Below are 461,373 nucleotides of genomic sequence, written 5' to 3' on the forward strand. Positions count from 1 at the left end.
GACTACGAACATTTTTTACTAAAGGATTATCTTCAGAAACATTTGAAATAAAACCAATATTGTTTTCCAATTGTTGTATTTCACGAACAGTTTCATCTATCTTTTTTCTTATAAATAATTGCTCAGAATCTAATTTTCTATAGTTTTTTTGCTCAAGATAGCTATTTACCAAGTTTTCAAACTTTATCATTTCAATATCTTGTTTCTCTATACTACTTTTATCAACTACTTTGTCCAGTACTTTATTAAATTTCACTTCAATATGTCTCATTTCATGAGGAACTCTACCCAAATCACGCCAATCTTTTACATACTCTTTTAAATCATCAATAGTAATTTTGGTTTTATCTTCAATTTTTTCTTTAATTTCAGAAAGTAGCTCTTTCTTTTGATTTAAAACCTCAATTTCTTCTTTATTTCCTTGATCCTGGTTTTTATGTAATCTATCAAAATAATGGTTACAGGCATCTTTAAATTCTTTCCAAAGTTTATCGGAGTATTTTCTAGGAACATGACCAATTTTTTTCCAATCAGCCTGTATTTTTTTCATTATTTCAGTTGCCGTATCCCATTCTTCACTATCTTTTAAAGCAACAGCTTTTTCAATTAATAATTTCTTTTTATTTAAATTATCAAAATGATCTTTCTTTACATCTTTGAAAAATTTATTTTTTTCAACATTAAATTTTCTAGTTGCTTCTTTAAACTTTGACCAAATTTGATCGTTTTTTGCTCTAGGAACTTGTCCTATACTAAAAAATTTATTGCGTAATGCCTCTATTTCCTTTATACTTTTTTGCCAGTCGGATCTTGATTCATTTTTCGAAATATCAATAGCTTCAATTGCAGTAACCACAGCTAGCTTTTTATCAATATTTCCCTCAAATTTAGATCGCATATCCTTAAAAAATTCATGACGATTATCATGTACTTTTCTAGTGGCTTCACTAAAACGTTCCCAAACCTCTTCTCTATTTTCTCTAGCAACTGGGCCAATATCCTCTTTCCATAATTTATGTAGTACCTGTAATTCTTTAAAAGCAACGTTAACATCTTCTACATTTACTAATTCTTCAGCTCTTTCAACTAACTTTAATTTTTCTTCTAAATTATGTTTAAAATCCAAGTCACGTAAATCATTACTTAAATGCAGTAAATCGTAAAAACGCTCTACATGATGATGGTAAGTCCTCCAAGTATCATTATATTTAGCTCTTGGAATAGGCCCAACAGCCACCCATTTAGCCTGAATATCTTTAAACATTTTATACATAGTTGCCCCTTCGGCATTATCTATTAAATGCTTTAAATCTTCAATTAATTCTAATTTTTCTTCTAAATTGGTTTTTAACTTAGCCTCTTGGTTAGCATAAAATTCGTTTCGCTTAATTTTGAAATCGTAAAGTATACTATTATAGGTAGATTTTATTGGGTTGCTATATTGAAAATCAACTACATTTCCGCCTTCTGCTAAAAACTTCTCCTTTTCAGCTTTTAATAATTTCCCAAACTTTACATTAAAAATACTTTTAATTTTATTAACATTATTATTTATGCTTTGAACCTGACCTTCTCTAACAAGTTTCCCTAATTCTTCAACTAGTTCATCTAAACTTAAATTACCATAATCCTCCATTTCAATAGCTACATGCTCAATGTTTTCAGAGCTTTCAGCTATTTTGTCTTCAATTTCATCCACTGCAACATTGGTTGAAGTGCTCTTTTCTAAATCTGGTTTATTTGTGGTTATTTGTTCTTGGGTAGCTCCTGAATTTTCAGGGGATAACTCTTTTTCTTGTACTGGTAATTTCTCTTCTTGGTCTAACATATCAAAATGTTTAAGGTTCAATAATTATAATCATTAATAATTTTAATAGTATTTACAGTCAATACCATTTTATAAAAGATTCAAAAAGGTACAAAAAGTTGCGTTACAAATAGAAATTTTTCTACGAGTTCCAAATCTCCCAAGACTTTTCAGCTTGAAATTCCAGCATTTCCAAACCATTTTTTATAACTGCTCCATTTTTTTTACCTAGTTGTAAAAATTTTGTTTCTGAAGGATTATAAATTAAATCGAAAAGCAAATGTTTTTCAGAGATAAATTCATAAGGTATATCAGGTGATTCATTTATATTTGGGTGTGTACCAAGGGGTGTACAATTAATAATAATATTATATTCATTCATTACCTGTTCATTTAGCATAGAATACAAAAAAACATTATCTGCTAATCTTCTAGAAACAAATTTATACTCAATATTTAATTTTTTTAAAGCATATGCAATCGCTTTTGAAGCACCTCCAGTACCTAATATGAGTGCTTTTTTATGGTGATTTTTTAACAATGGTTCAATAGCTTTTTTGAATCCAAAAAAATCTGTATTGTAACCATGTAGTTGATTTTTATCTGTAATTTTTATGGTATTTACAGCTCCAATTTCTTTTGCATCAGGATCAATTTCATTAAGGTAGCGCATTACGGATTGTTTATAGGGAATGGTAACATTTATACCTCTAAATTCGTGTTCTTTGTGGTATAATAAAAACGGAAACTCTTCAATTTCAGGGATATCAAAGTTTTGATATGTTAAATCCGTTAAACCTAATTTTTCAAATTTATCGGTGAAATATTTTTTTGAAAATGAGTAGGAAATATTTTTTCCTAAAAGCCCATATTTTGTTCTATTATTCATCTATATATTCTTTACGTTCTGTTCCGTATTTATCAATAAGTAAAATTATTCCTGCTCCTACCGCTATAAACAAAATTGCTATCCAAGTTTCAGTATCAGAAAAATTAGGAAAATATCTTTTAAAATTTTCTATCACTTTATTTCCATTGGAATCTAATAAATTTACTCCATCTACAATTTTATAAATTTCTTTTTTCCAAGGCCAAACTATCCCCAGGGAACCAGCTATAAATCCAATAATTACAGCTGTTACAATTTGATGCCAGCGTTTTAAAACATACCCTAAAATGTGTGATGTAAAAACCAATCCAAATGCCGAACCACCAGTAAAAGTTGCAATTATTTTTAAGTATCTCATTCTTTCTGCATTATCCAAAAAACTAAAATCTCCAGTAAAAACTTCAGTAATTGTATTAAATAACATAGTTACAGAATCCACTAGCAACAAAACATAATTACCCATTAATATTAAAATAAATGATCCAGACAATCCTGGTAATGTCATCCCTGAAACACCAATAATTCCACAAGCAAATACAAACCAAAGGTTCTCATTTTCTTTTGCTGGACTCATAAAACTTATGGCAACACCTAGTAATACACCAAAAACCATAGAAATAACATTCCTGGCTCTCCAATCGTTAAAATCTTTTGAAATATAGAATATAGAGCCTAAAATCATTCCAAAAAAAGCACTCCACACGTATAGTTCATAACGCTGAAGTAAGTAATCTAACACTAAAGAAACACTAAAATAACTAAACATGCTTCCTCCAAAAACCAACATTAAAAAAGTAGCATTTGTATATTTATAAAAGCTTCTATATCTACCGTTAATAAGTAATAAAAAAGCTTTATAATTTATTTTTCTGAAGGAATAAATCATCTCTTCATAAAAACCCAATACAAATGAAACCGTACCACCAGATACACCGGGAACTTTATTGGCTGCTCCCATTGCAAGTCCTTTTAAAAAAAGGAAAAAATTATCCAGCAAGCTACGATCTTTTGCCATTTATTAATTTGTATTTGACATGTTTGCTATTTTTTCTAAAACAATTATTACCGCAAACCCCACTATTGCCAAAACTATTGCCATTGCTAATTGTGGATTTCCATCAAAAGAAAAAGGAGAAATACTTTGTTCGTTAAAAGGTACTTTTAAACCATGTGAATTTGTACGCCAGGTTAATGTTTCTTTCCAAGGCCATATTTTATTTAGGGAGCCTAAAATAAATCCAGTTAAGACAGCAAGTGTTAAATTTTTATAATGACTAAATAACCATTTTAAAACTTTTGAAAAAGACAATAATCCAATTACTGCACCAGAAGCCAAAATAGCGAGTAACTTAAAATCTCTATCATGTATTGCATCTAAAACAGGTTTATATGCACCTAATAATACTAAAATAAATGAGCCTGAAATTCCAGGTAAAATCATAGCACAAATTGCCAAAGCACCCGCTATAAATAGAAATAAAGGCGATGAATTTTCAGTAATCATTGGTTGAAGTGTAGTTATATAGTATGCCATAATAGCACCTAGTACAAAAAGCACTATAGTTATAATTCTCCATTTTGAAATTTGCTTTCCAATAAATAATATACTTGCTAAAACCAAACCAAAAAAGAAAGACCAAACAAGTATTGGTTTATTTTCCAACAACCAAGAAATTAATTTTGCCAACGAAACAATACTTATAAAAATCCCAGATACTAACGCTAGCAGAAAACTACCATTTACAGCTTTCCAAAAAGCTTTAAATCCATTATTTTTAAGCAATTTAAGTGTTGAAAAATTAATTGAACTTATGGACGTTAGTAATTCTTCATAAATACCTGAAATAAAAGCTATTGTACCACCAGAAACCCCAGGAACTACATCTGCAGCTCCCATAGCCATTCCTTTTAAGGTGATTACTAAATAATGAATTAAATTTCTTTGTTGCATATGTCTTTTAACTTAAAAGACAAATGTAATATTTTATAATGAAGTATTTTTGAAATCATTTATTATATCCATAACCTCCTTCTTTTTATATATTTCAGGGAATAAATCTTTTATTACATGAAAATATTCAAAATCTATAGATAATGCTTGCTCTAAATGCTTTTTCCCTTTTAAATTATTATTAAATTTAAAATAAATACTTCCTAGTCTGTATTCAATTTCTGAAAAATCTCTAAAGTATTTTTTTGCTTTCAATAAATTAGTTAAAGCATCTTCAAAATCTCCTAAATAACATAAAACATCACTTAAACCTACCCATATTGTTATATCATAGTCTTGTAATAAAATACAGTTCTGGAATGCCTCAACCGCTTCTTCAAAAAAGTTTAATTTTAAATTTATTTCTGCATATTTTCTCCAATACAAGCTATTTTTATCATCAATTTCAATAGCTTTATTAATGTAAAATAATGCTTTATTGTAATTTTTATTTAGAAGGTATAATTGAGTAATTGCCAACCAACCTTTATCTAATAAAGGATCTTCGTGAACTGCTTTTTTATAATATTGAATAGCTAATGTATTTCTTTTCAATTTTTCATAACATTCGCCAATTCTAAGAAAAACAAAAGAAGTTGGATCATCTAAATCAATAGTAATTTTATAATTTTCAATGGCCTCTGTAAACTCGTTTAACTGCTCTAACGTTTTGGCTTTTTCTAAATACGCACCCACAAATTGTTCATCAATTAAAACAGCATAGTCAAAAGCTCTTAAAGCTTCATTGTAATTTTCTAAAATAAAATATTGTCTTCCTAATTGATGCCAAGCAACTTCACTATAAGGATCTTTATTTATATAATTATTCAAATATGCAACAGCTTCTTCATGTTGATTTTGCATATCAAAACAGTAAATTACATTGTAAAGTGAGGAATAATCTTCAAAATCAACATCTAAGCATTTTGCAAAATTCAACCTGGCTTCATCAAAATTATCCAAGTACAAATATTCCATTCCAATCATAGAAAGTACATCTGCTTTATCATCGGTATAAGCCAAAGCAATTTTTAAAGAATTTATTGCGTTTTCGTGCTCATCTTTTTTTGAAAAAATACTGGCCTGTTGTACATAAATTTCTTCATTGGTAGGTTCAATGGCTTGTAGTTCTTTTAATAAAGTTGAAGCCGTATCATATTCATTATCAAAAATAAGTAACTCAGCTTTTAATAACTTTAATAAAACAGAATTTGGATGCTGTTTTAAACCAAGTGTTATTGCTTTTTTTGCTAATGAAATTTTTCCAGAGTCAATATAATAATGTATAATCTCCTCAAATTCAATAGAGTCAAAAAAATAGACACTATCGGTTTTTAACATTGATTCAAATTTAGACAAGGGTAAATTATTTTCTTTTGGAGTTAAAGACATATACAAGAATAAATAATTACTATGAAAATAAAAGTACAAGAACAAAAGCATAATTTAATAATAACTTCTAAATGTTTTTAACAAATTAATTAACAAAATGCCTTATATTTGTATTCCAAACAATGTTTGGTATTGCAATGAGTAAAAAAATTCTTCTTAACTCTAAAGAAATTGACATAATTCTTCATCGGTTAGCTTGTCAGTTAATTGAAAATCATAATAATTTTGAAAACACTGTTCTTATAGGTATTCAACCTAGAGGAGTTTACTTAGCTGAAAGACTTGTTGCTATTTTAAAGGAAGATTACAATATTGTAAATGTTCAGTTAGGGCAATTAGATATTACTTTTTATAGAGACGATTTTAGACGCCGAGGAGAACCTTTAGAAGCTAATAAAACAAACATTAATTTTATTGTTGAAGATAAAAATGTTGTTTTTATAGACGATGTTTTGTTTTCAGGAAGAAGTATTAGAGCTGCTTTAACAGCAATTCAATCGTTTGGAAGACCAACTGACATTGAACTTTTAGTATTAATAGACAGACGATTTAGTAGACATTTACCAATTCAGCCAAATTATAGAGGAAGACAAGTAGATGTTATTAATGAAGAAAGAGTAACCGTAAATTGGAAAGAAAAAGACGGAAAAGACGCCGTTTATATAATAAATAATTAATTATATGAGTCAGTTAAGCGTAAAACACCTTTTAGGAATAAAACATATAAATAAAGCTGATATTGATTTAATTTTTAAAACTGCAGATCACTTTAAAGAAGTAATTAACCGTCCTATTAAAAAAGTTCCTTCGCTAAGAGATATAACCATTGCAAATTTATTTTTTGAAAACAGCACCAGAACAAAACTTTCATTTGAATTGGCTGAAAAACGTTTATCGGCCGATGTAATCAATTTCTCTGCAAGCCAATCTTCAGTAAAAAAAGGAGAAACACTTATTGATACTGCCAACAACATTTTATCAATGAAAGTTGATTTAATTGTAATGCGCCATCCAAACGTTGGTGCTTGTGATTTTTTATCTAAACATGTAAATGCGCGTATTGTAAATGCAGGAGATGGAACTCACGAACATCCAACTCAGGCATTGCTTGATTCGTATTCTATTAGAGAAAGATTAGGAAGTGTAACTGGTAAAAAAGTATTAATTGTTGGAGACATTTTACATTCAAGAGTTGCATTATCTAACATTTATGCTTTAAAGTTACAAGGAGCAAAAGTTAAAGTTTGTGGACCAAAAACACTAATTCCAAAATATATTGAAAATTTAGGTGTTGGTGTTGAAAACAATATAAAGAAAGCATTGGAATGGTGTGATGTTGCTAATGTATTAAGGGTTCAAAATGAACGTATGGCAATAAATTATTTTCCTTCAACAAGAGAGTATACACAACTATTTGGAATTAATAAACAGTTATTAGATTCGCTTGGCAAGAAGATTGTTATAATGCACCCAGGGCCCATTAACAGAGGTGTGGAAATAACAAGTGATGTTGCAGATGCAGATCAATCAATTATTTTACATCAGGTAGAAAATGGAGTAGCAATTAGAATGGCTGTAATTTATTTATTGGCACAACAAATTGAAAGACACAAACAATGAAAATAACAACTACTGAAAAATATACTTTATTAAAACCTACCAATAATTCATTAGGTGAATTTCAAGTAAATCTTGAAAAAGAGCTATCAAAATTTGAAGGAGCACATTTAATTTTAGACTTTTCAGAAAAAATTAACACAAAAATAGAAGAATTATTGTTATTTTTGAGTTTAAGTTCTCAACATAAAGAAAACGGCACAAGTTTTGTTATTATCTCTAAAGGAATTAATATTGATGAAATTCCAGATGAACTTAATGTTGTACCAACAATTACAGAAGCGATTGACATTATAGAAATGGATGCGATTGAACGAGATTTAGGATTTTAAAACCAATAGGCTTATTGATGAAAAAACTACTTTTAATAACTTTCTTATTACTATTTACTTTTTCTTTTGCACAACAAAAAGAAAAGGATAGTAGTGTTATTAAAAAAAATGAACCTACAACTACGCTATTATCTGTTTCAGCATCTCCAAATCCATTAACAATTAAAACTCGCATTAGTTTTAGATCAACAAAAGAACAATTAGTGGAAATTACAGTTAAAAACCTTATAGGTAAAACTGTCTATGGCACCAGAATAAATGCGAAAATAGGAATAAATTCCATACCATTTAATCGTGACGATTTAACAAATGGCATGTATATTTACTCATTACAATCTGACACTGAGATTGTATCAAAAAGACTTGTAATTAGATGAGTTTAAAACTCACCATTTTAGGCTGTCACTCTGCTACACCTAGAGTTAACGCAAACCCAACCTCTCAATATTTAGAAATAAAAAACCATAATTTTTTAATTGATTGTGGAGAAGGAACTCAAGTTCAATTACGAAAATATGGTGTAAAATTTTCTAAAATAAAACATGTTTTTATTTCTCATTTACACGGAGATCATTTTTTTGGTTTGGTAGGATTAATTTCTACTTTTAGATTGTTAAACCGAGAAACTGAATTGCATATTTACGGTCCAAAAGGGATAAAAGAAATAATTACATTGCAATTAAAACTTTCAAATTCCTGGACAAATTATCCTTTATTATTTCACGAATTAACAGCAACACATAGCGAACTTATTTTTGAAGACTCTAAAGTTGAAGTACATACAATACCATTAGATCATAGAGTATATACAAACGGTTTTTTATTTAAAGAAAAAATAGGTGAACGCAGGTTAAATATGAAAGTCATTTCTAAATACAAGGAAATTGAAATCTGTGATTATCAAAATCTAAAAAACGGAAAAGATTTTAAATTAAAAAATGGCAGTACAATTGAGAATAGTGAGCTAACATTAAATCCTACAACTCCTAAAAGTTATGCATTTTGCAGCGACACTTCATATTTCCCTGAAATAGTACCACATATTAAAAATGTAAATTGCTTATACCACGAAACTACCTTTTTAAAAGATAAAGAAAACCTAGCTATTACCACTAAACACGCAACAGCCGAGCAAGCTGCCCAAATTGCAAAACAGGCAAACGTACAACAACTTATAATTGGGCATTACAGTGGTAGGTACAAAAATATTGATGCATTTAAAACGGAAGCTCAAGAAATTTTTGAAAATACATATTTAGCTGAAACAGGTAAAGTCTTTGAAATTAATTAATATGCTCCAATACTTAATAATACTAGCGTACAAGATTCTTCAAAATCAATGTTGTTTTTAACTAGTAGTTTTTCCAACGTTTTATTTTCAGTTCCAGGGTTAAAAATCACACGTTTTGGCTCTAAAGACAAAATATAATCATAATAACTTTCTTGATTTTTTGCATTTAAATAAAGTGTAACGGTATGTATATTTTGAAATATTTCTTTTGAATTATAAATTTTAACTCCTGAAACCTCTCCTTCAACATTACCTATTGCACTCACTTCGAATTCATTAGCTAGTAACTTTTTTATAGCAATGTTTGAATATTTAGTTGGATTTAGTGAGGCTCCAATTACCAGTGTTTTCTTATTCATTTGTTAAAATTAGTTAAAATGTGTTAAACAAAGTAACATCTGTTACACTTAATAGTCTGTTTGGCATATAAAAGATTACAAATAATCTAATTCAATTTAAAAATGAAAACAGCAAACGAAAAAAAGAATCAAACAGCATTTGAAACAACTCCTACTTCAAAAAGTAAAAACTGGAATAACAGAAGACGCTATTCGTATATAACACAATACAGATTTATTTAATCATACAAACTACTAACTCAAAATAATTATAAATGAAAAAAATATTTTTACTCTGCAGTATCTTACTTTCTTTAACTATTTCCGCTCAACTTCCTTCCAATAATAATCCTAAAACTGGTGTTGTATATGGAAAGGTAATAGACGCAAGTTCTCAACAAGCAATCCCTTATGTAACAATTATTGTAAAAGATGCAGCAAAAAAACCTACAACTGGAGGAATTACTGACGATAATGGAAACTTTTCAATCAAACAGCTTTCTGAAGGAAAAAATTTTATTGAAATTCAATTTATAGGTTATAAAACTGAAATTAAAGAAATAAACATCTCTAAAACTGATTCAAGAATTGATTTAGGAACTATTTATTTAAAAGAAGAGGCTTCACAGTTAAATGAAGTTGTTGTAGTTGCTGAGACCTCAACTGTTTCTCAAAAAATTGACAGAAAAGTTATTAATGTAGGTAAAGATTTAACTGCTGCAGGAACTACCGCGTCAGAATTATTAAATAATGTTCAATCTGTTTCTGTAGATAGCCAAACCGGAAATATTAGTTTACGGGGAAATGAAAATGTACGAGTTTTAGTTGATGGTAAACCTACGAATATTGATGCTGCCCAGTTATTAAAACAAATACCATCAACATCAATTAAAAGTGTTGAATTAATAACCAATCCTTCTGCAAAATACAATCCTGAAGGAATGAGTGGAATTATAAATATTGTATTACATAAAAACTCTAACATTGGCTTTAATGGCTCTGCCAATACAGGATTAACTATGGGTAAAAACAATAGATTCAATGGTTCTTTAGATATGAATTTTAAAACTGGAAAGGTAAACTTTTTTGCAAATTATGGCATAAACGATGGTAAAAGTGAAAACTATGGTATTGTTGAACGTAATGATAATAATTCAGTGCAAAATTTTGATATGTTAGATAACAGCACATCTCATCTTTTAAAAGTAGGAGCTGATATTTATATAAATGAAAAAAATACATTTTCATTTTACACGACTCAAAATATGACGGAAAATATTTTCAATGGTGATACAAGAGTCACTTTTGATAATATTTTAGATAGTAGCAGTCCAATGCTTGTTAATGGAGAAAGAAATTCACAAGCATATAATTTTAATTATACTTTAGATTTTGAAAAAAAGGGACACAGTATCGAATTTGAAGCTAATTTTTCTGATTCTGACAGTCCAGAATCTGCTGATTACAAAGAACTAGTTCGTCCTTTTGACCTTACAAGTAATTATAATGATATTATTAAAAATGAACGAGGTACAAGATTATATAATATAGATTATACCAATCCTTTATCAGAAAATTCAAAATTAGAGCTTGGTTTAGAAGCTCGTTTTAATGAAACTACAAACAATAATATTACAACTCAGCATGAATTTATTTATGACTCAAATAATGAATTAATTAATGATGGAAATGGATGGTATGAAACCAAACTTAAAGAGTTTACCTCTTTTGATTACAATAGAGATATTTATGCTGGTTATGTAAATTACAATCAGCAAATAAATAAAGTATCCATGCAATTAGGTGCTCGCTTTGAACAATATAATGTGGAAGGCAGTTTTGTAAAAGGATCAGAGACTTTAAATTATTCAGATAAAATATTCTCAGTGTATCCTTCTGCATTTTTCACCTACAACCCAAGCGAAAAAAATCAGTTTCAATTAAGTTATAGCAGAAGAGTTGACCGTCCTTCAATAGGACAAGTAAATCCAATTAGAGAATGGAGCACGCCTTTAATAACTTCTGTTGGAAACCCAAATTTAAAACCACAGTTTACAAATTCTTATGAATTTAATTACACAAAACAACACAATAAGGGTTCTTTTACAATAGGAACTTTTTACAGAAGGGTTAATGATAATATTAACCGAACTTTAAATATTGACCCACTAGATGAAGATAAAGTTGAATTATCTTTTAACAATACTGCTAGTAATGATAGATATGGTTTTGAAGTTTCTTCAAACTATAAAGTTGCAAAATGGTGGAGAACTAATGCAAGTTTTGATTTGTACACCCAAAAAGAAAGCGGTTTAGCAAATGGAGAACAAATTGAGGTTACAAATAACACTTTAAATTTTAGACTAAGTAATAGCTTTACAGCAACAAAAAATCTTAGATTTCAACTGTTTGCAATGTACAGAGGAGGCGGAAAATCTATACAATTTAAAGTTGATCCAATGTGGATGATTAACACTGGAGCTAGTTTAAATGTATTAAAAGGAAAAGGGACTATTAGCTTAAGAGTTAATGATATTTTTGAAGGAATGAAATTTAAATTCGAATCAGAAAACCCTTATCCATATACTGGTCAATTTAATTGGGAAAGCAGAACTGCCTATCTTGGATTTATGTACCGTTTTGGTGGCGGAAAAAATAAAGCAAAAGGAAGAAAATCAAGAGATAATAATGAAACGCAAAGTGGCGGAGGCTTTATTTAAAAAATTATCTTCAAAATTTAATTAACTATTTTTTAACAAGACGAAGTGTAATATTTAATGAAATGTATCGTCTTTATTATGTAACACTTCTTTAAATAAAAATATTAAAAAGGATATTGTAATTATTTGAATTAATTAGCCAATAACCTTTAAAAAAACCTCTAAACTTGCATTTTAGAGGTTTTTTATTTTAATATTTTCACTGATAATTACCATCTAATTATAACACTTCCCCAGGTAAATCCACTACCAAATGCGGCCAATACAACAAGATCATTGTCTTTAATTTTTCCCTTTTCCCAAGCCTCAGTTAACGCTATAATTACTGATGCAGCAGTAGTATTACCATACTTTTGAATATTATTAAATATTTGGTCATCAGTTAATTTAAATTTCTTTTGAACAAACTGAGAAATTCGCAAATTTGCTTGATGCGGAATTAACATATCAATATCCGTAGCTTCTAAATTATTTGTTTTCAATCCTTCAATAATAGCTTCAGAAAAGCGAACAACTGCATGTTTAAACACAAAAGTTCCGTTCATATATGGAAAATACGATTCATCATTTTCATCATTTGCTTCAATAATTTCAGGAACCCAATGTCTTATACTTGGTGCTAAAACGGTTAGTTCCTCAGCATGCTTTCCTTCAGAATGTAAATGGGAAGATAAAATTCCCTTTGTATTATCTTCAGTTCTTGATAAAACTGCTGCTCCTGCTCCATCACCAAAAATAACGGAAACACCTCTTCCTCTAGTTGTTTTATCTAAACCTCCTGAATGGTATTCAGAACCAACAACTAAAATATTTTTATACATTCCTGTTTTAATAAACTGATCCGCAACCGAGATAGCATAAATAAATCCTGAACATTGATTTCTAACATCTAATGCACCAACTGTTCGTAAACCCAACATTTCTTGAATTTGAACTCCACATCCAGGAAAATAATAATCTGGACTTAACGTGGCAAATACAATAAAATCTATATCTTCATTTGTTAATCCCGATCTCTCAATTGCAATTCTGGATGCCTTAGCTCCCATAACTGCTGAAGTATCTCCGCTTCCTTCTTTAATCCATCTGCGCTCTTTAATTCCAGTTCTTTCTTGAATCCACGCATCATTTGTATCCATCATTTTGGACAAATCATCATTCGTTACTACGTTATCAGGCACATAGTAACCAAGACCTGTTATTTTAGAATTATACATATTATTTTATATTTTTATAATCGTTATATCAAACTTAGTAAAAACTCCATATTTTTACAACTATTACAATAATAACCAATTAAACATTAACATTATGATGAATCGCAAAGATTTTTTGAATTTATCAACACGTGCGGCACTTTTTTTTGGCTTAGCCCCTGCGGTTGCTTGTACAAACTCTAAAAACAGTTCAGTTGAAGATGAAACTCAACAAAAAATTAAACAATTATTGGGTAGAACTGCAACCGGAAGTGCTTTTGGTCTATCTGCTCCAAAAATTGATAAAGTAAGAGTTGGCTTAATTGGTGCTGGAAACAGAGGTAATACACTAATTCAAATGTTTGATTGGTTAATTCAAAATAATTATGCTGAAATAATAGCCATTTCAGATTTAAAACAACAAAAAGTTGAGAAATTAAATGTGCATTTAAAAACTGTACAACCAAATGGTGCAGATTTATATTTTGGAAATCCTGAAGAATGGAAAAAGGTTGCCGAACGCGATGATATTGACCTCTTAATAATTGCTACTCCTTGGGAAATGCATACACCAATGGCTCTTTATGGAATGGAACAAGGAAAACACGTTGCTAGTGAAGTACCAATTTCCTATACTTTAGAAGATTGTTGGAAAATAATTGATACCGCTGAACGAACTCAGAAACATTGTATGATGATGGAAAATTGTTGTTTTAATGGTGAAGAATTATGGATTTTAAATATGATAAAACAGGGTGTTTTTGGAAATTTAACACACGCTGAAGGTGCATATATACATGATTTACGAATGCATATGCTACATGAAACGTATTATGAAGATCAATGGCGATTAAAACATCATGCAAATAGAAATGGTAACTTTTACACCACACATGGCTTAGGTCCTGTAAGCCAATATATGGATATTGGGCGTGGAGATACCTATGATTTTTTAACTTCAATGAGTTCTTTAGAACAAAGCTTAAGTGAAGCCGCCAAACAAAAAAATAATCCAATTCAAGAATTTAAGTGTGGCGATATGAATACTACTCTTATTAAAACAAAATTAGGTAAAACCATTATGTTACAATTTGATGTGCATACAGGAAGACCTTATAACCGTTTAAATACAGTTACAGGTACAAAAGCTGTTCATATGGGATATCCTTCCAGATTGTATGTTGGTCATGAAGAATTACAATGGGGACATAAATGGCTAGAAACAGCAGAATATAAAGAGTACAGAGATAAATACGACCATCCTCTTTGGCAAAAATTAAGAACTCAAATTTCTGAGAATGCTGTTGGTCATGGAGGAATGGATTTTGTTATGATTTACAGATTAATCCGTTGCTTAAATGAAGGCAAACCATTAGATATTAATGTGTACGATAGTATTCTTTGGAGTGCCGTTACACCACTATCTGAACTATCTGTTGCACAAGGCAGTGCTCCTATAAAAGTTCCTGATTTTACTGGCGGAACCTGGAAAGAAAAAAAACCTACTGAAATGCTTCGTGACATTTAAATTAAACACGGGCTATTTAACATTTTATTAATAGGGTAAATATTATTGTTTTAGTAGTTTTGATAGAAATCAATATCAATTAAACAACTTCAATATGAAAAATTTATTTTTTATAGCAATCTTGTTTTTGGGTTCATTTATATATGCCCAAGAAGCACTTACCTATCAAAAACCGCCCAAAGAAATTTTAGAACTTGCAGAAGCTCCTTTAGCTCCTTCCATGCGAATGGATGACAAAGGTGAAAATTTTGTTTTTTTATATCGCTCAAACTTTAAAACTATAGAAGAACTTTCTGAAACTGAAATGCGACTTGGTGGCTTGCGAATTAATCCTAAAACCAACATAAGCAGCAGACAACGCTATTATACAGATATTAAAGTACGCGTTGGAAGAAACAACATTGAAGAAACAGCTACCGGTTTGCCTTCAAACGGAAGATATTCTAACTTCTCATGGTCTCCAAATGAAAAAATGATGGCATTCACTAATACTGTAAACAACGGTGTAGAACTTTGGATTTTAGACATTGAAACAAAATCAGCAAAAAAAATAACCGATCCTAATTTAAATGCTAATACAGGAATGCCCTATTCTTGGTTTAAAGACAATAATTCTTTGCTGGTTAAATTTATTTCAAAAGATAAAAAACCGTTAATTGATACAAAAACAGCAGTACCTGCAGGACCAACAATATCTGTTAGTGAACAAGGTGTAAAAGCTCAAAACAGAACTTACCAAGATCTTTTAAAAAATAAAAGTGATGAACATAATTTTGAACAATTAGCGCTGGCTGAATTATACAAAATATCAATTGATGGAAATAAAACTTTATGGAAAGGAAACGATATGTATAGGAGTCTTTCCTTTTCTCCAGACGGAAATTATATTATGGTAACTACTATTGAAAAACCTTTTTCATATTTAGTGCCTTACAGACGATTTCCTTCAAAAACATCCATTTACAGTTTAGATGGAAACCTTATTTCCGACTTTTTAAAAATTCCATTAATAGAAGATTTACCTAAAGGATTTATGGCTGTTAGAAAAGGAAAAAGAAATTTTTCCTGGAGAGATGATAAACCCGCAACACTTGTTTGGTGTGAAGCCTTAGATGAAGGAGATCCTGCCAAAGAAGTTGTATTTAGAGATGAAGTTTTTGAATTAAATGCACCATTTAATGGAAAAGAAAAATCAATTTTAAAAACAATTGGAAGATTTTCAGGTATTGAATGGGGAAATGAACAAACTGCAATTGCACAAGACTATTGGTGGAATACTAGAAACACTAAATCCTATGTTTTTAATCCTTCAAACATAAATGCCAAACCTATAATTATTTCAGATAGAAATTACCAAGATAGCTATAATGATCCTGGTAGTTTTGTTACCAGAAGAAATCAATATGGTAAATATACTTTAGACTTAATTAAAGATAATGTTTATTTAATTGGTGATGGATACAGTGAAAAAGGAAAATTCCCTTTTGTTGATGAAATGAATTTAAAAACGTTAAAAACAAAAAGGTTATACCAATCTAAATTAACAGATAAAGTTGAAGGTATATTATATGCCTTAAATATGAAAAAAGGGGAAGTAGTTGTTAGAATAGAATCTAAAAACGAATATCCAAATTATTATATTAGAAATATTAAAAAAAGTTCAAATCCCGTTGTTTCTTTAACTCAATTTAAAAACCCTTTTAAAAGTATTCAAAATGTTCACAAAGAAGTTATTAAATATAATCGTGAAGATGGCTTAGAGCTTTCCGGAACCTTATACTTACCAACAAATTATGAAAAAGGAAAAAAATATCCAATGGTTATGTGGGCATATCCAAGGGAATTTAAAGATAAAAGTAGTGCAGGACAAAGTACAATAAATTCAAATGAATTTACGTATCCAAATTATGGTTCTCCAATTTACTGGGTAACTAGAGGTTATGTAGTTTTAAACAATGCATCTTTCCCAATTGTAGGTGAAGGTGATGAACAACCAAATGACACATTTATTAAACAACTTGTTGCAAATGGTAAAGCTGCTATTGATGCTGTTGATAATTTAGGATATATAGACCCAAATAAAGTTGCAGTTGGAGGACATTCATACGGTGCCTTTATGACTGCAAACCTACTGGCGCATTCTAATTTATTTGCAGCTGGCATTGCACGTAGTGGAGCATATAATAGAACTTTAACTCCTTTCGGTTTTCAAAGTGAAGAGCGTAGTTATTGGGAAGCTCCTGAAATTTATTACCAAATGTCACCGTTTATGCACGCAGATACTATGAAGACTCCTTTATTATTAATTCATGGTGAAGCCGATAACAATTCGGGAACATATCCATTACAAAGTGAACGCTATTTTAATGCTTTAAAAGGTCTTGGTGCTCCAGTTCGTTTGGTAATGCTCCCTAAAGAAAGTCACGGTTATAGCGCTAAAGAATCTGTTTTACATATGCTTTGGGAACAAGATCAATGGTTAGAAAAACATGTTAAAAATAGAATTATTAAAGAAAATCCAATTGTAAAAAAAGAAGTTGAAATAAAGCAATAATTATATTAAAAAAGGCAGCTTAGCTGCCTTTTTTAATATAATTTCATCACTTCTTCCATTGTTTTTCTTTTAATATCAGGAACATAAGATTCTTCAGAATTGTATCCTACTGGTAACAATAAAAATGCACGTTCATTTGCGGGTCTTTTTAATATTTTTTCTAAAAAACGCATTGGGCTTGGTGTATGGGTTAAAGTTACTAAACCTGCATTATGAATTGCTGAAATTAACATTCCACAAGCCAAACCTACAGATTCGTTTACATAATAATTTTGGTATTTATTTCCGTCTGCGTCAATTTCATAAGGTCTTTTAAATACAACTATTAAATAAGGTGCTAATTCTAAAAAAGGTTTATTAGCATCAGTACCTAAATGTTTTAAATCTTCTAACCATTCATCACTCATTCTTTCATTATAACTTTTTCGCTCCTCTTCTTCAGCGGCTAATCTGATTTCTTTTTTTATCTCAGCACTTTTTACCACACAAAAAGTCCAGGGCTGTTTATTTGCGCCTGATGGTGCTGTTGAAGCAGTTTTAATAATATTTTCAATTACTTCAATAGGAATTTGTTTCTCAGAAAAATGACGTACAGATCTACGCTTATTTGCCCATTCAAAATAGTTTTTCGATTTGCTAAGCATTTCATTTTCAGAATAAGATTCTTGCAGATACCTGTAATGTTTAAATCCATCAACTAAAATATAATTGTCTTTTTTCATAATTATTTAAATTTTGAATGCTAAAATGGTTTTTCTATTTTAACAGGAATCTTACTCATGGCATGTTCTGAAATTGCGGTTATGGATAAAGAAGGATTTACCCCCGGATTTGCAGAAATCATAGAGCCATCACAAACAAACATATTTTTATACCCAAAAACCTGGTTATTTTTATCAATAACACCTTTTGAAATATCTTCTCCCATAACTGCACCACCTAAAACATGAGCAGTTGTTGAAGTACCCAATAAAACATCGGTAATATTTGCATAAGGAATTCCTTTTACTTTTTTACTAAATTTTTTACCCAACTCAAGTGCTTCAGGAATAAAAGCATTTGGCTTTTTACCCTGCTCGGTTTGTGTTTTCATTTTGGTGATTTTCCCAAGTTTTATTCTTAAAGTACTGTCTAAAGTTTGCATAAAAAGCAGTATCGTAGTACGTTTTGAATAATCTTTAGCAAAAACGGTTTTAAATAATTTTAAAGGATATTTAAATGCCAAGCCTAAAATACCAAGCAACCTTAAAACCATATACTTATTATGAATTATTGGTACTGTTAAAATTCTAAAAAAACCAGATCCTTCCCCATAACGCACCGGCTCTAAATGACTGTTTTTATCGGTATGCAACACCGAACCAATTGCTAATCCTTTAGAGTAATCTTTAGGCTTTTTTTCTGTTGATGTTACAACTAATAACGATTCATTATTGGTACGAACATTACAGCCTACTTTTTCAGATAAATTTGGTAACGATTTTTGTTTCAACTTTAATAATAAAGGTACTGTACCAACTACTCCACCAGAAAAAATAACTCCTTTTGTGGTTATACTATCTTTTTGTTTGTTTCCAATACTTGATTTAAATTCAACTTTATATCCATCATTTCCATTTTCAGCATTAATAACCGAAACGTTATAAACTTCCTTTTCTGCAATAATTTTTGTACCTAACTTTTGTGCCAAATACAAATAATTTTTATCTAAGGTATTTTTTGAATTAAACCTACAACCTGTCATACAAGCACCACAATGAATACAACCTGATCTATTTGGTCCTTTGCCTTCAAAATAAGGATCATTCACAATTTTTCCTGCTTCACCAAAATATACTGCTACTTTTGAAGGCTTAAAATGTTCCTCTTTACCAATTTCTTTGGCAATATCTTTTATAGCCATATCGGCAGCATATAATTTCGGATTTTGTGCAGCTCCTAACATTTTATAGGCTATATCATAAAACGGACTTAAAACTTCCTCCCAATTATTTAAATTTGACCAGCTACCAGAATTAAAAAATTCCTTTTTTGGTATGGGTAATGTATTTGCATATGTTAAAGAACCTCCTCCTACTCCAACACCCGACAAAACTGTTACGTGATTTAAAAAAGTCATTTTAAAAAAACCTTTCAAGTTTAGTTTAGGTTCCCAAAGCCATTTTTTAAGATTCCAGTTAGTTTTAGGAAAATCTTCGCTTTTAAACCACTTTCCTTTTTCAATAACCAACACTTTATAGCCTTTTTCAGACAAGCGTAATGCACTTACTGAGCCACCAAAACCGCTTCCAATAATTACATAATCATAATCTAAATTTGCTTTCATAAAAATTAAAAGTAGTGTTAAAATTTCAGTTCTCCAAGTCAATTTAATTACAAAAAAACAAAGTGAAAGTGCCAGTTTGTCACAGTTAAAAGTTTGGTATTCTATTTGACTATTAAAAAATATTAATAATAAATAAAAAATTATACATATGGCAACTGGAAATATTAATGTAACTGCAGAGAATATTTTTCCTATTATTAAAAAATTCTTGTATTCTGATCACGAAATATTTTTACGTGAATTAATTTCGAATGCAACGGATGCAACTTTAAAATTAAAACATTTATCAACTTTAGGTGAAGTTAAAGGTGATATTGGAAATCCAATAATTGAAATAAAAGTTGATAAAGACAAAAAGGAAATTAGAATTATAGACCAAGGAATTGGTATGACTGGTGAAGAAGTTGAAAAATACATTAACCAAGTCGCTTTTTCTGGAGCTGAAGAATTTGTTGAAAAATACAAAGACAAAGTAGAAGACTCTGGAATTATTGGACATTTTGGTTTAGGTTTTTACTCTTCATTTATGGTAGCGAGCAAAGTTGAAATCTTTACAAAATCTTTTGTTGAAGGTTCAAAAGCTGTTCGTTGGGAATGTGATGGAAGTCCAAAATATACATTGGAAGAAACTGATAAAACAACAAGAGGAACAGAAATTGTACTTCATATTGATGAAGATTCTTTGGAATTTTTAGAAGAAGGTAAAATTACTCAATTACTAAATAAGTATAACAAGTTTATGCCTATTCCAATTAAGTTTGGAACACGTGAAGAATCTTTACCATTACCAGAAGGAGCGGCTGAAGATGCCAAACCTGAAAAAATTACAGTAGATAATATTGTTAACAATCCAACACCAGCCTGGACAAAAAACCCGACTGATTTAAGTGATGAAGATTATAAAGAATTTTACAGAGAATTGTACCCAATGCAATTTGAAGAACCTTTATTTAATATTCATTTAAATGTTGACTATCCTTTTAACTTAACTGGTATTTTATATTTTCCAAAGTTGAGTAAAAGTGTAGATCCAATGAAGGACAAAATTCAACTATACCAAAATCAAGTATTTGTAACAGATAATGTAGAAGGTATTGTACCAGATTTTTTACAAATGCTTCGTGGAGTTATTGATTCTCCAGATATTCCTTTAAACGTTTCCAGATCTTATTTACAAGCAGATGGAGCCGTTAAAAAAATATCAAGTTATATAACGCGTAAAGTTGCAGATAAACTAATTAGTTTATTTAAAAACGATCGTAAAGCTTTTGAAGCTAAATGGGACGATATTAAAGTTATTATTGAATACGGAATGCTTTCTGAAGAAAAATTCTTCGAAAAATCTGACAAGTTTGCTTTGTATCCAACAGTAGATAAAGAATATTTTACCTTTGAAGAATTGGTTGAAGAAATAAAACCAACTCAAACTGATAAAGATGATAAAGTAGTAATTTTATATGCTTCAGATGTAAAATCTCAACATAGTTATATTGATGCTGCTAAAGAAAAAGGATATCAAGTTTTATTGTTAGATTCTCCTATAGTTTCGCATTTAATTCAAAAATTAGAAGGAAGTAAAGAGAATATCCAATTTGTAAGAGTAGATGCAGACCATGTTGATAACTTAATTAAAAAGGATGAAAATCAGATTAGTAAACTTTCTGATGAAGAAAAAGAAACCTTAAAACCTATAATTGAAGAAGCAATTCCAAAAGAAACATATACTGTTCAATTAGAAGCTATGGATTCTAACGCAAATCCGTTTATGATTACGCAACCAGAATTTATGCGCAGAATGAAAGAAATGCAGGCAACTGGTGGTGGTGGAATGATGGGAATGGGTAATTTTCCAGATATGTACAATTTAGTTGTAAATACCAATAACGAATTAGTTGGTGAAATTTTAAATACTAAAACTAAAAAGAAACAAGAGCGTTTAATTAAACAAGCGTTTGATTTAGCTAAGCTATCTCAAGGTTTATTGCACGGAGAAGAGTTAACTACTTTTATAAAACGTAGTTTTCAAATGATTAAATAAAAAAAGTTACATAAACTTTAGAAAAGCCTTAACAATTGTTGAGGCTTTTTTTTATTATTTTTGCCAGCATATTAGGTAATTATAAAATTGGCATTTTTATTGCTATTACTTGAATTAAAATCTAAAAATGAAGATTTCATTAAAACTATTTCTTGGTATTTTATTAATTGGTGTTATTTCAGTTAATTCATATTCACAAAACGACACAACAAAAATTAAAAAAATTGATAGTGAAATTAATAGCACTACAAGTACCAACCAATTAAAAGCCAAAACCCTTAATTCAACTGTAAATCCTAGTTCTCCAATTGACCTTAAAATTGAAAAACAATTGAATACGGAAGCAATTAATAAAAATTTAAATGCAAATAAATCTAACTCCAACCAAAATTTCATGTTGGAGAATTTGCCTGAGGATAGTGATATTATTGGTAAAAAATATTGGAAAGGAAAGGATGTTACAAACGCAAAATTAAAAAGCAACTTTAGTTTAGGCACAGTAACCAGCCGCACAAAATCTGTAAAAATTGAATGTAGAGATTACAGCGCTATTGATGGAGACAGAATAAGAATTTACTTAAATGAACAAGTAATAAGTGATAATATTGGCTTAAAAGCAAACTATTATGTGTATTATATTAATTTAGAAAAAGGATATAATAGAATAGATTTTCAAGCTTTAAATCAGGGTTTTTCAGGACCTAATACTGCCGAATTAGCTGTTTATGATGCAAATGGTAATCTTATTTCATCCAAAGAATGGAATCTAACAACCGGTCAAACAGCTACCATTGGAATTATCCAACAATAACTAATAAATATGGTACTTGCTGCTTCTGGTATAATTTTAGAAAACAAAAAAATATTATTACTTCAGCGTTCTAATTATACCGAAAATTATCCTGGCTTTTGGGGTTGTCCCGGAGGACGAGCAGAAAAAGGCGAAACGGCTCAAGAAAATGTGATTAGAGAAGTTAAGGAAGAGTGTAATTTAAATTTTTTACCTACCAAAATAATAAAAACTGGTATTTGGCAAGAACGAAAATATTATCGCTTTTTAGGAAATTGGTCTGGTAAAATAATAATTCAGGAAGAAGAAGTTAGTGATTATAATTGGTTTTCCTTTGAAAAGGCAATGCAACTTCAATTGTCTTTTGACTATAAAGAAATATTAGAAATACTTTATAAAAACAAGTACCTCTAAAACGCTATTTTAACAATTTATTAATAATTATAAACCAAAGTTAATGTAACTTTTAGGTTTGAGAGGCGTCTTTAGTATAAGGCAATTAATAAAAAAACTAACCCAAAATTAAAATTATTAATACAATTTATTCACATATTGTTCCTGAAGGCATAGAAAAAATTAGACTACAAGAATATGCTCCTAAGGTTTTTGAGGTTTATATTCCATCAAATAGTGGAGTTAAAAAAGCAATTAAACGCGGTTTAATTTTAGCAAATGGAGAAATTGCACAAACTGGTACTTGGGTAAATTCTGGGCAAGTTTTAGATTTAATTGAAGATCCAAGCATTCAACCAAAAGTATTTGAATACAACTTTGAAGTGCTTTTTGAAGATGAACATATTGCAGCTATAAATAAACCCGCTGGTATTACCGTAAGTGGTAATAAATTTAAAACAGTTGCAAATGCACTTCCTTTTAACTTAAAAAAAAGCAATGAACCTGATGCGCTTTTTGTACCAACTCCAGTTCACAGATTAGACAACCAAACCTCTGGAATTTTATTAATTGCCAAAACTAAAACTGCGCAAATAGAGCTTGGAAATCAATTTACAAACAAAACCATTCAAAAAAATTATTGCACTATTGTTATTGGTGAAGTTTGTAAAAATAGAATGATAAATTTACCGATAGAAAATAAACCTTCTGAAACTAATTTTGAAATAATAAAAGTAGTAAAGTCTTTGAAATATAACGATTTATCCTGCTTAAAAGTAACTCCAAAAACAGGAAGAACACATCAAATAAGAATTCACATGGCTTCCATTGGACATCCTATATTAGGAGATAAATTATATGGTAATGCACAAACAATTCATAAAGGGAAAGGTTTGTTTTTGTGCGCTTCTGAAATAAAATTTTTGCATCCAAAAACATTTCTACCAACTATAATAAAAATTGATGTTCCACATAAATTTAAATCATTATTAGTAAGAGAAAAAAGACGCTGGAATACCTATAATGTTTAATTTTTGATTATAAAATTAAGAAAACAATTCATTCAACAATTTAGCTAAACGAATTCCACCTTTTTGTAATTGAGAACGCACCAATCCAAAGTTTTCATACATATAATTATATCGTAAATTCTCTCCAATTTCAGCAGATTCATAAGCTTTAATGGCGAATGTTTGTGTCTCATTTACCCAATCTTCAATGGTTCCATTTTGTAAATACTTAACTTGTTCTTTTGTAATTTTATCTGCATTTTCAGCCAATTCAGTATAAGTCATATTATAATGATTTATCATTTTAGAATCCCAAACCGAATGTAAATTTGTACCGTTATCAAACCACTGTAATTGAAAGGTATTTCCCCCCTTATCTTCTTTTCTACCAACATGCATTGGCTGATGTAAATCACCCATTAAATGCACCAATAGTTTTAAATAAAATGCCTTGTCTTCCTTGTTTGTATTTACATTTAAAATAACTTCCTTACATTTTTTAATTCCTGTTACTAAATCTCCATCCTTATTTTTTTCAGAATCCTGGTAACTAACTCCAAAAGGCATATTTACAAAATGCCAAGTATAAAATTCTCTGTAACGCTTGTCAGACTTAATATCATCTCCAAATGTTGAAACCAATGCTAAACTTTGTCCGTTTAACAATTCAGCAATTTTACGTTTTGTTTTCACTTTTAAATAGTCTTCGGCAATTTTACCAATGGTCCTATGCCCTGTTGCTCCCCAATCTGGACTAGTTGCATTTACTGTTGAAAAAGTAACTAAAAAAGCTAATACTATATAAATTGTCTTACCTGATTTCATTTTAAAATATTTTCATCAAAGGTAAAAAGAAAGTTTGTTAAAATATTTGTAAAATATAAAAATTATTTTATATCTTTATGATATCATTTTAATATCATTATAAATTCAAAAATCATGACACAAGAAAAAATTATAAAAGTATCAAATGGTTATTTTATGCTTTTTATGTTACTGCTTTTAATTGCCGCTAGTATTTTTAGCTTAGTAAACTCTGCTATTGCATTTTTTATACCTCTGGTAATATTTACAATTATTATTATTCCAGGTTTCTTTTTAGTAAATCCAAATACATCAAAAGTAATTTTACTTTTTGGTAAGTATATTGGTACCGTAAAAGAAAATGGTTTTTATTGGGCAAATCCATTTTATAAAAAAAGAGGAATTTCTCTAAGGGCAAGTAATTTTGATAGCGAACGTGTTAAAGTAAATGACAAACTTGGAAACCCAATTATGATTAGTACAATTTTGGTTTGGAAAGTAAAGGACACTTTTAAAGCAGCTTTTGATGTGGATAATTACGAAAATTTTGTGCGTGTACAATCTGATGCTGCAGTTAGAAAATTAGCTAGTTTATATCCTTATGATAATTTTGAAGATGATGGCCAAGCTGAAGAAATAACTTTAAGAGCAAGTGTAAATGAAGTAAGTGAAGCTCTAGAACAAGAATTATCTGAACGTTTAGATATGGCAGGAATTGAAGTATTGGAAGCGCGTATTGGCTATTTGGCTTATGCTCAAGAAATTGCAAATGCTATGTTAAAACGTCAACAGGCAACTGCAATAATTGCTGCGCGTCATAAAATAGTTGAAGGTGCAGTAAGTATGGTTGAAATGGCTATTGATAAATTAGGAAAGCACAATATTGTAGAATTAGATGAAGAACGAAAAGCCGCTATGGTCAGCAATTTAATGGTAGTTCTTTGTTCTGATAAAGACACTACTCCTATTGTAAATACAGGAACTTTAAATCATTAAAATGGTTACATTTCTAGTTTACTTAACCCTCTTAATTTGCAACTTATTTTATTTTCTTTTCACTTTATAAAAAACCCAACATTATGAAAGAATACAAAGTTATTAAAAAGAATTTTTGGAAAAAAGATGCTGTTTTTGAGGATGTTTTAAATCAATTTTCAAGAGAAGGATGGGAAGTTAAAAGTGCAATTGCAAACGGACATGGTGATTTCTCTAAAGTTATTTTAGAAAGAGAAAAAAATAGGTAATGGATAAATTAAGTAAATCTTCAAAAGGAATAGCTATTGGAATTGCAATTGGAACGGCTTTAGGAATTGCTTTAAACAATATTGCATTAGGTGTTGGTGTAGGAATTGTTTTTTCAGCAGCTTTTGCTAATCAATCTAAAAATAAAAACTAAATTCTTAATCATTTTATCTTATGAAAGTTTTTACTGAAGACCAAAATTTTAATCAATCCATAGTTTATATTGGTATATCCATTAGTTTAATAGCTGTAATTTTTTCAACATTAAATGAATGGAAAAAAATACTAATTGGAACTCAAAAAAAAGCAGCGCTTGAAAGAGTTTTAAACACTTACAAACATAAATTTTTACATAATGAAATCTAAAATATGTTCATTTTTTATCATTCTCATTTCAACTTTTGCAGTTTCACAGGAAATAAAATTCAGCGAGTTAGAGTTAAGTATTCCAACAAATTCAACAACAATTAACGGAACACTTTTATCAATAAATTCAGAAGTAAAAGCTCCGTTACTAATTTTAATTCCAGGCTCTGGACCAACTGATAGAAATGGAAATAGTACAATGTCTAAAAATAATTCGATAAAATTTTTAGCAGAAGATTTAGCAAAGGAAAACATAGCTACTTTTAGATTTGATAAAAGTGTACTTTCCTTCACAAAAGAGGATACAAAAAAAATTGACTCACTTACTTTTGAAGTCTTTATAAATGAAGCTGAAAGTGTGATTGATTATTTTATAAAAACTGATAATTACTCTAATATAGTGGTTGCAGGACATAGCCAAGGAAGCTTGGTTGGTATGATTGCTGCCAAAAAAAAAGCGAATGGGTTTGTTTCTTTAGAAGGAGCAGGAAGATCTATAGATGAAATATTAATTGAACAAATTGGATTACAAGCACCCTTTTTAAAAGATGAAACAGTAAAAATATTAAATGAACTAAAAATTGGAAATACTGTAGAAGAATTTAATCCAATGTTAATTTCTTTATTTAATAAGCAAGTTCAACCCTTTTTAATTTCTTGGATAAAATACAATCCACAAGCTGAAATTGCTAAATTAAAAATTCCAATTTTAATTATTAATGGTTCTAAAGATATTCAAACCAAAAATATAGATGCCGAATTACTGCATAAATCAAATGAAAATTCTCAATTAGAAATTATTGAAAATATGAATCATATTTTTAAGGAAATTAAAGGTGATTTAACTGAAAATATGCAATCCTATAACAACCCTGAACTCCCTGTTATGAAGGAACTTTCAAATATAATAACCACCTTTGTAAAAGATTTAAAATAAATTATGTCTAAGAAAAAAGCATTTGCATTACGAATTAATGAAGACATGCTCAAAGCAATTGAGAAATGGGCTGCAGATGAATTTCGTTCAACTAACGGACAGTTAGAATGGATGCTAAATAAATGCTTAAAAGACGCAAAACGAGCTCCAAAAAAAAATAATTCAGAAAATAATGTTTAGTATAACAACTAAGGAGAACAAAAACCCGCTTCTTAATGAAGTAATTGTTTCAAATAAAAAATTAAATTTTAAAAGTATAATCTATCCAAATTTAGGAGCTTCATTGCAAAAAGTAATAATTAATGGCATTGAATTGATTGATGGTATAACTCCAAACGAAATTGGTCTCAACACCTATAAAAACAAATACAATTCGGCTGTTTTATTTCCTTTTCCCAATAGAATTGAAAACGGAACTTATAAATTTGAAAATAATACATATCAACTTGATATAAATGAAACCGCTTTAAATAATAGTCTTCATGGTCATGTTTTTGACAAAAGTTTTACTATTAAAGAAAAATCTACTTCAGAAAATAATGCCAAAGTAACCTTTAGCTATACAAATACTAAAACAGCTAAAGGATTTCCGTTTTTATACACTTTTGATATTACCTATACATTTACAAATAATAAAATTAGCTTGGATTTTGATGTGAAAAATATTGGAACAAATCCATTTCCTTTTGGAATTGGATGGCACCCTTATTTTAAGGTAAAAAATTTGAGTGAAAGTGTTTTGGATTTTGAAGCTGAAAAACAATACTTGGTAAATAAAAATATGATTCCTACTGAAGAAACTTCATTAATATTTAAAACACCTTTAAAAATTAACGATACATTTTTAGATGATTGTTTTATAACCAAAAATTCACAATCATATTTTAAAACAAGTGATTATAAAATAAATATAGAATTTTCATCAGAAAGCCCTAACAGTTTTTTACAAGTGTATACGCCAGACACTAGAGATTGCATTGCTATTGAACCTATGACTTGTGCTCCAAATAGCTTCAATAACAAAAAAGGATTACTAACCTTAAATGCCGGTGAAAAATATAATTGGCAAGTAGATTTAAAATATGCTCTTTAAATTAAATTACTGGAAGTTTGTATAAAATTCAAAAAAATAATAATTGTAAGAAATCTCTAATTAGCTATCTTTTTAATTTCTTTTGCAGGATTTCCAGCAACAAAAACATTATCAGAAACATTTTTAGTAACTACAGCTCCTGCTCCAATTACTACTCCGTTTCCAATGGTTACACCTGGACAAATTATTGCTCCTCCGCCAATCCAAACATCATTTCCTATTTTAATTGGCTTCGCAAATTCTAACATAGTAGCTCTTTCTTTTGCATTTATTGGATGCGTAGCTGTGTAAATTTGAACATTTGGTCCTATTAACACATTGTTTCCAATTTCAACTGGCATAACATCGAGAATACAACAATTAAAATTAAAAAAAACATTGTCTCCTAAACTAATATTATAACCATAATCACAATAAAATGGTGGCTCAATCCATAAAGAATCGCCAACCTCACCAAATAATTCATAAAAAAGTTTATTTCTTTCTTCCTTATTAGCATCCCCAATTGAATTAATTTTCTGAAATAATAAACGTGCATTATGCCTTTCTAATGAAAGCTCAGCATCACTTGCATTATACAATTTTCCTGAAAGCATTTTCTCCTTCTCTGTCATATATAATATTTATTCAGATAAAATTAATGTTTGTCCAATACTAATATCATTAGAATTTAAGCCATTTAACTTTTTAAGTTCATCAACAGATAATCCATATTTTCTCGAAATTGAATACAATGTATCCCCTTTTATTACAATATGATTAAAAGTATTAGCATCTGGAACAATTTCAAATGGTTTCCCTAAAACTTCTGTATCATATTTATGCAAATCATATTTTTCAATAAGCGCAATTAACTTTGCAGGATAACGCCTATCTGTGGCATAACCTGCTTCACTTAATCCTTTTGCCCATTTTACATAATCTCCTTTTTTAAACTTGAATAACTTTGAATACCTTGAGCGACTTGTTAAAAACAAAGAGTGGTCTCTAAATGAATTTGCAGGATCATCATAAACTCTAAAACACTCCCCTTTTTCATCATCATCGTGATAAATTTTTCCACCTTCCCAACCTTTGTGGCATTTAATACCGAAATGATTGTTAGAATTTTTTGTTAATTGACTATTTCCACTTGAAGATTCTAAAATACCTTGCGCCAAGGTAATACTTGCAGGAATTTCATAAACTCGCATTTCATTCATAGCAGCATCTTTAAATGTTTCTATATAAGCTAAAGTGGTGTTTTTAATAGTTGAGTTGCCTGCTGTAGTATTTGAAATTGAATTGGATAGTGTATCTTTTGAAGATTTAATAACCATTTCTTTACGAATATTTTCAGCTTTTTCAGCAAGTTTCTTTTTCGATTTACAACTTACCAATAAGCTAATTGTAAACACTCCAATTAAAAAATACTTTAACTTCATAATTACACTATTTTTTCCAAATTTTTCTTTTCCAAATAAACATTCATACCTTCAATTCCTTGTAAACCACCAGTATGAATTGCTAAAATTTTAGTTCCTGTTTCAAAATAATCTTTTTTTATTAAATCTACAATACCAAATAACATTTTTCCTGTATAAACCGGATCAAGCGGAATACCTGTTTCATTTTTAAATTTATTAATAAAATGAATTAATGCTTCCGAAACTTTAGCATAACCTCCAAAATGATAGTCAGTATTTAAACTCCAATTTTTATTAGTTAGTACATATTTTTTAATTTCATTTTGAAGAAAATCTCCTTTTAACGCAGGAAACCCAATAACTTTTTGATGCTTTTTTGTTGAATTTATAATCCCTGAAATTGTACCACCAGTTCCAATAGCTGAACATATAACATCGTAAAATTCATCTGTTTTAGTTAATATTTCTTTACAACCTTGCACTGCAAATTTGTTAGTTCCACCTTCAGGAACTAAATAAAAATCGCCAAATTTCTGTTTTAAATCATCAATAAATTCTTTTGATGTTTTATTTCTATATTCACTTCTGGAAACAAAATAAAATTGCATATTATGTTCAGAAGCAAACTTTAAGGTTGGATTTTTTTTAAGCACTTCCTCAATATTATTTGCCAATTCTTCACCTCTAATTACACCAATAGTTTTAAAGCCGAATTGAAAACCAGCGGCAGCAGTTGCAGCAATATGATTAGAATAAGCACCTCCAAATGTTAGCAACGTTTTTTTGTTTTGATTTGAAGCCTCAACTAAATTGTACTTTAACTTGCGGTATTTATTACCTGAAATAAAAGGGTGTAACTCATCTTCTCTTTTAATAAATAATGAAACTCCTGAATCGGAAATTTCAGAAAAATGAATTTGTTGAATTCTACTGTTTTTAGCTTCTAAGAACATGTTTCTATTTCCTCTTGCAATGCTCCCCATTCATCCATTAAATCATCTAACAATTCTTTTTTGGATTGGTAATTTTTAAAAAAATCTGGATTTGAAGTCACCTCTTCAGAATTTTCAAAAATTTCAGCATCTAAATTTAAAACTTCCCTTTCCAATTGAGCAATTTGCTTTTCAACTTTACTCAATTTATTTTTCAATTGTTTTAATTCCTTTTCTTTTTGCTTATTTTCTAAATATGCATCTTTTCCTGTTGAAATTACAACTTCTTTTTCAATAGTTCTTTTTTCAACTTCTCTGAAATCTTCTAAATTATGTTGCTCTAAATAATAATCAATATCGCCTAAGTATTCACGAATTACCTTATTTTTAAATTCATAAACCTTATTGCTTAACCCTTGTAAAAAATCACGATCGTGAGAAACCAAAATTAAAGTTCCATCAAAATTCTTTAAAGCTTGTTTTAATACATTTTTTGAAGCAATATCTAAATGGTTAGTTGGCTCATCCATTACTAAAACATTAAACGGATTTAGCAACATTTTACACAAAGCTAAACGGTTACGCTCACCTCCGGAAAGCACTTTTACTTTTTTATCTACATCTTCACCACTAAACAAAAACGAACCTAACATATCACGTACTTTAGTTCTGTTTGCATCTGTAGATGCATCTTCCATAATTTGAAGTACCGTTTTTTCTCCATCTAAATATTCCGACTGATTTTGGGCAAAATAACCAATTTGAACATTATGTCCGAGTTTTAAATCACCATTAAAATCTATTTCACCAACAATCATTTTTGCTAGCGTTGATTTACCTTGACCATTTTGACCTACAAAAGCAATTTTACTGTTTCTTTCAATCAATAAATCTACATTTTCCAATACCTGATTACTGCCATAATTTTTAGCCAAATCACTAGCTTCAATAATAATTTTACCGGGTTGAATTGAAACAGGGAAACGCATACTTAATGTGGCATTGTCATCTCCATCAACCTCAATCCTTTCTACTTTTTCTAGCTTTTTAATTAGCGATTGTGCAAAAGCTGCTTTGGAAGCTTTGTACCTGAACTTTTCAATTAATTGTTCGGTTTGTTTTATTTCTTTCTCTTGGTTTTTTTGTGCCTGAAGCTGTTTTTCTTTAATGTCTTTTCTTAACTCTAAAAACTGTGTGTAAGGCTTATTGTAATCGTAAATTTTTCCCAATGAAATCTCAATAGTTCTATTGGTTACGTTATCCAAAAACATTTTATCATGCGATACCAAAACAACTGCTCCTGCATATCCTTTTAAAAAATTTTCCAACCAAATTATAGATTCAATATCTAAATGGTTTGTAGGCTCATCCAATAAAAGAATATCATTTTTTTGAAGTAACAATTTTGCTAATTCAATACGCATTCTCCAACCACCTGAAAAAGTTTCTGTTAACTTTTCAAAATCTGCTCTTTTAAAACCTAATCCTTGCAATATTTTTTCAGTTTCACCTTGGTAATTATAACCACCTAAAAGCTCATACCTATGTGTTAAATCATCTAAATCATGTAAAATAGTGTGGTAACTTTCCGATTCATAATCAGTACGCTCTGCAAGCTGGTTATTTATTTCTGCCAATTGCTTTTCCACCTCTTTTATTTCAACAAAAGCTGAATAGGCTTCTTCTAAAATGGTTTTGCCATAAGTAAACTCAATATCTTGTTTTAAAAAACCGATAGTTGTATTTTTTTCAAAAGCCATGGTTCCAGAATCACAATCTAATTCTCTGGCTACAATTTTAAGTAAAGTAGATTTTCCTGCTCCATTTTTTCCTATTAGTCCTACTCTATTACCAGAAATTAACTTAAAGGTTATTCCTGAAAATAATTCGGTTCCTCCAAATGAAATGGATACATTGTGTGCGTTTAGCATAATTTATTACAAATAACTAATTCAAAAATTTTAACTTTGCAAATCTATTATAATTTTAATAAACAATATGTTTAAAAAAGGAACAAAGCTTTATAGCATTTTTTTTAATAAATGCCCAAGATGTAATGAAGGTGATTTTATGGAAGAAAATAATATTTTTAAATTCAGAAAAGCATTTAAAATGAAAACTAATTGCTCACATTGCGAACTTAAATATATGATGGAGCCATCATTTTATTATGGAGCAATGTATGTAACTTATGGGCTTACAGTTGGAATTTCAATAATTACTTTTGCTATTTCAACTTTACTTTTTAAGCTAAGTTTGTTACAAAGTTTTATTCCAATTGTAATCGTATTAATTTTAACTGCTCCAATTTCTTTACGTTTTTCAAGAATCATATGGATTAATATTTTTGTTCACTATAATCCAAATTATAAAAAAACTATTGAAACCGAGCAATAGAAATTTCAGAATCCAATTCTAAACCCTTTTCTAAGTGGCTGTAAAGGGCTTTTGCGGCAATTGGAGCAATCATTACACCTCGCGTTCCTAAACCATTTAAAATGGCTATGTTTTTATAATTTGGGTGCGTTCCAACTAAAGGTCTTCTATCTTTTACAGTAGGTCTAATTCCTGCAATATGGTCTATAATTTTATATGGTACAGTTATAAACGTTTCTAATTTATTTATCAATTCCATCTTACCCTCTTCTGTTGGTATTTTGGATTTATCTTTCCAATTAAAAGTAGCTCCAACTTTATAATAGTTATTTCCCAAAGGAAGTACAAATACAGCTGCTTTTATTAAAAAATCAACATTTAAATCCGGTGCATGTATTATTAACAATTCACCTTTTGCTTCTTGCATTGGTAAATAATTAAAAAACGGATTTTCTTTTAATCCAAATCCTTCACAAAAAATGATTTTAGTAGCTTTTACATCTTTATATTCAATAGTTTCTTCCTTAATTTTTAATTCAGAATATTCAAATTTTGTTGTATGAATTAGTTTTCTTTTTAATAAGTAATTTCTATAATTTTCTAATACTGATTTTGTGTCAATTCTACCGGTATTTTTCAACTTTCCGAAACCAAATTTTGCTGAAACTCCAAAATATTTTTCATGTACAATTTCAGGAATCATATATTCTGAAAGCATAGGCTTGTCACTTGCAATAAACCAATTATTTTGCTCTTCAACAGATTTAAAAATTCGATAAATATTTACAGGATAATGATATTTTGAATTGAGTTGTTTTTCTAATTCTTCATAAAAAGGAATTGCAACTTTTAGTTGTTCAATAGCATTCCAAACTGGTGTAAAACGCTTTAAAATAACTGGATTGTACATTCCTCCAGCTACAATAGAAGAATTTTGGGAATTATCTTCAAAAATAATAAAGGTCTTGCCGTATTTTTCTAACTCTTTAGAAAAAGCCAAACCCGCTAAACCTAAACCAACAATTATATAATCTACTTTCATTTTATGAAGAAATATTTAAAGCAAAAAACTCCTGCAAATTGCAAGAGTTTCTTGTATTATATTTAAAACTACAATTTAGTAATTCCACATATCGAGTTCTTTATCTCTAATTTGATCTTTAATTTTATTGGATTCAATAACTTGAAATAATGAATTTCCTTTTACATATTGTGATACTTCCCTATCTCCGTGAATATTTTCTTCCTTATAAATAATTGAATTGAATCTTCTAGCATTTAATATATGGTCAAAAGATATTGGAAATGCTGAATTTTTAGGATTAAATACTTTCATATCGTGCAATAAATTTCTTGCATCGGGAAACCATACCCAAAAAAGCGGTAATTGTTCTGTAATATCAATATCTTCACGTCCCATTGTTTGAACATCTGGTGCTATAGGAGCTAAAGCAAGTAATCGATACTTTAATTCACCCTGACGCTTGTCAAAATACCAAAGCCCTTTTATTTTAAATCCTTCAATATCTTGAGAAGTCAGGTTTATTTTATCAACATACTCATCTATATTTACTGCACCTGCATTTAACTCATCAAAACCAGCATCAGTAGTGTCAATTCTATATAATTTTCTATTTATTTCAGCTTTTGTCATTTTTGCTGTAAAATAGGAATCATCATAAACTTCAGTAATATCATCATTTTTAATACCTTTTAAAAGTGTATCAAACAATGATCTTCTATTTTTGGAAACATTCGTTGTGTCAACTGGATAATATAAAGGTAAATTAATACGCTCGTTTAAATCTATATATTCCCAAACCACTTTAGACCAAAGGATATCTCTATCATCAACATAGCCATATTCTAAAGGTTTATCATTATCTACAGCTAATTGTGCAACTGTTTTTTTACCAATATCGGAAGGTCTTTTAGCATTTAAAAGATTTGACTGGGCAAATGTTGTTTGAAACAACACAAACGCCAAAATTAAAATTCCAATATTTTTCTTACTCATCATTAAATTTTTCAGTTTATTGAATTTCAATACTTACTGGTGAAGCATTTTTTATTTTATATCCACTGTTACCTACTAACGAAGATTTTATGTCGAATATTGTAACCACATCACCTCTTTTAGCTTTCGCAATAGCTTTTTTCGCAGCCGCATCCATTCTACTTCCTCTAACAACAACTGCACCTTGTCCAGGTACTTTTAAGGTAAAACCAGTTGTACTTAACGTTAAATCAAAATCAAAATCAGGTAATTCAGCCCCAACGGTTGAATTTTCTAAACTAGATTTAGGCATAGTAACGTGGCCCGATTCTTTTCTGATAGTTCCTTGTGGTGAAGGAATGTCTTTGATTCTAAAATTTTGAGATGAACTTACAGTTTGTCCATTTGGCAATTTACCAGAAACTTTAATTGTTACCTCTCTTCCAGCAGCAGGAGTCATCGTATATTTACCTGAACCTGTACTTCTATTTAATCCTGCAGCTGTTGCAGTCACCAAATTATCTGGAATTCCTGGGATTGAGATAGTCATTGGGTTTGGCACACCCCTATATACTACATTCATTTTATCAGCAGAAATTACAGCACTATTCGGTTTTGGAATTACAGCATATGAACTGTTAATTTCAATCTCAACAGGCTCTCCATTTTCAATAAATACAAATTTTCCTTTTACTTCGCGCTCACCAACACCTCCTGCTGGAAAGTCTAGAACAGCTCCCCCATTTTCAATTTTGGTGATTTTATTTCCATTAACAACAACTTCTGATGGTTGTAGAGATGCATCATAACGCCCTAATACAATTTTCCCTTTAAAATTTTCACCTTGAAAAAAGGCAGATTTTTCAGGAATTAAAATAGTTTTATAATTAGACATTGAAACATCACTTTCTAACTGTCCACCTAAAAGACTACTATAAATTTCAGATTCGGTAGTTTTAACATCCATTTGCATAGAAGTTAAATTTGTTATGGTTGAAATCAATGGAAATCCTTCATATCTGTTTTTTAACCAAGGTTCTGTTCCATCTTCAGTTTTTTGATCGGATGTATCAAATCTTTGGTTTATTACTGCACTTAATGGATTATTTTCACCTAACAACTCTGTTACACTATTTTTATATCCATTAATTCGGTCAAGGAATTCTTGACCTTCTTCAGTAAATTTATCATTTTTAAAAAAATGTTCATCTACAATGTTAGCCTGATCCATAGCTTCATAGTTCTTCGGATCTTCTTGTCCTTCTAAAAAAAGTGTTTTTTTGGTTTCTAAATAACTACTAAAATCTTTTGACAATTGATTAACGCTATTGGCAATTTTAGATAAGTTTCCATATTTATCAGGCTGTTCTTGAGCCTTAGTTTCTAAATTGGCTAGTGTTTCGTTATTTTTTAGTGTTGCCGTAGAATTATTTTCTACAAGCTTTTCATTCATAAATCCAAAAGCTGATAAAACTTCTTTTGACATGTTCATTGCTAACATCGCAATAAAAACCAAATACATTAAGTTTATCATCTTTTGCCTTGGTGATAATTTACCTGAAGCCATTTTAATTAGTTTTTTTGATTAATAAAATTTGTTTTAAATAAACAACTAATTATTTATTAGACATTGCAGATAACATACCTCCATATACACCATTTAAAGATGATAAATTGGTTGCTAAAGATTCCATTTGTTCTTTTAATTTACCAGCATTTATAGCAACTTGCTCATTTATCTCAGCCTGTCTACCAGTACTATCTAATTGAACTTTGTATAAACTATTTAACGATTCCATTTGAGCAGCTGCCAATGATAATTGTTCACTGTATTTATTAGTAGCAGCAATAGAATCTACTGCAGGAGCAATATTTTCAGCAGCACCTTTAAAGTTTTGAATACTATCTCCTAAACTTTTCATTAAACCAGCATCTAATTTTGCTTCTTTTAACATATCGTCTAATTTTTGAGATAATAAACTTTGAGCTTCTCTAGCTTCAGCTTTATCTTTATCTCTCAATCTACCACCAGCTAATTCAGGATAAACCAAAGACCAGTCTAAATCTTCATCAACAGGTTCAAAAGCAGATATTGCAAATACAATTGCTTCAACTGCCATACCAATAGTTAACATTACACCACCTGTTAAAAAACCTATTTTAAAATGCATAATTTTAAATAATGCTCCAATAATTACTATTGACGCTCCAAGGCCATAGGCCATATTAAATATTTTTTTTGTATTTTTCTGTGCCATAATTTAAGTGTTAAGTTTGTTAATTGTTTATAGTTGATCTTAATTTTTTAATTTTCATTTATATCTGTTCCTAAAAAGTCTTGTGCTGTTCTAAAACCTATATAACTTCTTGCTGAATCTGCATATTCATAATCTCTGGTACTTACCTCTAAAAAATAGGCTACATCTTTCCAAGATCCTCCTCTAATAACTTTTCGGTGATTTTTATCTATTTCAACATTAGGGTTCATTGTTGAACCAATATAGTAAGATGCCTCGCTATAGGCTGTATTTGTCCATTCAGCAACATTACCAGACATATTATATAATCCATAATCATTTGGAGGGTATGATTTAGCTTCAACAGTATATAATGCTCCATCAACAGCATAATTACCTCTAATTGGTTTAAAATTAGCTAAAAAACATCCTCTATCTGTAGTTGTATATGGGCCACCCCAAGGATAGGTTGCATTTTCCAGACCACCTCTTGCAGCATATTCCCATTCAGCTTCGGTTGCCAATCTAAATTGTGGTACTTGTGTTGGCTTTCTTTTTGAATTTAAAAAATCATTTTTCTTTTTGGTTCTCCATTTACAGAAAGCTTTTGCCTGCATCCAGGAAACTCCAACAACTGGATAGTCATTAAATGCTTGATGGTAAAAATAATCCTGATGCATTGGATCGTTATAAGAATAATTAAAATCTCTAACCCATACAGTTGTGTCAGGGTACACATTAATTGTTTCTTGTTTTATAAAGTTTCTTCTGTCACCTTTATTTCTAGCAGCAGCTTCTTGATCTAACCAATAATATTTAAATTTTAATTTATTCACATTAATCATTCTTCTTCCCTCAAAACTATCTTCAATAGGTGTAAAAATGGAATCAATCATTACTTCTGCATATTCTTCACTAGGAAATTCATTTACATTCCAAAGTATTTCTGCATCCCAATTTAACATTTTTCCTTGAGTTGGAGAATTAAGATCGCCTAAACTTCCATAAGTTTTCATCATATACTTCTGGTAAGGAGACATGTCAGTTGAATCAATATTTAAAAATTTATAATCTTCTAGAACAGGATCACCATCTGATGACATTAATTCTGAAAACAATGCAAGTTCTGTTCTTACAATAGAATCTCTTACCCAATAAACAAATTCTTTATATTCGCTATTTGTTATTTCTGTTTCATCCATATAAAATGGACGTACAGTTACAGTTCTGGCTGGGGAATTTAGTGAACCTGCAACATCTTCACTTTGTTTACCCATTGTAAATGACCCTCCTGGAATTAATGTCATACCTAGCGGTCTTTCAGAATGCCAATTACTTGAAGATTTAACTCCAACTAATTCACCCTGCTCATTAGACCCACAGCTAAACATAACCAACGCTAGTGAAATATACAATGATATTTTCTTCATATTAATTTATTATTCAATTATGGCAAACCTATTACTAATTATTTTAAAATACAATATTTTATTTAATCTGTTTAAAACTAAAAAAAAAGCATTTTATTATATCTAATTTTAAATTTTTACACTAATTTTTTTAAGGTACGCATCCATCTTTCTGGAATTTCCTGATTACTTGCGCTAACATATTCTTGATATGTACAAGGTATTAACGCATGCCTTTTGAATTTATTATTTTCATTTAGTCCAATTTCCATCCACCATCTTCCACTTTTATGGCTTTTATAAAAGTTTAAAATTTGATCTTCAATAGGAACTATAAATTTTTTATACTGATCTTTTAATCCAAATGGATAATCATTGGCTCTATAATTAACTCCTTCAATAAAATACCAAATCATTTGTGAAATTAATTGAGCTGTTTGGTTTTTAACATCCAATTTTGGATTGTATTCAAAAATACCAAATGAAGAAACTTTATCACTAATACCCGCGTATCTCGAAATAGCACAAATTTCTGTACCTGAAAGTCCGTTTGGAGTTGCGTTTTTATTTGCAGGCGCATCTGCATTCTTTACTGAAGACAAATCTACACTTACAATATCAGCATCGCGCAATATTGGCTCTACAATTTGAATAGAGTTTAAAACTTCACCTAATCTATAAGTGTCAAAATATAAGCTATCAAGTAAATCTATTTCGTCTTGAGAATTAAAATATGTTTGATAACCAATATTGCAAAAATTAAATAAGTTATTTGGCTGATTCATAACAATCTTACTCAAATAAGATTGAGAAGTTAATTCATCTTCTATAGCCCCTAAATCAAATTTATTATCTACAGCTACAATGTTTACTGTTTGTTCAAGTTTATCATATGCCCTGTAGTTTGCATATGTTAAATCCTGACCACCTCCAATAATAATTGGGATTATTTTACTTTTAATAAGAAAACTTAGCAATTCATTTAAAGCAAAGTAGGTATCTTCAATAGTATTCCCTTCAATAATATCACCTAAATCGGCAACATTTATTGGCCAATTTCCTGGATATAGTTTGTAAAGTTCTTTCCTTAATTCATCTAAATCTAACCCCGTTCCATAATTACTAACTGCACCTCTACCCTCCAAAACTCCAATAATTGCAATTTTTGTATTTGACAAATCTGGAAAATTGTTTTTATCGGTATAGATTTTTATGCATTGACCAAATGTTTGATTGGTTTGCATTTTAGCATAAGTTAATAATGTATTGTCGACAGGTTTTAGGTAATCGAAATTCATTTTCAGGGGTTAAATATGTGCCTTTTTCCAATGGCAAGATAACTAAAAAATTTATTTTTTAGTTGTTTTTCTTTTAGTTGTTTTCTTTTTTGGGGTGTTCTTTTCAATTATATCTTTTACTTCTTCTAATGTTAATTTAGTAGCGTCAATTGTTTTTGGCAATTCAATTTTAACTTTCCCTTTCAAAATATTGGATCTACCCCAGCGTGCCTTTTCTACTCTAATTCCTTCTTCTTCCCAATTATGCAACACTTTTTCAATGTCCTTTCTTTTTTTATCTTCAATTAACTCTTCAAGATTGGCTTGGGTTAAATTATCAAAATCATATTTTTTATTAACATTAATAAAAGTATTATTCCATTTAATAAAAGGTCCAAATCTTCCAACACCTTTTTGTATTGGTAAGTTTTCGTACTCACCAATTGGAGCATCAGCTTTTTGTTTTTCCTGAATTAATTCAATTGCTCTATTAATATCAATTGACATTGGATTTTCATCCTTTGGAATTGAAACAAACATTTTATCATATTTAATATATGGACCAAAACGCCCACTTGCAACAATTACATCTGTATTTTCATATCCACCAATTTTTTTTGGAAGTTTAAACAAATCCATTGCTTCTTCAAATGTTATGGTTGCTAATGTTTGGTCTCCTTGCAAACTTGCAAATTTTGGCTTTTCTTCATCTGTAGCCTCACCAATTTGAACCATCACTCCAAATCTACCTAAACGAGCGTATACGTTTTTACCACTTTCAGGATCTATACCTAGCAACCTTTCTCCTTTGGCTCTCTCTGCATTTGCTGCTACATCTTCAACAATTGGATGAAAATTATTGTAAAATTCTTTTATCATTGAAATCCAATCCTCTTTTCCTTCGGCAATATCATCAAATTCAGATTCTACTTTTGCAGTAAATCCAAAATCTAAAATATTTGAAAAATTCTCAACTAAAAAATCATTTACAATATTTCCAATATCCGTTGGAACTAATTTTCCTTTATCCGATCCTACTTTTTCACTTAAAACTTTAGAAGTAACTTTTCCATTTGCAAGTTTTATTTGAGTGTATTCTCTATCAACTCCATCAATTGTCCCTTTTTCTACATATTCTCTTCGTTGAATTGTTGAAATTGTTGGTGCGTATGTTGATGGACGTCCAATACCTAACTCTTCTAATCTTTTAACTAAAGCAGCTTCAGTATACCTATAAGGTGGTCTTGAATATCTTTCTGTGGCAACAATATTTTTGTTTATTAAAGCATCTCCTTTAGTTAAATTTGGAAGCATTCCTTCTTGCTCTTCATCTTCATTATCTGTACCTTCTAAATATACTTTTAAAAACCCTTCAAACTTTATCATTTCACCATTCGCAGTGAATATATTGCTATTATTTGAATTTGAAATTCTAACATTAGTACGTTCTAACTCCGCATCACTCATTTGAGAAGCAATGGTTCTTTTCCAAATTAAATCATACAATCTATCTTGATCATAATCAACAGAAACTGACTGCTGACTCATAGTTGTTGGTCTTATTGCTTCGTGCGCTTCTTGCGCACCTTTTGAATTATTGCTGAAATTTCTTGGTTTACTATACGCTTCTCCATATGAAGAAATAATTTCTTCCTGAGCTTCATTTTTAGCATCATCAGATAAGTTTACACTATCTGTTCTCATATAAGTAATTAAACCTGCTTCGTACAAACGCTGTGCAATCATCATTGTTTTTGCAACTGGAAAGTACAATTTTCTTGAAGCTTCTTGTTGTAATGTTGAAGTTGTAAAAGGTGCTGCTGGAGACTTTTTTGCAGGTTTTTTCTGCAAATCATCAACCTTAAAATTTGCACCAATACAAGAATTTAAAAATGACTCCGCTTCTTGCTTGGTATCAAAATTTTTCGGCAAGCTAGTCTTAAATTTTTTTCCCTCTGAATTTGCAAATTCTGCAATTACTTTATAAGTAGCTACTGGTTTAAATGCAGTAATTTCACGTTCTCTTTCTACAATTAATCTTACAGCAACCGACTGCACTCTTCCGGCAGACAAACCTCCTTTTATCTTCCTCCAAAGAACTGGAGATAATTCATATCCAACTAATCTATCTAAAACTCTACGAGCTTGCTGTGCATTTACTAAATTATAATCTATACTTCTTGGGTTTTCAACAGCCTTTAATATTGCTTTTTTTGTAATTTCATGAAATACAATACGTTTTGTGTTGGTGTTTTTTAATTTAAGCTGTTCAAATAAATGCCAAGCAATTGCTTCTCCTTCCCGATCCTCATCCGAAGCCAACCAAACAGTATCTGCTCTTTTTGCTAAATCTTTCAATTTTTTAACTACAGCTTTCTTATCTGAAGAAACTATATATTTTGGCATAAAACTTCCTTCTACATCAATTCCTATTTCTTTGGATGGTAAATCTGCAATATGCCCAAAACTTGATTCAACTTGAAAATCTTTTCCTAAAAACTTTTCGATTGTTTTTGCTTTTGCAGGTGACTCAACTATTACTAAATTTTTTGCCATAAATCTTTTCTTTTTTACATAAAACACACCTTATATATATAGGTGATTTTGGTTTGCAAATGTATATAAGATTTTTAAAACTTATCAAAAACAATGTGTAAAAAAACAAAAAAACAGGCTGAATAGCCCGTTTTTATTGAGAAAAACAATTTTTAATTTAACTGAAATTCACTCAATAATTCAACTCCATTATTAGAATAACTATATTGATATAGTGTATTATCACCTATTAATAATAAGTTATTTTCCATTGGAATTACATCAAAAGCAGTTATATTTTTAAAGGTATTTAACAGTTCTAAATCTTCAATTACCGTTTTATTATATACTTTTAAACCAGAGGTTCCGTCACAGATAAAAAGTAAATTATCTTTAATTCCCAAACCGTAAGGATTATCCATAGCATACGATTTTACAAGTTCTAAATTATAAATATCAGAAATATCTACAATTTCAAGGCTGCTTTCAAAAGCTCCACAAAAATTTCCAGCACGTAAAGTAATATAAGCATAATTTTCATCCACAACAACCGGATCACAAGCGGTACCGTGTTGAAATTCTGAAATAAATTTTGGCAATTCTGGTGAGGAAATATCATAAATATACATACCACTCATACTTCCTAAAAAAAGTAAATTTTCTTTATTAAAAATAGTTTCAATATCAAAACCTGCATTCACATCTTGTAATTCAACAGGAGATTCTAAATTATTAATGTCGAAAATATTAATATTGTGACTGTCTACAGCATATAAATAATCAGCTACAATTTTAAAACGCGCTAAAGAACCTCCCTGTCCGGTTGACTCAGCTGATGCCATTGCCATATCATTAAAAACAACGCCTCCATTTATATAGTTTTGATCTTCTATTCTTCTTTGTTCCTGTGTAATTGTCCAGCCAACAATTACTCCTTCCGGATTGAATCCATTTTCGCCATAATCTATAACTACATTTTCAGAAACAGGTATTGTTACATAACCAGGAAAAACATCTTTAAGCCTAGCAACTTCAATTATATTTTCCAAATTTGAAATATCAAAAACCAATAAATCCATTAAGCTATCAGCATATAAATAATTGCCTTTTACCTCCATATCTTTATTTGCAATTATTTTTATAAATGCAATTTTATTCGGATTTTCTGGATCTGAATTATCTATAATATGAATTCCACTATCAACATCATTTATTAATACTAAATTATTGTATGCATAAATTTTACCAGATTCAACAATATTTTGTGGTGGAGTAATCTCAACTGATGATCTTAAAGCATCTAAAGACATGTATTCTGGTTTAGCTACATTTACTGTCTCAAATTCATCATTATTACTGCACGAAACCAAAAAAAATAAGGTTGCAGTCAATAAAAACAGGTTTTTAATTTTCATAATTATTTTCATTTTATTAAGTTAAATATTAGCTAAAAAATAAGTTTATAATTAAGCTATATTAACATTACGCATAAATGTATACAAACGCTACAATACACTTTAATAGTGTAAATTATGTACTCATATTTTTAAACATAAATTTAAAAAATCAAAAAATTAAGTCAAATTTAAGTGTGTTAAAATTCTGCCAATCTGTCATATTTCTAAAAAATTGGTTATATCTTTGCAGTCCAATAAAAATATATGGGTAGCGAAAAAGTTATAGAAGAAAAAAAGCAAGGTCAGGCGCTTTTAACAGCTAATAAAGAAGGTAATTATAAAAAACTTTTTATAGAAAGTTATGGTTGCCAAATGAATTTAAATGATACTGAAATAGTTGCTTCAATTCTTTCTGATGAAGGTTATAATACAACTCATTTGCTTGAAGAAGCAGATTTAGTTTTGGTTAATACGTGTTCTATTAGAGAAAAAGCTGAGCAAACAGTTCGTAAACGATTAGAAAAATACAATGCCGTTAAAAAAATAAATCCAACAATGAAAGTTGGGGTTTTGGGTTGTATGGCTGAACGCTTAAAAGCTAAGTTTTTAGAAGAAGAAAAAATTGTTGACTTGGTTGTTGGACCAGATGCATATAGAGATTTACCAAATTTATTAGAAGAAGTAAACGCAGGACACGATGCGGTAAATGTTATTTTATCTAAAGAAGAAACTTATGGAGACGTTTCACCTGTTAGGCTAAACACAAATGGCGTTTCTGCTTTTGTTTCAATTACAAGAGGTTGCGATAATATGTGTACTTTTTGTGTAGTTCCTTTTACACGGGGACGCGAAAGAAGCCGTGATCCAAAAAGTATTTTGGAAGAAATTAAAGAACTAGTTGATAAAAACTATAAAGAAGTTACGTTACTTGGTCAAAATGTAGACAGTTACCTTTGGTACGGTGGCGGATTAAAAAAAGATTTTAAAAATGCTTCTGAAATTGCCAAAGCAACGGCTGTAGATTTTTCGCAATTATTAGATTTAGCTGCTACAGAATTTCCTAAAACACGTTTTCGTTTTTCAACATCCAATCCTCAAGATATGAGTTTAGATGTTATACATACCATGGCTAAACACGAAAATATTTGTAAATACATTCATTTACCTGTTCAATCTGGAAGCACCACTGTTTTAGAAAGAATGAATAGACAACATACACGTGAAGAGTATATGGAATTGATTGATAACATTAGAAAAATTCTTCCTGAATGTGCTTTGTCTCAAGATATGATTGCTGGTTTTTGTGGTGAAACTGAAGAAGAACACCAAGAAACCCTAAGCTTAATGGAATATGTAAAATACGACTTTGGTTTTATGTTTGCCTATTCTGAAAGACCTGGAACTCCGGCAGCTAAAAAAATGCCTGATGATGTTACACAAGCAGATAAAAAAAGAAGATTGAATGAGATAATTCAATTACAACAGTCACACGGTTTATACCGTATGGAACAATTTATTGGTAAAACAGTAGAAGTTTTAATTGAAGGCTCATCAAAAAAATCTGATTTACACTGGAAAGGAAGAAACTCACAAAATGCAGTTGTTATATTTCCAAAAGGAACTGAACAAATTGGTGATTTTGTAAACGTTTTAGTTGAAAATTGCACCTCAGCAACGCTATTAGGAAAAAGAGTATAAAAAATTATGGAATCACTACAAGTAATTAAACAACGTTTTGGAATTATTGGAAACGATGTTCACTTAAACAGAGCACTTGAAAAAGCCATTAGAGTAGCACCTACTGATATTTCAGTATTGGTAACCGGCGAAAGTGGTGTGGGTAAAGAAAGTATTCCAAAAATAATTCACGCTTTATCACACAGAAAACATTCAAAATACATTGCTGTTAATTGTGGTGCTATTCCTGAAGGAACAATAGATAGCGAACTTTTTGGTCACGAAAAAGGTGCTTTTACCGGTGCAACCGCAACACGAAAAGGTTATTTTGAAGTTGCAGATGGTGGTACAATTTTTTTAGATGAAGTTGGTGAATTACCACTAACAACTCAAGTTAGACTTTTACGTGTTTTAGAAAATGGTGAATTTATAAAAGTTGGTTCGTCACAAGTTCAAAAAACAGATGTTCGTATTGTTGCTGCAACAAATTTAAATATGCACAATGCCATTGGCAAAGGAAAATTTAGAGAAGATTTATATTATAGGTTAAGTACAATTGAAATCAACCTTCCGCCTTTACGTGAAAGATTGGCTGATATTCATTTGTTATTTAGAAAATTTGCTTCAGATTTTGCTCAAAAATACAAAATGCCAGCTGTTAGACTTTCGGAAGATGCTATTAAAGTACTAGAAAACTACGGTTTTCCAGGTAATATTCGTCAGTTAAGAAATATTGCTGAAGAAATTTCAGTAGTTGAAGAAAATAGAGTTATCTCAGCTGCAAAATTATTACAATACTTACCAAATAAAGGAACCAACTTACCTTCTGTTATTGATAGTAAAAAATCAAATAGTGATTTTGCTACTGAACGAGAAATTATGTATAAAATCTTGTTTGATATGCGAAATGACATTAACGATTTAAAAAAGTTGACACTAGACTTAATGAAAGGAAATGATTCTGGAAAAATACAAGAAGATAACAAAAAGTTAATTCAAAAAATATATCAGGAAAAAACTTCAGAAGAACAAACCGAAAACCACGTTGAAGTAGTTAGAATTAATGAAGATTATAACGATACAGATGAAGATTATCAATTTGCTGAAACTATTGATGCCGACGAAAGTTTATCTATTCAAGATAAAGAAATTGAATTGATAAAAAAATCGTTAGAACGTAATAATGGTAAGCGAAAATTAGCCGCAAAAGAATTAGGCATTTCGGAAAGAACATTGTATCGCAAAATAAAACAATACGATTTGTAGTTTTATTAATTAACTTTGAAATCAGATTTTAAATCAATACATTAAATAAATGAAAAAAATTGGCTTCTTATTAATATTTGTTTCACTATTCACATTTCAAAGTTGTGGTATTTATTCATTTACAGGAACAAATATAAGCCCTGATGTAAAAACAATTCAAATAGATTATTTTCCAAATGAAGCTATTTTAGTGGAACCCAGTTTAAGCCAAACATTTACAACTCAATTTCAGGATCTATTTCTTACACAAACAAATTTGAGCTTGGTTAAATCAGGTGGAGACCTACAATTTGAAGGCGAAATAACTGGTTATAAAATTAACCCAATGACTGCAACTGCGCAGCAAACAGCAGCTCAAAACAGGTTAACTATAACAATTAATGTGCGGTTTTTTAACAATAAAAATGAAGAAGATAATTTTGAGAAATCCTTTTCACATTATTACGATTATGATGCCAACGCACAATTAATTGGTGGCGCATTAGATGATGCTTTTGACGAAATTATTGAACGTATTTCGCAAGATATTTTTAATGCTTCTGTAGCAAAATGGTAATTTATGAATAACCAAGATTTTACATTTTTAATGCAAAACATAGCAACCATTGATGCTTTAAAAACAGCTCAATTGGATGTAGTTATAAATGAATATCCATATTTTCAATTAGCCAGGGCAATTCAATTAAAAGGTTTAAACCAAACCAATAGCTTTAAATACAATCAGGCTTTAAAAAAAACAGCAGCATACACAATTGACAGGTCAGTTTTATTTGATTTTATTACTTCACAAAATTTTGTTTATAAAACTACGGGAGCTGAAATTCTAGAAGAAATTGATGTAATTGAACCCGAAACTATTAAAGTACTTCATAAAAAATTAACCGATACTTACAATCAGGAGAAAACCCAATTAATTGAAAATGAAGTTAAAAATTTAGTTGAAGATAATGTGTTAGATTCATCAACCGAAATAGCAAATGAGGTATTAGAAATTGGAAAACCTATTAAATTTAAAAGCTCTGAACCTCATTCTTTTAATGAATGGATGCAATTAATTTCTCAAAAACCTATTTCAAGAGACCAAATTGCTGAAAATAACACAAAAAAAACAGCTAAAACCAGTTTAATTGATAAGTTTATTGAAACAAATCCAAAAATTAAACCTATAGACAAAAACACAGTTAATCAACACGTTACAACCGAAAGCGCATCAGAAAACGAAAGTTTAATGACTGAAACTTTAGCCAAAGTGTATCTTGAGCAACAAAAATTTGAAAATGCAATAAAAGCGTATCGCATTTTAAGTTTGAAATATCCAGAAAAAAGTGGTTTCTTTGCAGACCAAATTAAAGCAATTAAAATTTTACAAAGAAATAAATCATGACAACGTATACATTATTTTTAGTTCTGATTATGATAGTAGCATTTCTGCTAATATTAATTATTATGGTTCAAAATCCAAAAGGAGGAGGATTATCTTCTTCATTTGGAGGAGGTGGAACACAATCTTTAGGAGGGGTTCAAAATACAACTAGTTTTTTAGATAAAAGTACTTGGACACTATCAATTGTATTGTTAGCCTTAATTTTGTTATCAAATTTTGCTGCTCCAAAAATAAATGCAGTTGATACAAGTTCTGAAATTGAAAACACTATTGAAAATCGTGAAGTACAAGATACACCAGTTCAACCTGCTGCAACTACAACTACACAAGATTCAGTTCAATAATATTTTAAAAATATTTTAAAAAATGCCAACGTGTCACTCACTTTGGCATTTTTTTATACATATATTTCATCTAAAAGTACATTTGTCAGTTTTAATAAAATGGCACACTTTTAGACTCTTTAATTCACAGAATTAATAATTTTAAACTAATTACACATGAGTAAAATTAATATTAAACCATTAGCAGATAGAGTTTTAATTAAACCTCTTGAAGCTGAAACAACAACAGCTTCAGGCTTAATTATACCAGATTCTGCAAAAGAAAAACAACAAAAAGGAACTGTTTTAGCAGTAGGTAACGGTACAAAAGACGAACCATTAACTGTTAAAGTTGGTGATACTGTTTTATATGGTAAATATGCAGGAACCGAACTTGTATTAGAAGGTGCTGAATATTTAATAATGAGAGAGAGTGATATTTTAGCAATTGTTTAAAATTTGCTTTTAAGCTATACGCAGTAGGCCTTAAGCTATGAGAGATTTCAAAAAATATGAAATTTGGCAATTAAGTCATGAATTTACACTAGAGATTTATGAATTGACTAAAAATTTTCCAAAAAATGAAATTTACGGATTAACTTCCCAAATTAGGCGAGCTTGTTCTTCAATTCCAACTAATATTTCAGAAGGATGCGGTAGAGATTCTGATGCAGATTTTAACAGGTTTCTTACAATAGCTTTAGGTTCAGCAAATGAAACAGAATACTTAATTATTCTTTCAAATGATTTAAACTATATAACAAAAGAAAAATCAATTTCTCTTATAGAAAGAGTCAATTTAATTAAAAGAAAAACATATCAGTTAAAACAAAAATTAACAGCATAAAGCGTAAAGCCTAAAGCTTAAAGCGTTTTTTGCATAAAAAATAAGAAAAAATGGCAAAAAATATAATTTTTGATATTGAAGCACGTGATGGACTTAAACGTGGAGTGGATGCATTAGCAAATGCAGTAAAAGTAACTCTAGGACCTAAAGGTAGAAATGTAGTTATTGGTAAAACCTTTGGAGGTCCAGCTATTACAAAAGATGGTGTAACTGTTGCTAAAGAAATTGAATTAGAAGATGCACTCGAAAATATGGGTGCTCAAATGGTGAAAGAAGTAGCATCAAAAACCAATGATTTGGCAGGAGATGGAACAACTACAGCTACAGTTTTAGCTCAAGCAATTGTTAAAGAAGGTTTAAAAAATGTTGCTGCTGGAGCAAATCCACTTGATTTAAAAAGAGGTATTGACAAAGCGGTAACTGCTATAGTAGAAAACTTAAGAGAACAATCTCAAGAAGTTGGCAATAAATCAGATAAAATAAAACAAGTTGCATCTATTTCAGCAAATAACGATGATACTATTGGAGATTTAATAGCTGAAGCGTTTGAAAAAGTTGGAAAAGAAGGAGTCATTACTGTTGAAGAAGCAAAAGGAACTACAACTTATGTTGATATAGTTGAAGGAATGCAATTTGATAGAGGTTATTTATCTCCATATTTTGTAACAAATGCAGATAAAATGTTAACAGATTTAGAAAATCCTTACATTTTATTGTTTGAAAAGAAAATTACAAATCTTAAAGATTTATTACCAATATTAGAGCCCGTTGCACAAAGTGGAAAACCATTATTAATTATTGCTGAAGATGTTGAAGGTGAAGCTTTAGCCACTTTGGTAATGAATAAATTACGTGGTGCTTTAAAAATTGCAGCTGTAAAAGCTCCTGGTTTTGGAGACAGAAGAAAAGCAATGTTAGAAGATGTTGCAATTTTAACCGGAGGAACAGTAATTTCTGAAGAAAGAGGTTTAACTTTAGAGAAAGCTACACTTGAAATGCTTGGTACTGCTGAAAGAGTTACTATTGACAAAGACAATACAACTATTGTAAACGGTGCAGGCGATGCTGAATTAATTAAAGCTAGAGTTGCTCAAATTAAATCTCAAATTGAAACTACTACTTCAGATTACGACAAAGAAAAATTACAAGAACGTTTAGCTAAATTAGCTGGTGGTGTTGCTGTTTTATATGTTGGTGCTGCAAGTGAAATTGAAATGAAAGAGAAAAAAGATAGAGTTGATGATGCTTTACATGCTACACGCGCCGCTGTTGAAGAAGGTATTGTTGCCGGTGGTGGTGTTGCTTTGGTTAGAACTATTGAAGTATTAAAATCTATTACAACTGATAGTTTAGATGAAGTAACAGGAATTAAAATTTTAGCTAGAGCAATTGAAGAACCATTACGCCAAATTGTTGAAAATGCCGGTGGAGAAGGCTCTGTTGTTGTTGCAAAAGTGATGGAAGGAAAAGGTGATTTTGGTTATAATGCTAAAACAGATGAATACACCAAAATGTTAAAAGCTGGTATTATTGATCCTACAAAAGTTACAAGAATTGCATTAGAAAATGCTGCTTCTGTTGCTGGTATGATTTTAACAACAGCCTGTACGTTAGTTGATATTAAAGAAGAAGGTCCTGCAGGTGGTGGAATGCCTCCTATGGGTGGCGGAATGCCAGGAATGATGTAATAAAATACATTCATAAATATTAAAAAACCATTTAATTTACATTAAATGGTTTTTTGTTTTATAGCTGTAAATGAATCCTTTTTAATGCAATTTTAGTATTTTTGATTCATAAAATTAATAAGCAATAATGAAAACAATAACTACTATTGAAGAATGTAGAAAAATTCTAAAAGAAGAAATAAAAACTTTTCCAGATTGGCCAGAAAAAGGTGTCAATTTTAAAGATGTACAAAGCATATTATTCAATCCTGAATTGGCTTTAGTAACTTCTCATTATTTACAGGAACTACTTCCAAAAAAAGATTCAAATTCTTTTTTATTTAATAAAATATTGTGCTTTGATGCCAGAGGTTTTTTGTTTGGTTTTGATTTAGCTAAAGCATCTAATACACCTATGATTTTAGCTCGTAAACATGGGAAACTTCCTGGAGAAGTTGTAACACAAACATTTGAAAAAGAATATGGTTTAGATGAAATACAAGTGCAAGCTGGCTTGATAAATCCAGGTGATAAGGTTTTAATTCATGATGATTTATTAGCCACTGGAGGTACAGCCGGAGCAGCTGCAGAAATTATTTTAAAGTGCGGTGCTGAAATTGCAGGATTTAATTTTATTATGGATTTATCATTTTTACCTGGAAGAAAAGTGCTTCAAAAATATGTGCACGATTCTAAAATACAAGCACTTTTAAAATTTTAAAACATCCATTTTTTATATAATAAAAAACCCAATTACTTATAAATAATTGGGTTTTCTGTTTAATTAAACTTATAATTTAAGCTTTACATTTACAACTTCCAGGTTCACATTTTGTGCATTCCATTTCATTTAAAGCAACTTCAGCTTTACACTCACATTTACCTCCCTCACATTTACATTCACCTGCCTCTTTACATTTACATCCTTCAGCGTGCATAGAATCAGCATCAACAGACTTTACTTTTAAATCCATTTTACAAACTGGGCAAGCCCCTTCTGCATCATATGTTTTTCCCTTTTCACAATCCATTGGACATTGATAAACATCTTTTGAAGCCATTTCTTCACTTGAATGGTCATGACCTTCGTGACTTTCCATATCTTCATTAACTTCAGTTTTTACTTCTTCTTTTTTAGTTTCTTTACAAGCTGTAAATAATACTGCAAATGAAAACATTGCAGCAAGTATTAAAATTGATTTTTTCATTTTTTTAATTATTTAGATTTATTTTTGAATTAAATGATTTACTTAATAGTCGCCTAAAATACTAAAAATTACGGATTTTAAATTTTTCTCTCAATATATTTTGCAAAAAAGATAACTATCAAGTTTTATTCCTTGTATTTTGAAGTTTTTGGTAATAAAAAGCAGGCAAAAGAATAAATAAGAATAAAGGTTGTATTAAAAATCTTCTCAAATAAAATAGTATTAAATTATTTGAAATATTTTCAAAATATAGAAATATAAAAAGTAAAAAAAAGAAAATAAAAAAAGAAAGTATATAAAACTTAATTGTGAATATAAGTGTTTTAATATTTTGAAAAATTACATAAATAATTGCAATTGAAATTAATGAATTTAAAGTGTATCGTAAAAATATATTAAAAAAATAATTACTAAAATTTAAATCTGGAATTGGTTTGGTTAAAGAATCATTTTTAAAATAAGTAATTAAAGGATCATAAAATAAGGGCTCCAAAAAAGCTCTAACTCCAATTAAAGTTAAAATTAAAACTAGTACCAACCCAATTCTAAAAGACATTTTCATTTTTTTAGTCTTGAAATTTTTTGAACCCATAAAAACCAAAGTAAAAAAGTAATTCCATAAATTATACCTGGAAAAACAATATTATGAAGCACACCTTCTAATTTTGGAAACTTATAAATTGCAATAACAATTACAACAATTCTAACAATATTAACAAAATAAATAATAAAACTTCCAAATAAAATAAATAGAATAGTTCTTTTAAAACCACTTGCAAAAGCAACTATAAATGCAACAAATAATATAATAATACTAACTGAATTACACCCCTCAATAATTCGAGCTATAAGTATATCATTTACAAATAAATTTATAGCCATTTCAGAAGTACTTTGCTCTATTTCAGAACTATAACCCATTACATTTAACAAATATTGAGATTGAATAGCTACGGTTTTTGTAATAGGAGCACAAGCAAATAGCTCGAAGGATTTTTGATTTTTTGATAAATAGAACGAATACAGTAAAAACAGCAATAAATAAGTTCCAAAAAACTTTATTAGAAAATATATGACTGTTTTATTATTTTGCACCAAAAGAATTTTAATTTTGTCTAAAATTACAAATTAATATGAATATTGCTGAATTAAAAAATTCGATTAACGCTATATTTGAGAATACTTCTCAAGTTGATATTGTTCTTCAAAAAATATGTAATCTTTTAAAGCAAGAAATTGAATATTACGATTGGGTAGGTTTTTATTTTAAAAATGGGGATAAACAAGAGCTGAAATTAGCTCAGTTTACTGGAGAACCAACCGAACATACAATTATTCCGTTTGGTAAGGGAATTTGTGGGCAAGTAGCTGTCAGCAATCAAAATTTTGTAGTTCAAGATGTTGCTAGCCAAGATAATTATATCTCCTGTGGATGGAAAGTAAAAAGTGAAATTGTAATTCCAATTTTTGTAAACAATGAAAATGTAGGGCAGATTGACATTGATTCTCATTCAGTAAATCCATTCACAAAAGAGGACGAAATTCTATTGGAATTTGTTTGTGAAAAAGTAGCCAAAGTACTATAATTTATTTTTACATATTACAAAATGAAATTTGTAAAAACTACAGATTTTAATTATTTTCGCATTCAATTTTTTTTGATTTTAAACATAAATTTAACTCCCTAATTTTTTTTATAAAATGCTTCGTTTATTGCAAAAAACTCTTTTTAGATTGTTAAAAAAACAACCCTCAAAATCTTCAAAAGAAAATTATAATGAAATGGTTGCTGAATTTTATTCAAAAATTAGAAAAAACTAATAAAATTCAATGTGATTTATATTGTTTAAACTGTTGATAATTATTAGCTTTGCGCAACAGCAACAAAACAACTTATGATCACAACTAAAAAAGCAAAATCAGCACTTATTTCTGTATTTCACAAGGACGGTTTGGGTCCAATTGTTCAAAAATTAAATGAACTTGGCGTTACAATTTATTCAACCGGTGGAACAGAAAATTTCATTAAAGAATTAGGAATAAACGTAGTACCTGTTGAGGATTTAACTTCGTATCCATCAATTTTAGGAGGAAGAGTTAAAACTTTACATCCAAAAGTTTTTGGTGGTATTTTAGCCAGACGTGAAAATAAAAATGATTTATCTCAATTAGATGAATTTGAAATCCCTGAAATTGATATAGTTATTGTTGATTTATATCCTTTTGAAAAAACTGTTGCCAGCGGTGCTTCAGAACAAGATATTATTGAAAAAATAGATATAGGTGGTATTTCATTAATTAGAGCGGCCGCAAAAAACTTTAAAGATGTCATTTGTGTTTCTTCAATGAATCAATACAATGAATTTTTACAGATTATGACTGATGGAAGTGGAGAAACATCAATAGAACAACGCAAAAATTTTGCTGCAAAATCTTTTGCCATTTCTAGTCATTATGATAGTGCTATTTTTAAATATTTAAATAAAAACGAGTTAGCTTTTAGGGAAAGTTTTGATAGTGCTTCCATTTTACGATATGGTGAAAACCCACATCAAAATGGTTACTTTTTTGGCAATTTAGATGATTTATTTGAAAAACTGCACGGAAAAGAACTTTCTTATAACAATTTATTAGATGTAGATGCTGCGGTAAATTTAATGAGTGAATTTAAAAATGATGCTCCAACATTTGCTATTTTAAAACACAATAATGCTTGTGGATTATCGCAAAGAGCTACTTTAAAAGAAGCTTATGTTGATGCCCTAGCTGGTGATCCAACTTCTGCTTTTGGGGGTGTTTTAATTTCAAACAAAACAATTGATGTTGATACTGCTGAAGAAATTCATAAATTATTTTGCGAAGTAGTAATTGCTCCAAGTTATACAGATGAAGCTTTAAAAATATTAAAAGGTAAAAAAAATAGAATTATCTTAATTCAAAAAGATATTGATTTACCAAATTTCCAATATAGAACTGCATTAAATGGTGTTCTTTACCAAGAAAAAGACAACAAAACAGATGATGCAAGCGTTATAAAAACTGCAACTATTCTTGAACCAACAAGTAGTGAATTAGAAGATTTATTTTTTGCTTCAAAAATTTGTAAACATACCAAATCTAACACAATTGTTTTGGCAAAAAACAAGCAATTATTAGCAAGTGGAACAGGACAAACAAGCCGAGTAGATGCTTTAGAACAAGCAATTGCAAAAGCAACTCATTTTAAATTTGATTTAACAAATGCAGTAATGGCTAGTGATGCGTTTTTCCCTTTTCCAGATTGTGTAGAAATAGCTAAAAATGCAGGCATAAATGCAGTAATCCAACCAGGAGGATCTATTAAAGATCAATTATCTATAGATTATTGCAACAACAATAAAATGTCAATGATATTTACAGGAACTCGTCATTTTAAGCACTAATTTGATTAACTTTGTGAGATTCTGAATTAAAAATTTAATAAACAATAAAGATATATGGGGTTTTTCGACTTTATGACCGAAGACATTGCCATTGATTTAGGTACTGCAAATACCCTAATTATTCATGATGGTAAAGTAGTTATTGATGCACCTTCAATTGTTGCAAGAGACAGGTCTACTGGTAAAATAATTGCAACTGGTAAAAAAGCCAGTTTAATGCAAGGAAAAACACATGAAAATATAAAAACAATTAGACCTTTAAAAGATGGTGTAATTGCTGATTTTGAGGCTTCGGAACAAATGATAAAAGAGTTTATCAAAAATATCCCAAGCATAAAAAAACGATTTTTCACACCTTCTTTACGTATGGTAATTTGTATTCCTTCTGGAATTACTGAAGTTGAAAAACGTGCAGTTATAGATTCTGCTGAGCACATGAATGCCAAAGAAATTTATTTAATTCATGAACCTATGGCAGCTGCTATTGGTATTGGAATAGATATTATGCAACCTAAAGGAAATATGATTATTGATATTGGTGGTGGTACTACTGAAATTGCAGTAATTGCTTTAGGAGGAATTGTTTGTGACAAATCAGTTAAAGTTGCTGGAGATGTTTTTACTGCTGATATTGCTTATTATATGAGAACTCAGCACAATTTATATGTTGGAGAACGCACTGCTGAAAAAATTAAAATTCAAATAGGTGCTGCTACTGAAGATTTAGAAACTCCTCCGGAAGACATGTTAGTTCAAGGGCGTGATTTATTAAGTGGCAAACCTAAGCAAGTTCAAGTTTCATTTAGAGAAATTTCAAAAGCATTAGATAAATCAATTTTAAGAATTGAAGATGCTGTAATGGAAACACTTTCTAAAACGCCTCCAGAATTAGCAGCCGATATTTACAATACTGGAATTTATTTAGCCGGTGGTGGTTCTATGTTACGAGGATTAGACAAACGATTGTCTAGAAAAACTGATTTACCTGTGTATGTTGCTGAAGATCCATTAAGAGCTGTAGTTAGAGGTACTGGAATTGCCTTAAAAGATCTTGAAAAATACAAAAATGTATTAATGAAATAATACCACATTCTTAGTAAATATATGCAGCAAATAATTTATTTTATTAGAAAATTTAGATACTTTCTGCTATTTATACTTTTAGAAACTGTAGCTTTTATTTTTATTATTCAGCATCATTCTTATCATAAAAGTAAATTTGTAAACTCTGCAAATTCTGTTACTGGAGGTATTTATAATACTGTGAGTTCTGTTAATGATTTCTTTCTATTAAAAAGTGAAAATGAACGTTTAATTGAAGAAAATACTCAATTAAAAAACTTATTAAATAAACGAGATATTAACTTTAATCAAATCACATTTAAAGTAAATGATTCTGCAAAATTTGGTCAAAAATATGAATATACAGTTGCAAAAATTATAAATAATAATTACACAAATAGAAATAACTCTTTAACAATAAATAAAGGAACCAATCAAGGAATTACTTCCGATTTAGGTGTTATTAATAGTAAAGGTATTATAGGCGTAACAAAAAGTACTTCAGGAAATTACACCACGGTATTGTCTATTTTAAACAACAATTCAAAAATAAATGTTCGATTAAAAAACAGCAATCATTTTGGAACTTTAATTTGGAATGGTAAAGACTATAATATTTTACAACTTATTGATATGCCCCGACAAGCTCAAATTAAAATTGGAGACACAATAATTACTGGTGGAAAATCTGCAATTTTTCCTGAAGGGATAACTATTGGAACGGTTAAAGATTTTAATTTTGAAAACAATCAATATCAAAATATTAATATTAAATTATTTAATGATATGAGTGCTATTGGTTATGTGCAAATTGTTAAAAACCTTGAAAGAATTGAACAATTAAATCTTGAAAACAACACCATAAATGAATAGTTTAGTAGTAAATAATTCATTTCGTTTTATTGGCCTTGTACTTTTACAAGTATTAGTATTAAACCATGTAAACTTATTTGGGTTCTTAAATCCAATGATTTACATCGTTTGGATTTTTCTATTTCCAATAAGAAAAAATAAAAGTTTATTTTTAATATTAAGTTTTTTATTGGGATTAACCATAGACTTTTTTTCTGATTCTGGTGGAATTAATGCTGCTGCTACCCTATTTATTGCTTTTATAAGACTTCCTGTATTAAAAGCAGTCTTAAAAAAAACAGATTTTGATTATTTACTATTTAATCTTCGAGCCATTTCATTTGGAAAAGCATTTTTATTTATAATTATTTTAACCTTAATTCATCACTTTATAATCTTTAGCTTAGAATATTTTAGTTTAAACTCTATTAATTCAATTATTTATAACACAATTTTAACAAGTGGAATTACAATAATTATAAGTATTTTAGGTATTATTTTATTCAGTAAAAAGAAATAATTGATATAAATAAGCACAGACTACTTTTTTATTAAACAAAAACTTATTATGTGCGAATCGTATTATATTTATAAAAAACAGTGAAATAACACCAATGAAAAGATCAGGCTTATTAACCTTTTTAATTATTTTTATAGCATTAGTATTTATTGGTCGTTTGTTTTATTTACAAATATTAAATAATTCATATACTGTTCCTGCACTAAATAGTTCTGCTGTTAAGGTAACGTATGACTACCCTGAAAGAGGCTATGTTTATGATAGAAATGGAAAATTATTAGTTGCCAATCAACTTTCTTATGATATTATGGTTATTCCCAGAGAAGTAAAACCATTAGATACTTTAGACTTTTGTAGCTTACTTAAAATTAGCAAGGAAGATTTTATTAAAAAAATGGAAAGAGCTAAAAAATATTCTACTCGAATTCCATCTACATTCGTTGCACAGGTATCAAAAAGTGATTATGCCTTCCTACAAGAAAAAATGTATAAATTTAAAGGCTTTTATATTATTAAAAGATCCTTAAGAGAATATCCTGTTAACTCGGCACCAAATGTTTTAGGTTATATCAGCGAAGTAAATGAAAATATGATTAAAAAGAATCCATATTATCAACTTGGTGAATTAATTGGAACAGCCGGTATTGAAACTACCTATGAAGAAACTTTACGAGGCACCAAAGGAGTAAAATATATTCAAAGAGACCGTTTTAACAAAGAAATAGGACCTTATAAAAATGGAATGTATGATACACTTCCAGTACCTGGAAATGATATCACTTTAACTATTGATAGTAAATTGCAGCAATATGGGGAAGCTTTAATGGTAAATAAAAGAGGTGGCATTGTTGCTATTGAACCTTCAACTGGAGAAATTCTAGCACTTGTTTCAACCCCAACATTTAACCCTAATTTAATGGTTGGAAGAGAACGTTCAAAAAATTTTACAAAATTATATTTAGACACAATCAGCCGTCCATTATTAGATCGCGGTTTGCAGGGAGAATACCCTCCTGGATCACCATTTAAAGTAATTACGGCATTAGTTGCATTGCAAGAAAACGTAATTAACACACACACAACTATAAAATGTTTTGGAGGCTATAGATATGGAGCTGGAAAAGACGCTTTTATGGAGTGCCATTGTGGAACACACGGAAGTCCTGTTGAATTAAATAAAGCTATTTATCGCTCATGCAATAGTTATTTTTCAAATGCGTATAGAAAAACTATTGAAAAATATTCAACCGCAGTGGAAGGAATGAATGTTTGGAGTAAACATGTGAAAAGCTTTGGCCTTGGAAATTATTTGAACAACGATTTATCAGTTGGTCAAAAAGGGTTAGTTCCTGACGGAGATTTATACAATAAATGGTATCCTAATACAAGATGGACAGCTACTTATAATATTTCAAATGCAATTGGTCAAGGTGAAGTACTTACAACTCCAATTCAATTGGCAAATATGACAGCAACTGTTGCAAATAGGGGCTTCTATTTTACACCACATATTGTAAAAAGTATTAAAGGAAAAAAATTAAACGAAAAATATACCACACCTAATTACACTACAATAGATGAAAAATATTTTGAACCTGTTATTGAAGGTTTATTTAATGTTTTTGAAAACCCAAGAGGTACAGCTAGTTGGTCTAAAGTAAAAGGTATTGAAATATGCGGTAAAACTGGAACAGCTGAAAACCCTCACGGACAAGATCATTCTATTTTTATTGCTTTTGCACCAAAAGATAACCCTAAAATTGCTATTGCTGTTTTTGTTGAAAATGGATATTGGGGTTCTCGCTGGGCAGGACCTATTGCAAGTTTAATGATTGAAAAATACTTAAACGGAGAAACTATTAGACCTTGGAAAGAACAAGAAATGTTTAAGGGTAGTTTACAAGATGAGTACGATAAACAACTAATTGAAACTTTAGAAATTGAGAAGTAGAAAAACAAATATTTTTTATGGAATTGATTGGGTATTAGTACTCTTTTATATTATTTTAATCTTTTTTGGATGGATTAATATTTACTCAGCTACAAATACTGAAGAGTCTTTTGATTTAATAAATTTTTCAACTGAATACGGTAAACAACTAATTTGGATTGGCTTGTGTTTACCATTAATTCTTTTAATTCTACTCTTTGAAGCAAAGTTTTATGAGAAATACGCTTCTATCGTATATTTAGTTAGCCTACTATCTCTGGCTGGGCTTTTTATAATCGGTAAAAACATTAATGGTGCCACATCGTGGTATAATTTTGGTGGGATTGGGCTTCAACCATCTGAATTTACAAAAGCAGCAACAGCGTTAGCAATAGCAAAATTAGTAAGTGAGAAACAATTCAATTTAAAAAAATTAAATACTCAATTACAAGCCTTATTAATTTTATTTTTTCCTGCTATTTTAATCACGCTTCAACCTGACCCAGGTTCTGCGTTAGTTTATACAGCTTTTATATTTGTGTTGTATCGTGAAGGTCTACCGTTTTATTATATTACTATTGGTTTTATTACTTTAATTTTATTTATAATTACATTATATTTTGGTTTTTCATATACCCTTTTCGGGTCATTATTCTTATTTTTAATTATTCTACTATATTTTAACTTTTACAGAAGAAAAGCCTTAAAAAGGGGTTGGATAAAAATTTTAGGAATCTATTTAATCTCAGCATTGTTGATTTTTAGTGTAGATTTTGTTTTTAATCATGTATTTGAGCAACGCCATAGAGATAGGTTTAATATTTTATTAGGAAAAACAACAGATATTAGAAACATAGGGTATAATACAAACCAATCTGTTACAACAATAGCTTCTGGAGGTATAACTGGAAGAGGATTCTTGGAAGGAGAACGTACACAAGGAAATTTTGTACCTGAACACCAAACGGATTATATATTTACCATTGTTGGTGAAGAATGGGGTTTTATAGGAAGTACACTAGTAATTTTAATATTTGTGCTTTTTTTATTAAGAATAATACAAATTGCAGAAAGACAAAAGTCTAAATTTAGTAGAGTATATGGCTACAGTATTGCAGCTATCTTTTTTACTCATTTCACAATAAATATTGGAATGGTACTTGGCTTACTACCAACAATTGGCATTCCCCTACCATTTTTTAGCTATGGTGGTTCTGCTCTTTGGGGATTTACGGTATTACTTTTTCTTTTTATACGATTAGATGCTAACAGATCTTATGAATGGTAACAATGAATTATTAAACAACAAAAAAAGCATTCTAAAAATTAGAATGCTTTTTTAATGTTTTAATTGTAAGAAATTATAAAGTAGCTACTTGTTTAGCTAATTTAGATTTTAAATTACTCGCTTTATTTTTGTGAATAATATTTTTCTTTGCTAGTTTATCTAACATTGCAACAACTTTTGGAAATAACTCTTCAGCCTCTTTCTTTTCAGTTGCAGCACGTAAATCTCTTACAGCATTACGTGTAGTTTTATGCTGATATTTGTTTCTTAATTGCTTAGCGCTATTACTTCTAATTCTCTTTAAAGCTGACTTGTGATTTGCCATTATAAAATTTTTTATTAAATTTTGTAGTCCGTAGGGGAATCGAACCCCTGTTACCAGGATGAAAACCTGGCGTCCTAACCCCTAGACGAACGGACCATTATTTTTTTGCTAATGACACTATTTCGTCATTGCGGATGCAAAAATACAACTATTTTTTATTCTGCAAAATATTTTTTAAAAAATTTAATAAGCTTTTGCAAATAATACTCTTTGACTCGATTTTTCCCCAGTTAAAACGCAGGTTCCTTCCTCAAATTTATTATTTAAAGGAATACATCTTATAGTTGCTTTTGTTAATTCTTTAATTTTATCTTCCGTTTCAGTAGTTCCATCCCAATGCGCTGATACAAAACCTCCAACATTGTCAATTGCATTTTTAAATTCTTCAAAAGTATTCACTACAGTTGTATGCTCTTCTCTATATTTTTTTGCTTTTGAAAACAAATTTTCTTGAATTTCATCTAATAAATTCGAAACAACATCCACTACGTTGCCTTGAGAAACAATTTGTTTTTCTAAAGTATCTCTTCTCGCAACTTCAACAGTATTATTTTCTAAATCTCTTTTTCCAATTGCAATTCTTATAGGTACTCCTTTTAATTCATACTCAGCAAATTTTGCGCCTGGTCTAAAAGTATCTCTGGCATCAAATTTAACTGAAACACCTCTTTTTCTTAACTCTTTAACAAATACGTCAACTTTTTCAGAAATAGCTTCCAATTGTTCCTCTCCTTTATAAATTGGAACAATTACAACTTGAATTGGAGCTAATTTTGGAGGCAATACCAAACCTAAATCATCAGAATGAGTCATAATTAATCCTCCTATTAATCGTGTAGAAACTCCCCAAGATGTTGCCCAAACATATTCTTGTTTTCCTTCTTTTGAAGTATATTTAACATCAAATGCTTTTGCAAAGTTTTGACCTAAAAAATGTGAAGTACCAGCTTGTAAAGCCTTCCCATCTTGCATTAAAGCCTCAATTGTATAGGTCTCATCTGCTCCTGCAAAGCGTTCACTTTCCGACTTAGAACCTTTTATTACAGGCATTGCCATAAAGTTTTCAGCAAACTCTGCATACACTTTTTGCATTAACATTGCTTCTGAAATAGCTTCTTTTTTAGTTGCATGTGCCGTATGCCCTTCTTGCCATAAAAATTCTGCAGTTCTTAAAAACAAACGAGTACGCATTTCCCAACGAACAACATTTGCCCATTGATTTATTAGTAATGGTAAATCTCTATAAGATTGTATCCATCCTTTGTAGGTATTCCAAATAATTGCTTCCGAAGTTGGTCTCACAACCAATTCTTCTTCTAATTTAGCCGTTGGATCAACACGAAGTTTTCCCGGCTTATCCGGATCATTTTGTAAGCGATAATGTGTTACTACCGCACACTCTTTAGCAAATCCTTCAGCATTTTTTTCTTCAGCTTCAAATAAACTTTTAGGTACAAAAAGAGGAAAATATGCATTTTCGTGCCCCGTTTCTTTAAACATTCTATCTAATTCTGCCTGCATTTTCTCCCAAATTGCATAACCATAAGGTTTAATAACCATACAGCCTCTTACAGCCGAATTTTCAGCTAAATCAGCTTTTACAACAAGCTCATTGTACCATTTGGAATAATCGACTTCTCTCTTTGTTAAATTCTTACTCATAATCAAAAGTTTGGCATAAATATTGCATCTTTTTAAATAGAAAATGCTAATTTCGACAAAATTAGTTTTTTTTGAATAGTTAACAATAAAAATTTTAATTGATTATGGAAGTTTCAAAAATCTTTAACCGAAAAGGTTCTAAAATAGGACTGCTTTTTATTCTTTTTATTAGTTTATATTCTTGTGGAACTTATCAAAGTGCCTACAATTATGACGATGACGGAATTTACACTTCTAATAATCAACAAGAGGAGGACGATATTATTATTGTTGATGAATCTGAATTTGATAAAAGTTATTTTTCTCGTCAATTAGAAGAAATTCAATATGTTGGTGAAGAGGATATTTTTACTGATATAGATGATTATTATTATGATGATACTTATGAAACTGATTCCTTATATGCAGACAATTACCAACCATGGGAATATACAGACAATGTAACAATTAATATTGATGCCGGCTATGGAAGTTATGGATATTACTGGCACAACCCTTTTTATTACAACTATTCATATAATTACTACCCTTATTACTACAACTATTACAGCCCTTGGAGATATAATAGCCCTTGGAGTTATTACAGACCTTGGTATTATAATGATTTTTATAATGATTATTATGGATATAGTTTCTACAATTATTATAACAATCCATATTATAGATACAGCAACTATTATGGTTACAATCCTTATAATTATTATGCAAATAATAACTATAACAGATATGATAGCTATGGTAAAAGAACAGCTTACAATACAAATTCAAGGCGAACAAGTAGCTACAATTCTGCCATAAGCAGAAGAAGTACTACAAATTCAACTAATAGCGTAACAACTAATTCTACAAGAAGATCAACATCTGCAAATGCAAATACTAATGTTAGATCAATTAATAGAAATAATAGTTCCATAAATAGATCTGTAAATAGAGAACCTTCAAGATCAACAAATAATACTATTCAAAGAAGTTCTTCAACAAGAAGTACTTCTCCAACAAGACAATCTTCAACAAGAACAAGAAGAAATACGGCTTATTATAACACGCCATCAACAGAAAGATATAGTACTAATAACCCTGTAAGAAATAGAAATGTAAATTATATTCCTAATAACAGGGTACGTTCAAATCAAAGAGCTGTTTCTAATAACAACAGAAGCACTGCAAGGAGTACAACAAGAACCGCTACTACTAGAAGCGCTACAAAAAATTATGCTCCACCTAAAAATAGTTCTTCAAACACCCAAAGTTACAACACATCAAATTCCTCATCTAGTAATAGTAGTAGGTCTTATTCAACGAGTTCTTCCCCATCAAGAAGCTCATCAACACCGTCAAGATCTTCTTCATCAAGAGGTTCATCCAGAAGAAATTAAATTTTAAAATATTCAAATAATAATTCTTTAACATTATGAAAAAATTATTTTTAGCTGCAATGCTTTGTGTTGCTTTCATTTCGAATGCCCAAACTTTAGGTTATAATGATATTGGCGTGTTGTTTTCAAAAGAAAACATAAATGGTACTGCACGTTTTAATGCAATGAGTGGAGCATTTGGAGCTTTAGGTGGAGATTTATCATCTTTAGAAATGAATCCTGCAGGTGCCGCTGTATTTTTAAAAAGTGAGTTTGCACTAACATTTGGCGCAAATACTATTGAAACTACATCAAATTATTATGGTAATAATGAGTTTTCAGAATCAGATAATGCCGATATAACCCAATCTGGTGGGGTATTTGTTTTTAATACGTATAGCCAAAATTCTAATTGGGGAAAAATTGCTTTGGGTTTTAATTATAGCTTAGCAAATGACTTTGAAAATTTTTGGATAGCGAATGGAAATAGTAATTATCCAACTTGGATTGAAGATCCAAATGACGAAAATATTATGTATTTAAATTCTGATGGACAATACTTTGAAAATTTAACAGATGGTAAAAACAGTAAATACACATTTACATTTGCCTCTGAGTATAATAACAATTTATATGTAGGAGCATCAATAAGCACCTATGACGTTGAGCATTACCAACAAATTTTATTAGAAGAATATAATAATGATGGCAATGGAAATAATTTAGATGCATCTTTAATACAAGAACTTTTTACTTTTGGAGAAGGATTTTCTTTTAACTTCGGATTAATTTCAAAACCAAATGAAAATCTTCGCCTAGGTTTAGCCTATAAATCACCTGTTTGGTACAATCTTTCTGAAGATTATTTAGATTCAGATTTGGAAGTATATTATAGTAATACAGATGAGTTGATAACTGATTACTCAGGAATAAACAAATTTGACTACAAATTAAAAACTCCAAGTAAATTTACGGGCAGTTTTGCATATATTTTTAATAAACAAGGTTTAATAAGTGTTGATTATATTTATAAAAATTACAGCGATATTAAATTAAGTAATTCAAATTTTTCAGCAGAAAACCAATCTTTTAAAACCGATTTAGAAAGCGCTGGAGAGCTTAGAATTGGTACCGAATGGAGATTTGACAATGTTTCTTTAAGAGGCGGATACCATATTGAAAAATCTCCATATAAAAACGCATTAGATTCTGATAATATTGAAGGCTTTTCAATTGGTGCTGGGTATAAATTTAGAGGAGGAAAATTAGATTTTTCTTATCAAAAAGATTCAAATACCGGTGCTTATAATTTTTACCCGCAATACAACCAGGTAAATGCCGCGGAACTTGATATTGATAATTCAAAAATAACAGCAACTTTAGTACTAAACATTTAATTTTAATTACATATAATTACTAACGCCTCCTTATAAAGAGGCGTTTTTTAATTTTAATCTAAAACCTAAATTTGTTTTAGTACTTTTGCACAAATATTTTATAAAAATGGAACATATTTCTTTAACTATAAATCAAACAACTACAAATACTATTATTAAATTAACAGCTAATAGTATTTTAACAAGTGGCAGTCACGAATATAATACTATTGATGAAGCTAAAAACTCACCTTTAGCTCAACAATTATTTCATTTACCATTTATAAAACGTGTTTTAATTTCTGCAAATTTTATTGCTTTAGAACGCTTTTCTATTGTTGAATGGACTGACGTACAAGAAGAGGTAAAAGAACAAATTGAAAGTTATTTAAACAAAGGCGGTAAATTAATTTTAGAAGAAACCACAAAAAAATTAATACCTGTTGAAGTTTATGCCGAAGTAACACCTAACCCTTCTGTATTAAAATTTGTTTCCAATAAACGTTTGGTAGAAAGTGATTTAGAATATAAAAATATTGAAGAAGCAAAAAACTCACCTTTAGCTACAGAATTATATAATTTTCCGTTTGTAAAAGAAGTATTTATTTCCGAAAACTATGTTTCAATAACTAAATTTGATGTGATTGAATGGAACGAAGTTACCAATGAAATTAGAAGTTTCATTAAACAATTTGTTGCAGAAGGAAAAATAATTGTTACTGAAATTACAACCCAAAACGCAACACCATCTCAAAATAAAAACACTACAGATAACGCTGAAAATTTAGATGATGTTTCAAAACAAATAATCAGTATTTTAGATGAATATATAAGACCTGCTGTAGCTGCAGATGGAGGAAATATTTTATTTCAATCCTATAATGAAGAAGAAAAAGTTGTAAGTGTAATTTTACAAGGTGCTTGTAGCGGTTGTCCATCATCAACAATTACTTTAAAAAACGGAATTGAAAATATGTTAAAACAATTAATTCCTGGTAAAATTGAAGAAGTTGTAGCAGTAAACTACTAATTTATTTATGGCAGAAAAAGTAAAACCCTACAAAGATTCCGAACTAGGAAAAAAAGAGCAAGTTGCTAAAATGTTTGATACTATTTCTAAAGAATACGATGGTTTAAATCGTGTTATTTCCTTTGGAATAGATATTAAATGGCGTAAAAAGGTTGTTAAAATAGTTGGAAAATCTAATCCAGATAAAATATTAGATATTGCAACCGGAACTGGTGATTTGGCTATTAACCTAACAAAAACAAATGCTTCTAAAATAATTGGATTAGATATTTCTGAAGGAATGTTAAATGTAGGGCGTAAAAAAATAGAAAAATTACAACTTAACAACCAAATAGAAATGGTTTTTGGTGATTCTGAGAATATCCCTTTTGAAACTAATTATTTTGATGCCATTACTGTTGCTTTTGGAGTTCGAAATTTTGAAAATTTAGAAAAAGGATTGTCTGAAATTTATCGCGTTTTAAAACCAACAGGAACGTTTGTTGTATTAGAAACTTCAGTCCCTACCAAAACACCTTACAAACAAGGATATAAATTTTATTCTACAAAAATTTTACCTTTTATAGGTAAGTTATTTTCAAAAGACAAATCCGCTTACAAATATTTATCAGATTCTGCAGCTTCTTTTCCACACGGAAAAGCTTTCAACAATATTTTAGAAAAAATTGGGTTTATAAATATTGAAAACAAACCACAAACATTTGGGGTAGCTTCAATATATATAGCAAAGAAATAATGTATGAAAAAAATAGTTTTAGCAATTATATTTATTTTTATAATATCCGGTTTAAAAGCACAATCAAGAGATATTGTTACTTACAAACAGAACTGGGACAAACAAACTATTTTTTGGGGATATTATTTAGGCTTAAATATGAAGGATTATAAAATAACCTATAAAACAGAAGGGACTTTTATAAATGTAACACCTTCTGCCGGGTTTAATGTTGGTTTAATTGGTGATTTACGCATTCACAAAAATATTAATTTAAGAATTGAGCCGGGTTTATCTAGCAACACCAAAGAATTGGCATTTACCAATATTTCTGGTGGACCAAAAGATAGTATAAGAAATGTTAATGCTACTTATTTAAGAATTCCATTATTATTAAAATTAAGTACTGACAGGCTTTATAACTTTCGCCCTTACTTAATTGGTGGAGTGTCTTACGATTATAATTTTTCAAGTAACCAAGACAATCCTGATGATAACTCTAATGGAGAATTCAGAATGAAAAAAAATAATTTCACTTATGAAATTGGTGCTGGCGTAGATTTTTATTTACCATACTTTATTTTTTCACCATCAATAAGAGGTATTTTTGCAATTAATAACGAATTGGTTAAAGATTATGACCCAAATAGTCCGTGGACAGGTAATGTTGATTATTTTGGAACAAGAGGAATATTTATAAAATTTGCATTCCACTAAGTTAAACGCTTAAACTCACTTAATAAAATTGCTGTAGCAGTTGCAACATTTAAACTTTCTGTTTGTTTTAAATTACCAAATCTCGGTATTGAAACTGAATTATCCAGCAAATTTAAAACATCTTTACTAATACCATTTGCCTCATTTCCCATTACTAAAATGGCATCTTTAGGCAATTTAGTTTTATAAACATTCTCACCCTCCATTAATGAAGCAAATTTTGGCTTTTCAGAATTTTTTAAGTAAGTTTCTAAATCTGTATAAGTTATATTAACTCTGGATAAAGATCCCATAGAGGCCTGTACCACTTTAGCATTATAACAATCTACAGTATTTTTAGAGCATACTATTTGCTTTACACCAAACCAATCGCTTAGCCTAATTATTGTCCCTAAATTTCCAGGATCATTTAATTCATCTAACACCAAAACAAGCCCTTCATTTTCAATACTTTTTGCAGTTGGAATTTTAAAAATTGCCAATACATTGTTTGGCGCTGAAAGTTTACTTATTTTTTTTAATTCAGTTTTTGAAATTAACGTTATATTATTACAATTTTTATATTCAGAATCATCAACACAAAAAAGGGCTTCTAACTGAAAAGATGAGTTTAAAAATTCATTTACAACTTTTGTTCCTTCAGCAATAAATAAATTATGAATTACCCTGTACTTTTTTTGACCTAAGCTCGTTATTAATTTTAGTTGATTTTTACTTAAACTCATATATGCATTTATAAAATAGTAATTGGGTAATACCTCGAAAAGTTTTACATTTGAAACAAATTTAAACTCTTATTTTTTGAAAAACAATTTTATAATATTAATAATTTTATTAAGTATAACTTTAGGTTTTTCATCTTGTAATACTGTAAAGTATGTTTCTGAAAATGAATACTTACTTTCTAAAAACACTATTTATGTTAATGACAAGAAAAATGTTGATGACGAAATAAACGATTATATAGTACAACGCCCAAATCAATTAGTACTTGGGGTTCCTTTTCCACTTCATTTTTATAATATTGGAAACAAAAATTTTGAACCTGATTTTGAGGAATGGAAAAACAACCATCCCAACACTTCAAATTTTATTACCAAAGTATTTTCTGAAAAACAAACAAAAGGATTATTCAACTTTAAAAAAAGCACCCATAATTGGTGGCTAACAAATGGTGAAGAACCTGTAATACTTGATACTAAGAAAGCATCACAAACTGTTGAAAATTTAACTAGCGTTTATCATAATGAAGGGTATTTTAATGTAAATGTAAATTATGACGTTAAATTTTTAAAAAACAAAAAAGCAGCAGTTAACTATGTTGTAATTACAGATAAACCTTACAAACTGGATAGTATTACAACTAATATTGAATCTAAAGTACTAGACTCAATTTATATGTTAAGCCAAAAAGAGTCTCTTATAAAAAAAGGGAAACAGTTTAGATATTCTTTGTTTTTAGCAGAACAAAATAGAATAACAGCATTATTTAGAAATTCTGGAATTTATCGCTTTAATAAAAATGCAATTTTAATTGATGCGGATACTTCAAATTATAAATCTAATATTGATTTAATTATTAATGATAGTATTGCAAACGTTCCTTTTAAAGTTCAAAAAATTCAAAAAATTAATATTTATACCGATTATACATACAATACAAAAGACAATCCAATAAAGGATAGCATAGATTATAAAGGATATTTATTTCTAACACAAAAAAATTTAAGATACAACCCTAAACTATTACTTAATGCTGTATTTATTGAACCTAATGATATTTATAAGGATGAAACACGAGAATTAACCCGAAAAAATTTAAGGCGTTTAAATAATTTTAGAACTGTTGATATAAAATATAACGAACTGGAAAATGATTTTTTAGAAGCCTCAATTTATCTAACTCCATTAAAAAAATATTCAATTGGTATAAGTACAGAACTTACACATTCAAACATACGACAATTAGGAATTTCTGGTAAATTATCTTTTTTAAATAGAAATATTTTTAAAGGTTCAGAAATATTAAAATTCTCTGTGCAAGGCTCGTTTTTAGACTCAAAGGATGCAGCAGATAATGATAAACTTTTAAATGCCTGGGAAGTTGGTGGTGATGTTTCATTAGAGCTTCCAAGAATTTTATTTCCATTTAAGCCTGATAAAATTATCCCAAAAAACATGTCTCCTTCAACCATTTTTACAGTAGGTACAAGTTTGCAAAAAAACATAGGTTTAGATAAGCAAAAATTTACTGGAATTATAGATTATTCTTGGGAATCATCCAACACAAAAAAACACAGTTTTCAATTATTAAATGCCCAGTTTATAAAAAACTTAAATGTTAATTCTTATTTCAATATTTACAATTCTGAATTTATTGAAATTCAAAATATAGCTACAAACTATTTTAATGAAGATATTTCTACAGAAAATGTTATTGAATTTATCAATTCTAATATCGATTCTAATTTTGAAAGCACAAATCCTACTGAATTTACAATTGCACAAAATATAAAAAATCGATATAATATTATAACAGAAGATGTTCTTATACCTTCAGCCGCATACACGTTTACATATAATAACAGTGAAAATTATAAAGACACCGATTTTTCTTTTTTTAGGGCACGGTTTGTTTCATCAGGGAATTTAACAACCTTATTAGCTACTAATAAAGATGAAAATAATGTTAAGCTCTTGTTTAATACTCCTATTGCCCAATATATAAGAACCGATTTAGAATATAAAAAGTTTTGGAATTTATCGTTAGAAAATGTACTTGCTTTTAGAAGTTTTTTAGGTATTGCAATCCCTTATAAAAATTCAAATACAATACCATTTAGCAGAAGTTACTTTATAGGAGGACCAAACGATTTAAGAGCTTGGAAAATTTACGATTTGGGACCAGGAACAACAAAAACCGGGTTAGAATATAACGTTGGAAACTTAAAATTTATTAGCAGTTTAGAGTACAGGTTTAAAATTATTAATAGTGTAAAAGGTGCATTATTTGTTGATGCAGGTAATATTTGGGATATTTCAAACTCTAACTTAACCTCTTCAGAAGCAAAATTTAATGGCTTTAAATCTTTATCAGATATTGCAATTGGATCTGGATTTGGTATTAGGTACGATTTAAGTTTTATTTTACTAAGATTAGATCTTGGTTTTAAAACCTATGAACCTTATTTAAGCAATAATAAATGGTTTCAACATGTGAATTTTAAAAATAATGTATATAATTTTGGTATAAGTTATCCATTTTAATCTTACCTTTAAAACTATTTCGATTTCGTTTTTTTTCCTTTCAAAGTTAAATTAATAGGTATATTTCATTAATTTTGTTAAATCAAGTATAATACAATTAATACAATTAAAATATTATGAGTCATTCAATTAAACCAGGAGTAGCAACTGGAAGTGAAGTACAAGAGATTTTCAAATTAGCAAAATCAAAAAATTTCGCTTTACCAGCTGTAAATGTTATAGGATCTAACACAATTAATACTGTTTTAGAAACAGCAAAAGAATTAAATTCACCAGTAATTATTCAATTTTCAAATGGTGGAGCACAATTTAATGCAGGAAAAGGATTATCTAATGAAGGCCAAAAAGCAGCCATTGCAGGTGGTGTTGCCGGTGCAAAACACATTCATACATTAGCAGAAGCATACGGAGTACCTGTAATTTTACATACAGACCATTGTGCTAAAAAATTACTTCCTTGGATTGATGGACTTTTAGATGCAGGTGAACAATTTTTTAAAGAAACGGGTAAGCCATTATATAGTTCACATATGATTGATTTATCTGAAGAACCTTTAGAAGAAAATATTGAAATTTGTAAAACATACTTAGCTCGTATGGCTAAAATGGGTATGACTTTAGAAATTGAGTTAGGTATTACTGGTGGTGAAGAAGATGGTGTAGATAATTCTGACGTAGATGTTTCAAAATTATATACACAACCTGAAGAAGTTGCTTATGCCTATGATGAACTTAAAAAGGTAAGTGATAATTTTACAATTGCTGCTTCTTTTGGAAATGTTCATGGTGTTTACAAACCAGGAAATGTAAAACTTACTCCAAAAATTTTAGACAATTCTCAAAAATACATTGAAAAGAAAAACGGAACTCAGCCTAATCCTGTAGATTTTGTATTCCACGGAGGTTCAGGTTCTTCTCTTGAAGAAATTAGAGAAGCAATTGGTTACGGTGTAATTAAAATGAACATTGATACTGATCTTCAATTTGCTTTTACTGAAGGAATTAGAGATTACATGAATGAAAAAATCGAGTATTTGAGAACACAAATTGGTAACCCTGAAGGTGCTGATAAACCGAACAAAAAATACTACGACCCACGTGGATGGTTACGTAAAGGTGAAGAAACTTTTAAAGCGCGTTTAATCCAGGCTTTTAAAGATTTAAACTGTGTAGATACCTTATAAAAAGGTATACTTAAAAAACTAAATACTTAAAGAGAGCATATTTTTATATGTTCTCTTTATTTTTTTTAGTAATTTGCACTTCTATTTCTCAACATAAAACAAAATAATATGTCATCTTGGTTTAAAAGAAAAGATAAGGGAATTCAAACCGCAACTGAAGATAAAAAAGATGTACCTAAAGGGTTATGGTACAAAACACCTAGCGGTAAAATTATAGACACTGACGAATTAAAGGAAAATTTTTATGTGAGTCCTGAAGACGGATATCATGTTAGAATTGGAAGCTCTGAATATTTTGAAATTCTTTTTGATGATAACAAATTCAAAGAATTTGATAAAAATATGGTTTCAAAAGATCCTTTAAAATTTACTGATACCAAAAAATATACAGAACGTTTAAAACAGGCTTACGAAAAAACAAAACTAAAAGATGCTGTCAGAACAGCTGTTGGAAAATCTTTAGGAAAAGATTTAGTTGTTGCTGCCATGGATTTTGCTTTTATAGGTGGTTCAATGGGAAGCGTTGTTGGAGAAAAAATTTCACGAGCAATTGATTATTCAATAAAGAATAAAGTTCCTTTTTTAATGATTTCCAAATCAGGTGGTGCCAGAATGATGGAAGCTTCCTATTCGTTAATGCAATTGGTAAAAACTTCTGCTAAACTAGCACAACTTGCGGATGCTAAAATTCCATATATTTCATTATGTACAGATCCAACCACTGGTGGAACTACTGCTTCTTATGCAATGTTGGGCGATGTGAACTTTGCTGAACCAAATGCTTTAGTAGCATTTGCCGGACCAAGAGTTGTAAAAGATACAACAGGAAAAGATTTACCACCAGGTTTTCAAAAATCTGAATTTGTATTAGAACATGGTTTTTTAGACAAAATTATTGAGCGTAAAAATTTAAAAAAACAAATTAACTTATATATAGATTTAATTGAAAATTTACCTATTAGAAAATAGAAAAAAGCGAGCTAAATGCTCGCTTTTTTCTTAACCAAACTAACCAAAAACTAAAATTTAGTTTCCCATTCTCTTTTTCAAAACAATTTCAGTTTCAATACCTTCATTATCTGTAAATACAGCTATATTATCACAGGTACCATCACCAAAATTTAAAACACCACTTCTGTCTCCTTTAGAAATTTCCATAATTCCACTTACAATAAACCTGCACGACATCTCTTTTCTTAAAGGTTCTATTATAGTAACGGAGCATTCCGTTCCATCTTTAAAAATATTTGTTCCACTTCCAGTAATTAAAAATACATCGTCTCCCCAATTTTTAGTATCATAACCTGCAATCCATTCTCTAGTTTTAGTACCACGCTTTGAAATAAATTCTCCGTCAGGCCAAGTAATTTTAATACTAATGGTTTTAGTTGATTCAGGATTTCCAATATTGTTTTCTCTTGTTTTATTTATAATATTTTCACCTTCAACAAGGATATTATTAAAAGAAAAACCGTCAAAAGTATGTGTTATTAAAATTGTTGAGGGCTCCATTTCATATACATAACTCATTATAATTTTACCTGCTAAAATAGTTCCGTTAGGCAATTGGCAACCTTCACCAAAATCTAAGGTTACAATTTTAGAAGTACCACTTTCAACAACAGTTCTTATAGCACAGTCTGGAATAAAACCATGGTTATTTTCATCACTCTTTGCTACAGTACTTTTACTATCAGTTAAAAAGTCGTCAATAAAAAAATCGTCAATAAGTGCATCTAATTCAACCGTAATATCTTCTGCTTCAACTAAAGCAATTGCTTCTTCCTGTGTAATGGACTCTTCAACTTCACTTATATTAATTGAATCGTTTTTTTCACAACTTATGAATAGGATGCTTAAAAATATAAAAGGCAATACAAAATATAAATTATTTATTTTCATAATATTTGATTTTAAATAGTTAATTAAAATATTGTCGACATAATCTTAGACCTCAAAAAAACACAAAAGTTTAATTTTAATAAATTTAAGTTCCTACATACAATTAATTGTTAATCAAAATAATAATAGTATCTTTGCCGACTATTAGCTGCATAGTGCAGAATTAATACATAAAAATTATTAATAAAAATTAATGTTAGCATGTACTTAACAAAAGAAAAAAAAGCAGAAATTTTTGCAAAACACAATGAATCAGCAACAAACACTGGTTCTTCAGAAGGGCAAATTGCCTTATTCACTTTCAGAATTAACCACTTAACTGAACACTTAAAAAGAAATCGTAAAGATTATAATACTGAGCGTTCATTAGTAAAGTTAGTAGGTAAAAGAAGAAATTTACTTGATTATCTAATTAAAACTGATATTGTAAGATATCGTGAGATAATTCAAGAATTAGGAATAAGAAAATAATTTTACAAATTAAGAGGCAAAACTATTGCCTCTTTTTTTTTAAATTAATCTTATTTAAAGAAAGCATAAATTAAACTTTTCATTGGTAAACACAACACAACAACAACCAATTGTTTAATTAAATTTTAAAAAATTATTTATGATACCTAAGGTACATACACAAATTATTGAATTAGGAGATGGAAGAACCATTTCTTTAGAAACTGGAAAATTAGCAAAACAAGCGCACGGATCGGTTGTTGTTCAAATGGGAAATGCCATGTTATTATGTACAGTAGTTTCTAACTACAGTGCAAGTCCAGGAATTGACTTTTTACCATTAACAGTAGATTATCGCGAAAAATTTGCTGCTGCTGGTAGATACCCAGGTGGATTCTTTAAAAGAGAAGCAAGACCAACCGATGCAGAAGTATTAACAATGCGTTTAGTTGACAGAGTTTTACGTCCGCTTTTCCCAAAAGATTACCACGCTGAAACACAAGTAATGATTCAGTTAATGTCTTCTGATGAAGATGTAATGCCTGATGCTTTAGCTGGTTTAGCTGCTTCTGCAGTAATTCAACTAAGTGATATTCCTTTTGAAACACCAATTTCTGAAGTGCGTGTTGCAAGAGTTAATGGTGAATTTATTATCAACCCAAGTAGAGCATTATTAGAACAAGCAGATATTGATATGATGGTAGGTGCTTCTGCTGATTCTGTTATGATGGTTGAAGGTGAAATGGATGAGTGTAGCGAAGAAGAAATGGCCGATGCTATTAAGTTTGCACACGAAGCAATTAAAGTACAATGTGCTGCTCAAGTTGCACTTGCAGAATCTTTTGGTAAAAGAGAAACTCGTGAATATGAGCCAGAAGCTGAAAATGAAGAATTAGCTTCAAAAATACATGATGCTGCTTACCAAAAATGTTACGACATTGCAAAACAAGGAACTTCTAAACAAGAAAGAAGTGCTGCTTTTGCAGAAATAAAAGAAGAAATTAAAGCTTCATTTAGTGAAGAAGAAATTGCTGAATATGGTGATTTAATTGGTAAATATTTTGGTAAAGCCCAAAAAACTGCTGTTCGTGAATTAACATTAAGTGAAGGTTTACGTTTAGATGGAAGAAAAACTACTGAAATTAGACCTATTTGGTGTGAAGTAAATTATTTACCTTCAACACACGGTTCATCAATTTTTACGCGTGGTGAAACTCAAGCTTTAGCTACGGTTACTCTAGGAACTTCAAGAGAAGCTAACCAAATAGATATGCCAACTTATCAAGGTGAGGAAACATTCTATTTACACTATAACTTCCCTCCTTTTTGTACAGGTGAAGCAAGACCTTTAAGAGGAACTTCAAGAAGAGAAGTTGGACACGGAAATTTAGCACAAAGAGCATTGAAAGGAATGATTCCTGCAGATTGCCCATATACAGTAAGAGTTGTATCTGAAGTATTAGAATCTAACGGTTCTTCTTCAATGGCAACTGTTTGTGCAGGTACAATGGCTTTAATGGATGCTGGTGTACAAATGAAAAAACCTGTTTCAGGAATTGCTATGGGATTAATTTCCGACGGTGATAGATATGCCGTTTTAAGTGATATTTTAGGTGATGAAGATCATTTAGGTGATATGGACTTTAAAGTAACTGGTACAGCAGATGGTATTACTGCTTGTCAAATGGATATTAAAGTAAAAGGTTTATCCTATGAAATTTTAGTAAATGCACTAAAACAAGCACGTGAAGGTCGTTTACATATTTTAGGTAAAATTACAGATACTATTGAGCAGCCAAATGCAGAGGTTAAAGCACATGCTCCTAAAATGGTAACACGAACTATTCCTAATGAATTTATTGGAGCTTTAATTGGTCCTGGTGGAAAAGTAATTCAAGAATTACAAAAAGAAACTGGCTGTACAATAGTTATAAATGAAGATCCTGTTACAGAAGAAGGTATTGTTGAAATTTTAGGAACAAATCAAGCAGGAATTGATGCTGTTTTAGCTAAAATAGACTCTTTATTATTTAAACCACAAGTTGGTAGTATATATGAAGTTAAGGTAATTAAAATACTAGATTTTGGTGCGGTTGTAGAATATACAGAAGCTCCAGGAAATGAAGTATTATTACATATTTCTGAACTTGCTTGGGAACGCACAGACAATGTTACAGACGTTGTTAATATGGGTGATGTTTTTGATGTAAAATACTTTGGAAAAGATCCTAAAACTCGTAAAGAAAAAGTATCTAGAAAAGCTATATTACCAAAACCTGAAGGATTTAAAGAAAGACCTCCAAGAGATAGTAGAGATAAAGGTAGAGATAATAGAGGACGTGATAACAGAGGAAGGGATAATCGTAGAGACGATAGAAAACCAAGAGAAGAAAAATAATTCTTCTAATATATTTAATAAAAGACTCCTCATTTTGAGGGGTCTTTTTTATTTACAACCATACATTAATTTGAAATTACTAACCCATGTATCTCTTCTATTTGGTTTAGTAAAAAAACATCCATTAAAATTTCATTAAATTTCTTTTTCAATTACAAACCACTAACAGAGCCTTTTTACTAAATATAACTATTCGGTTTCAAAAATTATTAATTGGATTATACGTTTAAGACATTTTTTATGTTAAAGGGTCACAAAAAAATATTTTTTATCTTTTATTTTGTAACATTTTCAAAAATACTACGTATATATTATGTACGCTGTGTATAAACCCAAAAAATTTTAGTTTTTAAATGAGACAACTTAAAATAACAAAACAGGTTACTAATAGAGAAACCGCATCATTAGACAAATACTTACAAGAAATTGGAAAAGTTGATTTAATTACTGCCGAAATGGAGGTAGAATTAGCACAACGAATAAAAGCAGGAGATCAAGTTGCTTTAGAAAGATTAACAAAAGCAAATTTACGTTTTGTTGTATCTGTAGCAAAACAATATCAAAATCAAGGATTAACATTACCTGATTTAATTAATGAAGGTAATTTAGGATTAATAAAAGCAGCAAAACGATTTGATGAAACGCGTGGTTTCAAATTTATTTCTTATGCTGTTTGGTGGATTCGTCAATCCATTTTACAAGCATTAGCTGAGCAATCTCGTATTGTACGTTTACCGTTAAATAAAATTGGTTCTATTAATAAAATCAATAAAATGTATGCCTTTTTAGAGCAAGAAAACGAAAGGCCTCCTTCTGCTGAAGAAATTGCGAAGAAATTAGACATGACTGTGAATGATGTAAAAGAGTCTATGAAAAACTCTGGTCGTCACGTATCAATGGATGCTCCTTTAATTGAAGGTGAAGATTCCAATTTATATGATGTTTTAAATACAGGTGAATCTCCAAATCCAGATAAATCATTATTACATGAATCATTAAAAGTTGAAATTGAACGCGCATTAGAAACGCTTACTCCTAGAGAAGCCGATGTTGTTCAACTTTACTTTGGTTTAGGTGATGCACACCCAATGACTTTAGAAGAAATTGGTGAAACATTTGATTTAACTCGTGAACGCGTTCGCCAAATTAAAGAAAAGGCTATTAGACGTTTAAAACATACTTCAAGAAGTAAAATATTAAAAACATATTTAGGATAACAACTTGTGAATTAACATTCACCTTTTGATTATTGAATAAAAAACGCTCGAAAATTCGAGCGTTTTTTATTTATAAATGATACTTTTGCAAAAATAAAAACTTCATAAAATGAACAAATATATTGCACCTTCATTATTAGCAGCTGATTTTGGAAACTTACAACGAGATATTGAAATGATAAATAACAGTAAAGCCGATTGGTTTCATATTGATGTTATGGATGGTGTTTTTGTTCCAAATATTTCTTTTGGAATGCCCGTGATTAAGGCCATAAAAGAGCATGCAAAAAAAACAATGGATGTTCATTTAATGATTGTAAACCCTGATAAATTTATTTCAGATTTTAAAAAAGTAGGAGCTGATATTTTAACAGTGCATTATGAAGCTTGTCCTCATTTACACAGAACAGTTCAGACTATAAAGGCAGAAGGAATGAAAGCTGGAGTTTCTTTAAACCCTCATACTCCAATTGCTGTTTTAGAAGATATTATTGAAGATTTGGATTTAGTTTTAATAATGAGTGTAAACCCTGGTTTTGGTGGACAAAGTTTTATTGAAAACACGTACAAAAAAGTGCAACAATTACAAGCTTTAATTGAATTTAGCGGTTCAAAAGCATTAATTGAAGTAGATGGTGGCGTAACAGACCAAAATATTGAACAACTCTCTGAAGTTGGTGTAAATGCTTTTGTTGCTGGAAGTTTTGTATTTAAAAGCGAAAATCCAACAAATACAATTGCAAATTTAAAAGATTTAGTTTCGCCTAGTTAAACTGATTCTATTTCATATTGCTTTAATAAATACAATAAAATATCTGTTGTAGTTACAATACCAACTAAAATATCATTATCTACCACTGGTAATGCGTGAAATTCATTTTTAGATAATATTTCCACTACTGATTTTATAGTAATATTAGAATTCACTTTTATAGGGTTTTTAACCATTATTTGCTCAATACTTAGCATATTATAAATTGCATTGTCAATCTTAATCTCATCAGCATCATAAGAATCTAAGAAACTAATTCGTTTCAAATCCGTTAGACTTAACATTCCAACAATATGCCTGTTCTTTACAACTGGAATATGCCGAATATGATGCTCTTTAAACATTTTTTCAGCTTTGTATAAGTCATCACGTAAACTTAACGTAATAAGCTCCTTTGTCATAATTTTCGATACAGGCTCAAGACGTTTCATAATTATTCATTTATTTATTCCCTTAAAGTTCTAAAATTAGTAGGTAAATAATTATGATTTTAATCATTAAATCTAAAAAAGAGCTATTATCTTAGCACTTTAAATTGAACATTTATTTAAAATTATGCACAAAAAAATAACTATTTTTTCAGCAACAATTATTCTATTTTCAATTTTATTTCTAATTCCGTCTTGTAATCAACAAAAAAAGTATAAACTTACAATAGCAACTGCTGCAAATATGCAATTTGCTATGGAAGAAATAATTATTGAATTCAATAAAGAAACTGGTATTAATTGCGAAACTAGCATTAGCTCTTCTGGTAAATTAACAGCACAAATTAAAGAAGGAGCACCTTACGATATTTTTGTTTCTGCTGATATGAAATATCCAATTGATTTATATAATGATGGCTTTACCACAAGAAAACCAAACATATATGCCAATGGAAAATTAGTATTATGGTCTATGGTTGATAGTATTAAACCGTCAATATCATTATTACTTCAAAAAAATATAAAACACATTGCTTCAGCAAATCCTAAAACTGCTCCTTATGGAATAGCTACAGAACAGGTTTTAAAACATTATCAAATTTTTGATAGCATACAAAACAAATTGGTTTTTGGCGAAAGCATTGCACAAACAAATCAATTTATTACTACAAAAGCCGCTGAAATTGGGTTTACAGCCATGTCTGTTGTATTGTCTCCAATAGTTAACAATAAAGGAAATTGGGTGCCAATTGAGGATAAAACATATACTCCTATTAATCAAGGTATTGTAATTTTAAAAAATGGTCCAAGCCCTAATGAAAAAAAAGAAAAGTTTTATAATTTTCTTTTTTCAGAAAAAGGGAAAGATATTTTGAATAAATTTGGATATTCAACTAGTTTCTAAATGAATATTTTAAAAGGTAATATTGAAAAATTAACTATTAGCGGAAGTTTAACCCTAATTGGTATTAATGTAAATAATATTGGTATGTCAGCAATTGTAATTGACACACCAAAAACTGCACCTTATTTAAAAACTGGCAATACAATAACTGTTGTATTTAAAGAAACTGAAGTAATAATTTGCAAAGGAAATACCGATAAAATAAGTTTAAGAAATAAATTTGAAGGAGTTATTGAAACTTTAGAATCTAATGAATTACTAAGCAAACTTAAAATAAAAACAACCGTTGGAAATATTAGTTCAATTATTACAACAAATGCTGTTAAACAATTAAACTTAGAAGTGGGCACAGAAGTAACCGCAATGATTAAAACAAACGAAATTATGATTTCTGAATGATTGATTGGGAACCACTTATATTAACTTTTAAACTTGCTTTTATAACAACTATTCTGTTGTTATTACTTTCTATACCTCTAGGCTTTTGGCTAGCTCACACAAAATCCAAATTAAAACCCATATTTGAAACCTTTGTAAGTATGCCTTTGGTTTTACCTCCAACTGTAATTGGTTTTTATTTATTAATAGCCTTTAGCCCTTCTAATTCTTTTGGAAGTTGGTTAAACGATTGGTTAGGATTACGCCTTGTGTTTTCTTTTGAAGGATTATTAATTGCATCTATAATTTATAGTTTACCGTTTATGGTACATCCAATTCAAGCTGGATTTTCAAATTTACCAGGTTCGTTAAAAGACATGTCTTATGTTTTAGGAAAATCAAAAACTACAACATTGTTTAAAGTATTACTGCCAAATATTAAATCGTCTTTATTAACAGGTATTGTACTTGCATTTGCGCATACAGTTGGTGAATTTGGAGTTGTTTTAATGATTGGTGGAAACATTCCTGGAAAAACAAAAGTTGCATCAATTGCAATTTATGACGAAGTTGAATCTTTAAATTATGATGCCGCTAATACTTATTCATTAATCCTTTTTGCCTTAACATTTAGCATCCTACTTGCAGTATATTTAATAAATGGAGGCTATTTAAAAAAACAAAAGAATGATTGAAATTGCTATCCAAAAAATATTAACATCAGCTTTAGGTGAAATGTCTTTGGATATTAATACCACTATTGAAAAAGGAAATTTAGTAACTATTTACGGAAAATCTGGAGCCGGAAAAACAACAATTCTTAGAATTTTAGCAGGATTACTTAGTCCAGACAAAGGTGAAATTAAAGTAAATGGAATAACTTGGTTAAATACAATTAATGGCATTAATTTAAAACCTCAAAAGAGAAAAATAGGATTTGTATTTCAGGATTATGCTTTATTTCCAAATATGAATGTTAAAGAAAATTTACTATTTGCTTTAAACAAAGGTCAAGACACCAAAATAGTAAATCATTTAATTGAAATTATAGAATTAGGCGAATTACAAAACCGGAAACCTGAAACACTTTCTGGTGGACAAAAACAACGCGTTGCTTTGGCAAGAGCTCTAGTACAAAAACCTTCTATTCTAATGCTGGATGAACCACTCTCTGCTTTAGATTCTGAAATTCGTTTTAAATTACAGCAATATATATTAACAGTTCATAAAGAATATAAATTAACTACGCTTTTAATAAGTCATGATATTTCAGAAATACTTAGAATGTCCGATAAAGTATTAGAATTAGACAATGGAAAAATTATAAGGCAGGGAACACCAAATGAAGTTTTTAATTATAAAGAATTAAATGCAAAATTTCAATTTACAGGAACCATTATTGATATTGTAAAACAGGATTTCATTTTTATTTTAACCATTAGAATAGGAAAAGATCTTGTAAAAGTAGTTGCCGATGAAAGCGAAGGAGAACAACTACTAATTGGAGATAAAATTTTAGTTTCATCTAAAGCTTTTAACCCCGTTATTAATAAAATTGGGTAAGCCAATATTATAAAACTACATAAAAAAATCCCTAAAACTCTAATAAATCATTGTGAATATTAGAGTTTCAGTTAGTGACCCCGGCAGGATTCAAACCTGTTTCAAATATCCTAGTGTTTATAGCATTTAAGAGATATCAAAGAATTTGAGGTAGTTATTTAACTACCATAAAGGTTAAATTAGTTTAATAGAAATTGACTTTCTTTTAAAGAATGAATATACGATTTTTGACTGATTAAATTGTATCAAATCATATTAAATTTTATGATTCCGTTTTAGATAAATAACCTTAAAAAACGTTCTTCTAAAATCTCAGTATATGCTACTTCCATTTTTTTAGATAGGAATGAATTTTGAATCATCTCTATCATTCCACTTTTCTTTTTTTGAAAACGGTTAAAAACTGTTATGATTTGCTTTGTTGTTAAACCAAGATTTTCTCCAAATTGAACAAAATGTACTTTTCTGAATTTTTTCTTTTTCCCGCATAATGTCAATGCTAATTCTTCTTTGTCTTCTGGATTTGCAATCGCTACATTTAACAAATCATAAGCCGGTGATAAAATCCACCCAGAATCACTTTCAATCATTGAAAAATTTTTTAAATGCATATCGTTGTTTCCTGTTAAAAAACTAAATAATGTCAATTCAAAAAAGAATAATTTATCTAATAATGTATTACTTGAAAATTGGCCTAAAGCATTGCCAACTTTTTCCATAGAACTTTTATATTTATCATAAGCTTCTGTTATCTGAAACATATCAATCATATGTATTTTTTTTCCATCTTCGGCTCTATCAACACGTTTTGTGATGTATGAAAGTTCCCCTGATTTTAATCTGATTAAAGAGGATGGAACAGTCTTGATTTTTAAATATTCAGCCAATCGCATTGTTAAATGTTCGTTTTGTGGCATTTCAGGATATTCCAATGAAGGTGGCTTAAAAATATAGTTTCCTCCTAAAGCACCTACAACAGTTAATCTTTGATCTTTTGTTTCCTGATTAAAAGTCATTGATAATTTAGGCTGAACTCCAGGGACTGAAACACTACGTTCCACCACATTTTTTGCTAACTCAGACATTTGATCAAATGTATATTCCAGTTTTGGAGCTTGCTTTGTTCCAAAAAAAATAAGACTGCACTTTTCGTGATAGTCAGTTTCAGTAGTCAAATTTTGATAACAATATAAACACTTATTCTTCATTTTCTTCCTTTATTGGTTGAACACTTACAGCTCCAATGCAATTTTGACAACATGCTAATAACAATCCCATTCTGTCATTTGGATTTATTTTCCAATTTTTTGAAGCAATATTTAATAACCAACCTTCAGGAATTAATCCCTCGAAAAATGCGAATAATCGATTGCTTTTGTAAGGTTCATTTCTTACAGGTAACGTAAATGTGATAAATTGATTGGGAAAGTTCTTCACATATTCACTTGTATATGTAAATGTGTATTCCCCATCATCCGTTTCCACTAATTTTCCGGCAAGGATTGTATCGTAAAATATTTCAGCACTTCTCATCGGTTAATTATTAGGTTCTTTACTTTCTTTTAAACTTACTGGAGCCAATTGGTGTCCAAACATTTTTAGCACCAAATTTACTTTATCCATATTGAGGTTCGTTTTTCCCTGTTCAATTTTTCGGATGACTGTTAAAGCTACACCAGTTCTTTCAGCAAATTCTTCCTGAGTTAAATTCACTTCTTTTCTACGTTCTTTTACAAACTGTGCTAAATCTTTCATTATATGCTTTTAAGTATAATTTAATGTAAATATACTAAATTATATGTATTTACGTATAATTTAGTGTTAAATATGATTTTTATATGCTAAAACATATAAAAATAGAGTATAAGGAATTGTACTATGATACTTTTTGAAGATATTCTGTAACGATTTCTAATTTAATACCACTGTATTCAGCAAATTCTTCTGAAGTGATAAATTGATGAGGCTGCTTCCCAAAATGAATTTTGATATCATTTAAAAGCCTACGTCCATAACGCTCACTTCTTCCAGTGATGCACTGAATGTCTTTTGGGTATATGCAAGCTCGTATAATCTTCATTTGATGCACTATCTATGCTTTATCCTAGCTTCATCTATGCTACACCTATGGTCTACTTCGGACTAAAAAGTTAGAATCGGCTGGAATGGGACTTCATTTTTTAATTTCATTATAAAGATAGGTTCATTTGTTGAGAATTAAAAATTTTAAGTAATTATGGCTAGACAAAATGGTATTATCAAATTAAAGGGAACTATCGGTGGTATTTCTTTTTACAAAACTTCGGATGGACATCTTGCCCGCGAAAAAGGTGGTGTGGATAAATCCAGAATTGCAAATGATCCTGCGTTTCAAAGAACGCGTGAAAACGGTGCTGAATTTGGAGCTGCCGGTAAAGGTGGAAAATTAGTGCGAAGTGCTATTCGAATTCTTTTGCAGAATGCAAAAGATAAAAGAGTAGTGAGCAGATTAACAACTGATCTTTTAAAAATAGTGAAAACCGATGCTGTCAATGAGCGTGGTTCAAGAACTGTTCAAGGTGGGGATTTGAGTTTATTTCAAGGGTTTGAATTTAACACCAATGGAAAGTTAGGTTCAACGCTGTTTGCTCCTTCAGTAAATGCTTTTGACCGTGTAACGGGAGAAGCAACGGTGAGTATTGCAGCTTTTGCACCAAAGGTGCGTATTGCTGCACCAGCTGGAACAACCCATTTTAAAGTAGTAGCGGGTGCTGCAGAAGTGGATTTTAAAGGTGAAACTTCCGTTTTTGAAAGTGATGAAACTGCTATTTTACCTTATGATAACGCAAATACTGCTGCTATTGATTTGATTACAGCTGTTACTGCAAATACAGGGCTTCCTGTGATTCAGGTGTTGGGTGTTGAGTTTTATCAGGAAGTAAATGGGCAAATGTATCCATTGAAAAACGGTTCATACAATGCCTTGGCAGTTGTGAAAGTTGACACTCTATAGTGGAACTTATTTTACAAAGAACCTATTTTAAAGAGGGTACCAACGGTGCCCTTTTTTACAATGATCGGTTTTTAGGTTTTACTATTGAATTGCCCTGGTTGAATAATGCGCGAACTATTTCGTGTATTCCTGAAGGTGTATACAATTTAAAACCAAGATTCTCTGAAAAGTTTAAACATCATCTTCAGCTTCAAAATGTAAAAGGCAGAAGTTTGATCTTATTGCATCCTGCAAATGATGCTAGAAAAGAATTGGAAGGATGTATTGCACCAGTGCAACACCTTTCCGGGTTAGGAAAGGGAATTTCATCCAAAATAACACTGCAAAAAATAGTTTCAATATGCTACCAAGCTTTTGACCGAAAAGAACAAGTAACCTTACTAATTAAATCTTAACATATGAAAATTATAGATCGTTTAAAACAACCAACTCCAACATTTTTTAGAAAACTGCGAAATATCGGCATTGCTTTGGCTACTACTGGTGGTGCTATTTTAGCAGCTCCTATAAGTCTGCCTGCACTTTTAATTACTATTGCAACTTATTTAACGGTTGCTGGAACTGTTGCAACTGCTGTAAGCCAAGCTGTGGTTTCTGACCAAGAAAAAAACATTGACGAAGACCAAAATTAAGACTTTGATGCTACAAAATGATTTACAATTAAAATCTGGTGTTGTTGGAGGTACTTTGTTTTCAACAATAATTAATATCAGTTTTAACGATATTTTATTTACAGTTATAATGGCAGTTATTGGAGCGGTGGTCAGTTTTTTTGTTTCTTATGTATTGAAACGGTTGTTTGGAAAAAGATAAATGCCTAGCTATTTTTATCCAGGCATTTTTTGATTTTATCAAAGGTTAAAAAAGCTTGGGAAAGGTGAGGTTTTGAAATCTTAATTTTCCCAAGGTTTGTTTTGTCTTATAAAATTAATCGAACTTTCCTATTAAGCATAATGAAGTTTTTTTAACCTTTGTTAACCAACGTTTTTTTCTTTCTTCCAGCATTTTATTCGTAATTCAATTTCTCTTTTTGGTAATCTATTATTTAAAAGTGATAATTGTGAAATTTTTTCAATAGCAATTTTAAAACTTATAAGGTTTTGCTTTAAAAGTTCATCAAAGATGAAAATTATCCCTCTAACTTCTACACCCTCTTTTGTAGCTTGTTTTCTTAATTTACCATCTCCAGTCAACAAAGCACCTACTAGCTTTTTACTATAGTACCATACGGAACAATCTTCGAAACTCAAACCATTACTTTTTTCAAGTATTTCAGTTATTCCTTGAAAATCTATAACATCATCAGTTTGTATAACCTTTAATTTTCCGCTTTTAATTAATTTTAAAACCGGAGTTTTTTGTTCATCATTTAACTCTGCAATTACAAAATCCGTAGTATGTAATTCAAAATTTATTTTGGAAAAAATATTTAAAAGCTCCAGTTTTGCTAAGTCTATTAAAATATTAGCGTCATTTATTACAATCTTCATAGCAAAAAAACTATATTAAAGAACTTTCTTTTATACTTTCAATATTTTTATTTAATAAAGATGAGGCTTTACTAAATGATATGTTTTCTTGTGCTAAGGCTCTATAAACTAATCTCTCATATCTATTAGATTTTTCTGGGGTTTCGAATCTGGAGTGATTAACTTCTCGTTCTAATGATGGGTTAAATCTTATTTTTTTATAAAAATTAGCATGTCGTAGTTTAGAAAGTATTCCAGCATCTACAAGTCTATAAACTATTGCAGGAATACTTATTCCATACTTCTTTTGAGTTGAAATTAATTCAGTTAAAGTAATATGCTCTCTTTTCCCTCCAAATTCTTTTATTACAATATTTTTTGGAAATAAAAATTCAGCTGCAAATTTATTACAATAGTTTTCTTCTTGTTTAACGTTACACTCAGGTAAATTAAGAAGAAGATGCCCTAATTCGTGAAGAAGAGTAAATCTTTTTCTTTCTACTGGGAAATTTCCGTTGACAACAATTACAGGAAATTTATTATTTACGTAAGTTGCCATTCCATCAAATTTTTCATCTACGTCAAAAAGTTCAATTACTTTTATTTCTTTATCCTCTAAAAGTTGAATTATATTATGTATTGGATCAATTCCAATATTCCATTCAGTACGTAATTTAAGAACAATATTTTCAATATCTTCAATACTATTTATTTTACTGTTTTTTATTATGTTTTTAAAATTATAATCTATAGATAAAGAGTCTTCAATCCATAGATAATTCTCGAGGTTAATTTTAATTTGTTCTTTCAATGAATCTTGCTTTTTCATTGGAAAAGTTGATTTTTTTCTAAAATTTATTTCTCCAAGTTCAATTTGAAATGAGCTAAAAAAATAGTCAATTTTAAGTCCAAAAAGTTTTGATAAATCTAAAAGTTTTGAACTAGTTGGCATTGATTCTCCATTTTCATATTTACATATCATTTGCTTAGAAATACCTAGCTCATCTGCAACGTTTTGCTGAGATAAACATTTTAAAATACGAGCGTTTTTAATTCGATTTGCAACAATATTATTCATAATTCAATTCTTTTGGTTGACAAAGTTACATAAATATATGAAATTGTCAACTAAAAACCAAATATTTATCTTTTTTTAGATATGTTGGGTAACGTTTTATAACTAAACAAATGATCCACTAAAACAGTGTAATCTTATTGATAATCATAATTTTATATTGTTATATGTTTATTTTTTTTGGTTTACTAAATTAGGTTAAATAAGTTTAAAATTTAATTATAATATGTTGATTTAGATTGTTAGTAAAAGATTCCGGATCAATTCCGGAATGAAGCTTCAGTATGTTTACAACTTAATAATAATAAACTACAACTTCCAAACCTACTTGTTTTGCCAGATCAATCATATGTTTTGTGCCTTTGCTTTTTCCATCCAAAAAAGCTATTAGAGTATCGGCATAATTTGCCATTTCTTTATTTCTTTTTGGTCCTGCAGCTTTTCCAAATCTTTTCCAGTCTGCAGGGAATTTTGTTAGTAGAAAACCTTTTTCAGCTGCATATTGTTCGCCTAGTTTATCGGCTCCTTTGTAGTAAGCACCGCTTACGATTTCAATATTGGTTTGAATCTGGAGAATGTTGTCACAAATTTGACATAGTTTTTTGTAGTCGTTGAAGTTTCGACTTCCGGCAATTATTAGTTTCATTGTTTGTTTTCGGTTAATGAAGGTGAGATCCCCAGTCAAGCTGAGGATGACTTTTTGACTCAGCTCAGTATAGGATATTTTAAGACCTCAACAAAGCAATTTTGAGTTCTGAAATTGCTTTGAGTTGTAGTTTAAGGTTTTCTTCAAAAGCGGTAATTTTCACGAGTTTTTCAACCTTGGTTTCCCATTGCTGTTGCTCGTAGTTTTGTAAAGCTGTTTTAATTATATTTCTGGTTTCTACAACTCCAATAAATGGAATAACACTTCCTTTTAAATAATAGCTGAAATACTTCCCTATTTTAAGTGACAGGCATAAGTAAAAAAGGAACTCTCGTTCTTATGGACTATGTGTAGTGACAACAAAACAATTTGGGCAAGGTTCTGGTAATGGCTTACCACTATTTAAGCCTTTGTTTAAAATAAAAAAGTGCGGTTTGTTATAGGTTCTTCCGCTTCGGTGGGTTTTGATTTCAAAAGTTGACATAGTTATCCAATTAAAATTTATACGCTTCGCGCATATATATTTTTTGGAAGAGAAAGAAAAAAGATAGCTGGAATACTGGTTGTGGGGTAAATGCTGTCAAGGTTTTCGAGAAAAATACTACCTGTTCAAAATGTTAAAACGAAACCGAACATTTTGTGAGGTGGAGATTTTTTTCAAAACCCGTAGGGCTTGACCTTGAAAGTATTAGTGTGGTGAGTGTAGGAAACAACCGATATTTGCGAACTTTTTTATTTATACCTTGGATGTAATCTATGATTCTCTAAATAATTTATGATTTCTTGTTTTTTATAATACACTCTATTTCCAATTCCAAGTGGTACTAATATTCCTTTTTTAGACCAGTTCCAAAGTGTTGATTGATCAATTTTCAAAAAAGATGAGGCTTCTTTTCTTGTTAATAATGTTTCATCATTTTTTGTTGCGTATTCTTTAAGATACACTTCAATTTTACTAAGGAGTTTTTCAGCGACTTTATCTGCTAATTCATCTACTGTTATTTCCTGAATTTGAATGGTTTTAGTAATCATAATATATGGTTTAATGTTTGAAACTAAATTACTAAATGTTTCAATTCGCAGGTAATCGCGCAGCTAATAAATGCGGTAGCATTTAAGCGAGCCGCCGGCGAGATGAACGAAGGGTGTTGGGGCAATAGCATGTTGCCTTTTCGGCATAAGTGCGTGCAACAACTACGTGGAACACGCAAAGGGTGGTCGGTGTTTTTGAAGCTGAGAGAAAGGCAAGGGCAATTTATGTAGTGAAGCGTGACGAGTGGTGTGTGCTCCGCCTTGGTTTATGGTTGCTGGTTGTTTGTTGATGGCTGTTTGGTTTGAATATTATTATTTAAAGTACAATTTGCGGAGCGCCAAAACGAGGAACAATGAACGGAATACTTTGCTCTTGTGAGCTTTTGCAATATGTAATAATCCGCTTTTGAAATGGCTTTACAGTAAATTTAGGTAGCGTAATTATTCAAAGAAGTATAATTTAGATAATAACTTGAGCGGTTATTTTATATGCAAAATGAATGCCTTCAAAAACTGTGACAACCGTACCCCAAAGCAGGGATTAACACTTCTATTACGAACTAAAAATACTTCAAAATAAAACGCATAGCTTATTTTAAAATTTATCACATATAACCTTGTTATGCTCAAAATTTAAAACTATTTATTTTTTTGTCTTTTATACTTCTCATAACGAAGTTACAATACCCTGCTTTGGGGGTTGCCCGGAGTGAGCAGCAGGCGAGCCCAAATTATGTAATAGCGGTTTGCACCCAACAAAAAGTAGTTTACACTTTGAAGGGTTTGGGGGCAAAAGATAGCTATGCGTGAGTAATGCGTGGAATGTGTGCAATAAAGTAACTGAGTGTGCTGCAATGAGCACCCACTGGAGCGCAAATTGTAGTGTAACGAAGGGTAAGTACAAGGGTTTACCTACTATGATTTAGGTTATATGATGAGATCCTGAATCAAGTTCAGGATGACGTTTTTTAATGAATGCCCTTGTAATTATGCTTTATGGAACTAAATGGAGGGTATTGTGAACACCTTATTACCTGCATGAATGTTTGTAGTTTGTAGTATTGTTACTTATGGAAACGGATTTAAATATAACAACTCTTACTTTGATACAATAAATAATCAAAACAACCCTTACTTTGATACAATAAATGAGTATATTTGCATTTACTTTATAACAAAAACTTGTATTTTGAATTTAAAAAGACATCTCACTGCTGAATTACACAAATGGAAAAATAAATCCAATCGGAAGCCTTTAATTCTTAGAGGAGCACGACAGGTAGGTAAAACTACCTTAGTAAAAGAGTTTTCAAAAACCTATGACCACCTGTTATACCTCAATTTAGAGAAAAAAGCAGATAGTCAGTACTTTGAACAGACAGATGATGTGAAAATAATTATTGAAGCTTTATTAATTTCAAACAATATTACAACTAAAGATATTAGTAATACATTACTTTTTATAGATGAGATACAAGAACAACCAAAAGCTATTCAACTTTTACGTTATTTTTATGAAGAAGCACCCGAATTACACATTATAGCTGCAGGTTCTTTACTTGAATTTGCGCTTAAAGATGTTCAAAGTTTTCCGGTAGGTAGAGTTGAATTTTTATACTTGTATCCTTTCAATTTTATAGAATATTTACAAGCAATTGGTCATAATACTAGCCTGGAACAACTAAAATCTATCCCCATAAAACCAGTTGCTCATAAAACCTTACTCAATTTATTTAATCAATACACTATTATAGGAGGGATGCCAGAAGTGGTTAGTGAATACACCCAAAACAAGAGTGTAGCAGATTTAGCCTCTATATATGAGAGTATTTGGAGTTCCTATATCAGTGATACAGAAAAATATGCTTCTAATACAAGTGCCAAAAATGTACTTAAACATGTCATGGCAACGGCAGCATACTCTGTTGATGAGCGCATTAAATTTCAGAATTTCGGAAAATCTAACTACCAATCCAGAGAAGTTGGTGAAGCGATGCGTAATTTACATCAAGCTAAAATTATACAACTTATTTATCCAACTACCTCCACAGAAGTTCCTATACTTCCTGATCTAAAAAAATCGCCTCGATTGCAATTTCTTGATACAGGTATTTTAAATTACATTTTAGGTATAAGTGCTAAAATGCTAGTCTTAGAAGATTTAAGTCAGAGTTATAAAGGAGCCATTATACCACATATCATAACACAAGAATTGATTTCCATTCAAAGTAAAAAGGCTGAATTACCACATTTTTGGGTTAGAGAAAAAAAGCAAGCTTCGTCGGAAGTAGATTTGGTTTATGCTATTGATGAAAAAGTGATACCTATTGAAATAAAATCGGGAAGTACTGGCTCATTAAAATCATTACATCAATTTATAGAAAGAACAAACCACCCATACGCTGTTAGAATTTATGCTGGTGAATTTGATATTCAAAAAGCAACAACACCCAATGGTGTACCTTATTTATTAATGAATTTACCCTACTATTTAGGGACCTTAATCCCTGAGTATTTAGCATATTTCATTAAAAACTATAAATTATAGCTATTTTAAATTTAAATTGAAGCTTCTAAATTTAGTTTCATAAGACCTTCTAAAATCCACTTAAAAATTCATCAATTTCTGAATGTGAAATTTCTGGATTTGCCCCTTCATTTTGAGCAACAATTGCTCCTACAGCACAGGCAAAATTAATAGCTTCCTGTGGATCAACTTCATTAAATAATTTTGTAACTAAAGACGCTAAAAAAGAATCACCTGAACCAACAGTATCAACAACATCAACTTTAAAACCACAATTATTATAAAACTTCCCTTTACAGTATAATACAGCTCCATGAGAACCTAAAGTCACGCAAATTGTATCAGTATTGGTTTCTTTAGCTATGAACTTAATATTTTGTTCTAAAGATTTATGACTTGAATTTAAGTAGCTGGCAATTTCAAACAATTCATCATCATTGAATTTGATAAAATCAGCAAAATTCATTAATTCTATCAACGTTTTTTCTGTGTAATGAGGCACTCTTAAATTGACATCAAATATTTTATATTTGGCCACTTCTAAGAGTTGTAATAACGTTTTTTTTGTTGATTCATCACGAGAAGCTAAACTTCCATAAAGAAAGAAATCAGCATTTTTAACTAATTCTGTATCAGCAATAGCTAATCTGATTTTATCCCAAGCTGAAGGATAAGTAATGTCATATGAAGCATTTCCTTTTTCATTTAATTGAACATTTACAACGCCAGTTGGATAATTTTCTTTTACTTGAATAGAGTCTGTATCTATATCTAAATTTTTAAAATACTCGAGTAATTCTTTTCCATTATTGTCGTTACCAACCGCACTAATCATAGCAACATCAACGTCAAACGATTTTAACCTAGAAGCTACATTTAATGGTGCTCCACCAATTTTTTTATGTTTTGGAAACACATCAAATAATATTTCTCCAAAACATACTGCTTTCAATTTTTTATTAATCATTATAGGCTATTTAAATTACTATATTCACTTTCATTTAATTTTGAAATACGAGTAAGTGTTGGTTTAAAAATCATATTTAACAAAAAACCAACAAATAATATTACTGCAAAAAATGTCGCTAACATAAATCCATATTTTGCATCTGATCCAAATAAATCACTTACAACACCCATTGATAATGGACCTATCGCGGCACCGGCAGCTGTAAAAAATAAAATAATCCCCGCTACAGAACCGTGACTAGATTTTGGAAAACAACTAATTCCTTTAGAATTTATTGTTGGATAAATTACAGACATAAATAATCCTGAAAGTGGTAATAAAACGACTGTTGCAGATTCGTTTAGAAAACTAAAACCATAACACAATAATATCACGAAACTTGAAATAGCCATAACAACAGTCCAATCAAAACGTTCCAACATCCACGCACCTAAAAAGCGACCGCCTGCACGTAAAATAAAAAATATAGGCAATGCATATAGTGCTATAAAAGTAAAACTACCATCATAACCAGCTATTAAAGTGGGCATCCAAACATAAATTGCAGCTTCAACCGCAACATATAAAAAAGCGGCTAAAGAAAATCCAAGGGCATATTTATCTTTCACCATAAGTAAGGTTCGTTTAATATTTATTGGCTCTTCTGTAGATTTTTTAGTATCTGGATATTTTGCGAAAAAAGCTATAATAATTAAAACAACACACAATGTAGCAGCCACCACATATAGCCATTTCCAGTCTACATTTCTTGTTAAAAAATAACTTACTAAAAACGGACCAATTATGGCTCCTACTCCAAAAAATCCTTCAACAACATTCATTGTTGATGTATGATCATTGGTAGATTTTGACATATCTCCAATTAATGCTAAGGCTCCAGTTTTAAAAACACCTATTGCTGCTCCAGAAATAATAAGTAGTACTAAGAAAAAACCAAACGTATTACCTAGTAAAAATAAATATGAGTTTACAGCGAATAATGCCAGACCTATAATAATTGTTTTTTTTCTACCTATTTTATCAGCTAAAAAACCTAAAAATATACCTGCCAACGCAATTGCTGTCATTGGACCGTAATGTAAAAGTCCAGCTGCAGTCATTGATAAATTAAATTCCTTCATTACTTCAGGTATAATAACACCCACTGCATCTGTTGTCATTGCAAACATCATAAACATAAGGTATGTTAACCATTTTATGTTTTTTTGGTTGTAATCTGCTGTTTGTACTTCTTGGTTTTTCATTGTATTAATTTGTATAAAATTAAATAATATTACTGTTAAAGTGCTTTAAACACTGATTTATAATGAAAATTTTGTTTCCATTTTCATTGACGTTAAATCAATAAAAAGCTCTGCAATATGTCTATCATTTACCCATTTTATATTTAGTTTATTTTCTTCAGTTTCAATAAGATTAAAATCACCATTAAATGCTTTATGATTATTTCTTAAAAACATTAATTCTGCTAAATCATTAATTAAAGGCCTCTTTAAATGTTCATTAATTTCATTCTTCGTAAAATAATGACGGTTGATATCTCTACCTACATTGGTTTTTTCTAACAATTCCATATCATTTTCACCAGCAAATAAACCTACATAATACACTTGCGGTATTCCCGGCACAAAAAACTGAATAGCTCTTGCCATTAAATAAGCGTTTTCGTCCCTTCCTAAGGCATCAAAATACGTGCAATTTACTTGGTATAAATCTAAGTTTGAAGCTGCCGCTCCTGTTGCTTTTAAGCTATTTCCTTTACTATTTACATGTATTTGATCTACAATTTTTGATAAAACAGTTCCTTCAATTAAACCGGGTTTATTTCCTTCAGCCGCCACATCAACAATACCAATTCCATCGTGAGTATCTAGCACCGTTAATGCATTTTTAGGACTAACCTCTAACCATTTTTTTAAGCTTGAAGCATTTTTATTAAATAACGTATCTAATACCAATACTGGCAATGCAAAATCATATACATAATCTACTCTTTTTGCAATTTCAATTTGTGTTTTATAGTACGAATGAATTTCAACCAAAACTTCAATTCCTTTTGCTTTTGCTTTCTCGGTTAATTTATCTATAAATTCATAGGTTTCATCAATCATAAAACATGATGTTCCTTGCTGTTTAATAGCATATCCTGCAGCATCTAAACGAATCATTTTTACCCCACCCTTTTGAAACGTATCTAAAATTCCTTCTAAATATTGAATACCAATATCACTTTTAACATCAATATCAATTTGGTTGCTAGTAAAAGTTGTCCAAATTAATTTGGTTGAACCGTCGTTTAATTTAACCATGGTAAATGGTAAATTTGGACGCGGTCTATAAATTGTCAATAAATCAGCTTCAGTTGCTCCATTTGGAAAAACAGTGTCATACGTTAAAAATAACGAAGCGTATTTCGATTCTTTTCCTTTTTGAAGATAATCTTGAAATTGTACCGATTTTGCTGATACATGATTCACAATTAAATCGGCCATAATATCAACCTCTTTACTGAGTTCATTTAAATCGTTCCAATCTCCTAATCTTGGATCTATTAAATTATGATCAATTGGATCAAAACCTGCATCTTCCCCATCAATTGGGTAATAAAAAGGTAAAATGTGTAAGCCTCCAAAAAGTCCTTTAAATTCATTTTTAAAAAGTGAATTTAAATCTTGAATACTCTTACATCCTAACCGATCTACATAAGTTATTAATTGTATTTTGTTTTTCATTTTTTTAAGTTATTTTAAATGTGAGGTTCTTCAATTTCACCTCCTAAATAATCTAAATTCCATATCTAAAAATAAACTATGTGAATAATGGTATTTATTTTGCTTCAGTAATCAATAAAATTACACTTGTCCGTTTGAGATTTATATCTGGGTTTACTCCTACATTCATTAAAAAATTACCAGAATAAGTAATTGAGTCGTCCAATGTTGATTTAGTATTTGGAAACAAGTTAATTTCTTTAATTTTATACTTTTTATCAATATCCAAACCTTTCATTTTAATAGGTTGTCTAGTCATTTTCTCCATAAACCTATTAGAAGAAAGATAATTAAACATTACCGCCTCCGATTTATTTTTATCAACATACATTAAAGACGCATATGGGTTTTGATAAGGGCTTGCTAAACGAAACTGATCTCCTAATAAAACTAAATGCTTAAACTCATTATATTCTTTGATGGCTTCTTTAGTAAAAAATAAATCATCTGAATTTAAATGGCTAACATCTATGTCAAATCCTAATTTCCCCATACTTGCAACATCAACCTTAAATTTCATTGGCTGTTTTCCCCAATTGGTTACGTGACAAGCTGTGGTAATTGAAGGAAAGAAGTAGGAATAATTCCACTGTAGAAAAATACGCTCTATTGGATCTGTATTATCACTTGGCCAAAATTCTGTAAAATATTTTAATAGCTCGTAATCAGCTCTTCCGCCACCACCAGAACATAACATCATAGAAACAGAAGGATATTTTTGACGTATCTTATCTAACACTTTGTATAAGCCTTGTACATAATCTATATAAAGATGCGTTTGTGGAATTTTATTTTGTTCTAAATAATTAGAATAAGCATTGTAAATTACCGCATTACAATCCCATTTTACAAAAGCTATCTCTGGATTTTTAGTAAAAATTGAATCTACTACAGTAAATACAAAATTCTGCACATCTGGATTGGTTAAATCTAGTACCATTTGGTTACGGTATAATTTTGCAGGTCTTTCAGGTTGTTTTATAACCCAATCTGGGTGTGTTTTAAATAACTCACTTTCTGGATTTACCATTTCAGGTTCTATCCAAATTCCGAATTTAACCTTATTTTTTTTTGCTTCCTTAACCAAATATCCTAAACCATTTGGTAATTTCTTCCTATTTTCTTGCCAATCTCCCAAGCCTGCATCATCATTATTCCGAGGGTATTTATTTCCAAACCAACCGTCATCTAATAAAAATAAGTCTAATCCTAAATCTTTTGTGTCCGTAATTAATTTTGAAAGTTTATCTTCATTAAAATCGAAATAAGTTGCCTCCCAATTGTTTAATAAAGTTAACCGCTCACCTTCGCCATTTAATACTCTATATTTCCTTGCCCAAGTATGCAACTGTCTTGATGCTTTCCCAGTACCATTATCAGAAATTGAATAAATTAAAGAAGGAGATTTAAAAGTTTCTCCTTTTTGCAATGTATAATTGGAACTATAAGGATTAACTCCAGCTATTAATCGTAAATTCTTATAAGAGTCAATGTCAAAATCTATTTTATAATTTCCAGTCCAAGCTAGTTGACCAAGTAATACCATGCCGTTATCTTCTTCAGCTGGTTTATCAAAAGAAATCATAAAATTTGGTGTTCCTATTAGCATTGCTCTAGTTCCTAATTTTGAATCAAGCGTTTTAATCCCTTGAGTTAGTCTTTCCTCTGTTGGCTGCATTTCTTTTAAATACTCACCTTGAAAATGAGTTAAATAAAAATCTTTGTTTGTAAAGTAAAGGTTTGCCGAAGCATACTTACTTAGTTCAATTGTATCATTTTCTTTATTGATAATTTCTGTCCATTGCTCAACAACATTCAAGTTGGCCCAAACTTTATAGTTTAAAATTACTATTAGGTTATAAACTGGATCAGTTAATTTTATTTTTGTGTGTGTTTCTTCGTCCTTTTTTTGAACTTCTACATCTACAAATATTAAATCCGTGGATAAATTTCCATCAAAATGTTTTACTTGTAAAGCTGGCTCAGATAAATTCCATGTTCCTGAAGGTGTGTATGCTGAGTTGTAAATACCCGCATTGGCACTCGGAAAATAATATTGTTTTTCAATTTGCTGAAAATCCAACTCATAATTTAATTTTTTTCCAAAATAAACAGTTTTTAATTTATTTTGATTGTCAGTTTGTAAAACCATTGAGAAATCTTTGGTTTCAATTGGAATAATGGTTTGTGCCTTGCAATAAGAAACTACAAGAACTAAAATTATTAACACTTTAAATCTAATCTCAATCATAATATATAATGTTTCATTTGAATAATAAGTTGATTCCTTATTTGATAATTTTTTTTGAAATAATTTTTTTACTATGTAATATGATTTTTAATCATACCTATTTAAAAAAAAATACAATTATTTTCCACTATAAATTTTGAATTTTCAAATTTGTGTGAATTCAAATACATTTTAAAATTGAAAGGCAGACAAACGTCTGCCTTTTAAAAAACTAACTCAAATATTAATATAACAAACCAAATATATTAATAAGTTTTAAATTTTAATATCCTGGGTTTTGTTGATATAAACCTCCTGTAAAATCAATTTCTCTTTGAGGTATTGGATAATATTCATCTCTTCCTGCAGTAAAATGTGCATTTGAAAGAAAATCTCTTTTTGTTTTTTCAACAGCAAGATACCCGTTCAAAACTGATTCAGCTTCTCCCCATCTTACCAAATCAAAAAACCGTGGTCCTTCCATTCCAAACTCTAATCTTCTTTCAAACTTTAACGCTTTTAAAGCATATTCTTTTGAGGGAAAGGTAGGATATGTTCCAATATTATAAATATCTGAAGCCCCAGCCGCAATTGATCTTGAAGTACTTGCTGTTGCGCGTAATCTTACTTGATTAACAATAGCTGTTGCAGGTCCAAATTGACCTAACTGAATCATTGCTTCAGCTTTAAATAATAAGACGTCTGCATATCTAATAAAATCAACATTTTTAGAGGTTCCAATAAATGGTCCTTCTTTTACATAACAAGAACAATCTGGTGCTTGTTGTTCCTTCATATTTCCAAAATATCCATAAACTCCTGGATCTCTAGCCCAAGAAAAGTTATAAATCATATCTCCAGATTCATTTACTGTATTTCTATATTTGAAGGGTCTTCCTGGAATTCCAACAGTATGATCAATTCTTGGATCTAATGTAATTCCAGCTGCCAATGGAGCTTTTCCGTTTCCATCAACGGTATTAAATATATCTGAATTATTAAAGGTATCTAATAAAGGAAGCCCATTTGCATCCGTTTTAAATGCATTTACCATATTTTGGCTAGCCATATGAAACCCACAACAACCATAAAGTCCTGTTCCATGAGGTGAATTTAACCCCGTTACAAAACTAACACGACTTACCACAGTACCATCATTTATAGAGAATTGAGCCGCCCAAATTGATTCTGGTCCATTATCATATCCATCAAGGAAATTATTTCCATAATCAGCTTCTAAATCTCCGATTACGTCATCTGCATAATCAATTACCTCTTGTAATTTAGATTGATTGATATTTGTTACTGCATGTGCATCATTTTGTTCATACGCTTGATACAATCTTAATTTTGCCAAATAAGCAGCGGCAGCATTTTTATCAGCTCTTCCTACTTCATCTTGTGATTGAGGCAAATTATTGTATGCAAATAAGAAATCATCTGCAATAACATTCCATAACTCATCACTTGATAAATTATTTGATGTTTCAAGAATTTGTTCTTGTGTTAATTCTTCTGTGATATAAGGCACTTTGTTAAACAATAACTTTAGCATAAAGTGTGAATGAGCTCTTAAAAAACGAAGCTCAGCTTGTCTTATAACTTTGTTACCATATTCACCCTCTGGAATTTCATTAATAACAGATAAGGCAAAATTAGCACGTGATATTGCTTTATAATAATTTGTCCAAGTTCTTGGAGTCATCCAATCTCCCATGTCAGCAACAGTTAAGTTATATTGTTCAAATTTATCAACAACATCAACATCTCCACGGCCTCCACCACCTTTATAGGCGTCATCAGAACGTACACTTCCATATACCCATTGATGTGTTAACGGGCCAACCATTTCATCATTGGCAATTCCAGCATAGGCAGCTACTACAAGAGATTCTGCATTCTCTGCAGTCGCCACATTTACGGATGATAACACCCCTTTTGGTTCATATTCTAAAAAATCTTTGTTACAAGATGTCCATAATGCAATTGACAAAAAGTAAACAGCTATAATTTTATATTTTTTCATGTGTTTTTCTTTTAAAAATTAATATTTAATCCTACTGAAATTGTTGTTGGAACAGGAATTCTATTCACATCTGTGCGCTCTGGATCAGAACCTATATAATCTTTTGGCGTAAACCAAAATAAATTTTCTCCTTGAACGTAAATTCTAAACTTACTCATACTTGCCCATTTGTTTATCATTTCTATTGGAAGTGAATAACCAATCTGTAAGTTTCTTAACTTAAAATAAGAATTATTTCTAAAAACATAATCAGATGTATCTGTAAAATTATTTACTAATGAAAGAGAAGGAACATCAGTATTCGTATTGGTTGGAGTCCAAGCATTTAATACACCTAACCCAGCATTATCTCTACCCTGTGTAAAGTTATTCCAAAATATATATGGATCTGCACCAATTCTCCCTGCAACACCTGAACCAAAAATAGAAGCATCTAAGTTTTTATATGCCAAATTAAATCTAATACCATACTCTAATTTTGGCAAAGTTGTACCTATAAAATCTCTATCATCTCCGTTTATAACACCATCATTATTAATATCAACAATTCTTATACCTCCTGGTCTTGAATTTCCTGTCTGCACACCTCCTGTTGGAGCAGCATCTGCTTCAGCTTGGCTTTGAAACAAGCCGTCAGTTTTATATCCGAAAATTGAGAATTGAGAATGGCCAAGTATAGAATTTTCTGCTGTTCCTGGATAACCTGCTCTTACTTGTTCTGGCAAATAAGTGATCTTATCATTAAATGAACTGAAATTGGTACTTACTCCAAAACTTAAACCATTATCAAAATCTTTACCGTACGATAAAGTAAATTCCCAACCATTGGTTTCAGTTGAAGCACCATTTAAAACTCGTTGTTGTCCTTCTCCAATTGTAGATGCAATTGGAGGAGTAATTAAAATATCACTTGTTTTTCTTTTAAAATAATCAAAAGAACCAATAATTGTCTCATCTAATAAGCCAAAATCTACACCAAAATTAAATTCTTTGGTTGTTTCCCATTTTAAATCTGGGTTTTCAGCTTGAGTGGATACAAATCCTGAAGGTAATGTTCCTGTATTGTTTCCATTAATATCATACGCCGTTCCTACATTATAATAAATATTAAAAAAATCAGGCTGAAAAACATTTTGATTAGGACCATATCTTGACTCAAACAATCCAAACCTTGATACATCGCCAATTTCTTGATTTCCTACTTCACCATACCCAGCTCTTAATTTTAAATTGGAAATAAAGTCATTGTCTTTTAAAAATTCTTCATTGCTAACTCTCCAACCCACAGTTGCCGCTGGAAAAACACCATATCTATTGTTTTTACCAAATCTTGACGAACCATCTCTACGCACAGTTACAGATGCCAAATAACGGTCTGAAAATGCATAATTTAATTTTCCAAATTGTGAAAGCAAACTATTTCCTGAACTAATACCTTGATTAGTTCTTGCACCAGTTGCAGCATTTAATACGAAATAAGATTCTGATTCAACAGCAAACCCATCAGCAGAAGCATAAATTGTATTTAATTTATTTTCTATTGATTCTACCCCCAGTAAAACACTAAATCTATGATCTCCCAATTCCAAATCATAATTCAACGTATTAGTCATTATAATACTTGAATATTTATTGGTATCAAAAATAAGTCTGTTCACGTTTCTTGTAATAAAACCATTATTAACTTTTGGTTCTATATTTTTTCTCTTATAATCACTAAAATCAATACCTACACTGCTTCTAAAGGAAAGGTTGTCCAAAATTTGTAATTCTGCAAAAACATTTCCAAAGAAATTATTTTTCTCGGCATTGTCCCATCTATTCAAATATTGCATTAATACAGGATTATTTCTATCAGAATATCCAGCACCAATAGGGCCTCCATAATTACCATTAAGATCAAATAATGGAATAGTTGGCGCTAAAGTTATTGCCAATCCTGGAGTTGGGGCATTTCCAACATCTGCGGCTGCTAAGTTTTCATTAGATGTTGAAAACTGTGTATTTACACCAATTTTTAATTTATCATTAAATAATTTTGTACTAGAATTCAATTTAGCACTATATCTTTCATAACCTGTATATTTTAGCATCCCTGTATTTTTAAGATACCCTAAATTTATAAATAATGCAGATTTTTCTGAATTAGCCGCTAATGATAACTCATTATTATAAACATATCCGGTTTTATAAATCGCATCTTGCCAATCAGTATCTCCAACTGGCATATTGGTATCTCCACCAACATATGGTTGTAAGGTTACATTGTTTAAAACAGGATTTGCAAAATTATTATTCCAATCAAAATTATAAATTTCACCATAACCACCGTTTGGATCAGCACCATCATTTACCGAGGCCTGAAATAATGCTTGACCACGTTGAAGTGAATTTAACATATTATAACGTTGTTGTTTTTCCGATTGTACTGAAAAATTGGAATTGAAACTTACATTAACATCTCCGCCTTTTGATTTATTTTTTGTAGAAACAACAATAACCCCATTACCAGCTCTTGATCCATATAATGAAGATGCTGAGGCATCTTTTAAAACTTGAATAGATTCAATAGATTCTGGGTTTATACTTGCAAATACTTCCTGACGCTTAGTAGGCACACCATCTATTACATATAATGGATCATTATTTCCCAAAGTAGTAATACCCCTAATTAAAATTCTACTATTAAGACCTGTAGGATCACCGGATTTTTCAACGAAAAGTCCTGCAACAGATCCTTGTAATGACTGCATAGTATTTCCAGAACTTAAGCTTTGCCCACTAAGAGATGCTAAATCTACAACGGTAACTGCCCCTGTAACATCTACTTTTCTTTCTTTTGAATAACCTGTTAAGACAACTTCATCTAGAGACTGAGCATCTAGTTCTAAAACAACATTTATTGCGCTTTTACTCTGAATTCCAATTTTTAAAGTTTTGTATCCTACATAGCTGAATACCAAAGTTGCATTGCTATCCACACCACTTAATAAATAATTTCCATCAAAATCAGTAACAACACCTTTGGTTGTTCCTAACACGGATACCGAAGTTCCTGGTAAAGGTGAGCCATCATCTGAAGATGTAACAACACCATGTACCTCAATTTCTTGGGCTTGCATTGTTAGAAATGCCCCAAAGAAAATTAAAATTAAAGCTAATTTAGTTCTCATAATTTAATGTATAGTTTAGTTAAAATTAAGTTCGTTAATAATCAAGTTTTCAATTTCAAAATTGAAATTTTCAGACTTTACAGAAAATGCCTCGATAGGGTTTTTTGGAAAAAATATTTCTGTCATAACCGTTTCTCCATTGTTGTAAAATATTTCTATTGAAGTTTTGTCTAATAAAAGTCTAACTTCAAGATCATTTCCATTTGCAGCGTAAGGAGCTTTTGAAATGTTTGGAGCAAAATCTTTTGAAAAAGAAATATTTCCAGATGCGGTTCTATCACTAAAGTAAAACTGTTTATTGTTATTTACTCCAAACTTTATAGAATCACCTCTTTTGTTATCAAAACAAAACGTGTATGTATCTTCTTTTAAATTGTTGATTTTAAAATGTATATCCAAACTTTTAAAATCAACAAGTGTATTATTAGTTAATAAGGTTCGTTTCCCCTTTTCAATACTTATACTGCTTTTCTTAACTGTTTTAGAAACATAGTTTGAAATTTCTTTTACAGGAAGTGATTTTAATTGATATTGGTTGTCAGTTTTTGTAAGTTTTAATTCACGTGCAACTGTCATAGAACTTCTCCACTTTTCAGTAGGTACTTTAATTGCATATTGCCAATTACTCATCCAACCAATAAATAGTTTTCTTCCATCAGTATCAGGTATGTTAGACCAGGTTACACCTGCATAATTATCTTTTCCATAATCAATCCAAGAAGCATTATTCTTATCTAAATGATCTTTAAAGGTTGGATCAATTTTAAATGTTTTTCCATCAAAATCTCCAACAAAATATTGTGTAGCAGAACCTTCATTATAACCTCCACTACCAACACTTACTAAAAGCACCCATTTTATTTCATCAGTACCTTCTGTTTGCATAGCAAATAAATCTGGACATTCCCATACCCCATTATGCGAACCAACATTTTCTCCAAAGTTTGATAGAAACTCCCAATCTTTTAAATTTTTAGAACTATAAAACATTATTTCTTGACCAGCAGCTAATACCATTATCCACTTTTTATTTACAGCATCCCAAACAATTTTTGGATCTCTAAAATCTTTTATGTTTGGATTTTTTATAACAGGATTATCTGCATATTTTTCCCATGTTAACCCCTCATCTAAAGAATAAGCAATTGCTTGAGATTGAAAATCAATGTCACCTTGTTTTTCTTTATCCATATCGTGATAAGTAAACATCGCTACAATTGGAATTTTCCCGCCTTCTCCAAAACCTGAAGTATTATTAGCATCTACTACAGCACTTCCTGAAAAAATATAGCCTTTCTCATCTGGAAATAATGCGATTGGTTTTTCTACCCATGTAACCATATCTGTACTAATTGCGTGCCCCCAATGCATTGGTCCCCAAACATTCCCATCAGGATAGTGTTGAAAATATAAATGGTAATATCCATTATAGAAAAACATCCCGTTAGGATCATTCATCCAATTTGCTTTTGGTGTGAAGTGAAATTCAGGTCTATACAATTCTTCTTCCGAATAAACCATATCCACATTCTGTGAAGTGTTTTGTTCGTTCTTAGGTGTTTGTTTGCATCCAATAAATGCAATTAACACTAACAATACAAGAATAAAATTTTTCATTATTTTACATTTTTTTTGATTAATATTTTACTCAACTCTTCTAGTGGAACCCCTTTAGTTTCAGGCATCATAAAAATTACAAAGACCAATTGAAACGCCATCATTATTGCAAAAAACAGAAAAACTACACCTGCACCTATTGTTGAAAATAATGTTGGAATTAAAGTTGGTATTATTGCTGCTAAAAGCCAATGAGTTGTGCTTCCAAATGATTGACCTGAAGCTCTTAAATGATTTGGAAAGATTTCAGATATAAATACCCATATTACAGCACCTTGACCTATAGCATGTGCTGCAATAAATAAAAATAAGAATATAGGAACAGCCATTCCTGTCCATCCCAAGAAAAAAGCCATTGCCACAAGTGATAAAGAGATGATATAACCTACAGAGCCTATGTACATTAATTGTTTACGGCCAAGTTTATCAATTAGAAACACTCCTAACAGAGTGAACACTAGGTTTGTAAGCCCTATACCTATACTGCTTAACAGTGCTGTACTTTCACCCAATCCAGCTTCTTCAAATATCCTTGGAGCGTAATATAAAAATGCATTGATACCTGATAATTGATTAAACATAGCCATTAGGAATGCCAGAATGAGTGGAAAACGATATTTTTTCATAAATATATTTTCTCCTGGTAAATCTCTATTGTTTTCTTCTTGTATTTCAAGCATTAATTTTTCAGCATCGTCATCAGGGTTAATGATTTCCAAAACTTCTTTTGCTTCATCAATCCTAAGTTTCGAAATAAGCCATCTTGGACTTTTTGGTACACTAAACATGAATATTGTATAGATTAATGCAGGAAAAGCTTCTATTCCTATCATCCATCTCCAATCGTTTTCTCCTATTCCGCTTAAAAGGTAATTGGATAAAAAAGCAATCAAAATTCCGAACACAATATTAAATTGATACAAAGCTACTAAGCGACCACGGTCCTTTGCAGGTGCAATTTCAGAAATATAAGCAGGTGCAGCAATAGTTGAAGCACCAACACCTAAGCCACCAATAAATCTAAATACGGCAAAAGTCCAAGGGTCATTGGCCAAGCCAGAACCAATTGCTGAGATTGTATATAATATACCTATTAAGATTAATGTGTTTTTTCTTCCCCACTTATTGGTAGGGATTCCTCCAAAGATAGCACCAACAACAGTTCCCCAAAGTGCCATTGCCATTACAATTGCACCATGAAAAGCATCAGACGAGCCCCATAATAATTGTAATTTTTTATCTGCCCCGGATATTACTACAGTATCAAAGCCAAATAAAAATCCTGCTAAAGCGGCTGTTATTGACCAAATTAAGATTTTATTCATTATTAAATATTTTTTAGTTTATTACAATTATTTACTATCGTAAGTTTAAATTGGTTATATGCTTTAACAAGTTTTAAGCATATAATTGTATTTCAAAATTAGAGGGAAAGTATTACGAGGTTGTTTGATTATGTTTCAAAATGTTACAAAATTGTTACATAACAATAATAATATTTAATTATCTGATTATAAGTCATTTAACATTAATTGTTTTATTAAAAACTGGACAAATTGTAATGATCTTTTAAAAAAATACAAAATTGTAACATTAATTTAGCAACCTTTTAGGGTAATTTCAGACAATAGTTGTGGGTTTTTATGAGCTCTCGAAAAGAAAATAATTTTTATATAAAAATTATTTTCGAAATTCTTTTGGAGTTTTTCCAAATTTATTTTTAAAAGAAGTACTAAAATAATTTGGAGAAGAAAAGCCTGTTGAATAAGCTATTTCAGAAATACTGAGTTTTGATGTTTCTAATAACTCTTTAGATTTTTCCAGTCTAAAATCTTGAATGTATTCGCTAATGCTTATTCCTAAAATAGCTTTTACCTTTCGGTATAATTGCACTCGAGAAATATTCATTTTTTCAGCTAAATCTTCTACTGAAAAATTAGAATTGTCTAAATTTTTATCAATATTCTTTTTTATTTCAACAATAAATACTTGTTCAATTTCACCAAATTTGTTATTTGCTTCAACATTATTTAATTTGTTTGAATAGAAGTACCTTAATCGTTCGCGATTGTATAACAAAGTCTCAATAGAATGTTCTAAAACTTTTATACTAAAAGGCTTTGATATAAACATATCTGCACCAGAATCTAGTCCTTTTATATAGGAATCCTGATCTCCTAAGGCAGTTAATATTATTGTTGGAATATGAGATGTTCTTAAATCTTTCTTTAATATTTCACAAATTTCAAAACCGCTTTTTCCTGGTAGACTTACATCACTTAATACCAAATCCGGAACATGCTCTAGCGCTAAATCAATTGCATCTGGTCCATAAGATGTATAAACTTTATAACGCCGTGAAAGACGATCTATTAAAAAATTATTTAAATCTATATTATCTTCAACAACCAATATGGAATATTTTTCAGTGGTGATTTCTTCAATATAATTTTGGTTAACTGTTTGCAGTTCTAAATAATCTATTTGAACTTTTTTTATTGGGAAAGTGTCAATTTCAGAAATAACTTCTTTAGGAAAATGTTCTTTTCCTTTTAAAAGTGTAATTGTAAATACCGTTCCATTATTAATATCTATTTCAATGGTTCCTCCGTGCAATTCAATAAATTGTTTAGACAAATTTAAACCAATACCTGAACTATATTGATAATTATTTGAACCTTGAAAAAATGGTTTAAAAACTTTGTCTAAATCTGTTGAAGGAATACCAATACCAGAATCACTAACTTTTATTACAACACTATCTCCTTCGCAATTTATATCTAATTTAATTTCGCCTTTTCTTGGTGTGAATTTTAATGCGTTAGACAACAGATTGAAATATACTTTATCTAATAAGCTTCTATCAATATAAACTTCCGTTTCTGTACAATTTGAATTAAATATATAGTTTATATTTTTTCTAACTGCTTCAGAAGAAAAATCATTAAAAATTTGTTTAGAAAACTCATTTATATTTGTAGGAACTACATTTATATTGAATTTTTTATCTTCAATTTTTCTAAAATCCAACAATTGATTAATTAACCTTAATAACCTGTTTGAATTTTTATAAATATTAGGTATATGATCTCCTAAATTCAATTTTCTATTAATATTTTCTTCATACAACGTTTCCGCAGTACTCATAATTAATGTTAAAGGCGTTTTAAATTCATGAGAAAGTCCTGTAAAAAAGTTAGTTCTTGCCTCATTCACCTCTCTAATTTCTTTTGCTATCTGTTGAATTTTATTACGTTGAATAATAATCTTTTCATTATTAATCCTTAACAACCTGTTTTTATTTTTAATTACTAGAATTGAATAAATACTATAAACTGCCAACGCAATTATTAATACCAAAAACACCAATAAAATTTTCACTAAATTATTTTGTGAATTATATGTTTTTTGAAGTTGATTAATATTGGTTTGAAGATTGTTAATGTCATTTATTTTTTGATTGATCCGAATGAATTGACTTTCAAGTATTGCTGCGTTTCTAAAATCTACAACAGTTGATTCTAATATATTATTAATAGGATGCGTCTTTTTAGCAACTAAATCTACCGCTAAACGCAACGCTTCATCACCACCTGTTGGATATAAAATAGTAGCAATTAACACTCCTTTTTTAACCAAATCTAATCCTCCATTTGGTCCTGGCAAACCGTCAACTCCAATAATTTTCAATTGTTTTTCAAGTCCTAAATCTTGAGCCACTTCCCAAGCTCCATAAGCCAATCTATCGTTATGGGCAAAAACAAAATCAACATCCTTTATTTCATTAAGTGCTTTCCTAAAGCTTTCTTTTATAGAACTAGCTTCCCAATCGCTATCAATAATTTTTACAATCTCTAAATTTGGTGTTGCTTTTATTACATCTTTAAATCCTATGCTTCTTTCATATGCAGGAGACGAACCTTCAAGCCCTCTTATTTCAATAATTTTGGTAGGTTTATTAGTTTTTGAAGCAATAAAATTAGCTGCATTTATACCCACTTGATAATTATCTGCACCTAAATATGCTGTATATGTTTGTTTATCAGTTTTTCGATCAACAACCAAAACTGGTATGCCATTATCAATTGCTTTTTGAATAACTGGCGTAACAGGAGTTGATTGCCAAGGAGAAACTATTATTACATCAACTTTTTTATCAATAAATTGTTGAATTTGTTTTGATTGAAGTTCCGAATTACTATTAGCATCTACTATTTCTAAATGAACATTCTCAAATAAATCTGCTTGAATCTGCATTGATTTATTCATTTCCTGACGCCATAAATCATTGCTAACACATTGTGAAAAGCCAATAGTTATTTTTTTGTCTTGGTTAACATTTTTACAAGAAAAAAAAGTAACTATAACTAAAAGAAAATAGTAAAATCTAACTTGAAACAACATACATAATTTAGTTGATATTGGCTAATTTAAGAATAATATTCATTATAAATCTGTAATTTTAATTGATTCTTTAATTAGTACAGTGTGAATTTAATTTTTAAGTTGAAAAAGCAAATTACAGGGTTTTAATTTTTGGTTTTATTTAACATGTGCAAATGTTTCTAGGTTGTTGTGACTATCCTTATGGAAACGGATTATAGTATCTTTTTCAGCAATGGATAGGTGTTAAAATTAATCAATTGACAGTAGCAATTGAACAACTTCAGGAAACAGGAAGTTTCGGCTTCCTGTTTTTATTTATAAAGGAATTAATTATTTTAATTGTTTTTGTATTCGTGGATGTTTAATATTACTTTCTCTTATCAATTGAAACTAACAAGATTACATATCTCATATGATCTACTTCCAACCCTGTTTCCATTTCGTTTTTCAATTTCTTTTGTATTGAGGTTTTTCTATATCTTTTTTCCATGGCCCAACCCTTCGACAGGCTCAGGGTGACAAAAAAGTCTAGACTGATTTTAATTTCTTAGAATTCTAGCGTTTTATACATTATCGCATTCAGACGACTGCATTCTTTGGATGCTTAGCCGTTTCTAAAACTTAAATTCTTACATAAATTAAACTAGGTCGGCTACATACAAACCTACATTCTTTTATCCTTTGAGTTGCTATCAAAACTAATGAGATTGAACATTTCACGAAGTCTGCTTCTTACACGGTTTCCATATCTTTTTTCAATTTCTTTTGCGTTTAGGTTTGTTGTGATGTGGGTTTTAATTCTATTTTTTTTTGGTGAGATCCTGAAACAAGTTCAGGATGACGGCTATTATTGGATACCCTTGTAATTATACTTTATGAAACTAAATGGAGGGTATTGTGAACACCTTAAAACTGCAGTGATTTAATTAAAACAAAGTTTATTCTTTAAACCAATTATTTACAATTTCAATTTCTATTGGTTTGGCTGTTTTATGGATAAATTCATTTTTTACGGCATCATATTCATAATCTTTACCCCATAGCTCACAATTTTCAACTACTTGTTTAATACTTTCACAAACATATAAAACTTCTTCATTGGTAATTGTTGGGTGGATGGACATTCTAACCCATCCTGGACGCTCAACCATACAGCCTTCTAAAATTTTCTTTTCAATATTTTTTGAAGTTTGCTGATCTACATGCAGTAAAAAGTGACCATAAGTACCTGCGCAGGAACAACCCCCACGCGTTTGAACACCAAACCTGTCGTTTAATAATTTTACAATTAAATTAAAATGAACATTTTTTATGAAAAAAGAAAAGATACCCAATCTATCTGTATGCTGTGCCGCTAAAATATTCAAATTTGGTATTTTAGTTAACTTTTCAAATACAATTTTGTTTATTTCGTGTTCTCTTTTAATGATATTTTCAACACCCATTTTTTCTTTTAACTGAATAGAAAGTGCTGTTTTAATAGTTTGTAAAAATCCTGGTGTTCCACCGTCTTCACGAGTTTCAATATCATCAACATAATCGTGATCTCCCCAAGGATTTGTATAATTTACAGTACCTCCACCTGGATTGTCAGGAATTAAATTTTTATAGAGTTTTTTATTAAAAACCAACACTCCAGAAGAGCCTGGACCACCTAAAAATTTATGCGGTGAAAAGAAAATAGCATCTAAATAAGATTCTTCATCTGCAGGATGCATATTTATATCAACATACGGAGCTGAACATGCAAAATCAACAAAACACAATCCGCCATTTTGATGAATAATTTTTGCAATTTTATGGTAATTTGTTCTAATTCCTGTAACATTTGAGCAAGCTGTAACCGATGCAATTTTTATTGGTCTATCTTTATATTTTTCTAATAATTTTTCAAAACTATCAAAACAAATTAAGCCAGTTTCTTCACACGGAATAATCTCTACATTTGCAATAGTTTCTAACCAAGACGTTTGGTTAGAATGGTGTTCCATATGCGAAATAAAAACAATAGGTCTTAATTCATCAGGAACGGTTGTATAATTTTTTAAATTTTCAGAAACTTTTAAACCTAAAATACGCTGAAATTTATTTACAACACCAGTCATTCCAGCTCCATCAGTTATTAAAACATCATCTTTACTTGCATTTACATGTTGTTTTATAATGTTCCTGGCTTTATGGTAAGCCATTGTCATTGCTGAACCTGTAATTGAAGTTTCGGTATGTGTATTAGCTACAAATGGTCCAAATTCATTCAGTATTTTTTCTTCAATTGGACGATAAAAACGTCCGCTGGCAGTCCAATCTGTATAAATAATTTCCTTTTCACCATATGGCGATTGAAATTTTTGATGAACACCAACTATATGTTTTCTAAATTGTTGAAAATAGGTTTCCAATTCAGAAGGCTTACTACTTTGAGTATTATTGGATTTCTCCTTAGAAAATATGTTTGAAAAAAAATTCATTGTTTGTTTATTAGTAGACAAATTTTAAAAAAGAAACACTCTAATTGATATAATCAGAGTGAATCTTTAACAATAAAAATCAATCTTATTTAAAGTTTGTTATTCCCTCTTTTAACCAGTTGTAATATTCTTCTACATCAGGGGTATATGCAATTGGGTCAATTAAATTTTCTTCATTATGATTCATTAGTACATAAAATGGTTGTGCATTTGCACCGTATTTTATCGTTTGAAATTCACTCCATTTTTGTCCAATGTATTTTAATTTTTTACCAGGATGAAGTTTTGAATCAATTTCTTCACCATCTGAAAGCTTTCTTTTATCATCAACATATAAAGAAATTAAAACTACATCGTTTTTAAGTATTGGAAGGATTTTATCTTTTGCCCAAACATTTTGCTCCATTTTTCTACAGTTGACACACGCATGTCCTGTAAAATCTAACATAACTGGTTTATTAACTTTTATAGCATAGACCAACCCTTTTTCATAATCGTTAAAAGCTAAAATATTATGAGGAGCCATAATATGAGCGCCATCGGGTATTTCAGAATGATTATTATCTGAAGACATTCCTCCATTAGTTTTAGTAAAACCAACACCGTAAGGTGATTCTGAGTAATGTTGCGCTGGTGGAAAAGCACTTATTAAATTTAAAGGCGCTCCCCATAAACCTGGAATCATGTAAATTGTAAATGTTAACGACAACAATCCTAAACTTAATCTTCCAACTGAAATATGAGCGCTAGGTGAATCATGCGGTAATTGTATTTTTCCAAATAAATAGAATGCCATGGTTCCAAAAATTGCAATCCAAATTGCTAAGAATACTTCACGCTCTAACCAGTGTAATTGTAACACTAAATCTGCGTTTGATAAAAATTTAAAAGCCAGTGCTAATTCTAAAAACCCTAAAACTACTTTCACAGTGTTTAACCATCCTCCCGATTTTGGCAATGAATTCAACCAACCTGGAAATGCAGCAAATAAAGCAAATGGAATTGCTAAAGCCAATGAAAAACCTAACATTCCAACAATTGGCCCAATTTGATTTCCTCCGGCTGCTGCTTCAACTAATAAAGTACCCACAATAGGTCCTGTACAAGAAAATGAAACAATTGCTAAAGCCAGTGCCATAAAAAATATTCCAACTATTCCTCCTCTATCTGCCTGAGCATCAACTTTTGTTCCCCAAGAACTTGGTAAAACAATTTCAAAAGCACCTAAAAAGGAAACTGCAAAAATTACTAATAGTAAGAAAAATATAATGTTGAACCACACATTTGTTGATAGTGCATTTAAAGCATCTGCCCCAAAAACAGCACTTACTAGCGTACCTAAAAGAACGTATATAATTACTATTGATGCTCCGTAAATAATTGCATTTTTAATTCCTGTAGCTTTACTTTTACTTTGCTTTGTAAAGAAACTTACCGTCATTGGTATCATAGGAAACACACAAGGTGTTAATAGTGCTGCAAATCCTGAAAAGAACGCAATAATAAATATTGTTAGTAAGCTTTTATTAGAAGATTTATCGCTTTTTTTGGTAGCAGTTTCTTTCACAACCACATTATTTTCTTCTTTAACTGAAGTTGTTGTGGTTATTTCTTTTCCTGATATTTGAAAACTTAAATCTACAAATGTTGGAGGTAAACAACTAGAATCATCACACACCATAAACTCAACTTCTCCTGAAATTTTTGAAGTATTTTCAGAAAGCATTTTAATTCGTTGTTTAAAAATAGCTTTATTTTCAAAATACTTAATTTTCATGTTGAAAACTACATCATTAACCGTATGGCCTTTTTCTTCGGAAGTATTTCCAACCAACTCATAATCATTTGTGTTTTCAAAGGTAAAAGTTGTTGGTATTGGACCATCTTCAGGAACATTTTGAGAATATAAATGCCAGCCTTCTTCAATAGTTGCCTGCATAATTAAATCATATTCTGAATCTGATACTTTTTCTACAGATGTTGACCATTTTACAGGCTCATGAATTTGAGCCTGACCAATACTACAAGCTATAAGTGCAAAAAATAAAATTACATTTTTCATTGTTTATGAGTTCTTTTTTAGTGCTTTATTTATTATCTTTTGGTTTAAATATAACTTCGAAAGATTGCCCGTCTTTTAGCACTTGTTTTGCTACCTCCTGAATGTCTTCTTTTGTCATATTGTTCACAATATCAGTAAAGTTTTTTGGGTCATTGATATTTTCATTGTATCTAAAGTAAGTTGTAAGCAATTGCATATCATAGTTATTTTTACCTTTTGATTGCTCGCGTTCTTTAATAAAGTTTGTCTTTATCTTATTTAAATCTTCTTCAATAATGTTACCTTCTGCTATTGTTTGTAATTCTCCATTAACAATCGTTACCAATTTTTCAACCAAATCAGGATTACAATCAAAACTAAAGGACACAGAGATTTCTGATTTTGGTTGCCTTGTAAAAAATGCATTTGCACTTGGGCTATATGCTCCTCCTTCTTTTTCTCTTACAGATTCAGTAACCCGTAATTGTAAAATATCCCCGAGTGCTCTAGTATATGTAGCTATTTCTTTTGAATAAGGTATCTCTTTTTTGTAACCAATATTTACGGTTGCCTTTGGATCTTCCATGGTTAAATAAACAGACTTATCAATTTTATTTGAAACCCATTCAGCACTATTGTCTTTAAAATTTTCTTTTATTTTTTTTGTAGGAATACTAGCTATATACTTTTCCAAAAGTGGTTTTAATTGCGCTTCATTAACATCGCCTACAATAAAAAATTCAAAATCTGAAGCATCAGCAAAACGGTCATTGTAGATAGCTTCTATTTTATCAAATGAAATTTCTGAGACATACTCTTTATTAAAAATACGATTTTTGGGATTGTTCTTACCATACAGTGCTACGGTTAAACTATCTCTCATTTTCTCATTGACATTCTTACTTCTTTTTGTGATATAATTATTTAAATTACTAATTAAAACCTTAAATGCCTGCTCATCAAATCGAGGTTTTACGAAGTACACATGAATCAATTGTAACATAGTCTCAACATCTTTAGTGTTAGATGACCCAGATAAGCTTTCATTTATATCTCCTAGGTTAATATTTACAAAAGCTGTTTTCCCAGCTAGAATCTTTTTTAAATCGGTTGATGTAAAATCACCTAATCCTGACATTTGGATTAACTGCCCCACAAAACTGGCAGATGCTAAATCTTCATCATGTAATAATGATGTTCCTCCATAGCTTATTCCTCTTAAAGAAACCTTGTCCTTTTCTTTATCAGCAAATTTATAATGCACTTTAATACCATTACTTAGCTCAAATTGGGTAGATTCAACATCTGCATTATTTACACTAGCAGCAATGGTACCCGCATTTATAATAATATCAGACATTAGTGTTTTCCCATGGAGCGATTCTACATAAGGCTCAATGGTTTGGCTTTTTTCTACTAAATCAATAATTTGCTTAGCTTGCTCTTCAGTTAAATTATCTTGACCTTCAACACCTGTCACGTTTAAGTATCTATTATTTTGAGCATAAAGTCTTTTAATAGTTTGATGAAGTTCATCATTTTCTAGATCACCAAAGATTTGTTTAACTAGCTCATATTCTGTTTTTATATCAGTAATAGTTTTGTTTTCCAAATAATTATTTTTTATAGCCTGTTCTATCTGACTGTGGCTAATATCATTTATCTTAGCTATTTGGTTTTCATAAGAACTTTTTATTTGAACCATGGATCTTTCAATTTCCGAAGGTGTAAATCCAAATTTCACAGCACGTTCAACTTCTGTCAAAACCGCCTTAAATGCATCAGCCTGCATGTTTTCTTTAGGATAAATACTAACTGTAAAAACTTTGGATGTTCTAGTCATAGAGCCGTACTTGATTTGGGCACCCAAAAAAGGAGTTTCAGGCTTTTGGGTTTGTTCTGAAATCCTAGCATTGAGCATACTTTTTGCCATTGATTCTAACAAATCCATTTTTAAATCGGCAACGGTTTCTCTATTTAATGATTTCTTATGACGAACGCCTAATTCAATAGACGCTGTTGATATTTCTGAGTCTAATCCTAAATAATACAACATCCCTTTATTATCAGGAATATCAACTACATAACGCTCTTTTGGGTTTTCTATGGCTGGAATTTCTGAAAACATATCTATGATTTTTGCTTCCACCTCCTGAACATTCACATCGCCTATGATGGCAATGGCCTGTAAATCGGTTCTGTACCAATCATGATAAAAATCGCGGAGTGCTTTATAATCAAACCCTTCAACTATGGACATTAACCCAATAGGCAATCGATTAGCATATTTTGAATGGTTTAATGTGATAGGAAGTGAAGTCTTAAATAAACGGCCTCTACCACTTTGACGTGTACGCCATTCTTCTTTAATAACACCTCGCTCAGCATCGATTTCTTCCTCAGTTAAGAGTAAGTAATTTGACCAATCACGTAATACTGTTAAACAAGTGTCAATAAGGCCATCTTTTGTAGGAATATTACTTAAATTGTATACGGTTTCGTCAAATGAGGTATAAGCATTAATATCTTTCCCAAAAACGGCTCCATGCTTTTGAAGCGTATTTAATATACCCTTCCCAGGAAAGCTCTCTGTGCCGTTAAACGCCATGTGCTCTAAAAAATGTGCCAACCCTTGTTGATCCTCATTTTCTAAAATAGAACCCACATTTTGTATTATATAATAACTTGCTGCATCCTTGACTACATTGGTGCTTTTTATATAATAGGTCATCCCATTAGGTAATATCCCTTTTTTTATAGTTTGATCCACAGCTAAGGGCTCATTTAAATTTTGAGCATTATTAAAATTTGGAAAAAGGAAGAATGAAATAAGCGTAAAAAAGAAAATACGTTTCATATAGGTAATATGTATAATATTTATAAATTATTAAATGTTGTTTTAAAAAAAAGGGCTTTCTACAGCCCTTTTTTTATTATTTTTTCAAAAATTGATTAATTAATTCAAACATCTATTATGAAAAAAAATATTTTAAAGGTTATCTATTTAGTAAGTGATAAAAACTTGACTCTACCCCTATTAATATTTTGTTAAAATTTAAAGACTATTGCTTTGAATAACTTTCCTTTTTTATAACTCTAGCGAATCAAACAATTCAATAAGTTTTTCATCAGAAGGTCTAGGAGCACTTGCTTTTATGATGTTCCCTGCTGGATCTAACAAAATAAAACGAGGAATACCCGATATTTTAAAATCAGCCACAAATTGTGATTTAAAGTCTTTATCGGCAATTACTTGAATACCTCCTAGTTCTTTATCAGCAACCATTTCTTTCCATTTATCTTTATTTGTTTGTTGATCTACTGAGATGCTTAAAAATGCAATGTTTTTTTCATGGTATTGTTCTTCTATTTTTTTCAAAAATGGAATTTCTTTTTTACAAGGACCGCACCAAGTGGCCCATACATCAATGTAAACATATTTGCCTTTAAAGTCGTTTAAAGAACTAGTTCCTCCTGCATAATTTTCATAATTTTCAAAAGTAGGAGATGGTTGTCCCGGATCTAATACTTTTAAAATTTCAAATAAATCTTTGGCTTTGGCTTTATGTGTTTCATTGGTGGATAGTACTAAAAAGTCATTTAAATCTTTTTCCTTTTCTTCCGAACGAGCTAAAGTCATAACAAGATCATTATACATCTCGACATTTCTTATTTTTTCATTTTTTATTTCTGAAAATGCTTTAGCCTGAGCTTCTTTATAGGGTAATGAATCTTTACTATAATATTGGTACATTTTTCCAGAAATATCTCTATGTATCAATTGATTGTACTCTGAAGAGTAAAGAAAATCATCTCCGTTATCATAAGACATATTAACTATTTCATTCATAAAATCATCAGAAGCATTGAAGTTCTCAATTTTAGCGTAATACCTGTGCATTCTTTCATAACTTTCTTTCTTATAGAGTCTGCCATAGTTTATTGCACGTAACTCGCTTGCTTTTATATTTTCAGGAATATTAGCTATAGCATTTAATTTTTCTTCATAATCTGCTGCTATATCTTTAACTGTCTTTTCAAAGGCATGTTCATCTACATTATAAGTATCTTTTCTGTTCTCCATAAAATTGAAATCAGTTTTTGCTTTATATGCAAAATAGTTGTTCAATTCTTGGTTATCTCCCGTAAAGGATATTGTATTTGCAAATTCACTATTATCTACATTAAAATGTATTTTAGCTCCTTTGCTTAAAAATGGTGAAATTCTATTTTTTTCAAATATTAAGGTATGTAAACCATCTTCTTCAATATAAAGGGTATCTGAAACACTACCATCGCTTTTAACCGTAATGGTTTTTAAGAAACCGTTTAAAGTAGTGATGTTTAGATCACCTCCTTCTGTATTACTAATGTTTCCAGAAAGCAGCACATAGTCTACTGGTATTTCTTGTTTACAAGAGAATAGGAAGACTGAAATTAAGATAAGTATGATGTTTTTTTTCATTTTATTATATATTTTTTTTAATTAATTCTTCTAAATCTCTAGATATAGGTGCTGGAGCAAATACATCTACAATATTTAAATCTTTGTCAATTACAAAAAAGCGCGGAATACCTGTAACTTTATAGTTTGTAAGATCGCTTCTTTGGATATGAAACTGATTTCCTTTTGGCTCATGAGTTTCAAAGTATGTACGCCATTTTTTTTCAGTATCTATAGATAACGAAATGAATATTAAATTGTCATTATCTTTATATTTTTCTTGTAATGCTTCAAAATTAGGTTTTAAACTCATGCATGGACCACACCAAGTAGCCCAAAGGTCTACTACAATTAGTTTACCTTTGAAATCACTAAGTTTTATTTTGCTACCATCTAATTTGTCCATAATTAAGTCTGAGGCAGGTTGCCCGTTACTAATGGATTTGTACTGGTTTTGCTCTTCTTTTATGGCTAATAAATAATCTGGATTTTTAATATTTTTTAATTCAGTATTTAATTTTTCAATAAATGAATTTGTATACCCTTCAATTTTAAAGCCATTGATTAAATCATCGGTTAAAATGTATTCTTGTAACTCTAAACTAAATTCAGGCAGGTTATATTTTGTTTTAAATTCTTCTTCTTTAAGCTCGTCTAAAACAGTTTGAAATACTTCCAGTTGTAAATATTCAATATTATTAAAATCGTCCAAAAAGTTTTTTACATAAGGAATAAAATAATCTTTTGCTTCTTGAGTTAAGGAATCGATATCCTTTCGGACAATTTCACCATTACGTGCTTTATTGTAAAATAAATATTGTACTTTTTGTAATGAGTTAACATAATCGAATTTTATACGTGCTTTTTCTAATCTTTTAAAATCTTCTGATACTTGGTCTAAATCATTCAATGATTTTAATCGTTGGATAACTTCTTTTTCGAAAACTTCAGGGACATCCTTATAGTCGTTTATTTCTGACGAGGCGCTTTTAACACCCCAGTATGATCCTGCCATTGGGTAGGTTACTTGAGAAAGATAATTGTTTGCCTGAGCACCTTTACCCTTAAATGTGGCTGTTTCACGAGTTTCACCATCCAAAGTAGCCACAAGGCTATCTCCTGGAGACAAGTAAAAAAAGGTACGTCCTATTTGAAAATAAGAAGGTTTGTTTAACGTAAATTTGTAATTAAAAGTTGTATTATTAGTTAATGGAATAGCCTGAACTTCATTTTTAAACAATAAGTTTTCAGAAGTTATATTGGTCATAAACAGCGTGTCTTGCTCAACATTAGCATATACTCCGCTTAGCACAACCGTATTATTAATAGTGCCGTTTTTACAGCTAACACAACTTATTAACAATGCTAATAAATAAATGGATTTTTTCATATTAAATATTACTATTTTTTTAAGCAAGTAGTAACTGGGGTTACTACTTACTATTTAATGTCTATTATTTTATTAGACGAATACCGTCTAAACAAAAATATGGAGGGTAAAACATGTTTCCTTGGTCATCTACATAAGATGATTCCATTTTAAAAAGTACTTTATCTACGGTTCCAAGACTTGTTAAATCAACAGGTACCCAATCATTTACAACAAATTTATAATCTGGATTATTAGGGTCTGCATTTTCATTAACAGCCATATAGCGATCTATACTTCCTGTAGTGCTTCCATTTAAAGAACCTTCAATTACCAATTTCACATAACCTCCTGGAACATCGTAAATTTTATCTACATCAACATCATTAGGTCCAGGCAAATAAAATTGAGAACTGCTTGAATGAAATTTCTCAATTTTTGGATTTTTACCTGTATAATTAGAACCATAAAATTCAAGTAAATACGAGTATGTCGTATTCGTAATAAGCACATGTTCAACTACAGCTGGTGATGCTAAGGTAATATATGCATTATCATCTTGGGCATGACCAACAAGGTAGTTTCCAACTGGATTTACGTACCTTGTAAATGCGCTAAAACGACATGAATCGATTGCTGTTTGTTTATCTGCAGCAGATACACCTCCTATAGGTCCAAAAGTTGGACTTAAACTCCAAGGAAATGATCTCCAACTTTTATTTGAAAGCGCAAAACCAGAATAGTTTCCGTTTCCATTATTTACTATGTTTGCTGTTACATCTCCAGAGGTAATAGGCGCATCTGGTATGTTATACGTAAACCTTCCTAATGATAATTCATTAAACGTAACGTCATTAGGGACAGGAACAATGGATTCTAGACTTGTTTCCTCACATGAAACTATAAATATAAAACAACTTATAATAGAGAAAACTTTTAATATGTTAATGTGTGTATATTTCATAATATTATTTTATCTTAAATTAATTTAAATCTGGATTTTGTTTCATCAATTCATTGGTAATCATTTCTTCGTCTGGTATTGGCCAACAAAGTTTGTTTTCTAATAATCCTTCTCCCTTAATTGTTTCAATCCATTGAGATCCATTTTTATGGAATCTTAACGACGCAAAAAACTCACTACCATTTTCTAAAAATGTTTCGAAAAAGTATTCGTAAAATATAGCATCCATTAATTCTTCGCTCGTTGTTGGATTTAAAGCTGAAAGCACTGGGCTTGTTCTTTTTGACCTCATTGTATTGATTGGTGCAATTGCATCGGAAACTGAAGCACCAGTACGTGCCAATAATTCAGCTTTCATAATATATAACTCTGGGTATCTAAAGTAATAAGAGGCGTAATCTTCATATGTTCCTCCACTAGCAAATGAAGTAACACGAGCTACTTTTGACCAAGACAAAACTTTACCTGAATTACCCCAAGTATTGCCCGTAACAACGTTCCAACGTGGGTCAGCTTTAAACAAATCAACACCATAATTTAAACCAGCCGTACTATTATCTCCATTTTCAATTACAATTTTTCTATAGTATTCTCCTGAAGCAGGGCCTCTTTTACCGGCAGAATAATCTCCTAAGTAATTAGCAAATAGGTTTTCGGTTGAATTCCAAGATTGATCATAAACATCTTTAAGAATAGGAGACATCCCTAATCCTGCAGCACTTGAAGAAAGAACCTCATTAACCAAACCAAGAGCTTCTGTAAGAGCTGGAACATCATTAACATTATTATACGCTCCTCTATAAAGTAGAATTTTTGCTTTTAATGCTTTAGCAAATTCTACTGAAATGTATTTTGGAGATGAGTAGCTTTTTAAATTCTCAATTGCAAAATCTAAATCTTCGTATATGTATTTATAACTATCCCCAACATTTAAACGCCCTTTAACAATATTTGAGAGATCAGACATTTCATCATGGTATAATAAACCAAACTCATCGTTATCATCTGCCCACCAGTGACCAAAATTCCATAAGATATTGATATGTGCCCAAGCTCTTAAACAACGAGCTTCCGCTAATAAAGCATCACGTTCAACTTCATCTTGAACTAAACTATCGTCTAATCTAGGAATACCATAAATAGCAAAATTAGCTCTATTTAAGGTGGTGTAGAAAGCTTTCCAATAGTTTGCAACTCCTGGTGCGTTATCTAATTGACTATAACTCATTTCAAAGTCTGCAAGTCTCCAATTAACAAAGCCTGATTTTGAAGCTTGAGCGACATACAAACCGCCACCCCAAGCATCTCCTTCTAAAGTAGCGTAACTACTACCAACTGCTGCTCTTGCTTTAGCTAAAGAGTTAATTGCATTATCGGTTGTTACTACATAGTACGGATCTTCATTTAAAAAATCACTACATGAGAATAAACTCATACCAATGATTAAAAGTAATATATATTTTATATTTTTCATGTTTTATGATTTTTAAAGTTTAACTTTTACTCCAAGACTATAAATGCGTGATGAAGGATACGTACTAAAATCAATAGCCATACCAGCACCAATTTTTGAATCAGAATAATTTCCTTGAGGGTCAAATCCAGGGTATTTTGTTAAAGTAAATAAATTTGTTCCTTGTAAGGTTAAATCAATTCCTTTAATAAGTCCATTTTTTAGAAAATCATTTGATAATTTATAAGAAACATTAAGAGCACTTAATCTTAAGTAAGATGCATCATACAAGAAGAAATCAGAAAAGTTTCTAAATCCAATTCCCCCAAAAGTCATACGTGGATATAAAGCCTCACTTGGGCTTAATAAGGTAGCACTTTGCCCTGCAATAATATTGCTTTGGTTATAAAATGGTTGTACAGTTTCATAATCATTATATGCTAATTGCCAATATCTTTTATGACCATAGGCATAGGTAAAGTTTGCATTTACCATAAAGCTTTTGTGTTGAAATGTAAGTCCAAAACCTCCAAATCCTTTTGGAACTGAGCTCCCTAAATTCACCTTGTCTTCATTATCTATTAAATTATCCCCATTTTGGTCTATATAGTACATATCTCCTGCATTAGTCTGAAAACCACTATAAGGTTCTATTCTTCCAGTTTCAGCTATAGCGAAGTTTAAAGCAATTGCCTCTTCTGCTGTTCTATAAAGGCGTCCTGCAGTTTGTAATCCAAACCATTGTCCCATTTCTTCCCCAACTTCAAATTTTATCAAACCATTACCAACACCGTTCAATGATAATTCTTCATCAACTCCGTTAAGGTCTATAAGTTTACCAACATTTTTAGAATAATTGAAATTGAATGATAATCTATTATTTGCATTTCTTATAATATCATAGTTAATATCAAATTCAACACCTTTATTTTCCACAGATCCAACATTCGCTCTAATATTAGCAAATGAACTACTTGGGGCTATAGGTAAGTTGAATAACAATTTTCTACTGTTTTTTTCATAAATACCAAAAGAACCTCTAATTCGGTCATCTAAAAATCCATAGTCAAGTGCTAGATCAAACATTTTTGTTTCTTCCCATTGCAAATCAGCATTACCAATATTTGTAGGTTTTAAAGTAGATAAACCATCAAACTTAGTCCTAGCATCAACACTAGTAATGTAATCATAATTCCCTAAATTTTGAGAACCTGTTAAACCCAAAGAAGTACGTAATTTTAAGTAAGATATATATTTATCTATGTTACCATTTTTCATGAAATCTTCACTTGAAATTACCCAAGCTAGAGCTCCTGAAGGAAAAACACCCCAACGTCTATCCGCTCCAAAACGAGACGAACCATCACGTCTAATTGTTCCAGAAACAATATAACGATCATCAAATTTGTAGTGAACTCTAGCAAATTGAGAAATTAATGCGTTTCCTTGTATCTCTTCTACAGGAGGACCAATAAATCCTGAAGGCCCATTTACAGATCCAAAGTTATTTAAAATTTCATCATCAGGAAAACCTGCTAAATACAGTTGAAAATAATCTCTTCTGGTCTTTTCCATAGAATATCCAGCCAATATTCTTAGGTCATGTTTGTCTATTAAACGCGCATAATCTAATGTATTTTCCCAAACATTAACTGATAATTTTGAATCCGTTTTGCTTCTATAACCGTCATATTGTCTATATCCTCTACTATCCCTTCTATTGTACACTAAAAAATCACTACTTACATAATTATTTGTAAATGCTGTTTTAAATGTAAAATCATTTAAAAATTTTATATCAAGAAAAGCAGTTCCACTAACCGATACTCCTTTTGCGTGCCTTGTATTTTTTAAACTTGCATATGGGTTTTCTGAATTAATATCGTTCGTCGCTTCATACACGTCAAAAATTGAACCATCTTCATTAAAACCAGGCATATCTGGACGTGTCTTCTTTAATACATCAAACAAATAATCTTTATCATCTGTATCTCTTGAAGATCCATTTAAATTCATACCAAATTTAAGGTAATCGTTTATGTTTGTTTCAAAATTAAATCTACCGCCTATAACTGTACTTCCTCCAGATTTTACAATTCCTTCTCTATCATTATAGCTAAATGAAGAATAGTATGTTGTTTTTTCACTTCCTCCTTTAACTGAAAGTCCATACTCATGGTTTATTGGAGTCTGAGTCATTTCTTTAATCCAGTCTGTATTCCCATCTAAAAATGCATTTGTATTCAATACTAAATCACTTGCATCATATTCACTAGTAAGAAGGTTTTCGAATGCTTGCTCATCTAATATCTGTGTAACTCCATTAATCATATAACCATAGGCCAATGTTCTTAATTTAGCAGCAGCTATAGAAAATTCCTTGAATTCCTCTTTATTAAAATAGTCATAACCATTTAAATCTTGTGTTTGAATTCCAGTTCTTGATGAAAACTCAATAATTGGTTCATTACTTTTACTACCTTTTTTTGTAGTAACAATAACCACCCCATTTGCAGCTCTCGAACCGTATACAGCAGTAGCAGAAACATCTTTTAAAACGTTCACACTCTCTACATCATTTAGATTTAAATTGTATAGTGTATTTCCAATATTATTAGTAACATCAATACTGTTAAGATCACTAGATCGAGGAATATACTGAGGTACACCATCTACAACCCAAAGAGGTTGGTTATCTCCAGATAAAGAAGATGCTCCACGAATAATTACACTTATTGGAGAAGTAGGAGAAGATGATTGGATAGCTACATTTACACCTGCAGATCTACCTTGAAGCACACTTTCTACAGTTGAGCTCATTGCCCCCTGCTCTATACCTTCTCTACTAATATTTGTAATAGAACCCGTTAAATCTCTTACTTTAGATTTTCCATAACCAATTACTACAACTTGATCTAGTTCTGAAACATCTGCAAGCATTTTAACCTCAATAACTGTTTGGTTTCCCACTACAATTTCTTGAGATTTATAACCAATATACTTGAAGACAAGTATTGGATTTTCGATTTTCGAAAAAAAAGTAATCTGGTAGTTTCCATCAAAGTCTGATACGGAACCTATTTTTGTATCTTTAATAAAAATATTAACTCCAGGTAATGGCATACCATCTTCATCAGTTATAGTTCCTGTAATCTTTCTAGTTTGTTGCGCTAAATCTATTGTATCTAGCGCCATTTTTTCCTTTATAACGATAGTGTTATTTTTAGAAAATTCAATGCTAAAATCTACACCTTCAAGTATTGAACCTAATAGGTCGTTAGTTTTAAAAATTCCTTGTTTTAGATTAACTTTAGGGTAACCTTTAAACATATCGGCTTTGTAAATAAAATTGTAATCCGTTTGTTGTTTGATAATTTTGAAAACATCATCAATACTGACAGTTTTATCTTTAGTTATATTAACTTGTACGTCCTGAGAAAACAGAGTTATAGGAGATAAGCTAAATGCCGTTGTCCAACAAAGGAAGATTAGTGTTCTCATAATAATGTGCAGTGTTTTATTTTGCTTTAAGCAAAAAACTTTGGTTAATTTAATTTTCATAAATTTGCATGTTAGTTAATTTATTAATTAATGTTTAGGGGGGGGGAATAAAGGTTTGGCTAGTGGAATATTCGAACCTTTCTCCCTTTTTCTACTTTAAAATGATTTTTTTATTATCTATCTCATAGGAAATATTATTCATGGTTTTTATTATTTTTAAAATTTCTTCAATGTTTTGATTTTTTCTTAATACACCAGTAAAGTTCTCTTCTTTAATTTTCGGGTTTGAAAATTCAACTTCAACATCATACCATCTAGAGAGTGTTTGCATTATTTTTTCTAAAGAAAGGTTTTCAAAACTAAAGATACCTTTGCGCCAGGATGTAGCAGTAAACAAATCCGCTTCCACAACATAAATCCCTTCTATATTATCTTTAATTATTGATTGTTGGTTTGGGTTTAAAATGGTATTAGATTTACCATTTGCAACTGCTATCTTACCTTCCACTAGTGTCGTGTAAATATCGCTTTCATCTTTATAGGCATTAATATTAAATTCAGTACCTAAAACTTCAATTTCTTGATTTTTGGTAAAAACTTTAAACTTTGAGCCTTTATGCTCCGTGCTATGAGAAACATCAAAGTAAGCTTCTCCATACACCAATTCTACTTTTCTTAATTGGCCATCAGTAAAAGCTACTGGGTATTTTAATTGTGATTCAGAATTTAGCCAAACTTTAGTATTATCCTCCAATTGAATGAAAAACTCTCCTCCTCTAGGAATCGTAAGAACATTATAAGCAATTTCTTTACTTGTGCTTTTTTGGTTATCTGTATTTTCAGCATAAATTAATTGTTCCCCATTGCTGTTTGCAGTTTGAGAGTTATATTCTTTTCCCTTTTCTAGTAGCACTTGCTCTCCATTTTGAAGGGTTAAGATGCCTTTATTTGTTCCAATTTTAATATCATTTTTTACTGAAATTGGCTGTTTTCCCAACATCTCATTCTTGAAATTAAGGAACAGTGAAGTTGCTAATAAGACCGTAACAGAAGCTGCAGCAGCATATCTCCAAATTAATTTTAGTTTTCTGGTTTTTCTTTGAGGTAATTCGGATTCAGAAATACTATTTAAAATTCTTAAATGAATGATTTCTTTAACCTCTTTTTCAATGCCATATTCTTCATGCCATTCTTGGTCTTTCTGAAAACTTTCATAAAAGTTTATTATAAGTGCCTCTTCTTCTTTAGTGCATTCATTATCTAAAAACTTTTCTATAATTTTCAGGAATTTTTCTTTATTTAATTTTTCTTTTTTCATTAATTTTTCAAACAATTAATATGGTTTATACTATAAGTGTATCAAAATGGGATCATCCCCTATTGTATTTTTAAAAAAAAATCACATTTATTGCATTTTTTTTAAAATTAAAAAAATTAATATGTGATTAGGGTTGTTAATTCAGATAATGATAAAGCCAAATAACAAGCCCCGCACTCATTGAATCCCCTAATGAACGTCTAATGATTCTTAATGCCTTTGTTATATGATTTTCAACAGTTTTTGCAGAAATATTTAATTTTTCGCCAATTTCTTTATGGCTTAATTGTTTCTCTCGACTTAACTTATATACTTTTTTACATTTTTTAGGAAGTGATTCTATAACTGAATCTATATGTGTTAAAAGCTCCTTATGCATTAGTAGGGTCATTGGTGTAGTTTGATAAACTCTGTTATTCAAATTTTCAAATAATTCTTCCTTAATAATATTCTTATTTTTTCTAAAATGAGAGTACACTTTATATCGAATACATGCGTATAAATAAGATCCTATAGATATTTCTATTTTTATTTTCGTTCTGTTTTTCCAAATGTCTAAAAAAACTTCTTGAACAATATCTTCACAAATTTCTTTGTTTTTTAAGATGCTGAATGCCGAAATGTAAAGTGGTTTCCAATAGGAATCGTAGATTAATGACAATGCCTTTTTATCTCCTGAACAGAGTTTTTCCATTAGCAATTCACTTTCATTTTTCCCTAATTCAGACATTGTTTTTTAATTGTATTGAAACCAAATGTAGTAAAATTGAAATAATTAACAATAACCCTTTTGGTTCATTTAAATTAATAACCCCTGATTATAAAGCGACATTTAAGCACTTTTAAAATAATTAGATTATAATAATAGAAATGAAAAACACTTAATCTTACTTTCTCTTTTCAGTAAAAGAACTATCAAAACTTATCAAATTAAACATTTACTCACTCATTTTTTATTGGTTTTGGTGTTCGTGGATCTTCAACTATTTACGTTTGTCGGTAGTCGAACTATCAAAGCTAATCAGGTTAAACATCTCCCTCAATCTGCTTCTAACTCGGCTGCCGTAACGTGCTTCAAGTTCTTCGGCGTTGAGGTTGGTGGTGATGTGGGTCTTTGTGTTTTTTGCTTTGAAAAGATCATAGCGCGAAAGCAAAATTTCTCCCATTACATTGCATTCTTTGGTGTAATGGCAGCCAGTTGGTTCAACGCCAAGATCATCGAAACAGTAATTTTTGGGATCGTTGTATTTTTCCAACACTTCAAATCCGGATGCATTGAAGCTGAATACGATGTTACGTGTTGGAATGATTTCATAGTTGGTTTTGTGAGGTGCTAAGTGCAGTAGTAATTGCATTAGCGATGTTTTACCGCACCCTACAGGACCTGATAATAATATTCCCTTGTTGGTGTCGATTCCCATTTGTGCGCAGCTGTAATGGTCTTGAATGAAGTATGAGCATAGTTTGAAAAGTAACCCTTCGTCTTCTTTGTAGATTCTGAAGTTTTTTCCGAATAAGATATGGCCTTTGATGTTGAGGTATGTTTTTATTTTTTCGAAATCGTAGTGAATTACATTGTTTCTAATTTCTCCGATTTGGAATTTTGAGGTTCCTTCGGTTTTAATGTGTGGTTGGGTTTTCATAGTTTTTATTTTAAAATGATTACTTCTTTTCTTTTTTGCATTGCCCAAAAAAGAAACAAAAAAGTCTAGGCTTACGAACCTATCTCTAAATTTTTCAATCAAATTCTAAATTTTAGGAACTCGCCAAGAAAACTTAAAATAAAAAGCGAAATCCATTTGGCTCAAACAGCCTAAAATTTCACGAATTCTCTTTTTAAATTTTACGAGATATGTTCGGTATACCAGATTAAAGTGGTTCATCGTAATTTTTGTTTTGGTTGGTGTGGAGGTTGTCTTGAAAATGGTCAAGTGGTAAATTGTTTTCATTGTTTTTTCTCGACTTCGCTCGAACTGATAAATTCATTTCTTCTGCTTTTAGCATCCAACTTCTGGCCGTAGCTTGCCAATCGACCATTTTTACTTTTCCTCCAACTTTCCATCCAATTCCCTGGTAATGATTGAAAAATTTTTTGGCTTCCAATTCTGGGTATTTTTCTTTTTTGAAAAAATCTAAAATCAATTTTTCTTTTGCGATTGCCTCTAGTTTAATAAAGTTTATATTATGTTTATTAATGTTTATATTAGATACCAGTGCTTGTCCTGATATAGGATATTCTAAATCCACCTCTTGACTATAAGTTGTTTTAGAACTTGTCTCAAAATTGAACATCTTTACCCTACTGCCTTTAAATGGATTGTGCGAAGGCTTGTAACGAATATATTTCCAATAACTTAACTCTCTTATACATTTGTGATATGTAGATTTTGAACCAATTTTTGAAAATGACATTATTTCTTCTCGGTTTATGAAAAAATCCTCTGGAAAACGATTGTAGTTCCAGAACTGAAATAAGGCAATGTATAGGCTTATATGTGTTGGATTTAATCGGTTGTCTTTTGAGAATTGTTGGAATACACCGTTGAGGTGTTTTATGTAATTCATAGTTCTTATTTGATGAGATTCTGAAACAAGTTCAGGATGACGTTAGTTTTAATATTTATTGTGAATGCTATTTTCTTTCATCACTTTGTAAATTTCATCTGCATCGTAGAAAATGATTCCTCCAATTTTTGTGTAGGGTAATGTTCCGTTAATTCTTAATGTTTGAAGTGTTCCTGGACTTACTTTTAAGAGCTTCATCATTTCTGCTGATTTTAGATATTTTTTGGTTCCAGCCGATGATGTTGTTTTTAATAGTTCTTTGATGTCTTCTAATAGCTCGATTTTAAATTCCCTTAAATCGTCTGTTGTGATAATTGCTGTTGGCATTTTTTTGTTTTTTTGAATTAATAATTTGTTTATAGCGATTTGACTTTCGTTCTGCAAAGCTGTGAAGTTTTGATGAGATTTCTTCGGTAGTTGAACCCGACTACCGAAGAAATTTAACATTTCAAAAATGTTACTGAGTTGATAATAAGTCATTTAATAAAATATTATTTTTGTTTTGTTTGAAGTTGTGAAGTTTTAGGATTCTCTTTTTACAAAAAGTAAAAAAAGAAGATAAAAAAAGACGTTTTTCAGATGAAAAAACGTCTTAAAATGGGTTTTCGGTAGTTGAACCCGACTACCGAAAAAAATTAACATTTCGAAAAATATATAAAACTGAATATCAAGATTTTATATTTTTTATTGTTCAGAATTCAATTTTCTAATTAGGTTGATTTTCATCAAATCTAAAAATTTTGTAGGGTCATTCTCTCTTACCTTAATTTCGCTATATGTTTTGTAAATATTACCTAGATCTATACCAAAAAGCTGTTTACAAATCTCAACTAGTTTTTTCATTTCAGCCTCTCCATTTTTAATAGCTCCTGAAGCATTTAAAGCATATAGCAATTCTACTAAATCTGTTTTTGAAGCCGTCCAAGGTAGATTAGATAATATTTTTGGTAGAACTTCTTTTACAACTATTTGGGAATTATTTAATTTGAATGATTCTAATTTTCTTTTGTAATAATCAATTATCAAATCATAAGCAATAATTTCTGCTACAACTAAATCGTGGCTAGTTGAAAATTGTGGGTCTTTATTTAGATGAAAAGTATTGCTAAAAAGATCTAATTGATTATTGCCTCTTACAAAGTATTTATCATCAAAACTGGTTTCATTGTGATTGTAATATTTGTAAAAAGTTAAATTCTTTTTTTTCTCAGATTCAAGCTTCTTAAGTGCTTTATTAATAAATATTTTTTGAATTCCAATACTAGAATCGGGACATTCTGAGAGGAAATTTAGTTGATGTGCGAAAAATTTCAATTTACCATAAATCTTAGGCTTCTTATGTTTAAAGAAATCTATTTCTTCTTCTTGAGAAACAAAATCGTGTTCTCTAATATGTACTCGAAGTTGGTTTAAACACTCTTGAGAAAGTGCTATGCACTTATTTAGTTTTGTCAGAGTTTTAGCATCCGATTTTTCAATATTTGAAATAGTTATTCCATACCTTTTAATAAGGGATTTAATTTTCTTCATAGTAGGTTTTCAATTTTTTTAGTGTTTAAAAATACTAAAAAGATTAGAAAAATCTGAAATATATTTCTAACATCAACTTACTGATTCCTCGTTGTTTGTATTGTTTTGATGCTTTTTGATGTTTAAAACCTCCTTTAAATTATTCATATCATCGCTTACTTTTCTTTCAATTACACGTGCATAAATTTGTGTTGTGGAAATTTTTGTATGTCCTAATAATTTTGAAACGGTTTCTATTGGTACTCCGTTTGTTAAGGTTACAGTTGTTGCAAATGTATGTCGTGCCATATGAAAAGTTAGGTTCTTTTTGATACCGCAAAAATTTGCTACCTCCTTTAAAAACACATTTAATTTCTCATTAGTAATTGACGGTAACAACATTCCTGTTACTTGTGTCATTGGATGGTTATCATATTTATCAATTATTGCTTTAGTCCTTTCTAAAATTGGAACTTTTACAGGTGTTTTTGTTTTTTGCCTTTTTGTAATTATCCATTGATTTCCATCGATTCCTATTGCTATATTGTTTTTTGTTAACTTCATTAAATCTACATAGGCAATCCCAGTATAGCAACTAAAAATAAATAAATCACGAACCCTGTCTAATCTTTCTGAAATAAAATCATACGTCTCTAGATTTGAAAGTTCATTATCTGAAAGAAATTGTCTATTTGTTTTTTCAAAAATTGGCTTCCATCTGATAAAAGGGTCCTTATTAATCCATTCTAAATGAAATGAAAGCGTAACTAATTTCCGAAGTCTTTGGATGTGTTTAATGACTGTATTTTGACCTAGTGCTTTGGGATGCCCTTTTGGCCATAAATTATGAAGGAAATCTTCAAAATCACATAAAAATTTATAATCTAATTGATTTAAATAAATATCAGATGTTTTCCTTTTTTGCTCCAAAAATTTAGAAATATAGTTTTCAGTAATACCATAATTTATAATTGTTCCTTTTGCAAAAGTGGATTTCATTTTACTTGAATGATACTCTATTATTTCATTAAGTGTTTTATGGTTCTCTCCCTCTCCTAAAAAGTTAGATTTAATTAATTGGGCGGTAATTAGTTGATTTTTAAAACTTAAATCTTGGTAAATCTGAAATAATTGTGCATTTACTTGCGTTAAATACTGGTTTATTTGCTTGGCTTCGGCGGATTTTCCTTTTGCTTTTTTTAATTTTGGGTCCCAAATTGAAACAGTTATTTTCTTTTTAAGACTTACATTAAGCCTTTTTTGATTAACTGTAATTCTTGCATATAATAATGCTTCATTATTAATTGCTCTTGAACTTTGCAGCCAAAAGATTGTCGAAAAAGTTGTTTTTGTGCGCATAGCAGTCGTCTTTTTAAATGTTAAACATTGTTTGTGACGAAAGTCAAATCTACTATACTAATTTTTCCTTTGATTATTTGAAAGTGTCTGCTGAGCAGACACCTTTCAAAAAAGCAGACACTTAGCTACCATTTTATATCAAATAGAATCAAATTCTATATACTCCTAAATCTTTAAAAACCATTTAAAACATAGTGTTTACAAGGATTTAGGGTTATTTGAATGTTACTCTAGTGACCCCGGCAGGATTCAAACCTGCAACCGCTGGAGCCGAAATCCAGTGCGCTATTCAGTTGCGCCACGAGGCCTTAAAATTTTAACCTAATAATTGTTTTACAGCATTAGAAATTGCTTTTCCGTCAGCTTTACCAGCTAATTGTTTTGAAGCTATCCCCATAACCTTACCCATATCTTTCATTGAAGTTGCTCCTACTGTTTCAATAATTCCTGCAACTATTTTCTTCAACTCATCCTCATTCATTTGTTCAGGTAAAAACTGAGCAATAATCTCTACTTGAGCTAATTCTGGATTCGCTAAATCATCTCTACCTTGCTCTAAGTATAAAGCTGCACTATCTTTTCTTTGTTTAACTAATTTTTGAAGTAACTTAATTTCCTCATCTTTTGTTAAATCTTCTGAAGCTCCAGTTTTTGTTTGAGCCAATAATATTTCCGATTTTATGGCTCTTAAAGATTCTAAAGCAACTTTATCTTTAGATTTCATTGCTTCTTTTATTTTAACCATTAATTCTTGCTGTAAACTCATAATTATCGTTTTGTTGTGCGAAGATAAAAAAAAAGAACCCGAAAATCTTTAATTTCTTTAAGATTTTCGGGTCTAAAACTTAGAAAATTAATCTAAGGGTTCCTGTCTTTGGGCAATATTTTTAATCTACGTTATCATGTAAAAAAGAATTGTTTGATCTAAATTTCAAATCATCATTTTCATCCATATCCAATGTTGTTCTGGATTGATTATTTTCAGATGAATGTGATGTTTCGTTTAATTGAACTCCCATTCTTTTATAAGCTGGCTCTTTTTCTATTTCATCAATATTCTGATTTACTTTATTGATGAATTTATAATTAAAATTTTTCATTTTTTCTCTTCGTTCTGCAGCCCTTTTTTGTAATTCAGCTATTGTTAAATCTAACGGAGAAACTTCTTTATGATCAATAACAATTTGATCATTCACATTTATTTGAGTGTCAACTTCCGAACGAAGTGTAAAATTTAGTTCTTCATTTACAACTTCTTTATTTTCAGAAATAGTTGGTTTTGAAGCTTTTGATAAATTCTCTTCTAATTCTGTATAATCTTCTAAAGTAAAATATACATCCTCTTCTATTTTCTTAACTGGCTCAACCTCTTTATGGTCTATTACTTCAATAGCATTAATATCTATTTCAGGTTCATCAGCTTCTGGCTTATTTTTAATTTGAGAAATTGGAATATCAAAGGTAAATTCAATTTGCTTTTCTTCTTCAACTATTAGTTCTTTATTACTTTCAGCTACAATTGGTGTAATTACAAAATCATCTTCATTCACATCTTCAATTGAGATTTCTTCATAAACTACATCAATATTTTTAATAAATTCTGTTGTTGGAATTATTTCAAAAGTATCCTCTTCTAATGCTTCGCCTAAATCATAAACAATTTTCTCTTGTTCAATTGGTTTAACATTTAAAGGTTTATTTACATCTTTTGAAGTGGTGTCAACAATCTTTTTTTCCGAAAAATCGAAAGAAGCCTCTTGGTCATCACCAAGTGTATGAATTATTTTTTTAGCTTCAGTATTTGAGATTTCATGTTGTTGATCTTTATTAAAACCTGTAGCAACAATAGTAACAGCAATTGCATCACCTAAACTTTCATCTTCACCAACACCCATTATTATATTTACATCTGATTTTGCTTCAGCCTGAATAAAATCGTTTATTTCACCTATTTCATCAATTGTAATTTCTTCCGCCCCAGAAACAATTAATAACAATACATTTTTAGCGCCCGTAATTTTGTTATCATTTAATAAAGGAGAATCTAATGCTTTAGATATAGCCTCTTCAGACCTGTTCATACCTGATGCCGTTGCAGATCCCATAATAGCAGTGCCACTATTTGAAAGCACTGTTTTAGCATCTTTTAAATCAATATTTTGAGTATAATGATGTGTAATTACTTCTGCAATACCACGTGAAGCTGTTGATAAAACCTCATCAGCTTTTGAAAAACCTGCTTTAAAACCAAGATTTCCATAAACTTCTCTTAGTTTATTGTTATTTATAACTACTAAAGAATCTACATATTCACGTAATCTTTCAATTCCTTTTTGAGCTTGATCGTTACGCATTTTTCCTTCAAAAGAAAAAGGAATTGTAACAATACCAATAGTTAACAAATCTAATTCACGAGCAACTTTTGCAATTATTGGCGCAGCACCAGTTCCTGTACCACCACCCATTCCAACAGTTATAAATACCATTTTAGAATTAGAAGATAACATATCTTTTATTTCTTCAATACTTTCCATTGCAGCTTGTTCACCAACTTCTGGATTTGCACCAGCACCTAAACCTTCTGTTAAGGTAACTCCTAATTGAATTTTTGTTGGGATAGGACTATTTTGTAAAGCTTGGGCATCTGTATTACAAATTACAAAATCTACTCCATTAATGCCTTGTGAATACATATGATTCACTGCATTACTTCCTCCTCCACCTACTCCAATGACTTTTATAACGTTTGACTGATTTTTTGGTAAATCGAATGAAATGTTGTTAAAATCTGAACTGCTCATAATGTTAATTTATTGGTGTTTATTGGTCTTTTTCTTTCTTTTTTATTTATTCTGCGTTGTCTAAAAAATCTCTGAATTTATCTCCCCATTTTTCAAAAATTGACTTTTTAGGTTCTTTTGTTTCTTCAGGTATTTCCTCAACTTCATTTTCTTTTTCACTTATAGTTTCTTCCTTGAGCGACTCCTCTTGCAATGTTTTTACTTTTTTCTTATCCAGCCTATTCAATCCATTCATTAATAATCCAACAGCAGTTGCATATTGTGGGCTTGAAAAACTTTCATCCGAATCTCCAGCTAAATTTTCGTTTGGATATCCAATTCTGGTATCCATTCCAGTAATATATTCAACCAATTGTTTTAAATGTTTTAATTGTGCGCCACCACCAGTTAAAACAATACCTGCAATTAATTTTTTCTTTGGTTCTTCGTGTCCGTAATTTTTTATTTCTAAAAAAACTTGTTCAATAATTTCTACAACACGTGCATGTATAATTTTTGAAAGGTTTTTTAAAGTAATTTCTTTAGGATCTCTTCCTCTTAAACCTGGAATAGAAACTATTTCATTATCCTTATTTTCACCTGGCCAAGCTGAACCAAATTTGGTTTTTAATAACTCGGCTTGTTTTTCAATAATTGAACAACCTTCTTTTATATCTTCTGTAATAACATTTCCTCCAAATGGAATAACCGCAGTATGACGAATAATACCATTTTTAAAAATTGCTAAATCTGTTGTTCCACCTCCAATATCAATTAATGCAACACCTGCTTCTTTTTCTTCAGTACTTAAAACTGCTTCGGCAGATGCCAAAGGTTCTAAAGTAATACCCGCTAAATTTAGTCCGGCACTTTTAATACAACGCCCAATATTTCTAATGGAAGAAACCTGCCCAACAACAACATGAAAATTAGCTTCCAACCTTCCTCCATACATACCAACAGGTTCTGTAATTTCTGCTTGTCCGTCAACTTTAAACTCCTGTGGAAGTACATGAATAATTTCTTCACCTGGAAGCATCACCAATTTATGAACTTGTTTTTCCAGCTTCTCAAGATCTTCATCACAAATAACCTCTTCAGAATTTGGTCTTGTTATATAATCACTATGTTGTAAGCTTCTAATATGCTGCCCTGCAATACCAACAACAGCTTCATCAATTTTAATTCCTGAAACAGCAATAGCTTCATCAACAGCCATTTGAATAGACTGTATGGTTTGCGTAATATTATTAACAACTCCACGGTGTACACCCAAACTCTTTGCTTTTCCTGTACCAAGCAACTCTATTTTCCCATATTCATTTCTACGACCTATCATAGCAACAATTTTTGTTGTTCCTATATCTAATCCTACTGAAATATCATTATGTTCCATACCCTACTTTTTTGTGCAAACAACCTGGTTGTTATATTTTAAATTAATTGATGTATAATTATCTATTGAATTATCCGCCATTGTTTTATTGAAAAATGATTTTAGGTTTTTAAATTTTAAATTTAAATTTTCAATTTTACCTAATTCTATTTTTTGTTTCCCAATTCTTGTTTCTAAAATAAACTCATTTTGTTGCGTTTTATACACGCCAATAATTTGTTTTTTTAAAAACTCATCATTCATTATTTGAGTTACTAAAAGGTAAATTTCATCCTTATCAGACTCCATAACATTACCTGAAATCAGTAAAACTCTAGCCGAGTGATTTTCTGATATTGGCATTATTTTAGCCTGTTTATCAATATAATAACTTTTAGTATCAGATATAACTCTTGCAATAGGTGTTCGCTGTTTTATTTTAGTTTTCAGCAAACCATCAACTGTTAAAAAAACCGATGCATTTTCTACCATAGAATGTAATAAAACAGTCTTCTCTAGTTTGTGTAAATCTATAACAGTTTTTGCTTGATTTTTAACCGTCTTTCCATTTTGTATTAACAATTTATTAACCATTTCATAATTCATAAAAAGGTTGTTTCCTTCTTCAAATTCTACAGCAACATCATGTACTTTTTTAGTACTGTGTTTATGGTGTGAAAACCCATATAAAAAGACTACTAACCCTAGTAAAAAGAGACCTTTTATGTAATTCCAATTAATTTTCAACTGTCAAATTATTTTTTATATTTTCAACTAACTCACCTATATCACCCGCACCAATTACAACTATAATTTGTGCGTTAGATTTTAATATATTTTCAATCAAATTTTGTTTTGATGAAAGTCGTTTGTTTTTACAATTAATTTTATTTAATAACCACTCCGAATTTACTCCTTCAATTGGTAATTCTCGAGCCGGATATATATCCAATAAAATTAATTCATCAAAACGCGATAAACTTTGTGCAAAATCATTTGCAAAATCTCTTGTTCTACTATATAAATGTGGCTGAAAAACTCCTAAAACTTGCTGTTTAGGATACATTTCTCTTACCGAATCAACAACTGCATTAATTTCGGTTGGATGATGTGCGTAATCATCAATCAATACTAAATTTTCAGTTTTTATTTTATATGAAAAGCGTCTTTTTATTCCTTTAAATGAAAGTAAAGCTTTAGCAATGACTTGTAATGATATTCCAAAACTGTTTGCCATTGCCAAAGCCGCCACCGCATTTAGCACATTATGTTTTCCTGGTAGATTAATTTTTATGTTCTCAATGTTTTCTGTTGGTGTTTTAACATTAAAAATATAAGCTCCTTTTTCTATCCTAATATTATAAGCATTATAATCTGCATCTTCTTCTAATCCAAAAGTTTGCCCAGCAATTGGCAATCCTTTTTTTACTATTAATTTGTCAGTAACTTTATTTGCAAATTCCTGAAAAGACTTTTCCAATTCTGAATGTTTACCATAAATATCCAAATGATCTGCATCCATTGAAGTTACACATGCAATATTTGGCGAAAGCTTTAAAAAAGATCGATCAAATTCATCGGCTTCAACTACAGAAACTTCATTTCCTCCAATAATTAAATTTGAATTATAATTCTCAGAAATTCCACCTAAAAAAGAAGTAGCATTTATATTTGCCTCTTTTAAAATATGACCTAAAATAGTTGAAGTTGTTGTTTTTCCATGCGTACCTGCAACAGCCAAACAAATAGTGTGTTTGGTAATTTCACCTAAAACCTCAGACCTCTTTAAAACATTGAAATTATTGTTTAAAAAGTAAGTTAATTCCGTATGATTTTTAGGAACAGCCGGAGTATAAATTACTGCAGTATTTTGAGCATTTTTAAATTCGTTAGGAATTAAATTTACAGCATCTTCAAAATGAATATCAATTCCCATTTTATGAAGCGAATTAGTAATTTCAGTAGGTGTTTTGTCGTATCCAGCCACATTTTTACCATTGCTTCTAAAATAATTTGCAATAGCACTCATACCGATTCCTCCAATACCTATAAAATAAACGTTATGTATTTGCTCTAAATTCAACTAACTATTTATTAATTTTTCAATTTCCTTTACTATATCTTTTGTAGCATTTGGCAATGCCAATGCTTTAATATTTTTACTTAATTTCTGTTGTAATTCAACATCATTTATCAATCCCAGGAACATTGTTTTAAACATCTTTAATTCTGATTCTTTTAACAGCAAGGCTGCATTTTTTGTAACAACAGATAACGCATTTTTTGTTTGATGATCTTCAGCAACATTAGGTGATGGAATAAAAATTACAGGTTTACCAACAATACATAATTCTGAAATTGAACTTGCTCCTGCTCTGCTAATTAAAACATCTGCCGCTGCATAGGTTAAATCCATTCTATTTAAAAATGCGTGTGTTTGCACTCCCTCTAAATCATCATATTTTTTAAATTCATCATAGTACAACTTACCTGTTTGCCATATTACCTGAATTTTATTTTCTACCAACCAATTGATATGCTTTTCAATTAAATTATTAATAGCTCTTGCACCTAAACTACCACCAATAATTACCAATGTTTTTTTATCTGATTTTAATTTAAAAAAAATGTTAGCTTCTTCTTTTTTACTAGCAACATCCAACAAATCTTGACGAACTGGATTTCCAGTTTTTATTATTTTTTCAGAAGGAAAAAAACGTTCTAATCCGTCATAAGCAACACAAATTTTATTTGCTTTTTTACTTAACAACTTATTTGTTATACCCGGATAAGAATTTTGCTCTTGAATTAATGTTTTAACTCCCTTTAAACTCGCAGCATACAATGTTGGACCACTTGCAAAACCACCTGTACCAATAACAATTGTTGGTTTAAATCTTTTAATAATTCTAAATGCATTCCATAAGCTACTAATTAGTTTAAATGGAAATGCTAAATTTTTTAATGATAAACTTCTTTGCAATCCTGAAATCCATAACCCTTTTATTTCATAACCAGCTTGCGGAACTTTTTCCATTTCCATTCTATCCTTTGCACCAACAAACAAAAATTTTGCTTCAGGATATTTTCCTTTTAGCTCATTTGCTATTGATACAGCAGGGTAAATATGGCCTCCTGTTCCACCTCCACTTAATATGATATTAATCGATTGCTTCATGTAAAATATCTAAAGGGTTTTCTTCACTTTCTGAGTTAATTATTTTTTCTTTATCAGCTGTTACACTTAATATTATTCCAATGGCAAAACATGTCATCCAAATAGAAGTTCCACCACTGCTAATTAATGGTAACGTTTGCCCCGTAACTGGAAATAAATTTACAGCTACAGCCATATTTATAATTGCTTGAAAAATTATTGGTAAACCAACACCAACAATTAATAATGTAGCAAAAACTGTTGTTGCTTTTTTTGCAGCTACTAATATTCTAAATAGCAATAAAAAATACATTAGAATTACGGTTAGGGCACCAAATATTAATCCATACTCTTCAACAATTATGGCAAAAATAAAATCGGAAGAAGATTGTGGTAAAAAGTTTTTTTGAACACTTTTTCCAGGACCTCTTCCTTGCAAACCACCACTGGCAATTGCAATTTTTGCTTTTTCAACCTGATAACCTTCTTCAGCATTTTTATCCGAAAAATTTTCTATTCTACTAATCCAAGTATCAACTCTATTTGGCATCACATTTGGAAATGCTTTTGCAGTCAGCACAAATAGAGCCAATCCTAAAACTCCCATCCCCACAATGGAAGCTAGATATTTAATAGGATAACCTCCTATAAAAGTTAATAACAATATCATTGCAAAAATAATAGCTGTTGTTGATAAATTTGCTGGTAAAATAAATGCTAAAGTTACTGCAACAGGCAACCATAGCTGCCAAAGACTTTCTTTAAAAATGATAACTTTTTCCTTATTTCGAGCTAAATATCTAGCTACATAAACCATTAAAACCAACCCTGCTAAAGTTGATGTTTGAAAGCCTACTCCAATAAATGGTATTTGAATCCATCTACTTGCATTAGCACCTCCAATTACAGTTCCTTTTGCTAATGTAAATAGCAATAAAACAATTACTAAAGGAAGCATTAAAACAGAACCACCGCTAAAATACCTGTAAGGTATTTTATGGACTCCATAAATAATTAAAAAACCGAAGAATAACAGTACTATGTGCTTTATTAAATGGTATGTAGTTGTACCAGAATTGGCAACATACACCAAGTTTGTACTTGCGCTATAAACTGGCATAAACGACAATAAAGCCATAAAGCCTACAATAGCCCAAATAGCACGATCACCCTCAATATTTTTTAAAATATTTTTCATTTACAGTTCTCTCACTGCTTGTTTAAATTGATTCCCTCTATCTTCATAATTATCAAATAAATCAAAACTTGCACAAGCTGGAGACAATAACACAGTATCTCCTTTTTCTGCAATTTTATATGCAACTTTTACAGCTTCCTCCGCACCTGCAGTTTCAACTATTAAATCAACTACATTACAAAAAGTTTGCACTATTTTTTGATTGTCTAATCCTAAACAAATAATAGCTTTCACTTTTTCCCGTACCAATGGCATTAAATCCAAATAATCATTCCCTTTATCAACACCACCAACTATCCAAACAGTTGGAGTTTTCATACTGTCTAATGCGTAAAATGTTGCATTCACATTTGTTGCTTTAGAATCGTTGATATATTGAACGCCATTAATTTTTAATACAGATTCTAATCTATGCTCAGCTCCTTCAAAATCTTCTAGACTTTCTCTGATGGCTTCTTTTCTAACTTTTAATAATGAAGCCGCCATTGCAGCTGCCATTGCATTTTTTGTGTTGTGCTTTCCTTTTAATGCTAAAGTTGATTTATTCATTATTATATTTTCAGTTTTATATTTTATTACAATATTATTGTCTTTTAAAAACACTCCTTGCTTTAATTCCGTTTCTAGTGAAAATGGCAATAGTGTTGCTTTAACCTTATTATTTTTTAACCAATTTGAAATCACTTCATCATCATAATCATAAATCAAAAAATCGTTTTCTGTTTGATTTTCAGTAATCCTAAATTTTGAATTGATATAGTTTTCAAACATATAATCATATCGATCTAAATGATCTGGTGAAATATTTGTAATTATTGCAATATGTGGTGCAAAACACTCAATTCCATCCAGTTGAAAACTACTTAGTTCCAAAACGTGTATATCAAAGTTGTTTTCTGCAACCTGCTGTGCAAAACTTTCTCCAATATTTCCACCCATTCCAACATTTAAATCTCCTTTCTTCAAAATATGGTTAACCAACATTGTAGTTGTGGTTTTTCCGTTTGAACCAGTTATTCCCACAATAATACCTTTGGTATATTTTGAAGCAAATTCAATTTCAGAAATCACTTTTATTCCCTTATTTTTCAATGCTTTTACTATTGAAACTTTATCAGGTATTCCTGGGCTTTTCATTACAATATCAGCATCAAATATTTTTGATTCTGTATGCTTTTTTTCTTCAAAAGAAATGTCATTATTTAAAAGAACTTTTTTATACTTCTCTGCAATTACCCCTTTATCTGAAACAAAAACATCGTATCCTTTTTGCTTTCCAAGAATAGCAGTGCCCACTCCACTTTCTCCTGCTCCAAGTACAACCAATTTCATTTATCGCAACTTTAATGTTACTATTGTTAGCACCGCAAGCATAATCCCAACAATCCAAAATCGTGTAACAATTTTACTTTCGTGATAACCCGATTTTTGATAATGATGATGCAATGGTGACATTTTAAATATGCGCCTTCCTTCTCCATATTTTTTCTTTGTATATTTAAAAAAACCAACTTGTAAAACAACCGATAAATTTTCAACAACAAAGATTCCTGCTAAAATTGGAATCAATAATTCCTTTCTAACCGAAATAGCTAAAACGGCTATAATTCCTCCTATAGTCAAACTTCCTGTATCTCCCATAAAAACTTGAGCTGGATAAGTATTGTACCATAAAAACCCAACCAAAGCCCCAACAAAAGCTGCAATAAAAACAGTCATTTCTCCAGAATTTGGAATGTACATAACATCTAAATAATCGGCAAAAATGATATTACCAGAAACCCAGGCAAAAATCCCCAAAGTCAACACAATTATAGCTGAAGAACCTGCAGCCAATCCATCAATTCCATCAGTTAAATTAGCACCATTTGAAACTGCTGTTATTATAAAAATAACAATTGGTATAAATAATATCCAAGCATAATCCCTAAGTCCTTCACCAAATAAGTCTAAAGCGGCTGCATAGTCTAATTCGTTATTCTTTAAAAATGGAATTGTAGTTCTTGTTGATTTTTTTGCATCAGCAAATAAAACCGGAACACCTTCTTCCGTTTCATATTGTAATTTTTCTGGCAATTTTTCTTTCATAGTTACACTTGGATGAAAATAGAGCATTGCACCCACAAAAATTCCTAATGTTACCTGACCTAAAATTTTAAACCTTCCCTTTAAACCTTGCTTATTTTTTTTAAATATTTTAATGTAATCATCAATAAAACCAATTGTACCCATCCAAATGGTAGTAACTAATAAAATAACTATATAAACATTATCTATTATTGAAAATAATAGTACTGGGATTAAAGTGGCAAGTATTATAATAATTCCTCCCATTGTTGGTGTTCCAGCTTTTTCAACCTGACCTTCCAATCCTAAATCCCTAACCGATTCTCCAACTTGTTTGTGCTGTAAATAATTTATGATTCGTTTTCCATAAATTGTTGAAAACAATAATGAAACAATAAAAGCCATAGCAGAACGAAAGGATATGTATTGAAACAAACCTGCCCCTGCCAAATCATAATGTTTTTCTAAATATTCGAATAAATAATATAACATTGTTTTATTTTTCTATAGCTTTTAATAATTGTGATATTTTTTCGTAATCATCAAAATGAGAACGCACTCCATTAACCTCTTGATATGTTTCATGTCCTTTTCCGGCAATTAAAATAATATCGCCTTTTTTTGCGAGTTTAGTTGCCGTTTTTATTGCCTGAGCTCTATCTAAAACCGATAATGTTTTTCTGAAATTTTGAGGATCAACACCCGCCTCAATTTCATTTAAAATAGTTTGAGGATCTTCACTTCTAGGATTATCAGAAGTAAAAATTACCTGTGTACTTAATTGAGATGCTATACGCCCCATAACAGGGCGTTTAGCTTTATCTCGGTCTCCACCGCATCCCACAACGGTAATAACTTGCTCATTTCCAGTTCTTATATCATTTATTGTTTCAAGTACATTTTGTAATGCATCAGGAGTATGTGCATAATCAATTATTGCAGTAATTCCTTCATTTGAAATGAAATGTTGAAACCTTCCAGTTACATTCTCCAATTTGCTAATTAAGGCTAATGCTTCAGTAGGTTCTAAACCTAATAGCTGTGATACACCATAAACAGCCAATAAATTGTATGCATTAAAACTTCCTATTAACTTTGTACATACTTCATTAGAATTAATATTTAAAAACAATCCTGAAAATTGATTTTCTAAAATTTTAGCTTTAAAATCAGCCATTGTTTTTAATGCATATGAATACTTTTTAGCTTCTGTGTTTTGTAACATTACAGCACCATTTTTATCGTCCATATTTACCAAAGCGAAAGCTGTTTTAGGTAAACCGTCAAAAAATGATTTCTTTACATCTCTATATTCTTTAAATGACTTGTGATAATCTAAATGATCGTGTGTTAAATTGGTAAATACACCGCCTTCAAAAAGTAACCCTTCAGTTCTTTTTTGATGAATTCCGTGTGAACTTACTTCCATAAAACAATAATCTACACCTACTTCAACCATTTCATTTAAATACTTGTTTATTGATAAAGAATTTGGTGTTGTATGTGTAGCCTCATACGCTTTATTATTTACTAATATTTTAACAGTTGATAACAACCCTGCTTTATAACCTGCATTTTGAAATAAGTTGTACAATAAAGTGGCAATTGTTGTTTTACCATTAGTACCTGTTACTCCAATTAATTTTAATTTTGAAGATGGATTATCATAATAATTTGATGCCATTATAGCCAAGGCTTCATTTGAATCTTGAACTTTAATGTAGGTAACTTTATCAATTAAATTAGTAGGGAACTCTTCACAAACAATTGTTGTTGCTCCAAGCTCTATAGCCTTGTTAATAAATTTATGACCATCAAAAACCAACCCTTTTTGTGCTACAAATAAATCATCGGATTGCACCTTTCTTGAGTCAAATTGTATTGCATTAATAAACACTTCAGTACTTCCCTGAACTGCATTAATGCTAACTTTATACAATATGTCTTTTACTAATTTCAATTACGATAATTTTATATTTATTGTTGCTCCTTTTACTAATTTTTCACCTTCATTAAGAGATTGTTCAACTACTTTTCCGTTTCCAGAAAAATTTACTTTTAGCCCTAAATTTTCAAGTAAAGAAATGGCGTCCATAGCCGCCATTCCTTTTACATTCGGGATTGAATTAAGTTCCTTGTTAGATATAGCATAATATTTCTCAAAATCGTTTTTAACACTTTCAAAATCCGGTGTCTTATTTTCAATTTCGTTAATTGTATGATTTGTTGTGTAAATTTTTTGAGCAATATCTTTAAAAACAGGACCAGATACGTCAGCTCCATAAAAACCAGTTTTTGTATTTGGTTTATGAATTACAACAATACAAGAGTATTTTGGGTTTTCTGCTGGAAAATATCCTGTAAAAGAAGAAATATAACGTCTGTTAGTTTCCCAATCATCCATCCAATATTCTGTACGCGCTGTACCCGTTTTACCTGCCATTGAAAAATCTTCGGAATACAACCTTGAACCCGTACCTCTTACAACAACATTCTTTAATATTTCTTGAACTTTATTTATTGTTTCTTTGGAACATATTGAAGGATTTATAACAACCTTATCAAAAGATTCTACATGTTTATTCCAAGATCTAATTTCTTTTATAAACTTAGGCTTCACCATTTCTCCATTATTGGCAATGGCATTATAAAAAGTTAATGTTTGAAGTGGTGTTAACGTTAAATTATAACCATAAGCTATTGATGGCAATGCATTTTTACTCCATTTATCATCGCCCGGTGCTGGAATTTCCGGACTACCTTCTCCTTTAATTGGCAACCCTAACTTATTACCCAAATTCATATTTTTTAATGCATTAATGAATTTCTCAGGCTTCTCACCAAAATTTTCCTCAATTAATCTGGCAAAACCAATATTTGATGATACCTCCAAAGCACGAGCTGCTGAAATTTTACCATAACCACCTCTATGAGAATCATTAATATATCTACCGTACATTCTATACCTTCCTGTTCCTGTATCAACAACTGTACTTGTATCAATTTTACCAGACTCCAAAGCAACAACCATTGCCATTACTTTAAAAGCTGAACCTGGTTCATGAGATTCATACACTGCATAATTACGTTTCTCGTAGTATTTACCTGCTGAACTTCTACCTAAATTTGAAATGGCTTTAATTTCACCAGTTTTTGTTTCCATTACCACAACACAGCCATGTTCCGCATCATAAAACTCTAATTGCCTTAACAAAGAATGGTGTGCTATATCCTGAATATTAACATCTAATGTTGTTACAATATCTTTTCCGTTAATTGGTTCTTTTTCATTATTATCATTAATTGGTTTCCATTGACCCTTGGCAATTTTTTGCTTCATTCTAAGACCATTTTTTCCAGTTAAATATTTTCTGTAAGCACCTTCAATTCCTGGCGCCCCTCTATAATCATCATAACCAATAGTTCTTTCTGCTACTTTACCTAAAGGATGTGCCCTAACGGTAGATTGTTCTGCTATAAAACCACCTTTATACATTCCTAGGTTAAAAATTGGAAAACTTTTTATTTTCATATAATCGGTATACCCCAACTTCCTTGCAATAAACAAATACCTGTTTTTAGTGTTCCGTGCCTTTCGAATTTTAGTTTCCCAATGAGAAGTAGAATTCCCTAACATTTTTGAAAGCTCAACAGATAAGTTTCTAATATTTTTTTCAAATACCTCACCATCAATTGTAAAAGCATCCATTCTAATTTCATATTGAGACATTGAAGTTGCTAACAGACTTCCATCATCAGAAAAAACACTTCCTCTATTTGCAAAAATGGTGTCATTTCTTAAAGTAAGCTGTTCAGATAAACTTCTATATTTTTCACCATTTGAAAATTGAATATTTGTTAGCTTAAAAATTATAGCCACCAAAAAAAGTGTGATAAACACAAATACAACGTACAATTTATTTAGTATGCCTTTTTTTGTTACAGCCAATTTAAATTTATTTTTTTGAGATTACTTTTATAACTTGTGGTGGTTGCTCACTTGGTTTTATCCCTAAATCAACTACCTTTTTTCTAACAGTAGACTCCAATCTCATTTTCATAGAAATAGATCTGGTATCCACAAATTCAGCTCTTAGTTCTTTCAATTCATTATTAAGCCTTGCAATTTCCATTACTTTTTTATCTGAACTATGTGAACTTGCAATCATTAACAACAGTAAAGCCACTACAAACAATATAAAACGCCAGTTTTTAAAAGAGTCTTTACTTACTAAAAACTCCCCTTTTAGAAGGTTATATATACTCGATTTTATAATTGACATTTAAGCTAATGTTGCTATTCTTAATTTGGCACTTCTAGCCCTGTTGTTTTCTTTTATTTCAGAAAAACCTGGAACTATTAATTTCCCTACTTTTTTCATTGGTACGGTTATATTACCATAAAAATCTTTTTCGGGTTCACCTTCAAACAATCCGCTTCTAATAAATCTTTTTACAAGTCGATCTTCTAAAGAATGATAAGAAATTACACTTAATCTTCCACCTTCATTTAAGATCTCAGGCACTTGCAACAAAAAATCTTTCAATACTTCAATTTCCTGATTTACTTCAATTCTAATACCTTGAAATATTTGAGCCAACACTTTATGCTCAACTGCTTTTGGCACAAATTCACTCAAAACTTGCTTTAACTCAAAACTTGTTTTTATCTTTTTTTCTGAACGTGCTTCTACTATTTTTTTTGCAATTGCTCGAGCATTTCTCATTTCACTATATTGAAATAAGATAGTACTCAACTTCTCCTCATCATAATTATTAACAACCTCATAAGCTGATAGCTCTCCCTCCTTGTTCATTCTCATATCCAATTCAGCATCAAAACGAGTTGAAAAACCTCTTTCAGCTTCATCAAATTGATGTGAAGAAACACCTAAATCAGCCAAAATTCCATCTACTTTTTTAATGCCATAAAACCTTAAATACCTTTTTATGAATCTGAAATTTTGGGGTATTAAAGTAAATCTATCATCTTCAATTATATTTCTTTGCGCATCTTCATCTTGATCAAAAGCAAACAACTTTCCTTTTTCATTTAACCTACTCAAAATCTCTTTTGAATGACCACCTCCACCAAAAGTAACATCCACATAAATGCCATCAGGTTTAATATTTAAACCATCAACACTTTCTTTTAATAATACAGGTTTATGATACTCCATCGTCGTCATTTGTTACATTTCCCATAACTTCTTCCGCTAAATCAGCAAAATCAATAGTTGCATCATCAATAGCCTTTTCGTATTTATCTTTATCCCAAATCTCTATAATATTTAAAGCTGACGATAAAACCACATTTTTTGTTATTCCGGCAAAAGACTGTAAATCTTTCGGAATTAGCAACCTTCCAGAATTATCTAATTCAATAATTTTAACCCCCGCAGTAAAACGACGAATAAAATCATTATTCTTTTTATTAAATCTGTTTAGCTTATTCACTTTCTCCATTAAAACATTCCATTCAGACATTGGGTACAACTCCAAACATGACTGAAATACAGCGCGTTTCAAAACAAAACCATCTTCCACAATTGGATCAAGCTGTTTTTTTAATGCAGCAGAAAGCAGCAGCCTTCCTTTGGCATCAGCTTTTCCTTCATATGTTCCAATTAAATTTACCATTATGACTTTGTATAAAATCAAAAGTATAAATTTTTTCCCACATTTTTCCACTTTTACCCACTTTGTTGATAACTTTTACCACAACTACTGTTTTTACAGTTACTTCAATGAAAAACAGTTAATTAATAATAAAAACGCTACCCTATAGAAATTAACCGTATTTTCGAAAAAAAAACTACCTTTGCAGAAGGCTTAAAAATTGAAATTTAATGAGCAAGAATCTTATCAACGAAGGAAAATACTCCTATGTGGAAGCTGGAGAAGGACAACCAATAATTGTTCTTCATGGGCTAATGGGTGGGTTAAGTAATTTTGATGCAGTACTAAACCATTTTTCTAAACAAGGATATAGAGTTATAATTCCTGAATTACCAATATATAAACTTCCTTTATTAAAAACCAATGTTAAAAATTTATCGAAGTTTTTAAAGGAATTTATGAGCTATAAAAAAATTGACAAGGCTATTTTACTTGGAAATTCTTTAGGAGGACATATTGCGTTGTATTTTACTAAATTAAATGCAAAAAATGTTGCTGGCTTGGTATTAACAGGAAGTTCTGGATTGTATGAAAAATCAATGGGTGATACCTATCCAAAAAGAGGAAATTACGAGTATATTAAATCCAAAACCGAAGAGGTTTTTTTCGATCCTAAAGTAGCAACAAAAGAAGTTGTTGATGAAATTTTTGACTCTGTAAATGACCGAAGTAAAGTAATAAAAACATTGGCAATTGCAAAAAGTGCAATTAGACATAATATGGCAAATGATTTACCAAATATGGCAACACCAACCTGTATTATTTGGGGAAAAAATGATACCGTTACACCACCAGAAGTAGCTGTTGATTTCCAAAAACTAATGCCTGATGCTAATTTATACTGGGTTGATAAATGCGGACACGCACCTATGATGGAACATCCAGAAGAATTTAATAGAATTCTTGAAAATTGGTTAAATGAGAGAAACCTATAAACAATGAAAATTAAAACCGCTGATTTTGTAATCAGCAATAGTGATGTTTCTAAATGTCCAAAAGAAAGACTTCCTGAGTACGCATTTATAGGAAGATCTAATGTTGGAAAATCTTCCTTAATAAATATGTTAACTGGTCAAAATAAGTTAGCAAAAACATCTGGAAGACCCGGTAAAACACAACTTATAAACCATTTTAAAATAAATAATAATTGGTTTTTGGTTGATTTACCTGGCTATGGCTATGCAAAAGTTTCAAAGAGTATAAAAAAAACATTTCAAAGTTTTATTAAAAACTACTTTTTACAACGTGAACAACTAATTTGCACCTTTGTTTTAGTAGATTGCAGACATGAACCTCAAAAGATTGATTTAGAGTTTATGGAGTTTTTAGGTGAAAATGAGATTCCTTTTTGTATTATTTTTACAAAATCTGATAAACTAAAACTTTCTGAATTGAATAGAAATATTAAAAACTATTCAAAAAAAATGACGAATACAATTTGGGAAGAAATGCCACAATATTTTATTACTTCAGCAACTTCATCTGACGGAAAAGAAGAATTACTTAATTTTATTGGTGATATAAATCAAAGTTTAGAAGATAATTTATAAAATGGCTTCAACCAAAAACAATTTAGAAGTTTTATTCGAAGACAATCACCTAATTGTTGTAAACAAAAAATCAGGAGACATTGTTCAAGGTGATAAAACAGGAGATACACCTTTAAGCGAAATTGTTAAGGAATATATTAAAGACAAATACAACAAACCTGGTAATGTATTTTTAGGAGTTGTTCATAGACTGGATAGACCAACAACTGGAATTGTAGTATTTGCACGAACCTCAAAAGCGTTGGAACGTTTTAATAAAATGTTACGCAATAAGGAGGTTAACAAAACCTATTGGGCAGTTGTAAAAAACAAACCTTTAAAAACTGAAGACACACTTATTGGGTATTTAAGAAAAAATCCGAAGAATAATAAATCAACCTCTTATTCTTCTGAAATTGATGGAAGTAAAAAAGCAATACTTCATTACAAAACAATTAAATCTCTTGATAATTATTACCTGCTAGAAATTGATTTAGAAACCGGAAGACACCACCAAATCCGTTGCCAGCTAGCTTCAATTGGAAGCCCAATCAAAGGCGATTTAAAATACGGTTTTGATAGAAGTAATAAAGATGCCAGCATTCATTTGCATGCGCGAAAAATTGAATTTATTCACCCTGTTACTAAAGAACAGATTTTAATAATTGCCCCTACTCCAAATGAAGTTATTTGGAATGCGTGTAACTTATAATTACGAATAAAAAAGTATTGCATTAATTTTATTTGACGCTATTTTTCTTAGCTACAATTTCATCTAAACATAAATTACCTACACTTCCTTTATGCGTATGATTTACAGTTTTATCAGGATGAAAAGTACCTTCATTTATATTTTTACCTACAATTTTATAGGCATCTCTAAAAGGTGTTCCATTTTGAACCAATTTATTAACTTCCTCAACACTAAATAAATACAAGTATTTTTCTTCTTCAACAATATTTTTTCTTACACCTATATTTCTTAAAGAATAGGTTAACATTTCCAAACAAGATTTTAGAGTTGAAAAAGATGGAATCAACCCTTCTTTCAACATTTGCAAATCTCTATGGTAACCGCTTGGCAAGTTATTTGTAATTAATGTAAATTCATAAGGCAAAGCTTGTAATTTGTTGCACTTTCCTCTAATTAACTCAAAAACATCCGGATTTTTTTTATGGGGCATAATACTAGACCCTGTTGTTAATTCATCTGGAAAAGAGATAAAATTAAAGTTCTGACTCATATACAAACAAATATCCATACTCATTTTTGACAATGTACTTGCAACAGAACTTATAGCAAATGAAACAGCTTTTTCCAACTTCCCTCTTCCCATTTGAGCTGCAACTGAATTATATTTCAATGTTTCAAAACCTAACAATTTGGTAGTTTCATCTCTATCAATTGGAAAAGAACTTCCATAACCAGCTGCAGATCCTAATGGATTTTGATCTGCAACTTTATAAGCTGCTTTTAAAAAGTAAATATCATCAATTAAGGTTTCAGCATATGCAGAAAACCACATTCCAAATGATGATGGCATTGCAACTTGTAAATGCGTATAACCTGGTAATAATACGTTTTTATACTGCTCAGCCAGCGAAATTAATAAATCGAATAATTCATCAACTTCGGCATTAATTTCTTTTAAAGCATCTTTTAAATACAAATGCACATCTACTAAAACCTGGTCGTTTCTAGAGCGTGCAGTATGAATTTTTTTACCTGTATCGCCTAACTTTTCAGTTAATAAAAACTCAACTTTTGAGTGCACATCTTCAAAAGAATCTTCAATAGTGAATTTTCCTTCTTCAATAGTTTTTAAAATTACGTTTAATTCAATTTCTAAATTTTTAATTTCTTCAGAAGTTAACAAACCTATTTTATGTAACATTTTAGCATGTGCTAAATTTCCAATTACATCATATTTTGCTAAAATTAAATCTAACTCTCTGTCATTACCAACAGTAAATAAATCTATTTTTTTATCGGTTGAAAATCCTTTATCCCAAAGTTTCATAATTATTGTTTTTTTAGTCTTCTAATAAAAGTGATTTCGACCCCGCTCAATCACCAATATTTTTTATACTATTTCATTTAATATTTTAATATATAATTCTATCCCTTCTTCAATTTCGTTCAAATAAATAAACTCATCAGCTGTATGCGAACGCAAACTTTGCCCCGGTCCTAGCTTTAATGAAGGGCATGTTAAAACTGCCTGATCTGAAAGTGTTGGAGAACCGTATGTTTCTCTTCCTAATTTAATTCCAGCTTTTACAATTGGATGTTCTTTTGGTATTGAAGATGAATTCAATCTCAAAGACCTCGGACAAACTTCGGATTTTACGTTTGACTGAATAATTTCAAAAACTTCTTGGTTTGAATACGCATCTGTTACACGTACATCCACCACATATTTACAACTTGCAGGAATTACATTATGCTGACTTCCTGCTTCAATTTGAGTAACTGTCATTTTTACTTTTCCCAATGTTTCAGATACTTTGGGAAATTCAAAAGTTTGAAACCAATTTATATCTTCCATTGCATTGTAAATTGCGTTATCTCCAACTCCATGAGCTGCGTGACCGGCGGTTCCTTTTGCCTCGCAATTTAAAACCATTAATCCTTTTTCTGCAATAGCTAAATTCATTAAAGTTGGTTCGCCAACAATGGCAAAATCAATTTCAGGAATAATTTTCAACATTGAATTTAAACCATTTGGTCCTGAATTTTCTTCTTCAGCAGAAGCCACAATAACAAAGTTATATTTTAAATTTTCTCTGTTATAAAAATACGTAAACGTTGCCAACAAAGAAACTAAACAACCGCCGGCATCATTACTTCCTAAACCATATAATTTCCCATCTGTAATTTCTGGGTTTAAAGGGTTACGCGTGTACCCTTTATTTGGTTTTACTGTATCATGGTGCGAGTTCAACAAAATTGTTTTTTTAGAGCTATCAAAATGTTTATTTTTTGCCCAAACATTGTGTTTATCACTTTCAAAAGAAATTTCGTGATGCGAAAAATATTGCATAATTAACAAAGCTGTTTCATTCTCTTCTCCTGAAAACGATTGCTTTGAAATTAATTCTTTCAATAATTCTATAGCTTCAACTGTAAGTTGTTGTATCATTTTATAATGTTAATGTGGTATATAATTTTATTGATTCTTTTACTAAAGTAACATCACCTATTTTCACTTTATTAACACCTTTTTCTAAAGCATTAAAGCAATTATGCAATTTAGGTAACATTCCATCTGAAATAATTCCTTTATCCACTAATTTTGGGTAAGTTTTAGAATTAATTTCTTTAATTACAGAATTTTTATCTTCAATATTTTCTAAAACACCTTTTAATTCAAATACAAAATTTAAATCTGTAAGGTACAATTCACTCATTCCAATAGCTACTTCTGAAGCAATAGTATCGGCATTTGTATTTAATAATTGTCCGTTTTTATCATGGGTAATTGCGCAAAAAACTGGAGTAACATTATTTTGAAGTAACAAATGAATAAATTGAGAATTTATAGCATCTACATCTCCGGCAAAACCATAATCAACATCTTTTACAATACGCTTATGAGCCAAAATACAATTAGCATCCACACCAGACAAGCCTATAGCATTACAACTATACTTTTGAAGTTGAGCTGCAATGTTCTTATTCAATAAACCAGCATAAACCATAGTTACAACCTCAACTGTAGCTGCATCTGTTACACGTCTTCCATTAATCATTTTAGACTCTAAACCCATTGCAGAAGAAATCTCAGAAGCTCTTTTACCACCACCATGAACCAATATTTTTGGTCCTTTTAAAGCTGCAAAATCTTTAAGAAACGCATTTAATACTGTTTCATTATTAATAACATTTCCTCCTATTTTAACTATTTGTAAGGTTTGTTTACTCATTTTAAATATATGCTGAGATTCTGAAACAAGTTCAGAATGACGATTTATGATTATAAATTCTCCAATATTTTTTTCAATACAATTTGCGCTGAATAGGTTCTGTTGTTGGCTTGCTGAATCACAATTGAATTTTCTGAATCTATCACCTCATCAGTAACAATTACGTTTCTGCGCACTGGTAAACAGTGCATAAATTTACCATTATTTGTCAGTTTCATTTTATCAGCTGTTAGCATCCAATCAGAATCGCTTTTCATAACTTCTCCATATTCTTTAAACGAACTCCAATTTTTAACATACACAAAATCAGCATTTTCAAATGCCTTTTTTTGATTGTATTCTATTTTACAATTTTTGGTAATATCAGGATCCAATTCATACCCTTCAGGATGTGTAATTACAAAATCAGCATCTTGTAATTGCATCATTTCAACAAATGAATTTGCCACCGCATGTGGCAATGCTTTTGGATGTGGTGCCCAAGACAAAACAACTTTAGGTTTATGCGTTGTTTTGTATTCTTCCATAGTAATAGCATCTGCTAAGGCTTGCAGTGGATGCCCTGTTGCACTTTCCATATTAACTATGGGTATCCCAGCATATTTTTTGAAATTTTCAAGCACAATTTCTTCCTTATCTTTTTCTTTATCTGTTAATGAAGCAAATGCTCTAATTGCAACTAAATCGCAATATTGCGCTATAACTTTAGCTGCTTCTTTTACATGTTCAGACTTACTTTGATTCATTACAACTCCATCTTCAAACTCTAATTCCCATCCTTCACTTCCAAAATTCATTACTATGCAATTTAAACCTAAGTTTTGAGCTGCTTTTTGAGTACTTAAACGCGTTCGTAAACTATTGTTAAAAAATAATAAACAAATAGTTTTTCCTTTACCCAGAAAACTAAATTCCAGTTCATTTTTCTTTAATTCAATACTTTCCTGAACTGTTTTTTTTAAGTCGTCTAAATCATTGATATTTAGGTAATGTCTCATTGTAATTCTATTTTGTAATTATTTTGGTAAACTCAGATGTTTTATTAATAGCATCTACTATAAAATTATCTGCTAATCCATTTACAATCCAAGTTTCAATTTCAGCTTTTTGAGCAATTTCAGCAGCTTCAACTTTAGTTGTCATCCCTCCAGTGCCATGTAAAGATATTGAACTTTTGATTTGATTTTTTAATGAATTTATATCAGATGTTTCTTTTATAGTTTTAGCACTTTCTGAATCCATAGATTCTTTTGTATAAATACCATTAGTATTTGTTGCAATAATTAATAAATCAACATTTAACAAAGACGCTGTTAATGCCGATAATTTATCATTATCACCAAATTTTATTTCATCTGTTGCAACCGTATCATTTTCATTTATAATTGGTATATAGCTATTTTTAACCAATACATTAATGGTGTTTTTTATATTAGTTCTTGATTCTTCTTTTTTAAAATCGGAATACGATAATAAACACTGTGATGTAAGCAAACCCAATTCTCTAAAACTTTCCTGATAAATACGCATTAAATGTGGTTGTCCAATAGATGCTAATGCTTGTTTTACATTAATTTCTTTTCCATTACTTTCTAATTGCACAAATTGTTTTGCCACTGCAATTGCTCCTGAAGTTACAATTACAAACTCATAGTTACCTTTTAAATCGGCAATCTGGCAAGCTATATCTTCAATTTTTCCCCTGGAAATATGGTTGGTTTCTTTTGTTAACACATTAGAACCAATTTTTAATAAAATTCTTTTTTTATCTGATTTGCCCATTTCCGTAAACGTACCACTTGTTAGTAACTAAATGTTGTAATCCCATTGGACCTCTATGATGTAATTTATCAGTACTTATTGCTAATTCTCCTCCCAAACCAAACTGACCACCATCGGTAAAACGTGTAGAAGCATTTTGGTAAACCGCAGCAGAATCGACAGCTTCCATAAAATTTTGAGCAGAGTTATTATTATTTGTAATGATAACAGCCGAATGCCCACCACTATATTTATTTATTTTTGAAACAGCTTCCTCTAAATTTTGAACGAATCCTAATACAATTTTATAATCTAAAAACTCTTCAAACCAAATTTTTTGAGAATTAATAGCAGCTACATTTTCAAATTTTGATAATGGTTCATCTCCAAGTATTTCAACATTTGCTTCAACCAATTTTTGAATTATTTTTTTTATAAAAACCTCTTTATTAAGTAAATTATAATTAAACAAAATTTTATCTACAGCATTACAAGCTGATATTTTTGTTGTTTTACCGTTTAAAATTACACTTAATGCAATATCTAAATCTGCTTCAGTATCAACATAAATAAAATTATTCCCCCTCCCACTAACTATAACAGGACAAGTAGCATACTGTTTAACAAATGCAATTAATTTTTCTCCACCACGTGGTACAATTAAATCAATTTTTTGGGTTGGATTTTGTAAAAATGCTTGAGTTTCCGTTCTGTTATAATTCAAATATTCCACCCAATTTGTTGAAATATTGTTTTCTTGCAAGGCTCTATGCCATAATTCAACAATTTTTATGTTTGAATTTAACGACTCTTTTCCTCCTTTTAAAACTATTTTATTTCCAGATTTAAAAGCAATTCCAGCAGCCTCAACTGTAACATCTGGTCTAGATTCATAAATAATTAAAACTGATCCAAATGGTGCAGTTTTATTGGTCATTTTTAATCCGTTTTCATGTGTAAAATTGTACAATTCTTTTCCAACAGGATCAACATCGGCAATTAACTGCTCCAATGATAAAATCATCCCATCAATTTTAGTTTCATCAACTTTTAATCTATCATACATGGCTAAATCATTTCCGTTATAATTGGAAATATCTAGTTTGTTTACGTCAATAATTACTTCTTTTTCTGAAGCAATTAATTGTGCCATAGATTTTAAAACGTTGTTTTTTTCTATTAATGTTAATCCTTTCATCAAACTAAAACTTCTTTTAAAGCCTTTATAAAAATATCAACTTCTTCTTTTGTTAAAGCTAAAGGAGGTAATATTCTTAATAAATTTTTATTGTTAGATCCACCAGTAAAAATATGCTTATCAAAAATTAATTTCTTTCTTAATTCACCTACTTCAAAATCAAATTCAACACCAAGCATTAATCCATTTCCTTTTACTTTTTTTACTTTTGGAACAGACTTAATTTCTTCTAAAAAATAAGCTGAAACTTCATTTACATTATCAATCAATTTTTCTTTTTCGATAATATCTAATACTGATATTGCAGCTGCACAAGCCAAATGATTACCTCCAAAAGTAGTTCCTAGCATTCCATATTTAGCTTTAATTTTTTTTGAAATTAAAACGCCTCCAATAGGAAAACCATTTCCCATTCCTTTTGCAGTTGTTATAATATCTGGTTTTATTTTATGATGTTGAAAAGCGAAAAACATTCCACTTCTACCATAACCAGATTGAATTTCATCTAAAATTAATAGCGCTTTATTTTTCTTACAGACTTTTTTTACTTTTTTAAAGAATTTTTTTTCTCCTTCATCTAAACCTCCAACTCCCTGAATTCCTTCAATAATAACAGCAGCCACATCCCCTTTTCCAAGTTCATGAATTACCAATTCAATATTATTTAAGGGTAAAAAAGTAACTTTTTGCTGAAGATTTATTGGCGCATTGATATTTAAATTATCTGTAACAGCAACAGCAGCTGATGTTCTACCATGAAAAGCATTATTAAATGAAATAATTCTTTTTTTCCCAGTAATAAATGAAGCCAATTTTAAAGCATTTTCATTAGCTTCAGCTCCTGAATTACATAAAAACAAGTTATATTTTTCACAATTTGAAATTTTTCCTAATTTTTCTGCTAATTCATTTTGTAATGGATTTTGAACAGAATTAGAATAAAATCCAATTTTACTCAATTGATTAGATAAAGCCTGCACGTATTCCGAATGTGAATGTCCAACAGAAATTACTCCATGACCACCATACAAATCCAAATATTTTACATTATTCTCATCCCAAACATAAGCTCCTTTAGCTTTTACCGGTGTAACATTATATAACGGATAAACATCAAATAATTCCATAATTTTTATTTAAATCTGATTAATTTTTTCGAATGAAGTTACCAAACCTTTTATTAAAGAAGAGCTTAACCCTTGATGCTCCATTTCATTTAAACCTTCTATTGTACAACCACTTGGAGTTGTAACTTTATCAATTTCCTGTTCTGGATGATTCCCTGATTTCACCAATAAACTTGCAGCTCCCAAACAGGTTTGAACTGCTAATTCCTGTGCTTCTTCGGCATCAAAACCTAACTGTACAGCTCCTTGTGTTGTTGCGCGTATTAAACGCATCCAAAAAGCAATTCCACTTGCACATATTACCGTTGCAGATTGCATTAATTTTTCTTCAATACACATTGTTTTACCAACAGAATTAAATATTGTTTTTGCAGATTCCACATGCAGTTTTCCTTTTTGGTTTGAACTCAAACATGTCATAGATTGTCCAACAGAAATAGCAGTATTTGGCATACCTCTTATAATAGAAATATCTGTTCCCAAAACCCCTTCTATATCCTGTATTTTTCTACCTGTAACTACAGAAATTACTGTATGCCTTTTTGGGTTAACTACATCCTTTATTTCTTCTAAAACCTCTTGTAATTGTTTAGGTTGAACAGCAATAATAACAACATCTGAAAAACGAACTGCTTTCTTGTTATCTGTTGAAATTTTAACATTAGGTAATTTGTTCCAGGAATCTAACGATTCTATATTACGCTTTGTTAAATACAGGTTCTTAAATTTAAAATTGTCTTGTGTTAAAATCCCAATTGCAATTGAATATCCTAAATTTCCAGTTCCTAATATTGCTATTTTCATGAGTTTGGTTTTATACTTTTTTGTTAAAAAGAATTAGCTTTTAATTTTAATCCTTCTGTTTGATTTAATCTTAACATTAAATTCATATTTTGAATGGCTTGCCCGGATGCTCCTTTTAATAAATTATCAATAACAGAAGTTATTAATAATTGATTTCCGTGTTTTTCAAGATGTAAAAAACAGTTATTTGTATTTACAACTTGTTTTAAATGAATTGGTTTTTTTGAAATTTTAGTAAAAACTGCATCTTTATAAAAATCTTCAAATAATTCAAAAGCAGCTTCAAGGCTTTCGTCAAATTTTAAATAAATGGAGGCAAAAATTCCCCTACTAAAATTCCCTCTATTTGGAATAAAAAACAGTTCGTCTAAAAAATTAGGTTGCAACAATCCTAAACTTTCCGAAATTTCTCCTAAATGTTGATGTGTAAATGCCTTATATACTGAAAAATTATTATCTCTCCAGCTAAAATGTGTTGTTTCACTTGGTGAAACACCAGCCCCAGTTGAGCCTGTTGTAGCATTTATATGAACTGAATTGTTTAATAAATTTGCTTCTGCCAATGGTAATAATGCTAATTGAATGGCTGTTGCAAAACAACCCGGATTTGCAATATAATTGGCTTTCTCAATTTTTGCTTGTTGCAATTCAGGCAATCCATAAACATACTCATTTCCTTGAAAAGAAGCATCTTTTATCAACCTAAAATCGTTACTTAAATCTATAATTTTAGTACTATCAGAAAACTTATTAGCTTCTAAAAACTTTTTTGAATTTCCGTGTCCCAAACACAAAAACAAAACATCAACATTAGAGTTTATGGTATTGGTAAACTTTAAATCTAACGCTCCTAATAAATCCTGATGTACATCGTAAATATAATTTCCAGCATTGGAAGTACTGTAAACAAAATCTATAGCTACAGATGGGTGATGAACTAACAATCTTATTAATTCTCCTGCTGTATAACCTGCACCACCAATTATTCCTGCTTTAATCATAATTCTGAATTTACACTGTGAAATATTTTATTTGGCGTTCCCAAAATTTTAATAAACCCTTTTGCATCATCTGCAGACCAAGCTTTATTTGTTTCTCCATATTCACCAAATTTCGATTTCATTAAATCGTGTGGAGATTCAATTCCGTTTAAACTAAAATGATATGGTTTTAACGTTACAAAAACTTCACCTGAAACTGTTTTTTGTGAATCCTCTAAAAACGCTTCAATATTACGCATTACCGGTTCAAAATATTGACCGTCATGAAATAACATTCCATACCAGCTTGCCAATTGCTCTTTTAAGTTTTGTTGCCATTTAGATAACACATGTTTTTCTAATAAATGATGTGCTTTTATAGTTACAACTGCTGCCGCAGCTTCAAAACCAACTCTTCCTTTTATTCCAACAATGGTATCTCCAACGTGAATATCTCTTCCAATGGCATATTTCGATGCTATGTCCTCTAATTTTAAAATAGTGTTTACTGAAGAATCCATTTCATCATTCAATCCAACTAATTCCCCATTTTTAAAATGTAATTTAATTGTTGTTGGTTCGGTTTTTTCCAATTGACTTGGATATGCAGATTCCGGTAAACCTTGATGTGATGTTAATGTTTCAACACCACCAACACTGGTTCCCCAAATACCTTTATTAATGGAATATTTTGCTTTAGACCAAGGATAATCAACACCATGTTTTTTTAAATATTCAATTTCCTCCTGACGTGATAATTTTAAATCTCTAATTGGAGTTATAATTTCAATATTAGGTGCCAATGTTTGAAAAATCATATCAAATCGAACTTGGTCATTTCCGGCTCCAGTACTTCCGTGTGCTATATATTTAGCATCAATCTTTTTAGCATATTCAACAACTTCAATAGCTTGAAACACTCTTTCAGCACTCACAGAAAGTGGATACGTATTATTTTTTAATACATTTCCATACACCATAAAACGGATTGCTTTTTGATAGTATGTTTCTAATATATTTTTATTTGTATGAGATTTAACTCCCATTTCATAAGCTTTAGCTTCTACAACTTTTAGTTCTTCTGCTGAAAAACCACCGGTATTTACCAAAACACTATGAACTTCTAAATTTAATTCGTGTTGCAAATATTTTACACAATAAGATGTATCTAAACCTCCACTGTATGCTACTACTACTTTTTCCATAATTATTGTTTTTTTTCCTTTTTAAGGAACAATGCCTGTTTTATTCTTTTTAACCTGCTTAATACTTTTGAATCGTATTTGTGGCTTTTAATATTTTTTTCGTGTTTTGGGTCATATAACATCCCGGTACACAAACACATTTTACGTTCGGTTCTTGTTAAAACATCAAAGTTTTTGCAAGTTCTACAACCGTTCCAGAAAGCTTCATCTGTAGTTAATTCTGAAAAAGTAACCGGCTGATAGCCTAATTCATAATTGATTTTTAAGACTGCTAAACCTGTTGTAATTCCAAAAATTTTAGCCTCAGGATATTTCTCTTTAGAATATTCTAAAATTTTCGTTTTAATTTGTTTTGCCAATCCTTGATTTCTAAAATCAGGGTGTACAATTAAACCCGAGTTTACTACAAAGGAATTATTATCCCAAGTTTCTATATAACAAAAACCGGCAAATTCGTCATCTTTAGTTGCAATTATTGCATCTCCTGAACTAATCTTTTTAGTAATGTATTCTGGAGTCCTTTCAGCAATACCCGTTCCTCTTACTTTTGCAGATTCTTTAATGGTTTCACAAATTATTTCAGCATATTTAATATGCGATAAATTAGCTATAACAATTTTCATTGTTTACTTTATGTTTTAAAATTAAATATTGATATTTTTTTAGAAAGGAAAACGGACGCACCGTTTTCAATAGAAAATTAAGCCCGCAAGGGGCGACGTGCGAAGCGACGTATAATTGATATGAATATATTTTCAATTTTCATTGGTACAATATTACATAAAAAAATTAATACAATGTTTAAATTGTTTAATAATTAACAATTTAAAGCTTTGCACCTTTTATATTAACAATCTAATTTAAAATTCATTAAACATTTATTCTATATTAAGAATTGAAACAACTCTGGCTTTTCATTTAGGTACTCACCTAAAAACCCTTTTTGTTTCATTCTAATTACTAAAGGTTCAAAATCTTCTTTTGAATCCAGTTCAATTCCAACAACCGCCGGACCTTTATCTCTGTTATGTTTTTTGGTGTATTCAAAATAAGCAATATCATCATTTGGACCTAAAACATCCACTACAAATTCTTTTAATGCACCTGCCCTTTGTGGAAATTTGATAATAAAATAATGCTTTAAACCTTCATAAAATAGTGCGCGTTCTTTCATTTCTTCCATTCGGGTAATATCGTTATTACCGCCACTTACCACACAAACTACTGTTTTTCCTTTTATGTGATCTTTATAATTTTCTAAAGCTGCAATTGATAATGCTCCTGCAGGTTCAGCAACCAAAGCATTTTCGTTGTACACTTTTAAAATAGTGGAACAAATTAAGCCTTCATCTATTAAAACAACACTGTGCAAAAGTTCTTTACAAAACTGAAAAGTAATATCGCCCATTCTTTTTACAGCTGCACCATCAACAAATTTTTCTATATGATCTAAAGTTGTATTTTCTCCTTTCTCTAAAGAATTTGTTAATGAAGGTGCTCCTTTTGGTTCAACTCCAATAATTTTAGTAGCAGGGCTTAATGTTTTAAAAACGCTTCCAACTCCTGAAGCTAAACCTCCACCTCCAACTGGTAAAAACAAATAATCTATTGGATCTGAAATATCTTTCAAAATTTCTAAACCAACTGTTCCTTGTCCGGCAATAACATCTAAATCATCAAAAGGATGTACAAAAGTACTTTTGTTTGCATTACAAAATTCGTTGGCAGCTTCCTGACTGTCATCAAAACTATCTCCATACAATTTAATTTCAATAAACTCCCCACCAAACATTCTAACCTGATCAATTTTTTGATGTGGAGTAGTAACGGGCATAAAAATAGTTCCGTAAACTTTTAAACTTTTACAAGCAAAAGCTACTCCTTGTGCGTGATTTCCAGCACTGGCGCACACAATACCATTTTGTAATTGCGATTCAGTTAATCCTTGAATCTTATTGTAAGCACCTCTAATTTTATAAGAACGTACAACCTGTAAATCTTCCCTTTTGAAATAAACATTCGCCTGGTACCGTTCAGAGAAATTTTTCATAAAAACCAAAGGAGTTGCCTGAACAACTCCTTTGATATTTTGTTGCGCTTTGTAAATTTTCTCTAGTGGAATACTATTTTGAGAAGCTACATCCATTCGCATTATTTAATAATTTCTATTTTTTATGATACAATTTTTGTCATTGCAGTCATCGATGCTCTTAAATACTCACCTATATCTTCTACTGGATGATTTCTAATTGAAGCGTTTACCTCAATTAATTCCTTATTATCTACACCATTAGAACCATCGTTAAAAGGTCTTCCAACAAAATTACTTGGTGTTTTTTTAACATAGTCTGCAATTAATGGCTTACATGCATGGTCAAATAAATAACAACCATATTCTGCAGTATCTGAAATTACACTGTTCATTTCGAATAATTTTTTACGTGCAATGGTATTAGCAATTAATGGCGTTTCGTGTAAAGATTCGTAATAAGCAGATTCATCAATAATTCCAGATTCTGTCATCGCTTCAAAAGCTAATTCAACACCTGCTTTAACCATTGCTACCATTAAAACTCCATTATCAAAATATTCCTGTTCAGAAATTTTCACATCGGCAGCTGGTGTTTTTTCAAACGCAGTTTCTCCTGTTGCAGCTCTCCAAGTTAATAAGTTTACATCATCATTTGCCCAATCTTCCATCATTGTTTTTGAGAAATGACCACTCATAATATCATCCATATGTTTTTGGAATAATGGACGCATAATATCTTTTAATTCTTCTGAAGCATTAAATGCTGCAATTTTTGCTGGATTAGATAAACGATCCATCATATTAGTTATACCACCGTGCTTTAAAGCTTCAGTAATTGTTTCCCAACCATATTGAATTAATTTTGAGGCATATCCTTTATCAACTCCCTCATCAACCATTTTATCGAAACATAAAATAGAACCTGTTTGCAATAAACCACATAAAATAGTTTGTTCACCCATTAAATCTGATTTTACCTCAGCAACAAAAGAAGATTCTAAAACTCCTGCCGTATGACCACCAGTACCAACTGCATATGCTTTTGCGTAATCCCAACCTTTTCCTTCAGGATCATTTTCAGGGTGTACTGCTATTAAAGTTGGTACCCCAAATCCTCTCTTAAATTCTTCACGAACTTCAGATCCTGGTGATTTAGGTGCTACCATAATTACAGTAATATCTTTACGAATTTGCATTCCTTCTTCAACAATATTAAAACCGTGTGAATATGAAAGTGTTGCTCCTTTTTTCATTAAAGGCATTACAGCAGAAACTACTGCGGTATGCTGTTTATCTGGTGTTAAATTGATTAACAAATCTGCAGAAGGAATCATTTCTTCATAAGTTCCAACTTTAAATTTGTTTTCTGAAGCATTTAAAAACGATTGTCTTTTTTCTGCAATAGCTGCTGGTCTTAAAGTATAAGAAACGTCTAAACCAGAATCTCTCATATTTAAACCTTGATTTAAACCTTGAGCTCCACAACCAACAATTACTATTTTTTTTCCTTTTAAAGCTGCTACACCTTCACTGAATTCAGAAGAATCCATAAATCTACATTTTCCTAATTGACTTAATTTATCTCTTAATGAAAGTGTATTAAAATAATTTGCCATTTTTTTATTCTTTTAATCTTTAGTTAATTTCTGCTAATAATTCTGATATTGCCATTTTAGGTCGTGTAATTGCTATACGCCCTGAACGTACAAATTGCAATAATTTATACGGTTTTAATTTTTCGTACATATTATCTATATCGCCTTTTAAACCAGAAGCTTCAATAACAAAATAACGCTCAGTTATTGAAATAATATGTGCTCTTCTAAATTTTAATTTTTCCTGAATGTGTTCATCGTATAAATATTCAGTTGAAATTTTAAACAATGCTGTTTCATGATAAATTATTTCATCTTCAGTATGGTAAAAAGCACCTATCACTTCAATTTGCTTTTCTAACTGACCAACAACTTTTCTGGCCTGTATTTCAGAAATATTTACAACAAATGTAAATCTATGAACGTTTTCAATTTCTGATTTTGAAACTGTCATACTTTCAATATTGATATGACGTTTTAAAAATATTGCCGAAAGGCGATTTAATATTCCTACGTTATTTTCAGTATATACCGAAAATGTAAAATTTTTAATTTCTTCCATCTTAACTTAATCTTATATCTGAAACACTTGCACCTGTTGGTATCATTGGGAAAACATTATCTTCTTGCTCAATTACAACTTCTAAAAAATAAGCATCTTTTGAGGCTATCATTGTTTTAATGGCATCCGCTAAATCTTCACGTTTTGAAACTCTTTGTGCCTCAATATCATATGCCTCAGCAAGTTTTACAAAATCTGGGCTTACCATTTCTGTAGAAGCGTATCGTTTATCAAAAAATAACTCTTGCCATTGGCGCACCATTCCTAAATAACTATTGTTTAAAACTATAATCTTTACAGCAGCCTTTGTTTGTAGAATGGTTCCCAATTCATTACAAGTCATTTGATAACCTCCATCTCCAATAATAGCAATTACCTCACGCTCAGGAGCTCCCATTTTTGCACCTATTGAAGCCGGTAATGCAAATCCCATAGTTCCTAAACCTCCTGAAGTTACACTACTTCTAGTTTTTATAAAATCGGCATATCTACACGCAAACATTTGGTGTTGACCAACATCTGAAACAATTACAGCATCGCCATTTGTTTCTTTGTTAATGCCTCCCAAAACTTCACCCATAGTTAAACCAGGTTTTGTAGGATTTAATTGATTATAAATTACTTCATCTTTTTCAATTTGAAGTAATTTATCAAATTCTTTCATCCATACATTATGATCTGCTTTATTAACATATTGCATAATTTCAGCTAAAGTTTCTTTAACAGTTCCTAAAATAGCAATATCTGTTTTCACATTTTTATCAACTTCTGCAGGATCAATTTCAAAATGAATTACTTTGGCTTGTTTTGCATACGTTTGCAGATTTCCTGTAACTCTATCATCAAAACGCATTCCTATTGCAATTAAAACATCACAAGAATTAGTCAATACGTTTGGCGCATAATTTCCGTGCATACCAACCATACCAACATTTAACGGATGGCTGGTTTCTAGCGCTGAAAGCCCTAAAACTGTTGATGCTGATGGGATATCTGTTTTTTCTATAAAGTTTTTAAATTCTTGTTCAGCTCCACCAATAATAACACCTTGTCCCCAAACAATAAATGGTTTTTTTGCTGAATTAATAAGTGTGGCTGCTTCTTTTATTTTTTCAATATCAAATTTAGGAGTAGCTTTATAACTTCTTATTTTTTCACATTTTTTATATGAAAAATCTACTTCTCCAAATTGAGCATCCTTAGTAATATCTATTAACACTGGTCCTGGACGACCCGATTTTGCAATGTAAAAAGCTTTGGCAAAAACCTCTGGTATTTCACTTGCTTTTGTAATTTGATAATTCCATTTTGTTACTGGTGTTGAAATACCTATAATATCAGTTTCCTGAAAAGCATCAGAACCCAACAAATGAGAAGCTACCTGACCAGTAACACATACTAAAGGTGTAGAATCTATTTGCGCATCTGCAATACCAGTTACTAAATTTGTTGCTCCAGGTCCTGAAGTTGCAAAAACAATTCCTGGTTTCCCGGTTACTCGTGCAAAACCTTGCGCCGCGTGTATTGCTCCTTGCTCGTGACGTGTTAAAACATGATGAAATTCCTCACGATATTTATAAATCTCATCATAAACTGGCATAATGGCTCCACCAGGATATCCATAAGCCAAATCAGCACCTTCTTCTAATAAACACTTTATTACTGCCTCTGCACCAGTCATTTTAACTGTTGCTGATGTATTTTGTTCTTTAACCTCTTTATTCAATGTCTCCATAGGTTTAAAATTTATCCGTTACACAACCTTCTGAAGCAGAAGAAACGGTTTTTGCATATTTATATAATATTCCTTTTGTATGTTTTAAAGCTGGTGCTTTCCATTGTGTTTTTCTTGCTGCCAATTCAGCATCCGAAATTTTCATATTAATAGTTTTATTAACTGCATCAATTACAATAATATCACCATCTTTTACCAATCCAATTCCTCCTCCACTCTGAGCTTCAGGTGTAATATGACCCACCACAAATCCATGAGTTCCACCAGAAAAACGACCATCAGTTATTAACGCTACAGATTTTCCTAAACCTGCCCCCATAATCATTGAAGTTGGCTTTAACATTTCTGGCATTCCCGGACCTCCTTTTGGCCCAACATACCTAATTACAACTACATCACCTCTTGAAACTTTCCCTGCACCAATTCCATCATTTGCTTCTTGTTCACTATTAAACACAACTGCTTTCCCTTCAAATAAGTTACCTTCTTTACCACTGATTTTGGCAACTGCACCTTCAGACGCTAAATTCCCGTATAAAATTTGAAGATTCCCAGAAGATTTTAATGCTTTTTCTGTTGGATGAATTACCTGTTGGTCATCTTCAAAACTTAATGGTTTAACATCAGCTAAATTTTCAGCCAGTGTTTTCCCTGTAATTGTCATACAATCGCCATGTAAATATCCTTTTTCCAATAAATATTTCATAACTGCTGGTGTTCCACCAACACCATGAACATCTTCCATTAAATATTCACCACTTGGTTTTAAATCTGCAATTAACGGAGTTCTATCACTTACGCGTTGAAAATCTTCCAAAGTAAATTCGATACCAGCTGCATGTGCAATTGCTAAATAATGTAAAACTGCATTCGTTGAACCTCCTAAAGCATTGACCAATGCTACAGCATTTTCTAGCGATTTTTTTGTAATAATATCTAATGGTTTTAAATCTAACTCTAACAAGTTTTTAATAGCGGCGGCAATGCGCTCACTCTCAGGTTCTTTATTAGGGTTTTCCGCTGGAATAGATGAATTATACGGCAACGCAAATCCTAATGCTTCAATAGATGAGGCCATTGTATTTGCTGTATACATACCTCCACAAGCACCTGCGCCTGGAATGGCATTTTTAATAATTTCTTTGTATTCTTCTTCTGTAATATCTCCAGCAATTTTTTGACCTAATGCTTCAAAAGCCGATACTATATTTAGTTTTCTTCCTTTGTATTTTCCTGAAGCAATAGTTCCTCCATATACCATTAATGACGGACGATTTAAACGTAACATTGCCATTATTGCACCAGGCATATTTTTATCACAACCTACAACAGTTACTAAACCATCATAACTTTGCGCATTCATAACTATTTCAATAGAATCAGCAATAACATCACGAGAAGGTAATGAATAATTCATTCCTAAAGTTCCCATTGAAATTCCATCACTTACTCCAATAGTATTAAATTTTAAGCCAACAAGTTCATTTTTATTTACTTCTTCCTGAATTAAACCTGCCAAACCATTTAAGTGCATATTACAAGGATTACCATCGTATCCAGTACTTGCAATACCAATTTGTGGCTTTTTCATATCATCATCAGACAAACCGACTCCATACAACATTGCTTGAGCAGCTGGCTGCGTTGGATCTTGTGTTACTCTTTTACTATGTTTATTTAATTGCATTTATTTTAACGCTTTTTAAATTATTTTAAATTATTATTAAAACAACTTAATTTTTATTAATTATTTTTCAATGAAAAGCAAATTTAAATCAGTCATTCTTTTTTAACATTTTTTAATTGGATTTTTTACAACATCCACGCTTATTTAAATTTACATATGTCGCTAATTTTAAGGTATTTAACCTATTTTTTTTTACAATGATTATTCAATAAAAAAACCTATATTATTTTTGTAATACAGGCTATAAATTTTTCAATTACAAGATTGTATCAATTCATGAAATTAACAATAATGACTTCAATTAAAATAACTAAATTTAAATTTTTCACAATCTTATATATTTATATTAAAAAAGCCTTCCTAATAATTTAGGAAGGCCATATAATTTTATATCAATTACAATAACTGTCCTAACGCTCTGATAAAATAATTACAGAGACATTTACAGAAATGATATTGACAATTAGGTTTTTCATACTTGAGGAACAAATATGTTACTTTTTTTTTAATTAAAAAATAAAACCAATATTTTTTATTTTAAAAGTTTTTTTGCCTTTTCTTGAATAACTGATTCAACAGTTACATTATTAATTTTACTTTCTAACCATGACAAAATATCCAAATACAAAAATGCTCTTCTTTCAAATGGGTGATTTTCATACTTCTTTAATTCACCATGTAATTTAATAAATTCTTTACGAAGATCCTGTGGATAAATGTTACTTAAATTCTTCAGAAATGAAATCATTTTCCGTTGTACATCATGTAGGTCATTCATTTTCAACAAAAATTTATATGTTGAAACTATTAGTTTATCAATATTATAATCTAAACCGGCATCATAATGAGCCACTAAATTTAAAACACGGGAAAAACACAATAAATCTTCACGCATTTTTAATTCTTTATTGTTTATAATTTTTTCAAGATAAAAAATACATGCTTCATTTTTTCCGGCTCCAAAATACATGCAGGCAATTTTGTAATAAAATACCATAATATGATGCGCATCTATATGTTCTTCATATTTGTTTATTTCATCTAATAATTTTTCCACAAAAATTAATCCCTTTGTAAATTTACCTTCCAAAAAGTATAAATTTAATTTGTTTTGATTGTAGTATAAAAACGACAGTGTTTTAGTATTTTCATTTAAAACTATATTATCATTTTTAATATCAAAATCTAAATTTTCCAACACTTTATTAAACTTTTTTCGATACTTAATTAAATACAAAGATTCAGCTAAATAGTTAACACCTTTTAAATAAAATACAGGATTTTGTTTTTTCATTTCAGGGCGTTCTTCAAATAAATCTACCCACTTTCGAGCATATTTAAAACTCGATAAAAAATCCTGTTTTATTAAACTATGCCACAAATAAGCCTTGAATAAAAAAAGTTTTTCTTTAAATCCCAACTCAGATAACTTATACTTTGGTAAACGTTTTTCAAAATATTCAGTTAATAATTTAGAATCTTTGTCATCTTTTACATAACCTGCTTTTAACAACAAGCTATACAATTGCAATGATAAATTAGATAATTTACTAATTCTAATATTTCTTAAACTCAACTCCTTTGCCTGTTCTGCAAGTTCATCTGCTCTATTACTCATACTTCGAGTAATATATTGAGACTCTATTACCTTTTCAAATTCAACAATTTCATAAGCCAAATTATTTTCACCACTATTTAATGCCAAATCTTTAGCTTTATCTAATATTTTCAAACTTTGCTTGTACAAACCTTTATTGTATAAAATAGCAGCAAAATCGAATTGCTCTCTTATTTGAGCTCTCACATTTTGATGTGCAGGATTAAACCGCAGACTAACCAAAATTTGTCGATACAAATGTGCTTTTGTATTAGATATTTGCTGTTTTTTAATGTTTGTTTTTTTTAAAATTAGCTCATCATCATAAGCACTAACTTTATCTAATAAATTGAATAAAGACATGAAATTTGCATCCACATTTCCGCCCAATCTACCCACATACAATTTAAATTGTCGTTTTTCAGATTTTGAAAGTGACTTTACCAATGAAAAAAGTGCATCTTTTTGGTCAATAGCCATTGTAACTAATTTATTTTTATCTTGTTGATATTTAATTGCTTACAAAATATAATTTCCTTTTGAATATAGTAAACACCATCTTTTACTCTTTATATAGAAAACGTATAAGTATATTTTTGGTATTCAAAAGTGATAAAAAAAAATCAGAAATGAGTAATAATAGAGTCCAAATTTTTGACACAACGTTAAGAGATGGAGAACAAGTCCCGGGTTGCAAACTAAATACTGAACAAAAATTAGTGATTGCAGAGCGACTTGATATTTTAGGTGTGGATGTTATAGAAGCTGGATTTCCAATTTCTAGCCCTGGTGATTTTACATCAGTAGAAAAAATTTCAAAATTAGTAAAAACTGCAACGGTTTGTGGACTTACAAGAGCAAATGCAAAAGATATAGAAGTAGCTGCTCAAGCCTTAAAATATGCTAAAAGACCAAGAATTCATACCGGAATAGGAACTTCAGAATCTCACATAAAATTCAAATTTAATTCAACACAAGAAAAAATAATTGAACGCGCTAAAGATGCTGTAAAATATGCAAAATCTTTTGTTGAAGACGTGGAGTTTTATGCTGAAGATGCAGGTAGAACAGATAATGAATATTTAGCAAGAGTTTTGGAAGAAGTGATTAAGGCAGGAGCTACTGTTTTAAATATTCCAGATACAACAGGATATTGCTTACCCGATGAATATGGCGCAAAAATTAAATACCTTAAGGAAAACGTAAAAGGTATAGATAATGTAATTTTATCATGCCACTGCCATAACGATTTAGGATTGGCAACTGCAAATGCAATTGCTGGCGTTCAAAATGGTGCACGCCAAATTGAATGTACTATTAATGGTATTGGAGAACGCGCTGGAAATACCTCGCTTGAAGAAGTGGTTATGATTTTAAAACAACACCCTTATTTAAATTTAGACACCCGAATTAACACCAAAATGTTATACAGTACTAGCCAATTAGTACAACAAAGTATGGGTATGCTAGTACAGCCAAATAAGGCAATTGTAGGTGAAAATGCCTTTGCTCACAGTTCTGGAATTCACCAAGATGGTGTAATAAAAAATAGAGAAACTTACGAAATTATTGATCCTGCAGATGTTGGTGTAACTGAATCTTCAATTGTTTTAACAGCACGAAGTGGTAGAGCTGCATTAGCCTACCGAGCTAAAAATGTTGGTTATAACTTAACAAAAATTGAGTTAGACGATTTGTATCCTCAATTTTTAAAATTTGCCGATTTTCACAAAGAAGTAAATAATGAAGATTTACATCATTTAATGGAATTAAATCATATTCATAAAACAAATATTCATATTTAATATAAAAATTATATTAATAGACCACAAATACTTAACTTTGAGGACTCTATTAGCTTGTAATTTTTAAAAAATTAGCAAATGCTTTAGAAGACATATATTGAACAAAAAATCATTCAATTAAGAGAATTATGAATTTAAATATCGCTCTACTTCCAGGCGATGGGATTGGTCCAGAAGTAATTCAACAAGCAGTAAAAGTTCTAAATGCAATTGCTGAAAAATACAATCATTCTTTTGAATTTAAAAAAGCAAGTGTTGGTGCTATTGCAATTGATGAAACTGGTAATCCATTACCAGACGAAACTTTGCAAATTTGTGCTGATGCAGATGCCATTTTATTTGGCGCTATTGGTGATCCAAAATATGATAACAACCCAAACGCTAAAGTTAGACCAGAGCAAGGTTTGTTAAAATTGCGTAAAAGTTTAGGCTTATTTGCAAACATAAGACCACTAACAACATACGATGCTTTAATTCACAAATCAAATTTAAAGGCCGAAGTTATTAAGGATACCAATTTTGTTATTTACAGAGAGCTTACAAGTGGTATTTATTTTGGTGAAAAACAAGCTAGTGAAGATGGAAATGAAGCTTCAGATATTTGTAAATACACTGTTGAAGAAATAGATAGAATTGCGCATTTAGCTTTTAAAGCTGCACAAGTAAGACGCAAAAAACTAACATTAGTCGATAAAGCTAATGTACTTGAAACTTCTAGATTATGGAGAAAACGGGTTGCTGAAATAGCTAAAACCTATCCAAAAGTTAATTTAGAATATTTATTTGTTGACAATGCAGCAATGCAAATTATATTAAACCCAAAACAGTTTGATGTTATTTTAACCGAAAACATGTTCGGTGATATACTGTCTGATGAAGCAAGTGTAATTTCAGGCTCAATTGGCTTATTAGCCTCTGCTTCTATTGGTTCTCATACAGCAATGTTCGAGCCTATTCACGGTTCTTACCCACAGGCTAAAGGTAAAAATATAGCAAATCCATTAGCAGCAATTTTATCTGCTGCAATGTTGCTAGATCATTTTGAATTGTATGAGGAAGCTGAAACAATTAGAACCGCAGTGGAAAAATCTATAGAGTTAAATATAACTACACCCGATTTAAATAGTACAAATCATTTTTCAACAACCAATGTTGGAAATTTTTTAAGTGATTTTATTTTAGATGATGAGAACACTTTTTACAACAAAAACAATATAGATTTAGGACAATCTACCATTATATAACTTACTAAGCAGTTTAAAATACACCCAAATTTCTTAAAATTTTGGGTGTGTTTTTTTGTAGTTTTACACGTATGAAAAATAATACCAGCCTTATTGAAGCAATTAAATATAGACGCTCAGTTAGAGTATATGATGCTGAAAAAGAGATTGATACTGCTATTGTTAAAAAATGTCTTCAACAAGCTACTTTAGCACCAAATAGCAGTAATATGCAGTTATGGGAATTTCATCAAATAACTTCAAAAAATATCTTAAAAAAAATTGCGAAAGCTTGTTTAGGACAAAGTGCTGCAACAACTGCTAAACAATTGGTTGTTATTGTTGTAAGAAAAGATTTATGGAAACAAAGAGCCACTAGCAACCTTACCAATTTAAAAAATACTTTTGGAGAAAAACAAAAAAGTGAATACAGCTCCAGGGAAAAATTTGCTTTAAATTATTATGAAAAATTAATGCCTTTTGTGTATTGGGATTTTTTTGGAATTTTTGGTTGGTTAAAATATATAATATCTTGGTTTACAGGTTTATTTAAACCTACTTACCGCCAACTAAGAAATTCAGATATGAGAATTGTAGCACACAAAAGTGCCGGGTTAGCAGCACAAACTTTTATGTTAAGTATGGCTGCTGAAAAATATGACACTTGCCCAATGGAAGGAATAGATTCACTCAGAATTAAAAAAATACTAAATTTACCTCATAGAAGTGAAATTAATATGGTTATTTCATGTGGCATCAGAAAACCTGAAGGTATTTATGGAGAACGCTATAGAATTCCATTTGAAAACATACATAAAATTTGGTAATATTTTAAAGTTTTTACCGACCAATCACGAAAGTTAAAATTATGACAGCTAGAGAAAGTATTATTCATAAAATCACAGCTAGTAAAAATAAGCCGCATTTAGATTTTAATATAAAACATAAAACAGAAGTATTTACAAATAACTTGTTTTATACATTGTTTGACGCTAATGCTTGTGTTGAAAAAAATATTAAACAATTAGAAATTGATTTTAACGAAATTTATAAACTTGCTTGTAAAATTGATGGTAGCAATTGTGCTAAAATTTGGCAGATTTTTCTTTCAAAATTGCCTGAAATATTAGAAAATTTAAATTTAGATGCCAAAGAATTAGTGAATAATGATCCTGCTTCTAACAATATTGAGGAAGTATATTTGGCATATCCAGGTTTTTTTGCCATTGCAATTTATAGATTCAGTCACGAGTTATTTAAACTAAATACACCGCTAATCCCTAGGTTAATGAGTGAATATGCGCATAGTAAAACAGGTACCGATATTCACCCTGGTGCAACCATTGGAAAATCATTTTTTATAGATCACGCTACTGGAACCGTTATTGGTGAAACGTGTTTAATAAAAGATCATGTTAAAATTTATCAGGGTGTTACGTTAGGTGCTTTACAAGTTTCAAAAGAATTAAAAAATGTAAAACGCCACCCAACAGTTGAAGATAATGTTACCATTTATGCAAATGCCACAATACTTGGTGGAGAAACTATAATTGGAAAAAATAGCATTATTGGAGGTAATGTTTGGATAACAGAATCAATACCTGAAAATTCTTTAGTTTATCACAAATCTGAGATTCGATTAAAACAAAAAAAATAACAATGGAAAATAAAACATTATTAGATTTTATTGGAAATACACCTTTAATAAAAGTTCAAAATATTTTAAATAAACAAGGTGTATCATTGTATCTTAAATTAGAAGGAAACAATCCTGGAGGCAGTGTTAAAGATAGAGCTGCCTACAATATGATTCGTTCAGCTATTGAAAGAAATGAAATTAAAAAAGGTGATTATTTAATTGAAGCTACCAGTGGAAATACCGGTATTGCACTTGCAATGATTGCACAACAATTTGAAATTAATATGGAATTGGTAATGCCCGAAAATTCCACAAAAGAACGTGTGCAAACAATGCAAGCTTATGGTGCAAAAGTAACATTAACCCCTTCGGAAGAAGGAATTGAAGGTTCTAGAGCCTATGCAGAAAAAATGGTTGAAGAAAAAGACTATAAAATGCTTAATCAGTTTGCAAATGATGATAATTGGAAAGCGCATTACAAAACAACAGGCCCAGAAATTTGGAGAGATACTAATGGTGAAATTACACATTTTGTATCTGCAATGGGCACAACTGGAACAATAATGGGAACTTCTACTTTTTTGAAAGAAAAAAATAAAACTATTCAAATTATTGGCGCACAACCTACAGACAATTCAAAAATTCCAGGAATTAGAAAATGGTCTCCTGAATTTCTACCAAAAATTTTTAATCCTAAAAAAGTTGATCAGGTGATTGAAGTAAGTGAAACTGAAGCACGTAAAATGACAAAAATACTTGCAAAAGAAGAAGGTGTATTTGCAGGTATGAGCAGTGGAGGTGCCGTTACAGTTGCTTTAAAATTAGCAAAAAACTTAAAAAGCGGGATAATTGTAGCTATTATTTGCGATCGCGGTGACCGCTATTTGTCATCAGATTTATTCGAATAAAACGTTATCGCAACTATCCTAATTTTAGATTGGATAGGAATTGCTTTTATTGTATTTTTGTTAGTTAGAATACATATAAACTTACCATGAAAAAAATTCAAATGGTTGACCTTCAAGGTCAATACGCTAAAATACAAGCACAAGTAGATTCAAGAATTTCAGAAGTTTTAAAATCTGCAGCATATATAAATGGACCAGAAGTTCACGAGTTTCAAAAAAACTTAGAAGAATATTTAAACGTAAAACATGTAATTCCTTGTGCAAATGGAACAGATGCCCTTCAAATTGCTATGATGGGTTTAGGATTACAACCAGGCGATGAAGTTATTACTGCCGATTTTACATTTGCCGCAACTGTTGAAGTTATTGCATTATTGCATTTAACACCTGTTTTAGTAGATGTTGAAAAAGACAGTTTTAATATGAGTATTGCTGCTTTAAAAAAGGCAATTACTCCAAAAACAAAAGCCATTGTTCCTGTTCATTTATTCGGTCAATGTGCTAATATGGAAGCGGTTCTTGAAGTTGCAAAAGAATACAACTTATTTGTTATTGAAGATACTGCACAGGCAATTGGTGCTAATTACACCTTCAAAAATGGAACAAAAAAGAAAGCAGGAACTATTGGAAATATTGGAACAACTTCTTTCTTTCCATCTAAAAATTTAGGCTGTTACGGAGATGGTGGTGCAATTTTTACAGATGACGATGCATTAGCACATACTTTAAGAGGTATGGTAAACCACGGAATGTACAAACGTTATTACCATGATGTTGTTGGAGTTAACTCCAGGTTAGATAGTATACAAGCGGCAGTTTTAAATGTAAAACTACCACTTTTAGACACCTATTGTGATGCCAGACGTGCTGCGGCTAGGTATTATAATAATGGCTTTAAAAATAATCCAAATATTACAACTCCAAAAATGGGGAATGGCTGTGAGTTTATTTGTGAAAATTGTGATTGTCACGTTTTTCATCAATACACCTTACAAATTACAAATGGTAAACGAAATGAATTACATCAACATTTATTAGACAATGGAATTCCAAATGCAATTTATTATCCAGTTCCATTACACAGTCAAAAAGCATATACAGATCCTCGTTATAAAGAAGCACATTTTAAAGTTACCAATGAATTAATTGATACGGTAATTTCATTACCAATGCATACTGAGTTAGACAATGAACAACAAGATTTTATCATTTCAACTATCTTAAATTTTATCAATAAATAATGAAGCATATTTTAGTAACAGGAGGCTTAGGCTATATTGGATCTCATACGGTTGTTGAATTACAAAAAGAAGGTTTTGAAGTTATAATAATTGATAATTTATCAAATTCAAGTATTAAAGTATTAGATAATATTGCTTCAATAACTGGTATAAAACCTGCATATTTTAATATTGATTTAAAAGATAAAGCTGCTGTTAAAAATTTCTTTACATCTAATAAAGTTGATGGTATCATTCATTTTGCTGCCTCAAAAGCAGTTGGAGAAAGTGTACAAATGCCTTTAGAATATTATGAAAATAATATCTGTAGTTTAATTTATATTTTACAAGAATTAAAAGCAAATCATTTAAACAACTTTATTTTCAGTTCATCTTGCACCGTTTATGGTCAAGCAGATGAGTTGCCAATTACTGAAAACGCACCGATTAAACCGGCAGAATCTCCTTATGGAAACACGAAGCAAATTGGTGAAGAAATTATAAAAGATACTACTAAAGTTTCTGATTTAAAAGCAATTGCCTTGCGTTATTTTAATCCGATTGGAGCACATGAATCTGCTAAAATTGGAGAATTACCAATTGGAGTTCCTCAAAATTTAATTCCTTTTGTAGTGCAAACTGCTGCTGGAATAAGAAAAGAATTGTCTGTTTTTGGTAGCGATTATGATACCATTGACGGTACTGCAGTGAGAGATTATATTCATGTAGTTGATTTAGCAAAAGCTCATATTATTGCATTACAAAGATTGCTCGATAATAAAAACAAATCTCAATACGAGGTATTTAATTTAGGAACAGGCAAAGGAAATTCTGTATTAGAAGTTATTAAATCTTTTGAAAAAGTGACCGGCAAAAAAGTAAACTATAAATTAGTTGACAAAAGAGCAGGTGATATTACAGCCGCTTATGCAGACACTAAATATGCCAACGAGGAATTAGGCTGGAAGGCTGAATTATCTTTAGATGATGCCTTGCTTTCTGCCTGGAAATGGCAAGAAACACTTTAGTTTAATAAAAAAGAGGCTATTTAAAAAGTAATAAATTACTTTTTAAATAGCCTCTTTTTTATTTTATGACTTTTAAGCTTTGAATTCTGCTCCGCTAGTCGAAACATTCCTATCTATTTTACGCATTAAGCCTTGCAATACCTTACCCGGACCAACTTCAATAAATTCAGTACCTCCATCTGCAATCATCGCCTTAATACATTGTGTCCAACGCACTGGAGCTGTTAATTGAGCAATTAAATTCTCTTTAATTTCATCTGGGTTTGTAACTGCTTTTGCCACCACGTTTTGGTACACGGGGCAAATTGGGTTACTGAACACTGTGTTTTTTATAGCTTCCGCTAATTCTTCTCTTGCCGGAGCCATTAACGGTGAATGAAAAGCACCACCAACAGGTAATTTTAAAGCGCGTCTTGCTCCTTTTTCAGTTAATAATTCACAAGCTTTATCAATTGCTTCAATATCTCCTGAAATAACTAATTGCCCTGGACAATTGTAATTTGCAGCAACTACTACACCATCAACACTTGCGCATGTTTCTTCAACAATAGCATCATCCAACCCTAAAACTGCTGCCATAGTAGATTCTTGAGCTTCACAAGCTTTTTGCATTGCCAATGCTCTTTTAGACACTAATTTAAGTCCATCTTCAAAAGTTAAAACTCCGTTTGCAACCAATGCTGAAAGTTCTCCTAAAGAATGACCTGCTACCATTTCTGGTTTAAAGTCGTCTCCTAAAGTTTTAGCTAAAATTACTGAATGTAAAAAAATTGCTGGCTGCGTTACTTTAGTCTGTTGCAATTCTTCAGATGTCCCTTCAAACATAATGTCTGTTATAGAAAATCCTAAAATCTCATTTGCCTGCTCAAAAAGTTCTTGGGCTAATGGTGAGTTTTGGTATAAATCTAATCCCATTCCTGTAAATTGTGCCCCTTGCCCTGGAAATATATATGCTTTCATAATGTATTATTTCAATTTAAATTTCAAAGTGCAAAAATAGTAATATTTTACTATATTCGTGTCAATTAACTACTAATGACTCAAAAACAAAAATCCGAAGCATTCACAATTTATTTAATTTTAGCTTCCATGTTTATTGCCGCATTGGTGGCATCAAATTTAATATTTCAAAAATTCTTTTACTGGAATCCGTTTGGCTGGTTTAGATTTGAGCTTTCCGTTGGAATTTTACCATATCCTATTACATTTTTAATTACTGATATTATTTCAGAAATTTATGGTAGAAAAAAAGCCAATCAAGTTGTTATTGCCGGTATTTTTGCTTCATTTTTTTCAATGGGAATTATATTAATGGCCAATTATGCTCCAGCAATAGAAAATTCACCAATAAATAACATACTATTTACAAAAGTATTTGGTCTTTCGCCAATTGCAGTTTTGGCCTCCATGTTGGCTTATTTATTTGCTCAATTTATTGATATTCGTATTTTTCATTTTTGGAAAAGAAAAACCAATGGGAAGCATTTATGGCTTCGAAATAATTTTTCAACTTTTTCATCTCAATTTATTGATACACTTACAGTTATCACTTTACTATGTAGTTTTGGAGTATTGCCTTGGAACCTATTTAATACCTTACTTATTAGTGGGTTTTTATTTAAAGTATTCATTGCAATTTTAGATACACCAATCTTATATTTAATAGTGTATTTATTTAGAAGTCGCTTTCATTTAAAAGTTGGTGAAGAAATACAACTATTTGATTCATAAAGAATTTGGCATATTTTTTGAATTATATTAATTAAGGTAACAATATGTGTATTTAGTTGATATATAAATGTAAGTGAAACATAAAGTAAATGGTTAAGCCATCACTAAAAAGAAACATTTACATATTTAAAATTAGTTTATGAGAAGTATTTTATTTGAAAGAATTTTATTTCTTGCGGCGGTGCTATTCTTACTAATAAGTTGTAACGATTCCGATTTAGAAATAGCTGTGCCATCTTGTATAAAAAATAAAATAGAAATTATAAAAAACAATGAAATTAGCAACCCTCCAACTCAAATTTGGAAATGGGAAACTGATGATGAAACCTATTATTATATAACATCTGATTGTTGTGACCAATACAATTATTTATATGCTAATAATTGTGAAATTATTTGTGCTCCTGATGGAGGTTTTACTGGTAATGGAGATGGAAATTGTCCAATATTTTCCAATGAAATTATAAAAACACTAATTTGGGAAGACAACCGTTAAATAGATTTTTATTTATTTTACCGTAATAATTACCCTATATCCTTCGTTATTTCTTACATTAAAAACAGTATTATCTTCAAACAATAAATACTGCCCTTTTACACCTTTTAATTTACCAGAATATACATGTGCTTTTTCCAAATTAAGTGTTTTAATTTTTGTTGGATATTGCAAAACAGGGTAATTTATTTCAGTAATTTTACCATTATTTGCTAAAAAATATTCTTGAGCTTCTTCTGGAATATATGCTTTTAATTTTTCACGTTCTTCAATTAAATCAGCATCCGAAATTTCATTTTTCAACATTTTTTGCCAACTTGTTTTATCTGAAACATAATCTTTTAAAGCAACCTCTGTTATACCCGCCAAATACCTGTTAGGAACCTCCACAATTTCAATAGCTTTTGAAGCACCCTGATCAATCCATCGGGTTGGTATTTGACTTTTTCTGGTTACTCCAACTTTTACATTACTCGATAAGGCCAAATATACCACATGAGGTTGTAACTGCACTTTTTTTTCAAAATCTAAATCTCTATCTTCAATTTCTTCATGAGCAGTACTTAATTCAGGCTTCATAATCCAGTCGCCAACAGCAGCACTTTTATAAAAACACTCATAACAAAAACCCTGTCTAAAAATTTTCTTTTCCTCACCACAGTTCAAACATTGATAGCCTTCAAAACTAATTTCAAGCTCTTTATCCAGTAATTGGTTAAAAATTAAAAAATCATTTTCAACATCCAGGTAATATTGAACTTCGTCATTTAACTCAGTCTTCATTTTTTTTAATACTGTTTGATATTGCATTTAAAGTTTTTTATTAAATTTAACTTACCAAATATACTCAATATAATATGCCATTTCAAATAGTGAATTCAATAATTTCTTGGTTTTTAAAAAAACGAAAACACCAAATGGAACTATTTTTAAAATATCCCATTGATGTTCAGCAGGAATTATTATTTAAATTACTTAATAAGGCAAAATTTACTGAAATTGGAATACAATATAAATTTTCTGAAATTAGAACTTATGAAGATTTCAAAAAAAATGTTCCCATACAGCAGTATGAATCCATTGAACCTTTAATTGAACGCACCAGAAAAGGTGAACAAAATTTATTTTGGCCAACTCCTATTAAGTGGTTCGCAAAATCCAGCGGTACAACCAATGCAAAAAGCAAATTTATTCCTGTAAGTTATGAAGCACTGGAAAACTGTCATTTTAAAGCAGGAAAAGATATGCTTTGCCTGTATTTTAACAACAATGAAGAAGCGCAACTTTTTACTGGAAAAGGGTTACGCCTTGGTGGAAGCAGCGCAGTATATGAAGATAATCATTCTTATTTTGGTGATTTATCTGCTATAATTATTGAAAACATGCCGTTTTGGGCGGATTTTAGTAGTGCTCCAAAACAAGAAACTGCTTTAATGGGTGAATGGGAAGCCAAAATGAAAGCAATAGTTGAAGAAACCATAAACGAAGATATAACAAGCTTGGTTGGAGTACCTTCATGGATGTTGGTACTCTTAAATAAAGTATTAGAAAAAACTGGAAAAGATAATATTTTAGAAGTTTGGCCAAACCTTGAGGTCTATTTTCATGGAGGTGTAAATTTTAATCCGTATCGCGAACAATTCAAAAAATTAATCCCTAAAAAGAGTTTTAAATATTACGAAACGTATAATGCTTCTGAAGGATTTTTTGCCATTCAAGATTTAAACAATTCTTTTGATTTATTACTAATGTTAGACTATGGAATATTTTATGAATTTATACCAATGGAGCATTTTAAGGGGGAAAATTCTGAAGCAATTCCACTAGCTCAAGTAGTACTTGATAAAAATTATGCGCTGGTAATTACCACAAATGGAGGTTTATGGCGTTATTTAATTGGGGATACAATTAAATTTACTTCTTTAGATCCATACAGGATTAGAATTACAGGCAGAACAAAACACTTTATAAATGTTTTTGGCGAAGAATTAATTATTGAAAATACCGAAGAAGCTTTAAAACAAGCCTGTTTAAAAACCAATGCTGAAATTTCTGAATACACAGTTGCACCTATTTTTATGAATGGAAATAAAAGTGGAGGACATGAATGGGTTATAGAATTTAAAATTCATCCCGAAAACATTAACTACTTCACAGAATTGTTAGATAATTCTTTAAAAGCAATAAATTCTGATTATGAGGCAAAACGTTATAAAAACTTAACATTAAAAAGTCCTAAAATTAATGTAGTTAGAAAAGGTTTATTTTATGATTGGCTAAAACATAATGGTAAATTGGGTGGTCAGCATAAAATTCCTAGACTTTCCAATTCCAGAAATCATTTAGAAGAAATATTAAAACTAAATGCTGTGCACTCCGATTTGGTTTAATATAAGAATTGAATAATTCTTATATTTTTCGTTCAATAACATAATTTACCATAATAAGTAAAGAGTCTTTATAAGGAGAATCCGGATATGTATTTAATATAGCTAAAGCCTTTGTTTGGTATTCTTTCATTTTAGCAATAGTATATTCTATGCCTCCATGTTCTTTTACAAAAGCAATTACTTCCTTTACCCTTTTCTTATTTTTATTATGATTTTTAACAGAATTAATTAACCATTTTTTTTCTTTTTCCGAACAATTATTAATAGTATAAATAAGCGGTAAGGTCATTTTTTGTTCTTTAATATCTATACCTGTAGGCTTTCCAATTTTAGCATCGGTGTAATCAAATAAATCATCTTTAATTTGAAATGCAATACCAATTAACTCGCCAAAAAGTCTCATTTTTTCAATTTCTTCAGCATCACTTATTACAGATGCTGCGCCAATACCACAACAAGCAGCAATTAAAGTCGCTGTTTTCTGACGAATAATTTCAAAATAAACATCTTCTGTAATATCTAATTTACGCGCTTTTTCAATTTGCAGTAATTCACCTTCGCTCATTTCACGCACTGCGACAGATATTAATTTTAGAATATCAAAATCATCATTATCAATGGATAATAGCAATCCTTTTGAAAGTAAAAAATCTCCAACTAAAACTGCAATTTTATTTTTCCATAAAGCATTTATCGAGAAAAAACCACGTCTTCTATTACTATCATCTACAACATCATCGTGTACTAAAGTTGCAGTATGAATTAATTCAATTATAGAAGCTCCTCGGTAGGTTCGTTCTTCAAACCTACCATTTGAAACCATTTTTGCCACCAAAAACACAAACATTGGTCGCATTTGTTTCCCTTTCCTACGCACAATATAATGCGTAATTCTATTTAATAATGGAACTTTCGTGACCATGGCCTCTCTGAATTTACTTTCAAAGAGCTCCATTTCTTCAAGTATGGGTTGTTTTATTAGTTCAACTGGTTTCATTAATAAACAAAAATAGTAGTTTATTTTAAATGGGATTACTTTTATTTTAGATTTCTTATTCTAAAAAAAACCTGAAATTAACAATGATTAAATATACATATAAGAAAGCTGTCTAAAAAGTTAAACTTACATCAACCTGAACTTTATTCAGGTTCTCATCATTACTGGTAACAATATGGTGAGCTTCTGAAATAAATTCAGAATGACGACTTCTAACCTTTTAGACAGCCTCTTATTTTTTAAAACCTAAATTACTTTACGTTATGTTGAATATTTATGGATTCTACGTGGATAGCTTTAAAAACCTCCTCTACAAACTCTCTACTTAATCCTTTGCTTTCTCCTACAGCAATCATTGAAGATAAAATATCAGACCATCTTCCACTTTGTAAAATAGCTACATTTTCCTGGTGTTTTAATTTGCCAATATTTTCAGCAACGGTCATTCTATCACTTAAAATATCAATAATATTACCATCAATTAAATCCAATTCTTTACGGTATAAATTTAATTTACTTTGGAAACTCTCCTTAGAACTACTTTTTTGGCGAATTTTTAAATCCTGTGTAATTTTATGTAATTGAGCTGGAGTAATTTGTTGTGCAGCATCACTCCAAGCATTGTCTGGGTCTATATGAGTTTCAATCATAAATCCATCAAAATTTAAATCCAATGCAGTTTGAGAAACATCTAAAATAGTATCTCTACGACCGCAAATATGAGATGGATCTAAAATTAAAGGTAAATCAGGAAATTCTTTTTTCAATTCAATAGCAATATGCCATTTTGGTTTGTTTCTGTAATGCCCTGTATTATATGCTGAAAAACCTCTATGAATAACTCCTAATTGTGAAATTCCATTCGCTTGAAAACGCTCAACACCACCTAACCATAAAGCTAAATCTGGGTTTACAGGGTTTTTAACTAATACTGGTTTATCTACTCCTTTCAAAGCATCTGCAATTTCTTGCACAGCAAAAGGGTTTACAGTAGTTCTAGCACCAATCCATAATATATCTATATCTGCTTTTAATGCTAACTCAACGTGATTTGCATTACCAACTTCAGTAGTTATTTTCATTCCGGTTTCTTCACGAACTCTTTGTAACCAAGGTAGTCCAATTCCACCAACACCTTCAAAACCTCCCGGTCTGGTTCTTGGCTTCCAAATACCAGCTCTAAATACATTTGTATCTGTATCTTTTAATAAATGCGCTGTTTTTAATACTTGCTCTTCTGTTTCAGCACTACAAGGTCCTGCAATTACAATAGGATGAGATAAACCCATACTATCTAACCATTTTCTGTTTTCTTTTGTAATTTCCATCTTCGTTTAATTTCTTATTTAGTTGCTCTGCTTAATTCCGTTTAATATATTTTTTATATAATTTGTACCATGCATCGTTTCATTTAAACCATTTGCATCGTTTTGCTCAATCATTTCTTTAAACTCATTTAAGTTTTTAATATATTCATTTAAAGATTTTATAATATTTTCTTTGTTTTCCAAAAATATTGGAGTCCAGGTATTTGCTGAACTTTTAGCCAAACGCACTGTTGAAGCAAAACCAGTACTTGCCATATCAAATATTGCTTGTTCATTTTTTTCAATCTCTAAAACTGTTTTCCCTAACATAAAAGAACTTACGTGAGACAAATGAGATACATAAGCAATATGCCTGTCATGTTCTTCAGGATGCATCATTTTAATGCGCATGTTTAGTTTTTTAAATAAACTAATTGCTTTATCTAAAATTTTCCAATCTGTTTTATCCGCTTCACAAATAATATTTACTTTATCATCAAATAAATTTAAAATTGCTGCTTCCGGACCTGAAAATTCAGTTCCTGCCAATGGATGCGCGGCAACAAAATTTTTGCGTTTTGGATGATTTACTATTTCCTTACAAATTTCATTTTTTACTGAACCTACATCAAAAACCAATGTATCTTCAGAAACACAATCTAAAATTTCCTTTGCTAATTTTGGTACTATATTTACAGGTACTGCAATAATAACAACTGAAGCATCTGTTATTTCATTAAAATCAATTTCAGCATCGATTACACCTAGCGCTAAAGCTTTTTTAATATGCTCAGCGTTTTGATCGATACCAAATACTTTATAATTTCCTCTTTTCTTTAAATCCAATGCTAAAGAACCACCTATTAAACCTAAACCGATAACAACTAATTTTTCCATGTTATATTTTTACGGTGGTTAATCTATTTAAAACTTCATTTAGCACCTCTGCATCAACACATAAAGATGCTCTTATGTAGCCTTCTCCATTAGAACCAAAAATAGTTCCCGGAGTAATAAACACGTTTTTATTGTATAATAATTCATCTGTAATAGCTTCAGATTTTATTCCTTTTGGTAGTTTTGCCCAAACAAATAAACCGCCAATAGCTTGATTATAAGTACAATTTAAAGCATCAAATATTTCCCAAACAATTGCTCTTCTTTTCGTGTAAATTTCATTTTGAGATTTAAACCACTCATTTGATAATTTAAAAGCTTCAACTGCCCCTTTTTGAATTCCAAAAAACATTCCAGAATCCATATTGCTTTTTACCTGCAAAATTGTTTTAATAATTTCGGCATTTCCAACTACCATTCCTACACGCCAACCAGCCATATTAAAAGTTTTACTTAAAGAATTTAGCTCAATTGCTACTTCTTTTGCTCCTTCAACATCTAAAATACTTATTGGTTTTTCATTTAAAATAAAACTATAAGGATTGTCATTTACAATTAAAATATTGTGCTTTTTAGCAAATGCTATTAATTGTTTAAAATCTTCTTTTGAAGCCACAGCACCAGTTGGCATATGTGGATAATTTACCCACATAATTTTCACTTTTGATAAATCCTCTTTTTCTAATTCTTCAAAATTAGGCAACCAGTTTGTTGTTTCATTTAAATTATAAAAAATAGCCTCTGCTTGTACTAAATTGGTTACAGATGCGTAGGTTGGATACCCTGGATTTGGAATGAGTACCTTATCTCCTTTATTTAAAAATGCCATTGAAATATGCATAATACCTTCTTTTGACCCCATTAAAGGAAGAATTTCTGTAGTTGCATTTAAATTAACATTATACTTTTCTTTATAAAAAGTGGCAATACCTTCACGTAATTCCGGAATTCCTTGGTAGCTTTGGTATTGATGTGCATTGGGCAATTCCACAGCATTTTGAATAGCTTCAATAACACTTGCCGGAGGGTTTAAATCAGGGCTTCCAATTGCAATATTTATAATTGGTTTGCCTTCATTTCTTAAAGCTGCTACTTCTCTTAGTTTTTTAGAAAAGTAGTATTCTTTTACATTATTTAATCTGTCAGCTCTCTGTATCATTATCTTTTACCTTTGTTGTATTCTCCCAATACCTTTAATGTTTCAACTTTTGTTTTTATTTCATTTATAGCATTAAAATAATCGGCATAGCTATTAAAAATAAAATCAGCAAAAAAAGCATATTTCCAAGGTGTATCAATTACTGGCATTGATTGAATTTTAGATAAATTTAAATCGTGTTTTGCCAAAATTGAAAGTACTTCTGCCAAACTTCCAGTATCATTACTGGTAATAAATTTTATGGATGCTTTATTGGATGAAACACTGCTTTTATCTTTATTGTTATTTAAAATAAAAAACCGTGTTGCATTTTCCTTTATTGTTTGAATTTCAGGAGCAAGAATTTTTAACGTGTATGTTTTTGCTGCCAATTTACTGGCAATTGCTCCAACTCCTTTTAAATTGTTTTCCTGAATACGTTTAGCTACAGAAGCGGTATCTTTATCTTCAATTAATTTAATATGTGGATAATCTTTAAAAAATTTATGACATTGTAATAATGCCATCGGATGCGAATACACCTCTTTAATGTCTTCAATATTTTGTCCTTCCAACGCCATTAAATTATGATGAATTGGCAGGTGATACTCTCCACAAATTGTTAATTGAAAATCATCTATAAGTGCATAATTAGGTAAAATTGCTCCTGCTATGGAATTTTCAATTGCCATAATAAGAACATCTGCCTTTTTTTCTTGTAAAAGCACTGGCATTTCAGAAAAAGATAAACATTCTAATAACTCTATGTTTTTTCCAAAATATTGTTCAGCCACTATGTGGTGAAAAGATCCTTTTATACCTTGAATTGCTACTCTCATTATTTAATATTAATTCAAAAAAAAATCTCGAAATAATTTCGAGACTCCATAATTTATATTTTGTTAATTAACACATACAAAGCCTCACCCTTTATTATTAAAATAAAAGTAAAAATAGAAGCTGTTCCAAGTGTTATTTGATATCATAATTTCCTAAATATGAGGACAAATCTATGCATTAATTTTAAAAAACCAACTTTTTTCATAAAAAATATTTAACACTTAGTGAAAATTCAAAAAAACAATATATTAAATGAACTATTTTAAATAGAAGTCCTTTATTTTTCAACTTTTTTTAAAATAAATAAAAGAACTCTTCATAATTTATTATAACACCAAGACCTTAAAAGCCTTTTTGTACAAAAAATAATTAACTTTGCTAATTAAAATATACAAGCTGTTTATGAAGATAACAAGTATGAAACCACTACTTACCATATTATTAATTTTTACAATTGTTTTTCAGGCAACCTCACAAAATTATAGTATTGAATTAAATTCAAATATTTCAACCAAAGAAACCTTGCCTTTTTTTCTTACAGCAAACAAATATGGAAGTATTCCTAACAGTAATAATGCATTAGTATCCACTTCAATATTTTCTGATTTTAAAAATACCAATCGCACTTTTGATATTGCTTACAAAGTATCAATTTCAGGAATTATAGCTGACGAAAATGAGTTATTAATTAACGAGTTATACACCAGTATTGCTACTGAAAATTGGCAATTAGACCTTGGTAGTAAAAACGATGAGCTTGCTTTTGAAGGCTTATCCGTATCAAATGGAAATATTATAAAATCTATAAACACAAGAGCTTTTCCTGGAGTTAATTTAAGAACCCGCTCTTATTTAGAGTTGCCTTTTGCAAAAAAATGGCTTAAAGTAAAAGCTAATTATGCAGAATATTTTTTAAATGATAAACGTGTTGTAGATAACGCACATTTACACAATAAAAGCTTGTATTTTAAATCTCGATTAAATAACAATTTAAGTTTAATTACAGGTTTAGACCATTATGTTGTTTGGGGAGGAACTTCTGAAGAATTTGGAAAACAACCTACAAATTTTAAAACTTATTTAAAATATATAACCGGAACAGGCGATGGAAATAAAACTGAAGATCAAATTAATTCCTCTAATGCATGGGGAAATCACGTAGGTAATTACCAAGTTCAATTGGATTATAAAGGAGAAAATTTTAACTGGAGTTTTTATTTGTCACACCCTTTTGAAGATAGATCTGGTAGAGAATTTGCAAATTATCCAGATGGCTTATATGGTTTTTTTGTTGATCTTAAAAAACCTCAAAGTTTTATTACACATATTATAACTGAATTTCAGTATACAAAACATCAAGGTAAAAGCACTTCTCAAAACGGGTTAATAGACAACTATTTTAACAATACTGTTTATCAAAGTGGGTGGATTTATTTTGGACGTACTATTGGTTCACCTTTTTTTACAACTAAAGTTCCTGAAAATGGAATAACCAAAGGAATTGCAGAAAATAGATTTACTTCTTTTAATTTAGGTTTTAAAGGGAACTTAAGTTCCTCTATTCAATATAAAACAAATTTAACCTATACCTATTATCAAGGGTGGTTTAACGCACCTGTTCAAGAATATCAACTTTCTCCGTATCTTGAACTACTTTTAAAAAACGAAACTATTCCTTTTAATATATCCTTGGGAGCAGCTGCAGATTTTGGTGATTTTTTACCAACAAACTTTGGTGGATTTCTAAAATTAACTAAAACTGGAATTTTTTAAAAATATGCTGTCTTTTTTTAGAAATAAAACCCCGTTGATTAAAGAGTTTCCTTCAAATTTTATTGATATACATTCTCATTTATTACCAAATATTGATGATGGATCTAAAAGTTTTGAAGAAGCTGCCAACTTAATAAAAAGACTTTATAGTTATGGGATTAAAAATTTTGTTACCACACCACATATCATGGATGGTATTTGGAACAATACCCCAACTATAATAAATAACAAACTATTTGAGCTAACTGATTATTTAAAAAAACAAGGAATTACAGACATTAATATGAGTGCTGCAGCTGAATATATGTTAGACTCTAATTTTGAAAAACTATTAAAATCAGAAAAACTGCTTACAATTAAAGATGCTTATATTTTAGTTGAATTGTCTTATTTAAATCCTCCTATTAACTTAAAAGAAATTTTATTTGATATTCAAATTGCTGGTTATACACCTATTTTAGCACATCCTGAGCGCTATTCTTTTTACCATAAAAATTATAATGAATATCTAAAATTGAAAGAAGCGGGATGTTTGTTCCAACTTAATTTACTGTCTTTATCTAATTATTACGGAGCTGATGTAAACAACATTGCTAAAAAATTACTTCAAGATAACCTTATTGATTTTGCAGGAACAGACACGCACAACAATAGGCATTTAAATACTTTAGAAACTATTAACAACTCCCAAATAATTAAACTTATTAAACCTGTTTTAGAGAACAATGCTAAGTTACTAAAGCCATAGTACTTTTCAATTAATACATTTGTCAGTCTGAGCCTGTCGAAGACCCTATAAAACTGCAATAAGATTCTAAGTTTATAAACTTCAACAAGTTTAGTGCGACTTTTATTTACCCTAAAAAAGAAAACAACTTACTCCACCATTTTTTAGATTTAGCCTCATCAGCATAACCATAACCGTAGCCGTAACCATAGCCATAACCTCTTTCTAAATCCGTATCATTAATTAAAATTGCCATATTGGGCAGTCTTTTTTCTTGATACAATTTATTAGGAATATCTAACAAACGCTTATCTAAAAAGTTTGCTCTTATTACATAAATAAATAAATCGGCTTGTTGACTAAAAAGTAAGGTATCTGTTACAATATTTATTGGTGCAGTATCCACAATTACATAATCGTAATTTTGCTTTCCATAGTTTAAAACTTCTTCAAAACGGCCATTCATTAATAATTCTGATGGATTTGGAGCTACTATTCCAGATTCTAAAATATCAAAATTAGTTTCTTTAAACTGCTCAATTACATCAGGAACCTTTAATGTTTGATCCATTAAAAAATGAGAAAGTCCCTTTTTTGTAGATTTAATATTTAAATAGGCTGCAATTTTTGGTTTTCTGATATCTCCACCTATTAACAACACTTTTTTATTTGTTAAAGCCAGTACAGAAGCCAAGTTTATTGCTATAAATGTTTTTCCTTCTCCTCCCAAAGTAGAAGTAATAAAAATTGTTTTTGCATTTTCCTTCACACCCGAAAGCATAAAATTAACATTGGTTCTTAACAACCTAAAAGATTCAGCAGTACTATCCCTATCATTATCTGATATTACAACCTTCCTTTCAGATTTTGATTTAGGAATATCACCCAATATTGGTGCTTTTACAACGGACTCTACATCTTTACGCGTATGTACTTTATTATCTAATAAAAATAGTATATATAAAACTGCAAAAGGAATGATAAATCCCAATGCCAATGCAGCCATTAAATACATTCTCCTATTTGGTGCAACTGGAGCATCACTACCATAAGCTTTATCTATTATTTTAGCATTTGGAACAGTTACAGCCATTGAAATGGAATTTTCTTCACGCTTTTGCAACAAGTACAAATACAACGCTTCAATAATTTGTTGTTGACGCTCAATATCTCTAAATTCCCTTTCAATTTTAGGTACGGCTGCTATTTTTGAAGCCATTTTAAATTCTTGGTCTTTTAATTCACTCAAAGACATATTTATAGCTGATTTAAGGCTTCCTATATTTTGCTTAATATTTTCCTTAAATGTTACTATCTGTTGCTCTAAATTTATTACTACAGGATTTAAACTACTCGAATTTTTTAAAATACGATTGCGTTCCTGAACCAATTCATTATATTTTTGAGTACTCTCATCTATTGATTTTTCAGATAATCCTAAATTTACAGGAATAAATTCTTTCTCTGTTGAATTAATATAATCCTCTACATAATCCACCAGTTTTAGCTGGGCATTCAATTCAATAATTTTATTTTCAAGTGCTGTTTTAGTTTGTAAAGCAATGCCAGCTTCAGAACTAATATCTGTTAACCTGTGTGTAGTTTTATACGTTTCGGCACCAGCTTCAACAATTGCCAAATCTTTATTAATTACATCAATTCTTTCATTTATAAATTCATTGGTGTTTTTAGAAATTAAATTTTTATCCTCTACAACATCTTTATTGTATTGAAAAACCAAGTAATCTAAAATCGCCTGTGCTTTGGATTTAACCCGATCGTTCAATGATAATTTTAATACACTTGAATTATTAACTACTTGTATTTGAACCTTATTTTTATAATTATTAGCAACCGTTAAAACGGGTGTTAGTTTTACAATAATTTCTTCTCCAGGTTTTAACCTGTCAATATGTAATGGCGTTACTGTTAAATCCCCAAAACTAGCACTTATTTTTTCTCCATAAGCATATTCTTTGCTTTGTAAACCATCAACTAAAATAAAACTTGTTTCTGATGCTGTTATAATAGAAAATGTTGCCCAAAGTTTATACAATTTTTCATTTTCAAATAAAAAATTTATTTTAATTGGAGCACTTTGATTGAACATTTCAGAATCATAAACTCTTCCTTTTTTAAAAAATTGAAGATTTAAATCTAAATCTTTAACAACCCGTTCAAATAAACTTCTAGATTTTAATAATTCAATTTCATTTTCTAATGACTTATTTGAATTTCCAACCAAGCCCAATTCTTTGAATGCTGAAAGTTCATTATTATCTTTATCACCAATTAAAATTGTAGTTGCTGCTGCATATTGGTTTGGCGTATATCGTAAATAGGTATGTACTGCTATATAGGCAACAACAATACTTAATAAAAACCATTTCCAATGATATAAATATTTTTCTATTTCTTCACGGATATTAATAGTTCCTTCGTTAAAATTTACAGGATTCATTTGCTGGTTTTCTTGCATAGCTTAACGTGTTAAAATAAGCACTAATGACAATAATGCCGATGCTATAGAAATTAAAGAAGAAGTAGTCCCAATTGCTGAGGAATTTACCTTTGCCTTATTTGGTTCAACATATACAATATCGTTTTGAGCTAAATAATAATAGGGCGATTTAAAAATAGATTTATCTGTAAGATCTAAACGAATACTTTCAATGTTTTCACCATTTTTTCTAATTAATAAAATATTTTTTCTTTTCCCCTGAATTGATAAATCACCCGCCATTGCAATAGCTTCAGGTATTGAAACTTTTTCATTTTCCAAATTAAATGAACCCGGAGATTTTACTTCCCCTAATATTGAAACCCTAAAATTTTCTAATCTAATATTTACAATTGGCTGCTTTATATATGCCTCTAATGCTACAATTAACTTATCTTTTAATTCATTAGTGGTTAAACCTGCAACCGTTATTTTCCCTAAAACAGGAAATGTAATAGTTCCATGAATATCTACTAAATAGGTAATGGGTTTTGTAGAATTGTTATTTTGACCGCCTCCTTGATATAAATTAAATGGCATTGCTGTTTCAGCATCAAGTGCATTAACCGTAATGTTAAGAATATCATCGGTCTGAATTTTAGGAGCATAATTTTTAAGTAGTTCGTTACTTATGGCTTCATCATTCTGAAAATAAATCATTTTCTTTTTAGACACACAGGAAGTTGCAGTGACCAGTAATAAAATTAATATGCTAAAATTTAAAACGTAGTTTTTTTTCATCACCTCTTTTTTGCAAATATATTTAATAAATAATTATTTATCCAGCACTTCATATGTTGAATTATTTGAAATATATTCTGGCACAATTTGCTTCATCTTAAAAACTGTTTGCTCAAAATTAATTTCATTATTAAAAACACACAAATCTTCAATTTGTTGTTTTACCTTAATTAAGTCTATTGATGCTGTTTTGGCTATCATAATTTTATCATGATACGTAGGCATTGTATTTTCAGAATCTCCAATTAATTCTTCATAAATTTTTTCACCAGGTCTTAAGCCTGTTATTTTAATATCAATTTCTTCAGGAAATTTTAATCCAGATAAACGAATCATATTTAAGGCTAAATCATATATTTTAATTGATTTTCCCATATCAAAAACAAATATTTCGCCTCCTTTCCCCATACAACCTGCTTCTAGTACTAGTTGACAAGCTTCTGGTATGGTCATAAAATACCTTGTAATATTTTTATGTGTAACCGTTATTGGGCCTCCATTTTTTATTTGTGATTGAAACAATGGAATAACCGATCCATTTGAGCCCAACACGTTTCCAAAACGGGTAGTAATAAATTTTGTTGAACTATTTTTATTTAAACAATTAATATACATTTCGGCTATTCGCTTTGTTGCTCCCATAACATTTGTAGGGTTAACAGCTTTATCTGTAGAAATCATCACAAATTTTTCAACTTTATTTTGAATTGAAATATCTGCAATATTTTTACTTCCAATAACATTTGTTTTAACAGCCTCGTAAGGATTTTCCTCCATAAAAGGAACATGCTTATATGCTGCAGCATGAAAAACTAAATTTGGTTTATATTTTTCAAAAATAGTATTCATTCGTTCTTTATCTTGAACATCAGCTACAATTGATATAACATTTTCAATATTTTTATTAATAAAAAATTGCTGTAGGTTATAAAGATCTGATTCTGCCTGATCAATTAAAATTAATTGAGTAAAATTAAAATTAGTTATTTGCCTAGCAATTTCACTTCCAATGGAACCTGCCGAACCCGTTACCAGAATCACTTTATTGTTAAATTCATTATACAACACAGGGTTGTTTAATTCAATAGGAGTTCTTCCCAATAAATCTTCAATTTTTACCGATTTTATTTGTTTGGCTTGTAAATCCCCTTCAATCCATGATTTAACTGGTGGTACAATTTTAACTTCAATTTGTAATTTTGATATGTTATCTACAATTTCTAACAGTCTTGATGGTTTAATATTTTGAATTGCTAAAATAATTTCATTAATGTGCTTTTCTTGAATAAAGGATTTATTTATTTTATCAGAATTATACACTTTAACTCCATTCAATTTACTTCCAGATTTTCTTTTATCATCATCAATAAATCCAATTATTTGAATTTTACTTCGTTTATCATCCTTTAAAATCGAGTAAACCAACATACCTGCTTCACCTGCGCCATAAATAAGTGCTCTCTTTTCAATTTCTGAACCTGCCAATAAAAGTGTATACAATTCTTTATATAAAAACCTGCTAACTACTAAAACAACTACATTTAATAAAAAATGTATTGCTATAATTGACCTGGGAATTGTAAATTGAGACACTAATTTAAACTGGTGATTTATCATAACAACACCAATTAAAAAAGCGAAAATTAACAAACTAGATAATAATACGTTTATAGAATCCTTAATACCTGTATGTCTTATAATTCCCTTATAAGAACCTATAATTAAAAAACTTATTAAGGTTATAACTATTACAACAGGTAGTTGTATTATAAACTTTGACGTATCAAAGTTAAAACTAAAATTAAAACGTATTAAATACGAAAGTATAAATGTATTTATAACAATATATATATCAATTATTAATACTAACCAACGTGGTGTATTTCTTTTTAACAGTTCTCTAAAGACACTACTTATCATACTAAAAACAGTTTAGAACCCCAACAATTCTATGTAATTCATTTTCAGTAATACTAGACCCGCTTGGCAAACACAACCCAGTATTAAATAATTTTTCTGAAATTCCATTGCTGAAATTTAAACATTTTTTGAATATTGGCTGCAAGTGCATTGGTTTCCAAAGAGGTCTGGATTCAATATTTTCTTGTTCTAAAGATAGTCTAATTTTTTCTCTTATTTTAAATGAAGGCATTAGAACACATGTTAACCACCTGTTTGAGTAATAACCATCTGGTTCTTCCAGAAAAGTAAAATCCGAATTTTTTATATGTTTTTTATAAAAATTAAAATTATTTCTTCTTGTCATTACTCTATTTTCTAGTACTTCTAATTGACCTCTTCCAATTCCGGCAACTATATTAGACATTCTGTAATTATAACCAATATTACTATGCTCATAATGCGGCGCATTATCCCTGGCTTGTGTTGCTAAAAAAATAGCTTTTTCTTTTTCAACTTCATTTTTAGTTATTAATGCACCTCCACCTGAAGTTGTAATAATTTTATTACCATTAAAAGATAAAACAGAAAAATCTCCAAAAGTCCCACACTTTCTTTCATTTACCATACTTCCTAATGCTTCAGCACTATCCTCAATAATTGGTATTTCATATTTTTTACCCAATGCATGAATTTTAGTCACATTATAAGGCATTCCATATAAATGCACTGCAATAATTGCCTTTGGTTTTTTCCCATTTTTCAACCTGTTTAAAATGGCAATTTCCAATTGCTCAGGACACATATTCCAAGTTTCCAATTCACTATCAATAAAAATGGGTGTTGCTCCTTGGTATATAATCGGGTTTGCAGAAGCAGAGAACGTAAAGCTTTGACATAATACTTCATCTCCTTTTGTAACTCCTAATAAAATTAATGAAAGATGAATGGCAGCAGTTCCTGAACTTAAAGCAGCAACATGTTTTTTTTGACCTTGGTAATTTTCTAAACTTTTTTCAAATTCATTTACATTTGGCCCTAAAGGTGCTACCCAATTAGTATCAAATGCCTCCTGTACATATTTTTGTTCGCTTCCACCCATATGTGGAGGAGATAGCCATATTTTTCTACTCATTATAATTCTATTCCAATCAAAACGTAAAAATACAGTTTTTTATTATGATTCGCCGTTTGTTTTTGAAATGAAAGCTGTCAAACTTTAAACCTGAGACGTAAGCGCTAAACCGTCATTGCGAACGGAACGCAGTGGAGTGAAGTAATCTGTTGGTATATTACATAAAACAAACTTTTAGATCCATTCATAAGATTGCCGCAGTCGTTTTGTCATTGCGAACGTAACTTAGTGGAGTGAAGCAATCTGTTGGTATATTACATAAAACTAACTTTTTAAATCCATTCATAAGATTGCCGCAGTCGTGTTTTTATTTACATTCAAACACTCCCTCGCAATGACGTAATACTCCGTCATTACGAACGGAACGCAGTGGAGTGAAGTAATCTGTTGGTATATTACATAAAACAAAATCCAAAACACTTTCAGAAGATTACTTCGTTGCTTTCGCGCCTCGTAATGACGTAATGCTTTGTCATTGCGAACGGAACGCAGTGGAGTGAAGTAATCTGTTGGTATATTACATAAAACTAACTTTTTAAATCTATTCATAAGATTGCCGCAGTCGTATTTTCATTACTTTCAAATACTCCCTCGCAATGACGTAATGCTTTGTCATTACGAACGGAACGCAGTCGAGTGAAGTAATCTGTTGGTATATTACATAAAACAAAATCCAAAACACTTTCAGAAGATTACTTCGTTGCTTTCGCGCCTCGTAATGACGTAATGCTTTGTCATTGCGAACGGAACGCAGTGGAGTGAAGTAATCTGTTGGTATATTACATAAAACTAACTTTTTAAATCTATTCATAAGATTGCCGCAGTCGTATTTTCATTACTTTCAAATACTCCCTCGCAATGACTTACTTTTTAATCTCTCTTGCAGGATTTCCAACAAACAAAGTACTATCTGGCACATCTCTAATAACAACCGTACCAGCACCTATAGTTACCCATTTACCAATAGTAATTCCTTGTATTATCTGAGCGCCAATTCCTATATGTGAACCCTCGCCAATTTTAACATTTCCGGCCAAAGAAGCATTCGGTGAAATATGTACAAAGTCATCTAATACACAGTCGTGTTCAACAACAGCACCTGTATTAATTATGCAATGTTTTCCAATTTTGGCTGAGGCATTTACTACTGCGCTTGCCATTATGGACGTTCCTTTATCTATAAATGCGTATTTAGAAACCACTGCATTTGAATGAATTACTGAAACATAATTAGCTGTAACAGATTCAGCAATTTGCTTTCTTACTTTATTATCACCAACACTGATAATTAATTCTTTAATGTTCTTTTTATCAAATTGCTTAAAATTATAAATTGGGATATTTAAAATTGACTTTAATTCATTATTATCATCAAATACCCCTTCAATTATTTTATTGGTAGAAGATTCTATACTATCTATTATCACTTTACAGTGGCCACTTGCTCCATATAAATACATACCTAATTATTTCCTTTAAATCTATTCATTACAATAGTTGAGCCTGCATAAATCCCATCAGAATTTAATACTTTTTTTATTGTTTTAATAATAATTTGAACATCTAATTTAAAACTTAAATTTTCAACATACCAAACATCGTATTCAAATTTTTGTTGCCAACTTATAGCATTTCGCCCATTTACTTGCGCCCAACCTGTAATTCCAGGGCGTACTAAATGCCTTTTTTTCTGCTCACTATTATACAAAGGTAAATACTCCGGCAACAATGGTCTTGGACCTATTAAACTCATATTACCAATCAATACGTTTATCAATTGTGGAATTTCATCTAAAGAAGTTTTTCTAACAAAATTCCCAACTTTGGTAAGTCGTACTGCATCATTTAATAAATTGCCATTTACATCCTTCTTATCATTCATTGTTTTAAACTTAATAATTGTAAACAATTTCCCATTTTTACCTGGGCGTTTTTGAAAAAAGAAAGGTTTTCCACTATTAGCAATTGTTAATAGTAATATAAAAACCAGTAAAACAGGTGATAGCACTATCAATCCAATTAAGGAAAGTAAAAAGTCAATGGCTCTTTTGAATATTTTTTTGTACAATTTTTTCGTGGTTTATTAATGCTAAAGTGAAGACAAATATAATATAAATTGAATGATGATTTGGCTTTAAAATCATTTTACATAATGCTATCTGGCATACCTGTTGAAATGTTTACACACCCTATTCACTCTCAAGAGGGGAATTTTTAACCGTACTTTCAACTCTTTTCTTAAAAGACATCAAGATTTATTTTTAGCTTTTAATCTATAATAAATTCATTTTAATTTTCAGTTCCCATCTTGAGTGAGATTGGGAGTGTGTTTCACCTTTTACTTCAGAATAAATTCATACAAATTTTTAGCTCCCCTCTTGAGAGGGGTTAGGGGTGTGTTTTTCAAACTCACTGATATAAAACTCAATAGCACGTAAAACATTTTCCATATCTTTTAAAACTTGTTCGTCACTAAAACGCAAAACAGTTATCCCAAATTTATTTAATTGTTTTTCTTTCTTTACATCTTTTTGATGTACCTCTAAAAACTCGTGTGAATAACCATCTAACTCAATTCCTAATAATAGCTCAACACAAAAAAAATCTAGAATATAATTATCAATTGGCTTTTGCCTGTGAAAATCATACCCATAAAATTGTTTTCCTTTTAACTTTCCCCAAAGTATAATTTCTGACTTTGTTGAATTGTTTCGAAGTTCTCGTGCCAGTAATTTTAATTTTGGGTTGTATGGAATTATTTTTCTTTTCATAACATTAATTTACACACCCCTAACCCCTCTCAAGAGGGGAATTTTTAACCGTACTTTTAACTTCCCAATAAAAGGGATTTAGAATCTATTTTTAACTTTTAATCTATAATAAATTCATTACAATTTTTCAGTTCCCCCTCTCAAGAAGGGAATTTTTAACCGTACTTTTAACTTCCCAATAAAAGGGATCTAGAATCTATTTTTAGCTATTACTCTATAATAAATTCATTTTAATTTTCAGTTCCCATCTTGAGTGAGATTGGGAGTGTGTTTCACCTTTTACTTCAGAATAAATTCATACAAATTTTTAGCTCCCCTCTTGAGAGGGGGTTAGGGGGTGTGTTTTTCTAATTCTTTATACTCCTCTAATATCGCTTCCCAAACCAACTTTTGTTCATACCTATTCTCAATCATCTTTCTTGCATTGGATTTTGCTAAATTAAAATTATCTTTTTCAACTAAACAATTCCTCATTTCTTTTTCTAGGGCTGTTGTATTTTTTACAGGAACAATCCAACCATTTTTACCTTCAATTATAATTTCATTACAACCATTTATATCGGTAACAATACTTGGCAATTCCATTGCTCCTGCCTGCAGAACCACGTTTGGAAAACCCTCTCTATAACTTGGAAAGACCAACATGTTTGAAATTGCAAAATACGGACGTACATCTTGTTGATAACCAACTGAAATAATAGTTGGGTCATTTTCTATACAATGGATGGTTTCTTTTTTTAATGGATCTAAGTCTTGTTCAAATGGGCCTACTAGCAGGAGTTTACAGCTATAGTTTAACACACCCCTTGCCCCTCTCAAGAGGGGATTTGATTGTAACTGTTTAAATGCTGCAACCAATTCGTTGATGCCCTTATCACCTACTATACGCCCTACAAAAATAAAAACAAAATCGTTTTTCTGGATTCCCAATTGTTCCTTTAAGGTATCTTTATCTTTAGTTGAAAACAATTGAGGATTAAAATAGGCTGTATTAATTCCGTTTGAACTTCCATTTGCAAGCACTTTTAATTTTGAAGTTTTTGCAAAGTTGTTATTGATAATAATTTCTTTTAAACCCTTTGAATTTGGATACACCTTAGTTGCACATGTGTAAGTTAATTTTTCAACAAAATTCAATAGTTTTCTTTTAAAACCCGTTGCTTCTAACAAAGGCATTCCAGCAACGGTATGCAACCTGTTTGGCACGTTTGCTAATGTAGCCGCCAACATACCAATAATTCCAGCTTTTGGTGTATGAGTATGTACTATAAAAGGCTGTTCTTTTTTAAAAAATCTAACTAATTTAAATAAGGCAATTATATCTTTAAAAGGGGTGATTTTTCGTGTCATTTCAACAGGAAAAACCTCCACATTCTCTTGCTTTCCATATGCAATTAACCTTTTTTCATCCGCTGAAACTGCAATAACCCGGTAATAGGATTTCATAAAACCCAATTGCCCTTCCAATAGTTTTTCTAATGAAATTGGTACGGTGGTTATTCTAACTAGTTTCTTTTTCATTATTTTTTATTGAATTCATATACGTTATAAAAAAATAAAATAGATACGGCAAAAACATAATTCGCATTCTATTTCCTAAGCCTAAATTATATAAATAAGAGCCAAATAAAACAATTAATAATATACTTGCTATTAAGGCAAATTTTTGGTCTATTCTAATCCTTTTAAATTTAAACTTCGCTTTTAAGATATAAATTATCAGCCCTATAAATACAATTACAATATATATATTTTCAATAGCTGCCATCCATTGAAACATATTTTTAATGTTATATAAAAATGGTAATGGCATAAAAAGCAAATAGGCTATTCGTGTAAAAATATTGGTGTTTAGTAAATCTATTTTAGAATTACCGTTGGTTTCAGAATAATTTACAAGCATTGCAAAAACATCCTGAAAACTATTTATTTCAACTATTTTTATGTTTAAAAAATAAATTAAAAATAATGGAAATAAAACTAGCACCCCTAAAGTAGCACCAAAAAGTAATCTTCTTTTTATTGCCTTACTAATTTCAGCATCTAATAAAACAACTACTAAAAGTGCTAATAGTACTACAAAAAATACATGGGGTCTAATTAAAAAAATAAGCATTAAACTTCCTATTAAAATCCAATCAAACGTTTTTGTTTTTATTTTTTTTAACAACAGCACCATCAGTGTAAAAAGCAATGCCTCTTTACCTAAAAACGAAGTCCAAAAATGTGTAGAAGGAATTATAAAAAACAGCATTAGAAAAAAGGATCCCTTATTTAATTTTTTAAAATCTATCAATTTAAAATATGCTAAAAAGCCTTTATAACTTAGTGTAGCAAAAACTAAAAACAACACTTCAAAACTAATTTTTAATTTTACCAAGGGATAAATTAGAAAGGAAATAATATACCCTCCCACTTTAAAAAGACTCAACCAATCAGGAGCCTCAACAGCAGCAGTATAATATTTTACTGGATCGTTATTTGGAAATTTATCCAACAACAATAAAAAAGCAATGGTTGCTCCAAAATGAGCAATACATACTAAAATTGTAAAGGTTTTTAAAATAACTGAATCAGCATTTTTAACAGTTAAAACCAAACTATTTAACACAAAATAGGCAATTCCCAAAATGATTAAAATATTAAGTATTGTTGCCATTATTTTTGAATTAACCCGGTTTCAGCATTATTTTTTTTAAACAAAACATACGACAATAATGCATACAATCCTCTTGCTGCAATTAAAAATACTGCGCCTCCCAAATAGGTGTATTTTATTATTAAAAAAACACCAATAATTAAACCTGTTAGGGTAGCAAAAACAGTAATTACACCAACTACTTTATCTTTTCCAAATACCAGTAAACCATTAACACTGTAAGAAGAAATAATTGCCATAAGTAACGGTGTAGGACTTAGCAATTTAATAATAAAAACAACCTGTTCTAATGCATATGCGTTTTCAAGTTTCAGCCAAGGCTTTATTAAAAAATCGGCACTAAAATACATAGCTACAGCTAGTATAAAGCCAACGCTAATCAATACCTTGAATGCCAATTTCATCGCACTTGTATTTCTATTAACCATTGGGTAAAAAACTTTGGTTAAAATAGCATTGATAGTTGAAAAAGCATTTGAAAATTTCACTCCTAATTGCATAAAACTCACATGCGTTGGAATACTAAAAAACCCAACCAGCAACATGGCAATATTTGAAAGTACAGAAGGAACCAACAAGTTTATAAATGAACTGAAATTAGCAACCATATATTTACGCACTTTTTTAAATGGCAAGATCTTAATTGTAAGTTGATACTCATTTAAAACATAGGTAAAACTTATAAAACCAGCAATTAACATGCCTATGGCTTCAAATAAAATAATATATACAAAGTCTTTAGGCTGCCTTATAAACAATATTACTAAAAGAACGTAAATTAATGTAGCAACTAAGTTTATAGCTGGTAAAAACTTCATTTTTTCCATTCCTAAAAAAAACCAGCGTAATGAAAACAAATCGCTGATTAGTAAAAATGAAGCAAATAAATACACTAATTTATACGATGAAAATTTAGGCACAAACAGGATTAATAAAAGCATTACAATTAACAGCAAGCCTGTTAAATAGAGCTTCACCGAAAAGACCTCGTTAAAAATTACATCTATCGTTTTTTGGTTGTCGGTAGCTTTTTTTGCCAAGTCTCTTACAGCTACTAAATTAAAACCATAATTGGTAATATTCATAAAAAAAAACAGCAAAGCCAATGCAAAAGCATACACCCCATAATTTTGTAAGCCCACCTTTAAAATTAAATAAGGTATTAACCAAATAGCAATTGCTAAGTCAATTGCTTTTACAGAAAACAATGAAAGGGTGTTTTCAAAAAAGTGGTATAGTTTGTTGGCTTTCAAGTTTTAAGTTATTGTTTTATAAAATCCTATATGCTTTTCAACCATCATTTGAATATCATATTTTTTTGAACGCTCTAAACAAGCATTTGCAACTTCGTTATAATAATTCTCATCATTAAGCAACTTCATAATCTGTTTTGCTAAAGATTGTGCATCACCAACCGAGAATAATAAACCTGCTCCTTTTACAACATCTGTTAAGCCCGGTGCATCTGAAGCTATAAAAGGTTTTCCTGAGGCCATGCCTTCAATACTTGAAAGTGATAATCCTTCATGGTAAGATGACAAAATTATTATGTCAGCTGTTTTTAAAAGCTGTGGCACATCCATTCTTATCCCTAAAAATTGTACCCTGGATGTTAATTGTAACTTTTTTACCAAAGCTTCACATTCAGGTTTTAACTCCCCTTCACCAACCAACAATAGCTTAATATAGTTTGGTAGTTCTGTTAAACTTTTAATCAATGTAGCTTGATCTTTTTGTTCTGTAAAACTTGATACTTGAATTAAAATTTTATCATGTTCTGTAAAAAATATATTTTTAGGATTTGGGTTTACATTTTTATAATTTTTAAGGTTTATACCATTATTTATTAATTTAAATTTTGAAGGTTTAAAATTTAAATGGCTTCTTAAATTTAAATCAACTTCCTTAGAGATGGTAACTATTTTTGTATACCTTTTATAAATAAATTTATCTACTAACCTAAAAATTGCTGAACTTCGGCGTGTATTTGTTGTATTGTGCTCAGTATAAATTATTTTAGGTTTTTTAAGGTTAAGCATACTTGCAAATGCCACCCAATATAATGCTGGAAATAAATGCACATGAATTACGTCGTATTTTTTAAAGTAAGGTATAATTTTAAAAATAAGGAAAGGGTTATAAATACTTTTATTTGTTAAACTATATATTTTACAGCATTGTTGCTTTTTTAACGTTTTTAAAAAAGGATAATTTGCTCCATCAAGTACTAACAAGTCCATGGCTATTCCTTTTTTATTATATAAAGGCAAGGTTTCCAACACTAATTTTTCGGCACCGCCCGTATTTAAACTGTTTATTACTTGAAGTACTTTCATTTTTTACTTTTAAAAACAATGTATAAATGAAACAAAAATCCTAAAGGTAAACACAAAAAGGTAAGTACTTTTTTTGGGTTGTTTTTAAAAAATTTATAATCTCCTATAAACAATGTGGATGATATAAAATGTAACGTTTTTTTAATTTTAGTTCTGAAATCATGTACATACTTTAACTCTACTGTTCTTGCATAACGGAACCCTTTAGGGTTTAATTTGTATTGTTTTAAAATAGTATTGGATGAACCACCTGGTAAATATTCTACCACACATAACGCTTGGTTTAAACAGACCAATTGATACTCTTGATCTATCATTAAATACAAGATTCCTAATGGCACAAAACGCTCTCCATTAAAAATTGGATATTTTGGATATTTTTTAACCACATCAGTTCTTAACACTAATTTTTTATCTCCTTTAACCTTATACTTGTTATAAATATCAGAAAGTGAGCTAAACTCTATTTGTTTCGGAAACTGTTTCCCAACAATTTCACCATTTTTAAACACATCCAACCCAACAATACCAGCAATTTTTTCTTTATTTAAAACAGATTTCCACTTATTTAAAATAAGTTCAATAGCATTGTTTGGCATATAATCATCTGAATCTATACAAACATTCAATTCAGTTTTAATTAAAGCATACGCTGTATTATGTGCTCCATGCATTCCTTGGTTTTCTTGAAAAACGTACTGTATTGCTATTTTACCTTCTTTTATCCAAGATGCTACTAATTCTTTAGTAGTATCCGTAGAACCATCATCCACAACCAACCAACAAAAATCTGTTACAGTTTGATTTACCAAACTATTATATAATTGTGGCAAACAAAAGGCGCGGTTATATGTGGGTGTAAAAACAGTAATTTTTTTCATTTATAATGTCATATAATATGTAAATCCATAATAAATTAGCACCGTATATGCCAATACTTTTTGTTGCTTTACAAAAAAACGCTGTTTAAAAAATGGGTAAAAAATAATAATAGCCATTAAAAACCATGATAAATAGGCAAAACGGTTTGAAAAACTGGAACGGATTACCAAAATCCAAAAAGCATTTGCAGTTACATAAATATTAAATAACTGGTGGTACAATTTATCATCAAAATGCTTCTTAAAAATAAAATAATAGCCAACATACACAGCAGCTGCACTATACAATAAAAAATCCCATCGAAAACCCACTCTCGAAAATTGATCAGCAAACCGAGCATCTGTCAAATAAGTTAATCGATCTCCTCCAAAACCCACAGATGCAAATAAGCTTTCCCAAAAACCTCCTAATGCTAATGACAAGGGAATTGCCAACAACCAGCCAATTAAATAATGACGGGTGTTTGTATAAAACAATGTTAAAACGTAGGCAGCAATAGGAATAATAACACTTCCATGAATTAAATAAGCAATTAAAAAAACACCATATTTAAGGTACTTATTTTTAGTTAAAGAAAGTCCATAAATAACAAATGAAGTAGCAATTCCATTCCGAATGCCATTGGTGCCGTAAGCCCAAAAAGAAAAAGAAGCAATCAACATTAAAAAAATAAAATAGCGGTCAGTTCCAAACCATTTTTTTGCAGCACTATATAAAGGTATTACATACAGTATAGCACAGAGTAAAAAAAAGTATTGGACAGTCATAATCCCACTGCAAAATTTCATAAACAACCGCCAAAAATAATCCTTGTTATTGGTTATTTCAGCTCCATTGGAGAATTCTCTAAAATATTTTGCATAAATACCCATATCACCAAAAACAAAACTGATAGGACGCAACCCCATATACAATGTAACCGCAAATAAAAACAACAACGAAACATACTCTTTTTTTGAAGCACTTTGGATAACATACCCTTTAACTTGTAATTTCAAAAAAGTAATTAAAATTACGACCAGCAAGGCATTGTAAAAAAATGGCGTATAAAACGGAAGTGGTATTATGGAATTAAAAATCATTTCTGGTTAATTATTTTAGCTGGGTTCCCGGCCACAACCGCATTTTTAGGTACATCTTTAACTACAACAGAACCAGCACCAATAATAGCATTATCACCAATTACTATATTTCCAATAATTATAGCATGGGCATGTATTTGAACATTATTACCTATACTTGGCTTTTTACCTTCCTTTTCTCCAATGGTAACTAAGTGATTTATATAAACATTACTTCCAACCTCCTCAGCATTAATAATTGTAGCGTAAGGGTGTGCCAATTTTAGTCCACCGCCTATTTTTGTATGAATATCAATTGTAAAACTAGGATGTTTTGGATAAAAAACACGTAATAATTTTGAAAAAAAACTGTGTATTCTAAAATAAAATAAAGTTCTAAAATAGCGATTGGTTAACAACTCTAATGTTAAATCATATCCTAAATGTACCCCTTTATTAACAACCGTTTTTCTTGCATATAAATCTTGAATTATAATAACTTTATTATTAGAAAACAGAAATAATAATAAATGAGGTAAAAGCAATATTTGACCAAAAAAATATAAGATTTTCATACACATTAACTATTAAAAATTTTAGTATTCCATAAGTTCATAATGTGTTCTAAGTTATAATTATTTGAATTTATGTATGCATTTTTAGCTATTTTTTTTTGTAAACTTTCATTAGTACTAAACTCAAATAAGGATGTTACAAAGGCTTCAATATTATTATTTTCAACCAGTAAGCCATCAATTGCACTATTAATTATATTTCGCGGCCCTGTTGGGCAATCAAATGCAATTACCGGTACACCAACTGAATTTGCTTCTAATATAACCATTGGAAAACACTCCTGTTCCGAAGTTATTAAAACTACTCTGGATTTGTTTAACTCATTAAAAACATGAGATGATTCATTCATAAAAATGATACAGTGTTCTAATTTTTTTGTTTTTACCAGTTCAACAATTTCATTGGCATATATATTATTTAAAGTACCATAAATCAGCAATTTCCAATTTGAGTTTACCTTAGAAAACTGATCCCATATTTCAACCAACAATTCCAAACGTTTTACTGGAGCAAAACGAACTACACTTACTGCTATCAATTCTTTACTTGCTATTTTCTTCAGTTGTTGGTTTGAATTAATTATAACAGGATTGGGTATTACCTCTATATTTTGCGATTTATAAAACATAGACTCCTCAGCACTTAGCACTACTAACTTATCATATTTTGCCTCAATAAAATTCAATAGTTTTAATTTAATCCCTTTCATTTTATTAGTATAAAAATATTTAGTAAAATGAAACTCTTTTATAATTTTTGTTTTTCTAAGTATTAAAAAAGGTAATATATAAGTAATTGGTATGTGTGATGCTACTACAATAAAATCTGGCTTTTCTTTTAAAATATATTTTTGAACTTTTAAGATGTTAATTACTAAAAGCATCAAATTTTGGATGGAAAAATAACTTTTTAACCGCTTATAATTTATTTTTAAATCAATGAAATGAACCCTTGGATCCAATTCATAAATTAATGGTTGGTTTTTATTTTCGGTACTAACTACACTTACATCATACTTAAATTGTGTAGCCCAATAATTGGCTTTAATGGCTACCAATTTTTCTATACCACCATGTGTATGTAATTGATCAACAAATATTGCTACCTTTTTCATTTTAAGTGTACCAGAGATTGAAATAAATCATCCCATTTTTTTACAACTTCATTTACATTAAACCTATTTACATCTTTTAATGCATTCGTGCCTAACTGCTGTCTTAAAGCTTTATTTTCCATTAAAGCCATTAATTTAGCAGCAAAGGTATCAATATCACCATTAGCTACCAAAAAACCATCTTCACCATCTTTTATAATATCCGCAGGGCCGTGCGGACAATCAAAAGCTACACACGGAACACCGTAACTCATAGCCTCAATGAGTACCATCCCAAAACCTTCAAAACGCGAAGTCATAACATAAATAGCTGCTTCTTTATACTTTGCTTGTATGTCTTTAATTGGTGGATAAAATTTTAATGATTTATCAATATTAAATTGTTTTGCTTTTTCTTCTAATCCTAATGTTGGGTTTAATTTCCCATAAACTTCTAAACTCCAATCGGGAAATTTATCATGAACCAAACTCCAAATATCCAACAACCTGTCATATCCTTTTTGATAGGATTGCTTACCAACAACCAATACTTTTTTATTGGTAAGTGTAGCACACTCTCCACTATTAAAAGGTAATGGATTTGGAATTACTACTATGTTATTTAACTTCCATTCTTTTAAATTCCCTTCAGTTAGTACTACAAATTTATGAAACTTACTACCTGCAACATTCATTACAGCAAACTTTAGTTTTATTTTTAAACTATGAGCAAGTGATGTTGAACCTGTGCTGTTTTCAATTTGTTTTGATACATGACGCTCATAAATAACAGGAATCTTTTTCCCGAATAGTACAGGAAATAACATTCCTTTTAAACCATCATCACATACTGAAATTATATGTGGTTGTATTTTTTTTACTGTTTTTTTTATACCAGCCCTATAACTTAATAAATAGTTAAATGGATTTCCTATTACTGTTATATCATGAAATTTAATATTCTGGCTAAAATCATAAAATGGTTGTTTATCTCCACCATTTAAAGTTAAAATATGTACTTCATATCCCATTTTATCAGCCAAATAACTTGCTTTTACAGCAAGTACACGCTCTAAACCTCCAGAACCATTGATTGCATTTGTGATATAAAGTAGTTTCATGTTGTTATTTATTAATTTGGAAAAGCAATTACTATTTACGCATCAAATATTGATCTAGTTTAAGAAAATGAGACTCAGATTCTACTTTCAAATTATTAATTTTTAATGTTTCTGTTATACATTCAATGTTCTCTAATAATTGTAAATTTTCAAACTCAATTACAGTCCCTTTAAATTTAATATCTTTCAATAAATTTTTTGTTTTATTACTATAAATAACTGGTATAACATTTATTTCGCTTAACAACCCTAGTAGGACAGCATGAAATCTTGCAGCAACTAAACACTTTAATTTAGAAATAACTTCTAACATAGCTTCTATATCTCCATTATAACTACTAACCAAAATATGTTCTTTAAATTCTATTGGTATGTTTTTTAAGATTTCTTCAACTACAATTAAATCTCCTTCCTGTTCACAAAAGGATAATAAATTAATTTTATACCCTCTTTTAATATTTTTAATAATTGATTTACTGGTATATTCTAAATACTCGTAATAATACTGACTTAAACCGAGCTTATGTTTAGGATTTATTAAGGAATACCCAATATTATTATCTTTCAATTCGTATTTCTTTAAATTGTAAGACCATAAAATATCTGGTGCATACCTAACATTTTTAAGGCTTTTAAAAAGATTAAAAGAATAAAGATCCCTAAAACATATATCATCACATAACTTAAATAAATTAAAATACTTTGTATAAAAGTCTTTTGATTTAAATGGACCAAAACTACAACCTAAAAAAAATATTTTTTTATTATTTTTATTAAAACTTGAAATAATTTCATACCTATATTTTAATAAAGACTCTGAATAACTTTCTTCCCTAAAAATACCACCACCTAAAAATAACAAAACATCATATTTCTTAGCAAATTTCTTATAATCTGTAAGAACATTATAAATACCTATTTTCCTTAAACCTTTATTTAGATAACTATATGGAAGCTTCTTAACATTTTTATATTGCTTAAAAAATGAATTATAATTATCTCCAGGATGAAGTATTGTAATTTCATAATTTGGATATCTTTTGGCTAAAACATCTAAAAATAAGTCGTCACCTAAATTAAAAGCAAGGTATATGTCTACTAAAATTTTTTTCATATTCCCCTCAGATATCTTTTAATATCAATCATTTTTTTTAGTAAATTACAATATAGTATATCTAAAACTGTTAATCCCTTTTTTAAAAAAAACAAATGAATCCCAAAAAAAAAGCGTTCTTCTTTTATTAAAAAAAGGTGTTTTTTTACATACTCATTTTCTAAAATACTATTAATATTTTTCCTTTTTTTAAAAATACCCACGTTATCGTTAGCCATATTAAACGACAGTAATTTTAATAACGCCCAAATCCGTTCTGTTTTTAAATCTTGAATAGCTATTAGCCGAAATTTATTTTTTTCAAAAACACTTTGAATAGCCTTATTAGTTAATGCTAAATAGTAAAAAAACTCAATGTTTTGTTTAGAAGTAATTCCTTCTTCATTTATTCTATTGTAATAATAATTATTAGTATTTATAATACGAATCCTTTTTGTGTAAAAGGCATATTCCAATACAAAAATTAAATCCTCAGACATTTTAACTTTTGGGTTTAATAAAATATTATTGTCTTTAATAATAGCACTTTTAAATAATTTAGCCCACAAAACTCCTGAAGTACCTTTAAAAAGGTTTAAAACAAAGTCATTTATAAAAATAGTAGTATTAACATATGGCTTAAAATCATTTACAGGTAGTGGTTTTTTATTAAACTTAGATAAGTCATAATAACCTGCACACACTAAATCAGGTTTGTATTTATTTGCAGCTCTTATAAGGTTTAATAAATAATCAACTTCTATAAAATCATCTGCATCAACAAATGTAATGTACGCACTATTTGATTTTTCTATTCCAAGATTTCTAGCACTTGAAGGCCCCAAATTAGGTTGATAAAAAGCTTTAAATCTATCATCAATATTTACAAATTTGTTATAAATTTCTTTACTTGCATCAACAGATCCATCATCAATAATAATAACTTCAAATTTTTTGTAAGATTGATTTGAAATACTATCTAAACATTTTTCAATGTATTTTTCAGCATTGTAAACTGGAATAATAATTGCTATTTCATTATTACTTTGCATCTAAAAGATCCTTTATTAAATTATTCCATTTTATCATAATTATTTCAGGTAAAAAATCTTTACTTTTAAATATTGCATTTTCACCAATGCATTTTCTTTTCTCCTTATTTTCAATTAGTTCAAGTATGTTTTTTTCTAAACTTTCTAAGTCGCCAACCTTTAACAAAATTCCATCTTTATTATTTTCAATAATATCACTTGGTCCACAAGGGCAATTATAAGAAATAACTGGCAATCCAAATTGCATAGCTTCTACTATAACCAATCCGAAACCTTCTGCCATTGATGTGAAAAGAAATATTGATGATTCCTGGTATTTCTCAGCTAAATTACTTGATGTTCCTTCTAAAAAAACATTATTAGTTAAACCTAAGCTATCAATTAATTTTAACAACTTGGGTTTTTCATTTCCTTCACCATAAATATGTAACCTCCAATCAGGGTGTTTTTTAACAATAGTAGACCAAACAATAATTTGGTCCTTAAAATTTTTAAATTTATCCAACCTACCTACGCTTATAACTTTTGAATTTAATAATTCTGAAGGGAAACTATCAAATTTTGAAACTATATTAGGAATAACAGATACGTTTTTTAAATAAGAACGAAATTTTTTATCTCTTTCTGTTAATACAACTACATGATTATATTTTATCATTTGTCGTTTATAAAGCCATGTAAAAACAGTATTAATTATACGCTGCTTAGCATTTCTAGATCCATAATTATCCATAATTTTCACAGCCTCCATTGAAGAATGCGATTCTCTCACTTTTGGTATAGATGGCAGTATGGTAGGAATTATAAAATCATCATACCCCCGTTCTAATACAAATATAATAGATGGGTTTATTTGTGCTATTTTTTCTTTATAAAGTTTTTTAAGTTTCTTTACATTCTTAAAAAATGATACTATTGGAATCCTTTTTTTTGATAGATATACAGTAATTTTCATGTCATGAAGTTTCACTTTTTCTGAAATTTCATAACAAATTGGTTTTCCATTTTGGTTTGCAATTAAAATATGAACCTCATAACCATATACCTCTGCAAAATAGTTTGCTTTATTTACTAAAACACGTTCGGCACCACCAGGTTTATTTAAAGCTCCAATACAATAGATTATTTTCATATTTTTCAATCTATTACCTTTAAAAATTCTTTTATTTCCGTTTGATTACCATTTTTATAAATAGCAAGATTTGAAATAATTTGAGTTCTGTTTTTTTCATCTAAAAAATATTTTATCCCTTCTAAAATATTTTCAGCATGTAAACCTTTGCAGATATATCCAGTTTCTTTATGAACTATCTGTTCTTTAAATCCAGGTATATTTGTAACAACAATTGGTTTGTTAAAAAATTTAGCTTCACTTATTGTAATCCCAAAACCTTCTTGCCGCGAAGGTTGCACATAAATATCACAGCTTTTCAAATAATTATAAGGATTTTCTAATTTACCCAAAAATATAATATCATTCTCCAATCCCATTAATTTAGCACTATTCATTAAACTGTTTTTTTGAGGCCCATCACCTACAAAATACCATTTAAAATCTACCTTACTTTTCTTTAATAACCCTGCTGTTTTTAAAGCTATATCCATTCCCTTTTCAACAGTAAAACGACCAATTGACAAAATTCTTAACCCCTTATAATTATCGTTATAACTTATGCCTATTTTAGCTAGTTTTTTCAAATTATATGTTGGCAAATAATTATAAAAAACGTTGGTTTTATCTTCAAAAATTTGATTACTAAGCAATAATTGTTGTTTTACAAAATTAGAAACAACAAAAAATTGATTAAATTTTTCTGCTATTTTAGTATAAAACTTTGAATCAAAACTTACTTTAGAAATATCAAAATGAATCCATTGAATTTTTTTTCTTGCAACTATTTTTTCACTAACTAAGTAAGAAATTAATTCATGCGGTCCCGCATAGGCAATTGCCACATCAGTAGCATGTGTTTTTGATGCTAACATTAAATTAGATAGCCACTTATAAAAAGGAAACTTCATATTAAAAAACTTTACCAGAACAATTCTATAAAAAAGATATTGCACAAAAAGCATCCATTGTTGTTGTTTCAATAATACTCTTAAATTTAATAAAGGAGCATTTTCAAATAAATTTTTAACTTTTGCATATTCTAAAACCTTTATATTAATTTCTTTCGGTATTCTACCTAACAATTCACCTTTGTATTCTAATAAAATTAATTCCAGTTCAACATCTAATTTTAATAATTCATTGGCAAAACTTAAAAATGCTTTTTCAGTTCCACCTAAATTCATGTTTATTAAAAGAAGAGATATTTTCATTAAAATTATATATAGCTTAAACTAAAAGGCTTTATGCTTTATTAAAAATCTAAAAGTAAATCTAAAAAAAGAAAATACATACCTGTTTTTCAAAAACAAAAAAGAAATTTCATAAAAAGAACTAATTTTTTTCCCCTTAACTAAAAGTGTTTTCGTCTCAAATATTCTTAGGATTAAATTTTTCTGTCTCCAACTAAAGTTGTTAAAATACTTATATATTAACTCATGATAAAATTGATACGAAGCTTTATTTTTTTCTATACTATTTGATTCTGAACCAGATATACTATTATTAGAGACTCTAATAGAGACTAACGCATTATTTAAGCTATAAATATTTTCAAAATCCGTAAACTGTAACCAAGCCATATCATCACTATGCCAAGCTAAACTATAATTTTGAAATCCCTTTTCCTTATAAACAGCTGTTCTAAAAATATGTTCACTTAAAGATGAACGCGCACTATCACTTATTTTATTATAAAATGCATCTGTAGATTTTTCAATTTTTGCACTTTTAAAAACCTTAGTAATTGGTTTATTAAATTCATCAATTACAACCGTTGAAAATTTTATCACATTAATATTCAACTCATTAACCTCGTCTAAATTTTTATAAAACTCATCAATTACATTTTTACCTAAAATATCATCATCTCCTAAAATTAATAACCAATCCTTATCATCTTCAACTGCTAAGGCAATACAACGCTCCCAATGTTGCACTAGAGATTTAGCACCTAAATTAGTTTTAAATTTTTTATATTTAAAATCAAATAAACCCTTAAATTGCTCTAAAAGTTTCGTTGGGTCTTCAGGACTTGCATCATCACCAATAAAAACCTTAAAGCGCTTATCCGTTTGTTTTGCTAAAGATTGTAAAGTTTCTTCAAAAAATATACGTTTATAATATGGGATTATTATTGTTATCATTTTATGAATTTAAATGCATCTAATAAAAAAATATAACTAACCAATTATTTTCTTTATTAAAGTTATTATATAAAGAATATTTATCTTGATTAGTAAAACAAAATACTTATTTAAATTATTAGAAATAAATGTTTTATTATATTTCAAAAACTGGATAAATGCTTTTTTATAAAAAGAGTTTTCCATTAGATAATAACCATAATCTATTTCAATATTCGCTAAATTATAGTAAGCTTTTTTTAATAGTGGAATATTTTTAGTTATCATAAAGTAATTTACAATATGTGTATAAGTATTTATTCCCATTTCATATCTCTCTATTCGATTAGTGGAACTCCAAATACCTCCTGAATGTATTCTATAATTTGCTCCTTTAAAATTTAATAAAATTGTTTTACCAAACTGTTCAAAATATAAAAACAAGAAAGAATCTCCATTTGCTACTTTAATAAAAGTATTAAAAAATATGTTATCAAATAAATGATTTCTAAAAACGACTGTTAGTGTTAACAAACCTTGCTTATTTAAATTTCTAACTCCAGTTTCGATAATAACATTATTAAATTCATCCACAATTCTGCGGTCATGTCCACAAATTACATAATCCTCATTTTTCTCCAAAAAATCAACTTGTTTTTGTAATTTTAAAGGGTCCGTCCAATAATCATCACCTTCGCATAATGCTATATAATTGCCATTAGCACTATATAAGTTATTTAACAAATTAAAACGTCCTGTAGCTGAACCGTTAATTTTTATATTATTTTCTCTATGATGTAAAAACAGCTTAATTTTATCAGGATATTTTTTTGCATATTCTAAACATACTTCTCTAGTACCATCAGTTGAAGCATCTTCACCCAATAAAATTTCAAATGGAAAGGATGTTTTTTGCATTAAAATACCCTCTAAACATTCCTTAATATAATTAACATGCTGGTAAGTTTGTACACAAACTGAAACCAATGGAGTATCCGAAACTGAATTTGAATATTCAATAACTGGCTGTTTCTGATATTTTAATTTAAACTCCTCTAGATTCATAGTTAATTTTTAATAATTTTATCAACTTTTAATTGTACATATTAGGCAAATATATACTGACTCGTTTTTTAATTTAATATAAACTTAATTATTAATTTTCTATTGCTATATAAGGCTATTATAAACTCTTTTCTCCACCTAATTGCTTGTTTTATATAATTCCAAATAAGAATAATTCCTGCCTTTTTAATAATATTCTTATCTATTAATTTACTATTTTTCATAAGCAGCATCCTATCATGTAACCTATACTGCAAATAAGTAATATGTGTTAAAGTAGAAGCAATACCATTACCGTGGTAATTATAAACTGCTGTAATATCTTTTAATATACACCCCATCCCTTTTTTTAACAAAAACAAGTATAAAATCCAATCTGGAGCATTGTAGTTTAAAAATAGTTCCTTTGGAAATTGCCCATTCTTAAATACTACGGAACATGTATCAAACGGATTTTTTTTTAATACATCTTTTCTACTGTAAAAAACTTCATTTTTTTCTATAAAAGATGTATTAAAAATTTCCTCTAACACATTTTCTTTATTAAGTTTTTTTGTTTGTGTTCCACAGATTACTATATTATTATTACTCTCTAAAAAACCTACTTGCTTTTGTAATTTTAAGGGATCTGTCCAATAATCATCCCCTTCACAAAGGGCTATATATTTCCCTTTTGAATTAAACAAATTAAACCCAAAATTAAATCTTCCACTTGGTTTTCCATTAATTTTAATGTTATTTTCTCTGTGATGTAAAAACAATTTAATTTTATCTGGATACTTTTTAGCATATTCCAAACATATTTTTCTAGTACCATCAGTTGAAGCATCCTCACCCAATAAAATTTCAAATGGAAAGGATGTTTTTTGCATTAAAATACCCTTTAAACACCGTTCTATATATTTAACATGTTGGTAAGTTTGCACACAAACTGAGACTAATGGAGTTTCCGTAACCGAATTTGAATATTCAATAACTGGCTGTTTCTGATATTTTAATTTAAACTCCTCTAGATTCATTATTTTACCTAAATAACATTATATCCATTTAAAAATTTTATTTAATTCTTTAAATTCCACATCTCGTTTTATCTCATCAATTATAAATTGTGGTAATTCTTGTTCCCATTGCTTATCATCCTTTTTTGTTTTAAAAACTGCATAAGCATCTCTGTTATTCACCCTAGAAGATTTATTTATAAAGTCAATTGTTTGCTGTTGCATTTCTAATTCACAAAACTCAAACATTTTCTTTACTTCTTCCATTTTATTAGAAAGTAAATTTTCATATTTTAATAAATAAAACTGTGTTGGATTATCCTTTTTTAAAGAAAGAAAAAGTTTAGTTACTTCTTTCCATTTTTCAAAACCATTAAATTCTTCAATCTTATTTAAATTTTTCTTTGGTGCATTTTTCCATTCTTTTTCAATTTCCCACCCTAAATCTGCACGAAATTCTTTTGGTGCTTTTAGCCAAGATGATATCGTACTAAAAGGATTACGCACCAAACCTATTACTTTTATAGAAGCATCTTTTTCTAATAAATTATTAAGAATATTGTGATACCTCACTTCCTTATAAATTATTGAAGTAGGAACATCTTTATTAAATGATGGAATAATACCTCTATTTTTACCTTCAGTTTGATTTAAAAAATCATCATCTGATTTTTCTAATTCTAGAAAAAACGTATCTATTTCTTCACTTGTAGAATTTGCTGACAACATATCTTTAAATGCATAAGAGAAAAGAGGTTGCATTTTATAAATTGTATGTTGATGAGAATCGAAAATTGAACCTAACCAAGTAGATCCAGATCGAGGAACACTATGTATTACAACTCTTTGCATTAAGTTAAGGTATATTGATTTAACATTTTCCTAATTTCATCTACAGAATTAAACATTAAAATATCAATTATTGATAACCAAGGAACAAAGTCATCATTAAATTGTTTGTAATAAATTGATTTTGTATTAATAAAATTTAGTTTAATCTCATGTTGCTTAAATATTTGCTTATTATAGAGTTCTATGCCACCTATTAGGTTAATGTATTGCTCAGCTTGTTCTTTTTTGCAAATATCTAATATTCTCTCTTGTCCTGATAAGTTAACATTATCAAATAAAGACGAAGTTAAAACAAACTCGGTTTTTAATCCCAAGAAACTAGTTATTTCTAATAGACTTTTTGTTGCTAATTTAGAAATTGGCATTTCATCATGATTATTTGATAAAACTTTATTAATTACCTGATTTAATTGTTCAAAATAAGGTGCTTTCTTATAGGATTGTTCTATTGTTTTCAAAAATTTAACTTTCCACTTTTCGAATTGTTTCTCATTTATAAAAGTCTCATTTATTTTTAAAAAAGAACTTTGTTTTTGTAATGGAACTGTGAATAATTGTTTAGCCCCTTGTACTAAAATTTGATTTCTATTTATCCAACCTTGCTTAATAAAATTTACATCATCATAGATTATAAACTTATCAACAGCATTTATTAGCTGAAAGTATCCTATATAAGGAAACAAATAAGGTTGCATAACAGCAATTTTCATTTTACAAATTTTTATTAATTAATTTTACAATTAACTTTAAATCAGTTTCGTTTAGATTTTTAAATAAAGGTAAGCATACAATTCTAGCAGCTATACTTTCAGAAATAGGCATTTTTTGTTTACCGGAATAATTTAAGGTATTTAAAGACGGATAAAAATAACGCCTTGGAAATATTTGAGATTCATTTAAAGCCTTTTGCACTTTTAACAAGGCGGCTTCAGTTTTAAAAATTATAGGATAGTAGCTATAATTCCAACTAGTATCAGCTCTTAACTTTATTTTTTCCAGTTTAGAAAAATCTAAGTTTTTATTATAATATGCCACCACTCTTTTTCTTCCTTTAAGTATTTTATGCATATATGGCAATACTGACAAACCCATAGCTGCTTGCAACTCGGAAAGTTTCCCATTAATTCCCATTCCATAAAATTCGGTAGCACTTTTATGTCCAAAATTATGGCTGTAAAAACTTTGTAATTCATAATTTTTATCATTACAAAATAGGGCACCCCCTTCACCTGTATGAAATATTTTAGTAGCATGAAAACTACAGGTACTTATATCTCCGTAATTAAATAATGAATTCCCTTTATAGGTTACCCCAAAACAATGTGCCGCATCGTAAATTACTTTTAACTGGTGTTTTTTTGCAATGGCTTCAATAGCTTCCACATGGCAAGGATTTCCAAATACATGGGTTGCTAAAATAGCGGTTGTTTTAGGAGTGATGGCTGCTTCAATCTTGGTTTCATCTATAGTTAAATATTCGGGGTGTATATCCACAAAAACTGGGGTGCAATGTTCCCAAGCAATTGTAGCTGTTGAAGCCACATAACTAAATGGGGTAGTAATTATCTCTCCATTATTCCCTAAAACCTTTAATGCAATTTGTAAGGGTATGGTGCCATTATTCATACAAATAATAGTAGAAACGTTTAGGTATTGCTTTAAATTAGCTTCTAATTCCTGTACCAATGCTCCACGGTTAGTTAACCATTCATTTTTCCAAATACGTTGTAATTGTTGCTGGTATTCTTCAATTGGAGGTAAAAATGTTTTGGTAACGTTTATCATTCTCTGTTAATTATATTTTTTAATTCTGTTAAAGAACTCATTTTAAATAGTACAGCCAAAAGTAAGTATATTCCTCCGCCTAACAAACCACCAATAAGCAAACGGAGGGCATCATAGCTTATTTTATCTTTTAAAAAAAGCTCTTCAAAATACACAAAAACACTTGCAACAAAAGCTATAAAAATAATAGGAAGTAAATCTTTGATTTGTTGCCAGGCGGTGTAGTTTATAAACTTCCCTGAATAATGAGTATTGATAAAAAACCCTACAACTGACGTAAATACAGCACCATACAACAACCCATAAATACCAAATTGGAAGGAAACCAAAACTACTAGTACAATCATTATTTTTTTAATAATTTCCAGTTTTAAAAAAAGATCACTACGTCCTTTTACATTTAAAATAGTTAAATTATACGAATGTATTGGGAATAAAATTCCATTCCAACACAAAATTTGAAAATAAGGTACTGCTGGCAGCCATTTTTCAGTAAATAAAAACCGAAATAAGGGTTCTGCTAACACCGCCATAATTAGCAAAACAGGAGCAACAAGAAAAACTACCATTTGCATAATTTTTTTATATACCCTTTTTAAACGAACAGTATCGTCATTAATTTCTGCAAATAAGGGAAAGGTTACTTTATTAAGCACAGCACTTATATTACTAACAGGCAATTGTTTTAAACTATCAGCTCTATTGTAAAAACCTACTTGTGCGGGTGCAAAAAACTTTCCTATAATAATGGTATAAACATTTACAAAAACTATATTTAATAAACCTGACATGGTTAATTTATAACCATACTTAAAATGGTATTTAAATTTCTCTTTATTAAATATCCAGGCTGGTTTCCATTTAGAATAAAACCACAATTGCAAGGTACTGGCAATTGCTTGTATAATTGCCATCACTACCAAACTCCAAACTCCATAACCTAAATATGCCATTATAATACCAACCAACCCACCAATAATGGTTGAAGGAAGTGCTATTTGCATTTGTGTTTTAAAATCCATAAGCTTGGTCAATCTTGTATTTTGAATCATTGCAAAAGCATTGATAATAAAAATAATACCATACCACCTAATTATAGAAATTAAAATTTCTTGATCGTAAAAATTAGCTATCAGGGGTGCTGTTGCAAAAAGCAACACATACATTGCAACACTTCCAATTAAATTGAAATAAAACACTGTAGAATAATCATCTTGTGTTGGATTTTTTGTACGAATTAAAGACGAACCAAGCCCCGCATCCATTAAGGAAGCACCTATTCCCATAAAAATACCAATCATGGCGATGAGTCCAAATTCTTCAGGCAGCAATAAACGTGCTAAAACAACAGATACCACAAAGCCAATGCCTTGTTTCCCAAATTGTTGCAGTGCAGACCAAAATACGCCGGATAATGCTTTTTGTTTTAAATCGCTCAAGGTTCTTTATTAATTAGTAACATTTGGTAAGATTAAGGGGTTTCAAATGTTTTTGCAAAGATATAATTTTATAACGTACATAACTATGATAAGATTGTGTGAAGTTTATTTAGAAGGAAGTTTGTATTTCAATAGTTACAGATTGCTTCACTCCACTGCGTTCCAATCGCAATGACGGTTTGTTTCGTCATTACGAGGAGGTACGACGAAGTAATCTGCACTTTTTGAAACAGATTGCCACAGCTATCGCTTCGCAATGACGATAAAGAGCGTCATCCCGAATTTAGTTCGGGATCTTTTGAAATAGATCTCAATACAAACTGGCAATGGAAAATCTTAACTGAAAGATGCTGAATCAAGTTCAGCATGACGTACCCATAAACATAACGATGTATTCGTCATTACGAGGAGGTACGACGAAGTAATCTGCACTTTTTGAAACAGATTGCCACAGCTATCGCTTCGCAATGACGATAAAGAACGTCATCCCGAATTTAGTTCGGGATCTTTTGAAACAGAACTCAATACAAACTGGCAATGGAAACTCAAAAGAAGCAGATGCTGAATCAAGTTCAGCATGACGCAACCGAACGTCATCCCGAATTTAGTTCGGGATCTCATGAAACAGATCTCAATACAAACTAAAATGGAAACTCAAAAGAAACAGATGCTGAAACGAGTTCAGCATGACGTACCCATAAACATAACGATGTATTCGTCATTACGAGGAGGTACGACGAAGTAATCTGCACTTTTGAAACAGATTGCCACAGCTATCGCTTCGCAATGACGATAAAGAACGTCATCCCGAATTCAGTTCGGGATCTTTTGAAATAGATCTCAATACAAACTGGCAATGGAAACTCAAAAGAAGCAGATGCTGAAACAAGTTCAGCATGACGTTCCGAGATGGATTGCATTGAAACGAGTTCAGCATGACGTTCCGAGATGGATTGCATTGAAACAAGTTCAGCATAACGGATTGGATTGAAACAAGTTCAGCGTAACGCGTTGGTTTTATACAATCATACCAGCGGCAACAGTTTCGTTGGTAGTTTCATCAACTAAAATAATACTTCCCGTGGTTCTGTTTGTTCTGTAAGCATCTATCATTAACGGTTTGGTAGTTCTTATTTTTACTCTACAAATTGCATTCATTGTTAATTCCTTGTCTTCTATATCACGCTCGTAGGTATCAATATTTACTTTATATACCACTTCTTTTATAAGTGCTTTTTGCTCATTTGAAGTATGCTGAATTTTATATTTTGCGCGCGGTTTTGCAGGCGAATTGTTAAACCAACATAACATTACATCAATATCCTGAGAAACTTGAGGCATATTATTTTTCTTAGCAATTAAATCTCCTCTACTTACATCAATATCATCTTCTAAAGTAATAACTACCGACATTGGTGCGAAAGCTTCCTGCAAGCTACCCGAAAATGTATCAATAGATTTAATTACAGATGTAAAACCTGATGGCAATACCACAATTTCTTGTCCCGGTTTAAAAATACCACTAGCAATTCTGCCGGCATACCCTCTATAATCTCTATGTGTATCATTTTGTGGCCTAATAACCGTTTGCACAGGAAAACGTGCATCAATTTTATTAATATCACTACTAATATGTAAGGTTTCCAACACATTTAATAAAGGTGCCCCGCTATACCAATCCATATTTTGTGATCTGTTTACCACATTATCTCCTTTTAAAGCACTAATTGGAATATAACGTACATCTTTAATTAACATTTTTGAAGAAATTTCTTCATAGGCTGTCATAATTTCATTAAAGCGTTCCTCATTATAATCAACTAAATCCATTTTATTAATACACACAATTATATGCGGTATTTGCAATAATGATGCAATAAAAGAGTGTCTTTTAGTTTGTTCTATCACTCCATGCCTAGCATCAATTAAAATGATAGCTGCATTTGCCGTAGATGCTCCCGTAACCATATTTCTGGTATATTGTATATGACCTGGAGTATCAGCAATAATAAATTTTCGTTTTGGTGTTGTAAAATATCTGTAGGCTACATCTATGGTAATTCCCTGTTCCCTTTCATCTCTTAATCCATCTGTAAACAAAGCTAAATCCACACCCTCATGTCCTCTTCGTTTACTTGTAGCTTCAATAGCGTCCAGTTGATCTTCAAATATTGATTTTGAATCGTACAACAAACGACCAATTAAGGTGCTTTTTCCATCATCTACACTACCTGCGGTTGTGAATCTTAGTAATTGGTTTTTATCTAACATTTTTATTTTGTTAATCGTAAAACTGTAAAATTGTAAAACGGTTATAATGTGTTATGAATTCTCAGTTTTATTTAATTTTTTATATAATGCATTTAATTGATTTGATATTTACTCAATATCAGTTCTTAATTTTATGTACTCTTTTTCGAATAGAAAATTTAAATCTTTAGACAATACCAAGAAATTAATTATTTCCCAACTTGAACTATATGCAATATTTATAAATCTAGATTTTTCTTTGTTTGATTGTCTAGAAAACCCCTCTGCAATATTAGCGGTTATATTTAAAGATGCTCTTCGAACTTGATTTGTAATTCCGAATTGTTCATTTGCAGGAAACGTTTCTGTAACTTTATATACTTCTTTTACAAATACGCGAGTATTTTTCCAAACCTCTAATTTTTCAAAATAAAACTTATACATGCAACTTTACAGTTTTACAATTTCGCAACTTTTCAATATTAAAAATACCCTTGCCTTTTTCTGTCTTCCATAGAACTTTCAGAACGTTTGTCATCGGTTCTATTTCCTCTTTCTGTTTTTCGCATGGCTGCAACTTCCAAAGCTATTTTATCAACAGTATCTGCATCAGATTCAATACCTCCTGTAATTGTAATATCGCCTAAAGTTCTAAATCGTATTTTTTTTACTTCAATTTTATCATTTTCATCTAAAATTAAAAATTCAGAATTTGGAATCCACGAATCGTTTTTCCAAACCACTTCTCTTTCATGTGCAAAATATAAGGATGGAATTTTAATGTTTTCTTTGGCAATATAATTCCAAACATCCATTTCTGTCCAGTTACTAATAGGAAATACCCTAAAATGCTCTCCCTGAAAATGACTTCCGTTAAAAATATTCCATAATTCCGGACGCTGATTTTTAGGATCCCATTGCCCAAATTCATCACGATGGGAGAAAAAACGTTCTTTTGCCCGCGCTTTCTCTTCATCACGTCTTCCACCACCTATAGCACAATCTACCTTATTATCTTCAATAGCATCCAACAGCGTTGTAATTTGCAGCTCATTTCTGGTTGCATTTTTACCTTTTTCTTCGGCAACTCTTCCATCATTTATAGCTTCTTGAACTGAACCAACAATTAAATTTGCACCTAATTCTGCTACTAAATTATCTCTAAATTGAATTGTTTCTGAAAAATTATGCCCCGTATCAACATGCATTAAAGAAAATGGAATTTTAGCTGGGTAAAATGCTTTTTTTGCCAAATGAGTAACTACAATAGAATCTTTCCCTCCTGAAAATAAAATTACAGGATTTTGAAATTGCGCCCAAACTTCACGTAACACAAAAATAGCTTCGCTTTCTAATTCTTCTAAATAACTTAAATAATATTTACTCATTGTATTTTAACTTCTCTTTTATAAAATCTGCAATTTTAAAAATAGCTTCTTCTATATCTTCAGTTTCTGTTTTTATTTCAATATCTGCATTTTCAGGTGCTTCATAGGGAGCACTGATTCCTGTAAAATTTGGAATTTCACCACTTCTTGCTTTTTTATACAAACCTTTCACATCCCTTCTTTCACATTCTTCAATAGAAGTATTAACAAAAACTTCCACAAAGTTTGAAGGTGCTACAATTCGCTTTACTTTTTGCCTGTCTTTTTGGTAAGGTGAAATAAAAGTTCCTATAACCACACAACCAGCATCAATAAATAATTTTGAAATCTCCCCAATTCTTCTAATGTTTTCCGACCTATCTTCAGGACTAAATGTTAAATTATCATTAATCCCATGTCTTATATTGTCTCCATCTAATACATAGGTTCTCACTCCTATTTTATGTAAATATTCTTCCAACCCGTTTGCAATGGTTGATTTTCCAGAACCTGATAAACCCGTTATCCAAATTAAAAAAGAATTATGTCCATTCAATTGCTGTCTTTCTTTTCTGGTAACTTTAAAATGATGTTTTTTAATATTCTCCTTACTCATTTTTTAAGTTTCATTTTTTTTAAACGTTATTTTATACCAAACTCTTTCATGTAAATAATACAATATCATTTTCAAAAAAAACTCCCAACCACCAACTGCCAATCCAATCATTGGATCACCAGAAATTATCCAAGCCAATACTACAGTGGTAAATGTTGCCAAAAACCTCCACGAAATTGTTTTTAATAGATGCTTCTTTTTAGAATTCTCCTTCATAATTACAAATAAACCAAGGATTTAACAAATTTTCTTTATTATAACACAACTCATTTTTAGTATCAAGTGCAATTACTTTTATTCCTGATGCATTGCAGATTGCCTGACCTGCAGCAGTATCCCATTCCATTGTGGGTGCAAATCTAGGATAAATATCTGCCAAACCTTCTGCTAGTATGCAAAATTTTAAAGAGCTTCCTTTTGAAATGATTTTCGACTCTTTTTTGCGCTGTATTTTAACCTTTTCCATAAAATCCAGTGTTTCTTTACTCATATGAGAACGACTACCTACAATTCTTATTACATCTTGTACTTTATTTAAAGGCTGTAATTTTTTAGATTTTTCTACTATTTTGTCAAAATTATAAGATGTATTTTCAATAACAGTTTTAAAAGCAGTTTCCTTTTGTACATTACCAACATACAATTCTTTTGTAACTGGCACATAAATAACACCTAATATTGGTTTACCATGGGCTACTAAAGCAATATTTACGGTAAACTCTCCATTTCTTTTTATAAATTCTTTCGTACCATCTAATGGGTCAACAATCCAGCACAACTTCCAGTTTTTTCGTTCTGAATAATCTAATTGTTTATTTTCCTCACTAATAATAGGAATTTCTGTTGGAATTAAAAATGAATTAATAATAGCATTCGCTTTTTTGTCTGCTTCCGTTAAGGGTGATTTATCTTCTTTAAACTCAACATCAAAATCTGAATTGTACACATTCATTATTTCCTGCCCTGCTGCAATTGAAGCCTTAATTGCTATTTCTAAATTCTTATTCATTATTCATTAATTTACTTTAAACTTTAACTAAGCACTTCAACCCTTAGACTATCCTCAGGACAGGATGGACTCTGTGTAACAGTTCGCTTTAGTTTTAGTTCTCGTTACTCATTTCTTTCTATCAGTCTGAACTTGTCGAAGACTTTTCAATTCCTATTTCTTATCATTACGAGGAGCATTAGCGACGAAGTAATCTCACTCTTAAAGAGCAGATTGCTTGCCTACACTACGTTCCAATCGCAATGACGGTGCGAGAGAGTATTTGAATGTTATGAAAACACAACTGCGGCAATCTTATGAATAGATTCAAAAAGTTAGTTTTAATTATTAATTTACAGATTGCTTCACTCCACTACGTTCCAATCGCAATGACGGGTTGATTTACTTCTCACTTTTCACTTCTCACTTCTCACTTCAAACACTTTACTTCTCAAACGGATGCTTTGCCAATGGTTTTTTTACAAAAGGATGAAAATCTCCTTTAGCACCAATTGGATCTGCATGGCGAATTTCATGCACAATTTCAATTGCCTGACGCGGAGCTTCCAAACCATAACCTTTTCCGGCAATAATCTCTTGATATGAAACAGTGTGTAAATCGGTAAAACCGCCACTAAATTCCAATTCTTCACCCTCAATAGTTATAGAACGGTAGGTTGTTTGACCTTTTGCTTTAATTTCGTCCGGCAACACATCATAATTTATTGATAAAAACCAACGCACCCTTGCTTTTTCAAATTCTAAATAACCCGCTGAACGATCGTGTGTGTTTATATGTACTGTATTTTGTTTAAGGTCTCCAAAAATCCAGGAAAGCATATCAAAAAAGTGCACTCCAATATTAGTTGCAATTCCACCAGATTTTGAGACATCTCCTTTCCAAGATGTATAATACCAATGTCCCCGTGAGGTTAAATAGGTTAAGTCTATGTCGTATATTTTATCTTTTGGTCCTTTATCAATTTTTTCTTTTAAAGCAATAATACTTGGATGCACTCTTAACTGTAAAATATTATATATTTTATTTCCTGTTTCATTTTCAATTTGGGCCAAAGCATCTATATTCCAAGGATTTAAAACCAATGGTTTTTCACAAATAGCATCTGCACCTTGCCTTAACGCAAAACGAATATGTGCATCATGTAAATAATTAGGTGTGCAAATACTTACATATTCTAACTTTGTATTTTGTTCATATTTTAATTTTGAAATATGACGGTCAAAACGCTCAAACTCTGTAAAAAAATCAGCGTTGGGGAAAAAACTATCTATAATTCCAACGCTATCAAATTTATCAAGAGCAGCAACTAAATTATTGTTTGTTTCTTTAATTGCCTTCATATGGCGTGGTGCTATATAACCACTTGCTCCCATTAATGCGAAATTTTTCATATTCTTTTATGTATTAATGAATCTGTTATGGACTGGATACCATCATTTTCCAATAATTTTATCACTTTTTTATTTCTTTTTATTTCTTTTTATTTCTTTTTTGTCAGTCTGAGCTTGTCTAAGACTTTTTAATCCATAGCTCCAACGCGCAAGCTGGCTCATTCGCTAAAAATGTTCATTGAACATTTTATTAACGCTCTGCCCTCCCTATCTGATAATACTCAAATCCCTTTTCTTCTAAATTAAAAATATTGTACTGATTTCTACCATCAAATATTACTGGAGATTTAAGTTGCTTTTTTATTTCCTCAAAATCAGGTGAGCGAAATTCTTTCCACTCTGTTAATAATAGCATGGCATCAGCATTTTTTAAGGCATCATACTTATAGGTAACATAATCAACATTTTCAACACCTTTTAAATAGCACATTTTTGCTTCTTCCATTGCTTTTGGATCATAGGCTTGAATTTTAGCACCTCTTTTTACGAGTTCATTAATTATGTAAATTGCCGGTGCTTCACGCATGTCATCAGTTCCCGGTTTAAATGCCAAACCCCAAATTGCAAATACTTTACCGGTTAAATCAGCACCATATTTTTTCACAATTTTTTGAGCAATAACCAATTTTTGAGCATCATTTACCTCTTCTACAGAAGTAATTAATTTTGCATTGTAATTATAGTCTTCAGCAATTTTCTTTAAAGCTTTTACATCTTTTGGAAAACAAGAACCACCATAACCGCATCCCGGATAAATAAATCCGTATCCTATTCTATTATCTGAACCAATTCCTATACGCACCTGGTTTGCATCTGCTCCAACTTTTTCGCAAATATTAGCTATTTCGTTCATAAATGAGATTTTTGTAGCCAGCATTGCATTTGCAGCATATTTGGTCATTTCTGCCGAACGAATATCCATGGCAATAATTCTTTCATACGACATGCAAAATGGTGCATATAACTGCTTCATTTTTTCCAAGGCTTTTTCATTTTCAGCACCAATAACTACACGATCCGGTTTCATAAAATCGTTAATAGCTGCACCTTCTTTTAAAAATTCAGGATTTGAAATCATATCAAATTCAATTGCTACACCTCTTTTATCAAGTTCTTTTTGAATAGTGGCTTTTACTTTATCAGCAGTTCCAACCGGCACGGTAGATTTATCTACAATTATCAATCTTTTTTGCATTAGCTTACCAATACTTTGCGCAACATTTAACACATATTGCAAGTCTGCAGAACCATCATCTCCCATTGGTGTACCAACTGCTATAAAAACAATTTCAGAATCGCTTAATGCAGCTTCTAAATTGGTTGTAAATTTTAAAGTTCCTCGTTCAACATTTTTTAAAACTAATGGTTCTAAACCTGGTTCAAAAATTGGTAAAATTCCATTTTTAAGATTTTCAATTTTCTCAATATTGTTATCTACACAAATAACTTTGTTTCCCATTTCTGAAAAACAGGTTCCTGATACTAACCCTACATAACCAGTTCCAATAACTACTATTTTCATTTTTATTTTATTTTACTTAAACTATGACTTTGACCAAAACGAAGACTTATTTCTATTTTACTTAAATTAAGACTTCTTTAATTAAGTTATTAGCCTTAGTTTCTTAGTTCTTCTGCATTAAACTATTTCTAAATGCACTTATTCTTTTTTGCAAACTTATTATTTCTATTAATATTTTTTCGAAATTGACTTTTTCAATATAACTTCTATTTTCTCATTTCTTTTTTGTCAGTCTGAGCTTGTCGAAAACTTTTCAATTCTATTTCTTGTCATTACGAGGAGTACTAGCAACGTGGTAATCTCATTCTTAAAGAGCAGATTGCTTCACTTCTCACTCTTTACTTCTCACTCTTCACCTCTCACTTCTCACGCTTCACTTCTCACCTCTCACTTCTCACTTCTCACTCTTCACTACTCACTTCACTACAACTTCCCTTGCACCTTACAATTTAAAAATCCTTTTACATCATAAATAATTCCGTTAGGATTCAAATGTTTTTCAAAATCTATTTCTAAAAATTCTTTATGTGAAACTGCCAGTACAATACCATCAAATTTATTTTGTGGCATGTAGCGAACAGTTTCAAGACTATATTCATTTTTCACTTCTGAAATATCTGCCCATGGGTCAAAAATTGTTACTTCAGTTCCAAATTCCTCTAAATTAGCAATTACATCAACCACTTTGGTATTTCTAACATCCGGGCAATTTTCTTTAAATGTAATTCCCAAAACTAAAATTCGTGCATTTTTAACTTTTATGTCTTTTTGCACTAATAATTTTACCACTTCTGATGCTACGTAATTACCCATACTGTCATTCATTCTTCTACCTGCCAAAATAATTTCAGGATGGTAACCAACTTCTTGTGCTTTTTGTGCTAAATAATAAGGATCAACACCTATACAATGTCCACCAACCAAACCGGGTTTAAAAGGTAAAAAATTCCATTTTGTACCGGCAGCCTCTAAAACAGCTTGTGTGTCAATATTTAATAAATTGAAAATTTTCGCTAATTCGTTTACAAAAGCAATATTAATATCACGTTGGGAATTTTCAATAACTTTAGCAGCTTCGGCCACTTTAATTGATGGTGCTAAATGCGTTCCAGCTGTAATTACCGATGCATATAAATTGTTCACTTTTTCGCCAATTTCAGGTATTGAACCTGAGGTAACTTTTAATATTTTTTCAACAGTATGTTCTTTATCTCCAGGGTTAATACGTTCTGGCGAATACCCAGCATAAAAATGTTTATTATAAATTAACCCAGAATTTTTTTCTAAAATTGGAATACAAACTTCTTCAGTTGCTCCCGGATATACCGTAGATTCGTAAATTACTATATCATTTTGCTTTAAAATACTGCCAACAGTTTCACTCGATTTTATAAGTGGCGTTAAATCCGGTTTATTATTTTTATCAACTGGAGTTGGAACAGTAACAATATAATAATTACAATCTTTTATATCTTCTATGGAAGTTGAACAAAAAAGTCCTTTTTTATGATTTGGATTTTCAACTAATACCTTTTGCAATACCTCGTTTTCAACTTCCAAAGTGGTATCAATTCCCTTTCTTAGTTCAGCTACTCTTTCCTTATTAATATCAAAACCAATTACATTGTATTTTGTTGCAAAAAGCCTTGCTAAAGGCAATCCAACATACCCTAAACCAATAATTGCTATTTTAATTTCTTTGTTCATAAAAAATAATTATAAATTTTCCCAATACCAATTTACTGCTTCTTCTAATCCTTTTTCAAAAGAGAACTCTGGATGATAGCCCAATAATTTTTTTGCTTTCTCTATTGAAGCTAGAGAATGTGGTATGTCTCCAATTCTATTTGGACCATATTCAATATTTACATCTCCAATTTTAGCATCAAATTTAGCTAGTTTTGATCTTAATAAAGTAACTAATTCATTTAACGTGGTACGCGCTCCGAAAGCAACATTGTAAACTTGATTTAATGCTTTTGGATTGTTAGAACTTATAGCTAACAAATTCATTTGAACCACATTATCAATAAAGGTAAAATCTCTTGAAAACGCTCCATCACCGTTTATTACAGGCGATTCATATTTCATAAACTGCATTACAAATTTTGGTATTACAGCAGCATAAGCCCCATTTGGATCTTGTCTTTTACCAAAAACATTAAAGTATCTTAAACCAATGGTATTTAGCCCATAGGTGCTGTTAAAAATAGTAGCGTATAATTCGTTTACATATTTAGTAATAGCATAAGGTGATAAAGGTTTTCCTATAGTATCTTCCACTTTAGGAAGCTCTTTTGAATCTCCATACGTTGAAGAACTTGCAGCATATACAAATCTTTTTACTTTAGCATCTCGAGCTGCAACTAACATGTTTAAAAACCCTGATGTATTTACATCATTTGTTGTAATTGGATCTTCAATAGAACGCGGCACTGAACCCAATGCTGCCTGATGCAACACAAAATCCACTCCATCACATGCATTTTTACAATTGTTCAGGTTTCTAATATCTCCTTCCAACAATTGAAATTTTGGATTCTTAAACAAGTGCTGAATATTGGTTCTTTTTCCTGTTGAAAAATTATCTAAGCAAACAACTTCGTTATCCAACTCCAATAAAGATTCACATAAATTTGAACCGATAAAACCAGCTCCACCCGTAACCAATATTTTGTTATTTTTAATGTATTCTTTCTTCATTTTAATTTTTATTCAACTTTCCTTAATATACACTTCGACCCTTCGACTAAGCTCAGAACAGGCTAGGCTTAGTAACAAAACACTTTATGACTTCAACCAAGCTCAGGAAAGGTTAGGCTTAGCCTGTACTTATTTTTTATATTTTTTTACGTACCACTTTACCGTTTTTAAAATGCCTGTTTCAAAATTTTCAGCAGCTTTCCAACCCAATTCATTTTCAATTTTACTTGCATCAATTGCATATCTAAAATCGTGCCCTGCTCTATCTTCAACATAGGTAATCTGATTTTTATAACTCTTATTTTCTAATGGAACAAGCGTATCCAATAATTCACAAATCTTTTCAGCTATATAATTATTGTTTCGTTCATTTTTACCTCCAATATTATAAACTTCGCCACTTTTTCCTTTATGAAATGCCAAGTCTATTCCAGTACAATGATCTTTTACATACAACCAATCTCTAATATTTTTCCCATCACCATAAATTGGAATGGCTTCACCTGCAAGCGCTTTTCTAATAACTGTTGGAATCAATTTTTCATCGTGCTGTTTTGGTCCGTAATTATTGGAACAATTTGTTATAACAGTATGCATTCCGTAGGTATGAAAATAGCTACGTACAATTAAATCGCTACTTGCTTTTGAAGCACTGTATGGTGAATTAGGCGCGTAAGGAGTTGTTTCGGTAAACAAACCTGTTTCTCCTAAAGTTCCATAAACCTCATCCGTTGATACATGTAAAAATCTAGCATTTTCGAATCCATTTTTAAATACAAATGGTTTTTCCATCCAGTATTTATATGCAACATCAATTAACGTAAATGTTCCTTTTACATTGGTTTCAATAAAAATATCTGGTTCATTAATTGAATTATCCACATGTGATTCCGCAGCCAAATGAATAACTCCATGAACAATATAATGATGAAATACGCGCTCCATTAAATCTCTATCGCAAATATTACCATTAACAAAAGTGAAATTTTTTGAATTTTTTACAGCATCCAAATTATCAATATCACCAGCATACGTTAATGAATCTACTACCACAATTTTATAATCGGGATATTTATCAATTAAATATTCTACTAAATTTGAGCCGATAAATCCTGCTCCTCCTGTAACTAATATTGATTTCATTTTTTTAATTTTTTATTGAATACAATTCCTTAAAGCTATTTTCCATTCAGGAACTTCAACATTAAACGTTTTTTGAATTTTTTCAGTATTTAAAATACTAAAATTTGGTCTTGTTGCTTTTGATTTATAATCTTTTGATAAGATAGGTTCCACCTTACATTTGCTTTTTGAAATTTTCATAATCTCCTGGGCAAACTGAAACCAACTGCAAACTCCACTATTTGAATAATGGTAAATTTCCACCCCTTTAGTTTGTATAAAGGGTATTATTTGTAAAATTACATTAGCTAAATCCGTTGCATTTGTAGGTGAACCTACTTGATCTGAAACAACTTTTATTGATTTTTTTTCTTTCCCAAGTTTTAGCATGGTTTTTACAAAATTACTTCCATATAATGAATACAGCCATGAAGTTCTGATAATTATTGTATTCTCTGGATTTATTTTTTTTAAAGCCTCTTCACCTTTTAATTTTGTTACTCCGTAAGTATTTGTTGGATTTGTTTTATCGGTTTCAACATACGGTTTTTCTGATGTGCCGTTAAACACATAATCGGTTGAAATATGAATTAATTTTAGTTGATTTTTTTTTGATATAATTCCTAAATTTTCTACTGCTATATTATTTATTTCATTTGCTAAATTAAATTCGTCTTCAGCTTTATCAACATTTGTATAAGCTGCACAATTTATAATAACTTGAATTTTATTTTCTGAAACAAACTCTTGAATAGCGTTCGCTTTGGCAATATCCAATTCATTTTTATCAGTAAAATAACAGGTGTAATTTGAATAGTTTTGTTCCAAATTTTTTAAAGCTGAACCTAGTTGTCCGTTTGCCCCTGTAACTAAAATATTAAGCATTCAATTTAAAGTTTGGTTCAAACAAATCAGCATTTTTTAATGTAGGTTGTAATTTGTCTTTTTCAGAAATAATTAAATCTTCAACAGTAAATTTCCAGTCAATATTTAAGGTTTCATCGTTAAAAATGATACCTCGCTCCGATTCTTTATTATAATAATTATCAACTTTATAACAAAATATAGCTTCTTCGCTTAATGTAACATATCCATGTGCAAAACCCTGCGGAACAAAAAGTTGGTATTTATTTTCTTCACTTAACTCAACAACTACCGATTTACCAAAAGTTTTTGAACCTTTTCTAATATCAACAACTACGTCCAACACTTTTCCTTTTATAACTCTAACCAATTTAGATTGTGCAAAAGGTGGTAATTGATAATGCAACCCTCTTAAAACTCCTTTTGAAGATTTGGCTTCATTATCTTGACAAAAATCTACTGAATAACCAACAAATTTTTCGAAACTTTCTTTTTTAAAAACCTCGTAAAAATAACCACGTTCATCTTTAAAAATTGTTGGTTTACACAATACTACTTCTGGTATTTCAGTTCTTATAAATTCCAAATTATTTTGAGTTTGCTATACGCAACAAGTACTGTCCGTAACTATTATTTTTATATTCAGCTGCTAAAAGAAGTAATTGTTCTTTATTGATATATCCTTTTTCAAAAGCAATTTCTTCAATACACGCAATTTTTAGACCTTGTCTTTTTTCTATAGTTTGTATAAAATTTGAAGCCTCTAATAATGAATCTTCCGTACCGGTATCTAACCATGCGTAGCCTCTTCCTAGAACCTCTAATTTTAAATTATTTTGTGATAAATAAGTCTGATTAACAGTTGTTATTTCTAATTCACCGCGCTTACTTGGTTTTATATTTTTAGCAATTTCAACAACATTGTTTGGATAAAAATACAAGCCTACAACAGCAAAATTACTTTTTGGAATTTCAGGTTTTTCCTCAATACTTAATACATTTTTATTTTTATCAAATTCAGCAACACCATATCTTTCAGGATCTTGTACATAATAGCCAAAAATGGATGCTTTTTTATGATCTTTAACAGTCTTAACCGCATCATTCAAATGTTTTTCAATACTTGCTCCATAAAAAATATTGTCGCCTAAAATAAGACAAACATCATCATTCCCTATAAATTTTTCACCTAAAATAAAGGCCTGTGCTAAACCATCAGGTGAAGGTTGTTCAATATATTCAAACTGCATTCCAAGTGATTTTCCATCACCTAATAATTTTTTGAAATTTGGTAAATCTTGAGGCGTTGAAATTACCAACACTTCTGTAATTCCTGCAAGCATTAAAATTGAAAGTGGATAATAAATCATTGGCTTATCGTAAATTGCCAATAATTGCTTTGACGTACCTTTTGTAATTGGATATAATCGCGTTCCTGAGCCTCCTGCTAAAATTATTCCTTTCATACTATTTTTAAGAATGTAGATTTAAGCAAAAATAACCATTTAATATTTAATAGCAATTGGTTTTAAACAAAGTATAGGTGGGCATTTCTTAAAATATTATTAAAATTTAATTATTAAATAATGTAAATTTTTAAATATCGTGTCTTTTTACGGAAAACAAGTACTTGAATACTGATTTACAATACCAAAAGGATGGTTTTTGCATATAATTTACACGTTTTTACTAATAAATGGTATTTTTTTAAAGTTTTTATAAAAAATTTTGTAGTTTTAAAAAATATACAACCCCATTAATTGTATTTAATAGAATTATAAACCCAAAAATCTTTTATTATGAACGCTACTTCCCCTCAAATTTCTTTTACTTCTGAAGGAGTAAACCAAACCGCATTAAAAGATTACAAAACGTATTTAAAACATTATTCTTTTAGAAATTTAAAGCCAATGTCTTTTGAAGATTTTTTAAGAAATTATAGCAGTTAACATACAAGGTACCTACAACTTTAAAACTTCATTTATATTTTTTTTAAATTAAATTACAATAAAAGCATCTTAGTACTAAGATGCTTTTTAACTCTAAATCAACTAATTTTTTAAAATAGTATTTAATTAAATTTATTATACTAAAGTTAATTTAAATCTATATATTAGCCCATCATTAATTTTAATGATTACACCCCCTCGAATTAACCCCACATATTTTTTTTCTTTTATTTAATTAGCTCATTCACATGCTCTGCATAATTAAATAATAATAAAATTAAAAACATTAATTAATCTATAAACTAAAAACGATGAAGCTATTTAAAAAATTAAACTATGTGTATGTTTTTGCAGTAACATTACTTATCACAAGTTGTCAAACAGAAACTGACAATCTAAATGAGGAACAACTCCAAAATAAAGCCAACAACTATGTAGGACAGGAATTTATGGGAGATTCAGTTAGTAAAAGTTCAAAAACATCTGAAAGACCTATACTTACTTACGAGCACTTTTCTGAAAATAACATTTTGAATTTTTATGAAGATTCAAATTCATTTTTAAACTCTTGCAATCCTGTAATGCAAATTGAGGATTTTGAAGATTCTGAAGTTTTAAACGGCTGGGGATTTGGAACATATGGTAACATTATTGATGAATCTTCAGATATTATTGCTGATATTGAGGGTAGTGACTACGCTCTTTTTTCACCTGGCAGCATAGAATCTAATGTAAAGTTTAGTACCCTTCTTGATAACGGTGAATTAGCTTGGATTTGGGTATATAAATCTTGGCCATTTACTGGTGCTTATGGAAATCAGGTTCTTACAAGTAGAAACTGGATTGATTATGCAGATGATTTACATATTGAATTTACAAAAAGTAATAACTATTCAGTAAGTCTTGAATTATTTCCTGATAGTGCACAAGATATAACAATTGAAATTTATGGAGAATCGGGTTTACTAGGTTATTCCGAAATTTATGGAGCATACTCAGGAAATTTTTGGGGTATTCACTCAAGTGAATCTATTAAAGAAGTTGTTTTAAAAACCACAAATATTTTAAGACTTGGAATAGATAATTTATCGTTTGGTTACTGTGATTCAGATAATGATGGAGTACCAAATGCTGAAGACCCATATCCATACTCAATTTTAAATGAAGAAATTGATATTGATGATTGTTATCCAAACGTGGAAAATGTATTTGTTAGTCCAGGTACAACTATGATGGATGAAATAGCTAATTTAATTTCTGAAATTAATAAACAATATGATGGTGAGAACTATGATGACTTGCATGACGATTTTACAAGAGAATTGTCTAAATTAACATATGCATGGAGAAAAGATAGATTGATAACACGAAGAGAAAGATCTGCAATATCTAGCTGTGGCTGGAGAGTTAATATTCCTGAATCATACATGAATCAATAATATTCCGAATTTTCTATTTATAAAAAATGTAAAAAAGGTTCTCAATTTTTGAGAACCTTTTTTACATTTTTTATATTTAAGACCTTGAAAGTGCCACCCAACGAATATTACTCTCTTACAATAAACTTTTATTAAATAAAAATTGAAAATAGTATTTATTTGGGAAGAAATAAATGGAGAAATAAAAAGCTAATTATAAGACACCTACCATAACTTTGTAACCAAAGGTAATGGGTTTAAAAAAAATGCCTACACAAAATAACTACAAGTAAATACGATAACGGAACCCCCTATTTAATTTTGTTATATAAAATTAATATTCTTAATTCTTTTCGAAAGTTAAATAATCAGTACCTCCATTTCCTCCACTTATATCTATTAATTCAATTTTATTAGATGTTTGAGTAATAAGATCCCAATCATCTGATAATTCCTCAAAATCAGAAGGTGATGCAAAGAAAATATTAAAATCTAAATCATCCAAACTGTCATCGTTGCTATTACTATCCATAATACTCCAAGTACCTGTATAAGTATTTATACTATTGGTGGCAGTAAGTACATTATCTGCACCAAAAGTAAAAATATACCCAGCATAATTACTGACTTCATCATTACCACTATCTATGTATTTAGTAATACGCCAAGAATCATTTTGCACATTGTTTTCAATTTGCAATTGGGTATCATCACTTGATGGATTATCATCATCACTTGAACAAGCAGTTAAAGAAACTGATGAAATGAAAATTAATAATAAGGATTTAATAAATAATGATTTCATAATTGTATAATTGTATAATTTTATAATTTTAACTAATTTTTGTAAAAAATATTGTTTGGCTAACATTCTCTTTCTTCCAATTTGGCGACCTTCCTTTTATGTAAACGACCATATTACCCTAAAAGTATTTTTCATACTTATTGAGGAAAACCGTTAGCCTGCCAGGTTTTAATATTTTGTATTTGTGTAGCTGTTAAATTACCGTTTGGAGGCATAGTACCATTTTCAATACGCCCAATCAATCCTCTTGTCTCTATTGCACTTTTAACATCTGCATACGATGTTAGAGACATCGGAGCATTATTAGTTGGTGTACTACCATGACAACCTGTACAATTTCCACTAATTATTGCACTAATAGTATTTGTATATGTAATTGTAGATGTCGGTGGGTCTATAGTTATATCATCGTCATCACTGTTTGAAGAACAGGAAGTGAAAATGAACAATAAAAATAAACCGGTTAACGCTAGTAATTTTTTCATAATTTTGATTTTTAGTATTAGTATTTATTAATATAATTTTTCTTCTTCTTTTGTTTTACTTAAGTAAAAATCTCTTGAAATATTAAATCCAAAGTGAATATCACCTTTAAAGAAATCACCAGTAGTTTCGGTTATAAATCCTTTTTCAACCATAGCTCTTGAATTTGTAAAAATCAGCTGAAATGTATGCCCTCCTGTTTCAATGTCAAAACCGAACGCCAATGAGTTTTTTGTAGTTAACAAATCAAAAGAATTGAAAGAGTAATAATACTCACCATTAATTGAAATGTGTTTGCTAATTTTAACCTTAGTTCCAATACCCAATGCAAAAAAATCATTCGGATCTTTTGAACCTGATACCGTATTATAGTGAATGTATGTTGGTGTAATTTGAATTGAGAAATCTGAATTAAACTTTCTAGCCAACAATAATTGACTAGTATAAGTTAACCTGTCGCTAAAACTTGGCTTATCTAAAGGATCATAATCTTTTAGTGTTTTTTCTACAGCACTAACAAATAAAGCAGCACTTAATGGCGTTGATTTATTCCCGGTTTTTTGCTTAATAATTTTATATTTCAAATAACCATCATATACTTTTTCAAACGAACTTCTACCCAATGCAATAGCAAAATCATTAGTAACAGCATATTCTAATCCAAATCGAATATTAGATTGATCCAATCCATAAAGTTCATACCCTCCAGAATTTATTCTGCCAAATCTATGCTGAATTAAAAATTCCAAAACTCCTTTTTGCCTGGTTTCAACAGATTGCCCATTCATTATTCTAGTTCCATTAAAAGTACCAGAAACAACTGTAGCATTGTTAACTGTTTCTTCCGCTAGGATATCATCCAGGGTTTGGGAAAACATATTATTGGATACTATAATGATTAAAAAAACTGAAAGTAAATTTTTCATCCGTTTGAATTTTATGTTTTTATAATTGTTTAATTATTTTTATAAGGTTTATGTTGTAAATCAAAATTAACCTTAATTGTTTTTGCAATATTATTTCTAACTACAATTGGAATTTTTATATCAAAATCGGCTACTTCAACCATAAAATTGCCTGATAAATTAATTTGCTCCTCTACAATTTCTACCTTACATATGGTGCTAACTTCCTTTTCTTTACCGTGCATTGATAAAATTCCTTTAATTTCAGCTGTAGAGTTTAAACTGTCTAATTCACTAAAATTCATAATATATCCTTTAAATGTGGCTTTTGGATATTTATAAGATTCCACATAACTTTCATTAAAATGTTCTTGCATTAATGCCTTTTTAAACATAAAAGACTTCATTAATAATTGAATGGCTATTTCTCCGGTTTTTTTATCAACAACGCTTAAAACCTGGTAATTATCGGCTTTTATATCTTCAACCAACGTATGTGAAAAAAAAGAAATATAACCTTCCTTTGTTAAATACCTTTCCTGAGAAAATATTTGATTTGATATTAGAAAAACCAATACCATTATAATTACTCTATTTTTCATTTAAATTGTCATTAATTAATATGCATCTAACCATAATTATATCTAATAAATACCCTGTACACATTCCTTTTACATGAACAAAGTCTCCTTTTTTTAATTTCAATGAATTTAAATTATCCTCAGGTAACATATGGCATATAATACTTGAAAACCCATTAATATCTTTTAATGTAATACTACTATTTCCTTTAGTAATTGAAATATCAACTATTTCACCTTTAACCTGAATTAATTTATCTACATATTTTTTATTTGCTAAATTTTCATCTACCTGAAAGTCATTTATTAATTCCTGAGCAGAAATAACAAATTCGGCTTTCGAATTTTTAACATCCTTAAAAGGTTTATTGTATAAATTTATTACAAAAAATAAACCTATAATAATCAATGTTAATCCTGCTAATAATATTTTAAAATATTTAGTTTTCAATGCTTCAATATTATTCAATTTATAATTTTAAAATTTTCAAACCGTTTATTATATATACAACTTTATAAATATTTTTTTGAATCCTCTTATTTTACCTAAATTTGATTCATCTACTTAACAAATAAATGAAGATTACTTTTTCAAATCAATAAAAAATTGGTGAAATGGAAAAATTGGGTGTTAAAAGGGAAATTATTAAACTAAAAAACATAAGTGCTCTTGAAAAAAGATAAATTGTACCTTATTACTTTGCTTGCTATATCATTAATTGTTTTTGTTATTGGTTATTTAAACATGAATTATTTGATAAAAGTTAGCACTCGTAAATTTTTAGATATTCAAATTGAATCAAGTCAGCGTGAAGCAAAGGAATTTTCAAACTTGGTATCTTATCAAATTGAAAATGGCATTGATCGAGATATTATAATTACTAATATTCAAAAAAGCATTGAAGGTACAAATATTGAATCAGGGTTTATATGTATGTTCGATTGGTCTGGTATTGAAATTTGTCATCCTGACCCACAAAAAATAGGGAAACAGATTAACCCAAATGAATCTTTTGTAAGACCTCTTGATAACAGTATTGATTCGGAAGATTTTTATCAATTATTAAAAGACAAAAAGCAACTTGGAGGTTTAAGAGAATTTAATAACAATAGAAATTCTGAAATAATTTATTTATACCCAGTAAAAAACTCAGACTGGATAATTGCGGCACACGCAAATATTGATAAAATTGACAAAGAAATTAAAAAGTTAAAGCTAACCTTCCTATTAGTCTATTTATTAACATGTGTTTCTATTATTTTACTCTCCGTTATTATTCTTAGATATATAAGTAATTACTATGAAAAAGAATTAGAATTAAAAAATCAACTTTTAATGGGTGAGGTTTCAACTCTAAAAAAACTGAATTCTAATTTAACAAATTACAAGAATAAGATTAATGATAAAATTGATAATGAACGTGAAAATGATGATACCTCAAAAATTAAAAAGAGAATTCTAACTTATTCTAAAAACAAGTTACTATCAATAAAAGTTGAGCAAATAGCCTATATTAATACGGAACATGCCATAACAACAATTACTTGCCTAGATGGAAAAAAATATACTACAAATACTAGTTTAGATGAGTTATACAACAGTTTAGATCAATCTATTTTTTTTAGGGCAAACCGACAGTATATTCTTTCGGTAAAAGGGATTGATGAAATACTGAAATATGGAAATAACCAATTAAAAATTAAGACAAAACTTGATACTTCAATTATTATTAGTAAAAATAAAGCTGCTGAATTTAAAAAATGGCTTAATTCTTAAACTTCCCTTTCACTTAAAGGCAGTATTTTTAAAATAATTTAAATATTATTTTTTTCTAAGCCCAAAAAGAGGCCTTAGATATTTTATTAGTTTTATTTATAATTCATACAAGACAAAACAACCAATACTGGTAAATAGAATTATTAGCGAAAATTGGAATGCTTAATAGTGGTATTAAATAAGCCTCCAAATTTAGATTCTATTGCTGTTACTGTTGTTGCATGTATTTTGATAAGGATTTCATTCATCCTTAGGTGAACCCTATTTACTGTAAAGTACTGCTTTTATAATTCTATTCAATTATCATATTTTCTAGATACCTAACAAAAGATGCAACCAGATTTTTTCTATCCCTTGCCTTTTCTTCGAATTTATTTAAAGTTTCTTTTTGTATTTTTCTTCCATTTATAAATACAGTTGAAGGGTTTTCTAAAGTTGATAATGCTAACAAAGGATTTGTATCCAACACTACCATATTTGCAGTTTTACCAACTTCTATTGTTCCCATATTACTCATAGATTTATGTGTTTCTGAAGCATTTACGGTAGCAGTTTTTAATACCTCATAATTAGAAAGGCCTGCTTCTTTGTAAAAAGCAAGTTCTTTATGAATTGAATACCCAGGTACGGTTACTCCAATTCCAGCATCTGTTCCGCAAATAATTTTTACAGCTGCTTTATGCAATTCTTTAATTATTTTCAAATGGAAATCATGCTGTTCTTTTATAGCTTTAACGATACTTGAATCTCTTAATTTAGTATTCTGCCACCTATCTAGTTGAGCTTTACTATCTACCATTTTGATGAGAGGATTTATATATTCGAGTTGATCCGAAGCCAAAATATTATCATTAATTAACATCTGATAAATGTTATTGTAAACCGTTAATGTTGGGCAAAAAGTACTGTTTTTATGCTTTGCAAAACTATTTACTACCTCATTTAATTTTAATGTATCTAATTTATAATTTAAAGGTTGTTGAATAATATCCTCAGCATGTTCTATAGATTTTATTTGAGGATTAAAATGATAGGAATAAGGTACTTTTTGTGAAGGATGTGCAACAATATCCATATCAGAAATCGTAGCTTGTTCAATAACAGCATCAAAAATTTCTTCAGTTAAACCATAATAGGTTTTAATAAAATCATATCCTTTTTCTTTATATGAGATTATTTTTTCTCTTGCTTCTTCAGCACTATTTAATTGTAAATTATCATCACCTATAAACTCAGGGCCTGTTAGTTTAGGTCCTGAAGTAAAAAAATCAGGGCCTATAATTTTATTATCGTTAATATCCTTTTTTAACCTTAAATGCATTGGCATACCCCAAACATTTCTAACAGCTGTAATGCTGTTTGCCAAGTATAGTCCTAATTCATATCTATCCCATACATGCACATGCATATCTATAAGACCTGGCATTAAAAATTTATTTTCAAGATTAATAATTTCAACATTATCAAATTCTATATTGTCTGCAATCTCTTGAATTACACCATTTTTAAAGTAGATCATTTTATTAACTAAAACAGTGTCTTTATTCATTGGAATAATATTTGCATTCTTAATTATATAAGAATCAATATTAGCATGCTCAATATTTTTAATTTTTAAATAACTAGTTCTTTTTATATCAACACCCAATTTTATAATAACAAAAACTATAGTTATTAAAATGATTCCTGTTATAATTTTTAAAATTCGTTTAACTATTTTCATAATAATTGTTCTTGATAAATTTCATGAAAGGATTTTTAAATGGCTTTTATGTTCTTCTCACAATTTTTACAATACGGTTATATATAATTTCCGCTAAATTCCAGTCATATCCATTAAAATTTGTTGTATTGTTAAATTGAATAACAACTGTATCAATGTCTTTGTGGTATTCTGCAATACTCTGGTAGCCAACGAGCAGACCTGTATGCTCGTACACATAAATGGAGGAATAAATTTCCTGTTCCCCTTCATTAAACACCGAACCATCGTTTAATGCTCTTAGGAATATGCCCACATCCTCTGCTGTAGCTATCATTAATCCTGTAAACTCATTCTTTAGATCGTCTTCAATACCTACATAATATCCGCTCATCACATTGTTTATATCCACTTCATGAAGCGAACCGAAAGTGTTTTTCAGTCCAAGTGGTATCAAAATTTCCTCCTTAATATATTGTTGATGGCTATAACCTAACACTTTATCAATGAGATCAGAAATCAACATATAATTCGTATTTGAATAGCCATAATCTTCACCCGGTTCAAAGTCAGCCGGTAAATCCAGTGCGTAATCCAGCGTTTCTTGTTTGCTTTTTGGCGGATTTTTCCAATAATCAGGATGATCAACAAAATTTGGAATACCACTTCTATGTTGTACCATCATTCTCAAGGTTATTTTCTCAGCATTTTCAATTCTTCCTACAAGTTCTGGAAAGTAGTCAGCGAGTGTTTTATCCAAAGACAAACGACCTTCTTTCACTAATTTTGTGGTTGCAACAGCTACATAGAGTTTGGTTATACTGGCAATTTTGAATAATGCTTGCGGATAGGCAGCTATTTTATTTTTACGGTCATGCCATCCTGCGGCATAAAACTCCGGAGGCTTCCCAGCTTGATCCACGTAAACAATCATTCCGTCAAATCCATGTGAAATGCCTTCATTTAATTGTTCTTGAACCGTATTAGGTAATGGCATCATCCAAGCCTTTACCAAAATCCATGGCACAAACCACAAAGAGGATATACTTGCAAGAATAAATACTATTCTCAGTATTCGTTTTGTTTGTTTTTTTTTCATAATGTCATACTATTTAAGGACAATGTACTTTTAACAAAAAAAATCTAAACGTGAATATAATTAAATTTTCTTTATCTATTATTTATGTTTAAACCATTAACGATGCCATAACAATTCCAGCACCTAAGCCAATTAATAACGAAGCTACAAACAACAAAGGTGAAGATTGCAGAAAAATAAATCCAATACCTAAACCTAAAATTGTCATACCTCCAATTACCCACGAACCTCGATTATGTTTTCTATTTTCCATAATGTACTTTTTAAAATTTATATGCTATTTTAATTTAAGCCCAAAAAGTGGTCTTAAAAATTTTATTCTTTTTATTAATAATTCATACAATGCAAAACAACCAATACCTGTAAATAAAATGATTAGCACAAATTTAGCAAAAGTTGAAATGCTTAATGGTAGTATTAAATAAGACCCTAAATAAAGAAATATCATATGAATTATGTAGATTGGATACGCTGCTTCACTTAAATAACTTAATGTTTTACTTGAATGATTTAGATATTTGTAACCAAATCCGAATACGGTAAATATCCAAAAACAGGACTCTATTGCTTTTAAATAATTTGGCGCAATTAAATCATAATAAAACAAACGTACTGAAAAAAGCAATGCTCCTACAATTAGTAATATCCATCGCCATTTAAGTACTGAATTCCAAAAACAAGCTTCGCTATATATCAATATAAAACCGAATAAAAAAGCTAATAACCCTAAAACAAAGCCATGAATTGTCATTGCATACATCTCGAAAGAATCGGGTTTTACAATAAACGTTTCTATAACAAAGGATGCTATTATTATTAAAAAACCTAATGGATTTCCAAATAGCTTTTTTATTTTTTTACTAATTAAACTAGTTTCTGTTCTTTTTAAATAAAAGAAAATTGGCGACAATAAAATTACATATAGAAATATATTTCCTAAAAACCATAAATGACTTCTATTTAGTGAAAAAGAAAGATCCTGATTGTAATAAATTTGCCAAATTAAAATATGAATCGGTACAATAAATACAATTCCAAATAAGAAAGGCAGCAATATTCTTTTAGCTCTTTCTGTTATTAATTGTTTCCAGTTTCTCTTTTTTATGGCGAAACAAACGCCCATTCCCGACACAAAAAACAACAATGGAATTCTCCAAACGTTTAACATTGACATTGGAATCCATAAAAATTTTAAAGGCTCATCACTTTGAATAAATCCTATAAATACACCCCAAGGTTGAAAAACAATTGTTATATGGTATATTAAAAGTAACCCTATTGCTATTACTCTTAACCAATCTATGTCGTATCTTCTAATTGTATTTGACATTGTTATTATTTTAATAAATTGGCAACTATAGGTCTGGTTTTTTCTAAGTGCTCATAATTTAGCTTTAAACCAAATGGCCCTAAATCTTTATTTAATTGCTCGTAAATAGGCTTTACATTTTCAAAAGGAGCCAAAACAGACTCTAATGCTGTAGCACCATAGTTGTTTTTTAAGTTTTTATCGGCGCCCGCTTTAATTAAAGCTGCTACAATTTCAGTACGACAGTAGAAAGCTGAAGTATGCAATGCGGTTGAACCGTCAGCACTTGTTAAATTTAAATCTGCTCCTCCATTAATTAATGCTTTTGCAACATCGGTTTTTCCAAATGTAGCTGCTATCATAAGTGGTGTAGATCCATAATCATCTTTCTTATTTAAATCTGTACCCGCTTTTACATGTTGCTCTACAGCTTTAAGGTTACCTAAAAAAGTTGCTGTTATAATATCTTCAACCGGAGCTTTTACTTCTGATTTTGAAACCGAAGTTTCAACAGGTTCTTTGTCAGATTTTTCGATTGTCTCTTTACATGACACATTGATAATTAATGCAGCTATTAATAGTGTTAATGCAACTGATTTTTTTAAATTAATTTTTAGTGTTTTCATTTTTTTTATTTTTTAAAATTTCACTTTTTTTCTATGGTGTAAATTTCCGTTAAACCTTGATGCAGCACTAATCAATAAAAAAACAAATTGTATAAATTTTAATTAATTAGTTGTAAACTATGACGAATGGATATAAATTATGACGCAGGTGATCTTAAAAGTTTAGAAACAGTAATTAATATTGCATTCTTTTCTGAAAACAGATTCATCTTCAATTATTCGTATTTTTTCTAAAAATTGTCTAATTTCGGTTTAAATTTTAAGGACAATGTCAGATTTGCAATCTACTGAAAACGATTTCCTAAATCAGCTTACAAAAATTATAGAGGCTAATATTTCAAATGAACAATTTGGAGTTTCAGAACTTGCAAATGAAATTGGAATGAGTCGTTCTAATTTACTTCGAAAAATTAAAAAATCAACAAACTTATCCGTTAGCCAGTTTATTAGACAAATACGTTTAAAAAACGCAATGGATTTATTAAAACAAGATTCATTTACAGTTTCTGAAGTATCCTACAAAGTAGGTTTTGGAAGCACATCTTATTTTATTAAGTGCTTCAGAGAATATTATGGTTTCCCTCCCGGTGAAGTTGAAACAAAAGATGTATCCGAAAATAATACAGTACAAATTAATAAGTCAACTAAAAAAAGGACTGTTATTTTAATCTCTTTAGCTGTTTTAGTTTTTGTTCTTTTTATAGCGCTTTTCAACATTTTTAAGCCCGATGCTTCAACAAAAACAAACACTAAAAAATCTATAGCCGTATTGCCTTTTAAAAACGATAGTAACGATTCTACCAATGTTTATTTTATTAATGGCGTTATGGAAGCAATCCTAACAAATCTTCAAAATATTGAAAACTTAAAAGTAATAAGTAGAACTTCTGTTGAAAAATATAGAAACAGTTCTAAAACAATTCCTGAACTAGCAAAAGAGTTAAATGTAGATTATTTTGTTGAGGGTAGTGGGCAAAAAATTGAAGATAAAATTTTGATGAATATTCAATTAATTGAAGCTTCCAGCGACAACCATTTATGGGCAGAACAATACAACAAAAAAGTAACAGATGTCTTTAAATTACAAAATGATGTAGCTAAAAATATTGCCGATAAAATTGAAGTTATTATTACACCTGAAGAAAAAGAAAGAATTGACAAACTTCCAACAAATAATCCTATTGCTTATGATTATTTTTTAAAAGGTTTAGATCAATTTCATAAAGAAACTAGCGAAGGCCTGCTAAAAGCTATTCCTTATTTTAAAGAAGCCATAGCACATGATGATAAATTTACACGCGCTTATGCCAATATTGCCATTGCTTATTATTATTTAGACGTTTTTCAATCAGAAAAACAGCATTCAGCTTTAATAAATGAATATACGGAAAAGGCGATGTTATTAGATTCCAAACAACCGGAAAGTTTAATTGCAAAAGCACTTTCTTATATGAATAATTCAGAATATAAAATGGCGATTCCATATTTAGAGAAAGCGTTAGAATATAGTCCAAACTCTGCATATATAATTAATTTATTATCTGATTTTTATACTAGTTATTTACCAAATACCCAAAAATATCTTGAAAATGCTTTAAAAGGTGCTCAATTAGATATTGCGGCTAACGATTCAATTACTGCAAGCTATATTTATTTAAACATAAGTAATGCATTTATACAAACAGGCTTTACAAAAGAAGCTGAAAAAAATATTAATAAATCTTTAGATTACAATCCTAAAAATTTGTTTTCTGAATATGTAAGAGCTTTTATTTTATTTGCAAAAAACAATGACTTACAACAAACACAAGAATTGTTAATTAAAGAATTTCAAAAAGATACTACGCGATTAGATTTAATGCAGGAAATTGGGAAAATTTATTATTACCAACGAGATTATGAAAATGCCTATAAATACTATCATAAATTTATAAAAATTAGGGAATCTCAAAAATTAGATATTTATAAATATGAGAATTCTAAAATTGGCTATGTATATTCAAAAATGGGTGAAAAAGCTAAATCTGAAGAACTTTTTAATAGTTATTTTGAGTTTGCTACTAATGATGAATCTATTTATAAACATTTAAGTTTAGCTGTTTATTATGCATATAAAAACGACCAAAACAAAGCTATTGAGCATTTAAAGTTATTTGCAAAAGAAGATAATTTTCAATATTGGGTACTGCTTTTCTTAAAACTAGAACCATTAGTTGATACTATTAAAGACCTTCCTGAATTTAAGGAGATATACAATACGCTGGAAACCAACTTTTGGAATCATCATAAAAACATAAGAAAGTCTTTAGAAGAGAAGGGTTTATTGAATTAATATTTTACGCATAAAAAAAGCTTCTCAAAAAATTGAGAAGCTTTTTTTGCGGTCTGGACGGGCTTTTTTTATTATTTTAGTTTGCTTATTTACAGTTATTTATGATTTTATATTTTGTTTTGCACCGAAATTTGTACCGTATTAAATTTTTAATCCTTCTTAAATTTCCAAATTTACACAACAACTTCTCCTCCGTTATTATATTTATAATCTTTTTAGCGATTATTCTTTTATTATTTTAACTGAAATAGGGTTTTCTAAATATACTTTTGCAAAATATACTGCAGCAGGCATATTTTCGATATTTAATTGCACTTTACCGTTAATTACAGAATATGTTTTTGTTGAAATTAATTGTGAGTTTGATGTGAACAATTCAATTTTGATTTCATTCAATAAAATTGGTAATGTTATTTCAAAAATTCCATTGGTTGGATTTGGATATACTGTTACTGTTTCAAATAAATCAATATTTTTTGAAAAAACTCCCTCACATAAAACAGCTGTTTTAACCTCAATTAAATCACCATGTTTTACATCAACTTCAATTGAAGTTGAAAATGTGTTTAATACATTTTTACCATTTACAAGAACGTTGTAAGGAGCTGTTCCTTTCTCAATTGCTATTGATGCTTTATTTGAGGTTACACTTGCTTTTCCTGAAACAGTTGTGCCCTCAGCAATTTCAATAGTATAGCATTGTTCAAAAGTTTCTCCAGACACTGTAATACAAACTTCATATGTTCCAGGCTGCATATTGGAAACGGTTAAACTATTATTACTGAAGTTATGACTATTTCCATTTAAAGTAGCTAGATAATTATGAGTTTCAACAGCTGTAATTGATATTTGTCCATTGTTTTTATTTGGACAGGTTTCGCTTATTACTTCAAAAGTAAAATTGTCGGATGGTAAAAAGAAACATCCATTTTCATTAACATTTGTTCCTGTAAGCGTATTAGGGCATAAATCAGCATTATTCATTATCCCATCACCATCATTATCTAGCTGACTTTCTGAGCATCCTGTGGCATTTACTTCTTCTCCTGTTGGTGTATCTGGGCAAGTATCAATATTATTCATAACGCCATCACCATCATCATCTAGCTGACTTTCTGAACATCCTGATGCGCTTACTTCTTCTCCTGCAGGTGTGTTTGGACACAAATCAATATTATTCATTACTCCATCATTATCGTCATCCTCTTTTTCAATTAGAAACCCTGAATTTCCTGCAAGATGTTGAAGTGTTGTTTTTTTTATCGACTTGTTTCCCGGATCAAATTCAAATAAGTTAACAGTAGAATATTGGTCATATCTATCACTTGTATTTAAAAAATAAAATTTCCCATTCTTTGCATGCAACATTTTAGTATATGGGACCCACCTTGTCAATTCCAAATCAAATTCATATATTTTTTTAAGCTTGTTACGCATATAATTATATTCAAATATCGTTCCATTTCCAGACTCCCCTCCATAATGAGTCATTCCATATATTTTTTGGTTCCGCCCCAATTCTAGATATGTGTTTGGATTTTTCCCTTCAATATCATAATCGAAATGATGTAGTGCTTTGAAATGATTTAAATATGGATCATATTCAAACAATACACCGTCACAATTTTCACCATTCAGCCAAGTGGCTCCATATAATTTTTTGTTTTCAGCCAATACCATACCCCCCCGATTTATACTGCCAGAAACTAAACTATTAAAATGATATCTTGGAGTATACTTTTTTGTCTCTAAGTCAAAATCGAAAATTACTCCATTCCCTTTATTATCTTCATAATATTCACCACCATATGCAACTCCATAGAGTTTACCATCCAAATAATTTAATCTGCCCATTGGTATACTAACACCCCCTGTTCCTTTATCCTCAAAATCATGTATAATCACCATTTCTCCAGTTACATAATCGAATTCAAAGATTGCACCAAGATTATTAGCTCCTCTTGTAACACATCCATAAAGCTTTTTGTTTACTTCAGTTAAGTATCCGTTTGGTTGCCGCATTGCCCATGAGAAATGATACCTAACCTGAAAACTCTGATTTGAAGGATCGTATTCGAACAGAGTACCTGTATGTTCATTACCTCCCATATCTGTAACTCCATAAATCTTTCCATTAGATGCCTTCAGTAACTCCCCTATTGGTTCTATTCCATAAGACTGATTCATATCTACCAATTTAGATACCTCCATTTTTTCAATATCTAAATCAAAAACAACACCTTGCCTAAACTCACCCCCGTATGAATTAACCCCCAGTACATTCACTGCTGATTTTGAGCATCCAAGTTCATTTGTTTCCTCACCAGGTTTTGAGTCTAAACAGTAATCCCTATCCAATGGTACTCCATCGTTATCAGCATCCCATTGTAACTCGTTACAACCATATTCATTAACCAATTCTCCTAAATTTGTTTCTGGGCATAAATCCATGTGATCATAGACTCCATCAGAATCAGTATCTACATATACATCCTCATCACAATATAATGAATACGTTGCATTTTCATCTTTAATCCAAATTTTTGAACTTCCAAACAGTTGAGATTCATTTACACCAATGCAGACCAGATTATTATATCTGCATGTCAACTCTTTAATTAATTTATTTTCAGACACATCTAACTGACCCAAACTATTATTGGATATCTTCAAAGACTCCAATTTTTTATTTGAAGAAAAATCAATTGATCTAATATCATTATTATCTACACTTAAATAATTCAAATTTGTACAATTCGAAATATCTAAATCTTCAATCTTATTGGAGCTAATATCTAGATACTCCAAGTACCCTGAATTTAAAAGATTTAATTCTGATAAATGGTTAGAAAAGGCATCAACACTTTTTACTTGTGGATTATTGTTTAGGTTTAATTGAGTAAGTTTATTTCCATATATTGAAATCCAAATAAGTTCTGAATTCATTTCAATGTTTAGTTCATTAATTTGATTCCGATTAGTAAATGTACCAACAAGTAAATTTTTTAATTGCTCATTTTTTGATATATCCAAATTCTGTAATTTGTTTTCCGACAAATTCAACGTTTTAAGAATATGGCAATTTTTTAAATCTAATTCATCTAAATCATTGAAATAACCCGATATATGTTCTAGCTTTGAGTTTTTAGAAACGTCTATTTCAGAAACATGATTTTCATTAAAATTTAAATAATAAAGATTTGGATTTCCGGAAAAGTCCAATTTCGATATCTTATTATTGGAACAATCAAATTGTGATAGCGTTTTAAAATCTTCAATTCCAGTAATATTTTCGATTTCTTTGTTTTTAATATCCAGTTTTGTAATTGTTTCTATTTTAGATCTTTCAACATAATTATCCAATATATTATCAACACCCAGAGATATCAAAGCAGATTCAAAATTGTCGTCCGGGATAAAAGTTAATTCTGGGTTTGAATTTATTTTAATATAACCTATATTAACTGTAAAAAATATGTTTTCAACACTCTCTACCTTTATTTTTACACCGGAAGATGAAACTTCTGGAACAATAACCTCTTCTTCACCATCATTATCTGTATTCAATTTGAGTTGATAAGGATACGATGTACCTCCATCCGTTGAAAGAAGAATATTAACCTTCTTGCAATTGATTGGTGATGAATCCGTATTTGCAACAGACCAGTTAACCCGCAGTTTTGATCCTGATAATACTTCACTCGTAAATTGTGAGGTGATTTTAAATGGACCAGCCTTATCTGTTACAACTATTTCAACCTCATCGAATGACTGAAGCGGAGCAATCAAATTATTATCTCTTACGGTTAGCCCGAACTTCATAGATCTTGCAACTTCAGGTAGAACCTCCCACCTATTTGAAATTTGACCGTTACTTAAAGTAGTCTTATTTGGAAAGAATCTTTCTGATGAACCAGATGGGTAAACTGACCTGAACAATGGACCACCAGTATTAGTCGATTCCGGGACTGGATATTTTAATCCAGTATCAATTTGCTCCCATGAAACCATAATAGCATCATCATTAGGGTCAAAAATTTCAGCATCGAGTTTAAATGGAGTGCTTATAGGAATAATATAACTCAATAAATCTTCTATAATAGGAGGATTATTATTATTCACCTCTACCACATTACCACATCCTGACTCTTCAAAAAAAGTTCTCATTTCCTGAATACTGACATAGTGAAAATACATGTCTTTTTCTGTCTGCAAATTTTGAAATTGACAGTTTCCTGCATAAGACATTAATGTTGTTCCACTTCCCGGCTCAACCCCTGTTTTGTAATTTCCGTTAAACTCGCATGAACCAAGATTACCATTAAACGTATGATTCGCACCCAGTTGATGTCCAAGTTCGTGTAATACCAATTTAACAAAATAATCTCTATCCGGTAGGCTTGAACCGGAGACTCCTCCACCCTTATAATGTTGTGTACAGGCACTATTTAACCAGGCAACTCCTCCGACATCCGAATTTCCAAAAACATGCCCTATATCATAAACATCTGAACCAATTCTTTCGTTAATATAGTCAGTTGATTTATTGAGTAAGTCATATCTATTACTATCATCCAAACCATCATTTTCGGAATCAAGGGAAATAAGCTGTTCAGTCTCGGAAACAAGGATAAACCGAACCCCAACATCCCTTTCAAATATTGCATTAATTTTGGTAAGCAATGAAACAAGTGACGACATCACAGCCTCTATTTTTGCAGTGTCATTGGCCTGAGAATCTATCCCTAATCGATTCAGGTGGTATTGTGAGAATTCCCCTGTTGTAGCAATTGCCAAACGTAAAGTTCTGAATGAATAGTTACTAACTTGTTTTCTTACTAGTCTACTATCTTCATCTACCTCGATTAATGAAGAGCTATTTACTTCACACTCGATAGGATCATCAAACTCATTATCTTTGTTGGAATAGACGGCATAAATAGGGACATTATTATCTAGTTTTCTTATAGTTATCACTCCAATATCCTCTTCAAACTGAATCCCATTAAGTCCAAAAGAAGAATAGTTGAATCTAATTATTTCTCTCTTATTATTCTCATTATAACCAATAAATGATCTCAATTTTGGATATTTTTTCTGAAGATTCTCATCTATAACATTAGATTCTTTCACAAGGTAACTTTTGAAATTCCCTAGTTTAGATGGAAAGTCAATTAGAATACCTCGAGGAGAAGGTTCATTGTTTACCAATCTCATCAATTCTCTTTCTAGAGATACTTCATCCAGTTCGTATAAATCATAATTCTTATAGGGAATCTTTCGCCCTTTCTCAAAAGATTTCTTTGCAACGGGCTTGACAGATTTCCAAAAAGTTTTGGATTGTCCAGCAATATCATTTACAACTAGAAAAATAGGAATAAAGAATAGTAATTGAATTATTTTTTTCATAACAACAAAGCACTGATTATTGAATAGCCTTTCAAATTTAGTATTTTTATTTCTTTATTGAATTGATATTAATCAATTAATCCATATTACTCAACAGAATGAAAAAAATATTTAATCTGACAGAGCACTTGTTGTCTGTCAAGCCCTCCCAGAGCTTAAACTTTGAATTATATCTTATTAATTTACAATCAACTAAAGCTTAATTTAAATCTTAGTATTCTTTTCATAAACCTTTTTCATAAGGTATAATAGGATTAGTCTACACAGGCTCAGAAACAAAAAGGCATAAAAAAAGCATCTCAATTGAGATGCTTTTTGCGGTCTGGACGGGACTCGAACCCGCGACCCCCTGCGTGACAGGCAGGTATTCTAACCAGCTGAACTACCAGACCGTTGCTCTTAGCGGATGCAAATATAAGAGTGTTTTTGATATCTGCAAAGCTTTTTTAATTTTTTTTACAAAAATTTCTTCCTACTTATTAAATAAGAAATAAGTACGTTATTAAACCCTTTGTTAATATCAACAGGAACATATTCAATTTTATATTGCATACACTTCAACTTCAATTCATTAAAGTAATTTTCAACATAGTTCTTGTACTGTTTTTTAACTGTTGAAGAATAAATATTAATTTCTTCACCTGTTTCAACATCAACAAATTTTTTGGGTGAGTTCTCAAAATTAAAATCAAATTCTAGTTTTCCATCATAAGTATGAAACAATACAACCTCATGTTTGTTATGTTTTAAATGCCTTAACGCGTCAAATAAATCTTTTTCATTTTTTGTAGTTTGAAACATATCTGTAAACAAAAAAACCAACGATCTTCTATGAATTTTTTCGGAAATTTCATGTAAAACTTTATACGTATCTGTTGTTAATTTTGATTCACTTTTTAACAAATCATCTAACTGTGTCAATAACATCCTTCTATGTCTTTCCCCTCCTTTTGCTGGTGCGTAATAATCGTTCTTATTACTATAAATACTTAATCCAACAGCGTCTCTTTGACGCTTTAAAATCTCCATTAAGGCTGCCGAAGCAATTGCCGAAAAAGTAATTTTGGTTAAATTATCTATTGAAGGGTTTTTAATTATTGGATAATGCATAGATGCAGAATTATCAATAATTAAATGGCATCTCAAATTGGTTTCTTCTTCATATCTTTTTACAAATAATTTTTTCGTTTTTGCATATAACTTCCAATCTATATGTCGTGTACTTTCACCTTTATTGTACAACCTATGCTCCGCAAATTCAACTGAAAAACCGTGAAACGGACTTTTATGCATACCCGTAATAAATCCTTCTACAACCTGATTTGCCAACAATTCAAGGTTATTTAATTCTGAAAGATGTTTTACTGATAAGGTCTTCATTTTATGTACTTAATACTGGTAAATATACTATTTAAAAAGAAAAAGCCCGACAAATCTGTCGGGCTTCATAATTATTTTACAAATTTATTTTTATAAATGTGCATCAATTTTTTGAGCATAGGTTGCTTTTGGAGCAACACCAACTTGTTTTTCAACAACTTCTCCTCCTTTAAAAACTAACACAGTAGGAATATTTCTAACCCCATATTTAGCTGCATATTCTTGATTAGAATCTACATCTACTTTTGCAATTGTTGCTTTTCCTTCATATTCTGTAGTTAATTGATCCATAATTGGAGCAACCATTCTACAAGGACCACACCATGCTGCCCAAAAATCTACCATTACAGGTTTGTCAGATTGTAAAACCACTTCGTCAAAGCTTGCATCTGTTACTTCTAATGCCATAATATATTTTTTTAGTTATTTATTTCTTGTTAAACTTATACAAAAGTAAACAAATATTTTACCATAACAATTCAACATTTATTACTTTTATTTATAAAACTATTAACAAAAACGATTTAAACCAATTTTTTAAAACACTTCTTTTGCAATTGCCTTAATATTATCAGATTTTCCCATTGAGTAAAAATGAACTACAGGAGCACCTTTGGCTATCAATTCTTTAGATTGTTGTATGGCCCACTCAATACCTACCTGACGTACTTGCTTATTATCTTTACAACCTTCAATTGCTGCAATTAATTCCTCAGGTAAATCCAATCTAAAAATTTGAGGCAATATTTGCTGATGTCTTTTTACTGCAATAGGTTTTATACCCGGAATAATAGGCACTGTAATTCCAATATTTCTGGCTTTTTCAACAAAATCAAAATATTTTTGATTGTCAAAAAACATTTGAGTTACTACATAATCAGCTCCAGCGTCAACTTTTTCTTTCAATCTCCTCAAATCCGTATCCATACTTGGTGCTTCCAAATGCTTTTCTGGATATCCTGCAACGCCAATACAAAAATCAGACTTGTTAGTTGTTTCAATTATATTATGTAAATATTTACCTTGATTCAATTCTTTTATTTGAGCCACTAAATCTGATGCATAAACATTCCCATCTTTAGTTGGTACAAAATACGGTTCGTGTTTCATGGCATCTCCACGCAATGCCATAATATTATCTAATCCTAAATAATGACAATCAACTAAAACGTACTCTGTTTCTTCTTTTGTAAAACCTCCACATAACACATGTGGAATTGCATCCACATCATATTTATATTTTAAAGCTGCACAAATTCCAACTGTTCCCGGACGCATACGTGTCATTTTTTGCTCCAGCAAGCCATTGTCTTTTTTTATATAAACATATTCCTCACGCGAAGTAGTTACATCAATAAACGGAGGATTAAACTCCATTAACGGATCTACATTATTATATAAATCCTGAATGTTTTGTCCCTTTTGCGGTGGCACAATTTCAAAAGAAAACAATGTTTTTCCTTTGGCTTGTTTTATGTGATCTGTTACTTTCATTTTTTTTGCTTTTTGCCTTTAGTTGCTTGCTCTTAGCTTTAAACAGCAAAAACTTTTCAACCTTTAACTTTTTAACTATATTTTTTGGGCGTTTCCTTTCAGGCCGCGCTATTCGTTATATCTTTTTAAAATACTGTCATTACAAAACTTTATTTTTTTTAAAGTTTGTGGCAATCTTTCAATTCAAAAGATTACTTCGTCGCAAACTCCTCGTAATGACGTTTTTCAAATTTCAAAAAGGATGCCACTTCTATCGCTAACGCATTAAAGACCTAACAGGTTTTAAAACCTGTTAGGTCTCGTAAATTTTAATTACTCCGCTAAATTAGGATTCAACCATTTTTTTGCGGTTTCTATATCCATATTTTTTCTAGCTGCAAAATCCTTTACCTGTTCTTCAGTTATTTTACCAACTCCAAAATATTTAGAATTTTCATTCGCAAAATAGTAACCCGAAACCGATGCTGCAGGCCACATTGCCAAACTATCTGTTAACTCAACTCCAATAGTTTCTTTTACACTCAATAAATCCCAAATTGTCCATTTTTCTGTATGATCCGGACAGGCAGGATAACCTGGAGCCGGTCGAATTCCTTTGTATGCTTCTTTAATCAATTCTTGGTTTGACAGCACTTCATCAGAGCCATAGCCCCAATATTCAGTTCTTACTTTTTTATGTAAATATTCTGCAAAGGCCTCTGCTAATCTATCAGCCAAAGCCTTAATCATTATCGAATTATAATCATCATGGTCTTTTTCATATTCCGCAGCTAATTCTGCCGTTCCAAATCCAGTTGAAACACAAAAAGCACCCATATAATCTTTAATTCCAGTTTCCTTTGGAGCAATAAAATCTGCCAAAGCAACACTTGGAATCCCTTCTTTCTTTTTCAATTGTTGACGTAAAGTTACAAATTGAACATTCACTTCTTTCCTGTCAGCATCTGAATAAATTTCAATATCATCATCATTTACGGAATTCGCTGGAAAAATTCCAAAAACCGCTTTTGCAGTTAATAAGTTTTCATTTAAAATTTTAGCTAACAATAATTTAGCATCATTAAACAAATTTGTAGCACTTTCACCAACTACTTTATCCGTTAAAATATCTGGGTATTTTCCAGCCAATTCCCAACTTCTAAAAAACGGACTCCAATCTATATAATCTACCAATTTTGTTAAATCAAAATCTTCAAAAACCTGAATTCCAATAAAATTTGGTTTTGAAATATTAGCAATATCCCAATCTATCTTAAATTTATTTTTTCGTGCTTCAGCAAGTGTTATATATTCTTTTCTGGTTGATCTGTTTGCAAATCCTTCACGAACTTTTACATAATCAGCTTTAATATCGCTAATATATTTTTGGTTTTTTCTTTTATCTAATAAATCCCCAACAACCGTTACAGCCCTGGAAGCATCATGAACATGAACTACAGCATTTTTATATTGCGGATCAATTTTTACTGCCGTATGCGCTTTTGAAGTTGTTGCTCCACCAATTAACAGTGGGACTTCAAAATTTTGACGTTCCATTTCTTTAGCCAAGTACACCATTTCATCTAAACTAGGTGTAATTAAACCACTTAAACCAATAGCATCTACATTTTCATCTTTTGCAGCTTGAATAATTTTTTCAGGAGCAACCATTACACCTAAATCAACAATTTCATAATTATTACAACCTAAAACTACACCAACAATATTTTTACCTATATCGTGCACATCTCCTTTCACCGTTGCCAATAATATTTTACCAGCCCCCCTAGCCCCCAAAGGGGGAGCCTCTAATTCTTTCTTGATTTTTGATAACACCAAATCAAGATTTGATAACACCTCTTCATTTGAAAAACGAATCACTCGATACCCTTCATTCTCTAACCAAAAAGTTCGTTCCGTATCACTTTCCTTATTTTCTGGCAATTGATGTATTAAACCATCAATTTCAATAATTAAATTTGTTTTTAAACAAATAAAATCAGTAATATAATTACCTATTATATGTTGCCGTCTAAATTTATAACCCTCTAATTTTTTTCCACTTAACACATCCCAAAGTAAAGATTCAGCTTCGGTTGGCTGATTTCTCATTTGTTTCGCATATTCTTTTAATAAACCATACAATACAGGGTTTGCAGTTTCCCAGTGATAAGTCCCCTTTGGGGATTTAGGGGCTTCCTTTGCAGCGTCAATAAATGGCAATAAATAAGCTACAGCGCGTTTCATAACACGTGCAGATTTAACAACTTGTGGCAAAAACATTTTCCCTGAACCAAATAAATCCCCTACCACATTCATTCCAATCATTAAGTTTTTTTCAATAACTTCAATTGGCTTTTCAGCTAGCAATCTAGCCTCTTCAACATCTTCAACAATAAACTCATCTAACCCTTTCACTAAAGAATGAGTAATTCGCTCTTGTAACGATTTTTCACGCCATGACAAATCTACTTTTCGTTCTTTTGTTGTGCTTACAACACTTTCTGCAAAATCCAACAATCGTTCAGTAGCATCGGCTCTTCTGTCTAAAATAACATCTTCTACACGCTCCAATAAATCTTCTGGAATTTCATCATAAACTTCTAACATTGTAGGGTTTACAATTCCAATATTCATTCCTGCCTGTATTGCATAATATAAAAATACGGAGTGCATAGCTTCTCTAACTGCATTATTTCCTCTAAATGAAAACGACACATTACTTACTCCACCACTTACACTTGCATTTGGCAAATTTTTTCGAACCCAACGTGTAGCTTCTATAAAATCTATTGCATTTCTTTTATGTTCATCCATTCCTGTTGCTACAGGAAATATGTTTAAATCAAAAATAATATCTTCTGAAGGAAATCCAACTTTATGAACTAAAACATCATAGGAACGCTTTGCTATTTCTATTCTTCTTTCATAATTATCAGCCTGTCCAACTTCATCAAAAGCCATTACAATAACTGCCGCTCCATACATTTTAATCTTTTTGGCTTGCGCTATAAATTGTGCTTCACCTTCTTTTAAACTTATGGAATTTACCACGCATTTACCTTGAGCTACTTGTAAACCAGCTTCAATGATTTCCCATTTAGAACTGTCAATCATTATTGGTACACGTGCAATATCAGGCTCTGCAGCTATCAAATTCATAAAACGAACCATAGATTCTTTTCCGTCCAACAAACCATCATCCATATTTATGTCGATAATTTGAGCACCACCATCAACTTGATCTCTTGCTATCGCTAAGGCTTCATCAAATTTTTCCTCTTTTATCAATCGCAAAAACTTACGTGAACCTGCAACATTGGTACGTTCACCCACATTTATAAAATTACTTTCTGGGGTAATTATTAAAGGTTCTAAACCTGAAAGTTTCAGCCCCCTAACCCCCGAAGGGGGAACAAATGGTGTTTCTATATTTTTTGTATCGTCTTGCATTATTTATATAATAGTAAATTAGAGCAAATAAAAAATTACCTGCTAATTAATTCCCCCTTCGGGGGTTAGGGGGCTTCTTGGCTTATAATCTTTTACCAATTCAGCGATTGCATTAATATGTGCGGGAGTTGTACCACAACAACCACCAATTATATTAATTAAACTTTTATCTAAATATTCTTTTATTTGGCTCGCCATCATTTCCGGAGTTTCATCATATTCCCCAAAAGCATTTGGCAATCCTGCATTTGGATGCGCAGATATTCTTAAATCTGATTTCTGCGCCAACACTTCTAAATGAGGTGTTAACTGACTTGCTCCTAAAGCACAGTTAAATCCAACCGTTAATAATGGGATATGTGAAACTGAAATTAAAAAAGCTTCAGCAGTTTGTCCAGATAAAGTTCTTCCACTTGCATCGGTAATTGTTCCACTCAACATAATTGGAATATCAATCTCTTTTTCAGATTTTATTTCTTCAATGGCAAATAAAGCGGCTTTCGCATTTAATGTATCAAATACAGTTTCTACCAATAACAAATCTACGCCACCTTCAATTAAAGCTTCAGCTTGTTGCTTGTATGCTTTTCTTAAATCTTCAAAAGTTACTGCTCTAAAACCAGGATCATTTACATCTGGTGACATACTTGCCGTTCTGTTTGTAGGCCCAATTGAACCTGCAACAAAACGCGGTTTATCAGGGTTTTTAGCAGTAAACTCATCTGCTACCTCTTTTGCTATTTTAGCCGATTGATAATTCAATTCATATACAAAATCCTCCATTTCATAATCAGCCATTGCAATTGTAGTAGATGAAAATGTATTGGTTTCTATAATATCAGCTCCCGCTTCTAAATATTTTGCGTGAATTGCTTTAATTGCTTTTGGCTGAGTAATTGAAAGCATATCATTATTTCCTTTCACAGAAATATGAAAATCTTTAAATTTTTCACCTCTATAATCCTCTTCAGTAAATTTAAACTGTTGAATCATAGTTCCCATTGCTCCATCGAGCACGAGGATTTTATTTTTTAATATGTTTCGGATATCTTCCATTTTATAAATTTGGCATAAACATAGGAAGTTAATAAGAAGAAATACTTTGTAAAGTATTGTATGTTATCTTTCCATTATTTTGGTAGAATGTAGCACCTTCTTTCTTTTTAAAGGGTTGCCAAGGCTTCAACAGGTCTATTCCCTCTGCCTTTCTTAATAACTAAATGTATGTTTATGAACTTTTTGCAAAGAAACGGCATATTCTTATAAATTACAAACAGCAATTAATAATTTATGAAGTTCTAAAGCAATTTTTCTGTTAATTGATTCAATTGGTTCACTTTATCACTAAAATTACCTTTAATTGTTTTTCTAAATTTATTTAAGTTTTCAGCCAACTCATTAATATTTTCAGGAATTATATCTTCTAAAAACTGACGTAATCTTTTTGCCAGTGTTGGTGATTTTCCATTGGTTGAAATTGCTATTTTAATATTCCCTTTTGTAACGATTCCTCCTAAATAAAAATCACATAAACTTGGTGTATCGGCAACATTTACAATAATATTATTAGCTTTACAATCCGCATAAATTTGTTTATTAATTTCTATATTATTTGTTGCTGCAATTACCAATTGCTTGTTTTTTAATGCCAACTTATTATAAGGTGCTTTTAGCAATGAAACTTGATATTTATTTGCTAAACGTAAAAAATCTTCATCAAAATCTTTTGAAACAACCAAAACAGTTGCATTAGGACTCGATTTCAATAAAAATGATAGTTTTTCTAATCCCACGGTTCCCCCGCCAACAATTAATACATTTAATACATTAAGCTTTAAAAAGATTGGATATAACTGGTTTTGCTCCATTATTAGTTCTGCTTTTGATTACTTTTTCGTCACCCTAAATTTAATTCAGGGTCTCAAATTCTTACGCGATAAATTGTTTGAGGTACTGAAACAAGTTCAGCATGATATTATCTTAATATTGATTTTCAACTAAATTTAAACTTTCATAAAAAGCACGTAACTTGATACTCTCTTTTACCACTTCACCAATAACAATAACTGCCGGAGAAGATAAGTTTTTTTGAACCACAACTTCTTCAATGGTACTTATTGTTCCAAAACCTAATTTTTCATTTTTAGTAGTTCCATTTTGAATAATTGCTGTTGGAACTTCATTTTTATTAAACTTTTTAAAGATTGCAACAATTTCGGAAAGCTTACTCATTCCCATTAAAATAACAACTGTAGCGGTTGATTGTGCTGCTAAAAAAACATCATTAGATAATTTTCTTTCTGAAGTTGTTCCTGTAATTACCCAAAAACTTTCTGACACACCTCTTTTGGTCAGTGAGATTCCCTGACTCGCTGGAACAGCCATAGAAGATGAAATACCTGAAATTACTTCAGTTGAAATTCCAAAGGATTCAATATATTCAATTTCTTCTGAACCTCTTCCAAAAATAAATGGATCTCCACCCTTTAAACGAACTGCATTGCCATATTCAAAAGCACTTTTTACAATCAATTCATTAATTTCATCCTGAGAAAAACTATGTAAACCTTTACGTTTACCAACAAAAATCTTTTTTGCAGTTGGTGCATACTTCAATAACTCTCTACTTATTAAAGCATCATATAAAATTACTTTGGCTTTTTGCAGTGCTTTTACTCCTTTTACGGTAATTAAATCCGGATCACCGGGACCTGCACCAATTAAGGTTACTTTTTTATCTAATTTAGTTTTCATAACTCACAGTTTTAGTTCTATAGTCATTTCCTTTTTTATAAAACAACTGTGCTTCATTCAAATATTTTTCAGCAAATTGTTGTGTTGGTTCATTATTTTTTATTTGATAAATAAATTCAGAAAATGGTACACTTAAATCTATCTTTGAACCAAAAGTCTCTTCAAATTCAGAAATAATTCCGGCATGTGTATTTGTTTTCTTCCCTTCTGAAATTAACAATGCTTTTGCTGTATTTACAATACTTGAATAGGTATAATAAATACTATCTGAAAACTGATTTAATTTTAACGATTCTGAAGCATTTTCTAATTTCTCTTCACTTTCAAACAATAAGGTTGCAATTAAATCTATAACTACGCCCGCACATTCACCTACTCCAACTGCTTTTTCATAAACATGTTCACTTCCCCAATCAATAAAGTCATTTTGAATTAAATTAGTAGTATCCGCTAATGGTTTTAATAAATTATAAAAATAACGTTCCCCTAAACGATCATAATATTTTATAAAAGACTCACCTTCAACTACATTCAATTCAAAATCGTTTAAAATTTCACGTAATGCCTGCGGACCTCTTTTGCTTGGAATTTTTAACACTTTATCTGCAATTCTTCCGTTTCCATCTCCCAAAACATTCCCACCTAATAACACTTGTAATGCAGGCGCAACCAATTTTCCAGATTTAATTGACATTCCTTGAAATCCGATATGAGCCATTGTATGTTGCCCGCAAGAATTCATACAACCACTAATTTTTATAGTAATATCTTTATTATTAACATATTGAGGAAACTCATCTCTCAACACTTTTTCAAGGGCTGCAGAAATTCCGGTACTACTAGCAATACCCAGATTACATGTATCCGTTCCAGGACAAGAAGTAATATCTAAAGTACTTTCATAACCCGTATCCACAAAGCCTAATTTTTGTAATTCAACATAAAAAAATGGTAGTAATTCATTTTTAACATGACGAATTAATATATTTTGACGCAATGACAATCGGATTTCATTACCAGCATATTTTTTAACTAAATCAGCTAAAATTCTGGCTTTATCTGTGTAAAAATCACCTAAATGAACTTTTATACCAATAGCACTAAAACCTTCTTGTTTTTGAGCAATTACATTGGTAGATTTCCACAATTCAAATGCTTGAGTATCTTTAATATTTACGGAAGGAATTTCAATAGTAGAAAAATCAATTTCTGAATCAAAACCAGTAGTATCAATTGGATATGAAGTTACAGATAATGCTTTCTGCTCTTCTTCAACTAACTTTACAAAAGCGTCAAAACCAATATCTTTTATTAAAAACTTTAGCCTCGCTTTTGCTCTTTTGGAACGCTCTCCATACCTATCAAAAACACGTAAAACCGACTCTGTTATTGGAATTATTTGATCTACAGTAACAAAATCAAATAAGGTATCAGCTAATCTTGCTTGAGAACCTAAACCTCCACCAATCATTATTTTAAAACCTATTGCTCCATTTTTAATTTTTGCAATAAAACCTAAATCGTGCATAAAGCTCAATGCAGTATCTTTATCTGTTCCTGAAAACGAAATTTTAAATTTTCGCCCTAATTCCTGACAAATAGGGTTTCTTAAAAAGAATTCGAAAACAGCATGTGCATAAGGAGAAACATCAAAAGGTTCATCTTTATCTATTCCTGCAGTTTCAGATGCGGTGACATTTCTAACTGCATTTCCACAAGCTTCACGTAACGTAATAGCGTCTTTTTCTAATTCGGCCCAAAGTTCAGGAGTTCTATCTAAACTTACATGGTGAATTTGAATATCTTGTCTGGTTGTAATATGCAATCTTCCTCGAGAATATTCATCTGAAACATTGGCAATTCTATGTAATTGTTCGCTGCTAAGTTTTCCATAGGGAAGTTTAATTCTAATCATTTGAACCCCAAACTGACGTTGCCCGTAAACTCCACGAGCTAAACGCAAACTTCTAAAACGTTCCTCATCAATTTTACCTTCGTAAAATAATTGAATCTTTTTTTCCAGGTCAATAATATCCCTCTCGACGATCGGATTTTCGATCTCGCTTCTAAAGCTTTTCATTCTATTTGATTTTTTAGTTAGTAATAATAGATTCCCTAGTTCATAAGGAATTATGAGCTTTAATAATTTATATGTAACTGATTTTCTTTTAGTTGCCTATTCAATAAATCCTACTCCAGCTGTATTATTGCTTTGTGAATCTATTAAAATAAATGCTCCATTTGTTCTGTGCTCTTTAAAAGCATCAAAAAATATTGGCTTATTTAATTGAAATGAAACTGATGCAATATCATTCATTTTTAAACTTGAAACCCCCGTTTCTATACCCGAATAATCAGGATTAATTTTATTATTAATTGCACTCACTTTTGCTAAAACTTTATTTACACCATGTTGCAATGTATATTTTGCGCCAGGCACAAGTTCTTTAGCATCCATCCAGGAAATAGTTGCAGTTAATTTTTTTTCTATTTTTGGCAACTCTCCAACTTTCACAATCATATCACCTCTACTCACATTTACATCGTTTTCTAATGTTAATGTAACTGAAGATCTACGAGCTGCAGATTGGTATTTTTTATCGTAGAAATATATTTCTTTAACTTTTGTTTTAGTTTCAGAAGGTAGCACCATTACCTCGTCTCCAACATTTATATCTCCTCCATATACTTTACCTGCATACCCTCTGTAATCGTGGTATTCTTCGGTTTTTGGCCGAATTACATATTGCACAGGAAAACGAGTTCTCCCCCTATTATAAATATCTGCAGTATCAATTTTTTCCAAATGCTCTAATAAAGTTTGTCCTTTATACCAATCCATTTTATTAGATTTTTCAACAACATTATCTCCTTTTAAAGCACTCACAGGAATAAAAGTAATTTGCTGATCTTCATAATCACTTTTAGTAACTAAATTTTGAAAATCAGCTTTAATTTGGTTGTATTTTTCTTCGGAAAAATCAACTAAATCCATTTTGTTTATAGTAACAATCACGTCCTTAATTCTCAATAAATTATTAATAAAAAAGTGACGGTATGTTTGCTCAATTACACCATGACGCGCATCAATTAACACAATTGCAACTTGCGAAGTTGAAGCTCCGGTAACCATATTTCTTGTATATTCAACATGTCCTGGAGTATCCGCAATTATATAACTTTTTGTAGCTGTTGAAAAATAAATATGCGCTACATCAATTGTAATTCCTTGTTCACGCTCAGCTACCAAACCATCAGTTGCCAAAGAAAAATCTAAATAATCATATCCTTTTTGTTTTGAACTGCGTTCTATTGCTTCTAATTTATCAGATGTTAATGATTTTGTATCATATAATAACCTTCCAATTAAAGTACTTTTCCCATCATCTACACTTCCTGCTGTTGCTATTTTTAAAACTTCCATAAGCCCCACCTAACCTCCCCGAAGGAGAGGAATATTTTATTTAATTATTTGTTAAAATTGTTATTTGTTAATTCGATTATCCCCCTTTGGGGGCAAGGGGGCTAAAAGTACCCTTGTTGTTTACGTTCTTCCATCGCCGCTTCAGATCGCTTATCATCAATTCTGGCTCCTCGTTCTGAAATACTAGAATCTCTAATTTCTGCAACAACTTCACTTATTGTTGTTGCATATGAAGCTACTGCTGCCGTACAACTCATATCACCAACTGTTCTAAATCTAACAATCCGTTCTTCAACTTCTTCTTCTTCATCTTTATAAACAAATTCTGATGCTGACCATATTAAACCATCTCGCACAAAAGTTTCTCTAGGATGTGAAAAATAGATAGAAGGAATTTCTAAATTTTCTCTTTCAATATAAGTCCAAACATCTAATTCGGTCCAATTTGAAATAGGAAAAACACGAACATTTTGTCCAAAATCAATTTGTCCGTTTAACATATCAAACAATTCCGGACGCTGATTTCTTTCATCCCATTGACCGAAATCATCACGAACAGAAAAAATACGTTCTTTTGCTCTTGCTTTTTCTTCATCTCTTCGTGCACCACCTATACAAGCATCAAATTTAAATTCTTCAATAGCATCTAATAAGGTTGTTGTTTGTAACATATTTCTACTAGAATACCTTCCAGATTCTTCTTTTACTTTACCTTGATCTATTGAATCCTGAACGTTTCTTATTATAAGTTCTAAGCCTAATTCTTCAACCAAACGATCTCTAAATTCAATTGTTTCAGGAAAATTATGACCTGTATCAATATGCATTAATGGAAAAGGAATTTTTGCAGGATGAAAAGCTTTTTGAGCTAACCTTACTAATGTTATTGAATCTTTTCCACCGGAAAATAATAATACTGGTTTTTCAAATTGAGCCGCAACTTCTCTAAAAATATAAATTGCTTCATTCTCAAGGGCGTTTATTTGAATTTTATCTGTCATTTTTATTATTTTATGTATGCAATCCACATTCTCTATTTGACAATACTTTTGTTGGATCGAAATATTTAAACTCGTTTGGTAAATTATTTTCTTCTAAATAAGCATCTAATTCCATGTCAGACCAATGATAAAATGGGCTCACTTTTAAAACTCCATCTTTACTTACTGAAACCACATCAATACTGTTTCTAAATGCTGTTTGTCCACTTCTTAAATTAGTAAACCAAACATCTGGTTTGTGCTCAGCCATTGCCCTGTTGAATGGTTCTAATTTCACTTGTTCGGTAAAAATTGCATGTTGTGGATCTTCAATTTGAGGAATCCCCATAATAGAATCTCTATGTGCAGAAGTTTGCTGAGGAACATATAAATGCACATTTAAGCCTAATGAATTAATTAACTCGTTAGCATGTTTGTATGTTTGTGGTGTATTATAACCAGTATCACACCAAATTACTTTTAAATCTTGCTCCACTTGTGTACACGCATGTAATATTGCAACTTCATACGGTCTAAAATTTGTTGTTACCAAAGGATTATTTGCAATTTCGATTGCCCAAGCAATAATTTCAGCCGGAGATTTATCTTTTAAATCTTTATTTATTTGTTCTAAGTCTATATTTTTCATTATTTCCACCATTTTATATAATTCCAGATACGTTCGTGCCCATAGTATAAAACCATTTTTGTAACAACTTCAATAGATCCTATAGATATTGCCATTGCTAATTCACCTGTTATAACCCAAGAAATAACCATTGTATCTAAAGTTCCTACTATCCTCCAACTTATAGCTTTAACAACACTACGTATAGGTTTTTCCGAAGATTTCGACTTGCTATAATTAGCAGCAGGTTTATGTTTTTCCGAAATAAAAATTTGATCGAGTATCATTTTCTTCTTTACTTATTTTAAAAGTACAAACATACTATTTTTTTATTACTCTACCAATTCGATAGACTTATAGATTATCATTTTTAAAAGAATTATCATATTCTCAAAATACACTATTTATTTTTAACTATTTAAAGCCTGATTTATATCTTGAAGTATGTCATTAATATTTTCTAAACCAACTGAAATACGAACCAAACCTGGAGTAATTCCGGCTGACAAACGCTCTTCTTCGCTTAATTTGCTGTGTGTTGTAGATGCTGGATGCGTAACTATGGTTCTAGTATCACCTAAATTAGCTGATAATGAGCACATTTTAATTGAATTTAAAAATTTTCGCCCAGCTTCAATTCCTCCTTTTACATCAATTGCAATAATATTTCCTCCTAATTTCATTTGCTTTTTTGCAATTTCATATTGAGGATGAGATTTTAAAAATGGGTATTTAACACTTGAAACTTTAGAATTTTGCTGTAAAGATTCAGCTATAATTAAAGCGTTTTCACAATGTTTATCTACACGAACCGCTAAAGTTTCTAAACTTTTACTTAAAACCCAAGCATTAAATGGAGACATTGCCGGACCTGTATTGCGAGAAAACAAATAAATTTCACGAACAAGATCGGAATTACCAACAACAACACCACCTAAAACTCTACCTTGACCATCCATTAATTTAGTTGCTGAGTGCACTACTAAATCAGCCCCAAATTTTATTGGTTGCTGAATGTAAGGAGTTGCAAAACAATTATCAATAATTAATATTAAATTGTGTTTTTTAGCAATTTCACCCAACAATTCCAAATCTATAATATCAACTCCCGGATTGGTTGGAGATTCTGCATATAATATTTTTGTTGAAGGCGTAATTAACCCTTCTATTTCGTCTGGATTATTTATATCAAAATAAGAAGTTGTAATATTCCATTTAGGAAAATACTTTGTAAACAATGTATGCGTTGAACCAAAAACAGAACGCGCAGAAACTATATGATCTCCACTACTTAATAAAGCTGCAAAAGTTGAATAAATTGCCGCCATTCCAGTTGCAAAAGCATAACCGTCTTCTGCTCCTTCCATTTTAATCACTTTTTCAACAAACTCCGTCGTATTTGGATTGCTAAAACGAGAATAAATATTTCTTACTTTTTCTTCGGTAAATGAAGCTCTCATATCTTCAGCATCTTCAAATACAAAACTAGAAGTAACATACATTGGTGTTGAATGTTCCTGAAATTGAGAACGTTCTAATTGCGTACGTATCGCTTCTGTTTCAAAATTTTTGTTATCCATTTTAATATATTACTTTTTTGGGCGTTCCCTTTCAGGTCGCGCTATCCGTTATATCTTTTTTTTCGTTGCACTTCAAAAAAGGACGCCACTCCTATCGCTAACGCATTGTAAACCTAACAGGTTTTGAAAACCTGTTAGGTTTACATTTTTACTCTTAATTTTTTTCTGCCAAACGTAAAATATCACCAAATACACCACGAGCGGTAACTGCTGCTCCTGCTCCTGCACCCTGAATAACAATAGGTTTTTCACCATAAGATTCCGTAGATACTTCAAAAATAGCATCCGCTCCTTGTATTTGCCCCAAAGCACTATTTGCTGGAACTGAAATTAATTTTACTTCCAAAACACCTTTATCTTCTTGTAAATTTCCAGATAAATCTCCAATATATCTTAGCACATGACCTTCTTTCTGATTGTCTTTTACATTTTGATAATAAGCATCCATCTCTTCTAATTTACTTAAAAATTCTTTGGCAGAACCTTCTCGTAAATCTTCCGGAATTAAATTTTCAATTTTTACATCGTTAAATTCGTTTTGTAAATCAAGTTCTCTAGCTAAAATTAACAATTTTCTTCCAACATCATTTCCACATAAATCTTCACGAGGGTCTGGCTCCGTAAAACCACTATCAATTGCTTCTTTTAAAACAGCGCTAAAAGGCCTATCCTGAACAGAATAATTGTTAAACAAATAACTTAATGATCCTGAAAAAACACCTCTAATTCCTGTGATATTTTCACCTGAATCATGTAATAATTTAATGGTATCAATTAAAGGCAAACCTGCACCAACATTAGTTTCATACAAATAAGCTTTCTTATTTTCCTTTAACTTTTTACGCAATTCCTTATAAAAAGAATAATCCAACGTATTTGCAATTTTGTTTGAAGAAATTAAATCGAATCCGTTTTCAACTAAATCAATATAATTTTTAACAAACTCGCTACTTGCTGTATTATCAATTGCAATTAAATTTTCCAAGTGAAACTTTTCAGCATAATCTATAATGTTTTGAACACTGGTTGCAACCTCACTGTTTTCTAACTCTTTTTCCCAATTTTCTGCAACACCATTTTTACTCAACAATACTTTTGATGAATTTGAAACTGCAAAAATATTTAGGTTGATGTTTTTTCTTTTAATAATATTTTCTTTACTTTTTAATATTTGATTTATAAGAGTTCCTCCTACTAAACCTTTCCCAAAAATAGCAATGTTTATATTTTTTGAAACTCCAAAAATCTCTCCGTGAATAACATTTACGGCCTTTTTTAAGTCCGTTTTTTTAACAACCAAACAAACATTTTCTCCTGTTACGGTATTGTTAATTAAAATCGGAGTAATATGGTTTTTAATTAAAGCACTGTATGGCTGATTAAATGAATATAAACTTTGTCCGATAATAGATATAACTGATACATTTTCAGTAATATAAATCTGGCTTACATCTTTACTTTGAAATTCGCTTTTAAATTCATTTTCAAGCACTTTTTTAGCTTTATAACCATCTTTTGCATCAACAATAAATCCAATTCCACGCTCTGATGAACCTTGAGAAATAATGCTAACACTTATATTTTCCTTTCCTAAAGCACTAAAAATTCTACCATCAACACCAACTTTACCCAATAAACCTCTACCGATTAAATTAACTAGTGCAACATCTTGTTCAACAGAAAGTGATTTAATTCCTCCTCGTTCAGTTTCAGAACCAATTAAAGTTCCTGTGTTATCAGCGTTAAATGTATTTAAAATTCTTAGTGGAATATTTTTTTCAATTAAAGGTATAATCGTTTTTGCATGTAAAATATTAGCCCCAAAATTTGCCATTTCATTAGCTTCCTGGTACGATAATTTTTCAATTTTCTTTGAATTTTCAACTAAATCTGGATTTGCAGTATAAATTCCGTTTACATGTGTGTAATTTTGAAATTCTTCAGCATTTAAAAAATTAGCAATTAATGCCGCGGAATAATTACTTCCATTTCTACCCAAAGTAGTAGTTTCTCCATTTAAATTTGAGCCAATAAAACCTGTAATTACCTGAATTACATCATCTTCTGCATTCCTAAAATGTTCAATAACATTCTCTTCCGAAACACTTTCAAATGGCAAGGCTGCACCAAATTGATTATTTGTTTTTATTAATTTTCTTGAATCTACAAAATTAGCATTAACCCCATTTTTATTTAATAAATGAGTAATAACTTTACCAGCTAAAATTTCTCCCTGGGCAAGAATTTGATCTTTTACTTTCGGACTGTAATCACCTAATAAATTTACACCTTTAAAAATTTCATCTAATAATTGAAATTCTTGAGCCACGTCCACTGAATTATCAACTACTAATTGATACGCTTTCAATTGCTGTAATTCCTCTAAATACGGTAAACTATTTTTTGCTTTTTCTAAAATAGATTCTAATTGATTAGTTGTATTACCTCTTGCCGAAACAACAACTGCAATTTTTTCACCATTAGCCACCTTATTTGAAACTATAGTTAAAACACTTTCCAAACCATTTCCATTGGCTAATGATTTCCCTCCAAATTTTACTACTTTCATTGTATTGTTTTTAGAACGTTGATTAAATATTGGTTCTATAATTTTTCCTAATTGTTTGTATTCTATTAAAAAAGCATCGTGCCCATGTACTGAATTAATTTCGTTATAAGTTACATTTGGGTTTAACAATGCTAGTTGTTTATGCGTTTCCTTGTTTTCTTCAGCTGTAAAAAATAAATCCGAATCAACTCCAATTATGTGAATATTCGCTTTTATTGAATCTAAAATTGTAGTTTCTCTATCTTTTGTAACATCAATAGTTTTTAACAATTGATTCATTAATTTATATGCCGATAATTGGAAACGCTCTTGTAATTTTTTACCGTGATGCAACAACCAGCTTTCTACATTAAAAACTTCTGATTCCTCGTTTTTTGAACGCTGAAAACGTTCCTTAAAAGATTCTGGAGTTCTGTAACATAACATTGCGTGCATACGAGCATCATGCACAGGATTGCTCGAGTTTGATAAAAACTGTTCTTGTATTTGACAGTTTGCAATTAACCAGTCTGTAGATTTCCAATCGGTTGCTATGGTGATTAAATGTTTGGTAATTGTTGGATTAATCACTGCCATTTCCCAAGCGATTCCTCCTCCCAATGATCCACCAACCAATGCAAAAACTTCTTCTAATTTTAATTCAACTAAACCTTTTAAAAAGATCTTAGCAATATCTCTGGCAACAAAATCTTTATAATTATCTATAACAAAACCATCAAAACCATTTCCCGGAATATTAAAAGACAAAATTGTATATTGATCTGTATCAATTACTTTATTGCTACCAACCAAATCTTTCCACCAACCATTTTCACCTGCAACTTCTGAATTTCCTGTTAACGCATGATTTACTAAAACAACAGGTGCAGTATATAATTCTTTCCCGAAAAGCTGATATGAAAGGTTAATATCCTGACCTTCATTTCCCTTTTCAGGAATAAAATTAGTAATTGTTATGTGTTTTAATTGACTCATTAAATACTATATAAATTGATTTAAAATCAAAGTTTATTTGTTTCAGCTTAAAAAATAGTGTTACGAGAAATTGCGGAAATTACACGAAGTAATTACGTTGAGTTATCTATCCAAAAATGGGTAGAATTTAGCACCTTCTTTAATTAATAAAGGGTTGCTAAGGCTTCAATGGGTCTATTCCCTCTGCCTTTCTTGATAACAATAGTCAATAAGTTTATGAACTAAGCGGCAAATTAACGCAATAATTTTTTCTCATACAAAACATTTCGGCAAAATTTAAAATGCTATTTTATAATTGTTTTAAAAGCTGCTGCTAAATCTTGCTTTAAATCTTCAATATCTTCAAGCCCTACTGACAATCTAATTAAATCTTGTGATACACCGGCTCCTTCCTGTTGCTCAACAGTTAATTGTTGATGTGTTGTGCTTGCCGGGTGAATAATTAACGATTTTGTGTCACCAATATTTGCCAGTAATGAAAATATTTTAGTAGCGTCAGTCACTTTTTTAGCGGCTTCAAAACCACCTTTTACGCCAAAAGTAACCAGTCCACTTTGTCCTTTTGGTAAATATTTTTTAGCCAAGCTATTGTATTTACTACTTTCTAAACCAGGGTAATTTACCCAAGCCACTTCGTTTCTACTTTCTAACCATTTTGCTAATTCCAATGCATTTGCACTGTGCTGTTTTATACGAACAGGCAACGTTTCTAACCCTTGAATAATTTGAAAGGCATTATATGGACTTAATGCTCCACCAAAATCACGCAATCCTTCTAAAATTAATTTAAATGTAAAAGCTGCAGCACCTAATGCTTCGCTATAAACTAGCCCATGATAACCTGCAGATGGTTCTGTAAATTCAGGAAACTTTCCATTTGTCCAATCAAAAGTTCCAGCATCAATTATAGCACCACCTAATGAATTTCCTTGTCCGCCAATATATTTTGTTAATGAATGAATTACAAGATTTGCTCCGTGCTTGATTGGATTTAACAACGCCGGACTTGCAACTGTATTATCCACAATAAATGGAACTCCGGCAGCTTTTGAATGTGCTGCAATTGCTTCTAAATCCAGTACATCTAATTTTGGATTCCCCAAAGATTCCACAAAAAAGGCTTTTGTATTATCCTGAACTGCCTTTTTAAAATTTTCAGGGTTTGATGCATCAACAAATGTAGTTGTAATTCCTAGTCTTGGTAAGGTAACATTTAACAACGTAAACGTACCTCCATACAAACTGCTGGAAGCTACTATATGATCTCCAGCTCTTAATAAAGTTAATAACCCTGTTGAAATTGCAGAAGTTCCAGAAGCAAAAACTACAGCTCCTATTCCTCCTTCAATGGCTGCCAAACGCTGTTGTAAAATATCGTTTGTTGGATTATTTAAACGTGTATAAATAAAACCTAATTCTTTTAATGAAAATAAATTAGCTGCATGTTCTGTATCATTAAATACATACGACGTTGTTTGATAAATTGGAACCGATCTTGTTCCTGCTGTTTTGGTGGTATCGTGTCCTGCGTGTAATGCTTGTGTTGAAATTTTTTGAGTACTCATTTTATATGATTTTTATATTTTAATTCAAATTTTTAACTGAAAAAGTCCCTTTGGTTTTAGGTATTACCAAAGGGACTTTTATCTAATCAGATTTTATTTTTCCATTTATTTTTGGCAATACCAGTTCATTGTGCTCTGCATCATTTGCATAGACATTTCAATTCGATTGCACATGTTTTTTTGAAAATTAAAATTCATTTTAGTTATTCTTTTAAAATAAAAAACCTCTGATAAATCAGAGGCTTCTAGTTGTTATATATTATTACATTTTAAACAATAGCATCCTCTGTGTAAATTTTACACATCATAATAGGCATATTGTTAAACATAATTTTCATTTTTCTTTATTTTGATGTGACAAATGTAATCACATTTTTTTTAAATGCAAGAAAAAAATAATTATTTTAATTCGGCGGTACCAAAACTTACTGAAAAATCTACACACCAAATATTTACAATTTTATATTTTGATAGATCCGTACTTGCAGGAATCGAATACGTAAAATCACCTGATACACCTTTTAAATTTCCAAGATTTACATATTCAGTTGAATTGGTATCTGTTGATAAATAAACCAACAATTTTGGTCCGTTATCGGTTTTAAAGTTTGTAAATGTTAACGTCGTTTTATCAGAATTAACAGCAGCTTTCCCAGAAGTTGGATGTGCACCATCTATAAAATCTCCCATTATAAAAATGGTTTCATTCATATTATTTTCTTCATTTTCGATTTGCTCAACAATAGTTTCCATTTCATCGGCTCCTGAACAATTGCTAAATACTAAAGTAAAAAGCACTAATACGGTTATTTTTTTTAACATAAATATGAGTTTTATGTATAAAAGTCGTAAAAAGCTTAAAATCATTACAAGATATATATTTAGAAATTATTTAACAGTTATTTTTCGTTTAGCTTTTAAATTTTCATAAATTTGCAAACGAAATATTCAGAGGAAAAATTTGAACTGATTGCAACCTCATTAAAAAATGCTAAAGCAGTAATAATTTACTCCTTTTAGCGACCAACGCAATCTTCAATTTTCTTAAACAATTTAAAATTAAATAATTATGTCATATTTATTTACGTCCGAATCAGTTTCTGAAGGACATCCAGATAAAGTTGCTGATCAAATTTCAGATGCATTAGTTGATAACTTTTTAGCTTTTGACCCGAACTCAAAAGTTGCCTGTGAAACCTTAGTAACTACTGGCCAAGTGATGTTAGCTGGTGAAGTAAAATCTAATACCTATTTAGATGTTCAAAAAATAGCAAGAGATGTTATTAATAACATTGGTTACACAAAAGGTGAATATATGTTTGATGGAAATTCTTGCGGTGTTTTATCTGCAATCCACGAACAATCTCAAGATATAAACCAAGGTGTAGATAGAGCTACAAAAGAAGAACAAGGCGCTGGAGATCAAGGAATGATGTTTGGTTATGCTACCAATGAAACTGAAAATTTAATGCCATTAGCATTGGATTTAAGTCATAGAATTTTGCATGAACTTGCTGAATTAAGAAGAGAAAATAATGCTATTACCTATTTACGCCCAGATTCTAAAAGTCAGGTTACCATTGAATATACCGATGATAATGTACCTTTTAGAATTAAAGATATTGTAGTTTCAACTCAACACGATCAATTTTTAGATAATGATGATGAAATGTTGGCTAAAATTAAAAGTGACGTTATTCATATTTTAATTCCAAGAGTAATTGCAAAATTACCTGCAGCTATTCAAGCATTATTTAATGATAATATTGTGTATCACGTTAATCCAACCGGAAAGTTTGTAATTGGTGGACCTCACGGTGATACAGGTTTAACAGGACGAAAAATTATTGTTGATACTTATGGAGGAAAAGGTGCTCACGGTGGTGGTGCTTTTTCAGGAAAAGATCCAAGTAAAGTTGATAGAAGTGCGGCCTATGCAACACGCCATATCGCAAAAAACTTAGTTGCTGCTGGTGTAGCTGATGAAATTTTAATTCAGGTTTCATATGCAATTGGAGTTGCAAAACCAATGGGGATTTATGTAAATACTTATGGAACTGCCAACATTGATAAAGCAGATGGTGAAATTGCTGAAATAGTTGAAAGTTTATTTGATATGAGACCAGCAGCCATTGAAGAACGTTTAAAATTGCGTCAGCCAATGTATTTAGAAACTGCTGCTTACGGGCATATGGGACGCGACAACAGAACAGTTACTAAAACCTTTTCAAACGTTGATGGTACTGAGAAAACTATTGAGGTTGAATTATTTACTTGGGAAAAATTAGATTATGTTGATAAGGTAAAGGAAGCCTTTAATTTATAAAAACAAAAAAGCTGTTAATTTTTTAACAGCTTTTTTTTTGAATAAAATTTATTTACTTCAACTGTTTACTACAAACAAAACAATGTTTTTATTGCTAACAATAAATTGTTATCTTCAAGCTGTTTTTTTACTAGTAAATGAAGCTGTTCCAATTTCAACTGCTCATTTTCAATATTCAAAACTTTATTAACTTCAGGTAGTTTTTTATGTAATTCTATTTCAGAATCTGAAGGAATTTCGTTACAATTCCCTAACCTTCCCAAATTATTCCCAGTAAGTATTTCAGTTTTATAAACATGATTAGGAAGTTTATCTACACCAATCCCTTTTGTATTTAGAGGTTTTGGGATTTCAAATATTGATTGTTTTGTACATCTTGTATACCAACTTCCACCCATTCTAGCTACCAAATCCAATTTTTCTGTATCTAATTGATTTTTCTCATCCAAATATTTAGTGTTCAGATGAATATAAACTACCTTACAAATAACCAAATTTCCTGCTCCAGCTTCATTTCCCAATGCAATAATATCATCTACCACACATTCAAAAGAAACTGGAGATTCTCCAACTCGAGGAGGTTTTACTTTTATAGATGCTTTTTCTGTTAATCCGGATTTAGTAAATTCATTTACACCATCTCCATATTCTGTACTAGCTAAAGACATTTGTTCAACTAGTTGATGATTCACAATATTAATTACTACCTCTTTAGTTTGTTCAACATTTTTTAATGTATGTTTTGTAGTATTATCTCTAACTCTACGAGCTGGTGAAAATATTAATATTGGCGGATTAGAACTAAAAACATTAAAAAAACTAAAAGGACTCAAATTTACATTTCCAAATTTATCAACAGTACTAGCAAAAGCAATTGGCCTTGGAGCAACCGCTGTAAGCAATATATTTTGAAGATTTGCAGTAGTAATTGAACCTGGTTCAAAAGATTTCACATTTTCCATATGCATTATTTTTTAACTGGTAAAAGTTGAGATTTCACTTCACCAAAACCAACCCTAATCCCATCTTTTTCACAATAACCTCTCATAATAACTGTATCATAATCTTCAATAAATTTTCTCTTTTCACCATTTGAAAGTTGTATAGGATTTTTACCCGCCCAAGTAAGTTCTAACATTGAGCCATATGAATTTGGGTTTTTACCGCTAATAGTTCCTGAAGCCATTAAATCCCCAACATTTATATTACAACCATTACTTGTATGATGTGCAAGTTGTTGTGACATGTTCCAATACATAAATTTAAAATTTGATTCACTAACAATGGTTTCGTTACCATTTTTTGGTTGAATAGAAACCTCTAAATTAATATCATAATTTTTCATTCCTTGGAAAGCTAAATAAGGTAAAACTTTAGGCTCTTGTTTTGGACCACTAACTCTAAAACGGTCTAAGGCTTCAAGAGTAACAATCCAAGGCGAAATTGATGACGCAAAGCTTTTTGCTAAAAAAGGTCCTAATGGAACATACTCCCACTTTTGAATATCTCTAGCTGACCAATCATTAAACAGTACTTTTCCAAAAATATATTCTTCAGCATTATCAATCGATACTGAATCTCCTATTGTAGTTTTTTTTCCAATAACAAAACCCATTTCTAATTCAAAATCAACTCTTGAAGATTGTTGAAAAATAGGATTCATTTCATTTGGAAGTACTACTTGACCTTTAGGACGGTGTATATTTTCTCCACTAATTAATATTGATGAAGATCTTCCGTGATATCCAACAGGTATATGTTTCCAATTTGGCAATAAAGCATTTTCAGGATCTCTAAACATTATCCCTACATTTGTAGCATGTTCTATACTTGAATAAAAATCAGTATAATCTCCGATTAAAACAGGTAAATGCATACTTACCTCTTTTTGTAAATAAAAAATATTTTTTCCTGTTCTTAATAAAGAAGTCTCATCGCATAATTGTTCTTGAATAATAGTTCGAACTTTTGTTGTTACAGGTTTTCCTAAAGAAATAAATTCATTTAAATAATTTGCTTCAAATACTTCAAGCTCTATATCTAATTTATCAAAAATTCCTAATTTAGAAACTTCATACAAATCCATTACAAACTCTCCAATTGCTATTCCAACTCTTCGCTTATTATAAGGTGTTGAAAAAATTCCAAAAGGAATATTATATATACTAAAATCTGAATTCTCAGAAATTGGAACCCATGTTTTCATAATTTATCTAAAATCTATTTAATTATTTTTTATTATTGGCTAATATTCTTAACCCATCTTCAATCAACTTTGTATATTTATTTTCCGATCGTAAAGTGTTCAAAACATTCAGAACATCTTCAGAAAAATGATAATTTATATGTGAAACCAATTCATAAATTTCCAAAAATAATAACCATTCTTGGCTGTTATTTTTTAACACTTCATTAAATATTTCCTTTAATCGAATTTCATCAACCTTCTTTTTCTCTCTCATCTCTCTAACTTCTCCATAAAAAGAGTGTAATATTCTTTCATTTTCTGAATAGGTTATTTTATGCGTTTTTTCTTTGGAAACTTTAAAAATATTATCAAAAGAATCAAGTGAGGCTGGACCTGAAAAAGCTGAAGTAACTTCTTTTCCAACTGCCATATCATAAATACCCCATTCAGGCCTAAATAATGTTTGATTTTTATAAGTTACTGTACAATTTTCAAATGATATTAAAAGAATTTTACCTTGCAAGTCTCTTTTTCCAGTTATAATTTTTCCAACAACCTTAACTCCTCCTTCAAAAACCAGTTCAGTTATTAAACCTTCATAAATTCCATATACCTCCAAATCTTTTGGTGACATATCTTCAATTGCTAAGTTAATACCTTCCAATTTTCCTACTGGGCTTCCAAATCCTTCTTTATGATAAGTTATTCCATGACCAATTAGTTCTTTTTCTCTTGAAGCTAAAGCTGTATTACCTATAGTTTGAATATAAATCACTTTACCCTCATAACTTATAACGTTTGTAAAAACTCCTGAAATTTGTATTCCTGTACTCAGCTCAACTGTTCCTAGACTTTTTGAAGTGATTAATTTTTTTACCCCTTGCAAACCACCTTTTCTAATAGCCATTTTATTTGCAAATTTCTCTAAAACATAGCTTAAATGCGAAAAATTTGGTGTTACAAATAACTGTGGTTGTGGTTTAGTAATATCAAAATTTACTTTTGCAGCCTCTATTGTGTATGGAATTTTAATTACATCATCACTTAAACAAGCTTTACTTTCACCTATTGATGATAACAATCCTGCTCCATAAATTTTTGGGTTTTCAATAGTTCCAATCAATCCATATTCAACGGTCCACCAATGCAAATTTCTAATTTGAGCCATTTCAGATAATTCACCTTGCCCACTCTGTAATTTATTCACTTTTTCAACAGCTTCCTTAATTACATTTAATGGTGTATTCGGATCTTCCTTAACAATTGACAGATGTCTTACAGCATCATAAAGTTCATAGTCTTCTGCAGATGAAATTGCTTTACAACCAATTTCACCAAATCTTCTCAAATATTCTGCATATTCAGGATTTGCAATTATAGGAGCATGGCCAGCAGCCTCATGTATAATATCAGGTGCTGGTGTATATGCAATATGTTCCAAGGTTCTTATATCAGAGGCAATTACAAGTACATTATATGCTTGAAATTCCATAAATGCATTTGGAGGAATAAATCCATCAACGGCAACTGCCGCCCAACCAATTTCTTTCAAAATACGATTCATTCCTTCCATTTTAGGAATAATATCTATAGAAATACCTGTTTTTAATAGCCCTTCTAAATAATAGCCACTTGCCGTATTTTTTAAATAATCTATATTTAAACGCATCACATAGCGCCATACTGCCTGATTTTGGGCTGTATATTCTTCATAAGGCTGTTTAACAATGAACTTATGTAAATGTTTAGGCAACCTTTTTGTTACACTATTTAATAATGGTTTATATTCAGAAACGTATTTCATCTATTATTTTAAGTTATAAAGTACCTCTATTTTCTTGTTCTCGTTCTATAGCTTCAAACAATGCCTTAAAATTACCTTTTCCAAATGACTTAGCTCCTTTTCTTTGTATAACTTCAAAAAACATTGTTGGTCTATCTACTACTGGTTTTGTAAATAATTGCAACAAATATCCTTCATCATCTCTATCTATTAAAATACCATGTTCTTTTAGAACTTCAATATCTTCATCAATATCTCCAACGCGTTCTAATAAGTCATCATAATAATTTTCAGGAACATATAAAAACTCTACACCACGGCTTCTCATATCTGATACGGTTTTTACAATATTATTGGTTGCTACAGCAATATGTTGAATTCCTGGACCATTATAAAAATCTATATATTCTTCTATTTGAGATTTTTTCATTCCTTCTGCAGGCTCATTTATTGGAAACTTTATACGTCCATTTCCATTTGACATTACTTTACTCATTAAAGCCGTATAATCTGTTGAAATATCATTATCATCAAAAGATACAATTTGAGCAAACCCCATTACTTTAGCATAAAATTCACACCATTTATTCATCTCGTTCCAGCCTACATTTCCAACCATATGATCAATAAATTTCAATCCGACTGTACTTGGATTGTAGTATGTTTCCCATTTTTTATAATTGGGTAAAAAAACACCTGAATAATTTTTTCTCTCAACAAATATATGAACTGTTTCTCCATACGTATAAATTCCTGAGCGAACAACATATCCATTTTCTCCATCATCCTCTCTTGTTGGTTCCAAATAAGACTTCGCTCCTCTTTTTGTTGTTTCCTCCCAAGCATTTGTTGCATCCTCAACCCATAGGGCTATAACTTTAACACCATCTCCATGTTTATCAATATGCTCATTAATTGGTCCTCCTTTTACTAAGGAAGTTGTTAAAACCAACCTAATTTTATCCTGTTTTAACACATACGAAACTCGATCTTTCATTCCAGTTTCTAATCCTGCATAGGCTTCTGATTGAAATCCAAATGCTGTTTTATAATAATTAGCTGATTGTTTTGCATTTCCAACATACAGTTCCACATAATCTGTTCCTAACAAAGGAAGAAAATCCTCAGCTTCATCAAACATTTTTTTTAATGAATATTCTGTATTTTGCAGGTCTTTTAAATTTTTTATTTCTGTTGACATATTTAATTTTTTTAATTAAACTTTCCAAGATTTATAATAGTCTTCAACTATCAGTTTCATTGCTTCTTTTGTAATAGCCATTGGTTTAAACGGATCAATCATTACTGCTAATTCTTGCGTTTCTTTTTTTCCAATACTCCTTTCTATTGCTCCGGGATGCGGTCCATGTGGAACCCCACCAGGGTGCAAAGTAATTTGACCTTTTTCAATATTATTTCTACTCATAAAATTTCCATCAACATAGTACAACAATTCATCCGAATCAATATTAGAATGGTGGTATGGAGCTGGTATCGATTTTGGATGATAATCATACTTTCTAGGTACAAAACTACACACCACAAACCCTGCAGATTCCCAAGTTTGATGAATTGGTGGTGGCATATGAATTCTACCAGTTATTGGCTCAAAATCATGTATTGAAAATGCGAAAGGGTAATGATACCCATCCCAACCTACAACATCAAAAGGATGATTTCCATAAATATATTCCCACAAATCTCCTTGCTTTTTTACCTTAATTTTAAAGTTGCCTTTTTCATTAAAAGTTTGCAAATCTTTAGGTAAACGAAAATCACGTTCACAAAAAGGTGCATGTTCTAAAAGCTGGCCAAAATTATTACGATATCTTTTAGGTGTAAAAATCGGCTCAAAAGATTCTACATATAAAATTCTATTCTCAGTTGAATCAAAATCTATTTTATAAATAACACCTTTAGGTATAATTAAATAATCTCCATATTTAAATACTATATTTCCATAACAGGTTTTTAAAATTCCTGATCCTTTGTGAATAAAAAGCATTTCATCTGCATCTGCATTTTTATAAAAATAGTCTTTTGAAAAATCTTTGGGAGCAGCCAAACCTATATGCAAATCTTTATTAACAAATAGTGTTTTTCTACTTTTAAGAAAATCATTTTCAGGCTTTATAGAAAACCCTTTAAAGCTCAATGCTTTCATATTTTTCTCAATAGCAATTTCTGGAGATACCGAACCCAAATTTTTGATCTCATTTACAACTGTTGGTGGATTTATATGGTATAACAAAGATGATATCCCTGAAAATCCAGCTGTTCCAAAAAGTTCTTCTTGATAAATTCCGCCATTTGGATTTTCGAAAATTGTATGCCTTTTATTTGGCACCTTTCCTAATATATGATATCGTGACATAAACTTATTTATTTTAGTTATTAAAAACTGCTTATTAACTATTTGTAGCTAGTATATTTATTTTTTTAATTGCCTTAATAAGTGCTTCGTTAGCTTCTCTATTTCCTATAGAAATTCTTACTTTTCCAACTGCACCAAAATTCTCAACTGGACGAACTGCAATTCCCTCTTCTGCTAAATATTTAACAAAATCATCTGCTGGAATTGGAGGGTTAATTAAGAAAAAATTAGCTTGAGAAGGATAATAGTCTATACACATTTTTTCAAATTGTGATTGTAAAAAAATACGTTCATTTTTAATTATATTCATAGTTCTTTTAATAAAAAAAACATCTTTTAAAGCCGCTATTGCTCCTTGTAATGATAATTTTGTGATTAAAAAAGGTTTGCAAATTTGATGTAAATAATTTGCAACTTCTTTATTCGTATATGCATAACCAACCCGTAAAGCTGCTAAACCGTAAGTTTTTGAAAAACTATTAATTGCAATAATATTTGGATACTGAGAAATATATGGCAAAGCTCGAACATAATCATTCGCTTCTGCAAAATGCCAATAAACTTCATCAAAAACAACAACAATATTTGAAGGTATTTTAAACATGAAATCCTCAAAAACATCTTTAGGTATATAAGATCCTGTAGGATTATTAGGGCTTGTTAAAAAAATTATTCTGGTTTTATTTGAAATTGCATTAACTATCCCCTCAACATCTAATCCATAATCTTCTATAAATAATGGTACATCAATAATAGTAGCACCTGCCCATCTAGAAAACATTTTATAAGGCACAAAACAAGGGGTAGATACAATTACTTCTTCACCTTCTCTTACAAAACCTCTAACTATCAAATCTAAGAGTTCAGACCCACTAGCAGCACAAACAAACTGCTCTGCTTTTAACTGATAGTTATAATAAACTTCCAGAGCTTTTCGTAAACGGATATCTGTTGTATCTGGATATAAATGCAAATCCTTTAAATTATTTTTAATGGCTTCAATTGCCATTGGCGAAGTACCAATTGGATTTTCATTTGATGAAAGTTTGTAAACCTTTTGATTTTGATTTTTCGGAACAATTCCCTTACCTCCTTTATAGCTATTTTTTACAGTTAAAAAAGATTTAAAAAGTGTAGATATGTTGTTTAATTTATTGTTCATAAATGCGATTTTAATAAAATCAGAATTATTATTCTATTAACAAACTTAATCTGTTGCTTTAAAATATTATTATTTTTAACCATTATATTTGTATTATTTAGAATATTATTCTATATTTTGAATCATATAAGTATTATTATTCTTTAATATATAGTAACCATAAAAAAAATAAATGAAAGGAAAACTCGATGAAATAGATCTTAAAATATTAGACCTTTTACAAAACGACTGTAGAATTACAACCAAAAATTTAGCTAAAAAATTGAACCTTTCTACAACTCCTGTTTTTGAAAGAATAAAAAAATTAGAAAAAGAAGGGTATATAAATAAGTATGTAGCTTTGTTAAATGAACGTAAAATAGGTTTAAAACAAACCGTTTTTATTGGTGTTAAATTAAAAGGGCACACCAGAAGTTATTTACAAAAATTTTTAGCACAAGTAAATGCTTTTACTGAAGTAATGGAGTGCTACCAAGTATCTGGTAATTTTGATTTTTTATTAAAAATTGTATTAGCAGATATTGATGCTTATGAAACATTTGTACAAACAAAACTATCTTTAATTTCAGAACTTGGAAATGTACATAGTTATATAGCAATTAAAAAAGGAAAAAACATTACAACCTTAGATTTAAAGTCTTTACAAAATTCTATTTAATATTTTTAATACATCATTAACAAATCAAACCAATTATAAACCCAAACAAACAATAATAACAAATCCCAACTTTTTAAAAAGTTGGGATTTTTTTGTTCTTAAAACACACTTAAATTTTTATATAAAAATTAGAATTAGTGTTAATACAACTCCACCAAGTGTAAAATACATTCCTTTTTTAAATGTTTTAGTTTTTGGTAAAAACATCCAAAAGGACGAAACTGCAAAAAACAACAGTGATAATCCAAAAAATATATTTAACCAATATAGTGGATTATCAGTTGTAGCTTTATGTAAATGTGTCATTTTATCCAACACAAAAGGAAGCTCTTTGGATGTATAATTTGCAACTCCTGTGCTATTATTATAAGTTCCGTTATTAAAATATAAAATATTGTTCTCGGTTTTTTCAATTTTAATATCTCTTATTCTTAACATTTTACCAAGTTCTGCAATTTCTAAACCTGGTTGCAATTTCTTTTCATTTTGTTTTTCTACTTTAAAAGCATCTGTATTTCGAAAAATAAGAACAGTTCCGCTTAGCGCATAAACAATCATAATTCCAATTAGAAAAAATCCTAAATATCGGTGGATAATTCGCATATAAAAATTTGTTGATTTTTTACTTTTCATAAATTGTATTCTAGTTATTAATAGTTGTTTTTAATTATAAATTATATTTTACAGACAACATAAATAAACGTGGCTGAATATAATATAATGATGTAGAATTGCTATCTACAACTTCATTATATCTATCACTGTTCATTGAAATATTATCTGTTAAATTATTTCCTGAAATCTTAAATTCCCATTTACTATCTTTTTGTTGGTAATACAAGTTTGCATTTAAAAATGAATAGTTGTTTTTAACTGTATTTTCATCATTTTTGTAATTGTAATGACTATAATCTGCTGTTAAAATAAAATTCTTTAAAAACCCTATTTCAACATTAGCAAAAGGTCGATCTGTTGTACTTCCTGTATTTGAATAATCTGTAAACGATTTTTGATAACCAATTTCAAAATTAGGAGCGTCCTTAAATTTTGTTGCAACACTTCCCTGATAGCTATGTGTTAGTGTTTTGGATTCAATTTGCTCGTTATTTACTATATTATTAAATATCGAATTTGAAACATTTGCTCTAAAATTTGTTTTTAGTCTACTATACGTTTTCCCATATCTAAAATTTGCCGATACAGTTTCATCTGCAAAATCAGAATTTATAGGATATGAAATTCTATCAACCCCAATAAGTTTACTACTATTTTTAACGCCATTTACACTTTTAGTATAATTAACAGATGCGTGAATATTGGTAAAAGAAAACATACTAAAACTAAAATAACTTAGTGAATAACTATGACGTAATGAATTTTCAATAGTTCTATTTCCGCGTGATAAAGAATTATAATTATCTAAAATATATCCTTCGGCAACAGTATTTATATCAGAAAATTGTGAAGTAATAGCATAATTAAACCGTAAACTTTCAGAAGATTTAAATTGTAAATTTGCATAAACATCAGGTAAAACTTTGGTTAAATTATCTTTATTTACTGTACCTAATTGCGTATCTTTTGTTATGTATTTATGTAATTTAACTCCTGGATTAAATGTAAAAATTCCTGAAACCATTTTATAATGCACACCTAAAAATACATCTGAAAAATTATAATTTGCATCATTATTTAACACAGTATCATTAAAATTTAAGATGGACCCATTATCTAATTCTTGCGAAATACCAGATGTAAACTGTTGTCCGCTTAGGGTGGTTCCTAAAGAAAAATTAATATTACTTTTTGGTGTTAATAAGTAGTAATAGTCAAATTTTGCATCAAATTTATTGGTGCTTGTTTTTTTATTTTGAATAATATTGTAAATACTTTCAGAATTTGAAGAAGGGATAAGTTCAAATGGTTGTGAAGTTGCGAGCGCATTATACAACGGCTGATCTTTTTGGTACAAATACTGCATTTCAGCTGAAAAAATATTTTTATCATCAATGGTATAATACAAATTAAAATTCTGATTTAACGAAACAGGTTTTTCTTCTTTATAAGTATCAACAGTTCCTCTATTTGTTGAAGTTACATCGTTAAATTCTGTTTGCTCAGAAATTTTTCCAAAAATATCATAATCAATATGAACATTGGTATTTGGTTTATATGTTGTACTGAATTTTAAAAGACCTAATTTACTTCCTTGTGTAGCTGAATTTTCGCTATCTTCAGTTAAACCTGTTTTATTATAAACTGTATTAGATTGCGTAAACATATTTGTTTCAGAATCATTTACAATAGCAAAACCATTAAAATCTAATCCTTTTTTGGGTACCAAACTAAAGTTTAAAGCTCCAAATTTAGATATTATTTCTTGAGCTCTATTATTTTGAACAGTCATAAAACCTAATCCACCAGAGGCTACATTAAAACTTGTACCACTTCCACTCATACCACCTCGTAATCCGCCGGTAAACCTAAAATAATCGCGCATTGTAAAAGGTGTTTCACCAATATTATTAAAATCAGCTAAAACATTCACACTTTTATTTGTGCTGTAATAAAATAATTTCGGTTTCGCTATATATTTTTCGTTATCACCAGCTCCTGCATTTATTTCACCAAACCAAAATTTATCTTTTCCTTTTTTCAGTTTAATGTTTAAAGCAATATTATCCTCGTTATTGGTAACACCACGCATCCCTGAAACCTCGTTGTAATTTTTTAGAACTTGCACTTTATCAATTGCGCTTGCAGGTATATTTTGAGTTGCTAATTTAGAATCTCCGTCAAAAAATTCTTTCCCTTCCACTAATACTTTTTGAACTTTTTTGCCTTCAACCTCTACTTCTCCATTATCATCAATATCAATTCCTGGAAGTTTTTTAAGTACATCTTCTAGTTTTTTTTCTTTTCCTGAAGTAAATGAATCGGAATTATAAACTATGGTATCTCCTACAATTTTAACAGGCATTTCGTAAGTAATTTCAACAGTACTCAACTCTTCATTTGACTCCTTTAAAACAATATCTTTTGAAAAACTTTCAGTAATATTATCAGTAGTTACTTCAACATCTTGAGTGTTAAAACCTAAATAACTTACTTTTAATGTATAAGCTTCATTTTCTTCCAAACTTAGCTTATAATTCCCTTTAGAATCTGTTATTGAATAGGATTGCAAAAATTTTGTTCCCTTTTTAAAAGCAATAACATTCGCCATTTCAAGCACTTCGCCTGCTTCATTTTTTACAATTCCTTCAAGTTTTACATTTTGTGAAAATGCTACTATTGAAATAAGAAAAAACAATACTAATAATGAGCTTTTTTTCATTTAATTATTTTTAGAATTTTAATTCTTTATTAACCTCCTATTCTAATTCTATGCCCTTCATTTCCACCTTTTTGACGCTCATTTCTCATACGCTCTCTCATTTCTTTCATTTTTTCTACAATAATTTCATCATATTCTTTTTGACTTACTTCTTTTCCTTTTGAAGGTTCTGTAATTTCAATTTTATCTTTAGGATTCATTATAATTTTAGTACACAAAATATTTGTATTAGCATAAGCTACTTCTAAAATTAAGCCAGGTAACCCCCAATAATCTCCAGGACCATGACTTACAGGAACATCTAAAGTATACCAAGCCGTTACAATTACTTGTTCCATTTCTGGCTCTTTATTTTCTTCTTCATCCTCTTCATTTGAACCTCTTCTTCCAAATCTAAAATTGGTTTCTCTTTTAGGCATTTCAATAACAGTTGTTGCTTTAAAACATAAATTTTGACCAATCATTTTTGTTTCTTGCTCCATTTTCCAATCATAAACAACCAAGTTATCTTTAATTAAAAAGTTTTTACCGCTAAATTCGCTCTCTTTTGAAGAAGTTTTAGTTTGTGTATTTTTATAATAATTACCAGATGCTCCACCACCCATCATCATAAAACGCATACCACCTCTACCTCCAGCAGTTTGGTCTAATTTTTCTTCCTCCTTATAAATTGAAGCCGTTTTATTAAAAGTTAAAGTATATGTTTTTTCTAACTGACTTTTCATTCGTTCCTTTATCATTTCTATTCTATCAGCCGGAATTCCGCTACCTGCAAAATCCATATCTAAAGTAGTTTTTGTTTGATAAATTGCTTTCCCTTGAAAATCTTGAGCAAAAGCAACTGAACTTACAAGTAAGATTAAAATTGTAACAATTTTGAATATTAAATTAGTCATTTTCTTTAATTTTAAAATTAATTTCAATACAAATATAACCGCTTCATTAAAAAACTACCGTTAATTAGTGTTAACTACTGTTAACCCATTCGGATTTACCGTTTTATGTGCTTAACTTTGAAGTTATGAATAAGCAAAATTATAAATGGGTAGTTTATTTTATTGGTATAACCATACTAATAACAATTGCTGCCCAGGTATATTGGAATTATAGAGAGTACCAAATAAACAAGCAAAACCTTATTAGTAAAGTCCAACTAAGTTTAGACAATGCTGTAGAAGCCTATTTTGTAAATTTAACCAAATCAGGTATTATTACTTTTACTTCCGTGGATTCTATTGGTGAAAACAAAAAAACTGATACTATAATTGTAAAAACAAATTCCAGAAGAGGATTGCGTAAAAAACTTGATAGTACCTTACAAAATATAGCCATTTTAGAAAATGACAAACCTTTATTTATTGAAACTCCTAGAAATGATCCATATCCATTTTTTACTAGAAATAAAATGATTCCAAAAAACATTGACAGTTTAATGTCTAAAGTTTTTATTTCAATTTCCAGAGACACTTTAGATTTAAATAATTTAGATACTTATTTAAATAATGAATTTAATAGAAATAATATTGATGTAACCTATGGTTTAAAATATAGTTATGGTGAAAGAACTGGAAATGATGAATTTATTCATAATACCATTGAATATAAACTTGAAAAATTTCCTGAAAAGCATTTAACAACAACCTCAAAATCAACCTTTTTACCGCACAGAAGTAAGTTAGAATTATTTTTCACCAATGAAACAAAATTACTTTTAAGAAATTCATTTATTAGCATTTTACTTTCTTTATTGTTGTCGGCCAGTATTATTGCAAGTATTATATATTTGTTAAAAACCATATACAAGCAAAAACAATTGGCTGAAGTAAAAAATGATTTAATTAATAATATTACACACGAATTTAAAACACCTATTGCAACTATTTCAACAGCCTTAGAAGCTTTAAAGAATTTTAATGCTTTGGATGATAAAGTAAAAACTGAAAAATACATATCCATAGCAAATTCTCAAGTTTCTAAACTTCATGTTATGGTTGAAAAAATTTTAGAAACCGCTTCCTTAAATCAAGAGAATTTAGTTTTAACCAAAGAGCCTATTGAATTGGCTAAGCTAATTGAAAATGTAATTGAAAAATATGAATTAATAAATACAAATAAAAAATTCAATTTTAAAAACAGCATAGGCAATGTAGTTTTAAATTTAGATAAATTTCATTTTGAAAATGCTATTGGAAATATTATTGATAATGCCATTAAATATGGTGGAAATAAAATTACTATTGAATTGGTTTTTGATAAAAAAAATATTGTTATTTTAATTAAAGACAACGGAAATGGTATTCACAAAAATGAGAAAGATAAAGTTTTTGATCAATTTTATAGAATCCCAACTGGTAATACACACAATGTAAAAGGATTTGGAATTGGCTTGTTTTACACCAAAAATATTATTGAAAAACATAAAGGTAAAATTGATATTATTTATGATAAAAACAATAACACCCTTTTTAAAATTGAATTGCTAAATGAGTAATCCTATAAAAATATTATTAGCTGAGGACGAACCTTCATTAGGACAAATAATAAAAGAAAGCCTAGAAACCAGAAATTTTGAAGTTTTATTATGTGAAAATGGTGAAGAAGCTTATAAAACCTATAAAGCTGAAAAACCGCTTTTGTTGGTTTTAGACATTATGATGCCAAAAAAAGATGGTTTTACACTGGCTAAGGAAATTAGAGTTGAAGATTCAGAAATTCCAATAATATTTTTAACAGCAAAATCACAAACCGAAGATGTAGTTGCAGGTTTTAACCTTGGTGGCAACGATTATTTAAAAAAACCCTTTAGTATGGAGGAATTAATTGTTAGAATTAATGCTCTTTTAAAAAGAGGAAAAAATGATATAAATAATGGTCCAATACATTTAGGTAATTTTATTTTTGACTTAAAAAAACAAACGCTTCAGTTTAACTCTCATATTGAAACATTAACTCATAGAGAAGCACATTTATTATTTCATTTAGTGAAAAATAAAAATCAAACTTTAGAACGCTCCTTTATTTTAAAAAAACTATGGGGAGACGACGATTTTTTTAACGCGAGGAGTATGGATGTTTTTATTACAAAACTTCGAAAAAAATTAAAAGAAGACCCTTCAATTCAAATTATAAATATTAGAGGCTACGGTTATAAGTTGATTTATTAATCCGTTAAAATTGTATTACTAATTCATAAAAAATTTATTTAACTTTAGCGTTTTAAATTTTACATATAAATTAATTATGCATGTAGCCATTGCGGGTAATATAGGAGCAGGTAAAACTACTTTAACCAAACTTTTAGCAAAACATTATAGATGGGAACCTCATTACGAATCTGTTGAAGAAAACCCATATTTAGATGATTTCTATGGTGAAATGGAACGTTGGTCTTTTAATTTACAAGTATATTTTTTAAATAGCAGATTTCGACAAATTTTAGAAATTCGTGAAAGTGGTAAAAATATAATTCAAGACAGAACTATTTATGAAGATGCTAGAATTTTTGCGCCAAATTTACATGCAATGGGTTTAATGCCAAATAGAGATTATCAAAATTACGATTCTCTTTTTGATTTAATGGAACGATTGGTAACTCCTCCCGATTTATTAATTTACTTAAGAGCATCAATACCTACTTTAGTTGGTCAAATTCATAAAAGAGGTAGAGATTATGAAAACTCTATAAGTATAGATTATTTAAGCAGACTTAATGAACGTTATGAAGCTTGGATTACAAAATACACTAAAGGAAAGCTTTTAATAATTGATGTTGATAATTTAGATTTTGTTGATAATCAAGAAGATTTAGGATCTATTATAGATAAAATTGACGCTCAAATAAACGGATTATTTTAAAATTCTTTTTATTTTTTAATAAAAAAAGCTCGCCAATGGCGAGCTTTTTTGTAAGCAAAATGTTTAATTTATTATAATTGAGGTCCTGCAGCAACTAATGCTTTTCCTTCTTCATTATCTGTATATTTCTCAAAGTTTTTGATAAATAAACCAGCTAATTTAGTAGCTTTTGTTGTCCATTCTTCAGTATTTTCATAAGTATCTCTAGGATCTAAAATCTCAGTATGCACACCTGGTAAGGCAGTTGGAACTTCTAAGTTAAAAATTGGAATTACTTTTGTTTCAGCTTTTTCAATAGAACCATCTAAAATTGCATTTATAATTCCACGAGTATCTTTAATAGAAATACGTTTTCCTGTTCCATTCCATCCAGTGTTTACTAAATAAGCTTCAGCTCCATTAGCTTCCATTTTTTTCACTAACTCTTGACCATATTTTGTTGGGTGTAAAGTTAAGAAAGCTGCACCAAAACAAGCAGAGAATGTTGGAGTTGGCTCAGTAATTCCTCTTTCTGTACCAGCTAATTTAGCTGTAAACCCTGATAAGAAATGGTATTTAGTTTGCTCCGGAGTTAATTTAGAAACTGGAGGTAATGTACCAAATGCATCTGCAGATAAGAAAATTACTTTTTGAGCAGCACCTGCTTTAGAAACTGGGGCTACAATATTTTCAATATGATTAATTGGGTAAGAAACACGTGTGTTTTCAGTTACTGAATTATCATCAAAATCAATTTTACCATTAGCATCAACAGTTACGTTTTCTAATAAGGCATCTTTTTTAATAGCTGCATAAATTTCCGGCTCAGAATCTTTATCTAATTTTATAGTTTTTGCATAACAACCACCTTCAAAGTTAAATACACCTTCATCATCCCATCCGTGCTCATCATCTCCAATTAATTGACGACTAGCATCAGTAGATAATGTAGTTTTACCAGTTCCTGATAATCCAAAGAAAATTGCAGTATCTCCATCTTTTCCAACATTAGCTGAACAATGCATAGAAGCAATTCCTCTTAATGGTAAATAATAGTTCATCATTGCGAACATACCTTTTTTCATTTCACCACCATACCAAGTACCTCCAATAATCTGGATTTTTTCAGTTAAGTTAAACAATACAAAATTTTCTGAATTTAATCCGTGATCCTTCCAGTTTGGGTTTGATGTTTCAGAACCATTCATTACAACAAAATCAGGTTCTCCAAAGTTTTCCAATTCTTCAGCTGTAGGTCGAATAAACATATTTGTTACAAAATGTGCTTGCCATGGAACTTCAACAATAAAACGAACTTTTAAACGTGTATCTTCATTTGCACCACAAAAAGCATCAACAACAAATAATCTTTTTCCTGATAATTCGTCAATTACCAATTCTTTTAGTTCATTCCAAACTGCTTGAGTTGTTGGCTTGTTATCGTTTGGAGCTTGTGGAGAATTCCACCATAAAGTATCTTTAGTAACATCATCTTTTACAATAAACTTATCTTTAGGAGATCGTCCTGTAAATTTCCCTGTCATTACATTAACGGCTCCTAGTTCAGTTAAATATCCTCTTTCATATCCTTCTAATGAAGAATCCAATTCATATTCATATAATTCATCATAAGATGGATTATATATCACTTCTTTAACATCTTTAACACCTAAGTCGTTTAACGACGTAATTACTGATTTGCTTAGAATTTCCATAAGTCTTTGTTTTAATCTGTTATTTATTTCAATTATTTCTTTAACAAATTTACATATAATTAAAAGTTCTTGTTTATGACATTTATCAGTAAAAAACTGCTATTTACTAAAACGTTTTCCAAGACTTAATATATTGATATTGTTTTGTTTAAAGCATATAATTATTTTTATATTTTTAACGAAAACATTTTCGTAAAATTTCAAAAAAAATCAATTTCTTCTTTTTTTGGTTTTTAATTTTTCAAAAATATATTTAATTAATTAAGCCCACAAATAAAAAGAAGTAGTTTCTGCAATTTTAACGTTCTATTAATAATTCTCCTTTTTTATAAATGAAAAAGCCAATTTTAACCAACCTAAAATAAAAAGCAAACCTCCCAGAGGGGTTAAAAACCAAATGTATTTTGCATTAACACCAAAAGTTATTGCATAAATAGAACCTGAAAAAAATAGAATTCCAGCCAAAAAAAAGTAAGTAACAACATTTTTGGTTTTTAAATTAAAACCTGAAAAACTATTAACAAACATTAAAACAATAACGTGGTACATTTGGTATCTTACACCCGTTTCAAAACTTTTTAATTCATTAACACTTAAAACTTCTTGTAAAGCGTGTGCCCCAAAAGCACCTAAAATAATTGTAAGCGCTCCAATAACCGCCGCAATTAATAAATTTTTATTCATTTTAATAGTTATTTAACACCAAATATAAAATTTTAAATAGTTTTAAATTGCTAAATTTCTTATATTTAAGTAAAAATAAATAATTATGAAAAATAACTCAGAATTATTAGTTACAGTTTTAACGGCAAGTTTAATTCATGAAATTCACATTGCAAAAGCATTGTTATCCAGTCGGGGAATTAATAGTTATATTTTTGATGAAAATATAGCAACAAGTATTGGAACAGCATTTGTTGAAGGTTACAAACTTGAAGTAGATCCTTCAGATTTTAAAAAAGCTAAAAAAATATTAGATGAAATAAATTCATCCAATAATTAATTCGAATTATGTAATTTTTACCCTTTTAAATTAGTAATTTCGTATTTAAAGCACATTTGAAAAAAATTACGATGCGAAAAATATTAGTAATTGGAGCAGGAAAATCTTCTTCATCTTTAATAACTTATTTATTAAACAAATCAACTTCAGAAAACCTGCATATTACTGTTGCAGATATTTCTTTAGAATTAGCTAAAAGTAAAATACAAAACCATAAAAATGGAACTGCAATTGCGTTGGATATTTCTGATGATATTCAAAGAACAAAAGAAATAAATAATACCAATATTGTTGTTTCTATGTTACCTGCACATTTACACATAAATGTTGCTAAAGATTGTTTAAAATATGGTAAAAATATGGTAACTGCTTCTTATGTTTCAAAAGAAATAATGGAACTGAATGAAGAAGTATCAAAAACAGGCTTAATATTTATGAATGAGGTAGGCCTAGATCCTGGAATAGACCATATGAGCGCTATGCAAATAATAGATTCAATTAGAGAAAAGGGTGGTAAAATGCTGCTTTTCGAATCTTTTTGTGGAGGCTTGGTAGCCCCGGAAAGTGACAATAATTTATGGAATTATAAGTTTACCTGGAATCCAAGAAATGTAGTATTAGCAGGACAAGGAGGTGCTTCAAAATTTATTCAGGAAGGCACTTATAAGTATATTCCTTATCATAAATTATTTAGACGTACTGAAATTTTAAATATAGATGGTTTTGGGAAATTTGAAGCTTATGCAAACCGAGATTCTTTAAAATATAGAAGTATTTATGGATTGGATGATATTTTAACACTTTACAGAGGCACAATTAGGCGTGTTGGTTTTTCAAAAGCCTGGAATATTTTTGTACAATTAGGAATGACAGATGATAGTTATATTATGGAAAACTCAGAAAACATGAGTTATCGTGATTTTACAAATTCGTTTTTAGCGTACAACCCAAATGATTCTGTTGAATTAAAATTAAGATATTATCTAAAAATTGATCAAGATGATATTATTTGGGAAAAATTGTTAGAATTGGATATCTTTAATAATACCAAAAAAGTAGGTTTAAAAAATGCTACTCCTGCTCAAATACTTGAAAAAATTCTTAAAGACAGTTGGACTCTCCAAAAAGATGATAAAGATATGATTGTTATGCAACATCTTATTGGCTATGAACTGAATGGTAAAAAACAACAAATTGAAAGTAGTATGGTGTGCATTGGAGACAACCAAACATATACTGCCATGGCAAAAACTGTTGGTTTACCAGTAGCAATTGCTACTTTAAAAATATTAAATGGAGAAATTAATGCAACTGGGGTTTTAAGACCTGTAACAAAAGAAATTTACAAACCTATTTTAAAAGAATTAGAAGAAAATGGGATAAATTTTAGTGAAAAAGAGGTGCCCTATTTAGGTTATAATCCTGAACATGTTATCGGCTAACAAAAGGCTACATTTTTATATAAAATTCTTGAACTAATTTTTTATATTCATCTGAATAAACATGACGCTCTAGCTCAATAATAAGATTGCTCTTTTCTATTAATTTTTCAGAAAAAGAAAACTGTAATAAACTTCTTTTAATAGGCGTATTTTTAGCACCTTTTACCCTGGTAATCCTATTTGGAAAAAGTTTAAATTTCTTAGCTTCTGCAATAAATTCTTCTTCTTCGCAAAAAGGAATAATAAATGCGCAACTTCCCTTTTCTGACAACATTTTTGCAACACCTGCCAATAAATCTGAATAAGGAAGACTTTCAGCATGTCTGGCCATTGCTCTATCTTCCGATAAATCTTTATAAGTTGAAGTATAAAATGGTGGATTCGAAATTATTAAATCATAGGTATCATCTATTTCTTCAGTAAATTCTTGCAAAGATGCATGATAACAAAACAATCTGTCTCCCCACTGGCTTTGCTCAAAATTATTAACTGATTCTTCGTAGGCATCATTATTTAATTCAACGGCATCAATTAATTCAATAGTACTTCTTTGCGCAATCATTAAAGCTATTAAACCAGTTCCAGCTCCAATATCTAAAGCACTAAAATAATTTGAATCTATTTTTACCCAAGCACCTAGTAATACACCATCCGTACCAACTTTCATAGCTGTTTTATCTTGATGAATAGTAAATTGTTTGAATTGAAAGGGTTTACTTAACATTAAAAATAGTATTTTGCAGAGAGGAAGGGATTCGAACCCTCGATACGTTGCCGTATACACACTTTCCAGGCGTGCGCCTTCGACCACTCGGCCACCTCTCTATAATTTAATTATTTAGATATAAATCTATTAATCCAGCAGGTGCTTCAACAATAATTTTCTTATTATCTCTATCTACCTTTTTAATAAAGTCATCTATCATTGGAATAAAAACTTCTGCTCCGTTTGAATCTATTTCAAACAATGGTTGGGCTGACGAATCATTAACTCCAGTTATAACACCAACATACCCATAATTTAAATCTTCAATATCGAAACCAATTATTTCGTGAAAATAAAATTTATTTCCTGTTAATTTTGGAAGAAATTCTAAAGGTAAATACAATTCTGAACCCAAAATAGCATCAGCATCTTCTTCACTTTCAACATCTTCAAACTGAATTCTTAGTTGATTTCCTTTTTGAAGTAAACTTTCTTCAATAAAAAATGGAACCAGATTATTACCTAAAGCAACAAATACTGATTCCAAATTTTTATAAAGTTCAGGTTCATCTGTGTCTAATTTAGCAACAACTTCACCTCTAAAGCTATGTTTCCTTACGATTTTGCCTAAATAAAAACAATCTTGTTTACGCATTATCGAAAAAATAGCTTACTCTTTTTTTCCTTCTTCTTGAGCCGCAGCTTGTACGTCATCAATTGTTTGAGGAGCCTCTTCTTCAACTACTTCTGTTGCAGCTTGTGCAGCAGCTTTAGCATCTGCTTCAGCTTTAATAGCAGCTTCTTCTACTTCTTTAGCAGCAGCAGCACGCTCTTCGTTAATTTTTACTTCAGCTTCAAAAGCTTTAGCTTTTGCATCAGCTTCTGCTTTTGCTAAACCATCTACTTTTGCACTAATTTTTCCTGCTTTTTCATCTACCCAAGCTTGGAATTTTTCTGCTGCTTGTTCTTCAGTTAAAGCACCTTTTCTAACACCACCTGCTAAATGATTTTTTAACAAAGCACCTTTATAAGATAAAATTGCTTTTGCAGTATCAGTTGGTTGTGCACCATTTTGCAACCATTTTACGGCTCCATCTAAGTCTAAATCAATAGCTGCTGGATTTGTATTAGGATTATAAGTCCCAATTTTTTCTAAGTATTTACCATCTCTTTTTGAACGTGCATCTGCTGCAACAATCCAATAAAATGGTTTTCCTTTTTTACCGTGTCTTTGTAATCTAATTTTTACTGACATTTTTTTTAATTTTTAAGGTTCTCGACCTTGGTTATAAATTTTGAGGTTGCAAATATAATGAGATATTTTAATATATAAGGTTAAAAAGTATAAAAGTTTGGTTTTCAGTTGTGAGAAGTCAAAAAGTAAGAAGTAGGTTTTACATTTAACGAAAAAAACACAAAGTCCTCAGAGAATATTATTCGTGGCGTACTCTGTAATTTCTTTGTGTATTTTGTGAAAAAATTATTTTCAATAACCTTTTAACCTTTCACTTTTAAACTTTTAAACTTTTAAACTTTTAAACTAAACTAAACCAACCCTGTAAAACCTAAAAATGCCAAGGATAACAACCCTGCAACTAATAAATTAATAGGTACTCCTTTCATACCATTTGGAATATTTGCCAGTTCTAAATGCTCACGAATACTTGCAAAAACTATTAAAGCCAGTCCAAAACCGATAGAGTTTGATACCGCGAAAAATACTGCTTTTAATAAGCTTCCACCTTCTAATCCTAGGGCTAAAATTGCCACACCTAAAACAGCACAGTTAGTTGTTATTAAAGGTAAAAATACTCCCAAAGCCTGGTACAATGGCGGACTCACTTTTTTCAGAATTATTTCAACCATTTGTACTAATGCAGCTATTACTAATATAAATGTAATAGTTCTTAAATAATCTAAACCTGCTGGCACTAATATAAACTCATGTAGTAAATAAGTTGCCATTGTTGCAATTGTCATTACAAACAAAACAGCTCCAGACATACCCACAGAAGTAGACACTTTGTTTGAAACTCCTAAAAATGGGCAAATTCCTAAAAACTGAGAAAGTACAATGTTGTTTACAAAAACAGCTGCTATTAAAATAATAATATAATCCATTTTATGTTGTTTTAATTGAAATTTTGTTAAATAAAACAGTTAAATATGCTAATGCAATAAAGGCTCCTGGAGGCAAAATAAACAGGATAAAAGTATTGGCATCTTCAGGCACAAATTTTAATCCAAATAAGCTTCCACTTCCTAATATTTCACGAGTAGCACCTAAAAGTGTTAAGGCAACTACAAAACCTAATCCCATTCCTAAAGCATCTAAAATTGATGATAATATATTGTTTTTTGATGCGAATGCTTCTGCTCTTCCCAGTATTAAACAATTCACTACAATTAACGGAATAAAAATCCCTAGTTGCTCGTATAAAAATGGTACGAAAGCCTCTAAAACCATTTCAACTATGGTAACAAATGAAGCTATAATAATAATAAATGCTGGAATACGAACTTTGCTTGGTATTTGTGATTTTACCAATGAAACTACAATATTTGACATTAATAATACAAATAAAGTAGCAACTCCCATTCCTAACCCGTTAAATGCTGATGAGGTAACTCCTAAAGTTGGACACATCCCTAACAACATTACAAATACCGGATTTTCTTTAACGATTCCTTTTAAGAAATTCTGGGTTTGATTTACTTTTTCAGCCATAATTCTTAATTTTTAAGTCTTATTAATGAACCATTATTTTTTACAAACTCATCAAAAGCCATTTGCACAGCTTCTCCAAAAGCACGAGATGTAATAGTTGCGCCAGTTAAAGCGTCAACTTCACCTCCATCCTTGGTAACCTTTAAATTATATGAAGCTGGATTTTTATCTCTAAATTGAGCCAAAAACTTTTCGTCTTTCATTTTTGTTCCCAAACCTGGAGTTTCTTTCTGTTCTAAAACTGCAATATTTTGAATAGTTCCGTCAGGTTTAAAACCAACCATAATTTTAATTAATCCGCTAAAACCTTTTTCGGTTGAACCAATAATTGCTGCTCCTACAAATTCATTACTTTGATAGGCTGGATAAACTTCAACACTAACTTTTATATTTTCCACCTGTATCAATAAAACATCTTCAACAGGATTATTGTCAAAAGTTGGCAACACTAACTTTAAGGCATTTACCTTCTTTTCTAACTTAGCTTTAGCTTTTGGTTCAAGTGTTAAATCGTTAACAAATCCCAACGAAAATCCTGAGATTATGGTAATCACAAATAACGATACTACCATATTTATAAATGTATCTTTCTTTTTACTCATAATTACACAATTTTGGATTTGATTTTTGAACCAAATCTTCTTGGTTTAAAATAGGTATTGATTAATGGTACAAATGCATTCATTATTAAAATTGCAAACGAAACACCTTCAGGATATGCTCCAAACAATCTAATTACAACTGTAATTACTGCAATACCAATAGCAAAAATTAGCATTCCTTTTTTTGTCATTGGGCTGGTTACTAAATCCGTTGCCATAAAAAATGCTCCTAATAGCGCTCCACCTGAAAGAATGTGAATTAAAGGGCTTGCATATTGCTCTGGGTTTATTAGCCAAAAAATTCCAGTCATAACAGCCATAGTAACTAACATAGTTACTGGAATATGCCAAGTAATAACTTTTCTAACTATTAAATAAATTCCACCTAACAACAATGCTAGTGCTGATATTTCTCCAATTGAACCACCTGTTAGCCCTATAAATAAATCTATATTTGATGGTAAATCAGCACTTATATTAGTCATAGTATCACCAAACATTAACCCTTCTTTTATTAATCCTAAAGGAGTGGCTCCAGTAACTGCATCGGCAATAGAAGTGTTATTAACAACAGCCGTAGGCCACATTGTCATTTGCACGGGAAAAGACACCAATAAAAATACACGCCCAACTAAGGCTGGATTAAAAATGTTAAACCCGAGTCCTCCAAAAGATAATTTTGCAATTCCAATAGCAACCAAACTACCAACAATTATCATCCAAATTGGCAAACCTGAAGGTAAATTAAATGCTAATAAAATTCCAGTAATTAATGCTGAACCATCACCAATGGTAACTTCGGTTTTTAACAAAAACTTCTGAATCAGATATTCAAACAATAAACATGATATTACTGCAACTGCAGTAACTATAAATGCTCCAATTCCAAATACATATAATGAAACTAAAAATGCAGGAATTAAAGCTATCACAACATCGTACATTAATTTTTTTGAAGTTCTATCTGAATGCACGTGTGGTGAGGCCGATATTATAATAGGTTGACTCATTTTAATTTTTAGAGGTTTCTAACTTTTTAACAATACTTTTTCCAAAACGGATATAATCTAACAACGGACGATGTGATGGACATACATAACTACATGAACCACACTCAATACAAGTCATAATATCTTCATTTGAAGCTTTTTCATACAATCCTTTTTCTGATAAATTCATTAATAAATGAGGTTCTAATCCCATTGGGCAAACAAAAACACATTCACCACAACGAATACAATTTTTTGCTTCGCCTCTACTGGCTTCATCTTCTGAAATAACTAAAATCCCTGAAGTTCCTTTTGTAACAGGAACATCGGTATTTTTAATAGCTTTTCCCATCATTGGACCACCATTTACTAACTTTCTTGTTCCCTCAGGCAAGCCTCCAACTTCAGCAATTAAATCTTTAATTGGTGTTCCAATTTTTACCCAAAAATTTGATGGATTTTCTAAATTTTTACCGGTAACTGTTACAACACGTTCAATTAAAGGTTTGTTATGTTGAATAGCTTCATAAATAGCAAAAATGGTTCCTACATTATGCACAATTACGCCTACATCTAAAGGCAATCCGTTTTTAGGAACTTCTCTCTTTAAAATTGACCTTACCAGCTGTTTTTCACCACCTTGCGGATATTTTACTTTAAGTGCGGCAACTTCAATTCCAACTTCATTTTTTACACTATTTTTAAAAAGATTAATGGCATCTTTTTTATTATTTTCAATTCCAATTACTGCTTTATCAATTTTTAAGGCAAACATTAAAATTTTAATTCCAACAACAATTTCTTCGGCCTTTTCTAACATTAATCTATGATCGGCAGTTAAATAAGGTTCACATTCTACACCATTAATAATAAGACAATCAATTTTTTTATCTTCTCGAACATTCAATTTTACGTGTGAAGGAAATGTTGCTCCACCTAAACCAACAATACCGTATTCAGAAATTCGTTTTAAAATTTCTTTAGGTTCTAGTTCAATGTTCTTTTTCAAAGGGTATTCCTTTTCTTCAAAATTAGCTTCATCTTTAGCATCAGTTCTAATTACAATACATTGTTTTTTATAACCACTTGTATCAATAATCATATCTAACTTGGTTACTACACCTGCTACTGGAGCATGTATATTTGAAGAAACAAATCCACCAGATTTTGCAATTACCTGACCAATTTCAACTTTGTCTTTTTTATCAACAACAATTTCCGCAGGAATACCAATATGCTGAGCAATTGGGACATTTACCACTTTTGGAACTGTCATTCTTTTAATTCCTTTGGATGAAGTAATTTTATTTTCAGGAGGGTGAATTCCACCTTTTGGAAATGTTTTAAGCATCTGTTTTACTTTTTTTGGATTCAGCAACTATTTGTTCTTTTACCACTGCTACTTTTACTTCAACTTTCTTTTCAACTTCTTTTTTTACTTTTTTAGGCGGAAAATTAGTTTCAATAATTGAATGTGTTGGACAAACATCTACACATTTTCTACAAAGTGTGCACAAAACCGGGTCTATATATGCCAAATTATTTACCATTACAACAGCATCTTTCGGACAAATATCTTCGCATTTTGAACATCCAATACAAGCCACTGAACAAGATTTTTTCGCAATACCACCTTTATCTTCATTTAGGCAACCAACAAAAACTTTTAGGTCGCGTTTATTACGCGGGCGCATTTCAATTATATCTCTAGGGCATTCTTCAACACAAGCACCACACGATGTACAATTGTCTGTAATTATTACAGGTAAGCCAGTGGCTTCATCCATATACATGGCATCAAACTTGCACACCTTAACACAATCTCCATCACCTAAACAACCATATTGGCAATCCGTTTCACCACTATAAACCATTGCAGAAATAGCACAAGTTCTTGGGCCTTGATATTCGGTAGTTTTTGGTCTAACCTCACAACTTCCTTGACAGCGCAAAACTGCTACAGTTGGATCTCTTTCTACTACTTCTTTTCCTAATATTGCAGCAACTTCTTTCATAATATCATTTCCTCCTACCGGACAAAATAAATCTGAAATATCTTCTGTATTCACCAATCTTTCGGCAAAAGATTTACATCCTGGAGAACCACAACCTGCACAATTAGCTCCTGGCAAAATTTCGTCAACATCTGCTATTAAAGGATTTTCATACACATAAAACTTTTTAGAAACCACATAGAGCACAACCGCCGCTACAATCCCTAAAGAAGCTAATAAAAAAACACTATACAAAACTGAATCTGTCATTCTCAACTAAATTTTAAAATTGAAATTTGAAATGCTTTTTGAAATGAAGATTTCATTTTATAAAGCACAAAATAATAAGGGATTAGCATAAATAATGATACCAATCCTGCAATCCATTCTTTAAGAAAATTTGAAGTAATTATAAGTGTAAGCATCATTAAAATAAAAGGAAAAACATAAGCCCAAAAAACAGCTTTTAAACCCAAACTTTTTTCTAAAACCACATTTACAGGGTCACTAAGTTTAAACGACTGATTGGTATTAAGAATTTCTATTTCTTTATCGTTAGATTCTGAAACACCGCAAGCAGATTGGGCTTTACATCCCTCACAATTAACATTTCCCTTTAAAGACACCGTAATAACTTGGTTAGTAATTTTTGAAATATAGCCTTCATGTTTTATTTCATTTTTATTACCACCTTTGTAGCTTTCTAAGTCCAATTTTTCCATAACCATAAATCTTCATTAAAATGGAATTGTAAAATTAACACTTAAAAATATTTTAAAAACTGACGAATGTTAGTGTTTTACCAAAAAAAATTGTTTGAATTACAATTTAACATAATTCCCTTTTAATGTTAAAATTTTAAAAAACAGGCGCATTTCATTTTTTGAATGATAGGAAAATAGGATTGTTAATAAAAAAGACTTATTATAGAATTTAGATTTTCATTAAATTCATACTTTTAAAAACTCATTATTTACAACAAATAACATTACATGTTTTTAATATTTGACACTGAAACCACAGGTTTACCAAAAAAATGGAATGCGCCAATTACAGACACTAATAATTGGCCTAGATGTGTTCAAATTGCTTGGCAATTACATAATGAATTAGGTGAATTAATTGAACAGCAGGATTATTTAATTAAACCTGAAGGTTATAATATTCCATATGATGCGGAACAAATTCATGGAATTTCAACCGAATTAGCTCAGGAAAAAGGTGAAGACTTAGAAAAAGTTTTATTTCTATTTAATGAAGCCTTATCTAAATCTAAATTTGTAGTTGGTCAAAATGTAAATTTCGACCTTAATATAATGGGTTGCGAGTATTTTAGAAAAAAATTAAAAACTCCGTTAAATGAATTACCTATATTAGATACTTGTACAGAAACTACAGCAACTTTATGTCAATTACCAGGTGGTAGAGGCGGAAAGTTTAAATTACCAACATTAACTGAATTACACCAACATTTATTTAATACTCCTTTTGCTGAAGCACATAACGCAACTGCAGACGTAGAAGCTACTACACGTTGTTTTTTAGAATTAATAAGGCAACGCGTTTTTACAAAAGAAGAGCTTGATGTTCCTTCTGATTATTTTGGAAAATTTGATGTTAAAAATCCATCAGTTATAAACGTAATTGGGTTAAAACATTTAAACTTAAAAAAAGAAAGTAAGCGTTTAAAGAAAAAATCTGAAGAGAAACCTGAAATACTTAAACATTCTGAAAAAACACTTCAAAATCTTGAAAGTTCAAATTTTGCACATTTACATTGTCATTCTCAATTCTCAATTTTACAATCCACTTCCAGTGTAAGTAACCTTATAAATTCAGCCATAAAAGATAAAATGCCAGCTGTAGCAATTACAGATACCGGAAATATGATGGGTGCATTTTATTTTGTGAGAGAAGCGTTAGCACATAACAACGCAGTAGAAAAGTTTAATAAAAATTTAAAAGAAGGGGAACATCCAAAATTACCTATAAAACCAATTTTAGGATGCGAATTTAATGTTTGCGTGAATCATTTAGATAAAACTCATAAAGATAATGGTTATCAGATAGTTATTTTAGCTAAAAACAAAAACGGCTATCATAATTTGGCTAAAATGTCTTCCATTTCTCATACCGATGGATTTTATTATGTACCCAGAATAGACAAAAATATAATTGCACAATATAAAGAGGACTTAATAGTACTTTCAGGAAATTTATACGGTGAAATTCCTAGTAAAATTTTAAATATTGGTGAAAAACAAGCTGAAGAAGCATTAATTTGGTGGAAAGAACAATTTGACACAGATTTTTATCTAGAAATTATGCGTCACAATCAAGAAAATGAAAATCACGTTAATAACGTACTTATTGAATTTTCTAAAAAACATCAAGTAAAATTAATAGCCACAAATAACACATTTTATACCACTGAAGATGAGGCAGAAGCACATGATATTTTATTATGTGTAAAAGATGGAGAAAAAACAGCAACTCCAAAAGGTAAAGGAAGGGGTTTTAGATACGGTTTACCAAATAATGAATACTATTTTAAATCTCAGGAACAAATGAAAAATTTGTTTAAAGATTTACCAGATTCCATTATTAATATTCAAGAAATTGTTGATAAAATTGAAGTATATACTTTGGCGCGTGATGTATTACTTCCAAAGTTTAATATCCCAAGCCAGTTTGTTAATTCTGAAGATGAAAAAGATGGTGGTGTGCGTGGTGAAAATGCCTATTTAAAATATTTAACATTTGAGGGTGCCAAAAAAAGATACGGAGAAAATTTAGATGCTGATACACAAGAACGTTTAGATTTCGAACTCTCAATTATTGAAAAAACGGGCTATCCTGGATATTTTTTAATTGTTTGGGATTTTATTTTGGAGGCACGAAAAATGGGAGTTTCAGTGGGGCCAGGCCGTGGTTCTGCAGCAGGATCTGCAGTTGCATATTGTTTATGGATTACAAATATTGACCCAATTAAATACGATTTACTTTTTGAGCGTTTTTTGAATCCAGATCGTGTTTCATTACCCGATATTGATATTGATTTTGATGATGAAGGAAGACAAAAAGTTATAGATTTTGTAATTGAAAAATATGGTGCCAGCCAAGTTGCTCAAATTATTACTTATGGTACTATGGCTGCAAAATCATCTATTAGAGATACTGCCAGAGCCTTAGATTTGCCGTTACCAGATGCTGATAGAATTGCAAAATTAATTCCTGGAATAAAATTGCAGCATATTTTTGGTGAAGATGCAAAAAGCAAAGAAAAAGTTAAGGGTTTACGTGCTGAAGAAATTGAAAATATAAATGAATTAATAAAAATTGCAGAAGGTGATAATTTAGAATCACAAACTATTAGGCAGGCAAGATCTTTAGAAGGTTCTGTAAGAAATACTGGAACACACGCCTGTGGAGTTATTATTACACCTGAAAAAATAACCAACCTTATTCCTGTGGCAACTGCAAAAGATTCAGACATGTACGTTACACAGTTCGACAATAATGTTGTTGAAAGTGCCGGGTTGCTTAAAATGGATTTTTTAGGGTTAAAAACATTGACATTAATTAAGGATACTGTTAAAATTATTAAAGCAAAACACGGTATTGAATTAATTCCTGATGATTTCCCTTTAGATGATGAAAAAACGTATGAGCTTTTTCAAAAAGGTGAAACTATTGGAGTTTTTCAATATGAATCTCCAGGTATGCAAAAGCATATGAAATCTTTAAAACCAACAGAGTTTGCTGATTTAATAGCCATGAATGCTTTGTACAGACCTGGCCCAATGGAATATATTCCACTTTTTATTATGCGAAAGCATGGAGAGGAAGCCATAGAGTACGATTTACCTGAAATGGAAGAACACTTAAAAGAAACATATGGTGTTACAGTATATCAGGAACAGGTAATGTTACTTTCACAAAAATTGGCTGGTTTTAGCAAGGGTGATGCAGATATGCTAAGAAAAGCAATGGGTAAAAAGATTTTTGCATTACTTGAAAAATTAAAACCAAAATTTATTGAAGGAGGTAAAAAGAATAACCATCCTGAAGAAAAATTAGAAAAAATTTGGAAGGACTGGGAAGCTTTTGCTGCTTATGCATTTAACAAATCTCACTCTACTTGCTATGCATATATTGCTTACCAAACAGCCTATTTAAAAGCCCATTATCCAGCTGAATATATGGCTTCCGTTTTATCTAACAATATGAATGACATTAAGCAGGTTACATTTTTTATGGAAGAATGTAAACGTGCTGGAATTCCTGTTTTGGGTCCTGATGTTAACGAATCCTATTATAAATTTGCGGTAAATAAAGAAGGTGCTATCCGTTTTGGAATGGGCGCTATAAAAGGCGTTGGAGCAGCTGCCGTTGATGCCATCGTAAAAGAGCGAAAAAATAATGGTAATTATTCTTCAATTTTTGATTTGGCTAAACGTGTTGATTTAAGAGCTGCCAGTAAAAAGGCTTTTGATGGTTTGGCAATGGCTGGTGGATTTGATTCCTTTAAAAATGTGCATCGTGCTCAGTATTACCAATTAGATGATAAAGGCGTAACATTTATTGAACGTGCTATTCGCTACGGTAATAAATATCAAGAAAATAAGAATTCTGCTCAAGTTTCTTTATTTGGTGAAACTTCTGAAATTCAATTTCCAGAACCAGAAATTCCATTTGCTGAAAAATGGGGAGTTATGGAAGAGTTATCCAAAGAAAAAGAACTAATTGGTATTTATATTTCAGGGCATCCTTTAGATGATTTTAAAACTGAAATTAAATATTTTTGCCACACGCAACTTTCCGCATTTCAAAACCAAGATAATTTACTAAACAGAGAATTAGCAGTTGGTGGTATTTTAACAAATGTTGAACATAGAATTTCAAAAAATGGAAAAGGCTGGGCATTATTTACTGTTGAAGACTATTCTGGCTCTTATGAATTTAGAATTTTTGGTGAAGAATATTTGAGGTTTAAACATTTTTTTGTTCCAAATTCATTCTTATTTATTAAAATATTTGGTAAAAAAGGTTGGAATAATGATGTGCGCTTATCTTTTACTAACATTCAATTACTACAAGATATTTTAAAGGAATTTTCAAAAAAGATTACTTTAAACCTTGATATCAAAGATGTAAATGAGCAGAATATAAAAAAAATTAATACTATTTTAAACGATTTTAAAGGCACTAAAAACTTGCATTTTACCGTTAGAGACACACAAGAAAAATTACAATTGAATTTACCAAGTCGCAGTTTTAAAATAGATATTTCAAACGAATTACTAGAGGTTTTCAAAAATGAACAAATTAACTATAAACTTAATTAGCAATAAGTAACTTATGAAAAAAATATTTTATTTATTATTAATTGCTAGTTATTCAATAAGTTATTCCCAATCTAATTCCTCTTATTTACAAGCCGATTATTTTTACGGAAATATATTGCGCCAAAATCCGGATGCATCAATTTTGTTACAAGGACATCCAACGGGAATTTTTATGAGTTATAATAAAAGGACGTATGGAGAAGAAAACTGGCAAGAACATTACAATTATCCTGATTTTGGATATTCTATTGGTTATCAGGATTACAAGTCAGATATTTTAGGTAAATTATATTCTGTTTACGGCCATTATAATTTTTATTTCACCAATAAAACTTCACTAAATCAATTAATATTTAGAACCGGAATTGGATTAGCATATAATACAAATCCTTATGATAAAGAAACAAATAACAAGAACACTGCATTTGGGTCTCATTTAAATTCAAGCACCTATTTTAAATTATATTTTCAACGTGAAAAATTGATTAATAATTTAGGGTTAAATGCTGGTTTAACTTTTATACATGCTTCAAATTCAAATATTAAATCTCCTAATTCCGGTACAAATGTTTGGGCAGTAACCTTAGGATTAAACTATGATTTTGATGCCAACAGTGGTACCCTAAATTATATTCCTTCTTCAGAAAGCAAGCATTTTACTGAACCTGTAAAATATAATTTTGCTATAAGAAGCGGTATTAACGAATCTGAAATTATTGGTAGTGGTATAAAACCCTTTTATGTTTTTTCAGCTTATGCAGACAAACGTTTAAATAGAAAGTCTGCCTTACAATTTGGAGCAGATTTATATATTTCCCCTATTTTAAAAGATTATTACGAATTGAGTTTATCTATACCTCATTTAAATTTTAAGGAAACTTCCGATTTTTCGAGAGTTGGGGTATTTCTAGGACACGAATTGTTTATAAATAAAGTTTCCATTGAAACTCAAGTTGGATATTATGTAAAATACCCTTTTAATTATGGTGGCAGAGTTTATGAAACACTTGGTTTAAAACGCTATTTAAACGAAAAATGGTTTGCTTCTATAAGGCTGAAGGCACATGCCGCTGACGCCGAAACTGTTGAATTTGGTGTTGGAATTAGACTTTAAAAATTATTTATGAAAAATTTAATAATTGTATTTTTTCTACTTTTCACATTACAAGGTGTTTCGCAAAATGAAACTTTTAAATACAATAATATTCAAACCGATTTCTTTTTTGGAAAACCGATTGAACACGATAAAAAACTAAAAGATGCTATTGAGGGAAATTCTTTTGGAGTACTTTTAAGTTTCAATACAACAAATACAAAAAACACTCATTTTAATAAACTTTATAACTACCCAGAAAGAGGTTATTCTTTTTTATATCAAAACTTTAACTCTTCTGTTTTAGGTGAAGTGTTTGGAGGTTATAGACATTACAGTTATAATTTAAAAAATACTTCAAATAACCAATTAAAACTTATCAGTGGTTTTGGTTTGGGATATGCAACCAAAACTTACGATGCTGAAACAAATCCAAAAAATCAAGCAATTGGTTCTAAATTACTTGCATCAGCATTTTTAAAATTACAATTTTTTCAATTATTAAAGAAGGAAAAATTAAGTGTAAATACTGGAGTAAGTTTAATACATTTTTCAAACATTGCACTAAAAAATCCCAATTTAGGAATTAACACCGTTAATCTTAATTTAGGAATTAACTATTTATTAGAACCTATAAAAATAGCAACCTCAAAAGATGAAAACACAATTTCTGAAATTGATAAAAAGCTGTATTTTAATTTAATTTTAAGAGCTGGATACAACGAATCGTTAGAAATTAACAGCGGTTTATTTCCTTTTTATACCCTTACCTTTTATGGTAGTAAAACACTTAATAAATTCTCTAATTTAACCTTTGGAACAGATTATTTTAAATCAGAATTTTTAAAAAATCACATTAAAAACATTAATACAGAAGAAGGAAAAACCTATAATGAAAATGATTATTCAAGGGCTGGAATTTTTGTTGGTCATGAGTTAATGCAAAACAATTTTTCTTTTATTTCTCAAATTGGATATACAATTTATTATCCTTTTCCATACGTTAGTAGAGTTTATGAACGTTTTGGTTTAAAGTATAAATTAAGTAAACACCTATTTTCTGAAATTACTATGAAAATAAATTTATTTAGGGCTGAAGCATTGGAATTTGGAATAGGATATAAATTCTAGTTTTATTTAATAACTATTTATGAAAAAAATAATTTACATAATTTATTTAATTGGTTTTATTAGCTGTAACAGTGAAGATGCAGGAAATTGCTGGCAAACTGCGGGTACAATAATTCAACAAGAATTTGAAACACCTGTTTTTACAAGAATATTAGTACAAAAAAAAGTGGAACTTATTATTACTGAAGGTCCAACTCAAAAAGTAGTTGTAGAAACTGGAAAAAATTTAATGCCCGATATTGAAGTTCAAGTAGTAGATAACCAAATAATTATTACAAATCACAATACGTGTAACTTTTTAAGAGATTATGGCTTAACAAAAGTATATATTACTTCACCAAATATCACTGAAATTAGAAATGCCTCAGAACTTAATGTTTCATCAGCGGGTGTTTTAACATATCCTACAATATATTTAAGATCAACTGGAGAAAAAAATGATTATTTGGCAGTTGGTGATTGGCATTTAAATATTGAAAATACCAAAGTAATTATTTGGAGTAATGGTATTTCTAACTTTTATATAAATGGCACTACCAATAATTTAGATATCAATTTTTCTGACGGAGATACCCGATTTGAAGGTAAAAACTTTATAGCCCAACAAGTTAAAGTTAAAAATGTAAGCTCTAATGATATGCTTATAAATCCGGTAGAAAGTTTAACTGGCTCTATACATTCTACTGGAAATGTTGTTTCTTATAACACACCTCCTGTTGTAAATGTTGAAGAATTAAGCGTAGGTAAATTAATTTTTAAGTAGTTAATTCTCTAAATAAGCTTTCTAAATTTTTGTTTTTTGCATTTAATTGAAGTGTTTTTAAGCCATTATCATGCGCAAAATCAAATACAACAGGGCGCATATCTTTAGTTGTATTAAAAGTTAATAACCAACTTGTATCGTGTATGTTATCTGCCGATTTTAAATACGGAATTGTTTCAATAAATTGTTTCTCTATTTTAAAATCAAATTCTACTTCTAAAACTTGATCCTGATTTCCTCTTAGCTCATTTAACTTTTTATCAGCAATAATTTTTCCTTTATTAATTAAAATAACCCGGTCGCAAATTGCTTCAACTTCTTGCATAATATGTGTTGAAAAAAGTACTGTTTTATCTTTACCTATTTCCTTAATTAAGTTTCTAATTTCAACTAATTGATTTGGGTCTAAGCCTGTTGTAGGTTCATCTAAAATTAATACTTCAGGGTTGTGCAATAACGCTGCAGCCAAACCAACACGCTGGCGATATCCTTTTGAAAGTTGATTGATTTTTTTATGTGCTTCAGGTTGTAATCCAACTTTTACAATAATTTTATCAACTTCATTTTTAGAAACTTTATGAATACCTGCATTAAAAAGCAAATACTCTTTCACATACATTTCTAAATAAAGCGGATTGTGTTCTGGCAAATAACCAATGTTTTTTTGAGCATCAATTTTAGTTGTTTCAATATTAAAATTGCTCACCAAAACATCACCTTCAGATGCATTTACAAAACCAGTAATAATTTTCATCATAGTTGATTTACCAGCTCCATTTGGACCTAAAAAACCAACTATTTCACCTTTTTTTATTGAAAAACTTACATTATCTAATGCTTTTTGTTGTTCATAAAACTTGGTTATATTTTTTACTTCTATTGACATTTAACAAAAATACATTTTAATTACAATTAGTTGTTACAAAATAACGTTGTATGCGTCATATAATTTTAAGAACTTTGAAAAAAATAATTATGGGTTGTTTTAGAGTATTACTTTGTATCATTTTTCCTCCGTTAGCAGTTATTGATAAAGGGTGTGGATCAATTATTATTGTATTTATTTTAACTTGTTTAGGTTGGATCCCAGGAGTTATTGCAGCATTAATTATTAACAACAATCCTAAAAACTAATGCAAAAAGTTAAATTAATTGATTTAGGTTTAAAAGATTATAAAGAAACTTGGGAATATCAAGAAACGCTTTTTCAAGACACTATAAATATAAAAATTAATAATAGACGTAATAATTTAATAAATGAAACTTCAAATTATTTTTTATTTGTTGAACATCCACATGTTTACACTCTAGGAAAAAGTGGAGATATTAGTAACTTGTTATTAAATGAAGAACAATTAAGCCAAAAGGGAGCTACTTTTTATAAAATAAACCGAGGTGGTGATATTACGTATCATGGCCCTGGACAAATTGTTGGTTATCCTATTATAGATTTGGACAATTTTTTTACTGATATTCATAAATACTTACGTTTTTTAGAAGAAGTTATTATAAAAACTTTAGCAGAATATAACTTAAAATCTGAACGTAGCGAAGGTGAAACTGGTGTTTGGCTTGATGTTGGGACTCCTTTTGCTCGTAAAATTTGTGCTTTAGGTGTAAGAACAAGTAGATGGGTAACAATGCACGGTTTTGCTCTAAATGTAAATACCAATTTAGGTTATTTTGATAATATTATTCCCTGCGGAATTAAAGGTAAAGCAGTTACTTCTTTAGAGGCTGAATTAGGTGAAAAAGTTGATTTAGAAGAAGTAAAAGAAAAAATCTTAAAACATTTTACTGAATTATTTGAAGTTGAATTTTTAAATTAAAATAGGATGAGATGCTGAATCAAGTTCAGCATGACGTTAATGTTCTAGATAATTATTAGCTAAAAAAAACTTTAGAAAATCATGGATGAAATTTACCTCTGAGCCTTTGTTACTTATAACTTTTGCGCTTTTAAAATCTAATCTTCTTCGTTAAAATAAACCTTGTAAAATTTCATTTTTTTCTCCTCATCAAATCCTTTTTCTAAATACTCACTTGCCGCGTCGGGAGCGTCAATATCCAACTTAATTTGAATATTGGTATCTAATTTTATTTCAGTTTTAATTTTTTGTTTTTGCTTCTTTAAAACAATGTCAGAAATAGCAAATTGGTTTCTAACCAAAACATCATTTATTTCTTCAAACTGTTTTTTATAGTTATCAAACAATGGCTTAAAATCTTCATTTTCTTCAAAAACCTCATCTTTAAAATCGTGAATATTTACATCCTCATTTTCTTTGAAAAAATCGACTGTTTTTGCTAAAAATTTTGTTTTCTCCTGTACACCAAAATCTTCTTTTATCACTTCTTCAGAAAAATCTTTACACATTTCAATGTAGTTTTGGGTATGCTGGTTGCTATCATCTGCATACTTAACATTTAAAAAGTTTTTAACCCAATATTGCGCATCATAATTATTTGTATCTACACTTAAAACCACTCTTCCTTCAGCATCTGTTGAATTAATTATTAAACAACCTTTATCTAACTTTTTGGTGCTAATTCCTTTTTGAACAAAAACATCTAAACTGTCTTTTTCCATGAAGGTTTGAAAGAAATTTATTTTGTTTTCAATTTTAAAAATACCTAAAGCCTGCGTAATAACATCATTATATTCAATATCTTCAAATAATGCAATAATTACATCTCCGGTTTTTATTTGTGCTGAATTTGATTGCTCAAATAAATGATTTACAATATGTTTTGAAATATCAACAAATGAAGTTTCATCCTTAAATATTTCAGCAGCATAATTATTTATTTCATTCAGCTCTATATTTGCATGGTGATTAAAACGAAAACTTTCCGCAACATTTCCAAAAGGTTTCAATAAAAAAGGTTTCATTAACTCGTAACTTTCTTCATCAAAAGTGATAACATTTTCTGAAAAAATATTGGTAGCACTATTAAATTTGTTACCCACTTTATGAATTATAAACTTTGAAATTGAAACTCTATTTCTTTTAATCATTTTTTACATTTTTTAAAGAACGCAAATGTAAAATTTTAATGACACTTTTTAAGAAATTATAGCTCTAATTTTAATTGTTCAGGAAGTAAACGAAATGTTTTTCTATGATAATTGGTTATTCCAAGCGCTCTAATTGCGTCTCTATGCTGTTTTGTTGGATAACCTTTGTTTTGCTTCCAAAAATAATTAGGGAATTCCATATCAATTTTTTGCATAAACTCATCTCTATACGTTTTTGCTAAAACGGAAGCTGCAGCAATACTCATATATTTAGCATCTCCTTTTACAATTGTTTTGTGAGGAATATTTTTAAAAGGTTTAAATTTATTACCATCAACAATTATATGCTCAGGAGCAATAGAAAGCATTTCAATAGATTTATGCATTGCCAAAATAGAAGCTTGTAAAATATTTATTTCATCAATTTTAAGTTCGCTTATAAATGCAACTCCAAAAGCCAAAGCATTTTCTTCAATAAAAGGCTTTAAAATAATACGCTGTTTTTCAGTTAGTTGTTTAGAATCATTTAATAATGGGTGTTCAAAATTTTCAGGTAAAATAACTGCTGCAGCCACCACAGGACCAGCCAAACAACCTCTACCTGCTTCATCTGTACCTGCTTCTAGCTGATTTTTAAAATAATATTTTTTGAGTCCCATTTAAAAAAAATAATAATGTAAAATTAATAAAACTTATCATTGCAATTTACTATTATTATTTTCGTTCAAATATTTTACCTTTGCCACTTAATGTTTTATATGAAAAAAGTATTATTAGTATTGTTTTTGGTTTTTTACTTTGTAAATGCTAGTGCCCAAGTTATGAAGATGCAAGGACAAGGAGGAGGAATAGGTGGAAATAATATGTTTAAAAGTGATTCCTCTAAATTTAATAGCAAAGTTGATATTAAACTTAGCGGAAAAACTAAGTACACAGATTTTAAAATGTTTTCGATTGATAATGATACTACATATATTGATACTACTTTAACTTTACAAAAAGATTTTATATTTAATTATATCCGTAAAGATAATTTTGAATTATTGCCTTTTCATAACCAAGGACAAACTTTTAATAAATTAGCCTATAATTTTGAAACAAATTCTGTTTTTCCAGAAATGGGAATGGATGCAAAACAATTTAATTATTATAAAGTTGAAGATATAAAATACTACTACATTCCAACCCCAACTTCTGAAGTTATGTATAGAACTGGCCTTGAACAAGGACAAGTTTTAAACGCATTTTTAACAATGAATACTTCGCGTCAGTTTAATTTTTCAGTTGCTTATAAAGGGTTACGATCTTTAGGAAAATATAGAGAATCATTAGCCAGTCACGGTAATTTCAGAACAACTTTCAATTATCATTCTAAAAATGAAGTTTATGCTTTAAAAGGACATTTCTCTTCATTTGATCTTCTAAATAATGAAAACGGTGGTTTGACAGAGCAATCTATAATTTATTTTGAAGAAAATGATCCAAATTATACAGATAGAGGTCGTTTAGATGTTAATTATTCAGATGCTGAAAATATGTTGGAAGGAAAACGCTATTTTATAGACCAAACCTTTACACTTTTTTCTAAAAAAAATACACTTACAAAAAAGCATTTAAAAATTCAGAATTTAATAAAACAACAAAAATTAGATTCCATTAAAAATGCTCTTGCCGCTAAAACAGTAGATTCTACAAAAGTAGATTCAATAAATCCCAAAAAAATAGAACCTAAGGAAATTTCTAAAATTAAAAAAGGAACTCTTAAAAAGGACTCATTATCCTTACAAAAAAAATTATTAGACTCAACACAAACGTTTATTAAGAATGACTCTTTAGCAATATTAAATACACCTTTAGATGCTGTTGTTTTAATAAAAAAAGATACTTTAATACCTTTACCTCAAATTGATTCGACAAAAATTTCAATTAAAAAGAAGGATTCTATACTTCCAAATTTGAAAAGCAAAAAAGAGTTGGTCTTAAACAAAAAAACTTCTAAAAAAATAAAGGAAACTTCGAAAGATTCTTCAAAAGTTACTGTTTCAAAATTAGATTCAATTAAGAATATTACAGATAATGTGGAGTTTAAATTTGGTCATAAATTTATATACGAAACCAAACACTATAGATTTAAAAAAGTTGAAGCAGGAACATTTTTTGGAGGTGCTTATGAAAGTCCTATCGCAGATCATACTTCATATCAAAATATGGAGAATCAAGTATATTTAGAGTTAAATACACATTATACCGGTGTTATAAGAGCAAAAGCTAATTATTACAACTATAATTATCACTATAACAGTATTTTATATTTAGATACTATCACTATTTCTGATAAATTAAAAGGAAATGCACTTTCTGTGGGTGCAGATTGGAAAGCAAAAATTGGTAAGTTAATTTTAAAGGCTGATGTTAATTCAATGATTTCTGGCAACTTAACTGGAAACTCTATAAAAGCTTCAGTAAATTATAAAAAAGATAGTGTTTTTAGCATAAAAGGATATGCTGAAGTTACTTCTAAATCGCCAACTTTAAATAAAATATTATATCAAAGTGCTTTTAAAGATTACAATTGGAAAAACGATTTTAATAATGAAGAAATTAAAAATGCAGGTGTTGAATTTATATTAAACAAGTGGGGAAGCATTAATGCCTCCTACAATTTAATTGATAATTATACTTATTTTGATACTATTTCTCGCCCAACACAAGCTAATGAAACTTTAAATTACATTAAAGTAAAAGCAAATCAGCACTTTACTTATAAAAAATTTACTCTTGACAATACAGTAATGTACCAAACGGTATTGGATGGAGAATCCTTTTTTAATGTACCACAAATTGTTTCAAGAAACACCTTGTATTTTGCCAGCCATTTATTTAAAGGGGACCCATTATACTTACAAACCGGTGTTACTTTTAAATATTTTACAGCATTTAAAGCGAATGCTTATAATCCTTTATTAAGTGAATTTGTTCTTCAAAATAAAACAGAAATTGGCAATTACCCTATTTTAGATTTTTTCTTTAATATGCAGGTTCAAAGAACACGTATATTTTTAAAAGTGGAAAATTTTGGTGCTGGCTTTACAGGTAGAAATTATTATTCTGCACCGTCATATCCATACAGAGATTTAACTGTTAGATTTGGTTTGGTTTGGAATTTCTTTATTTAGATGCTAATTGTTTAATTTTAATATTTAAAGCAGCAAAAAATAAGGTCATAAATGGACTTAGCCAATTGAATATTGCATACACAAAATAATCTGCAACACCCACTCCTAAAACAGTAGATTGATAAGCTCCACAAGTGTTCCAAGGTATTAAAACAGATGTAACAGTACCTGAATCCTCTAAACTTCTACTTAAATTTTCAGGTGCTAAACCTTTATCTTCAAAAGCTTTTTTAAACATTTTTCCAGGAATTACAATAGCTAAATATTGATCGGAAGCAATGGCATTTAAACCTAAACAACTAACAACAGTACTTGCAAATAAACCAAATACTGAAGAGGCTATTTTTAATAAAGCGTCTGTAATTCTTGTTAATGCACCTATACCATCCATTATACCTCCAAAAACCATTGCACAACAAATCAAGAAAATAGTCCATAGCATTCCTTGCATTCCTCCTGCGCTAAATAGTTCATTTAGCTTTTCATTATCAGTTGTAATTTCAGTATCAATAAATATAGCGTTTATTATAGATTGAAAATTGGAATCAGACAACGTATTTAATATATCTGATTGAAAAATAAATGCGAAAACAGCTGCCAATAAAACCCCAACTCCAAGTGCAATTAACGGCTTTGTTTTGGTAACAATTAATATAATTACAACCAAAGGAACAATAAACAAATATGGTGAAATATTAAATGTATTACTTATAGTATTTAATAAACCACTAACATCAGCATTACCCGAAGTATCAATAGTTAAACTTAAAATACTAAATACCACAATTGTAATTAATATTGTAGGCACCGTTGTAATTGACATATATCGTATATGCGTAAATAAATCTGTTCCTGCCATAGCTGGTGCCAAATTAGTTGTATCACTTAAAGGTGACATTTTATCACCAAAATAAGCTCCAGAAATTACTGCTCCAGCAATCATTCCTGTAGGTATTCCTAAAGCTGTTCCAATACCAACCAAAGCAATACCTACTGTTGCTGATGTAGTCCAAGAGCTTCCTGTTGCAACCGAAATTATTGCTGCAATAACAACCGATGCTGGCAAAAATATTGATGGATTTAATACTTGCAATCCGTAATATACCATTGCCGGTATTATACCACTTACCAACCAGGTGCCTGCTAATGCGCCAACTAAAAACAATATCATTATAGGAATAAGAACACTCTTTAAGTTATCAATAATTTCAGTAATCATTGTTTTAATGTTTACTTTATTGAAAAAACCTACTATTGCTGCAACCAAACCACCTAACAACAAAATAAACTGATTAGAATATTCACCTAATAACTCGCCCCCTGCATAAAAAATATTATAGGCTAACATAAGCATTAAGGCAACCACAGGAATTAGTGCTTCCCAAATATTAAGTTCAATATTATTTATAATATCATGGTCTTCATTTTCAGGTAGGTTCTTGTTTTCTTGCATGTTTAATTTTTAGGAATGTAATAATACACAAATTTGCAAGTTTACACAAATGAAAAGCCTCATTCTAAATTTAGAATGAGGCTAAGGATATATAAAAAGAACCGTAATTTACAATACACCCACTTTTACCATACACTTTCTCATTGCTCTGTATGTACGTTCAATATCATTGTCCAAGCCAATAGAAAATCGAATAATCCCATCTGAAAGCCCCATTTCAATTTGTTCCTCTTCAGGAATTTCTGAAGAAGTACTTGTTCCTGGTGCACTAAACAATGTTTTATAAAAGCCCAAACTAACTGCTAAATAACCTAAATTTTCATTTTGCATAAGTTCCATTAACTCGTTTGCTTTACCTAAATTACCAACATCAATTGTTAAAATACCTCCAAAACCATATTCTTGATTGTACATTTTTTTAAAAAGTTCATTGTCTGGATGACTTTTTAACCCTGGATATACAACTTTTAAGCCATCGTCTTCAAAATTTTCAGCTAAATACATTGCATTTTCACTGTGTTTTTTCATTCTGATATGAAGTGTTCTCAGATTTTTTAAAATGCTAGCAGCACGTAAACTATCCATAACTGGGCCTAATAACATTGCAGCTCCATCATTTACATTTCTTAAACTATCAATAAATTCTTGACTTCCACAAACTACACCTCCAACAGTATCATTTGTACCATTTATAAATTTTGTTAAACTATGAATTGTAATATCTGCACCCAATTTTTGCGGTGAAATTATTAATGGAGAAAAGGTATTATCAACAACCAATAAAATATTGTGCTTTTTAGCAACTTTAGATAATTCAGCAATGTTTGCAATTTCTAATAACGGATTGCTAATTGCTTCACAATAAATCATTTTTGTAGTTGGAGTTATAGCATTTTCAACAGCTTCCAAAGAAGTAATATCGATAAAAGAAGTTGTTATATTAAGTTTTGGAGCAAAGTTTTTTAGAAAAGCATAACTTCCACCATAAATAGTTCTGCTTGAAACAATATGATCTCCCGCAGCACAAATTTGTAAAAAAACAGAGGTAATTGCTCCCATACCTGAAGCTGCAACATTTGCTGTTTCAGTAAATTCCATGGCTGCTAACGCCTTGCTTAAGTATAAATTACTTGGACTTGTATGACGCGAATACAAATAACATCCTTCTGCGTGACCTTCAAAAGTATCAAGCATCGTTTTTGCGTGTAAAAACGTATAGGTTGCCGAATCTGAAATTGAAGGATTTACACCTCCAAATTCTCCGAAATATTGTAAATCTTGTATTTTATTTGCCGGTTTATTACTCATGATAAAAACATTTATTTTTATAAAGTTACAATACATCAACTTAATAAACTGTAATAATTAATTTATTTAGTGTTTTTTACTTCTATTTAGGCATTAAATAGCATATTTTCCTTTTGTAATAAATTATTTTTTATATTTTTAGAAAAAATTACTATTCATGATAAATTTAGACGAAACCGATAAAAAAATATTGACAATTCTTCAACAAAATTCTAAAGCAAATATTAAAGAAATAGGGTTAAAAATTAGTTTAACACAAACTCCAACTTATGAACGAATTAAAAGATTGGAGAAATTGGGTATTATTCAAAAGTATATTGCCGTATTAAATAAAGAAAAAATTGGCTATACCGTTGAAGTATTTTGTCAGGTAACTTTATTGGTTCATTCAAAAGAATTAATCACAAAATTTGAAAAAGCGGTGAATGCTATGGAAGAAGTTATTGAGTGTTTTCACGTTGCTGGTAATTATGATTATTTATTAAAAGTTATTGTTAAAAATATGAATAGCTATCAATATTTTTTAAAAAATAAATTGTCTGTTTTAGATTCAGTTGGCAATGTACAAAGCACCTTTGTAATGAGTTCAACAAAAGACAATTCTATTTTTAATTTGACATAAAAAAAAGCTCAAATTTTAAATTTGAGCTTTTTAATTAAATATTTTTTAATCTTATTTATTTGCAACTAGTGTAACCTGCAAATCAAACTCATCGTTTACAAACTTATCTTTTAAATCATTAAAAAACGTTTTTGATTTGTACTTAACATTAAAATCGGCTCTATTAATTTGAAAAACACTACTCATTAAAGTAACCGCTCCTTCGGTTTCAGAAATCTCTGCTTCAAAAGAAATTTCTTTAGTAATTCCTTTTATGGTCATATTTCCAGTAATAATTGCATTTCCATCTTCCATTTCAACTTCTGTAATATTAAAAGTTGCAGTTGGGTAAGTTTCAATTTCAAAAAAGTCTGCAGATTTTAAATGCCCTTCTAATTTAGCACTACCATCTGCATCTTTAATTGATGACATATCTGCAATAAAAGAGCCTCCTATTATATATTCATCTTGCATTGCTAAAGTTCCGGACTGTAGCATAATTGTTCCAGTATGTGAACCCGTTGGTTTGTAACCGCTCCAAGTTATTGTAGAACTTGTTACATCAACCTTTAAAGTATTTTGAATAGTTGGTATTTGGTTTGTAAATGACATTGCAATAAATGCAACTGCCAAAATCAAAATTCCTGTTTTTTTCATTTTTTTTATTATTTTTATAGTTAGCAATTACAATAGTACACTTTTATTGTAAAACCTTACAAAAAAATTACCTCATTTAATAATACATTAACAATACTTTTTATTTTGAGGCATTAATTTCAAAAGAAATTTCAAATTCGTCATTAATAAACTGATCTTTTAAATCGTTAAAGAATTTTTGAGATTTAAATCTGATATCAAATTCAGTTCTATCTATTTTAAAAGCATTACCGGTAAGCTTAACACCTGTATCTGTAACTTTTAGTTCAGCTGGAAATTCAATACTTTTAGTAATTCCTTTAATAGCTAAATTTCCTTTAATAAAAATTTCATCACTTTTATTAGCTACCTCAACTATTTCAAAAGTTGAAGTTGGATTGTTTTCAACATCAAAAAAATCACCACTTTTTAAATGCCCTTTTAATTTTGCATTGTACTCATCATCTTCAGGCATATCCAATACGGTAATTGTATTCATATCAAATACAAATTTACCTGCTATTAATTTTCCTCCTTTAATTTCCATAGAACCTTTATTAACAGTTACAGTTCCATTGTGAGTACCCGTTGGTTTAGAACCTTTCCAATTTAAAATTGAAGTTTTAGAGTTTACCATATAAACAGCATCGGCTATTTTTGGAGTTTCTGTTATAGTTGCTTCAACTTCATTCACTTTTTCTTCTTTAGTTTTCTCTTTACAAGAAATAAATAGTACGCTTAATCCTAAAATAAATACACTTAATTTTTTCATTTTTATAGTAGTTTATAATTTAATAGCAATTATACTAAATAAATTTTTAGGATAATTCGTCAAGAAAAATAATTGATTTTAAAATGGAAATATCAGCCTTTTACAAGTACTATTTTTTCTGTATTTTTTTCTACAATAATTTTATAAAACCCCTTAATTTCTTGATAATTTTGAGCTGGTATTACTCCTTGATTTACTTCAACAAATGATGTTAATAAAATTTTAGTACCAGACTGCTTAATTGAATAAATAAACTTACCAATATTATTACTTAATCCAATTGCCAAATTTTCTGGTAACGATTCTATACTATAACCTGCTGGAATTTCTATTGCAGTTATTACTCTTTTTTGCCAAGGCGCACCAAAATCTATTGGGTATTCTCTTTTTTCTAACTTAAATGGATTTTCTTTTTCAGACAAAAATAACATAGGCGACAAATACATTTTATCCCCAATTATTTCTACACCATCTTCTTTTTCAAATTGATAAATTTCAAGAATTGGTTTAGAAATTTCATTTAAATTTGTAACTCTAAAATTCAATATTTCAATATCATTATTACGCTGTTCAATATTACTTATTAATTCGTCTTCATCAAGATCAGTATTTTCATTTCTATAATTAATTGTTGCCAAATTTTCATATTTAACCCTTGTTAATCCTTCTATTAAACCATCTTCATTTATTTTATAGTCTAAAGTAAATTCATTATTTGAAGGTATTGAAGTAGCTAAATCAATAAAATCAACAGTTTCATTATCTCTAATAATTGTTCCTTTCCAATTTAATGCCCTAATTGGCAATACATTTGTTAAACTGAATTTTTCCGATGCATCAACTAAAACCTCTCCTTCTTCAGTCTCTGCCAATGCAACAACATAGTTAAACCCTCTGTTAGTTGGTGTTATTGGAATCCCATGTTTTCGGGTACTTACTAATACAGGATTTGCATTAATACCTAATTCTCTTAAAACTGCAACAAGTGTTAAATTAATATCTCCAATATTTCCACTTCCTTCAGAATAGGCTTTTTTTAATCCTTTTTCTGAATACTGACCAAAATTTCCATTCCATTTTATCTTACTTTTTACAAACTCTAATGCACCTGCAATTTTAGCTTGATTTGTTTTAAATTCCCCTTTTAATTTAATTATATCTTCTTTTAAGTGCTTTGTTTTTTTCAATTCCCCGCCAAATGATGAACTTTTCAATATCTTTTTAGCAACCTCATCCCAACTTGTTGCATAATTCTCGAATAACCCATACTCGGGTGCAGACAATGACGCTACTTCCAATTGTAGAGAAGCGGCATAATTACTCATATTATTTACATAAGGTTCTGCTTTTAAAGCTGGAATATTTTCCTCCAAGACTTCAATAACTTTATCACTTGTTTTTAAGGCACTATTAAATTTAGTTGACTCATTTATATTAAATGGATAATACCCTTTTTGACGCTTATTAAATAAAAACCACTCTAGCAGTTTAACCCTAGCTTCCAACTTTTTAATTGGAATTTCTTGCTGTACAACAACATCATCAATACTTGAAATATAAGGAGAATAAACTTTATAAGACCATTCTAATACAGATCCTTCTTTTAGATTTGGCATTGTAAATTTTTTAACCTTCCAATGCTCACTTTTTTGTTCACTAAAAATAGCATCTTTATTTAATTTGGTTTCTTGTATTTTATTATCCTCAAAATTATATGTAACGGCCTTTATATTGGATACATTTTCACTATTACTATTAGAATTTCCATACAAATTAATTTCCACTGTAGACCAATCAAAACCTTCTTTGTTATATATTTTCATTCTTACCTGAATTTCGGTAATAAGTCTGATTGAACCACCACTTATCGCAGTGTACGTTGATCTTTTTTTATACAAATAAGCTGCATTAGCTGTTGAATCTAGTGGATAAAACTTCTCTTGTAACTCTTCTTTTGAAACTTTTCCAAATTTAAAATCTTGACTGTAGCTAATTTGAATAAATGCTAATGCAAGCATTGTTAATAATACCTTTTTCATATTTATTTTTTTATTAAAACCATTTTTGATTTATCATTTTTTGCAATTTTTTTCAAAAAATCACGAAAACTATTGTAAAATTCCTTTGAATGATAACCATTTTTAAAAAGTAATTCACGTTTGTATTTAAGGGTTTGATCTGATATTTTTTCAACTGTTAATTTATAAGTACCAAATTCACAATCAATTTCAACATTTTTAGCAATTGCCTCAATTTTATAACTTGTAGGAAGTTCTACCTCAACTTCATCAACATCGTAAAACCCCCTACTTATTTCTATTGGAAATTTGCGATTTCTAATACGTTTGGGAACACTTTCAAATACATTAAAAGCATTTATTGGAAAAATCATTCGTTCACCAGTTATTAAGCCATAATTACTAGCTGAAAAACTCACACTTTCTTCAAACCTCCCCTCTTTTTTATTATTTGAAATATCAATAGCATCAATTGTAATATTATTTATATTATCCCAAAATTCTTTGTATAATTTATCAAGTTCTTTTGTTGTTCTTCCTTCGTAAAATATATGATTGTCGAACTGGGTTCCAGAACAAACCATATTAACATTAGCTTTAATAGAACCATCATTGTTCAAAACGTATTTTCCAATAATTTTTTGATGATTTTCTTTATCATCATATACTCTTGTATGCTTTATTTCCCCTCCTTCTGGTGTTATAACAAGTGCATTTCTATCGTCCGTAAAATCACCTCCATCGGCAAAAGGTGTTTTTTGACTGGTACACTCTAACCATAAATCTCCACTATCAGTTGGAAGATTTAAAATAACATGATTACCTTGTACCGACAAAAATTCATGTTCTATATCTTGTTTCTTTGTATCACCATAAATTACTGTGTAATTAGAAGTAACACCAACTGCATCTAACAATGTTTTAGTATAATTTGTTAAAGCTTTGCAATCTCCATAACTTAATTTATCAACCTCACTTGCTAACATTGGCTTAAAACCTCCAACACCTACTTGAATACTTATATACCTAACTTTATCTTGTACATAATTATATACAATCTTGGCTTTTTCTATTGGATTATCAGTTATACCGGTTAAAGTTTGAATTTCCTTTTTTGTAGATTCAGGTAAATCAAACGTACTTTTTAGTAAATTTTCATAATACCATTTACCAAATTCCTTCCAATTATTAGCTTCACCATCAATACCTTCCAAATTAAATTTATTTACTCCAAATTTTACATTTGGAGTAAACTTGTTTATTGAAGGTGAATAAGGCTCTGGATCTTCCGCAGGAATATTTTCTATTAAATATGTTAAAGTTCTGGCATCTTCAGTTTTATTAATTACATAATTATTAAAATTCTTTTCATCCTTTCTAAGAATTATATCTGATGGATATTTTATATTATATGTTGATTTTTGAAGACTTTGTTTGTAAGTACCAACTGGAAACCAAGAACGGATAAATGCCGTATTTGATGTTTTCACCTCATATTTATAATGGATAGTATAAGGATAACCTACTGGAATGTAATTATAATATAACACTCTATTATCTGAATACAGCGAACCTCCAGAAGCACTATAATCATTCAAATCGCTTTTTTTTATTTTTTTTATTTCTTTACCGTTTTCATTATAAACATATGCTTTTACACTTTTTACATCTGTACCTTTATCATAGTAAATTGTAATATCAGCAAATTCATCCGCTAAATCATTATAAATAGTAATTGCCGCATCAACGCTATATGTCATTTGGCGTTGAGATTGAATCTCAACCGAAAAATTTTCAAATCTAATTATAGAATTTGCATCTTTTGTAAGAGCTTCTGGAATTTCAGAAACATTAAAATTGTATTCTTGTGAATAGGAAAATAGGTTAAAAAAAAGCAATAAATAGAACGGGGAGATTCTTATTTTTTTCATAGAAATTAATTTTATGTAAAAAAACAAAAATATCTTTAAATAAACCTTGACAATTATCAGGCTGTAATAATTACCAAATCTATACCCTTTCCTTTGAATCAATTATAATTGTAACCGGACCATCATTTACAAGTGTAACTTTCATATCTGCACCAAATACACCTGTTCCAACTTTTTTATTTAATTCAGCCTCAATTTGACTTACAAATTGATTGTAAAGTGGAACGGCAACTTCGGGTTTTGCAGCTTTAATATAAGATGGACGATTTCCTTTTTTTGTGCTTGCTTGTAGTGTAAACTGGCTAACAACAATGGCATCTCCATTAATATTAATTAACGAATTATTCATAACGCCATTTTCATCATTAAAAATTCTAAGATTTGCAATTTTTTTTGTCAACCAATCAATATCTTCTTTGGTATCTTCTTCAACAATTCCAACTAAAATAAGCAGTCCACTTTTAATTTTACTAACTACTTTTCCATCAATTGTAACAGAAGCTTCTAAAACTCTTTGAATAACTGCTCTCATTCTATTGGTTTTTGGTTGTTAGTTTTTAGTTTTAAAAACATTTAAACTTTTTAATCTTTTTTACTTTTCAACTTTTCACTTTCAAACTTCCCTACCCATAAATATCGGTTCTATAATGCTCTTCATCTCCTTCAACCATTTGTAAATAACTATTGTAACGTGAGTAAGCTATTTCACCATTTTCTACAGCTTCTTTAATAGCACATTTTGGCTCGTTAATATGTAAACAATTATTAAACTTACATTTTGATTTCAGCTTAAAAAACTCAGGAAAATAATCCGTAATTTGATGTGGTTCAAAATCCACAACGCCAAAACCCTTAATTCCAGGAGTATCAATAATAAAACCTCCAAAACTTAATTGAAACATCTCGGCAAATGTTGTAGTGTGCATACCTTGTTTATGCTGCTTAGAAACTTCTTTTGTTTTTAAATTTAATGATGGCTCAATAGCATTTATTAAGGTAGATTTTCCAACCCCTGAATGTCCTGAAAACATTGTAGTTTTATTTTTCATTAATGCTTTCACCTCATCAATACCAATATTTTTTGTTGCTGAAATAGCTATACATTTATAACCAATATCTGTATAAATAGCATCTAACATTGCAAGTTTTTCAAGTTCATCATCAGAATAAATATCTAATTTATTAAATAGCAGTACCACAGGTATATTATAGGCCTCTGCCGTTGCTAAAAACCTATCTATAAAACCCGTAAATGTTGGAGGGTTATCTATTGTAACTAATAAAAAAGCGATGTCTATATTTGCAGCAATTATATGGGTTTGTTTAGAAAGTTTTACAGATTTTCGAATTATATAATTTTTCCTGTCGAATATTTTATTAATAACACCCGTTTCCTTTCCTTCTTCATATTCAAATTTAACATAATCACCTACTGCAACTGGGTTTGTACTTTTAATCCCTTTTATTCTGAATTTACCTTTTAACCTACAATCAATACTAGTACCTTCATCAGTAAATACTGTATACCAACTTCCTGTAGATTTTGTTACAACTCCTTTCATAAGCACAAATATAGTTTAAAGTATTCAACTAAATAACCATTTAATTTAGTTTAAAAGCTTCATTTATTAATGAATTTAAACTTTTTATTAAAAATATATTTTATACATTTAACTTAATTACAAGGGTAATTAAACTCAAAAAAAATGCGCAAAAAAACACTAAGTAGAAAAAAAATAAATCCGTCTACTCCAATTTTCACCGGTATAAAATATTCCGATGATCTTAAAATGCAACTTTTCATTTATAACAAAAATGAATATGTTGAAAATTCGAAATTTTATGAAAAAGATTTTAACGGTTTTACTGACGAAACAAAACAATATTGGCTGAATACACATGCCATACATGACACCGAACAAATAACTAAAATTTGTAAAAAGGCCAAAATACATGATTTAGTTATTCAGGATATTTTAGATGTAAATCAACGTCCAAAATTTCAAGAATATGAAGATTATTGGTTTTTCTCCATAAAATCTTTGTTACCCTCAGAAACAATAGAAATTGAAGGCGAACAATTAAGTTTTGTTTTAGGCAAAAACTTTTTAATTTCTTTTCAAGAGAAAAAAGCAGACCATTTTGAACATGTAAGACATAGAATAAGAGAAAATCTTGGCATTTTAAGAGAAAGAGGTACCGATTATTTACTGTTTCTATTACTCGAGTCCATATTGGATAATTATTTTAAAACGATAGAAAACATTGAAGATAAGGTTGAAAATTTTGCGCTAATTGATATTAATGAAGATCCGTCTCCTGCGCTTTTAAATACCATTGAAAATTATAAAAGACAGTTGCATTCTCTTAAAAAAACAATTCTTCCAATTAGAGATTTTGTTTCAAAAGTTGAACGTGAAAAGTTTAATCTCATTCAACAAAAACATATAAAATACTTTTTTGAACTTAAAGATATCTGTTTAACGCTTTTAGATAATTGCGATAAAATTGAAGCTCGACTAGAAAGTAATATAAATTTATTTTTTTCTATTCAAGGTCATAGAATGAATCAGGTTATGAAAACCTTAACAGTAGTGTCAACAATTTTTATTCCACTTACTTTTTTGGCAGGAATTTATGGAATGAATTTTAAAAATATGCCCGAATTATCTTGGAAATGGGGGTATTATAGTTTTTGGATAATTATAGTAATTGTTTTTATAATTATGTTATCATATTTTAAAAGGAAAAAGTGGTTTTAAACCATCTTTTTTCATATAATTTTATTTGAAAAAAATCTACAATTTAATCAAAATTATTATCTAATTTTACTTAGTAAGTAAAGTAGATTTGTCAAAAGTATTTTACTTTAATTATTTATATATACTTAATAATTAGCTACTAAAAAAATGAAAGATATAGAAAATATAGAATTAACTTATTTAACTCTAGATGACTATCAAGAGCTTAAAGCTGCTATGATAGATTCCTACACAACTATGCCCAATTCTTTTTGGAGAGAACATCAAATTGCATCGTTAATTGATCGGTTTCCAGAAGGGCAAGTTGTAATAAAAATTAATGATCAAATTGCCGGTTGCGCATTGTCTATTATTGTAGACTACAATAGTTTTGATGACCACCACTCCTATAAAGAAATTACAGGAAATTACACATTTAGTACCCATACACCCGATGGAGATGTACTTTATGGAATTGATGTTTTTATAAAACCACAATATAGAGGTTTACGACTTGGAAGAAGATTGTATGATTACAGAAAAGAATTGTGTGAGCGTTTAAATTTAAGAGGAGTTGCCTTTGGTGGAAGAATTCCAAATTATCATAAATATTCAGATAAATTATCACCTAAAGAGTACATTGCTAAAGTTAGAAGAAAAGAAATTCACGATCCTGTGTTAAATTTTCAGGTTTCCAACGATTTTCATCCAACAAAAGTGTTAAAAAATTATTTGGAAGGTGATGAAGCTTCAAATGATTATGCTGTATTATTAGAATGGGATAATATTTATTACGAAAAGAAATCTAAGAAAGCTTCTGTTATAAAAAAAGTGATTCGTTTAGGGTTAATTCAATGGCAAATGCGCCCATATAAAGATTTAGAAGAATTAATGACCCAAGTAGAATTTTTTGTAGATGCAGTTTCAGGTTATAGATCAGATTTTGCACTGTTCCCAGAATTTTTTAATGCGCCGTTAATGGCTAAAAACAATCATTTAACTGAAGCTGAAGCAATAAGAGAACTCGCTAAAGAAACTGAAGAAATAGTAAAACAATTTTCTCAATTATCAATTTCATATAATATTAATATTATTACAGGTAGCATGCCTGAAATGCAAGAAGGAAAATTATATAATGTAGGTTATTTATGCAGAAGAGATGGTACTGTTGAAAGGTATGAAAAATTACACGTAACTCCAGATGAGGCACGTGTTTGGGGACTTCAAAAAGGACATGAACTAAAAAGTTTTGATACCGATTGTGGAAAAATTGGAATTTTAATTTGTTACGATTCAGAATTCCCAGAATTAAGCAGAATTTTGGCTGATGAAGGAATGGATATTTTATTTGTACCTTTTTTAACTGATACACAAAACGGATATTCAAGAGTAAGAAACTGTTCTCAAGCAAGAGCAATTGAAAACGAATGTTATGTGGCAATTGCCGGTAGTGTAGGAAATTTACCTAAGGTTCAAAATATGGACATTCAATATGCCCAATCTATGGTGTTTACTCCATGTGATTTTGCATTTCCTGCAAATGGTATAAAAGCAGAAGCTACCCCAAATTCAGAAATGATTTTAATTGCCGATGTTGATATAGATTTACTAAGGCAATTACATCAATTTGGCAGTGTAAGAAACTTAAAAGACCGACGAAAAGATTTATATGAAGTAAAAAAACTTTAACACCCACTTTTCATATGTAAAACACCCCAGAAATTAATAGGTAAAACCTAAATTATGGATGAGCTAAATAAAATAATTCAAGATTTTAAAAGTTGGGAATCTAGTGAGTTAATTATAAAATTTTCTCAATTTATTATTTGGCTTTTAGTAATCCTATTAATTTCTTGGCTAATTAGAAAAAGTATTGCTAAAAAAATTTCTGATAATTCCACACGATACCGAATTAAAAAATTGGTACGAATTGGAAGCTATGTTTTAATAATTATTTTAATTATTATACTGTTTACTGGAAACTTTCAATATTTTACAGTTTCAATTGGTTTAATTAGTGCTGCAATTGCTTTTGCTTTACAAGAAGTAGTTTTAAGTATTGCAGGTTGGTTTGCCATATTTGGTTCAAACATGTACAAACCAGGTGATCGAATAAATATAAATAACATTAAAGGAGATGTAATTGATATTGGAATTACAAAAACTACTTTAATGGAAATTGGAGACTGGGTATCTAGCGACAACTACAATGGTCGTATTGTTAAAATTAGCAATTCATTTGTTTTTAAAGGTGCTGTTCACAATTATTCAACAGATTTCCCATTTGTTTGGGATGAAATTAACCTTCCAATTAAATACGGCTCAGACATTAACATTGCTAATAAAATTATTCAGGAAAGCGCCAACATTTACCTTTCAAAATATACCGATTTCGCTAAAGAACACTGGAAATTAATGGTTAATAAATATTTAATAGAAGATGCTATTGTTGAATCTACACTAACACTAAAATTAACAGATAACTGGATTGAGTTTAACCTGAGATATGTTGTAGATTATAAAAAACGAAGAGTTACAAAAAATGCAATTTTCACCAAGATTTTAGATGAAATTTCTAAAACAAATGGAAAAGTTCTACTTGCATCAGCCACTTATGAAGTTGTAGGCATTCCTCCAATAAACGTTGAAATTTCTAATAAAAAATAAATTCAACAAACAATTTACGTCACAAAAAAAACCTTTATTAAATGCAAAAACCTGATAATTAAAAAATTATCAGGTTTAAATGTTGACCCACAAGGACTCGAACCTTGACTGACGATACCAAAAACCGGAGTGCTACCATTACACCATGGGTCATTTTGCGGGTGCAAATTTAAAGTAAAGTTTTAATTCGGCAAATAATTTTTACTATTTTTTTAATAAATTAACTTTAATCTTCGTTTTAGTAGTTTATTAACTATTCATACCAAGCTAATTTTCAATATTTACGTTTAATTTTATTAAATTCGCCACGTACAAAACATTTTCTATGAATTCATTCAATTTTACTAAATGGAATACCATCCTTGGATGGGGAACATTTGCAATTGCATTAATTACTTACACCTTAACATTAGAGCCAACAGTTAGTTATTGGGATTGCGGAGAATATATTTCCACAGCCGTAAAACTTGAAGTTGGGCATCCGCCTGGAGCTCCGTTATTTCAAATGTTAGGTGCTTTTTTCGCAATGTTTACAAGTGATGTTACCGAAATTGCAAAAATGGTAAACTTTATGTCAGCACTTGCAAGTGCATTTACCATTTTATTTATGTTTTGGACTATTACCATTTTAGCAAAAAAATTGGTAAAAAAATCTTCTGAAATTTCAAAAAGTACTTCAATTGCTATTTTAGGAAGTGGTATTGTTGGAGCTTTAACATATACATTTTCAGATAGTTTTTGGTTTAGTGCTGTAGAAGGTGAAGTATACGCAATGTCTTCATTTTTAATGGCCTTACTTTTTTGGCTTGGCTTACGATGGGAAGCTGAAATAGGAAAACCGGCTGGAGATAAATGGCTTTTAATTATCAGCTTTGTTGTTGGTTTATCATTTGGAGTTCATATTTTATCATTACTTGTAATCCCTTCAATTGTATTTCTTTACATCTATAAAAAATACAAAAACTTAACTCTTGTCCAGTTTATTATTGCGAATATCGCTGCAATATTAGTACTTGTTTTTGTTTTTAAAATGCTGTTCCCGTTTACATTAAGATATTTTAGTGCATTGGAATTGTTTTTTGTAAACTCCATTGGAATGCCTTTTAATTCAGGAACCATTATTGCTGGAATTTTATTAATTGCTGCATTTTATTTTGGATTGAATTATACACATAAAAAAAATAAAGTTGAAGCTAACACCATTTTACTCTCAGTTTTATTTATTATGATTGGTTTTTCATCTTGGCTAATGTTACCTATTAGAGCCAATGCAAATACAACTATTAACGAAAATAACCCTTCAAGTGCACGTGAATTACTGGCTTATTACGATCGTGAGCAATATGGAGATGCAAATGTATTTTACGATAAGTATTATTCAATTGTTTATAACAGAGAAATTGATGAAAATAATCCTACCAAAGATGACAAGCCTAAGTATGAGAAAAACGAAAAGCTTGGCAAATATGTAATTGTAAATAATTACAAAGATGTATTACCAAACTATAGTGGGAAACATAAAGGTTTTATACCTAGAATGGTAAGTACAGATGCTTCAGTAATAAAAAATTATAAAGCCATTGCTGGTATTCCTGAAAACAGTAAAAGAAGACCAACATTTATTGAAAACATTAAATTTATGGTCGATTTTCAGTTTGGTTATATGTATGGAAGGTACTTTTTATGGAACTTTGTTGGAAGACAAAATGACGAGCAAGGTAATTTAGATTTACAAAATGGAAATTGGTTAAGCGGAATTAAATTTATTGATGAATTGCATTTAGGACCTCAATCAAAACTTCCTTCAGATGTAAAAAACAATAAGGGTAGAAATACTTATTTTTTCCTTCCTTTTATTTTAGGGATAATTGGACTCTTTTTTCATCTTAAAAAAGATAAAAACGATTTTTATGTATTGCTCTTGTTTTTTGCATTTACAGGTTTGGCAATTATATTTTATACAAATCCAAAACCTTTTGAGCCAAGAGAACGAGATTATGCAGTTGTAGGTTCTTTTTATATTTTTGCCATATGGGTTGGCTTTGGAGTGTTAGCAATTTTTGAAAAATTAAAAAAATACGCTAATAAAAATACGGTTGCAATTGCAGTTTCAGTTATAACTTTGTTAGCTGTACCAACATTAATGGCTTCGGAAAACTGGGATGATCACGACAGATCAAACAGGTATACATCACACTTAAATGCAAAAGCTTATTTAGATTCCTGCGATGAAAATGCCATATTATTTACCATTGGAGACAACGATACCTTTCCGCTATGGTATATGCAAGAAGTTGAAAATTACCGAACAGATATGAAATTGATTAATACCAGTCTTTTCCAAACTGATTGGTATATAGATCAAATGAAAAGAAAAACATATAAAGCCGATCCTATTCCATCTCAATTAACACACGATAAGTATAAATGGGGAACCTTAGATGTTGCTTATTATTTTCAAGAACTTTTTCCTCAATTAAAAGATTCTATTGTTGAAATTGATTATTTTATGAAATGGATTGAAAGTGATAAAGATGTTACCTTTTATGATTTAGATGATGACGGAATTCCTGAAAAAGTACTTCCAACCAATAAAATACGAATTCCTGTAAATAAAGAAAACGTATTAAAAAATGGAATTGTTGCTCAAAAAGATGCTGATTTAATTGTTCCTTATATTGATATTCAATTTAGTAGTGCCATTACTAAAAACAGAATTTTAATGCTTGATATTTTAGCCAATAACAATTGGGAAAAACCAATTTACTTTACAGGTGGAGCTCAGGCTGATGAAGAATACATTTGGTTAAAAGATTATTTACAGTTAGATGGAATGACTTATAAATTAGTACCTATTTTCACTAAAAACGACGGAAATTTCTTTGAAATGGGTAGAATAAATTCTGATGTTATGTATGAAAATGTTAAAAACTGGGATTGGCGAAATATTACAGATGATAACATTTATTTAGATACTGAAACTAGAAAAAATTCAGTAACCTACCGTAATAATATGGAACGATTAGCACGTACTCTAATGAACGAAAATAAATTGGATAAGGCTGAAGAAATTTTAGATTTATCTCTAGAAAAAATGCCCGTTAATAAATTTGGACATTATAGCATGTTAATTTCTTACATAGATTTATATTACGCATTAGACAAAAAAGAAAAAGCTCAAAAATTAATTGAAGAATTAAAAAAACCACTACAAGAAAATTTAGTTTATTTCAGCCAGTACGAAGAATCAAATATTGATATTGTTTTTGATCAAATAGAACGTAATTTTTTAATGTACGACCAAATTGTTAAATCAACCATTAGATTTGATGATGAAGCATACGCTAATAAAATTAAGAATGAATATGTGCTATTTTTAAAACTTTTTGATTTTTTAATGCCTGATGAACAATAGTTTTATACACATGAAACCTTATATTATAAAAACTCCAGGTCTATTAAAATTTATTTTCCATAAATGGGTTTGGAGTTTTTCAAAAAAAGAAAAAAATATATACCTCACTTTTGATGATGGTCCTACTCCTGAAATTACAGATTGGACGCTTAATCAACTTAATAAATACAACGCAAAAGCTACTTTTTTTTGTATTGGAAAAAATATTGAAAAACATCCCAAAATTTTTGAAAGAATAATTCAAGAAGAACATTCAATTGGAAACCATACATATAACCATTTAAACGGATGGAAAATTGATACTACTTCCTATTTAGATAATTTTAAAAATACTACCACAACAATTCAACAATTTATGGGGTATAAATCAAAATTATTTAGACCACCATATGGCAAACTAAATTTAGCCCAAAGCAAAAAAATAAGAAAAAAAGGCTATAAAATAATAATGTGGGATGTTTTAAGCGCTGATTTTGACAAAACTATTTCGAAAAAAAAATGCTTGGAAAATGTAATAAAAAACACAAAAAAAGGGAGCATTATTGTTTTTCATGACAGTATAAAAGCAAGCAAAAAACTAAAATACGTACTGCCAGAAGTATTACAATTTTATACCGCTAAAGGATATAGCTTCAAAAGTATACAATAAAATAGTTACACATATTGCTGTACTAAATTTATTAATGTGTTGGCATCTTGATCACCAGATTGCCTCCATTTCATTTCACCATCTTTATAAATAATAAAAGTAGGATTGCCTTTAATTCTTAAGGCATTAGCTAAGATTTCATTCTTTTCAACATCAATTTTTATCACCTTTGCACTATCACCAAGCGCGGCAGCAACATCACGCAATATAGAATGCAAGTCATTAGAACCATCTTCCCAATCTGCATAAAAATCGATTAAAACAGGAATATCGGAACCTATTAATTCTCCAAATTTTGTCATGATTTTTTATATTTTTTTTGACTAAAACTTCAAAAACAACACAATGTATTTATACAAATGTACTATTTTAAATTAAAAAAATGGTATCTACTTCTTTTTCAATGTAATTACAGTAATTTCTGGCCAAATACCTACCCTACCAGGAAAGGCTAAAAATCCAAAACCTCTGTTAACATTTATATATTTACCAAATTCTTTATATATACCAGCCCAATGCTTATAAATGTACTGCACAGGACTCCATTTTATTCCTGGAATCTCAATTCCAAACTGCATTCCGTGTGTATGCCCACTTAAAGTTAAATGATAATTATTAGTATGACTTTTTATTTCTTGCTCCCAATGAGAAGGGTCATGGCTCATTAAAATTTTAAAATCTTCTTTATTAATTTTTGAAGAAGCCAAATTTAAATCTCCCGCTTTTTTAAAACGTGTCCCCCAATTTTCAACACCAACCAATGCAATTTTATCAGTTCCTTTGTCTAAATAAATACTATCATTTAGCAATAAATTAAAACCAATTTTTGGATGAATATCCTTTATAGCCTTAAAATTTTCCTCTTTTTCATCAGCTGTTTTCCATCGAACATATTCTCCATAATCGTGGTTACCTAAAACCGAATACTTTCCATCTTTTGCCTTAAGTTTTCTAAAAAGAGGAATCCAAGGAGTCATTTCATTGGCAGTATTGTTTACAATATCACCGGTAAATAATATAACATCAGACTCTTGTTCATTTATTAAATCAATTCCGTGACTAATTTTATCTTCATCATCAAAACTACCACTATGTATATCTGAAAGGTGTGTTAGTTTATAACCATCAAAAGCTGTTGGTAAATCCTCAAAATAAAGTGTGTGTTTAATAACTTGGTAGTTGTATTTACCACGAACCATTCCATATAAAACTGAACTAAATGGTATTGACGCTAAACCTAAAGCCAGCTTACTTACAAACGCTCTTCTTTCAGGAAAAAAATTAGTTGTTTTAGAACTTGAAAAATAATTAAAACCTGTTTTAAAAACCCTAAAAACATCTTCACTAAAAAGCACTGTTAAAGCAATTATTTTTGGAGTTAAAGTTAAAATTAACAATCCAAATGCTAACATTACTTGTTGGCTTAGCCCTCTAGATTCTCCAACAGAATTGATACTATAAACTACATTTGCTATTATTGCTATAGAAAGCAGCCAATAACATATTATTACAATTTTATTTTTAGTAATTGTTTTTATGCTTTGAAAAGCATAAAAATCAATAAAAAGCACAATTACTGTGAAAATTAACCATCTAATCATAAAAACAAAACTAAACTTATTTTACGATTTAAATAATTGTTCTTTTAAAATTAAGAAGGTTTTAACAATAAAAAAATCTATTTAATATATTGCAATCGACTTCCAATTGTGTTTATTTGAAAATGAAAATCAAGCGATAAAAGACCTGCATCACTATTGTATGTATCATCTGTATGCCCTGAATCTCTCCATAAACGACATATTAAAATACTCGATATTTTTTTCCCAGTTCCATCTAAACCAACACTGCCAGGTGTTAAACTGGTAATCAAATGTGTTCTTTGTGTAAAAGATCCAGTTGCTACAACGGTACTAGTTGTAATTGCAGGAAAAACTGCAGGAGTTGTTGGATCATAATTTACCCAAGTATAATCCAGATTCCATTCAACATCACCTGATCCAGTACTATTCGGTGTCCAATGCAAATGTGGATAAATTGTGGTTCCTTCCTTATAACTATGTGGCATTTGAACTTGAAAACTTAACGTTTCTAACCCTTTTGCATTACGGAAATACCAAATTTGCGGACCGCTAGACTCTCCTGGAAAATAGTCCAGTGAAGCTGAACTAGAACCTTTATCCATAGAAACTCTTAAATCATCCCATACTTCTGCATCTCCTTCAAACATAAGGGTACCATCAGCTTCAATTTTTGTATCATTACCACCAGTAATATCACCTATTTTAGTAACTCCTGTATTGTCGATTGTCATTCTTTCTAAAGAGGCATCTCCTGCTACATTTGCAGTTGAAAACCTAATATTATCTTCATCAGCACTTTGTTCAACTTCAATTTTTGTATCTCCATCAGCATCAACAATTGAGCTTCCAGAAACCAACTCTTTCCATCCGTCCGTACTATTCTTGTAAAACCAAAAACTTTGAGTTTGTGTATCAAAAACTAAAAGCCCATCTGCTGGTGTCCCTATTGTTTCTCTTTGGGTTGAATTCATCCTTGGTATTAAAATACCCGTATCGGTTGACACTACATCTAATATTGCTGAAGCGTTTGGTGTTGTGGTTCCAATACCAACTTGAGCAAAACAAGGATTATTAAAACTTAAAAAAGTTAAAACTATTAACAAGATTATTATTTGGGGTTTCATAACTTAAAAATGAGAGGATTATATTGTAAATATAAATAAATTACCTCAAAAACATAATGATATTTATCATGTCTTATGTGTTAAAGATGACTTTCGTTATGTATTTCATTATTAAAACAACGCCAAATGAGAACTACATACCCATAGCAAAAAAGTTAAATGATTTCATAACTATCGTTCCAGTATCTCCAACCATGGCGACATAAAACTCTAAATAGTCATCTGTACTAAGCCATAACGCAACATGCATTGCAGAACTTTGATTATCTGTAGTGGAACTTCCCTTTATAATAACTTTGGATTTGTTTTCTACCACACCATTTTTTGCTACGCCAAATACATAAACATCGTTATTAGTTCCAGGTGAAAAACTAAAACTTAAGGCTATGTGAAATAATCTAGTGGTGGCTCCTCTATAGGTTAAACTAGCATCAAAATCAATTATATCGCCATTTATTTGATTAGTATCAAACATGTCATTTAAAAAATTAATGCCTGTACCTGATTCAACTCTTTCGAAAACATCCGCTGTCCCAAGTGTGATGGTAAGGCCGGTTTGATTAAAATAACTCAACTCCCCCATTGGTAACATTAACCTACCATCAGGCGTTAAGGTTCCTGTAAATGTTTTATCTCCTCCAATATTTGTTTGATTATTTACTAAATCAACATAACCCGTACTTGTATCAACTACTTGCCAGTCAGCTCCATTGTAATAATTTAATCGATCTGTGTCGGTATTGTAAATTAATAAACCTGACGCAGGTAATCCAATATTATCCCTTTCTGTTGTAGTCATTCTTGGAGGTAAAAACCCCTTTTTACCATTTGAAGCTAAGGAAGCTACATCCACATCCAACATTGCTGATGTATTTGGAGAGACGGTTCCAATACCTACTTGAGAAAAAATACTATTACTTAATAGTATTAGAATTAATATAAAACTTAGATTGATAATTTTTATTTTCATATAAATTAAATTTAAAACAAAGTTAATGTATTGCCTATGTAACTTTAGTGACATATGTCATGAAAACAATTTGATAATCAGCGAATAAAAACCATTGAAAATAGATTAATTATTCAAAATTCAAATTTTATTTGAAAAATATTCATTATTTTTATAACAAATAAAAAATTGCCCCATGAAGTCAATTATTAAAATGTCGCCCTATTTGTTTTGCTTAATTAGTTTCTTTTCCTATTCACAAGATTTAACTATTTCAAGTGGCAGTTCATTAAGTGTAGTTTCTGGAACGGATTTTTATGTAAACGGCCTTAATTTAAATCCTAGTGCAGATTTAACCCTAACTGGTCCAGTAGAGTTTTCTAAAACGGCAACACCGGTTGGAGAGAGTATTGATAGAGTTTTTAATTTCAGCAACACTATAACCAATTTTCAGGGTGATGTAACTTTTTTTTATAATGACTCAGAGCTAATTACAAGTAGTGCTTCAGAACCAACACTCGTTCTTCGTGTTAAAGATGGCACAACTTGGAGTAGTGATTTAACACCTACAAGAGATGGAACTTTAAATACTTTAATTTACAATTTTCCAGCTTCAACAAATATTTCATCAATTACGGCTAGTAAACCAGGAATTACGCTTTCTATAAATAAATTTAATAAGTTAAATGTAAATCTTTTTCCAAACCCAGTAATTTCGTCTTTTCAAATTTCTACGGAGTTAACTATTGAAACTTTAATTTATAATAATTTAGGCCAAATAATTTTAAAAACAAATCAAAAAAATATTGATGTATCTCAATTAAGTGCAGGTAATTATTTAATTATTGTTAAAGACCTTAACAGTAATAATTTTAATTCTTATCAAATAATTAAATTATAGTTTTTAAAATACCTCAGTCTCTTATAAAATTTCAAAAAATTAAGAGATACCTAATTTCCAAAAATAAAATTTTATCTTTGCTAATATAGTAAGTAATTATAAAAATTCTTTTATTAATTACAATAAGCTACCTTATTTATTATGAGTAAAAAACGCCTTTTTCTTTTAGATGCTTATGCCTTAATTTTTCGTGGTTATTATGCACTTATAAAAAACCCAAGAATCAATTCTAAAGGAATGGATACTTCTGCAATATTAGGGTTTACAAATTCATTATTAGATGTAATTAAAAGAGAAAATCCAGACCATTTAGCAGTTGCATTTGACAATGGAGGCTCTTTAACACGTTCTGAATCATTTCCTGAATATAAATCTAATAGAAACGAAACTCCTGAAGCAATTAAAATAGCAATTCCATATATTCATAAAATACTGGAAGCTATGCATATACCAATTATTGAAAAACCAGGTTTTGAAGCCGATGATTTAATTGGAACACTTTCTAAACAAGCAGAAAAAGCAGGTTATCAAACATTTATGGTAACCCCTGATAAAGATTTTGCACAATTGGTTTCAGAAAACATATTTATGTACAAGCCTGCCCGCATGGGAAATGGTATTGAAATATGGGGTATACCAGAAGTTCAAAAAAAGTTTGAAGTAGAACGCCCTGAACAAGTTATAGACTACCTGGGTATGATGGGAGATGCTGTTGACAATATTCCAGGGCTACCTGGTGTTGGAGATAAAACTGCTAAAAAATTCTTAAAACAATATGGAAGTATGGAAAATCTTTTAGCCAATACTCATGAGCTAAAAGGTAAAATGAAAGAAAAAATTGAAGCGAATAAAGAACTTGGGTTACTTTCAAAAGAACTTGCAACTATTATTTTAGATTGCCCTGTTGAATTTCATGAAGAAGATTTTGAATTAAATCATCCCGATTTTGAAAAAACAAATGAAATTTTTAAAGAATTAGAATTTAGAAGAATTGCTGAAAACCTTGCTAAAATATTTAAAACTTCCACTTCAGAGCCAATTAAACCTAAAATTGAATCTGAAAATAATACAACACAAAAAACACCACCGCCTACAAATCAACAATTCGATTTATTTTCAACACCTGTCGAAACTAAAATTGATGAAGAAGGAATTAAAGGTTATAGAACCTATGAAAATACCGATCATTTATACCAATATGTAAATACACCTTTTTCAAGAAAGTTATTACTTCAAAAATTAATGCAACAAAAATCGGTAAGTTTCAATACTGAAACTATTGGTGCAAATGCATTTGAAGCCGAATTAACCGGAATAGCATTTTCTTATGAAAAAGGAAAAGGGTATTTTGTTCCTGTAGAAAACACTACAGACAACGGTAAAAGTATTCTTAAAGAATTTGCTCCATTTTTTGAAAACGAAACTATTGAAAAAATTGGTCAGGACATTAAGTACACTATTAAAGTTCTAAAAAATTTCGACATAAACCTTAATGGAAAATTATTTGACACCCAACTGGCGCATTATTTACTAAACCCCGATATGCGACACGATATAAGTGTGTTAGCTGAAACTTATTTAAATTATCAACCAATAAATATTAATAATTTTATAGGAAAAAAAGGGAAAAATCAACTTTCGGTTAGAGAAATTGAGATTTATAAACATGCCGAATATGCTGTTGAAAATACGGATGTAATTTTTCAATTAAAAGAAATCTTTTTTCAAGATTTGGAAAAATTCAATTTAATAAAATTATTTAATGAAATTGAAATTCCTGTGTTAAGAGTTTTGGCATCAATGGAATTAGAAGGAATTAAATTAGATGATGCATTTTTAAATTCTTTAGCTGAAAATTTAACGAATGATATTAAAAATTTAGAAGACACTATTTATAAAGAAGCTGGTGTTGAGTTTAATTTAGCTTCACCAAAACAATTAGGAGATGTTTTATTTGATCATTTAAAACTAATTGAAAAACCTAAAAAAACGAAAACTGGTCAATACGCAACCGGAGAAGAAATTTTATCAAAATTAGCTCCTAAACATACAATTGTAAAAGAAATATTAGAATGGAGAGGATTGGTTAAACTAAAAAACACTTATGTAGATGCTTTACCAAAAGAAGTAAACAAAGTAACAGGCAGAATACATACTACATACAGCCAAGCAGTAGCTGCAACGGGCAGGTTAAGCTCCAATAATCCAAACCTTCAAAATATTCCAATTAGAACCGAAAGAGGAAGAGAAGTTAGAAAAGCATTTATTCCAAGAAACGAAAATTACACCCTAGTTGCTGCCGATTATTCTCAAATTGAATTACGGATAATTGCCGCATTAAGTAAAGATGAAAGTATGATTAATTCCTTTAACAAAGGAGAAGACATTCATGCCGCAACCGCAGCAAAAGTTTTTGGAGTTCCTTTAAATGAAGTTACCCGAGCACAACGTAGTGATGCCAAAGCTGTAAACTTTGGTATAATTTATGGCCAGGGAGCTTTCACTTTAGCACAACAATTAAACAAATCAAGATCTGAAGCAAAAGAATTGATAGATAATTATTACAAAAATTTCCCAAAATTAAAACAATATATAGCAAATCAGGTAGATTTTGCACGTGATAACGGATATGTTGAAACAATTTTAGGACGCAGAAGATATTTAAAAAACATAAATTCACATAATGCAATTGTACGTTCCGGTGACGAAAGAAATGCCGTAAATGCTCCAATTCAAGGAAGTGCCGCGGATATTATTAAAATTGCAATGATACATATTCACAAATTTTTATCTGAAGGAAATTACAAAACCAAAATGCTATTACAAGTACATGATGAATTGGTTTTTGATATGCACAATGAAGAATTAGAATCCTTAAAACCTATAATTAAACAAAAAATGGAAAGCGCATATAAACTTTCCGTTCCTTTAACTGTAGATTTAGGCGAAGGTAACAATTGGCTGGAAGCTCATTAAAAAATTAGTTACAAAGTTGGCAAGTTTCAAAGTCGTAAAGTTTCAAAAAACAAGCTTTTACCTATTAATTTTAGTCAAATAACTTCAGAAGAAAATATTGCTAACTTACTGTTTGTTATATAAATAATTGTTTGTACATTTGCACTCCCTTTTTAGGGACATAAAATAAATGTTTAACTATAACAAAGAATTTAATTGTGAATAAATTAAGTTACAAAACAGTATCAGCTAACAAAAATACCGTTACTAAAGAGTGGGTATTAGTTGATGCAGACGGTCAAACGTTGGGTCGTCTAGCTTCTAAAATAGCCATGCTAATTAGAGGTAAATACAAACCAAACTATACTCCTCACGTAGATTGTGGAGACAACGTAGTGGTTATCAACGCAGAGAAAATTAATTTAACTGGTAAAAAGTGGACTGACAAATCTTACATTCGTCACACAGGCTATCCAGGAGGACAAAGATCATTAACTGCAGCAGAAATGTTTGAAAAAGACCCAATACGTCTTGTAGAAAAAGCAGTAAAAGGTATGTTACCTAAAAACAAATTAGGTAGTGCATTGTACAGAAACTTATATGTTTATGCTGGAACTGAGCATAATCAAACTGCACAAACACCTAAAACTATTAACCTTAACGATCTTAAATAATGGATACAATTCACAAAATAGGTAGAAGAAAAACAGCAGTTGCTCGTGTTTACGTTTCTGACGGAAAAGGGAATATTACTGTAAATAAAAAAGATTATAAAGCGTACTTTACTACTCCAACATTACAGTACAAAGTATTGCAAGCATTAAATTTAACGGATAATGCAACTGCATTTGATATTAATGTTAATGTTTTTGGTGGTGGTATTACAGGACAAGCTGAAGCCATTCGTTTAGCAATTTCAAGAGCTATGGTTGAATTAAACGAAGAAAACAGAGCTATCTTAAAACCTGAAGGGTTACTTACAAGAGATTCAAGAATGGTTGAACGTAAGAAATTCGGTCAAAAGAAAGCAAGAAAAAAATTCCAATTCTCAAAACGTTAATCGTTTTATACAAGTATTGGTACACCATTTTTTATGGTGTTTCATTGAAATTAAAAACAAAGTTGTCGTTGATCAGTCAATGACTGTAATAAGTTTAGCATCCAAATAGGGAAGATCGAATATTCGCTACTTCCCTATTGCTAACTCAACGGAACGTAAACTAAATACAAATGACAAATATTGAAGTAAAAGAATTATTAGATGCTGGTGTACATTTTGGTCACCTAACTAGAAAATGGGATCCTAACATGGCTCCTTACATTTATGGAGAACGTAATGGTGTTCATATAATTGACCTTTACAAAACTGCTGCAAAAATAGAAGAAGCTTCAGAAGCTTTAAAGAAAATTGCATCTTCAGGCAGAAAAATCCTTTTTGTAGCTACAAAAAAACAAGCAAAAGAAATTATTGCTGATAAATCTAAAAGCATTAACATGCCTTACATCACAGAAAGATGGCCAGGTGGTATGTTAACAAACTTTATCACTATCAGAAAAGCTGTTAAAAAAATGTCATCTATTGACAGAATGAAACAAGACGGTTCTTTTGATGCACTTTCAAAAAGAGAAAAATTACAAATTAACCGTCAACGTGAAAAACTGGAAAAAAACTTAGGTTCTATTACAGACATGACACGTTTACCAGGAGCAATTTTTGTTGTTGATGTTAAAAAAGAGCACATTGCTGTTGCTGAAGCAAAAAAATTAAACATTCCTATTTTCGCTATGATTGATACAAACTCTGATCCAAGAGGTATTGATTATGTTGTACCTGCAAATGATGATGCTTCAAAATCTATTAATAAAGTTTTAGGATATATTACTGATTCTATTGCTGAAGGTTTAGCAGAAAGAAAAGCTGGTAAAGAAAAAGTTGCTGAAGCAAAAACTGAAGCTAAAGCAGAAGTAAAAAAATAATTAATGTAAAATAGTTGAAAATTAATTTCAACAAAAAACAGTAAAAAAATGGCAAAAATTACAGCCGCAGAAGTAAATAATTTAAGAAAATCTACCGGAGCTGGTATGATGGACTGTAAAAATGCACTTGTTGAAGCAGAAGGAGATTTTGACAAAGCAGTAGATATTTTACGTAAAAAAGGACAAAAAGTTGCTGCAAAAAGAGCAGACAGAGATTCTTCAGAAGGTGCTGTTATAGCATATGTAAATGATACTAATACACAAGGTGCTATTATATCTCTTAACTGTGAAACTGATTTTGTTGCTAAAAACGACGCTTTTGTTGCTTTAGCTACTGAATTTGCAAAAACAGCAGTAAATTACAATTCAAAAGAAGAGTTTTTAAATGCTGATTTTGGAGGAATGACAGTTGCTGAAAAATTAATTGAGCAAACTGGAGTTATTGGAGAAAAATTAGAGATTGGTGCTTTTGAAAAAGTTACTGGTGAGTATGTAGGTTTTTACATCCACGCTGGAAATAAAATTGCAGCTATAACTGCTTTATCTGCAAATGTTGCTGGTTCAGATGTTGTTGCTAAAGATATTTCTATGCAAGCTGCTGCAATGGGAGCTTCAATATTATCATATAAAGATTTTGATCCTGCTTTTGTTGCTTCTGAAACAGAAGCTAGAATTGCAGTTATTGAAAAAGATAATATTGAATTAGGAAGATTAGGTAAAACTCTTAAAAACATTCCTACTTTTATTTCAAGATCTCAATTAACGGATGCAATTATTGCGGAAACTGAAGAGAAATTAAAAGCTGAATTAAAAGCTGAAGGTAAACCAGAAGCTATTTGGGATAGAATTTTACCAGGTAAATTAGAAAGATTTATTTCTGATAACACAACTCTTGATCAAGAACAATGTCTTTTAGATCAAAACTTTATTAAAGATGATAAAATTACTGTAGCTGAATACGTAAAAAGTATTGGAGATGTTACTGTAACAGATTTTAAAAGAGTTTCAATAGCATAATTACACTCGTAATTTATATAAAAAAACCTCGCTAAATGCGAGGTTTTTTTTGTTTTTATATCTTGATAAAAATCTTTCGTTTATATAAAATATAGGTTATAAACCAAAAGAATATAATATGTGTTATTGCAAATAATAAAGATCCATTCATATTACCCGCAATTGGAACAAAAACTTGTTTGTATAAATAGCTATACCCACTTAAAACTTCACCCGAAGCAATTGGTATATGCACAAAATATATGATTGAAGACACATAAATTCCAGAAAAAACATAAATTGCCAATGGGTTTGTACCGAAATGAATAAATGGCTTTGCCCATTTTTTAAACCCTTTTACATCAATTATCCAAAGTAAAGTGGCCAAAAATACCATTGCTAAACCTCCTGCGTATAAAACATAAGAACTTGTCCATAATGCTTTGTTTATAGGGAATGTAAAATTCCAAATCCAACCAATAAATGTGGCAAGGGCTCCAAAAATTAATAATTTTTTTACACCTTCAATAGTAGTAGAAGAACGATCTATAAATCTACCCGTAAAATTCCCCATTAATAGCGTACCTACAGCAGGAAGAGCTGAAAGTAATCCCTCAGGATCGAAAGGCATTCCAAATCCTTTATATAGATGGTTTTCTCCAAAAAGGAATATATCAACTTTTCTTACAATATTAGTTGCTAAATCATATGGACCTTCGGAAACACCGAAAAACAATAAACCCCAATAACCAATTAAAATTAATCCAAAAATAATTGATAATTGTTTATAATTAAATTGCATACAAATAAGAGCTCCTATTAAATATGCTATAGCAATGCGCTGTAATACACCTAAATATCTTAAGTTTTCAAAATCAAAATTTGGGAATCCATTTAAAAACACCCCAATTAAAAACATTATTAAAAACCTTTTTATCACCTTATACAAACCTTTGTTTGTAATTCCTCTATCAAATTTTTTAAATGAAAACCACATTGAAACTCCAACAATAAATAAGAAAAATGGGAAAACCAGATCAGTTGGTGTACAGCCATTCCAATCTGAATGCAGTAAAGGAGGATATACGTAACTCCAGCTTCCCGGTGTATTAACCATTATCATTAATGCTATTGTTAAACCTCTCATAACATCGAGAGCCATAAGTCTTTTTGTTGCCATTATAATATTATTTAAACGTGAAATTTATTTTTTCAAACCTAATTTATGTCCTGATAAAGCAAAATATAATATTATAGCATAACAAGGAATTAAAATCCAATAACTACTATTTGCTGCTGTTGCCATTGCTTCAGCTTCATGAATACCATTTGCAATTAACTCATGTTTATTAGCATCAACTAACCTTCCATATAGTGGTGGAATAATTGCTCCACCAGAAATAGCCATAATTAATAACGCCGATGCGGTTTTGGTAAATTTACCCAAACCTTCAAGTGTTAAAGGCCAAACAGCAGGCCAAACCAACGCATTTGCAATTCCCAATGCAGCAACAAATAAAACAGAAGTAAATCCTGTTGTAGATAAAATACAAATACTAAAAATAATTCCTAATGCAGCACTTATTTTAAGGGCGGTACCTTGTTTTAAATATTTGGGGATAAGAAACACCCCTAAAGCATAGGTTGCAACCATAGCCATTAAAGTAAATGTTGTGAAAAATTTTGCGTCATCAGCTGAAAAACCTAACGATATACCATAGGCAATAATAGTATCTCCAGCTATAACTTCAGCTCCAACATATACAAATAATGTTAGCACACCTAACCATAAATGTGGAAATTGAAAAATACTTGTTTTTGAAGTTTTACCTTCAATATTTTCTTCAATTGGTTCAGCCTCTACATGAGGCAATGGAGCCTTTCTAATTAATATCGCTAAAACAACAAGAATAATGGCCATTACAATATAAGGAATAACAACACTATCAGCCATGGCATCAAGCATTTGGGCTTTCTCATCAACAGAAACTGTATTTATTTTTTCTTTTATTTCATCAATACCCGACAATAAAATAGCTCCAAAAATCAGGGATCCTAAAGCTCCTGCAACTTTATTTGCAATACCCATTATGGCTATACGCTTAGCTGCACTTTCCATAGGTCCTAAAATTGTAATATATGGATTTGAAGCTGTTTGCAATAAAGTCATTCCCATACCTTGGATAAAAATACCTGATAAGAACACCCAATAAGTTCTAGCTTCTGCTGCTGGAATAAAAACCAAAGCACCAATAGCCATAACAAACAAACCTAATGACATTCCTTTTCTATAACCTATTTTACCTAAAATATAAGATGCGGGCAACGCCATTACAACAAACGAAATATAAGATGCTGATGCTACCAAATATGATTGAGCAGAAGTAAGCTCATTTATTGTTTTCATAAATGGAATTAATGCTCCATTAATCCAAGTAACAAATCCGAATATAAAAAATAAACCTGCTATAATTAATATTGGAATAAATGTACTCTTTCCACTAGTTGTATTTGATTGTACTGTGTTTGACATTGTAATAAATTTTGGTATTATCTGATTAGTATATTGATAAAATTTTAATTCTTCTAAAATAGAACATTAAAAATAGTTTAAGAATTTATTTCTCTAAATAACATGTTATAATAGCTGAAATGACACTTTTTAAGTATGAACATTATTTTAAATTAAAATACTACTAATAAAAAGCATTAATCAATGAAATTTGTGTTATTTAAAATTTTTTGTTTTGCATATTGAAGATAGTTTCTTCCTATTGGAATTCTTTTATTACCAATTTCAACAGAATTACCCTCAATAGAAGTTATTTTATTTATTGAAATTGTAAATGATCTATGAATTCGTAAAAAATTTTCACTTGGTAATTCTTCAGAAATGCTTGTCATAGATTTATGTACTAAATAATTGTCAATTGTAGTAATTACTTGTATATAATCTTTTAAACTCTCTATATAAAGAATATCATTCAAATTAATTTTCATTAGTTTTTTATCAACTTTTAAAAATATGTATGGCACTTCATTTAATAAATTTTCATTTAATTTATCCTTTTCAAGCAGTATTCTATTTGATATTTTATTAATTGCTTTTAAAAACCTACCAAACGGAATAGGTTTTACCAAATAATCTAAAACATCAAGGTCAAAACTTTCAACAGCATACTCACGGTAAGCTGTAGTAATAACAATATGAGGTTTGTTTGTAAGTGTTCTTAAAAATTCAAGACCACTCATTTTTGGCATATTAATATCTAAAAAAATTACATCAATTTCGTTATTTTCAATAGTTGGTAAAGCTGCAATTGGAGTACTAAACGTGGCAACCAAATCCATATTTTGAAATTCATTTAAATGATTTTGTATTACTTTAATCGCTAAAGGTTCATCATCAATAATAATACATTTTACTTTCATTAAATTGGTAATTTTAATTGAACACAATATTTATTTTTTTTAATACTTGTTTTTAATTCAAAACTTGTATCATATAACAATTCTAACCTTCTTTTAACATTCTGAATTCCAATACCATGATTAGTTATCTCTTTGTTTTCAATATTTTGAAAGCTATTTTCAACTTTAAATATAAGATTTTTATCAGCTACATTTTCAAAACTTATTACTACCTTAATTTTATTATCACCTTTTTTACCATGTTTAAAACAATTTTCAATAAATGGTAAAAAAAGCAAAGGCGGTACTTTTATTTTATCAATATCCCCAATAATACTGGTTGTTGAAATAATTTTATCACCAAATCTTAATTTTTCTAAATCCAAATAGTTTTGAATATAATTAATTTCATCATACAATTTAATAAAAGGTTCTTTTACATCGTACAAAACATATTGCATAATATCAGACAGTTTTAATACAACTTCTGGAGCAGCATCAGATTTCTCTAATGTTAAAGCATATAAATTGTTTAGTGTATTAAAAAAGAAGTGTGGTTGAATTTGAGATTTTAAAAAATTCAGCTCAGTTCTTAATTGCACTTTTTTTAATTTTTCAAATCGTGTTTTTTCATATACCCAGTCAACAGTTAATTTAATGGCTGAAGCTAAAGCAACCACATATAATTCACCTAAAGTTACCGCTATAATATGATTGAATGTAAAAGCTTTTTGAATTCCTTCTGCCTCTGGCCAAATATTTTTAGTAACTAATAAATAGTTTAATCCTGTTCTAACCACATATAAAATAATTAAAGATAGTAGTAAGAATAATATATATCTTTTATATTTTTTAGTTAAAATAAATTTAGGTATCAGAAAGTAAATATTTACATATACAATAATAATATGTAAAGGAAATTCAACCAGATTAGATTTTAGAGAATACCAATAATCATTAAAATAGCTGCCCCAACGAATAACATTAAATGCAAAATAACCTGACCAAAAAATAATATGATATTTTTTAGGAATTGTACTTCCGGTATTTATTAGCCATTTTAAACTCAAAAAAATATTTTAACGTAAATTAGTATTAATTTTTGTGAAAAATTATAGGTTTTTTTTTTGATAGCAAAATTTTTTGATCTTAAAAAACAAATCATTTAAAAGCTGTATTATAAATATTTATAAAAATGCTTTCTGTAGTATTTTTTTAGTTGTTTACAGAAATAATTTTAAATATAAAGCTCTTTAAGATGTAATTAATAAATAATAATTGTTTTTTTTTGAATAAAGAATCTTAACAGGAGTTTATAAATATTTGATTGTTTTTTATAGTTAATACATTGCTTTTGGTCGAAAAAATAATTTAAAAAAGTAAAAATCAAATACATTTACATTATTACTTTTTCATGTATGAATATAACAACTATGACAACTACAAATATTAAATATCAGCCAGCAGGACAATTTGAAGACACACGCTTTGAAAAAATACATAATATTGTTTTTTCAAATTCTAATATTGGATCTGTTTGTGTGGCAAAAGAAATTGCTAACTTAATAATTGAAAAGCAAAACAATAACCAGTTGTGTATTCTTGGCCTTGCAACAGGCTCCTCTCCCATTAAAATTTATGAAGAATTGGTGCGGATGCATAAAGAAGAAGGGTTAAGCTTTGAAAACGTGGTTACTTTTAATTTAGATGAATACTATCCAATGGATAAAAAGAGTGTGCATAGTTATTACTATTTTATGCACCAACACTTATTTAATCATATTGATATAAATCCTAATAATATTAACATCCCTTGCGGAACTATACCTTTAGATGAATTACACCAATATTGTATTGATTATGATTTAAAAATAAAAGAATATGGTGGTTTAGATTTTCAATTGTTAGGAATTGGTAGAACAGGTCATATTGGTTTTAATGAACCTGGATCTCATTATAATTCAGGAACCAGAAGCATAACATTAGACCATGTTACAAGAGAAGATGCTGCTCCCTCATTTTTAGGAATAGACAATGTTCCTAAAAAAGCCATTACAATGGGGATTGGTACCGTAAAAAAAGCCAAAAGAATTTTACTATTAGCTTGGGGACACAATAAAGCATCAATAGTTAAAGAAACAATTGAAGGAGAAATTACTTCTGAAGTACCTGCAACTTACTTACAGGAACATCCTAATACCACATTTATTTTAAATGATGAAGCCTCACAAGAACTAACTCGTGTAAAAACTCCTTGGCTGGTAGGACCATGTATTTGGACAGAAGAATTAGCAAGTAAGGCAATTGTATGGTTATGCCAATTAACTAAAAAATCAATTTTAAAATTGACAGATAAAGATTATAATGATCACGGCATGTCAAGTTTATTAGTTCAGGAAGGTTCCGCATACGATATTAATATTCAAATGTTTAACAAGTTTCAACATACTATAACAGGTTGGCCAGGTGGTAAACCAAATGCAGATGATTCTTCTAGACCAGAAAGGGCAAATCCTGTAAAAAAACGAGTTATTATTTTTAGTCCACACCCAGACGATGATGTTATTTCTATGGGAGGTACTTTTGACCGTTTAGTTGAACAAGGCCACGAAGTACATGTAGCTTATCAAACTTCAGGAAATATTGCAGTTTCAGATCACGAAGCATTAAAATATGCTGAAGTTATTAAGGATATTAATTCTAACAATTCAAATATTGATTCAATTATTGAAAAAATTAACTCCAAAAAAGGAGATCTTGAAGATGATTTGGAAGTTAGGAAACTGAAAGGTTTAATAAGAAAAAGAGAGTCTTTAGCTGCAACTCGTTTTATAGGTATCCCTGATAAAAATGTGCATTTTTTAAACCTTCCTTTTTATGAAACAGGAACCGTAAAGAAAAAACCTTTAAGCGATATAGATATTAACATTGTTTCAAATTTAATTCATACAATTAAACCTCATCAAATTTATGCCGCTGGAGATTTAGCAGATCCACACGGAACGCATAAAGTTTGTTTAGATGCTATTTTTGAAGCATTAGAAAACTTAAAAAATAATGATTATATGGATGATTGTTGGGTATGGCTTTATAGAGGAGCTTGGCACGAATGGGATATTCATCAAATAGATATGGCTGTTCCAATGAGTCCAGATCAAGTTTTAAGAAAGCGTAAAGCCATTTTTTACCATCAATCTCAAAAAGATGGAGTAATGTTTCAAGGAAATGATGCAAGAGAATTTTGGGTTAGAGCTGAAGAGCGAAACAACGAAACTGCAACAAAATATAATAATTTAGGCTTAGCTGATTATGCCGCATTAGAGGCTTTTAAAAGATACTATTTCTAAAAATCACACAATGAAAAACATCGTTTTTTTACTTATTGGATTATTTTCGATTTCATCTATTAGTCAATCGAAAAATTTAAACTTAATGCCTTGGCCAAAGGAAATAACAATGCAGCCTGGGAATTTTTTAATAAACCCCGAATTTACTATAGGTGTTAATAAAAAACCTTCTAAAAGAATTGAAATTGCTACAACAAAATTTTTAAGAAGATTAAGTGGAAGAACTGGTATTTTTATTGAAAATGGATTTTTATCAAAAAGTTACAATGCAACAAATAATTCCTTGAATATTTCATTTGAGAACATTGGTAAATTAGAAATTAATGAAGATGAATCGTATGAATTAAACATTGCTAATAATAACATTACTATTAAAGCCAACACCGATATTGGCGTAATTTATGGTTTAGAAACATTATTACAATTAGTAACAAATAATGATGAATCTTATTATTTTCCAAATGTTAACATAAAAGATGCGCCACGTTTTACCTGGAGAGGTTTAATGATTGACGTTGCCAGACATTTTGAACCTGTTGATGTTTTAAAAAGAAATTTAGATGCTATGACCAGTGTTAAAATGAATGTTTTTCATTGGCATTTAACAGATGATCAAGGCTTTAGAATCGAATCAAAAACACGACCAAAATTACACGAATTAGGTTCTGACGGTTTGTACTATACACAAGAACAAATAAAAGATATTGTTCAGTATGCAGGAGATAGAGGAATACGTGTTGTGCCAGAAGTTGATGTTCCCGGACATGGAACAGCAATTTTAACAGCATTTCCTGAAATTGGAAGTAAAGACATTAGCTATTCTATAGAACGTAACTCGGGAATTTTTGATCCAACATTAGACCCTACAAATGAAAAAACATATGAAATTTTAGAAGATTTATTTGGTGAGATTGCGCAATTATTCCCTTTTAAATATTTCCACATTGGTGGTGATGAAAACGAAGGAAAGCATTGGGATGAAAATGAGCATATTCAAAATTTTATGAAAGCTAATAATTTAAAAACTAACCATGATTTACAAACCTATTTCAATATTCGTTTAGATAAAATATTATCCAAACATGGAAAATCTGTAATGGGATGGGAAGAAATTATGACCGATAAAATGCCAACTTCTGCTTTAATACATTCCTGGAGAGGTGTAAACGAAGGAACTTCAGGAGGCAGTTCTTTAGTTAAAGCTGCCAAAAAAGGACATCAAACAGTGCTATCAAATGGTTATTATATTGATTTAATGCAATCCGTAAGTGATCATTATTTGGTTGATCCAATGCCAAAATCATTCAATTTAACTACAGAAGAAAAAGCACGAATTTTAGGTGGTGAAGCAACAATGTGGAGCGAACTAGTTACACCTTTAAATATTGATTCCAGAATATGGCCAAGAACAGCTGCTATTGCAGAACGGTTTTGGTCTGATGCATCAATTAATGATGTTTCAAATATGTATAAACGTTTACGGCAAATTAGCTTTAGATTGGAAGAGTTAGGTATCACCCATATTAGAAATAGAGATGTAATTTTAAGAAACATTACAAACAATCAAAATATTGATGCCTTAATAATGTTAACCAAAGTATATGAACCACTTAAAATATACACACGTAATAAAGGTGGTACGGAATACAAAACATTTTCTCCTTTTACACTTTTTGCTGATGCATGTTCAGCAGATGCTTCAAACGCACTATTATTTAATAGTTTAGTTTCAGATTATATTTCAACATCCAGCAATACTTCAAAAAAGAAAATTATTGACATTTTAACAAATTGGGAAAACAACTACAAGCAATTTTCACAAATAAAAAATAATAGTCCAATTTTAAAAAGTATTGAACCATTATCTAAAAACTTATCGGAAATATCAAAATCATTGATTTCAATTTTAAAAACAGAAACTATAAAAATCAATGATTATGAAACTATTAAATCTCAATATTTAAACATAAAAAAACCGATAGTTGATGTTGAATTTGCAAGTTTAAATTCCCTTAAATTATTAATTGAACACTTTTCAACTAAAAATAAGTTAAAATTAGATTTAAATAATCCTAAAATTCAACATTAACAATCCATTTATACTTCTAAAGTATTTCTTATATTTGCATAACTTTCAAATAAATTATGGCTTATAAAAGAATTCTTTTAAAACTAAGTGGTGAGGCTTTAATGGGTGATCGCCAACATGGTATAGACCCAAAAAGGTTATCAGAATACGCTGAAGAAATAAAAAACATTGTAGATAAAGGTATTGAGGTTGCTATTGTTATTGGCGGTGGAAATATTTTTAGAGGTGTTTCAGGAGCAAGTAATGGTATAGATAGGGTTCAGGGTGATTATATGGGGATGCTTGCAACCGCAATAAATGGATTGGCTTTGCAAAGTGCTATTGAAGCTGCCGGAGTTAAAACCAGGTTGCTTACAGCTATAAAAATGGAACAAGTTGCCGAGCCTTTTATAAAAAGAAGAGCTGTACGCCATTTAGAAAAGGGACGTGTGGTAATTTTTGGTTGCGGAACTGGTAATCCTTACTTTACTACAGATACAGCTGCAGTTTTAAGAGCCATTGAAATTGGAGCGGAAGTAATTTTAAAAGGAACTCGTGTTGATGGAATCTATAACGTTGATCCTGAAAAAAATGAAAATGCCATTAAATTTGATTCTATTACATATAAAGATGCAATGAATAAAGGATTAAAAGTTATGGATATGACTGCTTTTGCTCTTAGTCAGGAAAATAATTTGCCTATTATTGTTTTTGATATGAATACAAAAGGAAATCTTGAAAAAGTAATTTCTGGTGAAAACATTGGTACAAAAGTTGATAAAAAGTTATAAAATTAAAATTTTTCAATTATGAATGAAGAATTACGCTTTATTATAGATAGCACAAAAGAATTAATGCAAAATGCTATATCACATTTAGAAAAAGAATTCAGAAATATTAGAGCAGGAAAAGCTACACCCACTATGTTAGGAAGTGTTACAGTAGATTATTATGGCTCTCAAGTACCATTATCTCAAGTTGCAAACGTTGGAACAATGGATGCACATACAATAACAGTTCAGCCTTGGGAAAAAAATATGCTTCAAGAAATTGAAAAAGCAATTATGATTGCCAATTTAGGGTTTAACCCAATGAATAATGGTGAAGTAATTATTATTAACGTACCAGTTTTAACTGAAGAAAGACGTAAAGAACTTTCTAAACAAGCAAAAGCCGAAGCTGAAGTTGCGAAAGTAAGTATTAGAAATGACCGTAGAGAAGCTATGCATGAAATAAAAAAAACGGATGCATCTGAAGATATGAAAGCAAATGCAGAAGTTGATATACAATCACTTACCGATAAATTTATTTCACAAGTTGATGAACATTATAAAATAAAAGATCAGGAAATTATGAAGGTTTAATTATAAACTATCATAGTTAAACTTATCATAAAAGCTAAAAGCACTCATTCGAGTGCTTTTTTATTCTTATATATTTGTTACTTGTTCAAAAAAACAACTTTATGAAAAAGTTCCTTTTTTTAATATATCTGATTCCTTTAATTACATTTTCCCAAAAACAAATTCAAGGTATTGTTGTAGATAGTAAAACAAAAAATGCATTGCCATTTGCTTCAATTATTACAAATACTGGTTTTGGCACATTAACTGATGTCGATGGAAAATTTTCAATACAAACAAAAAACGCATTCAATCAAATTAAAATCTCTTATATAGGTTACAAATCTGTAACTGTTCCAATTAATTTAAAGGATAAATTTATAAGTGTAAAATTAACTACTTCAGTAGAAAGTTTAAATGAGGTTTTAATAACTGCTAAAGAAAATCCTGCGCTGCAAATAATTAGAAATACCATTAAAAACAAAGTAAGAAACGATATAGAAAAATCACTTAATTCATTTAAATTCAACACTTACAATAAAATACTGGTTACAGCAAACCCTGATTCTATTAATGGAAAAATTGATTCAATATTTATCATAAAAAAAGATGGACAAAAAGAATTTTCAAAACTTGATTCTTCTAATTTTAAATTTAAAAAAGATATTGTAAAACAACATATTTATATCTCTGAAAAAGTTTCTGAATATAAATTTCAAAAAGGGAAAAAGAAAAAAGAAGTCGTTTTAGCATCCAGAATGGCAGGTTTAAAACAACCAATTTATGAGCTTTTAGCACTTACTTTTCAAGATCTTTCTTTTTATAATGAATTTTACACTTTAGCTGGCACAAAATACACAAACCCAATTGCTAATAATGCTTTAAAACAATACAATTACAAAATTTTAGATACTATTAACAATGGAATTGGAGAATCTATAATCATTTATTTTAAACCAAAAGAGAAAAAAGAAATTCTTGGTATTGAAGGTGTTTTATATATAGATACCAAGCAATTTGCTATAACCAAAGCTATTGCAGAATTAAAAGGTATTGTAAATGTAAAAGCTACTCAAAATTATACTTTTAAAAAAGATTACAAAATTTGGTTTCCTAGTGATATGAATATTGTTTTAAGAAAAGGCGATAATGACGAAAATATTGCACTTTTTGGCGGTACAGTTAAATTTTCACAAAGCCAAAAAAACGATTCAATTATTAATACTAAAGGGAAAAATGAGAGCGATGTTACATATTTTATTTCCAAATCTGTAAATTCTAATATAAGTATAAACAAACCTGTTATTGTAAAAAGTGCGGCTTCAACCATACAATTTAATGATGACGCACATAAAAAATCGGAAGAATTTTGGAATTCTTTCAGAACCGATTCAATTACCAAAAGAGGTGAAACAACTTATGTTTTTCTTGACAGTGTTGCTGAAAAGGAAGGCGTTGAAAAAAAAATAAATTTAGCCCGCAATATTTTAAAAGGCTATTACCCAACAAAATATATAAATTTAGATTTAGGAAAAATATTAAACTTAAATAATTATGAAGGTTTAAGGTTAGGTTTTGGAGGTGAAACAAACTCTAATTTTTCAAATACTTTTAAAATTGAATCGTATGTGGCATATGGTACAAAAGACAAAGATTTTAAATATAGTTTTGGAGTATCAACAAGATTAAATAAAGATACTAATACTTGGTTTGGAGTTAATTTTACAAACGAATTAAAAGAAGCAGCCTCGTTAGATTTTATAAAAGAGAACAACTCATTTTCACCTATAAATCCAAGAAATTTAAATATTGATAAATTTTACAATTACAAAACTGTAAATGCCTTTCTTATTCATGATATTCAGCCAAACTTAGAAACTAAATTTCAGTTGAGTTCAGGTGATTATCTACCGGTTTTTAATTACCATTATATTTCTTCAAATAAAAATCTTATAAACTATAAGTTAACAACAGCAACTTTGGGTTTACAATATAATCCTAAAAATGAATATATGAATTCTCCAGTTGGAAAACTTAAAATTAAAAATGAATTTCCACAATTTACATTTCAATTAACAAAAAGTTTTGAAGATGTATTTAATGGAGATTTTGATTTTACACAATTAAATTTAAGAGTATTACATAAAATTAATCGTATTAGAAAGGCAAAAACTACCATAATGGCCGAAGGAGGAATTGTATTTGGAGAAGCTCCTATTTCACATTTATACAATTCAACACCAAATTATACTTTTAAAAGTCCCTGGGTAAAACGCATAACTTTTGCAGGAAAAAACAGTTTTGAAACTATGGGTTATAATGAATTTATTTCAGATAAATTTGCTGCAATACACGTAAAACATGAATTAACACCTTTTAAAATTAGTTCAAAATTCAAACCTCAATTATCCTTAATAACAAGAGCTGCAATTGGAGACATTGAAAATCCACAATACCACACTGGTTTATTATTTAAAAGTTTAAATAAAGGTTATTTAGAAAGTGGATTAGAGTTAAATAGTTTATTTAAAGGATTTGGCGTTAGCTCTTTTTATAGATACGGAGATTATAAAAACAACGAATGGAGCGATAATTTGGCTGTAAAACTAACCTATAAATTAAGACTTGGTTTTTAAAAACCGAGTCGTTAAAAGCTCAACAATTTTATTACCTTTGCAAAAATTTTTTTAATGGATTTTTGGACTCAGGTTTCTAGATTAATTTTAAAAGGAAGGTACATAATATTAATATTAATTGCCGCTTTTACCTACTTTTTAGCTTCTCAAATGCAATATATGCGCTTCTCCTATACCGAAGCGAATTTACTGCCAGAAAATCATAAAACAAATATTGAATACAATCAGTTTTTAGAGCTTTTTGGAGAAGAAGGGAATCTTATTATTTTAGCCACTGAAGATTCTTCAATATTTACACCAGAAAAATTTAATGCCTGGAATGATTTATCTAAAAAGTTAGATAGTTTTAATGAAGTAGATTTTACAGTTGCAATTGGAGATATTCAAAAATTAAAGAAAAATAAAACCGAACAAAAATTTGATGTAGAACCACTTTATGACAAGGCTCCTACAACAACAGAAGAAGTTTTAAAAATAAAGAACGAGCTTTTTGAAAACCTTCCATTTTTTGATAATTTTTTATACAACAAAAAGTCCGAAACTATAAGAACCATAGTTTATTTAAAAAAAGATATTGTTAATACTGCTGCTAGAAAAGATTTTATTTTTGATGCACTAAACCCAACTATTGAAAAATTTGAAAAAGATTACAATATAGATATTCGAGTTTCTGGAATGCCGTACATACGTACCATGAATGCTCAAAACATTATTGATGAAATTGGACTTTTTGTTTTTTTGGCATTAGCTGTAACGGCTTTAATATTCTTTTTCTTTTTTAGATCTTTTAGAGCAACATTTATAACTTTAGTTGTAGTAAGTATTGGGGTTGTATGGGCTTTTGGTTTTATAGGTTTATTTAGATATGAAATAACAGTTTTAATGGCATTAATACCACCTTTAATTATTGTAATTGGTGTTCCTAATGCTATATTTTTAATAAATAAATACCAGCAAGAAGTTAAAAAACACGGTAATCAGGCAAAATCATTACAAAGAGTAATTTCTAAAATTGGGAATGCTACTTTAATGACCAATGTTACAACTGCATCGGGTTTTGCAACTTTTATTTTTACTAAAAGTCAGTTATTAAGAGAATTCGGTACAATTGCTTCTATTAACATTCTGGCAATTTTTGTGTTGGCGCTATTAATTATACCAATAATGTATAGCTTTTTACCATTGCCAAAAGAAAAACATTTAAAACATTTAGAACGCAAATGGATTGATGCCATTGTTACTTGGATGGAATCCATAGTAAGAAACCATAGATTTGCTGTATATGCTTCAACTATTGTATTAATTATTGTAAGCATGATTGGTGTTTACATGATTAAAATATCTGGAAGTTTAATTGAAGATATGCCTAAAGGCAAACAGTTTTTTAAAGATATTGTCTTTTTTGAAGAAGAATTTGGAGGCATTATGCCTCTTGAAATTGTTATTGATACAAAAGTTGAAAAAGGTGTAATGAAACTTTCCACATTACAACGTATGAATAAACTTGATGAAACTATTGATGAAATTCCTCAACTTTCAAAATCGTTATCTGTTCTAAATATTGTAAAATACTCTAAACAAGCTTTTTATAGCGGAATACCAAAATACTATCAATTACCCAATAATCAAGAAAAAAACTGGATTTTATCCTATACTAAAAACTCAACTTCAAATTCAGATTTACTAAACAATTTTGTCGATTCTACAGGGAGGTATGCAAGAATAACAACCTTTATGAAAGATATTGGTACTGATAAAATGAAACTAATTGAAGATAGGATACAACAAAAAATTGATAAAGAATTCCCAAAAGAAGATTATAATGTATCAATGACAGGTGGTGCGTTAGTATTCTTAAAAGGAACAACTTTTTTAATAAACAATTTAGTAATTTCACTTTCATTGGCAATCCTATTAATTGCCATTTTTATGGCATTTATGTTTCGTTCTTTCAGAATGATTATAATTTCATTAATACCTAATATATTTCCGTTGTTAATTACGGCTGGTTTAATGGGGTATTTAGGAGTTCCAATAAAACCGTCAACAATTTTAGTTTTTAGTATTGCTTTTGGTATTTCTGTTGATGATACCATTCACTTTTTGGCAAAATACAGACAAGAATTAATAGCTAATAATTGGAGAATTAAACAATCTGTTTATGCCGCCTTACGCGAAACAGGTGTTAGTATGTTTTATACTTCAATTGTTTTATTTTTTGGTTTTTTAGTATTTACGGTATCTAGTTTTGGAGGCACAATTGCGCTTGGAGGTTTGGTTTCAATTACATTGCTATTTGCCATGGTTTCTAACCTGCTTTTACTACCTTCACTATTGTTGTCGTTAGAGAAGAAAATTGCAAATAAAAAAACATTAAAAGAACCTACTTTAGACATTCTTGCCCCAGAAGATAATAATGGAGACAAGTAAATTTATTAAATATTCAGCTATTAAAAACTAGGTTTTACAAAAGATAATTTATAGATTTTTAAAATTAAATTTTTCGTTTTTTAACAATTGTAAACTTAGATACTTTTCCACAATAAGACTTTCCAACTTTCATTAGTTCATGTATCTTTGTAACTCTTAAAATTTTAAACATGATTAGAAATAATGTAGCCGAACTTTTAAGTTCAAATAAATTTTTACAGGAAATAAATTTAAAAGGTTGGGTTAGAACATTTAGAGCAAATAGATTTATTGCATTAAATGATGGTTCAACTATTAATAATATACAATGTGTTGTTGATTTTGAAAATACCGATGAAAGTATTTTAAAACGAATAACAACAGGAGCAGCAGTTTCTATAAAAGGAACTTTAATAGAAAGCCAAGGAAAAGGACAATCTGTAGAAATTCAAGTTAATGAAATTGAAATTTTGGGCGATTCTAATCCAGATGAATATCCAATTCAACCAAAAAAACACAGTTTCGAATTCTTAAGAGAAAATGCACACTTAAGAATTAGAACAACCACTTTTAGTTCTGTAATGCGTTTAAGATCTGCATTATCTTTTGCCGTACATAAGTATTTTAACGAAAATGGATTTTACAATTTTCACGCACCAATTATTACAGGTTCCGATGCAGAAGGAGCTGGTGAAATGTTTACGGTTAGTACCTTAAATAAAGAAAATTTACCAAAAACAGAAGATGGTAAAATTGATTATTCTAAAGATTTTTTTGGAAAAGAAACAAACTTAACAGTTTCAGGTCAGTTAGAAGCTGAAACGTACGCAATGGCACTGGGTAAAGTATATACTTTTGGACCAACTTTTAGAGCTGAAAACTCAAATACAACACGTCATTTAGCTGAATTTTGGATGATTGAACCTGAAGTTGCATTTAATAATTTGGATGACAACATGGATTTAGCAGAAGATTTTATAAAATATGTTATTTCATATGTTTTAAAAAATTATACAGATGATTTAGCTTTTTTAGATAATCGTTTAACTCAAGAAGATAAATCTAAACCAATGAATGAGCGTAGTGAAATGTCTCTTTTAGAAAAGTTACATTTTGTTGTTGAAAATAACTTTAAACGCGTTAGTTATACTGAAGCAATAGATATTTTAAGAAATTGCAAACCAAATAAAAAGAAAAAATTTCAATATATTATTAATGAATGGGGTTCAGATTTACAAAGTGAACATGAACGCTATTTAGTTGAAAAACACTTTAAATGTCCTGTTATTTTATTTGATTATCCCGCAAATATAAAAGCCTTTTATATGCGCTTAAATGAAGATGGAAAAACTGTTAGAGCAATGGATGTCCTTTTTCCTGGTATTGGTGAAATTGTTGGAGGTAGTCAACGTGAAGAACGTTTAGATGTACTTAAACAAAAAATTGCTGAACTTAATATAGACGAAAAAGAATTATGGTGGTACTTAGATACCAGAAAATTTGGAACAGCAGTACACAGCGGATTTGGATTAGGATTTGAACGTTTAGTTCAATTTATAACAGGAATGGGTAATATTAGAGATGTAATACCGTATCCAAGAACTCCACAAAATGCAGAATTTTAAATATTTGAATTAATAAACATATAATGTATTGTTATATGTTTTTTTGTATTTTTATAAAAAAGCAACTATAATTTATGCTTAAACAGAGCTTACAATATAAATTATTACAAAAATTATCACCTCAACAAATTCAATTAATGAAATTGATTCAATTGCCTACACAAGCATTTGAACAAAAATTAAAGCAAGAATTAGAGGAAAATCCAGCGTTGGAAAGTGGTAAAGAAAATTCAGATGAATTTGATAATACCCAAAATGATGAATATGATGAAGGTGGTAATGACAGTATTAGTGCTGAAGATATAAATATTGACGAATATTTAAGCGATGATGAAGTGCCAAACTATAAAACACAAGCAAATAATTATTCATTAGATGATGATGAAAAAAATATTCCTTATGCATCCGGAACTTCATTTACCCAGCATTTAAAAACTCAAATGAACACCTATCGATTAACTGAAGAAGAAGAAATTATTACAGATTTCTTAATTGGAAGTATTGATGATAGTGGTTATTTAAGAAGAGATTTAGTTGATGTTTTAGATGATTTAGCTTTTACTCAAAATATTTTCACTTCTATAGAAGAACTTGAAAAATTGCTTCATTTAGTGCAGCAGTTAGATCCTGCCGGTGTTGGCGCACGTGATTTAAAAGAATGTTTATTAATTCAATTAAAAAGAAAAAGCGAAAAGCCAAGCAACATATTGGCAATAAAAATACTTGAAAATTCTTTCGAACATTTTGCAAAAAAACATTATAAAAAACTGTTGCAAAAATTTCACATTTCTGAAGAAGAATTGAAAGAAGCTATTTCTCAAATTGAAAAATTAAATCCAAAACCAGGCGGATCATTTGTTGGAAATAATAAAATAGCAGAACAAATAGTGCCTGATTTTTCAATACGAATTGTGGAAGGAGAATTAGAGCTAACTTTAAATTCAAGAAACGCACCAGAACTCCATGTTTCAAAAGAATATAACGATTTATTACATGGGTATAAAGATTCTAAAGAAAAATCAAAATCACAAAAAGAAGCTGTTCAATTTATTAAACAAAAATTAGATTCTGCTAAATGGTTTATTGATGCTATAAAACAGCGTCAACAGACCTTACTTTTAAATATGAATGCAATAATGCAACACCAAAAAGAATATTTTTTAACCGGTGATGAGCGCAAGTTAAAACCTATGATTTTAAAAGATATTGCAGATGCAATAAATATGGATGTATCTACAGTATCTCGAGTTGCAAACAGCAAATATGTTAGCACACCATATGGGACAAAATTAATTAAAGAATTTTTCTCTGAATCTATGAAAAATGATCAAGGAGAAGATGTTTCAACAAGAGAAATAAAAAATATATTGGCAAGTGTAATTAATGAAGAAAATAAAAAGAAACCTTTAACTGATGACAAATTATCAGCTATCTTAAAAGAAAAAGGGTATCCTATAGCAAGACGAACCGTAGCAAAATATAGAGAACAATTAGATATTCCAGTTGCTAGACTTAGAAAAGAGATTTAGAATTACATTTAAAAGCTATGAAATTTTCAAGATTTGTTTCAATTTTTTTTCATCCAATTAATTTTCCAATATTAGGAACTTTAATCTATTTTTTATTGCTGCCAAGGTATATTTTTAAACCTCAGGAATATATGATTGTTTCAGTAATATTAATTGGAACCTACGTGTTTCCTATTGTTTTTCTTTTTCTTTTAAAACGTTTTAGGATGATAAACAGTTATCATATGGTAACTATAGAGGAACGAAAATTCCCTACTTTATTATTTATATCAATAACTTATATTTTAGCAAATTGGCTTTTTAAAACTTCGTTAGTTGATATATTATCGCTACTCTTTTTTGGGTATGGATTTGGCTTTATATTTTCCTATATTTTCCTATATATTAAAATAAAAATAAGTCTGCATACAGCAGCAATAGGAGGTTTAATCGGATTTTTAATATATTACAGCTATTATTATCAGATAAATTTAATTCCAGCTTTAGTTGTGCTTTTTATTTTAAGTGGATTTATTGCCTCGTCAAGATTAAGATTAAAGGCGCATACACCAAAAGAAGTATTTTTAGGTTTTTTTATAGGATTGGTTACACAATTTTTAGCGTTTGCAATTTATTACATTATATAAAATTTTAACCCTACTTTAAAATCATTTAGTTTAAGTGCTTCTGAATTATTTAAACTACTGTTCTTAAAAAGGGGACTTAATCCATAATAAATATATAAATTCCAAGTACTATAGCCCGCAGAAAATATTATACCGTATTGCAATTTATTTAACTGTTTAATGTTTTTAGTAATTAGTGTTGATTCAAAATCAGTAAATTTCGATTTTGAAGTAAAAATGTAAGAAGTCTTAATTCCTGTATATATTCGCCAAAATTTATATTTTTCTAGTGTAGAATTCCTCCAACGAATTTCAAAAGGAAGCTCTATAGTATGTAATCTAAGCCAATTTGTTTTATAATCTTCGGCTAAACTAAATATTGTTACATTATTTTCATTTGTGATTTTAATATTTTGAATATATGCATTATATCCATATCCCAATCCTATTCCAATACCAAAATTATCATTTAAATTAAAAGGAATATCTTTAATAAAACCAGCAGAAATACCACCTGAAAATCCATTTTGAGAAACAGCTTTTGGACTATTCATTAAACCATTATATGTTAAGGATAAGTAAATTTGATCTTCCAAATACGAAGGTGTATCTACTGAATCAATCTTAGTTTGTGCTTGAAGTAGGGAAACACAACATAATAAAAACAATATTATGATTTTTTTTAGCATATTAACAAATATAGTTTATAAAAAAGAAAAAGGCAATCAATTACGATTGCCTTTTTAATATATAAAAACGTTTGTTTTTTTATTTTTTATAATTACTTTTTAAATCAGCACCTTTTGTAGTTGAAAAACTAACTTTAAGAGCATTAATATCTCTAAGTTGCTCTTTAATATCTAAGATTGTACCTACATTAGCCTCTTTATCGGCTTTTATAGAAGTTGTCATAAACTTAACCTCTTCTTCTTTTCTTAAGGCTCTTTCTGAAAAGATAAAACTAGGAACATCACTAACATCAATAATTTTGTCATTTACCTGAATTTTATCACCTCCAATTCTTGCATCTTTAGATTTACCTACATAAATAGTACTCACCAAACTTTTCATTTCAAGCTTTTTCACTTCGGTTGCTTGTGGAAGAACTGGCTTTTTAATTAACAAATCAGTTTCCCTCATTGTTGTTGATACCATAAAAAAGAATAACAACATAAATACAATATCAGGTAATGATGCTGTAGAAATTGCAGGTAACCCTTTTTTCTTCTTTTTAAACTTACTCATATTCTGATATTATTTAATTGGTTCTGGTTCCGAGATTATTTGAGGATAACTATATTTTAAAAAGTCAATTTTTTCTTTTAAACTTTCTGTTGCATTATCCTTATAATCGCTTAATAAATCATTATAAGACCTTTTATATTTTTCTAAAGCTAATCTGTTTCTCAACTCATTATACGCAGCTTCAATTTCATTTTGAATTGAAACGTACATTCCATAAGTTGTTCCCCTATCGCTTTGTAAAGATATAACAGCTTTTGTTGGATGGTCTGAAGACGCAGGATCCTTAGCTCCTTTACAATAATCACAAGGTTTTCCCGGTGTCCCATCTGGTTTTGCAGCAGATTCACCACCTCCATTATCTATAAAGTCCATCGCAATTCTCTTAATATCTGTAACCTGTACAAAGTCGGTTCCTTCAATAAGTATTTGATTATTCCTGTTAACAGTAATATCTAATACATTCTTTTGTTTAACCACAACATCTTCTTGTGGAGTATCCGATTTTTCTGGTAATTTTCTAGCAATACCAGAATCAACATCCATAGTAGTTGTTACTAAGAAAAATATTAAAAGCAAGAACGCAATGTCTGCCATTGAACCAGCATTTATTTCTGAATTTTCTCTTCTTGCCATAGTGCTATTATTTTGCCAGTGATTTTACAAAATCAAATAAAAAGAATCCTAAACCAACAACACCCAAAATGGCACTGAAATTTATTCCTGTACTTACCCATTTTGAAACACTACCTGCTTCACCATCTTCTAAAACTCTACCAACAGTATCTGTAACAGCTGCATCAGAAGATACAGAATATGCTACAACTAAAAGTACTACCAAAGCACCAACACCAATAAGCGTTCTTTTTAATACCTGTGGATGTTTTACTAAATTTATTATTGAAAACACTACAGCAATAATACCAGTAGCAATTAAAACAATTTTGGCAAATGTTATAAATGGAGAAACAACACTCGCTTGTACAGCTTCATCTGTTTCTATCGTATCATCACCTATCATAACAATTCTAATGAAAAAATAGAAAGCTATTAATCCAATAAGACCTGCTACTAAGGTTAATATTTTTGAAAATTTATTATCCATAATTTTTCTTATTTTTTGTGTCTAACCAAAAGGTCAACAAGTGAAATTGATGCGTCTTCCATATTATTTACAATACTATCTACTTTAGAAATAATATAATTATAAAAAATTTGAAGAATAATTGCAACAATTAAACCAAATACTGTTGTTAATAAGGCTACTTTAATACCACCAGCAACAACTGTTGGAGAAATATCACCTGCAGCTTGAATAGAGTCAAATGCACTAATCATACCAATTACAGTTCCCATGAAACCTAGCATTGGCGCTAAAGCAATAAATAAAGACAACCATGAAATATTTTTTTCTAATAATCCCATTTGAACTCCACCATAACCTACAACTGCTTTTTCAGCTGCATCTACGCCTTCATCCATTCTATCTAAACCTTGATAAAATATAGAAGCAACAGGTCCTTTTGTATTTCTACAAACCTCTTTAGCAGCTTCTACACCACCAGATGCTAATGCATCATCTACTTTATTAACTAATTTCTTAGTATTAGTAGTAGCCATGTTTAAATAAATAATTCTTTCAATAGCAATTGCCAACCCTAAAATTAAGGCTACTAATACAATTCCCATAAAGAATGGTCCACCTTCTATAAAACGTTGTTTTAATTCTTGGTGAAATGTTTTTGCTTCTGTGTCGTCTGCAACTTGTTCTGTGTTTGCTGCATCTTGTGCAATAGCTTTAGGTGCTGCTCCAAATAACAATAACCCTGTAATTGCAAGGATAGTAAATACTCTTTTCATCGTGTAATAGTTAATTTATTAATTTTACGGTTTAAATATATAATTCTTTTAACAAATAGTTATCTAAAAGAGTAAGATTAAAATCCTGTTGCTATAAAAACTCTTTTGTTACTAAACTTTTGCGAATGGCAAGTAACAAAAAAATGTTGAATTTTGAAAATTTTACAAGCACTTTAAATTATTTTTTTACAATAACTAAGTATTTTTTAATATCTATAAAATTCAATCAATTATACATTCATTTATTACGTTTTAATTCAAATTTTTATTATTTGTTTAATAAAAATTTAATGATTCAAACTCATTTCACCGCGCAAAGCGGTTTCAAATACAGATTTAAATTTACTTTTTGGAATTTTTTCACCTAATAAATACATAAGTTTAGCTAATGCGGATTCTGTTGTTATATCATTTCCACTTATAATTCCAATTTTCTTTAAACATTCACTTGTTTCGTATTGCCCCAAAATAACACTTCCACCTATACATTGCGTAACATTTACTATGTATAAACCATTTTCAATAGCTTTTGTTAAAAGCTGAATAAACCATTTTTCGGTTGGCGCATTCCCTGAACCATAAGTCTCAATAATTATACTTTTTAAGCCTTTTATGGAAAAAATATTTTCAACCACAGTTTTTGTTATACCTGGAAAAATTTTTAAAATAACAATATTGTTATTCAATTCTTTTCTAACTTTTAATTTTTCATTTGATTTGGGTTGAATTAAAAGTTGTTTAGAAAATTTTAAATGGACTCCACTCTCTCCTAACGGAGGAAAATTTGGAGATGTAAAAGCTTCAAAATGTTCTGCATTTATTTTTGTTGTTCTATTTGCTCTATATAATTTATATTCAAAATACAAACAAACCTCTGACACAATTGGCTTCCCATTTTCTTTTAATGAAGCAATTTCAATTGCTGTTATTAAATTTTCTTTTGCATCTGTTCTCAAATGCCCTATTGGTAATTGAGAACCTGTGAAAATTATCGGTTTTGAAAGGTTTTCAAACATAAAACTAATTGCAGAGGATGTGTAAGACATGGTGTCTGATCCATGCAACACTACAAATCCATCAAATTTATTGTAATTTACTTCAATAATCTCAGCTAACTTCACCCAATTTTCTGGGTTCATATTTGAGGAATCTATTGGTTTTTTAAACGAAACACTTTCAATAGAACAATTTAACTGATTTATTTCAGGAATATGTTTTAAAAGTTCGTTAAAATTAAATGTACGTAATGCACCTGTTTTATAATCTTTAACCATACCAATTGTACCACCAGTATATATTAATAAAATATGTGGAATATTTGCCATTTTGTCTGAAACTATATTTTGGAATAATTTATGCTGTAAATTTATTAAATTAAAATTCAATAACTAAAAAAGAAAATATGATTGGATATTATATAGGAATTGGTATTATTTCATTAGTTAGTTGGCTAGTTAGTCAACAGCTAAAAAGAAAATTTAACTATTATTCAAAGATTCAACTAAACAATGGATTAAGCGGACGTGAGATTGCCGAAAAAATGTTACATGATAATGGAATTTATGATGTAAAGGTAATTTCAACACCAGGTAGATTAACTGATCATTATAATCCTATTGATAAAACTGTAAACTTAAGTGAATCTGTATACCAACAACGAAATGCTTCTGCCGCAGCAGTTGCTTCTCATGAAGTGGGACATGCCGTGCAACATGCACAAGCTTACCAATGGTTACAAATGCGATCAAAACTAGTACCAACTGTTAGCATAACATCTAAGTTTTCAATTTGGCTTGTAATTGGTGGTATTGCATTAGGAGCGGCTTCTGGAAATTCTGCAATTGGATCTACGGTTGCAATTGCTGGTTTAGCAATGATGGCTTTAGCAACTGTATTTAGCTTTATTACCTTACCTGTTGAATATGATGCAAGTAACAGAGCTTTAGCATGGTTAAAAACAAATAATATGCTTACAAATACTGAACAAGACGGTGCTAAAGATGCTTTAAAATGGGCTGCAAGAACTTATTTAGTTGCTGCGTTAGGCTCATTAGCAATGCTATTTTATTGGGGATTGAGAGTATTAGGATCTAGAGATTAATAATTAAAAAAGCCAATTTAAAATTGGCTTTTTTATAATTTTATTTGACGATTTATCTGCTGATCTAATGAAATAAAGGTTTCAGTACGGGCAACTCCTTTAATTAATTGAATATCTTGATTCAACAATTTTAATAAATGCTCATTATTTTTACATACAATTTTCACTAAAATTGCCCAATTTCCAGTTGTATAATGACTTTCAACAACTTCTGGAATTTCTTTTAATCGTTTTAATGCTGAAGAATACTTACTTGCTGCATCTAAATAAACACCTATAAAAGCAACAATGTTATAACCTAAAACTTTTGGATTAACAATTAACTTTGATCCTGAAATTAATCCACTAGCCTCTAATTTGCGTAGCCTCTGATGTATTGCTGCTCCTGAAATTCCAATTTCGCGGGCAATACCTAATATTGGAGTTCTGGCATCGTTCATTAAATGCTTTAAAATTACTTTATCAATACCATCAATATGCAACTCTTTTTCTTTCATAATGTGAAAATTGAAAGTAAATATAAAAAATAAAGGATATGAAAACTCATATCCTTTATTTTTATTCTAATATAAAATGCTATTCTTCTTCTGGATGAATAACAAAATCTTCCATAAATTTAGTAGTATAGTTTCCAGCTAAATAATCCGCGTTTCGCATTAATTGTCTGTGGAAAGGAATAGTTGTTTTTACACCTTCAATTACAAACTCGTCTAATGCCCTTCTCATTTTACTAATTGCTTCTTCTCTAGTTTGAGCAGTTGTAATTAACTTCGCAATCATTGAATCATAATTAGGCGGAATTGTATATCCAGCATACACGTGTGTATCAACTCTAACTCCATGACCTCCAGGAATATGTAATGTTTCTATTTTTCCAGGTGAAGGTCTAAAATCGTTAAAAGGATCTTCAGCATTTATTCTACATTCAATAGAGTGTAATTTTGGAATATAATTTTTACCTGAAATTGGAATTCCTGCAGCAACCTTAATTTGCTCATAAATTAAATCATAATCAATTACCTGTTCAGTAATTGGGTGCTCAACTTGAATACGAGTATTCATTTCCATAAAATAGAAATTCTTGTGCTTATCCACTAAAAACTCTATAGTACCGGCTCCTTCGTATGAAATATATTCGGCTGCCATTACAGCAGCCTCTCCCATTTTTTTTCTTAACTGAGGAGTCATAAATGGTGATGGTGCTTCTTCGGTCAATTTTTGATGACGTCTTTGAATTGAGCAATCTCTTTCAGACAAGTGACAAGCTTTTCCGAAAGAATCACCAATTACCTGAATTTCAATATGACGAGGTTCTTCAATTAACTTCTCCATATACATACCATCATTTCCAAAACAAGCAAATGCTTCTTTTCTGGCACCATCCCAAAGTTCTTTTAACTTTTCTTTTTTCCAAACGGCACGCATTCCTTTTCCTCCACCTCCTGCAGTTGCTTTAAGCATTACAGGATATCCCATTTCATCTGCTAAAATTTCCGCATCTTCAAAAGATTCTAATAAACCATCTGACCCAGGAATTGTTGGAACTCCGGCTGCTTTCATTGTTGCACGTGCTGAGGCTTTGTCGCCCATTTGGCTTATCATTTCAGCAGTAGCACCAATAAATTTTATTCCATGCTCTTCACATAGTTTTGAGAATTTTGCGTTTTCAGCTAAAAAACCATAACCTGGATGAATTGCATCTGCATTTGTAATTTCAGCTGCCGCTAAAATATTAGACATTTTTAAATACGATTCACTACTTGCTGGAGGACCAATACAAACAGCTTCATCTGCAAAACGAACGTGTAAACTTTCGGCATCAGCAGTTGAATAAACCGCTACGGTTTTCACTCCTATTTCTTTGCAGGTTCTAATAACACGTAATGCTATTTCACCCCTATTGGCAATTAATATTTTTTTAAACATAAATTCTTCGAATTTTCAATATTCAAAAAACAAATTCCAAAAATATGTTTGGATTTTGAGAATTAAAAATTGTGATTTTATATTATGATGGATCAACTAAAAATAGTGGTTGTCCAAACTCTACAGGTGTTCCGTCTTCAACTAAAACTTTAACAATTTTACCTGTTACTTCTGCTTCAATTTCATTAAATAATTTCATTGCTTCAACCATACAAACAACAGTATTTGGATTTACTGTATCTCCAACTTCTACAAATACATCTTTATCCGGTGAAGGTTTTCTATAGAAAGTTCCAATAATTGGGGAAGTAATCTCTATAAATTTAGATTCCTCTGCTTTAGCTGTATCTGCTGAAACTTCAGATTGTACTGGAGCTTGTGGCACTTGAGCTGCCATTGGCATTTGAGACATTCCCATTGGGGCTTGTTGCAAAATTGTTGTTTCTGTTTTTTCTGATCCAGTTTTAATGGTGATTTTTATATCTTCCATTTCTAACTTCACTTCACTTGCGCCAGATTTTGCCACAAATTTAATTAGATTTTGAATATCTTTTAAATCCATATTCACTAAGTTTTAGTTATTAATTTATTAAGAGTTATATGCCCATTTAAAGTAAATTGATCCCCAAGTGAAACCACCACCAAATGCTGCAAAAATTATTTTATCTCCTTTTTTTAGTTGTTTTTCGTAATCAGCTAAAAGTAATGGTAATGTTGCTGATGTTGTATTACCATACTTCTGAATATTCATCATTACTTTAGATTTATCGACTTCAATTCTGTTTGCTGTTGCTTCAATAATACGTTTATTTGCTTGATGAGCTGCAAGCCAATCTATACTTTCTTTTGTTAAATTGTTACGTTCTAACATTTTTTCTGCTACATCTGCCATATTAAAAACCGCATTTTTAAATACTGTTTTCCCGTCTTGAAATACGAAATTTTCCCTGTTATCTATCACCTCTTTAGTTATTGGATAACAAGAGCCTCCCGCCTTAACTCGCAAAAATTCTCTTCCAGAACCATCACTCCTCAAATATTCATCCTGTAACCCTAAGCCTTCTTCGTTTGGTTCAAATAATGCAGCACCTGCACCATCTCCAAAAATAATACATGTTGCTCTATCCGTATAATCGATCATAGATGAGCATTTATCTGCTCCAATAAGTAATACTTTTTTATATCTTCCAGATTCTATATATCTAGATGCTACAGACATTCCATATAAAAAACTAGAACAAGCTGCTTCTAAATCAAATCCAAATGCATTTATTGCCCCAATCTCTGTTGCTACAAATGCGGCAGTTGCAGCGGCTTGCATATCAGGTGTTGCGGTTGCAACAATAACAAGTTCTATTTCTTTTGGGTCTAAATTTTTCTTTTCAATAAGTTCTTGAGCTGCTTTTATTGCCATAAAAGAAGTTCCTTTTCCCTCTCCTTTTAATATTCTACGTTCTTTTATTCCAGTTCTTGAAGTTATCCATTCATCATTTGTATCAACCATTTTCTCTAACATTGCGTTTGTTAAAACGTCTTCAGGAACATATTTTCCAACGGCTGTAATTGCGGCAGTAATTTTTGTCATAATGTGTTTTCTTTTTGGTAAAAAAGAGTTTCAAAGTAATGAAAATTATTTCTAATTTTTAATGAATTTCGTCATTTTTTAATCAAAATCGTTCTAAAAAATAAAAAAACCCTCAAAATGAGAGTTTTTAAAATATTTTTGACTTAACAGAATTAAGCTTGATTTTCAACAGAATCTATTACGATTTGACCTCTATAATAAAGTTTACCTTCATGCCAGTGAGCTCTGTGGTATAAGTGTGCTTCACCTGTTGTAGGATCAACTGCAACTTGTGGAGCTACAGCTTTATAATGAGTTCTTCTTTTATCTCTTCTTGTTTTGGAAATTTTTCTTTTAGGATGTGCCATTACTCTTATTTTTTTCTATTAGTATATTCTTTAATTTATTCCATCTTGGATCAATATCTTTTGTGTTATCAATCTCCAGATCTTCTTCTTTATCTTTTATTTCAAACTCTTTTAATTTTTCTAATACTTCCGAATGCAAAGTCCCATCAATTACACCTGGGTGAATTTTTTTTATTGGAACCTCTAAAACAATTGCTTCATATATATATTGTGCAACGTTTAGTTTAAATTCTGAATGCGGTAAAATTAATAATTCTTCATTATCATTATTAAACGCTTCACCAAATTTTACTATTAAATAAAAACTTGTTTCAATGGGCTGATGAAATAACTCATTAGTAATATCACAAGCAACCTCTACCCACCCTGAAAAAGTGAAATTTAATTCAAATATTGTCGCCTTTTTTAAGAAGGACACATTTACATTTACATTTGAATTGTAAAACTCTTCATAGTTAAAAAAATCAAAGAACTCTTTCTTTATTATATAATCAAACTGATGAATTCCTTCTTTTAATCCAATAAAAGAAATGTCAAACTCTTTTAAATCTTTCATAATAGAACTTCAATTTGAGCGTGCAAAGATATAAATTATAATATAAATGAATAAATAAAATTAAATATTTTATAGTTTTTCTTTTCTTTGATTTGTTTTTAAACTGTTTTCAGTCAAACTTTTATATTCTTTGCGGGTTTTAAAAATTTTTATTCCTGTAAAAATTGCTTCTTTAAATGAATTGATATTTGCTAAACCTTTACCAGCCAACTCGTATGCTGTACCATGGTCTGGAGAAGTTCTTATTTTATCCAAACCTGCTGTATAGTTAACGCCTTCACCAAATGACAATGTTTTAAATGGTGCTAAACCTTGATCGTGATACATTGCTAAAATAGCATCAAAATTTTTATAATTTTCTGATCCAAAAAAACTATCTGCGGCATAAGGTCCATAAACTAATTTACCCTCACTTTGAATTATATCAATTGTTGGTTTAATTATTTCATCATCTTCATTTCCTATTACTCCATGGTCTCCACAATGCGGGTTTAATCCTAAAATAGCTATTTTAGGTTTTGAAATGGCAAAATCTTGAATTAATGTTGCATATAAAATTTCAACCTTTTTCTTAATTAATTCTGGTGTTATTGTTTCCGATACTTTTGACACTGGAATATGACCTGTAATTAAACCAATTCTAAGTTTATTTGTCATCAAAATCATTAAACTTTCACCATTAAGTTTAGATTCTAAATACTCTGTATGTCCTGGAAATTTAAAATCATCTGATTGAATATTATCTTTATTAATAGGAGCTGTTACCAAAACATCTATTTCTCCTTTTGCTAAATCATCTGTTGCTGCTTCTAAAGACTCAAAAGCACATTTACCAGATTTTTTTGTAGGTTTTCCTAAATCTACTTCAATATCATCTTTCCAAAGATTTAATATGTTAATTTTCCCATGTAATGCCTTATCAATGTTTTTAATCCCATTAAATGGAATATTAATATTTAAGTCTTTTTTATAGGCTGTTATTAATTTTGTGCTTCCATAAATAATAGGTGTACAAAAATCTAACATACGCTTGTCTGAAAAGGTTTTCAAGATAATTTCTATTCCAATACCATTAAAATCTCCAATAGAAATTCCTAATTTTATTTTTTCAAATTTGTCCATAAATAAGGTTATAATGCTTAATTTTGCGACTTCAAAAGTAATGAAATAAATTAACAAAATTATGTTTACAGGTATAATAGAAAGCTTAGGTATTGTTAAAAATATTGTAAAAGAGGGCGATAATATTCATATTAGTATTGAAAGTGATTTCACTTCTGAATTAAAAATTGACCAGAGTGTTGCACATGATGGGGTTTGCCTAACTATTGTTAACATAAATGGAAATGAATATACCGTAACTGCTATAAAAGAAACGCTAGATAAATCAAATTTAAAATATCTTAAAGTTGGTGATAAAATAAATCTAGAACGCGCTATGATTCTTGGAGCTAGATTGGATGGACATATTGTACAAGGCCATGTAGATCAAACAGCTGTTTGTACAAATGTAATTGAAGAAGATGGTAGTTGGGTTTTTAGTTTTGAATATGACAATTCCTTAAACAATATAACTATTGAGAAAGGCTCAGTTACTGTAAATGGAACTAGTTTAACCGTTGTTAATTCCAAAAACAATAATTTTTCTGTTGCTATTATCCCTTACACTTATAAGTTTACAAATTTTCACACCTTTAAAAAAGGGACTGTGGTTAATTTAGAATTTGATGTAATTGGAAAATATGTGGCTAAGCTTTTAAAAAAATAATTATTTTCTTTTTCTTAAGGAGTAAATACCAAAAAAAACACCAGAAATAATTAAAAAAGAGATACCGCCATCAATTGGAAGACCAACAGGAACAGGTCCTCCTGGTAAGGGTGGGGTTTTAAATGCAAATACTTCAGAAAATGTGAGCATTAACACACACACACACATAAAGCATCTCAAATTCTTTTTGTTCATTTAGGGGCTGGGGTTAACAAAAAAATAATACTATTCTGCAAATGTAATATTTTTTTAGGAAAAAAAAATATTTTCTAACAGTCCTCAAAAAAACTTTATTTTTTTTTTAAAATTAATTGGAAATCACCCAATATACTCCAATAATAAAGGCAAATAAACCACCTGCTAAACGGACACCTTTAAAAAAGGTTTCGTTATGTCCTTTTTTTGAATAATCTGATACCTGCCCAATTACCACAGCAAAAGCAATCATAGCAATTAAGGTTCCTATTGCAAAGCCTACAATATATTTAGTTGAATCAAAAATTGAAGAAAACCCAATAACTGGTAAAAACAATAAAAAATGTGCCACACCTGCCAACCCATGGACAAAACCAACAGATAAGGATGCAATAGTACCTTGCTTTAAATTTGGATGTTTATGGTTATGCTTTATTTCTGAATTATGAATATGTGGATGCTCATGAATTATTGGATTTCCATTACTATGCACATGAATGTGTTTGTGTTTTTTTTCTTCTTTAAATATTTTTATAAAAATCCATATTCCCAATCCTATTAAAATAATTCCTACAAACTGTTCACTATGCTCAGATATTTTTTCAATGGGTATTAATTCCTTAAAGATTAAAAATAAAAGACCTATAGATAACATGCCAAATAAATGACCAAAACCCCAAAATAAGCCAATTTTCCATGCTTTTCTTTTACTTTCAATTGCAAAAGGTGTAACAGCCGCTAAATGATCAGGACCAGAAATTACGTGTAACATTGCAGCAATAATACCTGCAAATAAGGGAAAGGTGAGTTCCATTTAAAAAAAATTAGGTTTTATAAAATTACAAATAATTCTTTTCATTTTGAAGCTTTAAAAAACCTAATTAAAATAGTAATTCTTAATAAAAAGAGTCATAATATAAAATTATAACTAAAGAATAATTATCCATTGAGTTGTCAGGTAAAATTTTCCTGTAAAAAACACCTTTATGGTAAATTGGCATTGCATATAAACCCAAAATTGTTGTATTCTGAATATTCTGATACCAGGGATTTTAGCCAACAAATACAGGTGGTAATGGATTGACAATAATTTTACCTGCCAACTTAAACAGTGTTAATGCTTTTATAATGGTTAAAAAAAGTCTGTTTAAACCAATTTTTTGAATAAAAATCGTATATTTATATCTTATTTTTTAACCCCAAAAACCCCAAAATCACATGAAAAAAATTACTTTTTTAGTAATGCTTATTCCTTTTTGGATTCAAGCACAAATTCCTTCGTATTATAACGATGTGAATTTAAACCTTTCAGGAACCAATTTAAAAGATGAATTGGCTTCAAAAATTATTAGTACACACACCAATTTTTTATCTTACTCTCAAGTCTGGGATGCTTCAAAAATTACAGATCTAGACCCTAGTGACGCAACAAATTCTAATGTTATTTTAATTTATGGTTATAATGATACTGATGGGAATTACATTACGGATAGAACTAGAAGTAAAGATGCAAATGGTGGAACCGCTGGAACCGATTGGAATAGAGAGCATACCTATGCTAAATCGTTAGGAGTTCCAAATTTAGGAACATCAGGCCCTGGTTCAGATGCACATCATTTACGCCCTTCAGATGTTACTTTTAACGGACAGCGCAGTAGCAAGAAATTTGCGTCAGGAATTGGAAATGCTGGAGATTCTAACGGAGGTTGGTATCCTGGTGACGAATGGAAAGGTGATATTGCCAGAATGATGATGTATATGTATTTGCGTTATGGAAATCAATGCTTACCAACTGGTGTTGGAATAGGAAGTGCTTCAGCAACTCCTGATGACATGATTGATCTTTTTTTACAATGGAATGCTGAAGATCCTGTTTCTCAAATAGAAAAAAACAGAAACCAATATCATGGAAATTCAACGAATGCTTTTGCTCAAGGAAATAGAAATCCTTTTATAGATAATCCTGCTTTTGCAACTCAAATTTGGAATGGACCGCAAGCTGAAGATTTATTTGGAAATAGTGTTCCAGACACTGAAGCTCCAACAGCTCCGTCAAATGTAATAGCTTCTAATATTACAAATTCAACATTAGATTTAAACTGGACTGCTTCAACAGATAATATTGCTGTGAGTTCTTATGATATTTATAAAGACGGCATCTTTTTGGCTTCTTCAACAACAAATTCATATTCAGTAATAGACTTAACACTAAATACAACTTATGATTTTACTGTGTTTGCTAAAGATGCAACTGGCAATACATCTGGTATAAGTAATACTGAAACTATTACAACAACAAATATTATAGATACTGAGGCTCCAACTTCAATAACAGATTTAATTGCAAGTAATACAACTAGTTCAACTACAAGTTTATCTTGGGCAGCTTCAACAGATAATATAGCTGTTACATCTTATGAAATTTCAAAAGATGGTGTGTTTTTGGCTTCATCAACAACAAACTCATATTTAGTTACTGGATTAATGCCAACCACAAGTTATACATTTAGCGTTATTGCAAAAGATGCTGCGGGTAATAATTCTACAATAAGTAATACTGCAACTACAACTACTTTAGATGTTGTTAGTGGTAATGACATTTTTATTTCAGAATATGTTGAAGGTTCTTCAAACAATAAAGCTATTGAAATTGCAAATTTTACTGGAAACACTGTTGATTTATCGGCTTATTCATTAAAAAGAAATACAAACGGAGGCTCTTCTTGGGGAGCAGCTTTAGTTTTATCTGGTCAATTAATAAATGAAGCTGTATTTGTTGCTGCCAATAGTTCTTCAACTAGTGTAATTTTAAATGTTGCTGATTTAACTTCAAGTTCAGATGCTTTATTATTTAACGGAAATGACCCAGTCGGTCTTTTTAAAAATAATGTGCTAATTGATATTGTTGGAACTTTTAATAATGGTACTGCAAATTTCGCAGCTGATACAACTTTAAGAAGAAAAACATCAATAACAAATCCTTCAACAACTTACAATGTGAATGACTGGGATTCTTTTTCAACTGATACTTTTGATGACTTAGGTTCTCATGCTGCTTCGGGAGGAGGAACAGCAGATACTGAAGCTCCAACAGCACCAGCTGGATTAACTGCTAGTAATATATCTGAAACAGCTTTGGATTTATCTTGGACTGCTTCAACAGATAATATTGGTGTAACAAATTATGAAGTTTATAAAGACGGAACTTTATTCTCCACTGTTGTAAATACTTCAATTAATATAACAGGTTTAAGCGCTGCTACTACATATAGTTTTAGTGTAACAGCAAATGATGCTGCAGGAAACACTTCAACTAATAGTAATACTGTAAATACTTCTACAATAGATATTACATCGCCATCTACTCCTCTTAATTTTATTAACACTAATACAACCCAAACAAGTACTTATTTATCTTGGGATATTTCAACAGATAATGTAGGAGTTAGCGACTATGCAATATTTATAGATGGTATATTATTAACTACAACAACAAATAATTTCTACAATGTTATTAACTTAATTCCAGAAACAACATACGCTTTTACCATAATGGCAAATGATGCTTCAGGAAATAGTTCAACACTAAGTAATGCTATAAATGTAACAACATTAAGCAGTGGAGGAAGCGGAAGTGGAAATGAACTTTTTATTTCTGAATATATTGAAGGCTCTTCAAACAACAAAGCTATTGAAATTGCAAATTTTACAGGAAATACTGTTGATTTATCCACTTATTCTTTAAAAAGGAATACAAATGGTGGTTCTTCTTGGGGAGCAGCCTTTAATTTAACAGGCCAGATACTGGATGGAGATGTTTTTGTTGTAGCTAATAGTTCAGCAACCAGCACTATTTTAAATATTGCAGACTTAACTTCTAGTTCAGATGCTTTATTGTTTAACGGAAATGACCCTGTAGGTTTATTTAAAAATGATGTACTTATAGATATTGTTGGAACTTTTAATAATGGTTCTGCAAATTTTGCTGCTGATACAACTTTAAGAAGAATAGCAACAATTACAAATCCTTCAACAACTTATAACACAAATGAATGGATATCTTTTTCAACGGATACTTTTGATGATTTAGGATCTCATACGGTATCAGGAGGAGGAAATGGAATTTCTGATATTCTTTTTGCTCATTCATTTGAAACAGATTGGGATGGCTGGATTGATGGTGGATCTGATTGCTATAGAATAAATAGCCAATATTCTTTTGATGGAAATTATTCTATTAGAATTAGAGACAATTCAGGGATACAATCTGCAATGACATCTAGTTCTTATGATGTATCTGCTTATGAAAATTTAGAAGTGAAGTTTGATTTTTATAGTGACAGTATGGAATCTAATGAAGATTTTTGGCTACAATATTTTGATGGATCAACTTGGCAAACTGTAAAAGCCTTTGTAAGTGGAACAGATTTCAATAATAGTGAATTCACTGAAAGCATTGTTACAATTTCTGCTGCCACCTATAATTTCCCAGCAAATGCACAATTCAGATTTCAATGTGATGCCAGTTCAAATTCTGATGCTATTTATATTGACAATGTAATTGTAACAGCTACTTCGGGTATCGCTGCAAAACGAGCTATAAAACCGTTTATTCAAAAGAAAGTAAAGACTTACTCGTCCAACTTACCTGAAATTGAAGAAATGAATTTTTACCCAAACCCTAGTTCTATTGCAACTAAAATAGTTGCTGAAATTGATATTGAAGATGATATTGTAAATGTTGAAGTTCTTATTGCAAATGTACAAGGAAGGATAATTAAAACAATAAATATCGATAACTTAAAAAATGAATATTTCGAACAAAATATGGATATTTCTAATTTAAAAAGCGGTATTTATTTTGTAAAAATCACATCAAATAAAGGATTAAATATTACTAAAAAGTTAATTGTACAGTAAGTATAAAAAACAATTTAAAATATTAGCCTCTTCTTTTTAAAAAGAAGAGGCTTTTTTTATTCCAACAATATAAATTATAGTCTTAAAAACAAGAAACTCTTGAAAATCTGACGATTAACAAGAGTTTTTGTACTCGAGATGGGACTTGAACCCATACGGGCCTTACAGCCCACTGGATTTTAAGTCCAGCGTGTCTACCAATTCCACCACTCGAGCATTGGTATGTTTATATTGTAGAGCGAAAGACGGGATTTGAACCCGCGACCCTCACCTTGGCAAGGTGATGCTCTACCCCTGAGCTACTTTCGCAGTCATATTTTAAAGAACAACATTTAATTTTTTATCTCAAATGCGAGTGCAAATTTAAAACAATTCTTATAACAACAAAGCCTTTTTTAAAAATTATTTAAATTATTTTTTTAATCTCCTTATTTTAAGGTTGTAATTCTCTAATAATAAAATATATTTGCACAGATTTTAATGAAACTTAATGCAAAAAACCTTAAATTCTATTAATCATAACGTGAACTTTTCAGCAATATTTAGCGATTTTAAGCAATTAACAAAGGTTGGCTTATCTCTTAGTGTTGTCTTTTCATCATTGGCTGGTTATTTATTAGCCGTTGAAGAAATTCAATTTTCAATACTTTTTATGTTGGCAATTGGTGGTTATTTAATGGTTGGTGCTTCAAATGCTTTCAATCAAATTATAGAAAAAGATACAGATGCTTTAATGAAACGCACAATGAACAGACCTTTACCAACAGGTAGAATGCATGTTTCAATGGCATTAGTAATTGCAATTTCTTTTACAATAGTTGGTTTGACCATTTTATATAGTATCAATCCTAAAAGCGCTTTGTTTGGTGCAATTTCTATATTTTTATATACAAGTATTTATACCCCTTTAAAATCAATAACTCCATTATCGGTTTTTGTGGGCGCAATTCCAGGTGCAATTCCTTTTATGTTAGGCTGGGTGGCAGCTACTAACGATTTTTCTATTGAACCTGGAATGTTATTTTTAATCCAGTTTTTTTGGCAATTTCCACATTTTTGGGCAATCGCATGGTTGCAATATGACGAATATAAAAAGGCTGGTTTCAACTTAATGCCAATGGGGCAAAAAAACAAAAAAGCTGTTATCCAAATCATAATTTATACTATCTGTTTAATAATTGTTTCTGTAATTCCTGTTTTAAAAATGACAGGAAGTTTTTATATTTACCCAATTACAGCAGTTATTTTAGTTGCTTTAGGAAGCACAATGTTGTATTATGCAATAAAATTATACAAATATCAAACTAATAAAGAAGCAAGGCAATTAATGCTATCTAGTGTATTATACATAACTTTGATTCAAATAATTTACGTAGTAGATAAATTTTTACATTAAAAAATGAAACAATCTTTAGAACAAGAATACAAACAAGCAAAAAGAAAATCTGCAAAACCTATGCTTTGGGTTTCTATGATTAGTATGACAATGATGTTTGCTGGTTTAACAAGCGCATATGTTGTTAGTAGAAAAAGAAACGATTGGGTTTCTTTTGATCTCCCTAATGCTTTTTATATAAGTACAGTATTAATAATTTTAAGTAGTATTACTTTTATTTTAGCAAAGTACTTTATTAAAAAAGACAATAGACAATTAACAACTGTGCTTTTATTAAGTACACTACTTTTAGGTTTAGGTTTCATTTATTATCAACTTGAAGGATTTAAGGAATTATTTAATGCAGGGTTGGTTTTTGCAGGTGCAGAAAGTACTGTAAAATCATCATTTATTTATGGAATTACATTAGCACATTTAGCACATATTGCAGCAGGTATTATTGTACTTTTAGTAGTATTGGTAAATCATTTTAATAAAAAATATTCATCTAAAGATTCACTTGGATTAGAATTAGGTGCTATTTTCTGGCATTTTGTTGATATACTATGGATTTACTTGTTTTTATTTTTCTATTTTATTAGATAAAAAAAATAATGTATTTTTGGCGAAACTATAACTAAAAAATCAAAACAAAACTTATATGGAAGCAACTGTTGCTACTGAAACTAATGAAAAAACTTGGAATGGTGGAACGAATAGACCACTAGGTGCAAGTTATGGTAAAATGATGATGTGGTTCTTCATTTTGTCTGATGCACTAACATTCTCTGGCTTTTTAGGCGCATATGGTTTAATGCGTTTTAAATTTATTGAATCTTGGCCAATTGCCGATGAAGTTTTTACGCATTTCCCTTTTTTACATGGCTTACATGCACCAATGTATTATGTGGCATTAATGACCTTTATTTTAATATTTTCATCTGTAACAATGGTGTTAGCCGTTGATGCAGGTCACCAAATGAAAAAAGGAAAAGTAACCTTTTATATGTTACTTACAATTATTGGTGGTTTAATATTCTTAGGCTCACAAGCTTGGGAATGGAAAAATTTTATTGGAGGTTCCTATGGAGCAGTAGAATTAAATGATGGAAAAATCATTCAGTTTGTAGATGCTTCAGGACATCAAATAGAATTAGAAAAATTTGCAATCTCATCTCATTCTGAAAGAACAAAATTAACCAGAGATAAAGGTGTTTGGTTTATGAGTGAAAGTTCACTGCCTCCATTCTCTGTAGATGAAGTTATGGCAGGTTTTAAAGCAAATACAGACATTACTATTAGATTAGAGAAAATTGACCCGGCGACTAAAACAAAAACTATTGTTCCGCGCGCTGAAGCTATGACTTATTTAAATGAAATTAAAACAGTTGTAAAAGGGGCTAACCTTCAAGTAAATGAATATGGAAAACCATTATTTGCAGATTTCTTTTTCTTCATTACAGGTTTTCACGGTTTCCACGTTTTTTCTGGTGTAATTATAAATATTATCATTTTCTTCAATGTTATTTTAGGAACTTATGAAAGAAGAGGACATTATGAAATGGTTGAAAAAGTAGGATTATATTGGCACTTTGTAGATTTAGTTTGGGTATTTGTATTCACATTCTTCTACTTAGTATAATTTTTAAAAGACATTAAAAAATGGCACACGCACAAGAACATACATCACACACAGGATTAATTTGGAAAGTATTTGGAATACTTTCTGTAATAACTATAGTTGAAGTTATTTTAGGTATTGCTAAACCGGATGCATTGCATTTAACAAAAATATTAGGAACAAGTCCTTTAAATATAATTTTCCTTGTTTTAACATTGGTAAAAGCATATTACATTACTTGGTTTTTTATGCATATGGCTGATGAAACAAAAAGCTTGCGAAGAGCAGTTGTTTGGACAGCAGTTTTCTTAATTATGTATTTAGCTACGCTTTTATTAATTGAAGGAAGTTATATAAATGGTGTTTTAGCTCCGTTAGTAAAGTGGAATTACTAAAACAATAAAATATTTAAATGAAGAAGGTGGTTTTTTTAACCACCTTTTTTTATTTTTGCAAAAAACACAATGAAAAAATTCTGGGTATTATTTAGCTTATTTGTTTTGCCTTTAGTATTTTATATTTTCCTTTCAAAAGGAATTTATAAATATTCTAATTTACCAATACTAACAGAAAATGTTGTTGATGTTAAACCTTTTTCAAGTGAAGAAAAAGTTACATTTAATGAAAACTTATCAATAGTCTGTTTTTTAGGGAACGATATTAAAACTGCAAAAGGCAGTATGTTCAACCTAAATCAAACCATTTACAAACGCTACTACCAAAAGCCTTATTTTCAAATTGTAGCAATACTTCCAAAAGGAACAGAAACAACATTTAAAGATGCTATAGAAGAGCTTTCAGCATTTACTGATATTAACAAATGGCATTTTATTTATACAAATAACTCTAATATAAATTTACTATTTAATAGTTTTGAAACGCCATTTAAATTAAACGAAAATTTATATTCGGAAAATGCATATATTATTGATATGGAATTACGTTTAAGAGGACGAAAAGATGATGAAGACACCAAAGACGGTAAGTTATATGGTTATAATATGAAATCTATTTCAACCTTAAAAAACAAAATGAAAGACGATATTGCTATTATTTACTATCAATTAAAGAAATCTGCAGAAAAAGAACAACGAAGAAAAAGAGAAATCTAATCTTATGAAAAAATATTCATACATAGGTGTTTCATTTATAATTTTAATCTTTGGCATATACGCTATTCCAAAAATTGTAAATAAATTTAAAACACCAGAACTAGTAAAAATAGGAGAAATACCTAATTTTGAATTTACCAATCAGGACGGAAAATTAATTTCAAATTCATTTTATAAAGATAAAGTATATGTAATTGAATTTTTCTTCACCACCTGCCCTACCATTTGTCCTAAAATGAATGAAAATATGGTGAAACTTCAAAATGAATTCTACGGAAATTTAGATTTCGGTATTGCTTCAATAAGTATAAACCCAGAATATGATACTCCTGAAATTTTAAAAGAATATGCAAAATCACATGGAGCGACTTTAAAAACCTGGAATTTTTTAACTGGCGACAAAGCTACAATTTATGAACTCGCAAATAAAGGAATTGCTTTATATGCTGGTGAAAACAGCGAAGCAGAAGGAGGGTTTGAACATTCAGGAATGTTTGCACTTGTTGATAAACAAGGAAATATACGTTCTCGATTGGATGAGTTAGGAAACCCAATTGCGTTTTATGATGGTTTAGATTCAAAAAGCGTTCAAATGATTAAAGAAGATATTGCAATTTTATTAAAAGAATAATGACAACAGAAACTAAAAAATATAATAAATGGATTGTAATTTTATCAATTGCAATTCCCCTAGTAGTTGCAATTTTATTTGGCGTTAAAATTGATGCGGAACTACCAATTTTTTTACCTCCAATTTATGCTACTATAAATGGGTTTACTGCACTACTTCTAATTGCAGCAATTTTTGCTGTTAAAAATAAAAAAGTAAAATTGCACGAAAAATTAATGAAAACTGCTATTGTGTTTTCTGTCCTGTTTTTAGTAATGTATGTTGCCTACCATATGACTTCCGATTCAACAAAATATGAAGGTACAGGGATTTTTAGAACTATGTATTTTGTTATTTTAATTTCACATATTGTATTGTCAATTGCTGTAATACCTTTTGTATTAATTACTTTTGTAAGAGCAATTACAAATAATATTGAGCTCCATAAAAAAATAGCTCGTATCACGTTTCCTTTATGGTTATATGTTGCAATTACTGGTGTAATTGTATATTTAATGATTTCACCTTATTATTAAAATGAAAAAAATACTGTCTCTTATATTATTTATTCTTTCCTTTCAATTTATGAATGCACAATGTGCAATGTGTAAAGCAGTTGTTGAAAGTGGTGAAGTTTCACAAGCAGAAGGATTAAATTCGGGCATTTTATATTTAATGGTATTTCCTTACATTTTAGTGGGAACACTTTTGTACTTCATTATTAAATATAGACGTAAATTCAAAATTTAACATTTCTATAAGAGACTAAGAGTGTAACAAATAATAATTTTAGTCGTCATATAACAAAATCAACTAAACCGAATAAATATTAGTTTGTATATTCGGTAATAATTATTGATGTTAATTAAAAATTAATAAAACTCAATTATATATAATGAGAACAAAAATTGTTACTATTTTGGCATTTGTACTATTTTTAACAACTTATGCACAAGATAAAAAATGGACATTATTAGAATGTGTTAATTATGCATTAGACAATAACATTTCTATAAAACAAAATAAACTAAATGTTGCTATAAGTGAGGAAAATGTTTTAAACGCCAAAGGTAATTTTTTACCAAATTTAAATGCTTCTACTAGTGGTAGTTTATCATTTGGTTCAAATTTTGAACCAGTAACTCAAAACCGTGTTTCAACAAGTACTTTTGGTGGATCTTTAGGCATTAATTCTGGGATAACAGTTTTTAATGGTTACAGAAATTTAAACACTTACAAACAAGCTCAGCTTGGGGTTGAATCCAGTAAATTAGATTTAGATAAAATTCAGGATGACATTTCATTATTTGTAGTAAATTCTTATTTAAACGTATTATTTGCAAAAGAGAATTTAAATGTTGCACAAGTTCAATATGAAATAAGTAAAAAACAAATTGAAAGTGCACAAGCGCAATTTGAAGCTGGAGATAAACCTAAAAGTGATTTGTTAAATGCTCAATCTACAGCGGCTGCAGATGAGCAATCTGTAATTTTAAATGAAAACACCTTAAGTTTAGCTTTATTAGATTTAGCTCAATTATTACAAATCAGTCCTACAAATTTTGATGTAGAAACAATTGAGGTAGACGCTCCTTCATTAGCAATGTTATATAAAAATGCAGATGAAGTTTATCAAAGAGCTTTAACAAACAGACCTGAAATTAAAAAAGCTGAATTAGATATAGAATTATCTGACTTATCAGTTGAAATTGCGAAAGCTAATTTTTTACCTTCAGTAAGTCTTGGAGCAAATGTTGGAACAGGTTATGGTTTTAACCTAAAAAACAATTCTCATATCCCGTACTTTACTCAATTAGATGATAATTTAGGTTATGGTTTAAATTTTAGCGTTAATATTCCAATTTTTAATAGAAACCAAACTAAATCGAATGTTAATAGACAATTGATTAATTATGAGATTTCTAAATTTGGATTAGAAAATCAAAAATTACAATTACAGCAAACCATTCAAAAAGCCTTTTACGATGCCAAAGCTGCGGCAAAAGCATACGAATCTGCAGAAAAATCTTTAATTGCGCAAAACGAAGCATTCAAAAATGCACAAGAAAGTTACAATTCTGGTGTTATGACATCTTTTGATTTTGATCAAGTTAGAAATCGGTTAGTAAACGCTGAAGGTGCTATAATAAGAGCAAAATATGATTATATATTTAAATCTAAAGTATTGAAGTTTTATTATGGAGAACCAATAGTAATAGATTAATTTTTTTTAAATAATATTTTAAAACATCCAACTTTTTAGGTTGGATGTTTTGTTTTATAGCAAGCTATTTAAGTATCTTTGCAATCTAATTTCTAGAATTTGACTTATATCTTAAATATTGAAACTTCCACAAAAAATTGCTCGGTAAGCCTGGCAAAAGATGGTAAAACAATAGCTTTAAAAGAGGTAAATGATGAAGGTTATTCCCATGCAGAAAAACTTCATGAATTTATAAAAGAAATTATTTCAAAAGCAGGTTTATCTTTTTCTAATTTAGATGCAATAGCTGTTAGTAAAGGCCCTGGTTCTTATACTGGTTTAAGAATTGGAGTTTCTGCAGCAAAAGGCCTATGCTTTGCATTAAACATCCCTTTAATTTCAGTAAACACGCTGCAATCATTAGCTTTAACTACTTCTACACCTTCAGAAAGTTTTGTAATTCCACTTTTAGACGCTAGAAGAATGGAAGTATACAGTGCTGTTTTTAAAAACAACATTTTAATAAAAAATGTTGCTGCTGAAATTATTACAGAAAATTCTTTTAGTGAATTTTTAAATAAATCTGATGTATATTTTTTAGGTGATGGCGCTGAAAAATGTAAGGAAATAATTATTCATAAAAATGCAAATTTTATTGACAATAAATTTCCTTCCGCTAATGAAATGTCCAAACTTTCTTTTGAAAAATACAAAAAAAACGACATTGAAGATATCGCTTATTTTGAGCCTTTTTATTTAAAAGACTTTATTGTAGTAGCTTCAAAAAAGTTAATTTAAAGTGTTGTAATAATTAATTATTTTAATTAAATCCTCCGACTTCTTAAAACTTAATTTATTCTTTTTTGCAAATAACTCAATCTCTTTAGATTTATGGCTAAAAAAGTTTAATATATCCTTTTTCTTTTTTGGTAATTCAATTGCCTCATTGTTTTTTGCTATATAAATTTCATCTTTTAAACGTCCTAATTTTGGAGGTTCATACCTGGTAAAACCTAATTTTGCTGGCACTTCTTTATATAGCTTAACCTTTTCTTTAATTAGTAATTGTGTTTTATTATTTTTATTTAAAACCACAAAAAAACCTTTTTTAGATTCTTTGTTTTCTATATAATCTAAAAGTTGATATTCTTTATTAAGAATATCAAAATTTATACTATAATAACCTGTTTTAGGCAAATAATAAGGCTTACCCTCCAACTCAATTTCCATTTCATCTTTGTATGCATTATATCTCATTAAATAAACCATCTCTTTATTTGAAATATTCCCTGGTATAAAATTTTGGTTAACATAACTACTGCCTACTAATTCTCTTGAGGTTGAATCAATTGAATTTAAATCAATTATACCAATCAAACCATAAATTTCAAACTCATCGGTCATATTTATGCGTCCAGCAGCCGCATCTGACCATTGACTGTAACTTAGAACATTTATAAACAGTATAACTAATGTTATAGAAATTTTAATAGCTGTTTTCATAATATTTATTTTAAATAAGAATCTAATTTATAGAATTATAATAGTTAAATATCTGTATTAAGTCTGATTCATTTTTAATATTGAGTTTATTTTTTTTAATATACAACTCAATTTCTTTAGATTTAGTTAAAAACAAATTTGAAAAATATTTTTTGTTTGTTGGAGATTTTATAATTATTTTATCTTTAAAATCAATATAAAATTCATTCTTAATTCGTTTTAAAGTTGGTGGTTCGTATTTTGTAAAACCTAATTTTGCAGGAACCTCATCATACAATTTAATTTTTTCTTTAACCAATAAAGAAGCTTTATTACCATCAACTAAAACCACAAAAAAACCTTTTTTCTGAGTTCCCTTTTCATCATAATTTGAAAGTTGATATACCTTATTAACTCCTTCAAAAGTAACTGTATAGTTATTAGATTTTGGTAAATAATAAGGCTTACCACTTATTTCTATTTCCATTTCATCTAAATAAGCATTATACCTAACAAAATAATTAACCTCACTATAAGATAGTTTTGCAGATAAGTAGGTTTCGTTAATATAGCTATTCCCTACTAATTCTTTAGATCTTAAATCTATAGAGGTTAAACCTTTACCATTAGCATATATTTGTTCTGAATTTGAATGTTGCGAAAAACCAAAAAGCGAAAACAATAATCCTAAAAGTGTTAGGTTCTTTTTAATAAATGCTTTTATATTGAATAAAAAAATATTCATATACTTTATAAAAAATTTTAATTAATAGTTTTATAATAATTAAATATTTGAGTTAAATGTTCTGTATTTTTTATATTTAATTTATTTTTTTTCATAAATCCTCCAATGTCCTTAGATTTGCTAGAAAACAAGTTTAAAAAGTCTTTTTTCTTTTTTGGCAATTCAACAGTTGTTTTATTTTTATAACCAATAAAATATTTATCTTTCACCCTACTTAATTTAGGCGGTTCATATCTTGTAAATCCTAATTTTGCAGGAACTTCTTCATATAATTTAATTTTTTCTTGCTTTAATAATGAAATATTATCACCTGATGTTAAAACCATAAAAAAACCTTTTTTCTGAGTTCCCTTTTCATCATAATTTGAAAGTTGATATACCTTATTAACTCCTTCAAAAGTAACAGTGTAATTATTAGATTTTGGCAAATAATAAGCCTTACCACTTATTTCTATTTCCATTTCATCTAAATAGGCATTGTATCTTATTAAATAAATGGCTTCGCTGTTTGAAACTTTTGCCGGTCGAAAATCTACATCAATATAACTACTACCTACTAACTTTTTAGATGTTAAATCAACAGATGTTAAACTTGTTGCATTGGTATATATATGCTCTACATCTGAATTTTGAGAAAAACCTATTGTACAGAACAAAATAAAAGTTACTGAAATTAACTTTATATAATTCATTTTTTAAATTTTAATAATTTATCATCAATTATTATTCCAACAATTTAATTACTTTCTAATTTCAACTTGATGTGGGTACGGAATTTCAATACCTGCTTTATCTAATTCTAATTTAGTTGCTTCCAAAACTTCAAAATGCACAGTCCAGTAATCTTCAGTAACAACCCAAGGCCTTACCACAAAATTAACTGAGCTATCAGCTAATTCAGATAGCTTTACAGCTGGTGCTGGTTCTTTTAAAACTTTAGGGTTATCCAATAAAACTTTCATCAACACTTCTTTTGCTTGCTTTATATCTGTATCATAACTAACTCCAAAAGTCAAATCAACTCTAGCCACATTTTCTTCCGAATAATTAGTAATGTTACCATTAGACAATGCTCCATTTGGTAGAATTATCAATCTATTTTGTGGTGAATTTAATTTTGTTACAAAAATTTGAATTTCCTTCACAGTACCAGAATACCCTTGAGCTTCAATAAAATCTCCTACTTTAAAAGGTTTAAATATCATTATTAAAGCTCCGCCAGCAAAGTTAGCTAACGAACCTTGCAATGCTAAACCAACAGCTAAACCGGCAGCACCTAGTATTGCAATAAATGAAGTAGTTTCAACACCAACTTGCGAAATAGCAGTTATAAAAACCAAAATTTTTAGTCCCCATCCAATTAAATCTCCCAAGAATTTTTGAAGCGTTATATCTACACCTCTTTTGTCCATTACTTTTCTGGTAATTTTTACAATTTTTTTAACAAGCCATAGCCCTATTATTAAAATTAAAAACGCCACAATAACATTTACTGCATTTCTTTCAATAAATGAAAGTGCTAAATCTAAATACTTTTGAAAATTCATTATATAATTTTTTTTAAATTAAGATTAAAATTATTCCAATAATTGCTGGAACAGATTGTACTAAAAATAACTTTATTTTTCCTGTAGTATATGACCCAAAAATACCAGCTATCGTCACACAAGTTAAAAAGAAAAGTGCTATTTCGTTAAAGTTATTTTTATTAATTATTGCCCAAATAAGTCCGGCAGCTAAAAATCCATTATACAAACCTTGGTTTTTAGCAAGTGTTTTAGAAACTTTAGCCTCTTCAAGTTTTAAACCAAATGCTTTCAACCCTTTTGGTTTGTCCCAATAAAACATCTCTAAAATCATAAAATAGATGTGTTCAAATGCAACTAAACCAACAATAAAAATTAATAAATTATGTATCATTAAAACTTTATTTTTAATTGATTCAAGGCCTTTTTAACTTCACTTTCAGGTAATTGACAAGCACCATCAACACATACATAAATTAAGGTTTCATTTTCATTAAATCTACCTTCCATTAATGGAATATTACTTTTTTTTATACTTCCTGCAATTAATTTATTTGGAATATAATTTTTATTCAACTCCATAATTTTCGTTTTGGAATCATTTCCTGAAATGGCTATTTCATAAAAGTTACCTGTTAAATTACACATTAATTGTAACCAATTTGAATATCCAGAACCATAAAGTTGTGTTCTTTCCTGAACATTATGAAGCATTTGCTTACTTGTTCTAAAGTAATAATTATTGGAAAAATAATGACTTAGTTTAAACAAATTATTGGCCATTAAAGAGTTTGAGGCCGGTATTACATTGTCTTCAATTTCTGTTTTACGGGTTATTAAATTGGTATCTTCATCAGAAGTAAAATAAAACATAGATTTTTCAGAATCAAAGAAATGATCAAAACTATAATCAGTTAATTGTTTTGCCGTATTTAACCAAAGTTCATTTAAAGTTATTTCGTATAATGAAATATAAGCATCTATTACAGTTGCATAATCTTCTAAATAACCGTTTATGGTGCTTCTACCATTTTTATAACTGTGATTTAAATTTCCGTTTTCCTGCAATTGTTTGGTATAAATAAACGTGGCATTTTTTATTGCTATATCTAAAAAATGTTGTTCATTAAAAACTTTATACGCATCTATATAACCTTTTAACATAAGGGCATTCCAAGAAGTTAACGATTTATCATCCAAACGTGGTCGGACTCTTTTACTACGTACTTGTAATAATAATTTTTTCCAAATCTCTACTTTGGCTTCTAGTTCTGAAACCGTAATTGAGTTATTTTCAGCAACTTCAACATTACTATTTTTTCTAATTAATACATAATTATCATGTTCCCAAAAGCCATAATTATTAACATTATAATATTCTGAAAACAATTTAAAATCTTCATTTAAAATGGATTTTAATTTCTCCTTTTTCCAAACATAAAATGCACCTTCTTCTAATTTTCCTTCTTCATTAATACTATCCGCATCTAACGAAGAATAAAACGCACCTTCATTTGTGGTTAATTCTCTTTCAACAAACTCTAAGGTTTCATAAACAGTTTTTTTATACAATTCATTTTTTGTTGCCTGATAAGTTTCAGCATACAAACTCACCAATTGTCCATTATCATACAACATTTTCTCAAAATGAGGAACATGCCACTTTTTATCTACAGAATATCTGGAAAAACCACCTCCAATTTGATCATTTATTCCTCCATAAGCCATATTAGTAAGCGAGGTGTTTACATAATTCAATATTAAATTATCATTTGCCTGAATAGCATAACGTAATAAAAAAATATAATTATTAGGCATTGGAAATTTTGGTGCCCCTTTTCTACCTCCCAAATCAAAATCCATATATTCTCTCCAGGTCAAAACAGCACTATCCAATTCAGAAACAGTAAATTCTTTGGTATTTTTATTTAAAGGTACTAAATCAGAATTTTTAATTCCTTCAGTTAACTTTACAGCATATTCAATTACTTCATTTGGTTTTTCTGTATACATTTTACTCAATTGTTCCAATGCGCTTATCCAATTTTCTTTTGGAAAATAGGTTCCTCCCCAAACTGGTCTGCCATCTGGTAAAGCAATACAATTTAGCGGCCATCCACCTCTACCTGTCATTAATTGAACAGCATTCATATATACTTGATCAATATCTGGGCGTTCTTCCCTATCTACCTTAATATTAATAAAATTTTGATTCATTACAGCAGCAACTTCTTCACTTTCAAAACTTTCATGTTCCATAACATGACACCAGTGACAAGACGAATATCCAATAGAAATAAGTAATAATTTATTTTCTTTTTTTGCAAGATCTAAAGCTTCATCATTCCAAGCATGCCAATCAACAGGATTGTGTGCATGTTGCAATAAATAAGGGCTTGTTTCCTTAATTAAGCTATTCGTAAATTTATGACTCGTCATTTGTTTTTCAGTTTTATTTGTACAACTTACAATTGAAATTCCTATTAAAAAATATAAAATCCGTTGCATTAATATTAAATAAAGATAAATGATATTGGTTAAAAAAAGAAAAGCGCTTTTTAAAAAAGCGCTTTTTAAAACTATAAAATTAAGTTTATTTTACCTCGAAAGTAATTTTAACATTTACTCTAAATTCTGATACTTCACCTTCATTAACTACAACACTTTGAGATTGTACAAAAGCAGACTTTATATGATTTACACTTTTAGAAGCATGTGAAACTGCCTTTTTAGTAGCATCTTCCCAACTTTCATAAGAACTTGCCATTACTTCAATAACTTTCATTACTGCCATTTTTTTATTTTTTTAATTAATAATAACTAAAAATACAAAAAAATACTTAGAAATGACAATTCTCATAAATTGCATTTTTTAATAGGTTTATCTTCGCATCTTATTTATAATTTATGAAAAAAATTATTTTTGCGCTCCTTATTTTAAGTATTTGTGGCAAAATAAATGCACAAACTGAAACTTTGAAGGATAATGGTTCTTGGTTTACTTTTTTGAACAAATTAAAGGTTTCAGAAAAAATTTGTATTGGTAATATAGTACAACAACGTAACGTTAATTTTTTAAAAAATACCCAAGCTATTATTTTAGCTTCGAGTATTAATTATAGGCTTTCAAAATATTTAAGTATTGGTTTAGGATATCTGCATTATACATCGTTTCCGTATGGAGCTTTACACCCTTCTATTAAAAAAAAAGAAAATAGATTTTTTCAAAATATAACTCTTAATTCTAATGTTGGAAAAGTAAAAATTAGTAACTGGTTACAATTTGAAGAGCGTAATATAGATTTAATAAATTCAAATATAACTCCTAATGTAATTGAAGGAGATAAATATGTGAACCGAATTAGATATAGAATTCAAGCTTCAACCAATTTATTAAAGTTAAAAAATGAAACCTTTATTATGGGTAAATTATCTAATGAAATTAGAATTCGTTTTGCCGGTGGCGGAATTTCAACTCCAAATTTTGACCAAAATAATTTTGCTGCTTTATTAGGTTATAAATTGTTGCCCAACTCATCTGTTTGGATTGGTTATGGCAGGTATTATTATCGTAAAAACTCAGAACTTTATGTCTCTAACAACCTATTACATGTTAATTTAAGCTACGATATTGATTTAACCAAAAAGAAATAATAAAAGGCTGTTTTAAAACTATTAAGGAATGTACGTTAAAACCCATTCCTTATTATTTTTAGCATCACTTTCTGCAATTAACTTGAAATCATTCTTTTGATAAAAATATTTTAATGATTCTTCTTCAATCACAAGCCAAAACTTTTGATTTATAGCTGTTTTTTTAATTTCAGACAACCATTTTGATGCTAATTGTTGATTTCTTTTTGAAGGAATTACCCAAACAAAACCAATATAAAAGTAATTTTCAGTATATAAATACTGATGTTTTTTTTCAAAAGAAGTCCTATTCGGATGACCATTTTCAAATACAATTCCACCAGCAATTAGCTCTTCATTTTCTTTAAAAACATATATTGAAGATGAATTCTTAAATTTATCCCATTGTGGAACTATAATATCTTGCCAATCTTGAGGTAAAATATTAAAAAATTGTGCTGGTGAATTAGCTATTTTATTAAATTCAATTTCCATTATTAAACTTTTTACAATAAACCCCAAGACATTAATTTATCCGATTCATCAAACCACCTGTCTCCAATATCCGTTCGGTAATAACTATTATTTACAATAATATTAGCAACCTTACTATACATTACTTTTTGAGCATCTTTCATAGTTAATCCAGTACCGCTAACCATTAATGCAATTCCAGTATTACCCGTAATTAACCATTCTCCATTAATACTTTTTAAATGCATTGGATGTATTCCTTCCTTAACTTCTTTTTTAAATATTACAACTGAATCTTTTGAAAATAAATCGAAGGTTTTTTTATCGTTATAAGGAAATGGAGGAACCACTATAAAAACGCCTATTTGAAATCCTTTTTTAGCGTTTATAGTAAAATTTTCACCTTTGGCTATTTTGTATAACATATTTCCAATAGGTTCATTTATACCTGTTCTTTGAATAAATACTTGTGGAAATCCAAATCTGGAAGTAAATTCTAAAGGATAAATACCATTACCATTAACTATACAATTAATATCAATATGACCTACAAAATCTGATTTTGCCAATGTTTTTTCAAACTTTTTTAATGTAGCTTCAAATATTGGAGATTCTTTTACCCAAAGCATACTGCTTCCCATTTCTCCCGTAGAAACACCTAATTCCTTAGGAAATAGTTTTTTATGCTCAAAAGTGATATTTAAAGGACGCAAAAATTCATTTCCATTAAAAAAAGCACTTACAGATATTTCAACACCTTTTACCTTTTTTTGAAGTTGAAAATTTCCAAAATTATTTCCCCAAGATTTTTCATACGCTTTTAAAACACGAATAACGTCTTTACCTTCATCATCACTTCCAACAAAAAGTAATTGTTTTAATTCTTGAATTTCGCCACAAGGCTTAATTACATAAGAATCAGGGTGTTTTTCAATATAATTTATAGCATCTTCAAAATTTTGAAATTCTTTCGATGGTATAATTTTTACCTTGTGTTTTTGAAGTTCCTCGTGTCCGAAATTCCTATCTAGTTCCAGTTTATCGGTATATTCGCTACCACCAAAAACTATTTTTCCTGAAGCTCTAAGATCTTGACATACTTGTCCATAACCCGTATAATCAAAAACTATAATATCCGCCCAATTAATATGCTTTGCCCAATCTTTTACTTTTGCTACAAAACCATAGCCAATTTCTTTAGATGGCTTATCTTCAATATACATTTTTACATCGTTCCCTTCCAATAGCGTTGCATAAGCAATATCTAAAGATTCTCCCCACCTAGAAACAAATAGAAAATTTCTTTTTATGTTTCTCTCATTTTTTAAATGAGTCTTTTTTATGTTCACTTATATTTTAAAAATTTATTTTGAATTAATTTAAATTAGGGTGCCTGAAACTGTTATTACTAACGATAAAATATTTATTCAGCAAGAAAAGATTTAAAGAGTTCTTGAGTACTCTATTCTGAATATGCTCAATGTGACAAATTGAGTTGAATTTTATTTTTCAGACACCCTTTTTAATATTATTCTTCTTCTATTAATTGTAGTTTAACAATGGAATAAGACTCATATTCCTCATCATTTTCATCTGTTTTAGTTTCAATTTTATAGGTAACCTCAAACGTTTCACCAATAAATTCATCTTCTAAAAGATTGTATTTTTCTGCTGCTTCTTTACTTATTGTTTCAAAATAAAAATTATTATCTTCTTCATCAGTAAAATAGTAATAACCATCTTCAAAACCATCAAAAGATGCTTTCATAGTTACAGTTTCTTGAGTGATTTTTGTAAAACCCAAAGATGCTAACGTAAATAATAAAATAAATGCTTTCATTTTTTTAATTTTTTTAAAGTAATTTATATTTTAATTTTATTCATATTTACTGTTTTTAGGAAAATATTTTATACCTAAATACACTACAAGTTAAAACCTGTATTAAGTGTGCTAAAAAAATAAATATGAACTCTAAAACCTGCAGATAATTTACTATTACTGCTGATTTTTAAAAGAGAAGTTAACTTACAATTCAATACCTTTTCTAAAGGTTTGCTTTTGAATATGACTTCCTAATTTTCAAAAGCTTGAATCTTAAAATATTTTATTTCATAAAATAAAAATTAGTACATATACATTGTAAATCAATACAAATGTAATTCAAAAAGTAATATCTTTTTAAAAATTATTTATAAAAAAATCATCATGAAAAAAGGCTTTTCAAATTAATGAAAAGCCTCTTTTATATTAAAAAAATTAAAATTTATTAAGCCAATGCTTTCTCAATTCTTGAAACAGCCTCTCTTAAATTTTCTTCAGAAGCTGCATAAGATATTCTAATACAATCTGGCGCTCCAAAAGCTTCACCAGTAACTGTTGCAATATTCGCTTCTTCTAATAAAAATAAAGAAAAGTCGGTTGCATTTTCAATTTTATGTCCTTTAATTTCTTTTCCAAAAAATGCAGAAACATCTGGAAAAATATAAAATGCACCTCCTGGTTTATTCAATTTAAAACCATCAATATTTCCTAACAAATCCAACATCATGTCTCTACGTTTATGAAATTCATCTACCATATATTGAATTTTAGAAACTGGTGCCTCCAAAGCTGCTATAGTTGCTCTTTGCGCAATACAGTTTGCTCCAGAAGTTATTTGACCTTGTAATTTATTACATGCTCTTGCTATCCATTCTGGACCTCCAATATAACCAATTCTCCAACCTGTCATTGCAAATGCTTTTGCAACACCATTTACAGTTATAGTTCTATCATACATACTTTCAATAGCAGCAAAACTAAACATTGGTTCCCCATAATTAATGTGTTCATATATTTCATCAGAAAGCACATAAATATTTGGATATTTTTCTAAAACAGCTGCCAAAGCTCTATACTCTGCTTCGCTATAAATAGTACCACTTGGGTTATTTGGCGAATTAAAGAATATCATTTTTGTTTTTGGCGTAATTGCAGCCTCTAATTGTGCTGGTGTAATTTTAAAATCCGTTTCAATTGTTGACGGAATTTCTTTATAAGTAGCTTCTGCCAAAGTTGCAATAGCAGAATAGCTTACCCAATAAGGTGCTGGTAATAAAACCTCATCTCCTGGATTTAATAATACCATTGCTATATTTGCAATAGATTGTTTTGCCCCCGTTGAAACCACAATTTGACTTGGTTTGTACTCTAAATTATTATCGCGTTTAAACTTAGTAATAATTGCATCTTTTAAGTCGGCATAACCATCAACAGGGCTATATGAATTATAATTATCATTAATTGCCTGGATTGCTGCATCTTTAATAAATTCAGGAGTATTAAAATCTGGCTCTCCCAAACTTAAACTAATAATATCTTTTCCTGCTGCTTTTAATTCTCTTGCTTTAGCTGCCATTGCTAAAGTTGCTGATACTGGTAAACTGTTAATTCTGTCTGATAGTTGATCCTTCATAACTTAATTAATTTAAGCGTAACTAGGTTTTACACCTAATGCTTTTAGTTGATTAAAATGTTCTAATATTGCTTTTCTAAATGTTTTGTATTCGTTATATGGTAAATTAAATTCCTTTGCAGTTTCCTTTACAATTTTTGCAATTTTCCCGTAATGAATATGAGAAATATGAGGAAAAATATGATGTTCAACCTGATGGTTTAAACCTCCAGTATACCAAGAAATAAATTTATTTGTTGGGGCAAAGTTAGACGTTGTATATAACTGATGAATGGCCCAAGTATGCTCTAAATGTCCTTCTTTATCAGGTAATGGCATTTCTGTTTTTGGAACTACGTGTGCTAATTGAAAAACAACACTCAAAATCATTCCAGCGGTATAATGCATTACAAAAAATCCAATTAAAACTTTCCACCAAGCAATATCTAATACTAACAAAGGCAAAACAATCCAAAGTAAGTAATACACAATTTTAGTTACTATTAAAATTGTCCATTCTTTTGCTGGGTTTGGAAACTCTCCATAAGAAAGTTTGCGTTTTAAATAACTATGCATTTGTTTAAAATCGGTTGTAATTGCCCAATTTATAGTTAACAACCCATATAAAAATATGGAGTAGTACTTTTGAAACCTGTGAATTCCCAACCATTTTGAATGTTTTGAAAAACGAATAATTCTTCCTGCATCAATATCTTCATCATGACCTTGTATATTAGTAAATGTATGATGTAAAACATTATGCTGCACTTTCCAATTGTATACATTACCTGCAAGTATATAAATACTGCTTCCCATTAATTTATTAACCCATTTTTTACTTGAAAATGATTCGTGATTACTATCATGCATTACATTCATACCAACACCTGCCATTCCAATTCCAATTACAACTGTTAATAAAAGTAATGCCCATTGTGGCATAGAAACAGTTAAAATTAAAACCAATGGAATTAAAAACACACTAAACATTATAATTGCTTTTGTATATAATTTCCAGTTTCCTGTACGTCTTATCTTATTTTCTTTAAAATAAGTATTCACTCTTTTATTAAGAGTTCTAAAAAATTTAGCTTTATCATTTCTTGAAAAGCTAATTGTTTTGTTATTATTCATAATACTTTTTATATATATAAAATGTATGCGCCAAAATTAAGCCATTTTAAGTTTTTAAATTAATTTTTGGGAAAAATATAACAATTTTAGAAAAGATGTTAATTTAATTTTTGAAATAGTAATTTTACAGCCTAATATTTTTAACAATTATGGAAACAATTATAAATCATTTTTCTAATTTATCTGAAACACAAATAGCGCAATTTTCAAAATTAGAAGACCTTTATAAATATTGGAATGCACAAATTAATGTAATTTCCAGAAAAGACATTAATGAATTATATACAAAACATGTTTTACACTCTTTAGCTATAGCCAAAGTACAACCTTTTAAACCTCAAGCATCAATTTTAGATGTAGGTACAGGTGGTGGTTTTCCTGGGATTCCTTTAGCAATATTGTTTCCTGAAACTAATTTTTATTTGGTAGATTCCATTGGTAAAAAAATTAAAGTTGTTAATGAAGTTGTTAAAGAATTGGGTTTAAAAAATGTAAAAGCCGAACAAATTAGGGCAGAAAATGTTAAAGGTGAATTCGATTTTATAATTAGTAGGGCTGTAACTAAAATGGATGATTTTGTAAAATGGGTTCGAAAAAAAATAGCTAAAAAGCAGCTTCACGAAATTAAAAATGGCATCTTATATTTAAAAGGTGGTGATTTAACTGACGAATTGGCAAATTTTCCAAATGCGACAACTTATAATTTAACTGATTTTTTTGAAAATGATTTTTTTGAAACTAAAAAAGTGGTTCATATTCCTTTAAAGAAAAGATAAATATGACATTTGTTACTTTTTTATTTAAAATTAAAAGATATTTTTGTCTTAAATTAAAATATTAGATTATGAGCCAAGTTAAAGCATGTTTAGTTTGTAAAAAAGCAGCAACCGAAATACCTGTTACTAAATTTTATTATCAGGAAAGTGAATTTTATATCTGTCCGCAACATATGCCAACTATTATTCACAATCCACAAGAATTAATTGGGTTATTAGATGGTGCTGATAGTTTTAAAGGAGTATAATTAAAATTAAATCCATAAAAAAACTCGCCAAATGGCGAGTTTTTTGTTATTTTAAATAGCAATCTAAAGTTGGGGTTATTTTTTAAACTTGTCTTTTAAATCTTTACTAAATTCTTTTAATTTTTCAATTGCAGTTTCAACTTCTTTTTCAACAGTTTCAATAGTACTTTCTTTTAAGAATGGATATCTATAATCTGTTGGTGGAACAAAAGTTTCTTTAATTGTTCGGTTACTTACCCAACGTAATAAATTCCAAACTGAACCCGCTTTGTCATTGGTTCCAGATCCACGAGCTCCACCAAAAGGTTGTTGCCCTACAACAGCACCGGTTGGCTTGTCATTTATATAAAAGTTACCTGCTGCATTTTCTAATTTATTAGTTGCAATATCAATTACATAACGATCTCCACTAAAAATAGCTCCCGTTAATGCAAACTCTCCAGTTTCATCAACTAAATCTAATGATTCTTGCCATTTTTCATCTTCATAAACATAAATAGTAATTATTGGTCCAAATAATTCCGTACACATGGTATCGTATTTTGGATTTGTAGTTACAATTACAGTTGGTTCAATAAAATATCCAACAGAATCATCATAACCTCCTCCAACAATTATTTCAGCATCGGCATCCTTTTTAGCTTGATCTAAATAACCCGATAATTTTTTAAAAGCTCTATTATCAATTACAGCATTTATAAAGTTTGAAGTGTCTTCTGGTGATCCCATTTTAAATGATTTCACATCTTTAATAACCGCTTCCTTAATTGCAGGCCATAAACTAGCCGGCATATAAGCTCTTGAAGCTGCAGAACATTTTTGACCCTGATATTCAAAAGCACCTCTTGAAATTGCTGTTGCAACTTCTTGAGCATTTGATGAAGGGTGTGCCCAAATAAAATCTTTCCCTCCTGTTTCTCCAACAATTCTAGGATATGTTTTGTAGGTATTCATATTTTTACCTATAGTTTCCCAAAAACTATTAAATACAGGTGTTGATCCTGTAAAATGCACTCCAGAAAAATCTGGACTATTTAATAAAACATCTGTAATTGTACTTGAATTACCCGTTACCATATTTATTACACCATCAGGTAAACCGGCTGCTTTAAATAATTCCATAATCACTTGTGCAGAATACACCTGAGATCTTGCAGGTTTCCATATAATAACATTCCCCATTAAAGCTGGTGCTGCAGGTAAATTACCCGCAATTGCAGTAAAATTAAAAGGTGTAATTGCATATACAAATCCTTCTAACGGACGGTATTCCATTCTGTTCCAAATACCCGGAGAAGATTGTGGTTGGTTACTGTATATTTCTGTCATAAATTCTACGTTAAAACGTAAAAAATCAATCAATTCACAAGCTGCATCTATTTCTGCCTGAAAAACATTTTTAGATTGCGCAATCATGGTTGCAGCATTCATTTTATAACGGAAAGGTCCTGCCAGTAATTCAGCAGCTTTTAAGAAAATTGCAGCTCTGTGTTCCCAACTTGTTGCAGCCCATTTTACACGAGCTTCAGCAGCCTTTTTAACAGCCAATTCTATATGCTCTTTATCTGCAGTATGATATTGCCCAACGCAATGTTTATGATCGTGTGGTGGATTAATATCAACTGTGTTTCCGGTTCTAAATTCTTTTCCTCCAATGTAAAAAGGAATGTCTACCTTTTCATTGTACATTTTCTTGTAAGTATCCAATAATAATTTACGCTCCGGACTTCCTGGTGCGTAAGATTTTACGGGTTCATTTACTGCTTTCGGTACATTATAAAATCCTGTCGCCATATTAATATTATTTTATAAATTTTTACTTTAAATTTGCCTACAAAGTTACAAAATAGTATTGACTTATTGTTTTTGAAACTAATACTGATTAATCAAATTTTGATAGTATGTGTACCGTTACCTTTTTACCATTAAAAAATAATAATTTCATATTAACATCTAATAGAGATGAGACTCCACTTAGGGAAACGCTGCCTCCAAAAGAATATTTAGAAAATGGTATTAAAATGGTTTTTCCGAAGGATAAATTAGCCGGTGGAACCTGGATTGGAACTAGTTCTAAAAACAGACTGGTTTGCGTACTTAATGGTGCATTTATAAAACATACAAGAAAAACTAATTATAAAAAAAGCAGAGGTTTAATTGCAAAAGAAATACTTCAAACAACTAATTTTCAAGAATATATTAAAGATTTAGAATTAGAGGGAATTGAGCCTTTTACAATGGTTATTGTTGATTGGAATGAAAATAATTTGAACTTGTTTGAACTAATATGGGATGAAAACCAAAAGCGCTTTAACAGGCTTCAAAATGAGCCTAAAATTTGGTCCTCAGCAACTTTGTATTCAGATGAAATAAAAGCGCTTCGAAAAAAATGGTTTAAAAACTGGATTAAAAAAAATGATTTTAATTCTTCAAATATTTTACAATTTCATCATTCAGAAATTGGTGATAAAGAACAAGCTGTTTTTATGAAGCGTCCATTTGTTGAAACCGTAAGTATTACTTCAATAAAAAAAGAAAACAAAACTATTGAAATGTTATATGAAGATGTTATACATTCTAAAAAATTGTTACTTACTATTTAACTTATAAACAAGGATAAAATTGCTACAATTATAAATCCTACTAATGCTAAAAACATATAATAACTATTTAAAAGAATGTATTTTATAATTGTTTTAAATCTACCTTGTTCATAAAAATAACGCAATGCTTTGTATAAATAAAATAAAAATAATAATGTAAAAACCCAGCCAACATTATTCATTTTAACAAAAAAACCGAATAAATAAAAAATTATTAGTAATAGAAAAAATACTGTTTGAGTATTAAATACAAAAACTAAATGCTCCATATAAGTGTACTTTTTTCTAATATAAAGCAGCTTTAAAAAAAGTGTGAAAATTGGTAAGAAAATAAACAGTGAAATAGAAATATATGAAGTTAATTTTTTGAAATATTCCTTGCCTCCATCCTCTTTTAAAGTATTATAATTTTTATTTACACTAATTGCCTGCTGACTATAAAATCTATTCCAAAAAGTATTTTCAATACCCAAACTATCTAACATTTGTTCGTTTGTTAAATCTGGATTATTTTTTTGAAACTCGTAAAAAAGTTGAAGTCTTTTAACAATAGAAGTGTTTTTAGTTGAATCTGCTTCTGAAAGTTTAATGGAGTCTTTTTTGGCAGTATTTGTTGCTGTTTCATACAATTTAAAAACATTGCCAACTTCAGCAATTGTTTTAACTTTTGTTGAATCGTCTGGAATTTTATCAATTACCTTTTGTTGTACATTGGTAATTATTGAATCCAACTGTTCTTGATTTACGTTAGTTATAGAATCTAAACTTTTTGTTGCTTCTGAAATGTTACCAGCTATATTTTCAGAATCAATTTTATTAGACACCCCTAATATTAAAAAGAAAATAATAGATACATTTAAATACAATTGAAAAGGATTTACAAATCGTGCTCGTTTTCCTTCAATATAATCTTTAGAAACTTTTCCTGGCTTGGTTAATAATGGAATAAAAGTGGTCCAAAAACGCGAATCGTATGAGAAAAAACCTGAAAATAAGTTATTTATAAAAACACCAAAACTTAATTTTTTAGTAGTGTTTTTTTGCCCGCAATAAGAACAAAAATTCTCATTACCATTTAATGGTTGCCCACAATTTAAACACTCTAAACCTTTAACCTGATTAGATTTAGCCTTAAATTTTATTAATTTAAACTGCATACATTAATTATGAATAGTAGAAACCATTAATTGAAATGTTGGAATATACACTTTGAAATTTCTTGACGTTGTAAAATTTACCATATTGTAATACCCTTTCATTGATCCAATAGGAGAAGTTAAAAAACAGTTAGAGCTGTATGTATGTATTTCTGAAGGTTTTAAAATTGGTTTTTTTCCAATAACTCCTGAGCCTTCAACAATTTCAGTTTTATTTAATGAGTCAAATATTTTCCAATGGCGTGCCAATAATTGCACCGTTTCATTGCTTTGATTTTCAATTGTAACCTGGTAACTAAAAGCATAATATAGCCTGTAATTTCGATAGCTTGTACCTTCAAAATTAGAGGTTACTGAAATTTTTATACCATTTGTTACTTGCTGTACCATAACAACTTACTAATTGCATTTATACCAAAGATACTAAATTTCTTAAATTAATTAAAACTTGTTAATTGTTTAATTAGATAAGTAATTAATATTTAATCACTATCCCAATAATTAAATGTTTTTGTGACCTTCTATATTATTGAAAATTAGCAATTTCTTATAGCTTTGTTGTAGCTAGTTTTTATTTGGTTGATTAATATTAAATTTAAAAACATCTGGTCTTGAATAATGTCCAACTACATCAAACATTCGCTTTGCTTTAATAATATCTTGAAGATTAATATCTGCATATAATATGCCTTCTTCCGCTTCTAATGGTCCAGCAATAACTTTCCCACTTGGTGCAATTATACAACTATTACCAACATTAATCCATTCTCTTCCCTTAGGGTAAAGTTTTTTAAATTCATACTCATTAGGAATGTCAGCCATTTTTAAAGCCATACAAGTGCTTATTACAAATAATCCGCCTTCCCTTGCAACATGCTGCATAGTTTGAAGCCAGTTTGGACTTTTATCCCATGTAGGCGAAACTAATATTTGAGTTCCAAATTCATAAATAGCATTTCTTGCCAAAGGCATAAAGTTCTCCCAACAAATTAATCCCGCTATTTTTCCAGCTGAAGTATCATAAGAGGATAAAGTACTGCCATCACCTTGAGACCATATAAGTCTTTCGCCTCCAGTTGGAATTAGTTTTCTATGTTTACCTATAATCAAACCGCTATCGTCTATGAATAATAAGCTATTAAATAAACTAGCATTACTAGTTTCAGAATTGCGTTCATGCAAACCAATTACAACATTAATTTTTGCTTTTTTTGCAGCTTTACATAGTTTACTTGTGGTGTCATCGGGAATAGAAACAGCATTTTCTACAAGTTCTAAATAAAGTTCATTTAAATCAGCACCTTTACTATTTGGTATAAGCCATACCCAATCCGGGTATCCGGATATAAAAGCTTCTGGAAAGACGATTAAGTTAGCACCTTTTTCACCAGCATCTAAAATTGCTTCACATGCCTTCTTAACAGTTTTTTCTTTGTTTAGAAAAATGGGAGAAAGTTGTGCAGCAGCTACCTTTATATTTTTTGTCTTTTTACTCATAGTTTTATGTAACTATTTAGATTAATGGAAGTTTCGGTTAGCAAACCGTAATTTTTCGATATTTAAATTTAAGTTTTTTTATTTTAGAAACATTCAATTTTATTGAATTAAGTAATTTTTATACACATTGTTGTAGCCAGTTTTATTCAACTTTTGTTTATTTTTTACAATTTTCACTTCTTCAGATTTCGTTCAATTAATTTTATATTCATTTATAATACATTATTGCGCTAAAATCTAACAGTTTCGTTTTTAAATTAAGGACTAATCAAATTTTATATTTATTAAATATTTCTTTTCTCATCGGACAATTACAAACATCTGAATATCCAAATGACATTCTATATGGACAAAAATTGTCTGAACATTTAACAAAATGAACTTTATTGCTGACACAATGTTCAACTTTGCATAAAATATGTTGGTCATTATTTAAACAACCAAAACTCTTTTTACATTTGGTTGTTTTCTCTATTAATTCTTTATCAATCTCCATAGCATTTTTGATTAAAACATTATTAAATTATTTTCAATTTTTATAAAAAAATATTCTTTTCAATTTATCGTATTTTTGAGTTTAACATTTAATTCTGCATTTTGGAATGATTTCCGCTATTTACACAACAGTCTCGGCTATGAGTAGTTATGTACGTTAGCACTTAACTTAGCAAGTATACACAAAACGAAAAATCTGGGAGGGTTTTCAGAAATAGGCGATAACAAGCAATAACATATAGCATTGTTGTACAACGTTTTTTATTTGATATTCTTTTCAGAATTCAGTTGATTTTTTACTCTAGTATTACTCAATATTGTTTTCTTGAATTTGTCAAAGTCTTCGTAATTATTTGGTGAATCTTTAAGTTGGTCATATAAAAATGATTTGTCTATTTGAGGGTAAATAATGATAGTTTCTCCAAATCGTAAATCAAACAGTTTCATATTTAGCATTAAAATTGAAAACCCATCTGGACTTGCGGAAAACACCCAATCAAATTCATTATTCTTTACTTCAAATATTCCTTGAGCTGTTAAATAAGGATAATTTCTGGAATCTACCAGTGTGTTTTCTTTAGAGCCTTTGTCATTTGTTAAAATCAGTAAAGTTAATTTATCACTTATTACCTCACTTTCAGGATTCTCATATTCTCCAATTCGTACACCTTTAAAAATGACTTCTTCGGTTTCTATTGTAAAAGGAATACTAGATACCGCATAATCATATTCAGCAACCGGAAAAGGTGATTTGTTCAAAGGATAACTCCTGAATATTTCAGCAAATTTGTCGTATGTTTCTATGTCTTGCTGAAATAACATTGAATCCCATTTAGTACTTTCAAGTTGTTGATTAGCTCTATTATTTAGTTTTTCAATATTCCATTTAGTCACTTCTTTGTTCTCTGAAAAAGAATCAGTTTTTTCTTTCTCCTGACAAGAGAAAAAAAGAAATCCTATAGCTATTATTGTCAGTATTTTTTTGGTCATTTTTAAATATTACACAACAGTCTCGGCTATGAGTTTTCAGAATTTTAAAGCTCTGTACTTTCCGTTTACCAAACTGTCTATTTAGTATATTTACTTTCATATTGGCACTTTTGCCCACATTACGTAAAGGCAATGTTACCAATTGTATTTATTCGCTCTTGTTTAATTCCTTTATTTGCATTTTAGCGTGTTCATTATCTGGATTTAGTTCAAGAGATTTTTTATAGTTTTCGATTGCTTTTTGAGTATCACCTAATGCTTCATAGGCTTCTCCCAAGCTATCATAGGAATTAGATGATTTAGGGAAATTTTCTACATTCAAGATAAAGAATTCTAATGCCTTGGATTTGTCTTTATTATTTCTACTCTGTATCATTCTATAACCTAATTGATTTACAAGATGCTCGGGAGGTGGAAAATTCCACGAGAGCCTCTCCGAAAGTGCCTGAAAATGCTCAGTTAATTGCTCTTTGCTATTTATTTCACGATAGGAAATTCCATAGCCCTCAAAAATTGAAGAAATTCCATTATGAAAAGCAATGATTGGAACTGAGCTATGGTTTTCATTATCGAAGTATTCTAATTTTGCGGGTAATTCACCTCTGCATTTACTATTCAATGTCTCATAAAATCTTAGATGGCGATCACGGTTTCTGATATTCCTTTTGCCCCAATTTGCAGTAGCCATGTAAATGAATCTTTCAAATGATTGTTCAGTTAATGAATCTAACTTTTTGTCCATTGTTTCTGAATCCCATGTGCCAAAACTTGGGTCAACTGCAATAAATGAATTGAAGAGTGTCTTTTCTTTCATATAGGCATGAGTGGCCAACAAACCTCCTAAGGAATGTCCAAAAAGTATTCGATAGGGAGCTGTTCTAAAATTCTCATCCAACTCAGGGAATAGTTCATCTTCCAAAAATCTGAGAAAACTATCTCCACCACCTGTATTATTCTCTCTAACTGTAATGATTTTATCTGGTGTGTAGTCTCTTCTTCTATCAACATTTTGAATAGCAACCACAATCATCTCTGGAATTTTCCAGCTTCTGTATACATCAGAGCTCATGTAGTTTACCATTCCAATTATAGACTTAAAGTGTAAATTCCCATCAAGTACAATAAGCACTGGATATCTCTTATAGGATGATTCCTTATCATTATATGAATCAGGGAGGCTAATCCAATATTCCCTGTCTTCATTCAAGATCTTAGACTTAATTGAATGTTTTGTGCCGATTATTATTTGTTCGACATCTTGTGATTTTACCTGATTAATCCCTATTAGCAAAAGTAGTATTAAAATAATATGTTTATGCATTCTGTTGATTTCTATATGGTTTGTAAGACTGGAAAATCGGTTTGTTAGAATTTATGTCGTTAATATTTAGTTTAAATGTAAGCATAAATTTTATAAGGTGTTGTAAGCAGTTTATCTAGCTATTTTATGTCAAATATTTTATCTAATTCTGTTTCAAGCGCATTATGCTCATAGCCTTTCATTTTATTAATAACTTTCCCATCTTTATCGATAATAAAGCTTGTAGGATAAACTTGAACTCCATATTGAGTTACAACTTTGTCTGAAACACCTCGTAAATTTGAAATGTTTACCCAATCAATATTATCAGCTTTACTTGATTTTTCCCAATCTTTTTTATCTACATCAACGGAGTAACTAATAATGATAAAATCTTCATTTTTGTATTTTTCCTTAAGTCTTGGAAATTCCTCTTGGTTCTGTTCGTGACAATAATGACACCATATTGCCCAAAAATCTAAAATAATAACTTTACCTTTAAAATCAGAAAGTTTCACATTATTACCTTCTAAATCCTTTGCACTTATATCTATAAAAGGTTTACCAATTTTTATTCTTTCGATTTCAAAACTGTTTTTTAATGCAATCCCGTTTTTAGAATTTTGAAGATTGTTATCAAGTTTAGAATAAAATAATTGCAGACTATCTTTTGATATATTATCAGTAAAACCAAGAAAGTTGGTTAAGGAAACTATATTATTGGGGTTTTTAAAAAGAAAATCTAATCTCTCATTAAACATTCCTTTTTGATAATTTTTATAGTCAATTTCACCTTTTTTCATTTGATTACTAAAATTTTCACTAATCTGATTATAAGTTTTTGATAAATCAGTTAATTTAGAACCATTGATTTTTGCATTTTCAAAATCATCATAGTTTCCGATTATGGATATATCACCTTTATCAAGCCAAAGATAATTTCTTTTGGCAACCATATTCTTGTAATCAATAATAATAATCATATATTCACTTGGTTCATTTATATCAATTTTCAATTCAAATAAGCCATTTAATGATAAGGTAGAATCAATACTTTTTCCGTAAAAGTTTCTGCTATCCATTTTAGTTAAGACAACTGTTAAACTGTCTTTTAGGTTCTCAATAGTTCCTGTTAACTTTAAAGAATTTACTGTATTAGAATTTGATTTTTTGTCTTGACTAAAATTACAAGAAATCAGAATTAAGCTAAGGATAATAATTGTTTTTTTCATAGTATTTTTTTGTGGGTATTGCTTACGAGTTTTTATATGATTTGTGCGACTGGAAAATCGGTTTGTTAGAATTTTTGTCGTTAATATTTAGTTTAAATATAAGTATAAATTATACCCATTGTTGCCTAAAGTACTTTTATCTATTTATTTGCTAAATCCTCTATTTCAGTATGTAAATTATCAATTTGATTTGGTAAAATATAAATATATTCAATTAGGTAATCTAGTAAATCTAACATTTGACTTGTTATCTTTTTATCAGGTGTTTTATCAAGGTCAAAATGAGCTCCTAAATTCCCTCCTTTTCTCAATGCATCTGCAAGAGTCAAAATCGGTTTTTGTAAATCTAAATGTTTAGGTAATTCTGTCAATCTCTTATTTAGATTATACTTTTTTTTCTCATCTGGTAACAAATCTTGAGTTATCCCTTCTAGAAGTCTTCTACATAAGACAGATGTAGCAGTCCATTCTCCAACATTATAAACATTTAATGCAGATTCATAAGCTTTTTGAAGCCCTTGATTTAAACTTGAATTTGTTTTACTAAAATCTATTATTGAGGTTCTCCTTTTAGAATCAGGATGAATAAATATTTTCCCAAATTCGGGTTTGTCAGTCAAATCATAATCTATGTAAATAAATTTACTTTCTTTTCCACAACCTGTACATCTTGATCTGGTATTCAAGCAAATATGATTTTGAGGAATTGACCAACCAAGAGAAAAATTCACATTTCTCCCACAATGAGGACAATTATAATCAACAGAATCAATGATTTTCATCGTTCCGTGTTGATGTGATCTCGTAAAATATTTTTCTTCAATTCTTTGCATAGCATCGTATTTTTGGCAACTTGTTATATCCATAAATTATATTCTATTTACCATTCAAATTGTGATGATAAAAATATATTTTTATTGCTTTTATTAGTTTTCAATTCCACTAGTTTAAACAGTAAAAAAGTAAACAGATTATTAAATATTTTTTGGTAAAAGCAATTTTTACGGTTTAAAGATACGTAAAAACAGAAAATATAATGTATTAACAGTATGATAATTGTAAACAAGGTGTTTGGAAACTTAATAGGTTTCCAAAGGCTAATTATTAAATATTGTTTAATTAAAGAACTAGCTATAAACTAAAATAGTTCTCAATATACCTGCGCTGGGTTTGGCACTAGAACTGACATAGCAATTTTAATTGTTTAATTTTTTAGAATTCCCAAAACCTACTCCAATTACTTGTGTATAGCGGCTTCCATATTTATTGTAGTAAACTAAAACAGTGTAATCATTCTCGGTTTGATAAAATGAACCATCTATATCGCTATTACTAATAACTCCCTCTTTTGTTTTAGTAACATATTGATAATTATAAAACCCTTGTTTTAATAACATTTTAGCTTCATACAAGCCTGTATTTTCATTATAAATAAGTTTATTAGAGTCGTTTAACTGCCAATTATTAAAATTTCCACTTATAAAAACATCCTTGCCTTCTAAATTTTCCAAACAACTTAAGCTAAAATGAACCCAGCTATAATCAGCATCTGTATTGTTATTTTGTCCGTTTAGTGTTCTAATTACAAAATTTCCGTTAATGTCTTCAAATAATGTATAAGGCTGATCTATTCTTTCTTCATTTGTATATAAATAGGTATGGTACAAATCGCTTCCTAATTCAACTTTTGCAATATTTAAGGCTGTATTTCTAATTGATTTTGTGTCAAAATACAAAAACTCATTCCCAGCCATAAAACTGGTTTCTTTATTGTATTTATATAATAATTGTGTTCCCCTGTAAAATTGAGGTTTTAATCCTTCTATAGCTGTTTGCCAATTATTGTTTTGAAGAACTACCGGTAATATTTCTTCCTTTGGATTGTTAATTCTTAAATTTGGGTGATTTATAATAAATTCAACTGATTGATTTGTTTCAATAGTGGAAATATCTCTACTTTTAAAAATGGTAACACCTACGGTAACTTTTGGCTCGTATACAACAAAATTACGTTCAAAAACAACTTCTTCTTCATCATTTAAAACATATATTTTGTAATTTCCTGATATCTTCAGTTTTGTATTTTCATTAGGTAATGTTAACCTATAATTTGTATAAGGTTGCAATGTATTAAAGGAGTTTTCATAATCTCGTATTCTATCTTCGGCATAGCCATCAACAAATTCAGAATCTGATAAATTTGAAGAATTCCAATTATAGTCGCAATGCACAATTTTATAGGTGTAATCGTGTTCATCGGCATTTAAATCGTCAAAAATTAATTGAATTCTTTCTCCAAGCCTAACAATTGGCGCATAAGAATTTGTTGTACTCGGTTTTAATATAATAGTTTTAATATTTTCAGAATCAATAGTTTTCTGTTGTGAAAAACTTAAATGAAAAAATAAAACAGCAAGAAAATAAAAATAAAATGGCTTCAAATTAAATAGGAATTAATATTTTTTATGGTCAAAATCTATACCAAATATATAATTGTAATTATAATTATAACGTTTTCGAACTAAAAACTTAATTATAAAGCATAAAAAATTGACTAAAAAACATAAAACTACGATTATAAATTCTTATTTTTGCACCGTTTTTAAAGACTATTAAATAAACTAAAAATATGTCACAGGACATTCGAATTAAAAAAGGTTTAGACATTAAGCTAAAAGGTGCCGCTGAAAAAGTTACCGAAAATGCTAGTTCTAGTAGTGTTTACACTTTAAAACCTGAAGATTTCCACAGTATTATTCCTAAATTATCTGTAAAAGTTGGTGAAAAAGTAAAAGCTGGAGAAACAGTTTTTTACAATAAAGCTAATGAAGACATGAAATTTCCATCACCCGTAAGTGGTGAATTGGTTGATATAATTCGTGGTGAAAAAAGAAAAATATTAGCAATTAAAATTGAAGCTGATAGCAATCAAGAATTTGTTGATTTTGGCAAAAAAGACCCAAAAGCTATGAATGCTGAGGATCTTAAAAGTCATTTGTTAGCTTCTGGTTGTTGGCCATTTATTAAACAAAGACCTTACGATGTAATTGCAAATCCTGCAAATACACCTAAAGCCATCTTTGTTTCAGCCTATGCAAGTGCTCCATTAGCTGCAGATTACGATTATGTTTTGGCAGGTAAAGAAAATGAGTTACAAGCAGCAATTACGGCTTTAAGCAAATTAACTTCTGGTAGTGTTCATGTTTCCGTAGGGAAAAATTCAAACTCTCCATTAGCTGGTTTAAATAATTGTACGTTGCATAAAGTTTCTGGCCCACATCCTTCTGGAAATGTTGGTACCCAAATTGCAAAAATAGATCCTGTTAATAAAGGTGAAGTTGTTTGGACAGTAACTCCTCAAGATTTAGTTATTATTGGTGAATTATTGCTAACAGGAAAGTTTAATGCTGAAAGAACTATTGCTTTGGCTGGTTCAGGAGTTACGGCACCAAAATATTTTAAAACTAAAATTGGTGCTAGTATAAGTTCTATTGTTGACGGTAATTTAAATGAAGGTAATAACAGAATTATAAGTGGTAACGTTTTAACTGGAAAAACCACAAATAAAAAAGGAAATTTAGCATATTATGACAATATAATAACTGTAATTCCTGAAGGAAATGATTACGAGTTATTTGGTTGGACTATGCCGGTTTTTAATAAAATCTCAACTTCAAGAGCAATCACTTTTTCTTGGTTATTTCCAAATAAAAAATACGATTTAAATACCAATACCAACGGAGAACACAGAGCTTTTGTTGTAACTGGTAATTATGAAGAAGTATTCCCACTAGATATTTATCCTATGCAAATTTTAAAAGCTTGTATGTATAAAGATTTAGACGAAATGGAACAACTAGGAATGTATGAAGTTGCTCCAGAGGATTTTGCCTTAACTGAATTTGTATGTGTTTCTAAACAACCACATCAGGAAATTATTAGAAAAGGTTTAGACTTAATGTTAAAAGAAATAGGATAAATTATGGGATTAAAAGAAAAATTACATAATATAAAAGGAAAAGTTGATGGTACAAATTGGCAAACTATGTTTGGCGCCGTTCATACACTTTTTTATACGCCAAATGAAACTACGCATTCAGGTGGACATTTAAGAGCCGCTGATGATTTAAAACGTATAATGGTGAACGTTGTATTGCCTTTAATTCCAATTTTAATTTTTGGAATGTTTAATGCAGGTTTTCAACATAACGCAGCAATTAACGGTTTCCCTCAAGGAATGGGCTTTTTTAGTCCAGAATTTTGGAATTTTGATAATTTAGCAATTGGAGCAATGAAATTATTACCGCTAGTAATAGTTTCTTATGTAGTAGGTTTAGGTATTGAAATATTTTTTGCAACCATTAATAAACACGAAGTAGAAGAAGGATACTTTGTAACTGGTATGTTAGTTCCGCTAATTATTCCAATTGATACTCCTTTATGGATGTTAACTGTTGCAATTATTTTTGGTGTTGTAATTGGTAAAGAAATTTTTGGTGGTACAGGAATGAATATTTTAAATCCTGCATTAACTATTAGAGCCTTTTTATTCTTTGCATATCCAACCTGGATGAGTGGAGATAAAGTATGGGTAACTGGTGCTGTTGAAAGAACTAATGAAATTGCTGCAGGTGCAAACCTAGATGCAATATCTGGCGAAACCATTTTAGGAAGTTTGGCTCAAGGTAATGAATTAGCTTACTCAGTTTCAGATATGTTCTTCGGATTTATTCCTGGTTCAGTAGGTGAAACATCTACCCTTTTAATATTACTAGGTGGTTTATACTTAATTTATACCAAAGTTGCAAGTTGGAGAATTATAGTATCGTCTGTAATTGGAGCTTTAGTAATGGGACTTATTTTTAACGGTGTAGTTGATGCCGGTTGGATAACTGAGAGCAGTAAATTTTATACATTAATGAGTACTGCTTATTGGCAACATTTATTAATTGGTGGATTGGCATTTGGTATTGTATTTATGGCAACAGATCCTGTAACAGCATCACAAACCAATAAAGGAAAATGGATTTACGGATTTTTAATTGGATTTATTTCAGTTATGATTCGTGTGTTTAATCCAGCATATCCAGAAGGTGTAATGTTAGCAATTTTATTAATGAACGTATTTTCACCAACAATAGACCATTATGTGGTTCAAGGTAACGTTAAAAGAAGACTAAAACGTTTAAAAGCAAAAACAGCATAACAATGGCAACGAATACTGACAAAAATTTATATACCGTGTTGTTCGCAACAGGAATGGTAATTATAGTTGGAGCTTTATTAGCATTTTTAGCTTCATCATTAAAAGAAAAAATAGCCGAAAATAAACGTATAGAAAAACAACAAAATATTCTATATGCAATGGGAATTAATGAAAATGACGAAAGTAGCGTTGAATTTGTTTCTAAAGATATTGTAGGTGAAGAGTTTTCAAAATATATAACAAAACAATTAGTTATTACAGGAACTGATGTAGTTGAAGATAACAATGCATATTTAATAGATCTTAAAAAAGAAGAGGCTGAATCAAAAGCTAAAAAAAGAGCAAGAAGACTTCCTTTATTTATTGGAAATAAAGATAACACAGATTTCTATATTATCCCTGTAAGAGGTAAAGGTTTATGGGATGCAATTTGGGGATATGTAGCTGTTAACTCTGATTTGGTGGTTCAAGGTGTTTATTTTGATCACAAAGGAGAAACTCCAGGTTTAGGATCTAACATAAAAGAACGTTTTTTTATGGATGATTTTAAAGGGGAACATATTGTAGACGGTGATACTTTTAAAGGAATTACTGCTGCAAAAGGAAATGCAGACCCTAAAAATACAAATAAAACAGATTTTGAGGTTGATGCAATTGCTGGAGCTACCATTACAGGTGATGGTTTATCTGCAATGTTGAAGAAAGATTTGAAAATGTATATGCCATATTTAAAAACATTAAAGCAATAATTTATGGGACTTTTATCAAAAAAAGATACAAAATTAATAACTGATCCTTTAGCGGATAACAACCCAATTACAATACAAGTTTTAGGAATTTGTTCGGCATTAGCAATTACTGCTGAGTTAAAAGCCTCAATAGTAATGTCTATTGCAGTGTTATTTGTACTAGGTGTAGGAAACGTTGTAATTTCATTAATGAGAAATATAATTCCTTCAAAAATTAGAATTATTGTACAACTTATTGTTGTTGCAACACTTGTAATTATTGTTGATTTAATTTTAAAGGCTTTTGCCTATGAGTTAAGTAAAACATTATCCGTTTTTGTTGGATTAATTATTACAAACTGTATAATTATGGGACGCTTTGAAGCATTTGCTTTAGCTAACGGTCCTTGGAGATCATTTTTAGATGGTATTGGAAACTCATTAGGTTATGCAGTAATATTAATTATTGTAGGTTTCTTTAGAGAACTATTGGGCTCTGGGAGTTTATTAGGAATTAAAGTTTTAGGAGATCCTATTGAAAAAACAGGAGTATATGCTTTTGGTTATGAAAACAACGGATTTATGTTGTTAGCACCAATGGCATTAATCACTGTTGGAATAATTATATGGGTACAACGCTCAAGAAATGAAGCATTAATTGAAGACAACTAAATAATATGGAACATTTAGAATTATTTTTCAAGTCAATATTTGTAGATAATATGGTATTTGCCACATTCTTAGGAATGTGTTCTTACCTGGCAGTATCTAAAAAAGTATCAACTGCCGTTGGTTTAGGAGCAGCTGTAATATTTGTAATGGCAATTACAGTACCATTAAACTGGTTATTAGATACTTATATTTTAAAAGATGGTGCTTTAGCTTGGCTAGGGCCTGAATATGCTCAATACGATTTAAGTTTCTTATCATTTATAATGTTTATTGCAACCATAGCAACTATGGTACAATTGGTTGAAATAATTGTTGAGAAATTTTCACCTGCATTATACAATTCATTAGGTATTTTCTTACCATTAATTGCAGTAAACTGTGCTATATTAGGTGGATCTTTATTTATGCAATCTCGTGAAATTCAATCTTTAGGATTGGCTTTTAATTATGGAATAAGTTCTGGTATTGGATGGTTTTTAGCAATTTTAGCTATTGCTGCAATTCGCGAAAAAATTAGATATTCAAATATTCCTGCTCCACTTAGAGGTTTAGGAATTACGTTTATTATAACAGGTCTAATGGCAATTGGTTTTATGAGTTTTGGAGGTATGTTAACTGGTGGAGAAGCAGAAGAAACTACTGAACAAACAGTAGCAACTGTAGCCCCTTCTGATAAAGATACCATTGAAGCCACTGAAGATGCTATTAATTTAGCCAAAAACGAAAAAGAAATTAAAGAATAATAATGATGATATTAGCAACAAATACCTTAGGTACAATTGTAGCAACTGTAGTAGCATTTTTAGTTATAACACTATTATTAGTTGCGTTATTATTGTATGTAAAACAAAAATTATCACCTTCTGGTCCTGTAAAAATCAGAATTAATGGTGAAAAAGAAATTGAAGTAGCTTCTGGAAGTTCATTATTAACAACTTTAGGAAATGCTAAAATATTTTTACCATCAGCCTGTGGTGGTGGTGGAACTTGTATTCAGTGCGAATGTCATGTGAATTCAGGAGGTGGAGAAGCATTACCAACTGAAACACCTCATTTTACTCGTAAAGAATTACAACATGGTGCACGATTAGCTTGCCAGGTAAAAGTAAAACAGGATATGGATATTACCATTCCTGAAGAAGTATTTGGTATTAAAAAATGGGAAGCAACAGTTGTTAGAAATTATAATGTAGCTTCATTTATTAAGGAATTCGTTGTTGAAATTCCTGAAGATATGGGTTACAAAGCTGGTGGATATATTCAAATTGAAATTCCTGAATGTGAAGTAGATTTTAAAGATATTGATATTACAGCGCATCCTGAAGAACATGAAACCCCAGATAAATTCCAAATGGAATGGGATAAATTCGGTTTATGGGATTTAAAAATGAAAAATAATGAGTTGGTTGAACGTGCATATTCTATGGCTTCTTATCCTGCTGAAGGAAGAGAAATTATGTTAAATGTTCGTATAGCAACTCCGCCTTGGGATAGAGCAAAAAATGGTTGGATGAGTGTAAATCCAGGTATTGCTTCTTCATATATTTTCTCTCGTAAAAAAGGAGATAAAGTAATAATTTCTGGCCCTTACGGTGAGTTCTTTATTAATGAATCTGACGCTGAAATGTTATATGTAGGTGGTGGAGCTGGTATGGCACCAATGCGTTCTCATTTATATCACCTATTCAAAACCTTAAAAACAGGAAGAAAAGTTACTTATTGGTATGGTGGTCGTTCTAAACGTGAATTATTCTACTTAGAGCATTTTTATGAATTAGAAAAAGAATTCCCAAACTTCAAGTTTTATTTAGTGCTTTCTGAACCTGCACCTGAAGATAATTGGGTGAATAAAAAAGATACAAACGATACTAAAGGAGATGGATTTACTGGTTTTGTGCATCAAGCTGTAATTGATGAATATTTATCCAAACACGAATCTCCGGAAGATTTAGAATTATATTTCTGTGGTCCACCTTTAATGAATAAAGCGGTTCAAAAAATGGGTGAAGATTTTGGATTAGCAGATGAAAACATCAGATTTGATGATTTTGGAGGGTAATCCTACTAATTATAAATAGTCACACTCAGCATGTTGAAGTGTTTTAAAATAACTAAAAATCCGATACCTTTGTGTCGGATTTTTTATTTAAATTTTAATTATAAAATGAGTAGACCGCTTACAAAACAAGAAATACACAATTTAGCAATGAATATTGTTGGTAAAGATTTAGAAGCCAAAGGATACGAGTTTATTGCTATTAATAGCCAATTAAAAAAGAATCCCCAATTTGTTTGTATAAATAAAAATAACCAACGTTATTTTGTAATTGTTAAGACTGATCTCGTTTCTGATTTTGCAATTAACTATGATGTTATTTGGATGGAGACTTTTAAAACACATGCAAGAAAAAATCATGCTAAAGTAATTTTCGCAGGAGTTGGTTTAGCGGATAAAAAAAACACAACTAAATCTCCTTTTTTAAATAAAGAATATCTTTTACAATATGAAGGTCTTCAATATTTGGATGTATCTTTAAACTAAAAAGGGATTTATTTCTTTTGTGATTTATAAATTCCATAAACAGTTCCTATTATAAGTAAAAAAGTAATACTGCTGTCAATTGGTAATTCAGGATGAGGGTCAGCTCCTGGCTTTGGTAGTGGGTTGTTTTTGGTTTGAGAATTGCTCATACCACTAACCAACAAGATACTTATAATTAATAGATATGTAACTTTTCTTTTCATGCTATTTATTACTATGAACTATCCAATACCCTTTATTTTCTATTTGATTATTATTTTTTTCGCTATTTTACCTTCATTTGTAGAAATTAAAACTAAATAGACTCCCGTACTCACTTTAATTGGTAGCTCAATTTCATTCTCATTTAAATTTGATTCCCATATTTTTATTTGTTGTCCCATAACATTAAACAACAAAATTTTATTTATTTGTAATTCAACTGGTTTTCTAACACTTATTATTGAATTGTTCTCATTCACAAATACAATTACTTCATTAAATACTTCTTCTATTTGAATTGGAATTTCTGGTTTTGCTTGAAAAACCATTGAATACTTATCAATATACTCTCCATCTTCTAAAGTAATTTCAAACGCTCCCTTCATTATGTCATACGTATCCAGAGTAAGATTATCTCTTAGATAAATTTCCATATTTGGATATGGATTTTCAATTGTGTCTACCTTTATTTTAATTGGTATATTGCCGTTCGCATTAATACCAATTGGAACAACTCTTTCAATTGGTAAATTTTTAACGGCTTGAATAAGCACCTTGTTTTTATCTATAACCCAATATAAATCATTTGGTAATACATTATTATTTATGGCATCATAACCATAATCTAAAGCATCAGTAGTATTATCATCAATAGTAAGCAAGATTTGTCTATTAAAATTGGTTTCCGTTTTAAAACCAAGTCTTATTTTTAATCTTGTATCTAAATTTGTATTTGCACTATTTTGTTGCTTAGCACTAGTCGATTTAAAAAATACAGATGCAGAACTACCTTCACGCACAAATTTGCGTTGTGTATTACTGAATTTTATTTTTGAACCGGAAGGCCCTGCTCCCGTGACACCAAAACCTTGGGCTACAGCAATATATCTACCAGGAGTTTTTCCTCCATTTTCACCTGTATTATTGTAATTAGCTGCAGGAATTCCACCTCCTTTGGTTAACAATGCATATCCAGCATGTGCTTCATAATAATTATGAGAATTATCTTCCCAATCATCCCAAATTTCTATTGTACCATCAATTATACCAACGTTATCATCTATAAACTGAAAAGCATCTAAGGCACTTGGATAAGGATTCCCTGTTAAATACCAACTACCTGATGTTAGAGGTAATTCAATATCTCCATTATGTGGTTTTCCAACAAATACAAAATTTTGTTTGTCGTAAGCAGCAGCAATTGGAGGATGCGTACCTTTCATTGAAAAGCCTTCCGCTGGTAACATAGTACCAGTACTTTTTAAGCTAACCCAACTATTATCATTATCGTTACCATAAATCCAACGTTCTGCAATTTGAATTGGTGAAGAATTTACCCCATTATTTCCCCCTATAAATGTAATTATTTTTGGATTTGAAGAATCAAATCCATCTCTTAAAACATCTTTAACGGCATATTCTGTTGTTTGTGGCTGACCAATAATTCCTACTGGAGATGACCAATCATTATATCTGTATAGATTTCCTAATCCTTGTTGATCTCTTTCAATATAACCACTACTAACATCATCTATTACACTCTCAACAAACTGATTAGTAATAAAATAATCATTAACATCATAATCCCCATACTTTTTTTGTATTAATTGAGATTCCCCAACTAAATCTATAAAACCATTTAGTTTTAAATAATGTGTTATCCAGAGACCGTGACCAGAATTTGTTTCATCTTGTGCTCCAGAGTTTGTAATAATTAGTTTTTTCCCTGAATCAATTAAAAGCCCTAATAATGTTAAATCTCTAGTATCAGAAGTAATATTATGTGAAACTTTTACAATATTCCAATCTATAGGGGTATTATTAATTCCATTACTATTAGGTAAATCCCAAACATTAAAATTTGTCCAAGTATCATTAGTGTCCCATGGTTTATTTACCCTCGTTGTATATGGAATAGGAGCTGTTTGTTCCTGACCTGTAGTTATATTTCTAAGCCTACCATTTACACCTTTTTTATATGGTGCAAGATCACCACAATTAATATTCATATGATAATAAGCTTCTAAATTACTCCATAACAAAATAGTATCCTCAATACCATTATTATCATTATCAGGACCATAAATTTTAGTAGGAATTTGAACTCCTCCAACATCTGCGCCTAATTCATCAATTTCTTGATTCATCATTTGTCTTATATGCTCTACTGATAATGCCTTATTCCATATTTTCAATTCATCAATCCATCCATGATAATAATTCATAGGATCTGAAGAAACTTGATCCATGGCACCTAAAAGTGCTTCTACATTATTTGCTGTTAACCCCGGTGGATTATTATTATTTGTAGTTCCTAATTCTATACCATCTACATAAAGCGTGTATGTTGCACCATTATAGGTAACTGCTAAGTGATACCATCTATTTGTATTAATTAAATTACTTCCTGAGTTAACAGAACTTGAACCTGTACTATAATACCAATTAAACCTAACCTGACCATTTACAATGCTTAAATCGTAGCCATTGGAGTTATTACTGGCATCTTTTCTAGAAAATATTGTTCTTGTTCCAGATATATTATTTGGTTTTACCCAAGTTTCAATACTAAAAGTACTGTTTAAATTATAATTATTTTTGAAGGTAACAAAATCGTTAACTCCATCAAAATCAAGGCTTTTACAGTCGTTAATTTTAACATCAATTTCATCAAAGCATCCGTTTGTAAGGGTCCATCTTAATGTATAAGTACCTGGATTTCCAGTAAAAATGGCATCTGGATCTGTATCACTAGAAAAAGTAGCTGAACTACCACATGAAGAGGTTAAAGCAGAACTAATAATTGACCATTGTCCTGTAACACCTGTTCCTTCAAAATCTGTACTTACATCTGTAGGAACAACATAAAGATTGTTTTTCCAGGCACCTTTATTATAATTATCAATAGCTTTTTTTGTATTGTCATAGGCGTTTAATTGTAATGTAGCTTCTCCACAATTACCTGCAACTGGTAAATAATCTTCGCCTGCATAGGCTAAACTAGTACCTATATCAATAAAATTTGTTCCAGAATCATCACCTGTTCTACAACCATTAATAAGTGTAGTTACTCCATATCTTCTAATTCCTGGAGTTACAGGTATAACAGTTGCAGTAGATCCAATTGCTATTACAGTACCTCCTTCATCTGTCCATTCTAATTCATCATCTACTTGAGAAAATACGAATCCAACATCATCAATAGCCCAACCACTACCAACATCATATAATTGAGTTTTATTACATCCATTGCTTGGGTCTTTTGGAAAGGATACATCATCACAAAATCCTCCATCTGCTCCTGAATCAAAAGTAAACTTAATCCTTAAACCTGCATTACCAACATAAGCACCTAAATTAATAAGTACCTCTTCAAAAGGATCTGCCATCGGAAATTCCTTATTACAGCTATCTCCTAATAAACTGACTCCTGTTGTACTATTTGAGTAAGTAGCTAAGGTTATGCCATAGGTATTTCCAGCATCAAAAGATAATTCAATTGTACCTGAAGCATCTCCACAAAAATAATAACCCTGATGAAAGCTCAATATTGCTTCGCTTGCGGTCATACCAACAGTACTAAAAACAGGGGTTTCAAGGGTTGTAACCTGATTGTTAACAACAGAATGTGCTATGGCAAATTTCGTATTATCTGAAGTATCATAATTTATTCCACTAAATGTTTTATTTGGATTTACAACTGAATTTGTTTCTTTCCAAGTTGGAGCAGTTGTATTATTTCCACTTGCAGGAAACTCGCCATCTAACCCATCAACTCTCCATCCATCGGGTTGAGCATAGTTAAATTTACCTCCTTCTCCAAATTGTCCTTCAGGTTGATCAAAAAAACTCTCAGCAACTACAGTCACAGTTTCACCTAAACAAATATCTAATGGATTTGGACTATAGCTTACAATTATTGGTGGTTCATCTGGTGGTAAGAACCTTACAAAAGCTGATGCTGATGTTTGTATGATTAAAGGATCGTCAGCGTCAGTGATACTGAGACGCACAAAAGTATTTTTTATTATATCCTCAAGTATGTAGGTTAATGTTCCTGCAGTACCAGGTATCTCTGTCCAGGTTTCACCATTATCTTCAGAATACTCCCAGTGTATAACATCCGATGGTTGTAAATTATAGGTACCTATGGCTTCTAATGTAAATTCAACATCTTTTGGGTCATATAAACCACCAGGACAAGCTGTTGCTTCTATTAGTGCGCTTGCTGGCTGTGGATAAGTTGGAATAGGATCTATAATTTCCCCTGTTAAATAGGTGAACTGGTTTACTGGAGGCTCTACAGTTACAGTTGGAGTACAAGTGCTAATGTTGCCATTAACGTCAACCGCAGTTAGTGTGGTATTTGTTGTATAAAAATTACCATTGATATCTTCTGGAAATACGCTTGGTGATACAGTTAAAGTTGCAATTCCGCAAGTATCATATGACCCGTTATCAACATCTGAAGCATTTATTGTAGCTACCCTAGTAATAGGGTTAACAACTACAACAAAATTATTACAAAGCATTGTAGGCGGTGTATTGTCTATAACAGTTACTGTAGCTGTACAACTATCACTATTACCTTCATTATCGACTACTGTAAATGTTACTATTTGCTCTCCAACATCGCCACAGTTAAACGAATTAGGAGATACAGTCCTTACCACAATTCCACAATTATCTGTTGAACCATTATCCAAATCTAAAGCGCTAATATTTACGGTACCTGTTGAACTTAAATTAACGGAAATATCTTTACAAACTGCTGTTGGTGATTCATTGTCTGTTGGAATAACCTCAAAAGTACATGTACTAATGTTATTTGCACTATCAGTAGCCGTTAAAGTTACTGTTGTTTGACCAGAAATTGACGTTCCCGGCGCAGGACTTTGTGTAATTATTGGACTACTACAATTATCTGAATTAATGGCCAATGAGGTATAATCGAGAAGTATAAACTCACAGTTAGCACCAAAGTTAACATTTTGGTCACTTAGACAAGTGATTGTTGGAACTTCATCATCAGTTATAACTACTGTCATAACATCTGTAGCTGTGAGCATTGCTTCATCAGTTACAGTATAAGTTATAGTAGTTGTTCCTATTGGAAAATTATAAGTACCTATCTGACCTATACCATTATCTGTAACATCACCTAACATGTCCCAAACTATAGAACTTCCAGTACAATTATCTCCAAAAGTAGCATCTGCTATCACAACAGAAACATCACAATTTCCAGTACCATCTGCACTTGTAGTTGTAATTATATCTCCTGCAGAACTAATTGTTGGAACTTCATCGTCCGTTACTGTTACTGTTTGGTTACAAGGTGTTGAGATATTCCCTGCCTCATCGGTTGCAGTCCATACTACGGTTGTATTTCCTATACCAAATAAATGAGTCGCTGGAGTTATGATAGTACCACCAACTTTTGCTGTAAATATTATATTCGTTGATGTAGTACAATTATCTGATACTACTGGTATACCTAATGAAACTATTGTTGTACAATTACCTAAACCATCATCTGATGTTTTAGCTGTTGTAATATTTGATGGACAAGTAATTACTGGATCTGTTATATCTTTTAGCGTGATTGTAAAAGTAGTTGATTCTGTATTTCCATTTCCATCATCAGCTGTAACGGTAATTAGTTGCGTTGTATTATGTCCACTGATCACAGTGCCTGCAACAGGCAATTGTGTTTTGATAATACTTCCTACTGCAGTACAATTATCTGCCGCAGTTGTTAAACTTGTATAATCCGGAATCGTGAAGCTACATGAAGTATCTAAATTTTCATCGCTATCCGTAATGCCTGTAAGGGTAGGTTTTGTTATATCATCTAAGATAATGTTTTGATCTGCTGTTGTTGAATTACCATTTCCATCGGCAAAGGTCCAAGTTACAACAGTTGTACCCTGGGCGGTAACAGGAAAGCTTATATTAGGTATACCAGTAATAGTTCCTCCACAAGTATCTGTTGTTGTAGGTGAAACAGGTGTTCCTGAACATTCTCCTACGTTTACATCTGATAATACAGGGGTTAATGGATCCGTTATATCTTTTAGCGTGATTGTAAAAGTAGTTGATTCTGTATTTCCATTTCCATCATCAGCTGTAACGGTAATTAGTTGCGTTGTATTATGTCCACTGATCACAGTGCCTGCAACAGGCAATTGTGTTTTGATAATACTTCCTACTGCAGTACAATTATCTGCCGCAGTTGTTAAACTTGTATAATCCGGAATCGTGAAGCTACATGAAGTATCTAAATTTTCATCGCTATCCGTAATGCCTGTAAGGGTAGGTTTTGTTATATCATCAACAATTACATTTTGGGTTACATCAATGTCATTACCATTGCCATCATCAAAGTTCCAGGTAATCACATGGGTTCCTTGGGTTGAATAAGTTAATGGATCTAATGTCGTTCCCGTAATTATTGCACCACAATTATCTGATGTGGTTGGAACCGTTGCTGTTGCTGTACATTCGTCTGTAACATCTGTCAGGGTTGGTGTATCCGGTGGTAAACTGTCAATTATAGTGATATAGGATTGGCATGTAGTAATTGTACCACCATCATCCGATGTTAATGTCACTAATATTGGGTTATTTGGTATATCCGCACAAGTGAAACTTGAAATATCAATTGATAAAATACCTGTGCTACCATTATCAATATCGGCAGCTGTAATACTCGCATTGCCTGTAGCATCTAGGTAAACAGAAATATCTTTACAAGAAGCAGAAGCTATTAAACTTTTTTCTTCAATCTCAGTATCACTTCTACTTGCTTCAACAAAGTATTCAGGTTTATCATTGAAAAAAGAATTTAATTCTACGACAGAAAGTGGTTCATTTTTTTCTAAATATGCATATTTGAAGTTATTTTTTGATAATATCTTCTTATTTATTTGAGTTTCAACAAAAGAACTAAACATTCCATAATATTGGGAAAACACCAATAAAGTGATGCAAAATATAAAAACAGTAATGTATTTTTTTTTCATATTCGTAATTTTTGGGTGAAATACACTTAAAAATTACTAATTTAAATAGCTGTAAAACTATTTTGGAATGTAATATATATTAATACAGCTATGAGAAACTTGCAATTTTAAAACAACTTTAATTCAAAAAAATCAGAATCATTTTAATTCTAATTAAAAAACAATTGAAATTTTTCAACTGTACAAACAAAGGGTGTTTTATTTTCTAACAACTATCTTGCCCTATAAACAACTATGTTGTTAGTTAAGACTTTAAATAATTGATAATTTGACCTTTACAATATCAAATATAATTTATTTTTTCATATAAATAAAATAAAATATGATATTTATCATGTGTTATTTTGTGATAAAGAGGATAAGTTATTCACTAAATTTAAAGAAAATATAAAATAATTAATTTTCTTAAATATTTTTACATCATAGAAATTGAACAAAATTTTATGTGGTTTTTCTTAATAAAAAACTTATCAATCAGTAGAATTTATATCTAGTTTTGCACTTTTTAAACCTTTACCTGTAACTTGTAAATTAATAGAACCTGCTTCATCTATTGATTGTACTAATACAACCAATTTACCACTGAATAATTTCATAGTTGGTAAATGAAATAGTTCTAAGGAAGTTGCATCTCCATTACAAGCGGCTCGGTAAACACCTTTTCCTTTCACCTTAAATTTTAATTGGTTAGTAGCTGTTGGACAAGGATTACCCTTTTTATCAACTACTGAAACTTCAACAAATACTATATCTTTTCCATCAGCGTTTATTGTTTTTTTGTCAGGGTTTAGCACAATTTTATAAGGTTTTCCAGCCGTTTTAATTTCTTTCTCAGCTACGGGTTCTCCTTCTTCGTTTAAAGCTACTACTTTTAATGTTCCGGGCTCGTAGTTAACATCCATCCACATTAAACGGTATCTGTTTTGCGATGTTGAATTGTTCTTTTTTTGAACACCCATACTTTTTCCATTTACAAAAAGCTCTGCACTATTATAATTAGTATACACAAAAATTGGTGTTTTCTCTCCTTCCCTGCCTTTCCAGTTCCAGTGAGGTAAAATATGTAGTGTTTCATCAGTTGTATTCCATCTACTTCTGTATAAATAAAAACGGTCTTTTGGCAACCCAGCTAAATCTGAAATACCAAAATAAGAACTACGAGAGGGCCAACTTTCATCATATGGCGTTGGTTCTCCCAAATAATCAAAACCTGTCCACACAAATTCACCAATTACCCAAGGTTTATCATCTTGTAAAACAAAATCTTCATCGGGTAAATTGGACCAGCTACAATATTCTAAATCATAAGAAGAGCTTTGAAAATCACTATATTGTTTCATACTTAATTTTTCAACGGGAAATTTATAAATACCCCTAGAACTTACAGTAGAAGCAGTTTCCGAACCTAAAATAAAACCTTGTGGAAATTTATCAAATGCCTCTTCATATAAATGTACTCTGTAATTTAACCCTGGTATATCTAATAAAGCTCCAAAACCAGATTCCATAGTAGCTTTAACCTGATCCATACCCACTGTTACAGGACGAGTAGGATCTTCTCTATGAAAAATATCCTGCAACCATTTTGCTCTTTTTACACCTTCCGAACCCCATTGGTCTGGTACTTCGTTTCCAGCACTCCACATTACAATTGAAGGGTGATTTCTTGTAGCGTGTACTAAATTTACTACATCCTTTTCAGCATATTCTTCAAAAAAACGATTGTAACCATTTTCTACTTTTGGTTTTGCCCATTCATCAAAACTTTCAGCTAAAAACAGGAAACCCATTTCGTCACAAAGTTCCAATTGTTCTAAAGATGGCATATTGTGTGAACTTCTAATTGCATTACACCCCATATCTTTTAAAATTGTTAACTGACGGCGCAATGCTGCTTTATTTACTGCAGTTCCTAAAGGACCTAGATCGTGGTGCAAACAAACTCCTTTAAATTTTCTAATTTCACCATTTAAACTAAACCCTTTATTTGCTTCATATTTTATTTCTCTTATTCCAAAACGAGTTGAAACTTCATCTTTTAAGATGTCTCCTTCATATAATTGTGAAACAGCAGTATATAAATACGGGTTTTCTGGACTCCATACTATTGGATTTTTCACTTTTATATTTTGATCAAATTCATTATTAAATTTAATGGTGGATTTTTCTGAATTAACTTTAGTACCTTCAGCATTAAAAATAGTAGTAATTAGTTGAATATTTTCACCTGAAGTTTTGGTTTTAATATTCACTTTTGCTAATTCATTATTTATAAACGGTGTAGTTATAAAAGTTCCCCATTGATTAATACTCTCTTTATTTTTTACAATTACACTTACTTTTCTGTACAAACCAGCTCCAGGATACCATCTTGAAGCAAATGCTGGGTTTGAAACCTCTACAGCTAAAGTATTTTCGCCTTCTTCTATAAAATTTGAAATATCAAAATAAAAATAACTATAGCCATATGCCCATTCTCCAATTTTTTTGCCATTTAAATAAACCTTTGGTTCACTCATAACACCTTCAAAAAGCAAAATTACTTTTTTTCCTTTTTCATATTCAGGTATCATAAATTTATTTCGATACCAAGCTGTTCCAATATGAGGTAAAGATCCTGTTCTTCCTGTTTTTTCAGAAGCTACTTCTTCTCCATTTTGAATAATTGCTACAGTTTGTTTATCAACTTCTTTATCAAAAGGACCATAAATTGCCCAATCATGGGGAACATTTACTTGTTCCCAATTTGAATCGTTAAAATTTACTTGATAAGCTTCTGAACTTTTTCCTTTTTGAAATTTCCAATTAGTATCTAATTCTTTAACAATTCTCTGCTGAGCAGATGAAATAATTGAAAATATTAAAAGAAGATATTTAAGATGTTTCATTGTGTGATTTTTTATTTTAATTTTATAAAACTATATATTAATTCTTTGAAGCATTGTAAAATTGCATTCCTAAATTTACTTTATTATTTTCATCAAACAAAGTTGCATTATCCCAATGAGAACCTTGCCCCCAAAGGGTATTGCAATTGGTAGAAACCCAAGCAGGTTCCCAATAAATTAATCCTTCTCCTCCAGTATTTTTAATAATTTCCTGTAATTTATTTAAATAATCTAATTGTCCTTGTTGCGTTGCAGGATAGCCACTTATTAGGGCTTTAGCATCTAAAATATTATTAGCTTCATCAATATTTTCTAAAGTAAAAGGATAAGCAGTTTCAACTATCATTAATCTTTTTTCATAATTATTTATTAATGTGCTAAGTGCCGTTCCTAAATTATTTAGCGTATAATCTGACCAAATTGGATAATATGACAAACCAATCCAATCAAAATCTGTAACACCATTTTGGGTTGCCTCTTTAAACCACCATAAACCATTTTCAGGTTGTGCAATATGAAGCATTACCTCAACTTTTTTATTTCTTTGGCTTGAAATATCTCTAACAGCCTTAATTCCTTTATTTATTAGGTACGAATTGCGATTCCAATCAATTGGCCATACTAATTCACCCTGTTGTAATATCATCGGATTTATTTCATTACCTACTTGTACAATTTCTGGCAATAAATTAGCATTCGCTAAATTGTTTAATGTCTCATAGGTATAATTATATAATAAATCACCTAAAGCTTCTTTATTATTAATTTCACTTAACCAAGCAGCTGGAATTTCTTGAACACCAGGATCAGCCCAAGTATCTGAATAATGAAAATCTAATAAAACTTGCATTCCTTCAGCTTTTGCTTTTTGGATGGCTTTTTTTACATCTTGGTAATTTGAATAATTTGTCCAGGTTGGGTTATGCCATAAACGTAAACGCACTAAATTAGTCCCAGCTTCCTTAAAAATTTTATAAGGATCTTTGCTTAAATTATTCTCATCTTTATAAACAGCTCCACAATCTACCATTTCATTTACATAAGATAAATCTGCTCCGTAATAAAAACTTATTGCTGACACTTCCTCTTCTTCTGTAATGATTTCCTCTTTATTTTCATCGGAATTTGAATTGCTGCAAAACTGAAAAACTAGTGCTAAAAACAAAAATACTATCCATTCAAATCTTTTCATTCTAAATATTTTATAATTGTATTTTTTACATTTATAAAAATATATAAAAAACTATAACAATTAATATAAATAAAGTTAAAGTTTTTGTTTTTGTTTTTTAAATAAAGGATAATTAAGTAATTTTGAAATGTGACTCCACCAGGACTCGAACCTGGATCTAAAGTTTAGGAAACTTCTATTCTATCCCTTGAACTATGGAGCCAAAAATACTTAAAGTAAAGTTAAGAATATTATTCATTTAATTATCTTCCAAAGAGTGTGGAAATTTGCTTTTTACTATAAAAAGTACTTCGCCCAAAAGTATTATTGGTTAAATTATTTTGATAAACATAAAGTAATAATTCACCTCGAATCCTTTTATAATTAAATTTTACAATAGTGTCTTTGTTTGTTTGAACAATTATCTGGTGGTCTTTTTTATTTTTAAAACCATCATTAATTATATTAAAAATTGTTTCTTCATTTGAAAAATGAAATGAATTTTCAGAATTACTTTTTTCAGATATTACATCTGAATAAACCAATGAAAATAAATTATCCTTTTTTAATAGCTTAATAAAATGATTTTTTGCTTTAATACACCCTATTTCCTGGGAAAACACTATTGAAGAAAAAAATAAAAGAATTACTAAAAATTTATATTTCATAAAAACATTAAATCCATTTAATAAAACCACATAAATTTTTGAATGGTTTGTAAAAGTTGCTCCCTTATTATTATCCATTGCAACCACCTTCCAGTAAATTTACTGCAAGTATAATTAAATTTTATTAATAAATACTCTCTTAGGGAAAGTCTAAATTAGTTTAAAGATATATACACTAACAACGAAAATAAATTAAAGAGACTTTAAATAATTAATACTTTTTTTCAATGCTATATCAGGTGATTGTACCATATCCTGTTCAACGAAATAATGCTCAACACCATTTTGTTTTGCAGCTGTAAGTATTGTTGGTAAATCTAACACACCTTCTCCACATGAAGTCATATATGGAAATAAGCTAATCCATTGTGATGCATCTCCACCATCTCCAGAGAATCTTTTTGCTTCTTTCATATCTTTTATATGCACCATTTTATATCTGTCTTTGTGTTTTTTAAACATTTCAACTGGATCTGCTCCACCAGCTATTGTCCAATAAAGATCCATTTCAAAAAAGACTAGGCTAGGGTCAGTTTGATCAAAAATAATATCTAATGGCATAACTCCATTTACATTGTTTAAACCATACCCATGATTATGATATGCAAAACGAATTCCTTCTTTCTTGGCTTCAGCACCTATAGCGTTGAATTTTTCTGCTGTTCGTTTATAATCGTCCAAATTTTTTCTTTCAGCATCCGGAATGGAAGGAAGTACCACATATTTTGCTCCTAATAAATTAGCGGCTTCCGCCAATGATCCCATATTATTTAAAAGTGTATCAAAATCAGTATGCATTGAAGGAATACTAATTCCATTTGATTTTGCGGCATTAAAAAAATCAGAAATTGTTTTGTTAAAAAAGCCGCTTCCTTTGAATCCTAATTGTGGTGTAACAGCATTCCATGAAGCTTTTGCTTTTTCATTACTGAATTCATAAGGTCCAAAACATTCCACTTCTTTGTATCCCATTTTTGCTAACATAGCAAAGGCTCCCTCAAAGTCATTTTCTAACATTTTTGGTATAGAGAATAATCCTAATCCTACTTTATTAATTAATGGACTGGTAAAAAGTTCATTTGCGCTCACTAAAGAGGCTACAGAAAATAAAGCAGTGGTTTGAATAAATTGACGACGTTTCATGGTAAATAATTTAGTTTCCTAATTTATTCAATTATTTGGAAATAAAAATCTTTTAGCTAATTTTTAAATGAATTGGCTCTAATTCCTCAAATTTAAAATATCAAATCCAATATACTTTTTACTAACAATTTACATTGAAGCGACACTAGAAAATTAGTAAAATGTAAACGAAATGGTTTATTTTCAACAACTACTAACAGTTAGTAATTCAAGGTTACTTTTCATAATTAATTGATTAATATCATTTCTTATAATAATATGGTCAATTAACTTTAGCTTTATGAAAAGCATACAATTCTTAAAATTTACTACAGGCATTATTATTTTAATAATACCATTAATGACAATATTTAGTCAGCAAAACCTTTCTGCAACAGATATTGTTAAGAAAGCTGATGATAACATGCGGGGGGAAACATCGCAGGCAAATATAACTATTAAAATAATCAGACCAACATGGAGCCGAGAAATGAATATGAAAACCTGGAGTAAAGGAGATGATTATTCAATGATTTTAATTACAAGTCCTGCCAGAGAAAAAGGCACTGTTTTTTTAAAACGTATAAAAGAAGTTTGGAATTGGGTGCCTTCTATTGAACGCAATATTAAATTGCCTCCATCTATGATGTCTCAAAGTTGGATGGGAACCGACTTTACCAATGACGATTTAGTAAAAGAAGCCTCTTCGGTAACAGATTATGAGCATACCTTGTTAGGTAATGAAACAGTTTTTGATAAAGACTGTTTTAAAATTCAAATGATTCCTAAGCCTTCCGCCGCAATTGTTTGGGAAAAGGTAATTGTTTGGATAGATATTGTAGATTTTTTACAATTAAAAGCGGAATTCTATGATGAAGATGGCGAGTTGGTGAATATTATGAATTCAAGTGATATAAAAGAATTAGGTGGTAGAAAAATAACTTCAAAAATTGAAATGTTCCCTGTTGATAAAAAAGGTAACAGTACGGTTATCCTTTACAATAATATCCTTTTTGATGTGCCCATTAATGATAATTTCTTTACCACAAGAAATATGAAACAATTAAAATAATGTTATTAAAATTAGCTTGGTTAAACATATGGCGTAATAAACGCAGGACAATCATCACTGCTACCTCTGTGTTTTTTGCCGTGTTACTGGCTATAATTTTTCGTTCCTTAACCGATGGTATTTATGATAATATGATTCATAATGTAGTGAGTTATTCATCTGGTTATTTGCAAATCCACCAGAAAGGTTATTGGGATGAGCAATCTATTGATAATACATTTGAAGAAGATGAACAATTGTATCAAGAACTGCTTAAAAACCCAAATGTTACTCATCTAATACCCCGTTTACAAACATTTGCACTGGCTTCATACGCCGATAAAACAAAAGGTGTTCTTATTTTAGGAATAGATCCTACCAAAGAAAAAGTAGTCAACAACCTCCATGAAAAAATAATTGATGGGCAATACATTGAAAATGTTAATGAAAATGCTGTGGTTTTAGGCGAAGGATTGGCATCTCAACTAAAACTAAAGGTGAATGATAAATTGGTGTTTTTGGGTCAAGGCTATCACGCCAGCAGTGCCGCAGGAAAGTACAAAGTGAAAGGACTTGTAAAATTAGGTGCTATAGAATTGAATAATAATGTTGTCTATATGCCATTAAAACAATCCCAATTTATGCACGGAGCCGAAAACAGGTTATCATCTATATCTGTAATGTTGGATAAAACAAAAAATTTAGAAAAACTAAAACAATCGCTTCAAAAATCAATAGATCCTGACACTTACGAAGTAATGACCTGGAAAGAGATGATGCCCGAAATGGATCAGTTTATAGAGGCAGATAGTACAGGACATTATATTATTATTGGAATTCTGTATTTTATTATTTCCTTCGGATTATTTGGCACCTTATTGATGATGATTTTTGAACGTAAACACGAACTAGGCATCTTGATTGCCATAGGCATGAAAAAGCGTTTACTCGCCACTATTCTTTTACTCGAATCGATATTAATTTCCTTAATAGGTTGTTTTGTAGGTATTATCGCCGGTATTTTAGTTGTAAAATGGTTCACCATAAATCCCATTCATTTAACCGGAGAGATAAAAGAAGTCTATGAAGATTATGGTATAGAATCTATAATATATTTTTCAAGTCAAGAGAAAATTTTTATTGTTCAAACGTTGATTGTATTAGTATTATCTATCCTGTTAGCCTTTTATCCTGGTTATAAGGTCATGAAATTAAAACCTGTAGAAGCTATAAATAGTTAGTTATGTTGTTTCAAATTGCCTGGAGAAATATTTGGAGAAATGCCTCTAGAAGCTTAGTAGTTATAAGCTCCATAATTATTGGTATTTGGGCAGGTATTTTTATTCTGTCTTTTTCTTGGGGTTTATATAAAAACAACATCAATGAGTCGGTTTACAGACAATTATCCCATATTCAAATCCATCATCCCACATTTGGATATGAAAAGGATTCTAAATTCACCATACAAAATACAGACGCCATTTTAAAACAATTTCAATCTGATGGCCGTATTGCATCCGTAAGTGCACGGGTTATTGCAACTGGCATGATTACCTCACCAACAACCGCCAGTGGTGTTAACATTTATGGCATTCATCCGCCTTCAGAAATCACACAAATTGCATTAAACCAAAGTATAAAAAAAGGCACCTATTTTGAATCAGGCAAGGACAATGCCATTCTTATTGGTGAAAAACTGGCCAAAAAACTAAAAATTAAACTTAAAAGCAAAGTGGTATTAACCTTTACCAATGTAAATACAGACATCGTTTCAGCAGCGTTTAGAGTGGGAGGGATTTACAGGTCGAAGAATAGTTCGTTAGATGAAGTCAATGTCTATGTTCCACAAAACCATTTACGGGAGTTACTGGAATTAAAACCTTCTGAAAGTAATGAAATAGCGATACTAATAAAAGATGAATTACAATTAGAAGCCATAAAAAACGATTGTAAAACTTTAGTTTCAAATGCAAAAATTGAAGACTGGAAAGAACTGTCACCAGAACTAAGCCTAATTATAGAATCCTTTAACCTGTATACCTACATTATTAGCGGGCTCATTTTACTGGCACTAACGTTTGGCATTATAAACACCATGCTTATGTCTGTTTTAGAACGCATTCGAGAACTCGGTATGTTGATGGCCATTGGCTTAAATAAACGCAAAATTTTTATCATGATTATGTTGGAAACTATGTATTTAACCGTATTAGGCTGTCCCATTGGTTTGTTATTTGGATGGTTGACCGTTAGCGTATTAGGAAAAATAGGCATTAATATCTCTATGTTTTCAGAAGGATTGGCGTCTTACGGCTTCAGTTCCATGATTTATCCTGAATTAGATCAGGAAAAATATATAATTATTGTTACCATGTGTTTAGTAACAGCCATACTATCGGCTATCTATCCGGCCTATAAAGCGTTGCAATTAAACCCGTCAGAAGCAATACGTAAAATTTAAAATTATGGCAAAAACAATAATAGATGCACATAATGTTAGTAAAACATTCAACCCAAAAACGGTTCCGGTTCATGCGGTTCAAAATGTACATCTTCATATAGAAGAAGGAGAGTTTATTGCTTTAGTTGGACCTTCAGGCTCAGGTAAATCTACTTTATTGAATATGATGGGTGGATTAGACGAACCCACAGCTGGTACTGTTTTTATTGATGGTGTTGAAATTACCAAGCTTTCAGAAAACAAACTGATAGATTTCAGATTGCATAACATTGGGTTTGTATTTCAGTCATTTAATTTAATTCCTGTCCTTACCGCTAAAGAAAATGTGGGTTTTGTTTTACAGTTACAGCATATGTCAAAAAAAGAACGCGAAAAACGAGTGCTGAATTTATTAAAGGAAGTAGGTCTTGAAGATAAAATAAATAGTAAACCAGGTGAACTTTCGGGAGGCCAACAACAGCGGGTAGCAGTTGCCAGAGCCTTAGCATCTAAACCCAAAATAATATTGGCAGATGAACCTACAGCCAACCTAGACTCAAAAGCCGCAGCCAATTTACTGGATATTATGGCCAAACTGAACAAAGAAGAAAAAATCACGTTTTTGTTTTCTACACACGACCAACGTGTTATTAAAAAAGCTAGACGCGTTATCACCTTGGTTGATGGTAAAATAGATTCAGATGTTGAACAATCACCTACCTAATCCTTATGAAACGGTTATTTTTAATATATCTATTACTCGTTACTTTAATCACTATACATGCGCAGGAAAAGAAAGAGAAATTAGTGCTTTCCGGTTATATTAAAAATCTAAATGAATTCAGTTTTATAGATAATTTAGATCAATTACAATGGACTACCTTATTACACAACCGGTTAAATTTTAAATACAGGCCTTCAGAAAAACTAACGATGCGGTTAGAATTTAGAAACCGGTTGTTTTATGGTGATAACGTTAAAAACATAGTAGGTTTTTCAGAGTTAATAGCTCAGGATCCTGGTATAACAGATTTATCTTGGCATATTATGAACAATAAAAACCTGCTTTTAAACACAGCAATAGACAGGGCTTTAATTAATTATATAAACGGTGATTGGGATATTACCTTAGGAAGACAGCGCGTAAACTGGGGCATGAATTTAATTTGGAATCCAAATGACATCTTTAATACCTATAATTTTTTAGATTTCGATTATGAAGAACGTCCTGGCAGTGATGCCATTCGCGTGCAATATTATTTAGGTGACTTCAGTAAAATAGAAGTGGCTGTGAAAAAGGGACATGGCAAAGATGTTGTGGTAGCAGCAGCCATGTATAAGTTCAATAAAGCGTCTTATGATATTCAGCTATTGTCGGGGATTTATAAAAAAGATTGGTTTTTTGGCATCGGTTGGGCTGGAAACTTAAAAAATGCCGGTTTTAAAGGCGAAGCCTCTTATTTTGTGCCCTATGAAACCTATTTTAAGTCAAAAAATGTATTGAGTGCTGCAATTACGGTTGATTATGGTTTTAAAAAAGGATTGTACCTTAATGGTTCTATTTTATATAATAGTAGTGCGGACAATACATTAGGCAACATAGGCTATTTGTTATATACCAATTTAAACGCAAAAAATTTAATGCCATATAAATATTCAGGATTTCTACAATTGGTTAAAGAATTTACACCTATTTTTAAAGGAGCGGTGAGCACCATTTACTCACCAACCAATCATTCAGTTATAGTAATGCCAACTATTAATTATTCATTAGCTACAAACTGGGAACTCAATTTTACAGGACAATCCTTTTTTGAATTTGAAAATTATCAAACTTTAGGGAATAGTCTTTTTGTGAGATTGCGCTGGAGTTTTTGAATTTATTATGAATAATGAGATACGATAAGAATTTAGTTTTCAAATGATATTTAAAATAAAATTTTATAAACATTTTCTAAGAAATTTTTTCACAAATACACTTTTTTTCAGGGTTTACAAGCATAAAAAAAGGTTCCAAAACTAAATGTTTTGAAACCCTTACTAATGTTGCTCCCCCTCTTGGGCTCGAACCAAGGACCCTCTGATTAACAGTCAGATGCTCTAACCAACTGAGCTAAGGAGGAATGCAATTTGCTTTTGCGAGTGCAAATATACAAGGTTTTCTTCTTTTTGCAATTTTTTTTTGAAAAAAAAACGCTTTTTTTTTACTTATTAAATTATTAAAATCTAACCGCTTGTAAATTAAATTTTTAGCCTCTCAAAAAATATTGTATTTTTTTGATTGATTTTCAAAATTTACCATAAAAAAAGTACGTAAAGGACTACATTTATATCTTAAATACTTTTTTTTTATCAAAAATATAATAATTGTAAAAATAAGGTATTTAAAACAATGGTTTTAGTAAAAATTGTATTTTTACACCCTATATAAAATTAGACTACTAACATAAAATATGGATAAATTTTCATTTTTAAATGCAATACATACAGAGTTTATTGCCGATTTATACGATCAGTATTTGATAAATCCTGATAGTGTAGAAGCTAGCTGGAGAAGTTTTTTTCAGGGATATGACTTTGCAAATGAAAAATACTCATTATCTGATGCTGAACTTCAAGTTCCTGATAATGTATTTAAAGAATTTAAAGTAATTGATTTAATAAATGGTTACAGAACCCGAGGACACTTATTTACTAAAACAAATCCTGTACGTGCCAGAAGACAATATACACCTACTCTAGAAATTGAGAATTTTGGACTTTCTGAAAGTGATTTAGATACTGTATTTGATGCCGGTGGAATTATTGGTTCGGGTAAAAATACACTTAGAAACATTATAAAACATCTTAAAACAATTTATTGTGATTCAATAGGTGTTGAATATATGTATATTAGAAATCCTGAAGAAATAAAATGGTTTCAAAAACAATTAAATAAAAATTCCAACCATCCAAATTATTCGGTTGATTCAAAAAAATACATTCTTCAAAAATTAACTCAGGCAGTTACTTTTGAGAACTTTTTGCAAACCAAATATGTAGGACAAAAACGTTTTTCGTTAGAAGGTGGAGAAACATTAATTCCAGCAATTAGTTCCGTAATTAGAAATGCTGCTGAAATTTATGATGTTGATGAGTTTGTGCTTGGAATGGCGCATAGAGGACGTTTAAATACATTAACAAATATTTTTAGAAAACCTATTAGAGATGTTTTTAGTGAATTTGAAGGAAAAGATTTTGAAGATGAAAGTATAGATGGTGATGTTAAATACCATTTAGGTTTAACTACAAGTAAAACCTTAAAAAATAACAAGGAACTTAAAATGAATTTGGTTCCTAACCCTTCACACTTAGAAACTGTGGGTCCTATTGTTGAAGGAATTGCACGTGCAAAAATAGATAAAATTTACAATGGTAATAATTCCAAGTTACTTCCAATAATTGTTCATGGTGATGCTGCTATTGCTGGGCAAGGCTTAGTATATGAAGTTACTCAAATGAGTAAATTAAATGGCTATACAACTGGAGGAACCATACATATTGTAATTAATAACCAAATTGGTTTTACAACCAACTATTTAGATGCAAGATCCAGTACTTATTGCACAGATGTGGCAAAAGTAACTTTATCACCAGTTTTACACGTAAATGCTGATGATGTTGAAGCTGTTGTACACGCAATTGAAATGGCATTAGACTTTAGAATGCAATTTAAAAGGGATATTTTTATTGATTTATTGGGATACCGAAAATACGGACATAATGAAGGTGACGAGCCTCGTTTTACCCAACCAAATTTATACAAAGCAATTGCCAAACACGCCAATCCAAGAGATATTTATGCAAAACAATTAATTGCTGCAGGGGTTATTGATACGGCTTATTTAAATGATTCTATTACTGAATTTAAGAATTTATTAGAAGATGAATATCTAGAAGCCAAAAAAGTTGAAAAATCTAAGGTTCGTGAATTTATGCAAGATACTTGGAAAGACTTTAGCAGACATAGATTAGATGCTATGCTAATTTCTGAAGATACTGGCTATTCAAAATCTAAGCTTGAAAATATTGCTAAAGTTGTTTCAACAGTTCCAAAAGGTGTAAAATTTTTAAGAAAAGCAGAACGCATTTTAAAAGACCGTAATAAAATGGTTTTTGAAACCAATGCAATTGATTGGGGAATGGGTGAAACTCTAGCTTACGGTAGTTTACTCCAAGAAGGTTTTGATGTACGTATTTCAGGTCAGGATGTTGAAAGAGGAACTTTTAGTCATAGACATGCAATTTTAAGAGATGAAATTTCAGAAGAAAGGATTAATCTTTTAAATACAATAAATGATAAGCAAGGACAAATGTATATTTATAATTCCTTGTTATCTGAATATGGTGTTTTAGGTTTTGATTATGGATATGCTATGGCAAATCCAAATACTTTAACTATTTGGGAAGCCCAATTTGGAGATTTTAGCAATGGAGCTCAAATAATTTTCGACCAATATTTATCAGCTGCCGAGGATAAATGGAAACTTCAAAATGGAATTGTTGTATTATTACCTCACGGTTATGAAGGACAAGGTTCTGAACACTCTTCAGCGCGTATGGAACGTTTTTTACAATTATGTGCTGTTGATAATATGATTGTTGCCGATTGTACAACACCTTCTAATTTTTATCATTTATTGCGCCGTCAAATGAAACGTAAGTACAGAAAACCATTAATCGTATTTACTCCAAAAAGTTTATTACGTCATCCTTTGGCCGTTTCAACTTTAGATGATTTTGCCAATGGAAGTTTTCAAGAGGTTATAGATGACACTATAAATCCAAAAAATGTGACTAAATTAGTGTTTTGTACTGGTAAATTTTATTACGATTTATTGGCTGAACGTACTAATCTGGATAGAAATGATGTTGCATTAGTGAGAATTGAACAATTATTCCCATTACATTTAGAAAAATTACAACAAATAATTAATAAATATCCAAACGTTAAAAATTATGTTTGGGCACAAGAAGAACCTGAAAATATGGGTGCATGGAGTTATATGTTGCAACGTTTTAGATTGGTAAATTTGGAAGTGGCATCTCAACCATTTTATGCTGTTCCTGCAGCTGGATCTTCTGCCAGATTTAAAAGAAGACATCAACGTATAATTGATAACGTATTTAACTAACTAATAAAAATTCGTCTAAAAAGACTTAAAATTAAAAAGATGATTTTAGAAATGAAAGTTCCCTCTCCGGGAGAATCTATTACAGAAGTGGAAATTGCAGCTTGGCTTGTTGAAGATGGAGACTATGTTGAAAAAGATCAACCAATTGCTGAAGTTGATTCAGATAAAGCAACCTTAGAATTACCTGCTGAAGAAAGTGGTATCATCACTTTAAAAGCTGAAGAAGGTGATGCTGTTGAAGTTGGTGCAGTTGTTTGTTTGATTGATATGGATGCAAAAAAACCTGAAGGAACTACTTTAAAAACAGAAAAAGTTGTTGAAACAACTAAAGCTGAAGAAAAGCCAACAGAAACTAAAACTACTTATGCAAGTGGTTCAGCTTCTCCTGCAGCAAAAAAAATATTAGAAGAAAAAGGAATAAGTGCTTCAGAAATAAAAGGAACTGGTAAAGATGGCAGAATAACAAAAGATGATGCTGTAAAAGCCGTTCCAAGTATGGGAACTCCATCTGGTGGCTCTCGTGGTTCAGAAAAAACAAAGCTTTCAATGCTTCGCAGAAAAGTAGCAGAACGCTTGGTTTCAGTGAAAAATGAAACTGCAATGCTTACTACTTTTAATGAAGTAGATATGAAACCTATTTTTGATTTACGTAAGGAGTTTAAAGAAGATTTTAAAACTAAACACAATGTTGGTTTAGGATTTATGAGTTTCTTTACTTTAGCAGTCGTTAGAGCATTAAAAATGTATCCAGACGTAAACTCAATGTTAGATGGAGATTATAAAATTTCACACGATTTTCAAGATATTTCAATTGCAGTTTCTGGTCCAAAAGGATTAATGGTTCCGGTAATACGAAATGCTGAAAATTTAACATTTAGAGGTATTGAAAGTGAAGTTAAACGTTTAGCAATTAGAGCGCGTGACGGTCAGATTACTGTTGATGAAATGACTGGTGGAACATTTACTATTACAAATGGTGGGGTTTTTGGTTCTATGTTATCAACTCCAATTATTAACCCTCCTCAAAGTGGAATTTTAGGAATGCATAATATTGTTGAACGCCCTGTTGCTGTTAATGGTGAAGTACTTATTAGACCAATAATGTATGTTGCATTATCTTATGACCATAGAATTATTGATGGAAGAGAATCTGTTGGGTTCTTGGTGGCAGTAAAAGAAGCTCTTGAAAATCCGATTGAAATTTTAATGGATAACAATCCTAAAAAAGCATTGGAGTTATAAAATAAATAGTCTTTTTTATACTATATAAATCCTGAACCAAATGGTTCAGGATTTTTTTTTGATTTTATGATAATAGTCATCCTTATTTAGACTAAATAAAAATAATTTTACCCTTTATTTTTATTATAAATTCACATGCATAAACTTACCTATCTTGTTTTAATCATTTTGCTTATAAATATTAAAATAGTTGCTCAAACAGTTGAACCTTCAACAGGAGTTGAAAAAAATAATATTCAATTAGAATTTGAAACACTTTTTTCAATTGAAAAAAAAGAATCTCAAAAAAACACTTCCTGGAGTTTACCAAACATTCTTGTACGGTATGGTATATCTAAAAATATCGAATTACAATTACATACCCCTTTTACAAAAGAAAGGTGCTTCGAAAACAATCTATTAACTTCTAATGTTTTTAAATTTGACGAGGTTGAAATTGGGGTATCCTTAAATTTATGGAAACAACATAAAATACTACCTGAAACGGCAATTATGGCAAGAGTGATTTCTAAAACAAATAGATTCAGTATAAACAAACTTGGAAATATTATTTCTTTAAACTTTTCAAATATTATTTCCAAAAAAATAAGTCTTGGCTATAATATTGGGACTTCAACAAATATAAATAAAGAAACTACTGGCTTTTATATTTTAAATGTTACCTATGAACCAAACTCAAATTGGCATTACTTTTTGGAAAATTCGAGAAATTTTACATTTGAAAATACTGAGTCAAATTGTTTAGGAACAGGCTTTGGTCATAATTTAAATAGTAACATAACAATAGATTTCTCATTTTCTAAAAGTCTAAAAAACAACATGTTTTATACGGGAGCCATTTTGAGTTGGGCTATAAATACTAAAAAAAGTTAATGCTTAAAAACCAGTTTTTCTAAATACACGCATTTATTTTTATAATCGATTATGGCATTTCCTTTTTCTAAAATATCAGCACCAATAATTCCATCTACAGTTTCTGCATGGTGTTCTGTTAACGCGGTATTTACATGCGTTAAATCCAGTAAAACTAAATTCAGGTTTTTAAATTTCCAGTCTTTTAATTTAATCGTATTTTTTTGAGCAATTTTCGTTTCCATTCCAATAGCACCAGCACCGGCTGCTTTAGTTTCAGAATCTGTAACTTTTAATTTAAATTTTATTGCCAAAGTAATTTCAACACAAGAGTTTGATGCTCCTGTATCTAAAATAAACCTACCATTAACACCATTTAATTTTGCTTCAATTTCAAAATGATTGGTATTTATTTTTTTAAGTTTAATTTTGGAGTATCCTTTTCTTTTAAGTATGCTATTTAATTTCATTTACTTACTATTTAATTCAAATCTACTATTTTTTAAAAAGAAAAAGCCTCCAATTAAAATAATACCTACAATAAAAAACCACCAATAACTTATCTGTTTCTTGCCAGCAGTAGCAACTTCTCCTATATAAATAAAACTAGCCCAATAATAGGGTGATTTTTTTAATGAAGAAATATTTTTATTATTCAAATAATCCAATTTTGATGATTGTAAAGCCGCTGATTTACTTCCGTATTTAGTGTAATTTTTATAAAAACCTGCCATTAATTTTTCGGTAGATTTATCATTCACTTTCCAAAGTGATACTATTAAGTTTTTTACACCTGCATAAGAAAAACCACGGGCTAAACTCATTGTTCCTTCACCTTTCCTTAGAGTTCCTATTCCTGTTTCACAGGCACTTAAAACAACTAAATCAAGGTTTAAATTATAACCATAAATTTCAGGTAAGTACAACGTTTCATCATAAAATTCAATTGCAGGAGGTGTAAAAAAATCTCCAGCAGTTGCATGTGTAGAAAGATGTAGCATTGAATATTTTTTCCCAATAGAATCAAAAACATTTTTTACAGCTTCGCCAAAAGTTAAAAAATCTCCCTCTACTTCATTTTCAATACTTTTAGCTTCTTGTTCTGTAAAACTTAATTCTGCTAAATTTCTATGATTGTTTTTAAATACAGGAAAAAAACCTATTAATTTATCTTCCTTTCTATCACTATTTTTGGTATTACTTAATAAAATAGAAGCTGAATACGCATAACTTATATTGGCTTTTTTTATTAAATAAGGTAATTTCTCAAAATTTATTATTTCTGTTTTTTCAGTAATTAAGGCATCAAATGGCAAAAAAGAAAATAACCCATCAGGTATTAAAATTATATTTTTGGCTAGCTCTTTCTTAAAAAAATGTTCAAATAGTTTAAATCCTAAACTTGTATATTTATTTATATTATTTTGAAGTGCAGTACCTCTTTCATCTGAAAATAATTTTAAAAAGCTTAACAATTCTTCTTTAAACACTTCATCTTTTTCAATTTGAACAACTGAAATAGGCTTGTTTTTTGAAATTGAAAATATATAAACGTTCCTTGTTCCGTCAAAAAACTCAATTAATAGTTCATTATTAAGTAGTAGTTTTTCTTCAATTTTGTCAATTGAAACTGATGTGTTTAAATTCGCTTTCAAATTTGGATATTTTTCATCAATTTCTTGGTTTAGCAATTGAATTTCCTGAAAAACGAACTCACGTTCTTTGGTTAATTTAGCTAATACATTTAGTACTGCATTTTCATTTTTTAATTGTTCTAATGTAATACTTGTATTTAGCTCCGCTTTTTTTAATTGTAGTTTTTCCTCCTTTATAAAAAGACTATCATTTTTAATTTTTGATTTCGCAAATAAAAGCTCCTTATTTTCTAATAAAACAACAGATTTTGTTTGCTCTGCAAATTGAAATGCCTTTTCTAACCAAAGAACATTATTACTTTGCTGAAACATTGTGTAACATAATTCTATACAATTCTCACTTCTATTTCTATTTTCTTGTTGCTGTAATAGTTTTGCATTCTGACTTAAATAAGTATCTCTTAACTCATTTTCAATCAAAAAAGACAACTCATAATTTTTAACTGCTTCTTCAAAATTATTTAGTTGCGATAACACTTTTGCCCTGCCATCAAAAGCTTCTTTTAAAGTGTTCTCAGGATAAAAATAAGTGCTTTTAGGATTTTCAAAAATATCCTTCGGAATATAATTAGGCAATAAAGTTATCAGCGCTTTTTGATAATAACTTAAAGCAATTTCACTCTTATTTTGAAACCAATATACTTCGGCAATTTTATTGTAAATTTTAGCTGTTTCTCTATCATTTTTTCCAAAAATTATTTTAGAAAACTTTAAAGCTTTTTCGAATTCTATAAGTGCTGGCTCAAATTTATTTTTTGAAATAAAGCAACTTCCTAATGTAATTGAATTTCTAGTTGAAATGGATAAATCATTAAGTACGTTTAATGTATTTGATAAAATGGCTTCTTTTTTTGAATTTTCAAATTCGCTTAAAAACAAAAAATTTATTGCTTTATCTGAATGAATTTTAGCTTTTTGATTATTAGAACTTGCATTTAACAACCCTAAATTTAGGTATTTTATAGCAGTAACATAGTTTCCTTTTGTTCTGTAAACAGCCGCTAAATTTAAATATCCTGAACCAATTTGAGTATCACTTTTTTCCTTAATTGCTTTTTCAATGGTAATTTTAATAATATCTTCTGCTCTGTCCACATCTCCAAGCCGCGTATAGTTATTTGCCAAAGGCTTTAAACAGTATTCAATTATATTGTAATTAATGTAATTTCGTTTATAAAAAGAATAAGCTTTTTCGTAATAATTAATAGACTCATTTATAAAACCAAACTGTTTTAATTGATATGCATAATTTATATAAAAATAAAGTTGGGCAACTTTTTCCTCTTTATTTAAAGGATTTCTCCATAAATTAGATTCCAGGTTTTTATAAAGAACTAAACTTTCAATTGTAGTATTTTTTGCAAACTCATCTAAATGAACATAAATAAATTCCGAGTAATTATTTTGTTGCTTTAAACTATCAATGCTTAAAATAAATGAATCACTAAATTGCTGCGCTGAAACCAAAAAATTACATAAAAATACGAAAGCAATAATCCCTTTTTTAAGCATCTTCTATTTTTAAATTTTCCAAATTGCATAAAAATGAAGTTGCGCATTTGGCGCATCAAAATTATAAATATAACGCGCTCCTAAACTTGGTCCAATTCGGGATGCACCAATAGTAATATCTCCAAAAAACCCATATTTTATATCAGAAAAAGGGTTGCTTTCAGAAGTAACATTTGTTGAAGAAGCTCCTTGAATTAATTCTCCAGGCTCTTTTGCTGAATTTATTGTATAATAGTTGAATGTAGTTTCAAAATCTGTTTTATTAGAAATATCTAAAGACAGTTGTGGTCCAAAACCTAAGCCTACAACACCATTTAAATTATATCTAAACGAAACAGGAACAACATCAATATTAATTTTAGTTGTTTTTGAAGTATTTTCTTCAAATTCAAAACCTCTAGTACCATCTAATAAAGCAACTATCCCATTTTGCTTCATTAAACTAAAATTATTAAAATTATGAGTACCCATCATAATTTCAGCTTGTAAATACTTTTTATAAGATTTATAAGGCGAAATAGTTGCTCCAATAAAATAGCTTTCAGAATTCTTTAAATCTGGAAAGCTATTATAGCCAGCTTTTACACCTATTGAAATTCCTTGTTTAAACCTTGATGTGGAAGTATTAGTAATAATTGGTTCATTTTTATCGAATATAATTGCAGTTTTACTTTTCGATTTTACTTTATGAAAATCCTTTCCAAACTTTAACGCATATTTTACAAATCCTTTGGTTGAATCTTTTTCATATACTCCCTTTTGAGCCGTTCCTGGTAAATAAATATTTTTAAACTGAAAAGAAATTTGATCTTTACTAATAATAGTATCCAAACAGCTATAATTCACTTCTTCCTCTGGACAAATAGGGCATTCTGGATACATATCTAAAACTTCTAGAGTAGATTTGTCTAACATTTTAGGAATGTCAACATTTAGTTTTATAAGTCTTGCTGGTCCTTCACCATCATTTTGAAAACGAACCTTATATTTTAATTTTTTAAATCGAACCAATCTATAATTTAAACGTGTATCATAAACAGCCATTTTATTTGGGTCATGTGAAGTTACAATCTCCATTTCTTTAGTAAGTACCTTATGAGAATCATTTCCTCTTTCTGGCACATAAATACTTCTAATTGAAATTACCGCACTCGTGTCCTTTAACATTTCTGGTGTAGTTTTAAATGTGAAAAACATATTTCGCTCTTCATTAGACTGCATATCTTCAAAATCATAAACTTTTACATCTTGGTAGTAAGCTTTTGCATCTTCTAATGTTAATGGTAAGTTTTGCATTAAAGTATCTGAAACAATTAATTTCTCATTAATAAAAGTTGAAATACCTGTTGTTTGAATCCATTCATTTTTTGAAATATAGCCGTTATTATCAACAATAATTTCATCTAAAATTTCTTGCTCATTATTATGCAAACGCACATCCACTAAATCAAAATTTTTGGCTTTGTACTTTTTTTCATTGAAGAATAAATATACCTTACCACTTGTAGCATATTCTTTTTGGTTACCATAACTAACAACTAATTGTATTTCTTCTTCGGGTATAGGATCTCTATTTGTTTGTAACCTAAACCCGTTATGAACTTTTAGTAAATTGTGGTTCTCATTTGAAGAAACTTCAGGATTATCTGTATTTATAACAACACTTTTAGGTCTGGTAGTTGGTGGTTTACCGTCATCATAATTATTTGTTACCGATAGCTGCACATTATAATTTCCATTATTTTTATAATTATGTTTAGGCTCTTTTTGAAAACTATATTCACCATCACCAAACTCCCAATAATAAGTGTAAAATGCTTTTGGCGCACCTGCAATCTGATTTAATTCTGGTGTTTCAGGATTAAAAGAAACCTGATTACCATTAATATTATAAACTATTGATGCAGTTCTAGTAACAGTATCTTGTACTATAGATTGAGCATTTAAATAATTACAAAATAACACTAAACAAATACCTTTAAAATAGCTTTTCATATAAACCCTTTTTAACAAATATAAAAAAACATTCTAAATGATACCTAACTCATAATTTTTGGCACAAAAAAAGCCATCTTTTAAAAGATGGCTTTTTTATAATTATAAATATTTTATTTACTATTCAACTTTAAAAGCAATAGGTAAACTATATTTTACACCTACTGGTCTACCCCTTTGTTTACCAGGAGTCATTTTAGGTAATGATTTAACTACACGAATAGCTTCTTCTTGCAATCTCTTATGAGGTGCACGTGCCATAACATCAGTAATATTACCGCTTTTATCAATCTTAAACATTACAAAAATACGCTTTACACCAGGAGCTAATCCTAAATCTGATGCCAAATCTGCGTTGAATTTTCTATTAACGTGTTTTGTAATCTTATCCTGTAAACAAGCTCTTAATTCAGCTTTGTTACCTTTACATCCAGGGTAAATAGGCACATCTTCAATAATAGCAAAAGGTACATCTTCCATAACTTCCTCTTCCTCTTCTACCTCAATAATCTCCTCAACTTCAACCGCTTCATCCTCATCGGTTTCTGTAGATTCAATTACAGTTTCTTCAATTTCTTCTTCATCCTCAACAATCTCAATTTTATCTGGAGTTGGTGGTGGTGGAGTTTTTGGTTCCGGAGGCTTAACTTGCTCTATTTCAATAGTTTGCTCTTCATCATCCATGTTTAAAACTACTGGCCCTAAATCACCAATTATTCTATCGTAAGTTTTTTTCTCAATGGCTAAATAAACCACCAATAAAGCTAAAACTAAACCTAACTGCATAAACAACTTGCTGTAGTTTTCAAGATTTGCTTTTGGATTTTTTTTAATCTGCATCTGTAAAATATTTTATAGTTCGCTAATTTAATAATTTTAAAACAACTTTTGCAACAATATTTTTCTATTTCAAAAGTTTTTTTTGTAAAACCATTTTAAAAATTGTAAAAGCCAAAAGAATTCCAACTAAATTGGCTATTAAATCATTTATTTCTGGCTGTCTGTAATTTGTTACAATACCTTGTAAAACTTCAATAATTATGCCATAAAAGAAAATTAACACTATTATTAGAATGCTAATTTTCAATTTGCTAGCTTTATTTTTATAGGTTAATAGCCAACTTAATGTTAGCAAAAAATAAGCAATAGTATGTATGGTTTTATCTGAAATGCTAATTTTTGATGGCATAGAATTCCCCATGGTAACCAAACTACCAAAGCCGATAATTAACGTAAAAAAAATTGCAATAAATAAATAATGCTTACGCTCCAATTAATGCTGTATAGTCCTCTGCTGATAATAACTCCTCTATTTGAGAAGCATCAGAAATGGAAATTTTTATCATCCAACCATCACCATAGGGATCAGAGTTTACTTTTTCAGGCTCATCTTCCAAGACTTCATTAAATTCAATAACTTCACCCGTTAAAGGCATAAACAAATCGGAAACCGTTTTTACGGCTTCAACGGATCCAAAAACTGCATCTTTTTCTACTGTTTCATCTAAAGTATCTACATCTACATAAACAATATCTCCTAATTCACCTTGTGCGAAATGTGTAATACCAATGGTTGCTGTATCGCCTTCAATTTTTACCCACTCGTGGTCTTTTGTGTATTTTAATTCTGCTGGAATACTCATTTTAAATTTATTTTTATAGTTTGTTAATTTCCTAAAACATATCTAACACTTAGCCCAGAACTAACAGATTGCCTAGGGAAAGTTGTTGAAATTGCATATTTTGAAGAACTTTGATCAAAATAAAATGATGCCGTTAAATTTTTACTTACTGCATAGTCCGCAAAGAATTTAAATGACAACAAACGTTGACCTCCTGTTACCTGATTATTATCTTCATCAATAGCTCTAATTACAGTTTTATTATCTCTTAAAGATAAATCTGCTCTTAAATCTAAATCTCCTTTTAATTTAGTTAATTTCCCACCAAATCTAAACTTCATGGCTAAATCTTTAAATCTATAACCCATTCCAATTACATACTCCATGCCTTTCATTTGAGTAATTGTATTGTTATTAAAATTCAAAGTTAACCTCCTGTCTTTATCAACTCTACCGGTAAATGAAATAGAATTTTTCATTTTCATATCGACTTTTAAAAGTGGGCTAAATTCTTCAATTAAATCCACATTTGTAAATAATGTTTTGTTAAAATAGTTACCAACAATATCGGTTTCTAAATAGGGATCCTCAGCATTGTATTCTAAATTATTACTAAAACTTAATATTGAATATCGAGAATCGTAACTGTGTGACAATGAAAAACTTCTAAAATTATCTTTAAACCATTTCATTTTCATTAAACCTTTGTAGTTTATTTGCCAACTTGGAATAGGCACATCTCTAAAAGCATTTAAACTTATTTTAGCTGCATCTTTTCCTGTATATGCTGCTAAAAATGCAGGCAATGATACTTGCTGACTCGTGGCTCCAAAACCATCTATTGATTGTCCAGATTCCTGAGATAAACGTTGTGCAATAATTTCTCTATTTGCTTTAAATTCTTCAAAATTTGCATCACTATCGCTAAATGCTGTTTTTAGCATATTATAACTAATCATAAAGTTTCCAACTTGAGAAATTGGAGACTCTGAATTAAGGACATTATTTATAACATCTAATTGTTGTGATGTGTTTTTAGTGTATGTTTTGTTTCCTCTTAACTCAATATCAAAATTTTGAAAAGGTTCTACATTAATAGTAGCATCAAATTTATTCATGTGAGTTCTACTATAGGTTCTGTTATAATATGGATCATCTTCACCACGTGATATTAACCAACCGTTTTCTAATGCACGTTCACGAATATCTATTTGACTCCCAAATACAAAACCTAAGGATGGTGCAACTCCACCATTAAAATTATCTTGCCCTAAAAATCCTATTTGTGGTATATAACCCGGTAAATATGTACCATTGTTTTCAGAATAATTAAATCTTGCTTTTTTAACTGCTGTTATCACATTATAAAAACCTTGTTTAATTTCTTCTCCTGCAGATTTTCTTTTTTTACTTGTTTTAGCTGTAGGAGATTTTATGGCAGATTCAGGTGTATTATCAGATTTTGATTTCTTTTTATTAAATAATTTAGTTAAACCAATATTTTTATAAAACTTATTAAAATCCACATCTATACCTAAATTATGAGTATTAGAATTTTGAATTACATTTCCTACTTTATCAATATAAGATTGTGAAGATGCCTGCCAATCAAAATCGGCTACATATGTGTAATCTGCATTTATAAAATCTAACAAAGGAAGCTTATCAATTGGGATTTTATAGGTTCCATTTAATGTTTGATGATAATGGTCTGGTCTTCCTAAAGAAAAGAAATTATCAAAAATTTGTATATCATCAGCAGCATCAAAATCATCATACAAATAATTATTTGCTGCTCTAAAATTAAACTGTAAAGATCGGGTTAAATTATAGCCAATTGTATAATCCCAATCAAACATAAAATAACGTTGTTTTAATGTTGGTAACTGTGGTAAACCTTCAATTAAACTCCTTGAAAGTTGCTCATTATAAGTTCTAAAAATATTTGAATTTACAGAAATTGTTGAAGGAATTAAGTTTACATTAAAATCTTTAATAAACTTAAAATATTTACTATTTAGTGATCCCCAATTTTTAAAAGGCTCAATACTTTTTGGTTGAAAACTGTAATTATAATTAGCTGAAGCCCTAACATTTTGATCTACAAATTTTTCAACATTATAATCTCTATGATAGGTTTCATTATAAGCATAGGAAACAGATAAATTTTCTACATTATAAAAACGTTGTTTACTTTCAGCATTTGGATTGTATTCTTTTCTTACGTTAATTAAACTTATACTTCTTCGCTTTGTATAATCTCTTGCTTTATCACTATTTGGATTAATATCTTTCGCCTCATTAAACAAAACATCTTGATATTGCGGGTCGTATTTTGGATCTTTTACTTCTTCTGAAACGCTATAATTTAAAGGTAAAGAAACCCCCCAGTTTTTAGGCAATAATTTACCCATATTTACATTGGTTACAAGATCGTACAATTTAGAATCTTCTTGGCTACGCTCATTTACACGTTGTTCAATACCTCCAAAACCTTGAGTCTCCATTCTTCCGGTAACAGCTATATCCGCAAAATCGGCAATATTTGCATCGGCACTTACAACAGCCGCCCATCCACCTTCATTATCAAACTCAGCTACACGCATTTCATTAAACCAAACCTCAGCACTTTGATTAGTACTAGAAACGTTTTTAACACCTAACATTATGGTTTTTATGTTGGATAAATTTGGATTTCCTTTCACTCTAATATCATATCCTTCTAGGCCTTCAATTGGAGAAGATATTCCTTCAGCAGGGTAAATTATATTAGGAGCAATTCCTTCGTCAAACCTTAATAATTTTAATTTCCCCAAGTATTCTAAAAAGGCATCTAAATTATTTTCTTCAGGCCAAATTTCTAGTGGAGAACTAACTCCATAATCTGAAATAGTTAACAGTTTTTCAATTTGATAGTAGTTTTCGTTTAAATCACTACCAATTCTAATTATTGCTTTTAACTCATCATTTTGAACCTGCGGTCTGGTTTGTACACCTTCCGCATGTAAAAACAATTTTAAATGTTTGTACATTCTTAAATCTACTCTAACATTTTTAAATATTGCCCTGGTATCATCAGGCTCTAAATCTGTTACTTTTAAGGATAAAGATTGCTCATTTTGTTTTTGTAAAGTTGTACTTCCTCTTAAAATTTCTCGTTTTATACCTGGAGGTAACGTGTATGGAATTGGATTTCTGTCTTCATTTTCCTGAATATTTACAACACCAACCTCAAAATTTTGCAACTCATCATTTGTTAAGTTTTGTGATGGAACTATATTTTCATCTAGTGTTTTAGTAAAACGTCTCCAATCACCACGAACCAATTGCAATTCTCCAAAACGCAATACTATTGGCATTTTAAATTTGGTTAAAAACATACGCATAAAACGAATGGAATTAAAACCTGTAATATCATTTACAACTTCATCTGGTGTACTAACTTGAATTCTAAACTGTAACCATCTAAATTGCTTTTCACTTCCATCTTCTAGGGTTACATTTACAGTTTTTTCATCAACAATATTATTTTGCCCAACAATTAAATCGTTTTTATTTAATGATACTTTGTACTGATAGTAACTTTCAACAGAATTCATTGTTTGATCTTTATCAATATCTTCAGTATCTGGAAATGTTGTTGCTGATGTTGGATAACTTTCAGTAGATAAATTGTTTGTTGGAGAATTTCCTTGTGTGTTATTATACTTTTTGTACCTAGTAATTATTGAAGCATCTGAATTATCGTATTCTGAACTTCTAAAATATTGATAGTTATCATTTGATGGATCTGGTCCAAAACTTGTTCCAAACTTAGCAGTTTCTTCCTGATCATTTAAACCATCAAAACCTATATCCTGATTTAAGCGTTCATTATCATTATCACTAAAAGCATATAATAATGATTGATTTGTTGGAATTTTACCCCAAATTGTTTCATCCGTATTATTTGTACTTAATGGGTCTTCTGGCAATCCATTTTCATACATTTTTCTACCATCTTTTAAAACATCTTCAGAAATATTTCCAAGATTAAAATACAGCTCTCCAACTTGGTTTGAAGGATTACTTGGATCAATGCCCGCAGGTAAACCTTCAGCATTGGTAATTGAATAATGATCGTAAGGATCCATCATCCAAAATTGAATATATTCAACGTTTGATTGTTCAAAATTTGTGGTTGTTAATGCTCTTGTAATACCTCCCCAACGTTCCTCTGGATTTGTAAATTTTCCATCTCCACCTACATTATTTGTATCATAATTATAACTTCCTCTTTCGTTAGGAAAATATGCTAAGTCTAAGGTTCTGACAATTGTAGATTGTGTTAAATCTAAATCTTGTTCCGGAAATAATTCTTCATATCTAATTCTTCTAACTTCTGCCCTGGATAATTCATTATTATCAATATTGCTGGGTTTTAATGAAGAACCACCATAAAAAAGTGGATCAATAATATACCAAGATAATTTTGCTCTTTTATATCCATAAGTTATATCTGAAGCATTTCCTCCTAAATCAAATTGCGTTTGATATTGTGGTGTACTAGCTAGATGCCATTGCTGAATAGATTTAATTTCTAATGGAATTTGAGAACCCTCAAAATCATCTACATACGAAGTTGCCTCTCCTTCTAATTCAATCCTTTTTGGAGAGCCCGGTCTTAAGTAAGCAAAATCTCCTCTAATTGAAAAGTTTGAAGCATAATCCGTATCGATATTTGGCAATTTATTTGCCAGTTTTGTTAAAAAAGGGACTTCTGTACCAAAGTTTGCATTTAAACCAAAAATAGTATTATTAATTGGCTCTTGACCAAACAATGCTTTTTGCGTAATCGGTTTTTCGTTTAAGTTTAAAAAAGTTGCACCTGCTATAAATTTATCTGAAAATTTATGCTCAATATCAACCCCAAAAAAGCGCTTTGTTTGTAAATTAAATGCTGCATTATTTTCAACAGAAACATTAATTGGTGCATTTGAAGCCTCTAAACTAGGATTTACAATTTGCACTCTACCCATTTGATAATCAACCACATAATCAACACCTTCAACAAGTTCCCTACCACCTGTTGTAACTCTAACAGAACCTTGAGGCACATTAAAAGCACCCAATGGAATTCCATTAGCACTTTCAGATTTATGATATCCTTTAATTAAATATTTATCTTTTTCTTGAAAATTATTTCTAGCTTCAGATTGTGTAATTTCATACAACTCGTTGAAAATATATTTTTCATCTGCTATATCTGTTAACTTAGCATTTAAATCTGCCCCAAAAGGCTCAACAGTTGGAAAAATAATATAACCTTTTTCAGAATTTACAGTTGCTCCCTCAACATAATCAAAGTAACCATCTCCTTCAGGAACATAAAACTGACTTTGGTCTAACCTATCTATGTCTAATAAATTTAGCAACGTTTTATCAGAAACACCATTGGTTTGGGCATTTTGCAACACATTAATTGGCACTCCTGTTCCATCGTCCGCATACAAAAGTTCTAACCTAAAACCCTCTTGTTGCATTCTATAGGTTTGCAAAGAATATACATTTTTCATCATTAAGTCCCACATTGGAATTTGGGTACTTATAATTTCACTACGTAATAACTTTACAATTATGTTATCTGGTGCAATAATACCATCACTTGTAAATTCACCAACCCTGTATACTTTTGAATCTCCACTAACTGTAAATTCAAAAGCAACAGCTAATACATCAGAATCCGTAAGTCTTCTGTTTAATGAAATAAAACCTAACTGAGGGTGTAATTTATACTCATCAGGTCTTAATTTTATAGCGTTTTCTAATACAGAATAATCACGTCCTTGCTGCATTAAAAAAGGAGTTAAACCATTACCAACCGTTGAAATATTTCTAACTGGATTGGTACTATTTAAAATTGAAGAGATATCATTTGCATCATTGGAAGGGTACTGTGAACCTGGAACTACTGTTACATTTGCAGGACCAATATTTGTTGGATCTCCTTCACCAATATCGGATAAAGCAACTATATTTCTAATATCAACAGTTGTTGCGTTTCTATTAGTAACCCAAACTTCAACTTTAGTTATGTTTATTGGGCTATTAACTAATGGAAAATCTTTTAAGGCGTTATTATAATTATCTCTAAAATATTGCGAAAGAAAGAAATGCCTATTTTCATCATAATCAGTTGTTTGCAATTCAAATTCTTGAATAGTGGAACCTCCCTGTGCTGCTACCGATCTTGTTTGTGATTTTTGTTCTGCAAAAACACCCGTTACCTTTGTTCTTCCAAATTGCAATTGTGTTTTAACCCCAAACAAACTTTGTGCGCCAACAATTAAAGAATTTTTTAATGGCATACTTACATTTCCAACTTCAATTTTCTGAAGAATATCATCTTCAGTTGGAGTGTATTCTAATTTTATTTGATTTTGAAAATTAAATGTAGATTGTGTATCGTACTGTGCACCAACTTTTAATCTTGTTCCAACTTTTGCCTGTATACTTGCGCTAATTTCCTGGTTAAAATCAAATGTAAAACTACTTCTATTACGTTCAGATAATTGAGGATTGTCAACTTTTTGATATAACATTCCCATTTTTACCAATACCGATCCTTGTGGATTCACTTCTATAGTATTTCCTCCAAAAACAGATTGAAAAAAATCTGATTCTACATAATAGGTTGGTAGTAAGTTTTTTTGAGCCTCGGCACTCCCAATTTTTTTACTATTTGTTGCACTAATTTTATTTTTATAGTACGCCAGCATATCCTTTTTTAATTTGTACTTTTTATATTCTTCTTGAGACATATAAACAGGACGCTTTAAATAGTAATCTCCAATTTTTTCTACAATAATATATTTTCCTAATTCTGTGTCGTAAATAATTTCAGATTTGGCAGGGTCAGATAAAAATAAGCTACCTTCCTGATTGCTATTAAAAGGATACTTAAGTTTAAGCGAATCTAGGACTTTTTCAACTTTTATAGTATCATTAGTGGTAGTAGTAACAGGAGGTGTTTGTGCATTTATTGTTGTTTGAAAAACCAACAATAAAAAAAATATAATATATGTTTTAATTATAAATAGCTCTTTTTTCAAATCTTATAAATTTTTAAGCGCTTTTTTTATTAAACTAGCAACGCCCAATGTTTTGTCTTCCAATAAAATTTTATCTAATACTTTTTCAGATTGTTTTCTTAAAAAACCTAAAACTTCTAATGCTGTTAACGCTTCTTCCTTAGCAGTATTGTTTTGAACTATAGAATCTTCATTTATAGCATAACTTTTTAAAATCTTATCCTTTAAATCAATAAGTACTCTTTGTGCTGTTTTTGCTCCTATGCCTTTTACAGACTGTATTGTACCAACATCACCAGAAGCAATTGCATGTTGAATTTCATCAGTAGTCATAGATGATAACATTGTACGCGCAATACTTGGTCCAACACCAGAAACAGAGATTAGTAATCTAAAAATCTCTCTTTCCATTTTAGAAATAAAACCATATAACGTATGCGAATCTTCCTTTATAGATAAATGAGTATATAAAAAAACAGCTTCATCATCAGTTAACTGCGAGTATGTATTTAATGAAATATTAAGCCAATACCCAACACCATTAACCTCAATAATTGCATAGGTTGGGTTTTTTTCAACCAGTTTACCTCTTAAATGAGTAATCATATAACACTTGTTCTATTTTGAACCAAATGTAATAAATTATTATTGTTTTTTACTATTTTCTTGGGCATCAACAACTGCTACACAAACCAAATTAACAATTTCATCTACACTAGAGCCTAGTGGCAAAATATGCACTGGTTTTTTCATCCCCATTACTATAGGTCCTATTGATTCAATATTATTCAATTTGTTAATCAATTTATAACTGATATTTGCTGAATTTAAATTTGGAAAAATCAATCCATTTACCTTTTTCTCATGCAATTTAGAAAATGGAAATTTATCATTTCTTAGAGTCCTGCTCATTGCAAAATCTGCTTGTATTTCTCCATCAATAATAATATCTGGATAATGTTCATGAATATATGCAACTGCATTAGCAGATTTTGAAGCGGATTTTGATTCAGCTGATCCAAAATTTGAATAAGACAACATTGCTAAAACAGGTTCAATTCCAAAAATCTTCATAACTCTAGCTGTTTCAACTGCTATTTGAACTAATTCCTCTTCTGTTGGGTTTATATTAAAAGCGGTGTCGGAAAAAAACATAGGTCCACGTTCTGTCATTAAAATATTAGTTGCGGCAATTCTTTTTATTCCCGGAGCCTTTCCAATCAGTTCAATCATTGGTTTAGCAACACTAGGATAACTTCTCGAATAACCTGTAACTAATGCATCCGCTTCACCTTCATTAACCATCATAGCGGCAAAATAATTACGTTCTCGCATCAGTTTTCGAGCATCTATGTATGTTATTCCTTTTCGTTTTCTGCTTTCCCAATAAATTTTTGCAAACCTGTCTTTTCGTTCTTTTTCATCATCAGATTTAGGATCAATTATTTCTACATCGGCATCAAAATTAATTTCAAGCATTAATTCTTTAATAATTTTCTCACTTCCCAGTAAAATTGGAATAGCAATTCCATCTTCATAAACAGTATGTGCTGCTTTTAGTACATTTAAATGGTCTGCTTCTGCAAAAATTACTTTTTTGGGATTTGCTTTTGCCCTTGAAGTAAGCATTCTCATTAACTTACTTCCAGTTCCCAATCTTTGAGCCAATGTTTCTTTATATGCCTCCCAATCGGTAATTGGTTCCTTTGCTACACCTGATTCTATTGC

The 461,373-nt window shown here is 29.9% G+C and carries 403 protein-coding genes, 9 tRNA genes, 2 pseudogenes and 2 riboswitches (2 of these 416 cut by a window edge); of the genes and pseudogenes, 143 read left to right on the top strand and 271 right to left on the bottom strand.

Annotation, left to right across the window (positions count from 1 at the left end):
- The 5 genes from BX611_RS00850 to BX611_RS00870 form a co-directional block, all read right to left on the bottom strand.
- Positions 1 to 1,828: the 5' portion of a DUF349 domain-containing protein gene (locus BX611_RS00850; RefSeq protein ID WP_115877606.1), read on the bottom strand. It extends 77 nt beyond the left edge of the window; only the first 1,828 of its 1,905 coding nucleotides appear in the window; its start codon is at positions 1,826 to 1,828; its stop codon lies beyond the left edge, outside the window.
- A 121-nt stretch (positions 1,829 to 1,949) separates the two neighbouring features.
- A complete protein-coding gene (locus tag BX611_RS00855) occupies positions 1,950 to 2,696 on the bottom strand; it encodes a shikimate dehydrogenase family protein (RefSeq protein WP_115877607.1) in 747 nt (248 codons plus the stop codon).
- Positions 2,689 to 3,711, bottom strand: a complete 1,023-nt coding sequence (locus tag BX611_RS00860) for a DUF368 domain-containing protein (protein ID WP_115877608.1) — start codon at positions 3,709 to 3,711, stop codon at positions 2,689 to 2,691. Before BX611_RS00860 ends, BX611_RS00855 begins: the two co-directional genes overlap by 8 nt.
- A gap of 3 nt (positions 3,712 to 3,714) precedes the next feature.
- A complete protein-coding gene (locus BX611_RS00865) occupies positions 3,715 to 4,647 on the bottom strand; it encodes a DUF368 domain-containing protein (protein ID WP_115877609.1) in 933 nt (310 codons plus the stop codon).
- 33 nt (positions 4,648 to 4,680) lie between these two features.
- A complete protein-coding gene (locus BX611_RS00870) occupies positions 4,681 to 6,027 on the bottom strand; it encodes a tetratricopeptide repeat protein (protein ID WP_240324956.1) in 1,347 nt (448 codons plus the stop codon).
- A 188-nt stretch (positions 6,028 to 6,215) separates the two neighbouring features.
- Between BX611_RS00870 and pyrR the strand changes: the two genes are divergently transcribed.
- The 5 genes from pyrR to BX611_RS00895 are packed head-to-tail and all read left to right on the top strand — an operon-like array spanning position 6,216 to position 9,318.
- The gene (gene pyrR, locus BX611_RS00875) at positions 6,216 to 6,755 is read left to right on the top strand and encodes a bifunctional pyr operon transcriptional regulator/uracil phosphoribosyltransferase PyrR (RefSeq protein WP_115878882.1); all 540 of its coding nucleotides are present in this window, start codon (positions 6,216 to 6,218) and stop codon (positions 6,753 to 6,755) included.
- Positions 6,756 to 6,759: 4 nt separating this feature from the next.
- Positions 6,760 to 7,698 carry an aspartate carbamoyltransferase catalytic subunit gene (locus BX611_RS00880; protein WP_115877611.1) on the top strand — a complete coding sequence of 313 codons (939 nt, stop codon included), beginning with the start codon at positions 6,760 to 6,762 and terminating at the stop codon, positions 7,696 to 7,698.
- Positions 7,695 to 8,027 carry a hypothetical protein gene (locus BX611_RS00885; protein WP_115877612.1) on the top strand — a complete coding sequence of 111 codons (333 nt, stop codon included), beginning with the start codon at positions 7,695 to 7,697 and terminating at the stop codon, positions 8,025 to 8,027. The genes BX611_RS00880 and BX611_RS00885 overlap by 4 nt, the downstream gene beginning before the upstream one ends.
- Before the next feature lie 17 nt (positions 8,028 to 8,044).
- A complete protein-coding gene (locus BX611_RS00890) occupies positions 8,045 to 8,404 on the top strand; it encodes a T9SS type A sorting domain-containing protein (RefSeq protein WP_115877613.1) in 360 nt (119 codons plus the stop codon).
- Positions 8,401 to 9,318, top strand: a complete 918-nt coding sequence (locus BX611_RS00895) for a ribonuclease Z (RefSeq protein ID WP_115877614.1) — start codon at positions 8,401 to 8,403, stop codon at positions 9,316 to 9,318. The genes BX611_RS00890 and BX611_RS00895 overlap by 4 nt, the downstream gene beginning before the upstream one ends.
- On the opposite strand, the gene BX611_RS00900 is transcribed toward BX611_RS00895, so the two are convergent.
- Complete coding sequence (locus BX611_RS00900; protein ID WP_115877615.1) at positions 9,315 to 9,677, bottom strand: CoA-binding protein; 363 nt, start codon at positions 9,675 to 9,677, stop codon at positions 9,315 to 9,317. The genes BX611_RS00895 and BX611_RS00900 overlap by 4 nt on opposite strands.
- 254 nt (positions 9,678 to 9,931) lie before the next feature.
- On the opposite strand from BX611_RS00900, the gene BX611_RS00905 reads away from it, so the two are divergent.
- Positions 9,932 to 12,376, top strand: a complete 2,445-nt coding sequence (locus tag BX611_RS00905; protein WP_115877616.1) for an outer membrane beta-barrel family protein — start codon at positions 9,932 to 9,934, stop codon at positions 12,374 to 12,376.
- 209 nt (positions 12,377 to 12,585) lie between these two features.
- Here the strand turns inward: BX611_RS00905 and BX611_RS00910 are convergent, their stop codons facing one another.
- Positions 12,586 to 13,593: a 3-oxoacyl-ACP synthase III family protein gene (locus tag BX611_RS00910; protein ID WP_115877617.1), complete on the bottom strand. Its 1,008-nt coding sequence runs from the start codon at positions 13,591 to 13,593 to the stop codon at positions 12,586 to 12,588.
- Positions 13,594 to 13,687: 94 nt separating this feature from the next.
- Here BX611_RS00910 and BX611_RS00915 point away from each other — a divergent pair, with 94 nt between their 5' ends.
- On the top strand, positions 13,688 to 15,100 hold the full coding sequence (locus BX611_RS00915) for a Gfo/Idh/MocA family protein (RefSeq protein WP_115877618.1): 1,413 nt from the start codon (positions 13,688 to 13,690) through the stop codon (positions 15,098 to 15,100).
- A gap of 94 nt (positions 15,101 to 15,194) precedes the next feature.
- Entirely contained in the window at positions 15,195 to 17,654 is a 2,460-nt protein-coding gene (locus BX611_RS00920) for an alpha/beta hydrolase family protein (RefSeq protein WP_115877619.1), read from the top strand.
- A gap of 32 nt (positions 17,655 to 17,686) precedes the next feature.
- Here the strand turns inward: BX611_RS00920 and BX611_RS00925 are convergent, their stop codons facing one another.
- Together BX611_RS00925 and BX611_RS00930 are read right to left on the bottom strand one after the other, a co-directional pair.
- Positions 17,687 to 18,376 (bottom strand): nitroreductase family protein, encoded by a 690-nt coding sequence (locus BX611_RS00925; protein WP_115877620.1) that lies wholly within the window; start codon positions 18,374 to 18,376, stop codon positions 17,687 to 17,689.
- 20 nt (positions 18,377 to 18,396) lie between these two features.
- On the bottom strand, positions 18,397 to 19,980 hold the full coding sequence (locus BX611_RS00930) for a GMC family oxidoreductase (RefSeq protein ID WP_115878884.1): 1,584 nt from the start codon (positions 19,978 to 19,980) through the stop codon (positions 18,397 to 18,399).
- Positions 19,981 to 20,128: 148 nt separating this feature from the next.
- On the opposite strand from BX611_RS00930, the gene htpG reads away from it, so the two are divergent.
- The 3 genes from htpG to BX611_RS00945 all read left to right on the top strand — a co-directional run bounded on the left by htpG (position 20,129) and on the right by BX611_RS00945 (position 23,222).
- A complete protein-coding gene (htpG, locus tag BX611_RS00935; protein WP_115877621.1) occupies positions 20,129 to 22,018 on the top strand; it encodes a molecular chaperone HtpG in 1,890 nt (629 codons plus the stop codon).
- Positions 22,019 to 22,145: 127 nt separating this feature from the next.
- Positions 22,146 to 22,829 (top strand): hypothetical protein, encoded by a 684-nt coding sequence (locus BX611_RS00940; RefSeq protein WP_115877622.1) that lies wholly within the window; start codon positions 22,146 to 22,148, stop codon positions 22,827 to 22,829.
- Between the two features lie 9 nt (positions 22,830 to 22,838).
- Positions 22,839 to 23,222, top strand: coding sequence for an NUDIX hydrolase (locus tag BX611_RS00945; protein WP_115877623.1), 384 nt, complete (start codon positions 22,839 to 22,841; stop codon positions 23,220 to 23,222).
- A 199-nt stretch (positions 23,223 to 23,421) separates the two neighbouring features.
- On the opposite strand, the gene BX611_RS15225 is transcribed toward BX611_RS00945, so the two are convergent.
- A complete protein-coding gene (locus tag BX611_RS15225) occupies positions 23,422 to 23,553 on the bottom strand; it encodes a hypothetical protein (RefSeq protein WP_262510527.1) in 132 nt (43 codons plus the stop codon).
- 31 nt (positions 23,554 to 23,584) lie between these two features.
- Between BX611_RS15225 and BX611_RS00950 the strand changes: the two genes are divergently transcribed.
- A complete protein-coding gene (locus BX611_RS00950; RefSeq protein ID WP_240324955.1) occupies positions 23,585 to 24,232 on the top strand; it encodes an RluA family pseudouridine synthase in 648 nt (215 codons plus the stop codon).
- Between the two features lie 15 nt (positions 24,233 to 24,247).
- On the opposite strand, the gene BX611_RS00955 is transcribed toward BX611_RS00950, so the two are convergent.
- Positions 24,248 to 25,036: a S1/P1 nuclease gene (locus tag BX611_RS00955; protein ID WP_115877625.1), complete on the bottom strand. Its 789-nt coding sequence runs from the start codon at positions 25,034 to 25,036 to the stop codon at positions 24,248 to 24,250.
- A gap of 114 nt (positions 25,037 to 25,150) precedes the next feature.
- Between BX611_RS00955 and BX611_RS00960 the strand changes: the two genes are divergently transcribed.
- The 7 genes from BX611_RS00960 to BX611_RS00985 all read left to right on the top strand — a co-directional run bounded on the left by BX611_RS00960 (position 25,151) and on the right by BX611_RS00985 (position 28,653).
- Positions 25,151 to 26,011: an SPFH domain-containing protein gene (locus BX611_RS00960; protein ID WP_115877626.1), complete on the top strand. Its 861-nt coding sequence runs from the start codon at positions 25,151 to 25,153 to the stop codon at positions 26,009 to 26,011.
- Positions 26,012 to 26,094: 83 nt separating this feature from the next.
- Positions 26,095 to 26,259, top strand: coding sequence for a DUF4177 domain-containing protein (locus BX611_RS00965; RefSeq protein WP_115877627.1), 165 nt, complete (start codon positions 26,095 to 26,097; stop codon positions 26,257 to 26,259).
- Entirely contained in the window at positions 26,259 to 26,411 is a 153-nt protein-coding gene (locus BX611_RS14980) for a hypothetical protein (protein ID WP_162880007.1), read from the top strand. Before BX611_RS00965 ends, BX611_RS14980 begins: the two co-directional genes overlap by 1 nt.
- Before the next feature lie 20 nt (positions 26,412 to 26,431).
- Positions 26,432 to 26,623: a hypothetical protein gene (locus BX611_RS00970; protein ID WP_115877628.1), complete on the top strand. Its 192-nt coding sequence runs from the start codon at positions 26,432 to 26,434 to the stop codon at positions 26,621 to 26,623.
- The gene (locus BX611_RS00975; RefSeq protein WP_115877629.1) at positions 26,613 to 27,560 is read left to right on the top strand and encodes an alpha/beta hydrolase; all 948 of its coding nucleotides are present in this window, start codon (positions 26,613 to 26,615) and stop codon (positions 27,558 to 27,560) included. The genes BX611_RS00970 and BX611_RS00975 overlap by 11 nt, the downstream gene beginning before the upstream one ends.
- Positions 27,561 to 27,563: 3 nt before the next feature.
- Entirely contained in the window at positions 27,564 to 27,740 is a 177-nt protein-coding gene (locus BX611_RS00980) for an Arc family DNA binding domain-containing protein (protein WP_115877630.1), read from the top strand.
- On the top strand, positions 27,733 to 28,653 hold the full coding sequence (locus tag BX611_RS00985) for an aldose 1-epimerase (RefSeq protein WP_115877631.1): 921 nt from the start codon (positions 27,733 to 27,735) through the stop codon (positions 28,651 to 28,653). The genes BX611_RS00980 and BX611_RS00985 overlap by 8 nt, the downstream gene beginning before the upstream one ends.
- A gap of 56 nt (positions 28,654 to 28,709) precedes the next feature.
- Here BX611_RS00985 and BX611_RS00990 read toward each other — a convergent pair whose 3' ends face one another.
- From BX611_RS00990 to BX611_RS01005, 4 genes are read right to left on the bottom strand one after another with little or no spacing between them, the layout of a single operon-like run.
- Positions 28,710 to 29,267 carry a sugar O-acetyltransferase gene (locus BX611_RS00990; RefSeq protein ID WP_115877632.1) on the bottom strand — a complete coding sequence of 186 codons (558 nt, stop codon included), beginning with the start codon at positions 29,265 to 29,267 and terminating at the stop codon, positions 28,710 to 28,712.
- A gap of 9 nt (positions 29,268 to 29,276) precedes the next feature.
- On the bottom strand, positions 29,277 to 30,077 hold the full coding sequence (locus BX611_RS00995) for a glucosaminidase domain-containing protein (protein ID WP_115877633.1): 801 nt from the start codon (positions 30,075 to 30,077) through the stop codon (positions 29,277 to 29,279).
- A gap of 2 nt (positions 30,078 to 30,079) precedes the next feature.
- Positions 30,080 to 31,042 (bottom strand): 1-aminocyclopropane-1-carboxylate deaminase/D-cysteine desulfhydrase, encoded by a 963-nt coding sequence (locus BX611_RS01000; RefSeq protein WP_394340452.1) that lies wholly within the window; start codon positions 31,040 to 31,042, stop codon positions 30,080 to 30,082.
- A complete protein-coding gene (locus BX611_RS01005) occupies positions 31,003 to 32,922 on the bottom strand; it encodes an ABC-F family ATP-binding cassette domain-containing protein (protein WP_115877635.1) in 1,920 nt (639 codons plus the stop codon). The genes BX611_RS01000 and BX611_RS01005 overlap by 40 nt, the downstream gene beginning before the upstream one ends.
- A gap of 139 nt (positions 32,923 to 33,061) precedes the next feature.
- On the opposite strand from BX611_RS01005, the gene BX611_RS01010 reads away from it, so the two are divergent.
- The gene (locus BX611_RS01010) at positions 33,062 to 33,388 is read left to right on the top strand and encodes a DUF983 domain-containing protein (RefSeq protein ID WP_262510535.1); all 327 of its coding nucleotides are present in this window, start codon (positions 33,062 to 33,064) and stop codon (positions 33,386 to 33,388) included.
- On the opposite strand, the gene BX611_RS01015 is transcribed toward BX611_RS01010, so the two are convergent.
- The 8 genes from BX611_RS01015 to BX611_RS01050 form a co-directional block, all read right to left on the bottom strand.
- Positions 33,369 to 34,409 (bottom strand): NAD(P)/FAD-dependent oxidoreductase, encoded by a 1,041-nt coding sequence (locus tag BX611_RS01015; protein ID WP_115877637.1) that lies wholly within the window; start codon positions 34,407 to 34,409, stop codon positions 33,369 to 33,371. The two genes, BX611_RS01010 and BX611_RS01015, sit on opposite strands and share 20 nt — an antisense overlap.
- Positions 34,410 to 34,484: 75 nt before the next feature.
- Entirely contained in the window at positions 34,485 to 35,384 is a 900-nt protein-coding gene (gene porN / locus BX611_RS01020) for a type IX secretion system ring subunit PorN/GldN (protein ID WP_115877638.1), read from the bottom strand.
- Between the two features lie 16 nt (positions 35,385 to 35,400).
- Positions 35,401 to 36,930 carry a type IX secretion system motor protein PorM/GldM gene (gene porM / locus BX611_RS01025; protein ID WP_115877639.1) on the bottom strand — a complete coding sequence of 510 codons (1,530 nt, stop codon included), beginning with the start codon at positions 36,928 to 36,930 and terminating at the stop codon, positions 35,401 to 35,403.
- A 49-nt stretch (positions 36,931 to 36,979) separates the two neighbouring features.
- Positions 36,980 to 37,621, bottom strand: coding sequence for a type IX secretion system motor protein PorL/GldL (gene porL, locus BX611_RS01030; protein WP_115877640.1), 642 nt, complete (start codon positions 37,619 to 37,621; stop codon positions 36,980 to 36,982).
- 47 nt (positions 37,622 to 37,668) lie between these two features.
- Positions 37,669 to 39,030 carry a T9SS ring complex lipoprotein PorK/GldK gene (gene porK, locus BX611_RS01035; protein WP_115877641.1) on the bottom strand — a complete coding sequence of 454 codons (1,362 nt, stop codon included), beginning with the start codon at positions 39,028 to 39,030 and terminating at the stop codon, positions 37,669 to 37,671.
- A 116-nt stretch (positions 39,031 to 39,146) separates the two neighbouring features.
- Positions 39,147 to 40,307 carry a formimidoylglutamase gene (locus BX611_RS01040; protein ID WP_115877642.1) on the bottom strand — a complete coding sequence of 387 codons (1,161 nt, stop codon included), beginning with the start codon at positions 40,305 to 40,307 and terminating at the stop codon, positions 39,147 to 39,149.
- A gap of 51 nt (positions 40,308 to 40,358) precedes the next feature.
- Positions 40,359 to 42,842, bottom strand: coding sequence for a type I DNA topoisomerase (gene topA, locus BX611_RS01045; RefSeq protein ID WP_115878886.1), 2,484 nt, complete (start codon positions 42,840 to 42,842; stop codon positions 40,359 to 40,361).
- A 152-nt stretch (positions 42,843 to 42,994) separates the two neighbouring features.
- Positions 42,995 to 44,236 (bottom strand): LVIVD repeat-containing protein, encoded by a 1,242-nt coding sequence (locus tag BX611_RS01050; protein ID WP_115878888.1) that lies wholly within the window; start codon positions 44,234 to 44,236, stop codon positions 42,995 to 42,997.
- A 246-nt stretch (positions 44,237 to 44,482) separates the two neighbouring features.
- Between BX611_RS01050 and miaB the strand changes: the two genes are divergently transcribed.
- The 9 genes from miaB (at position 44,483) to BX611_RS01095 (ending at position 52,103) form a co-directional block, all read left to right on the top strand.
- On the top strand, positions 44,483 to 45,916 hold the full coding sequence (gene miaB / locus BX611_RS01055) for a tRNA (N6-isopentenyl adenosine(37)-C2)-methylthiotransferase MiaB (RefSeq protein WP_115877643.1): 1,434 nt from the start codon (positions 44,483 to 44,485) through the stop codon (positions 45,914 to 45,916).
- A gap of 6 nt (positions 45,917 to 45,922) precedes the next feature.
- On the top strand, positions 45,923 to 47,161 hold the full coding sequence (locus BX611_RS01060; protein WP_115877644.1) for a sigma 54-interacting transcriptional regulator: 1,239 nt from the start codon (positions 45,923 to 45,925) through the stop codon (positions 47,159 to 47,161).
- A 49-nt stretch (positions 47,162 to 47,210) separates the two neighbouring features.
- On the top strand, positions 47,211 to 47,717 hold the full coding sequence (locus BX611_RS01065; protein ID WP_115877645.1) for an LptE family protein: 507 nt from the start codon (positions 47,211 to 47,213) through the stop codon (positions 47,715 to 47,717).
- A 3-nt stretch (positions 47,718 to 47,720) separates the two neighbouring features.
- Positions 47,721 to 48,545: a hypothetical protein gene (locus BX611_RS01070; protein WP_115877646.1), complete on the top strand. Its 825-nt coding sequence runs from the start codon at positions 47,721 to 47,723 to the stop codon at positions 48,543 to 48,545.
- Positions 48,542 to 48,889 (top strand): preprotein translocase subunit SecG, encoded by a 348-nt coding sequence (gene secG / locus BX611_RS01075; protein ID WP_115877647.1) that lies wholly within the window; start codon positions 48,542 to 48,544, stop codon positions 48,887 to 48,889. The genes BX611_RS01070 and secG overlap by 4 nt, the downstream gene beginning before the upstream one ends.
- Before the next feature lie 156 nt (positions 48,890 to 49,045).
- Complete coding sequence (locus BX611_RS01080; protein WP_115877648.1) at positions 49,046 to 49,324, top strand: co-chaperone GroES; 279 nt, start codon at positions 49,046 to 49,048, stop codon at positions 49,322 to 49,324.
- Between the two features lie 37 nt (positions 49,325 to 49,361).
- Positions 49,362 to 49,715: a four helix bundle protein gene (locus BX611_RS01085; RefSeq protein WP_115877649.1), complete on the top strand. Its 354-nt coding sequence runs from the start codon at positions 49,362 to 49,364 to the stop codon at positions 49,713 to 49,715.
- 50 nt (positions 49,716 to 49,765) lie between these two features.
- Entirely contained in the window at positions 49,766 to 51,403 is a 1,638-nt protein-coding gene (gene groL, locus BX611_RS01090) for a chaperonin GroEL (protein WP_115877650.1), read from the top strand.
- A 127-nt stretch (positions 51,404 to 51,530) separates the two neighbouring features.
- Entirely contained in the window at positions 51,531 to 52,103 is a 573-nt protein-coding gene (locus BX611_RS01095) for an adenine phosphoribosyltransferase (protein ID WP_115877651.1), read from the top strand.
- A 76-nt stretch (positions 52,104 to 52,179) separates the two neighbouring features.
- Here BX611_RS01095 and BX611_RS01100 read toward each other — a convergent pair whose 3' ends face one another.
- The 3 genes from BX611_RS01100 to xrtF form a co-directional block, all read right to left on the bottom strand.
- Positions 52,180 to 52,590, bottom strand: coding sequence for a heavy metal-binding domain-containing protein (locus BX611_RS01100; RefSeq protein ID WP_115877652.1), 411 nt, complete (start codon positions 52,588 to 52,590; stop codon positions 52,180 to 52,182).
- 118 nt (positions 52,591 to 52,708) lie between these two features.
- Entirely contained in the window at positions 52,709 to 53,152 is a 444-nt protein-coding gene (locus tag BX611_RS01105; protein WP_115878890.1) for an exosortase F system-associated membrane protein, read from the bottom strand.
- Complete coding sequence (gene xrtF / locus BX611_RS01110) at positions 53,149 to 53,685, bottom strand: exosortase family protein XrtF (RefSeq protein ID WP_162880006.1); 537 nt, start codon at positions 53,683 to 53,685, stop codon at positions 53,149 to 53,151. The genes BX611_RS01105 and xrtF overlap by 4 nt, the downstream gene beginning before the upstream one ends.
- A gap of 38 nt (positions 53,686 to 53,723) precedes the next feature.
- Here xrtF and BX611_RS01115 point away from each other — a divergent pair, with 38 nt between their 5' ends.
- The 7 genes from BX611_RS01115 (at position 53,724) to rodA (ending at position 61,664) form a co-directional block, all read left to right on the top strand.
- Positions 53,724 to 54,176: a GAF domain-containing protein gene (locus BX611_RS01115; protein ID WP_115877654.1), complete on the top strand. Its 453-nt coding sequence runs from the start codon at positions 53,724 to 53,726 to the stop codon at positions 54,174 to 54,176.
- A gap of 309 nt (positions 54,177 to 54,485) precedes the next feature.
- On the top strand, positions 54,486 to 56,012 hold the full coding sequence (gene purH / locus BX611_RS01120) for a bifunctional phosphoribosylaminoimidazolecarboxamide formyltransferase/IMP cyclohydrolase (RefSeq protein WP_115877655.1): 1,527 nt from the start codon (positions 54,486 to 54,488) through the stop codon (positions 56,010 to 56,012).
- Positions 56,013 to 56,066: 54 nt separating this feature from the next.
- Positions 56,067 to 57,095 (top strand): rod shape-determining protein, encoded by a 1,029-nt coding sequence (locus BX611_RS01125; protein WP_115877656.1) that lies wholly within the window; start codon positions 56,067 to 56,069, stop codon positions 57,093 to 57,095.
- A gap of 21 nt (positions 57,096 to 57,116) precedes the next feature.
- Entirely contained in the window at positions 57,117 to 57,947 is an 831-nt protein-coding gene (gene mreC, locus BX611_RS01130; RefSeq protein WP_115877657.1) for a rod shape-determining protein MreC, read from the top strand.
- Complete coding sequence (gene mreD, locus BX611_RS01135) at positions 57,940 to 58,446, top strand: rod shape-determining protein MreD (RefSeq protein WP_115877658.1); 507 nt, start codon at positions 57,940 to 57,942, stop codon at positions 58,444 to 58,446. The genes mreC and mreD overlap by 8 nt, the downstream gene beginning before the upstream one ends.
- Before the next feature lie 94 nt (positions 58,447 to 58,540).
- Complete coding sequence (mrdA, locus tag BX611_RS01140; RefSeq protein ID WP_115877659.1) at positions 58,541 to 60,397, top strand: penicillin-binding protein 2; 1,857 nt, start codon at positions 58,541 to 58,543, stop codon at positions 60,395 to 60,397.
- Positions 60,387 to 61,664, top strand: a complete 1,278-nt coding sequence (gene rodA, locus BX611_RS01145) for a rod shape-determining protein RodA (RefSeq protein ID WP_115877660.1) — start codon at positions 60,387 to 60,389, stop codon at positions 61,662 to 61,664. The genes mrdA and rodA overlap by 11 nt, the downstream gene beginning before the upstream one ends.
- 73 nt (positions 61,665 to 61,737) lie before the next feature.
- On the opposite strand, the gene rpsT is transcribed toward rodA, so the two are convergent.
- The 3 genes from rpsT to proS form a co-directional block, all read right to left on the bottom strand.
- On the bottom strand, positions 61,738 to 61,989 hold the full coding sequence (gene rpsT, locus BX611_RS01150) for a 30S ribosomal protein S20 (RefSeq protein WP_115877661.1): 252 nt from the start codon (positions 61,987 to 61,989) through the stop codon (positions 61,738 to 61,740).
- Between the two features lie 24 nt (positions 61,990 to 62,013).
- Positions 62,014 to 62,085: transfer RNA gene (locus BX611_RS01155), tRNA-Glu, on the bottom strand.
- Between the two features lie 87 nt (positions 62,086 to 62,172).
- On the bottom strand, positions 62,173 to 63,651 hold the full coding sequence (gene proS, locus BX611_RS01160; protein WP_115877662.1) for a proline--tRNA ligase: 1,479 nt from the start codon (positions 63,649 to 63,651) through the stop codon (positions 62,173 to 62,175).
- A gap of 104 nt (positions 63,652 to 63,755) precedes the next feature.
- Here proS and BX611_RS01165 point away from each other — a divergent pair, with 104 nt between their 5' ends.
- The 5 genes from BX611_RS01165 (at position 63,756) to porT (ending at position 68,844) form a co-directional block, all read left to right on the top strand.
- On the top strand, positions 63,756 to 65,027 hold the full coding sequence (locus BX611_RS01165; RefSeq protein WP_115877663.1) for a hypothetical protein: 1,272 nt from the start codon (positions 63,756 to 63,758) through the stop codon (positions 65,025 to 65,027).
- A 35-nt stretch (positions 65,028 to 65,062) separates the two neighbouring features.
- On the top strand, positions 65,063 to 66,403 hold the full coding sequence (locus BX611_RS01170; protein WP_115877664.1) for an OmpP1/FadL family transporter: 1,341 nt from the start codon (positions 65,063 to 65,065) through the stop codon (positions 66,401 to 66,403).
- A gap of 106 nt (positions 66,404 to 66,509) precedes the next feature.
- Positions 66,510 to 67,412, top strand: a complete 903-nt coding sequence (locus BX611_RS01175) for a NifU family protein (RefSeq protein ID WP_115877665.1) — start codon at positions 66,510 to 66,512, stop codon at positions 67,410 to 67,412.
- A gap of 7 nt (positions 67,413 to 67,419) precedes the next feature.
- Positions 67,420 to 68,148, top strand: coding sequence for a bifunctional demethylmenaquinone methyltransferase/2-methoxy-6-polyprenyl-1,4-benzoquinol methylase UbiE (gene ubiE, locus BX611_RS01180; protein WP_115877666.1), 729 nt, complete (start codon positions 67,420 to 67,422; stop codon positions 68,146 to 68,148).
- A 3-nt stretch (positions 68,149 to 68,151) separates the two neighbouring features.
- Positions 68,152 to 68,844: a type IX secretion/gliding motility protein PorT/SprT gene (gene porT / locus BX611_RS01185; protein ID WP_115877667.1), complete on the top strand. Its 693-nt coding sequence runs from the start codon at positions 68,152 to 68,154 to the stop codon at positions 68,842 to 68,844.
- Here the strand turns inward: porT and BX611_RS01190 are convergent.
- The gene (locus tag BX611_RS01190) at positions 68,841 to 69,569 is read right to left on the bottom strand and encodes a TrmH family RNA methyltransferase (protein ID WP_115877668.1); all 729 of its coding nucleotides are present in this window, start codon (positions 69,567 to 69,569) and stop codon (positions 68,841 to 68,843) included. The two genes, porT and BX611_RS01190, sit on opposite strands and share 4 nt — an antisense overlap.
- A 76-nt stretch (positions 69,570 to 69,645) precedes the next feature.
- Between BX611_RS01190 and tamL the strand changes: the two genes are divergently transcribed.
- The 3 genes from tamL (at position 69,646) to accD (ending at position 74,264) form a co-directional block, all read left to right on the top strand.
- Positions 69,646 to 72,111, top strand: coding sequence for a translocation and assembly module lipoprotein TamL (tamL, locus tag BX611_RS01195; RefSeq protein ID WP_240324953.1), 2,466 nt, complete (start codon positions 69,646 to 69,648; stop codon positions 72,109 to 72,111).
- 116 nt (positions 72,112 to 72,227) lie between these two features.
- The gene (gene fbaA / locus BX611_RS01200) at positions 72,228 to 73,295 is read left to right on the top strand and encodes a class II fructose-bisphosphate aldolase (protein WP_115877669.1); all 1,068 of its coding nucleotides are present in this window, start codon (positions 72,228 to 72,230) and stop codon (positions 73,293 to 73,295) included.
- A 108-nt stretch (positions 73,296 to 73,403) separates the two neighbouring features.
- The gene (accD, locus tag BX611_RS01205; protein ID WP_115877670.1) at positions 73,404 to 74,264 is read left to right on the top strand and encodes an acetyl-CoA carboxylase, carboxyltransferase subunit beta; all 861 of its coding nucleotides are present in this window, start codon (positions 73,404 to 73,406) and stop codon (positions 74,262 to 74,264) included.
- A 57-nt stretch (positions 74,265 to 74,321) separates the two neighbouring features.
- On the opposite strand, the gene BX611_RS01210 is transcribed toward accD, so the two are convergent.
- Entirely contained in the window at positions 74,322 to 75,197 is an 876-nt protein-coding gene (locus tag BX611_RS01210; protein ID WP_115877671.1) for a hypothetical protein, read from the bottom strand.
- 201 nt (positions 75,198 to 75,398) lie between these two features.
- On the opposite strand from BX611_RS01210, the gene rpsO reads away from it, so the two are divergent.
- The 4 genes from rpsO to rpe all read left to right on the top strand — a co-directional run bounded on the left by rpsO (position 75,399) and on the right by rpe (position 80,034).
- Complete coding sequence (gene rpsO / locus BX611_RS01215; RefSeq protein WP_115877672.1) at positions 75,399 to 75,668, top strand: 30S ribosomal protein S15; 270 nt, start codon at positions 75,399 to 75,401, stop codon at positions 75,666 to 75,668.
- Between the two features lie 139 nt (positions 75,669 to 75,807).
- A complete protein-coding gene (locus tag BX611_RS01220) occupies positions 75,808 to 78,045 on the top strand; it encodes a polyribonucleotide nucleotidyltransferase (RefSeq protein ID WP_115877673.1) in 2,238 nt (745 codons plus the stop codon).
- Positions 78,046 to 78,398: 353 nt separating this feature from the next.
- Entirely contained in the window at positions 78,399 to 79,262 is an 864-nt protein-coding gene (locus tag BX611_RS01225; protein ID WP_115877674.1) for a sigma-70 family RNA polymerase sigma factor, read from the top strand.
- A gap of 109 nt (positions 79,263 to 79,371) precedes the next feature.
- Complete coding sequence (gene rpe / locus BX611_RS01230; protein ID WP_115877675.1) at positions 79,372 to 80,034, top strand: ribulose-phosphate 3-epimerase; 663 nt, start codon at positions 79,372 to 79,374, stop codon at positions 80,032 to 80,034.
- On the opposite strand, the gene BX611_RS01235 is transcribed toward rpe, so the two are convergent.
- Positions 80,031 to 80,465 (bottom strand): CBS domain-containing protein, encoded by a 435-nt coding sequence (locus BX611_RS01235; protein ID WP_115877676.1) that lies wholly within the window; start codon positions 80,463 to 80,465, stop codon positions 80,031 to 80,033. The genes rpe and BX611_RS01235 overlap by 4 nt on opposite strands.
- A 124-nt stretch (positions 80,466 to 80,589) precedes the next feature.
- On the opposite strand from BX611_RS01235, the gene modA reads away from it, so the two are divergent.
- Genes modA through BX611_RS01255 form a run of 4 tightly spaced genes read left to right on the top strand, consistent with a single transcriptional unit; the run spans position 80,590 to position 83,307 of the window.
- Entirely contained in the window at positions 80,590 to 81,366 is a 777-nt protein-coding gene (gene modA / locus BX611_RS01240) for a molybdate ABC transporter substrate-binding protein (protein ID WP_115877677.1), read from the top strand.
- On the top strand, positions 81,367 to 81,765 hold the full coding sequence (locus BX611_RS01245) for a TOBE domain-containing protein (protein WP_115877678.1): 399 nt from the start codon (positions 81,367 to 81,369) through the stop codon (positions 81,763 to 81,765).
- A complete protein-coding gene (gene modB, locus BX611_RS01250) occupies positions 81,762 to 82,439 on the top strand; it encodes a molybdate ABC transporter permease subunit (RefSeq protein ID WP_115877679.1) in 678 nt (225 codons plus the stop codon). Before BX611_RS01245 ends, modB begins: the two co-directional genes overlap by 4 nt.
- Positions 82,432 to 83,307: a sulfate/molybdate ABC transporter ATP-binding protein gene (locus tag BX611_RS01255; RefSeq protein WP_115877680.1), complete on the top strand. Its 876-nt coding sequence runs from the start codon at positions 82,432 to 82,434 to the stop codon at positions 83,305 to 83,307. The genes modB and BX611_RS01255 overlap by 8 nt, the downstream gene beginning before the upstream one ends.
- A gap of 275 nt (positions 83,308 to 83,582) precedes the next feature.
- Here the strand turns inward: BX611_RS01255 and BX611_RS01260 are convergent, their stop codons facing one another.
- From BX611_RS01260 to BX611_RS01275, 4 genes are all read right to left on the bottom strand, one after another.
- On the bottom strand, positions 83,583 to 84,515 hold the full coding sequence (locus BX611_RS01260) for a HipA domain-containing protein (RefSeq protein WP_115877681.1): 933 nt from the start codon (positions 84,513 to 84,515) through the stop codon (positions 83,583 to 83,585).
- Positions 84,505 to 84,840, bottom strand: coding sequence for a HipA N-terminal domain-containing protein (locus BX611_RS01265; RefSeq protein ID WP_115877682.1), 336 nt, complete (start codon positions 84,838 to 84,840; stop codon positions 84,505 to 84,507). Before BX611_RS01265 ends, BX611_RS01260 begins: the two co-directional genes overlap by 11 nt.
- A gap of 3 nt (positions 84,841 to 84,843) precedes the next feature.
- On the bottom strand, positions 84,844 to 85,062 hold the full coding sequence (locus BX611_RS01270; protein ID WP_115877683.1) for a type II toxin-antitoxin system Y4mF family antitoxin: 219 nt from the start codon (positions 85,060 to 85,062) through the stop codon (positions 84,844 to 84,846).
- A 121-nt stretch (positions 85,063 to 85,183) separates the two neighbouring features.
- Complete coding sequence (locus BX611_RS01275; RefSeq protein WP_115878895.1) at positions 85,184 to 85,387, bottom strand: hypothetical protein; 204 nt, start codon at positions 85,385 to 85,387, stop codon at positions 85,184 to 85,186.
- A 156-nt stretch (positions 85,388 to 85,543) separates the two neighbouring features.
- Between BX611_RS01275 and BX611_RS01280 the strand changes: the two genes are divergently transcribed.
- From BX611_RS01280 to BX611_RS14985, 4 genes are read left to right on the top strand one after another with little or no spacing between them, the layout of a single operon-like run.
- Positions 85,544 to 86,299 carry a hypothetical protein gene (locus BX611_RS01280; protein ID WP_115877684.1) on the top strand — a complete coding sequence of 252 codons (756 nt, stop codon included), beginning with the start codon at positions 85,544 to 85,546 and terminating at the stop codon, positions 86,297 to 86,299.
- Positions 86,299 to 86,694, top strand: a complete 396-nt coding sequence (locus BX611_RS01285; protein WP_115877685.1) for a DUF5675 family protein — start codon at positions 86,299 to 86,301, stop codon at positions 86,692 to 86,694. The genes BX611_RS01280 and BX611_RS01285 overlap by 1 nt, the downstream gene beginning before the upstream one ends.
- 3 nt (positions 86,695 to 86,697) lie before the next feature.
- Positions 86,698 to 86,931: a hypothetical protein gene (locus BX611_RS01290; protein WP_115877686.1), complete on the top strand. Its 234-nt coding sequence runs from the start codon at positions 86,698 to 86,700 to the stop codon at positions 86,929 to 86,931.
- Positions 86,932 to 86,938: 7 nt separating this feature from the next.
- A complete protein-coding gene (locus BX611_RS14985) occupies positions 86,939 to 87,112 on the top strand; it encodes a hypothetical protein (protein ID WP_162880005.1) in 174 nt (57 codons plus the stop codon).
- Positions 87,113 to 87,273: 161 nt separating this feature from the next.
- Here the strand turns inward: BX611_RS14985 and BX611_RS01295 are convergent, their stop codons facing one another.
- The 5 genes and pseudogenes from BX611_RS01295 to BX611_RS01310 form a co-directional block, all read right to left on the bottom strand.
- Entirely contained in the window at positions 87,274 to 87,789 is a 516-nt protein-coding gene (locus BX611_RS01295) for a PIN domain-containing protein (protein ID WP_115877687.1), read from the bottom strand.
- Between the two features lie 10 nt (positions 87,790 to 87,799).
- Positions 87,800 to 88,846 carry a helix-turn-helix domain-containing protein gene (locus BX611_RS01300; protein WP_115877688.1) on the bottom strand — a complete coding sequence of 349 codons (1,047 nt, stop codon included), beginning with the start codon at positions 88,844 to 88,846 and terminating at the stop codon, positions 87,800 to 87,802.
- 292 nt (positions 88,847 to 89,138) lie between these two features.
- Positions 89,139 to 89,528: a DUF2493 domain-containing protein gene (locus tag BX611_RS01305; protein WP_205417114.1), complete on the bottom strand. Its 390-nt coding sequence runs from the start codon at positions 89,526 to 89,528 to the stop codon at positions 89,139 to 89,141.
- 40 nt (positions 89,529 to 89,568) lie between these two features.
- Positions 89,569 to 89,973: pseudogene (locus BX611_RS15290) on the bottom strand (DUF6943 family protein).
- Positions 89,974 to 90,221: 248 nt separating this feature from the next.
- Positions 90,222 to 90,521, bottom strand: a complete 300-nt coding sequence (locus BX611_RS01310; protein WP_240324952.1) for a helix-turn-helix domain-containing protein — start codon at positions 90,519 to 90,521, stop codon at positions 90,222 to 90,224.
- A 1,189-nt stretch (positions 90,522 to 91,710) separates the two neighbouring features.
- Between BX611_RS01310 and BX611_RS01315 the strand changes: the two genes are divergently transcribed.
- Positions 91,711 to 93,069 (top strand): ATP-binding protein, encoded by a 1,359-nt coding sequence (locus BX611_RS01315; protein WP_115878900.1) that lies wholly within the window; start codon positions 91,711 to 91,713, stop codon positions 93,067 to 93,069.
- A gap of 49 nt (positions 93,070 to 93,118) precedes the next feature.
- Here BX611_RS01315 and BX611_RS01320 read toward each other — a convergent pair whose 3' ends face one another.
- The 40 genes and pseudogenes from BX611_RS01320 to mraZ form a co-directional block, all read right to left on the bottom strand.
- A complete protein-coding gene (locus tag BX611_RS01320; RefSeq protein ID WP_162880004.1) occupies positions 93,119 to 94,015 on the bottom strand; it encodes a carbohydrate kinase family protein in 897 nt (298 codons plus the stop codon).
- Positions 94,015 to 95,262 carry an MFS transporter gene (locus BX611_RS01325; protein WP_115877690.1) on the bottom strand — a complete coding sequence of 416 codons (1,248 nt, stop codon included), beginning with the start codon at positions 95,260 to 95,262 and terminating at the stop codon, positions 94,015 to 94,017. Before BX611_RS01325 ends, BX611_RS01320 begins: the two co-directional genes overlap by 1 nt.
- 57 nt (positions 95,263 to 95,319) lie before the next feature.
- The gene (gtfA, locus tag BX611_RS01330) at positions 95,320 to 96,750 is read right to left on the bottom strand and encodes a sucrose phosphorylase (protein ID WP_115877691.1); all 1,431 of its coding nucleotides are present in this window, start codon (positions 96,748 to 96,750) and stop codon (positions 95,320 to 95,322) included.
- 94 nt (positions 96,751 to 96,844) lie between these two features.
- Positions 96,845 to 99,040, bottom strand: coding sequence for an alpha-galactosidase (locus BX611_RS01335; RefSeq protein ID WP_115877692.1), 2,196 nt, complete (start codon positions 99,038 to 99,040; stop codon positions 96,845 to 96,847).
- A 262-nt stretch (positions 99,041 to 99,302) separates the two neighbouring features.
- Positions 99,303 to 101,045, bottom strand: coding sequence for a RagB/SusD family nutrient uptake outer membrane protein (locus BX611_RS01340; protein WP_115877693.1), 1,743 nt, complete (start codon positions 101,043 to 101,045; stop codon positions 99,303 to 99,305).
- An 11-nt stretch (positions 101,046 to 101,056) separates the two neighbouring features.
- The gene (locus BX611_RS01345) at positions 101,057 to 104,218 is read right to left on the bottom strand and encodes a SusC/RagA family TonB-linked outer membrane protein (RefSeq protein ID WP_115877694.1); all 3,162 of its coding nucleotides are present in this window, start codon (positions 104,216 to 104,218) and stop codon (positions 101,057 to 101,059) included.
- Between the two features lie 15 nt (positions 104,219 to 104,233).
- Positions 104,234 to 105,835: a glycoside hydrolase family 32 protein gene (locus BX611_RS01350; protein WP_115877695.1), complete on the bottom strand. Its 1,602-nt coding sequence runs from the start codon at positions 105,833 to 105,835 to the stop codon at positions 104,234 to 104,236.
- Complete coding sequence (locus BX611_RS01355; RefSeq protein WP_115877696.1) at positions 105,835 to 107,160, bottom strand: sugar porter family MFS transporter; 1,326 nt, start codon at positions 107,158 to 107,160, stop codon at positions 105,835 to 105,837. Before BX611_RS01355 ends, BX611_RS01350 begins: the two co-directional genes overlap by 1 nt.
- A 355-nt stretch (positions 107,161 to 107,515) precedes the next feature.
- Positions 107,516 to 110,239 (bottom strand): substrate-binding domain-containing protein, encoded by a 2,724-nt coding sequence (locus BX611_RS01360; RefSeq protein ID WP_115877697.1) that lies wholly within the window; start codon positions 110,237 to 110,239, stop codon positions 107,516 to 107,518.
- A gap of 646 nt (positions 110,240 to 110,885) precedes the next feature.
- Positions 110,886 to 111,029 (bottom strand): annotated as a pseudogene (locus BX611_RS15140) (ATPase); the annotation flags it as partial.
- A gap of 130 nt (positions 111,030 to 111,159) precedes the next feature.
- The gene (locus BX611_RS01370) at positions 111,160 to 112,689 is read right to left on the bottom strand and encodes an aminotransferase class V-fold PLP-dependent enzyme (protein WP_115877698.1); all 1,530 of its coding nucleotides are present in this window, start codon (positions 112,687 to 112,689) and stop codon (positions 111,160 to 111,162) included.
- An 85-nt stretch (positions 112,690 to 112,774) separates the two neighbouring features.
- Positions 112,775 to 114,751 carry a protein-disulfide reductase DsbD family protein gene (locus tag BX611_RS01375; RefSeq protein WP_115877699.1) on the bottom strand — a complete coding sequence of 659 codons (1,977 nt, stop codon included), beginning with the start codon at positions 114,749 to 114,751 and terminating at the stop codon, positions 112,775 to 112,777.
- A gap of 25 nt (positions 114,752 to 114,776) precedes the next feature.
- A complete protein-coding gene (locus BX611_RS01380; RefSeq protein ID WP_115877700.1) occupies positions 114,777 to 117,587 on the bottom strand; it encodes a M16 family metallopeptidase in 2,811 nt (936 codons plus the stop codon).
- Positions 117,588 to 117,818: 231 nt separating this feature from the next.
- Positions 117,819 to 119,195 (bottom strand): TlpA family protein disulfide reductase, encoded by a 1,377-nt coding sequence (locus BX611_RS01385; protein ID WP_115877701.1) that lies wholly within the window; start codon positions 119,193 to 119,195, stop codon positions 117,819 to 117,821.
- Between the two features lie 4 nt (positions 119,196 to 119,199).
- Positions 119,200 to 120,564, bottom strand: a complete 1,365-nt coding sequence (locus BX611_RS01390) for a thioredoxin-like domain-containing protein (RefSeq protein ID WP_115877702.1) — start codon at positions 120,562 to 120,564, stop codon at positions 119,200 to 119,202.
- Positions 120,565 to 120,628: 64 nt separating this feature from the next.
- Positions 120,629 to 121,507, bottom strand: coding sequence for a DUF4465 domain-containing protein (locus BX611_RS01395; RefSeq protein WP_115877703.1), 879 nt, complete (start codon positions 121,505 to 121,507; stop codon positions 120,629 to 120,631).
- A gap of 19 nt (positions 121,508 to 121,526) precedes the next feature.
- A complete protein-coding gene (locus BX611_RS01400) occupies positions 121,527 to 122,981 on the bottom strand; it encodes a RagB/SusD family nutrient uptake outer membrane protein (protein ID WP_115877704.1) in 1,455 nt (484 codons plus the stop codon).
- A gap of 12 nt (positions 122,982 to 122,993) precedes the next feature.
- Entirely contained in the window at positions 122,994 to 126,461 is a 3,468-nt protein-coding gene (locus BX611_RS01405) for a SusC/RagA family TonB-linked outer membrane protein (RefSeq protein WP_162880003.1), read from the bottom strand.
- A gap of 151 nt (positions 126,462 to 126,612) precedes the next feature.
- Positions 126,613 to 127,779 (bottom strand): FecR family protein, encoded by a 1,167-nt coding sequence (locus tag BX611_RS01410; RefSeq protein ID WP_115877706.1) that lies wholly within the window; start codon positions 127,777 to 127,779, stop codon positions 126,613 to 126,615.
- A 136-nt stretch (positions 127,780 to 127,915) separates the two neighbouring features.
- Entirely contained in the window at positions 127,916 to 128,509 is a 594-nt protein-coding gene (locus tag BX611_RS01415; protein WP_115877707.1) for an RNA polymerase sigma-70 factor, read from the bottom strand.
- Positions 128,510 to 128,762: 253 nt separating this feature from the next.
- On the bottom strand, positions 128,763 to 129,422 hold the full coding sequence (locus tag BX611_RS01420) for a P-loop NTPase family protein (protein WP_115878904.1): 660 nt from the start codon (positions 129,420 to 129,422) through the stop codon (positions 128,763 to 128,765).
- Positions 129,423 to 129,648: 226 nt separating this feature from the next.
- On the bottom strand, positions 129,649 to 130,191 hold the full coding sequence (locus BX611_RS01425; protein ID WP_240324951.1) for a hypothetical protein: 543 nt from the start codon (positions 130,189 to 130,191) through the stop codon (positions 129,649 to 129,651).
- A gap of 201 nt (positions 130,192 to 130,392) precedes the next feature.
- The gene (locus BX611_RS01430; protein ID WP_115878906.1) at positions 130,393 to 130,671 is read right to left on the bottom strand and encodes a helix-turn-helix domain-containing protein; all 279 of its coding nucleotides are present in this window, start codon (positions 130,669 to 130,671) and stop codon (positions 130,393 to 130,395) included.
- A 357-nt stretch (positions 130,672 to 131,028) separates the two neighbouring features.
- Complete coding sequence (locus tag BX611_RS01435) at positions 131,029 to 131,874, bottom strand: RteC domain-containing protein (protein WP_115877709.1); 846 nt, start codon at positions 131,872 to 131,874, stop codon at positions 131,029 to 131,031.
- Positions 131,875 to 131,946: 72 nt separating this feature from the next.
- Complete coding sequence (locus tag BX611_RS01440) at positions 131,947 to 133,212, bottom strand: site-specific integrase (RefSeq protein ID WP_115877710.1); 1,266 nt, start codon at positions 133,210 to 133,212, stop codon at positions 131,947 to 131,949.
- A gap of 234 nt (positions 133,213 to 133,446) precedes the next feature.
- A tRNA-Arg gene (locus BX611_RS01445) sits at positions 133,447 to 133,520 on the bottom strand.
- An 8-nt stretch (positions 133,521 to 133,528) separates the two neighbouring features.
- On the bottom strand, positions 133,529 to 133,978 hold the full coding sequence (locus tag BX611_RS01450; RefSeq protein ID WP_115877711.1) for a GatB/YqeY domain-containing protein: 450 nt from the start codon (positions 133,976 to 133,978) through the stop codon (positions 133,529 to 133,531).
- Between the two features lie 121 nt (positions 133,979 to 134,099).
- The gene (gene ftsZ / locus BX611_RS01455; RefSeq protein ID WP_240324950.1) at positions 134,100 to 136,013 is read right to left on the bottom strand and encodes a cell division protein FtsZ; all 1,914 of its coding nucleotides are present in this window, start codon (positions 136,011 to 136,013) and stop codon (positions 134,100 to 134,102) included.
- Positions 136,014 to 136,059: 46 nt separating this feature from the next.
- The gene (gene ftsA, locus BX611_RS01460; protein WP_115877713.1) at positions 136,060 to 137,388 is read right to left on the bottom strand and encodes a cell division protein FtsA; all 1,329 of its coding nucleotides are present in this window, start codon (positions 137,386 to 137,388) and stop codon (positions 136,060 to 136,062) included.
- Positions 137,389 to 137,391: 3 nt separating this feature from the next.
- The gene (locus BX611_RS01465) at positions 137,392 to 138,114 is read right to left on the bottom strand and encodes a cell division protein FtsQ/DivIB (RefSeq protein WP_115877714.1); all 723 of its coding nucleotides are present in this window, start codon (positions 138,112 to 138,114) and stop codon (positions 137,392 to 137,394) included.
- On the bottom strand, positions 138,104 to 139,450 hold the full coding sequence (murC, locus tag BX611_RS01470; RefSeq protein WP_115877715.1) for a UDP-N-acetylmuramate--L-alanine ligase: 1,347 nt from the start codon (positions 139,448 to 139,450) through the stop codon (positions 138,104 to 138,106). The genes BX611_RS01465 and murC overlap by 11 nt, the downstream gene beginning before the upstream one ends.
- Complete coding sequence (gene murG / locus BX611_RS01475; protein ID WP_115877716.1) at positions 139,451 to 140,545, bottom strand: undecaprenyldiphospho-muramoylpentapeptide beta-N-acetylglucosaminyltransferase; 1,095 nt, start codon at positions 140,543 to 140,545, stop codon at positions 139,451 to 139,453.
- Complete coding sequence (locus tag BX611_RS01480; protein ID WP_115877717.1) at positions 140,529 to 141,722, bottom strand: FtsW/RodA/SpoVE family cell cycle protein; 1,194 nt, start codon at positions 141,720 to 141,722, stop codon at positions 140,529 to 140,531. Before BX611_RS01480 ends, murG begins: the two co-directional genes overlap by 17 nt.
- The gene (gene murD / locus BX611_RS01485; RefSeq protein WP_115877718.1) at positions 141,723 to 143,054 is read right to left on the bottom strand and encodes a UDP-N-acetylmuramoyl-L-alanine--D-glutamate ligase; all 1,332 of its coding nucleotides are present in this window, start codon (positions 143,052 to 143,054) and stop codon (positions 141,723 to 141,725) included.
- Positions 143,055 to 144,281 carry a phospho-N-acetylmuramoyl-pentapeptide-transferase gene (gene mraY, locus BX611_RS01490; protein ID WP_115877719.1) on the bottom strand — a complete coding sequence of 409 codons (1,227 nt, stop codon included), beginning with the start codon at positions 144,279 to 144,281 and terminating at the stop codon, positions 143,055 to 143,057.
- Between the two features lie 4 nt (positions 144,282 to 144,285).
- Positions 144,286 to 145,749, bottom strand: coding sequence for a UDP-N-acetylmuramoyl-L-alanyl-D-glutamate--2,6-diaminopimelate ligase (locus BX611_RS01495; RefSeq protein ID WP_115877720.1), 1,464 nt, complete (start codon positions 145,747 to 145,749; stop codon positions 144,286 to 144,288).
- The gene (locus tag BX611_RS01500; protein ID WP_181897224.1) at positions 145,750 to 147,738 is read right to left on the bottom strand and encodes a penicillin-binding protein; all 1,989 of its coding nucleotides are present in this window, start codon (positions 147,736 to 147,738) and stop codon (positions 145,750 to 145,752) included.
- A 7-nt stretch (positions 147,739 to 147,745) separates the two neighbouring features.
- Positions 147,746 to 148,072, bottom strand: coding sequence for an FtsL-like putative cell division protein (locus BX611_RS01505; protein ID WP_317047864.1), 327 nt, complete (start codon positions 148,070 to 148,072; stop codon positions 147,746 to 147,748).
- Entirely contained in the window at positions 148,073 to 148,969 is an 897-nt protein-coding gene (gene rsmH, locus BX611_RS01510; RefSeq protein WP_115877721.1) for a 16S rRNA (cytosine(1402)-N(4))-methyltransferase RsmH, read from the bottom strand. It lies immediately after the preceding gene.
- Positions 148,956 to 149,429: a division/cell wall cluster transcriptional repressor MraZ gene (gene mraZ, locus BX611_RS01515; RefSeq protein WP_115877722.1), complete on the bottom strand. Its 474-nt coding sequence runs from the start codon at positions 149,427 to 149,429 to the stop codon at positions 148,956 to 148,958. The genes rsmH and mraZ overlap by 14 nt, the downstream gene beginning before the upstream one ends.
- Before the next feature lie 209 nt (positions 149,430 to 149,638).
- On the opposite strand from mraZ, the gene BX611_RS01520 reads away from it, so the two are divergent.
- Genes BX611_RS01520 through BX611_RS01530 form a run of 3 tightly spaced genes read left to right on the top strand, consistent with a single transcriptional unit; the run spans position 149,639 to position 151,709 of the window.
- Complete coding sequence (locus BX611_RS01520) at positions 149,639 to 150,403, top strand: alpha/beta fold hydrolase (protein WP_115877723.1); 765 nt, start codon at positions 149,639 to 149,641, stop codon at positions 150,401 to 150,403.
- Positions 150,404 to 150,406: 3 nt separating this feature from the next.
- Positions 150,407 to 151,018 carry a ribosome biogenesis GTP-binding protein YihA/YsxC gene (gene yihA, locus BX611_RS01525; protein WP_115877724.1) on the top strand — a complete coding sequence of 204 codons (612 nt, stop codon included), beginning with the start codon at positions 150,407 to 150,409 and terminating at the stop codon, positions 151,016 to 151,018.
- Between the two features lies 1 nt (position 151,019).
- The gene (locus BX611_RS01530; protein WP_115877725.1) at positions 151,020 to 151,709 is read left to right on the top strand and encodes an RluA family pseudouridine synthase; all 690 of its coding nucleotides are present in this window, start codon (positions 151,020 to 151,022) and stop codon (positions 151,707 to 151,709) included.
- Between the two features lie 28 nt (positions 151,710 to 151,737).
- Here the strand turns inward: BX611_RS01530 and argH are convergent, their stop codons facing one another.
- The 17 genes from argH to BX611_RS01615 form a co-directional block, all read right to left on the bottom strand.
- Positions 151,738 to 153,018, bottom strand: a complete 1,281-nt coding sequence (gene argH, locus BX611_RS01535; RefSeq protein ID WP_115877726.1) for an argininosuccinate lyase — start codon at positions 153,016 to 153,018, stop codon at positions 151,738 to 151,740.
- Between the two features lie 63 nt (positions 153,019 to 153,081).
- Positions 153,082 to 154,140 carry a M20 family metallo-hydrolase gene (locus BX611_RS01540; protein ID WP_115877727.1) on the bottom strand — a complete coding sequence of 353 codons (1,059 nt, stop codon included), beginning with the start codon at positions 154,138 to 154,140 and terminating at the stop codon, positions 153,082 to 153,084.
- A gap of 1 nt (position 154,141) precedes the next feature.
- Positions 154,142 to 154,924, bottom strand: a complete 783-nt coding sequence (gene argB, locus BX611_RS01545) for an acetylglutamate kinase (RefSeq protein WP_115877728.1) — start codon at positions 154,922 to 154,924, stop codon at positions 154,142 to 154,144.
- Between the two features lie 50 nt (positions 154,925 to 154,974).
- Complete coding sequence (locus tag BX611_RS01550; protein ID WP_115877729.1) at positions 154,975 to 155,922, bottom strand: N-acetylornithine carbamoyltransferase; 948 nt, start codon at positions 155,920 to 155,922, stop codon at positions 154,975 to 154,977.
- A gap of 7 nt (positions 155,923 to 155,929) precedes the next feature.
- Entirely contained in the window at positions 155,930 to 156,706 is a 777-nt protein-coding gene (gene proB / locus BX611_RS01555; RefSeq protein ID WP_115877730.1) for a glutamate 5-kinase, read from the bottom strand.
- Positions 156,690 to 157,883: a glutamate-5-semialdehyde dehydrogenase gene (locus BX611_RS01560; protein ID WP_115877731.1), complete on the bottom strand. Its 1,194-nt coding sequence runs from the start codon at positions 157,881 to 157,883 to the stop codon at positions 156,690 to 156,692. Before BX611_RS01560 ends, proB begins: the two co-directional genes overlap by 17 nt.
- Positions 157,883 to 159,010 carry an aspartate aminotransferase family protein gene (locus BX611_RS01565; RefSeq protein WP_115877732.1) on the bottom strand — a complete coding sequence of 376 codons (1,128 nt, stop codon included), beginning with the start codon at positions 159,008 to 159,010 and terminating at the stop codon, positions 157,883 to 157,885. The genes BX611_RS01560 and BX611_RS01565 overlap by 1 nt, the downstream gene beginning before the upstream one ends.
- Before the next feature lie 9 nt (positions 159,011 to 159,019).
- The gene (gene proC / locus BX611_RS01570) at positions 159,020 to 159,814 is read right to left on the bottom strand and encodes a pyrroline-5-carboxylate reductase (RefSeq protein WP_115877733.1); all 795 of its coding nucleotides are present in this window, start codon (positions 159,812 to 159,814) and stop codon (positions 159,020 to 159,022) included.
- A gap of 23 nt (positions 159,815 to 159,837) precedes the next feature.
- Entirely contained in the window at positions 159,838 to 160,815 is a 978-nt protein-coding gene (argC, locus tag BX611_RS01575; protein ID WP_115877734.1) for an N-acetyl-gamma-glutamyl-phosphate reductase, read from the bottom strand.
- Positions 160,812 to 161,999 (bottom strand): argininosuccinate synthase, encoded by a 1,188-nt coding sequence (locus BX611_RS01580; RefSeq protein WP_115877735.1) that lies wholly within the window; start codon positions 161,997 to 161,999, stop codon positions 160,812 to 160,814. Before BX611_RS01580 ends, argC begins: the two co-directional genes overlap by 4 nt.
- Before the next feature lie 2 nt (positions 162,000 to 162,001).
- Entirely contained in the window at positions 162,002 to 162,622 is a 621-nt protein-coding gene (locus BX611_RS01585; RefSeq protein WP_115877736.1) for a GNAT family N-acetyltransferase, read from the bottom strand.
- Between the two features lie 260 nt (positions 162,623 to 162,882).
- Positions 162,883 to 164,145, bottom strand: a complete 1,263-nt coding sequence (ilvA, locus tag BX611_RS01590; protein ID WP_115877737.1) for a threonine ammonia-lyase IlvA — start codon at positions 164,143 to 164,145, stop codon at positions 162,883 to 162,885.
- A 26-nt stretch (positions 164,146 to 164,171) separates the two neighbouring features.
- Positions 164,172 to 165,647, bottom strand: coding sequence for a ketol-acid reductoisomerase (ilvC, locus tag BX611_RS01595; RefSeq protein ID WP_115877738.1), 1,476 nt, complete (start codon positions 165,645 to 165,647; stop codon positions 164,172 to 164,174).
- Between the two features lie 19 nt (positions 165,648 to 165,666).
- A complete protein-coding gene (gene ilvN / locus BX611_RS01600) occupies positions 165,667 to 166,188 on the bottom strand; it encodes an acetolactate synthase small subunit (protein WP_115877739.1) in 522 nt (173 codons plus the stop codon).
- A 1-nt stretch (position 166,189) separates the two neighbouring features.
- Positions 166,190 to 167,923, bottom strand: a complete 1,734-nt coding sequence (gene ilvB, locus BX611_RS01605; protein ID WP_115877740.1) for a biosynthetic-type acetolactate synthase large subunit — start codon at positions 167,921 to 167,923, stop codon at positions 166,190 to 166,192.
- A gap of 4 nt (positions 167,924 to 167,927) precedes the next feature.
- On the bottom strand, positions 167,928 to 169,610 hold the full coding sequence (ilvD, locus tag BX611_RS01610) for a dihydroxy-acid dehydratase (protein WP_115877741.1): 1,683 nt from the start codon (positions 169,608 to 169,610) through the stop codon (positions 167,928 to 167,930).
- Positions 169,611 to 170,142: 532 nt separating this feature from the next.
- Positions 170,143 to 171,687, bottom strand: a complete 1,545-nt coding sequence (locus BX611_RS01615) for a hypothetical protein (RefSeq protein ID WP_115877742.1) — start codon at positions 171,685 to 171,687, stop codon at positions 170,143 to 170,145.
- Between the two features lie 149 nt (positions 171,688 to 171,836).
- On the opposite strand from BX611_RS01615, the gene BX611_RS01620 reads away from it, so the two are divergent.
- From BX611_RS01620 to galE, 7 genes are all read left to right on the top strand, one after another.
- On the top strand, positions 171,837 to 173,012 hold the full coding sequence (locus tag BX611_RS01620) for a 2-isopropylmalate synthase (RefSeq protein ID WP_115878912.1): 1,176 nt from the start codon (positions 171,837 to 171,839) through the stop codon (positions 173,010 to 173,012).
- Positions 173,013 to 173,140: 128 nt separating this feature from the next.
- Entirely contained in the window at positions 173,141 to 174,256 is a 1,116-nt protein-coding gene (gene leuB, locus BX611_RS01625) for a 3-isopropylmalate dehydrogenase (RefSeq protein WP_115877743.1), read from the top strand.
- A 71-nt stretch (positions 174,257 to 174,327) separates the two neighbouring features.
- Positions 174,328 to 175,062 (top strand): nitroreductase family protein, encoded by a 735-nt coding sequence (locus BX611_RS01630; RefSeq protein WP_115877744.1) that lies wholly within the window; start codon positions 174,328 to 174,330, stop codon positions 175,060 to 175,062.
- Positions 175,063 to 175,103: 41 nt separating this feature from the next.
- A complete protein-coding gene (epsC, locus tag BX611_RS01635) occupies positions 175,104 to 175,892 on the top strand; it encodes a serine O-acetyltransferase EpsC (RefSeq protein ID WP_115877745.1) in 789 nt (262 codons plus the stop codon).
- 2 nt (positions 175,893 to 175,894) lie between these two features.
- Positions 175,895 to 176,782 (top strand): cysteine synthase CysM, encoded by an 888-nt coding sequence (gene cysM, locus BX611_RS01640; protein ID WP_115877746.1) that lies wholly within the window; start codon positions 175,895 to 175,897, stop codon positions 176,780 to 176,782.
- 86 nt (positions 176,783 to 176,868) lie between these two features.
- A complete protein-coding gene (locus BX611_RS01645; RefSeq protein WP_115877747.1) occupies positions 176,869 to 178,023 on the top strand; it encodes a DegT/DnrJ/EryC1/StrS family aminotransferase in 1,155 nt (384 codons plus the stop codon).
- Entirely contained in the window at positions 178,023 to 179,030 is a 1,008-nt protein-coding gene (gene galE / locus BX611_RS01650) for a UDP-glucose 4-epimerase GalE (RefSeq protein ID WP_115877748.1), read from the top strand. The genes BX611_RS01645 and galE overlap by 1 nt, the downstream gene beginning before the upstream one ends.
- Positions 179,031 to 179,102: 72 nt before the next feature.
- On the opposite strand, the gene fabD is transcribed toward galE, so the two are convergent.
- Positions 179,103 to 179,990 carry an ACP S-malonyltransferase gene (gene fabD / locus BX611_RS01655; RefSeq protein ID WP_115877749.1) on the bottom strand — a complete coding sequence of 296 codons (888 nt, stop codon included), beginning with the start codon at positions 179,988 to 179,990 and terminating at the stop codon, positions 179,103 to 179,105.
- Between the two features lie 75 nt (positions 179,991 to 180,065).
- Between fabD and BX611_RS01660 the strand changes: the two genes are divergently transcribed.
- Entirely contained in the window at positions 180,066 to 180,761 is a 696-nt protein-coding gene (locus BX611_RS01660; RefSeq protein WP_115877750.1) for a queuosine precursor transporter, read from the top strand.
- Between the two features lie 139 nt (positions 180,762 to 180,900).
- Entirely contained in the window at positions 180,901 to 181,257 is a 357-nt protein-coding gene (locus BX611_RS01665) for a DUF6970 domain-containing protein (protein WP_205417113.1), read from the top strand.
- 12 nt (positions 181,258 to 181,269) lie between these two features.
- On the opposite strand, the gene BX611_RS01670 is transcribed toward BX611_RS01665, so the two are convergent.
- Positions 181,270 to 182,067, bottom strand: a complete 798-nt coding sequence (locus BX611_RS01670; protein WP_115877751.1) for a DUF2797 domain-containing protein — start codon at positions 182,065 to 182,067, stop codon at positions 181,270 to 181,272.
- 47 nt (positions 182,068 to 182,114) lie between these two features.
- Between BX611_RS01670 and BX611_RS01675 the strand changes: the two genes are divergently transcribed.
- Positions 182,115 to 183,647 (top strand): GH3 auxin-responsive promoter family protein, encoded by a 1,533-nt coding sequence (locus tag BX611_RS01675; protein ID WP_115877752.1) that lies wholly within the window; start codon positions 182,115 to 182,117, stop codon positions 183,645 to 183,647.
- Positions 183,648 to 183,666: 19 nt separating this feature from the next.
- Here BX611_RS01675 and BX611_RS01680 read toward each other — a convergent pair whose 3' ends face one another.
- The 5 genes from BX611_RS01680 to BX611_RS01700 form a co-directional block, all read right to left on the bottom strand.
- Positions 183,667 to 184,644: a polyprenyl synthetase family protein gene (locus BX611_RS01680; protein ID WP_115877753.1), complete on the bottom strand. Its 978-nt coding sequence runs from the start codon at positions 184,642 to 184,644 to the stop codon at positions 183,667 to 183,669.
- Positions 184,645 to 184,895: 251 nt separating this feature from the next.
- On the bottom strand, positions 184,896 to 185,972 hold the full coding sequence (locus tag BX611_RS01685) for a bifunctional 3-deoxy-7-phosphoheptulonate synthase/chorismate mutase type II (protein ID WP_115877754.1): 1,077 nt from the start codon (positions 185,970 to 185,972) through the stop codon (positions 184,896 to 184,898).
- An 18-nt stretch (positions 185,973 to 185,990) separates the two neighbouring features.
- Entirely contained in the window at positions 185,991 to 186,848 is an 858-nt protein-coding gene (locus BX611_RS01690) for a prephenate dehydrogenase (protein ID WP_115877755.1), read from the bottom strand.
- A 1-nt stretch (position 186,849) separates the two neighbouring features.
- Entirely contained in the window at positions 186,850 to 188,007 is a 1,158-nt protein-coding gene (locus tag BX611_RS01695) for a pyridoxal phosphate-dependent aminotransferase (RefSeq protein ID WP_115877756.1), read from the bottom strand.
- Positions 188,007 to 188,825, bottom strand: a complete 819-nt coding sequence (locus BX611_RS01700; protein WP_115877757.1) for a prephenate dehydratase — start codon at positions 188,823 to 188,825, stop codon at positions 188,007 to 188,009. The genes BX611_RS01695 and BX611_RS01700 overlap by 1 nt, the downstream gene beginning before the upstream one ends.
- A 403-nt stretch (positions 188,826 to 189,228) precedes the next feature.
- On the opposite strand from BX611_RS01700, the gene BX611_RS01705 reads away from it, so the two are divergent.
- Together BX611_RS01705 and BX611_RS01710 are read left to right on the top strand one after the other, a co-directional pair.
- A complete protein-coding gene (locus BX611_RS01705; RefSeq protein ID WP_115877758.1) occupies positions 189,229 to 190,599 on the top strand; it encodes a capsule assembly Wzi family protein in 1,371 nt (456 codons plus the stop codon).
- A 4-nt stretch (positions 190,600 to 190,603) separates the two neighbouring features.
- Positions 190,604 to 191,347, top strand: a complete 744-nt coding sequence (locus BX611_RS01710; RefSeq protein WP_115877759.1) for a tyrosine-protein phosphatase — start codon at positions 190,604 to 190,606, stop codon at positions 191,345 to 191,347.
- Between the two features lie 106 nt (positions 191,348 to 191,453).
- Here the strand turns inward: BX611_RS01710 and BX611_RS01715 are convergent, their stop codons facing one another.
- The 41 genes from BX611_RS01715 to rfbA all read right to left on the bottom strand — a co-directional run bounded on the left by BX611_RS01715 (position 191,454) and on the right by rfbA (position 235,932).
- A complete protein-coding gene (locus BX611_RS01715; RefSeq protein ID WP_115877760.1) occupies positions 191,454 to 193,805 on the bottom strand; it encodes a GumC family protein in 2,352 nt (783 codons plus the stop codon).
- A gap of 3 nt (positions 193,806 to 193,808) precedes the next feature.
- Entirely contained in the window at positions 193,809 to 194,567 is a 759-nt protein-coding gene (locus BX611_RS01720; RefSeq protein WP_115877761.1) for a polysaccharide biosynthesis/export family protein, read from the bottom strand.
- Between the two features lie 33 nt (positions 194,568 to 194,600).
- Positions 194,601 to 196,487 carry a polysaccharide biosynthesis protein gene (locus BX611_RS01725; RefSeq protein WP_115877762.1) on the bottom strand — a complete coding sequence of 629 codons (1,887 nt, stop codon included), beginning with the start codon at positions 196,485 to 196,487 and terminating at the stop codon, positions 194,601 to 194,603.
- 1 nt (position 196,488) lies between these two features.
- Positions 196,489 to 197,601, bottom strand: coding sequence for a DegT/DnrJ/EryC1/StrS family aminotransferase (locus BX611_RS01730; protein WP_115877763.1), 1,113 nt, complete (start codon positions 197,599 to 197,601; stop codon positions 196,489 to 196,491).
- An 863-nt stretch (positions 197,602 to 198,464) separates the two neighbouring features.
- Positions 198,465 to 199,061: an acetyltransferase gene (locus tag BX611_RS01735; protein WP_115877764.1), complete on the bottom strand. Its 597-nt coding sequence runs from the start codon at positions 199,059 to 199,061 to the stop codon at positions 198,465 to 198,467.
- 2 nt (positions 199,062 to 199,063) lie between these two features.
- Positions 199,064 to 199,669 (bottom strand): sugar transferase, encoded by a 606-nt coding sequence (locus BX611_RS01740; protein WP_115877765.1) that lies wholly within the window; start codon positions 199,667 to 199,669, stop codon positions 199,064 to 199,066.
- Positions 199,670 to 199,967: 298 nt separating this feature from the next.
- Positions 199,968 to 200,372: an endonuclease domain-containing protein gene (locus BX611_RS01745; RefSeq protein ID WP_115877766.1), complete on the bottom strand. Its 405-nt coding sequence runs from the start codon at positions 200,370 to 200,372 to the stop codon at positions 199,968 to 199,970.
- A 330-nt stretch (positions 200,373 to 200,702) separates the two neighbouring features.
- Positions 200,703 to 201,893: a glycosyltransferase family 4 protein gene (locus tag BX611_RS01750; protein ID WP_115877767.1), complete on the bottom strand. Its 1,191-nt coding sequence runs from the start codon at positions 201,891 to 201,893 to the stop codon at positions 200,703 to 200,705.
- Entirely contained in the window at positions 201,874 to 203,031 is a 1,158-nt protein-coding gene (locus tag BX611_RS01755) for a hypothetical protein (protein WP_115877768.1), read from the bottom strand. Before BX611_RS01755 ends, BX611_RS01750 begins: the two co-directional genes overlap by 20 nt.
- Positions 203,031 to 204,284, bottom strand: coding sequence for an oligosaccharide flippase family protein (locus BX611_RS01760; protein ID WP_115877769.1), 1,254 nt, complete (start codon positions 204,282 to 204,284; stop codon positions 203,031 to 203,033). The genes BX611_RS01755 and BX611_RS01760 overlap by 1 nt, the downstream gene beginning before the upstream one ends.
- Positions 204,285 to 204,287: 3 nt before the next feature.
- Entirely contained in the window at positions 204,288 to 205,367 is a 1,080-nt protein-coding gene (locus BX611_RS01765; RefSeq protein WP_115877770.1) for a glycosyltransferase, read from the bottom strand.
- Positions 205,364 to 206,248, bottom strand: coding sequence for a glycosyltransferase family 2 protein (locus BX611_RS01770; RefSeq protein ID WP_115877771.1), 885 nt, complete (start codon positions 206,246 to 206,248; stop codon positions 205,364 to 205,366). The genes BX611_RS01765 and BX611_RS01770 overlap by 4 nt, the downstream gene beginning before the upstream one ends.
- The gene (locus tag BX611_RS01775) at positions 206,249 to 207,331 is read right to left on the bottom strand and encodes an EpsG family protein (RefSeq protein ID WP_115877772.1); all 1,083 of its coding nucleotides are present in this window, start codon (positions 207,329 to 207,331) and stop codon (positions 206,249 to 206,251) included.
- On the bottom strand, positions 207,328 to 207,885 hold the full coding sequence (locus BX611_RS01780) for a serine O-acetyltransferase (RefSeq protein WP_115877773.1): 558 nt from the start codon (positions 207,883 to 207,885) through the stop codon (positions 207,328 to 207,330). The genes BX611_RS01775 and BX611_RS01780 overlap by 4 nt, the downstream gene beginning before the upstream one ends.
- Positions 207,886 to 207,890: 5 nt before the next feature.
- Entirely contained in the window at positions 207,891 to 209,000 is a 1,110-nt protein-coding gene (locus BX611_RS01785; RefSeq protein ID WP_115877774.1) for a glycosyltransferase, read from the bottom strand.
- A complete protein-coding gene (locus tag BX611_RS01790) occupies positions 208,997 to 210,100 on the bottom strand; it encodes a glycosyltransferase family 4 protein (RefSeq protein WP_115877775.1) in 1,104 nt (367 codons plus the stop codon). The genes BX611_RS01785 and BX611_RS01790 overlap by 4 nt, the downstream gene beginning before the upstream one ends.
- Positions 210,101 to 210,131: 31 nt before the next feature.
- A complete protein-coding gene (locus tag BX611_RS01795; protein WP_115877776.1) occupies positions 210,132 to 211,214 on the bottom strand; it encodes a polysaccharide pyruvyl transferase family protein in 1,083 nt (360 codons plus the stop codon).
- Positions 211,211 to 212,245 (bottom strand): glycosyltransferase family 2 protein, encoded by a 1,035-nt coding sequence (locus BX611_RS01800; RefSeq protein WP_115877777.1) that lies wholly within the window; start codon positions 212,243 to 212,245, stop codon positions 211,211 to 211,213. The genes BX611_RS01795 and BX611_RS01800 overlap by 4 nt, the downstream gene beginning before the upstream one ends.
- Positions 212,235 to 213,377 carry a glycosyltransferase family 4 protein gene (locus BX611_RS01805; RefSeq protein WP_115877778.1) on the bottom strand — a complete coding sequence of 381 codons (1,143 nt, stop codon included), beginning with the start codon at positions 213,375 to 213,377 and terminating at the stop codon, positions 212,235 to 212,237. The genes BX611_RS01800 and BX611_RS01805 overlap by 11 nt, the downstream gene beginning before the upstream one ends.
- A gap of 5 nt (positions 213,378 to 213,382) precedes the next feature.
- Entirely contained in the window at positions 213,383 to 214,570 is a 1,188-nt protein-coding gene (locus BX611_RS01810; RefSeq protein WP_115877779.1) for a glycosyltransferase, read from the bottom strand.
- Between the two features lie 21 nt (positions 214,571 to 214,591).
- Positions 214,592 to 215,503, bottom strand: coding sequence for a glycosyltransferase family 2 protein (locus BX611_RS01815; protein ID WP_115877780.1), 912 nt, complete (start codon positions 215,501 to 215,503; stop codon positions 214,592 to 214,594).
- Positions 215,504 to 215,539: 36 nt separating this feature from the next.
- Positions 215,540 to 216,547, bottom strand: coding sequence for a glycosyltransferase (locus BX611_RS01820; protein ID WP_115877781.1), 1,008 nt, complete (start codon positions 216,545 to 216,547; stop codon positions 215,540 to 215,542).
- A gap of 68 nt (positions 216,548 to 216,615) precedes the next feature.
- Positions 216,616 to 217,566 (bottom strand): glycosyltransferase family 2 protein, encoded by a 951-nt coding sequence (locus BX611_RS01825; RefSeq protein ID WP_115877782.1) that lies wholly within the window; start codon positions 217,564 to 217,566, stop codon positions 216,616 to 216,618.
- An 18-nt stretch (positions 217,567 to 217,584) separates the two neighbouring features.
- Positions 217,585 to 218,397: a sulfotransferase domain-containing protein gene (locus tag BX611_RS01830; RefSeq protein ID WP_115877783.1), complete on the bottom strand. Its 813-nt coding sequence runs from the start codon at positions 218,395 to 218,397 to the stop codon at positions 217,585 to 217,587.
- Positions 218,397 to 219,107 carry a WbqC family protein gene (locus BX611_RS01835; protein WP_115877784.1) on the bottom strand — a complete coding sequence of 237 codons (711 nt, stop codon included), beginning with the start codon at positions 219,105 to 219,107 and terminating at the stop codon, positions 218,397 to 218,399. Before BX611_RS01835 ends, BX611_RS01830 begins: the two co-directional genes overlap by 1 nt.
- 1 nt (position 219,108) lies before the next feature.
- Positions 219,109 to 220,182 (bottom strand): DegT/DnrJ/EryC1/StrS family aminotransferase, encoded by a 1,074-nt coding sequence (locus BX611_RS01840; protein ID WP_115877785.1) that lies wholly within the window; start codon positions 220,180 to 220,182, stop codon positions 219,109 to 219,111.
- A complete protein-coding gene (locus BX611_RS01845; protein ID WP_115877786.1) occupies positions 220,179 to 221,621 on the bottom strand; it encodes a lipopolysaccharide biosynthesis protein in 1,443 nt (480 codons plus the stop codon). The genes BX611_RS01840 and BX611_RS01845 overlap by 4 nt, the downstream gene beginning before the upstream one ends.
- A 1,017-nt stretch (positions 221,622 to 222,638) precedes the next feature.
- Positions 222,639 to 223,892, bottom strand: coding sequence for a sulfate adenylyltransferase subunit 1 (locus BX611_RS01850; RefSeq protein WP_115877787.1), 1,254 nt, complete (start codon positions 223,890 to 223,892; stop codon positions 222,639 to 222,641).
- Between the two features lie 108 nt (positions 223,893 to 224,000).
- Positions 224,001 to 224,315, bottom strand: a complete 315-nt coding sequence (locus BX611_RS01855) for a four helix bundle protein (protein WP_115877788.1) — start codon at positions 224,313 to 224,315, stop codon at positions 224,001 to 224,003.
- A gap of 38 nt (positions 224,316 to 224,353) precedes the next feature.
- Positions 224,354 to 225,259 (bottom strand): sulfate adenylyltransferase subunit CysD, encoded by a 906-nt coding sequence (cysD, locus tag BX611_RS01860; RefSeq protein WP_115877789.1) that lies wholly within the window; start codon positions 225,257 to 225,259, stop codon positions 224,354 to 224,356.
- A complete protein-coding gene (gene cysC, locus BX611_RS01865) occupies positions 225,252 to 225,854 on the bottom strand; it encodes an adenylyl-sulfate kinase (protein ID WP_115877790.1) in 603 nt (200 codons plus the stop codon). Before cysC ends, cysD (BX611_RS01860) begins: the two co-directional genes overlap by 8 nt.
- Before the next feature lie 3 nt (positions 225,855 to 225,857).
- Complete coding sequence (locus BX611_RS01870) at positions 225,858 to 226,070, bottom strand: DUF2061 domain-containing protein (protein ID WP_115877791.1); 213 nt, start codon at positions 226,068 to 226,070, stop codon at positions 225,858 to 225,860.
- Positions 226,054 to 226,863, bottom strand: coding sequence for a 3'(2'),5'-bisphosphate nucleotidase CysQ (gene cysQ, locus BX611_RS01875; protein ID WP_115877792.1), 810 nt, complete (start codon positions 226,861 to 226,863; stop codon positions 226,054 to 226,056). Before cysQ ends, BX611_RS01870 begins: the two co-directional genes overlap by 17 nt.
- Positions 226,864 to 227,286: 423 nt before the next feature.
- Positions 227,287 to 228,255: a Gfo/Idh/MocA family protein gene (locus BX611_RS01880; RefSeq protein ID WP_115877793.1), complete on the bottom strand. Its 969-nt coding sequence runs from the start codon at positions 228,253 to 228,255 to the stop codon at positions 227,287 to 227,289.
- Between the two features lie 190 nt (positions 228,256 to 228,445).
- Positions 228,446 to 229,777, bottom strand: a complete 1,332-nt coding sequence (locus BX611_RS01885) for a UDP-glucose dehydrogenase family protein (RefSeq protein ID WP_115877794.1) — start codon at positions 229,775 to 229,777, stop codon at positions 228,446 to 228,448.
- A 423-nt stretch (positions 229,778 to 230,200) separates the two neighbouring features.
- Positions 230,201 to 231,484 carry a nucleotide sugar dehydrogenase gene (locus BX611_RS01890; RefSeq protein WP_115877795.1) on the bottom strand — a complete coding sequence of 428 codons (1,284 nt, stop codon included), beginning with the start codon at positions 231,482 to 231,484 and terminating at the stop codon, positions 230,201 to 230,203.
- A gap of 9 nt (positions 231,485 to 231,493) precedes the next feature.
- The gene (locus BX611_RS01895; protein ID WP_115877796.1) at positions 231,494 to 232,480 is read right to left on the bottom strand and encodes an SDR family oxidoreductase; all 987 of its coding nucleotides are present in this window, start codon (positions 232,478 to 232,480) and stop codon (positions 231,494 to 231,496) included.
- Positions 232,481 to 232,609: 129 nt separating this feature from the next.
- A complete protein-coding gene (rfbB, locus tag BX611_RS01900) occupies positions 232,610 to 233,623 on the bottom strand; it encodes a dTDP-glucose 4,6-dehydratase (protein WP_115877797.1) in 1,014 nt (337 codons plus the stop codon).
- Positions 233,624 to 233,635: 12 nt separating this feature from the next.
- On the bottom strand, positions 233,636 to 234,487 hold the full coding sequence (gene rfbD / locus BX611_RS01905) for a dTDP-4-dehydrorhamnose reductase (RefSeq protein WP_115877798.1): 852 nt from the start codon (positions 234,485 to 234,487) through the stop codon (positions 233,636 to 233,638).
- Positions 234,480 to 235,052 carry a dTDP-4-dehydrorhamnose 3,5-epimerase gene (gene rfbC / locus BX611_RS01910; RefSeq protein WP_115877799.1) on the bottom strand — a complete coding sequence of 191 codons (573 nt, stop codon included), beginning with the start codon at positions 235,050 to 235,052 and terminating at the stop codon, positions 234,480 to 234,482. The genes rfbD and rfbC overlap by 8 nt, the downstream gene beginning before the upstream one ends.
- 1 nt (position 235,053) lies before the next feature.
- Complete coding sequence (rfbA, locus tag BX611_RS01915) at positions 235,054 to 235,932, bottom strand: glucose-1-phosphate thymidylyltransferase RfbA (RefSeq protein WP_115877800.1); 879 nt, start codon at positions 235,930 to 235,932, stop codon at positions 235,054 to 235,056.
- A gap of 333 nt (positions 235,933 to 236,265) precedes the next feature.
- Here rfbA and BX611_RS14990 point away from each other — a divergent pair, with 333 nt between their 5' ends.
- Both BX611_RS14990 and BX611_RS01920 read left to right on the top strand, forming a co-directional pair.
- The gene (locus BX611_RS14990) at positions 236,266 to 236,415 is read left to right on the top strand and encodes a hypothetical protein (RefSeq protein WP_162880002.1); all 150 of its coding nucleotides are present in this window, start codon (positions 236,266 to 236,268) and stop codon (positions 236,413 to 236,415) included.
- A 311-nt stretch (positions 236,416 to 236,726) separates the two neighbouring features.
- A complete protein-coding gene (locus tag BX611_RS01920; protein ID WP_115877801.1) occupies positions 236,727 to 237,854 on the top strand; it encodes a hypothetical protein in 1,128 nt (375 codons plus the stop codon).
- 322 nt (positions 237,855 to 238,176) lie between these two features.
- Here the strand turns inward: BX611_RS01920 and BX611_RS01925 are convergent, their stop codons facing one another.
- The 5 genes from BX611_RS01925 to BX611_RS01945 all read right to left on the bottom strand — a co-directional run bounded on the left by BX611_RS01925 (position 238,177) and on the right by BX611_RS01945 (position 241,076).
- On the bottom strand, positions 238,177 to 238,638 hold the full coding sequence (locus tag BX611_RS01925; protein WP_115878917.1) for a hypothetical protein: 462 nt from the start codon (positions 238,636 to 238,638) through the stop codon (positions 238,177 to 238,179).
- Between the two features lie 137 nt (positions 238,639 to 238,775).
- Positions 238,776 to 239,123 carry a c-type cytochrome gene (locus tag BX611_RS01930; RefSeq protein ID WP_115877802.1) on the bottom strand — a complete coding sequence of 116 codons (348 nt, stop codon included), beginning with the start codon at positions 239,121 to 239,123 and terminating at the stop codon, positions 238,776 to 238,778.
- A gap of 27 nt (positions 239,124 to 239,150) precedes the next feature.
- Positions 239,151 to 240,047 (bottom strand): DUF5777 family beta-barrel protein, encoded by an 897-nt coding sequence (locus BX611_RS01935; protein WP_115877803.1) that lies wholly within the window; start codon positions 240,045 to 240,047, stop codon positions 239,151 to 239,153.
- A gap of 29 nt (positions 240,048 to 240,076) precedes the next feature.
- Positions 240,077 to 240,628, bottom strand: coding sequence for a YceI family protein (locus BX611_RS01940; protein ID WP_115877804.1), 552 nt, complete (start codon positions 240,626 to 240,628; stop codon positions 240,077 to 240,079).
- On the bottom strand, positions 240,618 to 241,076 hold the full coding sequence (locus BX611_RS01945) for an OB-fold protein (RefSeq protein WP_115877805.1): 459 nt from the start codon (positions 241,074 to 241,076) through the stop codon (positions 240,618 to 240,620). The genes BX611_RS01940 and BX611_RS01945 overlap by 11 nt, the downstream gene beginning before the upstream one ends.
- A gap of 276 nt (positions 241,077 to 241,352) precedes the next feature.
- Between BX611_RS01945 and BX611_RS01950 the strand changes: the two genes are divergently transcribed.
- Positions 241,353 to 242,384: a LytTR family transcriptional regulator gene (locus tag BX611_RS01950; protein ID WP_115877806.1), complete on the top strand. Its 1,032-nt coding sequence runs from the start codon at positions 241,353 to 241,355 to the stop codon at positions 242,382 to 242,384.
- 292 nt (positions 242,385 to 242,676) lie between these two features.
- Here BX611_RS01950 and BX611_RS01955 read toward each other — a convergent pair whose 3' ends face one another.
- From BX611_RS01955 to BX611_RS01970, 5 genes are all read right to left on the bottom strand, one after another.
- Positions 242,677 to 244,107 (bottom strand): amidohydrolase family protein, encoded by a 1,431-nt coding sequence (locus BX611_RS01955; RefSeq protein WP_115877807.1) that lies wholly within the window; start codon positions 244,105 to 244,107, stop codon positions 242,677 to 242,679.
- A gap of 46 nt (positions 244,108 to 244,153) precedes the next feature.
- Positions 244,154 to 245,185 (bottom strand): serine hydrolase domain-containing protein, encoded by a 1,032-nt coding sequence (locus BX611_RS01960; RefSeq protein WP_115877808.1) that lies wholly within the window; start codon positions 245,183 to 245,185, stop codon positions 244,154 to 244,156.
- An 88-nt stretch (positions 245,186 to 245,273) separates the two neighbouring features.
- Positions 245,274 to 245,438, bottom strand: a complete 165-nt coding sequence (locus tag BX611_RS14995) for a hypothetical protein (RefSeq protein ID WP_162880001.1) — start codon at positions 245,436 to 245,438, stop codon at positions 245,274 to 245,276.
- A 24-nt stretch (positions 245,439 to 245,462) separates the two neighbouring features.
- Positions 245,463 to 246,515, bottom strand: a complete 1,053-nt coding sequence (locus BX611_RS01965; protein ID WP_115877809.1) for an acyltransferase family protein — start codon at positions 246,513 to 246,515, stop codon at positions 245,463 to 245,465.
- A gap of 5 nt (positions 246,516 to 246,520) precedes the next feature.
- Entirely contained in the window at positions 246,521 to 247,120 is a 600-nt protein-coding gene (locus BX611_RS01970) for an ankyrin repeat domain-containing protein (protein WP_115877810.1), read from the bottom strand.
- 268 nt (positions 247,121 to 247,388) lie between these two features.
- Here BX611_RS01970 and BX611_RS01975 point away from each other — a divergent pair, with 268 nt between their 5' ends.
- Positions 247,389 to 249,452: a helix-turn-helix domain-containing protein gene (locus BX611_RS01975; RefSeq protein WP_115877811.1), complete on the top strand. Its 2,064-nt coding sequence runs from the start codon at positions 247,389 to 247,391 to the stop codon at positions 249,450 to 249,452.
- Between the two features lie 222 nt (positions 249,453 to 249,674).
- On the opposite strand, the gene BX611_RS01980 is transcribed toward BX611_RS01975, so the two are convergent.
- The 18 genes from BX611_RS01980 to BX611_RS02065 all read right to left on the bottom strand — a co-directional run bounded on the left by BX611_RS01980 (position 249,675) and on the right by BX611_RS02065 (position 276,464).
- On the bottom strand, positions 249,675 to 254,429 hold the full coding sequence (locus BX611_RS01980) for a choice-of-anchor tandem repeat GloVer-containing protein (protein ID WP_162880000.1): 4,755 nt from the start codon (positions 254,427 to 254,429) through the stop codon (positions 249,675 to 249,677).
- A gap of 750 nt (positions 254,430 to 255,179) precedes the next feature.
- Positions 255,180 to 255,253, bottom strand: a tRNA-Asp gene (locus tag BX611_RS01985).
- Positions 255,254 to 255,317: 64 nt separating this feature from the next.
- Complete coding sequence (locus tag BX611_RS01990; protein ID WP_115877813.1) at positions 255,318 to 256,241, bottom strand: DUF58 domain-containing protein; 924 nt, start codon at positions 256,239 to 256,241, stop codon at positions 255,318 to 255,320.
- Between the two features lie 90 nt (positions 256,242 to 256,331).
- Positions 256,332 to 256,649 (bottom strand): thioredoxin, encoded by a 318-nt coding sequence (trxA, locus tag BX611_RS01995; RefSeq protein WP_115877814.1) that lies wholly within the window; start codon positions 256,647 to 256,649, stop codon positions 256,332 to 256,334.
- A 129-nt stretch (positions 256,650 to 256,778) separates the two neighbouring features.
- Complete coding sequence (gene metF / locus BX611_RS02000) at positions 256,779 to 257,735, bottom strand: methylenetetrahydrofolate reductase [NAD(P)H] (RefSeq protein ID WP_115877815.1); 957 nt, start codon at positions 257,733 to 257,735, stop codon at positions 256,779 to 256,781.
- A gap of 312 nt (positions 257,736 to 258,047) precedes the next feature.
- A complete protein-coding gene (locus BX611_RS02005; protein ID WP_115877816.1) occupies positions 258,048 to 261,167 on the bottom strand; it encodes a vitamin B12 dependent-methionine synthase activation domain-containing protein in 3,120 nt (1,039 codons plus the stop codon).
- 42 nt (positions 261,168 to 261,209) lie between these two features.
- Entirely contained in the window at positions 261,210 to 262,223 is a 1,014-nt protein-coding gene (locus tag BX611_RS02010) for a homocysteine S-methyltransferase family protein (protein WP_115877817.1), read from the bottom strand.
- Positions 262,224 to 262,283: 60 nt separating this feature from the next.
- A riboswitch (SAM riboswitch) is annotated at positions 262,284 to 262,386 on the bottom strand.
- A 79-nt stretch (positions 262,387 to 262,465) separates the two neighbouring features.
- Positions 262,466 to 263,035 carry a precorrin-2 dehydrogenase/sirohydrochlorin ferrochelatase family protein gene (locus tag BX611_RS02015; protein WP_115877818.1) on the bottom strand — a complete coding sequence of 190 codons (570 nt, stop codon included), beginning with the start codon at positions 263,033 to 263,035 and terminating at the stop codon, positions 262,466 to 262,468.
- A 112-nt stretch (positions 263,036 to 263,147) separates the two neighbouring features.
- The gene (gene cobA, locus BX611_RS02020; protein WP_115877819.1) at positions 263,148 to 263,921 is read right to left on the bottom strand and encodes a uroporphyrinogen-III C-methyltransferase; all 774 of its coding nucleotides are present in this window, start codon (positions 263,919 to 263,921) and stop codon (positions 263,148 to 263,150) included.
- Positions 263,911 to 266,001, bottom strand: coding sequence for a HEPN domain-containing protein (locus BX611_RS02025; RefSeq protein ID WP_115877820.1), 2,091 nt, complete (start codon positions 265,999 to 266,001; stop codon positions 263,911 to 263,913). Before BX611_RS02025 ends, cobA begins: the two co-directional genes overlap by 11 nt.
- A 96-nt stretch (positions 266,002 to 266,097) precedes the next feature.
- On the bottom strand, positions 266,098 to 267,345 hold the full coding sequence (locus BX611_RS02030; protein WP_115877821.1) for a sulfate adenylyltransferase subunit 1: 1,248 nt from the start codon (positions 267,343 to 267,345) through the stop codon (positions 266,098 to 266,100).
- A 101-nt stretch (positions 267,346 to 267,446) separates the two neighbouring features.
- Positions 267,447 to 268,346, bottom strand: coding sequence for a sulfate adenylyltransferase subunit CysD (cysD, locus tag BX611_RS02035; RefSeq protein ID WP_115877822.1), 900 nt, complete (start codon positions 268,344 to 268,346; stop codon positions 267,447 to 267,449).
- 10 nt (positions 268,347 to 268,356) lie between these two features.
- The gene (locus tag BX611_RS02040) at positions 268,357 to 268,974 is read right to left on the bottom strand and encodes a phosphoadenosine phosphosulfate reductase domain-containing protein (RefSeq protein WP_240324949.1); all 618 of its coding nucleotides are present in this window, start codon (positions 268,972 to 268,974) and stop codon (positions 268,357 to 268,359) included.
- Positions 268,974 to 269,240, bottom strand: a complete 267-nt coding sequence (locus BX611_RS02045) for a DUF2061 domain-containing protein (RefSeq protein WP_115877824.1) — start codon at positions 269,238 to 269,240, stop codon at positions 268,974 to 268,976. Before BX611_RS02045 ends, BX611_RS02040 begins: the two co-directional genes overlap by 1 nt.
- 123 nt (positions 269,241 to 269,363) lie before the next feature.
- Complete coding sequence (locus BX611_RS02050; RefSeq protein WP_115877825.1) at positions 269,364 to 270,533, bottom strand: trans-sulfuration enzyme family protein; 1,170 nt, start codon at positions 270,531 to 270,533, stop codon at positions 269,364 to 269,366.
- A gap of 154 nt (positions 270,534 to 270,687) precedes the next feature.
- Positions 270,688 to 274,077: a bifunctional aspartate kinase/homoserine dehydrogenase I gene (gene thrA / locus BX611_RS02055; protein ID WP_115877826.1), complete on the bottom strand. Its 3,390-nt coding sequence runs from the start codon at positions 274,075 to 274,077 to the stop codon at positions 270,688 to 270,690.
- Between the two features lie 99 nt (positions 274,078 to 274,176).
- A riboswitch (SAM riboswitch) is annotated at positions 274,177 to 274,279 on the bottom strand.
- A gap of 82 nt (positions 274,280 to 274,361) precedes the next feature.
- Complete coding sequence (locus tag BX611_RS02060; protein WP_115877827.1) at positions 274,362 to 275,642, bottom strand: O-acetylhomoserine aminocarboxypropyltransferase/cysteine synthase family protein; 1,281 nt, start codon at positions 275,640 to 275,642, stop codon at positions 274,362 to 274,364.
- Positions 275,643 to 276,041: 399 nt separating this feature from the next.
- Positions 276,042 to 276,464 carry a DM13 domain-containing protein gene (locus BX611_RS02065; RefSeq protein ID WP_115877828.1) on the bottom strand — a complete coding sequence of 141 codons (423 nt, stop codon included), beginning with the start codon at positions 276,462 to 276,464 and terminating at the stop codon, positions 276,042 to 276,044.
- A gap of 247 nt (positions 276,465 to 276,711) precedes the next feature.
- Here BX611_RS02065 and metK point away from each other — a divergent pair, with 247 nt between their 5' ends.
- Entirely contained in the window at positions 276,712 to 277,968 is a 1,257-nt protein-coding gene (metK, locus tag BX611_RS02070; RefSeq protein WP_115877829.1) for a methionine adenosyltransferase, read from the top strand.
- 68 nt (positions 277,969 to 278,036) lie between these two features.
- On the opposite strand, the gene BX611_RS02075 is transcribed toward metK, so the two are convergent.
- From BX611_RS02075 to hisC, 6 genes are read right to left on the bottom strand one after another with little or no spacing between them, the layout of a single operon-like run.
- A complete protein-coding gene (locus BX611_RS02075) occupies positions 278,037 to 278,930 on the bottom strand; it encodes a flavin reductase family protein (RefSeq protein ID WP_115878919.1) in 894 nt (297 codons plus the stop codon).
- A 5-nt stretch (positions 278,931 to 278,935) separates the two neighbouring features.
- Positions 278,936 to 280,174: a fumarylacetoacetase gene (gene fahA, locus BX611_RS02080; protein ID WP_115877830.1), complete on the bottom strand. Its 1,239-nt coding sequence runs from the start codon at positions 280,172 to 280,174 to the stop codon at positions 278,936 to 278,938.
- Positions 280,175 to 280,196: 22 nt separating this feature from the next.
- A complete protein-coding gene (locus tag BX611_RS02085; RefSeq protein ID WP_115877831.1) occupies positions 280,197 to 281,960 on the bottom strand; it encodes an aromatic amino acid hydroxylase in 1,764 nt (587 codons plus the stop codon).
- 13 nt (positions 281,961 to 281,973) lie between these two features.
- Complete coding sequence (gene hppD, locus BX611_RS02090) at positions 281,974 to 283,140, bottom strand: 4-hydroxyphenylpyruvate dioxygenase (RefSeq protein ID WP_115877832.1); 1,167 nt, start codon at positions 283,138 to 283,140, stop codon at positions 281,974 to 281,976.
- Between the two features lie 15 nt (positions 283,141 to 283,155).
- Positions 283,156 to 284,313, bottom strand: coding sequence for a homogentisate 1,2-dioxygenase (locus tag BX611_RS02095; RefSeq protein ID WP_115877833.1), 1,158 nt, complete (start codon positions 284,311 to 284,313; stop codon positions 283,156 to 283,158).
- A 34-nt stretch (positions 284,314 to 284,347) separates the two neighbouring features.
- The gene (hisC, locus tag BX611_RS02100) at positions 284,348 to 285,475 is read right to left on the bottom strand and encodes a histidinol-phosphate transaminase (RefSeq protein ID WP_115877834.1); all 1,128 of its coding nucleotides are present in this window, start codon (positions 285,473 to 285,475) and stop codon (positions 284,348 to 284,350) included.
- 172 nt (positions 285,476 to 285,647) lie between these two features.
- Between hisC and BX611_RS02105 the strand changes: the two genes are divergently transcribed.
- On the top strand, positions 285,648 to 286,133 hold the full coding sequence (locus BX611_RS02105) for an Lrp/AsnC family transcriptional regulator (RefSeq protein WP_115877835.1): 486 nt from the start codon (positions 285,648 to 285,650) through the stop codon (positions 286,131 to 286,133).
- 117 nt (positions 286,134 to 286,250) lie between these two features.
- On the opposite strand, the gene BX611_RS02110 is transcribed toward BX611_RS02105, so the two are convergent.
- The 3 genes from BX611_RS02110 to BX611_RS02120 are packed head-to-tail and all read right to left on the bottom strand — an operon-like array spanning position 286,251 to position 290,366.
- Positions 286,251 to 286,766, bottom strand: coding sequence for a PepSY domain-containing protein (locus BX611_RS02110; protein ID WP_115877836.1), 516 nt, complete (start codon positions 286,764 to 286,766; stop codon positions 286,251 to 286,253).
- Positions 286,767 to 286,800: 34 nt separating this feature from the next.
- Positions 286,801 to 289,470 (bottom strand): carboxypeptidase regulatory-like domain-containing protein, encoded by a 2,670-nt coding sequence (locus tag BX611_RS02115; RefSeq protein ID WP_115877837.1) that lies wholly within the window; start codon positions 289,468 to 289,470, stop codon positions 286,801 to 286,803.
- A gap of 29 nt (positions 289,471 to 289,499) precedes the next feature.
- Positions 289,500 to 290,366 (bottom strand): GLPGLI family protein, encoded by an 867-nt coding sequence (locus BX611_RS02120; protein ID WP_115877838.1) that lies wholly within the window; start codon positions 290,364 to 290,366, stop codon positions 289,500 to 289,502.
- Positions 290,367 to 290,491: 125 nt separating this feature from the next.
- Here BX611_RS02120 and BX611_RS02125 point away from each other — a divergent pair, with 125 nt between their 5' ends.
- From BX611_RS02125 to BX611_RS02135, 3 genes are read left to right on the top strand one after another with little or no spacing between them, the layout of a single operon-like run.
- The gene (locus tag BX611_RS02125) at positions 290,492 to 291,961 is read left to right on the top strand and encodes a sensor histidine kinase (protein ID WP_115877839.1); all 1,470 of its coding nucleotides are present in this window, start codon (positions 290,492 to 290,494) and stop codon (positions 291,959 to 291,961) included.
- A complete protein-coding gene (locus BX611_RS02130) occupies positions 291,954 to 292,634 on the top strand; it encodes a response regulator transcription factor (protein WP_115877840.1) in 681 nt (226 codons plus the stop codon). The genes BX611_RS02125 and BX611_RS02130 overlap by 8 nt, the downstream gene beginning before the upstream one ends.
- A 25-nt stretch (positions 292,635 to 292,659) precedes the next feature.
- Positions 292,660 to 293,325: a deoxynucleoside kinase gene (locus BX611_RS02135; protein WP_262510536.1), complete on the top strand. Its 666-nt coding sequence runs from the start codon at positions 292,660 to 292,662 to the stop codon at positions 293,323 to 293,325.
- A gap of 71 nt (positions 293,326 to 293,396) precedes the next feature.
- On the opposite strand, the gene pckA is transcribed toward BX611_RS02135, so the two are convergent.
- Both pckA and BX611_RS02145 read right to left on the bottom strand, forming a co-directional pair.
- Entirely contained in the window at positions 293,397 to 295,019 is a 1,623-nt protein-coding gene (gene pckA / locus BX611_RS02140; RefSeq protein WP_115877842.1) for a phosphoenolpyruvate carboxykinase (ATP), read from the bottom strand.
- A gap of 309 nt (positions 295,020 to 295,328) precedes the next feature.
- Complete coding sequence (locus BX611_RS02145) at positions 295,329 to 295,703, bottom strand: DUF423 domain-containing protein (protein WP_115877843.1); 375 nt, start codon at positions 295,701 to 295,703, stop codon at positions 295,329 to 295,331.
- A gap of 85 nt (positions 295,704 to 295,788) precedes the next feature.
- Between BX611_RS02145 and BX611_RS02150 the strand changes: the two genes are divergently transcribed.
- Together BX611_RS02150 and BX611_RS02155 are read left to right on the top strand one after the other, a co-directional pair.
- Positions 295,789 to 296,022, top strand: a complete 234-nt coding sequence (locus BX611_RS02150) for a putative signal transducing protein (protein WP_115877844.1) — start codon at positions 295,789 to 295,791, stop codon at positions 296,020 to 296,022.
- Positions 296,023 to 296,093: 71 nt separating this feature from the next.
- Positions 296,094 to 297,464, top strand: a complete 1,371-nt coding sequence (locus BX611_RS02155) for a saccharopine dehydrogenase family protein (RefSeq protein ID WP_115877845.1) — start codon at positions 296,094 to 296,096, stop codon at positions 297,462 to 297,464.
- Between the two features lie 7 nt (positions 297,465 to 297,471).
- Here the strand turns inward: BX611_RS02155 and BX611_RS02160 are convergent, their stop codons facing one another.
- The 11 genes from BX611_RS02160 to BX611_RS02210 all read right to left on the bottom strand — a co-directional run bounded on the left by BX611_RS02160 (position 297,472) and on the right by BX611_RS02210 (position 305,205).
- Positions 297,472 to 298,188 (bottom strand): tRNA1(Val) (adenine(37)-N6)-methyltransferase, encoded by a 717-nt coding sequence (locus BX611_RS02160; protein ID WP_115877846.1) that lies wholly within the window; start codon positions 298,186 to 298,188, stop codon positions 297,472 to 297,474.
- Positions 298,189 to 298,204: 16 nt separating this feature from the next.
- A tRNA-Ser gene (locus BX611_RS02165) sits at positions 298,205 to 298,289 on the bottom strand.
- Between the two features lie 5 nt (positions 298,290 to 298,294).
- A complete protein-coding gene (gene rimM, locus BX611_RS02170; protein WP_115877847.1) occupies positions 298,295 to 298,825 on the bottom strand; it encodes a ribosome maturation factor RimM in 531 nt (176 codons plus the stop codon).
- Between the two features lie 15 nt (positions 298,826 to 298,840).
- Positions 298,841 to 299,425 carry a 30S ribosomal protein S16 gene (locus tag BX611_RS02175; RefSeq protein WP_115877848.1) on the bottom strand — a complete coding sequence of 195 codons (585 nt, stop codon included), beginning with the start codon at positions 299,423 to 299,425 and terminating at the stop codon, positions 298,841 to 298,843.
- A gap of 290 nt (positions 299,426 to 299,715) precedes the next feature.
- Positions 299,716 to 300,291 (bottom strand): electron transport complex protein RnfA, encoded by a 576-nt coding sequence (locus BX611_RS02180; RefSeq protein WP_115877849.1) that lies wholly within the window; start codon positions 300,289 to 300,291, stop codon positions 299,716 to 299,718.
- A gap of 1 nt (position 300,292) precedes the next feature.
- Positions 300,293 to 300,898, bottom strand: coding sequence for an RnfABCDGE type electron transport complex subunit E (locus BX611_RS02185; RefSeq protein WP_115877850.1), 606 nt, complete (start codon positions 300,896 to 300,898; stop codon positions 300,293 to 300,295).
- Between the two features lie 5 nt (positions 300,899 to 300,903).
- Positions 300,904 to 301,500: an RnfABCDGE type electron transport complex subunit G gene (locus BX611_RS02190; RefSeq protein ID WP_115877851.1), complete on the bottom strand. Its 597-nt coding sequence runs from the start codon at positions 301,498 to 301,500 to the stop codon at positions 300,904 to 300,906.
- A gap of 2 nt (positions 301,501 to 301,502) precedes the next feature.
- Positions 301,503 to 302,510: an RnfABCDGE type electron transport complex subunit D gene (locus BX611_RS02195; RefSeq protein WP_115877852.1), complete on the bottom strand. Its 1,008-nt coding sequence runs from the start codon at positions 302,508 to 302,510 to the stop codon at positions 301,503 to 301,505.
- 1 nt (position 302,511) lies between these two features.
- Positions 302,512 to 303,840, bottom strand: a complete 1,329-nt coding sequence (gene rsxC / locus BX611_RS02200) for an electron transport complex subunit RsxC (protein ID WP_115877853.1) — start codon at positions 303,838 to 303,840, stop codon at positions 302,512 to 302,514.
- Positions 303,833 to 304,753, bottom strand: a complete 921-nt coding sequence (locus BX611_RS02205) for a Fe-S cluster domain-containing protein (protein ID WP_115877854.1) — start codon at positions 304,751 to 304,753, stop codon at positions 303,833 to 303,835. Before BX611_RS02205 ends, rsxC begins: the two co-directional genes overlap by 8 nt.
- Before the next feature lie 2 nt (positions 304,754 to 304,755).
- Positions 304,756 to 305,205, bottom strand: coding sequence for a SoxR reducing system RseC family protein (locus BX611_RS02210; RefSeq protein WP_162879999.1), 450 nt, complete (start codon positions 305,203 to 305,205; stop codon positions 304,756 to 304,758).
- Positions 305,206 to 305,475: 270 nt separating this feature from the next.
- Here BX611_RS02210 and dnaE point away from each other — a divergent pair, with 270 nt between their 5' ends.
- From dnaE to BX611_RS02230, 4 genes are read left to right on the top strand one after another with little or no spacing between them, the layout of a single operon-like run.
- Positions 305,476 to 309,831: a DNA polymerase III subunit alpha gene (gene dnaE / locus BX611_RS02215; RefSeq protein WP_115877856.1), complete on the top strand. Its 4,356-nt coding sequence runs from the start codon at positions 305,476 to 305,478 to the stop codon at positions 309,829 to 309,831.
- Between the two features lie 13 nt (positions 309,832 to 309,844).
- Positions 309,845 to 310,945, top strand: coding sequence for an acyloxyacyl hydrolase (locus tag BX611_RS02220; RefSeq protein WP_115877857.1), 1,101 nt, complete (start codon positions 309,845 to 309,847; stop codon positions 310,943 to 310,945).
- A gap of 9 nt (positions 310,946 to 310,954) precedes the next feature.
- Positions 310,955 to 312,055: an acyloxyacyl hydrolase gene (locus BX611_RS02225; protein ID WP_115877858.1), complete on the top strand. Its 1,101-nt coding sequence runs from the start codon at positions 310,955 to 310,957 to the stop codon at positions 312,053 to 312,055.
- 19 nt (positions 312,056 to 312,074) lie between these two features.
- Complete coding sequence (locus tag BX611_RS02230) at positions 312,075 to 312,818, top strand: head GIN domain-containing protein (protein WP_240324948.1); 744 nt, start codon at positions 312,075 to 312,077, stop codon at positions 312,816 to 312,818.
- Here the strand turns inward: BX611_RS02230 and gldA are convergent.
- Positions 312,811 to 313,704: a gliding motility-associated ABC transporter ATP-binding subunit GldA gene (gldA, locus tag BX611_RS02235; protein WP_115877859.1), complete on the bottom strand. Its 894-nt coding sequence runs from the start codon at positions 313,702 to 313,704 to the stop codon at positions 312,811 to 312,813. The two genes, BX611_RS02230 and gldA, sit on opposite strands and share 8 nt — an antisense overlap.
- 89 nt (positions 313,705 to 313,793) lie before the next feature.
- On the opposite strand from gldA, the gene BX611_RS02240 reads away from it, so the two are divergent.
- Together BX611_RS02240 and lipB are read left to right on the top strand one after the other, a co-directional pair.
- Complete coding sequence (locus BX611_RS02240) at positions 313,794 to 313,952, top strand: YqaE/Pmp3 family membrane protein (RefSeq protein WP_089379086.1); 159 nt, start codon at positions 313,794 to 313,796, stop codon at positions 313,950 to 313,952.
- On the top strand, positions 313,952 to 314,647 hold the full coding sequence (lipB, locus tag BX611_RS02245) for a lipoyl(octanoyl) transferase LipB (RefSeq protein ID WP_115877860.1): 696 nt from the start codon (positions 313,952 to 313,954) through the stop codon (positions 314,645 to 314,647). Before BX611_RS02240 ends, lipB begins: the two co-directional genes overlap by 1 nt.
- 137 nt (positions 314,648 to 314,784) lie before the next feature.
- Here lipB and BX611_RS02250 read toward each other — a convergent pair whose 3' ends face one another.
- Both BX611_RS02250 and BX611_RS02255 read right to left on the bottom strand, forming a co-directional pair.
- Complete coding sequence (locus tag BX611_RS02250) at positions 314,785 to 315,837, bottom strand: nucleoid-associated protein (RefSeq protein ID WP_115877861.1); 1,053 nt, start codon at positions 315,835 to 315,837, stop codon at positions 314,785 to 314,787.
- A gap of 56 nt (positions 315,838 to 315,893) precedes the next feature.
- Positions 315,894 to 316,496 (bottom strand): ribonuclease HII, encoded by a 603-nt coding sequence (locus tag BX611_RS02255; RefSeq protein ID WP_115877862.1) that lies wholly within the window; start codon positions 316,494 to 316,496, stop codon positions 315,894 to 315,896.
- Between the two features lie 99 nt (positions 316,497 to 316,595).
- Between BX611_RS02255 and BX611_RS02260 the strand changes: the two genes are divergently transcribed.
- Complete coding sequence (locus BX611_RS02260; protein ID WP_162879998.1) at positions 316,596 to 319,013, top strand: putative porin; 2,418 nt, start codon at positions 316,596 to 316,598, stop codon at positions 319,011 to 319,013.
- Here BX611_RS02260 and nhaC read toward each other — a convergent pair.
- The gene (gene nhaC, locus BX611_RS02265) at positions 319,006 to 320,466 is read right to left on the bottom strand and encodes a Na+/H+ antiporter NhaC (protein WP_115877864.1); all 1,461 of its coding nucleotides are present in this window, start codon (positions 320,464 to 320,466) and stop codon (positions 319,006 to 319,008) included. The two genes, BX611_RS02260 and nhaC, sit on opposite strands and share 8 nt — an antisense overlap.
- A 108-nt stretch (positions 320,467 to 320,574) precedes the next feature.
- A complete protein-coding gene (locus BX611_RS02270) occupies positions 320,575 to 321,774 on the bottom strand; it encodes an aminotransferase class I/II-fold pyridoxal phosphate-dependent enzyme (protein ID WP_115877865.1) in 1,200 nt (399 codons plus the stop codon).
- Positions 321,775 to 321,931: 157 nt separating this feature from the next.
- Between BX611_RS02270 and BX611_RS02275 the strand changes: the two genes are divergently transcribed.
- Positions 321,932 to 322,396, top strand: coding sequence for an Lrp/AsnC family transcriptional regulator (locus BX611_RS02275; RefSeq protein WP_115877866.1), 465 nt, complete (start codon positions 321,932 to 321,934; stop codon positions 322,394 to 322,396).
- A gap of 51 nt (positions 322,397 to 322,447) precedes the next feature.
- Here BX611_RS02275 and BX611_RS02280 read toward each other — a convergent pair whose 3' ends face one another.
- The 6 genes from BX611_RS02280 to rsgA all read right to left on the bottom strand — a co-directional run bounded on the left by BX611_RS02280 (position 322,448) and on the right by rsgA (position 329,294).
- Complete coding sequence (locus BX611_RS02280; RefSeq protein WP_115877867.1) at positions 322,448 to 323,032, bottom strand: YceI family protein; 585 nt, start codon at positions 323,030 to 323,032, stop codon at positions 322,448 to 322,450.
- Positions 323,033 to 323,132: 100 nt separating this feature from the next.
- The gene (locus BX611_RS02285) at positions 323,133 to 323,783 is read right to left on the bottom strand and encodes a YceI family protein (protein WP_115877868.1); all 651 of its coding nucleotides are present in this window, start codon (positions 323,781 to 323,783) and stop codon (positions 323,133 to 323,135) included.
- Positions 323,784 to 323,875: 92 nt separating this feature from the next.
- Positions 323,876 to 325,822, bottom strand: coding sequence for a DUF3857 domain-containing protein (locus tag BX611_RS02290; RefSeq protein ID WP_115877869.1), 1,947 nt, complete (start codon positions 325,820 to 325,822; stop codon positions 323,876 to 323,878).
- A 2-nt stretch (positions 325,823 to 325,824) separates the two neighbouring features.
- Positions 325,825 to 327,732: a DUF3857 domain-containing protein gene (locus tag BX611_RS02295; protein WP_115877870.1), complete on the bottom strand. Its 1,908-nt coding sequence runs from the start codon at positions 327,730 to 327,732 to the stop codon at positions 325,825 to 325,827.
- Positions 327,733 to 327,811: 79 nt separating this feature from the next.
- Complete coding sequence (dtd, locus tag BX611_RS02300) at positions 327,812 to 328,264, bottom strand: D-aminoacyl-tRNA deacylase (protein ID WP_115877871.1); 453 nt, start codon at positions 328,262 to 328,264, stop codon at positions 327,812 to 327,814.
- Between the two features lie 91 nt (positions 328,265 to 328,355).
- Positions 328,356 to 329,294, bottom strand: a complete 939-nt coding sequence (gene rsgA / locus BX611_RS02305; RefSeq protein WP_115877872.1) for a ribosome small subunit-dependent GTPase A — start codon at positions 329,292 to 329,294, stop codon at positions 328,356 to 328,358.
- 144 nt (positions 329,295 to 329,438) lie between these two features.
- Here rsgA and corA point away from each other — a divergent pair, with 144 nt between their 5' ends.
- From corA to BX611_RS02320, 3 genes are all read left to right on the top strand, one after another.
- Positions 329,439 to 330,494, top strand: a complete 1,056-nt coding sequence (gene corA, locus BX611_RS02310; RefSeq protein WP_115877873.1) for a magnesium/cobalt transporter CorA — start codon at positions 329,439 to 329,441, stop codon at positions 330,492 to 330,494.
- Positions 330,495 to 330,641: 147 nt separating this feature from the next.
- The gene (locus BX611_RS02315; RefSeq protein WP_115877874.1) at positions 330,642 to 332,162 is read left to right on the top strand and encodes a carbon-nitrogen hydrolase family protein; all 1,521 of its coding nucleotides are present in this window, start codon (positions 330,642 to 330,644) and stop codon (positions 332,160 to 332,162) included.
- A 54-nt stretch (positions 332,163 to 332,216) separates the two neighbouring features.
- Positions 332,217 to 333,140, top strand: a complete 924-nt coding sequence (locus BX611_RS02320; RefSeq protein WP_115877875.1) for a mechanosensitive ion channel domain-containing protein — start codon at positions 332,217 to 332,219, stop codon at positions 333,138 to 333,140.
- An 82-nt stretch (positions 333,141 to 333,222) separates the two neighbouring features.
- Here BX611_RS02320 and BX611_RS02325 read toward each other — a convergent pair.
- Positions 333,223 to 333,293 (bottom strand) — tRNA-Gln (locus BX611_RS02325).
- A gap of 172 nt (positions 333,294 to 333,465) precedes the next feature.
- On the opposite strand from BX611_RS02325, the gene BX611_RS02330 reads away from it, so the two are divergent.
- Both BX611_RS02330 and BX611_RS02335 read left to right on the top strand, forming a co-directional pair.
- A complete protein-coding gene (locus tag BX611_RS02330) occupies positions 333,466 to 336,555 on the top strand; it encodes a glycosyltransferase family 117 protein (protein WP_115877876.1) in 3,090 nt (1,029 codons plus the stop codon).
- 10 nt (positions 336,556 to 336,565) lie between these two features.
- Positions 336,566 to 337,204, top strand: coding sequence for a polysaccharide deacetylase family protein (locus BX611_RS02335; RefSeq protein ID WP_115878923.1), 639 nt, complete (start codon positions 336,566 to 336,568; stop codon positions 337,202 to 337,204).
- 5 nt (positions 337,205 to 337,209) lie between these two features.
- On the opposite strand, the gene BX611_RS02340 is transcribed toward BX611_RS02335, so the two are convergent.
- From BX611_RS02340 to BX611_RS02355, 4 genes are all read right to left on the bottom strand, one after another.
- On the bottom strand, positions 337,210 to 337,506 hold the full coding sequence (locus BX611_RS02340) for a thioredoxin family protein (RefSeq protein ID WP_115877877.1): 297 nt from the start codon (positions 337,504 to 337,506) through the stop codon (positions 337,210 to 337,212).
- Between the two features lie 87 nt (positions 337,507 to 337,593).
- A complete protein-coding gene (locus BX611_RS02345; RefSeq protein ID WP_115877878.1) occupies positions 337,594 to 338,805 on the bottom strand; it encodes a metallophosphoesterase in 1,212 nt (403 codons plus the stop codon).
- A gap of 77 nt (positions 338,806 to 338,882) precedes the next feature.
- Positions 338,883 to 339,911, bottom strand: coding sequence for a hypothetical protein (locus BX611_RS02350; protein WP_115877879.1), 1,029 nt, complete (start codon positions 339,909 to 339,911; stop codon positions 338,883 to 338,885).
- A gap of 133 nt (positions 339,912 to 340,044) precedes the next feature.
- Positions 340,045 to 340,935 carry a hypothetical protein gene (locus BX611_RS02355; RefSeq protein ID WP_147296386.1) on the bottom strand — a complete coding sequence of 297 codons (891 nt, stop codon included), beginning with the start codon at positions 340,933 to 340,935 and terminating at the stop codon, positions 340,045 to 340,047.
- A gap of 121 nt (positions 340,936 to 341,056) precedes the next feature.
- Between BX611_RS02355 and BX611_RS02360 the strand changes: the two genes are divergently transcribed.
- The 6 genes from BX611_RS02360 to tsf all read left to right on the top strand — a co-directional run bounded on the left by BX611_RS02360 (position 341,057) and on the right by tsf (position 347,710).
- Positions 341,057 to 341,761: a T9SS type A sorting domain-containing protein gene (locus BX611_RS02360; protein ID WP_115877881.1), complete on the top strand. Its 705-nt coding sequence runs from the start codon at positions 341,057 to 341,059 to the stop codon at positions 341,759 to 341,761.
- Between the two features lie 138 nt (positions 341,762 to 341,899).
- Positions 341,900 to 344,737: a DNA polymerase I gene (gene polA, locus BX611_RS02365; protein ID WP_115877882.1), complete on the top strand. Its 2,838-nt coding sequence runs from the start codon at positions 341,900 to 341,902 to the stop codon at positions 344,735 to 344,737.
- A gap of 197 nt (positions 344,738 to 344,934) precedes the next feature.
- Positions 344,935 to 345,390, top strand: coding sequence for a 50S ribosomal protein L13 (gene rplM, locus BX611_RS02370; RefSeq protein ID WP_115877883.1), 456 nt, complete (start codon positions 344,935 to 344,937; stop codon positions 345,388 to 345,390).
- The gene (gene rpsI, locus BX611_RS02375) at positions 345,390 to 345,776 is read left to right on the top strand and encodes a 30S ribosomal protein S9 (protein WP_115877884.1); all 387 of its coding nucleotides are present in this window, start codon (positions 345,390 to 345,392) and stop codon (positions 345,774 to 345,776) included. The genes rplM and rpsI overlap by 1 nt, the downstream gene beginning before the upstream one ends.
- Positions 345,777 to 345,946: 170 nt before the next feature.
- Positions 345,947 to 346,693 carry a 30S ribosomal protein S2 gene (rpsB, locus tag BX611_RS02380; protein WP_115877885.1) on the top strand — a complete coding sequence of 249 codons (747 nt, stop codon included), beginning with the start codon at positions 345,947 to 345,949 and terminating at the stop codon, positions 346,691 to 346,693.
- A 48-nt stretch (positions 346,694 to 346,741) separates the two neighbouring features.
- A complete protein-coding gene (gene tsf / locus BX611_RS02385; RefSeq protein WP_115877886.1) occupies positions 346,742 to 347,710 on the top strand; it encodes a translation elongation factor Ts in 969 nt (322 codons plus the stop codon).
- A gap of 55 nt (positions 347,711 to 347,765) precedes the next feature.
- Here tsf and BX611_RS02390 read toward each other — a convergent pair whose 3' ends face one another.
- From BX611_RS02390 to BX611_RS02405, 4 genes are all read right to left on the bottom strand, one after another.
- Positions 347,766 to 348,869 carry an acyltransferase family protein gene (locus BX611_RS02390; RefSeq protein WP_205417112.1) on the bottom strand — a complete coding sequence of 368 codons (1,104 nt, stop codon included), beginning with the start codon at positions 348,867 to 348,869 and terminating at the stop codon, positions 347,766 to 347,768.
- A 24-nt stretch (positions 348,870 to 348,893) separates the two neighbouring features.
- The gene (locus BX611_RS02395; RefSeq protein WP_115877888.1) at positions 348,894 to 350,222 is read right to left on the bottom strand and encodes a sugar MFS transporter; all 1,329 of its coding nucleotides are present in this window, start codon (positions 350,220 to 350,222) and stop codon (positions 348,894 to 348,896) included.
- Positions 350,223 to 350,398: 176 nt separating this feature from the next.
- Positions 350,399 to 351,121: a LytR/AlgR family response regulator transcription factor gene (locus BX611_RS02400; RefSeq protein ID WP_115878925.1), complete on the bottom strand. Its 723-nt coding sequence runs from the start codon at positions 351,119 to 351,121 to the stop codon at positions 350,399 to 350,401.
- Entirely contained in the window at positions 351,121 to 352,170 is a 1,050-nt protein-coding gene (locus tag BX611_RS02405) for a sensor histidine kinase (RefSeq protein WP_240324947.1), read from the bottom strand. The genes BX611_RS02400 and BX611_RS02405 overlap by 1 nt, the downstream gene beginning before the upstream one ends.
- A gap of 348 nt (positions 352,171 to 352,518) precedes the next feature.
- On the opposite strand from BX611_RS02405, the gene nagB reads away from it, so the two are divergent.
- From nagB to BX611_RS02450, 9 genes are all read left to right on the top strand, one after another.
- Positions 352,519 to 354,447: a glucosamine-6-phosphate deaminase gene (gene nagB / locus BX611_RS02410; protein ID WP_240324946.1), complete on the top strand. Its 1,929-nt coding sequence runs from the start codon at positions 352,519 to 352,521 to the stop codon at positions 354,445 to 354,447.
- A 10-nt stretch (positions 354,448 to 354,457) separates the two neighbouring features.
- Positions 354,458 to 356,536: a beta-N-acetylhexosaminidase gene (locus BX611_RS02415; RefSeq protein ID WP_115877890.1), complete on the top strand. Its 2,079-nt coding sequence runs from the start codon at positions 354,458 to 354,460 to the stop codon at positions 356,534 to 356,536.
- Positions 356,537 to 356,592: 56 nt separating this feature from the next.
- Positions 356,593 to 357,306: a UMP kinase gene (gene pyrH / locus BX611_RS02420; protein WP_115877891.1), complete on the top strand. Its 714-nt coding sequence runs from the start codon at positions 356,593 to 356,595 to the stop codon at positions 357,304 to 357,306.
- A gap of 18 nt (positions 357,307 to 357,324) precedes the next feature.
- Complete coding sequence (frr, locus tag BX611_RS02425; RefSeq protein ID WP_115877892.1) at positions 357,325 to 357,879, top strand: ribosome recycling factor; 555 nt, start codon at positions 357,325 to 357,327, stop codon at positions 357,877 to 357,879.
- A 101-nt stretch (positions 357,880 to 357,980) separates the two neighbouring features.
- A complete protein-coding gene (locus tag BX611_RS02430; protein WP_115877893.1) occupies positions 357,981 to 360,494 on the top strand; it encodes a DUF5686 and carboxypeptidase-like regulatory domain-containing protein in 2,514 nt (837 codons plus the stop codon).
- 54 nt (positions 360,495 to 360,548) lie between these two features.
- On the top strand, positions 360,549 to 362,924 hold the full coding sequence (locus tag BX611_RS02435) for an efflux RND transporter permease subunit (protein WP_115877894.1): 2,376 nt from the start codon (positions 360,549 to 360,551) through the stop codon (positions 362,922 to 362,924).
- Between the two features lie 170 nt (positions 362,925 to 363,094).
- Positions 363,095 to 364,528, top strand: a complete 1,434-nt coding sequence (gene asnS, locus BX611_RS02440; protein WP_115877895.1) for an asparagine--tRNA ligase — start codon at positions 363,095 to 363,097, stop codon at positions 364,526 to 364,528.
- Positions 364,529 to 364,602: 74 nt separating this feature from the next.
- Positions 364,603 to 366,057: an RNA polymerase factor sigma-54 gene (gene rpoN, locus BX611_RS02445; RefSeq protein ID WP_115877896.1), complete on the top strand. Its 1,455-nt coding sequence runs from the start codon at positions 364,603 to 364,605 to the stop codon at positions 366,055 to 366,057.
- A 17-nt stretch (positions 366,058 to 366,074) separates the two neighbouring features.
- Positions 366,075 to 366,683 (top strand): phosphatase PAP2 family protein, encoded by a 609-nt coding sequence (locus BX611_RS02450; protein WP_115877897.1) that lies wholly within the window; start codon positions 366,075 to 366,077, stop codon positions 366,681 to 366,683.
- Here the strand turns inward: BX611_RS02450 and BX611_RS02455 are convergent.
- From BX611_RS02455 to BX611_RS02480, 6 genes are all read right to left on the bottom strand, one after another.
- Entirely contained in the window at positions 366,671 to 367,351 is a 681-nt protein-coding gene (locus BX611_RS02455) for a porin family protein (protein ID WP_115877898.1), read from the bottom strand. The two genes, BX611_RS02450 and BX611_RS02455, sit on opposite strands and share 13 nt — an antisense overlap.
- A gap of 79 nt (positions 367,352 to 367,430) precedes the next feature.
- Entirely contained in the window at positions 367,431 to 367,907 is a 477-nt protein-coding gene (locus BX611_RS02460; protein WP_115877899.1) for an ExbD/TolR family protein, read from the bottom strand.
- Between the two features lie 9 nt (positions 367,908 to 367,916).
- Positions 367,917 to 368,540, bottom strand: coding sequence for an ExbD/TolR family protein (locus BX611_RS02465; RefSeq protein ID WP_115877900.1), 624 nt, complete (start codon positions 368,538 to 368,540; stop codon positions 367,917 to 367,919).
- Positions 368,541 to 368,547: 7 nt separating this feature from the next.
- A complete protein-coding gene (locus BX611_RS02470) occupies positions 368,548 to 369,009 on the bottom strand; it encodes a hypothetical protein (protein WP_115877901.1) in 462 nt (153 codons plus the stop codon).
- Between the two features lie 8 nt (positions 369,010 to 369,017).
- A complete protein-coding gene (locus BX611_RS02475) occupies positions 369,018 to 369,764 on the bottom strand; it encodes a MotA/TolQ/ExbB proton channel family protein (RefSeq protein ID WP_115877902.1) in 747 nt (248 codons plus the stop codon).
- A gap of 287 nt (positions 369,765 to 370,051) precedes the next feature.
- Complete coding sequence (locus tag BX611_RS02480; RefSeq protein ID WP_115877903.1) at positions 370,052 to 371,089, bottom strand: asparaginase; 1,038 nt, start codon at positions 371,087 to 371,089, stop codon at positions 370,052 to 370,054.
- A gap of 77 nt (positions 371,090 to 371,166) precedes the next feature.
- On the opposite strand from BX611_RS02480, the gene BX611_RS02485 reads away from it, so the two are divergent.
- Entirely contained in the window at positions 371,167 to 371,865 is a 699-nt protein-coding gene (locus BX611_RS02485; protein WP_115877904.1) for a zinc metallopeptidase, read from the top strand.
- A gap of 32 nt (positions 371,866 to 371,897) precedes the next feature.
- Here the strand turns inward: BX611_RS02485 and BX611_RS02490 are convergent, their stop codons facing one another.
- The 7 genes from BX611_RS02490 to pdxA form a co-directional block, all read right to left on the bottom strand.
- Positions 371,898 to 372,362 carry an Lrp/AsnC ligand binding domain-containing protein gene (locus tag BX611_RS02490; RefSeq protein WP_115877905.1) on the bottom strand — a complete coding sequence of 155 codons (465 nt, stop codon included), beginning with the start codon at positions 372,360 to 372,362 and terminating at the stop codon, positions 371,898 to 371,900.
- Between the two features lie 79 nt (positions 372,363 to 372,441).
- Positions 372,442 to 373,791, bottom strand: coding sequence for an acetyl-CoA carboxylase biotin carboxylase subunit (gene accC, locus BX611_RS02495; RefSeq protein WP_115877906.1), 1,350 nt, complete (start codon positions 373,789 to 373,791; stop codon positions 372,442 to 372,444).
- Positions 373,792 to 373,873: 82 nt separating this feature from the next.
- Complete coding sequence (gene accB, locus BX611_RS02500) at positions 373,874 to 374,353, bottom strand: acetyl-CoA carboxylase biotin carboxyl carrier protein (protein WP_115877907.1); 480 nt, start codon at positions 374,351 to 374,353, stop codon at positions 373,874 to 373,876.
- 27 nt (positions 374,354 to 374,380) lie between these two features.
- Positions 374,381 to 375,376 (bottom strand): beta-ketoacyl-ACP synthase III, encoded by a 996-nt coding sequence (locus tag BX611_RS02505; protein ID WP_115877908.1) that lies wholly within the window; start codon positions 375,374 to 375,376, stop codon positions 374,381 to 374,383.
- 152 nt (positions 375,377 to 375,528) lie between these two features.
- Positions 375,529 to 375,723, bottom strand: coding sequence for a 50S ribosomal protein L32 (gene rpmF, locus BX611_RS02510; protein WP_115877909.1), 195 nt, complete (start codon positions 375,721 to 375,723; stop codon positions 375,529 to 375,531).
- Positions 375,710 to 376,279: a YceD family protein gene (locus BX611_RS02515; protein WP_115877910.1), complete on the bottom strand. Its 570-nt coding sequence runs from the start codon at positions 376,277 to 376,279 to the stop codon at positions 375,710 to 375,712. Before BX611_RS02515 ends, rpmF begins: the two co-directional genes overlap by 14 nt.
- Before the next feature lie 69 nt (positions 376,280 to 376,348).
- Positions 376,349 to 377,401: a 4-hydroxythreonine-4-phosphate dehydrogenase PdxA gene (gene pdxA, locus BX611_RS02520; protein WP_115877911.1), complete on the bottom strand. Its 1,053-nt coding sequence runs from the start codon at positions 377,399 to 377,401 to the stop codon at positions 376,349 to 376,351.
- 61 nt (positions 377,402 to 377,462) lie between these two features.
- On the opposite strand from pdxA, the gene BX611_RS02525 reads away from it, so the two are divergent.
- On the top strand, positions 377,463 to 378,047 hold the full coding sequence (locus BX611_RS02525) for a riboflavin synthase (protein ID WP_115877912.1): 585 nt from the start codon (positions 377,463 to 377,465) through the stop codon (positions 378,045 to 378,047).
- On the opposite strand, the gene BX611_RS14955 is transcribed toward BX611_RS02525, so the two are convergent.
- Complete coding sequence (locus tag BX611_RS14955) at positions 378,048 to 378,242, bottom strand: PID-CTERM protein-sorting domain-containing protein (RefSeq protein WP_147296387.1); 195 nt, start codon at positions 378,240 to 378,242, stop codon at positions 378,048 to 378,050.
- Between the two features lie 112 nt (positions 378,243 to 378,354).
- Positions 378,355 to 379,056, bottom strand: coding sequence for an urease accessory protein UreH domain-containing protein (locus BX611_RS02530; RefSeq protein ID WP_115877913.1), 702 nt, complete (start codon positions 379,054 to 379,056; stop codon positions 378,355 to 378,357).
- A 404-nt stretch (positions 379,057 to 379,460) separates the two neighbouring features.
- Between BX611_RS02530 and BX611_RS02535 the strand changes: the two genes are divergently transcribed.
- Positions 379,461 to 383,162 carry an endonuclease gene (locus BX611_RS02535; RefSeq protein ID WP_115877914.1) on the top strand — a complete coding sequence of 1,234 codons (3,702 nt, stop codon included), beginning with the start codon at positions 379,461 to 379,463 and terminating at the stop codon, positions 383,160 to 383,162.
- A 130-nt stretch (positions 383,163 to 383,292) separates the two neighbouring features.
- Here BX611_RS02535 and BX611_RS02540 read toward each other — a convergent pair.
- Positions 383,293 to 383,378, bottom strand: a tRNA-Leu gene (locus tag BX611_RS02540).
- A gap of 21 nt (positions 383,379 to 383,399) precedes the next feature.
- Positions 383,400 to 383,471 (bottom strand) — tRNA-Gly (locus BX611_RS02545).
- A 181-nt stretch (positions 383,472 to 383,652) separates the two neighbouring features.
- Between BX611_RS02545 and cyoE the strand changes: the two genes are divergently transcribed.
- The 10 genes from cyoE to tsaB all read left to right on the top strand — a co-directional run bounded on the left by cyoE (position 383,653) and on the right by tsaB (position 390,881).
- A complete protein-coding gene (gene cyoE / locus BX611_RS02550; RefSeq protein ID WP_115877915.1) occupies positions 383,653 to 384,558 on the top strand; it encodes a heme o synthase in 906 nt (301 codons plus the stop codon).
- A 3-nt stretch (positions 384,559 to 384,561) separates the two neighbouring features.
- Complete coding sequence (locus BX611_RS02555; RefSeq protein ID WP_115877916.1) at positions 384,562 to 385,143, top strand: cytochrome c oxidase subunit 3; 582 nt, start codon at positions 384,562 to 384,564, stop codon at positions 385,141 to 385,143.
- 55 nt (positions 385,144 to 385,198) lie between these two features.
- Positions 385,199 to 386,179: a cytochrome c oxidase subunit 3 gene (locus tag BX611_RS02560; RefSeq protein ID WP_115877917.1), complete on the top strand. Its 981-nt coding sequence runs from the start codon at positions 385,199 to 385,201 to the stop codon at positions 386,177 to 386,179.
- A gap of 20 nt (positions 386,180 to 386,199) precedes the next feature.
- Positions 386,200 to 386,553, top strand: coding sequence for a cytochrome C oxidase subunit IV family protein (locus tag BX611_RS02565; protein WP_115877918.1), 354 nt, complete (start codon positions 386,200 to 386,202; stop codon positions 386,551 to 386,553).
- Between the two features lie 69 nt (positions 386,554 to 386,622).
- A complete protein-coding gene (locus BX611_RS02570) occupies positions 386,623 to 387,270 on the top strand; it encodes a hypothetical protein (protein WP_115877919.1) in 648 nt (215 codons plus the stop codon).
- Positions 387,271 to 387,274: 4 nt separating this feature from the next.
- The gene (locus BX611_RS02575) at positions 387,275 to 387,901 is read left to right on the top strand and encodes an SCO family protein (protein WP_115877920.1); all 627 of its coding nucleotides are present in this window, start codon (positions 387,275 to 387,277) and stop codon (positions 387,899 to 387,901) included.
- The gene (locus tag BX611_RS02580; protein ID WP_115877921.1) at positions 387,901 to 388,416 is read left to right on the top strand and encodes a DUF420 domain-containing protein; all 516 of its coding nucleotides are present in this window, start codon (positions 387,901 to 387,903) and stop codon (positions 388,414 to 388,416) included. Before BX611_RS02575 ends, BX611_RS02580 begins: the two co-directional genes overlap by 1 nt.
- Before the next feature lies 1 nt (position 388,417).
- Positions 388,418 to 388,630, top strand: a complete 213-nt coding sequence (locus tag BX611_RS02585) for a hypothetical protein (protein ID WP_115877922.1) — start codon at positions 388,418 to 388,420, stop codon at positions 388,628 to 388,630.
- A gap of 145 nt (positions 388,631 to 388,775) precedes the next feature.
- On the top strand, positions 388,776 to 390,104 hold the full coding sequence (locus tag BX611_RS02590) for a TolC family protein (protein WP_115877923.1): 1,329 nt from the start codon (positions 388,776 to 388,778) through the stop codon (positions 390,102 to 390,104).
- A 99-nt stretch (positions 390,105 to 390,203) separates the two neighbouring features.
- Positions 390,204 to 390,881 carry a tRNA (adenosine(37)-N6)-threonylcarbamoyltransferase complex dimerization subunit type 1 TsaB gene (gene tsaB / locus BX611_RS02595; protein ID WP_115877924.1) on the top strand — a complete coding sequence of 226 codons (678 nt, stop codon included), beginning with the start codon at positions 390,204 to 390,206 and terminating at the stop codon, positions 390,879 to 390,881.
- Here the strand turns inward: tsaB and BX611_RS02600 are convergent.
- The 7 genes from BX611_RS02600 to BX611_RS02630 form a co-directional block, all read right to left on the bottom strand.
- A complete protein-coding gene (locus BX611_RS02600; protein WP_115877925.1) occupies positions 390,873 to 391,586 on the bottom strand; it encodes a hypothetical protein in 714 nt (237 codons plus the stop codon). The two genes, tsaB and BX611_RS02600, sit on opposite strands and share 9 nt — an antisense overlap.
- A gap of 22 nt (positions 391,587 to 391,608) precedes the next feature.
- The gene (locus tag BX611_RS02605; protein WP_115877926.1) at positions 391,609 to 392,310 is read right to left on the bottom strand and encodes a hypothetical protein; all 702 of its coding nucleotides are present in this window, start codon (positions 392,308 to 392,310) and stop codon (positions 391,609 to 391,611) included.
- A 17-nt stretch (positions 392,311 to 392,327) separates the two neighbouring features.
- On the bottom strand, positions 392,328 to 393,002 hold the full coding sequence (locus BX611_RS02610; protein WP_115877927.1) for a hypothetical protein: 675 nt from the start codon (positions 393,000 to 393,002) through the stop codon (positions 392,328 to 392,330).
- Positions 393,003 to 393,050: 48 nt separating this feature from the next.
- A complete protein-coding gene (locus tag BX611_RS02615) occupies positions 393,051 to 393,857 on the bottom strand; it encodes a mechanosensitive ion channel family protein (protein WP_115877928.1) in 807 nt (268 codons plus the stop codon).
- Between the two features lie 13 nt (positions 393,858 to 393,870).
- Positions 393,871 to 394,230 (bottom strand): DUF1304 domain-containing protein, encoded by a 360-nt coding sequence (locus BX611_RS02620; RefSeq protein WP_115877929.1) that lies wholly within the window; start codon positions 394,228 to 394,230, stop codon positions 393,871 to 393,873.
- On the bottom strand, positions 394,230 to 396,344 hold the full coding sequence (locus BX611_RS02625; RefSeq protein WP_115877930.1) for a thioredoxin domain-containing protein: 2,115 nt from the start codon (positions 396,342 to 396,344) through the stop codon (positions 394,230 to 394,232). Before BX611_RS02625 ends, BX611_RS02620 begins: the two co-directional genes overlap by 1 nt.
- Positions 396,345 to 396,429: 85 nt before the next feature.
- Entirely contained in the window at positions 396,430 to 396,630 is a 201-nt protein-coding gene (locus BX611_RS02630; RefSeq protein ID WP_115877931.1) for a dodecin family protein, read from the bottom strand.
- Between the two features lie 113 nt (positions 396,631 to 396,743).
- On the opposite strand from BX611_RS02630, the gene BX611_RS02635 reads away from it, so the two are divergent.
- A complete protein-coding gene (locus BX611_RS02635; protein ID WP_115877932.1) occupies positions 396,744 to 397,490 on the top strand; it encodes a DUF2490 domain-containing protein in 747 nt (248 codons plus the stop codon).
- Between the two features lie 21 nt (positions 397,491 to 397,511).
- Here BX611_RS02635 and BX611_RS02640 read toward each other — a convergent pair whose 3' ends face one another.
- From BX611_RS02640 to BX611_RS02660, 5 genes are all read right to left on the bottom strand, one after another.
- Complete coding sequence (locus tag BX611_RS02640; RefSeq protein WP_147296388.1) at positions 397,512 to 397,964, bottom strand: GNAT family N-acetyltransferase; 453 nt, start codon at positions 397,962 to 397,964, stop codon at positions 397,512 to 397,514.
- A gap of 11 nt (positions 397,965 to 397,975) precedes the next feature.
- On the bottom strand, positions 397,976 to 399,292 hold the full coding sequence (locus tag BX611_RS02645) for a phosphoribosylamine--glycine ligase (protein WP_240324945.1): 1,317 nt from the start codon (positions 399,290 to 399,292) through the stop codon (positions 397,976 to 397,978).
- A gap of 179 nt (positions 399,293 to 399,471) precedes the next feature.
- Positions 399,472 to 399,783, bottom strand: coding sequence for a hypothetical protein (locus BX611_RS02650; protein WP_115877934.1), 312 nt, complete (start codon positions 399,781 to 399,783; stop codon positions 399,472 to 399,474).
- A 427-nt stretch (positions 399,784 to 400,210) separates the two neighbouring features.
- A complete protein-coding gene (locus BX611_RS02655) occupies positions 400,211 to 401,398 on the bottom strand; it encodes a pyridoxal phosphate-dependent aminotransferase (RefSeq protein WP_181897225.1) in 1,188 nt (395 codons plus the stop codon).
- Between the two features lie 12 nt (positions 401,399 to 401,410).
- Positions 401,411 to 402,511, bottom strand: coding sequence for a fatty acid desaturase family protein (locus BX611_RS02660; protein WP_115877935.1), 1,101 nt, complete (start codon positions 402,509 to 402,511; stop codon positions 401,411 to 401,413).
- Positions 402,512 to 402,660: 149 nt separating this feature from the next.
- On the opposite strand from BX611_RS02660, the gene rsmG reads away from it, so the two are divergent.
- Together rsmG and BX611_RS02670 are read left to right on the top strand one after the other, a co-directional pair.
- Positions 402,661 to 403,287, top strand: a complete 627-nt coding sequence (gene rsmG / locus BX611_RS02665; RefSeq protein ID WP_115877936.1) for a 16S rRNA (guanine(527)-N(7))-methyltransferase RsmG — start codon at positions 402,661 to 402,663, stop codon at positions 403,285 to 403,287.
- A gap of 68 nt (positions 403,288 to 403,355) precedes the next feature.
- Positions 403,356 to 403,535, top strand: coding sequence for a hypothetical protein (locus tag BX611_RS02670; protein ID WP_115877937.1), 180 nt, complete (start codon positions 403,356 to 403,358; stop codon positions 403,533 to 403,535).
- A 75-nt stretch (positions 403,536 to 403,610) separates the two neighbouring features.
- Here the strand turns inward: BX611_RS02670 and pruA are convergent, their stop codons facing one another.
- On the bottom strand, positions 403,611 to 405,329 hold the full coding sequence (gene pruA, locus BX611_RS02675; RefSeq protein WP_115877938.1) for an L-glutamate gamma-semialdehyde dehydrogenase: 1,719 nt from the start codon (positions 405,327 to 405,329) through the stop codon (positions 403,611 to 403,613).
- Positions 405,330 to 405,436: 107 nt separating this feature from the next.
- Here pruA and BX611_RS02680 point away from each other — a divergent pair, with 107 nt between their 5' ends.
- A complete protein-coding gene (locus tag BX611_RS02680) occupies positions 405,437 to 406,138 on the top strand; it encodes an NRDE family protein (protein ID WP_115877939.1) in 702 nt (233 codons plus the stop codon).
- Here BX611_RS02680 and BX611_RS02685 read toward each other — a convergent pair.
- From BX611_RS02685 to BX611_RS02725, 8 genes are all read right to left on the bottom strand, one after another.
- On the bottom strand, positions 406,135 to 407,295 hold the full coding sequence (locus BX611_RS02685; protein WP_115877940.1) for a DUF3667 domain-containing protein: 1,161 nt from the start codon (positions 407,293 to 407,295) through the stop codon (positions 406,135 to 406,137). The two genes, BX611_RS02680 and BX611_RS02685, sit on opposite strands and share 4 nt — an antisense overlap.
- A 3-nt stretch (positions 407,296 to 407,298) precedes the next feature.
- The gene (gene apaG, locus BX611_RS02690; RefSeq protein ID WP_115877941.1) at positions 407,299 to 407,685 is read right to left on the bottom strand and encodes a Co2+/Mg2+ efflux protein ApaG; all 387 of its coding nucleotides are present in this window, start codon (positions 407,683 to 407,685) and stop codon (positions 407,299 to 407,301) included.
- Between the two features lie 174 nt (positions 407,686 to 407,859).
- Positions 407,860 to 408,792 carry a carbon-nitrogen hydrolase family protein gene (locus BX611_RS02695; protein WP_115877942.1) on the bottom strand — a complete coding sequence of 311 codons (933 nt, stop codon included), beginning with the start codon at positions 408,790 to 408,792 and terminating at the stop codon, positions 407,860 to 407,862.
- A gap of 756 nt (positions 408,793 to 409,548) precedes the next feature.
- The gene (locus BX611_RS02705; RefSeq protein WP_147296389.1) at positions 409,549 to 410,181 is read right to left on the bottom strand and encodes a hypothetical protein; all 633 of its coding nucleotides are present in this window, start codon (positions 410,179 to 410,181) and stop codon (positions 409,549 to 409,551) included.
- 244 nt (positions 410,182 to 410,425) lie between these two features.
- Positions 410,426 to 411,598 carry an alpha/beta hydrolase-fold protein gene (locus BX611_RS02710; RefSeq protein ID WP_115877945.1) on the bottom strand — a complete coding sequence of 391 codons (1,173 nt, stop codon included), beginning with the start codon at positions 411,596 to 411,598 and terminating at the stop codon, positions 410,426 to 410,428.
- Positions 411,599 to 411,717: 119 nt separating this feature from the next.
- The gene (locus tag BX611_RS02715) at positions 411,718 to 412,809 is read right to left on the bottom strand and encodes a TlpA disulfide reductase family protein (protein ID WP_115877946.1); all 1,092 of its coding nucleotides are present in this window, start codon (positions 412,807 to 412,809) and stop codon (positions 411,718 to 411,720) included.
- A gap of 140 nt (positions 412,810 to 412,949) precedes the next feature.
- On the bottom strand, positions 412,950 to 413,495 hold the full coding sequence (locus BX611_RS02720; protein WP_162879997.1) for a DUF4145 domain-containing protein: 546 nt from the start codon (positions 413,493 to 413,495) through the stop codon (positions 412,950 to 412,952).
- Between the two features lie 510 nt (positions 413,496 to 414,005).
- Entirely contained in the window at positions 414,006 to 415,250 is a 1,245-nt protein-coding gene (locus BX611_RS02725; protein WP_115877948.1) for a type IX secretion system plug protein, read from the bottom strand.
- 188 nt (positions 415,251 to 415,438) lie between these two features.
- Between BX611_RS02725 and BX611_RS02730 the strand changes: the two genes are divergently transcribed.
- From BX611_RS02730 to BX611_RS02760, 7 genes are all read left to right on the top strand, one after another.
- Positions 415,439 to 416,788 carry a Na(+)-translocating NADH-quinone reductase subunit A gene (locus BX611_RS02730; RefSeq protein ID WP_115877949.1) on the top strand — a complete coding sequence of 450 codons (1,350 nt, stop codon included), beginning with the start codon at positions 415,439 to 415,441 and terminating at the stop codon, positions 416,786 to 416,788.
- 3 nt (positions 416,789 to 416,791) lie between these two features.
- Positions 416,792 to 418,015, top strand: a complete 1,224-nt coding sequence (locus BX611_RS02735) for an NADH:ubiquinone reductase (Na(+)-transporting) subunit B (protein WP_115877950.1) — start codon at positions 416,792 to 416,794, stop codon at positions 418,013 to 418,015.
- Between the two features lie 2 nt (positions 418,016 to 418,017).
- A complete protein-coding gene (locus BX611_RS02740) occupies positions 418,018 to 418,764 on the top strand; it encodes a Na(+)-translocating NADH-quinone reductase subunit C (protein ID WP_115877951.1) in 747 nt (248 codons plus the stop codon).
- Between the two features lie 3 nt (positions 418,765 to 418,767).
- The gene (locus BX611_RS02745) at positions 418,768 to 419,415 is read left to right on the top strand and encodes an NADH:ubiquinone reductase (Na(+)-transporting) subunit D (RefSeq protein ID WP_115877952.1); all 648 of its coding nucleotides are present in this window, start codon (positions 418,768 to 418,770) and stop codon (positions 419,413 to 419,415) included.
- 5 nt (positions 419,416 to 419,420) lie between these two features.
- Complete coding sequence (gene nqrE / locus BX611_RS02750) at positions 419,421 to 420,158, top strand: NADH:ubiquinone reductase (Na(+)-transporting) subunit E (protein ID WP_115877953.1); 738 nt, start codon at positions 419,421 to 419,423, stop codon at positions 420,156 to 420,158.
- A 5-nt stretch (positions 420,159 to 420,163) separates the two neighbouring features.
- Positions 420,164 to 421,474, top strand: a complete 1,311-nt coding sequence (gene nqrF / locus BX611_RS02755; protein WP_115878933.1) for an NADH:ubiquinone reductase (Na(+)-transporting) subunit F — start codon at positions 420,164 to 420,166, stop codon at positions 421,472 to 421,474.
- Between the two features lie 105 nt (positions 421,475 to 421,579).
- Complete coding sequence (locus BX611_RS02760) at positions 421,580 to 421,957, top strand: Na(+)-translocating NADH-quinone reductase subunit F (protein ID WP_115877954.1); 378 nt, start codon at positions 421,580 to 421,582, stop codon at positions 421,955 to 421,957.
- Positions 421,958 to 421,965: 8 nt separating this feature from the next.
- Here BX611_RS02760 and BX611_RS02765 read toward each other — a convergent pair whose 3' ends face one another.
- The 7 genes from BX611_RS02765 to BX611_RS02795 form a co-directional block, all read right to left on the bottom strand.
- The gene (locus BX611_RS02765) at positions 421,966 to 422,160 is read right to left on the bottom strand and encodes a hypothetical protein (protein WP_115877955.1); all 195 of its coding nucleotides are present in this window, start codon (positions 422,158 to 422,160) and stop codon (positions 421,966 to 421,968) included.
- Positions 422,161 to 422,199: 39 nt separating this feature from the next.
- Positions 422,200 to 429,183, bottom strand: coding sequence for a LamG-like jellyroll fold domain-containing protein (locus BX611_RS02770; RefSeq protein ID WP_115877956.1), 6,984 nt, complete (start codon positions 429,181 to 429,183; stop codon positions 422,200 to 422,202).
- Between the two features lie 470 nt (positions 429,184 to 429,653).
- Positions 429,654 to 432,071, bottom strand: a complete 2,418-nt coding sequence (locus tag BX611_RS02775) for a DUF4982 domain-containing protein (protein WP_115877957.1) — start codon at positions 432,069 to 432,071, stop codon at positions 429,654 to 429,656.
- A 37-nt stretch (positions 432,072 to 432,108) separates the two neighbouring features.
- Positions 432,109 to 433,263, bottom strand: a complete 1,155-nt coding sequence (locus tag BX611_RS02780; RefSeq protein ID WP_115877958.1) for a glycoside hydrolase family 53 protein — start codon at positions 433,261 to 433,263, stop codon at positions 432,109 to 432,111.
- Positions 433,264 to 433,393: 130 nt separating this feature from the next.
- Positions 433,394 to 433,465, bottom strand: a tRNA-Arg gene (locus tag BX611_RS02785).
- A 40-nt stretch (positions 433,466 to 433,505) separates the two neighbouring features.
- Positions 433,506 to 433,988 carry a hypothetical protein gene (locus BX611_RS02790; RefSeq protein WP_115877959.1) on the bottom strand — a complete coding sequence of 161 codons (483 nt, stop codon included), beginning with the start codon at positions 433,986 to 433,988 and terminating at the stop codon, positions 433,506 to 433,508.
- 114 nt (positions 433,989 to 434,102) lie between these two features.
- Complete coding sequence (locus tag BX611_RS02795; RefSeq protein ID WP_115877960.1) at positions 434,103 to 435,053, bottom strand: sugar phosphate isomerase/epimerase family protein; 951 nt, start codon at positions 435,051 to 435,053, stop codon at positions 434,103 to 434,105.
- Between the two features lie 280 nt (positions 435,054 to 435,333).
- On the opposite strand from BX611_RS02795, the gene BX611_RS02800 reads away from it, so the two are divergent.
- From BX611_RS02800 to BX611_RS02820, 5 genes are read left to right on the top strand one after another with little or no spacing between them, the layout of a single operon-like run.
- Positions 435,334 to 436,104 (top strand): outer membrane lipoprotein-sorting protein, encoded by a 771-nt coding sequence (locus BX611_RS02800; RefSeq protein ID WP_115877961.1) that lies wholly within the window; start codon positions 435,334 to 435,336, stop codon positions 436,102 to 436,104.
- On the top strand, positions 436,104 to 437,324 hold the full coding sequence (locus BX611_RS02805; protein ID WP_115877962.1) for an ABC transporter permease: 1,221 nt from the start codon (positions 436,104 to 436,106) through the stop codon (positions 437,322 to 437,324). Before BX611_RS02800 ends, BX611_RS02805 begins: the two co-directional genes overlap by 1 nt.
- Positions 437,325 to 437,326: 2 nt before the next feature.
- Positions 437,327 to 438,544 carry an ABC transporter permease gene (locus tag BX611_RS02810; RefSeq protein WP_115877963.1) on the top strand — a complete coding sequence of 406 codons (1,218 nt, stop codon included), beginning with the start codon at positions 437,327 to 437,329 and terminating at the stop codon, positions 438,542 to 438,544.
- Between the two features lie 4 nt (positions 438,545 to 438,548).
- Positions 438,549 to 439,247 carry an ABC transporter ATP-binding protein gene (locus BX611_RS02815; RefSeq protein ID WP_115877964.1) on the top strand — a complete coding sequence of 233 codons (699 nt, stop codon included), beginning with the start codon at positions 438,549 to 438,551 and terminating at the stop codon, positions 439,245 to 439,247.
- 5 nt (positions 439,248 to 439,252) lie between these two features.
- The gene (locus tag BX611_RS02820; protein ID WP_147296390.1) at positions 439,253 to 440,401 is read left to right on the top strand and encodes a hypothetical protein; all 1,149 of its coding nucleotides are present in this window, start codon (positions 439,253 to 439,255) and stop codon (positions 440,399 to 440,401) included.
- Between the two features lie 171 nt (positions 440,402 to 440,572).
- Here the strand turns inward: BX611_RS02820 and BX611_RS02825 are convergent.
- Positions 440,573 to 440,646: transfer RNA gene (locus BX611_RS02825), tRNA-Asn, on the bottom strand.
- A 330-nt stretch (positions 440,647 to 440,976) separates the two neighbouring features.
- On the opposite strand from BX611_RS02825, the gene BX611_RS02830 reads away from it, so the two are divergent.
- The 3 genes from BX611_RS02830 to BX611_RS02840 all read left to right on the top strand — a co-directional run bounded on the left by BX611_RS02830 (position 440,977) and on the right by BX611_RS02840 (position 445,812).
- Positions 440,977 to 443,697 carry a 2-oxoglutarate dehydrogenase E1 component gene (locus tag BX611_RS02830; protein ID WP_115877966.1) on the top strand — a complete coding sequence of 907 codons (2,721 nt, stop codon included), beginning with the start codon at positions 440,977 to 440,979 and terminating at the stop codon, positions 443,695 to 443,697.
- 39 nt (positions 443,698 to 443,736) lie between these two features.
- Complete coding sequence (odhB, locus tag BX611_RS02835; protein ID WP_115877967.1) at positions 443,737 to 444,939, top strand: 2-oxoglutarate dehydrogenase complex dihydrolipoyllysine-residue succinyltransferase; 1,203 nt, start codon at positions 443,737 to 443,739, stop codon at positions 444,937 to 444,939.
- Between the two features lie 135 nt (positions 444,940 to 445,074).
- Complete coding sequence (locus tag BX611_RS02840; RefSeq protein WP_115877968.1) at positions 445,075 to 445,812, top strand: hypothetical protein; 738 nt, start codon at positions 445,075 to 445,077, stop codon at positions 445,810 to 445,812.
- On the opposite strand, the gene BX611_RS02845 is transcribed toward BX611_RS02840, so the two are convergent.
- The 9 genes from BX611_RS02845 to BX611_RS02885 all read right to left on the bottom strand — a co-directional run.
- Complete coding sequence (locus BX611_RS02845) at positions 445,809 to 446,261, bottom strand: retropepsin-like aspartic protease (protein WP_115877969.1); 453 nt, start codon at positions 446,259 to 446,261, stop codon at positions 445,809 to 445,811. The genes BX611_RS02840 and BX611_RS02845 overlap by 4 nt on opposite strands.
- Positions 446,262 to 448,958, bottom strand: a complete 2,697-nt coding sequence (locus BX611_RS02850; RefSeq protein ID WP_115877970.1) for a CHAT domain-containing protein — start codon at positions 448,956 to 448,958, stop codon at positions 446,262 to 446,264.
- 9 nt (positions 448,959 to 448,967) lie between these two features.
- Positions 448,968 to 450,953: a PKD domain-containing protein gene (locus BX611_RS02855; protein WP_115877971.1), complete on the bottom strand. Its 1,986-nt coding sequence runs from the start codon at positions 450,951 to 450,953 to the stop codon at positions 448,968 to 448,970.
- A 120-nt stretch (positions 450,954 to 451,073) separates the two neighbouring features.
- Positions 451,074 to 451,793, bottom strand: a complete 720-nt coding sequence (locus tag BX611_RS02860) for an energy transducer TonB (RefSeq protein ID WP_115877972.1) — start codon at positions 451,791 to 451,793, stop codon at positions 451,074 to 451,076.
- A 64-nt stretch (positions 451,794 to 451,857) separates the two neighbouring features.
- Positions 451,858 to 452,226, bottom strand: coding sequence for a VanZ family protein (locus BX611_RS02865; RefSeq protein ID WP_147296391.1), 369 nt, complete (start codon positions 452,224 to 452,226; stop codon positions 451,858 to 451,860).
- Positions 452,216 to 452,596, bottom strand: a complete 381-nt coding sequence (gene gcvH / locus BX611_RS02870; protein ID WP_115877974.1) for a glycine cleavage system protein GcvH — start codon at positions 452,594 to 452,596, stop codon at positions 452,216 to 452,218. The genes BX611_RS02865 and gcvH overlap by 11 nt, the downstream gene beginning before the upstream one ends.
- A gap of 23 nt (positions 452,597 to 452,619) precedes the next feature.
- Positions 452,620 to 459,666, bottom strand: a complete 7,047-nt coding sequence (sov, locus tag BX611_RS02875) for a T9SS outer membrane translocon Sov/SprA (RefSeq protein WP_115877975.1) — start codon at positions 459,664 to 459,666, stop codon at positions 452,620 to 452,622.
- 3 nt (positions 459,667 to 459,669) lie between these two features.
- Entirely contained in the window at positions 459,670 to 460,251 is a 582-nt protein-coding gene (ruvA, locus tag BX611_RS02880; protein ID WP_115877976.1) for a Holliday junction branch migration protein RuvA, read from the bottom strand.
- Between the two features lie 39 nt (positions 460,252 to 460,290).
- Positions 460,291 to 461,373, bottom strand: partial view of an NADP-dependent malic enzyme gene (locus BX611_RS02885; protein WP_115877977.1) — the end only. 1,194 nt of this gene lie beyond the right edge of the window; only the last 1,083 of its 2,277 coding nucleotides appear in the window; its start codon lies off the right edge, out of view — the gene reads right to left on this strand; it ends in the stop codon at positions 460,291 to 460,293.

The organism is Lutibacter oceani, from assembly GCF_003384935.1.
Lineage (GTDB): Bacteria > Bacteroidota > Bacteroidia > Flavobacteriales > Flavobacteriaceae > Lutibacter > Lutibacter oceani.

Coding starts and splice junctions, on each gene's coding strand:
- BX611_RS00855 (WP_115877607.1), bottom strand. CDS start 2,696: ATGAATAATAGAACAAAATATGGGCTTTTAGGAAAAAATATTTCCTAC.
- BX611_RS00860 (WP_115877608.1), bottom strand. CDS start 3,711: ATGGCAAAAGATCGTAGCTTGCTGGATAATTTTTTCCTTTTTTTAAAA.
- BX611_RS00865 (WP_115877609.1), bottom strand. CDS start 4,647: ATGCAACAAAGAAATTTAATTCATTATTTAGTAATCACCTTAAAAGGA.
- BX611_RS00870 (WP_240324956.1), bottom strand. CDS start 6,027: ATGTTAAAAACCGATAGTGTCTATTTTTTTGACTCTATTGAATTTGAG.
- pyrR (WP_115878882.1), top strand. CDS start 6,216: ATGAGTAAAAAAATTCTTCTTAACTCTAAAGAAATTGACATAATTCTT.
- BX611_RS00880 (WP_115877611.1), top strand. CDS start 6,760: ATGAGTCAGTTAAGCGTAAAACACCTTTTAGGAATAAAACATATAAAT.
- BX611_RS00885 (WP_115877612.1), top strand. CDS start 7,695: ATGAAAATAACAACTACTGAAAAATATACTTTATTAAAACCTACCAAT.
- BX611_RS00890 (WP_115877613.1), top strand. CDS start 8,045: ATGAAAAAACTACTTTTAATAACTTTCTTATTACTATTTACTTTTTCT.
- BX611_RS00895 (WP_115877614.1), top strand. CDS start 8,401: ATGAGTTTAAAACTCACCATTTTAGGCTGTCACTCTGCTACACCTAGA.
- BX611_RS00900 (WP_115877615.1), bottom strand. CDS start 9,677: ATGAATAAGAAAACACTGGTAATTGGAGCCTCACTAAATCCAACTAAA.
- BX611_RS00905 (WP_115877616.1), top strand. CDS start 9,932: ATGAAAAAAATATTTTTACTCTGCAGTATCTTACTTTCTTTAACTATT.
- BX611_RS00910 (WP_115877617.1), bottom strand. CDS start 13,593: ATGTATAATTCTAAAATAACAGGTCTTGGTTACTATGTGCCTGATAAC.
- BX611_RS00915 (WP_115877618.1), top strand. CDS start 13,688: ATGATGAATCGCAAAGATTTTTTGAATTTATCAACACGTGCGGCACTT.
- BX611_RS00920 (WP_115877619.1), top strand. CDS start 15,195: ATGAAAAATTTATTTTTTATAGCAATCTTGTTTTTGGGTTCATTTATA.
- BX611_RS00925 (WP_115877620.1), bottom strand. CDS start 18,376: ATGAAAAAAGACAATTATATTTTAGTTGATGGATTTAAACATTACAGG.
- BX611_RS00930 (WP_115878884.1), bottom strand. CDS start 19,980: ATGAAAGCAAATTTAGATTATGATTATGTAATTATTGGAAGCGGTTTT.
- htpG (WP_115877621.1), top strand. CDS start 20,129: ATGGCAACTGGAAATATTAATGTAACTGCAGAGAATATTTTTCCTATT.
- BX611_RS00940 (WP_115877622.1), top strand. CDS start 22,146: ATGAAGATTTCATTAAAACTATTTCTTGGTATTTTATTAATTGGTGTT.
- BX611_RS00945 (WP_115877623.1), top strand. CDS start 22,839: ATGGTACTTGCTGCTTCTGGTATAATTTTAGAAAACAAAAAAATATTA.
- BX611_RS15225 (WP_262510527.1), bottom strand. CDS start 23,553: ATGCTTGGATCTTCAATTAAATCTAAAACTTGCCCAGAATTTACCCAA.
- BX611_RS00955 (WP_115877625.1), bottom strand. CDS start 25,036: ATGAAATCAGGTAAGACAATTTATATAGTATTAGCTTTTTTAGTTACT.
- BX611_RS00960 (WP_115877626.1), top strand. CDS start 25,151: ATGACACAAGAAAAAATTATAAAAGTATCAAATGGTTATTTTATGCTT.
- BX611_RS00965 (WP_115877627.1), top strand. CDS start 26,095: ATGAAAGAATACAAAGTTATTAAAAAGAATTTTTGGAAAAAAGATGCT.
- BX611_RS14980 (WP_162880007.1), top strand. CDS start 26,259: ATGGATAAATTAAGTAAATCTTCAAAAGGAATAGCTATTGGAATTGCA.
- BX611_RS00970 (WP_115877628.1), top strand. CDS start 26,432: ATGAAAGTTTTTACTGAAGACCAAAATTTTAATCAATCCATAGTTTAT.
- BX611_RS00975 (WP_115877629.1), top strand. CDS start 26,613: ATGAAATCTAAAATATGTTCATTTTTTATCATTCTCATTTCAACTTTT.
- BX611_RS00980 (WP_115877630.1), top strand. CDS start 27,564: ATGTCTAAGAAAAAAGCATTTGCATTACGAATTAATGAAGACATGCTC.
- BX611_RS00985 (WP_115877631.1), top strand. CDS start 27,733: ATGTTTAGTATAACAACTAAGGAGAACAAAAACCCGCTTCTTAATGAA.
- BX611_RS00990 (WP_115877632.1), bottom strand. CDS start 29,267: ATGACAGAGAAGGAGAAAATGCTTTCAGGAAAATTGTATAATGCAAGT.
- BX611_RS00995 (WP_115877633.1), bottom strand. CDS start 30,077: ATGAAGTTAAAGTATTTTTTAATTGGAGTGTTTACAATTAGCTTATTG.
- BX611_RS01000 (WP_394340452.1), bottom strand. CDS start 31,042: ATGGGGAGCATTGCAAGAGGAAATAGAAACATGTTCTTAGAAGCTAAA.
- BX611_RS01005 (WP_115877635.1), bottom strand. CDS start 32,922: ATGCTAAACGCACACAATGTATCCATTTCATTTGGAGGAACCGAATTA.
- BX611_RS01010 (WP_262510535.1), top strand. CDS start 33,062: ATGGAAGAAAATAATATTTTTAAATTCAGAAAAGCATTTAAAATGAAA.
- BX611_RS01015 (WP_115877637.1), bottom strand. CDS start 34,409: ATGAAAGTAGATTATATAATTGTTGGTTTAGGTTTAGCGGGTTTGGCT.
- porN (WP_115877638.1), bottom strand. CDS start 35,384: ATGAGTAAGAAAAATATTGGAATTTTAATTTTGGCGTTTGTGTTGTTT.
- porM (WP_115877639.1), bottom strand. CDS start 36,930: ATGGCTTCAGGTAAATTATCACCAAGGCAAAAGATGATAAACTTAATG.
- porL (WP_115877640.1), bottom strand. CDS start 37,621: ATGGCACAGAAAAATACAAAAAAAATATTTAATATGGCCTATGGCCTT.
- porK (WP_115877641.1), bottom strand. CDS start 39,030: ATGAAGAAAATATCATTGTATATTTCACTAGCGTTGGTTATGTTTAGC.
- BX611_RS01040 (WP_115877642.1), bottom strand. CDS start 40,307: ATGAATTTCGATTACCTAAAACCTGTCGACAATACATTATTAACTTAT.
- topA (WP_115878886.1), bottom strand. CDS start 42,842: ATGGCAAAAAATTTAGTAATAGTTGAGTCACCTGCAAAAGCAAAAACA.
- BX611_RS01050 (WP_115878888.1), bottom strand. CDS start 44,236: ATGAAAATTAAAAACCTGTTTTTATTGACTGCAACCTTATTTTTTTTG.
- miaB (WP_115877643.1), top strand. CDS start 44,483: ATGGGTAGCGAAAAAGTTATAGAAGAAAAAAAGCAAGGTCAGGCGCTT.
- BX611_RS01060 (WP_115877644.1), top strand. CDS start 45,923: ATGGAATCACTACAAGTAATTAAACAACGTTTTGGAATTATTGGAAAC.
- BX611_RS01065 (WP_115877645.1), top strand. CDS start 47,211: ATGAAAAAAATTGGCTTCTTATTAATATTTGTTTCACTATTCACATTT.
- BX611_RS01070 (WP_115877646.1), top strand. CDS start 47,721: ATGAATAACCAAGATTTTACATTTTTAATGCAAAACATAGCAACCATT.
- secG (WP_115877647.1), top strand. CDS start 48,542: ATGACAACGTATACATTATTTTTAGTTCTGATTATGATAGTAGCATTT.
- BX611_RS01080 (WP_115877648.1), top strand. CDS start 49,046: ATGAGTAAAATTAATATTAAACCATTAGCAGATAGAGTTTTAATTAAA.
- BX611_RS01085 (WP_115877649.1), top strand. CDS start 49,362: ATGAGAGATTTCAAAAAATATGAAATTTGGCAATTAAGTCATGAATTT.
- groL (WP_115877650.1), top strand. CDS start 49,766: ATGGCAAAAAATATAATTTTTGATATTGAAGCACGTGATGGACTTAAA.
- BX611_RS01095 (WP_115877651.1), top strand. CDS start 51,531: ATGAAAACAATAACTACTATTGAAGAATGTAGAAAAATTCTAAAAGAA.
- BX611_RS01100 (WP_115877652.1), bottom strand. CDS start 52,590: ATGAAAAAATCAATTTTAATACTTGCTGCAATGTTTTCATTTGCAGTA.
- BX611_RS01105 (WP_115878890.1), bottom strand. CDS start 53,152: ATGAAAATGTCTTTTAGAATTGGGTTGGTACTAGTTTTAATTTTAACT.
- BX611_RS01115 (WP_115877654.1), top strand. CDS start 53,724: ATGAATATTGCTGAATTAAAAAATTCGATTAACGCTATATTTGAGAAT.
- purH (WP_115877655.1), top strand. CDS start 54,486: ATGATCACAACTAAAAAAGCAAAATCAGCACTTATTTCTGTATTTCAC.
- BX611_RS01125 (WP_115877656.1), top strand. CDS start 56,067: ATGGGGTTTTTCGACTTTATGACCGAAGACATTGCCATTGATTTAGGT.
- mreC (WP_115877657.1), top strand. CDS start 57,117: ATGCAGCAAATAATTTATTTTATTAGAAAATTTAGATACTTTCTGCTA.
- mreD (WP_115877658.1), top strand. CDS start 57,940: ATGAATAGTTTAGTAGTAAATAATTCATTTCGTTTTATTGGCCTTGTA.
- mrdA (WP_115877659.1), top strand. CDS start 58,541: ATGAAAAGATCAGGCTTATTAACCTTTTTAATTATTTTTATAGCATTA.
- rpsT (WP_115877661.1), bottom strand. CDS start 61,989: ATGGCAAATCACAAGTCAGCTTTAAAGAGAATTAGAAGTAATAGCGCT.
- proS (WP_115877662.1), bottom strand. CDS start 63,651: ATGAGTAAGAATTTAACAAAGAGAGAAGTCGATTATTCCAAATGGTAC.
- BX611_RS01165 (WP_115877663.1), top strand. CDS start 63,756: ATGGAAGTTTCAAAAATCTTTAACCGAAAAGGTTCTAAAATAGGACTG.
- BX611_RS01170 (WP_115877664.1), top strand. CDS start 65,063: ATGAAAAAATTATTTTTAGCTGCAATGCTTTGTGTTGCTTTCATTTCG.
- BX611_RS01175 (WP_115877665.1), top strand. CDS start 66,510: ATGGAACATATTTCTTTAACTATAAATCAAACAACTACAAATACTATT.
- ubiE (WP_115877666.1), top strand. CDS start 67,420: ATGGCAGAAAAAGTAAAACCCTACAAAGATTCCGAACTAGGAAAAAAA.
- porT (WP_115877667.1), top strand. CDS start 68,152: ATGAAAAAAATAGTTTTAGCAATTATATTTATTTTTATAATATCCGGT.
- BX611_RS01190 (WP_115877668.1), bottom strand. CDS start 69,569: ATGAGTTTAAGTAAAAATCAACTAAAATTAATAACGAGCTTAGGTCAA.
- fbaA (WP_115877669.1), top strand. CDS start 72,228: ATGAGTCATTCAATTAAACCAGGAGTAGCAACTGGAAGTGAAGTACAA.
- accD (WP_115877670.1), top strand. CDS start 73,404: ATGTCATCTTGGTTTAAAAGAAAAGATAAGGGAATTCAAACCGCAACT.
- BX611_RS01210 (WP_115877671.1), bottom strand. CDS start 75,197: ATGAAAATAAATAATTTATATTTTGTATTGCCTTTTATATTTTTAAGC.
- rpsO (WP_115877672.1), top strand. CDS start 75,399: ATGTACTTAACAAAAGAAAAAAAAGCAGAAATTTTTGCAAAACACAAT.
- BX611_RS01220 (WP_115877673.1), top strand. CDS start 75,808: ATGATACCTAAGGTACATACACAAATTATTGAATTAGGAGATGGAAGA.
- BX611_RS01225 (WP_115877674.1), top strand. CDS start 78,399: ATGAGACAACTTAAAATAACAAAACAGGTTACTAATAGAGAAACCGCA.
- rpe (WP_115877675.1), top strand. CDS start 79,372: ATGAACAAATATATTGCACCTTCATTATTAGCAGCTGATTTTGGAAAC.
- BX611_RS01235 (WP_115877676.1), bottom strand. CDS start 80,465: ATGAAACGTCTTGAGCCTGTATCGAAAATTATGACAAAGGAGCTTATT.
- modA (WP_115877677.1), top strand. CDS start 80,590: ATGCACAAAAAAATAACTATTTTTTCAGCAACAATTATTCTATTTTCA.
- BX611_RS01245 (WP_115877678.1), top strand. CDS start 81,367: ATGAATATTTTAAAAGGTAATATTGAAAAATTAACTATTAGCGGAAGT.
- modB (WP_115877679.1), top strand. CDS start 81,762: ATGATTGATTGGGAACCACTTATATTAACTTTTAAACTTGCTTTTATA.
- BX611_RS01255 (WP_115877680.1), top strand. CDS start 82,432: ATGATTGAAATTGCTATCCAAAAAATATTAACATCAGCTTTAGGTGAA.
- BX611_RS01260 (WP_115877681.1), bottom strand. CDS start 84,515: ATGAAGAATAAGTGTTTATATTGTTATCAAAATTTGACTACTGAAACT.
- BX611_RS01265 (WP_115877682.1), bottom strand. CDS start 84,840: ATGAGAAGTGCTGAAATATTTTACGATACAATCCTTGCCGGAAAATTA.
- BX611_RS01270 (WP_115877683.1), bottom strand. CDS start 85,062: ATGAAAGATTTAGCACAGTTTGTAAAAGAACGTAGAAAAGAAGTGAAT.
- BX611_RS01275 (WP_115878895.1), bottom strand. CDS start 85,387: ATGAAGATTATACGAGCTTGCATATACCCAAAAGACATTCAGTGCATC.
- BX611_RS01280 (WP_115877684.1), top strand. CDS start 85,544: ATGGCTAGACAAAATGGTATTATCAAATTAAAGGGAACTATCGGTGGT.
- BX611_RS01290 (WP_115877686.1), top strand. CDS start 86,698: ATGAAAATTATAGATCGTTTAAAACAACCAACTCCAACATTTTTTAGA.
- BX611_RS14985 (WP_162880005.1), top strand. CDS start 86,939: ATGCTACAAAATGATTTACAATTAAAATCTGGTGTTGTTGGAGGTACT.
- BX611_RS01295 (WP_115877687.1), bottom strand. CDS start 87,789: ATGAAGATTGTAATAAATGACGCTAATATTTTAATAGACTTAGCAAAA.
- BX611_RS01300 (WP_115877688.1), bottom strand. CDS start 88,846: ATGAATAATATTGTTGCAAATCGAATTAAAAACGCTCGTATTTTAAAA.
- BX611_RS01310 (WP_240324952.1), bottom strand. CDS start 90,521: ATGATTACTAAAACCATTCAAATTCAGGAAATAACAGTAGATGAATTA.
- BX611_RS01320 (WP_162880004.1), bottom strand. CDS start 94,015: ATGATTAATAAAAAATTGAAAGCAGTATGTTTTGGAGAAATATTATTT.
- BX611_RS01325 (WP_115877690.1), bottom strand. CDS start 95,262: ATGAAAAACCAAGAAGTACAAACAGCAGATTACAACCAAAAAAACATA.
- gtfA (WP_115877691.1), bottom strand. CDS start 96,750: ATGAAAAACAAAATACAATTAATAACTTATGTAGATCGGTTAGGATGT.
- BX611_RS01335 (WP_115877692.1), bottom strand. CDS start 99,040: ATGATTGAGATTAGATTTAAAGTGTTAATAATTTTAGTTCTTGTAGTT.
- BX611_RS01340 (WP_115877693.1), bottom strand. CDS start 101,045: ATGAAAAAATATAAAATTATAGCTGTTTACTTTTTGTCAATTGCATTA.
- BX611_RS01345 (WP_115877694.1), bottom strand. CDS start 104,218: ATGAGAACTAAATTAGCTTTAATTTTAATTTTCTTTGGGGCATTTCTA.
- BX611_RS01350 (WP_115877695.1), bottom strand. CDS start 105,835: ATGAAAAATTTTATTCTTGTATTGTTAGTGTTAATTGCATTTATTGGA.
- BX611_RS01355 (WP_115877696.1), bottom strand. CDS start 107,160: ATGAATAAAATCTTAATTTGGTCAATAACAGCCGCTTTAGCAGGATTT.
- BX611_RS01360 (WP_115877697.1), bottom strand. CDS start 110,239: ATGTTGTTTCAAGTTAGATTTTACTATTTTCTTTTAGTTATAGTTACT.
- BX611_RS01370 (WP_115877698.1), bottom strand. CDS start 112,689: ATGAATTTTTTTTCAAACATATTTTCTAAGGAGAAATCCAATAATACT.
- BX611_RS01375 (WP_115877699.1), bottom strand. CDS start 114,751: ATGAAAAATGTAATTTTATTTTTTGCACTTATAGCTTGTAGTATTGGT.
- BX611_RS01380 (WP_115877700.1), bottom strand. CDS start 117,587: ATGAAACGTATTTTCTTTTTTACGCTTATTTCATTCTTCCTTTTTCCA.
- BX611_RS01385 (WP_115877701.1), bottom strand. CDS start 119,195: ATGAAAAAAAACATCATACTTATCTTAATTTCAGTCTTCCTATTCTCT.
- BX611_RS01390 (WP_115877702.1), bottom strand. CDS start 120,564: ATGAAAAAATCCATTTATTTATTAGCATTGTTAATAAGTTGTGTTAGC.
- BX611_RS01395 (WP_115877703.1), bottom strand. CDS start 121,507: ATGAAATATACACACATTAACATATTAAAAGTTTTCTCTATTATAAGT.
- BX611_RS01400 (WP_115877704.1), bottom strand. CDS start 122,981: ATGAAAAATATAAAATATATATTACTTTTAATCATTGGTATGAGTTTA.
- BX611_RS01405 (WP_162880003.1), bottom strand. CDS start 126,461: ATGAGAACACTAATCTTCCTTTGTTGGACAACGGCATTTAGCTTATCT.
- BX611_RS01410 (WP_115877706.1), bottom strand. CDS start 127,779: ATGAAAAAAGAAAAATTAAATAAAGAAAAATTCCTGAAAATTATAGAA.
- BX611_RS01415 (WP_115877707.1), bottom strand. CDS start 128,509: ATGTCTGAATTAGGGAAAAATGAAAGTGAATTGCTAATGGAAAAACTC.
- BX611_RS01420 (WP_115878904.1), bottom strand. CDS start 129,422: ATGAAAACCCAACCACACATTAAAACCGAAGGAACCTCAAAATTCCAA.
- BX611_RS01425 (WP_240324951.1), bottom strand. CDS start 130,191: ATGTCATTTTCAAAAATTGGTTCAAAATCTACATATCACAAATGTATA.
- BX611_RS01430 (WP_115878906.1), bottom strand. CDS start 130,671: ATGCCAACAGCAATTATCACAACAGACGATTTAAGGGAATTTAAAATC.
- BX611_RS01435 (WP_115877709.1), bottom strand. CDS start 131,874: ATGAAGAAAATTAAATCCCTTATTAAAAGGTATGGAATAACTATTTCA.
- BX611_RS01440 (WP_115877710.1), bottom strand. CDS start 133,212: ATGCGCACAAAAACAACTTTTTCGACAATCTTTTGGCTGCAAAGTTCA.
- BX611_RS01450 (WP_115877711.1), bottom strand. CDS start 133,978: ATGAGTTTACAGCAAGAATTAATGGTTAAAATAAAAGAAGCAATGAAA.
- ftsZ (WP_240324950.1), bottom strand. CDS start 136,013: ATGAGCAGTTCAGATTTTAACAACATTTCATTCGATTTACCAAAAAAT.
- ftsA (WP_115877713.1), bottom strand. CDS start 137,388: ATGGAACATAATGATATTTCAGTAGGATTAGATATAGGAACAACAAAA.
- murG (WP_115877716.1), bottom strand. CDS start 140,545: ATGAAGCAATCGATTAATATCATATTAAGTGGAGGTGGAACAGGAGGC.
- BX611_RS01480 (WP_115877717.1), bottom strand. CDS start 141,722: ATGAAAAATATTTTAAAAAATATTGAGGGTGATCGTGCTATTTGGGCT.
- murD (WP_115877718.1), bottom strand. CDS start 143,054: ATGAAATTGGTTGTACTTGGAGCAGGAGAAAGTGGAGTGGGCACTGCT.
- mraY (WP_115877719.1), bottom strand. CDS start 144,281: ATGTTATATTATTTATTCGAATATTTAGAAAAACATTATGATTTGGCA.
- BX611_RS01505 (WP_317047864.1), bottom strand. CDS start 148,072: ATGTCAATTATAAAATCGAGTATATATAACCTTCTAAAAGGGGAGTTT.
- rsmH (WP_115877721.1), bottom strand. CDS start 148,969: ATGGAGTATCATAAACCTGTATTATTAAAAGAAAGTGTTGATGGTTTA.
- mraZ (WP_115877722.1), bottom strand. CDS start 149,429: ATGGTAAATTTAATTGGAACATATGAAGGAAAAGCTGATGCCAAAGGA.
- BX611_RS01520 (WP_115877723.1), top strand. CDS start 149,639: ATGAGCAAGAATCTTATCAACGAAGGAAAATACTCCTATGTGGAAGCT.
- yihA (WP_115877724.1), top strand. CDS start 150,407: ATGAAAATTAAAACCGCTGATTTTGTAATCAGCAATAGTGATGTTTCT.
- BX611_RS01530 (WP_115877725.1), top strand. CDS start 151,020: ATGGCTTCAACCAAAAACAATTTAGAAGTTTTATTCGAAGACAATCAC.
- argH (WP_115877726.1), bottom strand. CDS start 153,018: ATGAAACTTTGGGATAAAGGATTTTCAACCGATAAAAAAATAGATTTA.
- BX611_RS01540 (WP_115877727.1), bottom strand. CDS start 154,140: ATGATACAACAACTTACAGTTGAAGCTATAGAATTATTGAAAGAATTA.
- argB (WP_115877728.1), bottom strand. CDS start 154,924: ATGAGTAAACAAACCTTACAAATAGTTAAAATAGGAGGAAATGTTATT.
- BX611_RS01550 (WP_115877729.1), bottom strand. CDS start 155,922: ATGAGACATTACCTAAATATCAATGATTTAGACGACTTAAAAAAAACA.
- proB (WP_115877730.1), bottom strand. CDS start 156,706: ATGGGCAAATCAGATAAAAAAAGAATTTTATTAAAAATTGGTTCTAAT.
- BX611_RS01560 (WP_115877731.1), bottom strand. CDS start 157,883: ATGAAAGGATTAACATTAATAGAAAAAAACAACGTTTTAAAATCTATG.
- BX611_RS01565 (WP_115877732.1), bottom strand. CDS start 159,010: ATGGAATTATTTGATGTTTATCCGTTATATAATGTTACACCGGTAAAA.
- proC (WP_115877733.1), bottom strand. CDS start 159,814: ATGAAAATAGCAATATTAGGAACTGGAAATTTAGGATATTCAATTGCA.
- argC (WP_115877734.1), bottom strand. CDS start 160,815: ATGATTAAAGCAGGAATAATTGGTGGTGCAGGTTATACAGCAGGAGAA.
- BX611_RS01580 (WP_115877735.1), bottom strand. CDS start 161,999: ATGGAAAAAGTAGTAGTAGCATACAGTGGAGGTTTAGATACATCTTAT.
- BX611_RS01585 (WP_115877736.1), bottom strand. CDS start 162,622: ATGAAAATTGTTATAGCTAATTTATCGCATATTAAATATGCTGAAATA.
- ilvA (WP_115877737.1), bottom strand. CDS start 164,145: ATGGATGTAGCTTCTCAAAATAGTATTCCACTAGAGAAAATTTACAAA.
- ilvC (WP_115877738.1), bottom strand. CDS start 165,647: ATGGCAAATTATTTTAATACACTTTCATTAAGAGATAAATTAAGTCAA.
- ilvN (WP_115877739.1), bottom strand. CDS start 166,188: ATGGAAGAAATTAAAAATTTTACATTTTCGGTATATACTGAAAATAAC.
- ilvB (WP_115877740.1), bottom strand. CDS start 167,923: ATGGAGACATTGAATAAAGAGGTTAAAGAACAAAATACATCAGCAACA.
- ilvD (WP_115877741.1), bottom strand. CDS start 169,610: ATGCAATTAAATAAACATAGTAAAAGAGTAACACAAGATCCAACGCAG.
- BX611_RS01615 (WP_115877742.1), bottom strand. CDS start 171,687: ATGGCTATTGACCAAAAAGATGCACTTTTTTCATTGGTAAAGTCACTT.
- BX611_RS01620 (WP_115878912.1), top strand. CDS start 171,837: ATGAGTAATAATAGAGTCCAAATTTTTGACACAACGTTAAGAGATGGA.
- leuB (WP_115877743.1), top strand. CDS start 173,141: ATGAATTTAAATATCGCTCTACTTCCAGGCGATGGGATTGGTCCAGAA.
- BX611_RS01630 (WP_115877744.1), top strand. CDS start 174,328: ATGAAAAATAATACCAGCCTTATTGAAGCAATTAAATATAGACGCTCA.
- epsC (WP_115877745.1), top strand. CDS start 175,104: ATGACAGCTAGAGAAAGTATTATTCATAAAATCACAGCTAGTAAAAAT.
- cysM (WP_115877746.1), top strand. CDS start 175,895: ATGGAAAATAAAACATTATTAGATTTTATTGGAAATACACCTTTAATA.
- BX611_RS01645 (WP_115877747.1), top strand. CDS start 176,869: ATGAAAAAAATTCAAATGGTTGACCTTCAAGGTCAATACGCTAAAATA.
- galE (WP_115877748.1), top strand. CDS start 178,023: ATGAAGCATATTTTAGTAACAGGAGGCTTAGGCTATATTGGATCTCAT.
- fabD (WP_115877749.1), bottom strand. CDS start 179,990: ATGAAAGCATATATATTTCCAGGGCAAGGGGCACAATTTACAGGAATG.
- BX611_RS01660 (WP_115877750.1), top strand. CDS start 180,066: ATGACTCAAAAACAAAAATCCGAAGCATTCACAATTTATTTAATTTTA.
- BX611_RS01665 (WP_205417113.1), top strand. CDS start 180,901: ATGAGAAGTATTTTATTTGAAAGAATTTTATTTCTTGCGGCGGTGCTA.
- BX611_RS01670 (WP_115877751.1), bottom strand. CDS start 182,067: ATGCAATATCAAACAGTATTAAAAAAAATGAAGACTGAGTTAAATGAC.
- BX611_RS01675 (WP_115877752.1), top strand. CDS start 182,115: ATGCCATTTCAAATAGTGAATTCAATAATTTCTTGGTTTTTAAAAAAA.
- BX611_RS01680 (WP_115877753.1), bottom strand. CDS start 184,644: ATGAAACCAGTTGAACTAATAAAACAACCCATACTTGAAGAAATGGAG.
- BX611_RS01685 (WP_115877754.1), bottom strand. CDS start 185,972: ATGGAAATTACAAAAGAAAACAGAAAATGGTTAGATAGTATGGGTTTA.
- BX611_RS01690 (WP_115877755.1), bottom strand. CDS start 186,848: ATGGAAAAATTAGTTGTTATCGGTTTAGGTTTAATAGGTGGTTCTTTA.
- BX611_RS01695 (WP_115877756.1), bottom strand. CDS start 188,007: ATGATACAGAGAGCTGACAGATTAAATAATGTAAAAGAATACTACTTT.
- BX611_RS01700 (WP_115877757.1), bottom strand. CDS start 188,825: ATGAGAGTAGCAATTCAAGGTATAAAAGGATCTTTTCACCACATAGTG.
- BX611_RS01705 (WP_115877758.1), top strand. CDS start 189,229: ATGAAGATAACAAGTATGAAACCACTACTTACCATATTATTAATTTTT.
- BX611_RS01710 (WP_115877759.1), top strand. CDS start 190,604: ATGCTGTCTTTTTTTAGAAATAAAACCCCGTTGATTAAAGAGTTTCCT.
- BX611_RS01715 (WP_115877760.1), bottom strand. CDS start 193,805: ATGCAAGAAAACCAGCAAATGAATCCTGTAAATTTTAACGAAGGAACT.
- BX611_RS01720 (WP_115877761.1), bottom strand. CDS start 194,567: ATGAAAAAAAACTACGTTTTAAATTTTAGCATATTAATTTTATTACTG.
- BX611_RS01725 (WP_115877762.1), bottom strand. CDS start 196,487: ATGATAAGTAGTGTCTTTAGAGAACTGTTAAAAAGAAATACACCACGT.
- BX611_RS01730 (WP_115877763.1), bottom strand. CDS start 197,601: ATGAGTAGAAAAATATGGCTATCTCCTCCACATATGGGTGGAAGCGAA.
- BX611_RS01735 (WP_115877764.1), bottom strand. CDS start 199,061: ATGTATTTATATGGAGCAAGTGGCCACTGTAAAGTGATAATAGATAGT.
- BX611_RS01745 (WP_115877766.1), bottom strand. CDS start 200,372: ATGAAAAGAAAAATAATTCCATACAACCCAAAATTAAAATTACTGGCA.
- BX611_RS01750 (WP_115877767.1), bottom strand. CDS start 201,893: ATGAAAAAGAAACTAGTTAGAATAACCACCGTACCAATTTCATTAGAA.
- BX611_RS01755 (WP_115877768.1), bottom strand. CDS start 203,031: ATGGCAACAATACTTAATATTTTAATCATTTTGGGAATTGCCTATTTT.
- BX611_RS01765 (WP_115877770.1), bottom strand. CDS start 205,367: ATGAAAGTACTTCAAGTAATAAACAGTTTAAATACGGGCGGTGCCGAA.
- BX611_RS01770 (WP_115877771.1), bottom strand. CDS start 206,248: ATGAAAAAAATTACTGTTTTTACACCCACATATAACCGCGCCTTTTGT.
- BX611_RS01775 (WP_115877772.1), bottom strand. CDS start 207,331: ATGATTTTTAATTCCATAATACCACTTCCGTTTTATACGCCATTTTTT.
- BX611_RS01780 (WP_115877773.1), bottom strand. CDS start 207,885: ATGAAAATCTTATATTTTTTTGGTCAAATATTGCTTTTACCTCATTTA.
- BX611_RS01785 (WP_115877774.1), bottom strand. CDS start 209,000: ATGAAAAAGGTAGCAATATTTGTTGATCAATTACATACACATGGTGGT.
- BX611_RS01790 (WP_115877775.1), bottom strand. CDS start 210,100: ATGAAACTACTTTATATCACAAATGCAATCAATGGTTCTGGAGGTTTA.
- BX611_RS01795 (WP_115877776.1), bottom strand. CDS start 211,214: ATGAAAAAAATTTTAGTAGACATATACCTTGCTTTTAATTTAGGTGAC.
- BX611_RS01800 (WP_115877777.1), bottom strand. CDS start 212,245: ATGCAAAGTAATAATGAAATAGCAATTATTATTCCAGTTTACAATGCT.
- BX611_RS01805 (WP_115877778.1), bottom strand. CDS start 213,377: ATGAAAATAATCTATTGTATTGGAGCTTTAAATAAACCTGGTGGTGCC.
- BX611_RS01810 (WP_115877779.1), bottom strand. CDS start 214,570: ATGAAAATATCTCTTCTTTTAATAAACATGAATTTAGGTGGAACTGAA.
- BX611_RS01815 (WP_115877780.1), bottom strand. CDS start 215,503: ATGATAACAATAATAATCCCATATTATAAACGTATATTTTTTGAAGAA.
- BX611_RS01820 (WP_115877781.1), bottom strand. CDS start 216,547: ATGAATCTAGAGGAGTTTAAATTAAAATATCAGAAACAGCCAGTTATT.
- BX611_RS01825 (WP_115877782.1), bottom strand. CDS start 217,566: ATGAATCTAGAGGAGTTTAAATTAAAATATCAGAAACAGCCAGTTATT.
- BX611_RS01830 (WP_115877783.1), bottom strand. CDS start 218,397: ATGCAAAGAGTTGTAATACATAGTGTTCCTCGATCTGGATCTACTTGG.
- BX611_RS01835 (WP_115877784.1), bottom strand. CDS start 219,107: ATGAAAATTGCTGTTATGCAACCTTATTTGTTTCCTTATATAGGATAC.
- BX611_RS01840 (WP_115877785.1), bottom strand. CDS start 220,182: ATGATAAACGTTACCAAAACATTTTTACCTCCAATTGAAGAATACCAG.
- BX611_RS01850 (WP_115877787.1), bottom strand. CDS start 223,892: ATGTTAGATAAAAACCAATTACTAAGATTCACAACCGCAGGTAGTGTA.
- BX611_RS01855 (WP_115877788.1), bottom strand. CDS start 224,315: ATGTATAAGTTTTATTTTGAAAAATTAGAGGTTTGGAAAAATACTCGC.
- cysD (WP_115877789.1), bottom strand. CDS start 225,259: ATGAGTAAATATTATTTAAGTTATTTAGAAGAATTAGAAAGCGAAGCT.
- cysC (WP_115877790.1), bottom strand. CDS start 225,854: ATGAGTAAGGAGAATATTAAAAAACATCATTTTAAAGTTACCAGAAAA.
- BX611_RS01870 (WP_115877791.1), bottom strand. CDS start 226,070: ATGAAGGAGAATTCTAAAAAGAAGCATCTATTAAAAACAATTTCGTGG.
- cysQ (WP_115877792.1), bottom strand. CDS start 226,863: ATGAATAAGAATTTAGAAATAGCAATTAAGGCTTCAATTGCAGCAGGG.
- BX611_RS01880 (WP_115877793.1), bottom strand. CDS start 228,255: ATGAAAAATTTCGCATTAATGGGAGCAAGTGGTTATATAGCACCACGC.
- BX611_RS01885 (WP_115877794.1), bottom strand. CDS start 229,777: ATGAAAATAGTAGTTATTGGAACTGGTTATGTAGGGTTAGTATCAGGA.
- BX611_RS01890 (WP_115877795.1), bottom strand. CDS start 231,484: ATGAACAAAGAAATTAAAATAGCAATTATTGGTTTAGGGTATGTTGGA.
- BX611_RS01895 (WP_115877796.1), bottom strand. CDS start 232,480: ATGAAGAAAGAATACATTAAAAATAACAAAATATTGGTTACGGGTGGA.
- rfbB (WP_115877797.1), bottom strand. CDS start 233,623: ATGAAATCAATATTAGTTACAGGAGGAGCAGGATTTATCGGCTCAAAT.
- rfbD (WP_115877798.1), bottom strand. CDS start 234,487: ATGCTTAATATTTTAGTTACAGGGGCAAACGGACAACTAGGTTCAGCT.
- rfbA (WP_115877800.1), bottom strand. CDS start 235,932: ATGAAAGGAATAATTTTAGCAGGAGGCTCAGGAACGCGATTATATCCA.
- BX611_RS14990 (WP_162880002.1), top strand. CDS start 236,266: ATGAACGCTACTTCCCCTCAAATTTCTTTTACTTCTGAAGGAGTAAAC.
- BX611_RS01920 (WP_115877801.1), top strand. CDS start 236,727: ATGAAGCTATTTAAAAAATTAAACTATGTGTATGTTTTTGCAGTAACA.
- BX611_RS01925 (WP_115878917.1), bottom strand. CDS start 238,638: ATGAAATCATTATTTATTAAATCCTTATTATTAATTTTCATTTCATCA.
- BX611_RS01930 (WP_115877802.1), bottom strand. CDS start 239,123: ATGAAAAAATTACTAGCGTTAACCGGTTTATTTTTATTGTTCATTTTC.
- BX611_RS01935 (WP_115877803.1), bottom strand. CDS start 240,047: ATGAAAAATTTACTTTCAGTTTTTTTAATCATTATAGTATCCAATAAT.
- BX611_RS01940 (WP_115877804.1), bottom strand. CDS start 240,628: ATGAAAAATAGAGTAATTATAATGGTATTGGTTTTTCTAATATCAAAT.
- BX611_RS01950 (WP_115877806.1), top strand. CDS start 241,353: ATGAATTATTTGATAAAAGTTAGCACTCGTAAATTTTTAGATATTCAA.
- BX611_RS01955 (WP_115877807.1), bottom strand. CDS start 244,107: ATGAAAATAGTTAAACGAATTTTAAAAATTATAACAGGAATCATTTTA.
- BX611_RS01960 (WP_115877808.1), bottom strand. CDS start 245,185: ATGAAAAAAAAACAAACAAAACGAATACTGAGAATAGTATTTATTCTT.
- BX611_RS14995 (WP_162880001.1), bottom strand. CDS start 245,438: ATGGAAAATAGAAAACATAATCGAGGTTCGTGGGTAATTGGAGGTATG.
- BX611_RS01965 (WP_115877809.1), bottom strand. CDS start 246,515: ATGTCAAATACAATTAGAAGATACGACATAGATTGGTTAAGAGTAATA.
- BX611_RS01970 (WP_115877810.1), bottom strand. CDS start 247,120: ATGAAAACACTAAAAATTAATTTAAAAAAATCAGTTGCATTAACACTA.
- BX611_RS01975 (WP_115877811.1), top strand. CDS start 247,389: ATGTCAGATTTGCAATCTACTGAAAACGATTTCCTAAATCAGCTTACA.
- BX611_RS01990 (WP_115877813.1), bottom strand. CDS start 256,241: ATGAAGACCTTATCAGTAAAACATCTTTCAGAATTAAATAACCTTGAA.
- trxA (WP_115877814.1), bottom strand. CDS start 256,649: ATGGCATTAGAAGTAACAGATGCAAGCTTTGACGAAGTGGTTTTACAA.
- metF (WP_115877815.1), bottom strand. CDS start 257,735: ATGAAAGTAACAGATCACATAAAACAAGCCAAAGGAAAAACATTGTTT.
- BX611_RS02005 (WP_115877816.1), bottom strand. CDS start 261,167: ATGCAAGACGATACAAAAAATATAGAAACACCATTTGTTCCCCCTTCG.
- BX611_RS02010 (WP_115877817.1), bottom strand. CDS start 262,223: ATGGAAGATATCCGAAACATATTAAAAAATAAAATCCTCGTGCTCGAT.
- BX611_RS02015 (WP_115877818.1), bottom strand. CDS start 263,035: ATGGAGCAAAACCAGTTATATCCAATCTTTTTAAAGCTTAATGTATTA.
- cobA (WP_115877819.1), bottom strand. CDS start 263,921: ATGAAAACTAAATTAGATAAAAAAGTAACCTTAATTGGTGCAGGTCCC.
- BX611_RS02025 (WP_115877820.1), bottom strand. CDS start 266,001: ATGAAAAGCTTTAGAAGCGAGATCGAAAATCCGATCGTCGAGAGGGAT.
- BX611_RS02030 (WP_115877821.1), bottom strand. CDS start 267,345: ATGGAAGTTTTAAAAATAGCAACAGCAGGAAGTGTAGATGATGGGAAA.
- cysD (WP_115877822.1), bottom strand. CDS start 268,346: ATGACAGATAAAATTCAAATAAACGCCCTTGAGAATGAAGCAATTTAT.
- BX611_RS02040 (WP_240324949.1), bottom strand. CDS start 268,974: ATGAAAAATATAGACTTAGAACAAATAAATAAAGATTTAAAAGATAAA.
- BX611_RS02045 (WP_115877824.1), bottom strand. CDS start 269,240: ATGATACTCGATCAAATTTTTATTTCGGAAAAACATAAACCTGCTGCT.
- BX611_RS02050 (WP_115877825.1), bottom strand. CDS start 270,533: ATGGATAACAAAAATTTTGAAACAGAAGCGATACGTACGCAATTAGAA.
- thrA (WP_115877826.1), bottom strand. CDS start 274,077: ATGAGTCAATTAAAACACATAACAATTACTAATTTTATTCCTGAAAAG.
- BX611_RS02060 (WP_115877827.1), bottom strand. CDS start 275,642: ATGAGTACTCAAAAAATTTCAACACAAGCATTACACGCAGGACACGAT.
- BX611_RS02065 (WP_115877828.1), bottom strand. CDS start 276,464: ATGTTAAAAAAAATAACCGTATTAGTGCTTTTTACTTTAGTATTTAGC.
- metK (WP_115877829.1), top strand. CDS start 276,712: ATGTCATATTTATTTACGTCCGAATCAGTTTCTGAAGGACATCCAGAT.
- BX611_RS02075 (WP_115878919.1), bottom strand. CDS start 278,930: ATGGAAAATGTGAAATCTTTTGAACCAGGTTCAATTACTACTGCAAAT.
- fahA (WP_115877830.1), bottom strand. CDS start 280,174: ATGAAAACATGGGTTCCAATTTCTGAGAATTCAGATTTTAGTATATAT.
- BX611_RS02085 (WP_115877831.1), bottom strand. CDS start 281,960: ATGAAATACGTTTCTGAATATAAACCATTATTAAATAGTGTAACAAAA.
- hppD (WP_115877832.1), bottom strand. CDS start 283,140: ATGTCAACAGAAATAAAAAATTTAAAAGACCTGCAAAATACAGAATAT.
- BX611_RS02095 (WP_115877833.1), bottom strand. CDS start 284,313: ATGTCACGATATCATATATTAGGAAAGGTGCCAAATAAAAGGCATACA.
- hisC (WP_115877834.1), bottom strand. CDS start 285,475: ATGAACAATAAATTAAACAACATATCTACACTTTTTAAATCTTTTTTA.
- BX611_RS02105 (WP_115877835.1), top strand. CDS start 285,648: ATGAAAGGAAAACTCGATGAAATAGATCTTAAAATATTAGACCTTTTA.
- BX611_RS02110 (WP_115877836.1), bottom strand. CDS start 286,766: ATGAAAAGTAAAAAATCAACAAATTTTTATATGCGAATTATCCACCGA.
- BX611_RS02115 (WP_115877837.1), bottom strand. CDS start 289,470: ATGAAAAAAAGCTCATTATTAGTATTGTTTTTTCTTATTTCAATAGTA.
- BX611_RS02120 (WP_115877838.1), bottom strand. CDS start 290,366: ATGACTAATTTAATATTCAAAATTGTTACAATTTTAATCTTACTTGTA.
- BX611_RS02125 (WP_115877839.1), top strand. CDS start 290,492: ATGAATAAGCAAAATTATAAATGGGTAGTTTATTTTATTGGTATAACC.
- BX611_RS02130 (WP_115877840.1), top strand. CDS start 291,954: ATGAGTAATCCTATAAAAATATTATTAGCTGAGGACGAACCTTCATTA.
- pckA (WP_115877842.1), bottom strand. CDS start 295,019: ATGGAAATTCTAAGCAAATCAGTAATTACGTCGTTAAACGACTTAGGT.
- BX611_RS02145 (WP_115877843.1), bottom strand. CDS start 295,703: ATGAATAAAAATTTATTAATTGCGGCGGTTATTGGAGCGCTTACAATT.
- BX611_RS02150 (WP_115877844.1), top strand. CDS start 295,789: ATGAAAAATAACTCAGAATTATTAGTTACAGTTTTAACGGCAAGTTTA.
- BX611_RS02155 (WP_115877845.1), top strand. CDS start 296,094: ATGCGAAAAATATTAGTAATTGGAGCAGGAAAATCTTCTTCATCTTTA.
- BX611_RS02160 (WP_115877846.1), bottom strand. CDS start 298,188: ATGTTAAGTAAACCCTTTCAATTCAAACAATTTACTATTCATCAAGAT.
- rimM (WP_115877847.1), bottom strand. CDS start 298,825: ATGCGTAAACAAGATTGTTTTTATTTAGGCAAAATCGTAAGGAAACAT.
- BX611_RS02175 (WP_115877848.1), bottom strand. CDS start 299,425: ATGTCAGTAAAAATTAGATTACAAAGACACGGTAAAAAAGGAAAACCA.
- BX611_RS02180 (WP_115877849.1), bottom strand. CDS start 300,291: ATGGATTATATTATTATTTTAATAGCAGCTGTTTTTGTAAACAACATT.
- BX611_RS02185 (WP_115877850.1), bottom strand. CDS start 300,898: ATGGCTGAAAAAGTAAATCAAACCCAGAATTTCTTAAAAGGAATCGTT.
- BX611_RS02190 (WP_115877851.1), bottom strand. CDS start 301,500: ATGAGTAAAAAGAAAGATACATTTATAAATATGGTAGTATCGTTATTT.
- BX611_RS02195 (WP_115877852.1), bottom strand. CDS start 302,510: ATGAGTCAACCTATTATAATATCGGCCTCACCACACGTGCATTCAGAT.
- rsxC (WP_115877853.1), bottom strand. CDS start 303,840: ATGCTTAAAACATTTCCAAAAGGTGGAATTCACCCTCCTGAAAATAAA.
- BX611_RS02205 (WP_115877854.1), bottom strand. CDS start 304,753: ATGACAGATTCAGTTTTGTATAGTGTTTTTTTATTAGCTTCTTTAGGG.
- BX611_RS02210 (WP_162879999.1), bottom strand. CDS start 305,205: ATGGAAAAATTGGACTTAGAAAGCTACAAAGGTGGTAATAAAAATGAA.
- dnaE (WP_115877856.1), top strand. CDS start 305,476: ATGTTTTTAATATTTGACACTGAAACCACAGGTTTACCAAAAAAATGG.
- BX611_RS02220 (WP_115877857.1), top strand. CDS start 309,845: ATGAAAAAAATATTTTATTTATTATTAATTGCTAGTTATTCAATAAGT.
- BX611_RS02225 (WP_115877858.1), top strand. CDS start 310,955: ATGAAAAATTTAATAATTGTATTTTTTCTACTTTTCACATTACAAGGT.
- BX611_RS02230 (WP_240324948.1), top strand. CDS start 312,075: ATGAAAAAAATAATTTACATAATTTATTTAATTGGTTTTATTAGCTGT.
- gldA (WP_115877859.1), bottom strand. CDS start 313,704: ATGTCAATAGAAGTAAAAAATATAACCAAGTTTTATGAACAACAAAAA.
- BX611_RS02240 (WP_089379086.1), top strand. CDS start 313,794: ATGGGTTGTTTTAGAGTATTACTTTGTATCATTTTTCCTCCGTTAGCA.
- lipB (WP_115877860.1), top strand. CDS start 313,952: ATGCAAAAAGTTAAATTAATTGATTTAGGTTTAAAAGATTATAAAGAA.
- BX611_RS02250 (WP_115877861.1), bottom strand. CDS start 315,837: ATGATTAAAAGAAATAGAGTTTCAATTTCAAAGTTTATAATTCATAAA.
- BX611_RS02255 (WP_115877862.1), bottom strand. CDS start 316,496: ATGGGACTCAAAAAATATTATTTTAAAAATCAGCTAGAAGCAGGTACA.
- BX611_RS02260 (WP_162879998.1), top strand. CDS start 316,596: ATGAAAAAAGTATTATTAGTATTGTTTTTGGTTTTTTACTTTGTAAAT.
- nhaC (WP_115877864.1), bottom strand. CDS start 320,466: ATGCAAGAAAACAAGAACCTACCTGAAAATGAAGACCATGATATTATA.
- BX611_RS02270 (WP_115877865.1), bottom strand. CDS start 321,774: ATGAGTAATAAACCGGCAAATAAAATACAAGATTTACAATATTTCGGA.
- BX611_RS02275 (WP_115877866.1), top strand. CDS start 321,932: ATGATAAATTTAGACGAAACCGATAAAAAAATATTGACAATTCTTCAA.
- BX611_RS02280 (WP_115877867.1), bottom strand. CDS start 323,032: ATGAAAAAAACAGGAATTTTGATTTTGGCAGTTGCATTTATTGCAATG.
- BX611_RS02285 (WP_115877868.1), bottom strand. CDS start 323,783: ATGAAAAAATTAAGTGTATTTATTTTAGGATTAAGCGTACTATTTATT.
- BX611_RS02290 (WP_115877869.1), bottom strand. CDS start 325,822: ATGAAAAAGGTATTATTAACAATGCTTGCATTAGCATTTATTCAAATT.
- BX611_RS02295 (WP_115877870.1), bottom strand. CDS start 327,732: ATGAAAAAAATAAGAATCTCCCCGTTCTATTTATTGCTTTTTTTTAAC.
- dtd (WP_115877871.1), bottom strand. CDS start 328,264: ATGAGAGCAGTTATTCAAAGAGTTTTAGAAGCTTCTGTTACAATTGAT.
- rsgA (WP_115877872.1), bottom strand. CDS start 329,294: ATGAAAGGAGTTGTAACAAAATCTACAGGAAGTTGGTATACAGTATTT.
- corA (WP_115877873.1), top strand. CDS start 329,439: ATGCGCAAAAAAACACTAAGTAGAAAAAAAATAAATCCGTCTACTCCA.
- BX611_RS02315 (WP_115877874.1), top strand. CDS start 330,642: ATGAAAGATATAGAAAATATAGAATTAACTTATTTAACTCTAGATGAC.
- BX611_RS02320 (WP_115877875.1), top strand. CDS start 332,217: ATGGATGAGCTAAATAAAATAATTCAAGATTTTAAAAGTTGGGAATCT.
- BX611_RS02330 (WP_115877876.1), top strand. CDS start 333,466: ATGAATTCATTCAATTTTACTAAATGGAATACCATCCTTGGATGGGGA.
- BX611_RS02335 (WP_115878923.1), top strand. CDS start 336,566: ATGAAACCTTATATTATAAAAACTCCAGGTCTATTAAAATTTATTTTC.
- BX611_RS02340 (WP_115877877.1), bottom strand. CDS start 337,506: ATGACAAAATTTGGAGAATTAATAGGTTCCGATATTCCTGTTTTAATC.
- BX611_RS02345 (WP_115877878.1), bottom strand. CDS start 338,805: ATGATTAGATGGTTAATTTTCACAGTAATTGTGCTTTTTATTGATTTT.
- BX611_RS02350 (WP_115877879.1), bottom strand. CDS start 339,911: ATGAAACCCCAAATAATAATCTTGTTAATAGTTTTAACTTTTTTAAGT.
- BX611_RS02355 (WP_147296386.1), bottom strand. CDS start 340,935: ATGTCACTAAAGTTACATAGGCAATACATTAACTTTGTTTTAAATTTA.
- BX611_RS02360 (WP_115877881.1), top strand. CDS start 341,057: ATGAAGTCAATTATTAAAATGTCGCCCTATTTGTTTTGCTTAATTAGT.
- rpsI (WP_115877884.1), top strand. CDS start 345,390: ATGGATACAATTCACAAAATAGGTAGAAGAAAAACAGCAGTTGCTCGT.
- rpsB (WP_115877885.1), top strand. CDS start 345,947: ATGACAAATATTGAAGTAAAAGAATTATTAGATGCTGGTGTACATTTT.
- tsf (WP_115877886.1), top strand. CDS start 346,742: ATGGCAAAAATTACAGCCGCAGAAGTAAATAATTTAAGAAAATCTACC.
- BX611_RS02390 (WP_205417112.1), bottom strand. CDS start 348,869: ATGGCAACAAAAAGACTTATGGCTCTCGATGTTATGAGAGGTTTAACA.
- BX611_RS02395 (WP_115877888.1), bottom strand. CDS start 350,222: ATGTCAAACACAGTACAATCAAATACAACTAGTGGAAAGAGTACATTT.
- BX611_RS02400 (WP_115878925.1), bottom strand. CDS start 351,121: ATGAAAGTAAAATGTATTATTATTGATGATGAACCTTTAGCGATTAAA.
- nagB (WP_240324946.1), top strand. CDS start 352,519: ATGAATATAACAACTATGACAACTACAAATATTAAATATCAGCCAGCA.
- BX611_RS02415 (WP_115877890.1), top strand. CDS start 354,458: ATGAAAAACATCGTTTTTTTACTTATTGGATTATTTTCGATTTCATCT.
- pyrH (WP_115877891.1), top strand. CDS start 356,593: ATGGCTTATAAAAGAATTCTTTTAAAACTAAGTGGTGAGGCTTTAATG.
- frr (WP_115877892.1), top strand. CDS start 357,325: ATGAATGAAGAATTACGCTTTATTATAGATAGCACAAAAGAATTAATG.
- BX611_RS02430 (WP_115877893.1), top strand. CDS start 357,981: ATGAAAAAGTTCCTTTTTTTAATATATCTGATTCCTTTAATTACATTT.
- BX611_RS02435 (WP_115877894.1), top strand. CDS start 360,549: ATGGATTTTTGGACTCAGGTTTCTAGATTAATTTTAAAAGGAAGGTAC.
- asnS (WP_115877895.1), top strand. CDS start 363,095: ATGATTAGAAATAATGTAGCCGAACTTTTAAGTTCAAATAAATTTTTA.
- rpoN (WP_115877896.1), top strand. CDS start 364,603: ATGCTTAAACAGAGCTTACAATATAAATTATTACAAAAATTATCACCT.
- BX611_RS02450 (WP_115877897.1), top strand. CDS start 366,075: ATGAAATTTTCAAGATTTGTTTCAATTTTTTTTCATCCAATTAATTTT.
- BX611_RS02455 (WP_115877898.1), bottom strand. CDS start 367,351: ATGCTAAAAAAAATCATAATATTGTTTTTATTATGTTGTGTTTCCCTA.
- BX611_RS02460 (WP_115877899.1), bottom strand. CDS start 367,907: ATGAGTAAGTTTAAAAAGAAGAAAAAAGGGTTACCTGCAATTTCTACA.
- BX611_RS02465 (WP_115877900.1), bottom strand. CDS start 368,540: ATGGCAAGAAGAGAAAATTCAGAAATAAATGCTGGTTCAATGGCAGAC.
- BX611_RS02470 (WP_115877901.1), bottom strand. CDS start 369,009: ATGGATAATAAATTTTCAAAAATATTAACCTTAGTAGCAGGTCTTATT.
- BX611_RS02475 (WP_115877902.1), bottom strand. CDS start 369,764: ATGAAAAGAGTATTTACTATCCTTGCAATTACAGGGTTATTGTTATTT.
- BX611_RS02480 (WP_115877903.1), bottom strand. CDS start 371,089: ATGGCAAATATTCCACATATTTTATTAATATATACTGGTGGTACAATT.
- BX611_RS02485 (WP_115877904.1), top strand. CDS start 371,167: ATGATTGGATATTATATAGGAATTGGTATTATTTCATTAGTTAGTTGG.
- BX611_RS02490 (WP_115877905.1), bottom strand. CDS start 372,362: ATGAAAGAAAAAGAGTTGCATATTGATGGTATTGATAAAGTAATTTTA.
- accC (WP_115877906.1), bottom strand. CDS start 373,791: ATGTTTAAAAAAATATTAATTGCCAATAGGGGTGAAATAGCATTACGT.
- accB (WP_115877907.1), bottom strand. CDS start 374,353: ATGGATTTAAAAGATATTCAAAATCTAATTAAATTTGTGGCAAAATCT.
- BX611_RS02505 (WP_115877908.1), bottom strand. CDS start 375,376: ATGACAAAAATTACTGCCGCAATTACAGCCGTTGGAAAATATGTTCCT.
- rpmF (WP_115877909.1), bottom strand. CDS start 375,723: ATGGCACATCCTAAAAGAAAAATTTCCAAAACAAGAAGAGATAAAAGA.
- BX611_RS02515 (WP_115877910.1), bottom strand. CDS start 376,279: ATGAAAGATTTAAAAGAGTTTGACATTTCTTTTATTGGATTAAAAGAA.
- pdxA (WP_115877911.1), bottom strand. CDS start 377,401: ATGGACAAATTTGAAAAAATAAAATTAGGAATTTCTATTGGAGATTTT.
- BX611_RS02525 (WP_115877912.1), top strand. CDS start 377,463: ATGTTTACAGGTATAATAGAAAGCTTAGGTATTGTTAAAAATATTGTA.
- BX611_RS14955 (WP_147296387.1), bottom strand. CDS start 378,242: ATGAACAAAAAGAATTTGAGATGCTTTATGTGTGTGTGTGTGTTAATG.
- BX611_RS02530 (WP_115877913.1), bottom strand. CDS start 379,056: ATGGAACTCACCTTTCCCTTATTTGCAGGTATTATTGCTGCAATGTTA.
- BX611_RS02535 (WP_115877914.1), top strand. CDS start 379,461: ATGAAAAAAATTACTTTTTTAGTAATGCTTATTCCTTTTTGGATTCAA.
- cyoE (WP_115877915.1), top strand. CDS start 383,653: ATGCAAAAAACCTTAAATTCTATTAATCATAACGTGAACTTTTCAGCA.
- BX611_RS02555 (WP_115877916.1), top strand. CDS start 384,562: ATGAAACAATCTTTAGAACAAGAATACAAACAAGCAAAAAGAAAATCT.
- BX611_RS02560 (WP_115877917.1), top strand. CDS start 385,199: ATGGAAGCAACTGTTGCTACTGAAACTAATGAAAAAACTTGGAATGGT.
- BX611_RS02565 (WP_115877918.1), top strand. CDS start 386,200: ATGGCACACGCACAAGAACATACATCACACACAGGATTAATTTGGAAA.
- BX611_RS02570 (WP_115877919.1), top strand. CDS start 386,623: ATGAAAAAATTCTGGGTATTATTTAGCTTATTTGTTTTGCCTTTAGTA.
- BX611_RS02575 (WP_115877920.1), top strand. CDS start 387,275: ATGAAAAAATATTCATACATAGGTGTTTCATTTATAATTTTAATCTTT.
- BX611_RS02580 (WP_115877921.1), top strand. CDS start 387,901: ATGACAACAGAAACTAAAAAATATAATAAATGGATTGTAATTTTATCA.
- BX611_RS02585 (WP_115877922.1), top strand. CDS start 388,418: ATGAAAAAAATACTGTCTCTTATATTATTTATTCTTTCCTTTCAATTT.
- BX611_RS02590 (WP_115877923.1), top strand. CDS start 388,776: ATGAGAACAAAAATTGTTACTATTTTGGCATTTGTACTATTTTTAACA.
- BX611_RS02600 (WP_115877925.1), bottom strand. CDS start 391,586: ATGAAAACAGCTATTAAAATTTCTATAACATTAGTTATACTGTTTATA.
- BX611_RS02605 (WP_115877926.1), bottom strand. CDS start 392,310: ATGAATATTTTTTTATTCAATATAAAAGCATTTATTAAAAAGAACCTA.
- BX611_RS02610 (WP_115877927.1), bottom strand. CDS start 393,002: ATGAATTATATAAAGTTAATTTCAGTAACTTTTATTTTGTTCTGTACA.
- BX611_RS02615 (WP_115877928.1), bottom strand. CDS start 393,857: ATGAATTTTCAAAAGTATTTAGATTTAGCACTTTCATTTATTGAAAGA.
- BX611_RS02620 (WP_115877929.1), bottom strand. CDS start 394,230: ATGATACATAATTTATTAATTTTTATTGTTGGTTTAGTTGCATTTGAA.
- BX611_RS02625 (WP_115877930.1), bottom strand. CDS start 396,344: ATGCAACGGATTTTATATTTTTTAATAGGAATTTCAATTGTAAGTTGT.
- BX611_RS02630 (WP_115877931.1), bottom strand. CDS start 396,630: ATGGCAGTAATGAAAGTTATTGAAGTAATGGCAAGTTCTTATGAAAGT.
- BX611_RS02635 (WP_115877932.1), top strand. CDS start 396,744: ATGAAAAAAATTATTTTTGCGCTCCTTATTTTAAGTATTTGTGGCAAA.
- BX611_RS02640 (WP_147296388.1), bottom strand. CDS start 397,964: ATGGAAATTGAATTTAATAAAATAGCTAATTCACCAGCACAATTTTTT.
- BX611_RS02650 (WP_115877934.1), bottom strand. CDS start 399,783: ATGAAAGCATTTATTTTATTATTTACGTTAGCATCTTTGGGTTTTACA.
- BX611_RS02655 (WP_181897225.1), bottom strand. CDS start 401,398: ATGAAGGATCAACTATCAGACAGAATTAACAGTTTACCAGTATCAGCA.
- BX611_RS02660 (WP_115877935.1), bottom strand. CDS start 402,511: ATGAATAATAACAAAACAATTAGCTTTTCAAGAAATGATAAAGCTAAA.
- rsmG (WP_115877936.1), top strand. CDS start 402,661: ATGGAAACAATTATAAATCATTTTTCTAATTTATCTGAAACACAAATA.
- BX611_RS02670 (WP_115877937.1), top strand. CDS start 403,356: ATGAGCCAAGTTAAAGCATGTTTAGTTTGTAAAAAAGCAGCAACCGAA.
- pruA (WP_115877938.1), bottom strand. CDS start 405,329: ATGGCGACAGGATTTTATAATGTACCGAAAGCAGTAAATGAACCCGTA.
- BX611_RS02680 (WP_115877939.1), top strand. CDS start 405,437: ATGTGTACCGTTACCTTTTTACCATTAAAAAATAATAATTTCATATTA.
- BX611_RS02685 (WP_115877940.1), bottom strand. CDS start 407,295: ATGCAGTTTAAATTAATAAAATTTAAGGCTAAATCTAATCAGGTTAAA.
- apaG (WP_115877941.1), bottom strand. CDS start 407,685: ATGGTACAGCAAGTAACAAATGGTATAAAAATTTCAGTAACCTCTAAT.
- BX611_RS02695 (WP_115877942.1), bottom strand. CDS start 408,792: ATGAGTAAAAAGACAAAAAATATAAAGGTAGCTGCTGCACAACTTTCT.
- BX611_RS02710 (WP_115877945.1), bottom strand. CDS start 411,598: ATGCATAAACATATTATTTTAATACTACTTTTGCTAATAGGGATTAAT.
- BX611_RS02715 (WP_115877946.1), bottom strand. CDS start 412,809: ATGAAAAAAACAATTATTATCCTTAGCTTAATTCTGATTTCTTGTAAT.
- BX611_RS02730 (WP_115877949.1), top strand. CDS start 415,439: ATGTCACAGGACATTCGAATTAAAAAAGGTTTAGACATTAAGCTAAAA.
- BX611_RS02735 (WP_115877950.1), top strand. CDS start 416,792: ATGGGATTAAAAGAAAAATTACATAATATAAAAGGAAAAGTTGATGGT.
- BX611_RS02740 (WP_115877951.1), top strand. CDS start 418,018: ATGGCAACGAATACTGACAAAAATTTATATACCGTGTTGTTCGCAACA.
- BX611_RS02745 (WP_115877952.1), top strand. CDS start 418,768: ATGGGACTTTTATCAAAAAAAGATACAAAATTAATAACTGATCCTTTA.
- nqrE (WP_115877953.1), top strand. CDS start 419,421: ATGGAACATTTAGAATTATTTTTCAAGTCAATATTTGTAGATAATATG.
- nqrF (WP_115878933.1), top strand. CDS start 420,164: ATGATATTAGCAACAAATACCTTAGGTACAATTGTAGCAACTGTAGTA.
- BX611_RS02760 (WP_115877954.1), top strand. CDS start 421,580: ATGAGTAGACCGCTTACAAAACAAGAAATACACAATTTAGCAATGAAT.
- BX611_RS02765 (WP_115877955.1), bottom strand. CDS start 422,160: ATGAAAAGAAAAGTTACATATCTATTAATTATAAGTATCTTGTTGGTT.
- BX611_RS02770 (WP_115877956.1), bottom strand. CDS start 429,183: ATGAAAAAAAAATACATTACTGTTTTTATATTTTGCATCACTTTATTG.
- BX611_RS02775 (WP_115877957.1), bottom strand. CDS start 432,071: ATGAAACATCTTAAATATCTTCTTTTAATATTTTCAATTATTTCATCT.
- BX611_RS02780 (WP_115877958.1), bottom strand. CDS start 433,263: ATGAAAAGATTTGAATGGATAGTATTTTTGTTTTTAGCACTAGTTTTT.
- BX611_RS02790 (WP_115877959.1), bottom strand. CDS start 433,988: ATGGATAATAATAAGGGAGCAACTTTTACAAACCATTCAAAAATTTAT.
- BX611_RS02795 (WP_115877960.1), bottom strand. CDS start 435,053: ATGAAACGTCGTCAATTTATTCAAACCACTGCTTTATTTTCTGTAGCC.
- BX611_RS02800 (WP_115877961.1), top strand. CDS start 435,334: ATGAAAAGCATACAATTCTTAAAATTTACTACAGGCATTATTATTTTA.
- BX611_RS02805 (WP_115877962.1), top strand. CDS start 436,104: ATGTTATTAAAATTAGCTTGGTTAAACATATGGCGTAATAAACGCAGG.
- BX611_RS02810 (WP_115877963.1), top strand. CDS start 437,327: ATGTTGTTTCAAATTGCCTGGAGAAATATTTGGAGAAATGCCTCTAGA.
- BX611_RS02815 (WP_115877964.1), top strand. CDS start 438,549: ATGGCAAAAACAATAATAGATGCACATAATGTTAGTAAAACATTCAAC.
- BX611_RS02820 (WP_147296390.1), top strand. CDS start 439,253: ATGAAACGGTTATTTTTAATATATCTATTACTCGTTACTTTAATCACT.
- BX611_RS02830 (WP_115877966.1), top strand. CDS start 440,977: ATGGATAAATTTTCATTTTTAAATGCAATACATACAGAGTTTATTGCC.
- odhB (WP_115877967.1), top strand. CDS start 443,737: ATGATTTTAGAAATGAAAGTTCCCTCTCCGGGAGAATCTATTACAGAA.
- BX611_RS02840 (WP_115877968.1), top strand. CDS start 445,075: ATGCATAAACTTACCTATCTTGTTTTAATCATTTTGCTTATAAATATT.
- BX611_RS02845 (WP_115877969.1), bottom strand. CDS start 446,261: ATGAAATTAAATAGCATACTTAAAAGAAAAGGATACTCCAAAATTAAA.
- BX611_RS02850 (WP_115877970.1), bottom strand. CDS start 448,958: ATGCTTAAAAAAGGGATTATTGCTTTCGTATTTTTATGTAATTTTTTG.
- BX611_RS02855 (WP_115877971.1), bottom strand. CDS start 450,953: ATGAAAAGCTATTTTAAAGGTATTTGTTTAGTGTTATTTTGTAATTAT.
- BX611_RS02860 (WP_115877972.1), bottom strand. CDS start 451,793: ATGCAGATTAAAAAAAATCCAAAAGCAAATCTTGAAAACTACAGCAAG.
- gcvH (WP_115877974.1), bottom strand. CDS start 452,596: ATGAGTATTCCAGCAGAATTAAAATACACAAAAGACCACGAGTGGGTA.
- ruvA (WP_115877976.1), bottom strand. CDS start 460,251: ATGATTACTCATTTAAGAGGTAAACTGGTTGAAAAAAACCCAACCTAT.